The organism is Microbacterium testaceum (assembly GCF_029761935.1).
Lineage (GTDB): Bacteria > Actinomycetota > Actinomycetes > Actinomycetales > Microbacteriaceae > Microbacterium > Microbacterium testaceum_A.
Genome location: NZ_CP121699.1, coordinates 2544523 through 3002685, shown reverse-complemented (window position 1 = coordinate 3002685; position 458163 = coordinate 2544523). Strand labels below are relative to the sequence as shown.

The window sequence follows — 458163 nt, the reverse complement described above, 5'->3', positions numbered from 1 at the left end:
CGACAATCCCGGTCGACTGAGGGGTGCTTCCATGACCATGCGAGAACTCCTTGGGTCGTACCGGGGTGTTCTCACAGTGCGCTGTCGACCCCTGATCCGCTCCTCCCTTGACGGGATGGCGAAACGGCGATACGCCCGGTCAGACGGCGCTGCGCGCGGGTCGTCCGCGGCGCGGACGGTCCTCGGACAGGTCGAAGGACTCCGCTCCGGCGGCGAGCTCCTCGACCTCGTCGAGCCAGCGCAGGTCTGCCTCGAGCCTCTCGCGGCGCGCTGCGCGCACGATCGCCGCGGGCACGGCATCCGGCAGCTCCTCGTCGACCTCGGCGAGCGCCGCGCGGGTCGCGTCGCGTTGCACCGACAGGATGCCGGGGACATCGGCCCCGGGGAGCGTCACCGCCAGCGCGATCTTGAGGGCGACGTCGTCGCGACCCTCGACCAGCGAGGCACCGGACAACCAGGCTCGCGCCTCGCCCCGGCCGTCGTCCGTCAGGTCCCAGAGCACTCGCGCCTCGTCGTCGATGCCGGCCCCCTGGACCAGACCGTCGCGCTCGAGGCGTTCGAGGGTGGTGTACACCTGCCCGACGTTGACCCGGGCCCCCGTGCGCCGTTCGTACTCCGCGCGCAGCTGCGAGCCGTAGCAGGCGCCGCGATCGAGGATCGCGAGCAGGCTCAGACGAACGGACACGACGCCTCCTGGCGGGTCTGAAATGACTTGCCGAGTATATCGTTCGACGCCGAGGGATCCCCCGACGCGCCGCAGACCCCCGGCGTAGCATGTGGTCTGACCACACAATCTGGTTCGATCGGAGGCTCCTGATGGAGTGGCTCGACCCCCTCGCCCTCGCCCGCTGGCAGTTCGGGTTGACGACGCTGTACCACTTCCTCTTCGTGCCCCTGACCCTCGGGATGTCGCTCGCCGTGGCGATCTTCCAGACGGTCTGGTACCGCACGGGGGACGTGCGGTGGCTGCACATCACGCGCTTCTTCGGGAAGGTCTTCCTGATCAACTTCGCGATGGGCGTGGTCACCGGCATCGTCCAGGAGTTCCAGTTCGGCATGAACTGGTCGGCCTACTCCCGCTTCGTCGGCGACGTCTTCGGCGCCCCGCTCGCCTTCGAGGGTCTGCTCGCCTTCTTCCTCGAGGCCACCTTCATCGGCCTCTGGATCTTCGGGTGGGACAAGCTCCCCCGCCTCGCACACCTCGCGAGCATCTGGATGGCGTCGATCGGCGCCACCCTGTCGGCGTACTTCATCATCGCCGCCAACGCCTTCATGCAGAACCCGGTCGGGTACCAGATGTCGGCGGACGGTCACCGCGCCGAGCTCGTCGACTTCTGGGCCATGCTCACCAACCCCGTGGCCCTCGCGGCCTTCCCCCACACGATCTTCGCGGGCTGGATGTTCGCGGCCATGGTCATCGTCGCCGTCTCGGCCTGGCACATGGCACGCGGGCGCAACACCGAGATGATGCGAAAGACGCTCCGCTTCGGACTGTGGTCGACGGTGGTGTCGTTCGTCCTCGTCGCGATCGTCGGCGACCAGCTGAGCCTCGTGATGGTCGCGACCCAGCCGATGAAGATGGCGGCAGCCGAAGCGACCTTCAACACCGTCTGCGGGCAGGATGCCTCGTTCTCGATCTTCACGCTCGGCACGCCCGACGGAACGAGCGAACTGTTCAGCATCCGCGTGCCGTTCCTGCTCAGCATCCTGTCGACGCACTCGCTCGACGGCTGCGTCGAGGGCATCAACGACCTCAACACCCTGTACAGCCAGCAGATGTTCCCCCAGTTCGCCGACCAGGTCGACGGCAACTTCGCCCCCGTGCTGTGGGTCACCTACTGGGCATTCCGCTGGATGATCGCCCTCGGCGGCATCGCGGCGCTCGTCAGCGTCGTGGGCCTGTGGGTCACCCGCAAGAAGGCCACGCGCCCCGTCGCCGGCTGGATGTGGCGCATCGCGATCTGGGCCGCTCCCCTGCCGATGCTCGCGAGCCTCGTCGGGTGGGTGTTCACCGAGATGGGCCGTCAGCCCTGGATCGTGTTCGGCCTGATGCTCACGCAGGACGGCGTCTCGCCGAGCGTGCCCGGCTGGAGCGTGCTGATCTCGCTCGTCGCCTTCACCCTCGTCTACCTCACCCTCGCGATCGTCGAGTTCGGTCTCATCGTGAAGTTCGCGCAGAGGGGCCCCGAGCCGCTGCCCGACCCCGATGCCGAACACGACGACTCGGTCGAGAACACCCCGACCACGGTCTACTAGGAGCCCCTCATGGACCTCGCATACCTCTGGTTCTGGATCGTCGCCTTCCTCTTCGTCGGCTACTTCGTGCTCGACGGTTTCGACTTCGGCGTCGGCATGTCGATCCCGTTCCTCGGCAAGGACGACATCGCCCGCCGGCAGATCATCAACACGATCGGCCCCGTGTGGGACCTCAACGAGACCTGGGTGATCGTCGCCGGCGCCGCCCTGTTCGCCTCGTTCCCCGAGTGGTACGCGACCCTGTTCAGCGGGTTCTACCTGCCGCTGCTCGCGATCCTCATCGCCCTGATCGCCCGCGGCGTCTCGTTCGAGTACCGCCACCAGCGCGACTCGCTGAAGTGGAAGCGCGCGTTCGACCGGATGATCTTCTTCGGCTCGGCCGCCCCGGCGTTCCTGTGGGGCGTCGCCTTCGCCAACATCGTGCAGGGCGTCCCCCTCGACGCCGACCACGAGTACGTCGGCACCGTGCTGACGCTGCTCAACCCCTACGGCATCCTGGGCGGGCTCACGACCCTCACCCTGTTCTTCGTGCACGGGGTGTACTTCGTGGCCCTCAAGACCGACGGCCAGGTGCGCGCCGACGCCCGCTCGCTCGCGAAGAAGGCGGGAGTGCTGACCATCGCGCTGGCCGCCCTGTTCCTCGGCTGGACGATCGTGAACGCCGCGAATGCGGAGGCGCCCCTGCTCCTCGGTGTCGTCGCCCTGGCCGGTGTCGCCGCCCTGACCCTCATCGGGTCGTGGGTCGCGAACCTCCGTGATCGCGAAGGCACCGCCTTCACCCTCGGAGCCGTGACGATCGTCGCCGCCGTCGCAGCCCTGTTCTTCGCCCTGTTCCCGAACGTCATGCCCTCGACGCTCGCCGCGGGCTCGAGCCTCACGATCGACAACGCCTCGAGCACCGACTACACGCTCACGATCATGAGCTGGGCGGCGCTGATCTTCCTGCCGCTGATCCTGGCGTACCAGGGCTGGACGTACTGGGTGTTCCGCAAGCGCGTCACCCGCGCCCGCATCGAGAAGGCCGCGCTCGTCGCCCACTGAGACCGTCATGAAACCCGTCGACCCCCGGCTGCTCCGCTACGCCACCACCTCCCGCGGCTTCTTCGCGGTGACCGCGGCGATCGTCCTCGCCCAGACGGGCACGATCATCGGATTCGCCTGGGCGCTCACCAGCGCCCTGGTCGGCGTGATCACGGGCCGACCGGTCGGCGAGCTGTGGGGGTTCGTGGGGGTCGCGGCATCCCTCGTCCTGCTCCGCGGGCTCCTCGGGGCGGCCTCGGAGCGCGTGTCGGCCCGGGGGGCGGCCGCGGCGTCGCTGCAGCTGCGGGCGGCCGTAATCGGCGCGGTTGGACGCCTCGGCCCCGCCTGGCTCGCTCGCCGTAACGCCGCCTCGCTGGCGGTCACGGCGGGCCACGGTCTCGAGGCGCTCGACGCCTACTTCGGCCGGTATCTGCCGCAGCTGGTCGCCACCGCCATCACGATGCCGATCCTCATCGGGGCGATCGCGCTCGCCGACCCACTGTCGGGCCTGATCGTTGTCCTCACGATCCCCCTGATCCCCCTGTTCATGGTGCTGATCGGCTGGGCGACCCGCGGCGTGCAGCAGAAGCAGTACCGCACCCTCGGCCGCCTGGCGGCGCGCTTCGCCGACACCGTCGAGGGCCTGGGGACCCTCAAGGCCTTCGGCCGGCAGCATCGCGCGGCGGACACGATTGAGACGATCACGCGCGACTACAAGCGCGAGACGATGACAGTGCTGCGCGTGTCGTTCCTCTCGGGGTTCGCGCTGGAGTTCCTGGCATCGATCTCGGTCGCGATCGTGGCGGTCACCATCGGCTTCCGCCTGCTCTCGGGCGATCTGAGCCTGCTCGTCGGTCTGTTCGTGCTGCTGCTCGCCCCCGAGGCGTACCTGCCCCTGCGCCAGGTGGGCGTGCAGTTCCACGCCGCGTCCGAGGGGGTCGCGGCGACCGACGAGATCTTCGACACGCTCGACGCCGCGCGCTCCGCTCGAGAAGGGCGGATTCCGGATGCCACGACCTCGACGCTCGGATCGACGGTGACGCTCGAGCAGGTCCGGGTGCACCGCGAGGGACACGCGCTGCCCCGCGTATCGCTGTCGGTAGGTCCCGGAAGGGTGGTGCTCGTGACCGGCCCGAGCGGCGTCGGGAAGTCGTCGCTGATCGCCGCTCTCCTCGGGTACGCCGAGCACGACGGCGAGGTGCGCGTCGACGGCGTCGCCGTCCCGCACGCCCGCGACGCGGTCGCCTGGGCGGGCCAGCGGCCGGGGCTGGTGTCGGGCACGGTCGCCGAGAACGTGGTGCTCGGGTCCCCCCTCGACTCCGGGCGCATCTCCGTTGCCCTGGCCGACGCCGGCGCATCAGACATCGACCCCGGGATCGTGCTCGGTGCGGGAGGAGCGGGCCTCTCGGGCGGCCAGGCGCAACGCGTCGCGGTCGCGCGGGCCCTGTACCGCGCGCGAGTCGGCGCGGTGCCGGTGCTCGTGCTCGACGAGCCCTCTAGCGCCCTGGATGCCGACACCGAGGCCCACCTGTGGAAGACCCTCCGCCGCGAGGCCGACGCCGGCCGCGGCGTGCTCCTCGTCTCGCACCGCCGCTCCGCCCGCGCGATCGCCGACGAGGTGGTCGAGCTCACGCCCCCGCGCGAGTCGCCAGGATTTGTCGCTTCGGCGGCGCCTGAAGCGACAAATCCTGGCGACTCACGCGGGGTGCAGGAGGTGCGGTCGTGAACGCGCGTATACGCGGCATCCTGCGCTCGGCGATGCCCTCGCGGCGACGCTTCGCGCCCGCGGTGCTGTCGGGTTTCGGCACCGCGGCGAGCTCGATCGCACTCCTCGCGGCGAGTGCGTGGCTCATCGCGCGGGCCGCCGAACAGCCCCTCGTGATGTACCTGTCGATGGCGGTGGTCGGGGTGCGCGCGTTCGCCCTGTCGCGGGGAGTGTTCCGCTACCTCGAGCGCCTCACCGGGCACGACGCCGCCCTGGAACAGCTCGCCGGAGTACGCGCCGATCTCGTGCGCGACCTCGTCCCCCTCGCTCCCGACGGACTCGCGCGCTCGCGGCGCGGGGGGCTGCTCTCGAGCGTCGTCGACGACGTCGACGAACTGCAGAACCTCCCCCTGCGGGTGGTGCTCCCCCTCGCGGTCGCCGTCTTCACCTCGCTCGCCGCCGTGGTGTTCACCGCGATCGTCTCGTGGCCCGCGGCCGTCGTGCTGTTCGTCTGCCTGACGGTCGCGTTCGCCCTGGCGGTCGTCGTGGGCGGGGCCGCCGGTGCCCGCGCCGAGCGCTCCATCGCCCCCCTCCGCGCCGCCGTCGCCGACGCGGTGCACGACCTGCTCGCGAACCTCGACGTGCTGACGGCGTACGGAGCCCTGGATGCCGCGACCGAGCGCGTCCGCCGCGCCGACGCCGCTCTGCGCCGAGCCGTCGTCCGACGCGGCGGGGCGCAGGGGCTCACCTCGGGGGCCGTCTCGGTGCTCGCCGGGGTCGCCTCGCTCGCCGCCCTGCTCGTCGCCGCCCCGTCGCTCGCCGGTGGATCCCTGTCGGGCCCGGGGCTCGCCGTCGTCGTGCTGGTGCCGATGGCCGTGTTCGAGGTGTTCGGGCCGGTGCCCCTCGCCCTGGCCTCCTGGCGCCAGGTGCGCTCCGCGGCGCAACGCATCGCCGACGCCGTGCCCGAAGCCGTCCCCGACGGACTCCCCCGCGACGAGCCCGCCGCAACCGGTGCGGCACCGATCCTCGGCGCGGGCCTCGAGCTGACCGGCGTTCGCGCGCACTGGCCGGCACGCGGTGGAGTCGACGGCGACGCCGGCCGCCTCGACGACATCGCCCTGCGCCTGGGGCCGGGCGAGCGCGTCCTCGTCACGGGCCCGAGCGGAGCGGGCAAGACCACGCTGGCGCACGTGCTCACGCGCTTCCTCGACTACGAGGGCTCGTACCGGGTCGGCGGCATCGAGGCCCGCGACATCTCGGGCGACGATCTGCGCCGCACCGTCGGGATCATCGAGCAGTCGCCGTACCTGTTCGACGAGTCCGTGCGCCAGAACCTCCTCTTCGCGCGCGAGGGCGCCACCGACGACGAATTGTGGACGGTGCTCGAGCGCGTCGGGCTCGACCCCTGGGTCCGCGAGCGCGGCGGCCTCGACGCCCGAGTCGGCGACCGGGGTGGGCTGGTGTCCGGCGGGCAGGCTCAGCGTCTCGCGCTCGCGCGGGCGGTGCTGCGCGACTTCCCGGTGCTCGTGCTCGACGAGCCCACCGCGGGCGTCGATCCCGCGGCATCCGACGCTCTGCTCGTCGACCTGCTCGGTGCGATCGGACGGGACCGGGCCGTCGTGCTGGTCTCACACGTCGAGGTGCCGGAGGGGCTGGTCGACCGCGAGGTGCGGCTCGAGAACGGGCGCGTGGCGGCGGCCTGAGTCAGCGTGACGCGACGAAGCGGACGCGCTCCGGCGGCACGCTCCACAGCACCGTGTCGCCGGGCCGGATGGATGCCGCCTCGATCGGCGCTACCTCGGCGGAGCCCTCGGCGGTGACGACGCGCACGCCCGTGGGCGTGGGCTCCACGGAGACCACGCGGACCGGAGTCCCCTCTCCGAGTCGCGCGTCGATCGCACGGTAGACCGCCGCGAGAGTGGCACCGTCGGTCGCGGCGAGCGCACGGGAGGCCGGATCCGCCGACGCGAGCCGGAGCGCGCCCCGTACGAACGCCCCGCCGCGGGCTTCGCCGACGACCCGCTCCAGACCGGCGATCCGCGCGGCGACGTCGGTGAGCGGGGTCGAAAGAACGTCGCGAACGGGCCCCTCCTGCGTCACCCGCCCGCGCTCCACGATCACGAGGCGGTCGGCCAGGGCGGCCGCATCGATCGCGTCGTGGGTGACGGCGACGGTCGTCACGCCCGCGAGCCGCTCCCGCAGCATCGCGCGGATCTCCGAGGCCGTGACCGCATCGAGCGCGACGAGGGGTTCGTCGAGCAGGACGACCCGCGGCTCGGCCGCCAGAGCCCGGGCGACCGCGACGCGTTGCTGCTCCCCGCCCGACAACTGTGCGGGGCGCCGATCGCCCGTGCCCGGCAATCCGACGCGGGCCAGCCACTCCTCGGCGGCGTCGCGGGCGACGGATGCCGGCACCCCGGCCGCCCGCGGACCGAAGGCGACGTTCTCGCGCACGGGAAGGTGCGGAAAGAGGCGCGCCTCCTGCCCGAGCAGAACGATCCCCCGGTGCATCGGGGCGGTCCGCGTGCGCGGCGGGCGGTCGAGGACCCGCCCGTCGACCGAGATCTCCCCCTCGTCGAGCGGCGTGAGCCCGGCGAGCGCGCCGAGCAGCGTCGACTTCCCCGCGCCGCTCCGGCCCATCACGGCGACGGTCTCGCCCGGGGCGACGTCGAGCGTGGCGTCGACGACGAAGTCACGGCGGCGCACGCGGATGCGGGCGCGGAGCGCAGCGGCATCCGGAATCGTCATCTGCCCACCCCCGGTCGCCATCCGCGCACGAGCAGCAGCACGGCGACGGCGGTGACCAGCAGCAGCAGCGACAGGGCCACCGCGGTGCCCTGGGACACCCCCGCCCCGTTGAAGGCGGTGTAGATCGCCAGCGGCATCGTCTGCGTGACACCGGGACGGTTTCCCGCGAACAGCGCGGTCGCCCCGAACTCCCCGATCGCTCGGGCGAAGCACAGCACCACTCCGGCGATGATGCCGGGAGCGGCCAACGGCAGGGTGACGCGCCGGAGGATCGTCGCGCGCGACGCCCCGAGCGAGGCGGCCGCGCGTTCGAACTCGACCCCGGTGCTGCGCAGCGCCCCCTCGACCGCGAGGACGAGGAACGGAAGGGCGACGAACACCTGGGCCAGCACGACAGCGGTGGTGGTGAACGGCAGGGCGAGAAAGCCGAACCAGCCGTTGCGCCCGAACAGATACAGCAGGGCGACGCCGCCGACCATCGGCGGCAGCACGAGCGGCACGGTGACGACCGCGCGCAGCAGAGCCGCGGTCCGCGCGGGACTGCGGGCGATGAGAAGGGCGAGAGGGATGCCGACCACCGCGCACACCGCGGTGGCCACGGCCCCCGTTCCCAGCGACAACGCCAGAGCCGAGAGGGCGGCCTCCGACGTCACGTCGCTCCAGAGCGTCGCCCACTCCACCCGAGCGATGAGGGCGGTGAGCGGAACCAGCAGGAAGAGCAGGCCGAGCACCGCCGGCACGATCAGCCAGCGGGGGATGTATCCCGCATCTCTCACGGAGCGCGGAAGCCCGCGTCGGCGAGCACGCGTTGCCCGCCCTGCCCGAGCACGAACGCCACGAACGCGGCCGCGGCCTCGGGGTTCGGGGCACCGGTCAGGGCGGCGATCGGGTAGCGGTTGACGACGGCGTCGGCACCGGCCGGCACGATCGCCTCGACGTCGTCGCGACCGTTGACGTCGGTGGCGTAGACGAGACCCGCGTCGGCCTCGGAGGCGGCGACCTTGGTGAGCACGGCGGTGACGTTCTGCTCGGAGCTGGCGGGCGTGACGGCAACGCCGGCGTTCGACAGAAGCGTCTGCGACGCCGCGCCGCACGGGACCTCGGGAGCGCACAGCACCGTCGTCACCCGGGCCAGGTCCGCGAGGATGGTCACGGCACCGGGATTGCCCTTCGGCACGGCGATCACGAGGGTGTTGCCGGCGAAGAGCTGCGGGTCGGGTGCCTGCTCCTTCACCTTCGCCATGTTCTTCTCGTCGGCCGAGGCGAACACGTCGGCCGGCGCGCCCTCACCGATCTGCGTCGCGAGGGTGCTCGATCCGTCGTACACCGCGCTGACCGTGACCCCGGGGTGGGCGGCCTCGAACGCGGTGGCGATCTCGTCGAACGACCGCTGCAGCGAGGCGGCGGCGTACACCTCCACCGTTCCGGAGAGGGAGTCCTCGGATGCCGCGGGCGCGGGCGCGGAGCTCGCGCACCCGGCGAGCAGGGCCGCGGCGGCGACGACGGCGGCAAGACGGAGGGGGCGGCTCATGACGGTCCTTTCGGCGCGCCGGCGGCTCGCTATCGCTCCAGTATTCCGCATCTGCGGATTGCGAAGGTCACATCATCCGCGAACACCGCGAAAAAGTCGTCACGCTGCCCTATTCGCCGCACGACGACACCCACGCGTCAGCGACATGCCGTCTCGCGCGGCTCGCACCGAGAGCACCTCTCAGGGGTGGACCGGCGAGTCCTGGCATCGCGGCCGTCGACGCGATAGGAACGGGAGATGGGAGGAACACCGTGAGCGATCTGCCGAGCCTCGGCGATTTCCTTCAGCGCCGCCGCGAGGCCCTTCAACCCGAGGACGTCGGGCTCGCGCGCGGCGTGAGGCGGCGGACGGCGGGGCTCCGACGCGAAGAGGTGGCCCTGCTCAGCCACATGTCGACGGACTACTACGCACGCCTCGAACGGGGCACCGGCCCGACGCCCTCCGAGCAGATGCTGACCTCGCTTGCGCAGGGCCTGCACCTGAGCCTCGCCGAGCGCGACCACCTCTTCCGTCTCGCGGGGCACCCACCGCCGTCACGACATTCGGGGACCGAGCATGTCAGCCCCGGAATGCTCCGCGTGCTCGACCGTCTGGACGACACCCCCGCCGAGATCGTCACGGAGCTGGGCGAGACGCTACGCCAGAGCCGACTCGGCATCGCCCTGCTCGGCGATGCGTCGCTGCGCTCGGGGCCGGCGCGGAGCGTCGGCTACCGCTGGTTCACCGATGCGGCCGCGCGCGCCGCCTACCCGCCGGCCGAGATCGCGGCCCTCTCCCGGCTCTACGCGGCGGGCCTGCGCGAGCTCGTCGCCGCTCGCGGTCCGCACTCGCGCGCGGCAGAGCTCGCCGACGATCTGCGGGGGCGCAGCCACGAGTTCGCCTCCCTGTGGGACGCCCACGAGGTCGGCGCCCGCCCGCCGGACGTGAAGAGGTTCCACCACCCCGAGGTGGGGTACCTGGATCTCTCGTGCCAGACCCTGCTCGACCCCGACCGCTCGCACCGTCTGCTCGTCTACACCGCTCAACCCGGGAGCGAGAGCGCCGAGAAGCTGCGCCTGCTCGCCGTCATCGGTTCTTCCTCGGTCGCCCCGCGCTGAGGGGTGGATCGCCGATCAGCGGCTGAGCGGGCACTGGTCCGGTCGATGAGGGCGCGGAAGCATCGGACCACCGACGCGAAAGGACCGACCATGTCCCCCACCCTCTCCCCCCTCCGCGGCCGCCTCGCGGTCGTCACCGGCGCCAGCGACGGCATCGGCACCGTGATCGCCACCCGTCTCGCCGCCCTCGGCGCCGAAGTCGTCCTTCCTGTCCGCTCCCCCGAGAAGGGACGCCGTGCCCTCGAGACCCTCCGCCGGGAGGTTCCGGATGCCGTGGCATCCACTCGCGCCCTGGATCTGGCGAGCCTGGACTCCGTTCACGCCCTCGTCGACGGGCTCCGCTCCGAGGGCCGGCCCGTCCACCTCCTGGTCAACAACGCCGGCGTCATGACCCCGCCGCAGCGAAAGGAGACCGCGGACGGCTTCGAGCTGCAGTGGGGGACGAACCACCTCGGCCATGCGGCCCTCACGCTGGGCTTGCTACCGCTCCTGCGGGAAGGCCGAGCGCGCGTCGTGCACCAGACGAGCATCGCCGCCCGTCGCGGCAGACTCGACGAGGGCACCATCGACGCTCCGACCTACAACGCGATGGCGTCGTACGTGCAGTCCAAGGTCGCCATCGGCCTCTTCGCCGAAGAGCTGCAGCGACGCAGTCAGACCGAGGGGTGGAATCTCTCCAGCGCCCTCGCGCACCCCGGCGTCTCGCCCACCAACCTGCTGGCGGCGCAGCCCGGCGCGGGCCGTGACCGCGAACTCTTCGCCCGTCGAGTCATCCGCGTGCTCTCGCGTCTGCACATCACCGGCTCCGTGGCATCCGCCGCCGAGCCGGCCGTTCTCGCAGCCATCGCACCGCCCGCGGACGGCCTCTTCTTCGGTCCGTCGCGGCTCATCGGCGGCCCGGCGCGGCCCGCGGACCTGTGGGCGCCGTTCCGCGACGCGGGAGATGCCCGCCGCCTGTGGGAGCTCACCGTCGGCGCGATCGGCCCGCGCTTCGACGAGTGAGCCGCCCCGAGGCGATCCGGCGTCTCAGCCGCGCGGGGCCTCGACCGTGACGACCGTCGCCTTCACCGACGCGACGGCCAGCGACCCCGGCTCGAGCGCGAGCTCTTCGGCGGCCTCGGCCGACATCAGCGACACCACCCGGTGAGGTCCGCACTGCAGGTCGACCTGGGCCATGACCCCGTCGATCTGCACGCGGGTGACGATCCCCACGAAGCGGTTGCGGGCGCTCGAGGCGATCGCGGTCGGGTCATCGGGCTCGGCCGCGAGCGCCACCGCCCGCTCGGCCAGCGCCGCCCCGGGGATCTCCGTCGGCGACGCCCCGGTCGTCGGCAGCGCACCATGGTCGATCCACCGGCGCACGGTGTCGTCGCTGACTCCGAGCAGGCGCGCGGCCTGCGCGATGCGGAAGGTGTTCGGCATCCCCCGACCGTACCCCTCCCGTGAAACACGGGCTTGTCGCCCTTCCCCTCCCCGCGCTGACCTAGGCTCGACCCATGGATGCCGAGCACGCGAGCCCGACGCGACGGCCGGTGGCCGTGGCCCTCGGCGCGACCGTGACGTCGTCCGGCGCGACGGCCCTCCCGGCGACCGGCGCCCCCTCGCCCTCCACGGCACCCGGCGCCACCGCCCTGGCCTCGACCGGAGCCCCGCAGTCCGGTGGCCTGCTCGACCGCTTCGGCCGCGTCGCGACCGACCTGCGCGTCTCGGTCATCGACAAGTGCAACCTGCGTTGCACGTACTGCATGCCGGCCGACGGGATGCCATGGCTGCCGCAGACGCAGTTGATGTCGACCGACGAGATCCGCCGCATCGTCCGGGTCGCCGTGCAGTCCCTCGGTGCGGAGGAGCTGCGGATCACCGGCGGCGAGCCCCTCGTGCGCAAGGACCTCGAGTTCATCATCGCCGGCATCCGCGAGGACAACCCCGACCTGCCCATCTCGATGACCACGAACGCCGTGGGTCTCGATCGCCGCGCCCAGGCGCTGAAGGACGCGGGTCTCACCCGCCTCAACGTCTCGCTCGACACCCTGCACCCCGAGACCTTCGCCGAGCTCACCCGCCGCCCCCACCTCGACAAGGTGCTCGCGGGCCTCCAGGCCGCGCGCGCCGCGGGCCTCGGACCCATCAAGATCAACGCGGTCCTGCTGCGCGGCATCAACGACTCCGAGATCGTCTCGCTCGTCGATTGGGCCGTGACCAACGGGTTCGAGATGCGCTTCATCGAAGACATGCCCCTCGACGGAGACCGATCGTGGGTGGCCACGAACGTCATCGCCGCGCGCGACATCCGCGCCGAGATCGAGACGGCGTTCTCTCTCACCCCTGATCCGCGCGGACGCGGCGCCGCCCCCGCCGAGCGGTGGGAGGTCCGCCGCCCCGGTGAAACGGCCGTCGCCGGACACATCGGCATCATCTCCTCGGTCACCGAGCCCTTCTGCGCCGCGTGCACGCGCACCCGCGTCACCGCCGACGGCAAGGTGCGCTCATGCTTGTTCTCGCACGAAGAGACCGACCTTCTCTCGACCCTGCGCGCGGGAGCCGACGACGCCGGCATCGCGCAGGTCTGGCGGGAGGCCATGTGGACGAAGCCCCGTGCCCACGGCTCCGACCGCGGAGGGCTCGCGCGCCCCGACTTCGTGCAGCCCGAGCGCACGATGAGCGCGATCGGCGGATGAAGCCGCTCGTCGAACCGGTGGCCTCGCTCGCCCCCGAAGAACTCATCCGCACCGCCCGTCACGCCGTGCTCGCCGCAATCGGCGAGGAGGGCCAGCGCCGCCTGGCCGCAGCGCGCATCGCGGTCGTCGGAGCCGGCGGCCTCGGCTCGCCCGTGCTGCTCGCGCTGGCCGCGGCCGGGGTCGGCGAGCTCGTCGTCATCGACGACGACACCGTCGAGCGCACCAACCTGCAGCGCCAGCTGGCCCACCGCATCGCCGACATCGGCACCGCCAAGACGGCATCCGCCGCTCGCGCCGTGCGCGATCTGTCGCCCCTCACCGTCGTCCATGAACGAACGGTACGACTGACCTCCGACAATGCTGCCGAGCTCTTCGCAGGGGCGCACCTCGTCATCGACGGCAGCGACACCTTCGACACGCGCGAGGCCGTCGCCGCCGCGACCGAGGGTCTCGGCATCCCCCTCGTCTGGGGAGCCGTGCAGGAGTGGGCCGCCCAGGTGACCGTGTTCTGGTCGGCTCCGCCCGAGGGGCACGCGCCCGTCGTGCTCGGCGACCTCTTCCCCACCGGTTCCGCTGGAGAGCCGCCCACGTGCGCGCAGGTCGGCGTGCTCGGATCGCTGTGCGTGCAGGTCGGGGGGATGCTGGCCACCGAAGCGATCAAGCTCGTCACCGGCGCGGGAGAGCCTGTGCTCGGCCGGCTCGTCGTGATCGACGCCCTGCGCGCCCGTCACGACGTGATCCCACTCTCGCCCGCCGCCCGCCCCGCCGTTTCGTCCTGACCCCGGAGGCCCCGATGACCCCGCTGCTCACCGTCGAGGAGCACCGCGCCCGCGTGCTCGACGCCGTCACGCTCCTGCCCGTCGAGACCGTGCGCCTCGCCGAGGCGGCCGGCCGCACGCTCGCCGCCCCCGTGCGCGCCGCTCACGACCTGCCCGGCTTCGACAACTCCTCGATGGACGGATTCGCAGTGCGACTCGCCGACGTCGAGGGGGCGGATGACGAGAACCCGGTGGCCGTGCGCGTCGTCGCCGATCTGCCTGCGGGGTCGTCCGACGACCCGTCGTTCGGCGCCGGCGAGGCGGTGCGCATCATGACGGGCGCGCCCGTGCCCACCGACGCCGACGCGATCGTGCCGTTCGAAGACACCGCGGGAGGCCTCGCCGACTCGCTGGGCACCGTCGAGGTGCGGCGGGCGCCCGCGGCATCCGGAGCTTTCATCCGCCGCCGTGGCGGCGACACCCGCGCGGGCGAGGTCGTCCTATCGGCCGGCGAGCACCTGGGGCCGTTCGCGCTGGCCGCGGCCGCCGCGGCGGGCGTGGCCGAGCTCGAGGTGCGCCGCCGCCCGCGGGTCGCCGTCGTGTCGACCGGCAGCGAGCTCGTCGCCCCCGGTGTGGCGCCGGGGCGAGGTCAGACCCCCGACTCGAACTCGACGCTGCTGGCGTCTTTGGTTTCCGGTACCAACGCCGACGTGACCGTCATCTCGTCGCTACGAGACGACGCGAGCGCGATCCACGCCCTGCTCGATCATGCGGCCGACGTCGACGTCGTCGTCTTCAGCGGGGGCGTGAGCGCCGGAGCCTACGAGCCCGTGCGCCAGGCCCTCGAGGGGCGCATCACCTTCGAGAAGGTCGCGATGCAGCCCGGCAAACCCCAGGCCTTCGGAGCGCTCGACGACGGCCGGCTCGTCTTCGGTCTGCCCGGCAACCCGGTGAGCGTGGCGGTGTCGTTCGAGGTGTTCGTGCGCCCCGCCCTCCTCGCCCTGCAGGGCCGCACCGCGATCGACCGGCGGATCGCCCGGCTCACGGCATCCGAGACCTGGACGACCCCGCCCGGCCGTCGCCAGTACCTTCCGGCGGCGATCGACCTCGTCGCCGGCACCGTGCGCCCCGCCACGGCAGGCGGATCGGGCTCGCACCTGGCCGCCTCCCTCGCGCGCGCCGAGGCCTTCGCGATCGTCCCCGCCGAGGTGTCCACCGTGTCGGTGGGCGACCCGCTCGATGTCATGCTGATTCCATGACCTTCACCCACCTGGATGCCGCGGGCCACGCTCGCATGGTCGATGTCACCCTCAAGCAGCCCACCGTCCGCACCGCGTCGGCGCGGGGTTTCGTGCGCTGCGCCCCCGAGGTGGTCGCCGCCCTCCGCGATGGCACGGCCCCCAAGGGTGATGTGCTCGCGGTGGCCCGGATCGCCGGCATCCAGGCCGCGAAGTCCACTCCCGCCCTTCTCCCGCTCGCGCACGTGATCGGGGTGCACCGCGCCTCGGTCGACCTCGAGATCACCGACGAGGGCGTCGAGATCGAAGCCACCGTCGGCACCGCCGATCGCACGGGCGTCGAGATGGAAGCCCTCACGAGCGTCTCGATCGCGGCCCTCGCGATCGTCGACATGGTGAAGGGCATGGACAAGGGCACCTCGATCGAGAACGTGCGCATCGTGTCGAAGACCGGCGGCAAGTCCGGCGACTGGGTGCGGCCGGGCGAGCCCGTCGTCGAACCGTCGGCGGCCGCTTCCGGCTCCGCGCCGGCCGCCGAGGGGGTATCCGCATGAGCGTCCGCGTGCGCTACTTCGCGGCCGCGGCGGAGGCGGCGGGGACGGATGCCGAAGACCGCGCCGAACAGTCTCTGACGGCGCTGCGCGCGGCCGCCGTCGCCGACCACCCCGCTCTGGGCGAGATCCTGGATCGCTGCGCCGTGCTCGTCGACGGCACGCGCCACGATGACGACGCCTCGCTGGTGGGCGTCGCGCACGTCGACGTGCTCCCGCCCTTCGCCGGGGGCTGAGCCCCGCCTGAGTCGTCGGAGGCTCCTAGCCGCCCAGGCCCTTCCACTCCGTCGTCCCGTCGGCCTCGACCTGACGCTTCCAGACGGGCAGGTCGGTCTTGATCGTCTCGATCACCGTGCGGCACACCTCGAAAGCCTCGGCGCGGTGACCGGATGCCACGGCGATCACGACCGCCGCCTCGCCCACGCCCAGCCGGCCCACGCGGTGACTGACCGCGACGATCGCGTCGGTGCCCTCGGCCGCGCTCTCGGCGATGCGGTGCAGGGTCTGCTCGGCGTCGGGGTGCGCGCTGTACTCGAGCGCCACGACCGCGCCCGAGGCGTCGGGGTCGATGTCACGCACGCGCCCGACGAAGGTGGTGACCGCCCCCGACGACGAGTCCTCCACGGCGTCGAGGTGGGCGTCGAGGTCGAGGGGCGTCTCGGACAGGCGGGCGATGCGGACGGCGCTCATGCGTGATCTCCTCCGGAGAGCTGGTCGAGCACGTGCGGGGCGAGCTCGGCGATGACGGCGATCCCGGATGCCACGGCACGGGTCGACCCGGGAAGGTTGACGATCAGGGTTCCCGGGTCGGCGATGCCCGCGAGGCCGCGCGAGATGACGGCCATCGGGGTGTCGGCGAGCCCGCGGCGCCGCAGTTCCTCGGCGATGCCGGGGATCTCGCGGTCGAGCACGCGCGTCGTGCCCTCGGGCGTGCGGTCGGTGGGGGCAATGCCGGTGCCACCGGTCGTGACGATGAGGCCCGGCCCCTCGGCGAGGAGGGCGCGCAGCGCGGTCTCGACGCTGTCGGCTCCGTCGGCGACGATGACAGGGTCGGCGCAGTCGAATCCCGCCTCGCGCAGCAACGACACTGCGAGCGGTCCTCCGCGGTCTTCGCGGAGGCCCGCCGCCGAGCGATCGGACACGGTCAGGACGCGAGCGTGATGGGGCACGCGGCTCAGCCTACGGGCGCGATCGATGGCGTGGGCCCGGTCTCGGGACGCGAATGTCCTAGGCCGACGGCGCCGCGGTCGTCTCGACCTCGGCGATCTCGGGGGCGATGCGTCCGGCCTTCGCCTTCGGCTCGAGATCCTCGCGCTGCACGTGTTCGGCGGCGGCGGTGATGCGCCGGGCCATGCCGCTGAAAATCAGCCCGTGGAACGGCAGCACCGACAGCCAATAGAGCCGCCCGGCGAGCCCGGTCGGGAAGAAGAGGGCCCGCTGGTCGAACCGTGCACCGTCGCCCTCGGGCGTGGCCCGCAGCTCGAGCCACGCGCCTCCCGGCACCTTCATCTCGGCGCGCAGGCGCAGCAGGTGCCCCGGTTCGATGGCCTCGACGCGCCAGAAGTCCAGGGCGTCGCCCACGGTGACCACCGACCGGCTGCGGCGGCCACGGGCGAGGCCCACCCCGCCGACCAGGCGGTCCATCCAGCCGCGGATCGCCCAGAGCAGCGGCGAGGAGTACCAGCCGTTCTCTCCGCCGATCCCCTCGATCACCGACCACAGTTGGGCGGCGCTCGCTTTCGTCGTCATGGTGCGGATGTCGGTGTAGACGAGTCGACCCGCCCACTCGGGGTCGCTGGGCAGCGGATCGCTCGGGGCGCCCGAGACCTCGGCGTCTTGCCAACTGGTCTCGATCGCGTCGTCGTTCACGCGCCCCAGCGCTCGGCGCACGGCCTCGCGGTACGGCATGAGCCCGCCCTCGGGGCGGGGCACGAGGTCGTCGATGGCGCGGTCTTTGACCACGCAGTCGTTCTGCAGGGACTCCACGAGCGGCCGCGCGATGGACTTGGGAATCGGGGTGACAAGGTTGACCCAGTGCGAGGCGAGGCGGGGCGTGAGCACCGGCAGCGAGGCGATCGCGCGCTGGGGCAATCCGGCCTCCATCGCGTAGCCGTTCATCATCTGGCCGTAGCGCAGCACGTCGGGCCCGCCGATGTCGACCGCCCGGTTGACGTTGGGGGCCACGCGCGCGGCGCCGAGCAGGTAGTGCAGCACGTCGCGCACGGCGATCGGCTGGATGTGGTTGCGCACCCACTTGGGCGCGGGCATGTACGGCAGCACGTCGGTGAGGTGGCGCACCATCTCGAAGGACGCCGAGCCCGACCCGATGACGACGCCCGCCTGCAGCACGAGGGTCGGCACACCGCTTTGCAGGAGTATCTGCCCCACTTCGACGCGCGATCGCAGGTGGGCCGAGAGCGTGGCGTCATCGGGGTGCAGGCCCCCGAGGTAGACGATGCGCGAGACGGATGCCGCGGACGCCGCGTCGGCGACGGTCTGCGCGGCCACGCGGTCGGTGGCCTCGAAGTCGCGGGCGCTGCCCATGGAGTGGATGAGGTAGTAGAGCACGTCGACGCCCTCGACCGCCGCACGGACGGCCTCGGCGTCGGTCGCGTCGCCCGCAGCGGTCTCGACCTCGTCGCCCCAGGGGAAGGCCTCGACCCGTCGCGGATCGCGGGCGAGCACGCGCACGCGGTACCCCGCCGACAGCAGGCGGGGAACGAGTCTGCCGCCCAGGTAGCCGGTGGCGCCGAGCACCAGAGCCCTCGGTGCCGTCCCGTCGGCGCGGGGCTGGGCGACGAGCGCGGGTTCGCGGCCGGTGGGGGCGGAGAGCTCGGTCATGCCCGACACCGTACGCCGGACGTGCGACATCACCGGGGGCTTGACGCCCGTCCACGACGCATTGTTAGCACGATCGCCCCGCGCACGCCCCGGACTGGAAACGAAACGCGGATCGGGTGACGCTAGAAGGATGAACGAGAAATCCCCCTCGGCATCCGAAGCCCCCCGGCTCGAAGTCGACGACGTCATCGTCGTCGACAAGAAGCGCGTGCGCACCGCCATCGGCGGCACCGTCGTCGGCAACTTCATGGAGTGGTTCGACTTCGGCATCTACGGCTACCTCGCCGTCACGCTCACCGCCGTCTTCGCCTCCGACCTGCCCGACCCGTGGGGTCTGCTCGTCACGCTGCTCGGCTTCGCGATCTCCTTCCTCGTCCGCCCCTTCGGCGGTTTCGTCCTCGGCCCCCTCGGCGACCGGATCGGTCGGCAGAAGGTGCTCTTCCTCACGATGGCGATGATGGCCTCGGCCACCGCGCTCATCGGCATCCTGCCCACCTCGGCGCAGATCGGGCTCTGGGCGATCGTCCCCCTTTACCTGCTGAAGATGATCCAGGGCTTCTCCACCGGTGGGGAGTACGCCGGAGCGACCACCTACGTGTCGGAGTTCTCCCCCGACAAGCGGCGCGGCTTCTGGTCGTCGTGGCTCGACGTGGGCTCCTACGTCGGGTTCGCCGCCGGTGCCGGAGCGGTGGCCATCACCACGGCCATCGTCACGAACGTCTCGGGCCCCGACGCGATGACCGAGTACGGATGGCGCATCCCGTTCCTGCTCGCCATCCCCCTCGGCATCGTCGCGATCTGGTTCCGCCTGAAGATCCCCGAGACCCCCTCCTTCGAGCAGACGCACGCGGCCGAGAACGAGATCGACACGGACGACCCGATGTCCCGCCAGGGCCTCGTCGGGATCGTGCGCCACCACTGGAAGCCCCTGCTGATTGCGATCGCCCTCGTCGCGGCGACCAACACCGCGGGATACGCCCTCACCAGCTACATGCCGGTCTACCTCGAGAAAGAAGTCGGCATCTCGAACGTGGGCTCGGCCGTCGCGACCATCCCCGTTCTTCTGCTGATGTCGGCCATGCTGCCCATCTTCGGCCGACTCAGCGACCGGGTGGGCCGCAAACCCATCTACGTCGCGGCCGCCGGGTCCGCTCTGGTCCTGCTGGTTCCGGCCTTCCTGATCATGCAGATCGGCGAGCTGTGGGCCGTCATGATCGCCCTGGTGCTCGCGGCGGTGCCGGTGGCCTTCTACGCGAGCATCGCGGCATCCACTCTGCCCGCGCTCTTCCCCACCGCCTCGCGCTTCGGGGCGATGGCGATCGCGTACAACGTGTCGGTGTCGTTGTTCGGCGGCACGACCCCGTTGTTCAGCCAGGCGCTGATCGATTGGACGGGCAACACGCTCATGCCGGCGTTCTACATCATGTTCTTCGCCGCGATGGGGCTGGTCGCGCTCCTGGCCATGCCCGAGACGGCCAAGCGCCCCCTGCTCGGTTCCGTGCCCACGGTCGAGACCCCGGCCGAGGCGAAGGCGCTCGTCGCCCGTCAGGACGACGATCCGCTGATCGACACGTCCACCATGCCCCTCGAGCTGAACCGGCCGTAACCGCCGACGACGGGAACGGGACGGGATGCCGGGTGATCGGCATCCCGTCCCGTTCCGGTCCTCCGGAATTCAGCGGCGTCGGCCGTTGCCGAACAGTCCGCGGATGACGCCGTTCACGATGCTCTTGGTCGCCCCGCGTCCGAGCAGACCGTCGAGGCCCACGGTGGGGGCGCTCGTCCGGCTGCGCGGGGCGGCGGTCGACCTCAGGATGCGGTCGTACTCGCGTTGCGCCTTCTTCTGCGCCTCGGCGTTCGCCTTATCGATCGCGGCCTTCTGCTTCGCGTACTCTGCGGCGTCGGCGGCCTCCTTCTTCGCGCGTTCAGCGGCAGCCTCGGCTTCGGCCGCCGCCTGCATGCGGGCGCCGAGGATCTCGCGCGCCGACTCACGGTCGATCGGGGTGCCGTAGGTGGAGAAGAGGGGGGATGCCGACACCGCCGCCGCCATGGCCGCGGCGGGGATGGGCGACATCGAGGCGCGCGGGGCGAAGATGCGCGTCCACGCCACGGGCGTGGGGGCTCCCCGTTCGCTCATGACCGTGATGATCGCCTCGCCGGTCCCGAGTTCCTGCAGCACGCGCTCGAGGTCGTATCCCGAGTCCGGGTACGTGCGGACGGACGCGCGCAGCGCCGTGGCGTCGTCGGGGGTGAACGCGCGCAGGGCGTGCTGCACGCGCGAGCCGAGCTGGGCGAGGACGTCTCCGGGCACGTCCTTGGGCGTCTGCGTGACGAAGAACACGCCCACGCCCTTCGACCGGATCAACCGCACGGTCTGCGTGATCGCCTCGAGGAACGCCTTCGACGCGTCGCGGAACAGCAGGTGCGCCTCGTCGAAGAAGAACACGAGCTTGGGCTTGTCGACGTCGCCGACCTCCGGCAGCGCCTCGTAGAGCTCCGCGAGCAGATACATGAGGAAGGTGGAATACAGCTCGGGCCGCGCCGCCACGTTCGGCACCTCGAGCAGGCTCACGATGCCCGCCCCCGCGGCATCCGTCCGCAGGAACACCGAGACGTCGAGCTCGGGCTCGCCGAAGAAGCTGTCGGCGCCCACGGCCGCGAAGGCGACAAGCTCGCGCAGGATCACACCCGCGGTCGCCGCCGACAGCCCGCCGATCCCCTTGAGCTCGGCCTTGCCCTCGTCGCTCGTGAGGTAGGTGAGCACCGCGCGCAGGTCCGAGAGGTCGACGAGCGCCAGCCCCTTCTCGTCGGCGTAATGGAAGACGAGACCCAGGCTGGACTCCTGCGTCGCGTTCAGCCCGAGCACGCGGCTGAGCAGCAGCGGACCGAACCCCGACACGGTCGCCCGCACCGGAATCCCCGAACCGACGTCGTCGCCGAGGGCGAAGAACTCGGTCGGGAACGACCGCGCCGACCAGTCCTGACCGAGCGCGGAGGTACGCGCGAGGAGCTTCTCGCTCGGGGTGCCCTCGGCCGCGAGACCCGACAGGTCGCCCTTGATGTCGGCGGCGAACACCGGGACCCCGTTCTCCGACAGCTGCTCGGCGAGCAGTTGCAGCGTGCGCGTCTTTCCGGTGCCCGTCGCCCCGGCGACGAGCCCGTGCCGATTGGTCATCGCGAGGGGGATGCGGACGGGGACGGATGCCACCGGCCCGCCGTTTACGAGCACGCCTAAGTCGAGGGCGGCTCCGGTGGCGGCGTACCCCGCGGCGATCTTGTCGACCTGGGCGGCGGAGAGCGGGCCCTCGGCAGGGTCTGCGGAGGTCGAGGCTTCGGTGGACGCCGGGGCTTCGGGCGGGGCCGGGGCGGGGGGCTCGGCGGCGCTCACGGGTGCCGCAGCGGGCGAGGCAACGGGCGCGGCAGGAGCCGCCGCCTGCGCTTCGCGCGGCGGAGCCGGGGCCGGGGCATCGCGCTCCTCCGGCGGCACCACCGGCGCCGGACCCCCGGCCGCTCGAGCCCGCGCCGCCGCCGCGGTGGCCTCCGCCGCCGCGAGGTCGGCTCGCGCCCGCGCGAGTCGCAGTTCGGCCTCGGCCGCCTCCGCCTCGGCGCGTAGCCGCGCGACCTCGGCATCGGCCGTCGTGGACTCGTCGGAGGATACGGAGGGCACGTCGCCGGGCTCGCTCATGCGCGACAGCCTACGACGCGGCCGCCGCCCCGGCATCCGCCTTGCGCGCCCGCCGCATCGCGAGCCGGTCTTCATCCCGCGCTCGAAGTCGCGAGAACGCCGCCGCCAGGATCAGCGCCGCACCCGCGCCGATCAGCGCGCCGCCCGCGGTGTCCGAGAGCCAGTGCGCGTGCAGGTAGGTGCGGCTGAAGGCCATGAGCACGACCCAGGCGACACCGACGATCCGCACCCAGAGGTGCGGGAAGAGCACGACCGCGACGACCGCGATCGTCGCCGCGTTCGCCGTATGCCCCGAGGGGAATGATCCGTAATCGCTGACGATGAGGATGTCCTCCGGCCGCGCGCGGCCGAAGGTGTGCTTGACCACCTGCACGAGCAGGGCGCTTCCCACCGAAGCGGTCAGGAAGTACAGCGCCGACCAGCGTCGGCGCGACAGGTACAGCGCCAGCGCACCGAGGACGGGCACGATCAGCACCGCGGTGAGGTGGCCTCCGACGGCGTCCATCGCGATCGCGAAGACCAGCAGGGGCTGAGACGGCGTGGACGCGAAGAGCTGGTTCCACCACACGTCGATCGCGAAGGGACTGGGCCCGCGGAAGAACACCCACGCGCCCAGCGCGCACGCGAGGGCGATGAGCACCACGCCCACCGTCGCGCGGAAGCGCTGCGGGCGCGTGTCGAGCACGTCGTCGATCGCGGAGGCGTCCATCGCCTCATGATGCCGTCTCCGCGACGACGACGGAATGGGTGGACGCCGCGCGCGTCCCCCGGGGATGGCTCTGCTACTGTGTGCGCCTCGCGAGCCCGGCAACGGCCACCGCGTCGGCGCCATTCCGCTCTGCGGCGATCGCGATCCCTCCCGGCTGCTGATGCCGCCCCGGCCGGTCCGCGGACCCGGCCGGGCCGCGGCGGCGATCAGGGCGCGAGACGCTCGACCGTGCGCGGACGCACCAGGATCCACAGCGACAGCACGCCGATGAGGGCGCATCCCAGCATCACCGAGGCCATGGTCGTGGCCGTGATGCCCGAACCGGTGGCGAGCAGACCCACCAGCGGAGAGATGATGCCGGCCACACCGAAGTTCGCCGCGCCGATGATCGACTGCGCGGTCCCCGCGGCCTTGCCGTGGCGATCGAGCGCGAGCACCTGAGCGCACGGGAAGGTGAAACCGCACGCGGTCATGAAGAAGAACAGGGGCACGATGGTTCCCCACAGCCCGAGGCCGAGCTGGTCGGTCAGCACGATCGCGCCGCCGGCGAGCACGAGGACCGCCGTCGACACGGCGAGCACCCACTGCGGCCCGAAGCGGGCGGCGAGGCGCGACGCCACCTGCACACCCACGACGACGCCGATCGAGTTGGCCGCGAACAGTACGCCGTATCCCTGCGCGCTGAACTGATAGGTCACCTGGAAGAGGAACGAGGATGCCGACAGGTACGAGAACAGCCCGCTGAAGGTCATCGCACCGATGATGAGCACGCCGATGAAGACGCGGTCGCGGAAGACGCTCGCGTAGCGCTGCCAAACGGTGGTGGCGCCGGGACCCCCGCGGCGGGCGGGAGGGAGCGTCTCGGGCACGAACAGGATCGCCGAGACGAGCATGACGGCGCCGTACACGGCCAGCACCACGAAGATGCCGCGCCAGTTCATGACGAGCAGAAGGGCCGAGCCGGCGAGCGGTGCGAGCACGGGCGCCACCCCCGACACCATCGCCATGCGCGACAGCATGACCACGAGGCGGCGGCCACCGAACAGGTCGCGGATGATCGCGGCGGCAACGACTCCACCGGCGGCCGCGCCCGCGCCCATCAGCACGCGGGCGATCGAGAGGGTCTCGAGAGTGGGCGCCGAGGCCGCGAAGATGCTCGCGGCCACGTGCAGCGCCGTGACCGAGAGCAACGGCAGGCGGCGGCCGACCTTGTCGCTGAGCGGTCCCACGATGAGCTGCCCCAGCGCGAAGCCGATCATCGTGCCGGTCAGCGTGAGCTGGATCGCGGCCGCCGTCGTCTGGAAGTCGGCCTCGAGCACGGGGAACGCGGGCAGGTACAGGTCGATCGTGAACGGGCCCAGAGCGGTGAGCGCGCCGAGCACCAGGATGTACAGGAAGCGCCGCGATGCCGGGATGGCGTCGCCCGGGTGCAGCACGATCGGCGCCGTGGCGGGGTTCTTGCCGATCGCGCGGATCGCGCCGGTGTTCGTCTGCGGGGGGCGGGACGACGAGGGGATGACGGGGTGGGAGGCAGTATCGAGCACGCGTCTGGTTTCGTTTCGCAACACGGACAGCCCGACGGAATCGGGCTGAGAAAAGAGGGGGATCGTCGAACTTCGAATCGATTCGACATCGTCATACTACCGTGACCACCCGCACCCCACCATCCCGGGCTCGCGGGTTCCTCCCAGGCCATCGGCCCATTCACCCGCATAGGCTGGGGGCGTCGGCGGATGCCGATGTGTCCCGCCCCGAAGAGAGACAGAACACAGCGCATGACCTCCCCCTCCGACAAACGAGCCAGTGGCAACCCGGCCAAGCAGGCCCAGATCGACCTCACGGTCAAGCAGCAGCGTGAGCAGAAGCGCCAGGAGAAGCTGGCCGAGTACCAGAAGCAGGTCGCGAAGCGTAAGCGCGGCAAGCTTGTGTGGTGGGTCGTGGGTTCCACGGCCGCCGTCGCGGTGATCGGCCTCGTCATCGCCTCGTTCGCCTTCGCCCCCGCTCCCCCCACGAGCTACCAGGCCGGCAACAGCACCGGCCGCGAGATCAGCGGCGTCGAGACGTTCCAGAACCGCTCCGACCACGTGCAGGGCGCGGTGACGTACGAGCAGAACCCGCCCGCCGGCGGACCGCACAACCCGATCTGGCTCAACTGCGGCGTCTACACGCAGCCCCAGCAGAACGAGAACGCGGTGCACTCGATGGAGCACGGCGCCGTGTGGATCACCTACGACCCCGCGCGGGTCGACCAGGCCGGCATCGACGCCCTCAAGGCGGTCATGCCCTCGAGCTACGCCCTGCTCTCGCCCTACCCCGACATGGACACCCCCATCGCGGTGAGCGCGTGGAACCACCAGCTCACACTCGACGACCCGAACGACCCGCGCATCGCGGAGTTCTTCACGGAGTACTGGCGCAGCCAGAACGCCCCCGAGCCGAACGCCGCGTGCTCGGGCGCCATCGACGGTCCGGGCAAGGCCTGATGAGCGACGACGCCCCAGTCGCGCGTCCCGCGGTCCGCTGGGTCGTCGTCGCCCTCGTCGCGGTCGCCGTGATCGCCGTCGCCTTCGCGATCGGACGCTTCACGGCGTTCGGCGCGACGGCGGCGCCCGCGCACCCGGGCGAGAACTCGGCCGAAGCCGGCTTCGCCCGCGACATGCAGGTGCACCACACGCAGGCCGTGCTCATGGCGATGGAGATCTACCGCAAGACCGACGACGACGAGCTCCGCACGCTCTCGTACGACATCGCCACCGCCCAATCGGGCCAGCGCGGCGAGATGTACGGATGGCTCGTGCAGTGGGGCCTCCCCCAGTCCTCGAGCCAGCCGCTCATGACGTGGATGGAGAAGTCCGGCGAGCACAGCCACGGAGACACCGCGGCGCTCACGCAGGAGCAGCTGCTCTCCGAGATGGGCATGGCCACCGACGCCCAGCTCGACGAGTTGCGCAGCGATCAGGGGCGCCCCGCGGACTGCCTGTTCCTCGAGCTGATGATCCGCCACCACCAGGGCGCCATCCCCATGGCTCAGGCCGTCATCGAGCTCGGCTCCGACGCGCGTGTGAGAGAGGTCGCCGGCGCGATCGTGACCGGCCAGTCGGCCGAGCTCGACGCCATGCGCGACATCCAGTCGCGCCTGTCCTGCAGCGCCTGACGCGGGCGACGCTGCTCCCCCCGCTCGCGAGCCCCTCGACGCAAGAAACGCCCTTACGCGCGAGACACGCGCTCTCACCGCGTGTCTCGTCACGAATGTCGTCTCCCACCAGGTCACCCACCCCCGCCCCGACCGGGTCCCGGCCCCAGCCCCAGCCCCAGCCCCAGGCGATAAACGCCACATCTTGCGAGACACGCGGCGCCGCGCCGTGTCTCGTCACGGATGCCGTTTCTCGCGGCCCGGCATCGCCGTCACCGCGTGCCCTCGGCATCCGCCCGTCTGCGCACGCTGAAGGGGCGCGGCACCCTTCCGGATGCCGCGCCCCTCGGGTCGTGACGGGCTCAGCCCTTCGTGGCACCCGCCAGCAGGCCGCGCACGAAGAAGCGCTGCAGGAGGAAGAACACGATCAGCGGAACCAGGATCGAGATGAACGTTCCCGCCGACTGGAGGAACCACTGGTCGCCCCAGGTGCCCGACAGCGAGTTGAGCGATTGGGTCAACGGCAACGATGACGATGGCGCGAAGATCGTCGCCACCAGCAGGTCGTTCCACACCCAGATGAACTCGAGCACCGCGAACGAGGCGAGCGCGGGGGCCGCGAGCGGCAGGATCAGGCGGAAGAAGATCTGTCCGTGACCGGCCCCGTCGACACGAGCGGCCTCGATGACCTCGGCCGGGATCTCCGCGATGAAGTTGTGCAGCAGGAAGATGGCCAGCGGCATCGCGAAGATCACGTGCGCGATCCACACGGTCGCGAAGCTGTGCTCCACGCCGCGCAGGTCGAAGCCCGGGAAGATCGTGACCTCGTTGATCGTCAGTCCACGCGAGAACAGGCTCAGCAGGGGCACGAGGGCCATCTGCAGCGGCACGATCTGCAGCGCGAAGATGAAGATGAAGAAGAAGTTGCGGCCCTTGAAATCGATCCACGCGAACGCGTACGCGATGAGCGACGCGACCGCGAGGGCGAACAACACCACCGGGATCGTGATCGCCAACGAGTTCAGGAACGACTGCGCGAGCGTGAGCGCCGTCCCTCCCGAGGTCAGCGCGAGCCGGTAGTTCTCCAGGGTGAACGACGGGTCGGTGAACACCGTCCACCACCCCGACGACTGGGTGTCGGAACCCGGACGGAACGAGGTGACGAAGAGGCCGAAGGTCGGGATCGTCCAGAAGAAGGCGATCACGACGGCCGCGATCGTCGCGCCCTTCGAGGTGAGGCGCTTGCGCGCCATCGCCTCGTGCTTGCGCGTGTCGCGTGCCACCTGGCGGGCGGAGCGGGTGTCGGTGGTGGGTTCGATCACCACGGTCGAGGTGGTCATCGCACTTCCCTCTGCTTCCGGATCTGGCGCACGTTGAAGATGATCAGCGGCAGCACGAAGATGAACAGCACCACGGCCAGCGCTGCGGAGTGCCCGTAGCTCTGGAAACGCTGCTGCTGATTGACCATCTCGAAGGCGAGGACGGTCGAGTCGTTACGCCCACCGGTCATGACGGCGACGATGTCGTAGATCTTCAGGGCGCCGATGGCGATGGTGGTCAGCACGACGATCAGCGAGGAGCGGATGCCGGGGACGGTGACGTTGATGAAACGCTCCCAGGCGCTCGCCCCGTCGAGCTCGGCGGCTTCGTTCTGCTCCGGCGGAACCGCCTTGATGGCGGCCGAGAGGATGACCATCGCCAGGCCCGTCTGGCTCCAGATGAAGACGACGACGAGCAGGAGGGTGTTGATCAGGGGCGACGCTGCCAGCCACGAGACCGGCTGACCGCCGAAGGCCGTGACGATCGCGTTCAAGACACCGATCTGGTCGCCCTGGCGGAAGTCGTAGACGAACTTCCAGATGATGCCGGCCCCGACGAACGAGATCGCGAAGGGCATGAAGATGAGCACCTTCAAGTACTTCTCGCCCGCCGCGCGGTCGATGAAGACCGCGTATGCCAGTCCGATCGCGGTGGCGATGGTGGGAGCCAGCAGCACCCAGATGAGGGTGTTGATGACAGACCAGAAGCCCTCGGGGTTCGTGAAGGTCCAGATGTAGTTCTCGAGACCGACGAAGTTGTCACCGGTCTTGTCGAAGAACGACTGGAAGAAGGTGGTGATCGCCGGGTAGACCAGGCCGAGCAGCAGCAGGATCGAGGCGGGGGCCGCGAACAGGATCAGCTGGAACAGGTAGCCCGCACCCTGGCGCGAGCGGTAGTCGGCGTAGAAGAGGATCGCGCCGAGGAGGATCGCGATGCCGAGGACGTAGATGACGGCGTTCTGGTACGGGCGCAGCAGCATGAAAGCGAGCACCGGGATGCCGAAGCAGGCGATGAGCCGCAGCCAGAAGTAGCCCTTGCCGGAGCGGGGCGCGTACTCGATGAGCAGCAGCAGGAGCCCGACGACCGCGCCGAACGCGACGACGACGAGCGGGATCTGAACGAGGGGGCTGAGGCCACCGAGCCAGATGAAGAAGCTGTTGAGGCTGAAGCCGATGGTGGTCGGCTTGGTGTCGGCGGGGGCCCGCGTCACCATGAAGAGGAAGAGCGCCACCGCGAGGATGAGCCCTACGAGGACCACGAGCATGGTGGTCCGATTGCGTGCGCCGGAGCCGCGCGTCTGCCGCTCGGCTCGTCCGCCCGGCGGAGGTGACGCCGTCGGCGCCTTCTCCGCGTTCTTGATATCGGTCATGACGTCCCTCCCGAACACGCCTTCGTGCTCATCGTTGAGTGCCCGTGTGGTGCGTGCGGGCGGATTAGAAGTATGGACCCGGATGGGCCGCCCGCGTGGCGGGCGGCCCATCGGTGGTGCAGCGGGCGGTTAGTTGTTATAACCGGCCTGAATGTCGCTCAGCACCTGGTCGGTCGGCGTACCGTCGATCCAGCTGACCATGCCCTTCCAGAACGAGCCCGAGCCGACGGTCGCCGGCATGAGGTCCGAGGCGTCGAAACGCAGCGTGGTGTTCGGGTCCTGGACGACCTTCATGGCCTCCTGCAGGAACTCGCTCGAGGCGAGCGAGGGGTCGGCGCCCTTGTTGGCCGAGATCACGCCGCCGAGCTTGACGCGGGCGTTGGCGAAGTCGGGGGTCGACATGAATTCGGCGACCTTCTGGACGTTCGCGTCGTCCGAGAACGTGGTGACGAACTCGCCGCCACCCTCGACCGCCAGCTTGCCCTCGGTCACGCCGGGGAGCAGGAAGGCGTAGACGTCACCATCGGGTGCGACCTTGACGTCGCCGCCCGAGGCGTTCTTGACCGTGAGGAAGTTGGACGACAGGAACGACGCCTGGTGGGTCATCGGGCAGCTGCCGTCGGCGACCTTGGCGGCCACGTCGGCGAAGGCGACCGAGTTGATGCTCTTGACGTCACCGAAGCCGGCGTTGACGTACGACGGGTTCAGGAGGATCTTGCCGGTGGCCTCGAAGGCCTCCTTGATCGGCGCGTCGGTGAACTTGACCTCGTTGGCGACCCACTGGTCGTAGACGTCGGGGCCGGACTGACGCAGGACCATGTCCTCGATCCAGTCGGTGCCGGGCCAGCCCGAGGCGTCCCCCGAGGCGAAGCCCGCGCACCACGGAGCGGCGCCGGTCTTCTGCTGGATGGTCGCCGTGAGGGTCATCAGCTGGTCGAGCGTCTTGGGAACCTCGACGCCCCACTCCTTGAACTTCGCCGGCGAGTACCAGACGTAGCCCTTGAGGTTGGCGAGCATGGGTGCGGCGTAGAACGTTCCGTCTTCGCTGCCGTAGGACTTCCAGTCCTCGCCCCAGTACTGGTCGACGTTCGACGACACGGTGTCGGACGCCTTCTTCACGTCGCCCGTGCCGATGAGGGTCTTGAGCAGACCCGGCTGGGGGACGATCGCGATGTCGGGGGCGTCGCCACCGGTCACCTTGGTGACGATGTTGCCCTCGAAGCTCTTGTCGCCGGTGTAGACGACCTTGATGCCGGTGTCCTTGGTGAACTGGTCGAACGACTGGTTCAGCAGGTCGGCCTCGCTACCGGTGATGCCGCCGGAGATGCGGACGGTCGTCTCGCCTCCGGAACCGCTCGTGCCGCCGCTGTCGCCTTCGGCGCAACCCGCGAGAGCGATCGCACCGACCGCCAACAGCCCGACGGGCGCCAGCAGGCGATACCGCTGTGACATACCCATGTGGTCTCTCCTCTTTGAGTGTCTTGGTGCACCGGATCCCGTCGGGAACCGATTCCAGGCAACCGTAGAGCCAATCCACAAGAGTTGCAACCGGCCGCAGGTCACGAACCGATAACTAGCGGAAAGACGCGGAAAGCGACCGGTATATCGGACCGGGACCGGTTCCACTTTGGGTGATTCTCGGATACTCTTTTCGACGTCGACACGGACGTCGACGCATCACGAGGAAGATCACGGCATGAGCGGAATCGCCGATGTGGCACGCCTGGCCGGCGTGTCCAAGTCGACGGCAAGCCGCGCTCTCACGGGCGGCGGCTACGTCTCCGACCTCACTCGCCAACGCGTCACCGACGCCGCGGCATCCCTCGGCTATGTGCCATCGACGAGCGCGGTGAGCCTCGCGACGGGGCGCACCCGCACGATCGCCCTGATCGTGCCGAAGGTGAACCGCTGGTACTTCGGCTCCATCGTCGAAGGGGTCGAACGCACCCTCATCCCCCTCGGCTACGACGTCACGCTCTACGTGGCCGAGCCGGGGTCCAACGACCGCGAGAGCCTGTACTCCACGTACCTGGCCCGCAAACGGTTCGACGGCATCATCGCCGTCGCCCTCGAGCCGGACGACGCCGACCTCGAACGCCTCGCGAACATCGGCAAGCCGGTGGTGAGCATCGGCAACGCCCTCAGCGGTGTGCCCACCCTCGGTCTCGACAACATCGCGATCACGCGCATCATCACGCAGCACCTCATCGCACTCGGACACACCGACATCGCCTTCGTCGGCAGCACCCCCCGCAGTGACGCCCCCGCGAAAGACGTGGACGAGCGCTCGATCGGGTATCGGAACGCGATGAACGATCACGATCTGGCCGTGCGCATCCGCAGCGTGCCCTCCACCCTGACGATCACCGACGCGTACGCGGCCGCCGCCTCGTTCCTGGCCGACGCGGCCTCGCGTCCCACCGGCGTGGTCGCCGCGTGCGACGAGGTCGCGATCGGCGTGATTATCGCCGCGCGGCGGATGGGCATCTCGGTCCCCACCGAGCTCAGCGTCGTCGGAATCGACGGACACGACTACGCCGAGATGTTCTCCCTCACCACGATCGAGCAGTTCCCGCAGGCGCAGGGTGTCGAGGCGACCCGCCTGCTCCTGTCGATGATCGAGGGGACCGGCGAACCGGCATGGCGGACCGAAGCCGAGACCCGGCTCGTCGTCCGCGCCTCCACCGCTCCCCCGCGCGTGTCCTGAAAAGACGGGACCCCGGATGCCATGGCATCCGGGGTCCCGTCTCTCTCGCTGATCAGTCGGCGCGACGCGTGGCCCGTCGGCGGGACACGAGGCCGAGCCCCAGCAGCGCGAGCGCGGCGAGCACGCCCGCACCCATCCACGTCGTGTCGGCGCCCGTCGTCGGCAGCGAGCCGGACGCCGAGCCCCGACCGGACCCGTTCTGGCCCTGGCCCGCGCCCCCGCCGGCACCGTCACCGGCCGCGGTCACCTGCACGGGCACCACCACGGCGGTCCCGGTGGGCTGCGCGGTCAGGCGCAGCTGCAGGGTCCCGACGGCGTCCGCGGGCACTCCCACGGTCACGGTCGCCGAGCCGTCGACCACCGCGACGCCGGCCGCCGCGGGCGCGGCGAGCGCCGCGACTCGCGCCGACGGGGCGGCGAGGGCCATCGTCCGCGCCGTCGCGCGGGGCGACACCGTCTCGGCGCCGAACGAAGCGTCGAGCGTCGTGTTGGCCGGCGCGCCGAGCGAGGTGAGGTCCAGGTTCGACACCGTCACCGTGAGATCGGTGCCCGGTGCCGCGGCGCGAGCACCCGACACCTGCACGCCACGCGCGGTGAAGTCGGGGGTCAACCCTCGGTTCTCGTCCAGGTACCGGATCCACGCGTCGCGGTCGATGAGACCCGAGTCGCGCGTGTCGGTTCCCTTCGCGAAGACCGAGAAGCTGTCTCCTCCGCCGAGCAGGAAGTTGAACGAGCCCACACGGTACCCCTTCGCCGGGTCGACGGGCACGCCGTCGATCCAGACTCCGGTGATGCGCTGCCCCGCGGGGAGCGCCGCGTCGTAGGTGTAGCGGAGGTTCTCCGAGACACCGAGCGACAGGTTCGCGTTGTCGGCGCGCTTCGAGAAGTCGCCCCACTGCTGCTCGAGGACCTGACGCACCTGGTCGCCGGTGAGGGTCGTGGTCCACAGGTTGTTGAGGAAGGGCAGGACCGCGTTCGCCTCGGCGAGCGTGACCACACCGCCGTCGGTCCCGTAGAGCAACTCGTCGCGCAGGCCGCCCGCGTTGACGAACGAGATCTCGGCACCGCCTCGGTCGGCATCATCCAGCGAGTCGAGCAGCGCGTCGGCCACGAGCCCGCCGAGAGCCGACTGCTTCGTCCGATCGCCGCGCGTGCCACCGGTGTAGACGCCGTCGACGTACGCGCCGCCGCTGAAGGCCGTCGTGATGTCGGCACTGACCGACCCCACCTGCTGCTGTCCGACCACGTCGGCTTCGGCACGGGCCGCCTTCACGATCCCGTCCACCTTCGCGACGCGAGGGTAGGTGCGGACGAGTTCCGCGTCGAGAGCCGCGTTGACGGCCGCGTCCTTGCCCCCGAGGCGCGCGACGTTCCGCGCGGTGTGATTGACCACGTCGCCCTGCGCATCGACGTCGAGCACGATCTGACCGACGTTCTCGCCGTAGTTGCCCGTCTGGACGATCGGGCGCGTGCCCTCACGGCCGGGGATCGGCGCGTCCCACGCGTACAGCTGGTGCGTGTGGCCGGTGAAGATGGCATCCACCTCGGGGGAGGTCTCGTTCACGATCTTCGCGAACGGTCCCCCGGCCGCGACGGCCTGCTCGAGAGTCGTCGTGGCCTGACCGGCACCGGAGCCCTTGTGGTACTGGGCGACGATCACGTCGACCTGGTCGTCGATCTCGGCGACGACGCGATTCACCTCGGCGACGGGCTCGCGGAATTCGATCCCCTGGATGCCGCTGGGCGTGACCAGCGTCGGGGTCGACTCCGTGATGGCTCCGATGACGCCGACGCGCACACCGTCGACCTCGAAGATCGCGTACTCCTGCAGCAGAGGCTTGCCGTCCGCGAAGACGTTCGCGGCCAGGTACGGGAAGTCGGCGAGACCGTCGACGCGATCGGTGAGGTCGTTCGCGCCCTTGTCGAACTCGTGGTTTCCCGCGGCCGAGGCCTTCAGCTCGAGCGCGTTCAGCACGTCGATGGTCGGCTTGTCACCGAAGTACGACGAGGCGAACACCGAGGCGCCGATGTTGTCGCCGTTGGAGATGAACAGCGAGTTCCTCTCGCCGTACTGCGCGCGAACCTGCTCGACGGTCCCGGCGAACCGGACGGTGTTGGCGTCGATCCGACCGTGGAAGTCGTTGATGCCGACCAGGTTCACCTGGGTCGTCGGAGACAGGTCGAGACCCACGATGACCGGGTCGTGATCGCTGGAGCGGTAGGGCGTCGTGTCGTAGAAGTTCAGCGCGTTGTAGTTGTAGCGGCTGTACTCCAGGGCCAGGGCCTCGACGGCGTTGATGTTCCAGATGTCGGCGCCCGTCACCAGCTCGCGCGCGGAGGGCGAGGCCAGCACGTGATCGAGCGAACCCGACTGACCGCTGAACGAGTACGAGTACTTTCCGGTGCCCGCCTCGAGCGGCTCGAAGCCGAAATCGCGCAGCTTCTGGATCGGGTCTTCCTGCGAGTAGGAGTTGAAGTCGCCGAGCAGGAACACGTCGTCGGTGCCGACCGCGGCCGAGCGGGTCTTCGCGAAGTTCCCGAGGGCCTCCGCCTGACGCACCCGATCGCCGTTGAACGCACCCTGGATGCCGTTGGCGTTGTCGCCCGTCGCCTTGGGGTCGCTGTCGCCCTTCGACTTGAAGTGGTTCACGATCGCCAGGATCTTGGCATCCGGGAACGCGACCGGGGCGAACGCCTGCGCGAGCGGTTGGCGTGCGTTGCGGAACGCGGCGTCGTCGAGGATGACGCTGTCGCCGACGGGAGCGGCCACGGCCTTCTTGTAGATGAAGGCCGTGCGGATCACGTCCTCGGTCGCGGGCAGGGCCGCGGGCGAGGGGACGAAGGCCCACTGCTCCGAACCGAGCGCGGCGTTGAGGGCACCGACCAGGGTGGACAGCGCCGCGTCGCGGTTCTTGCCGAACTTCGCGGAGTTCTCGATCTCTTCGAGCGAGACGACGTCGGCACCGAGACCGTTGATGGCGGCGACGATCTTGTCCTGCTGGCGCGTGAGGTTCTCGTCGTTCGCGGCGCCGCGAGGGCCGGGAGCGGGGCACGTGTTCGCCGTGACCGGGTTGCCCGCGCGGTCCTTGTACACCGAGGCGCAGTTGACGCTCGCGGCGGTGGTGGTGAAGTAGTTCAGGACGTTGAAGCTCGAGATCTTCAGATCGCCGCCGACCGGCGCGGGTGCCGTGGTGCGGGTGTTCGCGAAGGTCGCCGGCTGGACCTTCTCCGCGTTGTCGACCGTGAGCTGCTGCGTCGGCTGGAACTTCCAGGTGTTGTTGCGGTAGTCGAGGATGACCGGCTTCGTGAACGTCGTCGGGGCGCCCACGCGCACGGGCTTCGTCAGCGACACGTACGGCAGGGGGATGCCCTTGTTGGCGTCGTTCAGGAAGTTGATCGACGCACCGTCGTCGAGGACGACGCCGCGGGCGGCGTTGTCGGCGACGGCTCCGTCGTAGTCAAGGGTGCCCGGCCGCGCGACGTCGGTGGGAGTGCGCAGCGGCGTGGTGCCGGCAGCGAGGCCGACCTCGGCGTACTGGTTGGTCGAGTACGAGTTCGTGACGGTGAAGTCGCCCTGCGGCGCGAGGAGCATGCCCTCGAAGCGCTCGCGCTCCTCGTCTGTCTTCGGCCACGAGATCTTGGCGGGCTGCACGGCGGCGGCCTGCTCGGTGAGCGCGCTCACCCCCGCGGGCTCGGCGGAGATCTGCGTCTGGCCCGAGAACTCGTCAGCGGTTCCCGTCACCTCGACGTGCTGGCCGATCGCGACCGTGGCGGTCGCGGCCGAGCCGTAGACGAAGATCGCGTCGGATGCCGTGTGCGTCTTCGGATCGATCTCGCCACCGGTACCGGGGGTCTGGATGAAGAAGCCGTTGTAGCCGCCGGTCGGGTACGCGGCGGTCACGATGCCGCGCGTGGTGACGGTCTGGCCGGCGAGCGGCGTGGTTGCGCCGGTGCCCTGGATCTCGCTGATCGGGACGACCGCGCCCGGCGTGACCGGGGGCGCCTGCGTCGCCGAGGCGGACGGCGAGGGCGACGGCGATGCCGAGCCCGACGGGTCGGGGGTGGGCGTGGTCCGGCCCGAGCTCTGCGGCGTGACCGTCGTGGTGTTGGTGAAGTCCTTCGAGTTGTCGTCGGTGTCGACGAAGTCGGTGCGGACGAGAGCGTTGGGCTTGCTGTTGGCCCCGTCGACGATCGCGGGAGCCGTCTCGAAACTCTTGGCCGTGCCGTATCCGAGGAAGTCGACCACACGGGCGTCAGCGACCTTGCCCTCTGCCGGGGCGATCGCCTCACCGACGTTGGCGAGGAAAAGCTGGCCGTTCGTCCCCGAGGGGGTGACGGTCTTGCTGGTCACGTCCGCAGCGGGCAGCTGAGCACCGTTGGCTTCATTCTCGTTGCCCGGAAGAGCGATGAGGTAGTAGCCTCCCGCGGCAATCGAGCCCGTCAGCTTCTGCACGTTACCCGTGCTCACGTTCGCGGTGGCGCGGTACTGGAGCGACCAGCCGCTCAGATCTTGCGCCGTGTCGCCCGCGTTATAGAGCTCGACGAACTTCTTGTTGTAGAAGGCGCCGGCGCTCCCGCCCTTCACGTAGGCCTCGTTGATCACCACCTTCGAGCCGACGGCGGCCGAAGCCGGGAGCGGCACGATCGCTGAGCCGAGCAGGGCGACGCCGAGGGCGGCGCTCAGTGCGGTGGTGAAACGGCGTGCGGACACGCGCGAAGCATCGGAAGGCATGGGTCTCCAAGTACCGGCGCGCGCAAGGCGACGTCGGCGGTGGGGGAATCGACGGGGGGTCTCAACGACCGTAAACGATCCCCATACCCTTTTCCCAGACTTCTTTATTTCGATCAGGTGAACATCGGTTCCTCGTCGCATGAAACCGGGTCTCACACCCGTCCGGGCGCCGGGCCCCCGATCGGCCGACCGCTCCCGACGCTCACGAGAAACGACGAAGGCCCGGATGCCATGGCATCCGGGCCTTCGTTTATCGCGGTGACGCGACCGCTCGAAGCGAGATTACTTCAGGGTCACCGTGGCGCCGGCAGCCTCGAGGGCCTCCTTGGCCTTCTCGGCGGCTTCCTTGTTCGCGCCCTCGAGCACGGCCTTGGGAGCACCATCGACGACGGCCTTGGCCTCGCCGAGGCCGAGCGAGGTGAGCTCGCGGACCGTCTTGATGACCTGGATCTTCTTGTCGCCGGCAGCCTCGAGGATGACGTCGAACGAGTCCTTCTCTTCCTCGGCCTCTGCGGCGCCCGCGCCACCGGCAGCGCCGGCAACGGCGACCGGAGCGGCAGCGGTGACGTCGAACTTCTCCTCGAACGCCTTCACGAACTCGCTGAGCTCGACAAGGGTCAGACCAGCGAACTGGTCGAGCAGCTCGTCAGTGGTGAGCTTCGCCATGATGTTTCTCCTAATAGGTGGGGTTTGTGGGGTGAAGACCGTGCGGGGCTCAGGCAGCCTCGGCGGTCTCCAGCTTCTCGCGGAGGGCGTCGATGGTGGCCGCAGCCTTGCCCATCGTCGCCTTCATCATGCCCGCGGCCTTTGCCAGCAGAACCTCACGGCTCTCCAGGGAGGCGTACTTGTCGACCTCGGCGGCGCTGAGGGCGTTGCCCTCGAAGACGCCACCCTTGATCACGAGAAGCGGGTTCGCCTTGGCGAAGTCACGCAAAGCCTTAGCGGTGGCGACGAAGTCACCGTGCACGAACGCCACGGCCGACGGACCCTTGAGGTCGTCGTCGAGCGCCGTGATCCCCGCGTTGTTCGCGGCGATCTTGGTCAGCGTGTTCTTCACCACGGCGTAGTCCGCGTCCTGACGGATGTTGTTGCGCAGCTGCTTGAGCTGGGCAACCGTCAGACCGCGGTACTCGGTCAGCAGGACGGCGTTCGAGCTCTCGAAGTTCTTCGTGAGCTCGGCGACCGATGCATCCTTCTGCGCCATGGTCACTCCTTGATGGGTACGAGGCGCTCCGCGATGACGGGGCGCCGGCCGAAGACACCGGGGTCTGGACAAAAAGAAGAGCTCCGGCGCAGGCGCACGGAGCTCGGAAGAGATTCGTTTACCTGCGTAGGTCCTCTGCGTTTCAGCAGACGCTTCGATCGACGTGCGAGCACGACGATGACCGACGGTCTTTGGCTTGACCCCCACTGTACCCGATCCCCCACGCCCTCGCCACTCCGCGCCCCTCGCCGCCCGCCCGTGACGGCACCCGAGCGTCGAGACCGCACCCGATCGTCGAGGCCGCACCCGTTTGCCCGCACACGAATGCACCTTCGTCAGACGAGTGCGTCCTGACGGCGGCGTCGCCGACCGCCGGGGAGTCACCGCGGCGGATGCACACCGAAAGCGAACAGGCGCGCAGCAAGCGTCTCCGGTGTCGCGATGTCCGCGAAGCCCAGCGGCACAGCCGCCATTGCGTGACGCCCCGGATCCAGTCTTCGCGGCGCTTCTCCTCGAGCACCACGTCCTCGATCGAGCGCCCCTGCCTCATCGCGACGTCGCGGTACTTCACCTCGCCGTCGAACTCCCAGAAGGTGCGGACCTGACGCAGCCCGATATCGACGAAGTAGTCCGAACCTCGCGGCCCGGCGACGGCCACCTGCAGATCGAGGTCACGGAAGCCGAGCCGATGCAGCTGGAGCCGACTCACGCTCTCTCCGGGCAGCTCCGCACGACCGTCGGCGAACTCGACGACCCAGCTCGCGTCACGCACCCCTCGCTGCCCCCGCGCACGGGCGACACGCTCCCGCAGGCGCTGACGCCAGGCGTCCTGCACATCGGCACGCAGCCGCCGACGTTCCACCGCGGCGCGACGAAGAGCCCCGTCGACGCACGACAAGGCCATCTCCCGCGTCTCGGTCCGAGAGACGTCGAACACCGTCCGCTCGATCGAGGTGCACCGGATGCCGTCGACGTCGACGACATCGTCCTCGTCCAGAGCACTGGTGTGCCGGCGGACGTACGACCCGCTGGGCGGATGCGCAGAGCGGGGGACCACCATCTGCACGCGCTGCTCCCGGAATCGGTACAGCGGAAGACCATGGAGCACCGCAGCGGAAAGGTGGGAGACGACCGCATGCCGACGGCGGCGGCACCCCGGCGACGGCGACGACACCCCCGCGGGGCGCCGCGTCAGGAGACGCGAGGCTCGGGCAGCAGGGCGCGGGTCATGCGCACGATGCGCGAGGGCGTGCGGGCGCCGAGCCACACCGTGCAGAGGGGTGCGTCTCCGCAGGCCCACTCGGCGCACCACGCGTGGATCGCCTGTGCCAGCCGCTCGCCGCGCGGGCGCAGCTCACCGTCGAGCGTCCGGTCCAGCCAGCTCACCCGGCCGGCCCCGGTGTCGAACGGTTCGATCTCCACCGCGCCGCACACCTCGACCAGCACGGTCGCGTGCACGTGGGGCGACAGCGCCCCGGCGATCCGACGCATCTCAGTGACGTTCCGGGCGTCTCCGCCGAGCAGGACGACCCCCTCCAGGTCGCGCCAGAGCCCCCCGTCGGGGCGGCGCAGAGAGGACGATTCCGAATCCATGCAGACAACTTAGGTCACCCTTACCTGCGGCACAAGACCCCGGATGCCGACGCGCCGCGCCTCGCATGCGCTCCACGGGCGAGCGGGGTTAGGGTCGAACGCATGTCCCCCGAGCTCGTCGCATCGCGTAGCGCCGACCTCGACGCCCGCATCGTCGCGGACTCGCGCGATCGCGTCGCCTGGATCCGCGCGCGCAGCCGGGGCATCACCGCGACCGACGTCGCCACGCTGACCAGCCCCAAAGCCATCGCACGGGCGGCGGATGCCAAGCTCATGGGCTCGAACTTCTCGGGCAACGCCTTCACGGCCCACGGTCGGCGTCGCGAGCCCGAGATCGCCGCCTGGGTGGCGGCGACCCACGGCATCCGCCCCTCCTCGGCGCTGTATCACGCGGTCGTCGAGAAGCGTCATCTCGCGACCCCCGACGGTGTCGTCGTCGACGGCGAGGGCCGCATCGTGCTCGCCGAGATCAAGACGACGAACAAGGCGTGGCGCTCGATCCCGAAGACCTACATGCGTCAGATCTGGTGGCAGCAGCACGTGCTGGGCGCCGAGCGCACCCTCGTCGCCTGGGAGCAGCACGACGGCTTCGTCCCCCTGCACGACGAACCGCGGTGCCAGTGGATCGATCGAGACGACCGCGAGATCGCCAAGCTCGTGGGCCTCGCGACCTCGCTCATCGACGAGCTCTACCGCCGCACGATGGAGGCGCGCCAGCCGCGCCCTGAACCGGTCCGTCCGGAGCCCACGGAGAGGTACCGCGCTCTCGCTCTCCTCGATTAATGGTTGACGCAAGTCAATCAATAGGCGTATCGTTGACATCAGTCAACTAATCGCGCCATCGTCGTCGCGGCATCCGTCCCCTTTCGTGGAGCTCCCGCATGACAACCTCTTCTCTCGAGGCGCCCGCCCAGCGGCGCGTCCTCCCGGCCCTCATCGGCCTGCTGCTCGGCACCTTCGTGTCGATGCTCGCCTCCACCGTCGTCTCGACGTCGCTGCCGGTCATCGTGCACGACCTATCGGGCGACCAGAACGCGTACACCTGGGTCATCACCGCGACCCTGCTCACCACCGCGATCTCGACCCCGATCTGGGGCAAGCTCGCCGACCTGTTCAACCGCAAGGTGCTCATCCAGATCGCCATCGCGATCTTCGTACTCGCCACCGCCGCCGCCGGGTTCTCGCAGAACACCGACATGCTGATCGGGTTCCGCGCGGTGCAGGGTCTCGGCGCCGGCGGCCTCGCCGCCCTGAGCCAGGTGATCATGGCCGACATCATCAGCCCACGCGAGCGTGGCCGGTACATGGGCCTCTTCGGCGCGGTGATGGCCGTCGCCACGGTCGGCGGCCCCCTGCTCGGCGGTGTCATCACCGACGCCTTCGGATGGCGCTGGAACTTCTTCGTCGCCCTCCCCTTCGCCGTCGCCGCCCTGCTGATCCAGCAGCGCACGCTGCACCTGCCCGTCCGTGCCGCCCGCAAGGTCAAGATCGACTACCTCGGCATCGTGCTGCTCTCGGCCGCCGTGTCGCTGCTGCTCATCTGGGTCACCAACGCCGGCAGCACCTTCGAGTGGGCCAGCACCGAGACCGTCCTCATGGTCGGCGGGGCCGTCGTGGCCGCGATCCTCTTCGTGGTCGTCGAGCTGCGCTCCTCCGAGCCCCTCGTGCCGCTGACGCTGTTCCGTGACGCCACCTTCACCCTCGCCACGATCGCCTCGATCGCGACGGGCCTGGCGATGTTCGGCACCTCGGTGTTCCTCAGCCAGTACATGCAGATGGCACGTGGTGCCACGCCCACCGAGGCCGGCGTCATGACCATCCCGATGATCGGCGGCCTGCTCGTCTCGTCGATCGTCGTCGGTGCGCTCATCTCGCGCTTCGGTCACTGGAAGCCGTTCCTCATCGCCGGCGGCGTGCTGCTGATCGCGGGAACGTTCCTGCTGTCGACCGTCCACTACGACACCAACTTCGCCCTCGTGTCGCTCTACATGGCCCTGCTGGGCGCCGGCGTCGGCATGACGATGCAGAACCTCGTGCTCATCGTGCAGAACACCGCCAACCCGTCGCAGATGGGTGCCGCGAGCTCGGGCGTGACGTTCTTCCGCAGCCTCGGCGGCACGATCGGCGTCTCGGTCATGGGCGCGGCCCTGGCGAGCATGGCGACCAGCCTGTTCACCGACCGCGCCGCGGACCTGAAGGCCGCCATCGTCGCCCTCGGCGCCGACGGAGCCGCGGTCGCGCAGAACCTGCAGTCGGGAGCCATCCCGCAGGTCTCGGCCCTCCCCGAGGGCGTGCGCGTCATCGTCGAGGACATCTACGCCCAATCGATCGCGCACTCGTTCCTCATCGCGGTGCCCGTCGCGGTGGTGAGCCTCATCGCGATCCTGTTCCTGCCGAACCGCCCCCTGACCCGCATGACGACCACCGAGCGCGTCGCCGCGAGCGAGGCCGACTTCGCCACCGTGTCCGTCCCCGAGGCCATGGCGACGCTCTCCGCCACCGGCACCATCCCGACACAGGATGCCGGCTCCCCGCGCCGTGCACGCCGTGAGGCCGAGATGGGAGAGGATGGCTGACGTGACGAGCGATAAGGACGACGAGCGCCGCGAGGCCGTACAGGCCCTGGAATCGTCGTTCTCGGAGCTCATGACCGTGTTCCGCCGCTTCGTCTCCGAGGCGGCGGAACGCGTGAGCCCGGGAATGCTGCCGGCGACGTTCAAGGCCCTCTCGGTCGTCAGCCGCTTCGGGCCGCTCACCCTCTCGGCCCTGGCCGAGCGTCTGGCCGCCGACAAGGGGTTCCTCAGCCGCTCGATCACCGAGCTCGAAGACCTCGGCCTCGTCACCCGCACGCCGGACCCCACCGACCGCCGCTCGCGGCTCATCGCCGTCACCGAGGTCGGTCACGCGCGCCTCGCGGAAGCTCGCGCCCCTCACGAGAGCCGCTTGTTCGACGCGATCGCCGACTGGACGATCGACGACATCCGCCACCTCTCCACGCTGCTGCACGCTCTCGCCGTCGGCGAAGTTCCCGTCCGCGACTGACCGCGCGCGCGGCTTCACTGTTGCGCACGGGACGACGGGGATGGATGCCGCGGACCCGGGCTTCGCGACACGGTGACCGAGGCGTAACACCGCCGAGACAATCCCGGGGTTGACTGTGGGGACCGCGGCGAGGTCGCCGCGGAGCGACCGCAGCGAGAGAGAGCGCCCGATGAGATTCCGATCGACGCGTCCCGAGACCGCCCTTCAGCCCGTCCCCCCGGTTCCCGAGACGATGCGTGCGGTGGTCCTCGACGCCCCGGGCGCGGCCGACGCCCTCCGCGTGGCGGAGGTCGCCGTGCCCGTTCCGGTGCTCAGCGAGGTGCTGGTCCGGGTGGTCGCCGCCGGGATCAATCCCATCGACGCGAAGACCCGCGCCGGGCGCGGTCTGTCCGGGGCGATCTCGTCGTGGCCCGCCGTCCTGGGTCTCGACGTCAGCGGCGTGGTCGTGCGGGCACCGTTCGACGCGCACCCCTTCCCCGTCGGCACCGAGGTCTACGGCATGGCCACCGTGCCGCGCACGAGCGGGTCGTACGCCGAGTACGTCGTGGTGCCCACCCTCTCGCTCGCGCGCAAACCGGCGTCGCTCTCGCACGTCGAGGCCGCCGGGGTTCCGGTGGCCGCGCTCACCGCGTGGGGCATCGTCGTCGAAACGGCCCTCGCGCACCAGGGCCAGCGCATCCTCGTGCACGCGGGAAGCGGCGGTGTCGGCCACTTCGCGGTGCAGTTCGCCGCCTATTTCGGGGCTCACGTGATCGCGACGGGCTCCCCGCGCAACCTGGACTGGCTCCGAGAGCTCGGGGCCGCCGAGGTGATCGATTACACCTCCGTCCGGTTCGAAGAGGTCGTCGACGATGTCGACGTCGTGATCGACCTGATCGGCAACGTCTCCGACGACACGGGGACGCGGTCCCTCGAGGTGGTGCGCCCGGGCGGACTCCTCATCGAGGTGCCCACCGGAGCCTGGCCCGGCTTCCGCGAGGCGGCCGCGGAGCGCGGCATCCGCTCCACCGATTACAAGACGATCCCCGACGGCGGGGCTCTCGCCACGATCACCCGCCTCCTCGATTCCGGTGCGGTGCGCGTATACGTCGAGCACGTCTTCGAGCTCGACGACGCCGACGCTGCGCACACCGAGCTCGAACGCGGGCACACCCGCGGCAAGATCGTGCTCAGCGTCAGCGACGACTGACCTCAGCCCGCGAGCATCCGGCGCCCCTCGTCGACGACCTCGTCGGCCACCTCGTCGAGCAGGGGCGAGGTGAGGTTCCACTGCTGCCAGTAGAGCGGAACGTCGATCGGATCGTCGCCGAGTCGTACGAGTTCGCCCGCGCGCAGCGCCGCGTCGGATTGGAACCCCGGAAGCAGTCCCCACCCGAGGCCCAGCTGGACGGCCGTCGCGAAATCCTGGGACGCCGGGACCCGGTGCCGGGGCGGAGCCGCCGCGGGGACCCCGCGGCGCGCGAGCCACTGCGTCTGCAGGTCGTCGCGTCGATCGAAGTCGACCACGGGGGCGGCGCTCAAGGCCGCGACGTCGACGCCGGATGCGAACCATCTCGCGGCGAACGAGACGGTGGCCACCGCTTCGTACCTCAGCACCCCGAGCGGGCGCACGCGGCACCCGGCGACGGGGGCCTCGCGCGAGGTGACCGCGGCCATCACCGTCCCCGACTCGAGCAGCCCCGCGGTGAAGTCCTGATCGTCGCGGTGGAGGTCGAAGACGACAGCGCGCCGCTCCCCCACGCGCGCCAGCGGCGGGAGGAACCAGGTCGCGAGCGAGTCGGCGTTGACGGCGAGGGGCACGGATGCCACCGCCCCACCCTCGGCGCCGATCGCGGCGAGGGCATCGTGCTCGAGCAGGGCGAGCTGTCGGGCCAGGCGCACGACCGCGTCGCCGGCCTCGGTGGTGCGCACGGGCTTGCTGCGCACGAGGACCACCCGCCCGAGCTGGTCCTCGAGAGCCCGCACACGTTGACTCACGGCCGAGGGGGTGACGTGCAGGCGTCGGGCTGCGGCATCCAGGGTCCCCTCTTCGACCACGATGGCGAGGGTGCGGGCGAGATCGAGGGGAATCGACATGAAGGAATGCTAATGGTCCTGAATAATCCTGAGCTGGCCTACGTCATAGCGGCGCTCTAACGTCGAGACGTGCTCACCCCTCTGCTCGCCGGCCTCGGCCTCGGCTTCTCGCTCATCATCGCCATCGGCGCGCAGAACCTCTTCGTCCTGCGACAGGGCATCCGCCGCGAGCATCTGCTCGCCGTCGTCGCCGTCTGCGCGCTCTCGGACGTGGTCCTGATCCTGCTGGGGGTCTCGGGCATCGGCTTGGTGCTGAACGCCGTGCCGTGGCTCATCGTCGTCGTGCGATGGGCGGGAGCGGCGTTCCTGCTCGGATACGGCCTCCTCGCCGCCCGGCGCGCCCTGCGCCCCAGCGGCGCGACGCTGCACCTCGACGCCGGCGCCCCGGCCTCCCCTCCGGCTCGGGATGCCGGGAACACGACGGTCCGCACCCGCCCGGCGCGGACGACCCTCGCCACCGCCGTGCTCACCTGCCTCGCCCTGACCTGGCTCAATCCGCACGTCTACCTCGACACGGTGTTCCTGCTCGGATCGGTCGCCTCGACGCACGGTGACGGACGCTGGGCCTTCGCGGCGGGTGCGTGCGCTGCGAGCCTCGTGTGGTTCTCGGCGCTCGGCTACGGGGCCCGGTACCTCGGCCGCTGGCTCGACACTCCCCGCGCGTGGCGCATCCTCGACGGCATCATCGCCGTGGTGATGTGCGCGATCGCCGTCTCGCTCGTGCTCCCCCACTGAGACCGCCGAGACCGCTCGGTCGGCGGATCGGCCGCCGCTCGGGGAGAATGGGCCGATGCGAACGGCGACGATGACGGTGAGCGGCCGCGTCCAGGGTGTCGGCTTCCGGTACACCCTTCGGGCCGAGGCCGAGCGGCTCGGTGTCGGCGGGTGGGTGCGCAATCGCCGCGACGGCTCGGTCGAGGCGTTCCTCGCCGGAGACCCCGACGCCGTCGAGACGGTGATCGCCTGGGCGCACGACGGACCGGCCGGAGCCCGCGTCGACGACGTCGACGTGATCGAGGGCACCGGGGAGTCGGCATCCGGATTCGAGATCCGCCCCACGGCCTGAGTCAGCCGGGCAGGCCCGCCCGCAGTTCGTCGATGACGTCCGCGGCGTCATCCAGGCGGGACAGACCGGCCGACTGCCCCGCCCACAGCGATACGAGATCGCCGTCACCGCGCGCCGTCGCCGCGGCGCGGAACACCCCGGTGAGCCAGTTCTGCGCCGGGAAGGGGGCGATCAGGCCCGAGGCCTCGATCTCGCGCATGGCACGGTTCGGGATGCCACGCGCCAGCCGCCCGCTCATGGCGCACGTGAGCACCGTGTCGGTGTCGGCCGCCGCCGAGATCGCCTCGCGGTGCGCCGCGGTGGCCGCCGACTGACGGGTACGCAGGAACGCGGTCCCGACCTGCACGCCCTCCGCCCCGAGCGCGAAGGCCGCTGCCACCCCGCGACGATCGGCGATCCCGCCCGCCGCGATCACGGGGATGTCCACGGCGTCGACGACCTGCGGCACGAGAGCGAACGTGCCGACGAGCGACGACGACGCCTCCCGCAGGAACGACACCCGGTGTCCTCCCGCCTCCGAACCCGTCGCGACGACGGCGTCGACACCCGCCGCCTCGAGGGCGACGGCTTCGGCGACCGTGGTCGCGGTGCCGATCACGCGGATCCCACGCTCCCTCGCGGCGTCGAGGGTGTCGGCATCCGGGATCCCGAAGACGACGCTCAGCACGTCCGGACGCGCCTCGAGGACCGCGTCGAGCTGCGCGGCGATCGGCGGGAGGAAAGATGCCGGGGGTTCCGGCAGCTCGACCCCGGCCGCGGCGAACAGGGGTGCCGCGGCGTCGAGGAACGGCCGCACGTCCAGGTCGGCGGGACACACCTCGTCACCGCGCGGAAGCCACAGGTTGACCGCGACGGGACGCGGCGTGGACGCTCGCAGCTGCGCCACGGTCTCGTGGATGCGATCGGGCGCATATCCGTAGAGGCCGTACGAGCCGAGCCCTCCCCCATCGCTCACCGCCGCGGTCAGCGCGATCGACGACAGCCCGCCGAAGGGACCGAGGACGAGAGGGAGATCGATGCCGAGCAGGGTCTCGAGGCGGCTCATGCCTCGACGCTACTCCGCCCGACAGGAGGTCACGCGTGATCGGCGTCCGAGGGGTCGGGTCCCTCGAGGGGACGCAGCAGCCGGTTGAGGAAGCGCTGCGTGCGCTCCTTCTTCGGCTGGCGCAAGAGCTCCGACGGAGCACCGCGCTCGACGATGACCCCCTCGTCGAAGAACAGGACCTCGTCGGCGACCTCGCGGGCGAAGCCGAGTTCGTGGGTGACGATGACCATCGTCCACCCCTCGTTCGCGAGTTCGCGCAGGACGGTGAGGACCTCGCCCACGAGCTCGGGGTCGAGGGCGCTCGTCGGCTCGTCGAACAGCAGCAGAGAGGGCTGCAGGGCCAGAGCGCGCACGATGCCCACGCGCTGCTGCTGGCCACCGGACAGCTCGGACGGATACGCGTCGCGCTTGTCCGACAGACCCACGCGCGCCAGCAGCGTCTCGGCGCGGGCGATCGCCTCGGCCTTGGGCACGCCGTGCGCCTGGATCGGGCCCTCGATGACGTTCTGGATGACCGTCAGATGCGGAAAGAGGTTGTGGTGCTGGAAGACCATCGCCGAGCGATCGCGCAGGGCGGTGCGCTCGCTCTTGGACACCTTGCGCGAGAAGTCCACGACCGGTCCCCCGTCGAACGCCACCACACCGGCATCCGGGGTCTCTAGGCCGTTCAGGCAACGCAAGACCGTGGTCTTTCCCGAGCCCGAGGGGCCGATCAGGACGAGCACGTCGCCGCGGCGGACCTCGAGGTCGACGCCGTCCAACACGCGGTTCGTGCCGAAGCTCTTCTGCAGGCCCGAGACGGCGAGCAGCGGGGCGGTGTCAGTGGGCGACATGGCGGTCCAGCCTCTTTTCCAGGGCGTTCTGCCCGAACGACAACACCAGGCAGAACAACCAGTAGATCAGCGCGGCTTCGAGGTACACCGCCATGAACTCGTACGAGAAGGCCGCGATGGCCTGCGCTTGGCGGAAGAGCTCGGTGACGAGGATGAGGGATGCCAGCGAGCTGTCCTTCACGAGCGAGATGAACGTATTCGACAGGGGCGGCACCGACACGCGAGCGGCCTGCGGGAGGATGATGCGCGTCAGCGTCTTGCGCGGCGAGAGCCCCACCGTGTGCGCCGCCTCCCACTGCCCGCGCGGGACCGACAGGATCGCGGCGCGGATCACCTCAGCCGCGTACCCGCCGACGTTCAGCGAGAAGGCGATGACCGCGGCGGGGAAGGGATCGATCGTGAGGCCGAGCGAGGGAAGACCGTAGAAGATCACGAACAGCTGCACCAGCAGGGGCGTGCCGCGGATGATCGAGATGTAGAACCGGGCGACGCCCGACAGCACCACGTTCCGCGACAGCCGCAGCAACGCCATGGCCAACGCGATCACGAGACCGATCGCGAACGAGGCCAGGGACAGCGGGATCGTGCCCGTGATGCCGGCCAGAACCATCGGCCAGAACGAGTCGATGAGCAGGGTCCAGATGTCGTTCATGGGCCTCCTTCCTCACGCGCAAGCGGATCATCCGCCTCCCACGCTACGGCGGGAAGGCGGATGATCCGCGGGGGTTTACTCCGAGGGGTTACTTCGTGACGTCGGCCCCGAAGTATTTGTCGCTGATCGACGCGAGGGTTCCATCGGCGCGCAGTTCGTCGAGTGCACCGTCGACGGCATCCGCCAGCTTGTCCTGACCCTTCTTGAACGCGAAGGCGCTCTCGGAGGAGTCCTCCGTGGTCGCCGCGATCTTCAGGCCCGTGGGGCTGTTCGTCTTCTCGTAGTCGAGGTAGGTCAGCTGGTCGTTGACCGTGGCGTCCACGCGACCCTGCTTGAGCAGGGCGACCGCCTGGGCCCAGCCCTCGACGGCCTCGACCTGGGCGCCGCTCGAGGTGGCGAGTTCGTACCAGTTGCTCGTGAGCGACTGGGCGGTGGTCTTGCCCGACAGATCGGCGAAGCTCGAGATGGCGCTGTCGCTGTCGGTGGTCACGATGACACCCCGCGAGACGGTGTACGGCGAGCTGAAGGTGTACTTCTCCTGGCGCTCGGGGTTGATCGAGACCTGGTTGGCGATGACGTCGAAGCGACCGGCGTCGAGGCCCGCGAAGATCGCGTCCCACTGGGTCTCCTGGAACTTCACCTGCAGGCCGAGCTTGTCGGCGACCGCCTTCGCGATCTCGACGTCGAAGCCCGTCAGCTCCCCCGCGCCCTCGTGGTACGAGAAGGGACGGTAGGTCCCCTCGGTGGCCACGGTCAGCGTGCCGCCCGAGACGAGGCCGAAGTCCGCTCCCGCGTCGGGGTTCGCTGCGGTGGAGCCGCCGCTGCAGGCGGTCAGAGCGAGGGCGCTCAGACCCAGGGTGGCGGCGAGGACGGTCAGACGGCGACGGGGCATGGCTGTTCCAGACGTGTGTGATGTGGGGACCGCGCGGTGCGGGCGCGGGAGTGTCGGCGCGAAGGGCGCCCTCCAGCACAACACGATCGGGCGCACGGACCTTCCCGCATGACGCCGTGTTGCACGATCGTGCAGGCGCGGCGCCCCTCGGACACGCGAAAACCCCGCCGGCACAGGGCACGGCGGGGTTTTCGGTGACGGATGTCAGACGATGACGTTGACGTCCAGCGGGATGCCGGGGCCGAACGTGGTCGACACGGCGCCCTTCTGGATGTAACGACCCTTCGAGCTCGAGGGCTTGAGGCGGACGATCTCCTCGAGAGCGGCGGCGAGGTTCTCGTCGAGCTGCTCAGCGGTGAACGACGCCTTGCCGACGACGAAGTGCACGTTGGCGTGCTTGTCGACGCGGAACTCGATCTTTCCGCCCTTGATCTCCTCGACGGCCTTGGCCGGGTTGGGGGTCACGGTGCCGGTCTTGGGGTTCGGCATGAGGCCGCGGGGTCCGAGGACCTTGCCGAGGCGACCGACCTGGCCCATGAGCTCGGGGGTCGAGACGGCGGCGTCGAACGACGTGTAGCCGGCCGCGACCTTCTCGATGAGCTCGGCTCCACCGACCTCGTCGGCGCCGGCGGCGAGAGCCGCCTCGGCCGCGGGGCCGTTGGCGAAGACGATGACGCGCGCGGTCTTACCCGTGCCGTGGGGGAGGATGACCGTGCCGCGGACCATCTGGTCGGCCTTACGGGGGTCGACCGAAAGCTTCAGCGCGACCTCGACGGTCGAGTCGAACTTCTTCGAGCCGGTCTCCTTCGCGAGGGCGACGGCCTCGGTCGGGGTGTAGAACGTGTCGGCCGCGATCTTCTCAGCAGCGGCGCGGAATGCCTTGGACTTGGTAGCCATTGTTATCTCCCTCAGTCCTCGACCGTGATGCCCATGGAACGGGCGGTGCCGGCGATGATCTTCGAGGCGGCCTCGATGTCGTTCGCGTTCAGGTCGGGCTGCTTCGTGGTGGCGATCTCGCGAACCTGGTCCTTGGTGAGCTTGCCCACCTTGACCGTGTGCGGCGTGGACGAGCCCTTGGCCAGTCCGGCTGCCTTCTTGATGAGCTCCGCCGCCGGCGGGGTCTTCAGGATGAAGGTGAAGCTGCGGTCTTCGTAGACCGTGATCTCAACGGGGATGACGTTGCCGCGCTGGGCTTCGGTCGCCGCGTTGTAGGCCTTGCAGAACTCCATGATGTTGACGCCGTGCTGACCGAGCGCCGGACCGATCGGCGGCGCGGGGTTGGCCGCGCCCGCCTTGATCTGGAGCTTGATCAGGCCGGTCACCTTTTTCTTGGGTGCCATATCCTTTTCCTCTCTCGAGCGGGGGCCTCGCGGCTCCCTCTCTCCCGCACATCCGGCGGTTCCGGACAGCGGTCGTTGCGCACTGACGCACGCAACCTTGCCATTGTACGCGACGCCGGGCGTTTCGGCATCCCTCGCCCTCCCTCCCTCCCCCGCTCCCCCGCTCCCGCGCCCCCGCGCCCCCGCGCTCCCCCACCGCCATCCCACTCCCACCATCGCGATAAACGCTGATTCTCCCCAGACACGCTGAGGCGCGGAGTGCCTCGAGAGGCGCGGCGTTTATCAGGGCGAGCAAGGGGGTTATCCACAGCCGGGCTCGGCGCGGCGCGGCATCCTGGCACCCTCGGGGGTATGACCCCTGCGGCCCCCGCTCTGGCCCCACCGCCCGCCTCGCTCATCGCCGCGGGGAACGCCGTGCTCCTCGGCACGCATCCCTCGGTGGATGCCACCCTTCACCGCGTCCGCCCCGGCGTCCACGCCCCAGCACAGGCCTGGGACGACCTGACCCCGTGGAGCCGTTACCTGCTTCGCGTCCTCGCGCTGCACCTCATCAGGCCCGGGGGTGTTTTCTCGCACGAGTCCGCGGCGGCTCTGATGGGACTGCCGCTCTTCGGCCACCCGCGGCACCTGCACCTCTTCGACGCGCGGAGGGACAGGTCGCTGTCGTACGGCGACGTGCGCGTTCACACCAGCGCCGACCCCCGACGGACACAGACTGTCGCCGGCATCCATCTGACATCGGTCGCCGACACGGTGATCGACCTCGGACGAGTCCTCCCACCGGCGTTCGGATTGGCGGTGGCGGACGCCGCCATGCGCCGGTTCGGCGTCACCGAGGACCGACTGCGGGCCGTGTTCGAACACCGGCGCGATGGGCGTGGCCGAAAGCGCGTGAGCTGGCTCCTCGATCGCGCATCGCCCGTCGCCGAGTCGGTCGGCGAGTCGCTGAGTCGCGCGGTCATCGAGTGGTGTGGCTTCCCCTCCCCGGTGCTTCAGCACGAGCACCGGATCGAGGGGCGGCTCTACCGCTCGGACTTCTGCTGGCCCCACGAGCGGGTCGTCGGCGAATCCGACGGCTGGCAGAAGTACGAGGCGAACGATCCGGCGGGGTCGCGGGACGCCCTGCGCGAAGAGAAACGGCGAGAGGATGCACTCCGGCGAGACGGGTGGAGGGTGGCACGCTGGGACTACGCGGCGACTCTCGGGGTGAGCGGCATCCGCGATGCCCTCCGCCTCGCGGGCCTGTCCGCCGTGCGAACGCCGGATGCCGCGCAGCTGCGCGCCGTGGCGCGAAACCCTCGCTCCGACTGACAGCCGCACAACCTCCTCATCAACCGATAAACGCCGATCGTCGCGAAACACGGCGCCACACACCGTGTCTCGGGAGAAACCGCGTTTATCAGTGAGGGCGCGGGAGCCACGGTGGGGTGGGAGCGCAGGAGCGACGGCGGGGCGGGACCGCGGGAGCGACGAACGCCCCGCAGGCCGGAGCCGTGCGGGGCGTTCGCGAGAGACGCGGGTGGCGTCAGATCATCTTGGTGACCTGGTCGAACGACAGCTCGACCGGAGTCTCGCGCTCGAAGAGCGACACCAGCACCGTGAGCTTGCCGCTCTCGGGCTTGATCTCGCTGATCGTGCCGGGCAGGCCCGCGAACGAGCCTTCCTTGATCGTGATGGTCTCGCCGGTCTCGAAGTCGACCTCGGCGGGGATGACGCGGGCCGTGGTGGCCGAGCCCTTGGCCGCGGCACCCTTGACGGGAGCGGACTCCTTGACCTCGACGAGGCTCTTCAGCATGTTGAAGGCCTCTTCGAAACGCAGCGGCGTCGGGTTGTGGGCGTTGCCCACGAAGCCGGTGACACCGGGGGTGTGACGGACGACCGACCAGGTGTCTTCGTTGAGGTCCATGCGCACCAGCACGTAGCCGGGGATGCGCACGCGGTTGACCATCTTGCGCTGGCCGTTCTTGATCTCGACGACGTCCTCCATGGGGACCTCGACCTGGTAGATGTCGTCCTCGACCTCGAGCGTCGACTTGCGCTGCTCGATGTTGGCCTTCACCTTGCGCTCGAAACCGGCGTAGGAGTGGATGACGAACCACTTGCCCGGGAGCGAGCGCAGCTCGGCGCGGAACGCCTCGTACGGGTCGGCGTCCTCGTCGGTCTCGTCGGCGTCGACATCGGTCGCGGCGTCGGCCGGCGACTCGGCTACCTCGGCCTCGTCGACGACGGATGCCGCGGCGGAGACCTCGTCGACGAAGTCCCCGTCGAGCACGGGAGCGTCGGGCTCGCCGTTGACGTCGGGGCCGTCGTAGGGGGTGACCTCGTCGGCAGCCTCGGCGGCCTCTTCGGCCTGCTCCTCGGCGAGGGCGTCGGTGAGGACCTCGGCGGCGGCCTCGGCCTCGCTGGTCTCGTCGATCTCGAGAGCGTCGTTCACGATCGCGTCCGCCTCCGGGTCGGTGATGTCGATGTCGCCGAGGTCGGCGTCGTCGGTGTCGGTCTCGTCGTCGACGATGTGGACGGCCGTGTGCTCGGCCGAGTCGGAGGCGCGCTCCTGGGACTCGAGCACGTTGCCCTCCTGGGCTTCGTCGTCCTCGCTGGACTGCTCAGCGGCCGTCGCCCAGTCGGCGTCGTCGACATATCTTTCAGACACTGTGATCTCTTCCGTTCAGTGGCGGCCGCTCCTGGCGCCGCGCGTCCGCCCAGACGCCGGTCAGGCGCCGGCGGTACCGGGGACGCCGAAGACGGCGGTGGTGATCCACACGAACAACACGTCGAGGCCGTAGACGATCGCCATCATGACGACGACGAACCCGAGGACGACGGCGGTGAACTTGATCAGCTCCTGCCGCGTCGGCGTGACGACCTTGCGCAGTTCCGCGAAGACCTGACGAATGAAGAGGGCGATCCGCGCGAAGAAGTTGAGCTTCTTCTCGCGGGGCGCGCCGCGCTCAGCGACGATCTCGCCCTTCGCCTCGTCCTGCGTCATCGAACCACCTAGGTCTGTGTCTGTGCCAGCGTGCGCTGTGCGCAGGGCGGACAGGAATCGAACCTGCAACCTGCGGTTTTGGAGACCGCTGCTCTGCCAATTGAGCTACCGCCCTAAGATCCCGAGGGATCCAGGATTCGAAACCGACCCTCTTTCCGCCTGGAATCCCTCGGGGAGGGATGCCACGTGCCCGGGGGCACGGCGAAAGAATGCAGATTTCGACTGCACTCCCCAGTCTATGTCATGTCCTCCGGGCTGGCGAACCGAGGCCGCTCGAGGGACACCGCGCGCAGGAGAGTCGGCGTCTCCCGACACGAAGGACCGTGTCGGGAGACGCCCGGGAATCACGCCGTGCGGATGAGCTTCTTGTTGACGAACTCGTCGGCCGCCAGCAGCCCCATCTCGCGCGAGGTGCCGCTGCGCTTGACCCCGCCGAACGGCAGCTCGGGCGAGTCGGCGAGGACGACGTTGACGTAGACCATGCCGGCCTCGATGCGATCCGCGATGCGCTCAGCCTGCTCGGCATCCGTCGTGAACACGTACGAGCCGAGGCCGTAGCCGGTGTCGTTCGCGAGATCGACGGCCTCGTCCTCGCTCGAGACGCGGTAGACGGTACCGACGGGCCCGAAGAACTCCTCGCCGTACGCGTCCATCTCGCTCGTGACGCCCGTGAGGACGGTCCCGGGGAAGAAGGCGCCGTCGCGAGTTCCGCCGACCTCCACGGTCGCCCCCTGGGCCACCGCGCGCTGCACCTGCTCGTCGAGGCGCTCCGCCGCTGCGAGGGAGGACAGAGGGCCGAGCACGGTGTCGTCGGCGAAGGGGTCGCCGACCTTCGCCTCGCCCAGCGCCGCCGTGAACTTCTCGAGGAAGGCGTCGTAGAGCTCGTCGATCACGATGAAACGCTTGGCGCCGTTGCACGACTGCCCGTTGTTGTCGAGGCGCGCGTCGACGGCCGACTGCACAGCGGCATCCAGATCATCCGTCGACAGCAGGATGAAGGGGTCGGACCCGCCGAGCTCGAGCGCGACCTTCTTGAGGTTGCGGCCCGCGATCTCGGCGACGGCCGCACCCGCGCGCTCGGAACCCGTGACCGAGACGCCCTGGACGCGACGGTCGGCGATGATGGTCGCCGCCTGGTCGTTGGTCGCGCGGATGTTCACGTACGCGCCCTCGGGGAGCCCGGCGTCGCGGTAGATCGCCTGGAGCGCCTCGGCCGACTCGGGGCATTGCGGCGCGTGCTTGAGGAGGATGGTGTTGCCGACAGCGAGGTTCGGGGCGGCGAACCGGGCGACCTGGTAGTACGGGAAGTTCCACGGCATGATGCCGAGCAGCACGCCCAGCGGCGAACGGCGGATGACCGCGGTGCCCTCGCCCAGGATGTCGAGGGGGCTGTCGCCCGTGATCTTGTCGATGTTGTCGGCGTAGTACTCGGTGATGTCGGCGGCGAAGTCGACCTCGCCGAGGGCGGCCTCGAGCGGCTTGCCCATCTCGCGCACGATGATCGCGGCGAGATCGTCACGCCGATCACGGTGCAGCTGAGCGACGTGGCGCAGGGCCTCGGCGCGCTCGGCCGGGGCGGTGCGCGACCAGACGCGGTACCCGTCGTGGGCGGAGGCGATGGCCTCTTCCACCCCGGAATCGCTCAGCGTGTCGTACTCGGCGAGGGTCTCACCGGTGGCGGGATTGACGACGGCGTAGTCGCTCATGGTGCTCCTTTTCGTTTCGTTGTCAGGACGTGATGCGGCGGCGGCGGGCGCTGGCGGGCGCTTCGCGACCCAGGGTCTCACCCCGGAAGAAGCCGGGGCTGGCGATGCGCTGCGCGATCATGAGGACGAGGCCCGCGACGATGATGACGACCGTGATCACGAACACGAGGCCCACACCGCCGATCTCCGAGCCCGAGCCGTAGTCGGGGCTGGCGCTGTCGATGAGGGTGGTCACGAACAGCACCGCGAGGATCACCCCGCCCACGAGGGGCGCGAGCAGCGTCAGGAGGACGTTGCGCACCGAGTCGAACCACTGCTTGCGGAAGTACCAGACGCACGCGAACGCGGTGAGCCCGTAGTAGAAGCAGATCATCGCGCCGAGGGCCGTGATCGTGTCGGTCAGCACGTTCTCGCTCAGCACGCGCATGACCGCGTAGAACACCGAGGCGACGATCGCCGAGACGATGGTGGCGTAGCCGGGGGTGAAGAAGCGCGGGCTGACCGTGGCGAACTTCTGGGGAAGAGCGTCGTAGTGCGCCATGGCCAGGAGCGTGCGCGCCGGGCCCACGAAGGTCGCCTGCAGCGAGGATGCCGAGCTGGTGAGCACCGCGAGCGAGACGAGGAACGCGAGCGGCCCGAGAATCGGCCCCGACAGGTGGAAGAAGACGTTCTCCTGGATGTCCTCGTTGCCGAGGCCCAGCTCCCCCGTGCCGTTGCCGGCGAACATCAGCAGCGCGACGGCGATGAGCAGGTACAGCGCCACGATGAGGAACACCGTCACGGTGGCGGCCCGACCGGGCGTCTTGTCGGGGTCCTTCGTCTCTTCGTTCATGGTAAGGATGACGTCCCATCCCCAGAAGATGAAGATCGACAGCGAGAGCCCGGCGGCGAACGCGCTGAACGAGTCGACCTCGAAGGGGTTGAACCACGACAGCTGCACCGGGCTCGCATCGAACGCGTTGCCGTTCATCATCTCGACGACCGCGGCGCCGGCGAAGACGAGCAGCACCAGGATCTGGAAACCGACGAGACCGTACTGCAGACGCTGCGTGGTCTGCAGGTCGCGGTACGACACGATCGTCGCCAGCAGCATGAACAGCAGGCACACCGCGATGTTGATCGGGACGACCCGCGTGAGCTCGGCGATCTCGGGGTTGCCCGTGACCTGTGCGATCAGCAGGAACAGGAAGTCGACGGCGATGCCGGCCAGGTTCGACAGCACGATGACCGTGGCGGCGATCAGGCCCCACCCGGCCATCCACCCGACCCAGGGGCCGAAGGCGCGAGCCGCCCAGGTGAAGGAGGTGCCGGCATCCGGCATCCGCGAATTCAGTTCTCGATAGCCGAGGGCCACCAGCAGCATCGGGATGAACCCGACGAGGATGATCGCCGGCACCTGGAAGCCGACCGCCGAGACGGTCGGGCCGAGCGCTCCGGTGAGCGTGTAGGCGGGCGCGATGGTCGAGATGCCGATGACGACGGCGCCGATCATGCCGATCGAGCCGACGCGGAGTCCCTTGTTGGAGATGCCGGTGGTGACGGCGCTGTCGGGTGCGGGGCTCGCGTCGTTGCGAGGGGTGGTCATGAGGAAGCCTCCGAGGTGCGGGGCACCACGATCATGGGGACGGGAAGGGCGCGCAGGATGCGCCCGGCGGTGGAACCGAGGAACAGGCGACGCGGTTGCGCGAGACGGCTCGAGCCGACCAGGGCGACTTCGCCCGGCAGCCAGTCGATGCGAGAGACCGCGTCCTCGATGTCGGATCCGGCACCGACCAGGGCCTCGGCCTCGATCTCGGCGGGGAGGGCGGCGCGGACGGACTCCAGCACGCTCTCGGCGTGGGCCTGACCGGTCAGCCGGGTCAGCGACGCGTCGACGCGCCCCGGAAGATCAATGCCCGCGAGCGAGAGCAGTCGCAGCGGTGCCTTCGCCCGGCGGGAGACGGATGCCGCCGTCTCGAGCAGGACGTCCGCCCCGGGGCGCGTGCCGATCGCGGCGGTGACGCGCGGGAGCCCCACCCCCGGGTCGACGTCGCGCGCGCCCTCGGGGGCGAGGGCAACCGGGACGGGCGCTGAATGCACGAGCTCTTCGGCGGTGGTGCCGAGGCGGTGTCGACCGCGCGGCCCTCCCCCGCCGGTACCGACGACGATCACGCCGGCGTCGAACTCCTCGGCGGCGGCGACGAGACCGTCCGACACCGCCTGCGCGAAGCGGACGTGACCGCGGATGCCGGGGTACGGAGCCACGGCCTCGCGCAACCAGCCGCGGGCGGTGTCCTGCACGAGCCGCTCGTAGCCGGCATCGGTCGGGATCGAGACGTTGTTCTCGGCGGAGGGCAGCACGACCACCGCGTGTACGGAGGCGTCGAGGGCCGCGCCCAGACGCGCCCCGAGCGCGAGGGCGTCGGCACCCGCGTCGGTCGCGGTGTACCCGACGACCACGCGGCGCGCGGTCATCCGCGCGTCCGCTCGAGGATCTCCGTGGCGGCGCGGCGGCCCTGACGGATGGCGCCGTCGACGTGCTGGAACCCGGCACCGGCCATGTCGCTGCACGCGAGGTGGATCGCGCCGACGGGCTCGCGGAGGTCGGCACCGTAGCGGTGCAGACCGCCCATGTCGAAGCTCGCGGCGTACGCCCCGCGGGTCCACTCCTCAGTGCCCCAGTCGCTCTCGTAGTAGACGACGGGGTTCTTCGCTTCGGGGCCGTAGTAGTGCGACAGCGACTCGAGGATGCGCTCGCGGCGCTCCTCGGCGCTGAGCCGGAACAGGTCGTCGGCGTTGTGGTCCGAGACGAAGCCCACGAGGGTTCCGCGCTCGTCGCCGTGGTTGGTGTTGTCGTAGGCCTCGTGGGCGAGCTCGTAGGGGCTGAAGGCGGTGCCCGACAGGCCTTTCTCGCGCCAGAACGGCTTCTCGTAGACGGCGTGCACCTTGATGACGAAGCCCATGGAGATGTGCTGGTGCATCTGATGCTGCAGGCGCGGCAGCGGGGGCTCGAACGAGATGCGCGAGTACAGCACCGGTGCGAGGGCGAGGATCGCGAAGCGCGCGCGGACCGTCACGCCGTCGGCGATCACGGTGACGCCGTCGGTCGAGGACTTCGCCGCATCGACGCGCGCGGTCAGGGCGCGCAGGTCGTCGACCCGCTGCCCCGTCGCGCTGTCGGCGGAGCGAGCGGGCGTCGGCGCCTCGGCACCCCAGACGATGCGGCGCACCGGCTGGTTGAGGATGACGTCGTCGCCCAGACGCTCGGCGAGCAGCTCGGGCACCTGCTGGAGACCGCCGACCACGCGCTTGTCGAGGATGAAGTCGGCGTCGACGAGGTTCGAGTACGAGCCCGCGGATGCCGCCATGTGCAGCGATTGCAGCAGCGAGAACGTGTGCGTGGGCTTGGTGAGCATCGCCGAGCCCGTGGCGAACGCGAGGTTGCGGATCGCCTCGTCGTCGTCGGTCTGCTGGCGGAGCCACGCGTCCCACGAGATCGCATCCCACTCCGCGGCTCGGGGGTGCGCCCACGGCCGGTCGGGGTCGATCTCGGCGACCATGGCGTCGAGGCGCGCGGTGACCTCGTCGATGACCTTCTCGGTGTCGGGCGCGACCGGGAACATCTCGCCCGTGAACCGCTTCGCCTCACCGTCGGGACCGACGTACACGCTGTCACCCTCGCGGTAGCGGCTGTACAGGGGCAGGCCGAGGTCGGCGGCGGTGTCGATGAGGGCCTGCTGGTCGGGCGAGACCCACTGGCCGCCGAGCTCGAGCATGGCTCCGTCGATGACGTCGGTCCAGAGGCGACCGCCGACGCGGTCGCGAGCCTCGAGCACGACGACCGAGAGGCCGGCCTTGCGCAGGTCGTTTGCGGCGGTGAGGCCGGCGGCGCCGGCTCCGATGACGACCACGTCGCGGGTGATCTCGTCCATGAAAGCGTCCTTACTTGTCGTGCGTCTGTGCGAACTCGGAGTGGCCCCGACGGCGGCGGGCTCTCGGGTCTTCCGCCGCCGTCGGGACGGCTGTCAGCTGCGGGCCAGGGCCGCGGCGACGACGTCGAGACCCTCGGTCAGCAGGTCGTCGCCGATCGACAGCGGCGGCAGGAACCGGATGACGTTGCCGTAGGTGCCGCAGGTGAGCACGATCACGCCCTCGGCGATGGCGGCCTTGGCCACCGCGGAAGTGAGGGCCGCGTCCGGCGCACCGGTGGCGGGGTCGACGAACTCGGCGGCGATCATCGCGCCGTGGCCGCGGACGTCGCCGATGCGCGGGTCGCTCTGCTGCATCTCGCGCAGGCGGCCGAGCAGCAGCTCGCCAATCTCGCGGGCGCGCTCGACGAACCCTTCGTTCTCGAAGGCGTCGATCGAGGCCAGCGCGGCGGCGCAGGCGATCGGGTTTCCGCCGTAGGTGCCGCCGAGGCCGCCGGTGTGCGTGGCGTCCATGATCTCGGCGCGGCCCGTGACCGCCGCGAGCGGCAGACCGCCGGCGATGCCCTTGGCGGTGGTGACGAGGTCGGGGACGATGCCGAAGTGCTCGCTCGCGAACATCGCGCCGGTGCGGGCGAAGCCCGACTGCACCTCGTCGGCGATGAAGACGACGCCGTTGTCACGGCACCAGTTGACGATCGCGTTGAGGAAGCCGTCGGCGGGGACGATGAAGCCGCCCTCGCCCTGGATGGGCTCGATGATGACCGCCGCGAGGTTCTCGGCGCCGACCTGCTTCTCGATCAGCGAGATGGCCTTGGCCGCGGCATCCGGTCCCGAGAGTCCGTCACGGAACGGGTACGACAGCGGAGCGCGGTAGACCTCGGCGGCGAAGGGTCCGAAGCCGCTCTTGTACGGCATGTTCTTGGCCGTCAGCGCCATCGTGAGGTTGGTGCGGCCGTGGTAGGCGTGGTCGAACGCGACGACGGCCTGACGACCGGTGAACTTGCGGGCGATCTTGACGGCGTTCTCGACCGCCTCGGCGCCGGAGTTGAACAGCGCGCTCTTCTTGGCGTGGTCGCCGGGGGTGAGGCGGTTGAGCGCCTCGGCGACCGAGACGTACGAGTCGTACGGCGAGATCATGAAGCAGGTGTGGGTGAACGCCGCCACCTGATCCTGCACGGCCTTCACGACCGCGGGGTGGGCGTTGCCGACGCTGGTCACGGCGATGCCCGAGCCGAGGTCGATGAGCGAGTTGCCGTCGGCGTCGACGACGACTCCCCCACCGGCGGCGACGGCCTGGATCGGCACGGTGTGGCCGACTCCGGATGCCACGGCGGCGGCCTTGCGCTCGAGGAGCTCCTGCGAGCGCGGGCCGGGGATGGCGGTGACGAGGCGGCGCTCCTGCGGAAGGGTCGGACCGCCGACGAGGGGAAGGGTGTCGAGGCTCATGGCGGCGATGCTACGGACGCCGCGCCGCGCCGCGCACTCTCCCCCCTGTACAGTCGCAGGCACTGCCGTATACGAGTCGTACAGGAGCTGACATGGTCGACACCGCCGTCGCGCCGCCGAGTCTGCGCGCCCTCCTCGCGCGCCGTGACCTGCGACTGCGCCTCGTCGCCGGCGAGGACGAACTCCCGGCCGGGAGCATCGATCGCCCCGTGCGGTGGGTGCACTCCAGCGACCTCGTCGACCCCACCCCGTTCCTCAGCGAGGGGCTCGTCCTGCTGACGACGGGGACGCAGTTCGCCGATACGGACGACTACACCGCGTACGTGTCGCGGCTGCTCGCCCGGGGCGTTCGAGCCCTGGGTTTCGGCACCGAGGTCGTGCGCGACGGCATCCCGGTGGGCCTCGCCGCGGCCTGCCTCGCTGCGGGCATGCCGTTGTTCGAAGTTCCCTACCGCACCCCCTTCATCGCCGTGGCCCGCGCCGGCGCCGAGGCGATCGCCGCCGAGTCCTACGCGCGGCGCAGTTGGTCTCTCGCGGCGCAGCGCGCGGTCTCGCTCGCCGCCCTGCGCCCCGACGGCCTCTCGGCGACGCTCGCCGAACTCTCGCGCCAGCTGGGCTGCTGGGTCGGCCTCTTCGACGCGGCCGGCACCCTGAGCACCGAGCACCCGGCGGGTGGACTCGGCGCGCCCGCCCTCGACGTCGTCGCCGCCGAGGTCACGACGATGCTCCGCCGCGGCACGCGCGCGGCCTCCACCGTGCGCCCGAACGACACCTCGGTGAGCCTGCAGACCCTGGGCCGCGGCGGGCACCTGCGCGGCGTGCTCGCGCTCACGGCCGACGACCTCGACCACGAGGCGCGCAGCGTCGTGACCGCCGTGGTCGCGATGGCCGCCCTCGCCCTCGAGCAGCAGGACGGTCTCGGCCGGGCCATCGGCACCTTCCGCGCCGGTCTCGTGCAGTCGCTCGCGACCGACGATCCCGCGCTGGCCCGACGCGCGGGCCGCGATCTGTTCGGCCCGCTGCCGACCGCCCCCGTCGTGGTGGCGGTGACGCCCGCGGCATCCACTCGTTCCACCGCCCTCACCGAGTGGCTCGAGCTGCGCGCGCAGGAGCGTCGCGGCGAGATGTTCTTCGGTCGCGGCGACGACGGGCTCGTCATCGTCGTGCCCGCCGCAGCCCGCGACGCGCTGGCCGAGGTCGCCGACCGGTTCGAGATCGTCGTCGGGTGCTCGGCGCCCACCGGCTACGACGCCTTCTCGGCCGCCCTGACCCAGGCGCGCACCGCGCGCGACCGGCTCGCCACTCCCGGCGTCGCCGACTTCGCCGACACCGCGCGCGCGGGACTTCTGGCCGCCCTCGGATCCGAGGCGGCGCGCACCGTCGCCGCGGGTGCCCTGGTTCCGCTGCGGACCTACGACGAGGCGCAGGGGTCCGCGTTGCTCGAGACGCTGGACGCCTGGCTCGCCCACGACTGCTCGCACGAGGCGACCGCGCAGGCCCTCGGCATCCATCGCCACACCGTGCGCGCCCGGGTCGCCCAGGCCGAGCGCGTGCTCGATCGCGACCTGTCGTCGTTCTCTGCGCGCGCCGAGCTGTGGGCGGCGCTGCGGCTGGCCGAATAGCGCGGGCTCCGTCGTGCGGAGCTGACGCCCGATGCGCCGGATGCCGGCACCCCCGGGCCCGCGCGTCGCCCGCCCGATCCGCGCGACGGGGCGACCGCACCGCCGTGACGCGGAAGCGGGTGTCAGCCGGCGTCGCCGAGGTTGTCGGAGAGGATCTCGAGCACGCGCTCGCGAGCGAGGTCGGCGTCGCCTGCGCGGGCGCGGGCCACGGCGTCGACGAACGCCTCCGCGAAGACCGCGTGCGCGATGCGCGAGGTGTGCTCCAGCTCGTCGCGGAACGTCCCGCCCGAGGCGAGGACCAGCGACAGGTCGGCGCGCTCGGTGAGCGGCGAGGCGACGAACGAGGTCAGGGCGATCACTCGCGCCCCGGCCGCGCGTGCAGCCGTGGCCGCGCGCAGGCTCGCCTCGTTCGCCCCCGAACCGCTGACCACGACGCAGACGTCATCGGGCGAGAGGTGGCGCGCGGCGATCTGCTGGCCGATCGGATCGCCCAGGGTCTCGGCCGGGCGCCCCACCGCCGTCAGGCGCATCGCGAGATCCGTTGCGACCGGAGCCGACAACCCGCTCGCCACCACCAGCAGGCGACGGGCCCCCACGACCGCGTCGACGGCGGCACCGACCCCGTCGGCATCCAGCAGGCTGGTGGCCGCGCGCAGATCGTCCGCGATGCGGTCGATGGCGGAGCGGATGCCGCCGAGCACGCCGTCCTGGGCGACCGGGGGCACCACGCGGCGTCCGCGCTCCGCCGCGAGCGCCACCCGCAGCTGCGGGTACCCGCGGTAGCCGAAGGTCTGGCAGGCGCGCACGACGGAGGAGCGACCCACCCCCACGCGGTCGGCGATCTGCTGCGCGGTGAGCTCGATCACGGCATCCGGATCATCGACGATGAGGTCGGCGACCCGGCGCTCGCTCGGCTGCAGCGAGTTGCGGACGGCGGCGATGCGGGCGGTCACGGGGATCTCAGCGGACACGCGGGCCCTCCATGATGCGGCGGCGGATGCGGCCCGAGACCGCGTCGATCGCGACGGTGACGACGACCACGACGATCAACAGCATGCCGACCGTCGCCCACTCACGGTACTGGGTGTACGAGGTGAGCATGTCGCCGATCCCGCCGACGCCGATCAGGCCGAGCACGGCCGAGGCGCGCACGTTGATCTCGAAGCGGTACAGCCAGAACGACAGGAACGTCGGCGAGGCCTGGGGCCACACTCCCCAGCGCAGCACCTGGGCGGTCGAGCCGCCCGCCGCCCGCGCGGCCTCGATGGGGCCGGGGGCGACGTTCTCGACCGCCTCGTAGCCCCACTTGCCGAGGGTGCCGATCCCCCCGATCGCGAGAGCGAGCGCCCCGGTCAGCGGGGTCAGACCGGTGACCGAGAGGATGATGATCGCGAAGACCAGCTCGGGCACGGCTCGCACCAGCGAGAAGACGAAGCGCAGCGCGACCCGCACGGGCGCCGGGCCGAAGCCGCGCGCGGAGACGAGCGAGAGCGGGGTCGCGATCAGGATGCCGAGCACGGTGCCGATCCACGCCATCTCGACGCTGCGCCAGGTCTGCCAGAGCGCCTCGGGCAGCTTCTCCCACGCGGGCGAGAGGAACATCAGCCCGAGGTACCGCACGATCTCGGCGGGGAGCTCGCCCAGGCGCGACCACGTGATGTCGGCCGACCAGAAGGCGGCGATCACAACGACCGTGACGACGACCCACGACAGGGTGCGCAGGGGCTTTCGACGGCGCGGCGGCAGCGCGAGGCTCGCGGGCCGCGAGGGGGCGAGGGCGGTCATACGAGTCTCCGGCGGATCGCGTCGCTGACGGTGTCGAGCACGACGACGATCACGAGGATCTCGACGATGACGAGCGACAGCTGGTCGTAGCGGTAGAAGGTGCGCACGGCGTCGATCAGCAGACCGATGCCGCCGGCCCCCACGAGGCCGAGCACGGTCGAGGCGCGGACGTTGAGCTCGAACACGTACAGCGTCTGCGACACGAACGCGGGCCAGGTGTCGGGCAGAGCGATCGCGCGGTTGATCTGCGTCTGGGTCGCCCCGGCGGCGCGGCCGGCCTCGAGGGGGCCGGCGTCGGTGGCGTCGATCGACTCCGACACGAGCTTGACGATGATGCCGACGTTGAACAGCACGAGCGCCAGGATGCCGGGGAGGGCGCCCACCCCGACCATCGCGACGAGGACCGCCGCGTAGACGAGCTCGGGCACGGCGCGGATCACGTTCAGGATGCCGCGCACCAGCGCCCGCGTCGGAGCGAACGGGTTCGTCGGCCGAGCCGCCCAGAAGCTCACCGGCAGAGAGATCGCCGCCCCGACCGCGGTGCCGATGACCGCCATCTGCAGCGTCTCGAGGATCGGGCCGACCGTGCGCGGGAAGAACGACCAGTCCGGGGTGAGAAGTTCGCCCACCCGCAGCGCGCCCTGCTGCCAGTTGCGCGCGATCGCACCGACGTCGAGGCCCACCCCGACCACCGGCAGGCACATGAACACGGTCACCGCGACGACGACACCCGCGGCGGTCCACGGCATCCATCGCCCCTTCGGACGAGGCGGAACGGTGAGCACGGTCATCGCTCGAGCCTGTCGGCCGCGGTCACCGAGCGTCCGTAGATCTGCGCGAAATCGGCATCGGTGGCGGATGCCGCGGGGCCGTCGTACACGACCTCTCCGGCGCGCATGCCGATCATGCGCGTGCCGTACTCGCGGGCGAGATCCAGCAGGTGCAGGTTGACCAGCACGGTGATGCCGAGGTCGACGTTGATGCGGCGCAGGTCGTCCATCACCCCGCGGGCCGTCGGCGGGTCGAGGCTCGCCACCGGCTCGTCGGCCAGGACGATACGCGGCTGCTGCGTGAGCGCGCGGGCGATCGCGACGCGCTGCTGCTGGCCTCCCGAGAGCGCCGATGCGCGGTCCCAGACCTTCGGCAGCAACCCGACCCGGTCGAGCGCCTCGAAGGCGAGCCGGCGATCCGCGTCACGGTACGCACCGAACAGCGTGCGCCAGAGCGGGGTGTGCGCGAGGCGACCGACCAGCACGTTGTTGAGGACCGTGGTGCGACCGGCGAGGTTGAAACTCTGGAACACCATGCCGATGTGCCCGCGGAGTTCGCGCAGGCGACGCCCCGAGGCGTTGTCGACGCGACGGCCGCCGACCTCGACGACACCGGAGGTCGCGGGCACCAGACCGTTGATGGTGCGGATGAGGGTCGACTTACCCGAGCCCGACAGTCCCACCACGGCGACGAGCTCGCCGGGCGCGATGTCGAGGGTGACGTTCTTCAGTCCCACCGTGCCGTTGGGGTAGCGCACCGAGATCCCGTCGAGACGGATGCCCCAGGGCGCCGAGGCGAGAGCCTCGACGCCCGGGGGGAGCGATCCGGTCGTCACTGGAGTCCGAGCTGCTGGGCGGCGCGCGCGACGACGTCGAGCGACGACGGGTCGGCCGGGGCGAGCTTGGTGATCGAGTAGACGGCCTTCAGAGCGGCGGAGCCCTCGTCGGTCGCGGAGTAGTCGGCGAGCGCCGTCGAGATCTTCTTCTGCAGCTCGGGCGACAGATCCTTCGAGACGGCCACACCGTCGTTGGGGATCTCGTTGGTCAGGCCGAACACGACGACCTTCTGGCCCACGTCGGGCTTGTCCTTCTTCACGAGCGTGCGGGCGTCCCAGAAGCTGAAGCCGACCTCGGCGTCGCCGTTGTAGACCGCCAGGACGGACGCGTCGTTGGCCGTGACCGGCACCTTCTGGAAGCCGCTGTCGATGTCGACGCCGGCCTCCTTCAGCGCGAGCATCGGGTAGATGTACCCCGCGGGCGAGCCGGGTCCGAGCACGGCGACCTTGGCACCGGCGATCTTGGTGATCGAGTCGAGTCCGGCCGGGCCCTTCAGCGCGTCGGCGCCGTTGCAGAAGCTCATGCCGTCGCGCTCGACGACGGGCGTCGAGCAGTACTTGTCGGGGTCGTTCGTCATGAACTGCCCCGGGTAGGTGATGTTGCCGTTGCGCTCGGTCTGCAGCACGACCGAGGCGCCGTAGCGGTCGTTCGCCTGCCACAGCTGCAGCGACGGCAGGAATCCGATCTGCGCCTGACCCGCACCCATCGCCTCGACGGCGGCCTGGTAGTCCTTCGAGACGACGCCCGTGACCGGGATGCCGAGCTTCTCGGTGAGCATGTCGGTGAGGGGCTTCGCGGTGTCGACGAGGTTGGCCTGGTCCTGCGAAGGAACCAGCGCGAGCACGAGAGAGCTCGGGTCGGCGGCGGGGGCGGCCGAGTCGGCGCCGGCGGCACCGGAGCAGCCGGCCAGGGCGATCGAGGCGAGAGCGGCGGTGGCGAAGGCCGCGACGAGACGGGAGCGACGAGTGTTCATGATTCCTCTGCGGTTCGGGTGGGATTCAGGTGTGGGACGGGAGGTGTGCGGCGGGGGGAGCGTCGACGTGGGCGGCGTCGACCCACGCGGCGAGCGCGGGCAGCAGCTCGTCGAGGGTGTCGGCGCGGAAGGTGGGGGCGGCGTCGGCGTCGACGTATCCGCCGACGAGCGCGGTGTCGAGACCACGGGCGTGGGCGGGGGCGAGGTCGTTGCGCCAGACGTCGCCGACCGTGAGCACCGGCACGCCCTCGCCGAGGCTGTCGAGCAGGGCGTCGAGTCCGGCGGGCTTGGCGGCGTCGGTGACCACGCGGTCGAACAGGCCGTCGAGCCCCATCGCGGCCAGCGCGTCGTCGAGGCGGGTGGCGGGAGCGTTCGTGACGAGGAGGCGCTCGGCATCCACCTGCGCCAGGAACTCCGCCAGCCCCGCGGCGGTCGACACCGGCGCGTCGGCGCTGCCGAGCTGCGTGCGGCTGAGGGTGTACGCGGCGGCCAGGTCGTCGTCGTCGACCCCGGCGTCGAGGGCGAGGCGGCGGACGGCGTCGTACCCGTCGATGACGTCGGCGGTCGGGGCGGCGAGGTGGGCCGAGACGGCCGAGACGAAGGCGTCGACGGATGCCGTGTGAACGGCGACCGCGCGGGCGTAGGCCAGCAGGGGGCCGTCGCCGATCGCGACGGTACCGTCGAAGTCGAAGATGAGGACGGGGCGGGGCACGGGGGAACTCCTGTCGTGGACGTTGCGTCCATGGTGCACGTTGAATGTGGACGCAATGTCCACGTCGTGTAAACGCTGGATGAACGCTCCCTGTGTGCCGTCGCGACCGGCTTAGCGTGGAGCGGTGCACCCCCTCGATGCCCTCGACGCCGCCGCACACCTCGCGGCCACCGACCCCGCGGCCGCGATCTCGTCGCTCCCCTGGCTGTCGGCATCCCTCGCCGACGACGCCGCCGCCGGACGCTTCGCCCGGTGGGGCCGCTCGAGCGTGATCGACGAGAACGTCGGGGCGGCGGTACTCCCCCGCCCCCTGTTCGACGAGCTGCACGCGCGGGCCGGGCTCGAGGCCGCCTGGCCGGTGGGCAACGCCGGGGTCCTGCACGTCTACGGCTATCTGCTCTCGACCACCCCCACCCCGTACGGCCTGAAGCGCGAGCGGTGGCTCACCGACGACCTCGCCCTCGCCTGCGGTCTCTCCCGCGGGGCGTTCTCACCCTGGGCCGGGTCGGGCACCCTGCTCTCTCGGGTCACCGTGGCCGCGGCATCCCTCCTCTCCCGCCCCGACGCGATCGACGAGTCCGTCGAGGGCCGCTCGACCCGCATCGCCCTCGGCGACGCGCTCCCCGACGGGACCACCGCTCTCGCCTACGCGGTCGACGGGCTCATCGTCACGACGTTCCCGGTGGCCGATGCGGCCGTCCTGCGGTCGGGACTCGGCGCACCGCGGCTGCGGTGGAACGCCGTGTGAGGGGAGGGTCCCGTTCGGCTGTGATGCCTGACCCGACCCACGCGAGCACAACCGCGGGGCGAATACCGACACGCCGGGCATAATCGGCCCACACACGGCGCGCCGCCGAATCCCCCCGCCGTTGCGCCCCGGATGCCGCGCCGCCTTACTCGCGCGGGGCGTGCGCCTCCAGGAACTCGTACATCTCGGTCGTGTCCACGCCCGGGAACGCCCCGGTCGGCAGGGTCGCCAGCAGGGTGCGCGGCGTGCGCACGTTGGGCCACGCCTGACCGCGCCACGCGTTCTCGAGCGAAGCGGGCGCCCGACGGCAGCACGCCTCGACCGCGTGACGCGAGATCGCACGGTTGGGGGTGTCGCGACCGCGGAACCACTTCGTGTCGTCGAAGCGCACGCCCACGCTCACCGAGTGCGCGCCCTCGCTCGACTGCTCCACGCGCGCGGTGCACCAGTAGGTGCCGTTGCCGGTGTCGGTGTACTGGTAGTACGGGTTGAAGAGGTCGTCTTCGTCGAAGACCACGCGGCTCGTCCAGCGCCGACAGCACATCTGCCCCTCGATCGAGCCGAGGCGGTCGGTGGGGAAGTTCACGTCGTCGTTCTCGTAAGCCTTCGTGATGGTGCCCGACTCGTGCACCTTCAAGAAGTGCACCGGGATGCCGAGGTGCACGGTCGCCAGATTCGTGAAGCGGTGCGCGGCGGTCTCGTACGACACCGAGTAGGCGTCGCGCAGGTCTTCGATGCTGATCGTGCGCCGCTCCTTGGCCTCGCGGAGCGCCGGCACGACGTGCGCCTCGGGCATGAGCAGGGCGCCGGTGAGGTAGTTCGTCTCGACCCGCTGCCGAAGGAACTCGTCGTAGCTCGTCGGCTCGCCGTGGCCGAGCATGCGGCTCGACAGCGCCTGCAGCACCGCCGCGCGCGGGTCGCCCTTCGCGACCTTGGTCGACAGGTACAGCCGGCCGTTCTTCACGTCGGCGATGCTCCGCGTCGACGAGGGCAGATCGGGCACGTAGTGCAGCGTGAAGCCGACGTGCGCGGCGATGTCGCTCGCCCCGCGCTGGGTGAGCGGACCGCCGGGGTGCTCGATCGCGGTCAGGATTTCGGATGCCGTGCGCTCGAGGTCGGGGAAGTGGTTGTCCTGCGTGCGCATGAGCCGGCGCAGCGCCACGTTGGCCCGCCGCGCCTCTTCGGGGGTCGCTGAGCGCTCTTCGCGGAGGCGCTCGATCTCGCCCTGCAGCGCGAGCATCGCCGACAGCACCTCGTCGGGCACCGACCGACCCACACGGAACGGCGCGATGCCGAGCGCCTGGAACGTCTGCCCGCGCATCGCGCGCTCGACCGAGATCTCGAGCGCCGCGCGCTCGTCGAGGGGCTCGGCATCCAGGATCTGATCGAGCGTGCACCCGAGGGCCCGCGCGATCGCCTGCAGCAGCGTGAGCTTCGCCTCGCGACGGCCGTTCTCGATCATCGACATCTGACTCGGCGCGCGCCCCACCGCGGCGGCGAGGTCGTCGAGGGTCAGGCCGCGCGCGGTGCGCAGCTGACGGATGCGCCGACCGATGGTGAGGGTGTCCACCTCCTCATGGTCGAGCGGGAGGGATGCCGAGGGCAGGGAGACGCCGGTGTCCATACCGGGAGGATCTCACGAGAACGGAAGATCGGTCGATCTTCACTTGGGAAATCCCGTTCGAGCGGGTGGATCTTCGCGGACAGTGGTCTCCACGGGGCACCGACGCCCCGCCACCCGAAGGAGGACGACATGACGATCCAGGCCACCCCCGCCCAGCAGCCCCTGCGCCCCGGCGACCAGACCGAGACCGCCGATGAGATCCGCGCCTCGTGGGAGAACGACCCCCGCTGGGACGGCATCGAGCGCACGTACTCGGCCGAGGACGTCGTCCGTCTCCGCGGCAGCGTCCGCGAGGAATCCACCCTCGCCCGCCGCGGAGCCGAGAACCTCTGGAACCTCCTCCACACCGAGGACTACGTCCGCGCCCTCGGTGCCTACACCGGCGGCCAGGCCGTGCAGCAGGTGCGCGCCGGACTCAAGGCCGTCTACCTCAGCGGCTGGCAGGTCGCCGCCGACGGCAACCTCGCGGGCCAGACCTACCCCGACCAGAGCCTGTACCCCGCCAACAGCGTTCCCGCCGTGGTGCGTCGCATCAACAACGCGCTGCTCCGGCAGGACCAGATCGAGCGCGCCGAGGGAGAGATCACGCAGGACTGGCTCGCCCCCATCGTCGCCGACGCCGAGGCCGGCTTCGGCGGTCCCCTGAACGCCTACGAGCTCGCGCAGTCGCTGATCGCGGCGGGGGCGGCCGGCATCCACTGGGAGGACCAGCTCGCCAGCGAGAAGAAGTGCGGACACCTCGGCGGCAAGGTGCTCGTGCCGATCCAGCAGCACATCCGCACGCTCAACGCCGCCCGCCTCGCCGCCGACGTCGCGGGGGTGCCGACGGTCATCATCGCCCGCACCGACGCGCTGGCCGCCGACCTGCTCACCAGCGACGTCGACCCGCGGGATGCCGAGTTCCTCACCGGCGAGCGCACGGCCGAGGGCTTCTACCGCGTGCGACCGGGGCTCGACTCGGTCATCGCGCGCGGCCTGGCCTTCGCCCCCTACGCCGACCTGCTGTGGGTGGAGACCGGCGAGCCCGACATCGAACTCGCCCGCGCCTTCGCCGAGGCGATCCACGCCCGCTACCCGGGCAAGAAGCTCGCCTACAACTGCTCGCCGAGCTTCAACTGGAAGCGCCACCTCGACGACGAGCAGATCGCCACGTTCCAGGCCGACCTGGCCGCCCTCGGCTACGCCTTCCAGTTCATCACGCTGGCCGGTTTCCACGCCGTGAACCACTCGATGTTCGACCTCGCCCGCGGCTACGCCGAGCGCGCCATGAGCGCGTACGTCGAGCTGCAGGAGGCCGAGTTCGCCGCCGAAGCCCACGGGTACACCGCCACGCGCCACCAGCGCGAAGCGGGCACCGGCTACTTCGACGTCGTCTCCACCGCGCTCAACCCCGACAGCGCCACCCTCGCCCTGGCCGGCTCCACCGAGACCGCCCAGTTCCACTGAGCCCTCGCCCGCTCCCGCCCTCCCCTCGTCCCACTTTTCGCAGAACATGTCCCACTTTCGGCTGCCTGGGCCATCCCCAGGCCGCCATTTACGGGACATGGTCCGAGAAGCGGACGCGCCACAGAAAGTCACGACCATGACCCTCATCGACACCTCTCCCCCGCCCACGACCGAAGAATCCCGGATGCCGAGCACCCCGGCATCCACCCCGCACCTGCGCCTCGAGCGGCCCCTGCACGGGCGCGACGGCGAGATCCTCACCTCTGCGGCCCTCGCCTTCGTCACCGAGCTGCACGACCGCTTCGCCCGGCGTCGGCACGACCGCCTCGCCGCGCGCCTGCGCCGCCGCTTCGAGATCGGCACGGGCGACGACCCGCACTTCCGCGCCGAAACCGCGCACATCCGCGACGACCCGTCGTGGCGCGTGGCGGGCGCCGGCCCGGGCCTGGAGGACCGCCGCGTCGAGATCACCGGGCCCACCGACCCGAAGATGACGATCAACGCGCTGAACTCCGGCGCGCGGGTGTGGCTCGCCGACCAGGAGGACGCCACGAGCCCCACCTGGAGCAACGTCATCGGCGGGCAGCTGTCGCTGTTCGACGCGATCCGCGGACAGCTGTCGTTCACGAGCCCCGAGGGCAAGCGCTACGAGGTCACCGCCGAGCGCACCCCCACGATCGTGATGCGCCCGCGCGGCTGGCACCTGCCCGAGAAGCACGTGAGCTTCATCGATCGCGCGGGGCGGGAGCTCCCGGCATCCGGTTCTCTCATCGACTACGGGCTGTACGTCTTCCACAACGCGCACGCGCTGATCGCGGCGGGCCGGGGACCGTACTTCTACCTGCCGAAGATCGAGTCGGCCGAAGAAGCACGGCTCTGGGACGACGTGTTCTCGTTCACCGAGGAGCGCCTGGGCCTGGACCACGGCACGATCCGCGCCACCGTGCTGATCGAGACGCTGCCCGCGGCGTTCGAGATGGAGGAGATCCTCTTCGCCCTGCGCGACCACTGCGCCGGGCTCAACGCCGGCCGGTGGGACTACATCTTCTCGATCATCAAGACCTACCGGGGCCGGGGCGCCCGCTTCGTGCTCCCCGACCGCAGCGAGGTCACGATGACCGTGCCGTTCATGCGGGCCTACACCGAGCTGCTCGTGCAGACGTGCCACAAGCGCGGCGCCTACGCGATCGGCGGCATGAGCGCGTTCATTCCGAACCGCCGGCGACCCGAGGTCACCAAGGCCGCGTTCGAGAAGGTGGCCGCCGACAAGCGGCGCGAGGCCGGCGACGGCTTCGACGGCACGTGGGTGGCCCACCCCGACCTCATCCCGGTGGCCCGCGCCGAGTTCGACGCGGTGCTCGGCGACGAGCCGAACCAGCTCGGGCGCACCCGCGGCGAGGTGGCGGTCGACCCCGCCGACCTGCTCGACGTGCGCATCGGCCTGCCGGTGACCACCGCGGGCGTGCGGGGCAACGTCTCGGTGGCGATCCGCTACATCGAGGCCTGGCTGCGGGGCCTGGGCGCCGTCGCGATCGACGACCTGATGGAAGACGCCGCGACCGCGGAGATCTCGCGCTCGCAGATCTGGCAGTGGATCCACCAGGACCACTCCACGGCCGAGGGCGTCGCGATCACCCGCGACTTCGTCGAGGGTCTCGTGACGGACGTGCTCGCCGAGGTGCAGCGCTCCGAGGGCGACCGCTTCGACGACGCCGCCGCGGTGTTCCGCGAGGTGGCGCTGCGCGAGGAGTTCCCCGCGTTCCTCACCCTGCCGGCGTATGCGAAATACCTGAACTGATTCACCGGATGCCGAGGGGCCGGGGCCACGAGCCCCGGCCCCTTCGCGCGGCGGGAGTCAGCGCGCGGCGGACCGGAAGCGTCGGGGCTTGCCCTCACCGAGGTCGGCGAGACGCTCGACGCTCTCGAGCTGAACGGGCTGACCGAGCAAGGCGCGCAGCGCGGTGGTGATCGCCGTGCCGTCGCCGCCGGCGATCCTCACCTCGAGCCCGCCGTCCGCTCGCTGCTCCACCGTCCAGCCGTGCGCGCCGTGGCTCTGCAGCTGCTGCGTGAGGTCGACCGAGGGCACGCGTGTCCCCGCAGAGCTGAGGAAGTCGGTGTGCTCGCGCCCCTCGAGGTCGGCGATGCCGACGCCGCCGCCGGGGAGCTCGACGAGCCGACCGACGTCGCCGGTGCGGTACCGCACGAGCGGCAGCAGGGGGTTCTCGCCCGCGGTCACCGTGATCTCGCCCATCGCGCCGTCGGCGACCGGCTCGCCCGCGGCGTCGAGCACCTCGACGTGCACGCGCCGGTCGAGCACGCGGAAGGGGCCGTCGTCGGTGCGCACCGCGATCGGCCGGGTCTCGTGCAGGCCGTACACGTCGAACACCGGGCACGAGAACGCCGCCTCGAGCTCGGCCCGCAGCGGTGCCGACAGCGCCATCGCTCCCGAGAACAGGGCCAGCGGCCGCACGACGGACCGCAGATCGGGGTCGAGCAGTTCGGACAGGCTCGTGGGGTTGCCCGAGATGACCTGGGGATCCGCGTCCTTCACGAAGGTCGACCGATCGGATGCCGCCCGCCAGGCGCCCTCGTTCAGATTGACCCGCGCCATGGCGCGCTGGGCGAAGCCGCTGACGATCGACACGTACGTGAAGGCCTGGCGCTGCTGCAGCACCCACACGAGGGCGAGCCGCTCGGCATCCGGCTTCCACTCGACACCCGCCTCGCGCACGAGGCGGACGAGCAGGTGGAAGCCGCGCGCCACCTCTTCGACGTCGTCGGGGATCACCAGCGCCGCCCCCGTCGACCCCGAGCTCGTGCCGTGCAGCATGCGGTCGAGGTCGGCGTCGAGGGGAACGAATGCCGAGACGTCGGCGACGAGATCGCGCCGCTCGATCGTGGGGAAATCGTCAAGGGTCCGCAGCCCGGTCATGCCTCGATAGAACGGAAGTCGCCGCGCGGTGTCGAGGTGTTCTTCGAGCCATCCGTCGAGCGGCAGCGGCGTGCGCGCGCGGTCGACGGCGTCGGCCGAAAGGCGGTCCCCTGTGGCGTGCACCCACGCGGGGGCTGCCGGGTGCGTGCGCCAGCGATGCAGCCGCGCGGCGCCCTCGGTGTCGAGGGTCGGCCAGCGCTCGGCATCCGTCAGCACGGCCGCCGACCCGGGCCGGTACTCGCCGAGGGCGAGCGGGTCGTCGTCACTCACTCGAGTACCTCGCGGCGGCTTCCCGGGCGCGCGCCTCGGCAAGGCGGCGGGCGATCTCTTCGCGGTGGCGGTACGCGGCGTAGGCCTCGGCGAGCGCGGCGTTGCGGCGGAGCGAGTCGCGCGCGTCGAGGAGCGCGCGCGCGGTCTCGCGGTCTTCGCCGGCCGGTAGGAAGCCCGCCCAGAGCAGGAAGGTGCGCGCCGCCTCTTCCCGCCGCTCGGCGTCGGCGAGCCAGTCGCGCGGATCCACCACGGGCGCCAGCCGCAGGGCCAGGGCGTCGATCGCGCGCGCCACGTCGCCGCCGGCGAGTGACGGGACGAACGGCTGCACCAGGTCTTCGCTCGCCACCACCCACAGACCGATGGCCGCGCCCGTGCGCACCCGCTCGTCGTCGGCGTGATCGACGGATGCCACGGGTCGGCCCAGCACGTCGCCGGCGAGCGCGCGCAGCGAGACGTCGTCGTCGAGGAACGGCCGCGGCACGCTCGACAGGCGCGCCGCGATCTCGTCGACCCCGGGACCGGGCCGAGCTCTCGCCCACGCCGTGTCTTCGGGCGGCGCGATCGCCGACCATGCGCTCAGCAGATCGTCCGCCTCAGCCACCGAGCACCTCCGCCAGTCGCGCGCACACCGCGGGTGCGTCATCCATCCGTTCGATGTACATCACGTCGTATCCCGCCCGCAGCGCCGGCTCGGCGACACGGTGCTGTCGATCGAGCACGACGAGGGTCGCCGTGCTGAGTGTCTCGCGCACCCGGGGCGCGACATCGGCGCGAGCGGGATCGCCGTCGCCGAAGAGCGAGGTCAGCCCGTCGTCGGAGAGCACGACGAGGTGACGGCGGTGCGCGGCATCCGGAGTCCCCCGTCCGGCGTACCTCTCGTCGAGCAGGTCGAGGGGGAACGTCGTGCCGCCGGCGAAGAAGTGGGCGAGGTCGGCGATCGTGCGTGCGGGGTCGCGGGAGTACTCCTCGTGGCCCGCAACCTGGCCGGGCCCCGAGAAGCTGGTCACGCGGACCCGTCCCCCTCCGCGCAGCACCGACAGGGCGAGGATCGTGCCCGCGAGCACGGCGGGCGAGCCCGTCTGCGGCTGCGGCATCGAGCCCGAGCTGTCGATGTAGAGGTCGAGATCGATGCTCGACGACACCGGTGGCGGATCATCGGGCAGGTACGAGCGCCGCAGCGTCGTCACCCCCGGGACGACGACCCCGCCCGCCTGCAACGTCGCGGGCCAGTCGAGATCGGCGAGGTCGTCACCGGTCTCCCAGCTCTCGAAGGGTCCCGGGAGGTCGGCCGAGACCGCGCGCGGCGACCGCTGAGTGAACGGACGCACCCAGCGCGTCGCCTCGGCCCGGTACCAGGCTGCGATCACGGCAGCCGGGTCCGCGTCGGCGTACAGCTCGAGGGTCTGCGCGATCCCGAGGGCCTGCCCCGTGGCCGAGCCCTTCGCCGCCGGCGCGGCAGCGGCCCCCGCGGAGGAGGGAACCGCGCCGCTCAGCCGCCGATCCGACAGCACCCGGCCGAGCTCCGAGGGGGTCGCGGCGGCGTCATCGGCGGCGCAGGTGCCTCCGGGGAGCGAGGCCGCGCCGTCGGTGCGCGGGTCGATGAGGTAGGGCGCCGCCACGACGCCGAAGCGCAGGGCCCCGGCCACGGCGTCGCCCGCGAAGGTGCGCACGAGGGATGCGAGCACGTCGGCGTCGAGGGCGGGACGCGTGACCGTCGCTTCGGCGAGTTCGTCGGACACGCGCTCGGCGGCCCTGCGCGCCTGCCGCAGTGCCTTCTCGGCGGCGCGGTGCTCCGCGGCGATGCGCGTCCAGGGAAGTTCCTGCTTCTGCTTCGGCGGGCGTCGGGCGGGCTCCGGCGGCTCGGGGTCGCACAGGGTTCCGGCCGGCAGGTTCCACAGCAGCTCGTACGTGCGCAGGTACACCCACCACAGCGGGCTCGGCGACGAGCGCGAGGCGCGGTACAGCTCCCGCGACAACCGCACGATGCCGGGCTCGCCCACCCCGTCGCGCCGTCGCTGCAAGACGGCGACACGGGCGTTGACGAGCAGGTCGGTCCACAGGTTCGACATCAGCGCGAGATCCTCGTCGCGCAGGGTGGGTGCCCCCGCGGCCTGCAGAGCGCGGGCCATCTGATGGCGGATCTTCAGCGCGTCCAGGCGGGTGCTCGGGGCGAGCACGTGGTGGCCGAGCTCGTGCGCGAACACGCTCTCCATCTCGTCTGCTCCCCCGAGCTGCGCGACCATGACCGGGTCGACCGTGACGACCGGCGGAAAGGTGAACCACGCGGGAGCGCCGTGCTCGTCTCCCGCGCCGGGAGCCATGCGCGCCTCCTGCAGCCGCACGCCCCACAGTCGCTGCGCCGCCTCCCACGCCAGCAGGTCGACTCCGATCGGCGACGTCACCGTGCTCACGCCGGCTCCGCGACGTGGATCCACGCCAGGTACGAGTCGGCGAAGGTGATGACGGATGCCGCGCCCGCGGCGCCCGGATCGGGCTCATTGTCGAGCGGGCTCAGGCGCGACCCCCAGGCGTCGACGTCGATGCGCCACCACCGCGCCCCGGTGCGCACGGCGAACGCACCGTCGACGCCGAGCGGTCGGCCACCGGTCGGGGGCGCCGTCCACGCGCCGCCGAACCCGCGGAACCCCCCGACCGCGCAGACGTAGCCGTTGGCCTCGCGGCGTCCGGGCCACCAGTACCGGTCGGTTCTCTGGCGCTCGACGAAAACGCCGAGGTGGGCGGCATCCATCCCCAGGGCAGCCGCCGCGGCTGCGCCTTCGCCGGATGACCACGCCCGCTCGATGCTGCCCAGGGCGTCGTCGCGCAGGCCGAGCGCGCCGGCTCGCCAGCCCGCGATGCCGGCGAGCGCGATCGCGTCGAACCCCTCGCCGGCCGCGCGCCCGGCCGCGAACGACACGGCGAACCGCTCGGCCGAGCCGCCCGCCGCTTCGACATTGCGTCCCGCCAGCGCCAGGTCGAGCCCTTCGACCGGCACCGGAGTGCCCACCGGCGGAGTGCGATCGGCGAGGTGGCCGGGGCGTCGGATCACGAACGCCCCTCTAGCCAGCGCAGGTAGGCCGTGTAGCGCTGGTGCAGGTACTTGAGCGCCATGAGGTCGTCGAAATCGCGGCCGTAGAGCTTGCCGGTGCCCGCGACCGTGCGCAGCCGTGCCTCGATCTCGGTGAGGCGCCGACCGGCCTCGACCGCCCCGACCCCGTCGAGTCCCGCCTCGAGCTGCGCGAGCAGCGCGCCGACCGGGTCGTCGCCCCCGCGGCCGAGGGCGTCGAACTGTCGGCCCGACTCCGCGAACAGGTCGGCGAGCCAGCTCATCACATCGGTGCTGAGCTCGCGCTCGGCCCCCACATCGAAGCGGGGATGCGTGGGATTGGGCAGCAGCTTTCCGCGCAGCACGAACGGCAGCATCGCCCCCACGTCGGCGACCGACACCGCGTCACGACCACGGAACCAGGCGACGGCCTTGGCGTAGACGATGAGGGTCTGCAGCGCCCGCACCGACAGGCCGTTGAGGGTCTGCGCGCCGGGATCGGTCATGAGGTCGGCCCCGGAGTTCGCCTCGATCGCCTCGGCGACCCGGCCGCCCGCCGTGGTCACCGTGTCTTTCGTGCGGTACTCGAATCGGCGCCCGCCGCCCTGCACGAACTCGAAGTGACTCAGGAAGAACTCCAGCCGCCGGCGCACCTCGGCCGGTACCGGCACGGCGCGGATCGCCGCGCGCATCGCCGACTGCTCCTCGGGAGCGAACACGAGCTCGGCGGGCACGTGCTCCTCGGGCTTCTCGCCGGCTTCGACGCGGGCGACGAGCTCGTCGAGGAAGCGGCTGTTGAACCCTGCCGCGGGAACGGTGACGTCCATGCGGTCGCGGAGCGCCTGGATGACGGGGAAGGTCCCGCCGCCCGCGTCGTCGTTCGCGGTGAAGAACCAGCTCTCCACGCCCGAAGCGGGGGCCGTGCGACGCATCTGGTCGTGGCTTTCGACGTAGCCCTCGGCCACCATCGTCAGCAGGGCCGACTGCGTCTTGGTGGGGATGCGGTTGTACTCGTCGACGATCTTGACGGGCCGCGTCAGCCACTCGCGCCACGCGATGCCGATCTCGGCCAGGCTCGACGCGTTCATCAGATCGCGCGGCAGAGGGATGCCGACGAGGTCGCTGATCGACAGCTGCGGCTGCCCCTGCTGCACGCCGCGCCGCACCTCCTCGGGCGTCGACCCGGCGAGCACTCCCATGAGCACCGCGACGGTGGTCTTGCCGCGGCCCGGGCCGCCGATCAGCAGGCACTTGCCACCCACCGCGAAGCTCAGCAGCGGTAGCAGCACGTTCGAGGAGTACGAGGGCTCGTTCGGCAGGGTGAGCTCGGCACCCGCGTCGCCCAGCTCGAACGTGAGCGGGCGCCCCGATGAGAACTCCACGTCGTAGTAGGGCGAGATCACCGCACGGTTGACGATCCAGTAGTAGGTCTGCCGCAGCTTCTCGTCGAGAGGCGGCGCGGCCGGGGCGGGCGCCTCACGGAAGAGGTCGGCCGCGGCGAGCGGGGCGACCCCGTCGGCGGCGTTCGACGTCGTGGGTGACTCGGAGAGCTTGTGCCAGCGGTCGGCCATCGCGCCAGCCTAACGTCCGGCCCGTCGGCGGAGTTCCTCTTGCTCGGCGAGCGACCGCCCCTCCATCGGCGGGGTGAACGACGTCGCGCGCGCCACGGCGTCGCGCACGGCGGGCAGCGCCTGAGCGAGGCGTTGGGCGACCGACCCGCGCACCTCGAGCCAGGGCACGGGCTGCGCGGCGAGCACCTCGCGGAAGCGCTCCTGCATATCGGCGCGGATGTGCTCGCCGTCGCGCATGCCGTCCTGCACGAAGGGGATCTCATCCCCCGTGAGGATGTACAGCGCCGGGCGGTGCTCCGCGGCCCGCGCCAGGATGCGCGGCGCCGGGGTGCCCACGTACCTCTCGTGCCAGAGCGCCGTGGCGAGGACGTCGGTGTCGCAGACGAGGACCGAGCGGGGAGCCCGCCGCACGGCATCCTGTTCCCACCCGATCTGGCGATCGACGACGAGGTCGAATTCGTCGCTGCGCCACGGGGCGTCGAGTCCGCCCTCGCGCGTCTCGCTGAGCTCGCGGCCGTACTCGGGCACCCAGATCGTGCCGAGCTCGGTGGCGAGGGCTTCGGCGAGGGTCGTCGAGCCCGTCGACTCGGCACCGAGGACGACGACGCGCGCGGCCAGATCGGCCCGCACCGCGGGCGACAGCTCGTGCCAGTGACCGTCGAGATCGGCACGGATCGCCGTTCCCGACACGGGGTTGAGCCGGCGACCCGGGTCCACCTGCACCCAGTCGGCACCGAGACGACGCGCGAGCTCGGCCCCGTACTCATCGGAGGTGAAGACCACATCGACCGGCTCGTCGAGCAGGCCCGCGATCGTCGCGGTGTGCGCGTCCCACGCGGTCTCGGAGGCGAAGTCGACCGGAGTGTCGTCGAGGAGGTCGACCACGCGCACCGTCGGGTGGTCCTCGCGCACCCACGCGGCCCGTCGCTCGAGGGGGATCGATTCGACGGATGCCGCGATCACCTCGACCGTGACCCGCTCGCACGCCCGGGCCGCTGAGCGGATGAGGTGCGCGTGACCGACGTGGAGGGGGTAGAACTTCCCCACCACCACGCCGTGCCGATAACGGCGCTCAGGCACGCGAGGGGCTGAGGTCATCGGCATCCGTCGTCTCGTTCCGCAGCCGACTCCACGACCGCAGTCCGCCGACGCATAGGACGATGAAGAGGGCGTAGAGGGCGGCGATGATCCACAGTCCGGTGGCGATCGACAGCGCGACGAACACCACATCGACGCCGATCCACACCCACCAGCTCTCGATCCACTTGCGGTTGAGCATGTACTGGGCGACGAGGCTGGCCGAGGTCGTCGCGGCATCGGCGAGCGCCACCTGCGAGTCGGTGTACGTGTCGAGCAGCCAGGTCAAGACGAGGGTCCCCACCACCGCGACGATGATGAGCCACGGCACCGCCCGTCGAGGCGTGCGGGCCACGTATTCGCGATCGTGTTCGATGCGACGCGTCCACCGGAACCAGCCGTGCACCCCGAGCACCAGGTACACCACCTGCAGTCCCGCGCTGGCGTAGATCCCGGCCGGCACGAACACCGAGAGGAAGACGAGGTTGTTGGCGATGCCGATGGGATAGGTCCACACGTTCCGCCGGGCGGCCAGCAGCACGCACGCCGCCCCCGTGGCGAAACCGAGGATCTGCATCCATTCGGCCAGAATCCAGTCGATCACCCGTCGAGCCTAGGCGGGTTCTACGGTCGGGCCGGGTCCATCGGCGCGAACGGGCGCAGGCTCTCGCGCGAGGTGAGCTTGGAGGCCACGAGCGACCCGGCCACGGCGAGGAAGATCGGCAACAGCAGCGTGAACCCGGTGTTCGTGAACTCGATGATGAGCGCGATCGCCGTGAAGGGGGCGCGCATGTTCGAGGCGAGGAACGCGGATGCCGCGACGATCGCGAGCGCCGTGCCGTCGGCGCCGGGCCACACGAACGCCCAGCCCGCCGCAGCGGCCGCACCGAGCGCGGCACCGATCGCGACCGACGGCTGCAGCGTCCCGCCGATCGCGCCCGAACCGAGCGACACGGTCGTCGCGACGTACTTCAGCACGGCGAGCGCGATGAGCAGCAGGGCCGGCTGCGAGAGGTCGAAGCCGGCGGTGGCGAGCGCCCGACCGTTGCCGAGGATGAGGGGGAATGCGGCGCCGATCGCTCCCACCGCGGTGAAGGTGAGGGGCAGGACCACCAGCAGCTTCCAGCCGTGGGGGCGGAAGCGCGACAGCTTCTTCGTGATGGTCGCGAAGCTCGTGGCGCCCCATCCCATGAGGGGGCCGATGAGCACGGCCGCGACGATCAGCGAGGCGTTCACCTCGAGCGATCCCACCGAATACAGCGACCCGTCCCCGACGAGCGGGCGCGCGACCAGCGTCGCGATGGCACTGACGGTGAGGGCGACCACGGCCGCTCCCACGCTGAACTGCGCGAGCAGGATCTCGACGGCGAACAGCGCCCCGGCCAGGGGCACGTTGTAGACCGCGGCGAGACCCGCACCCGCGGCCGAGGCGATCAGGATGCGGCGCCAGCGCGCGTCGAGGCGGAACCAGCGGACGATCTTGGAGCCCGCCATGGCCGACAGCTCGCGCGGGGCGACCTCTTTGCCGATCGAGGCGCCCATGGCGACCGACGCCACCTGGATGACGGTGTCGGCGAAGGTCTCCCACCACGGCATCCGGGCCCCGTCGACGCCCTGCTCGACCGTGGCGAGCTTCCGCCCGAAACGGCGCAGGAGATACCAGCCGACGGCGGCAACGACACCCGCACCGCCGACCGTCGCGATCGGCAGCCACCACACCGAGGGGTAGGCCAGGCCGTCGAGGAACGGCCCCTCCTCGTGCCCCCACACGAGGTGTTCGAGGCTGTGGACGATGAACACCAGCAGCAGGACCGCGAGACCGGTTGCCACCCCGACGATGAGGGTCGCGAGTCCCAGACGAACGAGCGTGCCCAGTCCTCGACGACGGGAGGGCAGCAGGGTAGGTGTCGCAGCGGTCACCCCGACACGCTAATGGAGCTGTGTTTCGTAAGTCGTCACGACCCTCGGCTGGGGCGGGCTCGAACAGTAGGCTCGGAACCGTGACTTCCCGCGCCCCGCTCTCCCGCAAGCTGTCCGCCATCGCCGAGTCCGCGACCCTCAAGGTCGACGCCAAGGCCAAGGCCCTCCAGGCCGCCGGCCGACCGGTCATCTCGTACGCGGCCGGCGAGCCCGACTTCGCCACGCCCTCGTTCATCGTCGATGCCGCAGCGAAGGCGCTGCAGGACCCGAAGAACTACCGCTACACCCCCGCCGCGGGCCTCCCCGTGCTGCGCGAGGCGATCGCCGCGAAGACCCTCCGCGACTCCGGCCTCGAGGTCGCGCCCTCGCAGGTCATCGTGACCAACGGCGGCAAGCAGTCGGTGTACCAGGCGTTCCAAACGGTGGTGAACCCCGGCGACGAGGTGCTGCTGCCCGCCCCGTACTGGACCACCTACCCCGAGGCGATCGCCCTGGCCGACGGCACGCCCGTCGAGGTGTTCGCCGGCGCCGACCAGGACTACAAGGTCACCGTCGCCCAGCTCGAGGCCGCGCGCACCGACAAGACCACGGTGCTCGTGTTCGTCTCGCCCTCGAACCCCACCGGCTCGGTCTACACGCCCGAAGAGACCGCCGAGATCGGTCGCTGGGCCCTCGAGCACGGCATCTGGGTCATCACCGACGAGATCTACCAGAACCTCACGTACGAGGGCGTCAAGGCCGTCTCGATCGTCGAGGCCGTGCCCGAGCTCGCGGGGCAGACCATCCTCGTCAACGGCGTGGCCAAGACCTACGCCATGACCGGATGGCGCGTGGGCTGGATGGTCGGACCGGCGGATGCCATGAAGCTCGCCGGCAACCTGCAGTCGCACCTGTCGAGCAACGTCAACAACGTCGCGCAGCTCGCCGCCGCCGAGGCGTTGAACGGCCCGCAGGACGAGGCCGAGCAGTTCCGCCTGGCCTTCGACCGCCGCCGGAAGCTGATCGTGTCGGAGCTGTCGAAGATCGACGGCGTCGAGGTGCCCAACCCGCTCGGCGCGTTCTACGTCTACCCCGACGTGCAGGGCCTGCTGAACCGCACGTGGGGCGGCGTCACGCCCACCACCTCGCTCGATCTCGCCGACCTCATCCTCGAGCAGGCCGAGGTCGCCGTCGTCCCCGGCGAGGCCTTCGGCCCGAGCGGATACCTGCGCCTGTCGTACGCCCTGGGCGACGACCAGCTCCTCGAGGGCGTGCAGCGCCTCCAGCGCCTGTTCGCCTGAGGCCTGCCCCTCCTCCCCAGCCCCCGCGTCTTCCGCCCGCCTTCCGCCCGTCTTCCGCCCGTCTTCGCGCGTGAGTCGCCATAATTTGTCGCTTCGGCCACCTCCGAAGCGACAGTTCTTGGCGAGTCACGCGCGCAGAGCGGAGAGCAGGGGCTGGGGAGAGGTGAGCGCGCGCCGGTGAGTAAAGCGCCATCATCACCGGATGCCGACAACCCGCCGCCTCATCGGACCCACTGACGCGTTCACCATCGCCGAGGGCGCACATCACGGCCTGACGCCGAGCACGATGAGGGCGGCGGTCTGGACGATCCCGCACGCCGGAATCCGAGTCGCGGAGTCCTCCACGCAAGGGGATGTGCTCGCGGCCCTTCTGCGCGCGCTTCCCGCGCACGCGTTCTTCTGCGGCCCCACTGCGGCTGTTCTGCACGGACTCCCCCTGCCGTACGCTCTGTCGACAACCGCGTGGGAGAGACCGTTCATCGGAGTTCCCGCGGATCAGAACCGGATACGTCGCCCCGGCACCACCGGTCGGGCTCTGGCGGTCGTGCCCGACGACATCGTCGAGGTCCATGGCATCCGGTGCACTTCTCCCCTCAGGACGTGGGCGGAACTCGCCGAAATGCTGGGAGTCGGGCAGCTGACGGCCATCTCGGATCGGCTCATCTCGCGCCATCATCAGATGGCGACGCGAAAGGATCTCGAGCGGATGCATCGTCGATTCCTGGGCGGCAGGGGATCGAAGCGACGCCGACTTGCCGTGGATCTCGCGGATGAGCGGGCGGAGTCGCCACGGGAGTCGGAGTTGCGCGTTCTTCTCATCCAGTCCGGCCTGCCGGTGCCGCAGAGCAACGTCGAGATCTTCGACGGGAGTCGGTTCGTGGCCCGCGTCGATCTGCTCTACCCGGATGAACGACTCATTATCGAGTACGACGGTGATCATCACCGCGATCCGCACCAATGGAGCAGGGATCAGTCTCGCCGGGCCGAGCTGGAGTCCCTCGGCTACCGGATGACTGTCGTGACGGCACGCGATTTCGACGACCCGGTCGCTCTGCTCGCGCGTATTCGCCGCCTGCTCGCGAGAACCCCCGCGTGACTCGCCAGAAATTGTCGCTTTGACAGCGTTCGAAGCGACAATTCTTGGCGACTCACGCGGAGGAGCCCTGGGGGACCTACAGCTCGACGTTGACCAGGACCGGTTCGGGCTGCAGCACAAGGCCGAACTCCGAGGCCACCCGATTCTGCACGAAGCGGGCGAGCTCGGCGATCTCGGCCGCGGTCGCTTCTCCGCGGTTCGTCAGGGCGAGCGTGTGCTTGGTCGAGAGCCCGGCGCGCGAGCGCGGGAAGCGGAACCCCCGGCGGAGACCGGCGTTCTCGATGAGCCAGGCTGCGCTCACCTTGACCTGCCGCGACACCACGGGGGGCGGGGGCAGGATGCCGTCGAAGGCGGCGAGCGGAATGACCGTCACCGGATCGAGCACCGGCGTGAGGGGCCACTGGGGGCATTCGGCCGGGAGGGTACGGGCGAAGGCCTCCGAGACGATCGCGTTCTGGAAGAACGACCCCGCGCTCCAGGTATCGGGGTCCTCGGCGTCGAGGACCATACCCTTGCGGGCGCGGGTGGTGAGGACGTGGTCGCGGATCCACCGGAGCGAGACGGTCTGGCCCGGTTCAAGACCGAGGGCGCCGCGCAGCTGCTCGCCCGCGATGGGCCGCTCCTCCGCGCCCACGCGTTCGAGCTCGAGCGTCACCGAGAGGATGACCGCGGAGCGCTCGGGCACCGAACCGTAGTGGCGCTTCAGCACCGACGTGCGAAAGCCCAGGCCCAGTTCTTCAGCGGAGACGGTCGAGACCTCACCGGTCGATTCGTCGATCAGCTCGACCTCGACGAGGGTCTGGACGATCTCCTGGCCATAGGCCCCGACGTTCTGCACGGGCGCGGCACCGACCGTGCCGGGGATGCCCGACATCGCCTCGATGCCGGCGAAGCCGCGCGCGACCGTCTCGGCGACGAGGGCGTCCCAGTCGTGTCCGGCCTGCACGCGCAGGCGTACCGTGCCCTCGCGCGAGCCCGGCAGCTCTTCGATCCCCGACGTGCGGAGCCGCACGACCGTGCCCTCGAAGGGCTCGTCGCCGACGAACAGGTTCGAGCCGCCGCCGAGCACGAACCACGGCTCGCCCTCGGCCCACACCTCGCGGAGCGCGGCGACCGCCTCGTCGAGCGTCGAGGCGTCGATGAGACGGGCGGGTTCTCCCCCCGTGCGCAGGGTGGTCAACTGCGAGAGGGGGACGGGGGCGACCTCGGGCATCAGGACAACCGCACCCGCACCTGCGCCTTGCCGAGCACCGTCGTCTCGGCGAACGTGACGGTCAGGTCGATGCGGGCGGTCTCGTCGTCGACGGCTCCGACCTTCGCGCTGACGTGCAGGTCGGCTCCGGCCTCCGGGTCGACGACGACCGGTCGGGTGAAGCGCACGCCGTATTCGGCGATGCGTCCGGTGTCGCCCAGCGCGTCGGTCAGCGTGCCGACGGCGATGCCCATGGTGAGCATGCCGTGCGCGAGGACGCCCGGCAGACCCACGGCGGCGGCGACGTCGTCGCGGTAGTGGATGGGGTTGAAGTCGCCCGACGCGCCGGCGTAGCGGACGAGAGACTCACGCGTGAGGTGAACGGAGCGTTCGGCGATGACCTCGCCGACGGTGAACGCGCTCATGCGCCGGCCTCCCCTGCGAGCAAAACGCTCGTCGTCGTCACGACGTGGGCGCCGTCGGCATCCACGATCTCGGCTTCGCTCGTGATCATCGCGTTACCGCCCATGGTCCGGATGCCGGTGACCGAAAGCGTCGCGACGAGCTCGTCGCCCGCGACGATGGGCCGCGTGTAGCGGAACCGCTGCTCGGCGTGCACGAGGCGCGACAGCTCGATGCCGGAGTCGGGGTCGCCGAGCAGCTGCTGGAGCGTCAGGTCTTGAACGACCATCGCGAAGGTCGGCGGGGCCACCACGTCGGCGTACCCCAGGGCGCGCGCGGCCGCGGGGTCGGTGTGCTGCGGGGCGTCGGCGAAGACGGCGCGGGCGAATTCGCGCACCTTCTCGCGGCCGACCAGGTAGGGAGCGGTCGGCGCGAAGGCACGACCGACGAGTTCGGGGTTCACGGGCACCCGTCCAGTCTATCGAGCGGGTTCGCGCCACCGCCGTGGATCAGCGCTGGTGACGCCCGCGAACGGCCTTGACCGCCATCTGCGAGGCGATGAAGACGAGGAAGATCGCGAACAGCACGTTGCCCACGAACGGATCGACGAACTTCGCGATGAGGGCGCCCACCGGGGTGGTGAGGCACGCGGCGATCCCGATGCACAGGGCGGCACGGATGTCGACGTTCGAGCGGCGCAGGTTTCCGACGGTCCCCGAGATCGCCGTGGGGATCATCATGAGCAGCGAGGTGCCCTTGGCGATGAGGTCGCTCGTGCCGAACAGCAGCAGCAGGGCGGGGACGACGATGATGCCGCCGCCCACGCCGAGCAGACCCGCCAGGGTTCCGGTGATCACCCCCAGCAGCGCAAGCCCCGGTCCGGTGATCCAGGTGAGCTCGAGTTCGGCGTCGCGCGAGGGGATGACGAAGAACAGACTCACCATCACCACGATGAGGAACGCGACGAACGCCCAGCGCAGCGCGGTCTGCGACAGCTTCGGGAGCAGCCACGTGCCGATCTGGGCGCCGACCACCGCGAAGGCGGCCAGGATCAGCGCGGGGAGCCACGCGACGTGCCCGTCGATCGCGTAGGTGATGACGCCGACGGATGCCGTGGGCACGATCGCCGCGAGCGAGGTACCCGCCCCGAGACGCTGGTCGAAGCCGAGCAGCAGCACCAGGAGCGGGACGATGACGGTTCCGCCCCCGACACCGAACAGGCCCGACATGAGACCGGCGAGAAGACCGACACCGATGCAGACGAAGAAGAAGCGGGCGGAGCGCGAGGGGCGGGTCTCGGGGGTCACGGCATCCAGTCTTCCACCGTCCGCGCGACGCCCCGACGAGGTGACTCGCCCGGAAACGAAAGCGGCCCCCGGTGGTCCGAAGCCGCGTCCACCGGGGGCCGTCGCCCTCACAGGTCAAGCAGGACGGTGACCCGAACACCGGACTGCGACCACTCGCGTGAGGGTGCGACAGGAATGACGATAAACGGACGCCGTCCACGAACCCGACCGGTTGACACTGATTACTAGTAGTGCTAAATATTTAGGCTGCTGAAGGTTTGGTACCGCTCCCGGGAATGAGCCACCGGATGCCGCGGTTCTCTCCTCCATGACGACTGTAGGAATCATCGGAGCAGGCAACATCGGTTCGGCCCTGGCGAAGGGCTTCGCGGATCACGGTTACGACGTGGTCATCGCCAACTCGCGAGGCCCCGAGACGCTGAGCGACCTCGTCGCCGAGGTGGGCGACAAGGCGCGCGCGGCGACGGCTCAGGAGGCCGCCGAGGCCGGAGACATCGTCGTGGTGACGGTGCCGCTGAAGGCGATCGACGCTGTGCCGGTGGCCCCCCTCGTGGGCAAGACCGTTCTCGACACGAACAACTACTACTTCGAGCGCGACGGACAGATCGCCGAGCTCGACGAGAAGAAGACGACCACCTCGCAGATGCTTCAGGAGCACCTTCCCGAGTCGGTCGTCGTGAAGGCGTTCAATCACATCCCCGCCGCGGACATCCTCACCGACGGCGCCCCCGCCGGTACCGAGAACCGTCGGGCTCTGGCGACCTCGAGCGACTCCGACGAGGCCGTCGCCCTGGTCACGCGCATCTACGACGAGTTCGGCTTCGACACCGTCAACGTCGGACCCCTCAGCGAGAGCTGGCGCGTCGAGCGCGACCAGCCCGCGTACGTCGTGCGTCAGAACCGCGAAGAGCTCGAGCAGAACCTGGCTCGCGCCGAGCGCTGACCCGCGCCCATCCCGCGTGAGGGGCCAATTTCTGTCGCTTCGGGGCACCCGCAAGCGACGAAAATTGGCCCCTCACAAAGAGAAAGAACCCGGCCCCCGCGATGTGCGGGAGGCCGGGTTCGTCGCGTCCGCGCGGTTCAGAGAGCCGCGAGCGCCTGGTCCACGTCGGCGACCAGGTCGTCGACCGATTCGATGCCGACCGACAGGCGGACGATGGTCTCGGGCACCGCGAGTTCGGTGCCGCGGACGGAGGCGTGGGTCATGGCATCCGGGTAGTTCACGAGCGACTCCACCCCTCCCAGCGACTCGGCGAGGGTGAACAGGCGCGTCGACTCGGCGAAGCGGCGGGCGGCCGCGCCGTCGGCGAGCTCGAGCGACACGATGCCGCCGAACCCGCTCATCTGCCGCGCCGCCAGCTCGTGACCGGGGTGCGAGGGCAGACCCGGGTAGTAGACCTTCGCGACGCGGTCGTGGGCGAGCAGGTGCTCGGCCACCGCCTGCGCGTTCGAGCTGTGCCGCTGCATGCGCACCGCGAGGGTCTTGATGCCGCGCGTGGTGAGGTAGGCGTCGAAGGGACCCGACACCGCGCCCGCCGCGAACTGCAGGAACTGCACCTTCTCGGCGAGGTCGGCGTCGGCGAACGCGAGCGCTCCCCCGACGACGTCGCTGTGCCCGCCGAGGTACTTCGTCGCCGAGTGCACGACGACGTCGGCACCGAGCGGCAGCGGCCGCTGCAGGGCCGGCGAGGCGAAGGTGTTGTCCACCACGACGAGGGCACCCGCGGCGTGGCCAAGGGTGGCGAGGCCGGCGATGTCGGTGATGCGCAGCATCGGGTTGCTGGGGGTCTCGACCCAGACCATGCGCGGGGCGCGCTCTTCGATCGCGGATGCCACGGCATCCAGATCGCTCATGTCGACCACGCGCAGCTTCACACCCCACGGGCCGAGCACCCGCGCGAGCAGGCGATAGGTGCCGCCGTACACGTCGTTGCCGAGCAGCACCTCGTCGCCGGGCTGGAGCGCGGCGCGCAGCAGCGCGTCTTCGCCGGCGAGCCCCGAGGCGAACGACAGCGCGCGAGCGCCCCCCTCGAGGGCGGCGATCTGCGTCTCGAGCGCGGTCCGCGTGGGGTTGCCGCTGCGGCCGTACTCGTAGCCGCCGCGGAGCCCGCCGATGCCGTCCTGCGCGTACGTCGTCGAGACGTGGATCGGCGGGATGACCGCCCCCGTGCTCTCGTCGGGCTCTTGACCGGCGTGGACGGCGAGGCTGTCGAAGCCGCGGGCGGCGTCGTGGGTGCTCATGCGGGGTGCTCCTCGGAAGGGGTCGGAAGAAGGGATGCCACGGGTGCAACGTCGTAGCCGCGCTCGATCATCCAGTCGTCGTCGAAGATCTTGCTGAGGTAGCCGCGACCGTGATCGGGAAGGATGACGACGACCACGGCGTCGGCCGGCAGCTCCCGCGCGACACGCAGGGCACCGACGACCGCCATGCCACTGGAGCCGCCGACGAGCAGCCCCTCTTCGCGAGCGAGCCGGCGGGTCATCTCGAACGACTCGGCGTCGGAGACGCGCTCGTACTCGTCGACGAGGGTCGGATCGAAGGCCGCGGGCCAGAAGTCCTCGCCGACGCCCTCGACGTCGTAGCCGTGGATGTCGTCACCCGAGTAGATCGAGCCCTCGGGGTCGACCCCGACGATGCGCACCGCCGACCCGGCGACCTCGCGGAGGTACCGGCCGGTGCCGGTGATCGTGCCGCCCGTGCCGACGCCGGCGACGAAGTGGGTGAGCCGCCCCTCGGTGTCGCGCCAGATCTCTGGACCGGTGGTCTCGTAGTGGCTGCGCGGACCGTTCGGGTTGGCGTACTGGTTGGGCTTGAAAGCGCCGGGGATCTCGCGCACCAGGCGGTCCGACACGCTGTAGTACGAGTTCGGATCGTCGGGCTCGACGTTCGTGGGGGTCACGACGACCTCCGCACCGTACGCCCGCAGCACCGCCCGCTTGTCTTCGGCGACCTTGTCGGGCACGACGAAGACGCAACGGTATCCGCGCTGCTGCGCGATGAGGGCGAGGCCGACGCCGGTGTTGCCGCTGGTGGGCTCGACGATCACTCCGCCGGGCTGCAGCAGACCGTCACGCTCGGCGGCGTCGACGATGTTCGCGGCGATCCGGTCTTTGGCCGAGCCGCCGGGGTTGAAGTACTCGATCTTCGCGAGCACCGTGGCGGCGATGCCGTCGGTGACGCGGGAGAGACGGACGAGGGGGGTGTTGCCGACGAGGTCGGCGACGCTCTGGGCGTAACGCACGATGGAGTCCTGGAGGTTGGTGCGCCCGAGGCGGGCGCGGCTGACGGGGTCGTCGAAAAAGAACGCGGGGGCGTTCAGCGACAACAGCGACAGGTCAGCACGCCGTCAGCATACCCGAGGAGCCCGCGTCACGACACGGCGCCGAGAAACTCCTCGAAACTCTGGGCCGGGCGGCCGGTAACGCGCTCGACATCGCCCGAGACGGCGGCTTGGTCGCCGCTCGCGATCGAGGTGTACGTGCTCACCCACGCATCGACCTGCCAGCGCGGGGCGCCGTAAGCGGCCCGCGAGGCGTACGCCTCTTCGACCGTCTCGTCGACGAAGCGCACGCGGTGGCCGCGGACCGCCGAGATCTTCTCGGCGACCTCGGTCATGGTCAACGCCTCGGGCCCCGTCAGGTCGTACGTCACGTCGGCGTGCGCGGCCGGATCGAGCAGAACTGCGACCGCCGTGGCGGCGACGTCGGCGCGCGAGACGAGCGAGCAGCGCCCGTCGCCCGCGGGACCGCGGATCACGCCGTCATCGCCGGCGAAGAGCTCCATCATGTCCATGTAGAAGTTGTCGCGCAGGAACGTCCAGCGCATCCCCGATCCGCGGATGATCTCCTCGGTGGCGGCGTGGTCGCGCCCCAGGGTGAAGACGGCGTCCGGGGCGGCGGCGAAGAACGACGTGTAGACGATCGAGCGCACGCCCGCCTCCGCGGCGGCCTCGACGAAGGTGCGGTGGTGCTCGACGCGGTCGGCGGTCTCCGACGCCGACACCATGAACAACGTGTCGACTCCCCGCAGGGCCGTGCGGGCGGCATCCGCGTCGGAATAGCGCGCGACGTGCACCTCGGCTCCCTCGAGCGACGGCGCACGCGACGCGTCGCGCACGACGAGACGCTGCGGGATGCCACGGGCGGCGAGGTCTCGTGCGACCCGACCCCCCACAGCTCCGGTGGATCCGGTGACGGCGATGACGGGCGGCGTGGACATTCGGCCTCCGGGGACGAGTGGGCGGTGCTTCCAGCGTAAGCCGGTTCGCCGTCCCTTGGCCGAGAGATGCCTCAGGAGCGGGGTGCGACCAGTCGCGCCACGCGGACGCGGACCGAGGACGGGACCTCGTCGTCACCCGCGCCCCGCGCCGCCGTCGCGACGGCGGCGGCCACGACGGCCGCATCGTCGTCGGAGGACACGCCGATGCAGACGGTGATGGCGCGCGCGCCGCCGGTCTCTTCGACCTCGGCGAGCGAGCCCTCGACGTCGGCCACGTGCTCGATCGCGCGGGCCACGACGGGGCGGGCCGAGTAGCATTCCCGCACGCCTTCGACGGCGGTCACGGCGAGATCGATGCGCGGGGCGAGCTCCGCTGCGGAGATGGTCGTCATCGGTCTTCCCCCTCGTCGAGGTGCACGTCACCGACGGTGACATCCACTCGTCCGACCCGAAGGTCGCCGTGTCGTTCGATGGCCGAGCGGATGCCGTCGCGCATCTCGTCGACCGCCGTGTTCATCGCGCGTCCGAAACGCACGCTGACGGTGACCCGCACATCGAGGGGAGCATCGGGTTCGGGCTGGTCGAGGCGCACTCGCCCCACCATCAGCCCCTCGATGCCGTCCCCGACCGTGCGGATCAGCTCGTACAGCGCACCCTCGGTGACGACCAGCTCGGTCCCGTCGTCGGTGCGCGCGAGGGGGATGTCGCGGCCGGCTCGGAACTCGCGCATGACCTCGCGCATGATGTTGTCGTACCAGGACTCCGAGATCGGCTCGGCCGCCTGCTCCTCCACGATCTCGCGGGAGAGCCGTCCCATCCGCTCCATCGACGCCAGAATCGCCTGACACTCGGCGTTGCGCTCGATCGCGGGGATACGGGGGATGCGTCCGCGATCGAGGTACGCGGAGAGGTCTTCGAGGGAGTGTCCCGACCCGCCGATGTCGTCGTTGGTCTCGCTCATTGGGGTCACCTCCACTCCTCCATGCGTTCCAGAACCGTTTTCCTCGCTCGCGCGAGGCGCCCGCGCACGGTGGCGGCGGACTCGCCCACTTCGACGGCGATCTCGTCGTAGCTGTGCCCACCGACCTCGCGCAGCACCCACACCACGCGGAGGTCCTCGGGCAACTCGCCCAGGATCTTCTTGAGCGCGTCCATCTGAGAAGATGCCACAACCGCGCGCTCCGGGTCATCGCGACCCGAGACCATCTCCTCGTCGATCTCTTCGGAGATCTTGCGCGAACGCAAGCGGTCGGTGGCCTTGCGCGACACGATGGTCGTCAGCCAGCTTCGCACCTTCTCGGGATCGGTGAGATCCGGAAGACGCCGCCACGCCGTGATGAGGGCCTCTTGCACGCAATCGTCGGCGTCGGCGCGCGAGCCCGTGAGCCTGGTCGCGAACGCGACGAGGAACGGCGCATGCCGACGCACCAGCACCCCGAAGGCGAGCTGGTCGCCGTCGGCCGCGCGCGACGCGAGGAAAGCGTCGGTGGCGGAGGTCAAAGAGGGCATCGAGGTTCCTGTCAGCAATCACTCAGGCTCGACCCGTGACGTTTCACGAACCGGGCTCGTCCATATAGCGAAACACCTCGGGGTCGGAACGCTCCGGGATCTTGACGAAAGGACCTTCCTCATGGCACAGAACTCCTCCCTCCCCACCTCGACCCGTACCGACGCCGGCAAGACCGTCATCGTCGACGCCGTCGTGGCCAAGGTCGCCGGCATCGCCGCGGCCGAGGTTCCCGGTGTCCACGCCCTCGGCGGAGGAGCAGCCCGCGTCATCGGCAACATCCGCCAGGCCGTCGGGGCGAAGGACTACGCGCAGGGCGTGAGCGTCGAGGTCGGCGAGACCGAGGTCGCCGCCGACATCGCGATCCAGGTGGAGTACCCCGAGCGCATCCAGAAGGTCGCGGCGAACGTGCGCTCGGCCGTGGAGAAGGCCATCACCGAGATCGTCGGCATGAAGGCCGTCGAGATCAACGTGACGGTCGTCGACGTCTTCATCCCGGGCGATGACACCGACGACGACGAAGAGGCGCGCGTCCACTGACGTCGCCCCGGCCCGCGGGACATGCTCCCGCGGGCCTTCGTCGTCGTCGCGGGTCGTCAACCCGCTCGATGGATGTCGGAAGCCGCCGCTATTGTCGGCTCATCCCCGATCCAGAAGGACACTCATGCGCATCGCCCTCACCGGTTCGTCCGGAAAGCTCGGCTCGGTCGTCGCCCGCGAGCTGCGTGCCGCCGGCCACGATGTCATCGGCCTCGACGTCCGCGGAGAACGCGGCCCGGGCTTCGTCCAGGTCGACCTCACCGACTACGGCCAGGTCATCGACGCCCTCACCGCCGTGAACGACCAGCACGACGGCTTCGAGGCCATCGTGCATCTCGCGGCGATCCCGGCACCCGGCATCCGCTCCGACATCGCGACCTTCCACAACAACATGGCGAGCACCTTCAACGTCTTCTGGGCGGCGACACGTCTCGGCATCCAGAAGATCGTCTCCGCGTCGAGCGAGACCGTCCTCGGTCTTCCTTTCGACGTGCCGCCCCCGTACATCCCGGTCGACGAGGAGTACGCACCGCGACCCGAGTCGGTCTACTCGCTCGTGAAGACGCTCGAAGAGCGCCTGGCGGTGGAGCTCGTGCGCTGGAACCCCGAGCTGTCGGTCACCGCGCTGCGGTTCTCGAACGTGATGGTCCCCGAGGACTACGCGGAGTTCCCCTTCGACGACGACGCCCGCACCCGCAAGTGGAACCTGTGGGGCTACATCGATGCGCGTGACGGTGCGCAAGCCGTGCAGCGCGCCCTCGAGACAGCGCCCGCGGGCTTCGACACCTTCATCATCGCTGCGGCCGACACGGTCATGACGCGGCCCAACGCCGAGCTGGTCGCCGAGGTGTTCCCCGGCGTCGCCACGCACGGCGATCTGGGTGAGAACACCACGCTGCTGTCGATCGACAAGGCCCGCCGCCTGCTCGGATTCGACCCGCAACACTCCTGGCGCGACGCGCGCTGACGTCGGACCCGGGTGCGACGGCACCCGGGATCCGGAGCATGACAGACTCGCCGGATGGACGCCGACGCACAGACTCCCCCCGCTTCGCCGACGCCCGCGGCGGACGAGCCGGTCATCCCCCTCCCGAACGCCCGCGAGAAAGAGGTCAGTTTCGTCGCGCGCAGCGGTGCGGTGGTCACCCTCCGACTCATCGACACGGGACGATTCGAGCTCAAGCTCGACACGCGGGGCGACTACACCGCGGTCCTCCTCCATGACGGAGAGAGCTTCGAGCTGCACCCCGCCCCCGGCGTCCACGCGCTCGGCGGAACGGGCCTGACGGCGACCCAGATCTACGAGGGGTTCTGAGCGGCGACGCAAGCCCCACGGTCCGACCTTCGCGACGGGATTGACTGAGGTCTTCGATCCCCGGGAGGACCGCCGTGAGCCACGACGCCGACAGCTACGACATCGCCGTGATCGGAGCGGGCCCCGCGGGCACGGCCGCCGCCTTGCGAGCGGCGGAACTCGGCGCCTCCGTGGTCGTCCTCGAAGCCGGCCGCGTGGGCGGGACCTGCGTCAACACGGGCTGCGTTCCCACGCGAGTGCTCGCGAAGGCCGCGCGCCTCATGCGCGAGACGCGCTCCGCGGACGACTACGGCATCGTCGTGGACGAACCCCACGTCGACTGGTCGGCGGTGGTGTCGAGGGTGCACGAGCGAGTGGATGCCGTGCGCTCTATCAAGCGCGAGGCCGAGCGCTTCGCGCACGCCGGGGTGGATCTGGTGCACGAGGGCCGGGCGCGCTTCGCCGACGACCACACGCTCGTGCTCGACAGCGGCCGCCGCATCCGTGCGGAGTCGATCCTGATCTGCGTGGGCGGGCACTCCCGTCGCCTGCCGATCCCCGGAGCCGAGCTCGCCACCGTCCCCGAGGACGTGCTCACCCTGACCGAGCTGCCCCGCCGCGTCGCCGTCATCGGCGCCGGCAACACGGGCGCTCAGCTGGTGACGGTGTTCCGCTCCTTCGGCTCAGAGGTCACCCTGCTCGATGTCGCACCGCGTGTGCTCATGGCATCCGACGCCGCCATCTCCCGGGTGATCGCCGATTCTCTCTCGGAGCACGGCGTCGACGTGCGGACCGGGATCGAGACGGTCGAGCGCATCGACCGTGCCGCCGACGGATCGCTCACCCTCGCCTGGAGCGAGGACGGCTCCTCTCGGACCGTCGACGTCGACGTCGTCATCATGGCGACCGGGTGGCCCGCCGACGTCGAGGACCTCGGCCTCGAGAACGTCGGCGTCGAGGTGGAGCGCTCGGCCATCCCGGTCGACCGCTACTTCCGGACGATCGTTCCGCACATCCTCGCCGTCGGCGACGCGAACGGCCGCGACATGCTCGTCCAGGCGGCGCAGTTCGAGGGCGAAGCGGCGGCTGAGAACGCCGTTCTGGGCGCCAACCGGCGCACCCCGCACCACCTGCTGCCCGCGGGCGGGTTCACCGATCCCGACTACGCGGGCGTCGGCTTGACCGAAGAGCAGGCGCGGGACCGCGACCCCTCGTGCGTCGTGGCGACCGTCCGCTTCGCCGACCTCGACCGCGCGGTGATCGACGACCGCGAGCGCGGTTTCCTCATGCTCATCGCCGACCGTCGCCGCGAGTTGGTGCTGGGGGCGCACGCGGTGGGCGAGAACGCCGTCGAGGTCATCCAGTCGGTGACCACGGCGATGGCGGCCGGCATCGACGTGTCGACGCTCGCGGGAGTGCGCTTCGCGTACCCCACCTACAGCGCGGTGATCGGCAACGCGGCGCGCGCTCTGCTGCACGCGGACTCCCCCGCCCTGCTGGAGTGACACACTGAATCCGTGCCCGCCGATCCCGTGACGACCCCGCAGACCGCCGACCCCTCGGGTGCGAGGGAAGACGCGCCCGCGCGTCGGGGTCGCCCGGGTTACGACCGCGAGGGACTGCTCGCCGTGGCCGTGCAGTTGTTCAACGAGCAGGGGTACGACGCCACCAGCGTCGCCGACCTCGCCAAACGCCTCGGGCTGACCAAGTCGGCGCTCTACCACCACTTCTCTTCGAAGGAGGAACTGCTGGCGGTGGCCCTCGAGGCCGCACTCGGCGGTCTCGAGGCCGTCCTCGATGAGCCCGGCGCGCGCGAGGGTGCGGCGTCCGATCGCCTGCGCTTCGTGCTCACGGGGGCGACCGACGTGCTCGTCGCGCAGCTCCCCGCGGTGACCCTCCTGCTGCGGGTGCGGGGCAACAGCGCCGTCGAGCAGGCCGCGCTCGAGCGTCGCCGCGTCTTCGACCATCGCGTGACGAGCCTCGTCGCCGAAGCCCAGGCCGAGGGGAGCGTGCGCGACGACGTCGATGCCGCGGTCGCCGCCCGCCTGCTGTTCGGCATGATCAACTCCGTCGTCGAGTGGTACCGTCCCGGCGGCGGCGTCGACGGCGATCGTCTCGGCGCCGACATCGTGCGCATCGCCCTCGACGGCCTGCGCACCGCCTGACGGTCGTCGCGCGAAGAGGCGGGCCCGCGCCACGCGCAGGGCCGCCTCTCGGCATCCGGGATCACGCCCTCAGGTCGACGCCCTTCGTCTCTTTGATGAGCGAGACGGCGCCGAGCGAGATGAGCGCGGCGACGGCGATGTACAGACCGATGGTCCACGAGGCGCCGGTCGAGCGCAGCAGCGCTTCGGCGATCATCGGGGCGAAAGCTCCGCCCATGATCGCGCCGAGGGCGTAGCCGATCGAGACGCCCGAGTACCGCACGTTCGCGGGGAACATCTCGGCGTACAGCGCCGCCTGCGGTCCGTACGACAGGCCGAGGCCGAGCGTCATCACGAACAGCGCGACGAAGTACCAGACGATGTTCGCGGTATCGATAAGGAACCACATCGGCACGGCCCACACGGCCAGCAGCAGGTAGCCGAGCTGGAAAGTCCGCACGCGGCCGAGACGGTCCGAGAGTCGGCCGCCCCACAGGGTGAAGCCGAGCCAGCCGAAGGATGCCAGGGTCGTGGCCAGCAGCACGGTCGGGCGATCCATGCCCAGCGCCGAGACGGAGTAGGTCGCGAAGAACGCGATCAGCAGGTAGCCCGCGGCGTTGTTGCCGATGAAGACGAATGCCGTCAGGACGACCTGGCGCCAGTTCTTGCGGAACAGCTGGCCGAGCGGAGCCGACGACTCCTTGCGGCGGCGCACGAGGTCTTCGAACACGGGGCTCTCCTCCACCGCGCGGCGGATGACGTATCCGACCACGATGAGCACGATCGAGAAGAGGAACGGCACGCGCCAGCCCCACGCGAGGAAGGCCTCCGCCGACATCGACGAGGTGAGGATCCACAGGGTCGCGGTGGCGAGGATCATGCCCACCGGCACACCGATCTGCGGGTAGGCGCCGAAGTAGCCGCGGCGGTTCACCGGGGCGTGCTCGACCGAGAGCAGCGCCGCGCCGCCCCACTCGCCACCGGCCGAGAAGCCCTGCAGCACGCGCAGGAGAATGAGCAGGACGGGGGCGGCCACGCCGATCGCGGCGTAGGTGGGCAGCACGCCGATGAGGGCCGTCGAGACGCCCATCATGATGAGGGTGAGCACGAGCATCTTCTTGCGGCCGAGGCGGTCGCCGAGCCAGCCGGCCACGACGGCGCCGAGCGGGCGGAAGAGGAACGAGATGCCGATCGTCGCGAACGACAGCACCTGCGCGATGGCCGGGTCGGTCTGGGCGAGGGGTGCGAGGAAGAGCGGCGCGAGCACGAGCCCGGCCGCTTGGGCGTAGATGAAGAAGTCGTACCACTCGATCGAGGTGCCCACGAGGGTGCCGGCGAGAACGCGCCGTTCCTCTCGTTTCATCCCGGTGGCAGGGGCGGATGCCGAGGTCAGCGAGGCCATGAGAACTCCGTCGTTCTGTGGGGCAGGGTGTGAGGACTCGACCAGAACCTGTTACCGACCGAGCGTTCAGTAATAGTGTCAGAGGGACACGCCCCCGACAAGAGGGAGCCCGAAGGAGAACCCATGACGCCCTGGACCATCGTTCCCGGAGCCCTCGACGACCGGCTGGGCATCACCGTGACGGAACAGTCGGCCGATCGGGTCTGCGCGTGGATGCCCGTCGAGGGCAACACGCAGTCCCTCGGCCGCCTGCACGGTGGCGCGACGGCCGCGCTCTCCGAGGCCGTCGGCTCGTGGGCGGCCATGATCCACGCGTCGATGCTCGGCATGGTGTGCGTCGGCGTCGACCTGAACATCACGCACCATCGTGGCGCGACCGGGGGCTGCATCCACGCCACAGCCACGCCCGCTCATCGCGGTCGCCGGCTGGCCACCTACGACGTCCGTGTGGTCGACGACCAGGACCGCCTCATCGCGACGGCGCGGATCACGAATCTGCTGGTCGCCCCCGACTGAGCACCCCGGCGTCGTCTCGGGGCACTGCCCGTCTCTGCCATTCTGGATCGCATGACGAAGATCCGAGGGGTTGCGCCGCCCCCAAGCGGCGCAACCCCTCGCCCGTCGTCGTCAGACCCGAACATCGGACGACGGGCGTATGGGTGCCTTCTCGAAGCCGGAGTCGGCACCCACCCCCGCATATGTCGTGTCCGCCGCGCACCTTTCCTTACACACGGTCCGAAAATTCTTTTTCCGCCTTCTTCTGTAAGGTCCGCGACCGCCCCGACACAGCCCCGGTACACGCACGAGGAAAGACAGCCGTGACGGACGACGCGGATTTCGTGGCGCTCTTCCGTGAGCACTACAACGCCGTTCGGCGATTCATCGAACGACGCGTGTCGGACCGCGAGGCTGCGGACGACCTCACGATGGAATGCTTCGAGATCGCGTGGCGCAAGCGCGATCCGCGAGAGCCGTTCGGTTTGCCGTGGCTGTACCGCACGGCGCGGAACCTCATCGCGAACGAATACCGACGACGAGACCGAGAGGGGGCACTGTGGACGCACATCGAGGACCAGGTGCGCACCCTCTCGAACGCGTCGGAGGGCGAGATGATCGATCGGCTCGTCGACGCGATCCGCGCACTCTCCGAGAAGGAGCGCGAGATCCTCTGGCTCACCTACTGGGAGGACCTCTCGGCCGCCGAGGTGGGTGTCGTCGTCGGGGCGAGCGCGGGGACCGTGTGGACGCGCCTGAATCGCGTCCGAGCCAAACTCCGCCCGCTCCTGTCCGACGGGCCCCTGTCCGCCGAGGAGGTGCTCGATGAACGACGATGACCTCGCGCGCGCGTTGCGCCGACTCGATCCCGCGCAGACGCCCCTCGACGCACCGATCCCCCTCGCCGCCGAGCGACGGGCTCGCGATTTCGCGAGAACGGCTCCACGAGCGCGCCGCCGACCCGTCTACGCCGTCTGGGGCTCGGCCGCCGCGGTCGTCGTCCTGGTCCTAACGATCGTCACCGGAGTCCTCTGGATGCCGAGTTCCCCGGCATCCGCTCTCACTCCCCAACCGCTCGCGTTCACCTCGATCTCCGAGGACGCGTCGGAGGTGATCGCGCAGGCGCAGCAACGGTTGACGGACGGCTCCGGCCCCTCCTCCCCCGAGCGGCGATCGTTGTCGCTCGGCTGGTACTTCAGCGGCTCGCCCGACGAGGCCGACGCGACGGTGTTCCGCCGCGAGTGGATCGACGTGCAGTGGAACGAGAACCTCTCCGGTTCGGTCGTGACCACCGCCGCCGAGGCCACCAACGCGGCGGGCGACACGGTGCCCGCGGGCGAGCCGACGCCGGGGACCGTGGTCGGCGACCTCCGATTCGTTCAGAACCAGTTCTCGCCGCTCTCCCCCACCGCCCCCGAGCCCACCGTCGAGGCGATGCGGGCACTCGTGCTCACGTCGACCGGCGCCGGAGACCAGCTGACGGCGGGCGACGCGATGCTCGGCGCCCGGGCGCTTCTGGGCGAGTGGACGCTCACCGGTCCGCAGCAGGCGGCCCTGCTCGAGGTGGTCGCGCAGGCTCCGGGTCTGCGGGTCGTCGGGTCGGCGTTCGATCGGCTGGGTCGTCCGGTGGTCGGTCTCGCCGCGGTGCCGTCCGGGCTGACCACCTCCGAGGCGACGCTGCTGCTCTCGGCCGACACCGGGCGCATCGTCGGCTTCGAGTCCGAACTGCTCGCCGACAATCCGAACCTCAAACTCCCGGCCGGTTCGATCACCGACTACACCCTCTGGGACGTCTCCGACAGAAAGGCGGACTCCGAATGACCACGACCGACGATCTGCACCCCGACATCGCCGCGGCTCTCGCCGAGATCCCCGGCGGGGTGGTCATCGACTCGCATCACGCGGAGTGGCCCGAGCTCGGCATGACCATGGACGCCCCATCCGAGCACGAGCGGGCGGTCGGAAGCTGCGCCGACGGCAACGTCTGCGCCTTCAGCGGATCGAGCCTCTCGGGGACGCGGGTCTCGTTCTCGTACTGCGGCACCTACTCGCCCGGCATCACCGTGCGCTCGATCGCCAACGCGCGATCCGCCGGGTACGTGCAGGCCCGGTCCTCGTCGGGATCGGTCCTCGCCACCGCGATCGCCACGTCGTGGGCGAACGTCTCGGGCACGGTCGCCACGCTGAACTGCGTCCCCTGAGCCCGGCTCAGCGCCAGGGACGTTCCGAGCGCCGACGCCAGTAGTCGACGGGGTCCGTGGTGAGGTCCGCCGGGGCGGCGGTCGGGCGCGCGCTCGCGCCGCGTCGCAGGTGCGTGGTCGTCGTGGCGCCGCTGAGCACGACGTCGGCCCACGGCTGCGCCAGCGCGGCGCCGAGCGAGAAGACGTCCACGGGCAGGCCGGATGCCGACGCCTCGAGGCGACTCCCGGGTTCGGCGTGGGCGAGCTCGCCGTTGGCGAAGACCTCTTTGACCACGACCGTCCAGCCGGCGTCGTGGGCGGTCTGCACCGCCGGAGCCACGGAGGGCTCGAGCAGATTCCAGGTGGACTGCACGACCGAGAACGGCGAATCCGAAAGGGCGAGGGCGGCGCGGATGACGGCCGCCTGGTGCGGTCCACTCGTGGACAGTCCGACGCGCACCCCGTCCGAGCGCAGACGGCGGAGTCTGCCCAGCACCTCCTCGTCGCCGAGGGCGGAGCTCTCCGGGGTCACGGAGTGGACCAGGTAGTAATCCGGAGCGGAGCCGAGCGCCGCGAGCGTCTCGGGCCACTGCCTGTCGAACATGGCCGCCGAGTGCTCTTTGCGCTCGTGCACGGCGGCATCCATCCTCCATCCGCCGACGTACTCGTAGCCCCACTTCGACCCGATCGTCAACTCGGCGCGGCGCTCGGGGTGTGCGTCGAGCCACGACCCGAGGAACTCCTCGGCCCGGCCGTAGGAGCGGGCGGCATCGACGTACCGGATGCCGAGTGCCCAGGCCTCGTCGAGCAGCTCGTGCGCGCGCTCGCGCAGGGCTTCGACCGAGCGCTCCGCGGGGTCGCCCAGGTCGCTGTCCCGCGCGGTCGTGATGTAGGCGGGGCGACCGACGGCGGCGAGGCCCAGGCCCAGCCGGGCGGAGGTGGCGTGCATCCCTCGACGCTAGCGTCCCGCGTGCGGGGCGCGTCAGCCGTTCCGGTGCCGACGCACCTCGATCGCACTCAGCAGGATGGCCGAGCCCGAGAAGACCACCGACACCGCGAGTGCGAGAGTGAGAGCGTCGGCGAATGTCGCCGGATCTCCCGCCGGGGAGCCCGCTCCTGCGGAGCCCGCCCCACCGGCGACCGCCAGCACGAAGGCCGTGCCGAGGACGGTCTGACCGATCGAGGACCCCACCCGCTGAGCCGTCTGGACCACTCCGCCGGCGACGCCGCCCCGCCGGGGATCGACGTCGGCCAGGGTCAACGTCTGGTTCGGCGTGACGATCGCGCCGCCCGCGATGCCGAGGACGAAGAGGGGAACGCACAGGCGCAGGATGACCCCCACCGGGTCCGTCGCCTCGGCCCCGACCTGAACCAGCAGTCCGAGGACGATCGTGACGCTCGTGAATACCGCGACGGCACCGACGAGGAGCGGTCGCCCCACCCGTGAGACGAAACGCCCCGCGACCGGAGCCCCGACGACGGAGCCGATCGCGTACGCCGTGACGCCGAGGCCGGACTGCAGCGCGGTGAAGCCGAGACCGTTCTGGTAGTACAGCGCGAGCACCAGCGGGATCCCGGTGTTGCTGCAGAAGAAGACGACCGCGAAGACGACACCCGTGACGAAGGACCGGACGCGGAACAGGCGCAGATCGAGAAGCGGCCCGGCATCCGCCCTCGTCAAACGCGCCTCGTGACGCACGAGCGCGAAGAGGAAGCCCGCGGCGGGAAGGAGCAGGAGAAGCGTGAGCGGGCCGCCGCTCTGCCCCGTCTCGACGATCGGGAACAGCAGACACAGCACGCCCGCACCGAGCAGCATCGCGCCGAGCACGTCGACGCGCCGACCGGATGTCGTGGAGGACGGCTCGTCGGCCGGGACCCAATGCCGAGCGAGCAGAACGGCGGCGATTCCGACCGGCACGTTGATGAAGAACACCAGACGCCACCCGATCTCGGGCCCTCCCGCCGCGATCGCGAGACCCGCGATGACCGGGCCGAGGGCGGTTCCCGCACCGACCGTCAGCCCCAGCCGCCCGAAGGCGCGCCCCCGCTCCCACGCGGGGAACGCGTTCTGGATAAAACCCGAGACCTGCGGCCCCATCATTCCCCCGAAGAGCCCTTGGACGACCCGCGCCGCGATCAGCAGGCCCGCGTTCGGGGCGAGACCCACGGCGGCGCTCGCGATGACGAACCCGAGGACGGCGATCGTGAAGATGCGCCGCCGCCCACGCTGATCGCCCAATCTCCCACCGATGACCGGGACGAGCGCGAAGGCCAACACGTACCCCGTCACGATCCACTGCAGCTCGCTCGCGCCCGCTCCGGTGGAGCGCCCGATCGACGGCAGCGCCACGTTCGTCACACTGACGTCGAGGAGGGCGGCGAACTGCCCCATCAGCATCACCGAGAGAGCGCGCCAGCGGCGCGGGTCGGGAGCGGGGGCGGATGCCGTCATGCGGTGCCCACTGTCGGACCGGGGTCCGCAGCGGCACGGGAGAACGGCATGGGCCGAGCCTATGCCTGCGGTGGAGGGCCGGGGCCGCTCACGCGGGAACACGTCGGCCGGGATACGGGTTGACCCCGGGGACGGATGACGAGCGGGACGGCCATGACCTACAGAGACCCTTACGACAACGGCGCGCAGCCGATCTGCCCCTCGTGCGGTGTCACGATGCACCCGCTGCTCGAACAGGGCGGCGGGGCCGACGAGTGCCGCGAGTGCGGCTTCCAGCTGGAGTGGCCCACCCCGGGGCATGCCCGCGACGAAGACGACGATCGGCCTCGCGACCGCTGGGCCGAGGAGTCCTAGCCGAGCGAAACGGCCCGTCACGAGAACAGGGTGGGCGAAGAGAACAGGTCGACATGGCGCGGATCGTCCTGTTCCCCGCGCATCGCCTGTTCTCGTGACACGGACGCCGCGGCGGCGGGCTCAGCGCTCGAGCACCACCGCGAGGCCCTGCCCCACGCCGATGCAGATCGCCGCGACCGCGACGCCGCCGCCGCGGCGTTTCAGCTCGTGGGCCGCGCGCGCGATGATGCGGCCGCCCGAGGCGCCGAGGGGGTGACCGATCGCGATCGCCCCGCCGTTCTCGTTGAGGCGAGCCGGGTCGAGCTCGGTCCACAGCTTCGCGCACGCGAGCGTCTGCGACGCGAACGCCTCGTTGAGCTCGACGAAGGTCACGTCGGCCCACGTCTTCCGGCGCGCGCGAGGGCGCGGTTGGCCGCCTCGACGGGGGCCACACCGAACACGTCGGGGTCGTTGCCGAACGCGGCCCGGCCGGCGATGCGGGCCAGGGGCTCGGCGTCCATCGCCCCTTCCGCGCCCAACAGCACGGCCGAGGCGCCATCGTTGATGGGCGAGGAGTCGCCCGCGGTGACCGACCCGCCCTGACGGAAGGCGGGGCGCAGACCCGCGAGCCTACCGATCGTGATCCCGACGGTCATGATCCGTCGCGTGGGGACGCGGGCGACGTAGACGATGTCGGCGCCGTCGAGCACGGCCGACGAGACGCTCTCCCGCACCTCGCGCGACAGGCGCTCGAGGTGCGGCTGAGCCAGCGCCGGCAGCGACAGCGCGGAGGTTAGCTGAAACCGAGCTCGAGGACGCGCGGCGTGAGCGAGAAGACCCGACCGTCGGCACGCACGTAGCCGAGAGTCCCGAGCGTCTGAGGGAAGCGGCGGGCGGCGGCACGGGTCAGATCGGCGCGACGGGCGACGTCGCTGAGCGTCAGCGCCGGGTTCTCGGCGTCGAACGCCCGGGTCACTTCGAGACCGCGAGCGAGGGATTGGATGAACTCTCCCGAACCACTCACGCGGCTCACCCTATCGGGGTACGCGGCGGCAGCCACACGGTCCCGCGGCGACAAAACGAAAGCCGCCCCGGAGGACGGCTTCGCGAAGAATCTGTAGCGGGAGCGGGGCTTGAACCCGCGACCTCACGATTATGAGTCGTGCGCTCTCACCAACTGAGCTACCCCGCCGCACGGCATCCAGGATTCCGATGAGGATGCCTTGAGCCCCGAGTCAGGATTGAACTGACGACCCCTTCCTTACCATGGAAGTGCTCTGCCACTGAGCTATCGGGGCGTACCCGGATCGCTCCGGGCAACTAGAAGAGAATATCAGACCTCGACACTCTCTTACGAATCGAGGTCAGCCGCCGGCGTGCTGGCGCAGCCACGCGATCGGGTCGATCGGGGTCGTGCCGTTCTGCAGGATCTCGACGTGCGTGTGCGCGCCGAACGAGCGACCGGTGTTGCCGGTGCGTCCGAGGAACTGTCCGACGTGGACCTTCTCGCCCGGGGTGACCTGGAGCGAGCCGTACTGCATGTGTCCGTAGCGGCTCGAGACGAGCTGACCGTCGATCACGTGGTCGATCAGGACGGTCACGCCGAAGGCGCCGCCCTGCTCGGTTGCGATACGGACGGTGCCGTCGGCGATCGCCTGCACGGGCGCGCCCTCGCCGGGGACGAAGTCCGCACCCTCGTGGAAGCCGCCGTCGCGCATGCCGAAGCCGTACGAGATCGACACGCCGACCGCGAAGGGCCATTGGATGGGCGCCGTCGGGTCGTTGACGTAGAAGTTCGTGGGGTACTTGATGCCCGAGTCGACGGCCATCTTGGAGTACGTGGTGGCGCTGTAGCCGTCGGCGCGGTCGACGACCGCGGCCTGCGACTGAGCGGGCGCGACGTAGGCCTGGATCGCTCCGTCGGCCGAGGCGACGTCTCCGCCGACCGCGAGACGGGTCGTCGCGGTGTCGGACGCGGGGGCGGTGATGCTGTCGGTGCCGCTCGCCGAGGCGATGGCGCTCACGGGCATGGTCATGCCGACCGTGAGGAGTCCGACGACGCCCATGACGCCGACCGAGAAGGACGTCGCCGCGATGCGGCGGACGTTGCGGCGGGTGCGGGGGGCGGCTGCCGCGGGCAGACCCTCCGAGACGGGCTCGGGAGCCGGGGTGACCGGCGCCGCCTGCTGTGTGGGCGTCTCGCCGGTGAACGAGAACAGGCGCGCGGCGGTCGCGAACTCGTCCGCGGCCGTCTCGTCGGCGCTGTCCGCGGCGGCGGCCTGCTGTTCGATCGCGGGCTGCGCGATGACCGGCTTCGGCGTCTGGCGCGCGACGGGCTCGGACACCGACTCAGCGACCGGCTCCGCCACGACGGGGGTCTCGTCGACCGTGGAGTCGAGGATGACCGACGCCTGGGGGCGACGACGCGCGCGGCGGCTGGCGGGAAGGGTGATGGGAGAGGTCGGCAGCGACACCGGGGTGGTCGCGACGGCGCCGTCCGCGCTCTGCAGGATCACGGCGACGTCGTCGGAACGACGCTGCTCGTCGACGACGGTGACCTCGAGGGCGTCGGAGGACGCGGCATCCGGGGTCTGCTCGGCGGGAGTCGCGGCGGTGTCGCTCGACGGCAGGGTGGGCTCGATGGTCGCGGCGATGACGGTCCCGACGACCGCGGCGGCGACGCTCTCGATCAGCTCGGGCTGAGAGGCGGCCTCGGCGTCGACCGGGGCGGGGTCGGCGGCCTGGGGGGAGGACGCGGGGGCGTCGAGCGTGGCGACGGGGGTCTCGCTCGCGGAGCGACGGCGCATCTCGGCTCGGGTCAGCCGGGGGGTCGTCTCGGGAGCGGGCGTGGGGAGGGGGCGACGAGACCGCCGGGTGGCGGCGGGCTCAGTCTCAGAGGCTTCTGACGGCAACGCGGAAGGGCTCTCGTGTCGTGTCGCGAAAAGCGACGGCTTCGGGCTGGGGGGCTTGGCCATCTCCGCAGGTTCGGGTTGCGGAAGATAACGAACTGGTAAACACCCTACCTCGGCTGGTCTGGGAATGCCATGAGCAGACCCTCTGTCAGCGCTCGTAGTCCAGCAGCGGCTCGAGACGGTCGTAGAAGTCCGGTCCCGCGGCGATCACCATGCCGTTTCCGGGCCGGCCTCCGGGTGCGCCTCCGACGGTCCCGCCCGCCTCCGCCACCAGCAGCGCGCCGGCGGCGTGATCCCACGGCTGCGTCCCGCGCTCGTAGTAGGCGTCGACGCGTCCGGCGGCCACCGAGGCCAGGTCGAGGGAGGCCGCGCCGATACGGCGCACGTCCCGGGCGATCGGCATGACGCGCGAGAGCTGCGCCAGGGCCGGGCCGTGCGTTTCGGGGTTGTACCCGAAACCGGTCGCGACGAGGCCTCCGGCGGGCCCCACCTCGCTGACCGCGAGGCGCTGGTCGCCGAGCCAGGCTCCCCCACCGCGTGAGGCCCGGAAGAGTTCGCCGGTCACGGGGTTGAACACGGCCCCGGCGAGCGCGGTCCACGCCGCGGTCTCGGCAGTCCCCTCGACGGCGGCGATGCTCACGGCCCACGCCGGGATCCCGTACGCGTAGTTGACGGTGCCGTCGATGGGGTCGACGACCCACGTGATGCCGCTCGTGCCCTCTTCGGCCCCGGACTCCTCGCCGAAGAAGCCGTCGTCGGGCCGCTCGCGCGCGAGCTCGGCGCGGATGAAGGCCTCGACCTCCCGGTCGGCGGCGGTGACGATGTCGGCGGCGGCCGATTTGGTGGCAGCGACGGTCACCCCCTCCCGGCGCCGACGGTGGGCCAGTTCCCCGGCCTCGCGAGCGATACGCGTGGCGATCTCGAGCAGGTCGGCTGCGGAAGTCATGGCATCCAGGCTACGTGCGCCACCCCCTGCGACGAATTCGTCCCCGTGGTTAGCGTGGGGCCATGACCGCTTCGGATTCTCGCCGGTACGACGTCGTCATCGTGGGGGGCGGGCACAACGCCCTCGTCTCCGCGGCCTATCTCGCCCGGGCAGGGCGACGCGTGGTGGTGATCGAGAGATCGGATGCCGTGGGCGGCGCCGCCGTGTCGGAGCGCCCGTGGGCGGGGGTCGATGCGCGACTGTCGCGCTACTCGTACCTCGTGAGCCTGCTGCCGCAGCAGATCATCGACGATCTGGGGCTCCGCCTCGAGCTGCGTCGTCGACGCTATTCCTCCTACACGCCCGACCCGACCGATCCCACCCGCGGCATCCTGGTGGACACCCACGATGCCGAGGCGACCGCCGCGTCGTTCGCGCGCACGACCGGCGACGCCGCTGAGGCCGAACGCTTCGCGGCGTTCGGCGCCCGGCTCGCCCCGGTGGCGAGGGCCGTCTTCCCCACGATGACCGAACCGCTGCCCACCGCTGACGAGGTGCGCGGGCGCGTGGGCGACGACGAGCTGTGGGATGCCTTGACGACCCGGCCCCTGGGGGATCTGCTGCGGTCCTCGTTCGACAGCGACCTGGTGCGGGGCATCGCCCTCACCGACGGCCTCATCGGCACGTTCGCGTCGTCCGACGACCCCTCGCTCGCGCAGAACCGCTGCTTCCTCTCCCACGTGATCGGCGGCGGAACCGGGGACTGGGACGTCCCGGTGGGCGGCATGGGCGCCGTCACGGCCGAGCTCGAGCGCGCGGCCCGCGAAGCGGGGGCCGAGATCGTCACGGGGGTCGAGGTCGTCTCGATCTCACCCGACGGCGACGTGCACACCATGACCGACCGCTCCGAGGTCTTCCACGGGAACCTCGTGCTCAGCGGTGTCGGCCGCGCCGTGCTCGATCGGCTCCTCACCGCGGGCGGAGCCGCGACGACCGGCGCCGACGAGCCCGAGGGGGCGCAGGTCAAGGTCAACATGCTGCTCTCGCGTCTGCCCCGTCTGCGGGACGAGTCGGTGACCCCCGAGGCCGCGTTCTCGGGCACGTTCCACGTCAACGAGACGATGACCCAGTTGGATGCCGCCCACGTGGCGGCATCCGGAGGGCTCATCCCCGAGCCGCTCCCGGTCGAGATCTCCTGCCACTCGCTCACCGATCCGTCGATCCTCGGCGACGAACTGCGGGCATCGGGCGCGCAGACGCTCACGATGTTCGGCCTGCAGGTTCCGCATCGCCTGATCGACGACACGGATGCCGTGGCCGCCGGCGCCCGCCTGCTCGCGGCCGCGCAGGCCTCGCTCGATTCCGTCCTCGCCGAGCCCCTGCGCGACTGCATCCTGCGGGCACCCGACGGTCGCTTGTGCATCGAGGCTCGGACGACACGCGATCTCGAGGAATCGCTGAACATGATCGGCGGCGACATCTTCCACGGCGCGCTGTCGTGGCCCTGGCTCTCGGCACCGGCCGACTCCCCCGCCGACCGCTGGGGCGTGGCGACCCCGCACGCGCGCGTGCTGCTGTGCGGCTCGAGCGCCCAGCGCGGCGGGGCGGTCAGCGGCATCGGCGGCCAGAACGCGGCGATGGCGGCGCTGGAGATCCTCGGTCGGTAGCGGGCGTCAATCGCGAGGGTCGTCCCGACGCGTCAGCAGGCAGATCATGGTCTGCACGGCATCCGTCAGGACGACCGTCGACGGACCCCCGTAGCCGAAGACGATGCCCGCGGGGAGGTCAGTCGAGGCGCCGGGCACCCCGTACGAGGTGAGAGGGGCCACGCGGACGCCCGCCTCCGCGAGCCGGTCGACCACGTCCTGCTCGGTCGCGGCCCCGGCCGCGGGGAACATGACCACGGCGTGCAGCCCACCGTCGGTCGCGGTGAGCTCCACCCCGTCGATCTCGGCGAAGGCTTCGAGCAGCAGCCGACGCCGGTGGCGATAGTCGCGACGGCGACGGGCCGTGTGCCGCGCGAGCGCGCCCTCGCCGAGGTACAGGGCAAGCGCGCGCTGCTGCACCTGCGACACCGGCGGGTCGAGGTCGGCCCGAGCCGCGACGAGGCGATCGCGCAGCTCGCCGGTGGCGACGATCCACCCGCTCCGCAACGCCGGGCTGAGGACCTTCGACAGGGTGCCGATCATGACGACCCGCGCGGGATCGAGCAGGTGAAGCGGGGGCAGCGGTGCCCGCCCGTGGGGGAACTCGCTGTCGTAGTCGTCTTCGACGATCACCGCGCCGGTGCGCGCGGCCCAGGCGAGCAGTCGCGCGCGGGCAGCGGCATCCAATCGCGTTCCGAGGGGGTAGTGATGGTGAGGGGTGACGACGAGGGCGTCCAGATCGGCGCGGGCCTCGACGGCGTCGAGATCGAGACCGTCGTCGAGGCGCACCGGGAACGGCACCGCCTCGACCCCCAGCCGGTGCAGGACCCGACGAACGCGCGGGTATCCCGGATTCTCGATGCCCACGCGGAGGGGGCGACCGACGTTCCGGGGCGTGAGCGCGAGCAGCGTCAGCAGCACCGCATCGCTCGTCCCCGCGGTCACGATGACCTCGTCGGGAACCACGTCGAGCCCGCGGGTGCGTCCGAGATGCCGGGCGATCTGGTCGCGCAGAAGCGGATCGCCCCGCACGTCGTCGACATCGGATGCCGGATCGACGCCTCCCGCCCGCCGCCACGCCGAGCGCCAGGCGGCGTCGGCGATGCCCGCGGTGTGCGGACGCCCGGGGCGCAGGTCGACGAGGGTGGGAGTCGTCGCCGGCGAGGGCCGGGGGCCCCTCTGGACCGGGCCGGTCGACGAGCCGACGACCTCGGCGACGACGGTCGCGCTCCCGGCGCGCGTCACCAGGTAACCCTCCCCCGCGAGGATCTCGTAGGCGGCCACCGCTGTCCCCCGCGCGATCCCGAGATCGGCGGCGAGCACGCGCGTCGAGGGGACCGGCTCTCCCCCGCCGGTGCGTCCCGACAGGATCGCCGCGCGCAGGTTGTGCGCGAGTTGCTCGTGCAGGGGCACGGACGATTCGCGATCCAGGATGCCGGCGGAGATCATGTCTCGGATTCTGTCACTGGTCCACGAGAATGCGGGAAAAGCGGACTATGACCTGGACCACGAACTCGCGTGGACTGAACCCATGACCGACCTGCCCCTGACCACCCTGACGCGCGTCCGCCGCGGCGCCCACCATCAGCGCACCGACCGCGCGGCCCTGTACGACGTGATCGACACGGCCCTGTACGCCACCCTCGCGATCGTCCGCGACGAACGCCCGGTCGCCCTTCCGGTGGGCATCGGTCGCGACGGCGACGACCTCCTCGTGCACGGCTCGACCGGCAGCGACTTCTTCCGCCGCATCGCCGCCGGAACCCCGGTGAGCCTGACGATCACGCACCTGATGGGCCTGAAGTACGCTCGCTCGCTCTTCGACAGCTCGATGCGCTACCGCTGCGCGGTCGTGCACGCGGTGGCATCCGTCGTCCCTCCCGAAGAGAAGGAAGTGGCTCTCCTCACCCTGTCGGAGCACCTCATGCCGGGGCGCAGCGAAGACGTGCGGCCCATGACCGCGCGCGAGATCGCCGCGACGATGGTGCTGCGCATCCCGCTGGCCGAGGCGAGCGTGAAGGACAACGCCGGCTCTCTCGTCGAGGTCGACGATGACGGGGAGGACCGCTCCGTCTGGGCCGGGATGCTGCCGTTGCGGGTCGTCGCCGGCGACCCCGTCACCTCGCCGCAGACGATGACGGGAACGCCGGTGCCGGAGTCGGTTTGCCGGGCCGCGCGCCGCGTCGACGCCTCGGGCACGGCCTGAAGCCCCGCCACAGCTCCTGCACTTCGCCCCCGCCGCCGGAATGAGCGCCTCACCCGCGCCCGTATGCAGGAGTTGTGCGCACGCTCGAGCGTGCCGACCTTCGCTCCCGCGGGAAGACCTGCCGGATCGCAGGAGAACTCCTGCATTCCGTCCCGCGAGGCGCCGCGACGCGCCCCGATCCGCGTTCCCGAGGGAGGTGTGGTCAGCGCGTGGATCCCGCACATCGGCGGGACGACGGAGGGCGGGGCCGCCACACGACGGCCCCGCCCTCCTCCGTTCTCAGCCGACCAGCGGCGGCACCTCGTACCGGCGCGGGGTGCCGAAGCGGTGCGCCGTGATCGACACGGCCTGCTCGCGCAGGAACGGCAGCAGTTCGACGTGCCCGGCACGGGTGACCTCGCCCGCGTACACGGCCACCGAGGGCGAGCCGTTCGTCGCCTCGGCCACAGCCATGGGCGACCCGCCGAGCAGGCGGACACGGCCCCCGGTGCGGGCGAGGCGCGCAGCGCGGCGACCCCAGTCCGCGGCGTCCTCCACCGCGACCCGAACTCCCACGCCCTCGAGCCACGCGCGCACGGCGGGCGAGAGCTCGCGCGCCGAGCTGACCGTCACCGTCGAGCGGGAGCGGACGCCCGCAGCGACCACGCGCACGAGAGCTGCCTCGGAGGCGTCTTCGAGGCGCACGGTCACGGGCACCGCGGCGTAGCGCAGCACGTTCTGCTCCGACTCCAGGCCGGTCACGTCGCGGGCCAGCGAGAACTCCTCGGCCCACGCGGCGGCGTCGCTCGAGAGGGCGGATGCCACCCACTCGCGGTCGGCGGCGGGCACCGCGGCCAACGCCGGCGCGGCAAGGGCATCGGGCGTGCGGGGCGCCGAGGTCTCGGCATCCGCCCATTCTCCGAACCCGAACAGGTAGTGCGGTCCGCCGGCCTTGGTGCCCGCGCCGACGGCCGACTTCTTCCATCCGCCGAACGGCTGACGCTGCACGATCGCGCCGGTGGTGCCGCGGTTGACGTAGACGTTTCCGGCCTCGATGCGCGAGAGCCACTGCTGGATCTCGGCCTCGTCGAGCGCGTGCAGGCCCGAGGTGAGGCCGTATTCGATCGCGTTGACGATCTCGATCGCCTCGTCGAGGGTCTCGGCGGTCATGATGCCGAGCACGGGTCCGAAGTACTCGGTGCGGTGGAACTCGCTGCCGGGCTGCACGCCCTCGCGGATGCCGGGGCGCCACAGCGACCCGTCGTGGTCGAGCTTCCGCGGCTCGACCACCCAGCGCTGGCCGGGCTCGAGGCTCGTCAGGGCCTTCAGCAGCTTGCCGTTGGCGGGCTCGATGAGGGGCCCGACGCGCGAGACCTCGTCCCACGGCAGGCCGACCTCGAGAGAGGTGACGGCGTCGACGAGCTGGTCGCGGAAGCGACGGGAGCGCGCGACGGATCCGACGAGCACGACGAGGGATGCCGCGGAGCACTTCTGTCCCGCGTGGCCGAAGGCCGACATCGCGACGTCCTTCGCCGCGAGGTCGAGGTCGGCGCTGGGGGTGACGATCACGGCGTTCTTGCCGCTCGTCTCGGCCAGCAGCGGCAGGTCCGGGCGGAACGAGCGGAACAGCTCGGCCGTCTCATACGCGCCGGTGAGCACGACCCGCTCGACCGCGGGGTGGGTGAGCAGCTGGCGACCGAGGTCGTTCTCCGACACCTGCACGAGCTTCAGCACCTCGCGCGGAACGCCGGCCTCCCACAGCGCCTCGACCATGACGGCGCCCGAGCGCTCGGCGAGGCCCGCGGGCTTGATGACCACGGCTGAGCCCGCGGCGAGCGCGGCGAGGGTGGAGCCCGCGGGGATCGCGACGGGGAAGTTCCACGGCGGGGTGACCACGGTCACGCCGACCGGGGTGAAGGTCGCGCCGTCGACGGTCTCGAGCGTGCGCGCCTGCTCGGCGTAGTAGTGGGCGAAGTCGATCGCCTCCGACACCTCGGGGTCGCTCTGCTCGATGACCTTGCCGCACTCGGCGCCCATGACCTCGAGCAGGTCGGCGCGGCGCTTCTCGAGGGCGTCACCCGCGCGGTGCAGGATCTCGGCGCGACCGGCGGCCCCGAGCGCGCGCCACGACGCGGCGGCGTCGGCGGCATCCTGGATCACCGCGTTCAGCGCGGTCTCGTCGGTGACCGTGTGGTCGGCGATGGTCTGCGCGCCGAGGGCCGACTCCTCCATGCGCGCGACGATCGCCCGCGACCAGTTGCGGTTCGCCTCGATCGCCGGGTCGGAGTCGGGGGTGTTGCGGAAGCCGTGCGTCGGCGCGGGGGCGGCGGGAGCCGTGCGGTCCTGCACGCGGTTGGACGCCGGCACTCCCGAGGGCATGTCGGCGAGCGAGGCGAGGAAGCGGTCGCGCTCACGCGAGAACAGCGCCTCGTGGGTGTCGAGGTCGAACACCGCCGACATGAAGTTCTCGCTCGACGCGCCCTCTTCGAGGCGGCGGATCAGGTAGGCGATCGCGACGTCGAACTCCTGCGGGTGCACCACGGGGGTGTACAGCAGGATCGAGCCGACCGTGCGACGCACGACGGCCTGCTGCGCGGTGGCCATGCCGAGGAGCATCTCGACGTCGACGCCGCCGGTGACCCCGCGGCGCTCGGCGAGCAACCATGCGAGCGCGACGTCGAAAAGGTTGTGTCCGGCGACGCCGATGCGCACGTTCGCGGTGTGCTCGGGGCGCAGCGCGAAGTCGAGCACGGCCTTGTACGAGGCGTCGGTCGCCTGCTTCGAGGGCCAGGTGGCGAGCGGCCAGTCGTGCACATCGGCATCCACCCGCTCCATCGGCAGGTTCGCGCCCTTGACGACGCGCACCTTGATGGGCGCCCCACCGGATGCCACCCGCGCGGCGGTCCACTCCTGCAGGCGGATCATCGCGGCCAGCGCGTCGGGCAGGTAGGCCTGCAGCACGATGCCGGCCTCGACGCCGTGGAACTCGGGCTCGCCGAGCAGCGTCTCGAAGACGGCGAGGGTGAGGTCGAGGTCCTTGAACTCCTCCATGTCGAGGTTCAGGAACGTCCCCGTCTCCTTCGCGACCCGGTACAGGGGACGGAGCGCGGCGACCGCGTCGTCCACGGCGGCATCGAACGCCCAGGGCGTGTGCGGGGCGACGGTGGACGAGACCTTGATCGAGACGTAGTCCACGTCGTCGCGCGAGAGGAGCTTGCGGGTGCCGGCCAGACGACGCGCGGCCTCTTTCTTGCCGAGGATCGCCTCGCCGAGCAGGTTCACGTTGAGGCGGATGCCGTCTCCCCGCCCCCGGATCGAGGTGATGGCGTCGCCGAGCTTGCGGTCGGTGGCGTCGACGATGAGGTGCCGCACCATCGAGCGCAGCGCCGTGCGGGCGGCGGGCACGACGACCTGCGGGAGGATCGGCGCGGCGAAGGCGCCGAGGCGGATCGCGGCCTTGAGGTGCAGGGGAAGGAAGCCCGGGATGAGCGGGGTGAGCGCGGCGAGGTTGCGCGCGGCGACGCGCACGTCTTCGGGGCGCACGACGCCGTCGACGAAGCCGACGGTGAAGTCGAGGCCGTGCGGGTCGCGGAGCACTCCGGCGAGGCGCTGGGCGGCGGCGTCGACGGGCTCGTCGCGGCTCTCGGTGAGCCAGCGGCGCACGAGGGCGATCGCCTCGTCGGCGAGCTCGTGCGGAGAGACGAGTGCGGCGGGGGTGGTGCCGGACGTGGTGTCGGGGACATCGGTGAGCGACATGGCGATCCTTCCTCGGATGCTCTCAGCATGGGGCTCGCATCCGTTCGAGAAAAGCGATGATTCCTGACGCATACTGATCGATAGAGACGAAGGGATGCCATGTTCGATCTGCGCCGCCTGCGCCTGCTGCACGAGCTGTCGGTGCGGGGCACCCTCGCCGCCGTCGCCGAGGCGCTCGCGTACAGTCCGTCGACCATCTCGCAGCAGCTCGCGCTGCTCGAGAAGGAGGCGGGAGTCCCGTTGCTCGAACCCGACGGCCGCCGCGTGCGCCTCACCGCGCAGGGCGCTGCGCTCGCCGCCCACGCGGCCCGCATGCTCGCCGCCGACGAGGCCGCGCGCGCGGAGCTCGAGCGCATGCGGCCCTCCCTCGCCCCGGTGCGCCTGGCCGTGATGCAGTCCGCGGCGCACGGCCTGCTCCCCCGCGCCCTCGACGCCCTCGCCGAGAGCGAGCCGCAGCTGCGCGTCGAGGTCGCCGAGCTCGCTCCCGAGGAAGGGCTGTTCGAGGTCGCGGCGCGCGGCTTCGACCTCGCCGTCGCCGAGCAGTACCCCGGCCACACTCGCGAGCACCGCGAGGGCCTCGAGCGCGGTCTCCTGGGGCGCGACGCCATCCGTCTCGCCGTCTCGTGCGACGATCCCGCGCAGCATCTCGAAGACCTCCGCGAGCGCGCGTGGGTGATGGAGCCGGTGGGCACGGCCGCCCGCCAGTGGGCCACCCAACAGTGTCGGGCCGCCGGGTTCGAGCCCGACGTGAGATTCGAGATGGCCGACCTCACCGCGCAGGCCCGGCTCGTGGCATCCGGTCACGCCGTCGGCATGATCCCCGACCTCGTCTTCGCGGGTGAGGCCCCGCCCGTGCGGCTCGTCGGGCTTCCCGGCCAGCCGCGGCGCGAGGTGTTCACGGCGGTGCGCCGCGGAACGGCCGACCGCCCCGGTGTACGCGCCGTGCGCGCGGCACTGCAGGTGGCGTACGACCGGGGCGGTCGGTAGGGGCGGCGCTTACTTCGTCAGCGCGATCTCGTTCGGGGTCTGCTCGAGCGTCACGCTCTTCACGACCTGGCCGGTGGTGAGGTCGACCGCGTGCACCGCGTTCTTCGCCGGCTCGGTCACGTAGGCGAGGTCACCCGAGACCTTGATGGCGGGGTGGGCGTCCTGCCACTCGGCCGGTCCCTCCCACGCGTCGATCACCGGGAACGCGTCGGTGAACTCCCCGGTCGCGGGGTCGAGCACGTGGATCGCGCCGTCGGATGCCAGCACGTAGGCGAGGTCGCCCGGACCCCGGGCCACGTCGCGGAAGGTGTACTCGGCCCCCGCGGGCATGTCGACCACGCGCTGGGTCTTCGCCGCGGTGTCGATCAGTGCGAGACGGTGCAGCAGGTAGCCCTCGGCATCGCGGTCGTCCTTGTAGTCGCCCACGATGAGCGCGCTGTTCTCGCTCACGTACGCGTTGCCCATGCGGCCGTACGGCTGGTCGGGAGCGGTCAGCTTGGTGAAGGTGCCTTCGTCGTAGACCAGAGCGCCGTTCTCGCAGCCGAAGACGACGACCTCGTCCTTCGCCGTGCCTTCGCCGTGCACGCCGGGGCAGTCGTTGCTCTCGGCGAGGGTGGCACCGGAGGCGTCCTTCGCCACCACGCCGTTGCGGCCGTCGGCGTTGCCGACCGTGGTGAGGAAGGTGCCGTCCTCGAGCACGATCGAGACGCCGTGGTGCGCCTCGACACCCGGAACCGTCCGAACCTCAGGGAGGGAGTCGGTGGATGCCAAGAGGGCATCGGTGTCGAAGATCGTCGAGTCGCTCGTGCCGTCGGCGTAGAGCACCGTCGTCCCGCCGTGCGTCACGACGTGGCCGGGCTTGGACGCCGGGAACACGAGGTCGGTGAGCTCGGGGTCGGCGGCCGGGGTCCCGGCATCCAGAACCTGGAATCCCTTGCTCGTGGTCACCATGACGTGGCGACCGTCGCCGGCCGAGTTCAGGCGGGTGAACTCCTCGGACGAGAGATCGCCCAGGGGCTCGAGGCTCTGACCGTCGAGCACCAGGATGCCGCCGGGGTACGACAGGGCGACGCGAGTGGCGGTGTCGGTCGCGGGGCTCGACGCCGGGGCCGCCGACCCGGGGCCGGTTCCGCCGGCGCACGCCGACAGGGTGACGGTCGCGCCGATCGCGAGGGCGACCAGGCTCGCGCGGGGGAGGGAGAAGCTGCGCATTCGTGTCTCTTTCTGGGGTGGGGTGGGTCTCGTCAGGGTGAGAGCCCGGTGGCGATGCGCTGCGTGTTCACGCGCATCATGGTCAGGTAGTCGGGGGCGTCACCGCTCGCGTCGGTCAGCGATTCGGTAAACAGCTCGGTCACCTCGACGTGGCGGTCGGCCTCGTCGGCGAGAGCGCGGACGAGGCGGTCGGGAGACGACGACTCGGCGAAGATCGTCGGCACCTTCGCCTCGTCGATGGCCGAGACGAGGTCGGCGAGGTCGCTCGTGCTCGGGGCGGCGAGGGTGGTGCCGCCGGGGATCACGGCCCCGATGAGGCGGAAGTCGAAGCGAGCGGCGAGGTAGCCGAACACGTGGTGGTTGGTGACCAGCGCCCGGCGCTCGGCGGGAATTGCGGCGAAGGCTGCGGTCATGTCGGCGTCGAGCTGCTCGAGCTGCGCGCGGTAGGCGGCCGATCGCTCGGCGACCGCGTCCCCGCCGAGCTTCTCGAGCTCCGGGGTGAGGCGGTCGACGACGGCGATCATCTGCGCGGGGTCGGTCCAGAAGTGCGGATCGTCCGCCCCGTCGGCGTCGGTCGAGGTGTACGGCAGCACGGTGACGGCGTCACCGGCGACGATCGTGTCCACCCCGTCGGCCTTCGCGGCGTCGAGGTGGTGCTGCAGGCCCTCTTCGAGGCCCAGACCGTTCGCGACCAGCAGGTCGGCCGAGCGCATACGCGCGGCCTCCGCGGCCGAGATCTCGAACGAGTGCGGGTCGGCGCCCGGGCGCATCAGAGTCATCACGTCGACGTCATCGCCGACGAGATTCGACACCACGTCGCCCAGGATGCTCGTGGTCACCACGACCAGAGGGCGGTCGGATGCCGCGCTGCCGGCGCACCCGGTCAGGCACAGCAGGGCTGCCGCGGCGAGGGCGGCGAGGGTACGGCGCATGTCAGCGTCCCGTCTCTGCGAAGAAGAGCGGCGAGCGCTCGGGGGTGAACTCGCGCGCGATCCGCGCGCCGTCGGCGAAGTCGATCTCCCACAACCGGCCCTCGGCGGGCCCGTTGAGGTACGCGCGCTGTTGATCGGCGACGAGCGTCACGGGAAGCCCCCCGGCGAGACTCTCCGAGACGAGGGGGACGGATGCCGCGCGTACCGCGCCGCTGTCGCCGTCCAGGGTGAGCACCCGGCCACCGGCGCTCAGCGCCAGGACGTTCGCGGTCTTGTCGTCGACCGCGGTGACCTGAACGAGCGGCTCGGGCGCGGGAAGAAGGGTCCACGTGCGCGCGCGAGTGTCCAGGATCCAGATTCCGGCGCTTCCTGCGAGAGCTGCGACGCGGGGTCGCCCCTCGCGGTTGTGGAAAGCCGTCGCCCGCGGCGCGGTGGTGCCCGGCGGGTACGGGACGACCTCGACGACCGGCTGATCGCCCTCGACGCTCGCGAGGACGGCGCCGTCGCGGCATCCGATCACCGCTCCGACGCGGGTCGTGATCGTGCCCGCCGGGTCGATGCACGGCGTCGTCGGGCCGAGTGGGGCACCGTCGGCCGCGCGCAGCGACACCTCTCCCCCGGCGGCGACCGCCGCGAAGGAACCGACGGGGGCGACGAGACCCGCACCCGACGCCGTCGTCACGCGGAACTTCTCGACGACCTCGCCCTTCGACAGCGCTTCGGTATCGAGCAGAACCGCCTCGCCGGAGCCCGGGAAGAACACGCCTGTGCCCCCCGTGGTCGAGGAGTTCGACGTCGCGATCGTGGAGACGCCCTCCCCCGCGACCTGACCGAGCACGCGCGCGGGCGCCCGGTAGTAGTGGAAGTGGTCGACGTGGTCCCAGGTCCACACCCCGCTGTCGACGATCGAGACACCGTGGTCGTCGGCCGAGAAGAGGTAGCGACCGTCGGAGTGCACCGCGGCGGGCGCGCGGACGACCCCCAGCTCGGCCGTGGTCTCGTCGAGCAGGTCGAGGTGCGAGACGCGGCCGCCGGCGTCGATGGAGGTCAGGCCGAGCGCGGGCTCCGCCACTTCCGCCGCGCCGTCGATCCGACCGTGCGCGTCGGATTCGGGGGCGGCTGTCGAGGCGGCCGGCGCTGGCGGGGCGGCGCAGCCGGCCAGAGCGAGCAGGAGGAGGGCACCGACGGGCGCGAGGCGGCGGGAGGAATGAGACATGGGGGCTTTCCAGGTGGAGCGGGACAGGGAGTCAGACGGGTGCGGGCGTGGCCGCGAGGACGCGACGGCGCATCTCGTTCGTCGCCCGGCGCAGGAGCCACGAGACGCCGGCGGCCGCGATCGCGGTGGCGGCGATCGTCGCCCCGGCCGCCGTGGCCGCGTGCCACGACACGACGAGACCGACGGCGACGGCGAGAGCGCCGATGGCGGCGGCGAGCACCATGGTCGAGGGGATGCGCTCGGTCCATTGCCGCGCGGCCACGGCGGGGGCGACGAGCAGGCCCACGACGAGCAGCGAACCGACGGCCTGGTACGACGCGACGACCGCGAGGGTCACGAGGCCCACGAGAACCGTCTGCGCCACGCGCGGACGGAGGCCGAGGACGCGCGCGACGCGCTCGTCGATCGCGAGGGCGATGAGGCAGCGGTGCGCCAGGGCTGCGGCGGCGATCCCCAGGGCGACCGCGACGGCGAGCACGATGAGGTCGGCGGCGGTGACCGCCAGGATGTCGCCGAACAGGATGGCCGTGGCATCCGTCGCGAAGCTCCCCGCGTGCGAGATGACGATCACCCCGAGTGCGAGCATGCCGACGAAGAGCAACCCGATGCTCGTGTCGTACGACACCTTCGCGCGGCGCTGCAGAACGCCGATGCCGAGGCTCATCACGACGGCGCTGACCGCCGCGCCCGCCAGCACGGGGAGCCCCAGCACCGTGGCCAGTGCCACGCCGGGGAGCATGCCGTGGGCCAGCGCCTCGCCCAGGAAGGCCATCCCCCGCACGATCACCCACGTGCCGGCCACCGCGCACAGCACGGCGACGAGCACGCCGCCCAGAAGCGCGCGCTGCACGAAGACGAGCGAGAAGGGATCGAGGAGCCAGGACACGATGTCCGACCGTAGCGTTAACTGAGAACGGTTATCAAACTCATATGATGGATGCCATGACGACATGTGCCCTGCGCGCTCGCGGCCTCCGCGTCGAATTCCCCGGGGTCGTCGCGCTCGACGACGTCGACCTCGACCTCCCCGATGCGGCCCTCACCGTGATCGTGGGACCGAACGGCGCAGGGAAGTCGACGTTGCTCGAGGTGCTCGCGGGCGCCCGCCCGTCGGCATCCGGCTCACTCGAGGTCGATGGTCGATCGCGCGCCTTCGTGCCGCAGCGTGCCGCCGTCGCGGAACACCTCCCCCTCACCGTCCGCGACGTCGTCACCGTCGGAGCCTGGGGCCGCCTCGGCGCATTTCGGCGCCTCACGCGCGCGTACCGGGAGTCCGTGGATCACGCGATGCGAAGACTCGACGTGGCACCCCTCGCGCGGCATCCGTTCTCGTCCCTGTCGGGCGGGCAACGGCAGCGTGCGCTTCTCGCGCAGGGACTCGCCCGCGCAGCGGACATCCTTCTGCTCGACGAACCGACCACGGGCCTCGACGCAGCGAGCGCGGAGCTCAATCGCGCCGCGATCAGCAGTGAGACCTCACGCGGGGCAGCCGTCGTGTGCGTCAGTCACGATGAGCGGTTGATCGACGAGGCGGACCACCTGATCCGCATCGAGGCCGGTCGCGTCAGACCCGCGAGCGAACGCGTTCGGTGATCCGTCGCAGCAGCGCCGCGGCGGCCTCCGCCACCTCGCGCGGCTCCAGGCCCACCGCCGCCTCGACCTCGGTCGGGAACCGGCGCAGCGCACTCCAGGGCTCGGCGTCGAGGTCGACCTCGAGGTAGATGTGGTTGACACGACGATCTTCGGCGTCGAGTTCGCGGCGCAGCAGTCCGCGACCGATGAGCCGATCGACGAGGGTCGTGACCCCGGCGGGTGTCACACCGAGGCGCGAGCGCAGGTGCGAAGGTCGGATGCCGGGCTCGTCGCAGATGCAGCACAGAGCGGCCGCTTCGAGCTCGCTGACACCGAGATCGGATCGCGCCTTCGCTGCCATCTCGTCACGCGCTCCGACGTACTCGTCGAGTGCGAGGGTCAACGCAGAGGACTGTGTCATTTCCGCCACCTCCTCTTCGCGGCCCGGCCGGCCACATCTCCACCATAGTGAACATCTCAAATATTTTGTGAAATTAATTAATTCCGTGAAATACGTGCTACCTTAACGATTAGCCCGTCGACCCAAGCGAAGGAGATCGCCATGGCCACGTTGTTCTACGGATCCGACACGGACCCCATCGTTCTGCCCGATCGCCTGATGGGGTACATCAAAGTCATCACCTCGACCAAACTGCGGCGCGGAGAATCCTTCACGCTGACCTGGACGGGAACCGCCGACGAGGCCGGGCGCTCCACCATCTGGCTGCAGCCGTCCATCCCCCTGCGCTTCGTCTTCGACGCGGTCGAGCCCGAACAGCTCGCTGGCGACTACCTGCGCTCGCTCGCCGATCAGGCGAACGCCGCGTCGGGCCTGGTCATCGACACCCGCACGTGGGAGGCCGCCGAAGAGGCGAGCCACACCGCGGCCCGCCCGAGCCGCACCGCCGGTCGTCCCGTCCGCGCCGCCTGATACCACCTTCCGCACGATCGATCCAGCCCCGCTCCGCACCCGTCATACTGTTCGGGCGCGTCACATTCGCGCGAATGGATCGGAGAGGCCCGTGCCGGTACGAACGCTGCTCGACAAGTCACTGCTGGACGCATGGCTGACCGAATTCCGCGAGCTCGGCTACCTCACCGGCAGTGACATCCGCGTCCTCGACCGGGAGGATGACGCCGACCCCGATACCGGGCTCATCGTCGTCGACCTGAGCGAAGCCAAGACCATCACCTACCTTCAGCCCATCACGGGCGGCGACGGCAGCTGGAAGGCGACGATGGAGGCGCGCGACGCCACCATCGAGCTCGGCGCGGTCGCCCTGGTCAACCTCGGCAACGAGGTCAACGTGCTCGGCGCGCTCGTCGCCTTCCTCGAGACGAAGTCGAAGGCGCTCCTGGCGAAGAGCTGAGCCCGGCCCGCGCCGGGAACGAGAAAGGGCACCCGATCCGGGTGCCCTTTCTTCGTGGTGGCGAGTGAGGGACTCCACGCATAAATTGCTTACCGTTTCATAAATTCCTGATCAGTGGCGGTTTGAGTTCTCAAGTCGTAACGCCTGCTCGTATTTGTTACGCAGTACAGCATGCTCCCGCTCAGATGACGAGGGTGTCACCGTCCGGATCTGGGTCCTCAGCTTCAGACTCAGCCTTAGTTAGCGCTGCCTCGTGAGCCGCCGCCTCTCGTCTCTCCCGAGCGGCAAGGATGTACCGTGGCTCCTCATTGGATAGTCGCACCATCAGCGCACACGCAACGTGAATCGCAAGCCAAGCGTCCGCTTTAGTCACGTCACCCTCGTTGTGGTGGTGTGCGTTTCCCCTCGTAGATCGGTCTGCGTTCAACCAGTCGCTGAAGGGTTGCAGAACCGCCCGGTCATACCCGGTGATGATGCTCGCTTTCTGCGCCGCGTTCAGTTGGTCGGAGAGGCTGTTGCCGTTCACCCCGAGCGCTCGGAAGAACTCCTGAACTGCAGTCCCCGCATCAGTGATCGCCGCACCGGGGTGGTTCTCGGACAGACGGTTGATCGCGGTTTGGAATGCCGCTGATGCGCGTTGAAACCGCGCATCAGAGTCAAGGAGGACCGACGCCGGTTTCACCACGTCAGCGTGAAGGACTGAGTTCCCTCGCTGTGTGAACAGGCCGTCTTCGAAAGTCCACTCCACCCGCGCTCCGAGAAGGATGTAATTCACCGTTTCGATGAAGTCCTCGGGGTGATAGACGATGCCCCGTTCGTAGTCGTAGTCGGTCATCATCAGCGTGTGATCATTCTCACTCAGCCATGCGTAGGCGTAGACGACAGCGGCGAGAGCCTCTAAACGATTCGCTTCCTCTCCGTCGCCATTTGTTCCCCCGGAGAGAATCGCTTGGGAGTCGTACTCGGTGTAGCCCTCGCTGCTACCAATCTCCAAATGAGCGTCCGCTCTGTCGTAGACCCGGCCCGGCAACTCGGACAACTGTGTGACGAGAGCGGCGACCTTGCGACCTACATCCGCGGGGCAGTCGTCGCGCCATCGAACATCAAGAGCCGCCTCCGCCTCCGCGAGCAACCGGCGTCGACGCAGCTCGGACGGCAACGGAGCTTAGAGGTGGTCGGTCATGACTCAAAGAATAGGAGTGATCAAAGAATCACCCGCGAGCCGCGGTTCAACCGTCAGTAGTTCTCGGTCGTCCACTCATCCACGTCCATCCGCACGACGTAGCCGTTCCAACAGCGTCGCGTGCTGTTCCAAGTCAGCAGAGTCTTGTTCTGGTCGTTCAGATTGCCCCGGAACACGTCACTCACCATGAGGCGCTTGTCGTTGTGCGTCTTGCTAACGTTCGCTGCGAGCTTCGCGGCTTCGTTGACGACATCCCCCATGTAGACAACGTCGTTCATCCCGCTCCCCTCATACCCCGCTTTTACCATGAGTGCCCGCCCGTAGGACATCCCGATCCCCACGCTGATGTTGGTGAAGCCCTTGTTCGTTAGCTCCTTGTTGAAGACGTTGATCATGGAGCTTGCCAACGCTGCGACCGTGAAGACTTCATCTATGTCGTCGGTGGATGGAGTGTTGTAGACCGCCCAAACGCAGTCGCCAACGAGGTTGACCTCTCGGCACCGGCTGAAGCTCGCAAAGACCGCCACCATCTCGCTGACGAACGCCCGGTACATGCGAGCCAAGACCGGACGGGTGTGCTTGTCGGGCAGCTTGGACGAGTCGCGGATGTCAATGAAGAGCGCCGAACAGTAGGCGTAGAAGCCGTTACTGAACGTGAGCGCGTCCCGTGACGGCAGGGTGTCCCGCTCCTGATAGTCCACGTCCGCTTGGTTGAGGATCTCCCGCATCCTCCGAGCACCGCTGATGTGGTTATAAGTGTTGTGCTTCGCTTCCACCGCTCCCCCTGCTGCTTCGCTTCTCCTGAAGCCATGCCCCAATGCCGCACCCCATATGTCAGGAGTCGTACTCTTCCTTGATCCATTCCTCGACGGCGGTCGCAACGACACTGCCGTGCCAACAGTTGCGATAGCTGTTCCAAGACAGGAGCGCTTGATTCGTGTCGGTCAGGTTGCCCTTAAAGACATCACTAACCATCAGCGTGCTGTCGTACCATTCGTTGTTGCCCTGTGCGGCGAGCTTGGCTGCGGCGTTCACAACGTCACCCATATAGACCACATCGCTCATGCCACTGCCCTCATACCCGGCTTTGATCATCAACGCCCGCCCGTAGGACATCCCGATCCCCACGGTGATGGTCGTGATGCCTCGCTTCGCCAACTCCTTATTCAGGATGTTGACCATCGAGTTCGCGATGAACGCCCGAGCGAAGACCGAGTTGATGTCCGCCTTGTACGGAGTGTTGTAGACAGCCCAAACGCAGTCCCCCACGATGTTCACTTCCCGCACCTTCTCGAACCCGGCGAACACCGCCAACATCTCGCTCACGAACGACCGGTAGAGCCGAGCCAAGACCGGACGCTTGTGCTTGTCGGGGAGCTTGGATGAGCCCCTGATGTCCACGAAGAGCGCTGAGCAGCTGGCGTAAAACCCGTTGCTGAAGGTGAGGTCATCGCGTGGCGGGAGGCTGTCCACCTCTTGGTAGTCGAGGTCAGACTGATTCAGGATCGTCCTGATTCGAGTCGCCCCTTCCACATGATTGTGGACCTTGTACTTACCTTCCATGCCCTACCCCCAAAAGTTCACGATGAGCGCCGTTGCCGTGAGCAACGCGCCTGAGCCGATATAGCACCGCACGGAGTACTTCACGAGGTAGTGCTTCCGCCACGAGATGCGCCCCAAAACGATCAACTGACGGGCAAGCACAGACAGGACGGGCTTCCGGAGCTCGTCCTCCAATGCGTCAGGCTTCCACAGTCGGGTGTGCCCGAAGTAGATGTAGTCGCGCATCTCTCTCTTGGAGGGTTTCTCGCTTGTGACTCGCGGCACGAGCGCCACGACCGCGAGGACGATAGCGGCGAGCAGTAGGGCGAACCCGGTGAAGAACATCGCCCACTCCCACCACCACTCCAACTCCGCAAACGGGCGGTGGTTATCTGTCAGCGCGATGACCGCTCCGAGCGTGACCCCTTGGAGCGCGAGCATGATCGACGCTTTCGCATCAACCCTCGCAATCCACTCCCCGTGAGAGTGATAAATCGTCCATGCGCGAGCTTCAGCTTCGCGGTCAACGTCATCTTCGCTTGGTCTTGACCACCACCCCATTGGGCCTCCCCGTTCAGGGCCTCACCCTACTGTCCGTCGCGGACAGTCGAAGTAAGCGGCGGAGAGAACCGGGCAGCTAACCTACGGTCAGCAACATCACCGCCGATGAAGGAGACCCGTTGAGCACCCCGAACACCCCTCAGCCGACCAAGCTCCTCAGTTCAGTCCCGGCGACCGCCTACAGGACGCAGATTGTTCGCTACCCCCATGAAGACTCCGGACGGCTGTCCTACTCCTTCCAATACGCAGCTGACGCTCTCGCATCCACCTACACGGGCAAGAACGAGGATGATTCCCTGCTGCTCCCCTACCTGACGCTCTACCGGCAGGCGTTCGAGCTCAGACTCAAATACCTCATCGCCTTCCTCGCATCCACCCGCCAAACGTACGTAGAAGGTGTCACTCCGGAACTGACAAACGCTCAAAGCACGGAGCACATCCGCAAAAAGTTCGGACACAACCTCGGCAAGCTCCTCACCGCCGTGGAGACCCACTATGCGGCTCTCAAGATGCCCTCCCCCTTCCCGTCAGCAGTGAAGGCGGTCATCCTCGCCTTCCATGACGATGACGAGGCAGGTGTGGCGTTCAGATACGCAGGGCAACTCCCGGAGGTTCAGGAACACGCGGACTTCCCCACTCTCTCCAACCTGCTCACCGCCACCTACGTGGAACTCAGCCTCATCGAGGACTACGTCGACGGCACCTACTCAGCAGGTCCGACTCTCCACGATCTGAGCAGCGGCTACTGACACCACCACTCAGGAATTAGCGGAGGGGGACAGCGGAACACGTTCCGCCTGCCCACCTGAAGCCTCGCTCTATACATACGGAACAACTCCCCCTCACAACACAGAATCAACCTCATCTGAGCTTCAGCTCCTCACCGTTCTCTCACGCTTTCCCTGATGAGATGACAAGGAGTACCAACAAAGAATCACTTCTCTGAACTCGCTTCTCAAAGTCTGATCTCGCGCATTGGCGCGATAGTCAGACAGCGCAGTTCGCGCTGAAAACGAAAGGTTGACGAGTTTGGACTACAACGAGGCAGTGATGATTTTCACCGCTGATCAAGACGAGGGTGTTCGTGGGGGTGAGCAGCCCTTCCCAGAGGAAGAAGCAGTCGCGCATGTCCGAAACACCATCTTGTTCGCTGATCTCGTGGACTACGGCGACGAGAACACCGAGGCTTACGGCATCGTGCTCTCCGCGAAATGAGAGGCGACTACCCCTGACCCTCAACGGTGCCGTCACCTGACAAGACAGCATGACCGCGCTCATCGAACGTCAGCCCATAGACCTCGCTGTATCGCTGAACCTTCCACATAGCTCCCTGCTCGCGATACTGCCTCAGTAGCCCACCGTTCTCGTCAAGAATGTGAAGGGTAAGGAGTCGCACGATCATCTTGGTGATGTGGCTGATGGTGTGCGAGACGGAGGTCTCAGGGAACCCGCCGCGGTCGAAGTGTTTGATGTCGTTGTAGACGTTGGCGATAGCCCGAGCAAGCGACTGATGGTCAGTGGTGATTGACCCCCACGGCACACCAAGCAGGTTCAGACAGCGGTATACGTTCGTTGCCGTCGTGGGCCGGCCACGGTAATAGGTGGGTTCTTCACCCTCACGAACGCCGATGATCTGACCGGCTGCTTCGATGCTCATGGACGTGGAGATAATCACGTCCTCCATGAACGCTTCCCGACGCCCGAGCACCCCCACAGCGGGGAAGATGAATCGCTTCCACGTCTCGAACTGCTCTGCCCAACGACTCATCCCCGCTTCTCCTACGTCAGGGAGTCGCACGAGCATGTCATCAGCTTCCGTCTTTCGAAGACGTGGTTGCGTGTAGTCCCGCACCGTCTGTGTGGTGATGAGATCCACGCGTGGGTGGCCGAGGATCGTTCCTCCCACTGACCGGCTCACAATCGTCTCGTCCCACACCTGATGACGACGGAACAGAATCGGGTGCCCTGTGATGAGCGTCAGGAGGCTGACGACTTTGCGTTGCTCTGCGAGGTGATCGTTGAACGGACGTGTCGTCGGGAACTGCGACACAAGAACAACGTGCTCCCGTATGTCTAAGCCTCCGTGTGGGTCTTCCTCAGGGTGATTCGTCTTCCACGTCGTGACGAACTTCAGCGTGGCTTCCCCTTGCTGCCACGTCACCTCCCCGCCCGACCGCACCCGCACGACGAGACCTCGCGTCAATCCGTCGTCGTCCGTCTCAGGTTCGGTCTCGATGCCGTAGAAGCGAGTCCATTGCCGCAACCCGTCTACTTGGCTCCGTACCTCCGCGAGCTTCAGCGGTTCGTCAAGCGGAGCCTCACATCGACCCAAGATTGTCTCTGCGGGAGCGAGCTTTCCTAACGAGACTCCCGAACTAACGGAATGACCGCGCCATTTGATACCGAAGAGACCTACCTGACCGTCCGGGGTCTGAAGGATTAGGTTCATCGGTGGCGTCTGTGTGTTGAACCACTCATCCACATGTCGGAACTGCTCGGTCTCGTCACGGTGGACGTAGGGCACGTCAACGACAACCCCGCGCGGATTATCCAAGCGCAGCGTCGCGCCCGTGTACGGGGTGTCTTCGACCCCGTCGACTAAGAGACCGGACAGCGACTGTCCAAATGCGAGGGACTCAATGGCCATGCCTCAGTGTATGAAGGGCGCCGCCGCGCTCACATTCACCCGGCAGACGGCCGATAAGCTTCCGCGCATGACCTCCACACCTGACCTCATCAACGCAATCAAGGGCGAGCGCGTCGTCATCGGCTCGCTCTTTCTCAAGCGTGACGCAGACGAACATCTCGCCCTCGAACTCACAGAGGAGGAGTGGGCAAACCTCTCAGATTGGTTTGACTCGTCCGGTTGGCAGGGTGAGGTTGAGGAACTCTTCGCAAGCTACCTCAACACTGCTATCCACAATCAGCGCAGGTAGCCCTCGCTTGACACCTTCGAACTACTCTCTGTCTTCCACTCCGCCCGAGTCTGCGGTGGCGGCAGTGGGAAGTCGGTCCTTGAACGCTTCCGCGAACGGCTTCCACCGATCCCCGAGTTCCTCATCGAACCCGGGTGGTTCAGGAACTTCGCCGTTCTCGTCGTACTCTGCGACGTAGACCTCAGTCTTCAAAGCGATCTCGCTCTTGCCAGCTACCACCTCTTCCTTAAAGACCTCCCCGAGGTCAGGGAGAATCCCGTCAGACTTGAGTCGCTCGATGAGGGTCAGCGTCACCATCGCAAGAACCATGAGCCGCACTACAACGGGAATCGCAGCTCGGAACCTCTCATCAACTCCGAAGACCTGTCCCTCGTCGCGCCGGGCGCTGTCAGCGTGTACGACATCCCCATATATCCATGAGAACGCCAAGGCGTTGTCGCTGATGCGGGTCTCCGCTTCGCCGGGTTTCTGAACCCGAACCTCGTAAAACCCGAGGCTCTTTCCCTTTGGATTCACCGCTCCCCACTGCCTCTTGAGCTCACGCAACGACTCAAGGCCGTTCTTCGACACCCCTGCCTGCTGCGCAAAGTACAGAAGCGCGTTCATGACCTTGGCGTGATAGGTGTCCTCGCCGTTGAGGATCAACGGTCGGACCCGAGCGGCGGCACTCTCGAGCTGTTCCTCAGGTGGAACCGCCATCGTCACCTTCATCTCGCCTGTCTCCGCCACGTAGTGAACAGTCATCTGAGGGTTCTGAAGCTCAGTGAGCAGTTTGGTGTCCTGCGCGAGGGAGTGCGCTTTAATTCGGCGAGCACGAAGAACGAACGACTTCAGTGCGTTCGTGTGTCGCTCTCCGGTGTCAGCCATGAGCACGAGTTTATGGACCGAGCTTCCCCATCTTTGCCAAAAGACGGTCACGGTTCTCTCGTGCTCGCGACTGCGCCTCCGTGAGGCCAGTCCCCATGACTCGCTTGAGCTTGCCGTCATCCAAGGTGACGAACGTGATTGCTCGGAAGTACCACGCCTGCCGCTCGTTCCATCAAAAGGTGTAGACGCTGGCCTGCCCCCGTCGCTTCTGCGACTGCCCTTCAGCTTCGAACTGCTCCTTGTTCCGCCGCTTCCCAATCGCCTCTGATGGACGAACCGGAGTTGAGCTTCCGACACGAGGGCGGGAGGGCGGCAGGGGTGCCTGATCGGTCAACTGCCACCCCCTCTCGCCTTCACACGGGGAGGCTAACGGACAGGTGCCGTGGTACGCAGTTTGTTACGCAGTTGGCGGCGTGTCACCCATTTCTATGAACTGAGTCCCTTAACCATTCGCAGTACCGGCATGACTCCACGAAACCCTGATTTATCAGGGCTTCGTGGGGAAATGAGCAAAGAAAACGCCTCATCTCTCGATGAGGCGTCTCTTAGTCTATTGAAGCGGTGGCGAGTGAGGGATTCGAACCCCCGAATGCAATGCAGTCTGATTTACAGTCAGATCCCTTTGGCCGCTTGGGTAACTCGCCAGGTGCGCACCCGTCCGGCTTGTTCAGTCGACCGGAGGCGCGATAGACCACTCTACTATCCCCCGGGGGATGCTCGAAACCATCGACGCCGTCACTCGGGCGTACGCAGCAGAGCACCCTCGTGGCGACAGGTCGCGGCAGCGACATCCATGGCGCGCGCGAGCACGGCATCCCACTCCTCCGCGTCCGCGGGGAGTCGGTCTCTGACGAGCGCGGCGGTGGTGGCGAGCACGGCGTCGCCGCCGCCCATCGTGTCGACGATGCGCCCGGGCAGATCGGAGATCCCTCGCGAGACGGTCGTCTCCCCCGCGTCGATCGCGGCCCCGCCGGCGCCGTAGGTCGCGAGCACGGCCCCCACGCCGAGGCCCACGAGCTTCGTGCGGAGCTCGTCGAGCGGCGTCCCGTAGAGCAGCTGCGCGTCGTCCTCACCGACTTTGACGAGCAGGGCGCGGGATGCCGCTTTCTCGAACCCCCGCACGAACTCGGCTCGATCGCGGAGCATGCCGCTGCGCGGGTTCGGGTCGATCGCGAGGGGGGTCGAGGCGGAGGCCGTGGCCTCGATGAGCAGGTCGGTCTGCTGAGCGTCGTCGAAGGGGAAGCAGCTGACCACGACCATGGGGGCGTCGGCGATCGCCGCACGCTCGGCGTCACCGTAGGCGACGCGACGGTTCTGGGCGGCCTCGTTGAAGACGTAGACGGGCTCACCCTGTGGCGAGCGCGTGCTCACGGCGCGCGACGACCCGTGCTCCGCGGGGCTGGCGAGCAGGTCGACATCGTGCTCGTCGAGGAAGGCGCGGATCTGCTCCCCCGCGTCGTCGTCTCCGACCATGGCGATGAGGGATGCCGGCACCCCCAGCCGCGAGAGACCCACGGCCACATTCAGTCCCGCTCCTCCGACGAACTCGCGGACCCCGGCCTCGTCGCGGATCTCGTCGATCAGCGCGTCGCCGATGACGACGACCCGACCGGTCACCGCGACACCTCGGCGGCGTCGAGCACGCGGGAGACGAAGTCTTCAGTGCGGCGTTTGGTGCCGTCGATCTTGCGGTCGACGCTCGCGCGGATCTCGCTCGGAGCGAGCGGGGCGGCCAGGCGCACCGTCTCATGACACGACATGTCGGCGCAGATGTAGGTCCCCACGGTGTCGCCGTGCTCGCCCGCGACGCCCGCTTTGCGGGCGGTGAACAGCGACACCTGATCGCCCGGCTGCATCGTGTGGCAGAGGTTGCACATCGCCGACCGCGCCCGGGACTGCCCCTCGGCCGCGCGCAGCACGATCGCGGTGGGCTCGCCGTCCCGCTCGGTGACGATGTAGCCGCGGCCGCGGGTGCGCGGGTCACGCCACGCCAAGAAGTCGAGGTGGTCCCAGTCGGTCAGCAGAAAATCGTGCGGGAGCTCGACCACTCGCAGCTCCTCGGGCGCGGCGTTCACGAACGCCGCCCGCACCTCTTCTTCGGTGAGTGCTCGCATGGCATCCGAGTCTACGAGCGCGCCGCTCCTACTGGGCCGCCAGCCACTGCTGCCAGGCGGGGATGCTGATGTCGTCGTGGAGCTCGGAGTAGCCGACCAGACCGGCGAACCCCCGCTTGGCGTCGAGCGCCATCTCCCACGGGGAATACCCCTTCTCCGCGGCGAAGACGTAGTACGACCCGGCCGCTTCATAGGCGATCGAGCCGTTCGCGCTCGTGAGCGACTCATCGTCGAAGGCGTCTGCTCCGCGTTCCGCTACCGCCGCGCGCACTTCGGGGTCCGTGTACCACGGCTCACTCAGCCCCGCCTGCCACTCGGTGTATCGCGCGAAGCCTTCCATCACGGCACGCGGGGGCCTGTCAAGACTGCTGGGTGCGCCGGTGTTGTGCAGGGCGTGCGCGAACTCGTGGACGAACGTCTCGGGTCGTTGATCGGCACTGAGCGGACCCATGACCACGATGGTGCCCGATGTGGCGTCACCCGTAGCGATCCGCGCGTCCAACCACGGTTCCGTGGAAGGAGGACGCAGCGTCGGGCGTGCGAAGCCGGCCACGTCAAGATCCCATGGCGAGCTCGAACCGAACTGCCACCGGGTGACGCGATCCGGGTCGTCGGTGATGGCCGAGACGAACCCCTCCTGCGGCACCTCTCCTCCCATCGAGCGGACCGTCTCGATCGCCGTCACGGCCGACCGCTCGGCCTCGTCGGCGGTCGCGTCGACCAGCGCAGCCTCATCGGCCATGCCGAACAGCACGACGTGATCGCGCTTGGCGACGTGGAGGTCGCCCTCGTCCCAGGGGTTGGGGTGGTAGGCCGGCGTGAGAGAGGTGATCTTCCGCGCTGCGACCGGCTCCTGCTCCTTGAGCGTGCCGTCATCGTTGTAGTACTTGTCGATCGACCGCTGCTCCTCGGGGAGCGGGCTCAGCGTCACGATGTACGTCAGTCCCTGCACCAGCTGCAGATCGGAATCCCGGTTGCCGCTCCCGCGTAGCGGCTTGGCGGCGAAGCCGAACTGAGCCCCCAGCACGACGTAGGCCTTGGTGTCGTCTTCGGGGTCGACCCAGCTCGGGGTCATCACCGCGGTGTCCCATCCGATCGCCGTCGTGTTGTCCCACCACCGGGCGAGCTGATCGACCGCCTCCCCACTGGCGAACGAGAGCAGGGCGTCTCGATCCTTGTTCCGCATGGCGTCGTTCACGCCGAGCCACAGCATGTCGTCGGGAGACTGCTCATCGAACGGCATCCACGGCATCCCCCGCGCGGGTAAGTCGGCGACGGGTCCGCTCTCGGGCGAGCGCGGCCACGACACGACGGCGTAGAGCCCCGTCATGACCAGGGCGAAGACGCCGAGGCCGGCGATGATGAACTGCGTGGTCCGCGCCGCAGACCGACGCCGCGATCGAGGGGCTGCCGAATCGACGTCGGCGGTCATGTGCGTCTGCGTCATCGGGTCTCCGCCTTTGAAATGGCAATCAGTCGCGCGTCGCTCGTGGAGGTCCGCTGTCCTCCCGCACCCGTCACGGCGTAGACGAAGACGTACTCGTCCGAGCCGGCGGCGATGCGTAGCTCTGCAAGGGGCGCGGGAACGTCGTAGCTGCCCACGAGCCCCAGGGCCTCGGGCATGGTCGATTGGTAGTTCAACGCGGGCAACTGCGACGCCAACTCCGCGGCATCGATGCCCTCAGCGGCGGCAACCGCGCCCCCGTCGTTGATGCACGGACCGCCCAGCGCCCCGTTCAGTCGGGCTGCTTCCGCCAGCGACACCAGGGCATCCTGCGGCAACTTGCACCGGGTCACGGGCTTCGACGTCGTGTACGTGGTCTCGGCGGCGATAGACCGACCGTCGAGCTGGTCGGGCGTCGCCATGGCGATCGCCGCGACCCGCCACGGACCGACGCGCGAGGGGGTCTTTCCGTCGACAGCCTCCGCCGGCTGGTCGTCGCCGTAGTAAAACGGCCGTGCCAGCCACACGAGCTGCGTCGCCGTGGCGGTCTGCGGCGCCCCGTCGACAACGAACGAGTAGGTGAGGTCGACAGTGGCCCAGGCGATGTCCTCGCCGTCGGGTGAGGCCTCGCGTGCAACAGCACTCGTCCCGTACGACACGGGGCCGGCCTGCGCCGACACCGACAGCTCGATGACCTCCGCAGCGGCGGCATCCCCGAACAAGGGGATGGCGGGCGCGGATGCCGCGAATTGTGGGCTGACGTAATCCGCCCACCCCGCATCACCCGAAGTGGCAGACGACAAGAACCCGTCGAGCACGGCCGGGGCCTCGGCCTCGACCTGCGCCCGGGCCGATGCGGCACCCCACCAGAGCCCTGCTCCGGCGCCACCGACGATGAGGACGGTGACGGCCAGGACCGCCCAGGTCGCACCCGTCATCGTCTTTTCTCGAGGGGGTATCGAGACCGCGGGGGCGGACTCCGACGCGGGCGCGTGAGCAGAGCCGGGCATCGCCGCCACGTGCTCGGTCCAGGAGCGTCCATCCCACCATCGCAGTTGCGTCGACCCCGACGGGTCCGGATGCCAGCCCGGCGGCACCTCCGACGGTGCGTACTCTTCTGCCACGACGTGCCCTCCCCCATGATCCACGACGAGTCGCCAGATTAAACGGGGCGGAGTCGTCGCGACAAGCGGCGGCGGGTCCTTGCTTTCGCCCGTCCGCACCGGTAGCCGGCCGGGCGCCGAAGTCAACACCGGCGCGACGGGCCCTCCACCGGTAGATTTGAGTCATGGCTGATTCTTCGTTCGACATCGTCTCCAAGATCGACCGGCAGGAAGCCGACAACGCGCTCAACCAGGCGCACAAAGAGGTTGAGCAGCGCTACGACTTCAAGGGCACCGACGCGTCCATCGCCTGGAGCGGCGATTCGATCGTCATCAAGGCGAACTCCGAGGAGCGCGCCAACGCCGTGCTCGACGTCTTCCAGACCAAGTTGATCAAGCGCGGTATCTCGCTGAAAAGCCTCGAGACGGGCGAGCCCGTGCAGAGCGGCAAGGAGTACCGCATCACCTCGACGCTAAAAGAGGGCATCTCGCAGGAGAACGCCAAGAAGGTGAACAAGATCATCCGCGACGAAGGCCCCAAGGGCGTCAAGTCGCAGATCCAGGGCGACGAGCTGCGCGTGCAGTCGAAGTCGCGCGACGACCTGCAAGAGGTGCAGCGCCTGCTCAAGGCCGCCGACCTCGACGTCGACCTGCAGTTCACGAACTACCGCTGATCCTCACCGCCGGCAGCACGCCATGGCCGTCCGCGTCGATCTGAACATCTCGCTCGATGGCGTGGCGATGCCCGCCGACCCCACGCCCGAGAACCCGATGGGTGAGGACTGGGGCCGACTCGTCGCCGACTACATGGCGACGAAGACCTTCCGCGAGCGCGTCTTCCGCGACACGTCGGGGGCGGGCACGACCGGCGTGGATGACCGGTACGCGGCCGCGTACTTCGAGGGCGTCGGCGCCGAGGTGATGGGCGCGGCGATGTTCGGCCTGCACTCCTTCCCCGATGACCCCGACTGGCGCGGCTGGTGGGGCGACGAACCGCCGTTCGAGGTGCCGGTGATCGTGCTCACGCACCGCGAGCGCGAACCCCTCTCCTTCGCCAACGGCACCCGGTTCGAGTTCTCGTCGGAGAGCATCGCGGATGCCGTGGCCCGGGCCACCGATCTCGCGAACGGCGCCGACGTGCGGGTCGGCGGTGGCCTGTCGACGGTGCGGTCCGCGCTGGCCGCGGGTCTCGTCGACCGTCTGCACGTGGCCGTCCGCCCCGTGATCCTCGGCCGCGGCGGCCGCCTCTGGGACGACCTGCGGGGCCTCGACGAGGACTACACCGTCACCTCGGAGGTCGCCGAGTCCGGTGTCGTGCACGTGACCTTCGCACGGTGAGCGCGGAGAGCCCGATGGAACAGCCCCTCAGCCCGCTCACGTGCCCGACGTGCGGCGACCCCCTGCGCTTCGAGATCCTCGACGACGAGCGGTTCCTCGTCGCGTGGTCGTGCGTGAACTGCGGGCTCATCCGCACGACCGAGCCGATCTGACCCGACGGCATCGAGAAGATGGGGTCGCTCGTCGCGAGCCGCACCGACCTCTACAGCTCTCAGAACGGTCCGTCGTCGAGCGGTTCAGCCATGCAGACGAGTGTGTCAGCCCTCGATGCCGTTGATCATCTGGGTGATCTCGCGCTCGGTCTCGCGACCGAGGTTGCGCTCCTCCATCCGCGAGGGCATGTCGCTGTCGTCATCGACGGAAGGGTTCTCGAACGGCTGCTTCTGATCCTTTTCCATGCATCGATGCTCACACGCGACGACGGACGCCGCGAGGGGCTTGCGCGTCAGCGATCGCCCCGCAGCGCGGCATCCGTCCACTCGACGCAGTCGACCTCTCCGCGGAACACCGCCTCTTCGCGCTGGCGCAGCTCGACGCGGCGGATCTTGCCCGAGATCGTCTTGGGCAGCTCGAAGAACTCGACGCGGCGCACCCGCTGGAACGGGGCGAGCCGCTCGCGCGCGAAGCGCAGGATGTCGAGGGCGACCCCTTCGCCCGCCTCGTGCCCGCCGGCGAGCACGATGTAGGCCTTCGGCACCGCGAGGCGCAGCTCGTCGGGTGCGGGCACGACCGCGGCCTCCATGACCGCCGGATGCTCGATCAGCACGCTCTCGAGCTCGAACGGGCTGATCTTGTAGTCCGACGCCTTGAAGACGTCGTCGGTGCGGCCGATATAGGTGATGCTGCCCGTCTCATCGCGCCGCGCCACATCGCCGGTGTGGAAGAGCCCGTCGGCGAACGCCTCGGCGTTGCGCTCGGTGTCGCCCACGTACCCCGTCATGAGGTTGACGGGCCGCTCGGTGAGGTCGATGCAGATCTCGCCCTCGTCGGCGCGCTCGCCCGTCACCGGGTCGACGAGCACGACCGGACACCCGGGCAGCGGCCGCCCCATCGAGCCCGGGACGAGGTCGGCGCCCGGGGTGTTGGCGACGACCGCGGTCATCTCGGTCTGCCCGTACCCGTCGCGGATGTCGAGGCCCCACGCGCGCTGCACCGAGGCGATGACCTCGGGATTGAGCGGCTCACCCGCCGACACGACCTCGCGCAGCGACCCGCGGCGCCCGGTCAGATCGGCCTGGATGAGCATGCGCCACACCGTCGGCGGCGCGCAGAAGGTCGTCACGCGGTCGTTCTCGAGCTCGGTGAGCAGGCGCTCCGCCGAGAAGCGCGAATAGTTCAGAGCGAGCACGGTCGCCCCGGCGATCCACGGCGCGAAGAACAGGCTCCACGCGTGCTTGGCCCACCCGGGCGAGCTGATCGCGAGGTGCACGTCGCCGGGCTGCAGCCCGAGCCAGTACATCGTGCTGAGGTGACCCACCGGGTACGACGAGTGCGTGTGCTCGACGAGCTTGGGCTTCGAGGTCGTCCCCGAGGTGAAGTACAGCAGCAGACGCTCGTCGGCGGTGGTCCCCGGATGCCGCGCGGGCTCCGCCTCGACGGCGAAGGCGTCCGAGTAGGTCGCCCACCCCGTGTGCTCGCCACCGACGACGATGCGACCGAGACCCTCGGGCAGGTCGTCGAATTTGGCGGCATCCGCCGCTCCGACGACGACGTGGCGGATCTCGGCGCGCTCGATGCGGTCGGCGAGGTCGACCGAGCCGAGCGCCGTGGTGGTCGGGGCGATGACGCCGCCGAGCTTCATGATGCCGAGCATGGCTTCCCACAGCTCCACCTGGTTGTCGAGCATGAGCAGCACGGTCTCGCCGCGGCGGACACCCCGCGTCTCGAGCCACGCGGCGACCTGGTCGGAGCGCCGCGCGAGCTCGTCGAACGTGCGCTCGTGGTGCGTTCCGTCATCGTCGACGACGATCAGCGCCGTGCCGCCGTTGCCGCGGGCCATCGGGTCGAACCAGTCGATCGCCCAGTTGAACGCCCCCTCGAAGCTCGGCCAGACGAAGTCCGCGGCGGCGGCGGGATCGATGCGGACGGCGAGAAGGTGGTCACGGGCGGCGCGGTAGCGCTCGGTCGCGGCGGTGGGGGTCATGGAGCTCCTTCGAACGCGTTCTACGCTAGACCTCTCGTCCAGGCCGCGAGTGCGTCGAAAGCCCGAGCCCTGGCATCCGGGGCGGATAAGAACACGTCGTGCAGCGCCCCATCGATCCGAGCGATGGTGACGGTGCGCGCGATGCGGGTCGCCGAACGGGCGATGTCGTCGACCACGAGCACCGAGTCGGTCTCGCGCATCGCGTCGTTCCAGGTGAGTGCCGGCGTGGACCTCGCCGACAGCAGCACGAGCGCCGGGCAGCCGACGTCGACTCCGGATGCCACCCGCGCGTGCCCCGCGATGATCGCCGCGAGCCACCCGGGGTGGGTCGGAAAACCCTGCGGCGGTCGCCAGCCCTCGGGGCTGTCGGGCAGAGTGCCCAGATCGCGCTGGGCCCGCGTGTAGAAGCCGAGGTCGACCACCGGATGCGTGCCGAGGGGGTCGAAGCGGGCGCGCGCGTTGACGATCGGCGCCAGGGCCTGACGTCCGAGCGGACCGAGCTGCAGTTCGAGCCACGGGCTGTTCAGCACGAGGGCGTCGGCGACACCCGGATGCCGCGCGGCCCAGAGCGTGAGGGTGAGACCTCCCGTGCTGTGGCCGAGCAGAAGCAGGCGTCGGTTCTCTCGTTTCGTGGCCATGGCGTCCAGGGCCGCCCCGATGTCGGCGTCATAGACGTCGAGTGCCGCGATGTATCCCCGGGCCTGCCCGGGTCGCAGACTCCGACCGTACTTGCGCAGGTCGAGGGCGTAGAAGCGCGCCCCGCGGTCGGTGAAGAAGCGCGCGAGGTCGGTCTGGAAGAAATAGTCCGACCAGCCGTGCACGTAGAGGACGTCGGTGTCGCGCAGGTCGCCGAAGAGGCGCGCGCCGGGGTGCGGTCGGGAGCGGATCAGCGTCGCGACGACCTCGCCCTCGGCGTCGTCGCCGAGAGGCAGCGTCTGCTGCTCGAACCCGTCGCCGAGGACGTCCGGTCGCCACTCCCCCATCGCCCCAGCCTACGACGGGCGTTTTCGAGAAGAGCCGCCCGCGTCGCGATGACGGGGCGGCTCTTCAGCGGGGAGGGCTACTCGCCGCGCGAGATCTTGATCATCTCGTCGCGGGGTACGACCTTGATGCGCGCGCGCTCGTGCGGAGCGCCGAGCGCGACCTCGTGCTCGTCGAGGCGGTGCCAGCCGTCGAGGTCGGTCCAGCGCACGCCGCGCTCCTCGAGCAGGGCCGGGATGGCCTCTTCCTCGGGGTGCTCGGGCCGCCACCACTCCGCCTGGTCATTGATGACGTGGCGCACCGTCTCCATGGCATCCGACTTGGTGTGCCCGATGAGGCCGACGGGACCGCGCTTGATCCAGCCGGTGGCGTAGACGCCGGGCAGTCGGGAGTTCGAGTCCGCCGAGAGCACCTGACCCTCGTGGTTGGGGATGACGCCGTGCTGCTCGTCGAAGGGGACGTCCTTCAGGGGCGAGCCGAAGTAGCCGACCGCGCGGTACAGCGCCTGGATGGGGACCTCGCGGATCTCGCCGGTGCCGACGACTCCGCCCTCGGCGTCGGGCTTCGTGCGCTCGTAGCGGAAGACGGCCACCCGGCCCTCGTCGTCGGTGACGACCTCGACGGGCTTCGCCCAGAAGTGGAGGTGCAGGCGGCGCGACGCCTCGCCCCCGGCGTTGTTCGCGCCCGGGCGGGTGCGCCACTGCTGCAGCACGCGGTCGATGACCTTGACCTGCTTGTTGGTCTCGATCGCGGTCTTCGAGGCCTCGTCGTAGTCGAAGTCCTCGTCGTAGACGACCATGTCGACGTCGCGCAGCTCGCCGAGCTCGCGGAGCTCCAGCGGGGTGAACTTCACCTGGGCGGGACCACGACGACCGAAGACGTGGACGTCGGTGACCGGAGAGGCCTTGAGCCCCTGGTACACGTTGTCGGGCACCTCGGTGGGCAGCAGGTCGTCGGCGTGCTTGGCCAGCATGCGGGTCACGTCGAGGGCGACGTTGCCGTTGCCGATCACGGCGACGGACTCGGCCTCGAGAGGCCACTCGCGCGGCACGTCGGGGTGACCATCAAACCAGCTGACGAAGTCGGCGGCGCCGTAGGACCCCTTCGCGTCGATGCCGGGGATGTCGAGGTCGGCGTCGCGGATCGCACCTGTCGAGAAGATGACGGCGTTGTAGTGCTTCTTCAGGTCGTCGAGGGTGATGTCCTCGCCGAAGCGCACATTGCCGAAGATGCGGATGTCGCCGCGGTCGAGCACTTCGCGCAGCGCCGTGACGACGCCCTTGATGCGCGGGTGGTCGGGGGCGACGCCGTAGCGCACCAGGCCGTAGGGCGCCGGCAGCTGCTCGAACAAGTCGATGGAGACGTCGAACTGACGCTCTGACTTCAGCAGGATGTCGGCGGCGTAGATGCCGGCGGGGCCGGCTCCGACGATGGCGAGGCGCAGCTTCGTCATGGGTTCCTCTCGATCGGGATCGGGGGGGTGGGGAAAGGGTCAGGCCGAGCGGTCGGCCACGGCGCGGGCGAAGCGCGTCAACGCTTCGCGCACGGCGCCGTCGGGCAGCGGCGCGAGGGCGTCGATCGCCTCTTGCGACCACTGGTGGGCGAGGCGCAGGGTCTCGTGCGTGGTGTCGTGCTCGCGCAGTTCGGCGAGCGGTCCGTCGAGCACCGACGGGTCGGCGCCGGCGGCGATGCGCTGCTGACCTTCGTCGATGCGGGCGCGCAGGTCGGCGGATGCCGCGTCGGAGCGGTGCCCGAGCAGCAGGTACGGCATGGTCGGAACACCGGCGCGCAGGTCGGTTCCGGGGACCTTGCCGGTCTCGGAGGGATCCGGCGACAGGTCGATCACGTCGTCGAGCAACTGGAAGGCGACTCCGGCCTTCTCTCCGAACACGACCATGGGCTGCTCGAACTCCTCGGGTGCACCCGAGTAGATGACACCCGACTGCGCAGCCGCGGCGATGAGCGAACCGGTCTTGTCGGCGAGCACCTTGAGGTAGAAGTCGACGGGCTCGTCGCCCTCCTGCGGGCCGACGGTCTCGTGCATCTGTCCGAGCACGAGGCGCTCGAAGGTGTCGGCCTGCAGCTGGATCGCGCGCTCACCGCGGCGGGCCATGAGCTGGCTCGCGCGGGCGAAGAGCAGGTCGCCGGTGAGGATGGCGATGTTGTTGCCCCACACCGTCTGCGCGCTCGGGACGCCGCGGCGCTTGTCGGCGCCGTCCATGACGTCGTCGTGGTACAGCGAGCCGAGATGGGTCAGCTCGAGCGCCGTGGCGACCTCGACGACCTCTTTCGTGGTGCCCTGACCGAGCTGCGCGGTGAGGATGGCGAGCATGGGTCGCACACGCTTGCCGCCGGCCTCGTAGAGGTAGCGGGCGGTGACGTCGGCGAGCTTGTCGGCGCTGCGCACCTCGCCCTCGAGCTCGGTCTCGACGCGGGCGAGGCCCGCCTCGACGGTGGAGAGGAGGGTGCGCGAACGCAGGCCTGCGAAGATGCGGTCACTCAGGCCCAGCTTGCCCGACAGGCGGGTGCCGGCCGCGGGCGGTCTCGGGGTCACGGTTTCAGCCTATCCTGGCGCGCTGAGGGCCCGCCGACGGTATCTCGACGGTTGACAGGGGTTAAGAAGCGGGACGGATGCCGCGGTGCAGCGCGACGATGCCGAAGGTGAGGTTGCGGTACGCCACGTCATCCCATCCGGCATCCCTCATCCATCCGGCGAGAGTGGCCTGGTCGGGCCAATCGCGGATCGACTCGTTGAGGTAGTCGTAGGCCTCGGCGTTCGAGCTGACGGCCTTCGCGACGATCGGGAGCACCCGGTCGTTGTAGAAGCGGTAGAGACCCTTGAACGCGCGGGACGGCGGGTGCGAGAACTCGCACACCACGATGCGCCCGCCGGGGCGGGTCACGCGGCGGAGTTCGCGGAGGGCCCGACGCGGGTCGATGACGTTGCGCAGACCGAACGACATCGTCACGGCGTCGAACTCGCCGTCGGCGAAAGGCAGGTCGGTGGCGTCGGCCTGCACGAACTCGAGGTTCGGCACGTCGCCGTGACGGCGGCGTCCCTCCTCGATCATGCCGCGCGAGAAGTCGGCGGCGACCACGTGGGCCCCGCTCGGCACGAATGCCATCGACGAGGTGCCGGTGCCGGCGGCCAGGTCGAGGATGCGCTCCCCGCGCTGCGGAGCGACCGCGCGCAGCGTCGCGACGCGCCAGAAGCGGTCGTTGCCGAGACTGAGCACGGAGTTCGTGCGGTCGTAGGCCGCGGCGACCTGGTCGAACATTCCGCTGACGCGCTTCGGGTCTTTGCCGAGATCGGCGCGGTTGGGGTCGCTGCTCACCCGTCGAGTCTAGGCGCGTGCCGCGGGGCGGTCGTCGGGGGTTGCCATCGACGCGAGGCGTTCGAGCCAGGGGCCGGTCACCTCGTCCGAGAACGGCGCCTCCCGCGCGAGCACCCGCCGCTCGAGGTCGAGGGCTGTGGCCTCGAGGTGCTCGACGATCTCGGCCGGGTAGCCGTACTGCACGCGGTGCTCGTCCCACTCGTCGCGATCGTCGACCCAGGTGCCGCGCTCGTCGGTGCGCCGCACGACGTCGAGGTCCATGTCGATGCCGCGGGGCACGCCGTCGTCGTGCCAGCGGACATCCCACGCCAGGTCGATGTACACCGCGACCGGGTGCGGATCGGCGTTGTGGGTGAACGCCCAGTCCCCCGTCGCCGGCACGAGCGTCACGTTCGGCTGTCGGCAGACGAACTCGGCGCCCGGTCTCGCGCTGCGCCACCCCACCTGCTGGCCGAACCACTCGCCCCACTCGTCGGATCCGAGGTAGACGCTGTCCTGCACCCAGTGCGGGGAGCCGTCCCATTTGCGCCACTCGAACATCAGCCGGGTGCCGGGGGCGGGTCGAGGATCCATGTTCGGAGTCTAAAACGTGCTCGGCCACCCCCGTCTCGCTCGACGCCGTAGCATCCCGGTCACCCGTCCCGCCGCGCTGCCGCCCGCGGGTCTACGCTGAAAGACGTGCTCGAACCCGCGGAAGACGTCGTGCCGCGCCTGCGCGTGGTCACGCGCGAGCTGCCCCCGATGGACGATGTCCTCGCCTACACGACCCCGTACGATCCCCTGTTCTGGAGCCGCCGCGGAGAGTCGCTTGCGGCCTTCGGCGACCTGCTGACGCTCCGGTACGCCGGAGAGCAGCCGGGCGACGCCACCATCTCGGAGCGGTGGCGCGCGATCGCCGCCGCCGCCGAGATCGACGACCCCGTGCAGCTGCCGGGCACGGGCCTCGTGGCATTCGGGTCGTTCGTGTTCGATCCGCACTCGGAGCGCGAGAACGTCCTGCGCGTGCCCGGCATGATCGTCGGTCGCCACAGCGGCCGTGCGTGGGTCACCCGCCTCGCCTTCGACGACACCCCCGACGGGCCCGAACCCGAGCTCCCACCCCGCTCCCCCTTCGGTCCGCACTGGTCCGCGACGCTCGGCCCCGGTCGGCAGACGGCGGAGAAGTATCAGGATGCCGTCCGCCAGGCCATCGAGGCCATCGGCCGCCGCGAGGTGGGCAAGGTCGTCCTCGCCCGCGACATCACGGGCACCGTCCCCGCCGGGTCCGACCTGCGGCGCCTCGTCCGGTCCCTGCTCGAGGGGTACCCCGACTGCTGGGTCTTCGCGGTCGACGGACTCATCGGCGCGAGCCCCGAGACCCTCGTCACCGTCTCCGGCGGAACGGTGACCGCTCGCGTCCTCGCCGGTACCGTCGCGCGCGGCGGTGACGCCGACGCCGATGTCGCGGCATCCATCGGTCTCACCCGGAGCACGAAAGACCAGGACGAACACCGGTTCGCCGTGCAGAGCGTGCTCAAGGCCCTCGGGCCCCACACCTCGGCGCTCGCCGCCGCGGATGAGCCCTTCACCCTGAAGCTGCCGAACGTCTGGCACCTGGCCACCGACGTCGAGGGCGAGCTGAGCGAGGACGCGTCCTCACTGGACCTGATCTCGGTGCTGCATCCGACGGCCGCGGTCGCAGGGACCCCCACCGCCGCGGCGATGGACGTCATCCGTCGTCTCGAGCCCTTCGACCGCGGGCGGTACGCCGGCGCGGTCGGATGGACGGCCGCCTCGGGCGACGGCGAGTGGGCCATCGCCCTGCGGTGCGCGCAGATCGACCGTGCCGCCCCCTCGTCGCCGACCGCGCCGATCACCGCCTACGCCGGCGCGGGCATCGTCGCCGACAGCGTGCCGGAGTCCGAACTGCTCGAGACGCGCGTGAAGTTCCGTCCGATCGTCGAGGCGCTGGCCTGACTCAGGAATTCGCGAGCCGGTTCTTCTCGACCTCGACGTCGTAGTCGGCCGCGGGCCACCGCGGATCGATGTCTTCGAGGGCGTCGATGAGCAGCTGGTGCACGGCGAGGCGCGCGTACCACTTGCGGTCGGCCGGGACGACGTGCCACGGCGCGACGGGCGTCGACGTGCGCTCGATCGCGACCTGGTACGCGTCCATGTAGGCGTCCCAGAGCTCGCGCTCGTCCACGTCGGAGGGGTTGTACTTCCAATGCTTGTCGGGTCGTTCGAGCCGCTCGCCGAGGCGCTCCCGCTGCTCGTCCTTCGAGATGTGCAGCATGACCTTCACCACGCGGATGCCCATCTCGGCGGCCTGCGCCTCGAACGAGACGATCGCGCCGTAGCGGCGCTCGATCTCATCCTGCGGCGCGAGCTCGCGCACCCGACCGATGAGGACGTCCTCGTAGTGCGAGCGATCGAAGACGCCGAGGCGCCCCGCGTCGGGCAGACGCTTCTCGATGCGCCAGAGGAAGTCGTGCTCGAGCTCCTCGGCGGTGGGCTTCTTGAACGAGGCGAGTTCGACGCCCTGGGGGTCGACGGCACCCACGACGTGCCGGACGATCCCGCCCTTGCCCGCGGTGTCCATCGCCTGCAGCACGAGCAGCACCGAGCCCGTGGCCGTGCCCGCGACGCTCTGCGCGAAGAGGCGTTCCTGCAGCCCCTCCAGCGGCGCACGGCCCGCCTCGAGGTCGGCGCGACCGTCGGTCTTGTCGCCGTCGTAGCCGGGCGTGGATCGCGGATCGATGTCGGCGAGGCGGAATCCGGGCTCCACGCGCAGGGCGTCGGCGGCGGGCGTGGACCATCTGCTGCTCGTGCTCATCCCGACATCGTGCCGTGGCATCCGGAATCTCCGCCACCCGTTGACGACGATGCCGAGCCGCGGGAACGGATGCCGCTCGGTCAGCGCGGAAGGGGCACTTCGATCAGCTGCCGACCGCCGGTGGGAGCGGTGAGCACCTGGTCGAGGGCGACACGCGTGGTGCACCGGTGGTACTCCCACCCGAACGCGAGAGCGAGCTGCTCGAGCCGGGCCGTCTGCGGGGTGTACTGCACGCGCGACATCGCGTCGTCACCGGCGACCGTGGCGACCTCGAGACCGTCGAAGATCGTGCCCCCGCCGTCGTTTCCGACCACGACCTGCAAGCGGGGCACGATCTCGCCGGGGGGAAGGAGCAACGCACCCGTGTCGTGCAGGAACGCGAGATCGCCGAGGAGCAGACGCGTCACGCCGGGCCGTTCGTCGACCTGGCTGGCGAGCGCGACACCCGTGGCCGTGGCGATCGTTCCGTCGATGCCCGCAAGGCCGCGGTTCGAGTGCACGGCGACCTTCTTGCCGCCCAGCAATTCGTCGGCGACGCGCACGATGCGCGAGGACCCGAAGACGAGTCGGTCGTGGGGCCAGCTCGCGCGCCACAGCGCGTCGACGAGGGCGGCGCGATCCAGGGGTGCACGCATGACCTCGACCTCGGCGTTGATCGCGCCGAGTCGTTCGTGTGGCACGGCGGAGGCGAGTCCGTCGGCGTCGGGGGCCGGGGGCGAGAGGTCGACGGCGGCGGCGCGCGAGGCGCGCATCCAGTCTCCGAGCCACGCGCGGTCAGCGGCTCCCGAGCCGACTCGCACCGCGTCGACCGCCAGCGTCGAACCGTTCAGGTTCACGGGCTCGCCCGGCCCGCGCACGGCGAGGACTTCAACGTCGTCGCGCATGAGCAGGCGCGTGACCTCGCGGCTGAGCGTCGGACGGCCGAACACGACGACGCGCTCGACGCGGCCGCCGAGCTCGGGGTCGCTCAGCAGGGCGCGGTAGCCGTGCACGATCTGGCGCCCGAAGCGCGCGCCGCTGACGATCTCCGCCACGAGGGGGAAGCCGCCGTCGTGGGCGAATTGCTCCGCCGCGTCCCCGGCGTCCGCGCCCGCGACGACCACCGTCCGCGGACCGGGGTCGACCACGTGCGCCGCCTCGGCGACAGGTGCCACATCGGCCTCGCCGATGCCCCCGCCGCCCTGGTAGAGCGCCCCGGAGCCGTCGCTGTTCTCTTCGGCGGGAACGGCACCGGATGCCGCCCGCTCCGCGAGCCACGCCGGAGCGGCGCCGGCGAGCGGCTCCCGGAACGGCACGTTCAGGTGCACGGGCCCTGCCGCGCGGGCACCCTCGCCGAGGGCGGCCGCGAGCGCTGCGGCGGCCACCGCGTCAAGCTCCGCGGTCTGCTCGCCGGTGGCGTCGTCATCGGTCGCCTCCGGAACCGCGAGGTCGGCTTCGAGCCGGACGGCGGACCGGAACAGCCCCGGCTGCCGGGTGGTCTGGTTAGCGCCCACCCCGCGCAGCTCCGGGGGGCGATCGGCGGTGAGCAGCAGAAGGGGAACACCCGCGTGATGCGCCTCGAGCGCGGCCGGCACCAGGTTCGCGACGGCGGTGCCCGACGTGCAGACGACGGCCGCCGGCATCCCGGTCTCGCGTCCGATCCCCAGGGCCGTGAAGCCCGCGACGCGCTCGTCGATGCGCACGTGCAGGTGAATGAGCCCCGCCCGTTCGAGCTCGGCGGCGACGAGGGCCAGTGCCTGGGAGCGTGATCCCGGGCTGACGACGATGTGCCGCACGCCGCGGGAGACGAGCCCGGCCAGCAGAGCGGCGGCCGCGTCGGTGGCGGGCGCGGCGATACGCGCGGTGTCGACCACGGGTCAGCCGACGGCGCCGCGCTGGTCGCGGGTGTCGTCGTCGCCCTTGCCGGGGGTGTCGCCCGGATCGGTCGTCTTCCGAGGAGGCTGGGGATCTTCGGCCTCGGAGTCGAGCTGCGCCAGCTCTTCTTCGAGGCGACGGATCCGCTCGTCCTGGTCGGCGCGCGCCGAGGCGGTCATGCGGCCGAGGAACTCGGGGTCGTCGTCGGGAGCCCGTCGAACGACCGTCTGCGTGGCGCGCCCGCGGCCGATGGCGAACCACAGGATGCCGCCGAGCACGGGCAGGAGGATCACGATCGCCATCCACGCGGGCTTGTTGACGCCGCGGTGGCGAGAGGGGCTCTGCACGGCGCAGTCCACGATCGTGTAGACCCAGAAGACGGTCGCCACGAGCGCCAGGATGAGAAGCAACCGTGCCATGACCTGATTCTACGTGCGTCGGCTGGACAGCGGCCCGGAGTGGGCGCACGGTCTTCCGCCGTCGAACGACCCGGATCGGGGCCGTGGGTGCCCGCCGTAGACTGGGGGGTATGCGTGCACGTTCGGCCCTCGTCTACACGGTGCTGCGTCTGCTCGCCTTCCTCGTGCCCCTCGGCATCCTGCTGCTGTTCCCGGTTTTCCAGGAGTTGCCGTGGCTCGCAGCGATCTTCGCCGCCCTCATCGGGCTGAGCCTGTCGACGCTGTTCCTGCGCCGCCCGCTCGACAAGGTCACCGGCGGCCTCGCCGAGCGTCGTGCGCAGCGCGCGACGACCGGTCGCCGGACGGGCGCCGAGACCGACGCCGACGCCGAGGATGCGGTGGTGGATGCCACGCGCACCGACGGTCCGGACGCGACGCCCGAGGCTCCGCGCGCCTGAGCCCGGGCGCCGATCGTGCGCGGGTCAGACCGCGAACGCCGCACAGAGGACCGCGCCGTACGCCACCGAGGTGAAGCTCGTCACCTGGAGCGCGGTGATCAGCTCGCGCGGAGCGCGGTAGGTCCACACGATGAGGATCGCGGCGAGCCCGCCGATCAGCGGGATCCCCTCGAGCCAGGCCACCGGGTAGACCAGGGCGAGGAACGCGGCGATCGCGAAGGGTGCGAGCACGAAGACCGTGAACAGCACCTGGGTCGCGCGACGGCCGATGAGAACCGAGAGGGTGCGCTTTCCCGCGAGACGGTCTTGGTCGATGTCGCGCAGATTGTTCGCCAGCAGCACCGCGCAGGCGAGGAGCCCCGCGGCGACCGCCCCGAACCACGCCTCTTGCGGGAGGGACAGCACCTGCAGCCAGGTCGTGCCGAGGGTGGCGACCAGGCCGAAGAACACGAAGACGAAGATCTCGCCCATCGCGTTGTAGCCGTAGGGACGCTTGCCGCCGGTGTAGAACCAGGCCGCGACGATGCACACGGCGCCGACGAGGAGAAGCCACCACTGCCCCGTGCGGATCACCAGGGCGAGCCCGATCACCGCGGCGAGAGCGAAGAACGACAGCGCGACGATCAGCACGGTCCGCGGCTTCGCCTTCTTGCCGCCGGTGAGGCGACCCGGGCCGACGCGCACGTCATCGGTGCCGCGGATGCCGTCGGAGTAGTCGTTGGCGTAGTTGACGCCGATCTGCAGCGCGAAGGCGACGGCGAGACACGCGAGGGCGATCACCCCGTGCAACTGGTCGTCGACGAGGGTCGCAGCCCCCGTACCGATGAGCACAGGGGTGATGGCGAGCGGCAGCGTGCGCAGGCGCGCGGCGGCGATCCAGTCCCGCGCGGTGGCGGGCGTGACCGCCTGCGGCGCACCGCTCTTCGCCTTCTGCGGGTTGCCGCCCGGATGACGCTTCTTGGCGGTGTTCGGACGCTTGCGAGACTGTGCTGCCACGAGGGGTCAGTCTAATCCCGCGGGTCCGGCGAGCCCTCGCCGACGAGTCGACGCAGCGTTGCCCGATCGGGTTTGCCCGAGCGCAGGGTGGGCACCTCGGCGATCGCGATCACGCGGGCCGGTCGTGCCGGGGCCCCGACCGCCGCACCGACGACCTCGCGCACCGCGGCGAGCACCTCGCGCTCTCGGGACGGATCGATTCCGGGCACCACCACGGCGGACCCCTGGCCCCAGTCCGCGTCCGGGATCGGCACGACGACGGCGGATTCCAAGCCCGGGATGCCGCGCACGGCCGCTTCGACCCGGTCGAGCGAGACGTTCACCCCTCCCGAGACGATGACGTTGTCGAGGCGACCGGTGACGTTCAGCACGCCGTCGACGACCTCTCCCCCGTCGCCCGTGCGGTACCACCGAGTGCCGGCCGCATCGGAGGGGAAGGCGGATGCCGTGCGCTCGGGGTCGCCGAGGTAGCCCCCGGCGAGCGTCGGTCCCGACAGGCGCACCTCGCCGTCGACGATCGCGACGCCCACGCCGTCGAGCGGGACGCCGTCATAGACGCACCCGCCGCTGGTCTCGCTCGAGCCGTAGGTGCGCACGATCCGTGCTCCCGCCGCCTCCGCTCGCTCTCGCACCGACGGGGCCAGAGCTTGCCCTCCGATCAGGATGGCCTCGAACGAACGCAGGGCCTGCGCCACGGTGGCGTCGTGCTCGGCGGCATCCAGAAGTCTCTGCAGCTGCGCGGGGACGAGCGAGGTGTAGCTCGGGACGCGGGCACCGTCGACGTGCGACGCCATGCCGAGGGCCGCCGCGGCGAACGGCTCGGCGCGGAACGGACCCGCGACGACGGCGGGCTCTCGATCGGCCAGGAGTGCCCGCACGATCACCTGCACCCCGGCGACGTAGGTGGCGGGGACCGCGAGCAGCCACGCGCCCTCGCCGATGCGCGCCGCCGTGGCGTACGCACTCGCGATGAGGGCGTTGCGGCTGATCACGACCGACTTGGGCACACCCGTCGACCCCGAGGTCGTGACCACCGCCGCCGTCCCCGGGGGGACCTCACCGGCGAGGTCCGAGCCGCCGAGCGCCACGGCGGGACCGGCGCCGAGGACGGCCGCCCGCAGAGCGCGCAGCACGTCGCGCGGATCGTCGGATGCCGCCGGCTCGAGCCTCACGAGGGGACTCCGGCGGTCAGTAGTGCCACGGGACGTCGGACCAGTCGGGGTCGCGCTTCTCGAGGAACGAGTCGCGCCCCTCGGCCGCTTCGTCGGTGCCGTAGGCGAGGCGCGTCGCCTCGCCGGCGAACAACTGCTGGCCGACGAGACCGTCATCGACGGCGTTGAAGGCGTACTTGAGCATGCGGATCGCGGTCGGCGACTTCGTCAGGATCGTGCGCGCCATCGCGAGGGCCTCGCGCTCGAGCTCGGCGTGCGGCACGACGCGGTTGACCGCGCCCATCTCGTACGCGCGCTCGGCGGAGTACTCCTCGGCGAGGAAGAAGATCTCGCGCGCGAACTTCTGGCCGATCTGGCGCGCGAAGTACGCGGAACCGTACCCGGCGTCGAACGAGCCGACGTCGGCATCCGTCTGCTTGAAACGACCGTGTTCGGCGCTCGCGATGGACAGGTCGCACACGACGTTGAGGGAGTGTCCGCCGCCCGCCGCCCACCCGGGGACGACCGCGATGACGACCTTCGGCATGAACCGGATGAGCCGCTGCACCTCGAGGATGTGCAGGCGACCCGCGCGACCGGGGTCGTGAACGGTCGTCTCGTCTTCGGAGTACTTGTAGCCGTCGCGGCCGCGGATGCGCTGGTCACCACCGGAGCAGAACGCCCAGCCGCCGTCCTTGGGGCTCGGGCCGTTGCCGGTGAGAAGGACGACGCCGATGCGATGATCCTGCCGCGCGATGTCGAGGGCGCGGTACAGCTCATCGACCGTGTGCGGGCGGAACGCGTTCCGCACCTCCGGACGATCGAAGGCGATACGCGCGACCCGACCGTCGTGCGTGACGTGGGCGGTGATGTCGGTGTAGTCCTCGGCGCCGGGCGCCAGGGTCCATTCCGCGGGATCGAAGAACTCGGAGACGGTCACCCGTTCAGCCTACGCGCGGGGGTCGGGCCGAAGACTGCAAGCTCGCAAGACGAGAGAACGCAAGTTCTCGTGACCGAATCGATCAAATAATCTTTCGTCCAGCTCGTCAAATTTCCTTTACGGATATAGTTCCTCACGTTCTGTCGTGCAAGTAATCATGCTAACTACCGCAAGAAGGGATGACAGTGGTCGACAAGTACACGATGCCGAGACTCGACTTCGAGTCTCCTCTTGTGGCGACCCTGTTCGAGATCGAACGTCTGCGAGCAGACATCGGTACGGGCGACACCCCGAGAGACACCTTCCTAGAGCTTCACCAGTTGTTCGACCTCGTCATGAGCGTGGTCTCCGCTCGGATCGAGGGAAACCACACCACTGTGTACGACGCGCTTGACCAGATCGACGCTTCCGTCGGATCGAGCGCAGATCAACTCCGCGAGATAACGAACATCGCCGCCACCGCTCGCTTCATCGACAGCCTCCCACCGGAAGCCCCCCTCACACACAATCTGATCCGCGAGATCCACCGTCGCGTCGTGGACGGCCTGAGCAGGGAGGGCGACCCCACCCCTGGCGCTTACCGGGAACACGAAGTCGCGATAACCAACTCAGCCCACGTGCCGCCGACCTGGGTCACGGTGCACCCCGAGATGACCTCCCTCCTGGACTTCGCCAACGAGTCGAAACCTCTCCACGAGCAGATGCTGCAAATCGCGGTCGCACACCATCGCTTCGTGTGGATCCACCCGTTCCGCAACGGGAACGGACGAGTTTCGCGTCTCTTCACCTACGCCATGCTGCGCAAGACCATCTTCGCAACGCGAGGATTCAGCGCTCTGAACCCCACCGCCGTCTTCGGCAACGACCGGGACGCCTACATCTCCGCCCTTGAGATCGCCGATGACCTCACCGACTCCGGCACCATCGCGTGGGCCGAATTTTTCGTGCGTGGCATCCGTGACGATATCGCTCGCCTGCTCGAACTGCAGCGCCACGCGTTCGTCATCGACGAGCTGGTGGGCCCGGCCCTCCAATCATTACGACGGGACGGACTCATTTCCCGTGAAGAGCATGCGGCTCTGAGCGCGGTCCTGGGAAGCGGAGTGATCAAGGCGGGCGATCTGGAGGAGATCGTTCCGGGCACGGCGTCTCATCGCTCTCGCTTCATCCGCAATCTGCGCGAACGATCTCTCCTCCAGCAAGCGGAGGAGGGCCCGCGGTTCTACCGGATCTCGTTGGCGAGGGGTCCGCTTGCACCCCGTCTCGTCCGTCGACTCGACGCTCTCGGCTATTTGCCGCGCATGCTCTCGGCTGACTAAGACCTCCCAACGGTGGACGACCGTCCCCATGCCCCGTAGCCTGGACGACCCCGACGATCGGAGTCAGCATGACGAAGAAAGTGTCGATCCTGGGCCGCATCCGCGAGTACTTCCTCGGGGCGCCCGCACACGACCAGTCCGAGGACGCGCGGCGGTCGATGAACCACCAGAGCGAGACCGCGTTCTACAACGGCGAGGCCGCGAAGACCTGGACGGGCACGTCCGGCGGCGCGCAGTTCAAGCCGTGACAGCGGGCGGCGCCCCGACATTCTCGGGGCGCCGCCCCGTTCACGCGTTCTTGCTGTCGCGCCACCGCAGCCAGCGCTCGACGAGCGAGTAGTCCCACTCGGGGCCTGAGAATCCGAGCGTGAAAAGGCGGGTTCCGGCGTCGAACAGGGCGTCGGCCACGTCTTCGTCTCGGTCCTTGAGCTCGTTCGAGACGACGAGGCCCGACAGGTCGCGCTGCTCTGCCTCGGCCCACTTCTCGATCACACCGAACTTGTGCGGCAGTTCGTCGGGGGTGACGAAGCTGTGCCAGATGTCAGCGTGACGAGCGACGATGCGCAGCGTCTTCTGCTCGCCCTTGCCGCCGATCATGACGGGGATCTTGCGGGTGGGCGCCGGGTTGAGCTTGCCCCAGCGCGCGACGACCCGGTCGAGATCGGTCGCCAGAGCGTTGAGCCGCGACCCGGCGGTGCCGAAGTCGTAGCCGTACTCGTCGTAATCGCGCTGGAACCATCCCGATCCCGTGCCGAAGATGAAGCGACCCGTGTCGCCACCCTTCTTGCTGATGTGGTCGACGGTGCGGGCCATGTCCGCCTGCAGGTCGGGATTGCGGTAGCTGTTGCAGTTGACGAGGGCGCCGAACTCGACGCGCTCGGTCTGCTCGGCCCAGGCGGAGAGCATGGTCCACGACTCGAAGTGCTCACCCTCGGGGTCACCGTAGAGGGGATAGAAGTGGTCCCAGTTGAACAGGACGTCGACGCCCATCTCTTCGAGACGGAGGACGGCGTCGCGGATGTCGGAGTACTGCACGTGCTGCGGCTGGATCTGCACGCCGAGCCGGACGGGGGTATCGAAGAGCATGGCGTCAGCCTATGCCCGCCCTCCGACACCCGGGCGGGTGGATTCTCCGCTCGGTGCCGCGTAGCGTGGGAAGGCCCCGACGATCGGAGTCAGCATGACGAAGAAGATGTCGAAGCTCGCGCGACTGCGCGATTACCTGTTCGGCCCGCGACGCACCCACGAGCAGTCCGAGGCGGCGAAGGAGTCGCTCGAGTCCACCCCCGACCTCTCCTCCTACACCGTCGAACGTCAGACGTTCTGGCTCGGCGGGTTCGGCGGCGGCGGGCCGCGCTGAGCGGCAGGATGAGGGCATGAGCACCGTCGCCCTCCCCTCGCTCGCCGAGATCCTCGACTCGGCGCGCGTCGTCTCCCTCCCGCTCGCCGCCCGCTTCCGGGGGATCGAGACACGAGAGGCGCTCGTGTTCGAGGGCCCCGAGGGGTGGACGGAGTTCTCGCCGTTCGTCGAGTACGCCGATGCGGAAGCCGCGACCTGGCTCGCCGGGGCCATCGACTTCGGGTGGCGTCCGTCACCGCCGGCCGTGCGCGACCGCGTCGCCGTCAATGCCACGATGCCCGCGGTCGCGGCATCCGAAGTGCCGAGGATCCTCGCCCGGTATGACGGATGCCGCACGGTCAAGGTCAAGGCCGCCGAGGCGGGCCAGACGCTCGCCGCGGACGTGGCGCGCGTCCGAGCGGTCCGCGAGGCGATGGGGCCCGAGGGACGGGTGCGCGTCGACGCGAACGGTGCGTGGAACGTCGACGAGGCCGAGCGAGCGGTCCACGCCCTCGCCGAGTTCGACCTCGAGTACGTCGAGCAGCCCTGCGCCGAGATCGACGAGCTCGCCGAGCTGCGCGAGCGGATCGACTATCTCGACATTCCGATCGCGGCCGACGAGAGCGTCCGCAAGGCCGCCGACCCCCTGCGTGTGGCGCGTGCGGGTGCCGCCGATCTTCTCGTCATCAAGGCTCAGCCCCTCGGCGGCGTCCACGCGGCGCGAGAGATCGTCGCGCAGGCGGGACTGCCCGCCGTGGTGTCCAGCGCCCTCGACACCTCGATCGGCCTGTCGATGGGGGTGGCGCTGGCCGCGGCGCTGCCCGACCTCGACTACGACTGCGGACTCGGTACCGCCTCGCTGTTCACGGTCGATGTCGTGGGATCCCCCCTCGTGGCCCGCGGCGGAATGCTGCCGCTCGAGCGACCCCGCCCCTCGTCGTCCGACCTCGATCGGGTGGCGGCGACGGACGATCGGCGGGAGTGGTGGCTGGACCGGCTGCGGCGGTGCTACGCCGCTCTCGAGATCACTCGAGGATGAGTCGCACGATCTGAGCGAGCCGCTCCCCCAGCTGAGCGCGCGCGTCGGAGGGTGACGTCCCCGTCATGACGGCGGTCTCGGATGCCGAGATCCAGGCGGACAGCAAAAGCTCCGTGGCGGCGTCCGCGGGCAGTCGCAGAGTCAGCCCCCGCGCGTCGGCGATGTCGCGCACGAGTTGCGTGACGCTGTCGCACAGGGCGCCGTTCGATGAGAGGTAGGCCGCCGCGAACTCGGGGTTGCGCAGGGCCTGCACGCGCGTCTCGGCGCCGAGGAGGACGTCGAGGCGATCCTCGCCCGCGACCTCGAGTACTTCTTGGACGAGATGGAGGACTTCGCCCGTGGCATCCAGTCCGCGGTCCTCGATCGAGGTGACCCGGTCGCGGACAGCGGCGATCGTGGTCTCGGCGGAGCGGCCGCAGAGGGCGAGGAAGAGTTCTTCCTTCGAGCCGAAGTTCGAGTAGAACGCGCCGCGCGTGAACCCGGCGCGGTCGCAGATCGCCTCGACCGAGGCCGCGTCGATGCCGACCTCGGCGAACATCTCCGCGGCGGCGTCCATGAGGCGCGTCCGGGTGTTCTCGCGCCGTCGTGAGGGGGCGGGTGCGGTGTCGGTCATCCGCGTCTCCTGTTCTGGGTGGACGTCCAGCTTCGGTCGCACCCTCGAGGTCTACGATACATTGATGTATCCGATACGGTGATGTATCGACTCGTTCACCGATCGTGGGAGCAGCCGTGTCGACATTCCTCTACACCCTGGGTCGCTGGTCGTTCCGCCACCCCTGGCGCGTTCTGACCGGCTGGCTCCTCATCCTCGTGATCGCCGGCGGCGGAGTCGCGGTGTTCGCGAAGGGGACGGACAACACCTTCTCGATCCCGGGCACCGAGTCGCAGGCCGGCCTCGAGATGCTCGGGCGTACCTTCCCCCAGGTGAGTGGAGCGAGCGCCGAGATCATCGTCGTCTCCGCGGACGGGTCGAGCGTTCGGGACCAGAGCTACCAGGACGCCATCCAGAAGACGACCGGCGACATCGGCACGCTCGACTTCGTCGAGGCCGTCACCGACCCCTACGACACCCGCGTGTCCGGCGGCATCTCCGACGACGGGCGCGCGGCGATCGTGCGCATCCAGTTCGCCGGAGAGTCGACGGCGGTGCCCGCCGACACCAAGGACGCCCTCCGCGACGCCACCACGGCGCTCAGCACCGCCCTGCCCTCCGGATCCCAGGCGATCCTGGGCGGACAGCTCTTCGCCACCGAGATCCCCGGCGCCTCGCTCACCGAGGCGCTCGGCGTCCTCATCGCCGCGCTCGTGCTCATGGTGACGTTCCGTTCGTTCCTCGTGGCCGGGATGCCGCTGGCCACCGCGATCCTCGGCGTCGCCCTCTCGATCGGGCTCATCTTCATCGCGACGGGCTTCGCGACCGTGTCGTCGACCACTCCCCTGCTGGCGGTGATGCTGGGGCTGGCGGTCGGCATCGACTACGCCCTCTTCATCGTGTCGCGACATCAAGACCAGACGCGCGCGGGAATGGACCCCGAAGAATCGACCGCCCGCGCTGTCGGTACCGCCGGATCCGCGGTCGTGTTCGCCGGCATCACGGTGCTCATCGCCCTCATCGGCCTGAGCTTCGCCGGCATCCCGTTCCTGACGACCATGGGCATCGCCGCTTCCGTCGCCGTGGCGATCGCGGTCTGCGTGGGGCTCACGCTCACCCCGGCGTTCCTGGGATTCGCGGGGCACCGCGTCGTCGGCTGGGGATACAAGAAGCAGAAGAAGCGCTCCCGCACGGCCACCGCCGAAGACGACGCCGCGGCCGCCGAAGAGGCCGCCGCCGAAAGCGTGCGCCGAGCCTCCACCGCGGCCGTCCGCGCCCAGCGCAACGGGCCCGCCAAGCGCTGGGTCGGCCTGGTCACCCGGCATCCAGTGGTCACCTCCGTCGCCGTGATCGGCCTGCTGGGGGTAACCGCGATTCCGGCCGCGTCCCTCGCGCTCACCCTTCCGAACGCCGGGCAACTCCCCCCGGGCGACGAGGCGCGCGTCGCCTACGAGCTGACCGACGAGTACTTCGGCCCCGGCGCCAACGGTCCCCTCATCATGACGGGCACGATCGTCACCTCGAACGACCCGCTGAACCTCATGACGGGCATCGGCGACGAGATCGCGAAGATCCCGGGGGTCGCGAAGGTCGCCCTCGCGACGCCGAACGCCACCGCCGACACCGGCATCGTGCAGATCGTGCCCGAGACCGCGCCCGACGACCCGCGCACCGCTGACCTCGTGCGCGAGCTCCGCGCGGCCGAGCCGCGCCTCTACGACCAGTTCGGCGTGCACCTGCTCGTCACCGGCTACACCGCCGTCACGATCGACATCTCCGACCAGCTCGGCGCCGCCCTGCTGCCGTTCGGCCTGTTCGTCGTGGGCCTCTCGCTCGTGTTGCTGATGATCGTGTTCCGCTCGATCTGGGTGCCGCTGACCGCCGCCGGCGGGTACCTGCTGTCGGTCGCGGCCTCGTTCGGCGTCGTCGCCGCGGTGTTCGAGTGGGGCTGGTTCGCCGACGCCCTGCACGTGGCCAAGGTCGGCCCCATCATCAGCTTCATGCCCATCGTCGTGATGGGCGTGCTCTTCGGCCTCGCCATGGACTACCAGGTGTTCCTCGTCTCGCGCATGCGCGAAGACTTCGTGCACGCCGAACGCGAGGGCCGCACGCCCCGCGAGGTGGCGCTCGGCGCCGTCCGCAGCGGCTTCTCGGCATCCGCCCGCGTGGTCGTCGCCGCCGCCGTCATCATGTTCGCGGTCTTCGTCGCGTTCGTTCCCGAGGGCGACTCGAGCCTCAAACCCATCGCGCTGGGCCTGGCCGTCGGCGTCGCGGTCGACGCGTTCCTCGTGCGCATGACCCTGGTGCCCGCGATCCTCGCGCTGCTGGGAGCGAAGGCCTGGTGGATGCCGCGCTGGCTCGACCGGATCCTGCCCAAGCTCGACGTCGAGGGCGAGGCCGTCGAACGCGAGGTGCGCCTCGCCGACTGGCCGACCGAGTCCGGGATCGCGATCGCCGCCGACGATCTGCGCACGGTGGGAGCCTCGGATGCCGAGGAGCCCGTGTTCTCTGGGGTGTCACTGCGCCTCGGGTACGGGCGGACGCTGCTCGTGACCGGCGAGACCCGCACGACGCGCACCCTGCTGCTGGCCCTGTCGGGCCGCCTGTCGCAGATCGAGGGGCGCCTGCGCGTGGACGGGCTGCTCGTCCCCGAGCGCGCCGGAGCGGTGCGCGCCCGTGTCGGCGTCGCCCTCCTCGACGATCCTGCCGAGGCCGCGGCCGACGTCGCCCGCGCCGCATCGCGCGGCACCCGGATCGTGTTCGTGTCGGACATCGAACGCCTCGACGACGACACCAGCGACGACGTGGCCCAGGTCCTCCGCCGGGCCGCCACCGAGGCGCGCGAGCACAGCGATGACGACTCGTCGCCGTTCACGCTGATCGTGTCCGCCCGCGACGAACGCCGCGCGCTGGCCCTGCTGGCCGACGCTCAGCGTCCGGACGTGGCATCCCTCTCGCTGCCGACCCCGCGCCGGCATCGCCCCGAACCCGAAACCTTCGCCGATCTTTCCGAGGTGTTCGCATGACTCTCCCCGTCGAGCGCTCCCGCTCGCGCCGCCCCGTCACCTGGCTCACGCTCATCGGCGTCCTCCTGCTCCCGGCGGTGATCGGCGGCATCCTGGTCGGTGCGCTCTACAAGCCCACCGATCGACTCGAGAACATCACCGCCGCGATCGTGAACGACGACAAGGCCGTAGAGCTCAACGGCCAGCTCGTCCCCCTCGGGCGACAGCTCACCGGCGGTCTCGTGAAAGGCGCCGACGACCAGCCGAGCAACATCGACTGGGTCATCTCCAACGACGAGGACGCTGCCGCCGGCCTCGAGGACGGCACCTACACCGCGGTCGTGACGATCCCCGAGAACTTCACCGCAGCCTCGCTCTCGACCCGACCGGGCGAGACTCCCGAGAAGGCGACGATCGGTGTGCAGACGGCACCCAACGCCCGCGTCGTCGACGGCGCGATCACCGGGGCACTGGCATCCACCGCCTCTCAGGTCTACGGCAGCACCCTGTCCTCGCAGTACCTCAAGAACGTCTTCCTCGGTTTCACCACCCTGAGCGACCAGCTCGGCAGCGCCGCGAGCGGGGCTCACCAGCTCGCCGACGGGGCATCGCAGGCGTCCACCGGAGCGGCCGGGCTGCGCGACGGCCTCGGGCAGCTCTCGTCCGGAGCCTCGGCCCTGGCCGACGGCGCGTCGAAGCTCGCCGCCGGTGCCGGCCCGCTCGCCAGCGGTGCCGACCAACTCTCGAGCGGCGCGGGAGCGCTCGCCGGCGGAACCCGCTCGGCGGCGGCCGGCGTCACGGAGCTCGCCGACGGCAACGCCCGATTGGCGAAGCAGATCAACGCGCTCGCCGCGCAGATCCCGCCGAACTTCGCCCAGGACGCGCAACAGCTGTCGGACGCGGCACCGCAGATCAACACCGCACTGACCGACGCTGCAGCCGCCCTGCAGAAAGCGGCTGACGAGTGCACGGGCACGCCCGAGCAGTGCGCCGCTCTGCGCACGGCATCCGACAACGCCAACGCGGCCCTGCCGAAGGCGAAAGAGACCGTGACGCAGATCGGCGGCCTCTCGGCCGAGGCCACCAAGCTGCCGGCGGGGGTCAGCGCCATCGCCGAGGCGAACCAGAAGCTCGCCGACGGGGGGTACGCCGCGGCGAAGGGCATCGCCACCATCGCCGGCGGCATGGACGGCATCGCCGGCGGAGCCACGAAGCTCGCCGACGGCGCGCGGCAGTTCGGCACGGGCGCCTCGGCTCTCGCCTCGGGCGCTGAGCAGGTGGCATCCGGAGCCTCCGACGCCAAGACCGGAGCCGGCAAGCTCGCGGACGGCGTCAGCCAGGTCGCGACCGGCACGACATCTCTCGCGGATGGCCTGGACACCGCGGTGTCGAAGCTCCCCACCTACACCGATGCCCAGGCCACGAACCTCGCCGACGTCGTCGCAGACCCCGTCTCTGCGACGGGCGGCAGCGAGTCGCTGTTCGGCGGCGCCGCGGTCCCGCTGCTGGCCATGGCGGTGCTGTGGTTCGGGGCCCTCGCCTCGTTCGTCGTGTTCCAGGCCGTGTCGGCCCGCTCCCTGACCAGCCGCCGCTCCTCGGGCCTCGTCGCCCTGCGCGGCTTCGCCCCGGCGGCGATCGTCGGCGCGGTGCAGGGACTGCTGGTCGCGAGCGTGGTGCAGGTGGCATCCGACTACGCCTGGGGCGACTGGGCCGTGTTCGCGATGATCTGCCTTCTCGCCGGGGTCGCCTTCGCCGCCGTGAACCAGGCGCTCGTCGCGCTCCTCGGGGGCGCCGGACGATGGGTCTCCGCGATCATCGGGGCCTTCGCGCTGGCGACGAGCATCGTCTCGACGGTGCCGCCGGTCCTCGCGGCCTTCGCATCGCTGCTTCCGACCTCGCCCGCCTATACGGCGATGCTCGGCGCCCTGTCTGCGGCCGGCGGAGTGGGTGCGGGCGCCGCGGGACTCGTGGTCTGGGCGGTGCTGTCGATCCTCGTGACGACCCTGGTCGTGGTGCGTCGCCGGACCGTCTCGGCCCGCGCCGCGGCGATCGCGGCCTGAGTCCCGCGCGCGGGCGCGGGGCCGCGCGGCGGCCTTCGCGCCCGTCCGCTCCCGCCCGCCCGAGCCCGGTCGCGCACGTCCACGTCCTGTGTCGGGGAACAGCAGCACGCCGGTCCGTGACGCCCCGGGCACAACGGCGGGTCGATCGGCCGACACGCTGAGAGAACCGTCCCGCGGGCCGGTGCGTCGAGATACGCCCCGCCGTAGCGCACGTCCCACCCCGCAACCACTCCGCGCGCACGACGTATCCGCCCGCGCCCGACGGCGCCTCCTCGACATCGAGCACCGAAGCCCACGCCCCGCGGCGACCCCCACGACGCCGGTCCCCCGCCGCCCGCGCCCCGGCATTCCCCTCCAACAGGAAAGGGCCCGCCCGGCTCACGCCGAACGGCCCCTCCTCTGCGGCCTCTGTCAGGTGGTCAAGCCGCTGTAGGCGTGCAGACCCTTGAAGAAGACGTTGACGATCGTGAAGTTGAACAGCACCGCGGTGAAGCCGATGATCGACAGCCACGCCGAGCGGGTGCCGCGCCAGCCGCGGGTCGCGCGGGCGTGGATGTACCCGGCGTAGAGCACCCAGATGACGAAGGTCCAGACTTCCTTGGTGTCGAAGCCCCAGAAGCGGCCCCACGCGTCGTTCGCCCAGATGGAACCGGCGATGAGGGTGAAGGTCCAGAAGATGAACCCGACGATCGCGAAGCGGTAGGCGAGCGACTCGAGCGCGTCGGCGTTCGGAACCGTGCGGAGGAAGCTCCGCGTGGTCGCGGCGTCCGCGGGAGCCTCGGCGAGCTTGCGCTCGCGGCGCGTCTGGATGAGTTGAACGACCGACAACCCGAAGGCCAGAGCGAACAAGGCCGTCGCCAGGCTCGCGACGAACACGTGCACGACCAGCCACACCGACTTCAGCGGGTCGGCGAGCGGCACGACCTCGACGTGGAAGGCCAACGTGGCCCCGCCGAGCAGCAGCACGGCCAGACCGGTCATCAGCGAGCCGAGGAAGCGCAGGTCGAAACGCGTCAGCACGACGAGGTAGACCGCGATGATCAGCAGCAGACCGGTCAGCGCGAACTCGTACATGTTCGACCAGGGCACGCGCCCCGCGGCGACACCGCGCAGGACCGTGGCGACCAGGTGGAACACGAAGCCCAGCGCGGTGAGCACCGTTCCGAGGCGGGCCCAGAGGTAACGCGGCTTGGCGGAAGCGGTTCCGGATGCCGACGACCCCGCGGATCCGCCGATCACTCCCCCGCCGCCCGCGGTGACGAGCTCGCGCGCGACGACCTCGTCTTTCGCCTTCAGGGCGAGGTCGGAGCGTCGCGCGAGGTCGATGGCGTAGGCGAAGAACGCCAGCACGTAGATGGCGACCGCCGTCCACACCAGGAGGAGGGAGATCTCGTCGAGGAGAAGCGGGTCGGTTCCGGGCATGGTGTCAGTCTACTTTTCCGGTGTCGGGGTGGCTCTGGGTGGGAAGGGTCGCGCTGTGCTTGACGACGAGCTGGTCGACGGCCGCCGCGAGGGTCGGATCCTCGCCTCGGGCGAGGCCGGCGTACTCGATCTCGACGGCGCCGGTCCGCGGCGTCGCCTTGACCCACATGCGGCGACGGGGGACGAAGAGCGCGGCGAGCAGACCGAACAGGGCGAGCAGGGCGAAGCCCAGCACCCAGGGGCCGGCGAGGTCGCGGTGGATCGACAGCGAGGCGAAACGCTTGACGGATTGCTCGTACCCGACGGCACCGGCCGGAGCCTCGTTCTCGAAGGTGATCGTGCCGAGACCGTTCGGCAGGTTCTCGGTCTGACCGGGCATCAACTGCAGAGCCGGGGTGCCGCTGTCTCCGCCGGCGATCTGGGTCATGCCCGAGGGATCGAGCGTGTACACCGAGCGCGGGGTTCCGTCATCGATGCCGAGGTCGCCCTCGTACACGCGAAGGGTGAGCGTGGGGTACTCGAGAGCGCCGTAGGTGGAGGTGAGGGCGCCCGAGTCGAGCACGTCCATCGTCGGGTAGAAGAAGCCGAGGAGCCCGAGCTGTTGCGGCAGCCCGTCGGCGACCTTGATGACGCCGAGCGAGGTCATGTTGGCATCCTGCGGCAGGAAGGCGACCGAGTCGTGGAACACCTCGTTGCCCTGGGCATCGCGGATCGTCACGGTCGGGGCGTATCCGTTGCCGAGAAGGTAGACGCGGTCGCCCTGGACGTCGAGGGGGTGGTTCACCCGCACCTCGCCGTCCTGCGGGTCGGCGCCCGGGGCCTGGGTGGTCACGTGCGCGACGAAGTTGCCGGCCTGCCCCGAGCCGGGTTGTCCCGGCGGCACGTACGTGACGTCGAAGGTGTCGAGGGTCATCGAGTACGGCGTGAGGGTGTCGCCGCCCACGAAGCGGCCGGGGTTGAACGACGAGTAGTCGAGCAGGCTGTTGCTGAAGGCCTGTCCTTCGACGAGGACCCGCTGGCCGGTGTAGGTGAAGCCGCCACCGACGCCGACGGCGATCAGCACGCCGACGAGCGCCCCGTGGAAGAGCAGGTTGCCGGTCTCGCGGAGGTAGCCGCGCTCCGCCGAGACCGAGAAGGCGCCCCGCGAGTCGTAGCGCGCGACGCGGTAACCGCTCTTACGCAGGTGGGCGGCAGCGCTCTCGACGGCCGCGGCGGCCACGGCATCCGCATCGCCGTCCACCTCGATGGTGCGGGTGCGGTGGTCGTCCAGCCGCGACAGCCGGGCGGGCGTGCGCGGGGGCTGCGAGCGCAGGGCCTTCCAGTGGTGCTTGGTCCGCGGGAGGACGCACCCGATGAGCGAGATGAACAGCAGGAGGTAGATGGCCGAGAACCACGGCGAGCTGTAGACGTCGAACAGGCTGAGCTTGTCGAGGACCGGCGCGAGGTCGGGGTTGTCGGTGAAGTACTGCGTGACGCCGTTGGGGTCGGCGGTGCGCTGGGGCACGAGCGAGCCGGGGACGGCGGCGATCGCGAGGAGCAGCAGGAGCACCAGCGCGGTGCGCATGCTGGTCAGCTGCCGCCAGCCCCATCGCAACCAGCCGACCACCCCGAGGCGCGGCTGCGTGATGTCGTCCGCCGTGGAGTCGGCGTGGTCGGAGGGGCGCAGCGGGTCGGTCACGGTGTTACCTCGGTCGGAACGATCAGAGCGGGAGCTGGACATTGCCGATCACCCCCTGCAGGGTCGACATCCACTGGCCCCAGAATCCGGTCACCATCAGCAGGCCGAGCACGATCAGAAGCGCTCCGCCGATGAGGTTCACGACGCGGATGTGCGTGCGCACGAACGCGACGGACTTGGTCGCCCACCCGAAGCCGAGGGCGAGGAGCAGGAACGGGATGCCGAGACCCAGCGAGTACGCCAGGCCGAGGAGCGCGGCGCGGCCCGGGTCGCCCAGGTTGTAGGACACCGAGATGATCGCGGTCAGTGTGGGGCCGATGCACGGCGTCCACCCGATGCCGAGGGCGATACCCAGCAGCGGGGCCCCGATGAGGCCGAGGTTGCCCCGCGACTGCATCCGCACCGAACGCTGAGCGAGACCGAAGAGACCGATGAAGACCAGTCCCATGATGATGATGACGACGCCCATGACGCGGGTGATGAGGTCGGCGTACTCGATGAAGAAACGGCCGAGCGCTCCTCCGAGGACGTTGATCGCCATGAACACGAGGGTGAACCCGGCGATGAACAACAGGGTCCCGCCGAGCAGGCGGCCCTTGCCGGAGGCGGATGCCGAACCCCCGCGCGGCGCCACGGCACCGCTGATGTAGCCGAGGTACCCCGGCACGAGCGGAAGCACGCACGGCGACAGGAACGAGATGAGGCCGGCGGCCAGGGCGATGGGAACGGCGATCCACAGCGCCCCGTCGAAGACGAGGGCGCCCGGGTTCACGCGTTCTCCGCGACCAGCGTGCGCACGATCGACTCGAGGATCGACGACTCGGGCAGCTCACCGACGATGCGAGCGGCGACGCGCCCCTGCTTGTCGAGCACGAGGGTCGTGGGGGTCGCGTTCAACGGCGTCGCACCGGTGAAGGCGAGCTTGAGCTGGGCGTCCCCGACCGCCATGGCGCTGGAGTACGACACCCCGTGGTCGCGCGCGAACGACAGGGCCGTGGCCGGCTGGTCGTACGTGTTGATGCCCAGGAAGGCCACGTCCTGACCCTGGAAGCTCTGGTAGGCCTGCTCGAGGCGCGGGGCCTCGATGATGCACGGGCCGCACGTGGCGTACCAGAAGTTCACGACGAGGACCTTGCCCGCGAAGTCGGCGCTCGACACCGGGGAGCCGTTGTCGAGGGTGCCCGCGAAGTCGACGGGCTCCTTGCGGTTCTCGGGGGCGATCTCGTCGGTCTGGAACCCGTTGGCGGCGATGTAGCCCTTGTTGTCGCCGGCCCGGTACTGGTCGGCGAGGGGGTCGGCGGTGCAGGCCGACAGCCCGGCGACCAAGGTCGCCGCGGCGAGGATCGAGCCCGCGGCGGTGAGGATTCTGCGCATCAGACGGCTCCTACATCGACGGCTCCGGCGGTGCTCGCCGGCTCGGCGTACGCCACCTCGACCCAGCGCGTCGAGCCGTCGGCGCCGTCTCGCCGTTCGAAGCTCGTCACGCTCGACAGCGCGCAACGGCGCTTGCGGGGGTCGTGGCGGGTGGGTTGCTGGGACAGGGCGAGGTGAGTCACCCAGATGGGGAGTTGGTGCGAGACGACGACCACGTCGCCCGAGGGGACGCGGTCCCAGGCATCGGTCATCGCGGCCGTCATGCGGGCGACGATCCGCTCGTAGGGCTCGCCCCAGCTCGGAACGGCCGGCCGACTCAGGTGGCGCCAGTTGAGCGGGTTCGCCAGGGCATGCTTCATGCGCCGCCCCTCGAAGACGTTGGTCGGCTCGATGACGCGGTCGTCGATGAACGGATCGGCGCCGAACATCTCCACGAACGGCTCCGCCGATTCGCGCGTGCGCTGCAGGGGCGAGACCACGAGGGCCGAGACCGGACGGTCGAGACCCTTCACGTGCTCGGCCGCCTGACGCGCCATGCGGCGACCGTCGACGCTCAGGCCGAATCCGGGGAGCCGACCGTAGAGCACGCGACGGGGGTTGTGGACCTCTCCGTGGCGCACGAGATGAAGGCGGTCGGCGGGCACGACGCCAGTCTACGGGCGGGTTCTGTGGTCTGACTGAGTCCGGATGCCGGTTGCCTCGACGTGGAGATAACCGACCGAGCGACGCTCAGGCGTCGTGCTGAGCGGCGGGAGCGTCGTCGCGATCGCCGGCGCGCTTGGAGGCGAGCAGCGAGCGGACACGCGAGTACAGGAACCATGCGAGCCCGATCGCGACCGCGGCGATGACCACGTACTGCAGGATCGACGCGTACTCCTCGACGATGTGCCAGTTCTCGCCCAGCAGGAAACCCGAGAGCACGAAGATCGTGTTCCAGATGAGGCTTCCCGCTCCGGTGAGCAGACCGAAGCGCCACATCGGCATCTTCGACACCCCCGCGGGGATCGAGATGAGACTGCGGAAGATGGGGATCATCCGCCCGAAGAACACGGCCTTGCCGCCGTGGCGCTCGAACCACGCCACCGTCCGGTCGACGTCTTCGGGGTGCAGCAGCGGCATCTTCGCGGCGAACGAGCGCAGCCGCGCCGCTCCGAGCCAGCGGCCGAGACCGTAGAGCATGAAAGCGCCGACGACCGAGCCGATCGTCGTCCACAGCAGCGCCTCGAACAGCGTGAAGGAGCCGCGACTGGCGGTGAGCCCGGCCATCGGCAGAACGACCTCGCTGGGAAGCGGGGGGAAGAGGTTCTCGAGGGCGATCGCGACACCGGCCCCGATGGGCCCGATGATCTCCATGAGCGAGACGGTCCAGTCCGCGAGCGACGTCAGCCAGGACTGCCCCTCCCCGGAGCCGGAGGTCGACCGCAACGGGGCGAGAGAGAGGGTGGTGTCGGTCATCGGGTGCCTTCGCGCTCGGTGATCGGCCGCCCGGTGCGGACGCCCGCTCTCAGGGTAGGTTGCGAACCCTCGCCCTAGCTGGGGGTTGCCCCCGAGCGGATCAGGATGCCGAGACCCCCGCGCCGACGAGCGCGGCCGCGACGAACCACACGGCGGCGATCGTCACGACGGTCACGAGCGGAACCCAGAAGGCGAGGCGGTGACGAACGAGTCGCATGATGGAGATGACGACACCGATGATCAGCACGACCCAGGGTGAGACGACCGCGGTCCAGAAGCCGATGTTCATCAGTCCCGTGTCGCAGGTGACCGACCCGCACGCGTCCGCGGCGTAGACGAGGAGCACTCCGGCGTAGGACGCGGCGAGCGCCAGCAGGGGGAGCAGGACGAGCAGCACGATCGTGAGGGCGACATCCCATCCGCGGGTCCTGCGCGCCGTCGGTTCCGGCCGCAGTGTCCGGAACGACTCGGGCGGCATCGAGAAGGTCACGCCCCCATCGTAGGTTCGCGCCCGGTTCGGTGCGGACCACGCACGTAGACTGGTCGATCGTGAGCGAACGCGTCCTGGTCAACCAGCTGAAGTCCCTGCCCGCCGGCCCCGTTGAGGTGTCGGGATGGGTCGAAACCGTGCGCGACCAGAAGAAGGTGCAGTTCGTCGTCCTCCGCGACGAGACCGGCGCCGTTCAGCTCGTGAACCCGGCGACCCGCCCCTCCGAAGAGACGGAGCAGGATGCCGCCGCCCTCGCCCTCACCGAGACGATCGGCGCCCTCGCGACGGGCACGTTCCTCACCGTGCGCGGCGAGCTCAAGCACGACGAGCGTGTGAAGCTCGGCGGGGTCGAGATCAAGGTCGGCGAGCTCGAGATCGCGGCCGCGGCCAACCCCGAGACCCCCATCGCCGCCGACAGCAGCCCCGACAAGCGCATGGACTGGCGCTTCATCGACCTTCGCCAGCGTCGTAACAATCTCATCTTCCGCGTGCAGACCACGCTCGAGCACGCCATGCGCACCTACTGGGTCGAGCGCGACTACATCGAGGTGCACTCCCCGAAGCTCATGGCATCCCCCTCGGAGTCCAACGCGGAGCTGTTCGAGGTGCCCTACTTCGAGGACAAGACGGCCTACCTCGCGCAGAGCCCGCAGTTCTTCAAGCAGATGGCCCAGGTCGCCGGCTTCGGCAAGATCTTCGAGATCGCCCCGGCCTTCCGCGCCGACCCCTCCTTCACCAGCCGTCACGCCACCGAGTTCACTTCGATCGACGCCGAGATCAGCTGGATCGATTCGCACGAAGACGTGGCGCGCATGCAGGAGGAGCTGCTGCACACCGCGTTCCAGGCGGTCGCCGACAAGCACGGCGACGAGATCCGCGAGCTCTTCGGCGTCGAGGTCGAGGTGCCCGCGATTCCCTTCCCGCGCATTCCGCTCGCCGAGGCCCGCGAGATCGTCGCCGCCCGCGGGTATGACATCCCCCGTACCGACGGCGACCTCGACCCCGAGGGCGAGCGTCAGATCGCCGCGCACGTGCGCGAGACCTTCGGCCACCCCTTCGTCTTCATCACGGACTACCACCCCGAGATCCGCGCTTTCTACCACATGCGCGACGAAGAGACCGGGCTCACCAAGTCGTACGACCTGCTCTTCAACGGCGTCGAGATCACCACGGGCGCACAGCGCGAGCACCGCGTGGACGTGCTGATCGAACAGGCCAAAGAGAAGGGTCTCGACCCCGAGCACCTCGACTTCTACCTCGACTTCTTCCGCTTCGGCGCTCCGCCGCACGGCGGGTTCGGCATGGGGCTCGCGCGCATCCTGATGCTGATGCTCGGCGAGTCGTCGATCCGCGAGGTCACGTTCCTCTTCCGCGGTCCCACCCGTCTCGCCCCGTAAAAGGTTCGAGTGAGCGACGCCCGGGGTTCACCCCCCGGGCGTTCGTGCGTCATGCGTCCTTCCTACCGTGGGCGAATGGTCGCCGTCATCCCCGTGGATCCCCCACCCGCCGGGGAGCGACCGCGCGCGGGCTGGTCCATCGCCCTCCACGACGTCACGCGCGAGCGCGCCGGGGTGCCGATCCTCCGCGACATCGATCTCGAGGTGGCTCCGGGCACCCTCGTCGCCCTCGTCGGTCCGTCGGGCTGCGGAGCGTCGACCCTGCTGCGCGTGGTGAGCGGTTCGGAACGACCGGATGCCGGCACCGTCCTCGTCGAAGGACGCTCGGGCGCCGCGGCACCCCGCATTCCGGAGGTCCGCGACCGCACCCCTGTGGCGCGGTTCGGACGCGTCCGGGCGGCGATCGTCGCGGCCTCGCGGCACGCCGGCGACGTCGACCCCGACGGCGAGGCCGATCGACTGCTGGACCTCGTGGGACTCGGCACCGCGGACAAGAGCGTGCACCGGCTGTCGCACGGCGACCGGCAACGGTGGGCTCTCGCTCGCGCGCTCGCCTCTCACCCGCGGGCCCTCGTGCTCGACGACGCCCTCGCGGCCCTTCACACGACGGCCCGCGCCGAGACGCGAGACCGACTCGTCCGGAAGCTCCGCGAGCGCGGCGTCACGACGCTCTGGGCGACGCGCGACACCGCCGAGGCCGCGGCGGTCGCCGATCACCTCGTCGTCATGGATCAGGGTCGCATCGTCGCCGCGGGCCGCCCGGACGAGGTGTACTCCCGGATTGCGGACACCGCCGTCGCCGAGGTCCTCGGACCGGTGAGCGCCGTACCCGGAATCGTCGAGGGCCTCACCGTCGAGGTGTGGGGTCAGGAGCTCCCGCTCGCGGAGTCCGCGCACGACGGTCACTGCGAGGTCGTCGTGCGCCCCGAGAACGTCCTCCTCGTCGGACCCGACTCCCCCGGCGTCGACGGAGTGGTCGAGGAGTCGACCTTCCTCGGCAGCGTCCGCCGCTCGACGGTGCTCACGAGCGACGGCAGTCGCGTCGTCGTCGAGCATGCGCCCGGGCAGCGTCTCGGCGACCGTGACCCCGTGCGTCTCGCTCTCGCGATCGTGCCGGCCGCGGTTCGCCCGATTCACTGAGTGGGCAGGGGCTCCGGGACGCACCCGGAGCCCCTCCCTTCACTCGCGCCGTGTGCGACGGCGTCGGGTGAAGACGATCAGGACGGCACCGCCGACCGCCGCGAACAGACCCGCGCCGATCAGCCCGGGGAGCGCCGACACATCCGCGCCGGTTCTCGCCAGAGGACCAGACGTCGATGCTGCGCCCCCGCCGGCGACGCGCACGTCGTCCCTGCCGATCGGACCGGGGGAGAGCTGTTCCGAAGACGAGCCCCCCGACGGCTGCGGCTGCGGGGCGGGCGACGTGCCGCCTCCCGGATCCGGCGACTGCTGCGGAGCGTCGGCCGTGACGACGCCGACCCGCACGAACGCGCCGAGGCCGCGACGGTCATCAACCTCGAGGGCGACGGCGGTCTCCGCCTGCCCGTCGACCGATTGCGTGTTCAGCGTGATCACCGCCGTGCGCCCCGCGACGGCGAAGCGGGTTCCGGCCGCCACCGCCCCCGCCGGAACCGCCTGCCCGGCCACTGTTCCACCCCCGGTGGTCAGCGTCGTCCCGACCGACGTGACCTCGAGGCGCACGCTTCGCAGCGACACCTCCATCGCCGTTCCGGGATAGAGGACGAGGTCGTCCACTCCGACCGAGGCCGCCGCATCGGAGCTGGCGGTCGCGACGCCGCGGACGGAGATCTGCCCGGCGTACCCGTCGGTCACCGTCTGCGCGTCGGCGCCGCCGGATGCGACGTGCGCGATCTTCGTCTCCCCGGGCGCCGCGACGAAAGCCGGGGCGATCGCCGAGGGACCGGTGGCGTCGACCGCGAAGGCGTATCGCGCGGGCAGCGGCGGCGCGGTGGTCTTCGTCGGCTCGGGCGTAGGGGTGGATCCACCCGCCGAGGCAGACCACCGCACGACCCCGAGGCTGACCGCGGGGTATGCCCCGGTGAGGTCTTCGTAGCGCAGCGCGGTGATCACCACGCTGCCGTCGCTCTGCGCGACGCGCTCGTTCAGGTGCACGCGCACGCGCGGTGCGCCCGCGGCATCCACGCCCGTGTAGAGGTCGGTTCCCGTGTTGATCCAGATGCCGTTGACGAAGACCGCGGATCCGGTGTCGGCGAAGGTCACGCGTGATGAGCCGTCGGCGTCCACGGTGAGACGCAGGCCGTAGACACGCAGGGCCGACCACATGTACTCGCCCACCGACGAGGTGTCCGGCACCTGACGGAACGATCCCACCGAGACCGCGCTCGATCCGTCCGCCGAATGCGCGGCGGACACATCCGAGCCCGTCGACGCGGGAGCGGTTCCGCTCACCGTCTGCGCGGAGACCGACCCCTCGGCCTCCAGGTGCGGGGCTCCCGGGATGAGGGCAGCACCGCTCGGCGACGTGACGGTGACTCCCGAGACCAGGGCGGGCGACGCCGGAACCGTCGGAGCACAGGCGACGACGCCGAGACGTACACGCCAGATCTCGGACCAGCCCGCTTCCGCCTCGATCCGCAGGGCCGTCACCTGGGCGCGACCGCGGTCGACGGCGCGCTCCCCCACGATGAGTCGCGTCGAGCCCCACGTGTCTGAGGTGGGTAAAGCGACGGTGTACCCTGCCGAGAGCTTCGCCGCGTTCAGGACGTTCTTGCCGTCGACGGTCAGGGTGTCGAACGTCACCGACGTGCTTCCATCCGTCCCGCAGCTGGCGCGGAGCCCGGTGAAGGCGATCGGGACGCGATCACGCAGCTGAAACAGTCCGCTCTCGATCGTCGCCTGCGCGCCGTCGGAAGCTGCTCGGGCGGTCAGACCCGTTGAACGGGTGGTGTTGAGCTTGAGCACATCGCCGGTCTGAGCGAGAGAGTCCTCGACCGTGGCTCCCCTTGTCCATTCGCTCAGGGGGGCGGGCTGCTGGAGCTCGCCGCCGTCGGCATCGAGCATCTGGATGCCGGAGGCCGAGGTCGAGGGGATCGTCGCTGCCGCGTTCGCGGGGACGGCCCCGGCGACGACGGCGGCCGTCACGACCGCGCCGGCGACGAGGGCGACGAATCGGGTAAGAGGACGCGAGATCACTGGTCTGCTCCGAATCGGTCGAGGAAGTCTGCGCCGTTCGGGATGCCGACGCCGGTCACCGGGTCCCACCCGGTGGCCGATTGGAGGGACTGCGGACGCGTATCCCACAGGTAGAGGGTCTCGAGCCAGAGCTGACCGGTGCCCTTGTCGCGGCGGTACCAGGTACCGGCGGACGCGGGCACGATGTCACGGATCGCGCTCGAGCCGGACAGCCGGTAGAAGAAGGGCGCGGCGAGGCCGACTCTCACCCCCGTGCGCGCCTTCGCGATGGCCACCATGCTCGCGACCATCGGCGTGGCCAGGCTCGTCCCCCCGTGAGCTTCGTACGACACCGCCCCGTCGCGCGGAACGGCCACGGTGAAGCCCGTGTTGGGGTCGGCCAGCGACGCGACGTCGGGGACGAGACGCCCCGATCCGGAGTGGGCGATGCGGTCGCTCTGCCAGCTGGGGCGCGGGTAGAAGGCCGACTCTCCGCCCCCGGCCCCGTAGAGGAAGCCCGGCGGGATGATGCCCCCGTTCTGCGCGAAGCGGGTCTGCACCTCCCATCCGGACTCGACGGCGATGCCGTTGTCGGCGTCGAGGCCGATGCTGGCTCCGCCCACCGCGGTGGCGTACGGGCTTGAGGCCGGGGTCGCCACGTCGGTCTCGTCGTGGTGGTCGCCGGCGAGGGAGTAATCGCCGTCGTTGCCGCTCGAGGCGAATACCGACACGCCCCGGGACGCGGCTTCGACGAGGACGCGATTCAGGAGAGTGCGGTCGGCGTCGGTGTCGAGCTCCTCCGGGCCGCCGAACGACAGTGACACCACACTCGGGGTGGTGGGGGCTTCGACCGCGTCGAGGACGCGCAGATAGAGCGTCGCTGCGAGGCAGTCATCGGCACCCCAGTAGACGATGTCGGCGTCCGGCGCCATCGCGCGCACCGCCTGCACGTCGAGGTGCTGCTCGACGGTCCATGCCGATGGGCCCCCGCACCGGGTGACGTTCGGATTCGCGGGCGCATGGTGGGTGTACTGGCCGTCGCGCAGCGTCGACAGGCCTTCCCGGGCGAAATACGTGTCGGTGTTGGCGGCGACCGTATCGTCGTCGAAGACTCCGACGATCGCCACCGTCGCGCCTGCGCCGCGTGCGTCGGCGGGGAGTCGGTGAACGGCCCGGAGCTGCGTGGGCCCGTACCCGCACAGCGCGTTGGAGCGATGCTCGACCTGAACCGACGAGGGCCATGACGACGAGAGCGTCTGCCCCCAGTACGCGGCGCAGTCGTCGCTTCGCACGGGCGCGGGGTCCACGCTGGGGTTCATGGCATCGGTGTCGACGAGGCCGGCGACGGACTCGATGGCGCTTCCCTCGCGGGGGACGGACAGATCGCGGGTGGGAGCGACGGCCGCGCGCCCGTCCACGGTCGTCTGACCGAACGCGGTGTCGAACGCCGACGCGAACGCCGATGCCGACCCGGTCACCGAGAGCGCGCGGATGCTCTCGCGGTCGCTGACGACATCGATCCCGACGGCCTGGAGCCACGAGCGCGCCGCGCTCGCCTCCGCGGGGGTTGCCGAGTCGGCGAGGAGGACGGTGGCCGACAGTCGTGCATCGAGGGCGACCTCGGGGGCGGCTGATGCCCATCCGGGAGCAGTGGCGGCGAGGGTTCGTCGCCCGTCGGTGGGGCCGGCCGGCGCTGCGGGCGGGGCGCTGCAGGCGGTGGAGAGGGTTGCCGCTGCGATCAACAGGGCGGCCAGGGAAGTCGTCTGTCGACGACGGAGGCGTGCGGGCATGGACAGCTTTCTCGGTCGGGGGCTCAGGTGAACCGATCGAGAGCTTATCGATAATGAGAACCGTTATCACAAACGGGTGACAAAAAGCGGCTCGGGAGCCCATGCGACTCAGAACGGGTAGTCGACCGAAGAGCGCTCCGCCACGACGGAGCGGACGAACGCCGCGACCTCCTGGTGAGCGGGGTGCACCTGGTAACGCTCGAGCGCATCGACGTCGGCGAACTCGCTGACCAGAGCGACGTCCCAGTTCGACTGCGGGTTGACGATGTTGCGCCCCACCTCGATGTGCTGGATGTCGTCGATCACGGGAGCGAGGGCGAGCAGGCGCTCGGCGATCTGCTCGGCATGCAGGGCACGCGTGTCGGCGTCGTCAGCCGACAGCTTCCACAGAACGATGTGACGGATGCTCATGCGGAGGCTCCTTGGGTGTCTGCCGCGAGGAGAGCGGCGCGAAGTCGGTCGGCGGAAACGCGCCAATGGGCGTGCAGTTCGCCGTCGATGAGGACGACCGGGATCTTCTCCCACCACTTCTCGTAGAGGGCGGCGTCGTCGGCGATCGAGGCCTGTTCGATGGTGACCCGGTCAGCGGCGCCCTCGGGGAGCTCGGCGACGACGGTCTCGACGATCTGCTCCGCCACGTCGCAGAGGTGGCAGTCGGGCTTACCGATCAGCGTGAGGGTCGTCACACTCCTCATCCTAGGAGGCGGGGCAACGACGGTCGCGGCGTGCGCCGCGTGTGTCCGCGGACCGATCAGGACTCGACGTCGTATCCCGCGGCGATCCAATCGCCCGTGCCGCCCTCGACGTTCGTGGCGTCGTGGCCGCGCGCCGAGAGCGCCTCGACGACCCGCGCCGAGCGCCCGCCGGCCTGGCAGATGACGTCGAAGGGCTCACCCGGGAGCTCGTCGAGGTGCTCGCCGATCGTCGACATCGGCAGGTTCACCGCGCCGGGAACGTGCCCTGCGGCGAACTCGTGCTCCTCGCGCACGTCGATCAGGGGGCGCTCGCGCCCCGCGTGCAGATCGTGGACCGAGATGGACTGCATGCTTTCCTCCGAGGAAGGCGGACGATACGGTTCGGCGGCGCGAGATCGTCGCGCCGGATACACGAAGCGCCCGTCACGATTCGGACAGGCGCTCGGTGTGGTGGCCGCTTACTTCTTGTTGCGGCGCTGGTGACGAGTCTTGCGAAGCAGCTTGCGGTGCTTCTTCTTCGCCATGCGCTTACGGCGCTTCTTGATGACAGAACCCACGGAAAACCTCACTAAGTCGGGGTCTGGGTGCCGATTTCGGCCCCCGGGAACAGCAGGCGTTGGAAAAAAGCCTCGGATCAGTCTAGCCGACGTCGGACACCGGTCGTTGCACGGCTTCGGCGACCGCCGATTCCGGCACCCGGTAACTGCGTCCGAAGCGCACCGCCGGCAATTCTCCCGCGTGCACGAGACGGTAGACCGTCATTTTCGACACGCGCATGAACTCTGCGACCTCAGCGACCGTCAAGAACCGCACGTCCGGCAGCTCGGCCATCGCTCACCCCTCGTTCCGGGTGAACTCACCCTCCTGATGCTGTGCACACTCTAGGGTCTGGCCGGGACGGCTGTAAACCTATGTGCCCACTGTGACGAATGTGATTCATGGATGCCGGAAATGCGCGGCATCCGTCGTCGTCATCGCCCCGGGAGCTTGCGGAACGCGGTCGAGAAGGAGTGCTTCACCGATGCGGCGGCGCGCCCCACCACCTCGGCGGCGTGCATCGCGGATTCGGGGAGCGCGGGCTCGGTGTCGTCGTCGATCGAGAAGAACGGCACGAGCCAGTCGTCGACCTCGTCGAGGGGCGCGACCGCGAGGCTGTAGTAGCGGTGCTGGCCCTCTTCACGGACCGAGACGAGCTCCGCCTCGCGCAGCACCTTGAGGTGCTTGGAGACGGTGGGTTGACTCACCCCGAGTGCCGCGACGATCTGCGACACGCTCGTTCCGCGTTCGCCACCGGTCGCCCGGTCGAGGAGCAGCTGAAGGATGTCGCGACGCGTTCCGTCAGCGATCACGTCGAAGATGTCCGCCATGGCATCAGATTAGCGGCGCCCCGGCCCGAGTACCATGATTCGGGTTCGGGCACCGAAGGGAGCGGCGCATGGCGGCGACGCCGAACGAGGCTCGACTGGCCGTGCGACTGCGTCGCATCGCCTACGAGGCATGGGATCGTCTGCGCAACCTGACGACCGCCTCACCCGCGCGATTCGCGGTGCTCGTGTTCGTCACGCTCATCGCGCTGTTCACCGCGCTGTTTTCGCTGCCCGCGGCGTCTGCGACGGGCGAACGCATCGCCTTCGCCGACGCTCTGTTCACCGCGGTGTCCACGATCTGCGTGACGGGCCTGTCGACGCTGAACATGTACTCCGACTTCTCGCCCCTGGGGCGCGTCATCACCTACATCGGCGTCAACGTCGGCGCCCTGGGTGTTTTGACCCTCGCCTCGATCCTCGGCCTGGTCATCTCGAAACGCCTCGGGCTGCGCGCGAAGCTGATCGCCGCGGGCGACAGCAACCCCCTGCGGGTCCACGGCGGGCCGGTGAACGAGGGCCAGACCGTCCGGCTCGGCGAGGTCGGCCAGCTGCTGCGGACGGTGGCCCTGTCCACCCTGGTCATCGAGGCGGGCTTGACCGTCCTCATCTACCCCTCGCTCATCATCGGCGGGATCAATCCGCTCGTGGCCCTGTGGGAGGCGCCGTACTACGCGGCGATGGCGTTCACGAATACCGGCTTCGTCCCCAACGCCGACGGCCTCACGCCGTTCGCGCAGGACTACTACCTGCTCACCGTGCTGATGGCCGGGGTCTTCCTCGGCTCGATCGGATTCCCGGTCATCTTCACGCTGTGGCGCCACTATTGGCGGTTCCGCCTGTGGTCGCTGCACGCGAAGCTCACGATCATCACCACGGTCGTGCTGTTCTTCGCCGGTGCCGGCGTCATTCTGCTGTTGGAATACGACAACCCCCTCACATTCGGCAGCATGGATGCGTGGGACACCACGTTCCAGGCCTTCTTCCTCTCGGCGATGACACGGTCGGGCGGATTCAGCGTCATCAACATCGGCGATCTCAACGGCGCCACCCTCATCGTCGGTTCGATGCTCATGTTCGTCGGCGGCGGTTCGGCCTCCACCGCGGGCGGCATCAAGGTCACGACGCTGGCGGTGCTCGCCCTCGCCGTGTTCTCGGAGGCGAAGGGGCGCCCGTCGGTGCAGGCGTTCGGCCGCCGCATCCCGAGCGACGTGCAGCGCGTCGCGCTCTCCGTCGTCGCGTGGGGGGCCACGATCGTCGCGATCTCGACCGTGACCATCAGCCGGATCACCGATGCTCCGATCGAACACGTGCTCTTCGACGTCGTCTCGGCCTTCGCCACGGTGGGCCTGTCGACGGGGCTCACCGCCGAGCTTCCCGAAGCCGCCAAGTACGTCATGGCCGCCACGATGTTCATGGGGCGCATTGGTACAGTGACACTCGCTGCAGCAGTGGCTGCGTCCTCCCGGTCGCAGCTGTACGCGCTCCCCGTGGAAAGGCCCATCGTTGGTTGAACGCATCCGCAGTGACGCCCCCGTCCTGGTGATCGGCCTGGGGCGCTTCGGCGCCGCGTGCGCGGGTGAACTGGACCGCCTCGACCGCGAGGTGCTCGCCGTCGACGGCAACCTCGAGCTCGTCCAGAAGTGGTCGGAGCGCGTCACGCACGCCGTGCAGGCCGACGCCCGTAACATCGACGCCCTCCGCCAGATCGGCGCCCAGGATTTCCAGGTCGCCGTCGTCGCGGTCGGCTCGCTCATCGAGGCGTCGGTTCTCATCACGGCCAACCTCGTCGACCTCAAGGTGCCGCAGATCTGGGCGAAGGCCGTGTCGCAGTCGCACGGCAAGATCCTCGCCCGCGTCGGTGCGAACCACGTGATCTACCCCGAAGCCGAAGCCGGAGAACGCGTCGCCCACCTCGTGAGCGGCCGCATGCTCGACTTCATCCGCTTCGACGACGACTTCGTCCTGGCCAAGATGTACCCGCCCAAGCTCGTTCGCGGGGTGGGCCTGAACGAGTCGGGCGTCCGCTCGAAGTACAACGTCACGGTGGTCGGGGTGAAGAGCCCGGGCCGTCCGTTCCGTTACGCGGAGGCGAACACGGTCGTCACCAACCACGACCTCATCATCGTTTCGGGCACGAACTCCGACATCGAACGCTTCGCGTCGCTCGACCGCTAGCCGACGCGTTCAGACGTCGATGTCCAGGGTCAGCTCGACCTCGTCGTCGACACCGAGGCCCTCGGCATCCTGCAGTGCTTTCTTCACCGGCACCACGTACCCGCCGTCCTTCGGCCAGAGCGAGGTGGTCACGGTGGTGCGGCCGATCGTGACGGATGCGGGGATCATCCCCCACCCGTAGGTGACGACCGTGGCGACCTCGGCGATCATCGCCGCCTCCGCCGCGGGCACCGAGACGAAATGGAACGGCGCGGGGCCGCGCCAGTACCAGATCGTCCCGGTGAACCGCAGGCGCATGGTCAGTTGCCCGCGGCCAGTTCTTTCGCCCGGGCGAGGGCTGCTTCGGCGGCGGTGGTGAAGGTATCGTCGAGACGAGCGCCCTGCAGGACGGCGACGGCGCGCTCGGTGGTGCCCTTCGGGCTGGTCACACGGCGGCGGAGCTCGGCGGGATCCACCTCTGCGGATGCCATGAGCGCGGTCGCCCCGATGAAGGTCTGCTCCGCGAGCAGACGCGCCTGATCGTCGTCGAACCCCATCCGCACGGCGGCCTTGGTGAACTCCTCGACGAGCAGGAAGACGTAGGCGGGACCGGAGCCCGAGATGGTCGAGAGGGCGTCGATCTGCGATTCGGGGACTTCGAGCACCGAACCCACGGTCTCGAAGAGGGCTCGGACCACCGCGACGTCGTCGGCGGACGCCGCGGACCCGGCGGCGAGACCCGTCACGCCCCGGCCGACGAGCGAGGGGGTGTTCGGCATCGAGCGCAGGGTGGAGACGCCCTCGCCGAGGTGAGCAGCGAACGTGTCGAGGGTGACTCCCGCCGCCAGGCTCACCACGATCGCGCCGGGTCGCAGGTGCGGGGCGATCTCGTCGAGCAGGTCGGGCACCATCGCGGGCTTCACGCCCACCAGCACGATGTCGGCGGCGGACGCGGCGTCGGTGTTGCCCGCGGGATTGACCTCGAGCGCGACACTGGTCACCCCGTCGAGCTCGGCGAGCTCGGCCGCTTTGGCGACGGAGCGGTTGGTGGCCGTCACCCCGCCCTCGGTCAGGCCCGCGGCGACGAGGCCGCGGAGGATCGCTCCTCCCATGGAACCGGCTCCGAGGATCGCGATCGGGGGCAGCGAGGTCGTGGCATCTGTCATAGGCCACAGTTTACGAACCCGTCGCCGATGGCGGGGGCAAGCCTGAGTGCGACCGATAGGGGCGCGCGTTAGAGTCGGAAAACGGTGTGCCGGAGCACCGGCGAGCGACACGGAGGACTAGCGATGACTCTCTTCGACGGCATCACCGCGCGCCTGGTCGAGACCGACCGGCTGGGTGTGAACGTGCTCGAGCGCGTCGGTGACGACCCCTCCACCTCCCCCGAGCACACGGTGGTCTTCGTGCACGGCAACGTCGCCTCCTCGCTGTTCTGGCAGGAGATCATGCAGGACCTGCCGAGCGAGCTGCGGGTGATCGCGGTCGACCTGCGCGGCTTCGGTCGTACCGAGCACAGCCCGATCGATGCCACGCGCGGCGTCCGCGATTTCAGCGACGACCTGCACGCGACGCTCGAGGCCCTCGGCATCTCCACCGCCCACCTCGTCGGCTGGTCGATGGGCGGAGCCGTCGTGCTGCAGTACGCGCTCGATCACCCCGTCCTGTCACTGACCCTGCAGTCGCCGATCTCGCCGTACGGGTTCGGCGGCACGCGTCGCGACGGCTCCCGTCTGAGCGACGAAGACGCGGGCGCGGGCGCGGGCGCGGCGAACCCCGACTTCATCCAGCGTCTCATCGACCACGACACCACCGACGGGGCCCCCACCTCTCCCCGCTCCGTGTTCCGCAGCAGCTACGTCGCCGACGGCTATCGGAGCGAGCACGAGGACGTGTGGGTCGAAGCGATGCTGTCGACGTCCACGGCCACCGGCAACTACCCGGGCGACTCGGTCACCACCTCGACCTGGCCGGGCTTCGCCCCCGGGACGACGGGAGTGCTGAACGCCCTCGCGCCGAAGTACCTCGACGTCTCGGGCATCGTGGACCTCGCCGCGAAGCCGCCGATCCTGTGGATCTACGGCACCGCCGATGCGATCGTCTCGGACACCTCGTTCTCGGACGTCAACCACCTCGGCGCGCTCGGCGTGGTCCCCGACTGGCCCGGCGTCGATGTCGCGCCCGCGCAGCCGATGGTCTCGCAGACGCGCGATGTGCTCTCGTCCTATGCGGAGAAGGGCGGCGAGGTCGCCGAGGTGCCCGTCGAGGGCGCCGGACACTCCGTGCACCTCGAACGCCCCGCGGTGTTCCGTCAGGCTCTGCTGACCCACATCGGCTACGTCGGTCGCCCCGCCGACCCGGCACCCCCGACCGAGGCGATCATCCTGCGCTCGGCCGACTGACCCATCCCCGACCCGCCCCCGGAGGTCCCCGTGGAGTACTGCCTGTTCACCGAGCCCCAGCAGGGCTTCTCCTACGACGACCAGCTCGCTTTCGCGCGCTCCGCCGAAGAGCACGGTCTCGACGGGTTCTTCCGGTCCGACCACTACCTGCGCATGGGCGAGGGAGATGCGCGCCCCGGCCCCACCGACGCGTGGACGACGCTCGCCGGCCTCGCCCGCGAGACCTCGCGGATCCGCCTAGGCACCCTCGTGTCGTCCGTGACCTACCGGGTCCCGGCGATCCTCGCGATCCAGGTCGCCCAGGTCGACGCGATGTCGGGCGGCCGCGTCGAGCTGGGGCTCGGAACGGGGTGGTTCGAGCGCGAGCACCGCGCCTACGGCATCCCGTTCCCGCCCCAGCGCTTCGATCTGCTCGAAGAGCAGCTCCAGGTCGTGACGGGTCTCTGGTCGACCCCGGATGCCGACACCTTCACGTTCCACGGCGAGCACTACGACCTCGACGAGGCGCCGGCGCTCCCGAAACCGGTGCAATCCCCGGTTCCGGTGATCGTGGGCGGGGGCGGCCCGAAGCGCACCCCCGCACTGGCCGCGAGGTACGCCACCGAGTTCAACATCGGGTTCGTCTCGGAGGACGTCGTGGCCGAGAAGTTCGCCGTCGTGCGCGCCGCGTGCGAGGCGATCGGCCGCGACCCGGGCACGCTGAAGCTCTCGGTGGCGCTTCCGACCGTCGTCGGGGCGGACGACGCCGAGATCGACCGCCGCCTCGACGCGATCGGGCGCACCCGCGACCAGTTCGACGACGGGGCGAACATCGTCGGCACTCCCGCACAGGTCGCCGAGAAGGTCGAGCGGCTTCGCGCACTCGGAGCCGAACGGGTCTACTTCCAGCTGATGGACCTCCGCGACGTCGATCACGCCGACCAGATCGGCGCGGAGGTGCTTCCGCTCCTCCCCCGCTGAGTCGTCAGCGGCGGCCCTCGAAGAACGCGCGCAGCCGGTTCGAGGCCCCTTCCTCCTCGACCCCGCCGACGACCTCGACGCGATGCGGAAGCCGCCGGTCGCGCAGGACGTCGTACAGGGAGCCGGCGGCTCCGGCCTTGGCATCCCACGATCCGAAGACGACCCGCTCGATGCGCGCCTGGAGGATCGCACCGGCGCACATGACGCACGGCTCGAGGGTGACGACCAGGGTGCACTCGGCCAAGTGCCACGTGCCCAGGCGACGGGCGGCTTCGCGCAGGGCGACGACCTCGGCGTGAGCCGTCGGGTCCCCCGTGACCTCGCGCAAGTTGCGGCCTTCGCCGATGACCTCGCCCGCGGCATCCACGACCACTGCGCCCACCGGGACGTCGCCGTCGGCCGCCGCGGCATCGGCGAGGGCGAGGGCGCGCCGCATCGCGGTGAGGTCGCGGGCGGTGGGCGTCACGGGATCTCCGGTGAAAGACGGGCGGTGGTCTGCGGGTGGAGCGGTTAGCCTTGAGCCTATGCGTGTCCACGTCGCCGACCACCCGCTCATCACCCACAAGCTCACGGTGCTGCGTGACGTGCAGACGTCGTCGCCGGTGTTCCGCCAGCTCACCGAGGAACTCGTGACGCTCCTCGCCTACGAGGCGACCCGCAACGTGCGCGTCGATCCGATCGAGATCCAGACTCCGGTCACCACGACCATGGGCGTCAAGATCAGCGAGCCCCGTCCGATCGTCGTCCCGATCCTGCGCGCCGGGCTCGGCATGCTCGAGGGCATGGTGAAGCTCCTCCCCACCGCCGAGGTCGGCTTCCTCGGCATGGTGCGCGACGAAGAGACCTTCGAGCCGACGACCTACGCCGAGCGCCTTCCCGACGACCTCAGCGACCGCCAGTGCTTCGTGCTCGACCCGATGCTCGCCACCGGCGGCTCGCTCGGCGCGGCCATCAACTTCCTCTTCGCGCGCGGCGCGCAGGACGTCACCGCGATCTGCCTGCTCGGCGCCCCCGAGGGTGTCGCGGCGATCGAGAAGCAGGTCGAGGGACACGACGTGACCCTCGTGCTCGGCGCCGTCGACGAGCGCCTCAACGAGAAGGGCTACATCGTGCCCGGCCTCGGAGACGCGGGCGACCGCCTTTACGGCACGGCCTGAGCGCCCACCAACCGCGCGAAGCCGCTGAGCCGCGCGACCCCCTCGGGGGTCCGCGGAAGGTCGTCGAGCAGAGCGGGTGAGTACACCACGTAGGCGGCCTGCATCGCCCGCGAGATCGCGACGTTGATGCGGTTGCGCAGCAGGAGGAACTCGAGCCCGCGGGGGGCCTCCCGCCCCGACGAGGCGGCGAGCGTCAGGATCGCCACGACCGCCTCCTTCCCCTGGAACCGATCGACCGTCCCGACCGGGACGTCGGCGAAGCCGGCCGCGGCCAGCGCCTCCTCGACGGCGACCTGCTGAGCGTTATACGGGGTGATGACGATGATCTCGTCGGCCCGGAGCGCGCGCGGTTCGTGCACGGTGGCGGCATCGCCCGCCCCTCCCTCGGCTCCCGTCCACTCGCGTCCGACCAGCTCGGCGACCAATCGGGCGACCTCGGCCGCCTCTTCGTTCGAGAACGTCGCATTTCCGCTGTGGCGCACCGGAACCACGTGCACCCCCGGTTCGACGCCGTCGAGGCGGCGCAGAGCGGTGGAGGGGTGCGCGGCGAGGCGACCCTCGTACGACAGCCGCGACACCGGCTCGGCGACGGCGGGGTGCATGCGGCGCGTGCGGGCGAGGAAGTAGCCGAACTCCTCGGGCACCACCTCGGCTCCGTCGATGATCCACCCGAGCGCCGAGGTGTCGACGGGCTCGGGGTGCGTGCCCTGACTGACCTGCGGCAGCTGCTGGGGGTCGCCCAGCAGAAGGAGGCGCCGCGCCGCGAGCGACACCGCGATCGTGGACGCGAGCGAGAACTGACCCGCTTCGTCGATCACCAGCAGGTCGAGACTTCCGCGGGGGATCCGGGTCTCGTGGCTGAAGTCCCACGCGGTCCCGCCGACGACGAAACCGGTCGCGGCGTTCTCGCCGGTGAACGCCGCGATCCCGTTCTTCGGCAGAACGGTGAAGGAGTGCGAGACGCCCGGGTCCTTCGGCGCTTTCCCGACTCGGGATGCCGGCACCCCCGCCGCGATGACCTGATCGAGCATGTGCTCGACGGTCGCGTGCGACTGCGCCACGACCCCGACGCGGTACCCGCGATCGGCGACGAGGCGGGCGATGACGTGGGAGCCGACGTAGGTCTTGCCCGTGCCGGGAGGGCCCTGCACGGCCAGGTAGCTGTGGTCCAGGTCGGCCACGCTCCGAGCGATCGCCGCCACGTCGTCGTCGCCACCGCGGCCGTCGATGCTGGTGACCGGGGCGAGAGCGCCCGAGAGCGTCCGCGGTGGGACCCGGCGGAGGATGTCGGCCGCGGCTCCCTGCGGGATCGCCGGGGCCGCCGCGAGGACGGCGTCGGCCCACGCGTCGATCGCCTTCTGCTGGTTGCCGGCGCGGGGCGGGGCGGGCGGGGTGAGGGCGAGCGGCAGGTCGTCCCAGGTCACTCCGTCGGCGGCGATCTCTTCGACGATCGCCCCGTCGTCGAGGACCTCGCGAACGGTCGTGCGGCGCGCACCGTGAATCCACCGCGGCCGTGTCTCGAGCGGGAACGGGGCGGGCAGATCGTAGACGGCGAAAGGTTCGGCGTCCGCGCTCAGGCGCGTCCCGGGGGCGACCTCACCGCGCAGCTCGACGAGTCGGCGCTGCGAGCCCCGGCCCGACTCGGGGACATGCCAGTCGGCGACCACCCGCGAACGTGCGGCATCGACCACCACGACGTCACGCGTGTCCTCCCACACCGACAGCGGCTCACGCAGGCGCAGGAAGTGCGTGGCCCAATAGGTCTTCTCTTCGCGCGGGTAGTAGTCGATGGCGGCAGCGGCGAGACGAAGCGCCGTCGCATCGGGCTCGGCGGCGTCGGCCGCCCACCTCTGCAGGGCCGTGGCGCGCGGCGAGGGCTCGTACGCCTGCTCGTCGGGCTCGGCCCCTCGCGCCGGGACGGCGCCCGACTCGCGGGCGCGCTCGACCAGCCAATCGCGCAGTCGCCGGGTCGACACGCAGTCGTAGCGGTTGTAGTCGGCGAGATCGTCGAGCACGCGTTGCGCGGCGGTCGTGTCGCCGTCGGCGGCGAGCGCGCGGGCCTCGACGTACCTCACGATGGAGTCGTCTCCGCGCTGAACGTCGCTCGTGCGCACCTCGTCGCCCATGTAGAGGGGCTCGAGCTTCTTGATCGAATACGAGCGCGAGCCGACCCGCAGGGCTCGCCGGACGACCGGGTACAGGTCGACGAAGACGCCGTCGCGCAGGAGCCGATCGACGTCCGCTTCTCGAACGCCGTAGCGCGCCGCCATCGTGAGCAGATGGGTCGGTTCGTAGGGGGCGTAGTGGTAGATGTGCATGCCCGGGTACTGCTGACGGCGCAGCGCCACCATGTCGAGGAAGCGCTCGAGGGCCGCTCGCTCCTCGTCGAAGGTGTGCGCCCACAGGGCCCCGTAGGTTTCGCGAGAGTCGACCCAGCCGAAGAGGTAGTCGATGCCCCAGTGCTCACCGACCCCCTCGGTGTAGAGCGGGTCGCCCTCGAAGTCGAAGAACAGATCGCCGTGGTCGGGCCGGGGAAGCACCCCGAGCGACTTCGGCGCGACGACCTCGAAGGTCGGCACGGCGGAAGCGGGGGCATCGCCGCCCGGGACCCCCGCCGGGCTTTCGAGCTGCAGACGCGCCTGCGTGCGGAGGGACGCGAAGGTGTCGGCGCTCATCGCGGCGGGAGCGGCCGGAGCGGCCGCCAGCTGGTCGATCGTCTCGATGCCGCCGGCACGGAGCCGGTCGCGCTGGACGGGGCGCATGCCGGCGACCAGGAGCAGGTCGCGGTGCGCGACGACCTCGAGCTCGCACGTGGCGCACCGACCGCACGCGATGACCCCGAGATCGCCGCGCGCATCGCCCCAGGCGATCGCCGCCCCGGCGACGCCGAGATCGGCCCTCCGGTCGGCGATCAGCGCACGCAGGCGCTCCCGGCGCAGACCGAAGACCGGGAGGAGGTCGTCGACGCGGTGCGTGCTCGTCGAGCCGTCGCCGAGCAGCAACTGCACCTCGTCTGCGCGCGGGACGCCGAGACGATCGAGCTGATCCACGTAGGCGGCGAGCTGCATGAGCGCGGTCACCCGGGCCCGACGCGCGAGCTTCGTGTCCTGCACGATCCACCGACGCGTTCCCTCGGGCGACGCGTCGGACTCGCGGACGAGGAAGTCGGCGAACCCCACGAACTCATCGGTGGCGAAAGCGGCCTGGTACACCACCTCGACGGACGGGTCGGCCAGAGCCTCGTCGGTGAGGCGCACGGCTTCGGCGAGGGCCTGGGCGTCGGACGATCGGGCCGCCGGGATCTCGCGCACCGCCGCGCCGAAGCGGGCGCGGTCATCGTCGAGCACCCGCAGCTCGTGCGCCGTTCCCAGGCGGGCCGCGCGTTCGAGGGTGGCGTCCTCGGGGTCGTCGACGGGCGCGACGCGACCGATCTTCGCGTCGATGGCGCGCAGCCACGCGAACTCGCACTCCGCCGCCGCCTTGAGGTCGCTGGCGCTCCAGACGATCCGCGCCTCCTGCTCGATGTACCGCATGGTCCTCAACGCTAATCGGGGCCACCGACATCGGGTTCCGCCATCCACAGGCCGGCCTCCTCTCGCAATCCGACCGCCCGGTGTCGGACCGTGCTGACAGACTGAGGGGGTGATCACCGACCTGCCGTTCGAGAACGTGTACCGGCACGGGTTCGCGCGCGTCGCGGCGTGCACGATTCCCGTCGCGGTCGCCGACCCCGCCGCCAATGCCGACGCCGTGCTCGACTCCGCGCGCGCGTGCGACGCCGAGGGCGTCGCCGTCGCCGTCTTCCCCGAGCTGTGCCTCACCGGCTACGCGATCGACGACCTCGTCATGCAGGATCCCCTCCTCGATGCCGTCGAAACCGCTGTCGAGCGCCTGGTGCTGGCATCCGCCGATCTTCTTCCGGTGCTCCTCGTCGGCGCGCCGCTGCGCCACGGCAACCGCCTGTTCAATTGCGCGGTCGTGATCCACCGCGGTCGGGTGCTCGGCGTGGCCCCCAAGGCGTACCTGCCCACCTATCGCGAGTTCTACGAGCACCGCTGGTACGCGCGCGGAGACGACCAGGCCGGTCAGCACATCCGCCTCGCCGGCGAGACGGTGCCGTTCGGACCCGACCTGCTGTTCGAGGCGGCCGACGTACCCGGTCTCACCCTGCACGCCGAGGTGTGCGAGGACGTCTGGGTGCCGATCCCGCCGTCCTCGGGGGCGGCGCTCGCCGGGGCGACGGTGCTCGCCAACCTGTCGGGCAGTCCCATCACGATCGGGCGTGCCGACGATCGGAACCTGCTGTCGCAGTCGCAGTCCATGCGGTGCCTCGCGGCCTACGTCTACGCGGCCGCAGGTCAGGGCGAATCGACCAACGACGTCTCATGGGACGGCCAGACCATGATCTACGAGGGCGGGCACCTGCTCGCCACGACCGAGCGCTTCCCCGACGGACCACGGCGCAGCGTCGCCGACGTCGACCTGGACCGTCTGCGACAGGATCGCCTGCGGCAGGGCACATTCGACGACAACCGCCGCACGACCGGCCCCGCGTTCCGGACGGTGTCGTTCGAGCTCGCCCCGCCCGCGACCGACCTCGGTCTGCGCCGCGCGGTCGATCGCTTCCCCTTCGTCCCCGACGATCCGGCTCGCCTCGCGCAGGACTGCTACGAGGCGTTCAACATCCAGGTGTCGGGCCTCGTGCAGCGGCTCCAGGCCATCGGCGACCCGCGTCCGGTCCTCGGTGTGAGCGGCGGACTCGATTCCACGCACGCGCTGCTCGTGATCGCACGCGCCATGGACCGGATGGGGCGTCCGCGCAGCGACATCCTCACCTACACGCTGCCCGGGTTCGCCACGAGCGAGAAGACCAAGCGCAACGCGATCGCCCTCGCCGAAACCGTCGGCGCCTCGATCGAAGAGATCGACATCCGCCCGGCGGCGACCGAGATGCTCTCGCGCATGGGACACCCCTTCGCGGCAGGGCAGCCCGTCCATGACGTCACGTTCGAGAACGTCCAGGCGGGGCTCCGCACCGACTACCTGTTCCGTCTGGCGAACCAGAACAACGGGATCGTCGTCGGCACCGGAGACCTGTCCGAGATCGCGCTCGGGTGGTCCACCTACGGCGTGGGCGACCAGATGAGCCACTACTCCGTGAACCCCGGCGTTCCCAAGACGCTCATCCAGCACCTCATCCGGTGGGTGATCTCCTCAGGGGAGCTCAGCGATGAGACCGTCGACGTGCTCCAGTCCGTGCTCGACACCGAGATCAGTCCCGAGCTAGTGCCCGCCGGCCAGGACGGCCGCATGCAGTCCACCGAGGACCGTATCGGCCCGTACAACCTGCACGATTTCACGCTCTACCACGTGCTGCGCTTCGGCTTCCGACCGTCGAAGATCGCCTTCCTCGCGGCTCACGCCTGGAGCGATCGGGATGCCGGCGCCTGGCCCCCCGGCTACCCCGAGGCAGGGCGGCCGGCGTACGACCTCGTCACCGTGGCGAAGTGGCTCGAGGTGTTCCTGAAACGGTTCTTCGGCTTCGCGCAGTTCAAGCGCACCGCGATCCCGAACGGCCCCAAGGTGTCGCCCGCGGGCTCGCTGTCGCCGCGCGGCGACTGGCGTGCACCCTCGGACGGCAACGCCCGCGTGTGGCTGGCCGACCTGTACGCGGCCGTGCCGGAGGCGTTCCCGAGCGAGTGAGTCCGCGGTCCGCGTGCGACCCCACACGCTGGCGGGCCCTTACCAGCCCATCGACCCCGGAACGCCCTTGAACGGGCCCGCGAGGTCGCTCGTCACCCACCCACCGTAGAAGCCGCCCGGCTGCGGTTCGACCGTCTCGCCGCCCAGCACGACGCGATCCATCGGGCCCGCGTACACGGCGACCCGGTCTTCGAGGATCTCGTACCCGGGCATGGGGTGCGGATAGTTCCAGGCGGCGCGAGCGGCGACCGCTCCCCCACCCCCGTGGACATCGAAGTACCGGGCTCCCCCCTTGAACTCGCAGAACGACGCGCCCTCGCCGAGGGTCAGCGCATCGCCGAACGCCGCGATGGGCACGTAGTACACCGGCGGATGGCTGGTCTCGAGCACACGGACGACGTCAGCGGTATCGGCGATCCGCACGCCGCCGAAGTCGATCTGCACGCGCTTGCGGACGCGCTCCACGCGCGGTGGGCGGGGGTAGTCCCACACGGATTCCTGGCCGGGACGAACGGGGTCGGGTACGGGACGCGCCATGCGCCCACGGTACGCCGCGATCCGCATACTCGGGCGATTCCCCGCGTACCGGCTCAGGAGGCGCACAGCTTTTCGGTAGCCTGGTGACCGAGGGGGCACCGTGAGCGAACAGAAGACCACGCACGACGGCCGGCGGTATCGCGTCTACCAGATCGTCGGCATCGTGCTGGCCGTGCTCTTTCTCGCTCTGGGTGTCGCCGCCTATCTGGCCGGCGGAGGACCCATCATCGCCGCCATCGCCGTCATCGGAGGACTCGCCGTGCTCATCGTCTCGATCGTCATGATGGTGCGCTCGTGAGCGCCCCCGAGACCCCCGGCGGCTCCGACGGGAAGAAGAAGTACCCGGCGGGCACCGTCGTCATCTGGATCGCCGGTGCGGGCATCGGCCTGTGGCTGCTCATCAGCGGCCTGATCGGCATCCTGTCCGGAGGCAGCTGAACCGGCGCGTCGCGGGAATGCCCTCCGACGGTGATCGTTGACCTCCACGTCACCGATTTCGACAGGAAGGGCATCATGACGCGTATCGGACGCAGCGACCTCGACATCCTCCCCCTCTCGCTGGGCGGCAACGTCTTCGGCTGGACCGCGGACCGCGACACCTCGTTCGCCGTTCTCGACGCGTTCCACTCCGGTGGGGGCGACTTCATCGACACCGCCGACGCCTACAGCGCCTGGGTGCCCGGCAACTCGGGCGGTGAGAGCGAGACCCTCATCGGCGAGTGGCTCGCCTCGCGCAAGCCCGAGAATGTCGTCGTGGCGACGAAGGTCAGCCAGCACCCTCAGTTCCGCGGGCTGAGCGCGAAGAACATCCGTGCCGCCGCGGAGGCGTCGCTGACGCGTCTCGGCGTCGACACGATCGACCTGTACTACGCGCACTTCGACGACACCGACACCCCGCTCGAAGAGACCGTGGCCGGCTTCGCCGATCTCGTGACGGACGGGCTCGTGCGCTACGTCGCGGTGTCGAACTACACCGCGGCCCGCATCCGCGAGTGGATCTCGCTCGCCGAGGCCGCCGGCGCCGATCTGCCGGTCGCGATCCAGCCGCACTACAACCTCGTGCACCGCACCGAGGTCGAGAACGACATCGTGCCCGTGGCTGAGCAGTACGGCATGTCGCTCGTGCCGTACTACGCCCTCGCCAGCGGGTTCCTCACCGGCAAGTACCGCTCGGCGGATGCCACGGGCGATTCGCCTCGCGCGGAGGGTGCGGCGAAACTCGCCACTCCCGCAGGGCTGAAGCTGATCGACGCCCTCGAGGAGGTCGGTGACGCGCACGGTGCCTCCGTCGCGGCGACGGCACTGGCCTGGTTGCGCCTGCAGCCCACCGTGGCCGCCCCCATCGCGAGCGCCTCGAAGGTGGAACAAGTCGCCGACCTGCTCGCCAGCGCGTCGCTCGAGTTGACGAGCGACGAGCTCGCGCACCTGTCGGCCGCATCCGAGCCCGCACAGGGCTGAGCGACGACTCTCCCCTTCGCGTGAACGCCCGCCGCACGCGGAGCGCGCCCACGGTGCGTGTTCCGGCGCGGCGGGCGTCTCGTCGCGGGGGGGGGCACGCGGCGCGAACGCGCGGCGGCGTCGGCGTCGGCGTCGGCGACAATGGTGGGGTGAAGCTCCTCGTCGCCGCCCATGCGTCCGAACTCAACGCCTTCGAGGCGGAGATCCCCGGGTTCGAGCGCCTGCTCACCGGAGTGGGCAAGATCCCGGCCGCCTACGCGTTGACGCGGGCCCTGTGCGCGGGCGATTACGACGAGATCGTGGTCGTCGGAACCGCCGGAGCGATCGACGACGACGTCCAGGGCGGCATCTACGACATCGCCGCGGCGATCCAGCACGACGTGAAGGGCCTCGACGGCGCCTTCGGCGAGCACGTTTCGCTCCCCGCTCGCGTCGAGACCGGTCACGAGGGCATGGTCATCGCCACGGGAGACCATTTCGTCGACGATGCCGAGACCGTGAGACTCATCCGTGGCCTCGGCGGGAGTCTCGTCGACATGGAGTCCTACGCGCTCATCTGGGTGGCGCAGCAGTTCGGTGTGCCCATTCGCATCCTCCGTGCCGTGTCGGACCGCGCACAGGACGGCGCGACCGAACTCTGGGACGATGTTGTGGAACGGTGCAGTCACGAGCTCCGCGCTGAGATCCGCACCCGCTACGGCGTCTGAGCGCGTCCGCGACGCCGCCTGCACTCAGGGCGTCTGCGAGCCCGAACGCGCTCGACCCGCGAGGTCGGTGACCCCCACGACGAGCGCGAGCGCCAGGAAGACGCCGACCGTGATCATGCCCGACGCGTAGGCGTCGTGGTACAGCACGGCCATGTCGTCGACGCTGCCCTGCTCGCGGTAGACCGTCGCGTAGAACAGGGCCAGGGCGATGGCCGTGCCTACGGCCGTGCCGATGCGCTGCCCCAGCTGGCCGACGGATCCGGCGACGCCGCCGCTCTTGACCGGGATGTCGGCGAGGGTGAGCGTCTGGTTCGGCGAGATGACGAGTCCGCCGGCGAAACCCCCGAACGTCATGACCGCCGCCATCGCCCAGGGGGTCCACCCGGGGTCGGTGAAGAGGGCGACCAGGACGAGCCCACCGGCGGTGGCGACCATCCCCAGGATCCCCCAGACGACGAGGGGGCGCCCCAGTCGAGTGACGAGGTTGCCGCCGATCCACGAGCTGCCCGCGGATGCCACGGCGAAGCCGATCGTGACCATTCCCGCGAACACGGGTTCGAGGCCGAGTCCGCCCTGGAGAAACAGGGTGCCGAGAAGGAACATCGCGGGAACGGCGGAGAAGTACGCGGTCGAGATGAGCACGCCGTTGCGGTAGGACGCGAGGGAGAAGATCGAGAACGGCATGAGCGGCATCCGGCCGCGCTCCGCATATCGCCGTTCCCAGAAGACGAAACCCGCGGCGAACACGACCGACGCCACGAGGAACCACCAGCGGTGCGGGTTGTCATCGGGGCTACCCGTCGTGAACAGGAACGGCCACATCAACGACAGGATCGTCAATGCGAACAGCACGACGCCGACCGGGTCGAGATCAAGCTTGCGGTGCGATGTGGTGCGCGTGTCGGGAAGCAGCCACGCCGCCAGGGCGATGACGATCGCGACGAGCGGGACGTTGATCCAGAAGATGAGCCGCCAGCCGTCGGTGTCGCCGCCGATGGCGATGAGCAGACCGCCCAGGGTCGGGCCGAAGGCGGTCGCGATGCCGATCGTGGCACCGAAGAGCCCGAACGCGCGGCCTCGCTCTTTGCCCTGGAACAACTGCTGGACGAGCCCGAGCACCTGGGGCATCTGGATGCCGGCCGCGACGCCCTGCAGAAGGCGAGCGACCAGGAGCACGGTGGTGTTCGGCGCGAGCGCGCAGGCCAGGCTCGTCACGAGGAACAATGACAGGCCGACGAGGAAGAGCATCCGCCGAGAGCGGAGGTCGCCCAGGCGTCCGGCCGGCACGAGGACGAGGCCGAAGGTCAGGATGTAGCCCGAGACCACGAGCTGCAACTCGGTCGGGCCGGCGTTCAGTGCCGCCTCGATCGAGGGGAGTGCGACGTTGACCTTCGTGAGGTCGAGGATCGTCAGCGCTGCGACCGCGACCGCGACCCAGTAGGCACGCCACCGATGCCGCGGCGACAGCACGATGTCACGCGTGGGGGGATGGGCGGAATCCGTGGGCGCAGAGGGAGGAGTCATCGACGCCGACGGTACTCCGGGGGTCGGGCATCGGACCCGGGCTTGCGCGCGGGGGCATCTCGTCCTCTGCGGACGCGGGGGTCAATCGACGTCGCGGCGGGCGAAGACCGCGCGCAACACGAAGAACACGATCACGGCGACGACCGCGACGGCGAGGAGGCGGAAGGCGAAGGCGATGAGCGAGAACAGGATGTTCACGAGCACCCACGCGATGATCACGGCGACGACGACGCCGAGGATGGTCCAGAGGGTGCTTTTGCGCATGCGTCCAGCCTAGAGCCGGTGACCGGGGCTGCCAGCCGTGCTCTCAGCCGAGAGTCGCCCCCACCCCCTGTCGGATCACACTCGGGCCTCGGGTCGTCGCCGTGACGTGCAGCTGAGCGGGCAGCTGGTCCTTCATAGCCGCGACATGGCTGATGACTCCGACAGTTCGGCCTCCCTGCCGCAGTTCGTCGAGCGTTCTCATGGCGAGGTCGAGGGTGTCGTCGTCGAGCGATCCGAATCCCTCGTCGATGAAGAGCGTGTCGAGCCGGATGCCGCCCGCTCGCGCCGTGACCACCTCGGCCAAGCCGAGAGCCAGCGCGAGCGACGTGAGAAACGCCTCGCCGCCCGACAGCGACTGCGGGGGTCGACTCTGCCCGGTGAAGGCGTCGACCACCTCGAGTCCCAACCCGCTCGCGGCACCTCGGGCGGCCAGGGCGTCGCTGTGCTGCAAGCGGTACCGGCCGGACGACATGTGGTCGAGCCGCAGATTGGCCGCGGCCACGATCTCTTCGAGCTCGGCCGCGAGCACGAAGGTCTCGAGCGTCATCCGCCGCGTGTTCGGGGCGCGCCCGGCCACGGTGTCGGCGAGGCGGGCGATCACGGCGTGCTCGTCGGAGAGCGACGCCACCGCCGTGTGCCCCGCGTCGGCGCGCTGCGCGAGGCCCCGCAGACGGTCGGCCAGCGCGCGAGCCGAGGCGTGCGCCGCGGACGAACGCTGGACGGCCTCACGCGCCTCGGCGACGGCGAGCGCGAACGGAGCCAGGTCGACGGGCTCGTCGGGGGCGTCGACGAGGAGCAACTCGAGATCCAGCAAACGCTGGCGGACGGAGGCGACCGCCGCGTCATGCTCCGCGATCGCGGTGTTGAGGCGGTGCCGCTCCGACGCCGGACGGAGAGCCCGGGTCACGGCCTCGACGTCTGCGAACGGGCTGTCGGCCACGAGGCCCGCGACGATCGCTGCGGTCTCGTTCTCATGCGCCATCGCGGTCTCGAGCAGATCCTGCGCGGCGACGAGCTCGCGCACCGCTTCTCGTCGGGAACGAAGGTCGCGCTGCCGCTCGGCCACACTGTCGGAATCTCCGCGCGCCGCGGTGACCTCGACGCGCAGGATCTCGATCCGCTGTTCGGTGAGCGCGAGGGACTGGCGGGTGTTCGCGAGCTTCTCCGACAGGCCGTCGATACGCTCGGCGATCGACGCATCGAGTTCTGCCACCCGCGCCCGTTCCTCCTGCACGCGCTCGTGCTCGTCGACCTCGACCTCAGCCGAGGTGAGGGCCTCTTCCGTCTGGGCCAGACGCTCCTCGAGGACCTCGACGCTCTCTCCGCCCGCGAGAGCTGCGGCCAGCGTGTGCGCGTCACGCGCGACGCGCGCGGCGTCGGAGGCGAGTCGGTCCTGCTCGACGGCGACGTTCTTGCGATCTTCGGCGGCGTTGATCTCGTCGTCGGACACGGGAGCATCGTCACCACGCGCGGGGTGCGGATGCTCGCGCGCTCCGCACACGGCGCACGGTTCGCCGTCGACCAGATCGTGGGCCAGCTCGACGGCGGCACCCGCGAGACGACGGCGGAGAAGGGCGGTCCAGGCATCGACGGCACGCTGCACCTCGTCGGCACGGACGAGAGCCGCCAGATCCGCCCGTTCGCGTTCCTCGAGCAGGGCCGCGGCGCGGCGCGCGGCCTCGAGCCGGCGAATCACGTCGTCTCGCGCGGTCGCCGCGGTCGACTTCCTGGTCTCCGCTCCGGCAAGTCGCATGAGTCGCTCATCGAGGCCACGCAGAAGCTCCGGAACCTCGAGTCGCCCGTCGATCAACGCGTCCCGATCCGCGGTGGTGCGGGCGAGGAGCGCGGTGAACCGGTCGGCTTCGGCGACGAGCTCGTCGAGCTCGACCTCGGCGGCGAGTGCCGACTCGCCGCGGGCGAGCAGGGCCGTGATCTCGTCGTCGCGGGCGACGAGCTCTGCCCGGTCGACGCCGACCTCGAGGGACGACACGGAGCCGACCGGCTCGCCGAGCCGACGGGCCTTCTCGCTCGCGGCGCGGGAGCGGTCCCGGGCGGAAGCGAGCCCCCTGCGCGCCGACTCGGCCGCCTCGATCGCGCCGCGGAGAGTCTCGGCCTCGGCCGCGGCGGAAGATTGGTCGCGCGCGTCGGAGATCCGGGCGTCGTCCGCCTCGAGGGCCGTCAGGCGAGCGCGAAGACGTGCGCGATCGTGTTGCCGCTCGGTGAGGGCGGTCGCTTCGCGCTCGGCGATCAACGCCCGATCGAGACGCGCGTTGCTGCCGTCGCGTTCGCGCGCAGCCGACTCGACGCGGTAGTCGGCACGTTCCACCGCTCGCACGACCCGAGCGACACGATCGCCGACTCCGAGCGCTGCACCCGCGTCCGATCCACCTTCGACCGCGTCGACCGTCGAGGCCTCGGTGTCGAGCTCGAGGGCGAGACGCTCGGCTTCGTCGAGGAGGGTCGCGACCTCGACGCCCTCGGTGGCGAGACGCTCGGACGCGCGCTTGCGGCGTTCGTCGAGATCGGTCGCGTACTGCTCGAAGGACCGGGTACCGAACAACGTTCGAAGCAGGCTCAGTCGTTCGTCGTTCTTGGCGAGGAGGAAGCGCGCGAAGCGGTTCTGCGCCAACAGGATGACCTGGAGGAACTGCTGCTGGGTCAGACCGAGGATCTCGTCGAGACGAGCGGCGACATCGACCGGACGCGCGGCCACGCCCGTCCACCCTTCGGGAGCGAGGATCTCGAGCAGCGCCCGATGAGGCTCTTTCGTCGTCCCGCCCCCGCGTCGCTTCGGCCGCTCGAACTCCGGAGACCGAGTGATGCGCCAGCGCTCGCCCTCGGCGCTGAACTCCAGTGTCACGCGGGTCGGGTCGTCGGGCTCGCAATGGTCGCTGCGCAAGCGGCGCTCCGCACCGTCGTACCGCGGAACGCCCCCGTACAGGGCGTAGCAGACCCCGTCGAGCACGCTCGACTTGCCGGCTCCGGTGCGTCCCGTGATCAGGAAGATGCCGTCAGCGGTGAACACGTCGAAGTCGACGGTCTGCGCCTCGAGGAACGGCCCGAACCCCTCGAGGACGAGGCTGTGGAGCTTCACGCCTTGGCCTCCGCGACGGACCGGGCGTCGAGCACCTCGCGGATGAGGGCGCGCTCCGCCTCAGAGGCCCCTTCTCCCTCGCGGACGTGGGCGAGGAAGGTGTCGATGACCTCGCCGTCGTCGCGCGCCGACCGCACCCGTCGGGCGTACCCCGACCCGTCGTCGGGCAGGGTCTGAGCGGGGAGGTGGACGACCGTGGCGCACCAGGGGAAGCGCGCCTGCAGCCGGCGCATGGGATCGGGCTGCGGAGTGGAGTCGGTGTACTCGGCGCGCACCCAGTGCGCGTGGAAGTCGGCGAAGCGATCGTCGGTCAGGAGTTCGTCGAGGGGGGCACGGAGGGTGACGAGCGGGCGGGGAACGGGCAGGTCGAGCCAGGTCACGTTCGCGAGCCCGTCGGCGTCGAGATCCACCAACCAGGATCCGCGCGGTTTGCCCGCCTCACCGAAGCTGTAGTGCACCGGCGCTCCGGCGTACCGGACGCGGGTGGAGATCTGCTGGCGACCGTGGATGTGTCCGAGGGCGACATAATCGGGCCCGTCGAAGGCGGAGAGCGGAACCACGTCGAGACCCCCCTGGCGGATCTCGCGCTCCACCCCCGGCGTCGCGTCGACGCCTGCGGCGAAGCAATGAGCCGCCACCACCGAACGCCCACCGCGCTCGGCGAGGTCGGCGCGGACGAGGTCGAGGGCGTGCTGCATGGTCTGTGCCTGACTGCGCAGTTCGACGCCCTCCCAGAGGTGGCGCACGATGGCGGGCTCGAGGTACGGGATGCCGTAGAAGTGCACGGGGCCGTGCTCGTCGTCGATGGTCACCGGGGTACCCACGGCGTGAGGGTCGGTGACGACCGTGATCTCGTCGCGCAACAGAGCGGACTGGAAGCCGAGACGGGCAGCCGAGTCGTGGTTGCCGCTCGTGACGATGACACGCGCTCCGGCTGCTGCCAGCGATGCCAGGGTCGACGTCAAGACCGGATAACAGGCCGCCGAGGGGGCCGCGGAATCGAAGACGTCGCCCGCGACGACCAGCACGTCGACGGAGTTCTCGCGCACCTGCGCGACGAGGGCGTCGAGGACGCCGCTCAGCGCATCGAGGGTCGAGTGCCCGTGGAAGGAGCGCCCGATGTGCCAGTCGGAGGTGTGCAGGATCCGCATGCAGACACGGTACGTCGCACCTCCGACATCGGCTCGCAGCAAACGCCCGACCCGACGGGTTCGTCCCACGGAAACGCCCCGCCGCCGGGTCTTTCCGGGGCGGGGCGTTCTCGAGGGATCAGGAGCCCGAGACCTCCGCAGCCAGGGCGCGGATGCGGTCGTCGCCCAGGTCGAGGCCGATGTCGCGGAAACGCTGACGCAGCACGTCGGCGATGCGCTCCTCGCTCTTGTCGCCGACGTCGGCGCGCGTCTGGACGACGACGCCGGCGATGCGGGCCTCGTCGTCGGTCGGGTGGGTGTCCATGGCCGGTTCGGACTGCTCGTCGGGCCGCGAGATCTTGCGATCGCGGTGCACAGCGCCGCCGACCGAGTCCGCGGCGTCTGCTCCCCCGTCGGGGCCGCTGGTGGGCTGGGGCGCCCGAGTGTCATCCGTCATGTCAGTCCTCCGTGCTCAGGTCGGGGTCGATGCCCTGGCTGGCGGCATCCCCCTCGATGGGGTCCGAGGGCTCCGCTTCGTTGAGGCGCGGCGAGCCCTTCGCGTGCTCGTTCTGCTCTGCGGTCTCACCGTCGGCGACGGCGCCGCTCTCCCACCCACCGGGAGGGTCGGCGTTGATGACACCCTCGGGCAGGTCGCGGTCGTCTGTCATGACTTCCCCTTTCGACCCGACCAGCTTCGTCGTGCGGGCGGAGGACCCGGCAGGGGTTGACGGCCGGACGCGGTCTGCGTAGGCGCTCGGTTCAGGAGGCGGGTCGCTGGTGCAGGATGGCCGCCCGCTCGGGGTGGGCTTCGAACCACTCCCCCACGTACCAGCACACGGGCAGGATCTCGCGGTCGCCCGCCGCCTCGATCGCGTCCACCGCGCGCTCGGTGATCACGGCGGCGTACCCGTGTCCGCGGAAGGTGGGGATGGTGAAGGCGCGGGTCAGGGCGACCGTGCGCCCGTCGTCGCGATAATCGAGGACCGAGACGAGGTCGTCTCCATCGTGCAGCGTGTAGCGGGACGCGGTCTTGTCGTCGGCGAAAAGCAGGTCGGCCATGACGGAGAGGCTACGCCGCCCTCGATGGACGGGCTCCGTCGCGGCAGAGTGCACGGTGCGACGGCCCGCGTGGCCGCGAAACTGAGCATGATGCGCACCTCTGACGGCATCCATGCCGATTTGACGAGGTCGGACACGCTGCGTCATAATCCCCCCATGACTCTCAATGCGCGTTCTCTGTCCGCCCGGGAGGCGAACAGGACTGCCGGCATGATGATGCCCGGCCGCGTTGCGATGTGTTGTCGAATGTGCCGCTAACAGCGACCCTCGCTCGGACCACCTCGGTTTCTGAACACCGACGTCGTCCCCCGGCCGCCTGACGTCCGCGTCGATCACGCGTATCCCGGCACCGCACTCCGGCCCTCCGGCCTCTCCCTCCCGTCGAACCCCGCTCTCGTTGACGCCCGGGTTCACACACCCAAGGATTCTCTCCTCATGTCGATCTCCGCCGTTCTCGACCGCCCCTCCACCGCCGCCGCCCGTCCCGCCGCCCGCGACGCCGCTCCCCACGCGACCGCAGCGTCGGCCCCTGCGGCTCGCCCCGTCGCCCCCGCCACCACCGCCCCGCGGGGCTTCGCCCTCTATGTCGGCATCGACGAGGCGAAGGCCGCCGCCGCCGGCGTCAGCCTCGGTACTCTCGTCGAAGCCCTCCGCCGCACGCTCGGCGAGCTGGCCCCCGCCGCCGAGACCTACGCGACGGTCGCCCTCGCCCCGGTCGGGTCCGGTGGCCGCGACGTGGACGTGGTGCGTCTCGCCCTGCACGAGCCGTCGGCGATCGCACGCACCAAGGACGAGCCCGCCGAAGAGGACCGCGCGCCGGGAGGCGTCGTGGTCGACATCTCGCGCAAGCGCGTGCTCATCGACGGCGAGTCCGCTGCGTTCACGTTCAAGGAGTTCGAGCTGCTGCAGTACCTCGTTCTGCGCGAAGGCCGCACGATCGAGCGCACCGAGCTGGTGGCATCCCTCTGGGAGGGCTCGACCGACGATGACGCCCCGGGCGAGCGCACCATCGACGTGCACGTGCGGCGCCTGCGCGCGAAGCTCGGCGTGTACGAGGACATCGTGCGCACCGTGCGCGGCGTCGGGTACCGCTTCGACCGCCACGCCGACGTGTCGATCCGCTACGGACACGGCACGCCCTCGCCCGACCGGTTCTGACGCCTCTTCCCCCTCCGCGGGAGCGGATTCTGCGGGACCGGATGCCGCGATGTCGGCGCTCGGACGTAGGGTGTCGGCATGAGGTCGATCGGGGTTCGCGGGCATCACGCGCCGCGTGAATTGGTCGCCCCCGCGGGCGATCCGATCGAATCGGAGTATCGCCCCGCCCGTCCGGTCGACATCGGCCGTACCGTCGCGGCACAGCGTCACGGTGCGAACGACCCCACGTATTTCGCCTCGCAGCCGCTCTCGGCCGGCGGCGTCGTCTGGCGGGTGAGTCGCACCCCCCTCGGGGTCGCCACCCTCGCCTTGCGCATGCGCGTCGGCGGCGCGGTCAAGGCCGCGGCGTGGGGGCCGGGAGCCGAGTGGGCTCTCGACCAGTTGCCCGCGCTGTGCGGTCGCGACGACGATCCCGACGGTTTCGACGCGTCGCGGCATCCGTCCGTCGCCGAGTGGCATCGCCGGCACCCCGACCTCCGCATCGGCCGCACCGACCTCGTCTTCGATGCGCTGGTCAGCGCCATCATGGAGCAGAAGGTCACGAGCATGCAGGCCTTCTCCGCCTGGCGGAGCATCGTCACCTGGTACGGCGAGCGCGCTCCCGGTCCGACCCCTCGGCCGATGTTCGCTCCTCCCGACGTCGACGGGTGGCGCCTCGTCCCCTCGTGGGCCTGGCATCGCGCGGGTCTCGAGCCGCCGCAGTCGCGCACCATCGTCGAGACGTCGCGCCGGGGTGCCTCCATCGTCCGTGCCGCCGAGGCGGCCGTCGACGGCGAGGCCCGCGATCGCGTCTTCATCAGCCTCCGCGGGGTCGGCATCTGGACGAGCGCCGAGACGCGGATCCGTGCCTTCGGCGATCCGGATGCCGTGAGCGTCGGCGACTACCATCTCTCCCATCAGGTGGGTTTCGCCCTCACGGGGCATCGCACCGACGACGACGGCATGCTCGAGCTGCTCGAGCCGTTCGCCGGGCACCGTCAGCGCGTCATCCGTCTGATCTACGCCGGCTCAGCGCTCGAACCGCGCCGCGGCCCGCGCCTGCACCCCGAGGATCACCGCGATCGGTGAGCCCTAGGCTGAGCCCATGACGCAGACGGGAACGGGCTGGCCTCGCGGACGGACGTACTGGGTTCTCGGGAGCGTGCTCCTGCTCGGCCTGGGGGTGCTGTTCGGCTTGGTGTGGCAGAACATCTGGCTCGGAATCGTCATCGCCGCCGCGGTGTCGGTCGGGTGGCTCCTCGCTTACGAGTCGAGCCGCGGACGCAACGTCGGCGTGAACGACGAGGACAACGGCATCCAGCTCTAGGTCAGCGCTCGCCGGCGAGGAGGGTGCGCCGCATCGGCACGTGGGGAATCCCGTCCTCGGCGAAGGGGGCCCCTGACACGACGAAGCCGAACCGCCCGTACCAGGGCGCGAGGTGCGCCTGAGCGTCGAGCAGGATCGGGATGCCGGGAGCCTCGGCATCCAGGAGATCGATCGCCGCTCGCATGAGGTCGGCGGCGATGCCGCGCCCTCGAGCCGCGGGAGCGGTGGCGACCCGGCCGATGCGCGTGTTCCCCGCCTCCCGGAGAACGCGGAGCGTCGCGAGGATCTCGTCGCCGTCGGCGGCCCAGAACAGCTCGGCGCCGGGCTCGATGTCGCGGCCGTCGATCTCGGGGTAAGCGGCCTCCTGCTCGACCACGAACACGGCCACTCGCATCCAGAGGATGCGGTACAGCGTGAGCGGGGCGATGTCGGCGACAGCGGAACGATGCACGGTGACGACCATCCCTCGACCGTACAACGGCCGGCGAGGCCGATCCACGCTCTCGCCTGGACCCCCGTCGGAGGTGCGCGCTAGCCTGCGGCCATGTCTTTCCAGGCGTATCTCGACAACATCGAGACCAAGACGGGCCTCACCCCGCGGCAGTTCATCGCCCTCGCCGAAGAGCGCGGTTTCGGTCCGGGCACGAAGGCGACCCCGATCCTCGAGTGGGTGAAAGACGACTACGACCTCGGGCGCGGCCACGGCATGGCCCTCGTGCACGTGATCACGAAAGGCCCGCAGATCCGCGATAAGCACGCCGGTCGCAGCGGGCCGCACGGCGACCAGAGCGTCACTCTCTGGCTCGACGGCGCGACGTCGAATCCGAACCCCTAGCCTTCCGCCGAGAAGCGTCTCGACGCCGCGATCTGCTCGCCGACCCGCCGCAGGGCCAGAATGAGCGGCTCGACGAGTGCGGTGCCGAGCACGACGTAGCGCACAGCGTCGTCCATCGACGTCTCGGGTGTCGCGGCGAGCTCCGCCTCGCCGATCGCGGCGAGATACGTGACGTAGCTGTCCATCACCGACGGCGGCACGGTGAACCCGGCGCGATCGAGCGTCGCGAGAGCCTGGGCGACGGCACGGAGCTGGTCGGGAAAACAGTCGACGGGTGATCCGCCCATGCGCTCGAGCAGCGCGGTCGCCGCGGTCAGGTCGAGGTCGCCGTCGACCACCGGGGTCACGGCGGCATTGGCGGCGCCGAGCAGGTCGTAGGGATTCTCCGGCGGCTCTTCGAGCACGCCGATCACCTTGCGCACCCCCGCGATCCCGACGCCCGCGTCGACGAGCGCGCGGATGACGCCGAGGCGCTGCACGTGCGAGGCTCCGTAGCTCGCCTGCGTCGGCGAGGTGCGCTCACCCTCGGGCAACAGCCGCTCGCGCAGGTAGTACTTGATGGTGGCGACGGGTACTCCGCTGGTCGCCGATAGTTCCGAAATCCGCACCGCTCGCCCCTTGACTCGATAGCAAGACTATCTAACACTGGATAGCGACACTATCGAGTGAGGACGAGCCATGGCATCCATCAATCCGGGACGAACGACCCACCGCTACGACGGCGAACTCGTCGTGTTCCACATCGGCATGACGGTCAACAAGTGGTGGCGACCCGACCAGTGGATGCCGCTGATGGCCGACATGCCCAGGATGCTGCGCGAGCTGAGCACCGACCCCGACTCCGGGCTCCTCGGTTTCACGATGCTGCTCGGCTCCCGGGGTCCCTACCTCGTGCAGTACTGGTCGTCGCTCGACAAGCTCTATGCCTACGCCTCGGCGCCGGCCCAGGAGCACCGGCCCGCCTGGACGCGTTTCAATCAGCGGGGGCGGAAGAACCCCGGCGCGGTCGGCATCTGGCACGAGACGCACGTGGTCGAGCGCGCTGAGACCATCTACGTCGCAACCCCGCCGATGGGTCTGCCGCGGGCGACCGAGATCGTGCCCGTCGCCTCGCGACACGACCGGGCCCGGGCACGCGTGGCCGACGGTCGCACGGGTGGTGCCGCCGCACCCGCCGGAGCGACAGACTGAGGGCATGGCCTCGATCCTCACCACCGCCGAAGAACTGCACGACGCCCTGTCCGCGGGCCGCTACGCCGACGGCGGCCCCGTCCGGGTGCTCGACGTGCGCTGGCGACTGGACCGCCCCGACGGGCGGCCCGACTACCGCTCTGGCCACGTTCCGGGGGCGCAGTACGTCGCTCTCGATCGCGACCTTGCCGACCATGACGCTCCCGTCACCGAAGGTCGGCATCCGCTCCCGCCGCTCATTCACCTGCAGGCGACAGCCCGCGGCTGGGGGATCGATGCCGGTGACACCGTCGTGGTCTACGACGACGCCAAGAACATGGCGAGCGCGCGGGCGTGGTGGCTTTTGCGCTACGCGGGGTTCACCGATGTGCGTGTGCTCGACGGCGCTCTGCGTGCGTGGACCGACGCCGGCTATAAGACCGAGAAGGGGGATGCCGCGACTCCCGTCCCCGGCTCGATCTCGCTGGCCTACGGGGCCCTGCCCACCCTCGCACTCGACGAGGTGGCATCCTTCGCCGAGGACGGCCTCCTGCTCGACGCGCGGGCGGGCGAGCGCTATCGCGGCGAGGTGGAACCCATCGACCCGCGCGCGGGACACGTGCCCGGGGCGGTGAGCGCCCCGACCACCGAGAACGTCGGCGGCGACGGCCGCTTCCGCTCCCCCGACGACCTGCGTTCGCGGTTCCGGATGCTGGGGGCCGAAGACGGCATGAGCGTCGGCGTCTACTGCGGGTCGGGCGTGACGGCGGCGCACCAGGCGGTCGCCCTGACGCTCGCGGGCTTCGAGCCGCGGGTCTTCGCCGGGTCATGGAGCCAGTGGTCGAACCACCCCGAGCTGCCCGTGGCGACGGGGCCGGAGCCGCGCTGAGCAGTCACGCCCACAGGTCGCTGACGGGGATCTCGCGAGCGAGAACGTTCTGCGCCGCCCGGTGTCCCGAGAGCAGCGCACCGGGGACGGTGGCGGGGTCGTCACCCCACGTCGCCTCGCCGGCGAGATGCAGCACCCCGTCGACCGGGGCGGCGAGATCGTCGTGGTCGGCGCCGACCGAACCGGGAAGCATGTACGCGTAGGACCCTCGTGAGAACGGGTCGTCCTGCCAACGCGTGACGATCGCGCTCGTCGGATCGGGAACACCGTCGCCATAGAGGCGGCGCAGCTGGACCATCGTCGACGCGATGATCCGCTCGTCGCTCCACTCGCGCGTCGCCACCGCGGCGGGTCCCGCGGCGAACGTGAGCAGGGCGGGCTCGTCGTGAAGCCGCCCGAGGTCGTACCAGGAGTGCCACCACTCCCCCTCGTCGCCGAGCTGACGGATGCCGTAGACCCCGGCATCCCAGAATCGCTCGGCGAAGCGCAGCACCACCTTCTCGAAGGCGTTCATCCGAAGCAGCCCGAGCGCCCGGCGATGCGGCTGCGGGAGAGGGGGCTCGATCACCAGGCCTCCGGCGTGCAAGACGCCGACGGGGACCGTGACCACGGCCTCCCTCGCCACGAACGTCCCGCGGTCCGTGTCGACCACGACGCCGGCGGCCGAACGCTCGACGCGCGACACGACGTGACCGAGACGGACGTCGAGACCCACCGCGAGGTTCGTCGCGAGCTCGTCATAGCCCCGGGGGAAGACGACCTCGTCGCCGTCGACGGTGTCATCGTCGAGACCGTGGGCACCGAGCTCGGCCATGCCGATGCCGTACTGCTCCTGAGCGCGGCGGTCGTTGTACTCCCGCACACGCTCCTTACGCTCGGCATCCCAGTCCTGCAGAGCGAGAGCACGCTCGACGACGTCCGCGTAGGTCGCGTCCGGCTCGGCGTCGCCGATGACGCGCGTGAGCGTCGCGTTGAGCGCGCGGATGTCTGCGGCGTATCCCGCCACCGCGTCGACGTCGAGGCGCCGACCCCGGGGGTCGAAGTACGCCAACGGGCGGGAGTCGGGCTGATACCCGCCGACGGTGAACTCCACCATCGGCATGCCGAAGGCTCGCGCCGCGGCCGCGACGGGGCTGTCGGTGATGCCGTGGATCCACGATGCGCCGCGATCGGTGACGTGGCCGCCGGAGCGATCGGTGAACACGCGCCCACCCACCCGGTCCCGCGCCTCGAGCACGACGACCCGGCGCCCGCCCCGCGCGAGGAGACGAGCGGCGGCGAGTCCCGAGATCCCCGCCCCGACGACCAGAGTGTCGACGGTTTCCATGGGCCCTCCCGCGTGCTCGATGTTCCGGCGACGCTACTGCGGGCGACGAGCTCTCGGCATCCGCCACTCTGGCGTGCGAGCGGCGGCGGGCTGGACGCGGTGTACACACCGCACGGTTCAGGCGACCGGCGCCTCTTCATCGCGGCGCTCGGGAACCGTACCCCTACGGCCGTAGCGCAGCCAGAAAAACAGGTAGCAGAGCCCCACGAACGGGATGCCGAAGTACAGGGCGGCGACCTGGTTCGGGTCGAACGCGATCGCCACGATCGACGCGGTCAACAGCACGAAGGCGAGGATCGGCACGAGCGGGTACATCGGCGTGCGGTAGGCGAGGGTCGAGAGGTCTCCTCCCTCGCGCAAGAACTGGCGCCGGTGAAAGAACTGCGCAGCGACGATCGCCATCCACACCGCCACCGCCGCGAAGCCGGCGATCGACACGAGCACGATGTACACCGTCTCGGCGGCGACGACGCTGGTGATCAGCGAGACGAGGCCGATCGCGAGGCTCACCAGCAACGCCACCATCGGGATACCGCGGCGCGTGAGCTTCGTGAAGGCGCGGGGCGCGTATCCCTCCTCGGCGAGAGAGAAGAGCATGCGCGCGCAGGAGTACAGCCCGCTGTTGCCCACCGAGAGCAGGGCCGTGATGACGACGAAGTTCATGATGTCGGCGGCGTAGGGCACCCCGACGATGTCGAAGACCTCGACGAAGGGGCTCTCGCTGACGCCGGCCTCGTCGTACGGCAGGAGCGCGGCGATCACGACGATCGAGCCGACGAAGAGCACGAGCAGACGCAGCACCGTCGAGCGCAGCGCGCGGGGGATGTTGCGGGCGGGGTCCTTCGTCTCACCGGCGGCGACACCGACGATCTCCGCACCGCTGAAGGCGTAGAACACGGCGAGCGAGGTGATGAGCACTCCGCCGAGACCCGCGGGCAGAAGCCCCTCGGGCGTGACGAAGTTGCTCAGCAGCACCGCCTCGTGCGGCTCGGACGAGAGCGGGGTGAAGCCGAAGATCGCCATGCCGCCCAGCACGATGAGGGCGACGATCGCGAGCACCTTGATGAGGGCGAACCAGAACTCGGTCTCACCGAACACGCGCGCCGAGATGGCGTTGAGGGTGAACAGCACCGCGGCGAAGACCACGCACCACACCCACACGTCGACGTTCGGGAACCACCTCTGCATGAGGATCCCGGATGCCGTGAACTCCGACCCCAGCGCGACGACCCAGCACAGCCAGTACAGCCACGCCGTGGCGAAGCCCGTCGCCGGCCCCATGGTGCGCGCGGCGTAAATATGGATCGAGCCCGAGACGGGGTAGGTCACCGCGAGCTCGCCGAGGCACACCATCACGAGCCACACGACGAAAGCGCCGAGCAGGTACGCGAGCACGGCCCCGAGCGGACCCGCCTGGGCGATCGTGTAACCCGAGCTCAGGAAGAGACCCGACCCGATGACGCCGCCGAGGGCGATCATGACGAGGTGGCGCGCGTCCATCGCGCGGCGGAGCTGCCTCTTCGGCTCGCCCGACTCGGCGCGGTCGACGGCGGGACCCGAGGGTCGGTTCATGAGGGTTCTCGCATTCGTCCTCGAGGGCCGCGCGTTCGGGCGACCGCACGTCAGAGTAGTTGATGACCGCTGGCTACGCTGAATGGAGCGCACCGGGTCCAGCCGGTGCCGGAGGAAGGACGGCGAGATGGCAGAGCGCCCCGACCGCACCGACAGCGACACGCTCGCCGAGGCGAGCCTCGCCGTCCACGGCGGCAAGCAGCTCGACAGCACCCGCGCTCTGCGCACGCCGCTGGTCATGTCGAACTCCTACGAGCTCCCCGACGACCCGAGCGAGATCAGCTGGTCGGCCACCGCGCCCGGGCTCTACACCCGCAACACCGGCGTCAACCAGCTCGCCCTCGAGCAGAAGCTCGCCGCCCTCGAGGGCGGAGAAGAGGCCGTCGCCCTCGCCTCCGGGGTCGCCGCCCTCCACGCGGTGTTCTTCACGCACGTGAGCGCGGGCGACCACGTCGTGGTGAGCGACGTCGTCTACGAGGCCACCTGGCGGCTCTGGAGCGAGCTGCTCCCCCGCCGCTACGGCATCCATGCCACCTTCGTCGACATCTCGGATCCGGATGCCGTCCGCGCGGCGATGCGGCCCGACACCAAGCTCGTGTGCGTCGAGGCGATCGCGAACCCGACCACCAAGGTCACGGACGTCGCCGCGATCGCGGACATCGCGCACGCGGCCGGAGCGCTGCTGATGGTGGATTCCACCTTCACCCCGCCTCCGTTCTACCGACCGCTCGCCGACGGTGCCGATCTGGTCGTGCACTCGCTGACGAAGTACATCAACGGTCACGGCGATGCGATGGGCGGGGCGGTGATCGGGCGGTCGGAGCTGATAGAGCCGATCAAGGCCGACGCGATGGTCGACGTCGGCGGCGTCATCTCGCCCTTCAACGCCTGGATGATCGAACGTGGATCCGTGACGCTCCCCCTGCGCCTGCGCCAGCACCTGTCATCGGCGGAGCGGATCGCCGCGTTCCTCGAGGCCGACCCCCGGGTGGCGTTCGTCGCCTACCCGGGCCTGCCCTCGCACCCGGGCCATGAGACCGCGCGGCGCCAGTTCGGCGGGCGGGGATACGGCGGCATGATGGCGTTCGCCGTCGACGGCGGACCCGACGCGCAGAACCGCATGGTCGGTCAGCTCCGCCTCGTCACCTCGGGGTTCTCTCTCGGTCACGACGACAGCCTCATCGTGCACACCGCCGCGGACGGACCGCGGACGGTGACGTATCCGGAGGAGTTCCGACGCTACGGGCACCTGCGGTTGTCGGTGGGTCTGGAGGATCCCGACGACCTGATCGCCGATCTCGCGGCGGCGCTGGACGCGTCGGGCGTCTGAGCTCGCCCTACGACTCGGGGAACAGTTCGCGGATCGTCGTGATGACGCCGTGATCGAGATTCGAGGGAGCGCGGTAGCGCGCGCGAGCGACGACCTCGGGGTGGGCCTCGCGCATCGCGTACGACCAGTCGGCGGCATCCAGCATCTCGAGGTCGTTGAGGTAGTCGCCGAAGGCGGCCGTCTGCGCGGGCGCGACGTCGAGCGCCTCTTGCAGCCGCGCGAGGGCCGCGCCCTTGTCGACGTGGAGGTTCATGATGTCGACCCAGTGACGCCCCGACACCACGACGCGGTGGGTGTCGGCGATCTCGTCGAGCGCGCGACCGACGCTGTGCTCGGCGACGGCGAAGTCGTAGATCGCGATCTTCAGGACGTCGTCGTCGACCTCGAGGATGTCGTCGACCGCCTCGAGCGCCGCGTAGTACGTATCGGCTTCGGCGCGGAAGGCGTCGTCGGTGCGCTCGATGTAGGCCGAACGCTTTCCGCACAGCACGACCCCCAGGTCGTATCCCCGCTCACCGAGATCGCGGAGGTGACGGACGACCCGCTCGACGACCTCGCGATCGATCGCGTCGGACGAGACCTCGACGCCCGCGCTGACGACGTACGCGCCGTTCTCGGCGATGAAGGTCATCTCGCCCGCGGCCTCGCCGAACGATCGCTGCAACGTGGCGAGCTGCCGACCCGAGGCGGGGACGAAGGCCACCCCGCGCTCCGCCAGCCGGGGCAGAAGGCTCCAGAGCGGGTCGGGGATGTTGCCCTCGCCGTCGAGAAGGGTGCCGTCCATGTCGACGGCGATGAGGCGGATGTCGTGAGGCACCGCCCCATTCTCCCAGGCGGGCGGCGGCTCGCGAATCGGTGGGCCAGCGGGTGACCCACACCATCCGGCGTGAGACGTTCGCGTGGACGCGCGCGCTGGCCCGCGACGACGCGGACGAGCGCGCAGGCCCCGTCTGACCCGGCCGCGGGTGGAGGCCCGGGATCGCGAGGCCCTCAGAACGGGGCCGCCTCGTCGTCGGGCGGCGACGGATCATCGGGCAGGAAGCGCACGGCGGGAGCGTAGGGCAGCGGCTCGTCCGCGTAGACACGACCGGACGGAGACGTCCATTCCAGGATGCCGCCGGCTCTCTGCCTCACCTTCCACCGGGTGAACTGTTTCTGCGAGTGGTGCCGCTGGCACAGGTGGGCGAGATTGTCGACGCGAGTCGCGCCACCCAAGGCCCAGTCGACCGTGTGATCGACCTCGCACCGGACGGCGGGGACAGCACACCCGGGCCACCGACAACGCCGGTCGCGGGCGCGGAGATGCCGGTCGATGGCGGAGGACCGCTGATACGTGTCGGTGAACAGCACGGCCCCCGTCACGGGGTGGGTGACCACGCGATCCCAGGGGACGGTCGTGGATTCCGCGATGCCACGAGCGGTCTCGGCGTCGATGGGACCGTGCCCGACGAGTTCCGCAGGGTCGAGGTTCTCGTCGCCGGGCCGCAGCATGGCCAGGGCGGGCACGACGACCTGCACGCGAGCACGGATCGCCCCGAGCACGCCGGGACCGTCATCGGAGCGGGTCGGATCGGCGACGGGAGCCGCCGCCAGAAGAAGGTCCGCCAGGATGTCGGCGCGCAACTGGTCGGTCGTGCGTTCGTCGGCGGCGGATGCCGTCGCTCCCTGGCCCTGAACAGGTTCGGCGGTCGTGCGGTCTACCTGCGGGTCCGGCCCGCCGACGGTCCGCGCATCGATCACCGCGCGGCTCTGCAGCGTCAGCCGGTCGTAGATGCCCACCGCGAGCACCGTGGGAAGAGTCGCGATGAGGTCGGACATGCCGTCCACGCCCGGCACGACCCGGACGCACCGCGTCTCGCGGCCCCGCTGGCGCCTCTCGGTCAGCGTCGTCGGGTGCAGCTTCTCGGCGAGCGCGGCCAACCGCGAACGCAGCCGCCCCGGGCTGAGCTGGGCGGCCCACCCGGCCGCGAGGGGGCCGAACTCCGGACGCCGATCCTCGGGCAGGGCGGCCCCGGCATCCAGCACGATCCGCACGTGGGCTCGAGTGAGAGCGCCCGCCTCCCAGGCGTCGACGACAGCGGGGTAGTCGTCGACGAGTTGCAGCGCCCGACCGATGTGCGTCTGCACGGTGCGGTCGGAGAGGTGCGCCACCGCGGCCACCTCGGACGCGATCTCTCGCATCGCCATGTCGGACGCGCGCACGGACGCCCTGTGCTCCGGGGCGCGCGTCAGGCCGTACTGGCCGAGAGCGGCGTAGGCCCGCGTGCGCCGGGCCTCGGCCGCGGCGAGCGCGGCATCGGCGGCGAGGGCCTCGGCCACCAGCGCCTCGCGCACGCTCGATCCCGCGGAGTCAGCGGGAGAGGGCGTCGACGAGAACATGTGTGCATGCTAGCGACGACCTCCGACATTCACGGGTCGTCGGGCGGGCCGCGGGGGAGAGATCGCGAAACACAGGGCATGGGGAGAAGCCCCCTCCGCCACCCGGAACCTATGAAAGAGAAAAGAACGTCCCAACCCCTCTTCCACTCCGTTATCTCACCGTTATAGAGTGCACGCACGGTAGTTGTTTTGCTGTGGCAGCTACCGACATGTGATTGCAGGACACTCTGGTGCAGGAAAGGGCCGGTCGGGATTTCCCGACCGGCCCTTCGTCCGTTTCGGAATGCGCGACCACGGCGACGCGGGAGGATGAGACGGTGAAAGACGAAGAGTTGACCGAGCCCGACGGGCGCATCGTGCTCGTGAGGCACGGCGAGACCGAATGGAGTCGGACCGGCAAGCACACCGGGCTCACCGACATCCCCCTGACCGAGACCGGTGCGTACAAGGCCGAGCTCGCCGGGACTCTTCTCGCCACGCGTCGATACGACCTCGTGCTCACCAGCCCCCTCCAGCGGGCGGTCGAAACCGCCGAGCGCGCGGGCTACGGCGACGCGCGGCACGAGCCGCGCCTGGTCGAGTGGGACTACGGCGCCTACGAGGGCCTGACGACCCCCGAGATCATCGAGCAACTCGGCCGCCCGTGGACGATCTGGCAGGCCGGGGCCCCCGCGGGGGCCACCCCGGGAGAGACCGTGGAGCAGGTCACCGAGCGCGCACAGTCCCTGCTCACCGATCTCCGGCCCCGCGTGCGTGCCGGTCAGCAGGTTCTGCTCTTCTCGCACTCCCACTTCCTTCGCGCTCTCGCGGGCACCTGGCTCGGCCTCACGGCGGCGGGCGGGCGGTACTTCGTCCTCGGCACTTCGGCCGTCAGCGAGCTCGGCTTCGAGCACGGCTCGGAGGTCATCACGCAGTGGAATCACGTGCGCGGACGCTGAGCCGCCCCACCCCTCGCGCATCGCGCGACGACGTGATGCGGAATCAGTGCGGAAGCGGCACGAACTCCTGCGCGGCGGCTCGCTGCACCTCGTCCTCGGCGTCGACGAATCCGAACGAGCGCAGCAGGGGCACCCAGAGCGATGTGAGGCGCGACGCCAGCGCGGCATCGTCGACGTCCCCGGTCTCGTAGACGCCGAACGTCGCCCCCAGAAGGAGCTCGGGAGCGAACGAGGGGACCTCGGCGACCCCGTGCGCGCGGGCGGCGGCGTCGAATTCGGCGGCGATGATGCCGTACCAATCGAATCCGTCGGGCACCTCGACCCCCTGTTTGCGCAGTTCATGGAGGAGCCGCGTGGCGCCGGCCGCGACCGGGCACGAACAAGCGTCCAACGACGCCGCCAACAGGAGCGCGGCGAGACGCTCGAGCCCGTGGGGCTGCGACAATCCCCCCTCGATCTCGCGCCACCGCGCCTGCTGCGACTCGATCACCGCGGCGGCCAGCGCCGTCTTGGAGGCGAACTGGTGGTACCCGATGGCGGACTTGGGGCGGCCCATCGCCTCGGCCACGCGCGCGAACGACGCGCCCTCGTAGCCGCGGATCGCGAACTGCTCGCCGGCCGCCTCGATGATCGCGCGCCGCGCCTCGGCCATGCCCTGCTGACGTCGGTTCACCTGCCCCACCCCTCATTCGCACCGGCGAGGCGGCGAGGTCGCCATCCGCGGTGTGTCCACCAGACGATCGTAGGGCGATGCCGCGCCTCCGAGTGCGGGGAACGGCCCTCCGGAGGGGGGATCCGCGCAGTCCCCAGATCTCGCTGCGGTGACGCGGAGACCCCTCGGAAAATCGATCACGAAAATATAACGGCGAGCTCTTCCCCTCCGTTACCTCACCGTTATAGAGTGCTGGCACGGTAGTTGTTTTGCTGTGGCAGCTACCGACATGTGATTGCAGGACACTCTTGGTGCAGGGACAAGGGCCGGTCGGAAGCCTCTCCGACCGGCCCTTACTCTCGCCCTCGATCAGGCCCCTTCTCTGTCGAGCGGATGCCGACACCCGATGCCCGCGCGCATCCGCCGCCGCCATCGACGACGGCGCCCACCCCGAGGGGCAGGCGCCGTCGTGGTGATCAGCTCCGGCGCGGTCGTCGTCGGATAGCGAGCAGGGTCGCGCCGACCGCGAGCAGCAGCGCCGCTCCCACCACCCACGGCACCAGCACGGCGGCATCCGCCCCCGTCACCGCGAGAGGCGCGCGCCCCGGTCGATTCCCTCCCGCTGCCCCGTCGGCGGTCGAACCGTCACCGGTTCCCGCACCCGGACGGTCCGGCGAACCCGCACCCGGCTGTCCGGGCGAACCCGACCCCGGGGCACCCGGCGCATTCGGATCCCCCGGCCCGACGGAGACCGCGCGCACGGTGAAGAGCGCGACGCGCGAGGAGTCCACGGCGCCGAACGGATCCGTCGATCGCACGTACCATCCCCGCTCCCCCTCCTCGGTCAGCGTCCAGGTCGCCGACAGCACGCTTCCGCTGTCGACGTCCGAGAACGAGGCGATCTCGTTCGTGCCGAGCACCTCGGCCGAGAACGCGTCCGTGCCGAGCGTGCGCTCACGCGGCTCGATGCCGAGCTGGTCGTATGTCAGCTCGAAGTCCTGCTGCGCGTACGGGTCGTCGGCCGGACCGAGCAGGCTCGGCTCGTCGGAGTTGTACTGGTCGAGCGACGGCGAATAGGTGCGCACCATCATGCGCTCGCCCTCGTTGTCGAAGTGCATCAGGCGCAAGAACCCGAGCCCTCCCTCGGGCAGGCCCTGGTAGTCGAACAGCATCGAATACACGGTGCGGTCGTCGACGCCGTCTCCATCGTCGTCGAAGGCATCCGTCCGGAGGAAGGCGTCGTGATAGTGCCCCGACATCACCATCCGCACGTTCGGATTGGGAGCCACCACCTCGTCGAGCACCCGCTGCGGGATGGCCCCGAGCCCTCCCGTGGTGAGGATGAACTCGTGCTGCGCCACGATCGCGACGCGATCGGGGTAGCGCTTCAAGACGTCGTTCATCCACGCGATCGACGCATCGTCCGGTAGCCACCCGGTGTACAGCATGAGGAAGTCGATGCCGCCCGCCGACACGAGGTCGTAGTGGCCGCGATTGTTCTCGTAGCTGCCGCCGTACCAGGGGTTGGCGGCGAAACGGTCCTCTCCGAAGTAGCGGCCGTAGTTCGTGTAGTCGCCCACGTCATGGCCGACGTCGTGATTGCCAGCGAGCACCCCGTACGGCAGACCCGCCGCGTCGAGGCGGTCGTACTGCACCGCCGCCCGGTCCCACTGCGGGATGACGTCGTAGTCGTCCACGATGTCGCCGGTGTGGAACACGTACTGCAGGTTCAGTTCTTCTCGACGGTCGAGGAAGTAGGAGTGGATGGCCTCCTGGTGCTTGTAGGGGTTCCCCGCCATCTCGTTCTCGTTGTAGTACTGCGTGTCCGACTCCCACCCGAGGGTGAAGTCGTAGTCCGAACGCGGCACGTCGGCGGCATTGTGCGGGGTGACCGCGGTGTCGCGCGTGCTCTGATCGGGTGCCGCGAAACCCTCGGAGTGCTGGACGAGCATGCGCACGACACCGTCGACCGCGTACTCGTCGACCGGAACGACTCCGTCGAGCTCGAAGGCCTCGTCGGCGTTCCGGGTGACGTGTCGGTCGACTTCATCCCAGCCCGACCCGTCGCGACGCTGCACCGACAGCACGACCGTCGCCCCGGCGTTCGCTCGTCCCGACCACGTCGATCGCACGTCGGCGCCCGCGTCCGCGGCATCCACTCCCACCTCGAAGAGCTGGTACGGGAACGCCTCGGTGCTCGAGACGTCGTCGCTCAGACCGTCGACGGCGGCGAAGGTCTCGACCTGAGCGCGCGACAGCGTCTGCGGCTCCGAGCGGTCCACCGAGGCGGCGTCGGCCACCGTGCCCGATCGCACCGCCACATCGCCGTCGGCCAGATCGAGTCGGCGACCTTCGAGGAAGGCGACATCGAGCGCGTCCCCCTGCGGGTCCTCGACCTTCGCCTGCAGGGTGACCTCGCCGGCCGAGACCTCGGCGCCGTCGGCGGGAGTGAGCAGCCCCGCGGCCGGCTGCTCCGCGTAGGTTTCGAAGACGGCCGACCAGGTGGTGGTGTTGCCGACTCCGTCGGTCGCGACGATCTCGAGCCGGTGGTCGCCGGCCTCGAGGTCGAGCGACGACGTCTTCAGGGGAAGGGTGATCTCGCGGCCGTCGAGTCGAGCGACGGTCGAGGCGACCCCCGACCCGGCGTCGACGATCTGCGCGTCGATGTCGATCGGGCCGCGGTAGGCGGTGCCGTCGACGATGCGCGAGGTCACCACGGGCGCGGTGTTGTCGACGCGCACGGTGCGCGTGACCGTCTCGTCGCCGTCGGTGGCCGAGACGACCACGTCGCCGTCAGCGCGGGAGGTGGTGTCCCAGGTGTGCGACACCGCCGAGTACGCGTCGTCGGGGATCGCGAAGCGTGCGTCGAAGAAGTCGAGCTTCCCGGCGCTGTCGCCCATCCTCAGCACCGCGGCCGGGTCGTCGTAACCCGCCGGGGTCAGGGTTCGACCGTCGGGGAGCACGAGACGCAGCCCCCGGATCTCGAAGTCGTCGTTGTTCTCGTCGGGGTCGATCTCGGGGGCCTTCTTCGTTCCGGCCCACACGCTCACGGTGAGGTCGTCGGCCTCCGACAGGTAGCTCAGCGGCACGGGGGTCGAGATGGTCTCCCACCCTTCGGTGCCCTTGTCGAAGATCGTCAGCACGTCGTCCGCGATGCGCACGCCGTTCTTGAAGTAGTAGTTGACGTTCGTCGCCTCGAAGACGAAAGTGGGTCGCCCCTCGAGGCTGGGTGTCGTCGCGACCGTCGCCCCGTCGATGCTCAGACTCAGCGGACTCGGATACGCGTTCCCGGATGCCACGATCTCGGTCGTTCCGCTGGCGAAGCGACCGTCGTCCACATTGAGGCGCACGGGGTCGTCGGAGGTGCCGGCGACGTCGACGCGGCGCTCCGTCGAGGTCTGGGCGTTCGTGCCGTCGGTCGCCGTGACCGTATAGGCGTACCAGTGCTTTCCGGTGAGGTCGACGGCCTTCACCGTGTGCCGGAAGACGCCGTCGCCCGCGTCGGTGAGGTTCACCCGCAGTGCGGTGGTGTCGACGTCGTTGCGCAGTTCGAGCGTCGCCGTGCGGACCTCGTGGTCGTCGCTGATAGCGAGGTCGATGACGAAGTCGTCGCCGGGGGCGATCTGCGCCGCCGTTCGATCGGTGATCGTGGGCGCCGTCGTGTCGACGGGGGTGGCGACGGGGGCCGAACCCACCTGATCGGGCTGGACGGTACCGGGGGTGGCCGGGGCCAGATCGACGAGGCGCTGCCGGGTCGCGTCTTCGGTCGCCGCGTAGCGGATCCCCTTGTCGGCCTGGGTGTCGTCGCGCCCGTCGAGGTTGTAGAAGGCGGCGCTGACCGGGTGGCCGGTGTTGGTGGACACCTGGATGCCGCGAGGACTGCTGTTCGCCATTCCCGCAGACGAGATCTCGACCAGGGACCGCCCGGCGACCAGGTCGGTGCCGAACTGGCGGTTGAAGTCGGCCGCGGTCAAGGCGTCGTTCGCGCCGTTCTTGATCCAGAACACGAGGGACCCGCGCCCCGGGATGACGACGTCGGAGGGAACGGCCGGCCACCGGCTGACCGTGCCCTCGACCGGGTAGAGGTAGTCGATCGCGTAGTCGGAGAAGTCGATGGGGGCGTCGGTGGCGTTGAAGACCTCGACGAACTCGTAGCCATCGGACCCGCCTACGTTCGCGGAGTCGGGGAGCAACTCGGTCACCTGCAGGGGCGCCCCCGCGGGAAGCGTCTCGCCGGGCGAGGTCGGCTCGGGGCTCGGCTCGGGCGACGGATCACCCCCGGGGCGCGTGACGGCCTCGGGCAGCACTGTCCCGGGCGAGGGAGCCGCGTTCACGGCGAGCACGTCCATCCGCTGCGCGGCGGGGTCCGACGGCAGCCGGAAGTGCGCGGCGAGGTCGACGCCGAACGCCCCCGTCGGGGCGTGCGACCATGACGAGAGCTCGCCGTGGTCGAGGACGCGGATCCCGCGGTTGCCCCCGTTCGCGAGCCCGGCTTGACCGGTGAGACGGGCCACCTGCACGCCCTCGTCGACGCCGTGACGCGCGCGGAACTCCTCGACCGTCCGAGCGGAGGTGTCGACAGCACCCGAGGCGTAGCTCACCCACAGCAGCGCCGTCTCGCCCTTCGCGAGCGTGAGCGGCTCGGCGGTGAGGGAGATGTCGCGCGAGCGGTCGGCCGAATCGGCGTACGAGTACGCGAAGGAGATCCCGGATGCCGCCAGGTCGACGGGCGCGTTCGAGACGTTGTGAATCTCGACGTATTCGAAGTCATCGGCACCGGTGTTGTCGGCGAGGATCTCGGTGACCACGATCTCGGCCGGTCCGGGCGCGGCGTGCGCGGCCGGGACGGCGAGGATCGGGACCGTGCCGGCGACGAGCATCGTCGACAGCGTTACGGAAAGGAAACGGGTATGCGGAGAACGCATGGCGGAGCCACCTTCGTCTGGGGGGACGCTCCGACCATAGGAAGCTCACCGTCCGCTCACATGAACGGCGAAGGGAACGAAGATGACCGGCAGGTGACTCGTCCGTCCACCCGCGTGTGCTACCCGCGCGCGGGGCGCGAGGGACGCTGTCGGCCCTACGCTGAACCTATGACCGATCGCCGTCTCGCCGTGCAGGCCTGGGAGAGCCTCTTCCGGGCCCAGCACGAGGTCTTCGAAGACATCCGGTCGGATTTCGACAGCACCGAGCTGACCCAGGCGGAGTACGACGTGCTGCTCACCGTCACGCGCGGCCCGCGCATGACGGCCCGCCTGCGCGACGTCACGGGCAACATGCTCATCAGCCAGCCGAGCGTGTCGCGCCTGGTCGAGCGCATGGTGTCACGGGGGCTGCTGACCAAATGCGCCGACCCCGAAGACGGCCGCGGCTCCCTCGTCACGGCCACCGAGAACGGCGCCGTGACGTTCCGCCGTATCGCCGCGGCGCACGGCCGGTCGATCGCCGAGCGCATGGCCCGGCTCGACGACGACGAACTCGCTCAGCTGCACTCCCTCACCGCGAAGCTGCGCGCGCAGGACTGATCGTCGGGTGCCCCTCAGCACTCGATGACGTTCACCGCGAGACCGCCCTCGCTGGTCTCCTTGTACTTCGTCGACATGTCGATCCCCGTCTGACGCATCGTCTCGACGACGGCGTCCAGCGAGACGTAGTGGGACCCGTCGCCGCGGAGAGCGAGCCGGGCCGCCGTCACCGCGGTCGATGCCGCGATCGCGTTCCGCTCGATGCAGGGGATCTGAACGAGCCCACCGACGGGGTCGCACGTGAGACCGAGGTGGTGTTCCATGGCGATTTCGGCGGCGTTCTCGATCTGCCGATTGGTCCCGCCCATGACCGCGGTCAGGCCGCCCGCCGCCATCGCGCACGCGGACCCGACCTCTGCCTGGCAACCGCCCTCGGCGCCGGAGATCGATGCATTCGCCTTGAAGAGCGAGCCGAGAGCCGTCGCGGTGAGGAGGAATCGGCGGATGCCGCGTCGGCGGTTCGCCTCGGCCACGTCGCCGTCGTCCCACTCCGCGACCTCGCCGCGCGTCACCGCGTGACCGTCGTAGCCGAGCAGGGCGCTTCCGACGAGCTCGCCGTAGGGCGTGACGGCGTTGCCGGCTCCGAGACCCGAGTCGGCCAGGAAGCGCCACCAGTACATGGCGACGGCGGGGAGGATCCCCGCTGCACCGTTGGTGGGAGCGGTGACGACACGACCGCCGGCGGCGTTCTCCTCGTTGACGGCGAGCGCGAACGCCCCGAGCCACTCACCCGGGAGCTCGCGGTGCCCCTCGGCCTCGATGGCATCCAGCTGCCCGCGGATGACCGCGGCCCGTCGCTTCACCTTCAGGATGCCGGGCAGCACGCCGTCGTTCTCGAGTCCGGCGTTCACGCACGCGGCCATGGCATCCCAGATGCGATCCAAGCCCGCCGCGATCTCTTCGTCGGAGCGCAGGGCCGCCTCGTTCACGCGTGCCGCCTCGGCGATCGTGATGCCGCGCTCGTCGCACAGCTCGATCAAGGTCGCGGCGTCATCGAAGTCGAGAGGAACCGGCGCCGCCGCCACGCGCGCGGGCTCGCCCTCTCGGCGGATGAATCCCCCGCCGATCGAGTAGAACGTGTCCTCCGCGATCACGGACCCCTCGTCGTCGCGCGCGACGAGCGTCATCGCGTTCGGGTGTCCGGGCAGGCGCGTGCGCGGCTCGAGCGCGATGTCGGCCTTCGCGAACGGGATCTCGTGTCGCCCCGCGAGAGCGAGGCTCCGCCCCTCGGGCCAGTCGGACCACGCCCGCCGCACGGCATCCGGATCCACGGTCTCGGGGTCGAGGCCCTGCAGGCCCGCCACGACCGCGTCGGGGGTGCCGTGGCCGATGCCGGTCGCTCCGAGGGAGCCGTACAGGGCGCACGAAACGGATGCCACCCGCTCGAGGACACCGTCGTCCTCGAGTCGCGCGACGAACTGAAGGGCGGCCTTCATGGGGCCGACGGTGTGGGAGCTCGAGGGTCCGATCCCGATGGAGAACAGCTCGAACGCGGAGGTGTATGCGCTCATCCCGCCAGCGTACGTCCCCACCCCGACGCGACACCCTCCCGTCACCGACGCGCCACGCCCGGGATGCACGCCGTTCCGAGCCGATTAGACGTCTCCCATCGTCCCGGCTATGCTGGACCACGGCCTGCGCGCCGTTTCGCGCGGAGGCCCTGCGCCCGTAGCTCAATGGATAGAGCATCTGACTACGGATCAGAAGGTTAGGGGTTCGAGTCCCTTCGGGCGCACACTGTGTTGAGACAGTAAGAAAAGCCCCGGCGTGAGGAAACTCCGCCGGGGCTTTTCTCTGCCCGAGTGCCGGTGATCGCAGCCGCAACCGGCTCGGAAGACGATGCACGCGATAGTCGAGGCTCAGCGCGCGGCGGACTTCTTCTTTTTTCCGCTCTTGCCCGCATCCGGTGCGTCGCTCGGCTCCTCCGCTTCGTCGGCGGCGGCCCGTTCCTTCGCCCGACGCTTCGCCTGCGAGGCGAGGCGGGCCAGATCGACCATGCGCAGGGCGTCCATCCGCGCCTTGCGCATCTGGGCGTACTCGGGATCGGCATCCGCCGTCATGCCCTCGACGTCGAGTCGTTGGCTGAGGTTCGCCTCGACATCGCCCCACGCCGCGATCCGCGCATCGCCGACCAGCACCTTGACCCGCTCGGGGTCGTCGGCGAGCGCGCGCAATTCCTTCGCGACGCCGCGGGACTGCTTCGCGCGACGGCGGAGGTTGCGCGTGTCGCGGTCGCGGTAGTCGTGGGTGCCGGACGAATCCGAGAACCGCCCCCACGCGCGTTTGCGCTGGTGCGTCACGCGCTCGGCCGCCTGGTCCTGCTCGTCGGCGAGGGAGCGCAGCGTCTCGCGCGCCAGCTCGGCGAAGACCTCGCCATCGAACTGGCCGCCGCGGGCGATCGTGTCGACGAGGATGCGGTTGCGCACGGCGAGCCGCGCCGCGGCTGTCGCGATCGACAGTCCCTCGGCGATGGCCTCTTTCGTGCGCCCCACGTGACCTCCCCGTCCAGGCTATCTCCCGGGGAGCGTCAATCGCTCAGGACAGCTTCGCGACGATCGCGTCGATACGGCGTGATCGAGTGTCGGTCGCCTTCGCCGCGTCGACGTTGGTCACGTGCGCCTTGCGCGCGCTCGGCGAGAGGGCGTCGAAGGCATCGCGCGCACCGGCCGCGGCGAGGGCTGCGGCAAGGTCCTCGGGCACCTCGACCGGGCGGGGCGCGGTGTCGAGGGTGAGGTCAACGGAGATGGCATCCCCTCCGGACAAACCGGTGCTCGCCCGTTTGTCGGACGAGAAGGGGATCAGCGACTTACCGCCCATCGAGCCGATCGTGCTGCGGTATGTGAAGCCGTTCACCTCGACGACCACCGCGGCGCGCTTTCCGCCCCCGAGGGCGTCGAGCACCTCGGCAGGGACCTCGATCCCGGTGTTGTTGCCCATCTGCGACAGGGTCGTATCGAAACGCATGGCGAGAGTGTGGCAGATGCGGGGATAGGTGAACAGCGCGGGAAATGCAATCCCCTCACACCCTCTGCCCGCGATCCGTATGGTCGGATCCGTTGCGGAGGGCCTCGGAGAGTACTCGGGGGCCTTCTGTCGTTTCCGGATGCATACCGGAAAAACACCGGCGAGCGCAAAGCCCAATCCGAATCGAGCATTGTCTCCGAAGATGTGGTGAAGCGACCGGACGGTCGCTGCCAACAATCTGGGAGGTTCATCATGAGCTCGTCACCCAACCGTCTCGTGGCCACCGTCTTCGGCGCTGTCTACCTTCTGGTCGGTCTGCTCGGCTTCGCCGTCACCGGCGGCGTCGGTTTCATCGCCACGCAGGGCGGTCTGCTCCTCGGCATCTTCGAGGTCAACCCGCTCCACAACATCGCGCACCTCCTGATCGGCGCCGCGCTGCTCGTCTCGGGTCTCGCCAACGCGCGTGCCGCCAAGGGCGTCAACACGACAGTCGGAGCCGTCTACCTGCTCCTCGGCATCGTGGGCTTCTTCCTCGTCGGCACGGGGGCCAACATCCTCGCGCTGAACACGCCCGACCACTTCCTGCACCTCGCCAGCGCCGTCGTGCTGCTGGGTGTCGGTCTCGGCACCGAGCGCAACGTCCCCCGCACCGCGGCGGTCTGACGATGACCGCCGCGACCTTCGTGCGGTCGTGGCCCTCCGTATCCGCCTGGGGGGCCGGCCTCACCACCGCCGCCCTCGGCGCGGGTGCGATCATCCGTCCCGATTCCGGGGCCGTCGCGAGCGGCCTCGGGATCGGGATGGTGATCCTCGGTCTCGCCTCACTCGCGTGGGGCGCGGCCACCCTGTCTACGGGACGACTCGTCGTTCCGCGGACGGCCCTCGCGGGAGCGCTCGGCGCCCTCGCCCTTACGGCAGCCCTGATGTTCGCCGCGCCCGCTCACACGAGCGTCGTCGGCGTCGCCGCGGCATCCCTCCTGCTCGTCGTCGTGGGCGCCTCGGCGGCCCTGCACCTGCGCCGCACCGCCCGGGATGCGAGTGCGCCGCGCACCGCTCAACCGATGAGCGTCGTCGGCCTGCTGGTGGCGGCCGCCGTCATCGCCGTCGTGGTCACCCCCGCTCTGGGAGCGACGCAGAACGCCGTCCTCCTCCGCGACGACGGAACGGTCCCCGTCATCTCGCACGAGGGACACTGATCCCGCCAGCGGAGCCCGCCCGCTCGGACGGTGGCACGCTGGAAGGGTGACGATCGACGCTTCGAGACCCGTGCCCGGCTGGATCCAGTCGCTGCGCGGGAAGATCCTCGTCGCCCTGGCGGGAGACCCCACCGGCATGGCGCCCTACGTGCGCGCCATCGCCGACGGCGACGACACCGGATACTTCGTCGAGAACGGCCCCGCGTGGACCGTGCACGCCGGAATGGGGACCCTGGTAGCCGGCATCCGGGCCCTGCTTCTGCAGGCACTGCACCCCGGCGCCCTAGCGGGCGTGCACGACTGGTCGCGGTATCGCGAGGATCCGATCGGGCGCCTCACCGGAACCGTCCGGTGGGTCATCACCCTGACGTACGGGTCGAAGGCGCAGGCGGATGCCGAAACGGCGCGCGTCGGCCGATTCCACCGACGCGTGAAGGGCGAGTACCGGGCCGGCGACGGTTCGGAACGCGCCTACACCGCTGAGGCGGCGGATCTCGTGCGATGGGTGCACCTCGCCTTCACCGACGCGTTCTTGGCGGGGCACGAGGTGTCGCGCCTGCCCATCCCCGGCGGGCCCGACGCGTACGTCGCCGACTGGGCGACGGCCGGCCGCCTCATGCGGGTCGTGGATCCGCCCCTGACCCGTGCCGCCCTGCGCGCCGAGATCGACGGCTTCGCCGACCGTGGCGAGTTGCGCGGCGACGAGCGCGTCGCCGACGTCGTGCGCTTCCTGCGCAAGCCGCCGTTCCCCGGCCTCATGGGCCTGTCGTACCGCGTGCTGTTCGCCGCGGCGGTGGCGACCATCCCCCGCCGGTATCGGAAGATGCTCGGCGTGCGGCGCTGGCCCCTCCCCGTCCTGACCCTGACGCGCGTGATCCTGCGGGTGACGGAACGGGCCCTCGGCTCCGGCCCGCGGGCCCAGGACATGGCGCGGCAGCGACTGGCGCGGTTGGAGCGTGAGGGGCGGGAGGCGGCGTGAGCGACGACGCCCGCCAGGCCGCCGAGCGCTACCGCCTGGACCGACAGCTCCGCGACGCCGGCCTCGAGCCGGAACCCGCCGAGCACAAGGCTCCCGCGCGGGGCTCGACCGCCGCGGAGCGTGCCGCTTTCGTCGAGACCTCGATCCAGCAGGCCATCCGACGTGGCGAGTTCGACAACCTTCCGGGCGCGGGCAAGCCTCTCCCCGATCTGGGCGGTTCGCACGACCCGGACTGGTGGATCCGTCGCAAGATCGAGACCGAGCAGCTGACCGGCCTGGGACCACCCGCTCTGACCCTGCGGGTCGAGCACGCCGAGATGGCCGAGCGGCTGGATGCCATCGCACACGAACCCGAGGTGCGCGAGGCGGTCGAAGACTTCAACCGCCGCGTGATCGAAGCGCGGCGGCAGCTCCAGGGCGGCCCGCCCGTCGTGACCCCGACGGTCGGCGTGGATGCCCAGGTGGCGGCGTGGATCGAGCGGCGGAGGGCACGTCTGGAAGCGGCCGCGGTGGCCGCGCCGGCGCGGCGTCGGCGGTGGTTCCGTCGGGGCTGACCGCGGGAGTGTCCCGCATGTCCGTCAGAGAGCCGCGAGCGCCTCGGCGCGCTGGATGAGCGCCCGCGCCCGGGCCAACGTGGGGGCGTACGACCCGTCGACCGGCCCCTCGGGCGTCGTGGAGAGCAGCACCCGGGCGGCTTCGACATCGGCGGGAGCGGGGGTGAAACCCGCGTGAGCGCCGGGGACGGCGGCATCCCGAAGAGCGAGCGTGCCGGTGAACCCCATCGCGACCGCGTGCACCGCGGCATCCTTCGCCTGCTCGATCGGCCCGCACGGGCCGTCGATCGGCCCGGCGATCCCCGCCGCGGCCGACGCCACCACGAGTTGCGCCCGCGGCCACGACAACGCGATGCGGTCGGCCGCCATGCCCGTGTCGCGCCGGAAGTCGCCGGTTCCGAAGGCCAGGCGACGAGTCGCGGGGTGGGCGGCGATGGCGGGCGCGGCCAGGAGCGCCGCGGCCGACTCGACCATCGCGACGATCGAGGTGCCGGAGGGGAGGGATGCCGCGACATGGGCCACGTCGTCGGGACCGTCGCACATGGCCAGCACGACACCGGCGAGGCGATCGTCGAGCTCTCGGCCGAGGGCGAGGTCGGCCTCTCCGTCGTGGGTTCCCGCCGCGCTGATACGCATCCAGACCGGCGCCTCGGCTGCCGCGCGGCGCACCCGCTCGCGGCCCTCGTCCTTCCGGCCGGCGGGGAGCCCGTCCTCGAGGTCGAGCACGAGCACGTCGGCCGCGGTCTCGAGCCCGCCCGCCAGCGGCGAGCGCAGCATCCAGGTGCGCGCGAGGTCGACACGCGCCGGGGCGGGGGCGGCCGAAGCCGCCCCCGCCGAGGTGTGGTGCGTCAGAGTCACGAGCGACCCCGCGCCGCGGCCTCCGCCTCGGCCTGAGCGCGGAAGGCGTCGAGCGACTGCGTGTCGACGGTGGCCGCGGGGCCCGCGCCGACCTCGGCGGACGCCTGCTCCTTGGCATCCGCCGCGGGAGTCGCCGAGTGGTCGTGACCGGTGAGGATCGTCTCGTCGAACGGGATGTTGCCGGCGAGCACCTCGCGGACGCGCTGACCGTCGTACTCCTTGGTCCAGACGCCGATGAGCATCGTGGCCACCGCGTTGCCCGTGAAGTTGGTGACGGCGCGGGCCTCGGACATGAAGCGGTCGATGCCGACGATCACACCGACACCGTCGACCAGGTCGGGGCGGTAGGCCGACAGACCACCGGCGAGGGTGGCGAGGCCGGCACCGGTGACACCGGCGGCGCCCTTCGACGCGATGATCATGAAGATCATGAGGCCGATCTGCTCACCGATCGACATGGGCGAGCCCATCGCGGTGGCGATGAAGAGCGAGGCCATCGTCAGGTAGATCGCGGTGCCGTCGAGGTTGAACGAGTAGCCCGTCGGGACCGTGATGCCGACGACCGGCTTCGAGACACCCAGGTGCTCCATCTTGGCGATGAGGCGGGGAAGAGCGGCCTCGGACGACGAGGTGCCCACGATCAGCAGGTACTCGCGGCCCAGGTACTTCATCAGCGTGAAGATGTTGACGCGCGTCACGACGTACAGGAGCGTGCCGAGCACCACCGCGATGAAGAGGAAGCAGGTGATGTAGAAGGCGCCCATCAGGATGCCGAGGCTGATCACGGCCTGGAAACCGGTCTTGCCGACGACCGCGGCGATGGCGCCGAAAGCACCGATCGGCGCGAGCCAGAGGATCATGCCGAGGATGCGGAAGACGAGCACCTGGAAGTTGCGGATGCCCTCGACCATGCGCGCCCCGCGCTCGCCCATGCCCTGCAGCGCGAAGCCGACGAGAAGGGCGATGAACAGCACCTGGAGGATGCTGCCGCCGGTGAACGCCGAGAAGAACGTGGTGGGGATGATGCCCAGGATGAACTCCTGGGTCGAGGTCGCCTCGGCGGCGGGTGCGTCGTACTGAGCGCCGGCGATGTTCAGGCCCTCGCCCGGGTGGATGATGTTGCCGACCACGAGGCCGATGATCAGGGCGAACGACGACATGACCAGGAAGTAGACCATCGCCAGGCCACCGATCTTGCCGACCGTGGAGGCCTTCGCGATCGAGCCGATGCCCACGACGATCGTGCAGAAGATGACCGGGGCGATCATCATCTTGATGAGGCTGACGAAGCCCTTCCCGATCGGCTCGAGGGCCGTGGCGAACTGCGGGGCGACGAGGCCCACGATGACACCGGCGACGACCGCGACGATGACGGAGATGTAGAGCCAGTGATTGCGGTCGATCTTCTTGCGAGGCCGGCCGTCGCGTGTGGTGCGGAGTGAGAGTGCCATGAGCGACTTCCCCTTTTCTAACGCCTTCGTTGAGTCCGGCGGGGGCGCCGGTTGATGTCATGACTTTGATCGACGCGGGACGTGCGGGCGATTTGTGGTCGTATTGTTCACGGCAAGCGCGACGAAGGGCGGGGTGATGAGACTGAGCGTGGGTGGACGCCTGGCGTTGGTGTCCCTCGGTGTCGTGATCCTGGTCGCCGGCGTCCTGGCGGCCTTGTTGTCGGTGCAGCTGAGCGACTCCGGCCAGCGCGAGGCCGAGAAGGTCACGCGTTCGGTGGCCGAGACGTTGGCGCACGAGCCCGACGTGGCCGCTCTCGTGGTGCAGCGCGACTCCGGTGCGCTGCAGCCGATGGTCGAGCAGATCCTCCCCGACGCCGACCTGTCGTTCGTCACGATCATGACCCCCGACGGCATCCGCCTCACCCACCGCAACCGGTCCGAGATCGGCGAGCAGTACATCGGTTCGCGGGCCGAGGCCCTCGCCGGCCAGACCTTCACCGAGGTCTACGAGGGCACTCTCGGTCCCTCGGTGCGCACCATCGTCCCCATCCTCGACGGCGGCGACGAGAACGGCGACATCGTGGGCCTCGTCGCCGTCGGCGTCACGCTCGGCGCCGTGCAGCAGGACCTCGCCGCTCGCGCACCGCTGATCGTGCTGGCATCCGCCGCCATCGTCGGGATGGGGGTGCTCGGCGCCCTCTACGTCCGCCGCAGTGCCCGACGCGTCACCGGGTCGTACACGCCCGCCGAACTGTCGCGCCTCGTCGAGAGCTACGAGACGGTGCTGCACTCCCTCCGCGAGGGTCTCGTGGTCACCGATCGCTCCGGACGCATCGTGCTGTACAACGACGAAGCCGCTGACCTTCTGGGCCTTCCACCCGCGTCCAGCGGGCAGGTCTCACTCGATCCGCGCGAGGTCGACATGGATGCCGGCCTCGCCGAGGCCATCGCGAGCGGTCGGCGCATGGTCGAGGAGACCGTCGTGAATGGAGAGCGGGTGCTGCTGGTCAACCAGGAGGAAGCGCGTGATCTCGCGGGGCGTCGAGCGCCCGAGCGCGGCCGGGTCATGACGCTGCGCGACCGCTCGGAGTTGCAGGCCCTGCTCGGCGAACTCGAGGGCGTCCGGACCCTCAGCGACACCCTCCGTTCCCAGACCCACGAGCACGGCAACCGGCTGCACGCCCTGCTGGCGCTGCTCGAACTCGGACGCATCGAAGAGGCCCGCCGTCTGATCGTGGCCTCGACCGGCGAACGGCAGGAGCTCGCCGATCGCCTCGTCTCGGACGATGACGACGCCGTGGTCGTCGCCCTCCTGCTCGGCAAGCTCGACGAGGCGTCCGAACGCGGAGTGCGCCTCGACCTCGACGTCGCCGAGCCCACGCCCGCACTCCCCCTCGCCGCGGCCGAGGCGGTCACCGTGGTGGGAAACCTCGTCGACAACGCTCTGGATGCCGCAGCGGCCGGCGCCGAACCCCGATGGGTGCGCGCGACCCTCCGCGAAGGCGGTGGCGACGTGGTGCTCGACGTCTCGGACAGCGGGGCCGGTTTCGACCCGTCGCTGCCCGACCCGTTCGCCTTCGGGGCGTCGACCAAGCCGGCGCACGCCCCCGGTGGCCGGGGCGTGGGCCTCGCCCTCGTGCGCGATATCGTCGCCGCCCACGGCGGAACCCTGCAGGTCGTGGCGGACCCCACGACCGTCCGCGTCTTCCTTCCCGCCGTCGCCCAGGCGGTGGTCTCGTGATCCGCGTGCTGGTCGTCGACGACGACGCCCTCGCCCTCGAGCTCCACAGCGCGTATGTCGAGCGGGTGCCGGGCTTCGAGGTCGCGGGGCAGGCCGCGGGGGCGCGCGCCGCGGTCACCGCGCTGGCCGATCCCGACCGGCGGATCGATCTCGTCCTGCTCGACATGACGATGCCGGACGGCTCGGGTCTCGACGTGGCACGCCGGCTGCGCGCCACCGGGTCGCGCGTCGACATCATCGCCGTGACGGCCGTGCGCGACGCCGCGACCGTGCGGGCGGCCGTGTCGATCGGGGTCGTGCAGTACCTGATCAAGCCGTTCGCGTTCGCGGCGTTCCGGGAGCGGCTGGAAGCGTACCGTTCCTACGTCGAGGGTCTGGACCGCGCGGCGGGTGACGCGACCCAGTCGGAGGTCGACGCCCTGCTCGGGTCGCTGCGCACCGTGACCGCTCCGGGGCTGCCGAAGGGCCTCAGCGACGAGACGCTGCAGGCCGTCGCCGAGCGGGTGCGCACCGCCGCGGGCGCGGTGTCGTCGACCGAGGTCGGTGAGAGCGAGGGCATGTCGCGCGTGACCGCCCGCCGCTATCTCGAGCACCTCGCCGACGTGGGTCGGGTCCGCCGTGTGCCGCGCTACGGCGGACAGGGCCGCCCCGAGATCACCTACGCCTGGGTGCGCGGCTGACGGTCCGGCGTCCGCACGCCCACCGACTCAGAGGTCGAACGCGGCGCGGACGCCCTCGTTCACGACCACGCCGGCGCGCACGTTCAGGCCCTTGGCGAGGGCGGGATCGGCGGATGCCGCGGCCTCCCAGCCCTGATCCGCGATGCGGGTGATGTAGGGCAGGGTGGCGTTCGACAGCGCGCGGGTCGAGGTGTGCGGCACCGCGCCGGGCATGTTCGCGACGCAGTAGTACAGCGCCTCGTGCACGCGGAACGTGGGCGCGTCGTGGGTGGTCGGGCGGGAGCCCTCGAAGCAGCCGCCCTGGTCGATCGCGATGTCGACGAGCACCGAGCCCGGCTTCATCGCGGCCACCATGTCGTCGGTGACGAGCTTGGGAGCCGCGGCGCCGGGGATGAGCACCGAGCCGATCACGAGGTCGGCGTCGGCGAGCTGCTCGGCGATCTCGAGACGGGTGGACGCGCGGGTCTCGATCGCGCCGCCGAAGCGCTCCTCGAGCTGGCGGAGCTTGGGCAGCGAGATGTCGACCACCGTGACGCGGGCACCGAGTCCGAGGGCGTTGGCCGCGGCGTGCTCGCCCGCGACGCCGCCGCCGATCACGACGACCTTCGCCCGTGGGGTGCCGGGGACGCCGCCGGGGAGCAGCCCGCGCCCGCCCGAGGCGCGCAGCAGGTGATGGGCGCCCTCGATGATCGACAGCCGACCGGCGACCTCGCTCATCGGCGCCAGGAGCGGCAGCGCGCGGTCGGCGGTCTGCACCGTCTCGTAGGCCACAGCCGTGGTGCCGGCGGCCATGAGGGCGTCGGTCAGCGGCCGGTCGGCCGCGAGGTGCAGGTATGTGAAGAGCGTGAGGTCGCGGCGCAGGAATCCGTACTCGGATGCAATGGGCTCCTTCACCTTCACCAGCAGTTCGGCGCGTGCCCAGGTCTCTTCGGGGGTGTCGACGATCTCGGCCCCGGCCGCGCGGTACTGCTCGTCGGAGAAGCCGCTACCCTCACCCGCGCCCGCCTGCACGAAGACCTCGTGACCACGATGGACGAGCGAATCGACCCCCGCGGGCGTCATGGCGACGCGGTTCTCGTTGTTCTTGATCTCGGTCGGCACGGACACGCGCATGGGTTCCTCCTCGAGCGGATGAGCGTTGCCGAGAGGATCGCAGAAAAGAGTGTTTCCGTGGTGTTTCCGCGCAGATTCTTCGATTCTTGCGGCTTACCTGGCGATATCATCGGCTGAACGACCCCCACCGGGCTCGACGACGCGAAGGATCTACGGTGGCCGACGACGACCTGCACCCCCTCGACGCGCGCATCATCGAGCTGCTGTCGGCCGACGCGCGGATGACGAACACCGCCCTCGCCGACGAGCTCGGGGTCGCGGCATCCACCGCCCATGCCCGCCTGCGAGGCCTCGTCGACCGCGGGCTCATCACCGGGTTCCACGCCGCCGTCGACCAGAGTCGCCTCGGCCGCGGACTGCAGGCGATCGTCGGGGTGACCCTGCGCCCGGGGCAGCGGCAGGAGAGCATCCGCGCGTTCGCGCACGAGATCCGCCGCCACCCCGACGTGATCCAGCTGTTCTTCCTCGGGGGCGCCGACGACTTCCTCGTGCACATCGCCGTCGACGATTCGTCTGCCGTGCGCCGCTTCGTCGTCGACCACCTCTCCGCTCGGCACAGCGTCGCCTCGACGCGCACGAGCATCATCTTCGAGTACCACCGCAACGCCCTCGCGGCGGACTTCGACTGAGCGCACCCTCGCGTGGGGGGTCAGGAATCGTCGCTTCGAGGCACTTCAGGCGACAACGTCTGACCCCTCACTCGGACGGCGAGCCTACGAACGACTCCACGACGCTCCTCGCCGTGACGGGCTCACGCCCGAGGAGGTCCGGGAGCGTCGGGGCGGTTCCGGCGAAGAAGCCACCGGACGCCGCGCGGAAGAACTCCAGAGTGAAGTGGACCGCACCCTCGGGTTGGCCGGCTGCGATCGCCCTGCGCGCCCACTCGTCCTCGTCGACCACCTCGAAGCCCACGTCGCGGTGGGCCGCCTCTCCCGCCCAGCGCGCGAGGTCGGCGAAACGGGGTGCGTCGGCCGCCGTGAGCGTCACGGGCCCCTGAGGCAGTTCGTCGCTCAGGAGGAGAACCGCAGCAGCCTCGGCTGCGTCTTCGCGGGAGGTCCATGACACCGGCCCGTCGGCGGGGACCGCCACGACGCCCGACTCGCGCCACGGTCCGAGCATCCACTCGAGCGCGTGGGCGTAGAACCCGTTGCGCAGCGCCGTCCACCGCAGGCCCGAGTCGGCGAGCAGCGCCTCGGTCGCCGCGTGGTCGCGCGCGGGACCGAAGGGGGAGGCCGAGTGGGCACCCTGGTGACTCGTGTACAGCACGTGACCGACCTCGGCGATCCGCGCGGCGTCGACGGCCGCGGCATGCAGGGCGACGGCGTCGGCGCCCCGATCGTTCGACGAGACGAGGAGCAACCGATCGGCACCCTCGAACGACGACGGGAGACTCGTCGGGTCCGCGTAGTCGCCGCGACGAACCGCGACTCCGCGCTCGGCGAATCGCCCGGCGCGAGAGGGATCGCGGACGACGAGAGTGAGGTTCGCGGGGCCGACGGTCTGCAGCAGGTGGTCGACCGTCCGGCCGTTCAGGGCGCCCGTTGCGCCGGTCATGGTGATCATCGTCATGCTCCTTCTGTTATCGATGGAAACAGTGAGAAGCTAACAGCGATTACCGCTGATAACAACTCTTTGTTATCGTCGAACCATGACTCCTGCGGCGCCCCGAGACGACGTGCGTGAGCGGATCGTGGGAGCCGCGGCGGAGATCCTCCGCACCGAAGGGTCGGCGGGCGTCACGACGCGGGCGGTAGCCGAACGCGCGGGCGTTCAGGCTCCGACGATCTACCGCCTGTTCGGCGACAAGGACGGCCTGCTCGACGCGGTCGCCGAGCACGCGATGGCCCTCTTCAGCGCGTCGAAGACCTCCGCCCTGACGTCTGCCCCCGCCTCGAAGGATCCGGTGGGCGAACTCCGCGAAGCGTGGGGCGAGACGGTGCGGTTCGGCCTGGACAACGGGGACCTCTACGTCATCCTCAGCGACCCGCGCCGCGGCCGGGATTCCCCCGCCCTCGCGAACGGCGTCCGCGCGCTCGCGGAGCGAGTGCGCCGCGTGGCCGCGGCGGGGCGCCTGCGCGTCGCCGAGGCTCGCGCCGTCGCACTGATCCACGCCGCCGGTACGGGCGCCATTCTGTCGCTCCTCGAACAGCCGATCGGCGAGCGCGACCCCGAGCTCGCGACCGCTCTGCTCGACGCCGTCCTCGATCGCATTCTCATCGAAGAGGAAGAGTCCACGGCAGACGAGATGCCCGCCGCGCATCGCGCCGCCGCCATCACCCTGCGCGCGGTCACCGACGACCTGACCGCCCTCTCAGCTCCCGAGCGCGCCCTGCTCGCCGAATGGCTCGACCGAGTCATCGACAGTCACTGACGCGACGTCGGGAACGGGCGGCGCGAGCGGATCTCAGCGCACCGCGGCCGCGATCGCGGCGATGTCGGCGGGCGTCGACCGGCAGCAACCGCCGACCAGACGCGCGCCGGCGGCGACCCACGCGGGCGCCTCGTCGGCGAGCGGGGCGGCGCCGCCATGCCAGGTGCGGGTCGCGGCATCCCAGGTCTCGCCCGTATTCGGGTAGACCACCAGCGGCAGGCCCGGGGCGTCTTCGAGCGCGGGCAACACCGAGCCGGGGGCGCAGCAGTTGACGCCCACGGCGACGACACCGGAAGCGGATGCCGCTTCGCGCAGTGCCGCGGCGAGCGCCCCGCGCCCCGCGAAACCGGTGCTGTCGGCCGAGAGGCTGACGAAAGCGGGCATGTCGAGCGCGGCGAGCTCGAGCGCGAGGGCCTCCACCTCGAGCGGCGAGGGGATCGTCTCGATCGCGAGGACGTCGGCTCCGGCATCCGCGAGCACGTGCAGGCGTCGGCGGTGAGCCTCGCGCAGCTCGGCGAGCGAGAGCCCGTACGCGCCGGTGTACTCGCTGCCGTCGGCGCGGAGCGCTCCGACCGGACCGACGGATGCCGCGACCACCGCCGCGCCGGCCTCGCGCGCCACGGCCACCGAACGGCGCAGCAGCGCCTCGACCTCGGCATCCGGAATCCGTCCGGCGAAACCGATCTGGTATGACGCGGTGATCACGACCTCGGCGCCCGCGGCGACGAACTCGGCGTGGGCGGCGCGCACCTCGTCGGGGTCGTCACGCAGCACTCGCGCCGACCAGAGGTCGCTCGTGACGTCGTTGCCGCGCGCCTCGAGCAGCGTACCCAGGCCGCCGTCGAGGATGACGGGGCGCTCGGTCAGAGCGGTGGCGAGGTCGATCACGCCTCGTGCGTCTCGCCGGCGGCGAGGACGCGCAGGGCACTCGCGAGCAGGGCCTGGTCCTGTCGGCTGACATCGCGCAGGGCTTCGGCCTCGAGGCGGACGAGCTCGGTCATCGCGGCATCCACCCGCTCGATACCCTCGGCGGTGATCGCGACGAGGATCGCACGGCCGTCGGAGGGGTTGGGGCGTCGGTTCACGAGGCCGCGCTCGGCGAGCTTGTCGAGACGGTTGGTCATGGCGGCGCTGCCGATCATGGTCGCCGTGATCAGGCGCGTGGCGCTGAGCTCGGTGCCCGCGCGCCGGAGCACCGCGAGCACGTCGAACTCCCACACGGCGATGTCGGCACTCGCGAAGGCTTTCGCGCGGAGCTTCGACAGGTGGAAGGCCGCGCGACGCAGGCGCGACATCACGTCGAGGGGTGTCAGGTCGACCTCGGGCAGCAGTTGCGACCAGGCGTCGATGAGGAGGTCGACCTCGTCGTCTTTACTGCTCGCGGTAGGCATTCTTCGACGGTACCGGAGCCGCGGGGTGTCGCGGCGCGCGACGGGCGGTGCGGACGCGGCGAACGAGCGTCGAGTGGTCGGTGGGTCCGAACGGTTCGAGGCATGTCCGTGCGCGCCGGGTGGGGCGCCGGATGCCGGCATCCCCCGCCCCGCCCGCTTCAGCGCACGCGCGGGGGCGCCGTCGTCCCGCGCGCGACGAGGCGGGTCGGCAGTTCTATGTGCGTCTCGGGCAGAGTGTCACCGGCGAGGAGCGTCAGCACCATCCGCACGGCCTCGGCGCCGAGACGCTTCATCGGTTGGCGGACAGTGGTCAGGGCCGGTTGGGCGCGAGCGGCCTCGGGGACGTCGTCGAAACCGACCACCGACAGGTCGTCGGGGACGGTCAGTCCGCGCGCGCCGGCGACCTCGATGATGGACAACGCGGACAGGTCGTTCGCCGCGAACACCGCCGTAGGCGGATCGTCGAGCGAGAGCATGGCCTCGGCGGCCTCGCGGGCGACGTCCTGGGCGTAGCGGCCGACGCCGACGAGAGCGGGGTCGAAGGCGATGCCGGCGGCCGAGAGCCCGGCCCGATACCCCGACGCGCGGGCCACCGCCGACCGCAGATCCGGGCGTCCCGCGATGAAACCGATGCGGCGGTGTCCGAGCTGGGCGAGGTAGTGCACGGCCTGCTGCGCACCGGTGTAGCTGTCGGACTCGACGGTCGGCACATCACCTCGGCCCGTGTGCGGGTCGATCGCGACGATCGGCACCTCGCCCGAGACGTTGACGACCGTGGGGGTGACGATGATCGCCGCATCGATGAGCGTTCCGCTCAGGCGGCTGAGCGAGCGACGCTCCCACCCTTCGCCGTCGCGACGGGCACCGGTGTACGCGAGCAGGTCGTATCCGGTGTCGGACAGGGCTCCCCCGACGCCCTTGAGGATCTCCGCCGAGAACGGCTCGATGTCGGCCACGAGTACGCCGATCACGCCGGTGCGACGCGAGCGCATGCTGCTCGCGACGAGGCTGGATTCGTAGCCGAGGGTCTTCACCGCGTCGAGCACGCGGCTCACCGTCTCGGGCGAGACGCCGTAGCGGCCGTTCACCGCTTTCGACACCGTGGCCACCGAGACCCCGGCCGCCGCGGCGACGTCGTGAATGGTCGGGCGCCTCGTCATGGCATTCGACCCTAGCGTGGAAATCATTTTCGAAAACGTTTGACGACCCCTCCGCCCGCGGGCGACACTGCTGACACCTCGGGGGCAGCAGACCCCGAGAAGCGCATGAACGGCGGAGCAGCCGAACACCGACGCGTCCCACGGCGCACCTCGACGAAGAGAAACGGGAATCACATGAACACGCGCAAGATCCTCGCCGGAGCGGCCCTCGCCGTGGCCGGCACCCTCGCTCTCGGCGGGTGCGCCGCAGGCGGCGGCAGCGGCCAGAACGCCGACGGCAGCGTCACCCTGACGCTCTGGCACAACTCCACCACCGGCGACGGCAAGAAGTACTGGGAAGACACCGCCGCCGCCTTCGAAGCGGCGAACCCGGGCGTCACCATCGAGATCCAGGCCGTGCAGAACGAAGAGATGGACGGCAAGCTCCAGACCGCCCTCAACTCGGGCGACGCCCCCGACCTGTTCATGGCCCGCGGCGGCGGCAAGCTCGCCGACATCGTCACCGCCGGCCAGGCCATGGACCTGACCGACAAGATCTCGGCCGACGCCAAGACCGCGCTGGGCTCCTCGCTGTCGGCGTTCGAGATCGACGGCAAGAACTACGGCATGCCCGTCGCCGTGCTCCCCTCCGGCATCTTCACCTCTCAAGACCTGCTCACCGCCGCCGGCGTCACCGCGGCGCCGAAGACCATCGACGAGCTCGAGGCGGCCAACGCCAAGATCAGGGCGACCGGTGTCGCCCCGATCGCCGTCGGCGCGAAGGACGCCTGGCCCGCCGCCCACTGGTACTACAACTTCGCGCTGCGCGCCTGCTCGAAGGACGTGCTCGACTCGGCCGCCGCGAGCCGCAGCTTCGACGACCCGTGCTGGCTGAAGGCCGGCGAAGACCTGCAGTCGTTCCTCGCCACCCAGCCCTTCAACGACGGCTTCCTCACCACCGCCGCCCAGCAGGGCGCCGGTTCGTCGGCGGGTCTGCTGGCCAACCACCAGGCCGCCATGGAGCTCATGGGCGCGTGGGACCCGGGCGTGATCGCCTCACTGACCCCCGACGAGCAGCCCCTGGCCGACCTTGGCTGGTTCCCCTTCCCCGAGGTCTCGGGCGGCGACGGCGAGCCGGGCGCCATGATGGGCGGCGTCGACGGCTACTCGTGCTGGGTCAACGCTCCCGCGCAGTGCACCGACTTCTTGAACTTCCTCGTGAACAAGGAGAACCAGGAGGCCTACGCGAAGGCGTTCCAGACCCTCCCCGCCTCGAGCGAGGCCGAGGGAGCGGTGACGACGCCCGCGCTGAAGTCGGTGCTCGAGGCCTACTCGAAGGCGCCCTACGTCTCGGTGTGGCTCGACACCCTCTACGGCCAGAACGTCGGCAACGCGCTGAACGTCGCCGTCGTCGACATGTTCGCCGGCAAGGGTTCGCCGCAGGGCATCGTCGACGCCGTCAACGCCGCCGCCTCCCGCTGAGGACACCGCTCATGACGACGCAGCTCGCCGCCTCGGCGACCGACGCCGGGTCTCGCCGCCCGGCCGGGGAGGGTGCGCAGCGCACCCCCTCGGCCGGGCGGCCGCCCGCGCGGCGACGGCTCGAGAACTGGCGCATCCGTGGCGAACTCGCGATCCTCCTGGGGCCCGCCCTGGTGGTCTTCGTGTCGTTCGTCATCCTCCCCGTCGCCCTGGCCGCGTACTACGGCTTCTACAAGTGGTCGGGCTTCGGCACTCCGGTCGACTTCGTCGGCATCCGCAACTACGTCACGATCCTCACCGACCCCGCGTTCCACGAGGCCCTCGGCCACAACGCGTTCATCGTGGTCGGCTCTCTCGTCCTGCAGGGGCCCCTCGCCCTCGGACTCGCGCTGCTGCTGAACCGCAAGATGCGGGCGCAGTCGCTCATCCGCGTGCTGATCTTCGTGCCCTACGTCATCTCCGAGGTCGTCGTCGGTCTCGGCTGGGGCCTCATGCTGCAGTCGGGCGGGGCGCTGAACGGGGCTCTTGAGAAGATCGGGCTCGGCGCCCTGCGCGCCGACTGGATCTCCGACCCGGCGCTCGCCATCTGGACGCTGCTGATCATCATCACGTGGAAGTACATCGGCTTCGCGGTGATCCTCTTCCTCGCCGGCCTCCAGGGCATTCCCGAAGAGCTCAGCGAGGCCGCGGCCATCGACGGTGCCTCGTACTGGCAGATCCAGCGCCACATCGTCCTGCCGCTGATGGGTCCGACCATCCGCATCTGGGCGTTCCTGTCGATCATCGGCTCGCTGCAACTGTTCGACCTCGTCTGGATCATCTGGGGCCAGTACGTCGCCTCGACCGCCGGCACCTCGACCATGGCCACCTACATGGTCGCCAACGGCCGCAACGCGGGCAGCTTCGGCTACGGCAGCGCCGTGGCCGTGGTCATGTTCCTCATCTCGCTCGCCGTCGCCCTCATCTACCAGCGCTTCGTGCTGCGGCGCGACACCGCCGGCGCCCTCACCGGAGGCATCAAATGACCGCCACCGCCACCCTCGTGGCCCCCAAGGCCCCGCGCTCGTCGCTGCGCTCCCCCGCCGGGGCGAAGCGCTCCACCTCGGTGCTCGTCGGCTTCGTCGCCCTGCTGCTGATCGGCATGATGCTGGCCCCCGTGGTCTACATCATCCTCGGCGGCTTCCGCTCGAACGCCGAGATCACCGTCGACCCGGCGGGCTTCCCGACCACCTGGAACTGGCAGAACTACGCCGACGTGCTCGGCAGCCCCATCTTCTGGGGCCAGGTCGGCAACTCCGCCATCGCGGCGATCGCCACGACGGTCTTCGTCGTCGCGCTGGGTCTGATGGCGGCCTACGCCCTGGCGCGCTACCGTTTCCGCGGTCGCGGCGCGGTGTTCGCGCTGTTCACCGCGGGCCTGATGTTCCCGATGACCGTGGCCATCACGCCGCTGTACATCCTCGTTCGCAACCTCGGCCTGATGAACTCGCTCGCGGGCGTCATCGTTCCGCAGATCGCGTTCGCCCTGCCGCTGACGATCATCATCCTGTCGCCGTTCCTCGCGGCGATCCCGAGCGAGCTGCAGGAGGCCGCCTCGATCGACGGGCTCGGCCGGCTCGGCTTCTTCTGGCGCATGGTGCTGCCCCTCGCCGTTCCCGCGGTCGTGACCGTCGGCATCCTGGCCTTCGTCAACAGCTGGAACTCGTACATGCTGCCGCTGTTCATCCTCAACAACGAGGCCGCCTTCACGCTGCCTCTCGGCACACAGGCCTTCGCCTCGCAGTACTCCGTCGACACCGCGCGGGTACTGGCATTCACTTCGCTGTCGATGATCCCCGCTCTGCTGTTCTTCAGTGTCTTCGAGCGTCGGATCGTCGGCGGCCTCACCGGCGCCGTGAAGGGCTGACCCCACCATGACCATCCAGAACACCGACGTCGGTGCTGCCCGGGTATCCGGAACGTCCCCCCGCGTGCGAGCGCTCGTGGCCGAGATGACCCTCGACGAGAAGCTCGCGCAGCTCGTCGGGTACTGGGTCGACCAGGGCGACGAGGTCGTCGCTCCGCTCTCGGGCGAGAAGGTCACCACCACGGCCTACGCCGATGCCACCGTGCACGGGCTCGGCCACCTGACCCGTGTGTACGGCACGCGACCGGTCGACCCGGTCGCGCGCGCCCAGTGGCTGTGGGGCGAACAGCGTCGCCTGCAGACCGAGACGCGCCTCGGCATCCCCGCGCTCGTGCACGAAGAATGCCTCACCGGATTCGCGGCGTGGAAGGCCGCGACCTTCCCCACGCCCCTGGCCTGGGGCGCATCCTTCGATCCGGATGCCGTCGGGCTCATGGCATCCGCGATCGGTCGCTCGATGCGCGAGGTCGGTGTGCATCAGGGGCTCGCTCCGGTGCTCGACGTCGTGCGCGATGCCCGGTGGGGGCGCGTCGACGAGTGCATCGCCGAGGATCCGTACGTCGTGGGCACGATCGGCACGGCGTACGTCCGCGGGCTCCAGGAGGCGGGCGTGCACGCGACACTGAAGCACTTCGTCGGTTACTCGGCCTCGCGCGCCGGGCGCAATCACGCCCCCGTGTCGGCCGGGCAGCGCGAACTGCAGGACGTCTTCCTCCCCCCGTTCGAGATGGCCGTGCGCGACGGCGGCGTGCGCAGCGTCATGAACTCCTACACCGAGATCGACGGGGTGCCCGTCGCATCGAGCCCCGAGCTGCTGACCGACCTCCTCCGCCGCCGGTGGGGTTTCGACGGCACGGTCGTCTCCGATTACTTCGCCGTGGAGTTCCTGCGCTCGATGCACGGGATCGCCGCCGACCGCGGCGAGGCCGCACAGCTCGCCCTCGAGGCCGGGATCGACGTCGAGCTTCCGGGGCCCGACGCCTACCCGTATCTGGCCGAGCGGGTGGCATCCGGCGCCCTTCCCGAGTCCGTGGTCGACCGGGCGGTCGCGCGCGTGCTCGCCGAGAAGGAAGATCTCGGGCTGCTGGATGCCGACTTCTCCGAGGCCCCGGCCACGGTGGACCTCGACGACGCCGAGCATCGCGCACTGGCCCGCCGCCTGGCCGAGGAGTCGGTCGTCCTCCTGCGCAACGAGGGCGTCCTGCCCCTCACCGCCCCGGGCCGGATCGCCCTGATCGGCCCGAACGCCGACAGCGCCGAGGCGCTCATGGGCTGCTACTCGTTCGCGAACCACGTGCTCGCGCACCACCCGAGCTTCCCGCTCGGCTTCGCGCTGCCCACCATCAGGGAGGCGCTCGCCGAGCGCTTCGGCGACGTCGCCTATGCCGAGGGATGCGCGGTTGAGGGCACCGACCTCTCGGGCCTGGATGCCGCGGCCGCCCTCGCCCGCGACGCCGAGGTCGCGATCGTCGTCGTCGGCGACCGCGCCGGGCTGTTCGGCCGCGGCACCGTGGGCGAAGGCAACGACGCCGACTCCCTCGACCTGCCCGGCGTGCAGCGTCAGCTCGTCGAGGCGATCGTCGCGACCGGGACCCCCGTCGTGCTGGTGCTGTTGACCGGCCGCCCGTACGCACTCGACTGGGCGCTCGACACCGCGGGCGGCCCCGCGGCGGTGCTGCAGGCGTTCTTCCCCGGCGAAGAGGGGGCGCCCGCGCTCGCCGCTCTGCTGGCGGGGGATGCCACCCCCTCGGGGCGCCTGCCCGTCTCGCTCCCCCGGTCCGCCGGGGCACAGCCGTACTCGTACCTGCACCCCCTGCTCGGTGGTCCCTCGGGGGTCACGAGCACCGACCCGACGCCCGTGCGGCCGTTCGGGTTCGGGTTGTCGTATACCTCGTTCGAGCGGGGGGAGCTGCGGGTGGACGGGGTCGCGGCGGCCCCCTCTCGCGGCGACGCCGGTGTGTCGGCATCCGGAGACGCTGCCGAGGTTCGGGCCGGTGATGCATTCACCGTCTCGGCTCGCGTGACGAACACCGGAGCCCGGCGCGGGGCGGACGTCGTTCAGGTGTACGCGCACCGCGCGGTGGCCAGCGTCACGCGACCGCTCGCGCAGCTCGTGGCGTACGCGCGGGTCGAGCTCGATCCCGGCGAGAGCGCCGAAGCGCGCTTCACCGTGCCCGCGTCGCGTTTGGCGTACAGCGATCGTGCGCTGCGACGCGTCGTCGAGGCGGGCGAGGTGGAGCTGCGGCTGGGACCGTCGTGCGCGGCGGTCGACGAGGCGATTGCTCTGCGGATCACCGGGCCGACGTACGAGCTGGGCGTCGACGACGCGCGGATCGTCGAGGTGGAGGTGCGGAGGGAGTGAGGCACCGGCGCGGCGCGAAACGGAGCACAACGTTTCGCGCCACCCTCGGAGCGTGACTGCTGGCGACGGTTGCGCAGCCCGCCGCGTCAGCTGGTGCGGTCGAGGATGAGACGTGTCGCTTCGCGGGGAGCGTCCCATTGCGGGAAGTGGCCGCATCGTTCGAACCAGTGGAGCGAGGCGTCCGGGAAGAGTCGCGCGGCGCGATCAGCTTGTTTCGGCACGGTCACCAGATCGCGCCGGCCCCATCCGATGGTGACCCGGCCGGGTACCGTGCCCGCGGGGGCACCCTCTTGCAGGGGGCCTTTGGTGAGGGCGTCCAGGGCAACTCCGACCGAGGGGGAATCGGCCAGTCCGCGCACGTCCGGCAGTACGGTCTCGCGCGCGAGGGCCCAGGGGCGCGCCGACAACTGCGCCAGAAGCAGCGTCCGCCCGACGGGGTTGCCGAGCAAGGCCGGCATCGCGGCCCGCAACGCGCGGACCAGCACGATCGACGGGCGCAGCGTGGCGGCGAAGACAGCGCGCTCGCGTCGACTCCAGAAGCCGCCGGGGTCCAACGCCACGGTGTCTCCGCCGACTCCCCTCCGCGCGAGCTCGAGCACGATTCGGCCACCCATCGACTGGCCGACGGTGGACACGTCGTCCAGTCCCTGCTCGCGGATGAAATCCGCGACGGAGTCGGTCAGCGTGGCGATGGAGACGTCGCCGGACAGCGGCGGCGTCTCACCGAACCCCGGCAGGTCGACGGCGATGACCTCTCGGTGCCGGGCCAAGTCGTCGAGGATCGGAGCCCAGGACTGCCAGCCCGCGCCCAAGCCGTGTACGAGCAGCAGGGGGCTGCCCTCCCCGCGTCGGATGTGGTTCAGCGTCACACGCGCCACGCTAACCCGGGCACCCTTCGAACGCGCGGCGGGCTCCGACGATTGCTTCGGCCGGAACAGAGGCGTATAACCGGGCGCGCGACCTCGATGCGCCGCACCGGGCGACGAGGTCTCCCACTCCGCTATCTTTTCCGCGACGGATCCGGCGACCGACCTGAGCCCGCTGCGCCTCGCCCGTCCTGGCGGCCATCGCGACCTATCGCTCCCGACGGCGCAGGCCCGCGTCTCCGCGTCGTCGCCGCGCCTGCCCGCGCCCCACCCGGGCCGTCGGCGGGGAACAACGACGCCCGGACGGAAACCGCACGTTAGCGTGGTCACACGTCGCCGACGCCCCGAGAGGACCGCCTTGCTCCCCGATCAGATCACTCCCCCGGCAGCCACCGCGCGCCGGGAGCACGGAAACGCAGAGCACGATGCCGTCATCGGCAACGCGGCATCCCGGATCCACCCTGACCGCGACGACGTGCACGCCGACCCCTGGTCGATCGACCTCGAGCGCATCCAGTTCTCGCCGTACTTCTCGCGCCTGTCGGCGGTCACGCAGGTGGTCTCCCCCTCGATCGGCGGCGCGCCGGTGCACAACCGCCTGACGCACACCCTCAAGGTCAGCGCGATCGCGCGTGTGGTCGCCCTGCAGCTGAACACCCGCTCGCGCCAGGCCGGCGACGGCGACGTCTGCAACGCCACCGTCGTCGAGGCGGCCGCCTATGCGCACGATCTCGGCCACCCGCCCTTCGGACACCTCGGCGAGTCCACCCTCGACCGCCTCGCCCGCGACGAGCTGGGCCTGGCCGACGGCTTCGAGGGCAACGCCCAGACGTATCGCATCCTCACCGCGCTCGACGTGATCGAGAACGCCCCGCGCGGGCTCAATCTCACCGCCGCCGTGCGCGCGGCCTCGGCGAAGTACCCGTGGGCACCGTCGGTCGACGCCGCCGACGTCGAACGGATCGGCCCGCCCCGCGGCATCCGTCGCTCCCCCGACGGCGCGTACCGCGTGCACAAGTACTCGGCCTACGACCTCGACCTCGCCGATCTCGTCGAAGCGCGGCAGGGAGTGGATGCCGAGCCCCTCCGCCAGAGCGTCGAAGGCGCGGTGATGGACCTCGCCGACGACATCGCCTACTCGGTGCACGACGTGGACGACTTCTACCGAGCGGGGATCCTCGACCACGCTCCCATCGCCGCCGAGTTCCGCGGGTGGCTGGATGACGTCCTCGAGTGGCGCGATCGCGATGACGCCGAGGTCCGCGCCGAGCTCATGCCCGGCGCCGGCCTCGAGCGACTGCGCCGCAAGATGCGCCGCGACGACCCCTGGATCGCCGACGACGAGGCCTTCCTCGCCGCCGTCAGCGACGTGGATGCCGAGATGGTGACCGACCTGCTGGCGCGCCCGTTCGACGGGTCGCTGACGGCGGAGCGTCGTCTCGCCGCCTTCACCGATCGCTGGATCCGCCGGTTCCAGGAGTCGGCGGACCTCCGTCCCCTCGACACCCCGCGCGCGGGGCCCGTCGTGCTGTCACCCTGGGCGTGGCACCACGTCGAAGTGCTGAAGTTCGTGCACAAGAGGTTCGTGCTCAGCCGCCCCGACCTCGCCATCCAGCAGCGCGGAATGAGCCGCATCCTGGCCCGGTCGGTGCGCGCGCTCGGCGAGTGGCTCGACGACGACCTCGACCGCGCCCGCACCCCTCGGCGGCTGCGCGAGCTCATCGCGCTGGCCCGCGAGCAGTACGCGTCCCTTCCCGCCGAGCGTCGCCCCTCGGACGCCGAGGCCGAGAAGCTCGCGCGATCCCGCGGAATCGTGGACTACGTGGCCTCCCTCACCGATTCGCAGGCGTTCGCCCTGTCGGAGGCGATCTCGGGTCGCGCCGACCGGCTCTGGGCACTGGGGCAGCGGCTCTAGTCCGGTTCGGGGCGCGTTCGTCCGTTCGAGGTGGACGATTCGCGCCAGCAGCGGAAGACTCTGCTCTCGCAGGTCATGGGCCCGTCGTGGCGCGACGAGTTCGGCGACGCCGTGTTCGCGGACCCCTCGTACCGCGAGTGGCAGGAACGCTCGTTCGAAGCCGGCCGATCGGCCGCCCCGAGACCGCTCGACGAGCAGCCGGAGCGCCGCGACCTCGAAGCCCTCGTCCCTGCTTGGCGACGCGGGCTCGAGCGCATCGTCGTCCTCGCCTGCCGCGGTCCGTACGTGCGGACTCTCAGGTCGAGCGCCCTCTTGGTCACGACCGAGGTCCGCGATGAATCGGGGGCGTACCGGGCGGCACTGGCGTCGTTCGCACCGCAGTAAGAGACCGCGGTTCCGGATGCCGTGGCATCCGGAACCGCAGGGCGCGACCCCGCGTCGCCGCCGACGGATGGGTCGCCCCGTCGCTCCTCCTCAGGGGATGAGCCGCGCCGCGCGGTACCGCTGGAAGAGCTTCGTGAACGAGTCGCGCGTGCGGTGATGCTCGGTGAAGCCCGCGAGGCGGCTCTTCGACATGTCGGTCATGACCTCGATGTCGCGCCCGAGATCGGCATCGGTGTGCCACCACGAGGCGACGCGCGTGATGTCGGGTTCGACGAGTCCGTGCTGCTCGACGATCTCGGCCCACACCGGCGCCGCATCGGCCATCTGCTGCTCGAACGGGCGCGGAGCGGTGTCGAATCCCTCCGCCTCGACACCGAGGTCGGCCGCGATGCGCGGCCACATCCAGCGCCACCGGAAGACGTCGCCGTTCGCGGTGTTGAAGGCCTCGTCAGCGCCCTCGGGGTGCGTGGCCGCCCAGACCATCTGGCTCGCGAGCAGGTCGGCGTCGGTCACATCGGTGAGGCCGTTCCACTGGGTCTCGCTACCCGGGAAGACGAGCGGTCGACCCGCGTGCCGGCTGATCGCGGCGGCGGCGGCGATCGTGAGCCCCATGTTCATCGCGTTGCCGACGGCATGGCCGAGAACCGTGTGCGAACGGTGGACCGACCACGTGAAGCCCTGACGGCGGGCGGCGGCGAACAGCTCGTCCTCCTGCGCGTAGTAGAAGTTGTCGACGTCGAGTCGCGGCTCGTCCTCGTGGAACGGGGTGTCGGGCATCTCGCCCTGGCCGTACGCCTCGAAGGGCCCGAGGTAGTGCTTGAGCCCGGTCATCAGGGCGACATGACGCACCGGAGCGTCTGAGAGCGCCGCGAGCATGTCGCGGACCATGCCGCCGTTGACGGCGATGTTCTCGGCCTCGGTGTCCTGCCGCGACCACGCGGTGAAGAAGACGTGGGTGACGGACAGGTCGCCCAGCGCCGCGCGCAGCGACTCGAGCGAGCGCAGGTCGGCGGAACGCCATCCGACACCCGGACGCTCCGCACCCGGCCGACGGGAAAGGCCGGTCACCGCCCATCCCTCGTCGGAGAGTCGGTCGATCAGGGCGCCGCCGGCGATACCGGTGGCGCCGACCACGAGGGCGTGCGCGGATTGAGTCAAAACGGGGGTTCCCATCGGTCGAGGTGAACGAACGGAAACCGTGCGGGGTCGAGGGGTATTCCTCGGCCGGGTTCCGGCCCGGCGTCGACAACAGATTCCTCCGCGCCCCGGATGCCACGGCATCCATGTCCCAAAAAGCGCTGGCTGGACACCGCGCACGCCGCACAATCTGGGACACACCCCCACCGAAATAGGGACATGCCCCCTCCGCACCGGATGCGCGGCATCCATGTCCCAACAAAATGCGGGCAGCGCGGTGCACACGAGAAAGTGCCCCGGATCCGTGGCGGCCCACCGCCACCACGGATCCGGGGCACGGTCCGCTCGCCGAGGCGGTAAGGGGCACCTCGGCGAGCGGGGCGCGTCCCGAGCGAACGGGAGGCGCACGCGCCGCGTCACCCCGGGGCAGTGCGGCACCCGGGGTGACGGGTCTTACAGGCCCTGGGCCAGGCGGTAGTACGCCTGGTTCCAGCGCAGCTCGCTCTGGAAACCGCGGACCGTGGTGTCGTCGTCGATCACGACGAGCTCGGTCTTGGCGATCTCGGCGAAGTCGCGGAACACCTCGATGCCCACGGCCGTCGTCATGACGGTGTGGTGGGCGGCGCCGGCGGCGAGCCAGCAGCCGGCCGAGGTCGCGAAGTCGGGGGCGGGCTTCCACACCGCGCGGCCCACGGGGAGCTTCGGCAGGTCGGGCGCGTCGACGTTCTCGACGACGTTCGCCACCAGACGGAAGCGGTCGCGCATGTCGCTCATCGCGACGACCAGCGCGGGGCCCGCGTCGGCGGTGAAGACCAGGCGCACCGGGTCGTCCTTGCCGCCGATGCCCAGCTCGTGGATCTCGAGGCGGGGCTTCTTCGTGGTCAGCGAGGGCGAGACCTCGAGCATGTGCGCTCCGAGGATGCGCTCGGAGCCGGGGACGAGGTCGTAGGTGTAGTCCTCCATGAGCGAGGCGCCACCGGGCAGGCCCGCGCCCATGACGTTGGCGACGCGCACGAGGATCGCGGTCTTCCAGTCGCCCTCGGCGCCGAAGCCGTAGCCCTCGGCCATGAGGCGCTGCACCGCGAGACCGGGCAGCTGCTTCAGCGCGCCGAGGTCTTCGAACGAGGTGGTGAAGGCGCCGAAGCCGCCCTCCTCGAGGAACGAGCGCAGGCCCAGCTCGATCGCCGCGCCGTCGCGCAGCGACTGGTGACGCGCGCCACCGGGGAGCAGTTCGTCGACGACGTCGTAGCTGTCGACGTACTCCTGCACGAGCGCGTCGATGTCGGCATCCGATGCCGCTTCGACGGCCTCGACGAGCTCGTTGACGCCCCACGTGTTGACCTGCACGCCGAAGCGCAGCTCGGCCTCGGTCTTGTCGCCCTCGGTGACGGCGACGAAGCGCATGTTGTCGCCGAAGCGCGCGAGCTTGAGGGTGCGGGCGGCGGTCCAGCCGGCTGCGGCGCGCTCCCAGTCCTCGATCTGCTGGCGCACGGCGGGGTTCGACACGTGGCCGACGACCGTCTTGCGCGAGACGCCGAGGCGCGTCTGGATGTACCCGAACTCGCGGTCGCCGTGGGCGGCCTGGTTGAGGTTCATGAAGTCGAAGTCGATGTCGTTCCACGGCAGCTCGACGTTGGCCTGCGTGTGCAGGTGCAGCAGCGGCTTCTGCAGCGCGTCCAGGCCCGAGATCCACATCTTGGCGGGGCTGAACGTGTGCATCCACGCGATGACGCCGATGACGTCGTCGCGGCCGTTGATCTCGAGCGCCATGCGGCGGATGCTGTCGGAATCCTTCAGCACGGGCTTCCAGACGACCTTCACCGGCAGACCGTTCAAGCCCTCGACGACGGCCTGCGACTGCTCGGCGACCTGCTTCAGCGTCTCTTCGCCGTAGAGGTTCTGGCTGCCGGTGACGAACCAGACCTCGTAGCCGTCGAGGTCGTTCTTGAGGGGGGTGCGAGTCATGACTGTTCCTTTTCGGGTGATCAGAGGGATGCCACGGCGGCGGCCTCGACGGCGAGGCCGGCGCGGTAACGGTCGAGGTAGGACGAGAACCCGGCCACGTCGGCGGGCTCGGGGTCGGCGGTGACGATCGGGGCGGTGGCGAACACCGTCTCGCGCAGCCACCGGTCGAGGTCGCGGCCGGAGTCATCGGCGACGTACGCCGCGAGCACGGCCATACCCCACGCCCCACCCTCGGACGCGGTCTCGGCGACCGCGACGGGTGCGTCGAGGGCGGCGGCGAGGAAGCGCTGGGCGACGCCCGCCGTGCGGAACATGCCGCCGTGCGCGTACATCTTGTCGAGCTGCACGCCCTCGCCGTGGAGAACATCCATGCCGAGCGCGAGCGTGCCGAACACGCCGTACAGCTGCGCGCGCATGAAGTTCGGCAGCGTCAGACGGCTGTCGGGGGTGCGCACGACCAGCGGTCGGCCCTCGTCGAGACCCGCGATGGGCTCGCCGGCGAGGTGGTTGTAGGCGAGCAGTCCGCCGGCGTCGGCCTCGCCGTTCAGCGCCGCCTCGAAGAGCGCCGCGTAGGTGGCATCCGGGGTCACCGGGGTGCCGGCGGCGGCGGCGAACGCGGTGAACATGTTCGCCCACGCGGCCAGCTCGCTCGCGCCGTTGTTGCAGTGCACCATCGCGACCGCGTCTCCCGAGGGGGTCGTGACGAGGTCGAGCTCGTGGTGCACCTCGCTGAGCGGGCGCTCGAGCACGACCATCGCGAAGATGCTCGTGCCGGCGCTGACGTTTCCGGTGCGGGGAGCCACGGCGCAGGTCGCGACCATGCCGGTGCCCGCGTCGCCCTCGGGAGGAGCGAACGGGATGCCGGGGCGCAGGGTCCCGCTCGGGTCGAGCAGCGTCGCCCCGGCATCGGTGAGCGCGCCGGCGGCGGTGCCCGCCACGAGCACGCGCGGCAGCAGGTCGTTCAGCGCGGGCACCCGGCCCGCGGCGAGCGCGTCGTAGCGCGCGACGAGCTCGGCGTCGTAGTCGCGGGTGGCGGAGTCGATCGGGAACATGCCCGAGGCATCCCCGACGCCGAGCACCTTCTCGCCGGTGAGCTTCCAGTGCACGTATCCCGCGAGGGTGGTGAGGAAGCGGATCTCGGGCACGTGCGGCTCGGCATCCACGACCGCCTGGTGCAGGTGCGCGATCGACCACCGGAGCGGGATGTTCACGCCCAGCAGCTCGGTCAGCTCGGCCGCCGCGACACCGGTGTTGGTGTTGCGCCACGTGCGGAAGGGCGCGAGCAGCTCACCGTCGGCGTCGAACGCGAGGTAGCCGTGCATCATCGCCGACACACCCATCGCGGCGTAGCGCTCGGGGGTGACGCCGAAGCGCTGCTGCACGTCGGCGACCAGTGCGGCGTAGGCGGCCTGCAGGCCCGACCACACGGCATCCAGCGAATACGTCCAGAGCTTGTCGGCGTAAACGTTCTCCCACTCGTGGGAGCCGGTGGCGAGCACTTCGGCGTCGGGGCCGATGAGGCACGCCTTGATGCGGGTGGAGCCGAGCTCGATGCCGAGGCTGGCGCGGCCCTCTTCGAGCAGTGCGGTGGTGTGGGCGGTCATCGGCGGTCGTCCGTGCTCTGTCCGTAGACGTTCTGGTAGCGGTTGTAGAGGGCGTCGATCTTGTCCTGCGGGATCGGGATGAGCGGGCCCGCCTCACGCGCGATGTGCACGGTGCGGGCGACGTCTTCGAGCATGACGGCGGCCTTGACGGCATCCTTCGCGTTCGTGCCGATCGTGAAGGGACCGTGGTTCTGCATGATCACGCCGCGCGAGCGGTGTCCGCGCAGGGTCTCGACGATGCCGCGGCCGATCGAGTCGTCGCCGATGATCGCGAACGGGCCGACCGGGATGGGTCCGCCGAACTCGTCGGCCATCGCGGTGATGACGCAGGGGATATCTTCGCCGCGGGCTGCCCAGGCGACGCCGTAGGTGGAGTGCGTGTGCACGACCCCGCCGACCTCGGGCATGTTCCGGTACACGTAGGCGTGCGCCGCGGTGTCGCTCGAGGGGCTGCGCTCGGAGCCGGGCGTGCCGGGGATCGCGTTGCCGTCGAGGTCGCAGAGGATCATGTTCTCGGGAGCCAGGTCGTCGTACGAGACGCCGGAGGGCTTGATGACGAACAGGTCGGCGCCGGGCACGCGACCCGAGACGTTGCCGCCGGTCCAGACGATGAGGTTGTAGCGCACGAGCTCGGCGTGCAGTTTCGCGACGTCGGCGCGGACGGCGTCGATCGCCTCCTGCACCTCGGGCGCGAACGTGGCGGCATCGGACACGCGTGTCTCCTTCGACGGGGTCGGGTGGGGCCGGTTCGATGTTACCGGTAACATCGCCGCTTCGCGAGGGGCGGATGCAGGCGGCCGGGCTGACCCGCGCCGAGATCACGCGCAATCGCCGAGATGACCCACGATGGGCGCGAAAGGCCGGTCATCTCGACGACAGACGGTCACCTCGACGGGGAGACCCTCAGCGCGGCGGGGCCGTCGAGTCGCGCATCACCAGCACCGGTTCCGAAGGAGACGCCGAGGCGTCGCCGAGCACGGCGGCGACCGCATGCGCGGCTTCGCCCTCGACGTCGAGGCGGACGGTCGTGAGCGCGGGGGTGTAGAACGCGGCATCCGGATTGTCGTCGAATCCCGCGATCGACACATCGGCCGGCACCGCGAGCCCTCGGGCGGTGAGCCCCGCGATGAGCCCGAGGGCCATCTGATCGTTCGCGACGGCGACGGCCGTGGCCCCGTCTCGTACGAGGTCGGCGACAGCCCCGGCGAGGGCGAAGCCGGACGCCGCGCTCCAATCCCCCTCCGCGCGACCGACGAGGGCGAGGTCGAGGCGGGCCACGGCGTCCGCCACCCCCGCCGTTCGGGCGAGGGCTTCGCGCCAGTCGGAGGGGCCTGCGACCTCGACGACCCGGCGGTGCCCGAGCTCGGCGAGGTGGGTCACGACGAGGGCGGCGGCGTCGCGCTGGCGGGCCCCGGACTCGCCGTACAGCGGCACGATGGGAACGTCGTATCCCTCGAGCGGAGTGGCCCCGTGCGCCGCGACCAGCACGATCCCGTCGACGCCCTGATCGAGCAGGTGCCGCACCGCGGCGTCGATGTCGGCGGGGTCGTCGGAGTCGGTGTACGCCGTCGAGATCCACCGCCCGCGCGTCCGCGCCGCCCGCTCCAGAGCGGCGATGCCGGCCGAGGGCCCGTGGAGCACGGCATCGGATGCCACGACCCCGACCGTGCGCGTCAAGCTCGTGCCCAGCGCTCGCGCGGCGTTGTTGACGCGGTAGTCCAGCTCGGCGACCGCGGCGAGCACGCGCTCGCGCGTGCTCTCGCGGATGCCCGCGTAGCCGTTGAGCACGCGCGAGACGGTCTGCGTCGAGACCCCCGCGGCGGCGGCGACCTCGCGCACGCCGATGCGCTTGCCCCCGACCTCGCCGCTCATGGTCCCTCACAGTAGCGGCGCGCAACCCCCTCGGCCGACCGCACGGCGCGGGAGCGCTCCCGCAGACGAGAGTCCGCCGACGCCCCCCTTACAAGACGTCGACGGACCCGGTCCTACTCTGGCCCGCTCGCGGGCGAGAAATCTACTGTTCCGAGGCGCGGAGTGCGGCGATCACGTCGTAGCGCTCGCGGATCTCGGGTCGGTGGTCGGGTTCGACCGTGCGGGTCATCGCGACGGCCCAGTCGACGGGCCCGCCCGCGAGCACCCCCGCCGCCTGGCGGGCCGCGCCGAGCGCGACGTACTCCCCCGCAGCGGGGACGACGATCTCGGCGTCGAACACCTGCGCGGCGATGCGCGCCACTCCCTCGTTCGCCGCTGCTCCGCCGATGAGCAGCACGCGGTGCACCTCGACACCCTGCGCCTGGATCGCCTCGAGCCCGACGGCCAAGCCGCTCAGCATGCCCTCGATCGCGGCGCGCGCGAAATTCGGGCGGTTCGTGGATGCCAGGGTCAGGCCGGTCAGCGAGGCCTGCGCGTGCGGCAGGTTGGGCGTGCGCTCTCCCTCGAACCACGGCACGAGCACCACGCCGCCGGCAGCGGGCTCGGCCTCGAGGGCCAGGGCCCCGAGCTCGTCGTGGGAGACGCCGAGGAGTCCCGCGAAGGCGTCGAGGACCCGGGCGGCGTTGAGGGTGGCCACGAGCGGCAGGAAGCGCCCCGTGGCGTCGGCGAAGCCGGCCACCGCGCCCGTCGCGTCACGGGCCGGGGTGTCGGTGACGGCGAACACGGTGCCCGAGGTGCCGAGCGAGACGACCACGTCGCCCACGCCCGCGCCGAGGCCGAGGGCCGCGCCGGCATTGTCTCCCGCGCCGGGGCCGACGAGCGCGCCCCCGGGCAGAGCCCCCGCGCTCTCCCATGGGCCGAGCACGCGCGGCAGCACGGCGTCGCGTCCCAGGGCACGGCGGAACAGGTCGAGGTCGTAGCCGTCGGCACCCCAATAGGCGGTGCCCGAGGCGTCGGACCGGTCGGTGACGAGCTCCTCGAGAACGGCGTTGCCCGGGCCGAACCCGCGCAGACGCCAGGTCAGCCAGTCGTGCGGCAGGGCCACGGCGGCGACGCGCGCGGCGTTGTCGGGCTCGGCATCGCGCAACCAGCGGAGCTTGGTGCCGGTGAACGAGGCGACCGGCACGGCTCCCGTGCGCTCGGCGAACGCCTGGGAGCCCACCTCCTCGATGAGGTCGCGCGCGGCCTGCGCCGACCGGGTGTCGTTCCACAGCAGAGCGTCGCGGATGACGGCACCCTCGGCGTCGAGCACGACCATGCCGTGCTGCTGGCCCGCGATCGACACCGCGGAGACGTCGTCGAGACCGCCGGCCTGGGCGATGGCATCCTGCAGCGCCTTCCACCAGGCCTCGGGGTCGACCGACGTGCCGGCGGGGTGCGACGCGCGCCCCTCGCGCACGACCTTCCCGGTCTCGGCGTCGACGACGACGACCTTGCACGACTGCGTCGACGAGTCGACTCCCATGACGAGCGCCATGCTCACTCCTCTTGTCCTCGCCGCAACAGTGCGGCATCCCGTTCAGTGTCCACGACATGCCGTCTCGCACGAGCGCGATGCGGCATGTCGTGGACACTCGACGGACAGAGGGCCCGGATGCCGTGGCATCCGGACCCCATCCGACTCAGCGCGCGCCGAGCAGGTGCTCGGTGGCGAGCTGCTGCAGGCGGACGAAGCCGAAGCCCTTGCCGCCGAGGTAGGCGTCGGTGTCGAAGTCCTCGTAGGCCGAGCGGTCGGCGAGGAAGTCGTCGTAGGTCTCGCCCTCGTTCAGCGTGGGCTGGGCGAGCTCGGCGACCTTCGCGGCCTCGAGCGCCTCCTGCACCTCGGGGTCGGCGCGGAAGGCCGCGGCGCGCTCCTTGAGCAGCAGGTAGGTGTTCATGTTGGCCGACACGGAGTCCCAGACACCGGTCTCGTCCTCGGTGCGCGAGGGCTTGTAGTCGAAGTGACGGGGGCCGTCGTAGGCGGGCACGCCGCCGGGGCCGCCGTTCTCGAGCAGGTCCACGAGCGCGAACGCGTTGTGCAGGTCGCCGTGACCGAACACGAGGTCCTGGTCGTACTTGATGCCGCGCTGACCGTTGAGGTCGATGTGGAAGAGCTTGCCGTGGTACAGCGCCTGAGCGATGCCGGCGGCGAAGTTCAGGCCCGCCATCTGCTCGTGGCCGACCTCGGGGTTCAGGCCCACCAGCTCGGGACGCTCGAGCGAGTCGATGAAGGCGATCGCGTGGCCGAGCGTGGGCAGCAGGATGTCGCCGCGGGGCTCGTTGGGCTTGGGCTCGATGGCGAAGCGGATGTCGTAACCCTTGTCGGTGACGTAGTCGCCGAGCAGGTTCACAGCCTCGCGGTAGCGCTCGAGCGCCTGGCGGATGTCCTTCGCGGAGTCGTACTCGGCGCCCTCGCGGCCGCCCCACATGACGAAAGTCTTCGCGCCGAGCTCGGCGGCGAGGTCGAGGTTGCGCAGCACCTTGCGCAGCGCGAAACGACGCACCTGGCGGTCGTTCGAGGTGAATCCGCCGTCCTTGAAGACGGGGGCCGAGAAGAGGTTGGTGGTCACCATCGGCGTGACGATGCCGGTGTCGCTCATCGCGCCCTTGAGGCGGTCGATCTGCTTCTGACGCTCGGCGTCGGTGGAGCCGAACGCGAAGAGGTCGTCGTCGTGGAAGGTCAGGCCGTAGGCGCCGAGCTCGGCGAGCTTCTCGACGACGTGCACGACGTCGAGGGGCTCACGCGTGGGGCCGCCGAAGGGGTCGGTGCCGTTGTAGCCGACGGTCCAGAGACCGAACGAGAACTTGTCGTCGCGGGTGGGGGTGGGCATTCCTGCTCCTTCGCATGGACGCACGAGCGCGCGGTGGCGCGCCACGGGTTTGTTGGTGCTCACAACATATATCCCGGATGCCACGACGTCCAGCCCCCACGGATGGCAATCCGGCGCATATAATCGCCTATATAACGAAGGGAGACACTCATGGCCTTGACGAGCGTCGACCTCGATCCGCGTCTCATCGAACGCGCGCGCATTCTCACCGGAGAGCCGTCCAACCGTGCGGTTCTCGACCTCGCCCTTCGCCGCCTGATCGCGTCGAAGCAGAAGGACGCGATGATCGCCGGGATCGCGTCGCTCACCGATCTCGAAGAGCACCTCGATTCGCCCGTGGTCGCCCCGACGTCGTGACCGACTACCTGGTCGACAACTCCGTCTGGGCACGGTTGGCCTCCGGGGATTCCGTCATCCGGACGCGGCTCGAACGGATCGCCCGGTCTCCCTCCGACTTGTTCGTCACGTGCCCGCCCCAGGTGCTGGAGTTCTGCCACAGGGCCCGTTCCGCTGAGGAGCACGCGCTCTACCTGGAGCAGATCTCCTTGGGTTTCCCCCTCGAGCGGGCGCCCGACGAGTCCCTCGCCGTCGGCATCCAGTCCGCCCTGTGGGGAGCCGGGCTCGTGCGAGCGGCGGGCGCGATCGACATTCTGATCGCGGCTTACGCGATCGCGAACGACGCGACGATCCTCAGCGCGGACCACGACTTCGATCACATCGCCGCCGTGACCGACCTCGCTCACGAGTACGTCGCGCCGACACTCTGACCCGGCCTCGTCAGCGCCCGAGTGCGTCGTCCACCACCGCGAAAACCATGGGGTCCCAGGTCAGCGCGCGCTCCCACGCCAGCCCGCACGCCTCGGCGAAGAAGATGCTGTGCACGTGATCGGGGAACGAGTGGCGCGTCACCTCCGGCAACACCGCCGCAGGGACCTCGTCGGCCCGGCCGCTCGTGAGCGACACCAGGCCGTCGTGCGGCCAGAGCTGCGCCGGCTCGGTCGCGGCGGCGAAGTACCCCGCGCCGATCGCGGTCACCGCGATGCGGTCGAGCACCCCCGCCTGAGCGTCGTTCCACCCGCGGAGGAACCGGCGCGACACCTCGGCCGCTGCCCCTTGCGAGTTCGCGTCGGCATAAGGGCGCGCCTCGGCGAAGATCTGCAGCGTGGCGGGGTCGCCGTGCGCGTCGACCTCGCCGATCTCGCCGTCGAGCAGATCGCCGAGCACTGAGCCGTCCCACGGGGTGCCGAGGGTCACGAGACGCTCCACGCGCGGGCCACTGTCGCCGAGCTCGCGGATCGCGGCGCGGGAGAACAGCCCGCCCATCGAGTGGCCGACCAGGTCGACATCGGCGATCCCCTCCTCGGCGGCGAGCCAGCGGAGGAATCCGGCGAGCGCGGCGCCCGCATCGTCGACACGGCCGACCGCGTTGATCGTCACCTCGGCCGAAAGCACGACCGGCACGTCGTCGAAGCCCTGCCACCCGGCATCCGCCCGCACCTGACCCGGCCCGATGCGGGCGGGAGCGGTGAAGACCCGGACGCCGCGATCGAGGAAGGACGAACGGAGCGCGGTCATCGTGTTGCCCGCCGCGAGGCCCGATGCGGCGGCGTGCTCCGGGGCGGTGTACGGGGTCACGGCGGCTCCCCCGGAGACGAGGACGACGGCGTCAGCCATGGCGACTCCTTCGCAGGTCGGGTCCCGGTCAGGATAGGGCAGGTCGCGCACCTCGGCGGACCCCGGGGAGTGTCCGACACGCCGCCGAACCCGCTCGCGCGACGGAGCGGGTCCCGGCCGGCGCGCGGCCTCAGGCGCCGGGTCGCGGCGCCCCGCGTCAGTTCGGCAACGCGTCCTCGATCGCGGCGACGACCTCGGGGGCGTCGGGCAGCGTCCGGGGGCTGAAGCGGGTCACCCGACCGTCGGGGGCGACGACGAACTTCTCGAAGTTCCACGAGATGCGGCCGGTCTTGCCCTCGGCATCCGGAGTCGTCGTGAGCTCCTTGTACAGGGGGTGCGCGCTGCGCCCGTTGATCTTGACCTTCTCCGACATCGGGAAGGTCACGCCCCACGTCGCGGAGCAGTACTCGGCGATCTTGTCCTCGTCGCCGAGCTCCTGCAGGAACTGGTTGCTGGGGAAGCCGATCACCGTGAAGCCGCGGTCGGCGTACTTCTTGTGCAGCGCCTCGAGCGCCTCGTACTGCGGCGCGAGCCCGCACCGCGACGCGACGTTCACCACGAGGGCCGCCTTGCCGTCGGTCAGCTCGCCGAAGGTCGTCTGCTCGCCGCGGATGGTCGTGATGGGGATGCCGGAAAGGTCCATGTTCCGATCCTGGCACCGCGTTGTTGTGGTCGGGGTGGGAATCGACCCCGCCCGTGGCACAGTGGTCGGATGGTCACCGCGGGAAGCCGGGGCGACGGCATACGCCGCGCCAATCTGGCCCTCGTGCTGCGCACCGTGCACCGTGAAGGACCGCGCTCGCGCGCCGCTCTGACCGAGGCGACGGGCCTGAACCGCTCGACCATCGCCGACCTCGTGGGAGAACTGCAGCGCGCGGGACTCGTGGTCGAGCGGGCGTCGGACGCACAGGGGCGCGTCGGCCGCCCCTCCCCCATCGTCGAGCCCGACCCGCGGGTCGTCGCCATCGCCGTGAATCCCGAGGTCGACGCCCTCGACATCGCAGCGATCGCCCTCGACGGGTCGATCGTCGTGCGCGAACGCCTCGAGCAGTCGGCACTGATCACGCCCGAGCGCACCGCCGAGCTCGTCGGCATCCGCCTCGACGCCTGGCGCGGCGGGCCCCTCGCCGACTCCCGCCTCACCGGCGTGGGCGTCGCCGTCCCCGGTCCGGTGCGCGCCTCCGACGGGCTCGTGCGCGAAGCCCCGCACCTCGGCTGGACCGACGCCGCCCTCGCCGGCCTGATGACGGATGCCACGGGCCTGACCGCCCACGTCGCCAACGACGCCGCCCTGGGTGCGGTGGCCGAGCACCTGTTCGGAGCCGCGCGCGGCGTACACGACGTCGTGTACCTCAACGGCGGCGCGAGCGGCATCGGTGGGGCGGTCATCGTCGGCGGGATGCCGCTGGGCGGGGCGGGCGGCTACGCCGGGGAGTTCGGTCAGAACAGACCCGGCATCGCCGACCCCGACGATCGGCGCGCACCCGAGGGCGTACTCGAAGACGAGGTCAGCCGATCGCTTCTGCTGCGCGCGCTCGGCATCGACGCCGCCGACGACGCGGCCCTCGCGGCGGCGCTCACCCGCAGCACCGACCCGACGGTGCGGGCGGAGACCGATCGGCAACGCCGCATTCTCGCCACGGCCCTCGCCAACGCCGCGAACGTGATGAATCCCGCGGTGATCGTGCTCGGCGGGTTCCTCGCGATCCTCGGCGAGCTCGATCTGGCCGGTCTCGACGCCGCGGTGCGCGCGCAGACGATCCCCGCGTGCGCGGAGGGGCTGCGCCTGGCCGCCGCCGAGCTCGGCGAGAACCGCCTGCTGGTCGGCGCGGCCGAGGCCGTGTTCGAGGCCGCGCTCTTCCCCGCGCGCTGAGCGCGAAACTCTCCTCGAAACCTCGCGCCCGGCCCCGAGGTCGGCGGTCCGGGGCAGGATGGGTGAGCGACGACGCGAGGAGAACCATGATCGAGACACGTTCCGCCGGAGCCACCTGGTCGGGCAACCACCAGTACCGCGCCACCGAGGTGCTGCTGCCCACCGGGCCCGACGAACTGGCCGAGGTCGTGGCATCCGCGGATCATCTGCGCGTGCAAGCGACCCGCCACACCTTCAACGACGTCGCCGACAGCGAGGGCGCACTCGTCTCGCTCGAGAGGATGCCCACGCGCATCGACATCGCAGGCAGCCGGGTGCGCGTCGAAGGGCTCGTGACCTTCGCCCAGCTGGCGCCCGTGCTCGAGGCCGAGGGCCGGGCGCTGCACAACCTCGGCTCGCTCCCCCACATCTCGGTGGCGGGTGCGACGGCGACCGGCACGCACGGCTCGGGCGTGCGCAACGGCAATCTCTCGAGTGCCGTGACGGGCGTCGAGCTGATGGATGCCGACGGCCGCACGCACCGCATCGACGAGGACCACCCATGGTTCGGCGCGGCAGCCCTCAGCATCGGCGCCCTGGGCGTGGTCACCGCGGTCGAGCTGCGCACCGAACCGACCTACTCCGTCACGCAGCAGGCGTACACCGGAGTCGCGTGGGCCGACATCGTGGCGGATCCGATCGCGGTGCTCGGTGGCTCGCGCAGCGTCAGCATCTTCACGACCTGGGGAGACCCCGCGCACGACCTGGTCTGGGCCAAGAGCGACACGGGCTCGCCGTCGTGGGTCGAAGAACTCGGCGGGATCGCCGTCGGCGACGACATCCATCTCGGCCGCATCCGCACCGTCGACAACACGACGCCGCGGGGCACCTCGGGGCCGTGGCACACGCGCCTTCCGCACTTCCGCGCCGACGCGCTGCCCAGCGACGGCGACGAGATCCAGTCGGAGTACTTCGTGCCGCTGGCCTCGGCGGCCGAGGCTCTCGCCGCGGTGCGCGAGATCGCCCCGGCCTTCGCGGAGCACTTGCTGGTGACCGAGCTGCGCACGGTCGCCGCCGATCGGCTGTGGCTGAGCCCCGCGTACGAGCGCGACGTGCTCGCCATCCACTTCACCTGGCGCAACGACACCGAGGGAGTGCTCTCAGCGCTGCCGCACATCGAGGCCGCTCTCGCGCCGTTCGATGCGCGACCGCACTGGGGCAAGGCGTTTACCATGCCCGGTGAGCGGATCCTGGCGACCCTGCCGCGTGCCCACGACTTCGATGCGGTCGCGCGCGAGGCGGACCCGCGCGGTGTCTTCCGCAACGCGTTCCTGCACCGCGTTTTCGGGGGCTGATCAGCCCGACCCAGGCCCCTGAGCCTGTCGAAGGACCGGTACCAACGCACGCGTCACCACGAGACGGCGCCGCCCACCGCGACGCCGCCTCACGGCATCCGGGATCAGCGGCTGGAGTAGCCGCCGTCGATGGGAAGCGAGACGCCCGAGATCATGCCGGCGCCGTCGCCGAGGAGGAACACGATCGGCGCCGCGATGTCGTCTTCGGTGGCCCACTTGTGCAGCGGCATGGCCTCGAGGAAGGGACCCTCGATGTCGGGACGACCCCAGTACCAAGCCGACATCGGGGTCATGACGACCGTGGGGTTCACGCTGTTGACGCGGATGCCGTAGCCACCGAGCTCGAGGGCCGAGACCCGGGTGATGTTGTCGAGGGCGGCCTTCGACGATCCGTAAGAGATGTGACCGGTGAGGGCGACGAGGCTCGCCTGGCTGGAGACGTTCACGATCGCGCCGCCCTTGCCGACGCGGATCATCTCGCGCGAGGCGTACTTGGTGACCAGCAGCGAGCCGCGCGCGTTGATGCGCATGACCTTGTCGAACACGTCGATGTCGGTGTCCATCGGGGTCGCGATCTCGCCGCCCCAGCCGCCGCAGTTGACGACGCCGTAGATGTCGCGGCCCTCGATGGCCGCGCGGATCTCGTCTTCGGATTCGAGGTCGAACACGACGGGCTCGGCACCGGTTTCGGCGCTGATCGCGGCGACGCTGTCGGCGTCGCGACCCGCGGCGAGGACCGTCGCGCCGGCGGCCACGAGGTGGCGCACGGTCGCGCCTCCGATGCCGCCACCGGCTCCGGTGACGAGAATGGTGCGGTCGGTGAATTCGGTCATGGGTGGGCTCTTTCGCGGGTCCGGGAGTCGAGGACGACGGCAGTGTCGTCGCGGCCCATGATAACCACAGAATCACGCGGATGACTTCGGTGTCATGACGAATTGGTCACGGGTGTTGACACCGGTGTCACGGTGGGCTTACCGTAACCGGAGTTCGACCGGTGGACACCCCCGCCGGACCCGCTTCATCGACGCAGCACTCCGCCGTGGTGCGTCGCCCGGAAGGACCACACCGCTGTGACCCACACCTCGGAGAACGACGCGACGACCGCCGCCGCGACCGTGCACCTCGACGACCTCGTCGCCCGTGCCCGGCAGCTCGCGACGTCGGGCGAGCGGCGCATCCTGGGCGTGGCCGGCACCCCCGGCGCGGGCAAGTCGACCGTCAGCGACGCCCTGCTCGCCGCCCTCGGCGACGACGCGGTGCTCGTCGGCATGGACGGCTTCCACCTCGCCAACGAGGAGCTCGTACGCCTCGGCCGGCGCGACCGCAAGGGCGCCCCCGACACCTTCGACGTCGAGGGCTACGTCGCCCTGCTCGATCGCATCCGCGCCGGGCACGAGGTCTATGCCCCGCGCTTCAACCGCGCCCTCGAGGAGTCGATCGGCTCGGCGGTGCTCGTGCCCGCCCGCGTTCCTCTCGTCATCACCGAGGGCAACTACCTGCTGCACGACGAGTTCGGGTGGGATGCCGTCGCCTCGCGCCTCGACGAGGTGTGGTTCCTCGACATCGACTCCCCCGCGCGCCGCGAGCGCCTTGTCGCGCGGCGCCTCTCCCACGACCACCCCTACGACGAAGCCGTCGCCTGGGTCCGCGAGGTCGACGAGCGCAATGCCCTCGTCGTCGAACGCGGGCGCGACCGCGCCGACCTCGTCGTCACCGTCTCCGATGCCCCCGTCGGTCCCCACGAAGGAGCTTCCTCATGAGCACCACCACGGCCACGCCCGTGCTGCAGGCGCGAGGCCTGTCGCGTCAGTTCGGATCCGTCCGCGCCCTCAACAACGTGGACTTCGAGGTCTACCCGGGTGAGGTCACTGCCCTGATCGGCGACAACGGCGCCGGCAAGTCGACACTCGTGAAGGCCCTCTCGGGCAACCTCGCGGTCGACGAGGGCGAGATCCTCTTCGACGGCAAGCCCATCGACATGTCGAACCCGCAGATCGCCTCCGGCCTCGGCATCGAGACCGTCTACCAGGACCTCGCTCTCGCCCCCCACCTCGACCCGGTGCAGAACATGTACCTGGGCCGCGAGATCCGCCGCCCCGGCCTCGCGGGAGCGCTCGGCTTCATGAAGACCAAGGACATGGCGAAGGCCTCCCGCGACGCATTCGACGAACTCGGCGCCACCGTCCGCTCGCTCACCTCGCCCGTCGGCGAGATGTCGGGCGGTCAGCGTCAGGCCATCGCGATCGCCCGCGCCGTGCACTGGGCCTCGCGAGTCGTGTTCCTGGACGAGCCGACCGCCGCCCTCGGTGTGCGTCAGACCAAGAACGTGCTCGAGACCATCCGGCGCGTGCGTGACAAGGGCATCGCCGTGGTCTTCATCTCGCACTCGATGCCGCACGTCATCGACGTTAGCGACCGCATCCAGGTCCTGCGCCTCGGGACCCGCGTCGCCAACATCAACGCCAAGGACACCTCCATGGAAGAGCTCGTCGGACTCATGACCGGCGCCGTCACGAAGGACGACCAGAAGTGAGCCTCAAGACTCCCCCGACCGAGACCGTCGCGATCGGCACGTTCGACGACAACAAGAAGACCAACCCGGTCGCCGCGGTCCTGCGCACGCAGGCGTTCCAGATCCTCCTGGTTCTGCTGGCGATCATCATCGTCTTCAGCATCATCGCGCCCGACTCGTTCGCCCAGTGGTCGAACTTCCGCCTCATCATCCAGAACGCCTCGATCCTCGCGGTGCTCGCCGTCGGCATGACCTACGTCATCATCACCGCCGGCATCGACCTGTCGGTCGGGTCCGTCCTCGTCTTCTCGGGGGTCGTGTCGGCCCTCGTTATGCGAGCGATGGGCGGCGAGGGGTGGGGCGTCGCCACGGTCGGCATCATCGTCGCGGTCCTGAGCGGCGTGTGCTGGGGGCTGTTCAACGGCTTCCTCATCGCGAAGGCGAAGATCCCGCCGCTCATCGTCACCCTCGGCTCGCTGGGAATGGCGCTCGGTCTCGCGCAGATCCTCACCGGCGGCGTCGACATCCGCGACGTGCCCACCGTGCTGACCGTCTCGATCGGCTACGGCAACGTATTCGGATCCGTCCCGATCATCAGCGTCATCGCGCTCGTCGTGGTGCTGATCGGCGCTGTCGTCCTGCACTTCACGCGCTTCGGCCTCTACACGTTGGCCGTGGGCTCGAGCGAGATCGCCGCCCGCCGCGTCGGTGTGAAGGTCGACGCACAGCTGATCAAGATCTACACGATCTCCGGCGCCCTGGCCGGGCTCGGCGGCATCCTGTCTCTCTCCCAGTTCTCCACGACCGCCATCGCCGGCCAGTCCCAGACCAACCTGAACGTCATCGCGGCCGTCGTCATCGGCGGCACCTCGCTCTTCGGCGGGGTCGGCACGATCATGGGCACCGTCGTGGGCCTGTTCATCCCCGCGGTGCTGCAGAACGGCTTCGTCATCACCGGCGTGCAGCCCTTCTGGCAGCAGGTCGCCGTCGGCGCGGTGCTGATCGCGGCGGTCTACGTCGACCAGGTGCGCCGCACCGCCGCGACCCGCGGTACCTCGCAGGGCCTCTGGCGCAAGTTCCTCAGCGGAGGTCGACGCGGCTGATCCGCGGCGGCATCCCCTCCCTCCCCACCCCTTACCAACCCGACAGCAGTACTCCAGAAAAGAACGGTGATCACAATGAAGTGGAACAAGAAGGCGACCGCCCTGACGGTCTTCGGCATGGCGGCGACGCTGACCCTCGCGGGGTGCTCGGGCGGTGCGTCCTCGGGCGGCGCGTCCGGCGGCGCCGACGGCGGGTACAAGATCGCGTTCGTGCAGGGCGTCGCGGGAGATGAGTTCTACATCTCGATGCAGTGCGGCATCCAGGCCGAGGCCGAGAAGGAGGGTGCGACCGTCACCACCCAGGGTCCCGAGAAGTTCGACCCGACGCTTCAGAAGCCGATCGTCGACGCGGTCGTGGCCTCCAAGCCCGACGCGCTGCTGATCGCCCCCACCGACGTCTCGGCCATGCAGGCGCCCATCGCGGCCGCCGAGGCAGCCGGCATCAAGGTCGTGCTCGTCGACACGACGCTCGAAGACCCCTCCGGCGCGGTCTCGCAGATCTCCTCCGACAACAACGGCGGCGGAGCCGCGGCGTTCGAGGCGATCCAGAAGGCCAACCCGGGCGGCGGCAAGGTCCTCGTCGTCTCCACCGACCCGGGTGTGTCCACCACCGACGCCCGCGCCCAGGGCTTCGAAGACGCCGTCAAGAAGGACTCCAAGTTCGAGTCGGTGGGCGTGCAGTACTCCCACAACGAACCCTCCACGGCTGCGGAGATCGTGACGGCGGCGCTGCAGAAGGACCCCGACATCGTCGGCATCTTCGCCGCCAACCTGTTCGCCGCCGAAGGCTCCGCCACCGGCGTCCAGCAGGCCGGCAAGCAGGGCCAGGTCACCATCGTCGGCTTCGACGCCGGCCCCGCGCAGGTCAAAGCCCTCGAGGCCGGCACCGTCCAGGCCCTCGTCGCGCAGGAACCCGCCACCATCGGCGAAGACGGCGTCAAGCAGGCCATCGCCGCGCTGAAGGGCGAGAGCACCGAAGCCAAGATCCAGACCGGCTTCACCATCCTGACGAAGGACAACATCACCACCGACGGCAAGGACGCGGTCTACAAGTCCTCCTGCTGATCGATTCCGGATGCCGGGATCTCGCGCTCACGCGGCGTCCCGGCATCCCCCCCTCCCCCCTCCCCCCCTCCCCGCGCGTGAGTCGCCATGGTCTGTCGCTTCCGACACCCCTGAAGCGACAGAATCTGGCGACTCACGCACATCGACCACGGAGCCCCGCATGACCGACCTCACCGCCGCCTCCCTCCCCTCCCTCGCGGCGAACGTCTCCGTTCCGACGTACGACAGGTCGGCCGTGCGCGCGCGCATCGTGCACTTCGGCGTGGGCGGCTTCCACCGGGCGCACGAGGCCATGTACCTCGACCGCCTGCTCGAAGCCGGCCACACCGAGTGGGGCCTGTGCGGAGTCGGGGTCCTGTCGTTCGACGCGTCCATGCGCGACGCCCTCGCCGCTCAAGACGACCTCTACACGCTCGTCACGACCGCGCCCGACGGGACCTCCACCGCCCGCGTCGTCGGCTCCATCGTCGAGTACCTCTTCGTGCCCGATGACCCCGAGGCCGTGGTCGCGAAGCTCGCCGCCCCCGACACCGCGATCGCCTCTCTCACCATCACCGAGGGCGGGTACGGCATCGACGACGCCACCGGCGCCTACGCCCCGCGCGACGAGGCAACGCTCGCCGACCTCGACGGTGCGACCCCGCCGCGCAGCGTCATGGGTCTGCTCACCGAAGCTCTTCGCCGACGCCGGGATGCCGGCATCCCGGCCTTCACCGTCATGTCGTGCGACAACATCCAGGGCAACGGACACGTCGCCCGTGCGGCCCTGCTCGGTTTCGCCGAGCGGCGCGACGCCGAGCTGTCGAGCTGGATCGCCGAGAACGTGTCGTTCCCGAACTCGATGGTCGACCGCATCACGCCCGTGACCACCGACGAGACGCGCGACGCGATCGCCTCGGAGTTCGGCATCCGCGACCGCTGGCCGGTGCGCAGCGAGTCGTTCGAGCAGTGGGTGCTCGAAGACGCCTTCCCCGCCGGCCGCCCACCGTTCGACGAGGTCGGCGTGCAGCTGGTCGACGACGTCGAGCCCTACGAGCTGATGAAACTGCGCCTGCTCAACGCCTCGCACCAGGCCATGAGCTACCTCGGCATCCTCTCGGGCGCGCACTACGTGCACGAGGTGTGCACCGACCCGCTGTTCGTCGACTTCCTGCAGGGATACATGCACGACGAGGCGATCCCGACGCTCCGCGCGGTCCCGGGGATCGACCTCGACGCCTACTGCGACCAGCTCATCGCCCGTTTCGGCAGTGAGGCAATCCGCGACACCCTTGCGCGCCAGGTCGTCGACGGCTCGGACCGCCTGCCGAAGTTCCTGCTGCCGGTCGTGCGTGAGCAGCTCGCCTCGGGCGGCCGCATCGACCGCGCCGCGCTCGTGCTCGCGGGGTGGAGCGTCTTCCTCGAGGGGCGCACCGAGTCGGGCGAAGAGACGCCCGCGGTCGACAGCCGTCTCGACGAACTGCGGGCGATCGTCGCCGACGACCCTGCGTCGCTCCTCGACTACGCACCCGTCTTCGGCGACCTCGGGCAGAACCCCCGCCTGCGCGAGGCCTACCTCGCGGCGCGGGCGTCGCTGGCCGAGCGCGGGGCGCGCGGAGCGATCGCCGCCCTCGCCGACTGACGGCCCGGGCGGGTCAGGTGCGCGGTCGGCTCCGCAGGAACCCCGCGATGGCGTCGTGGAACCGCGTCGGGTCCTGGTTCGCCTCGTTGCAGTGACCGGTCGCGTCGAACGCGACGAGCTCGGCCTCGGGATGCCGTTTCACGTACGCGAGCGACCCGCTCACCGGCACCACGGGGTCGCGCAGGCTGTGCACGATCAGGGTGGGGACGCGAGGCGCGGGCCGGGGACCGTCGACCCAGTTGAGCGCCGGGGCGTTCACGCCCTCGATGAGTCCGAGTGCCCGCGCGCCGAGGGCGCTGCCCAGGATGCGCATCGATGCTCCCGCCACCGAGCGCGGAAGGTGGGCGCCCGCGACGGCGTTCTCGACCACGCGCGTCCAGTCGAGGGCCGGCGCGACGAGCACGAGGGCGGTGACGCGGTCGCGGTGTGCCGATTGCTCGAGCGCGAGCATCGCGATCGTTCCCCCCATCGACCAGGCGACGAGCACGATCTCGCGCGCCCCCTGGTCGACGGCGTACGAGATCGCGTCGTCGACGTCTCTCCACTCGCGCGTCCCGAGCGTCGAGGGGAGGGAATCGGCGGGGGCGCACTCCTCATCGCCCGCGTACGAGACGACGAGCGACATCCACCCCGCGGCGGCGGCGGCCGGGGTGGAGCGCAAAGCACCGTTGCGGCTGGAGCGCAGGCCGTGGACGTGGATCGTCCACCGTCCGTCCGCGGTGTCGCGGTCGCCGATCTCCCAGGCCTCCGCGACTCCGCCGCGTCGAAGCGGCACCGAGACGTGTCGAGTGGGCCCGACCTCCTCGGGGGCACCGATGCTCTGCGAGGTCCAGGTGGCCACGGCATCCCCGTCTTCGAGGCCCTCCGGTCGCGCCGCCAGCGCGCGCACGACCCGGTCCTTCCCGATGCGCAGCGGCTCGCCGACGACCAGGTGCCGACCGTCGTCGAGCCACAGGCCGTACGTGCCCGGCTCGCGGCTCTCCAGCGTGGCCGGCACCGAGACGGTGTCGCCCGCGACCGTGATCGGGGCGTACACCTTCGGAGCGCGCGGCGCGATGAGACGGCGGGCGACGTATCCGGCGACGGCCGTGTGAGCCAGGGCGAGAGTCGCGGCGGCGACTCCGGTGCCGACGGCGAGGGATCGGATCATGGGTGGACTCCCGTGGTTCGTCGAGTCAGGTGGGCGTCGATGTCATCGAGCAGAGCGCGCTGAGGAGGGCTGAGCGGCGTCGAGGTGGCGATCGCGTCGTCTTCGACGGCGACCCGCAGGGCGTGGAGGCGCGTGTCGGCGACGGCATCGGCCGGGAGCCCGGGGAACGAGTCCACTCCACGCTCCCGGGCGACCGGCTCGAGCCGCGCCAGCAGCTCATCGCCGCGGCGGCGGATGCGCGTCGTCGTGCGGGATGCCACGAAGATCCCGATCACGAACGAGACGACCCCGAGGTAGAAGAGCGGATCGAACAGCGCACTGACCAGCGCGTTGGGCTCGAAGAACCGCGACAGCGTCAGGTCGAGGATCTCACTGAGGCACCCGAGAACGATCCCCACCGCCCCGACGCGGAAGAAGACGCGTGTTTTCGGCAGCGATCCGCGGGCCGAGCGGAACAGCAGCAGGCCGACGAGCGCGATACCCGCCATGTGCAGCACGCCGTACGCCCACGCGCCGGTCGAGGTCATCGCCGCATCCTCGAGGAACCGGAACGACGACGTCCCCCGCTCGGGGAGGGCGGCGAAGAAGACCACCGCGAACAGCGCGCCGAGCAGGCCGGGGAACCACCACCGCAGGGTGCGGATCCGCGCGGTCACCGGAGCGGTACCCGCCTGGATGCCGAGCCACAGCGCCACCATGGTGAGCACGTTCTGCACGAGCTTGAGGACGTTCGTTCCGCCGAGAAACCCGTCGAGGATCTCGAGGCGGATGACGGTGCCCTGCGTGAGCAGGGCGATGCAGCCGATGAGAGCGGCGAGCCACGCGATGCGCGCCCGCGGCTGGCGCCAGGCGACGCGGGCCCGGAGCACGACGACGAGAAGCAGCCCCGCCAGCGCCGCGTCGATCAGAAGGACGGTCACCACGACGACTCGGCCACCCTCGGTGAGGTGTACAGCAGGCGCGCGATCCGGTGCGCGATGTGCTCGGCGACGAGTTCCGCCTCGTACTCCGGCGTGGTCAATAGGGGATTGTCATGGGGTGAGACCGAGGAACGCTCGTGCAGAGCGCCGGAGCAGTGGGCGTCGTCGAGGAGGTGCCCCAGTTCGTGGGAGGCGGCGAACTGGCTGTAGATCGCGGCATCCGAGGCGCGGACGTGGATGCTGCCCTCGCGTCGATCGGCGAAGTAGGTGAGGAAACCGGTCAACGTGCCCCACCCCGCCGTGTCGGTCTCGGGGACGATGCGCAAGCGGATCTCGAGCGCCTGCTCGACCGCGTGGACGACCTGGTCGAAGGTCATGCCGGCGGCGAGACCGGCGTGCTGGATCGCGCGGTCGGCGCGCGCCTGCACGCGGGCGAGCATCTCGTCCGCTTCCGTCACCACCGTCCCCCCTCACGGCTGATCATGTCGCGGGCGGCCTGCTTCGCAGGGAGTGCGCGATGGCGCGGAGGGCGTCGGGCGACATCTCGCCGAGGGCGCGGAATTGGATGCTGCTCGCTCCCGCCTCGCGCATCGCGTCGCGCAGTTCGAGCTCGGCGTCGGTCCGGTCGGTCACCGCGTCGTCGGTGTAGTCGGTGAGGTACTCGGTCGGCACGTCGGCCCAGTGCGTGATCAGGCGCAGGACCTCTTCGTCGAGCACGACGGTGTTGGTCGCGGCGGCGAGGAGGGCACGCGCGCTCTCGGCGGCGGCGGGGTCGATCTCATCGAGGTGATCGACGAGGTCGTTCTCCGTCGCCCCCTGGCTGTGGACGAGTCGACGGACGCGGGCGGCGAGGGGGGCCGCGGGGACGCGCATCTCGACCCGGGGCGCGGAGTCGGGGTTCGCGGCTTCTTCGGGGGCCACTCCGAGGGCGGCGGCGAGCGCCTCGATGTCGTTCGTGTTGTACGGCAGAGAGAAGCCCGCGCGCGACTGGTAGTAGCTCTTCGTCATTCCGGCGCGGCTGAGCAGCTCGCCCACGGTCAGACCTTTCGCCCGACGCAGGCGGTCCACATTCGCCACCACTCGGCGGGAGTACCGCGAGGGCGGTCCGACAGCGCCGCGACCCACATTCCGATCGTAGACGCCCACGACGACGCAAGGATGATCGTATTTACAATCCCAGCGCGGGTGCTATTTACGAGACGCTGTGCTTGTATGGATGACGACCGCGCGCGGGCGTCCGTGGGGGAAACCCCGCGCGCGAGCGACCGGGAGAGGCTTCCCGGTCCGTCGGCGACGGGCACGGCACCATTGGGGGGTGCCGTGCCCGTCGCTTCGGCGGATCGATCACGCGGGCCTCCCGGACCCCGAAGCGCCGATCAGAGGCCGCAGGACTCCCGCTCGACGAGCGACACGTCGATGACCGTCAGCTCGTCGAGGCCGAGACCGGCGTCGGGCTGCAGGCGCGCGAAGACGCGTTCAGCCGCGAGCGCTCCGATGCGGCGCGGATCCTGGTCGACGACCGTGACCGAGGGGGTCAGGGTGTCGGCCATCGGGAAGTCGCCGAATCCGACGAACGGTAGCGACTGCCCGCGCAGCACGTGGGCGAGAGCCATCGACGAGCGTGCGTTGGCCGAGAAGACGGCGGTGGGCGGGTCGGCGAGCGCGCGCAGGCGTTCGAGGGCGGATGCCGCGGACTCGCGATCCGACACCTGCGAGGCGATCAGCTGTTCGTCGACGTCGACCCCGGCTTCGCGGAGCGCTCGTCGCCAGCCCTCGACGCGCTTCGTCTCGGTCGACAGGTGCACCATGTCGCCCACGTAGGCGATGCGACGGTGGCCGTGCGAGAGCAGATGGGCGGTCGCGAGATGGGCGCCCGCTTCGTCGTTCTCGGTGAACGTGTCGGTGAGCAGACCCACCGGGGCGCGGTCGACGAAGACGATCGGGGTGTGGCCGCGCCAGCGCTCGAGCCACGAGTGGTCGGTCCCGACGGGGGCGATCACCAGGCCGGTGAGTTGACGCCCCAGGAGAGACTCCAGAGCGGGACGTTCGTCGGCAGGATCCTCGCCGAGGCTGGTGACGAGGGTGGAGAGCCCGCGCCGTCGGGCGGCGTCTTCGACCGACCGCGCGATCGCGGCGAAGAACGGGTCGACGACGTCGGGAACAGCGACCCCGATGACCGAGGCGCGACCGGCGCGGAAGGTCGTCGCCAGGGCGTTGGGGACGTAGTTGAGTTCGCGCATCGCGGCCTCGACGAGGGCGCGGGTGTCGGGCAGCACGTGCGGGTCGTCGTTGAAGACGCGCGACACGGTCTTGGTGCTCACCCCGGCTCGCAGGGCGACATCGCGCATGGTGGTCACGAGACACCTCCGAGGCAGCGGATCGGGCGGGGGGCTGCTCCGACAGCCCACCCTATCTGGCGACGGGTCGGACCCGCCCGCCCGGGGCCGCAGCGACGCTCCCCCGCGTGCACCCGCGGTGAGCGCGCCCCGACCCGGGCGGGCGTGGTCATCTCAGTGACCGTCGACGGCGTCGGCGAGCTCGCGCAGGCGCGGCAGGGCGCGGCCCGAGAGCAGCTCCTCGCGGCGGTCGGCGTCGATCGAGAGGCTGTCCTTCCACAGCGACCGGCCGGCCATGGCGCCCGAGGCACCGTTGGCGACGGCCGTGCGCACCTGCTCGATGAACGTCTCGTGGTCGACGCCGGCCGAGAGCACCGCCCACGGCACGCCCTGGGCGGCCTCGGTCACGCGGGCGCTCGCCTCGGCGGAGCCGGGGTACTGCAGCTTCAGGATCTTGGCACCGCAGGCGACGGCGAGGGCGGCTCCGTCGACGACGAGGTCGGCGAAGGTCGCCGTGTACTCTTCGTCGCTCTCGTCTTCGAGCTGGTAGGTCAGCAGCTCGACGATGAGGAGCAGGCCCTCGTCCTCGCACGCCTGCACAAGGTCGCGGATCTCGTGCGCGACGCGGGAGTCGGCGTCCTGTTTGTCGGGGCGGGTGTACCAGAGCATCTTGGCGACGTCCGCGCCCTGCTCGCGGATGGAGTGCGGCGTGGCTCCGGGGACGAAGCGCGTGTACTTCAGGCCGTCGACGGTCTCGGCGCCCGAGGCGTCGAGACCGACGACGAGGGCGGTGTCACGAGCGAGCACACCGTCGTCGACGATCTGCGGCAGCGCGACCTCGGGGTCGAGCAGGATCGCCGGCGCGTGGTTGGCGAGGTGGCGCACGAGGTCGGCCTTCACCTCGGCGAGCTCGTCGCGCGAGATCGCATCGGAGCCGTTGGGCGCGTCCTTGATAGCGGCCTTCATGCCGTTGCGCTGGTCGGCGGCGACGATGAGCATGTGGCCGTCAGGGGTGCTGATCGACTGAAGCGCGCGGCGCTCGATCGTGGTGAGTGCGTTCATGATCTCTCTTCTCTGGGGTCTGTTCGCGCCGGTCGGCGCGGGTGGTCTGTTCGCGCGCGGGTCGGCGCGAGGATCTTCAGGAGGGGACGGATGCCGAGACGAGGCGCCGCGCCATGTCGGCGGCTCCCCACGCGACGTCCTGCTCGCGGGTGGACAGGGACGGATCGGGGAGCACTTCGGCGCGGGCGCGGCGGACGCTCGCCATGCCCGCCCAACCGCCGGTGAGGGTGGAGCGGGTGGCCGGGGCGACCTCGCGGTCCATCGCCGCGATGAGGGCGGCGACCTCGTCGTTGCTGTGCCGCAGCACGGCGCCGAAGATCTCGGCGGGCGACGCCTCGGTGTGCAGGGTGAGGCGCAGCACGCCGTCGTCGTTGCGCGCGCCGGTGACCTCGATGGCCCCTGCGGGCAGCTCGCCCTCGACGGGGAGGGCCATGACCGCTTCGTCGAGGGCGTCCCGCCCGGCGCGGTCGCTGATGCCGGCGGCGTGAAGAGCGCGACGCAGCAGCAGCCCGGTCTTCACCCCGGCGACCAGCACGTGCTTGCCGGGCACGACGTGGCGCACCTCGTTGATGAGCGCGTCAGCCAACCGCTGTCGAGCCGCGAAGCCGAGCGGCTCATCGAGCACGCGCAGCAGCACCTCGGCGGTGCCGAGCGACACGTGGTATCCGTCCGCGTCCAGGGTCCCGTTCGCTTGAGCGGCGACGAGGTGGTCGTGACCGGCGACGGTGAGTGCCGCGCCCGCCACGCGCGAGCCGAAGGCTCCGGATGCCTCCCCCCAGGGCAGTCCCCCTCCGCGCAGCGGCGGGAGCAGGTCGGCGTCGACGCCGAGAGCGTCGAGCATCGCGGGCCAGGCGGCACCGGAGTCCTGGTCGATGAGGCCGGTGCGCGACGCGAGCGAGAGCTCGAGGGCGATGTCGCCACCGAGCGAGGCGACCACGAACTCGGGCAGGTCGAGCCAGCGCAGGCCCGCGAGCGAGGTGCCCTGGTCGCGCAACCACGCGAGCTTCGCGACGCTCACCTGCGCGCCGAGCGGGAGACCCGTGCGGCCGGCGAACTCCTCGCGCACCACGCTCGGGAAGGCGGCGATCTGCTCGAGCCCGCGCGGGTCGAACCACGCGAAGCCGGGCGCGGCAGCGGCCCCCTCAGCATCGACGAGGATTCCGGTCTCTCCCATGCCGGCCACGGCGAGCGAGGTCAGCGAACCGGCGGTGATCGGCATCAGTTGCTCGTCGATGAGTTCGATGAGCGAGCGGATGGCGCGCAGCAGATCGTCGGCGTCGATGTCGGTCGTTCCGCCCTCGCCGACGCGCCAGGGCGTCGACACCTGCGCACCGGCGATCTCGGCGCCGTCGTCGTCGATGACGAGCATCTTGATCGCGGTGCTGCCGAGGTCGAGCCCGCCGTGCAGTCGCGCGGGCCCCGAAACCATGTCACCGGTGTCTCGCATGGGCGGCCGTCCTTTCCGGAACTTCGTCGAGTCCCGGAATTACAAGCATGACACCGGTGACTTGCTACGTCTATGGTGGGGGTATGCCGTCGTCGTGTCAAATACCCGATCCGCTCGCCGTCGTCGTCGCCGGGACGGCCGGGAGCGGCAAGAGCACGCTCGGCCGCGCGATCGCCGAGACCCTTCGAGCACCCCTCGTCGACCTCGACAGCGTCACCACTCCCCTGCTCGACGCCCTGCCCGCGGACGCTTTCGGCGGCGGCCACTGGCTCACCTCCCCCCACGCCCCGGCGATCCGTGCCGGGCGTTACGCGGCCCTGCTCGCGACCGCCGCAGATGCCCTTGCGACAGCGGGCCGGGTGGTGATCGTCGCCCCCTTCACCTCCGAGCTCTCCGGCGGCGAGGAGTGGCAGGCGCTGGTCGCCGCGCTCGCCCCCGCCGAGCCGCACGTCGTGCACGTCGACGGAGACCCCGCCGTCCTGGCGTCCCGCCGCGCGGCGAGGGGAGCATCCCGCGACGCGCACCGCCCCGACGTCGCTCCCGTGGCGCCGGCGATCCCGGTGATCGCCGTCGACGCCGAACTCTCGACCGCACAACAACTCGCCCGAGTGCTCCCCGCGCTGGGGATTCGCCGGGCGGTCGACGCAGACGCCGAGATCTTCCGACGCGAGTTCGACGCGGTGCTCTTCGACCTCGACGGGACACTCGTGGACTCCACGGCATCCGTCGTCCGGTCGTGGCGGCGCTTCGCGGAGCACTTCGACGTGTCGATGGAGGCCCTGCACGCCAACCATGGGCAACCCGCGCGCACCCTCGTCAGCCTGCTCCTGCCCGCCGAGCGCGGGGCCGAGGCCATCGCGCACGTCACCGCTCTCGAGGTGGCGGATGCCGTGGGCCTGTCCCCCATCCGCGGAGCCGCGGACTTCTTCGCATCCGTCCCGGCGGAGCATCGGGCCATCGTCACGTCGGGGTCCGTTCCGATCGCGACCGCGCGTCTGGCGGCCGCCGGCTACGAGCGACCCGCGGTGTTCGTCACCGTGGACGACGTGGTCAACGGAAAGCCGGACCCCGAGCCGTTCCTGCTGGCGGCCGAACGTCTCGGCGTCGATCCGTCACGCTGCCTCGTCGTCGAAGACGCCCCCGCCGGCATCGCCGCCGCCCGCGCCGCCGGCTGCGCCGTGATCGCCCTCACCGGCACGACCGCCGAAGAGGAGTTGACCGCCGACCTCGTCGTCGACGGGCTGGATGCCGTGCGGCTCGAGGTCACGGCATCCGGGACGCTCCGGCTGTTCCCGGCCTGATCACGCGACCGCCACGACGAGGCCCGATCCGGTTGTGAAGGGACGTCAGCCGCACAGTTTAGGACCATCGACGCATCGGCTGGGCGTTCGCTCTCGCCCGTAGCGCGCCAACCGGTCGCTGCCTACCCTGGGCTCAATCGCGCATCTTCAGGCTCTTGATCGGACAGAGTGAGCGGCCGCCGCCTCGTGTCGCACCCGAACTCGACGAAGGTGCTCCCCCCTCGAGAACGAAAAGAGCACCCATGAGCTCGGATGACAAGACCGATACCTGCAGCTACCACATGGCCGGTGATCTCCCGGCCGGCGGCGACCACCTCGGCGGCACCTTCGGCCAGGCGCCGAGCCTCGACGGGTGGTACCCGCAGCGGTTGAAGGTCGAGCTGCTGCATCGCAACGGCGTCGCCGCCGACCCGCTCGGTGCCGACTTCGACTACGCGGCGGCGTTCGCCACGATCGATCTCGACGCGCTCAAGGCCGACATCAAGCAACTGCTCACCACCTCGGTCGACTGGTGGCCGGCGGACTACGGCAACTACGGCCCGCAGATGATCCGCATGGCGTGGCACGCCGCCGGCACGTACCGCATCGCCGACGGACGCGGCGGAGCGGGAACCGCGATGCAGCGATTCGCGCCGATCGGCAGCTGGTGGGACAACGGCAACACCGACAAGTCCCGACGCCTGCTGCAGCCGATCAAGCACAAGTACGGCAACGCGCTGTCGTGGGCCGACCTGATGGTGCTGACCGGCAACTGCTCGCTGGAGCTGATGGGACTGCCGACCTACGGCTTCGCCGGGGGACGACTCGACGCGTGGGAGCCCGACGACGGCACCTGGTGGGGCCCCGAGGTCTGGAACCCGCACAACGTCCAGAGCCCCGACGAGATGGTCAGTCGTGACGAACGCTGGCACGGCGAGAACGGCGACGCGGACTACGACCTGCAGAGCCCCCTGGCCGCATCGCACCAGGCCCTGATCTACGTCAACCCCGAGGGACCGTACGCCAACGGCGACCCGATGGGCTCGGCGCGCGACATCCGCATCACCTTCACCCGCATGGCGATGAACGATGAGGAGACCGTCGCGCTGATCGCCGGCGGCCACGCCTTCGGCAAGAGCCACGGCCAGGTACCCGCGTCGAAGATCGGCCCCTCGCCCGAGTTGGCACCGATCGAGTCGATGGGGCTCGGATGGCACAACCCCGTCGGCAGCGGCAACGCCGAGAACACCTCGACCAACGGCATCGAGGGCAGCTGGACCCCGAACCCGATCCAGTGGGACAACACCTATCTCGAGAACCTGTTCGCGTTCGACTGGGAGCAGACGAAGAGCCCGGCCGGCGCCCTGCAGTGGACTCCCACCGACCCGGACGCGCCGAAAACCCCCGACGCGCACGTGCCCGGGCAGATGAACCCGCTGATGATGATGACCTCGGACATCGCCCTGAAGGTCGACCCGGAGTACCGGGCCGTGTGCGAGCGCTTCCTGGCCGACTTCGACCTCTTCACGCTGGCGTTCTCGAAGGCCTGGTACAAGCTCACGCATCGTGACATGGGTCCGAAGCACCGCTACCTCGGGCCCGAGGTCACCATCGCCGACGACCTGCTCTGGCAGGACCCCCTGCCCGATGCGGAGGGAACCGCCCTCGACGAGGCGGAGGTGGCGACCCTCAAAGAGGCCGTCATCGCGACGGGCTTGTCTGTGTCCGACCTCGTCTACACGGCCTACTCCGCGGCGTCCACCTACCGTGACAGCGACAAACGCGGCGGCGCGAACGGTGGCCGCCTGGCCCTGTCGCCCCAGAAGGACTGGGCGATCAACCGCCGCACCATCCCGGTGATCGACGCGTTGCGGTCGGTGCAAGCGGAGTTCGCCGCGTCGTCGGGCGGGCGGCAGGTGTCGCTTGCCGACCTGATCGTGCTCGCCGGCACGGCCGCCGTGGAGCGCGCGGCGCGGGCGGCGGGCTCCGACGTCGACGTCCCGTTCACCCCGGGTCGCGTCGACACGACGCAGGAGCTCACCGACATCGAGATGTTCGAGTGGCTCCGGCCCGTAGCGGATGGATTCCGCAACTTCGTGTCGGAGCGATTCGACCAGTTCGCGCCCGGAGTCGCCCCCGAGGCGGCGTTCCTCGACAAGGCGAACCTCTTCACGCTCACCGCGCCCGAGTGGACCGTCCTCACCGCGGGCCTGCGCGTCCTCGGCGCGAACTGGGACGGATCCGATACAGGTGTCTTCACGGAACGCGTCGGCGTCCTGACGACGGACTTCTTCGTCAACCTGACCGACACCGATCTGGTCTGGACGAAAGACGACGACACCGCGTCGACCTTCACCGGCCGCGTCCAGGCGACCGGCGAGGCGCGCTGGCGGGCATCGAGGAACGACCTCGTGTTCGGCTCGAACGCGCAGCTCCGCTCGATCGCCGATGCCTACGCCGGCACCGACGGACAGGAGAGGTTCGTCCGCGACTTCGCCCAGGTGTGGTCGAAGGTCATGATGCTGGACCGCTACGACGTGAAGGGCCACAAGCGCTACGGCGTGATGGCCGCCTGACCGGCGCAACACCCCTTCAGGTGGTCACCCCCTCTCACACGGAGAGGGGGTGACCATTTTTCGGACCCGCTGCACTGCTACCGCGTCGCGCGCTCCAGCAGCTCCAGCACGTGCACGTACGTCTCGCCCGTCGCCTTCGTCATGCCCAACTCACAGGTACGGTTGCACGACGCGAAGGCATCGGCGCCGAGCCCGGCGACCTCGGCCGCTTCGGGAGCGGTCGCGGCCTCGGTGAGTTCGGGGTGCAGCATGCCCCGGTCCCCCGCGTAGGCGCAGCACCCCCAGGCGTCGGGCACGCGCACCTCCGCGGCGACGGCCTCGCCCACGGCCCGCAGCGCCGGGTCGATGCCCAACTGCGTCGACGAGCACGTGGGGTGCAGGGCTAGCAGCTCGGCCACCGGCGTGGGCTCGAGGAGCGGAAGCAGAGCGGATGCCGCGAAGGCCACGGCATCCACCACCTTCACTCCCTCGTCGCGCAGGGTCGCCGCGAAGCCCTCGGTGCAGCTGGACGCATCGCAGACGACGGGGAGCTCTCCCCCGCGCGACGCCGCGGACACCGCCGCGCGAACGCGAGCCGACATCGTCGCGTGCCCCTTCGCGTATCCCTTCGATGACCAGGGCGTGCCGCAGCAGAGAGCATCGATGCCCTCGGGGACGATCGCCGAGACCCCCGCTCGCTCGAGCAGCCGCGTGAACGCTTCGGTCGCGCCGATGCCGTCGGAAGAAGCCGGTCCGAACATGCTGCCCACGCACGCGGGCAGGAACACCGCGCTCGGCTCGACGCCGGCGGCCCCGACGACCCGGCCCAGGGTCTTGCGCGAGGCTCCGCCGCCCGGCAGCTCGGCCGCGTAGCGGGGCACCGTGTCAGTCCCGAGCACCGCGCGCGCGGCATCCGTCATCGCCCGCACCGCCGGTGTGGGCAGTACGGATGCGACCGACAGGGCCGCGGATCCGGCGCGCGTCACCGCGCCCCATCCCGTCGCCGCGGCCGCCCAGCCGGCGGCGAGCGCGGGGTTCGCGTCCTCACGGCGGAAGCGCTTCATGAGCGAGCCCGTGTTGATGAGCACAGGGCACGCCGTCTGGCACATGCCGTCGACCGCGCAGGTCTGCACCGCGTCGTAGTCGTAGTCCTTCTCGAGCTCCGCGACGAGCGCCCCGTCGCCGCGCTCGCGGGCGGCGGTCGAGGCGCGCCGCACGACGATGCGCTGGCGCGGGGTGAGCGTGAGCGAGCGACTCGGGCACACCGGCTCGCAGTATCCGCATTCCACGCACCGGTCGGCCTCGGGCTCGATCGACACGGGCGTCTTGAGGTTCCGCATGTGCGCGGTCGGGTCGTCGTCGATGATGACACCCGGATTCAGGATGCCGCTGGGGTCGAGCAGGCGCTTGAGCCGCACCATCACGTCGTACAGCTCGTCGCCGTACTGGCGGCGCACGTACGGCGCCATCGCGCGACCCGTGCCGTGCTCGGCCTTGAGGTTGCCGCCCGCGTCGAGCACGAGGTCGACCATCGCGTCGGTGAAGCCCTCGAAACGGCCGAGGGCCTTCGCGCCCTCGAACCGGTCGGTGAGCATGAAGTGGATGTTGCCGTCCTTGGCGTGACCGAAGATCACGCTGTCGGCGTAGCCGTAGCGCGCGAACAGCTCCTGGAGCCCCCCGCAGGTGTCGGCGAGGCGGTCGACGGGCACGACGACGTCCTCGAGCAGGGCCGTGGTGCCGCTCGGTCGGGCGCCGGCCACCGAGGCGTAGAGGCCCTTGCGGAATTTCCACGCGGCCGCGCGGTCGGCGGCGTCGCTCGAGAACAGCGCGGGGTCGCGCAGGTCCTGCTCCCCCAGCACGCGCGAGCCGGCCTCGGCGAGCGCGCGCAGGGCCTCGGGGTCGTCCGCGTGATACTCCACGAGAAGAGCCGCCTGGGTCGTCGCCTCGAAGCCATGGATCGCGGTGGGAGTCCCCTGCAGGCGCTGTCCGACGCGGAGCGAGGTGGCATCCATCAGCTCGAGCGTCGCCGCGCCGGTCGCCACCAGCGCTGGAAGCGACCGCGTGGCGGCGTCGAGCGTCGGGAACACCGCGAGGGTCGTCGCGATCGCGGGCCGGATCGGCACGGTGCGGAAGGTCGCCTCGGCGACGAAGGCGAGCGTCCCCTCCGAGCCGACGACCAGGTGGGCCAGCAGGGCCGCGGGGGTGTCGAAGTCGACGAAGGCGTTGAGGGCGTACCCCATGGTGTTCTTCATCGCGAATTGCCGCTCGATGAGAGCGACGCTCGCGGGGTCGCCGATCACGCGGGAGCGCAGCCGCATCAGCTCGTCGACGAGGGCGGGTTCGCGCTGGGCGAGTAACCGATCGGCATCGGGGTCCGCGGTGTCGACGACGGTTCCGGATGCCAGCACCACCACGAGCGATTCGAGGGTGCGGTACGAGTTCTCGGCCGTTCCGCAGGCCATGCCGCTGGAGTTGTTCGCGACGACCCCACCGATGGTGCACGCGGCCTCGCTCGCGGGATCGGGGCCGAGGCGATGACCGTGCCGCGCGAGTCGCGCGTTGACCTGACGCACGGTGGCTCCGGGCTGCGAGCGCACGCGTCGGCCACCGTCGAGCACGTCGATGCGGCCGAAACCTTGCCGCACGTCGACCAGCAGGCCCGACCCGGCTGACTGGCCCGACAGGCTCGTGCCACCCGAGCGGAAGGTCACGGGCGTGCGCGACGCGGTGGCCGCGCGGAGGATCGCGCCGACCTCGACCGCATCCGAGGCGACCACCACCGCCTCGGGCGTCAGCAGGTAGTGCGAGGCGTCGTTGGCGTAGGCGACCCGGTCGATCGCGCGGGTGCGGATGCGCGAGACGTCGGCGACGGCCGCGACGATCTCCGGGGCGATCTCGGTGCGGGCCACGGTCATGCACTGTCCTTCGATCGGGCCGGACGGGAGGTCACGCTTCGCCCTCCGGCGTGAGCACGCGCTCGAGATCCGGCGCGATGTCGACGAGGGCCCGGATGCCGTGCGGAGGTCCCGCGACGAGAGTGGAGGCGTGCGCGACGGCGTGCGCTCCCCACTCGGCCGCCGACGCTGCGGCGACGGCGAGGGGGTCGGCGCCGGCAGCGCTGGCCGCGGCTTCGCGGGTGAGGCCGAGGAGGAAGCCCGCGAGGGCGGCGTCTCCCGCGCCGGCGGTGTTGGCGACGTAGGGGGCGGCCGCGCGGGCGAAGACCGCTCGATCGGCGGTGACGGCGACGAGGCCGTCGGCGCCGAGGCTCGCGAGCACCGTCCCCACTCCCCGCGCGACGATCTCCCGGGCGGCGTCGACGACCTCGCCGAGCGTGGCGAGCGGGCGCCCCACCGCTGCCGACAGTTCTTCGACGTTCGGGGTGAGCAGATCGATTCCGGTCGGTTCGGCGAGCAGCGCGTCGAGCGCCGCCCCGCTCGTGTCGACGGCCACTCGCGCGCCGTGCTCCCGCGCAACCGCGCGGACGGCGGCGAGATCGATCAGAGACCCGGTGCCCGCGAGGTCGGGCAGGCTCCCCGAGATCACGAGCCAGGGGGCCGTTCGGGCCGAGAGCTCGTCGCGCACGGCCGAGACCGTGGCATCCCACGCGTCGGACGACAGCGGCGGGGTCGGAGCGTTGACCTTCGTCGTGGCGCCGTCGGCGTCGATGATCGAGGTGTTCACGCGCGTCGACCCGGGCACCTCGACGATCCGCAGGAGCGGAGCGGTGAGCCCGCATCGCGCGAAGCGCACGTCGTCGGCCCCGAGCACCACGACCGCGACCGTCCTCGCCCCGCCCGCGGCGAGGGCGGCAGAGACGTTGACGCCCTTACCGCTCACCTCGCGCGTGTAGCTCTCGGCGCGGGCGAACGCCCCGCGGCGCAGAGCACCGACGCGGTAGGTGGCGTCGATCGCCCCGGCGGCGGTCAGGGTGACGAACCCGCTCATACGCCGCGCCCCGCGATGACACCGAGGAGGCGCTCGACTTCGGCGGCGACCGCCGCGCGGCCCGGGGTGAGCCAGCCGCGAGGGTCGATGGCATCCGGGTCCCGCTCCAGCTCCACGCGGACGGCGCCCGTCAGCACGGCGTTGAGGTGTGTGCCGATGTTGATCTTGCGCATGCCCGCGCGCACGGCGCCGTCGATGCCCCCATCCGCGACCCCGCTGGAGCCGTGCAGCACGAGGGGCACGAGCACCGCCGCGGCGAGCTCGGCGATGAGCGCCTCATCGAGTCGGGCGCTGCGCTCGCGCATCGCGTGCTCACTGCCGACGGCCACGGCGAGGGCGTCGACGCCGGTCTCGCGCACGAAGCGCACGGCCTCGGCGACGTCGGTGCGCACCCCGGGTGCGTGGGCGCCCTTGCCGCCGATCTCGCCGAGCTCGGCCTCGATCCACGCTCCGGCGGCGTGCACCCGATCGGCGACGGCGGCGGTGCGCGAAAGGTTCTCGGCGTCGGTCAGGTGAGCGGCGTCGAACATGACCGAACGGATGCCGACCGCCACGGCCTCGTCGACGAGGGGCTCGTCGGTCGCGTGGTCGAGGTGCACGACGACGTCGACCCGCGCCTGCTCGGCCAGGCGGAGGGCGGCGGAGGCTGCTGGGGCGAGTCCGCCGTGGAAGGCGATCGCGTTCTGCGAGAGCTGCAGGATCACGCCGGTGCCGGCGGCCTCGGCCCCGGTCACGATCGCCTCGGCGACCTCGAGGGTGATGAAGTTGAAGGCCCCGACCGCGCGGTGCGCGGCGAGCAGGGCGGGCATGTCGGCCAGCGGCACGGCGGTTTCTCTCTTGTCGGGTCGCCCCTCCGCGTGAGTCGCCAGATTTCGTCGCTTCAGGGGTGTCGGAAGCGACAGATTCTGGCGACTCATGCGCGGGGAGGGGGAGGAGGGGGGTGGATGCCGGGGCCCGGGCGGTCGCTTCGAGTCCCGGCATCCGGGGTTCATCTCGCGTCAGGGGTCACTCGGTGTCGCTTCGGAGCGGCCCAGGCGACCGTTTGTGACCCCTCACGCGAGGGGGGTGTCAGCAGGAGGACTTGTAGACCGCGTCCTTGCCGTCGGTGGTGATGTTGTCCTTCGTCAGGATGGTGAAGCCGGTCTGGATCTTGGCCTCGGTGCTCTCGCCCTTCAGCGCGGCGATGGCCTGCTTGACGCCGTCTTCGCCGATGGTGGCGGGCTCCTGCGCGACGAGGGCCTGAACGGTGCCGGCCTCGAGGGCCTTGACCTGCGCGGGACCGGCGTCGAAGCCGACGATGGTGACCTGGCCCTGCTTGCCGGCCTGCTGGACGCCGGTGGCGGAGCCTTCGGCGGCGAACAGGTTGGCGGCGAAGATGCCGACGATGTCGGGGTCCTTCTGCAGCGCCGCCGTCACGATCTCCGCAGCCGTGGAGGGTTCGTTGTGGGAGTACTGCACGCCCACCGACTCGAACTTGGAGTCCTTCTTGACGGCGTCTTCGAAGCCCTGCGCGCGGGCGTCGGTGGTGGACACACCCGGGTCGGTGGAGACGACGAGGACCTTGCCGCCGCCCGGGTTGGCCTTCTGGATCGCCTCGAACGCCGCGGCTCCGCCGCCGTTGTTGTCGGAGGAGATCTGCGAGACCGCGCCGGAGGGGTCTTCGAGCGTCGTGTCGACCAGCACGACCTTGATGCCGGCTGCCTCGGCGGCCGCGATGGGCGCCTGCATGGCCGAGACGTCGGTGGGGGCGATCAGCAGCGCGTCGGGCTTGGAGGCCACGACCGCGTCGACGATCGGCTTCTGAAGCGTCGGGTCGAACTTCTCGGGACCCTGGGTGGTGACGGTCGCACCCTCCTTCTCGGCCTCTGCCTGGATGCCGCACTGCATCGAGATGTAGAACTCATCTCCCGCGACGCCCTGCACGAACGCGATCTTGTACCCGCCGTCCGACCCGCCCGACGCGCCGCCGGACGAGGAGCCGCCGGAGCACCCGGCGAGGACGAGGGTGGCTGCGGCGCCGAGGGTGGCGAACGCGAGAACCTTCTTGTTCCACTGCATTGTGATTGCCTGTTCTCTCTTGGTGGGTGTCGGATGCCGGGCCTCAGCCGCGGCGTCCTCCGCTGACGAACTTCCGCCAGAGGCTCTGGGTGTTGCCGCGGGTCGCGGCGGTGCGGCGCACCTGGTCGACGTAGACGGCGGTGATCAGCACCGCGCCCACCGCGACCTGCTGCCAGAAGGGCTGCACGCCGGTGATGACGAAGCCGTTCTGCAGCACGGCCGGGATGAAGAGGCCGACCACGGTTCCGAAGATCGTGCCGACCCCGCCGAAGAGCGAGGTACCGCCGATGACGACGGCCGCGATCACGTTCAGGTTCGTCTGCGACTGTCCCGCGATCGCGGTGGTCGAGAACTGCGAGAGGGCCAGGATGCCGGCGAGACCCGCGAGCGCTCCCGACAGCGTGTAGACCGAGATGAGGTGACGGTCGACCTTGACGCCGACGCGGCGGGCGGCGAGCTCGCTCGAGCCGACGGCGTAGGTGTACAGGCCGAACTTGGTGAAGTGCAGCACGATCGCGCCGATGACGACCACGACGAGCGCGATGACGCTGATGATCGGCAGCGAACCGAACACGTTGCCGTACCCGATCGAGACGGTCAGCACGGTGGGCACGTCGCGGATGTCGACGCCGCCGGTGAGGATCTGCGCGAGACCGAGCGCCATTCCCAGCGAGCCGAGGGTGACGATGAGCGGCGGGATCTTCGCCTTCGCGATGAGGAAGCCGTTGAGAAGGCCCCAGCACACGCCGCTGAGGATCGAGACCAGGATGCCGATGGTCGCCACGCCCCAGCCTTCACCGCCGAGCGCCCTCATCGTGAGCGCGGAGACGACGCCCGAGAACACCAGCACCGATCCGATGGAGAGGTCGATGCCCGAGGTGATGATGATGTACGTCATGCCGACGCCGAGGACGGCGAGGATCGAGGCGTTCTGGATGATGAGGCGGAAGTTCGACCACTGCGCGAACGAGTCGGGGGCCAGCGCACTGAAGATCAGCACGATGACGATGAGGATGATGAGGATCTGGAAGGCCTGCGCCTTGAGCAGTCCTTTGAAGAAATTCGGCCGCGAGTCATCGAAGGTCCCGATGGCGACGGTCTCGGTGGGAGGGGTCTTGGTGCTCATTTGGAGTCGTCCTTCGTGACGGCGCCGGTCATGAGTCCGACGAGTTCTTCCATGGAGGTGTTCTTCGCGTCGACGTTGGCGACGCGCGTGCCCAGGCGCAGCACCTGGATGCGGTCGCAGACCTCCATCACGTGCGGCATGGAGTGCGAGATCAGCACGACGGCGATGCCCTTGTCGCGCACGCGGCGGATCGTCTCGAGCACGTTCTTCGTCTGGCGCACGCCCAGGGCGGCGGTGGGCTCGTCGAGGAAGACGAGGCGACCGGCCCAGTGCACGGCCCGGGCGATCGCGATGGCCTGGCGCTGACCGCCCGACATCTCGCCCACCGGCGACGACAGCGATCGCACCGTCGCACCGAGTTCGTCGAACGCGGCCCGCGAGGCGACGGCCATGTCTTTGGTCTTCATGAAACCCAGCGCGCCGGCGAGACCGGGGCGGCGGATCTCGCGGCCGAGGTACATGTTCTGCACGGGGTCGAGGTGCGGCGCCAGTGCGAGGTCCTGGTAGACCGTCTCGATCCCGAGCGACGACGCCACCTGCGGGTTCGACATCTCGATGGGCTTGCCGTCGAAGAGGATCTCGCCCTCGTCGACCGCGAGGTTGCCCGAGAGGGCTTTGACGAGCGTCGACTTGCCGGCGCCGTTGTCGCCGATGAGGGCCGTCACTTCTCCGGGGTAGACCTCGAAGTCGACGTTGTTGAGGGCGCGGACGGATCCGAACTGACGTGACAGGCCGCGGGCCTGCAGCACCGGGACGGTCGTGGTGACTGACGACATCGTCAGCTCCTTTCAGGGGTGGGGGTGAGAGGGGCGAGCACGGCGGAACGGTGCTCCGCCGGGTCGAGCGATGACGAGAGGAAGGTGTCCGCGACGTCCGCGAAGGTTCCGGATGCCGTGGCCCCGGCCGACCGCGCGGCGAAGGCGGCGAAGAGCGCCGCGCCGTAGGCCGTGCCCTCGTCGTGGGTCGAGACGGTGACCTCGGGCAGCAGCGCGGAGCGCGAACGCACGACGGACACCATGGTCGACCAGCCCCCGGTGAGCACCGTCGAGGTGGGAGGAGTCACTTCGCGGTCCATCGCCGCCATGCACTCGGCGAGCATGTCGTTGCCATGGCGCAACGACGCCGCGAACAGTTCCGCGGGGCTGAGCCCGTCGCTCTGCGCGACGATCTTCAGCACGCCGTCGTCGTTGCGCGCGCCCGAGACCTCCAGGCCTCCGTCGGCGAGGGTCCCGTCGACGGGAAGAGCGAGAGCCTCGTCGTCGATGCGGGCCCGCCCCACGGCATCCGCGATGCCGAGCAGCTGCAGCACGCGCCGCATGAGCAGGCCCGACTTCGTGCCCGCCAGCAGGACGTACTTGCCGGGGATGACGTGGCGCACGCAGTTGATGCCGGCGTGGGCGAGACGCTCGCGCGCATCGAAGGGAAGGGTGTCGTCGAGCACCCGCACGAGTGCCTCTGCGGTGCCCATCGAGTCGTAGAGCTGACCGGTGTGCGTGGCGCCGGCGGCGACCGCCGACACGAGGTGGTCGTGACCGGCGACGGTGAGGGCGGCGCCGCGGAAGCCCGCGGGCATGTCGGGGTCGGTGAGGGTTCCGACCGGCTCCCCCGCGCTGACGAGGGCGCCGAGGATCGACTCGTCGACGCCGAGCACGTCGAGGGCGGTCTGCCAGGGGGTGCTGTCGTCCTGATCGATGAGGCCGGTGCGCGAGACGAGCGAGTACTCCGCGACACGAGGGCCGCCGAGCGCGTGCACGACGAACTCGGGGACGTTCAGGAACGTGGTTCCCGCGAGCGCGATGCCCTCGTCGCGCAGGTGCAGCAGCTTGGCGATGGATGCCAGGGGTCCGACCGGCAGTCCGGTGCGGCCGGGGAACTCGGCGCGGAAGGAATCGGGCGTCGCCATGATCTGCGCCGCCCCGCGCGGGTCGAACCACGCCATGATCGGCGCGAGGGCCGCGCCTCGCTCGTCGAGCAGGACGCCCGCTTCGGCCATGCCCGAGACCCCGAGCGCGACGATGCGATAGCCCTCGTCGAGGCGCGCGTCGGCCTCGGCGGCGAGGTCGTGCACGACGGCGACGGCCTCCGCAGCGGTCATCTCGGCCTGACCGTGGTCGAGGTTGGTCCACGGCGACCGGCGGCTCACCACGAGCACCTGGCGTCCGTCGGGGGTGGCGACGAGCAGCTTCGTGCTCGTCGAGCCCATGTCGACGCCGACGACGTAGTCGCTCATCGCACGTCACCGCCGCGGAGGGTTCCGGGCCAGCCGGCGCCGGGGGCGGCGACGAGGATCTCGGCTCCGCCCGTGAGGCGCCAGGCGCCGAAGGCGTGCGGCACGGCGTAGACCTGTCCGCGCTCGACGTCGACCCGGCCGGCATCCGACACGAGGGCGCCCGCGCCCTCGCGCACCAGGACGACCGAGAAGCCGGCCGCGTGCGCCACCGTGTCTCCCGAGGCGTCGAAGAGGCGGAAGTAGGGGTCCGCGGCATCCGGCAATAGGGAACGGAAAGCGGGTCCGGCCGGGGTCGTGCCGGAGGTGCTGACCAGGGCGTCGAGGGCTGCAGCGTCGAGCTTCTCGGTCGACACCGCGGGCATGACGGCATCGAAGCCCAGGTCGAGGTGCGACTCTTCGCGCGTCGAGGTCGTGACCGACCACTCCAGCAGGATCGAGAAGTCGGTGGGTTCCTGCACCTCGGCGACGAAGATGCCGCCGTCGATCGCGTGCACGGTGCCGGCGGGCACGAGCACCCCCATGCCCGGGCGGACGACGACGCGGTTCATGTGGGCGAGCATCCACTCGCTGTCCTGCGCGTCGCGGCGGCGGTCGAGTTCGTCGCGGTCGACGCTCTCGTTCCAGCCGACGTGGACGGCGCAGTCGTCCTCGGTCTCGAGCACGTACCAGGCCTCGGTCTTGCCGTACGGGCAGTCGAGGTGGGCGCTCGCGAACCCGCGGTCGGGGTGCACGTGGACGGGGAGGCGCTGCCGGGCGTCGAGGAGCTTGACCAGGATGCCGAGGTCGGCGGCATCCCGTCCGGTGCGCGCTCCCACCCACGCGGCGCGGTCGGCGGTGACGAGGTCGCGCAGGACGTCGCCGCCGTCGGTGACGGCGAGACCGATCTCGTCGGAGCCGAAGCGCGAGACGGTCGAGCCGAGCCACTCCTCGGGCTGACGGTCGGTCTCGGGCACGATGCCGCGGAGGGCGGCGATGCGGTCGCCTCCGCGGTAGAAGTGCTGCACGGGATTGGGGGGCAGCAGGACGGGCTTCATCGCGTCGCTCCGATCGGGTCGAGGGGAAGGGCGGGGGCGATCTCGCCCGAGCCGCGGGGCACGAGACGCGTCGGCACGACCGTGCGGCTCGGAGCGTCGTCCGGGTACTGGGCCAGGTGCCGGAGGCGGTGGAAGGCCGCCGCGCCGAGCAGACGGGGATCGTGATCGACGTAGGAGATCCCGGGTTCGAGCACCTCGGCGAGGGTGAAGTCCCCGAACGAGATGAGCGCGGGCATCCCGAGCCCCCGCGCGCGGATCGCGCGCACGGTCGCGATGGCCGCGAGGCTCGTCGCGCACAGCAGAGCGGTGGGGGCGTCCACGCGTTCGAGCAGGCGCGAGGCTTCGGCCGCCTCCCCCGCGCGGAAGCGCTCGTGCGAGATCACGAGTGAGGGGTCGAAGGCCACGCCGGCCGCTTCGAGCGCGGCGCGGTATCCGGCCAGGCGATCGCTGACGGTGGGGTAGGGGACGTCCTCGCCCATGAAGGCGATCCGGCGGTGGCCGTGCGACAGGAGGGCGGTCGTCGCTTCGACCGCCGCCCCGAAATCGTCGATGACGACCGCGTCGATCCCCGAGCGCACGCGGTCGACCGTCACCACGGGGCACCTGTTGCGGAGCCCCGCGAGGACCGCGGCGGGTACGGCGACGGGCGCGACCACGAGACCGGCGAGGCGGCGTCCGGTCAGGCGGTCGAGCTGGGCCGTCTCTCGCGCGGCGTCGTAACCGGTGCTGGCGAAGATCACACTCAGCCCCTCGGCGATCGCGAGCTCCTCGACCACGCTGACGAAGGCGGCGAAGAAGGGGTCGCTGATCGCGTCGATCAGGATGCCGATCGTGTCGGCCTCGCGACGCTTGAGCTCCCGGGCGCTGCGGTCGGGCACGAAGCCGAGGTCGCGCACGGTCTGCATGACCTTGTCGCGGGTGACGGGGAGCACCCCGGTCTCGTCGTTGATGACACGGGACACGGTCTTGGGGCTCACACCCGCAGCCATCGCGACGTCGATGAGGCGAGCGCGCGGGCGGGCCGGCGCGGCCTCGGCGACCGCGGCGGCGGCCACCCGTTCATCGTGCGTCATCGCATCCTCGACATCGTTGTCATTTCGGATCGGATCCCTCGGTCGGGCTCCGATGGAGTCATCCTGCGGTCAGCCGGACAACGTTGTCAAGTCTCAGATCGATTACGGATGACATCGATGTCGAGACCAAGCTCCCACGACGCACCGGGGGCGAGCGCGCGCAACAGCCCCGCCTCCCGCGCGGCGGCACGGCCGTGGATCGTCGCCGCCGTCGCCGGCTCGACGCCCAGCACGAGACCGTCGTCCTGTGCCACGCGCCACTGGAACATCGCCGGCAGCACCGTGGTGTCGAACGAGATCCGGATGCCGAGCCCCGACGCCGCGATCACCTCTGCACTCACCCGGCGATCGCTCGGCAGCTCGTGGCGGAACACCTGTTCGGGGTAGTCCGCGACCGATTCGGGAAACTCCGCCCACCCGTCGAGCCCCGCCTCTGCCGCCGCGTCGCGGGGTTCGACGTGGTCCGCGGGCGAGCGCAGCACGGTGCCCGCGTCGACCAGCGGCCAGCCGAGGTTGACGTGGTAGAGCACCATCGGCTCCACCGCCCGCGACCCGCGATTGACGATCTCGTCGCGCAGCTCGATCCGCCCCGCGCCCAGCGGCACGCGCAGGCGCCGTCGCAGCTCCAGGTGGGCGCCGAGCACCGTCGCCTCGACGACGGTGGCCTCGATCACCACGGCATCCGCCTGCACCTCCGCCCGGGTGACGGATGCCGACAGCCCGCTGTACCGCCCGTGCTGTGGATGCTCTCCCTCGGCGTCGACCGACGGCGGGCCGAACGACAGCAGACCGCAGGTGGTCACGAGTCCCCCGCCGAACGACGCCCCGAACCCCGCGGCGCCGGGGCGCGGCCATCCCGTCGGCGACACCCAGGCCAGGGGCACGCCGCGGTGCCGCACCTGCCCGAGGTCGAGTCCGCGGTCGGGCAGCAGCTCGATGTCGAGGTCGCCCGCGATCACGCGCAGGCGCCGGGTTCCGGCATCCGGCCCATCGCCGCGCACCGATGCCTCGACTGCGGCGACCTGCGCCGCGGAGCCCGAGCGCCGCAGCGCCTCGTCGATCGATCGTCCGTACAGCTCACCCATGAGCCCCGCCTTCCTCGCCGTTGCGACGCTCACGCTATCAATGTTTGACAACGTTGTCTTGCGAACCGCATACTGACCGTCGAGCGCAGAGCCGCGCCCCGACACGACGCTTCGGAGACCCACACCCCATGTCGAAACCCCGCCTCAATCGCCTCTTCAACGCCCGATCCGGTCGCGCGTTCGACGTCGCCGTCGACCACGGCGCGTTCCACGAGTACAACTTCCTCACCGGCATCGAAGACATGGCGAAGACCGTCGCAACTCTCGTCGACGCCGGCCCCGACGCCGTGCAGCTGACCCTCGGCCAGGCCCCGCTGCTGCAGGCGTTCCCCGGCAAGCAGAAGCCCGGACTCGTGCTGCGCACCGACATCGCCAACGTCTACGGCGACCCCCTCGAGACGCCGCTGCACAGCATCCACGTTCCGGATGCCATCGAGGTCGCCGTGCGTCTCGACGCCGTGGCCGTGTGCGTCAACCTCCTCGACCTCCCCGGCGAGCCGCAGGTGCGCGAGCAGTGCATCCGCTCGATCCTGGCCCTCCGCACCGACGCCGAGAAGTACGGGATGCCGCTCATGATCGAGCCCCTCGTCATGCAGACCAAGCCCGGCTCGGGCGGATACGGGGTCGACGGCGACACCGCCAAGGTGATCACGCTCGTCCGCCAGGCGCGCGAGCTCGGCGCCGACCTCATCAAGGCCGATCCCACCGACGACATCACCGAGTACCACCGGGTCATCCAGGCCGCCGGCGACACCCCGCTGCTGGTCCGCGGCGGCGGGCGCGTCGACGACCGCACGCTGCTCGAGCGTACGCAGGCCGTCCTCGAGCAGGGCGCGCGCGGCATCGTCTACGGACGCAACGTCATCCAGCACCACGACCCCGCCGGCATCACGGCCGCGCTCATGGCCGTCGTGCACGACGACGCCTCGGTCGACGAGGCCCTCGCCCTCATCGGCGCCCCCGCAGAAGGAGACCGCGCATGACCGGCAAGAAGATCGGCGTCGGCATCATCGGCGGCGGCCTCATGGGCCGCGAGATCGCGGCGGCGCTGCGACGCTGGCCCGCCCTGATCGACCACCCGGCCGAGCCCGAGCTCGTCGCCGTCTGCGACATCAACCCCGCGGCGCTGGAGTTCTTCGAGCGCATCGACACGGTGCAGCTGACCACGACCGACCACCACGAGCTCCTCGCCGACCCGCGCGTCGACGTCGTCTACATCGCCGTGCGCCACGACCTGCACGAGCGCCTGTACATCGACACCGTCCGCGCCGGGAAGGCGCTGCTGGCCGAGAAGCCGTTCGGCATCGACCGCGCCGCCGCCGATGCTGTCGTGGCCGCGATCGAGGAGAACCCTCAGTCGTTCGTGCGCGTCTCGAGCGAGATGCCGTTCTTCCCCGGTGCTCAGTGGGCCGTCGACTACGTACGCGCGGGCGGTCTCGGCCGCATCGTCGAGGCGAAATGCACCTTCCTGCACTCCAGCGACATCGACGTGAACAAGCCCCTCAACTGGAAGCGGCAGAAGCAGTTCTGCGGCGACGCCGGCGTGCTCAACGACCTCGGCATGCACACGTGGCACGTGCCGCTGCGCCTGGGATGGGCGCCCGAGAAGGTCGTCGGCATCCTGCAGGACATCGTCACCGAGCGCCCCGGCCCCGACGGGTCGCCGCAGCCCTGCGACACGTGGGACAACGCCGTGATCCACTCGTGGTCGCGCCACGAGGGCGCCCCCTTCCCCCTCACCACCGAGACCAAGCGCATCGCTCCGGGGCAGAAGAACACGTGGGAGTTCGAGGCCATCGGCATGTCGGGCGGCGTGCGCTTCAGCACCAAGAACCCCAAGCAGGTCGAGGTGTTCGCCTTCGTCGACGTGCCCGGTGTCGGCCGCGAGCAGAGCTGGCAGAGCGTGGATGCCGGGAGCCAGTCCGTCTGGCCGACGGTGACCGGCCCCAACTTCGAGTCGGGCTTCTCCGACGCCATCCTGCAGATGTGGGCGGCCTTCCTCGCCGAATACTTGGGCGAGCTGGGCGACGGATTCGGCTGCGTGCGCCCCGACGAGGCGGCGCTCACCCACCGCCTGTTCGCGGCCGCGATCGCCTCCCACGAGACGGGCGCGCTGGTCGCCCCCGAGGCCTGATCACGCGACGCGGGGCCCGGACGCGCCACCGGGCCCCGCGTCGCCGGTTCCGAGGCGGGCGCACTCCCTATGCTCGGAGGATGCCGTCGCTTCACGGCAGCACGAGGAGACGCATGCGCAAGACCGGTCGGCCCACGATGATCGACGTCGCCGCCGACGCCGGAGTCAGCCTGAAGACCGTCTCCCGGGTCGTGAACGGAGAGTCGGGCGTCGACCCGGCCATGATCGAGCGAGTGCGCGCCGCGGTCGCGCGGCTCGGGTACCACCGCAACTCCCTCGCCGCGAGCCTGCGCTCGGGCAACCGCGACACGATCGGCTTCGTCGCCGCCGACCTCTCGAACACCTTCTACATGGCCGTCGCCGCCGCCGTCTCGACGATCGCCACGCGAGAGCGCATGCACCTGGTCATGGCATCCAGCGAAGAGGATGCCGACCTGGAACGCACCCTCGCCCTCGATCTCTGCCAGCGCCAGATCGGCGGCCTCATCGTCGTCCCCACCGCCACCGACCACTCCTACCTGTCCCGCGAGGTCGAGCTCGGAACGCCCGTCGTCTTCCTCGACCGCCCCGGCAGCGGGGTACCGGCCGACGCCATCCTTCTCGACAACCGGGGAGGCGCTCGCGACGCCGTCGCTGAGCTCCTCGCGGCCGGACACCGTCGTATCGCCGTCCTGCTCGACTCCCCCGAGATCTTCACCATGGTCGAGCGCCTCGCCGGAGCACGTGAGGCCTTCGCCGCGGCCGGAACGTCCCTCGATCCCGCGCTGGTCGTGGACGGACTCCACACCCCCGCCGTCGCGCGCGACGCCGTGCATCGGCTGCTCGACTCCGCCGACCCGCCGACGGCGGTCTTCTGCGCCAACAACCGCGTCACGATCGGTGCCCTCGAGGCGATCCTGCCCCGCGGAGCGGAGATCGCGATCGCGGGCTTCGACGACTTCGAGCTCTCGCGGCTCCTGCCTCGTCGCATCCGCATCGTCGACTACGACGTCACCGAGCTCGGCACGCGCGCGGCCGAGACGCTGCTGGCGAGGGGCGCCGACCCCGCGACGGGCTCCCACACGCACCTCGTTCCGACGCGCCTCGTCGACCGGGGCGGAGTGTCCTGACCATCGGACGCTCCCGTCTCCGCGCCGGCTCGCGCGGTCCGAGCGTGGCTGCCCCGCTCCCGTCAAGGCCACGCGCCGCGCAGCGGCCCCTGCCTACCGTCGACGTATGACCTCCGATCGCGATCAGTTCACCTTCGACAATCCCGTCACCCGTTATGCCCGCGTCGAGCCGCCCCTGCAGCACCAGCCCGAGCCCGGCGTTCAAGCCGATATGACTCCGGTGCCCGATCTGGGTGAGAAGACCTACCGCGGGCTCGGCCGCCTGGTCGGCCGCAAGGCGCTCATCACCGGGGGCGACTCCGGGATCGGCGGGGCCGTGGCGATCGCCTTCGCGCGCGAGGGTGCCGACGTCGCCATCGTGCACCTGCCCGACGAGCAGCGCGATGCCGACCACATCCTCGAGCAGATCCGGGATGCCGGCCGTACCGGCGTCTCGATCGCGACCGACATCACCGATCCCGGCGCGTGCCGCGAGCTCGTCGCCCGCGCCGCCGAGGCGCTCGACGGCCTCGACATCGTCGTGAACAACGCCGGCAAGCAGGTGATGGTCGAGAAGGTCGACGACCTCTCGGACGAACAGTTCGAGCAGACTTTCCGCACCAACGTGTTCGCGCCGTTCTGGATCACCAAGGCGGCCCTCGCCCATCTGCCGGAAGGTGGCACGATCATCAACACCGCGTCCCTCGAGGCGTACGTGCCGGCGCCCGACCGCCTCGATTACGCCGCGACCAAGGCCGCGATCAACAACCTCTCGAAGGGCCTGGCGCAGCAGCTCGCGTCACGCGGCATCCGGGTCAACGTCGTCGCACCGGGACCCACCTGGTCGGCGCTGCAGGTGAGTCAGGGCGTCTCCGACGACCAGATGGAGCACTTCGACGACGAGAGCACCTATCAGCGAGCGGGCCAGCCGGCCGAGATCGCGCCGGCCTTCGTCTTCCTCGCCTCCGCGGAGTCGAGCTACGTCTCGGGAGAGACCCTCAACGTCAATGGCGGCATGGTCACTCCGTAAGCTGACCACACGCATCGCCCCGGTCCGTCGCGCACGGCCGGGGCGATCGTCGTCCCGGGGACGGGCCACAGCGCACGCTTGCGCAAAACCTCCCGTTCCGCAACCGACCCTTTCCGGGGCCTCCCGTGCGCGAGCGTGAGTGCATGCCCACCGACAACGCCTCCGCCGCCAGCGGGGCGCCCCTCACCCTGTACCTCCTCCACGCGCTGGGAGCGAGCTCCGGCTCCTTCGACCGCCTCGCTGAGAAGCTCGATGACGACGTGCGGGTGCAGGGCATCGACCTCCCCGGGTTCGGCTCCGCCGCGAGCGCCCCCGACGCCACGCTCGACGAGACCGTCGAGCACGTCCTCCGCCACCTCGCCGGCCACGCGAACGGTCCGTGGATGCTCGGCGGCCACAGCATGGGCGGCAAGATCGCCGCGCTCGTCGCCACACGCGTCCTGCGCGGAGACGCTCCGCTGTTCGGGCTCCGCGGCATGGTGCTCATGGCTCCCTCGCCGCCACGTCCCGAGCCCATGGACGAGGAGCGCCGTGAGCGGATGCTCTCGTGGGTCGACGGCGGGGCGATCTCGGAGCAGGATGCCGAGACCTTCATCGATCAGAACACCGCGGAGCCCCTCGACGCCGGGGCGCATTCCCTCGCCCTCGCGGACCTTCGTCGCACGTCCCCCACCGCGTGGCGCGCCTGGCTCGAGACGGGGAGTCGCGTCGACGCCACCGCCGAGGTGCAGACCCTCGATATCCCCGTGCTCGTGCTCGCCGGCACCGACGACGCGGACCTCGGGGCCGCCGCCCAGCCGGAGCTGCTCGCCTCGGTCTACCCCCGCGCGCGTTTCACGACCTTCCCCGACACCGGGCACATGATCCCCCTCGAACGTCCCGCCGAGGCCGCTGCGGCGATCTCCCGCTTCATCGCCGACGAGGTGCGGGTCGGTCCGGTGGTGCCGGACGACTGGGCCCGGCTGATCGCCGGCGATCGTGTCGATGCCCGGGTGCGCGGCATCCTGGCTCGACGGTCCCTGCCCGACGACCGCGGCTACGCCCCCGCGGTGCTGGATCTGGCGCAGTTGACGCTGCTCCGCGAGATCGCCGATCTCGTCGTTCCCCAGGAAGGTCCGGCGATCGACATCGCCGGGCGCGTCGATGCTCAGCTCGCACGCGGCGAGGGGGACGGCTGGCGTCACGCCGACCTGCCCATCGACGCCGAGGCGTATCGCACCGGTCTCGACCAGATGGCCGCCGCGTGGCCCACCGACCCGGCGGAGCGTGCCGAGACCTTCCGCGCCGCCGTCGAGGGAGAGGCGGATGCCGAGGGCCCCTTCGACGCCACCCAGCTGAAAGCGTGGCTCGAGGACGTGCGCAACGACCTCGTGCGCCAGTGGCTCGCCCACCCCGCGAGCATGGCGCGCGTCGGCTACGACGGGTTCGCCACCGGCGGCCGCCCCATCCGCGGATTCGTCGAGTTGCGCTTGGGGCGCCGCGAAGACTGGGAGCCGGCGAACGTCGGCGGCACGATCGCGACGGGAGACGCGGCATGAACCTCGAAGCGATGCGCACCTTCAGCGACGACGAGATCGTCGACGTGGTGGTGATCGGAACCGGTGCCGGCGGCGCACCCCTGACCGCCGAACTCGCGCGGAAGGGACTCACCGTCGTCGCGCTCGAGGCCGGGCGGCACTTCTCGCTCGACGACCTCACCCCCGACGAGACCGAGGCCGTCGAGATCAACTGGATGTCGGAGCGCCTCAGCGGTGGAGACGACCCGACCGCGTTCGGCCCGAACAACAGCGGGCGCGGCGTCGGCGGCTCGATGCTGCACTGGGGCGCCTTCACCCCGCGCCCTGATCGCCGCGACCTCGCGTTGCGGACCGAGTCGGGCGTCGGCCGCGACTGGCCGATCGACCCCGACGAGCTGCTGTCCTACGTCGAGCGCGTCGAGGGCGACATCGGCGTCTCGGGTCCGTCCCCCTACCCGTGGGACCCCAGCCGCACCTACGCCTACGCGCCGGCGCAGCGCAACGCGCCCGCGAATCTCGTGGCCATGGGCTGCGACGCCCTCGGCGTCCGCTGGGCCGACGCCCCGGCCGCCGTGCTCACCCGCGCCCGCCTGCAGGACCACCACGGCGAGCGCGGAGCGTGCGTCAACTGCGGCGAGTGCCACCAGGGCTGCCGGGTGGATGCCAAGGCATCCACCGCCAACACGTACCTGCCCGCGGCCGTGGCATCCGGTGCCGAGATCCGCAGCGAGGCGATGGTGCACGGCATCGAGCTCGACGCCCGCGGTCACGTCGAGGCCGTCGTCTACCGCAAGGACGGCGTCGACCGTCGTCAGCGCTGCCGCGCCCTCGTGCTCGCCGGCGGCGGTGTCGAGACGCCCCGCCTGCTGCTGCACACCGGGCTCGCCAACGACAACGGCCAGGTGGGCCGCAACTTCCTCGCGCACGGCGCGACCCAGGTGTGGGGCCGGTTCGACGAGCCGGTGCGCGGACACCGCGGGTACCCCTCGTCGCTCATCAGCGAAGACATGATGCGCCCGGCCGACGCCGACTTCGCCGGCGGCTACCTTGTGCAGAGCCTCGGGGTCATGCCGCTGACGTTCGCGACCACTCTCGTGCGCGGCGGCGGCCTGTGGGGCCCTGAGCTCCTGCAGCGACTCGATCAGGCGCGGTTCATGGCCGGCATCGGCATCAACGCCGACTGCCTGCCGTCCGACGACAACCGCCTCGAGCTGGTCGACGAGCTCGACGAGTTCGGCATCCCGCGCGCTCGGGTGACGTTCACCGCCGGCGACAACGAGAAGGCGATCGACAAGCACGCGACGGCCTTCATGCTGCGCGTGATGGAGGCCGCCGGGGCGCGCGAGACGATGGTCCTCGCCCGCACCGCGCACACGATCGGCACGTGCCGCATGTCGACCGAACCGTCCGACGGCGTGGTCGATGCCGATGGCCGTTCGCACGAGATCCCGAACCTGTGGATCTGCGACAACTCGGTCTTCCCCTCGGCGATCGCCGCCAACCCCGCGCTGACGATCATGGCGCTATCGCTGCGCACCGCGGACCGCTTCCTCGCCTCCACCGCCGCCTGAGTGGCGTCGTCCGTCCCGCCGCGCGCAGGTGCGGCGGGACGGTGGCGCGCGTCCAGGTCCCCCGGTCCGAGCTCCAAACGGCTCAGGAGCGGCCCCCGTGTTCGCATGCCGAGCGGCCCGGTCCGCTCCGCGCGTCGAACACGGGAGAATGGATGCCATGAAGCTCGAGCACCTCGTCCGGTTCGCCGCCCTCGCTGAGGAGCTGCACTTCCCGCGCGCGGCCGAGAAGCTGCGGATCCCCCTCGCCTCGCTGTATACGACCGTCGACAAGCTCGAGGAGCAGGTGGGGCAGCCGCTCATCTCCCGCACCCCGCCGACGCAGCTCACCCCGGCCGGCCGCCTGCTGCTCGAAGAAGCCCACCTCCGCATCGCGGATGCGCCTCCCGCCGCGCCGCGGCAGAAGGCCCCCGGCGGCGGCAAGGCGAAGGCCAACAAGGGCAAGGGCCGCGCCCCGATCGTGAAGGGCGAGCCGAAGCCCTACAAGAAGCGCCAGGGCCGCTGACCCCGCCGTTCCCCGCCGCACCCACACGCGATAAACGCTGATAGTGGCGAGACTCGCTGCGACACAGCGTGTCCCGACAGAATCCGCGTTTATCGAGCGACGGGTGCGCCCCGCGCCGCTCGCCTAGAGCTCGGTCACGACCCCGGCTTGCACGCGCCAGCGGCGGTCGGTCTGCACCGCGGCCAGCATCCGCCGGTCGTGCGTGACGAGCAGCAGCGTGCCGGTGTACGACTCGAGCGCCTGCTCGAGCTGCTCGATCGCCGGCAGGTCGAGGTGGTTCGTCGGCTCGTCGAGCACGAGCACGTTGACGCCCCGCGCCTGCAGCAGGGCGAGTCCCGCGCGCGTGCGCTCGCCCGGCGAGAGCTCATCGACCGGGCGGGTGACGTGATCGGCCTTGAGCCCGAACTTCGCCAGCAGCGTCCGCACCTCACCGGCGTTCATCTCCGGCACGAAGTCCTCGAAGGTCTCGGCCAGCGCACGCCCGCCGACCAGCAGCGACCGTGCCTGGTCGATCTCGCCGATCGCAACGCTCGAGCCCAGCGAGGCCGATCCCTCGTCAGGGCTCTGACGGCCGAGGATGCCGCGCAGCAGGGTCGACTTGCCGGCGCCGTTCGGCCCGGTGATGCCGATCCGCTCGCCCGCGTTGACCTGCAGTGACACCGGCCCGAGGGTGAAGTCGCCCTGGCGGAACACCGCCCCCGACAGCGTCGACACGACCGAGCTCGAGCGCGGCGCCGATCCGATCGTGAACTCGAGCTGCCACTCCTTGCGCGGCTCTTCGACCTCGTCGAGGCGGGCGATCCGGCTCTCCATCTGGCGCACCTTCTGCGCCTGCTTCTCGCTCGATTCCGTCGCGGCCTTGCGGCGGATCTTGTCGTTGTCGGGCGACTTCTTCATGGCGTTGCGCACGCCCTGGCTCGACCACTCGCGCTGCGTCCGAGCACGCGAGACCAGGTCGGCCTTCGTGTCGGCGTATTCCTCGTACTTCTCACGCGCCTGGCGGCGCAGGGTCGCGCGCTCCTCGAGGTAGGCGTCGTACCCACCGCCGTAGACGCGGTGGGAGTTCTGCGCGAGGTCGAGCTCGAGCACGCGGGTCACCGAGCGGGCGAGGAACTCGCGGTCGTGACTGACCAGCACCACCCCGCCGCGGAGCCCCTTCACGAAGGTCTCGAGCCGCTCGAGCCCGTCGAGGTCGAGGTCGTTGGTCGGCTCGTCGAGAAGCGCGATGTCGAAGCGCGACAGCAGCAGAGCCGCCAGCCCCACGCGCGCCGCCTGGCCGCCGGAGAGGCCCGTCATCTCGGCATCCGGTCCCACGTCCAGACCCAGGTCGGCGAGCACGATCGGCATCCGCTCGTCGAGGTCGGCCGCGCCACTGGCGAGCCAGCGCTCGAGGGCCGTGGCGTAGGCGTCGTCCGCCCCCACGACCGAGGCGTCGCCGAGCGCCGCCGCCGTGGCATCCATCTCCCGCGTCGCCTCCGCGCACCCGGTGCGGCGGGCGATGTACTGCGCGACGGTCTCTCCCGCGACGCGCTCGTGCTCCTGCGGGAGCCAGCCGACGAAGGCGTCGCTGGGCGCGAGGCTGATCGATCCACCCTGCGGCTCGTCGACGCCGGCGAGCAGACGCAGCAGCGTGGACTTGCCCGCTCCGTTCGCCCCCACCACGCCGATCACGTCTCCCGGCGCGACGGTCAGGTCGACGCCGTCGAAGAGCGTGCGGTGTCCGTGGCCCCCGGCGAGGCCCTGCGCGACGAGGGTGGCGGTCATCCCTCTAGTGTCTCAGGGCCGCCGCGCTGTTCGCGCCTCCGCCTTCGACGCGTCGAAGACCCCGGATGCCACTCCCCCAGGCGCCCGCCCATGCAGGTCCCTCAGCCCGTCGACGGGACAAGACACCGGTCCGCGCCGCCCGGGTCCCTGAGCCCGCTGAAGGCACCGGATGCCGTCCCGTCACCGCGCCCGCGGGTGCGAGGTCGCGTACACGTCGCGCAGCGCGTCGACCGAGACGTGAGTGTAGATCTGCGTCGTCGACACCGACGCGTGTCCGAGCAGTTCCTGCACGACGCGCACGTCCGCTCCGCCCTGCAGCAGGTGGGTCGCGAACGAGTGCCGCAGCGTGTGCGGCGAGACGTGGGCGGTGAGCCCCGCCTTCTCTGCGGCGGCCTGGATGATCAACCATGCGCTCTGGCGCGACAGCGGCGCCCCGCGCACGCCGAGGAAGAGCCGCGGTGTCGCCCGTCCCTTTGCGGCGAGCGCGGGTCGCACGCGCGTGAGGTAGGCCTCGACGGCCGCGCGGGCGTACGAGCCGACGGGCACGATCCGCTCCTTGTCGCCCTTGCCGCGCACGCGCAGCAGGTCGCCGTGGGCGGTGTCGTCGACGTCGAGCTGCACGATCTCCGACACGCGGGCACCCGTGGCGTACAGCAGCTCGAGCAGAGCGCGGTCGCGCACGGCCGCCGGCTCCGCGGCGGAGGCGTCGGCCGAACCGGGCGCGGGACCCGCGGCATCCAGCAGCTGATCGACCTGAGCGATCGTGAGGGCCTTCGGCAGGCGGCGCGGAGCCTTGGGCGGGCGCAGTCGGCCGCTGGGGTCGGCATCCACGCGTCCCTCCCGCACGAGGAAGCGGTGCAGCCCCCGCACCGACGACTGCAGCCGCGCCAGCGACGACGAGGCGGGCGGTGGCTCGGCCGAGGCCCGCTCGGCCGCGAAGTCCGCGATCAGAGCGGACGTCACGACCTCGACCTCGACGACGCCGCGCTCACCTAACCACGCCGTGTAGACCGACAGGTCGCGGCGATACGCGGCGACGGTGTGGTCCGAGAGCCCGCGCTCGAGCGCAACGTGCCGAAGGTAGGTCTCGACCGCGCGCTCGAGCTCCACGTCAGCGGGCGGAGGCCTCGCGGCGCAACACCTCGGCCGCCGCCAGGGCGCCGGTGGCCAGGATGCCGTTGCGCAGGCGTCCCGCGAGCACGCCGTCGATCACCTCGGCCAGCGGCACGCGCTCAAGGCGCATGTCGGACTCCTCGTGCTCGCGCTCGAAGTCGGTCTCGACCGCGCGCAGACCACGCGCGAGGAAGAGGTGCACGACCTCGTCGTTGCCGCCGGGGGTCGTGTGCATCGACACCAGGTGCTGCCAGCGGTCGGCGGCGAGATCGGCCTCTTCGGTCAGCTCGCGCTTGGCGGTCTCGATCGGCGGCTCGCCCGCGACGTCGAGCAGCCCGGCGGGGATCTCCCAGTCGCGCTCCTTGATGGGGTGGCGGTACTGCTGGATGAGCACGACGCGCTCGTCGTCGTCGATCGCGACGACCGCCGCGGCTCCCGGGTGCTCGACGTACTGGCGGGTCATCTCGCCATCGCCGTAGCGCACGGTGTCGGAGCGCACGTCCCAGACCGCGCCCTGGTAGACCAGGTCGGTCGAGACGACCTCGAGGTCGACCTTCTCGTCGCGCAGCTCCTCCACGTCAGTCCTCCTCGACGTCGAAGAGCTCGCTCGAGCGGTGACGCTCGAGGGCCGCGCCGACGAGACCGCGGAACAGCGGGTGCGGCTCGGTCGGGCGCGAGCGCAGCTCGGGGTGGGCCTGCGTGGCGATGTAGTACGGGTGCACGTCGCGCGGCAGCTCGACGAACTCGACGAGGTCGAGGTCGGGGTTCAGCCCCGAGAACACCAGGCCCGCGTCGCTCAGCTGCTGACGGTAGGCGTTGTTGACCTCGTAGCGGTGACGGTGACGCTCCGAGATGTTGTTCGAGCCGTACAGGTCGGCCGCGAGCGAGCCCTCCGCGAGCGCGGCGGGGTACAAGCCCAGGCGCATCGTGCCGCCGAGGTCGCCGCTCTCGAGGATGTCGACCTGCTCGGCCATGGTCGCCACCACTGGGTGCGCGGTATCCGGGTCGAACTCGCTCGACGACGCGCCCTCGAGCCCGGCGACCGTGCGCGCGTACTCGATGACCATGCACTGCAGGCCGAGGCAGATGCCGAGCGTGGGAATGCCCTGCTCGCGCGCGAACCGCAGCGCACCGAGCTTGCCCTCGATACCGCGGATGCCGAAACCACCGGGGACGATGATGCCGTCGACCGCGCCGAGGGCCTTCGCCGCGCCCTCGGGCGTCTCGCACAGGTCGGAGGGGATCCACGTGATCTTCACGTGGGTCTCTTGACCGAAGCCGCCGGCCTTGATGGCCTCGGTGACCGAGAGGTACGCGTCGGGCAGGTCGATGTACTTGCCGACGAGTCCGATCGTGACCTCGTGCTTGGGGTTGTGCACGGCCTGCAGCACGCGCTGCCACCGCGACCAGTCGACGTCGCTCGCCTTGTCGAGGTCGAGGGCGTCGACGATGTAGCCGTCGAGACCCTGGTCGTTCAGCATCGAGGGGATGTCGTAGATGCTCGGCACGTCGATCGCGTTGACGACCGCGTCTTCGTCGACGTCGCACATGAGCGCGATCTTGCGCTTGTTCGACTCGGTGACGGGGCGGTCGCTGCGCAGCACGAGGGCGTCGGGCTGGATGCCGATCGAGCGAAGCGTGGCGACGGAGTGCTGCGTCGGCTTGGTCTTCTGCTCACCCGAAGCGCCCATGAAGGGCACGAGCGAGACGTGCACGAAGAAGACGTTCTTGCGGCCGAGCTCGTGGCGGATCTGACGCGCCGACTCGATGAAGGGCTGCGACTCGATGTCGCCGACGGTTCCGCCGATCTCGGTGATGATGACGTCGGGCTGCGGCTGCTCGCTGGCCTGCAGGCGCATGCGGCGCTTGATCTCATCGGTGATGTGAGGAATGACCTGCACCGTGTCGCCGAGGTACTCGCCGCGGCGCTCGCGCGCGATGACCTGCGAGTAGATCTGGCCCGTGGTGACGTTGGCCGCCTGGCTGAGCTCGATGTCGAGGAATCGCTCGTAGTGGCCGATGTCGAGATCGGTCTCGGCTCCGTCGTCGGTCACGAAGACCTCGCCGTGCTGGAACGGGTTCATCGTCCCGGGGTCGACGTTCAGGTACGGGTCGAGCTTCTGCATGACGACGCGAAGTCCGCGAGCCGTGAGGAGGTTGCCGAGGCTAGCCGCCGTCAGGCCCTTCCCCAGGGAGGAGACCACGCCTCCGGTGACGAAGATGTGCTTCGTCGTGAAAGTCGTGCCGTCTGAATGTCCCGCGTCCGAAGTCTGCATCACGGGCTTCGATCCTATCAGTCGCGTGTGGGGGTTCGCCTCCGAGTCTGGCACCCCCCTCCGACATCCGCGTCACGTTCGCGTGACGATGGCGAGTCTTCGGGTGCGGACGAAGGCGACCACCGCGACGACCACCGAGAGCACCACGGGGATCAGCACGACGGGAAGGATCGCGTCCTCGGTCGCCGCGTCGCCGGCCGCCCAGCCGACGAGCACGACCTGGGCGATGACCAGGCTCGGCGGCAGCCAGCGCGCGAGATCGCGCCGCACACCGACCCGGTCGCGCGCGCTCATGCCCACCAGGCCCAGGACGACGGCCCCCGCTCCGAGGATCGGCCCGATGACCCAGGGAAGCGCCGTCCACAGGGTGTGCCCGATGCTCGGTGGCGTCGCGGACGAGAACGTCCCCGAGGCGAATCGCAGGTCGAGACCCGCGTACTTCGACGAGGACGGCCACCGGCTGTTCGGCGAATACTCGTCGCTCGCCCTCGCGTCGAACGCGATGACGGTCTCGGACCCGCTCTGCACGGCGTCGTCGCCCAGCGGCTCGGGTGCCGCGTCCGGGCGGGAGGGAGTGGCATCCACCCATCCGGACCCCTCTTCGAGGTCCTCTCCCAGTCCGTCCGCGAGGGTCAACGCGATCCGCACGTGCTCCGTCTCCGCGTCGACGGTCCGCCACGACCACGACCACCCCGGCATGAGTGCGGTCCAGGTCATCCGCTCCCCCGATGCGCCCTGGGCGATCGGGCGCGTCACCTCGTACCGGATCTCGACGACGTGGGCCCCGGTCCAGTCGTCGGTCAGGCGCGTCTGGACGACAGCGTGATCGAGACGCCGGGTCTGCACGAAGGGAACCGTCCCGCCGTCGACGGTGATCGACTCGACGGTCAGCCCCTGATCGTGCCCGTCGACGACGTCCCGCCACACGCGCGTGACCTGGGGGATCACCCGGCGATCCGCCTCGACCTCCGCCTTCAAGGTTTCGACGACTTCCACCCGGCCTGCTCCGTCGCCGTCGCGACGGAGGGTGGCGGCGATGTCGGCGTCCGTCACGGCGAGACCGCTGCTGCCCTCGATCCCGTCGAGAACCGCGGTCTGATCGGGAGCGGCGGTGGTGGACGCCGTCGTGAGGAACGCGAGCGCGATGGCGCCGGCGACGAGACCCAGCGCGCACGCACGGACGGCGAGTCGTCCGCCCCCGAGGAACGTCGGATCGGCACCCACCCGTCGATCGATCCCTTCGCGCTCGATCAGGCCTCGGAGCAGACGACCGGCCGCGCGCGGGTGCGAGAAGATCACGACGTAGGGCAGATCCGCCGATCGCAGCGGCGTGCGCTCGGCGGCGCTCGTCAACTCGAGGTACTGCCGCTGACCGAGAAGGTGTTCACGCGCGAGGGCTCCCTCGCGCGTCAGTGGGCGTACGCTCAGCGCCACCGCGAGGATCACGCCGGCGAGGGCGACGGAGGCCGCAGCGGCAGCCACGGGCCACCATTCGATCGTCAGCGCGCGTTGATGCGAGAGCTGTCGCGTCAGTCCGAGCTGGAGGACGGCGAGCGCGAACGCTCCGCCGACGAAGGCGTCCCGGACGAACCCACGCGGCACCGTGCGGAGACCCCGTTCGAACTGCGCCCTCCACGCGGGCGAGAAGCGGAACGACCGCAGAGCCGGGAGCAGGTCCCCCCACCGCCCCGTTCGATGCGCAACGCGCGCGAGACGACGGGTCAGCCGGGGGTCCTTCGGATCTCGACGCCACGCGTCGAGGGCCTCGGCGAGCACCGCCGTGCGGCCCGCTCCCCACAGGCGTGCGTCCAGCGCCACCGAGCTGCCGCGGCGCGGTTGCGACTCCGCCACGAACCACGCGCGCCCCCGCGCGTCGGCCCAGGCCACCGCCCGCGCGGCGAAGGCGAAGAGCACGCCGGCCGCCAAGAGCAGCAGCGGCACGAAGGGCCCGTACGCCTGGACGAAGAACAGCGGAGACGGCCCCGGCATCGCGAACGTACCCGGATCGAACCGGAACGTGAACCAGAAGGATCCGTGGGGAGGGATGTTCTGGTCGTTCGTGATCTCGTACACGAGAGGATCGGATGCCGCGTCCTCGGGCTCCATCGTGGTGGAACCGCCCACGAGAAGCCACGACAGTCCCGCCGAGGGCGGGCGCGCGAAAGCCCCCTCGAGGTCGCGGGGCACGACGACGCGCAACGAACTCGACGAGACCCCGTGCGGCCACTCGGGTCCGAAGACGTCCCACTGCAGCACTTGGGACACCTGGTCCGACGAGGTGTCGCGATCGTCGTATGCGAGGTCGCGCAGGTCGTAGCGCACCTCGACGAGATGCGACCCGGTGAATCTGCCCACTCCCCCGATGACGTAGGTCGTGCGGGTCGGCGTCGTCTCCACCCATGCGTCGACGGGGCGATCGTCGAGCCGCGCCTCGCGCAGCGCGGGAGCGAGGTCGTGTCCCTCGTACTGCGACGCGAGCACGCGTTCGATCGAGTTCTCGTCGACGTCGTCCGGAAAGACCGCGGTGAACCTCTCCGTCACCGCGACGACGAGTCGCCCGTCGTCGTGACGCTGCAGGTCGTACTCCGCCGAGAAGTCCTTCGCGATCCAGGTGCTCGTGGCGTCCTTCGCCGACGAGGTGATGTCGTCGAAGGTGAGGGGCACGTTGATCACCGGACCGACGAGGAGCACCACGCCGACGGCGGCGACCGCCGCCCAGAACACGCGGATACCGGCACGCAGACGTGTCCCCCCGTGCGACCGCAGCCACGCCTCGAGCCGCAGCAGCAGCCGGGAGAGGAACGCCCACAGCGGCGTGTGCCGCGGGGGGTCGATCAGCGTCGCTTCCGGCGGCGCTGATCGCTCGTCGTCGGAGTCGTCGATCATCGGGATCGGCCGGTCTCCAGCAGTTCACGGGCGTGCGTCAACGCCGCTTCCGAGTCGGTGAGTCCCGACAGCAAGCGGGCCATCTCGGCTTCGCGCTCGGCCCCGTCGAGACGGCGGACACTGGATGCCGTGACCGCACCGTCGTGGCCCTTGACGACCGTCAGGTGGTTTCCCGCGAAGGCCGCCACCTGCGCGAGGTGCGTGACGGCGATCACCTGCGACGATTCCGCGAGACGAGCGAGCCGACGACCGACCTCGATCGCCGCGGCTCCCCCGATTCCAGCGTCGACCTCGTCGAACACGAAGGTGGGCACCGGGTCGACGCCGGCGATGACGACCTCGATGGCGAGCATGACGCGACTCAGCTCGCCCCCGGACGCCCCGCGCGACACGGGGCGGGGATCGGCGCCCGGGTGCGGGGCGAGCAGGATCGAGACCTCATCGCGTCCGTGACCGGCGGGCGAGGCGGGGGCCACGTCGACGCTCAACCGGGCGTCGGGAAGGGCGAGCGCATGGAGCTCCTCGGTGACCGCGGCGCCCAGTCTCTCGGCGGCCTCGCGTCGCGCAGCGGTGAGCGCTTCCGCGGCCGCATCCAGCTCGGAGGCCGCGGCGTCGCGCTGCGCCTCGAGCCGCTCGAGGCGGTCGCCGTCGTCATCCAATTCGACCAGACGAGCCGAGCCCGTCTCGAGCAACGAGATCGCCGCCTCGACCGTTCCGTGCGTGCGGGCGAGTCCGGCGAGCACTCCGCGGCGTTCATCGACCGCGGCCAGCTCGTGCGGGCCGGATTCGTCGAGGTCTGCGAGGTAGCCCGACAGCGCGACGGAGGCGTCGGTCGCGCGATACCCGAGGTCGGCGATCACCTCGCCGATGGCGGCGAGTGCCTCGTCGCTGCCCGAGATCCGCTCGAGGGCCCGGCGGGCTTCGGCCAGCAGCGTCACGACATCGGGTGAGCCGTCTTCGTTCGACAGGGCGGCGTGGGCCGTCACGGCGGCGACTCGCAGATCCTCGGCGTTGGCGAGACGCTCGGCGCGGCGCGCCAGCTCCTCTTCCTCGCCGACGATGGGCGCTGCGGCCTCGATCTCGGCAATCGCGGCGCGCAGCTGCTCGGCCTCGCGGGCGCGGTCGTCACGATCGGCGGTCAGGGTGGTCAGTTCGGCATCCAGAGCACGCCAGGCGTCCCACGCCGCGCGATAGGTTGTGCGGGCAGCGATGACCGGCTCCCCGCCGAAGCGATCGAGGGCATCGCGCTGCGCTCCCGACGACTTGAGGCGGAGTTGGTCGGACTGTCCGTGCACGACGACGAGGTCGTCGGCGAGATCAGCCAGGACACCCGCCGGAGCGGTGCGTCCGCCCACGGTGGCGCGCCCGCGTCCTTCGCTCGAGACGGTGCGTCCGAGATAGAGCTCGGCCGAACCGTCCCCGACGGGCTCGACATCGCCTCCGGCCTCCCGCACTCGCGCGGAGACGACCCCCTCTTCGGGGACGAGCCACACGCCCTCGACGGCAGCTTGGGTCGCGCCCTTGCGCACCGCGCCGGAGTCGGCGCGCTGACCGAGCAGCAGCCCGAGTCCGGTCACGACCATCGTCTTGCCCGCCCCGGTCTCGCCGGTGATGGCCGTGAAACCGCGGCCTATCGGCAGGGTCGCATCCGCGATCACCCCGAGGTCGCGCAGCCGCATCTCTTCGATCACGCCGCACCTCCCGGCATCCCGCGCCATCCCGTGACCGGGAGACGGAACTTCCGCACGAGCCGGTCGGTGAACGCGGCAGGGTGCAGGCGGGCGAGGCGGACGGGCCGCGACGAACGACGCACCATCACGCGAGCGCCCGGGGGCAGCTCGTGCGAGCGTCGGCCGTCGCACCACAGGATGCCGCTGCCGCTCGTGCGCTCGAGCACCTCGACGGCGACCATCGCCTCGGGACTCACCACCAGCGGACGTGCGAAAAGCGCGTGCGCCGAGAGGGGGACGACGGCGATGGCCTCGACCGTCGGCCAGATCACCGGCCCTCCGGCGGAGAAGTTGTAGGCCGTCGAACCGGTCGGAGACGCCACGACGATCCCGTCGCAGCCGAACGACGACAGCGGACGGCCGTCGACCTCCATCACCACTTCGAGCATCCGCTCGCGGCTCGCCTTCTCGACGGTGGCCTCGTTCAGTGCCCAGGTCTCGAAGATGACCTCATCGTCGGCGTTCAACACGCGCACCGCGAGGGCGAGTCGCTCCTCGACGACGTAGTCGCGGTCGATGACCCGACGCACGGCGTCGTCCATGTCGTCGCGTTCGATCTCGGCGAGGAATCCGACGTGGCCCATGTTGATCCCGAGGATCGGGACGGTTCCACCCCGCACGACTTCGGCCGCGCGCAGGATGGTGCCGTCGCCGCCGAGCACGATGGCGAGCTCGATGTCGTCGATGCCGACGTCGACCCCGAGGGTCTGGACGCCCTCGAGCGACAGACGCTCCGCGAGCTCGGGCCGGTCCTCCGCGGACACCACCGGGGTGGCACCGGCCGACCGCACGGCGGTCAGGATGCGCTCGGCGGCGTGGACGGTGTCATCTCGGCGCGCGTGCACGACGAGGAGGATTCGGCGATCGCTGGGGGTCATCGGCTTCCGGTCAGTCGGGTCACGGTGCTCTCCCATTCTGAGGGGTCGCTGCCCCGAGTGGCCGAGAACCACGCGACGTACTCCTGGTTCCCGTGCGTTCCGACGATGGGCGACGCGATGAGCCCGGAGGTCCTGAGACCCGCGTCCCACGCTGCCCAGAGCACGCCGTGCACGGCGTCGGATCGCAGGGCGGGGTCGGTGACCAGCCCGCCCTTCACCGCTGTGCGGCCGACCTCGAACTGCGGCTTGATGAGGAGGATGACATCCGCCTCGGGGGCCGCCGTGGCGACGACGGCCGGCAACACGTGCTCCAGCGAGATGAACGACAGATCTCCGGTCACCACGGTGGGACGCTCGGCGATACCCGTGGCGCCCGCGAGGGAGTCGGCGGTCATGAACCGCACGTTATACCCCTCGACCGACACCACGTCGGGGTCCGCCCCCACGACGGTGGATAACTGACCGTGCCCCACGTCGACGGCCATGACCGGACACGCGCCGCGCTCGCGAAGGACCTGTGTGAAGCCGCCGGTGGACGCTCCGAGATCGAGGGCGACCCGACCGCTCACGTCGACCCCGAAGGCGTCGAGCGCGGCCAGCAGCTTGTGCGCGCCGCGGCTGACGTAGTGGTCGGCCCCCGCGACGTCGAGCACGCTGTCCGTCTCCACGGGCGTCGATGCTTTGACGACGGGGCGGCCGTCGACCGTCACGAGCCCGCCGGAGATCAGTTGAGCCGCGTGCGAGCGGGAACGCGCCAGCCCGCGGGCGGCGAGCTCGGCATCGAGGCGCGGGCTCACGACGCTGCGGTCGGATCGATCGGCGCCGACTCGAGTCGCCGAGCCAACTCCTCGTGCACGGCGGCGTAAGCGTCCGCGCGGGTGTCGAGGGGCTGCTCCTCGATGAGACGCAGCCGATCGATGAGCCCGGCGTCCGGGGCGGAGCTGTCGGACATGGATGCCATGCTACCGACGTCAGCGCACGCGGAACGGGTCCGCGTAGAGCTGCTCCGGAACCCGGAAGCCGAAGATGGCACGACCACTGTTCCAGATGGCCGCCGCGCCGGCACGCAGCAGGTCGATCTGCCGCCCTCCGTCGTTGACGATCCGGAGATCGACGCCGTCGATCTCGACGATCGCATCACCCACACGGGTGCGGTCGCCCTTGACGACCGTCGTGGGGTACGGCTCGAAGAGCTGACGGAGGTCTTCGACGATGTAGTCGGGGCGCTGCGAGGGCGGCGCCGCGAGCACTTGCTTCGGTCGGTCGATGCCGGTGAGCACCAGCAGGGAGCGCATCTCGGCCGTGCGCGCACCCTGGATGTCGGTGTCGAGGCGATCACCGATGAACAGCGGCGACTGCGCGCCGGTGCGGGCGACGGCGACATCGAAGATGGGCCGTTCGGGCTTGCCGGCGATGGTGGCCAACCGCCCCACGGCCGTGTGCACGGCCGACACGAGCGTGCCGTTGCCCGGAGCGATGCCGCGGGCCTGCGGGATCGTCCAGTCGGAGTTGGTGGCGACCCAGGGGATCCCCCCCTCCTCCACAGGCGTCGCGAGTGCGTACGCGGCCTCGGCGAGATGGACCCACCCGACCTCGGGAGCGAAGCCCTGGACGACGGCAGCCGGGTTGTCATCGGCGCTGCGCGTGACGACGAAGCCGGCCTTCTCGACCTCGACGACGAGACCCTCGCCGCCGATGACCAGCAGGGTGGAACCGGCGGGCACCAGGTCGCGCATCAGACGCATCGCCGCTTGCGGGCTGGTGGTGACGTCGTCCGCCGCCACACGCAGTCCGAGGGAGGTGAGGTGCTCGGCGACCGACGCGTCGGTGCGCGACGCGTTGTTCGTGATGTACCCGAGACGACGCCCCTCCTGCTGGGCGCGGTTCAGGCTGTCGACCGCGTGCGGCAGAGCACCGGGGCCGGCATAGACCACCCCGTCGAGGTCCGCCAGGACGACGTCGACGCCGTCGAGCGGTGTCGGTGGCGGAGTGCTCCGGCCGAAGATCATCGCCCGTCTTCCTCGACGTCCGCTTCGACAACCGTCTCGGCGGGCTCGATGCCGTCGGCACGATCGTCCCCGTCACCCTCGGTCACGTCTTCGTCGTGCGGTTCGCTCGCAGCGTTGTCGGCCGATTCGACCGCCACGTCGTTTCCTTCGAGGGGGATGACTCCGGATGCCACGTCCACACCACCGTCGTCGTCGATGAGTTCGATCTCTTCGACGACGATGACCTCGCGATCGGCGACGCCTGCGGCGGCGTCCAGGGCGTCGGCCGCGATCTCGGCTCGACGCTCCCACTCGGCGGCTTCATCGGACCGTCCGAGTTCTTCGAGTACCGCTGCGCGCGCGGAGAAGAGGGCCGGGCTCCATTCGAACGCGCGGTCCGGGTCGGCCTCGGGGATCTCGAGCTCCTGCAGAGCACGGTCCGTCTGCCCGAGGTCGAGGCGCGCTCCCGACATGGCGATCGCCAGCTGTACACGTACCGGAACGGACAGGCTCAAGCGGTCGACCGCGCGCCCCTCCTCGAGGGCGCGATCGGGACGTCCGACCCCGCGCTCACTGTCGACGATGAGCGGAAGCTGCTCGTCGGACCCGGTGATCCGGCGGTGCGTCCGGAGTTCGCGGAGTGCCAGGGCGAAGTCGCCGACGGCATATGCCGTGATGGCGACGGTCTCGCGGACGACCCCGACACGGCCGGCGCTCCGGGATGCGGCCAGCGCATGTTCGTGCGCCAGCTGGGGGTCCTCGTCGATCATGCGAGCAGCCATCGCAAGGTGACGGGCGACGTTGTCGGCGTTGTCCTTGCTGAGCGTCTTCAACTCGTTGCGGGCTGCGCCAGGCAGGTCGAAGGCAGTGACGTCCTCGGGGATCTCCGGGCCACGCTCGCGACGATCCTGCGGCGGGCGCGTGGCACGGGAATCCTCGCGATCGAATCGACGCGGCGCTCCCGCGCCCGGCCGGCGGTCGCCACTCGGACGTCGGTCACCGCCCCCGAAGCCGCGAGAGTCACCGTCTCGGCGCACGGGGCGATCCCCGTCCCGACGGAACGGACGGTCACCGTCACGGCGAGCCGGACGATCGCCGTCGCGACGAACGGGCCGGTCCCCGTCACGACGAACGGGCCGGTCCCCGTCACGACGGAACGGACGGTCCCCGTCACGACGGAACGGACGATCCCCCTCGCGCTGAACGGGACGATCACCGTCACGGCGGAACGGACGATCCCCCTCGCGACGAACAGGACGATCCCCGTCGCGACGGAACGGACGATCACCATCACGCTGAACAGGACGATCAGCACCCCGGCGGAAGGGACGGTCACCGTCACGACGAACAGGACGGTCACCATCACGACGAACAGGACGATCCCCATCGCGCTGGGCGGGGCGTTCGCCGTCACGACGGAAGGGACGGTCGCCATCACGACGAACAGGACGGTCGCCATCACGACGAACGGGACGATCACCATCACGACGAACGGGACGATCACCATCACGACGAACGGGACGATCACCATCACGACGAACGGGACGATCACCGTCCTGACGGAAGGGACGGTCACCATCACGACGAACGGGACGATCACCATCACGACGGAACGGACGGTCGCCGTCGCGGCGCTGCCCGGCGGCCTGGCCGTCGCGGCGATAAGGACGATCGCTACGAGGCGACGAATCATTGCTTCGAGAAGACTGTCCGCGCCCGGATGCGCGGTCGCCCGAGCGCCCTTCGTTGCTCTGGCGATCGTTCGCGTCATCCGACGACATGACTGTCCTTCCGGGGAAGTGTGCCCGTAAATGCGAAATGGCCACCCAACTTTGGGTGGCCATTTCGACGAAAAGAAGTCCGGCGGTGTCCTACTCTCCCACAGGGTCCCCCCTGCAGTACCATCGGCGCTGAGAGGCTTAGCTTCCGGGTTCGGAATGTAACCGGGCGTTTCCCTCTCGCTATGGCCGCCGAAACACTATTGATGTTTCAAAAACCAACAACGACATGATCATTGTTGAGTTCCCGACCGTACATCGAGAACCACTCAGTGGACGCAAGCACCAAAAACAGGTGTGTTATCAAGTCATCGGCTTATTAGTACCGGTCAGCTTCACGTATTACTACGCTTCCACATCCGGCCTATCAACCCAGTAGTCTGGCTGGGAGCCTCTCACCATAAATGGTATGGAAGTCTCATCTTGAGGCCGGCTTCCCGCTTAGATGCTTTCAGCGGTTATCCATCCCGAACGTAGCTAATCAGCGGTGCTCCTGGCGGAACAACTGACACACCAGAGGTTCGTCCAACCCGGTCCTCTCGTACTAGGGTCAGATCCTCTCAAACTTCCTACGCGCGCAGCGGATAGGGACCGAACTGTCTCACGACGTTCTAAACCCAGCTCGCGTACCGCTTTAATGGGCGAACAGCCCAACCCTTGGGACCTACTCCAGCCCCAGGATGCGACGAGCCGACATCGAGGTGCCAAACCATGCCGTCGATATGGACTCTTGGGCAAGATCAGCCTGTTATCCCCGAGGTACCTTTTATCCGTTGAGCGACAGCGCTTCCACAAGCCACTGCCGGATCACTAGTCCCGACTTTCGTCCCTGCTCGACCTGTCAGTCTCACAGTCAAGCTCCCTTGTGCACTTACACTCGCCACCTGATTGCCAACCAGGTTGAGGGAACCTTTGGGCGCCTCCGTTACATTTTGGGAGGCAACCGCCCCAGTTAAACTACCCACCAGGCACTGTCCCTGAACCGGATCACGGTCCTAAGTTAGATATCCAGAGTGACCAGAGTGGTATTTCAACAATGACTCCACACTCACTGGCGTGAATGCTTCACCGTCTCCCACCTATCCTACACAAGCCACACCGAACACCAATACCAAGCTGTAGTAAAGGTCACGGGGTCTTTCCGTCCTGCTGCGCGTAACGAGCATCTTTACTCGTAATGCAATTTCGCCGAGTTCGCGGTTGAGACAGTTGGGAAGTCGTTACGCCATTCGTGCAGGTCGGAACTTACCCGACAAGGAATTTCGCTACCTTAGGATGGTTATAGTTACCACCGCCGTTTACTGGGGCTTAAATTCTCAGCCTCGCCTTGCGGCTAACCGGTCCTCTTAACCTTCCAGCACCGGGCAGGCGTCAGTCCGTATACATCGTCTTGCGACTTGGCACGGACCTGTGTTTTTAGTAAACAGTCGCTACCCACTAGTCTCTGCGGCCACCACACCCTTTCGGAGCAAGTCCTAATAAGTGGATGGCCCCCTTCTCCCGAAGTTACGGGGGCATTTTGCCGAGTTCCTTAACCACGATTCTCTCGATCTCCTTGGTATTCTCTACCTGACCACCTGAGTCGGTTTGGGGTACGGGCAGCTAGAACCTCGCGTCGATGCTTTTCTCGGCAGCATAGGATCACCCACTTTTTATCCGCATCGTGTCTCAGCCGTAATGAGTGACGGATTTGCCTATCACTCGGCCTACGCACTTGCACCAGGACTACCATCGCCTGGCTTGGGCTACCTTCCTGCGTCACACCTGTTAATACGCTAGCCGCACCAGCATGGGGTCGAGCGTTCACACGGACGCGTCTCACCCCGAAGGGATCAACAACATTCCGAGCTAGGACTCTTAGCACCACTGGATTAGCTTGGGCGGTTCTTCGCCGGTACGGGAATATCAACCCGTTGTCCATCGACTACGCCTGTCGGCCTCGCCTTAGGTCCCGACTTACCCAGGGAAGATTAGCTTGACCCTGGAACCCTTGGTCTTTCGGAGGACGTGTTTCTCACACGTCTTTCGCTACTCATGCCTGCATTCTCACTCGTGTAGCGTCCACGGCTGGGTCACCCCGCCGCTTCACTCGCCACACGACGCTCTCCTACCCATCAACACGGCTGGACCACGAAGGCCTACCAAAAATGTCAATGCCACAACTTCGGTGGCGTGCTTGAGCCCCGTTACATTGTCGGCGCGGAATCACTTGACCAGTGAGCTATTACGCACTCTTTCAAGGGTGGCTGCTTCTAAGCCAACCTCCTGGTTGTCAAAGCAACTCCACATCCTTTCCCACTTAGCACGCGCTTAGGGACCTTAGTTGGTGGTCTGGGTTGTTTCCCTCTCGACTATGAAGCTTATCCCCCACAGTCTCACTGCTGCGCTCTCACTTACCGGCATTCGGAGTTTGGCTGACGTCAGTAACCTTGTAGGGCCCATCGGCCATCCAGTAGCTCTACCTCCGGCAAGAAACACGCAACGCTGCACCTAAATGCATTTCGGAGAGAACCAGCTATCACGAAGTTTGATTGGCCTTTCACCCCTATCCACAGCTCATCCCCTCAGTTTTCAACCTAAGTGGGTTCGGTCCTCCACGACGTCTTACCGTCGCTTCAACCTGGCCATGGATAGATCACTTCGCTTCGGGTCTAGGACACGCGACTGAATCGCCCTATTCAGACTCGCTTTCGCTACGGCTACCCCACTCGGGTTAACCTCGCCACGTATCGCTAACTCGCAGGCTCATTCTTCAAAAGGCACGCTGTCACCCCTACTAAGGAGGCTCCAACGGTTTGTAAGCAAACGGTTTCAGGTACTATTTCACTCCCCTCCCGGGGTACTTTTCACCTTTCCCTCACGGTACTTGTCCGCTATCGGTCATCTGGGAGTATTTAGGCTTATCAGGTGGTCCTGACAGATTCACACGGGATTTCTCGGGCCCCGTGCTACTTGGGATACTCTTCACGCCAAGAACAGGCATTTCGACTACGGGGTTCGCACCCTCTATGACCGGCCATTCAAAACCGTTCGTCTATACCCTCTTGTCACGTCGATCATTCGGCAGAACAATCAGAAAAGTCCCACAACCCCCAACATGCAACGCCTGCCGGCTATCACACACGCTAGGTTTAGCCTCTTCCGGTTTCGCTCGCCACTACTTACGGAATCGCTTTTGCTTTCTCTTCCTGTGGGTACTGAGATGTTTCACTTCCCCACGTTCCCTCTACCCGCCCTATATATTCAGGCGGGAGTCACCAGGTACGCACGCGCCCTGGCGGGGTTTCCCCATTCGGACACCCTCGGATCAAAACTCGCTTATCAGTTCCCCGAGGCTTATCGCAGATTGCTACGTCCTTCTTCGGCTCCAGATGCCAAGGCATCCACCGTTTGCTCTTAAAGACTTGAAATCACATGAGTTGAATCGTCAAAAAATTGACTAATGATCTTTAAGATCATCTTCACGACACAAACCAAAAGGCTCATGTCGAAGATGCTCGCGTCCACTGTGTAGTTCTCAAAGTACGGGCGGTACCCCTCCCACACCCACCAACCGGCAAGCGCAAGAAAGGCCCTCGAGGAACAGCCACCAACAAAGAATCCAAAGACCCCCGTCAGCGCCCGGCCCCTCAGGACCCAACAGCGTGCATGCCCCACCAGCGAAACCCCCCACCTTTCCTGTCACCACAGCGACGTACTCAGCAGAAAGCCCCACAAAACGAGACCCCATCAAATGTTCCACCCATGAGCTAACCGGCAGACACATTCGGTCTGATCCGGCGCCTGAACAACCCCATGACAGGGCGTCAGATGCTCCTTAGAAAGGAGGTGATCCAGCCGCACCTTCCGGTACGGCTACCTTGTTACGACTTAGTCCTAATTACCGATCCCACCTTCGACGGCTCCCTCCACAAGGGTTGGGCCACCGGCTTCAGGTGTTACCGACTTTCATGACTTGACGGGCGGTGTGTACAAGACCCGGGAACGTATTCACCGCAGCGTTGCTGATCTGCGATTACTAGCGACTCCGACTTCATGAGGTCGAGTTGCAGACCTCAATCCGAACTGGGACCGGCTTTTTGGGATTCGCTCCACCTCACGGTATTGCAGCCCTTTGTACCGGCCATTGTAGCATGCGTGAAGCCCAAGACATAAGGGGCATGATGATTTGACGTCATCCCCACCTTCCTCCGAGTTGACCCCGGCAGTATCCCATGAGTTCCCACCATTACGTGCTGGCAACATAGAACGAGGGTTGCGCTCGTTGCGGGACTTAACCCAACATCTCACGACACGAGCTGACGACAACCATGCACCACCTGTTTACGAGTGTCCAAAGAGTTGACCATTTCTGGCCCGTTCTCGTATATGTCAAGCCTTGGTAAGGTTCTTCGCGTTGCATCGAATTAATCCGCATGCTCCGCCGCTTGTGCGGGTCCCCGTCAATTCCTTTGAGTTTTAGCCTTGCGGCCGTACTCCCCAGGCGGGGAACTTAATGCGTTAGCTGCGTCACGGAAACCGTGGAATGGTCCCCACAACTAGTTCCCAACGTTTACGGGGTGGACTACCAGGGTATCTAAGCCTGTTTGCTCCCCACCCTTTCGCTCCTCAGCGTCAGTTACGGCCCAGAGATCTGCCTTCGCCATCGGTGTTCCTCCTGATATCTGCGCATTCCACCGCTACACCAGGAATTCCAATCTCCCCTACCGCACTCTAGTCTGCCCGTACCCACTGCAGGCCCGAGGTTGAGCCTCGGGATTTCACAGCAGACGCGACAAACCGCCTACGAGCTCTTTACGCCCAATAATTCCGGATAACGCTTGCGCCCTACGTATTACCGCGGCTGCTGGCACGTAGTTAGCCGGCGCTTTTTCTGCAGGTACCGTCACTTTCGCTTCTTCCCTGCTAAAAGAGGTTTACAACCCGAAGGCCGTCATCCCTCACGCGGCGTTGCTGCATCAGGCTTCCGCCCATTGTGCAATATTCCCCACTGCTGCCTCCCGTAGGAGTCTGGGCCGTGTCTCAGTCCCAGTGTGGCCGGTCACCCTCTCAGGCCGGCTACCCGTCGACGCCTTGGTGAGCCATTACCTCACCAACAAGCTGATAGGCCGCGAGCCCATCCCAGACCGAAAAATCTTTCCAAACACGACCATGCGATCACGTCTCATATCCAGTATTAGACGCCGTTTCCAGCGCTTATCCCAGAGTCCAGGGCAGGTTGCTCACGTGTTACTCACCCGTTCGCCACTGATCCACCAAGCAAGCTTGGCTTCACCGTTCGACTTGCATGTGTTAAGCACGCCGCCAGCGTTCATCCTGAGCCAGGATCAAACTCTCCGTAAAAAAGAAATGCATACAACCACCGGGAAAACGGGGCCGCAGCGAGTTTGAAACTGACCAAAGAAAAACATCATTACTGACGAATTTCACGCCAACCCCCGAAAGGGTCGGACTTTGATCCAAAGGAATTTCTCGCAATCCAACAAAAGTCAGACCGACGAGGAATAAATTGGCATTTGACAAGTGCACGCTGTTGAGTTCTCAAGGAACGGACGCACCCACAGAAACGATCTCTCGACCTACCCGTGAGGCAGTTCACTTCAATATGTCCACCATGACGACACGCCGATCACGTCTCGCAAAGACCAAGAAAGGACTTCGCTGCAGTGAGGAGGTGTGCCGATTGGCAGGATCCCAACTGTAGACCAAAGAGTCGAAACTCTCAAGTGCTGGTGTTGGGGGCGGTTCGCTACTTGAGAGGACGCGGGGCCTTCCGGCCGCTCCGCTCTCCCCTGTGGGGCGAACAAGTAATAAGTTACGCGGGAACGACCGACCCGTCGAATCCAGGCACGTCCCGGGCGTGTCGCGCTCGTTCGCGAGGGCTCGACGCGGGTCAGAGATACCTGTCTGGCCCTCCCCACGCGCCGACCCAGGCTTCGAGGTGCGGGCGCGCGCCGACGATGTGCGCGCCCTCCACGCGAACCCTCACGGTGTCGAGCGCGTCATCTGTACCCCAGCGCTTCGCGCGACGACGCGCCCGTCGATTCGCCGCGCGGCCCACGGTCTCACCCTCGCCGGTGACGAACACGACTCCTCCGACCTCGGCACTCGACAGCAGGGCGAGAGCCCTCGCGAAGGGGGCGGCATCCAGGACCACGATCGGCTGCTCGAGTTCGACCGTCACCCGGGGATCGACACCCCCCGCGGGGGTCACCCGCGGGTCGGCCGCGAGCAGGGGTTGGTCGGCGGCATCCGTCACGACGCGCAGATGAGGAAGGGCCGCGAGCAGGGAGTCCACGGAGAGGAAGGCGGCATCGGCGGGGATCCCCGTGGGGAGATGTACTTCCACGTCGATGGCTCGTGACAGCAATCCACGGGGCCGCGACCCTTCGATCGGGATCTTCTCGGCCAGGCTGAGGGTCTGCCTGTTGCCCTGCGCGGCGTGCTCCTCGGGGCGGCCGGCCCAATCGGGACCGTCGTGCCACGCCACGGCATCCGGAACGTGAGCGAGCACTCCCCCCGCCTGCCACGCGCGGTGCGCCCACTCCCAGTCTTCTCCGCCGTAGGTGGAGAACGTCTCGTCGAACCCGCCCACCTCCTCGAAGAAGGCCCGGGAACACGCGAGTACCGCACTGATGACGTGGCGGTACGACCGGTCGTCGGCGTCCAGCAGATTTCGACTCGCGGCATAGGCGTCGCGGAGCCAGGCCGGCTCAGTCAACTCGCGGTCCGGGCCGAGCGCGGCGATCGGCGCGTCGACGCTCGCTCCCGCCAGGTCGGCGTGACGCCGTCGCCCCACGGTCACCGCCTCGAGGAGCAACGCGGGCAGGCGCGTGAGCCGGCGAACGTAATCCGGCTCCGGCGTCGTGTCGGCATCGAGGAAACACAGCACGTCACCGGATGCCGCCGCTGCTCCGAGGTTCCGCGCCGCGGCGGCACGGAAGCCGCGGTCTTCCTGGCGGACCAGACGCACCCCCGCGGGCACGACCGGCGTCTCGGCCGAACCGTCGTCGGCCACGATGACCTCGAGACGGTCAGCCGGGTGGTCCTGGCGAGCGAGCGCGATGAGGGTGCGCTGCAGCTCGGTCGGCTGGGCGTAGTGCGTGACGATCACACTCACGCGCGGAGGCTCGGGCTCGCGGTGGGCGAGCAGGTCCCAGCGGTTGCCGGGGACCCACGGCATCCGGTCGTTCCAGGTGTCGCTCATGCGGTGAGGGCTCCCCACCAGTCCAGGTAGGCGCGAGCGGCGTCGCTTCGCCCGAAGGGCACGGGATGGATGCCGTGCCACGTGCTGTCACCGGTGGCGCGCGCGAACGCGATGGCGTCGGCGAGGCCCGCCTCGTCGACCGTGCTCACCGTGCCGGGGCGGAGAGCGGCCATCTCGTCCACGTACCGGTTGCGCACGGCGAGAGGGCGACGCCCCCAGCCGATCCACGAGGCGAGAGAGCCGGAAGCGGAGACATGGCGGTGCGCGATCACGGGGACGGCGACGCGGCGGACACGGGAGGCCATGTCGGCCTCGTCGAGCCAACCGGTGACCTCGACGGCGAGCCCGGCTGCCGCGGCCCGCCCGACGAAGGCGGAGAGGTCGTCGGCATGTCCGTCCGAGGCGCGACCGAGCACGGTCAGCCTCTTCACACCCGCTTCTGCAGCGGCAGCGAGCGCCTCGTCGTGACCCTTGCCGGGGTAGAAGTAGCCGAGCACGCCGACGGACTCGTCGGGAACGGGGCGCTCTCCGACCGGCGAGGACTCCACCGGCAGGGGAACGACCTCGACGGGGCCGGTCCAGACTCCTTCTTCGCGGAGAAGCCTGCGCTCGTGGGCGCTGTTCACGGCGACGCCCACGGCCGCCTCCGTCACCGCGCGGTAGAACGCCCGGCGACGCGGGAGGTTGCGCGGTCCGTCGGAGGACTGGGGCACGTCGTGGAGGGTGACGGTGAGCGGGTGGCGCCGTGCCAGCTCTCGGACGCGCTCGGTCGCCTCCTCGGGAGAGCCGCCCCAGAGACGGTCCGTGACGTGAGCGTGCACGGGGGTTCCGGGGACGAGCTCGACGATCGCGTCGGTGGTCACGACGCGGGTCCCCGGGCTCTCGCGCTGCACCTCGACCGCGATCTCGCGGGCGTAGACGGCGACCCCGTGCGGCCCGGGCTGGGCGAGGAGCACGGGGGTGGCATCCATCCCCGGTGTCGAGGCGGTCACGCCGCGGCCGCCCAGGTGCGCAGAAGCGGCGTCATGCGCTCGACGACGGCGCTGAGCAGGGCGGGCCGTTCGCGGTAGTAGGCGAGGTGCGCCTCGCGCACGACAGCCGCGGCGAGCGTTTCGCCGGCGACGATCCAGTCCTCTCGAGGGGCCTCATCGAGCGCCCACGCGTCGACGACCCAGGATTCGAGCGGCGCACGCACCGAAGCGAGGATGGGGCGGCCGGGATCGACACCCCCGCCAGGGTTTCCCAGAGCCGCGGCGATGCGCTCGCCGAGCGGCAGGAAGACGGCGTTGCCCGGATGATTGACGGTTCGCATCAGGTCGGCGACGACGGGGACGAAGAGGTCGGATGCCACGATGTCGAGGCCCATCCCCTCGCGGCGCCGCAGTTCGGCAGCGGAGGCGTCGGCGATCGAGCGGACGGCGGCCGGGGGAAGCATCGCGGGAACGGAGAGCCCCGCCGCCTCGGCGACGGTGCGCACGTCGTGATAGGCGACCAGCGGCGGGTCCTCGGGGAACGCGGGAAGGCGCAGGACGGCTTGGAAGGGATGCAGTCCCGCGTACCGGATGGCGGGGACGGTCACCGCCCGCGCGCCGACGGGAAGCGACCCGCGCAACTGCGCGGTACCCAGGGGCAGACCACGGTAGTCGTCGCGGATGGGCTGGGCGACCAGGAACGCCGCCTTCGAGAGCAGCGCGTGCAGTCGAGCGGTGTCGGCGGCGTCGAGCTCGTGCACGGCAGGCACCCGGATGGCGGGCAGCGCGTCGGACGAGATGACGAGGCGCAGCGACTCGGCCTGGCAGTTGCCGACGACGATGCCGTAGCCCGCGGGCGGCGCCTCATCGCCGAAGAAGGCGGCGTAGTGCGCTCGGCGCGCTATCACCGCGTCCCCGTGGTCCGCAAGGCTTTCCAGCCCGGTCGTCTCGCCACCCATGATGAGGAACGTATCCGTCGGTGCCATCGTCGTCACAACCGCCCCGTTGCATTGCGATGTGCCTGGTGATGCGGTACGCGCATCCCTACGCACGCAACGCTTCGAGGAGGACAAGATCGTCGCCACCACCGTCCCCCCGGTCCGGGTCGCGGCCGTTCCCTCGGCCCATCCGTACGTCACCGCCGTCGCGGACCCTGCCCGCGTGCGGCTTCTCGCCGACCCGCCCCCGCCCGGCGCACCCGCCGGTCAGTGGTGGCCGCCCCAGGTCCTGCTCCCCGAATGGCTCGAAGCGCACGCCGCGGAGTTCGACCTCGTGCACGTCCACTTCGGAATCGAGTCCTACACCGCGGACGAGCTCGCGCTCACCGTCGCCGCACTCGAGCGTCTGGGCAAGCCGCTGGTCTACACGGTGCACGACCTCGAGAATCCGCAGCTGTCGTCGCAGGACGCCCACCGGGCCGGTCTCGCGGTGCTGGCGCACGCCGCCGACGAGCTGATCACCTTGACGGCTTCCGCTGCCGACGAGGTGGCCGCGATCACCGGGCGCACAGCCACCGTGGTCGCCCACCCCACACTGCTTCGGGAGGCGGAGCGACCGGTGGGCACCGCCCACGACACCGTGCGCGTCGGAGTCCATCTGCGAGACCTCCGGCCCAACATCGACGGCGTCGCGACCACGGCGACACTCGTGCGCGCGATCGCGGACCTGCGGGCGCAGGGCGCGCGGATCGAAGGCGTCGTGCGCATGAACGAGCGCGTCCGCGACGAGGAGGCCGCGGCATCCATCGTCCTCCTCGCCGAGGGATGCGACGGCGTCCGTATCGAGAGAGGGCCGCGGCAGGACGACGACGAGCTCGCCGCCTGGCTCGCGGATCTCGACGCGTGCCTGCTCCCCTATCGCCACGGCACCCAGTCGGGCTGGGCCGAGCTCTGCTACGACCTGGCCGTGCCGGTCGTCGGGACGCGCGTGGGACACATGGCGGCTCAGCATCCGACCGACTTCCACACTTTCGACCTCGGCGAACCGCTCTCGCTCGAGCGCGCCGTCATCGACGCCACGAGTCCCGCCTGGTCGGTGCCCGGCTCGCGCCGACGCGCGGCCGAAGTCGAACGCCGACGAACCGAACGCCTCCGCGAGCTCGAACACGTGCGCCACGCGCACGTCGAGGTGTACCGCAGAGTCCTCGCACGGGAGCTCGCGGCATGATCCGCGATCAACGCCCCCTGCGGGTACTCGTCGTGGCCCCGTCGCGCTACGCGCTTCGCCAGCCGCACGCCGGCGGCCTCGAAGCGGCCGTCTGGGACCGCGTGCGCTGGCTGCGGGCCCGCGGTCACGATGTGACCCTGTGCGCCGCCGACGGCTCGGACTTCCTCGGCGACACGGACGAGTTCCGCCTGCCGACGCCCGAGTGGACCCGCCCCGAGGATGCCTCGGACACCGACTACCCCTCCGGGTACTCCGCTGCCGTCGATGCCGCCTTCGACGCCGCGCGCGACCGCTTGATCGCCGACCGCCACCTCTTCGACGTCGTCGACAACCACAGCCTCCACCCCGCCCCCATCCGGTGGAGCGTCGAGGCCGACATCCCCGTCGTCACGACCCTCCACACCCCTCCGCTCGAGCCGCTGCTCGAAGCGGCCGCGGAGGTGCGCGACAGCTCCCACCGCTTCGTCGCGGTGAGCCAGGCCACCGCCCGCGCCTGGTCGGTCGAGGGCGTCGACGCGTTCGTCTTCCCCAACGGCGTCGACACCGAACAGTGGACCGGCGGCGACGGCGGACGATCGTGGGTGTGGTCGGGGCGCGTCGTGCCCGAGAAGGCCCCGCACCTCGCCATCGAGGCCGCCCGTGAGGCGGGCGCGCACATCGTCCTGGCGGGCCGTATCGGCGACGTGGACTATTTCGAGCAGGAGATCGTGCCGCGCCTCGGCGCGCACGCGCGGTACGTCGGCCCTCTGCGACAGCCCGACCTGTGCCGCCTCGTGGGATCGTCGGCGGTTGCTCTCGTCACCCCGATGTGGGAGGAGCCGTTCGGCCTCGTCATCGTCGAGGCCCTCGCCACCGGAACGCCCGTCGCCGCGTTCGACATCGGCGGGGTATCCGAGGTGGTGGCCGGGATCCCGGGAACCACCACGGTCATGCCCGGAGACGTCGTCGCTCTCGCCAAGGCCGCCACGCAGCTGGCCGAGACCGGTGCGCGCGAACCCCTCACCCGCGTGTGGACGCGGCGCGCGACCATCCGCCAGCATTCGCTCGTTCAGCGATATCGCGAGGTCGAACGCGTGCTCGCGCACAGCGCGCAGCCGGTTCCCGCCCGCCGGATGCCGGCGGTGTCGTGGTGATCGGCTGGTACATCCACCACCACGGCTTCGGCCACCTCTCGCGCTTCCTCGCCGTGGCGCCGCATCTACGGGAGCCGGTCCTGGCGTTCTCGTCGATGCCGCGGCCCGCGGGGCTGCCCGCCGACATCGACTGGATCGATCTGCCCCCGGACGCCGATCCCTTCGAATCCGCGGACGGCACCACCGTCGACCCGCGTGACGCCGAGCCGACCGCGCGGGGCGCCCTGCACTGGGCCCCGCACGACCACCCCGGGCACCGCGCCCGCCTGGCGGCCATCGCCACCGTTGCCGCCGCGCGGGACCTGCGGGCGTTCGTCGTCGACGTGAGCGCCGAGGTGGTCGCGTTCGCGCGCCTCCTGGGGCTGCGCACGATCGCCGTGACCCAGCCGGGCGCGCGCACCGATGCCCCGCACGCCCTCGCCTACTCCCTCGCCGATCGCATCGTCGCTCCGTGGGCGCACGGGGCCGTGGCGACCCCGGCACTGTCGGAGCACTCCGACCGCGTCATGTGGACGGGCGGGATCTCGCGCTTCGACGGGCGCGACGTCGACGGCCCGCGCGACGAGCGGAGCGTGCTGCTGCTCGGCCGGATGCTCGACGACGACGCCCGTCACGAGGTCGTCTCGCTCCTGCGCGATCGCGGATGGGAGGTCACCGCCGTCGGTCACGACGCTGCGTCGCGCATCGACGATCCGTGGCCGCTCCTGACCCGCAGCACGGTCGTGGTCAGCGCCGCGGGGCAGAACAGCGTCGCCGATCTCGCGGCATCCGGCGCCCGTACCGTCGTGATCTCGCAGGAGCGCCCCTTCGACGAGCAGCACCACACGGCCGAGGCCCTCGAACGCTGGGGGCTCGCTCGGCGGGCGGCGGCGGGAATCGCCCCCGCCGACCTCGTCGACCTCGTCGAACGAGCCGCCCGCGACGCGCCGGACTGGTCGCGGTGGCAGGTCGCAGGCGGCGCGCGCCGCATGGCTGCGGCGGTCGAGGCGGTCCTCCCGTGAGGACCGCCGTCATCACGGTCGCCTCGGCCGCACGCCGAGAGCACCTCGAGCGGCAGCGACGCATCCTCGCGGAGGTCGCCGGCGAGATCGTGCGGGTCGAGGCGTGGCTCGACGAGACGCCCCCGGAGGACGCCCCGGATGCCGGGACCCTCACGCTCCACGTGCCGCCGGGGCCGCACGGTCTGCGCGTGGGCGAGGGGCGGAACCGCGCCGCTGCCGCCGCCCTCGGAGCGGGAGCGGAACTGCTGGTGTTCCTCGACGTCGACTGCCTTCCCGGCGCGGGGCTACTCCCCGCCTACCGGGCAGCCGCGCTGGCGCACCCCGACGCCGTGCTCTGCGGAGCGGTGACGTACCTCTCGAGCGTGCAGCGCCCGGATACGGCATCCGATCTGCCCTTCCTCGTCCGACCGCACCGCGCCCGCCCCGCCCTTCCCGCGGGTGGGACCCGCGCCGCGTCGCGCGACGAATACGACCTGTTCTGGTCGCTGTCGTTCGCTGTCACCGCCCCGACCTGGAACCGCATCGGCGGCTTCCACCCCGGCTACGAGGGATACGGCGCCGAAGACACCGACCTCGCCTGGACCGCGCGCGAAGCCGACGTCGAGATGCGCTGGGTGGGGGGTGCGGACGCCTTCCACCAGTGGCATCCGGTGTCTTCTCCGCCCTGGCAGCACCTCGACGACATCCTGCGCAACGGGGCGACCTTCCACGAACGGTGGGGTTCGTGGCCGATGGGCGGGTGGCTCGACGCGTTCGCGGCGGCCGGGGCGATCGAGCGGCGCGGCGACGGCTGGGTGCGGGTGCGCTGAGCGGTCGGCTCAGCCCACCACGCTCCGCAACGCATCCACGATCCGCGTCGCGCGCGGGTCATCGGCCTCCATCCAGTTGGTGACGAACGCGAATCCGACCCGGGAATCGAGGTCGGCGAAGGCAACCTGGCCTCCGGCGCCGTCGTGGCCGAAGCTCGAGGGGCCGAGGTAGCGGCGGGCCTCGGAATCGAGCTGGAACCCGGCGGCCCAGCGCGGCCACGGCGCGGGCGCCGCGAAGACCGGTGCACCCGCCGTGCGTTCGCGCGTGACGACCTCGAGGGTGTCGTCCTGGAGCAGACGGACGCCGTCGGTCTCGGCCACCGTGGCTGACCACATCGCCGCCAGCGCGCGCGCGGTCGCGACCGCCCCCGCACCGGGGATGACGGCTTGGCGCACGTCGTCGGCGTTGAAGCCGTCATCGGCGGTGACGAGCGTCGCCGGCAACGCTCCGCCGAGGGTCATCGCGCGGTCCAGCCAGTCCATCGTCGCCGGATCGCGTTCGGCCGCCTGCCGGGCCACGAGGGCGTCGAGCGTCGGACCGACGCGCACATGAGCGGCGGATGCCGCGACCTCGGCCGGCATCCCGAGCCACGCCCCGCCGCCCACGGCCTCGGCCATCGCCGCGAACGCGTCGCCGGGCGCGACACCGCCCGCGCGCCGCACGATCTCGCCCGACAGCCACCCGTGGGTGAGCGCGTGATAGGCCCACCCGTCACCCGGCCACCAGAGGGGCTCCTGGTCGGCGACGATCTGCGCCATCGCCGCGAAATCGAGCAGCTGCTCGCGCGTGACGTCGACGCGCGGAGCGGAGACCCCGGCCCGGTGCGCCAAGACGTCGCCGACGCTCACCCGGTCTTTGCCGTGCGCGGCGAACGCGGGCCAGATGTCGGCGAGCGGGCGGTCCAGATCGAGCAGGCCGGCCTCGACGAGCCGCGCCGCCAGGATCGACATGAGCCCCTTCGTGCACGAGAAGACCACCGTCGGGGTATCGCGCTCCCAGGGCCGGCCGTCGCGACTGTCGGCGGTTCCACCCCAGAGGTCGACCACCGCGCGTCCGTCGATCCGCACCGCGAGAGCCCCGCCCATCTCGGGCAGCCCCTCGAACGCCGCGGCGAAGGCCTCACCGACCACTTCGAAACCGGTCGAGACGGTCCCCTGCACCGCGGTCATCGTCCCGCCTCCGCCACGACGAGGCGATCGTCGTCCCACCGCAGCGGCAGCGGATCGGAGAGGGTTCCGACGAAGACCCCGTCGGTCGTGACGTTCTCGAACGCGAGCATCACGGCTCGGCCCTCGGCGTCAGCGGCGACACGGCCGCTGTACAGGCGCTCGTCGGCGACGAGACGTGCGCGCTCGACCGGATACGGCCCGCGCGGATCATCGAGCGCAACGGCCCAGATCCCGCCGGGCTGCCCCTCGCGCTCCCCCGCCAGGTGCGCGGCGTCGCACGAGAACACCAGCGCCCACCGGCCCGCGATCTGCACGACCTGTGGCACCTCGAGATGCGCGAAACCCGCACCGGGGACGCTCCGCGGGGGGCGGACCTCCCAGTGGTGCAGGTCAGCGGACCACGCGTGGCCGATGACCCCCCGATCACGCTCGCGGCCCTCGCGGGAGCGGGCGGTCACGAGCATGTGCCACCCGTCGCCGTCGGGATCGGCGAACACCCACGGGTCGCGCCACGCCTCTTCGTGCCAGGTTCCCGCGTCGAGGGTCTCGTACCAGCGAGGATCGGCAGCCACCACGACCTCGGGATCCTTGACCCACGTAGCGAGGTCGGTCGAGGCCGCGGCGAGCACCGTCTCGACGTTGGTGATCTCGCCGTCGCGGAGGAATCGCGAGCCCGTGTAGAACATGCGCCAGTCGGCATTCGCCCCCACGATGCTCCCGGTCCAGGTGGCCGTGGCATCCGGAGCATCGCCGCCCGAGGGCTCGAGCACCGTTCCGTGCACGGTCCACGAACGCAGGTCGTCGCTCGTGGCGTAGCCGACGCTGGCGTTTCGGTGACGCAGGTCGGGGTCACCGAGGCTCATCGGTGCCTGCAGGAACATCATGTGGTGGGTGTCGCCGTCGCGGGCGAGCCAGAAATCCCAGACCCAGTGGTCGGGCAGCGTGAACGTCATGAGATCCGTTTCGAGAGGAGGAGGGGCGATCAGCCCTTGACGGCGCCCTGCACGAGCGCGCGGATGAACTGCCGCTGGAAGACGAGGAACAGCAGCACCGCGGGCGTGATGATGATGAGCGCGCCGGCGTTGAGCAGAGGGATGCTCAGGGAGTACTGCCCCTGGAAGAACGTCAGCGCGCCCGCCACGGTGCGCTGCAGGGGGTCGGCGATGAGCACGACCGGCAACAGGAACTGGTTCCACGTCCAGATGAACAGCAGGATGGCCAGCGCCGAGAGGGCTGGAGCGGCGAGCGGCAGCTGGATGCTGCGGAACTCGCGCCAGATCGAGGCGCCGTCGACCCGCGCGGCCTCGGAGAGCTCGCGCGGCACGTTGATGAAGTGCGCACGCATCCAGAAGACGCCGAACGGCATGTAGAGCCCGATCAGCGGGAAGATCACCGCCCAGGGGGTGTTCACGGTGCCCATCGACTGCGCCTGGTAGTAGAGCGGGATGATGAGCGCCTCGAACGGGATGGTCAGGCCCAGGACGAAGAAGACCAGGATGCCGCGGCCGAAGCGCACCTGCAGCGACCCCAGCGCGAAGCCGGCGAGGGTGGCCGCGATGAGGCTCGCCGGCACGACACCCAGCACGATGACCAGGCTCGAGCCCATGAGCTGCCAGACGTGCCCCGTCTCGAACGCGGTGGCGAAGTTGCCCCACTGCGGATCGGTGGGCCAGGTCAGACCGGTGGGATTGCGGTCGGCCGGCTGCAGGGCGGCGGAGAACATGCTGATCAGGGGCAGCAGCGTCACGATCGCGGCGACGCTGAGAAGGACGATGCCGAGCAGGCGCTCGGTGCGGCTGGCGATCACGAGTCGCTCGCTCTCGAGAGGCGTTGGATGGGGAGCACGACCACCAGCACCAGCACCATCAGCACGATGCCGAAGGCCGAGGCCAGGCCCACGTCGCTCTGGGTGAATCCGATGCGGAAGATCGACAGACCCGGCACGAGCGTCGCGCGGCCGGGACCGCCCTGGGTGGAGGTGTAGATGATGTCGAAGCTCGACAGGGCGGCGATCACCGTGACGGTGACCAGCACCGCGATCTCCTGACGCAGCCCGGGCAGGGTGATGGTGAAGAACTCGCGCCACCAGCCCGCGCCGTCGAGGCGGATCGCCTCGTACAGCGACACGTCGATCTTGCCGAGACCGGTCAGCAACAGCACGGTGCACAGGCCCGTGAGCACCCACGAACCGATGAGTCCCACCGCCGGCAGGGCCGTGCCATAGTCGGCGAGCCACGGGCGGGTGATCCACCCGAGGCCGAGCCACCCGAGGATCTGATTGACCGCGCCGGTCTGGGCGTACATCCACGACCAGGCGATGCCGGCGGCGGCGAGGGGGATGATCTGCGGCAGGAAGAGAACCGTCTGGGCGGTGGCCGCGAAGGCTTTGTTCCGGATGCCGCGGATCAGGGTCGACAGCACGAGACCCAGCCCCACCGGGATGAAGGTGAAGAAGGCGATCAGGATGAAGGCGTTGCGGATGGCCCCGAGCAGGTCGGGGTCGGTGAAGACGGTGAGGTAGTTGTCGACGCCGACCCAGCGGGCGACGCCGATACCGTTCCAGTCGTAGAACGAGTACTGCACGCCTTGGATGAGGGGCCACACCACGAACGCGACATAGAAGCCCAGGGCAGGAACCAGCAGAAGCCACCCGACGAGGGCCGCCCGCCGGGCCACCGCGCGTGCGGCGGCCCGGCGAGGGGGTGCGGTCGTCGTCGCCGCATCGGCGTCGGCGGTTCGGGGGGCCGCCGCGACGGCGACCGCACGATCGGTCATTACTTGCCGACCTCGCTCTCGTAGAACTTCTGCACCCGGTCGACGAAGTCCTGGCCGGTGATCTGGCTGGTCACGAGCAGCTGCGACTCGGGGATGATCGAGCCGGCGTAGATGCCCGCCGTGGTGTTGGCCATGAAGTCGACCTGTCCGTTCTCGGCACCGATCTGCGCCGACATCTTCAGCGCGTTCTCGATGAGCGAGCCGGACTCGACCTTCGGCAGCTCCTGGGCCGGGTCGCCGCCGGGAGAGGCGCCCGTGACGTCGACGATGATCTGACGCGCAGTGGGGTCGGTGTGCACCCAGTTGAGGAAGTACACGATCTCGTTGATGTGCGGGGACTTCGCCGCGACCGAGAACGAGTTCGCCGCACCCATCGCGACGTGGTCGGCGCCCTTTTCCGCCGGCGGGACGAGGAAGAACTCGACGTTGGACCCGAGGGCTTTCTGGTAGTTCGCCGCCTCCCAGTTGCCGTTGAACGTGAACAGCCCCTCGCCCGCCGAGAAGCGGCTGGTGAAGGTGAAATAGTCGATCGCGTTGATGTCGGAGGGGAAGTAACCGGCATCCGCCCACTTGCGCACGAGCTCGGCACCCTGCACGTTGCCGGATTCGTCGTAACGCGCGCCGGGCTCATTGAACATCCACGACAAGAACTGGTCCTTGTCGACGTACTGATTCATCGCGGCCTGCACCACGAAGTTGACGACGCCGTCCTTGTCGCCGGCCATGATCGGCAGGACTCCCCCGGCCTTCGCCTTCGCCATGTCGTCTTCGAGCTCAGCGAGGGTCTGCGGCGGGGAGTCGATGCCCAACTGGTCCGCGAGGGTCGTGTTCATGTAGATGCCGGTGATGCTGTAACCGAGGCCGAGCTGGTACAGCGAGCCGGATCCGCGTACGCCGTCCGCGCTCATGCGCAGCGGCGCGAGCTGGGACGCCGGCCAGGTGCTCCAGCCGTACGCGTCGAAGTACGGGTCGAGGTTGGCCACGAGGCCGTCACGCACCGTGTCGCCCAGGGTGGGGAGGCGGATGAGGTCGGGCGGGGTGGAGCTGGCGAGCAGCTTCGGCGCGTTCGCGGTGAGGTTCTGGAACGTGTCGCGGTTGATCGTGAACGTCACATTGGGGTGCTGCTTGGTGAATTCCTCGGTCAGCTTGTCGGTGACCGGGAATCCCGTCTCATCGGCGATCGTGAGCTGAACGGGGTCGCTGGTGAGCTCTGTACTCACCTGGGCATCGGTCTGTGCGGCGGGAGCGGAGCTGCCGGGTGCGCATCCGGTCAGCGCGGCGCCGGTCAGACCCGCGATGGTCAGCAGCGCCAGGGATGCCCCTCTGCGACGGCGCGGGGAACGGGGGTTCATGTCGACTCCTTCGTCAATGCTGCGTAGCCGGCGCTCGGGTGGTTCCGGCGTCGGACTTTCTGGTGCGCTACCCTTTGCTGAAAGGATTTAGCAGCATCATTTACGCAGACGTCCGTGACGCTGTCAAGATCACTGCGAAGATCGTTACCGCGGCACCGGCGCCGCAGAACGGGGAGCATCGATGGGCAAGAGGGTTACGCTGGCTGACGTCGCCCGCCTCGCCGGGCTCTCCCCGGCCGCGGCCTCGATGATCCTGAACGGTCGGCCCGACACCCGCCTGTCGAAGGACGCGCACGAGCGCGTCCACGCCGCTGCGGCGGAGCTGGGATACCGACCCAACATGGCGGCACGGGCCCTTCGGACCGACACGTCGCACACCGTGGGATTCGTCTCCGACCTCGTCGCCACGACGCGCTTCGCGAGCGGCCTGATCAAGGGCGCGCTGGGTGCCGCCGAGGCAGCCGGGCAGGTGGTGCTCGTGGCGGAGACCGGCGGAGAGCCCGAGCGAGAGGCCGAAGCGGTCTCGGCCCTGTTGGATCGTCAAGTCGACGGGATCATCTTCGCCTCGATGCGTGCTCGAGAGACGTTCGTCCCGCCCCTGCCGACGGGGCTGCGCACGGTCATGCTCAACGCGACCAATGAACTGCACGGATGCAGCGTCCTGCCGGACGAGGAGACCGGTGGACGCCGCGCGATCGAACTCCTGGTGGAGGCGGGCATCCGCGACGGCATCCTCCTTCTCGGGTACGACGCGGACGCAGAACGCGACCTCTTCCGCTCCGACACCGTCGCTGCGCGCGTTCGGGGAATCTCAGCGGCGATGTTCGACGCCGGAGCGAGCTTTCTGCACGAAGAGTCGATCTGGCTGTGGGAGCCCGCCCCTGGTTACGAGTTCACCGCGCGGCTGCTCAACGACGGAATGCGCCCTCGGGCGATCGTGTGCCTGAACGACCGGCTCGCTTTCGGCGCACTCCAGGCTCTCGGCGATGCGGGGCTCCGCGTCCCCGAGGACGTCTCGCTCGTGTCGTTCGACAATGACGAGCTCGCCGCCTACCTCCGCCCGGGCCTCACGACCATCGGCTTGCCGCACGAGGAGATGGGGCGCCGTGCGGTCGAGCTGCTGCTCACGCCGGGCGGTCCCCCCGTCGGTCGTCACCTCGTGGACATGCCGGTGGTGGTTCGGGAGTCAATCCAACCGAGGTGATCCGCGCGGCGAGCCCGGGTCACGTGGTGCCATGCGACGGTCGCGTCGCGAACCGGGCGTCCGCAACACCCGGAATGATTCGGTCCCGGTGTCGTGGATGCCGCACGACGCATACGGGCGCGAGGAAGCCCCGGCGCTGCTGAACGCCGGGGCTTCCCGAGACCTCAGCCCCGACGCAACCAGGCCGTCGTCTCGCCGGGGAGGGCGCCGTCGACGAGCGGGCGGCTCGACAGGAGCAGCCCGCCCGCCGGCAGGGCCACCGGTTCTTCGCCGAAGTTGGTCACGATCGTCCAGCCGTTCGGGCGCTCGAACGCCACGACATCGCCGGCCTCCGTCTCGACCCACGACAGCTCCTCGTCGGTCTGCAGCTCGTGGCGGAGGTCGAGGGCGCGGCGGTAGAGCGTCAGGGTGGACGCGGGGTCGCCGTCCTGCAGATCGACGGCGTAGGTGGCGAACCAGTCCGGTTGCGGAAGATGCGCACCGCCCTCTCCGAAGCCGAAAGCCGGCCCCGACTCGGACCAGGGCAAGGGCACGCGGCATCCGTCTCGGCCCAGGTCGACGCCCGGGCTGCGGAAGAACGTGGGGTCCTGGCGCTGATCGTCGGGGATCTCGGCGACCTCGTGCAGGCCCAGCTCTTCGCCCTGGTACAGATAGGCCGACCCGGGCAGGCCCAGCACGAACAACGCGGCCGCGCGGGCACGGCGCTCGCCCCGCTCGGCGTCGAGGGTCGGCGACTGCCCGCCCGACAGCAGCCACTCGTTGCCGTGCTTGAGCGTCGGCCGACCGTCGTCGCCGCGCTCGGCGTCGGGAAGGCCGTACCGCGTGGCGTGACGGACGACGTCGTGGTTCGACAGCACCCACGTGGTCGACGAGCCCGAAGTCGCGGCGAGGGCGAGGTTGTCGGCCACGATCGTGCGGAACTGCCGCGCGTCGAAGTCGGCCTCGAGCAGGTCGAAGTTGAAGGACTGGCCGAGGCTGTCGGCACTGGCGTACAGCGGCACGCGCGAGGGATGCACCCACGCCTCGGCCACGGCCGTGCGCGGCGGGTCGTACGAGTTGAACACCGCCCGCCACTCGGCGTAGACCTCGTGAACGTCGTCGCGGTCGAGGAGCGGGTGGGTGCCGTCGATCGGCATCGCGTCGAGCTCGGCCCGCGAGGGCAGGGGCTCGCTGAGGTCCTTGGTGAGCATGTGCGCTACGTCGATGCGGAACCCGTCGACGCCCCTGTCGCTCCAGAAGCGCAGGGTCGTGACGAAGTCGGCGCGCACCTCGGGGTTCGACCAGTTCAGGTCGGGCTGCGAGACGTCGAAATTGTGGAAGTACCACTGGCCGTCGGCGACGCGCTCCCACCCCGACCCGCCGAAGACCGACACCCAGTCGGTGGGCGGCTCGGACCCGTCGGGACCGGTGCCCTCGCGGAAGATGTACCGCTCGCGCGCGGCCGACCCGCGGCCGGCGGCCAGGGCCTCCTGGAACCAGGCGTGGTCGTTGGAGGTGTGGTTCGGCACGATGTCGACGACGACGCGGATGCCATGGGCGTGCAGCTGCGCGATGAGCTCGTCCATGTCGGCCAGGGTCCCGAGCCGCGGGTCGACGTCGCGGTAGTCGGCCACGTCGTAGCCGCCGTCGGCGAGGGCCGAGGGGTAGAAGGGGCTGAGCCAGACGGCATCCACCCCCAACTCGGCCAGGTAGGGAACGCGCGAGGTGATGCCGGGGATGTCGCCGAGACCGTCGCCGTTCGTGTCGGCGAAGCTGCGGGGATAGACCTGATACACGACGGCCTGGCGCCACCAGTCGGGGGCATCGGAGAGTTCGCGGGCGTGCACGGACGGTGCTGCGGTGGTCACGGTGGTCCTTTCGAGGGGATGGTCGGTCAGCCCTTGACGGCGCCCTGCGTGACGCCCGCCATCACCCATCGCTGGGTGAAGAGGTAGGCGACGATCGCGGGGGCCATGGCCATCAGATACGAGGCGAAGGCGACGTTGTAGTTGTTGGAGAACTGCGTCTGGAACAGGTTCTGACGCACAGGCAGGGTCTGCAGAGCCGGATCGCTGATGATGAGCGAGGGCATCATGAAGTCGTTCCAGGCGTAGAGGAAGGCGAAGATGCCGACCGTGGCGCTCATCGGGGCCAGCAGCGGGAAGATCAGCTGCCAGAACGTCTGCCAGGTGGTCGCGCCGTCGATGCGCGCGCTCTCCTCCAGCTCGAGGGGGATCGAGCGCAGGAACGCGGTGAACAGCAGCACGCTGAAGCTCAGTTGGAACATCGTGGCGAGGATGATCACGCCCAGCGGGTTGTCGAGACCGACCCGGCCCGTGAGCTGGATCTGCGGCAGCGCGACGACGGGAAACGGGATGAACATGGCCGCGAGCAGGTAGAAGAACGAGTAGCGGAAGAGCTTGCGGTCCCAGTTGCGGGCGATCGCGTACGAGGCGAAGGCCGCGAGGATGATCGTGGCGACGACGGTGCCGGCGGTGACCAGCAGCGAGATCGCGAGACCCACCGGGAACTTGGTCAGCGTCCACGCCTGGACGAACCCGTCGAAGCTGATCGGCGAGGGGAACGAGAACGCATTGCCGTCGACGACCTGGGTGCCGCTCTTCAACGCCATCGAGACGGTGACGTACAGCGGCAGCAGCACGGTGAGGGCGCAGAGCACGAGGATGGTCGTCGTCGACCAGTCGACGCGCTCCATGCCGACGCGGCGGGAGCGGCGGCGCGACGGCCCGGCCCCGGCGGGACCCTGGCGCTCGGGGAGGGTCAGCTCGGCCTGCTCCACGGCGAGGGCGGGCTGGTTGAGGGCGGTCATGACAGGGTGTTCCTTCCCCGGGTCAGCGAGAGCTGCAGGAGCGAGATGACGACGGCGACCACGAAGAAGAGCGCGGCGTTGGCCATCTGGTAGGCGTAGTCGCCTCCGTTGAATCCCAAGATGATCGACATCGCGACACTGCGCGTCGCGGTGCCGGGGCCACCGCCGGTGAGACCGACGATGATGTCGTACGCGTTCAAGAAGCCCTTGAAGCCGAGGATGACGTTGATCACGACGTACCCGGCCACCAGCGGCAACGTGATGCGCAGCAGCTGCTGGGTCTTGCTCGCCCCGTCGAGGCCGGCGGCCTCGTACACGTCGCCGGGCACCGCCAGCAGACCCGCGATGTAGATCAGGAGCGTGCCGGGGATGGCCTGCCACGCGGTGACGATCACGATCGCGACCCACGCGAGGTCGGGGTTGGCGAGCAGGCTCGTCTCGAGCCACGGGATGCCGAGGGCGGCCCCCGCCTCGGGCACCGAGTTGCTGAAGAGGAAGTTGAAGACGTAGGCGATGATGATGCCCGAGATCACCATCGGGATGACGAACACCGTGCGCAGGGCCTTCTTGAAGCGGATCTGCGCGGTGAGCCCCACCGCCAGCAGGAAGGCGGCGACGTTGACCACGATGACCGTCGCCACCGAGAACCCGAAGGTGAACAGGTAGGCCTGCAGGATCGCGGGGTCGCTGAAGATCGCGATGTAGTTGGTGAGCCCGGTGAAGTTCCACTCCCCCAGCCCGATCGAGTCGGTGAAGCTGAAGAAGATGCCGATGAGACCGGGAACCGTGATCGCGAGCGTGAACAGCACGAGCGTCGGCAGCAAGAACAGGTAGTAGATCGGCTCGATCCGGCGGGAGCTGCGACGCGCTGTCGCCTTGCCTCCCGTGACGATCGTGGTGGTGGTGGTCATTGCGCGGCCTCCTCGCCAGCGGCATCGTTCGTCGAGGCCGGGGGCTGGCGGAACGCCAGGCGCGACCAGTCCTCGTCCATCGTGCGCAGGGTGGACTCGGGCGACGTGCCGAAGATCATCGCCTGCGCGTAGTTGAAGGTCGGAATGGTCTTGGGCACGAGCACCGACGCGCCCTGGTAGACGGCGCCCTCGTCGTAGTAGGGGATCATCCCCGCCACACGCGGATCGCTCGGCGAGGGGGCGTCCTTCGTGGGGGCGAAGCCGAGCTGCGACTCGTTGTAGGCCTCGATGATCTCGGGCTGGTAAAGGTATTCGAGGAAGTCCCGGGCGGCGTCCTGGTGGCGCGACGCCTCGGGGATGATCGCGGCGAGGTCCATGTTGACGCGCACTTTGAGGTCGGCCGGGTCGTCGGTCATGGGCAGCGGGAACGTGCCGACGGGCAGGTCGGGCGCCGTCTTGGCGATCTCGCCGAGCGCCCACGGTCCCTGCAGGTACATGCCCGCCTCGCCCTGAGCGAAGGCGAGGTTGCCGTCGCCGTAGGCCCGGCTCTCGGCATCCGGATTCGTGTAGTCCCGCGCCAGCTCGAGCATGCGGTTCATGGGCTCGGTGAAATCCTTCGCGAACGACACCGACGAGTCGGGACCGACCTGGTCGCCCTCGGCGGCGAGGCCGTCGAAGAAGTCGATGACGTTCAGCGAGCCGCCGACGGAGTAGTCGTACCAGCCCTGCGCGACGGTCCAGTCGTCTTTGAAGGTGCCGTAGAACGGGGTCACGCCGTTCTGCTTCAGGGTCTCGGCGACCTGGATCAGCTCGTCGTAGGTGGTGGGCACCTGAAGCCCGAGCTGGTCGAAGATCTGCTTGTTGTAGATGACGGATGCGGCCATCACCGAGTACGGCAGGGCGCTGGTGCGACCTTCACACGAGCCGTACTGGTCCATGAGCGGCTGCAGGTCTTCACGGACGCTCGCGGCCGCCGCGGTGCCGCTGAGGTCGGTGAGCGCGCAGCGCTGCACGAAGCGGGCGACCTCGTAGTTGTAGTTGGCGAGCATGATGTCGGGCGGGTTACCGCGAACGAAGCTCGCCGAGACGACGTCGACGCCGGAGCTGTCCATCTCGACGCGCACCTTGTCTTGCGAGGCGTTGTACTGCGCGACGACGTCGTTCATGAACGACAGCGCCTCGCGCTTGCTGAAGGTGAAGCGGATGGTCTCGCGCCCGTCGGCGGAGCAGCCCGCGAGCAGACTCGCCCCGAGCACCCCCACCGTGGTCGCCGCGAGCCACCGTCGCCCGGCTCTGGTCTTCGTCGACACCTGTTCTCCTCCTCCGCCGCACTGCGAATATGTTGTGTCGGTGACTAAATCTAGTCGCCAAATCAATGTCGTGGAGGCAGTATTGCATCGGGGCGCACACCGGTCAAGAGGTCCGTGGCGCGGGACGACGAAGGGGCGGATGCCGATGGATGCGACGACCGCCACGCCCTCGCTGCGCCGACACAGCCTCGACGCGGTGCTGCGGCACGCGTGGGAGGCCGACGCCTTCACCGCGAGCGACGTGATCGCCGCCGTCGGGGTGACCCGCTCGACGGCGATCGACGTGCTTGACGAGCTCACCGCCCGGCGACTGCTGGCCGAGATGCCGAACGCCCGCGCCGTCGGGGAGTACTCCAAGGGCCGGCCCGCGCGGCGCTTCGCCTTCCAGCCCGGCTCCGGCGTCGTCGTCGGCGTCGATGCCGGGCGCGGTCACGTGACCGCCACCGTCGCCGACCTGCGCGGAGAGACCCTCGCCACCTCGCGCGTGACCGTCGACCCCGAACGCGACTCCCCCGACCGGCGCCGACGCGCGGCCGAGACGATCGTGGACGCGACCCTCACGCGCGCGCGACGAGGCCGCTCGGACATCGTTGCGATGTGCGTCGGGGTGCCCGCCCCCGTCGACCGCCACGGACGCTCGCCCGTGCACCACGACCGATTCTGGGAACGCATGAACCCCGGCTTCGTCGACACCTTCCAGGCGTGGTCGCCGATCGTCCGCGTCGAGAACGACGCCTCTCTCGCGGCCGTCGCCGAACGCGCGCGGGGGGCCGCCGTCGGCTGCGACGACTTCGTCGCCCTGCTCGCCGGAGAACGATTCGGCGCCGGCATCCACCTCGACGGTCACCTGCTGCGCGGAAAACACGGCGGCGCGGGCGAGACCGTGGCCTTCGACCGCGTCGAGGGCGTCGGCAGCGCCGAGGGTCTCGCGCCCCGCTGCGTCGACGCGGCGCGAGCGGCGCTCGCCGATGAGAGCCTTCCGGCCGACAGTGCGTTGCGCGGGCTCGACCCCGAGTCGTTCGACGCCAAGACCGTGCTCGACCTCGCCGCGACGGGCGATGCCGGGGCCCTCGCCATCGCGCGACAGGTGGGCGGGGCGTTGGCCGGGGTGGTCGGCATCTTCGGCAGCCTGTTCGACGTCGACCGCGTGATCGTCTCGGGCGCCATCGCCGCGGGCGCGGGCCCCATCATCGACGCCGCGATCGCCGCCCTGCCGCGCGCCCTCGACCTGCCCGCCCCCGAGGTCGTCGCCTCGGGCCTCGGCGCCGACATCGTCTCGATCGGCGCGGTCGCCGCCGCCGTCGAGGCGGCGCGCGAGAACGCCCTCGACCTGCCCGTCTTCGCGCTGCCCGAGGATCGTGCGCGGGCGTGAGCCACGGCATCCGGAGCGACAGGACAACCCCCGCGGCGCGAATCGCGCGGACGGATAGCGTCGAGGGGTCCGGTCCGATCCCCGGACAGGGGGAGGCCCCATGGCTGGGTGGCCCGAACACGTCATGTGGTGGCACGTCTACCCGCTCGGCTTCGTCGGCGCACCGATCCGCGACGGCGAGGGGCCGGATGCCGAGATCGAACACCGCCTCGACCGCCTCGAGCCCTGGCTCGACCACGTCATCGAGCTCGGCCTGAACGGGCTGCTGCTCGGGCCGGTGTTCGCGTCGGAGACCCACGGCTACGACACCGTCGACCACCTGCGCATCGACCCGCGCCTCGGCGACGACGGAGGTTTCGACCGCCTGCTCGCGGGGGCGCGGGAGCGCGGCATCCGGGTGCTGCTCGACGGGGTGTTCAACCACGTCGGACGGGCGCACCCCGCCTTCCGCGACGCGTCGGAGGACGGACCGCAGTTGTTCCGCGGGCGCTGGGTCGACGGAACCTTCGAGGCCGAGGTGTTCGAGGGGCACGGCGCGCTCGTCGCCCTCGACCACTCGTCGCCAGCGGTCGCCGACCTCGTGGTCGACGTCATGTGCCACTGGCTCGAGCGCGGGATCGACGGGTGGAGGCTGGATGCCGCGTACGCGGTGCCGACCGAGTTCTGGGCCGAGGTGCTGCCGCGCGTGCGCGAGAGGTTCCCGGAGGCGTGGTTCGTCGGCGAGGTCATCCACGGGGACGGACCCGCGATCGTGCGCGCCTCGACGATGGACTCGCTGACGCAGTACGAGCTGTGGCAGGGCATCTGGCACGGCATCGCCGACGGCAACCTCTTCGAGCTGAGCCACGCGATCGAGCGGCACGACGAACTGCTCGCGACCTTCGCCCCGCAGACCTTCGTCGGCAACCACGACGTCACCCGCATCGCCTCGGCCATCGGGGCCGATCTTGTGCCGCACGCCCTCGCCGTGCTCTTCACCGTCGCGGGGACCCCGTCGGTCTACGCCGGCGACGAGTTCGGGTGGACCGGGGTGAAGGAAGAGCGCGAGGGCGGCGACGACGCGGTGCGGCCGGAGTTCCCGGCATCCGCCGCGGAGGCCGGCGAGGTGGACGAGCGGATCCTCGAAGCGCACCGGGCGCTCATCGCGCTGCGCCGCCGCAAGCCGTGGCTGTGGCGGGCGCACACCGACGTGGTCGAGGTGGCCAACGCCGCGATCGTGCTGCGTACCGCCGTGGGAGGCGACGCGGTGGTGGTCGCGCTGAACATCGGCGACGAGCCGGCGTCGATGCCGGCCGCCGACGCGCGCACGATCGCCACCGGTGACGGCACCCTCGCCGACGGGCGGGTCGAGCTCGGCCCGCGCGGGTGGGCGGTGCTGGAGGGCTGAGCGTCAGGCGCCGGCGCGGAAGCGGTGCTCGGGGCGACCGGTCGACCCGTACCGCAGGCTCACCTGCACGAGCCCGCGTTCGGCGAGCGCCGTGAGGTGGCGCTGCGCCGTGGCACGCGACACCCCGATGCGCTCGGCCACCTCGGTCGCCGACGCCTCGTCGGCGCCGAGGGCGGCGAGGACGGTCTGCTCGGTCGCCGAGCGCGCGAGCGAGGGTCCGTCGCGCTCGCCCCGCATCGCCGCGGCCGCTCGGTCGATGTCGTCCTGCGAGAGCGGGCGCGAACTCGACAGCAGATTGCGGTATCGGGCGAAGCGGTCGAGGCGCTCGGCGAGCACCCGCGTATCGAACGGCTTGACGAGATAGGCCAGCCCGCCGGCCGAGAACGCGCGGCGCACGGTCGCGGCATCCGTCGCCGCCGACAGCACGAACGCGTCGACGTCGAGCGAGCGCACGAGCTCGATGCCGTCACCGTCGGGCAGGTACACGTCGGCCAGCACGAGGTCGGGCGCGTGCGCGGCGACCGCGGCGCGCGCCTCACCCACCGTGCGCGCGGGCTCGAGCGCGACGAAGCCCGGCCGCGCCGCCACCGCGTCGCGGTGCAGTCCCGCCACGCGGAAGTCGTCGTCGACGACCAGCACCCGGATGCCGTTCACTCGCTCGTTCCCTCTCGCTCGCTCGTCCCGCCTCGCACGCCTGGCAGTCGCGCCGCCACCACCGCGCCGTGGTCACCGCCGCCCGCGTCGACCACCCACACCTCGCCGCCCCGGCGCCGGGCGAACTCGCGCGAGAGCGGGAGTCCGATGCCGAGTCCGTGCACGGCATCCGGATCATCTCCGCGCTCGCGCGGCGCGAAGATCGCCTCGACGTCGGCGATGCCGGGACCCGTGTCGGCCACCGTCAACACGACCGCGTCGGCGTCGTCGAGCACGCTCACCTCGACCCCGCGGGGTTCGGGAGCGGACGCCGCGGCCGTCACGGCATTGTCGATGAGGTTGCCGAGCACGGCGACCACGTCTTCGACGTCGTCGATCGAGGCGGCCGAGAACGTGTCGTCGGCCACGCGCAGGGCGACGCCGCGCTCACGCGCCGACAGCGCCTTGGCACCGAGGAACGACTGCAGCATGGGGTCGCCGACGAGTTCGATGCCGGGCACGGCCCAGTCCACCGACCCGCGGTCGACGAGGTCGGCGAGAAACGCTCGCGCTTCGTCGGTGCGTCCGGCGTCGAGAAGACCCACCGCGGCGTGCAGGCGGTTGGCGTTCTCGTGGCGCTGCACGCGCAGGGCATCGCCCATGGCGCGCACGCTGTCGAGGCGCCCCGAGAGGGCGATGACGTCGGTGCGGTCCCGCAGCGTCGCCACCCGGCCGAGCGTGCGCGTTCCGCGGCGCACCGGACGCACGTCGAGGAAGACCACGCGATCACCCAGCGGGAGGCCGCTCGACGAACCCGATTCCGACAGAGCGTCGACGACGGCCGCCGGGAGGCCCAGCTCGTCGAGGCGGTGGCCCACGGCATCCGTGATCCCGAGGAGCCGCTCGGCGGAGGGCGTGCACACCCGCACGACACCCGCGTCGTCGAGGGCGAGCACTCCCTCGTCGGCGCTCTCGAGAACGGCGGTCTGCGTCTGCACGAGCGACACCAGCTCTTCGGGCTGGACGCCGAGGGTCAGTCGCTCGAGTCGGCGGCGCATCAGCAGGGCGACCACGGCCCCGATCGCCACGGCGAGCGCCACGGCGACCGCGATCCCACCGATGAGGGCCGGGAGGTCGTCGAACACGCTCGCGCGCTCGAAACCGACGCTCACCTCGCCCACGGGCGCTCCCCCACCGGGCGGATACACCGGCACTTTGGCGCGGGCCGATTCGCCGAGCGTCCCTGTCTCCCACGTCACGACCTCGCGCCCGGCGAGCGCGTCGACGAAGCTCGTGCTGACGACCTCGCCCAAGCGGTCCGGATCGGGGTGCGCGAGACGGATGCCGTGGTCGTCGGTGATCACGACGAACAAGCCCTGCGTGCGGGCGGTCACGTCGGCCGCGTACTGCTGCAGCTCGCCGCCGCGGAGGCCCGCGGCATCCGGAGTGCCGGGATCGGCCGAGTACTGTGCCACGCGCTCGCGCACCTCGGGCGCTTCGGCCACGGAGCGGGCGATGTTGAGGGCCGAGGAATCCGCCTCGGCCTTGAGCTGCTGCACGCCGAGCCACGCGAAGACGGCGGTGCAGACGGCCACGACCACCAGCTGGGTGGCGATCTGCACGAGGAGCATTCGCGTGGCGAACCTCATGCGCACCTCCTCGCTCCGCGACACCATCGTGCGCGAAATGCGCAGAACACACGGTACGCGCATAACGCCCCGCAATGCGAGCAAGCGCGCGGCTGAGCACCCCGCATCCGTAGTGTCACCGAATCGACGGCGCGCCCCGTGCCGGCATCCACGACGAAGGAGTCGCGATGACCCCCCTGATCCTTGCGGCCGAAGCCGAAGAGTACGCGGTGGCCTACACGCCCGCCGACGGTGTGCTCGTCGCCCTCGGCTTCCTCATGGTCCTGTCGTTCATGGCGCTGATCATGACGCGACGAATGACCCCGATGGTCGCCCTCATCATCGTGCCCACCGTGTTCGGCCTCATCGCGGGCGCCGGCTTCGGCCTCGGCGACATGGTGATCGACGCGATCGGCAAGATGGCCCCCACGGCGGCGCTGCTGCTGTTCGCCATCATGTACTTCGGCATCATGATCGACGTCGGGCTGTTCGACCCGCTGATCCGTGTGATCACGCGCTTCCTCGGGAACGACCCGGCCAAGATCGTGCTCGGTACGGCGATCCTCGCGGGCGCGGTCTCGCTCGATGGCGACGGCTCGACCACCTTCATCATCACCACCTCGGCGATGCTGCCGCTCTACCTGCGCCTGGGTATGAGCCCCGTCGTGCTCACCTGCGTCGCGGGCCTCATGAACGGCACGCTGAACATCGTGCCGTGGGGTGGCCCGACCGTTCGCGCCGCCACCGCCCTGGGGCTTCAGCCCACCGACGTCTTCGTGCCGATGATCCCCTCGCTGCTCGCGGGCCTGGTCGTCTCGCTCGCCTTCGCCTGGTTCCTCGGCCTGTCGGAGCGCAAGCGCCTGGCCGGCTCGATCGACACCGCCAAGATCGACGGCACAGGAGGCTTCGGTCGCCTCGGCGCCCCGAAGATCTTCCGCGGAGCCGAGCACAAGCCCGGCGCCCTCGCGTCGTTGCGCACCGGCAACATCGTCACCGTCCGCGGTGGACAGGGAGCCGTCGCCGCCCCGCAGCTCATGGAGGCCGCCGACACCGCGATGGCCGACACGATGCTCGACCCCAACCGGGCGACCCTGCGCCCCAAGCTCATCTGGTTCAACCTCGCGTTGACCGTCGCGGTGATGGTGCTGCTCGTGCTCGACCTGTTCCCCCTGGCCTTCGTGTTCATGGTCGGCGCCGCGATCGCGCTCGTGGTCAACTTCCCGAAGCTGCGCTCGCAGGCCGACGAGATCGTCGCCCACGCGCCCAGCATCGTCGGGGTCGTGTCGATGGTGCTCGCGGCCGGTGTGCTGGTCGGCGTGCTCAACGGCACGGGCATGGTCACCGCCATGGCCGACTGGATCACCCAGGTCATCCCCTCGTCGATGGGGCCGTTCCTCGCCGTCATCACCGGTGTGCTGTCGATCCCGTTCACGTTCTTCATGTCGAACGACGCGTTCTACTTCGGCATCCTCCCGGTGCTCGCCGAGAGCGCCGCGAACTACGGCATCGCCCCGGTCGAGATGGCCCGCGCCTCGATCACCGGCCAGCCGGTGCACCTGCAGAGCCCGCTGGTCCCCGCGATCCTGCTGCTCGTCTCGCTGGCCGGGGTCAACCTCGGCGACCACCACAAGAAGGTGCTGTGGCGCGCGACGGTCGTCTCGCTCGTCATGCTGGCGGTGGGCGTGCTCGTGGGCGCGGTGCCGCTGCTGGGCTGACACCGAACGGAGAAGGACCCCGGATGCCATGGCATCCGGGGTCCTTCTCGTTTCAGGGTCCGAGACTTACGCCCGGGCGCCTCGCGGTCGACGCATCATCCAGACCGCCGCTCCCGCGACCAGCAGGAACGTCGCCAGCAGCACTCCCCCGAGCGGGCCCTGCGCACCGGTGGCGGCGAGCTGACCCTTCGGCACGACCGTGATCGGCAGACGCTGGATGATCGAGCCATCCGCCGCGAAGACGACGATCGTGTGCGCGCCCGCTTCGAGGTCCGCGGGGATGCGGACGTCGAAGACGACCCGACCTGCCGCGTCGGCGACGGGGATGCCGGCGATGCGGATCGGCGTGCTGCGCAGTTCGGCGGTGACCTGCTCACCGGCCTTCAGGCCCGCCACGGTCACCCGCACCGTGCCGCCGCGCTCGACGGTCGACGTCGACGTCGAGGCCGAGGGCCCAGCCGGAGACGCCGTCGGCTGCGCCGTGGGCTGCCCCGTCGGGGCGACGGTCGGCGACGGTGTCCCGGTGGGCGCATCGCTCGGCGCGGGCGACGGGCTCCCGGTCGAGGAACCGCTGGGCGACGGCGACGGGCTCGGCTCCGGGTTCGTCTCCGTGGGGACCTCGCGCGGGGCGACGCTGGTGAGCGTCGGTTTCACGGTCTGGAAGAGCCCATCGGAGCCGATCTGGATCCGGTCGATCGTCGTCTCGCGGTTGGTCCCGCCACCGCCGGGGATCGCGAAGCGGTGGTATGCGATATACCACTCATCGGTGCCGGGCACGTTGATGATCGAGCTGTGCGCCGGTCCGAGGATGCCCTGCGAAGGATCCTTCTGCAGCAGGATGCCGCGGTAGGTCCACGGTCCGTCGATGCTCGTCGACGTGGCGTAGCCGACGCGGTAGTCGGGGGATCCGGTGTCGTCGATCGAGTACGTCAGGTGGTACGTCCCGTCTCGGAAGTTCATGAAGAGCCCCTCTCGGAAGTCCGGCAGACCGGTGATCGGCTTGATCGTGCCCGCCTTGATGCTCTTCATGTCGTCGGACAGCTCGCCGTAGACGGGCTTGCCGTTGCCCCAGAACAGGTAGTACTTGCCGGTCTGAGGATCACGGAACGCGGCCGGATCGATTGCCTGCCCGCTGTTGACGCTCTCGCCGTTGGTGATCATCGGCTGCGCCTCGGCGATGAACGGGCCCTCGGGGCTGTTTGCGACGGCCACACCGATCATCTTGCGGTTGGCGTTCGGCTCGTGGCCGCTGAAGTAGAAGTAGTACTTCCCGCCCTTCTCAATGATCGTCGGGGCCCACGCGTTGCCGGTGGCCCAGGGGACGTTGCCCTTGGCGCCGTCGAGCGTGAGGAACGGCTTGTCCGACCGCGTCCAGTCCACGAGGTTCTTGGACTTCCAGACGTAGAAGGTGTTACCGCCCCAGCCCGGGGTGCCGTCGGTCGTCGCGTAGATGTAGTACGTGTCGCCGAACACCGCGATGTTCGGATCGGCGTACAGCCCCGGCAGGACCGGGCTCTTCATCTCGACTGCCGTCAGCGTCCAGACCGTGTCATCCTGCCCCGCCGTCTTGAGCGTGACCGTCACCGGGGAGCTCAGGTTGCGCAGCGTCCCCGAGGCCGGGGTCGCCGTCGTCCCCGACGCGGTCGTGAAGGTCGGACGGAGCTTCGTCAGGTCGGTTCCGGGCTTGACGGGGAAGGTCACCGTGTGGGTGGCGGCGTCGATCATCGGTGCGACCTTGAGAACGCTGGGGTCCTGCAGGCTCACCGCCCCGAGGATCGATCCGTTACCCGACTGCGCGACGATCTCGTCGGCCGACAGCGCCCGGTTGTAGAGCGCGAATTCGCGAACCTGTCCACGGAGCAGGTTGTCGGCGTTGTAGACCGACTTGCCGATGTAGTTGGCGAGGGTGCGACCGCCGCCGATATCGCCGGGGCGCACCGTGACGTTGGTGTTCTCCGCCACCTGCTGCCCGTCGAGGTACAGGCGCGCCGTCGACCCGCTGAGCGTGTAGGTGACGTTCACCCACCGGTCGCGCGGAAGGGCGGCCGAGGACTGCGCGTTCTGCTCGCCCGACCAGTTGCCCGTGGTGAGCGCCCCGCGCAACTGGTTGTTCCCCGTCGCGAAGAGGTAGCCGTTGCCGGTGCCATCCTGCGCGGTGTTTCCGAACGCGTACAGGAAGTACGGGTTCTTCTGCGCGGCGTCCACGCGCATCTCGGCCTGGACCGTGATGTCGGTCGTGCCCGCGAGCACGTTGTCGGGCAGGTCGACGTAGTCGTCGGTGCCGTCGAAGGTGAGGGTGTCGGCGTTCCACACGGCGTTGCCCTTGATCTGCGCATCGCGCCCCGCACCGGAGCGGTCGTGCAGGGTCGACCCTGACCCGTCGGTGAAGTCGTACCGCAGGAGCTCGCCCTTCTCGTTGGCCGCGAGCGGCTGCGGAAGGTTCGCACGCAGGGCCGTGAGTTCGGCCTGGGTGACGGGCATGACGGTTCCGTGCCGCGGGCTGCCGGGCAGGCGGTACGAGGCCGGGACCTTCCAGTCCGGGTTGGCGATGTCGGTGGTCGCGAGGGGGATGTACCCGCGTCCGCCGTACTCGTCGACGAAGAGGTAGTACTTGTCTCCGTTGACGTCGCCGGGGTTCGACTTGAAGATGCTCGGTCCCTCGACGGCCTGCGTGCCGGCCTTCTTGCCGATGCACGAGGTGACGAGCTTCCACTGGTCGAGCGGTGCCGTCAGCACGGCCGAGCTCTCCTGGATGATGTCGCTGCACCCGGTGGTGCCGGCGCCCTCGTCCTTGGTGAAGCGCTGGTAGACGCCGTTCGCCTTGATGACGGTGGAGTCGATGCGCGACATGCCGCCCTGCCAGACCTTGGTGTCGCTGAAGGTCACGAAGTCGCGCGTGGTGGCGTACAGCATGCTGTTGGCGACGTTCGAGGTGTGGTTGGGGTCGTTCTCGGGGTAGAGCTTCGAGGCCCAGAAGACGACGTACTGGCCGAGGGACTCGTCCCAGTAGGCCTCGGGGGCCCAGGTGTTGCCCGCCGTGTCCGGCGACACCTTGACGTGGCGCTGAGCGCTCCAGGTGACGAGGTCGTGCGACTCCCACACCTCGAGGTACTTCGATCCCGTGCGCTGCGCGCGGTCCCAGTTGCCGTCGCGACCGATCGAGAGATCCGTGGCGATGAGGTAGAACGTGTCGCCCTCGGGGGAGCGGATGAGGAACGGGTCGCGGAGACCCTTCTCGCCGAAGGTCGAGGTGAGCGTCGGCTGCCCGCTGTTGAGCTCTGTCCACGACAGCGCGTTGTTGCCGTTGCTCGCCGCGAAGTAGATGTTCTCTCCCGCGACGGAATTACCCGTGAAGTAGGCGAACGTGTACCCCTCGAAGGGCCCGATCTGCGCGGCCTTTCGGACGGTCGCGGCGAACGCTCGCGTCGAGGTGACGGCATTCTTCGTGATGGATGCCGTGAGGGTCACCGTCGCATCCGCGCTCGGTCGCGTGACGACGCCGTCGGCGGTGACCACCGAGGCGTTCGAGGTCGTCCATGTGACGGGGAGCCCCTGCGAGGTGCCCGGCAGCGTGAGGTTGCCGCGGACGTCGTCGATGTTCGTGACCGCCAGCGCGCTGAGCGCGGACTGCACCGCGGCACTGTCCTCGGGGGTCTTGACCAGGCCCTTCACCTCGGTTGCGGTGAGCGCGCGGTCGTAGATGCGGAAGTCGCGGAGGCTTCCGGCCAGGCGCTTGTCGGGGGTGTAGTTGGACCGGCCGAGGTAGTTCGCCGTCGTGGTTCCGCCGCCGATCATGCTCGGCAGGGAGGTCGTGTTGGTGTTCTCGGCGATCTGGACGCCGTCGATGTACATACGCGATGTCTTCGACGCCGCATCGAGCGTGTAGGTCAACTTCTTCCAGACCCCGCGCTCGAGGGCGGTGGTGCTCTCGCCCTTCTGTTCGGTGGTCCAGTTGCCGAGGGCGATGCCGGTGCGCGCCGGGTTGCCCGTCGAGAAGAGGTAGCCGTTTCCGTCCGGCGCCTTGGTGTTGCCGAGACCCCAGATGAAGTAGTTGCCGCTCTGCTCGGGGCGCACGATGACGTCGGTGCTGACGGTGATGGAGTCGAGACCCTTGAGGATGTCGTTAGGCAGCTTGACGTCGTCGTCGTTTCCGTCGAGGCGGACGCCGTCAGCGCCCGTCAGGGTCGGGCCGCCTTCGAATGTGGCGTTGCGGCCGTTGCCGGAGGTGTCGCGCGCGACCGTTCCGGAGGTCTCGTCGAGGGGGTAGGAGGCGACGAGGCCCGCGTCGGCGGCGACGGCGCCGGCGATCACGGGGGCGGTGAGGGGTGCCGCGACGAGGGCGGCGATGACGGGGACGGCGAGCGTCCAGCGAGAACGACGTCGTGGCGGCGCCGAGCGATCGTAAGGGGTCACGGGGGTGGGGTCCTCTCGTGGGTGCGTCATTGCAGGAACCGTCGTCTTCGACGGTCCTCGCATGTTAGCGCTCACACGCCCAGACCACCAGCATGGTTACGTCAACAGCAGTAGGCCCGGCGCCCCGATGGCATGTCATCACATCGCGTTTCCCGGCCACCGCGGCATCCCGCTCCGCTGACGTTCTCGGCGCGCGGGCGGTGGGGTCTCGGGCCGCCCCGATCACCCCGCTGCACCGGCGGCGAGCTCGAGGTCAGCGGGAGCGGCGTGACCCCACGGGCCGTTCGACCGGCGCCGAGTCGCGCACGATGAGGCGCGTGGGCAGCGGCGTGCTCTCGCTCACCGTGTCGGGTTCTTCGACGGCCAACAGCACCTTCTGCATGAGGATCTCGCCCAGGGCCGCGAAGTCCTGCCGCACGGTCGTCAGCGACGGGTACAGGAACGCCGCCTCGGGGACGTCGTCGACCCCGACGACACCGACGTCCTCGGGCACCCGCAGTCCGCGTTCGCGCAGGGCCGAGAGCACACCGATCGCCATGTGGTCGTTGGCGACGAAGATCCCCTCGCCGGGGGCGATGTCGGCCTCGCTCGCGATGCGGTAGCCGCTCTCGGCCGACCAGTCGCCGTGGACGAGGGCGGTCGATTCGCTGCGCGAGGACGCGAGCTCCTCGCGCCATCCGCGGATGCGCTCCACCGCGTCGGGGTTGCGCGCGGGACCGGCGATATGACGGATCGGACCGTACCCCGCCTCGCGCAGGTGCCGCACGGCGCTGCGGCCCGCGCGATACTGATCGATCGCGACGAGCCGAGGGTGCGGACGACTGGTCGTGGCCGAGGCGACGATGGGGATGTCCAGGTCGAGGGCCTGGACGGATGCCAGCACCTCGGTGTCGACGACGATGAGCACGATGGCATCCACGCGCTGTTTGAGAAGACCGTCGATCGCGGCGCGCACAGCGACCGCGTCGCTCTGCGGGGAGCTGATGGCATCCACGTTGTACCGCGCCGCGCGCGCGGCGAAGTTGAAGTTCATGGCGATAGACGAGGGACCGTAGTCGACGTTGCCCGGGGTGACCAGACCGATCGTGCGGGTGCGCCGCGTCACGAGGGCGCGCGCCGCCGGCGAGGGGCTGTACCGCAGCTGGGCGATGGCCTGCTCGACGCGTGCTCGGGTGGCGGGACGCACGTTCGGCATGTTGTTGAGCACGCGCGAGACCGTCTGGTGCGAGACGCCCGCCAACCGGGCGACATCGAAGATGTTCGCCGTGCGCGCCGCTTTGTCGTCAGCCATTCGCCGCCTCACCGGGACTCTCGGGCTTGGCCACGAGAGCCAGGAGGGCATCGGGGGTGAGGTCGGCGGCGGGGACGATCTGCGCCAGGACGCCGTCGCGCATGACGGCCACCAGGTGGGCGACGCGCAGCACCTCGTCGAGCTCTGCCGAAATGTAGATGATCGAGAGACCGTTGTCGGACAGCTCCCCCACGAGGCGCTGGATCTCGGCCTTGGCACCGACGTCGATGCCGCGCGTGGGCTCGTCGAGCACGATCACGCGGGGAGAGAGCGCCAGAAGCCGTGCGAGGAGCACCTTCTGCTGATTGCCCCCGGACAGCGTCGAGACGGGGCGATCGATGTCCGCGGGGCGGATGTGCAGAGCCTCGACCCAGCTGGTCGCCAACTCACGGCGTCGCGCGGTGCTCATCCGGCGCAGCACGCCGCGTTGCGCCTGGAGGGCGAGACTGATGTTGTCGAGCACGCTGAGGTCGCCGATGACCCCCTCGGTGCGCCGGTTCTCGGACGAGTAGGCGATGCGACGGCTCATCGCCTCGCGCGGCGAGCCGAAGCGCACGGGAGCACCGTCGACGAACACCTCGCCCGATCCCGGGCGGTCGACCCCGGTCAGCGCCCGTGCGAGTTCGCTGCGACCCGATCCGAGCAGGCCCGCGACGCCGATGACCTCACCCTCGGCGAGGTCGAGGTCGGCCTCACGTAGCCGCGGTCCGGCGGTGAGTCCGCGCGCGCTGACCACGGCCGGCCCCTCGCTGTCGTCGACGGTACGCTGCCCGAGCGGGGCGAGGACCCCCGCGGCGGCGCCCAGCATCTTCTCGACGAGATCGATCCGCAGAAGCTCGCGCGTGGCGTACTCGCCGACCAGATGGCCGCCGCGCAGCACGGTGACGCGATCGCAGATCTCGTAGACCTGATCGAGGAAGTGCGAGACGAACACCACCGCGATACCGGTGTCCTTGAGCTCGCGGATGACGCGGAAGAGCTCGGCGACCTCGTCGGCGTCGAGACTCGAGGTCGGCTCGTCGAGGACGAGCACCTTTACCTCGACCGACACCGCGCGGGCGATCGCGACGAGCTGCTGCACCGCGAGCGGGTGGGACGACAGGACCGACGCCGGGTCGACGTCGACGCCGAGAGCCGCCAGGGCCGAAGAGGCGCGCCGGCGCATCTCGGCGTGGTCGATCATCCCCCACCGGCGGGGCTCACGTCCGAGGGAGATGTTCTCGGCCACCGTGAGGTTGGGCAGCAGATCGATCTCTTGGTAGACCGTCGAGATGCCGGCGGCCTGGGCTTCGGCCGGAGACGCCAGCCGCACCGATCGTCCCTCGATGAGGATCTCGCCGTCGTCGAGACGCAACGCCCCGGTGATCGCCTTGATCAGCGTCGACTTGCCGGCCCCGTTCTCGCCCATCAGCGAGTGGACCTCGCCGGCTCGCAGACGGAAGTCCACTCCGGACAGGGCCGCCTCGACCCCGAAACGCACCGACGCCCCGCGCACCTCGAGGAGGGGCGGGGCGACGGCGGCGGGCATGGGGTCCATCATGCCCGCGACGGAGCGAGAGCGCTAACACCGCCGCGGAGCATGTTTCGCGCCGCCGCGGGTGAAGGCCTCACCTGCTGAGGGCGGAGCGCGAGACGATCACCCGCTGCACGACGACGAACAGCAGCAGCAGGGCGCCGACGGTGATGCGCGTCCACGACTGCTCCGCACCCGAGAACGAGATGATCGTGCGGATGAGGCCGTACACGAAGACGCCGATCATCGACCCGATGACGAACCCGCTGCCGCCGGTCAGGAGGGTGCCGCCGATGACCACCGCGGCAATCGTGTCGAGCTCGGTGCCCACACCGTTCAGCGGGTAGCCGGCGCCGGAGTACGCGGTCAGGACGATCCCGGCCAGACCCGCGCACACCCCGCTGATGACGTAGACCGACAGCTTCGCTCGGACGACGGGGAGTCCCATGAGGCGAGCCGACTGCTCGTTGCCGCCGACGGCGTAGACCGTTCGGCCGAAGCGCGTGTAGCGCAGCACGAACGCGGCGAGAGCGACGGTCAGCAACGCGATGATCCCGGTGGGGGTGATGTACCACCCCGCGAACGAGAAGCGCGTCGACTGGAGCCACAGCAGACCCTCGTTGTCGACCTTGATCGATTCGAGGCTGACGACGAAGGCGAGACCGCGAGCGAGGAACATGCCGATCAGCGAGGCGATGAACGGCTGCACGTCGAAGAACTGCACCAGGATGCCGATGAGCAGGCCGATCGCGGCGCCGATGAGCACCATCGCGGGGATCGCCACCGCGACCGGCACGCCGTCGCCGAGCATCTTCGCGCAGAGGATGCCGGTGAAGGCCATGACCGCACCGACCGAGAGGTCGATGCCGCCGGTGAGGATGACGAACGTCATCCCCACCGCGAGGACGAGCAGGTACGCGTTGTCGAGCAGGATCGACGACATGATGCGGTTCAGCTGAAAGTTCGGGAAGTACCACATCGCTCCCGCGATCATCACGACCAGGATGATCACCGCGGCGAAGACCGGTACCCACGAGATGTGACGGCTGAGGAAGCGGCGGTACGAGACCGCGGACGACGACGTCGAGCGTCGTTCTTCGGTGAGAGTGGCCATCAGGACAGCACCTTTGCGTCAGGACGTCGGGTGATCGGACGGAGAGCACTGCGCCCCGCCGTGTGGAAATAGGCGCGGAAGCGACGCGACTGCAGCAGCACGACGATGAGCACGGCCGCGGCCATGAACACGGGGCTGACCGCCGGGGGGACGCCGAGGAACGTGATGGTGCTCTTCAGCGTCTGGATCGTGAAGACGCCCACGACCGTGCCGGCGAGACTGAACTTGCCGCCCGCGAGGGAGGTTCCGCCCAGAACGACCGCGAGGATGGCATCCAATTCGATGTACAGACCCGCCGCGTTGGCGTCGGCAGCCATGATGTTCGAGCTGTAGAGGATGCCCGCGATACCGGCGAGAGCGCCGCTCGCGATGTAAGCGCCCCAGATGATGCCGCGCGAACGGACTCCCGCGAGCCGGCTGGCCTCGGGATTGATGCCCACCGCCTCGGTCAGCATGCCGAGGGCCGTTCGACGCTCGAGCACGCCGACCACGATCACCGCGAAGATCGCGACGAAGAACGCGAAGGGGAGCCCCAGGACGTATCCGCCGGCGATGAACTTGTAGGGGTCGCTGTTGATGGTGGTGATGAAGCCGCCCGTGATGAGCAGGGCCACGCCGCGACCGGCGAGCATCAGCACGAGCGTGGCGATGATTGGTTGGATGCCGAGCACCGACACGAGGAAGCCGTTCCAGACTCCGAGGAGCAGGGCCACGCCGACGGCCGCGGCGATCGCCGTGAACACGACGCCGAGGTTGCCGGGGTCGGGCGAGGCCTCGATGACCGTGAGGGCGACGGCACCCGAGACGGCCATGATCGCGCCGACCGAGAGGTCGATGCCCCGGGTGGCGATGACCAGGGTCATGCCGAGGGCGACGAGCATGAGCGGCGCGCTGTTGCGCAGGATGTCGATCAGCGACCCGTAGAACTGACCGTTCTGCATGGTGATGCTGAGGAAGGACGGCCGCGAGATCGTGTTGATGGCGATGAGCGCGAGCAGAGCCGCGATCGGCCACACGAGGCGGTGGGTGAGGAATTTCTTCATGCGATCTTCTCCCGATCGGACGACAGTGTCTCGGGTGCGGTGTGTGACGCGGCTGCGGCCGACTCGGGCTGCCCCTCGGCGATGTAGGCCACGAGCGCGTCGAGGTCGACGTCGCGGGTGGCCAGTTCGCCGATCTTACGACGGTCGCGCAGAACGGCCACGCGCTGCGCGAGGCGAAGCACTTCTTCGAGCTCGGACGAGATGAAGATGACCGCGAGGCCCTTCTCGGCGAGCTCAGCGACCTTGCGCTGGATGTCGGCCTTGGCACCGACGTCGATGCCGCGGGTGGGCTCGTCGAGGATGAGCAGCTCGGGAGCGGTCGCCAGCCAGCGCGCCAGGAGCACCTTCTGCTGATTGCCGCCCGAGAGGTTGCGGATGAGGGCGTTCGGGTCGGCGGGGCGCACGCCGAGGGCCGTGATGTACTCCTCGACGACGGCCTGCTTCTCTGCGGCGCTGATCTTGCGCAGAGCGCCGCGGCGCGCCTGGATGCCGAGCACGATGTTCTCGGCGACGGTCAGGTCTCCCACGATGCCCTCGGCGCGACGGTCCTCCGACGAGAACGCGATGCCGCGGTCGAGAGCGTGCCGCGGCGACCCGGTGCGCGACCCGGAGCCCGACACCTGGACGGTGCCGTCGTCGGGACGATCCGCACCGGCGATGAGGCGGGCGAGCTCGGTGCGGCCGGAACCCAGGAGCCCGGCCAATCCCACGACCTCGCCCGGGTACACGTCGAGGTCCACGGGCTCGAGGGCGTTCTTCCGCCCGAGCGAGAGGGTGCGCAGCACCGGCGTTCCGGCGCGGTCGATCGGGCGTTCGGCGCTGGCCGAGATGGCATCCAGCTCTCCGAGCTCGCGGCCGATCATCTTCGCCACGAGTTGTTCGCGGCCCAGTTCCGCGACGGGGTACTCCCCCACCAGGGTGCCGTTGCGCAGCACCGTGAGGCGGTCGGAGATCTCGTAGATCTGGTCGAGGAAGTGCGAGACGAAGAGGATGGCCACGCCGCGGTCGCGCAGATCGCGGACCACGCCGAACAGCTGCTCGACCTCGCCGCGGTCGAGGCTCGAGGTGGGTTCGTCGAGCACGAGCACCTTCGTGTCGACCACCATGGCACGGCTGATCGCGACCAGCTGCTGCACGGCGATCGAGTGGCTGGCGAGGATCGATCGGGTGTCGATGTGCACGCCCAGCTCGGCGAGGTAGGTGGCGGCCGCGGCGTGCGTGGCCTTCCAGTCGACCATGCCGGCGCGTCGGATCTCGTTGCCGAGCATGACGTTCTCACCGACGGTGAGGTTCTGGCAGAGGTTGACCTCTTGATAGACGGTGGCGATTCCCGCGGCCTGGGCATCGGCGGTGGCCCGGAACTGTCGCTCGGTCCCTTCGACGCGGATGACGCCGTCATCTATCCCGTAGACGCCGGTCAGGGCCTTGATGAGAGTGGACTTTCCGGCGCCGTTCTCTCCCATGAGGGAGTGGACTTCGCCGGCGTAGAGGGTGAAGTCGACGCCGTCGAGCGCCTTTACGCCGGGGAACTGGATGCTGATGCCGCGCATCTCCACCACGGCTGCCCGTTCGGAGGTCGTCGCGGCGGCCCGTTCGGATGTCATTGTCGATCGCTTTCTCGGATCGGGAGCGTGCGGGGCCGGTGGATACCGACCCCGCACGCCGGGGAGGATGTTCCGTCGATGCCGGGGCGATCGGACGGGGTGTCGCCGAGGGGAGTCGGCGACGGATCCCTGCGGATCAGTAGGGGCGGCTGTCCAGAACCTTCTTGGCCTGCTCCTGGTCGAACGCCTGGTCCTCGACGATGTAGCTCTTGTCGACGGACTCGCCGGCGACGACCTTCTTGACGACCTCGGCGGTCTTCTCACCGAGGAGCGGGTTGCACTCGACGATGTAGTTGAACTCGCCGTTCGAGAGGGCGGTCATGCCGTCCTTCACCGCGTCGATCGTGACGATCTTGATGTCGGTGCCGGGCTTGAGGCCGGCGGCCTTGATCGCCTCGAGGGCGCCCAGGCCCATGTCGTCGTTGTGGGCGAAGAGCAGGTTGATCTGCGAGCCGTACTTCTGGAGGAAGCCCTCCATGACCGTCTTGCCGTCGGCGCGGGTGAAGTTACCGGTCTGCGAGTCGAGGACCTTGATGTCGGTGCCCTTGATCGCGTCGTTGAAGCCGGTGGCGCGGTCGGTGGCGGCGGACGAACCGGTGGTGCCCTCGAGGACGACCATGTTGGTGGGCGTCGTGCCGAAGTTGTCGGCGACCCACTTGCCGGCGGTCTCGCCCTCCTGCTTGAAGTCGAGGCCGATCCAGCTGGCGTAGAGGTCCTCGGATGCCGAGACCGTGCGGTCCTCGAGGATGACGGGGATGTTGGCGTCCTTGGCCTCCTTGAGGACGTCGTCCCAGCCGTCGCTCACGATGGGTGCGAGGACGATCGCGTCGACGCCCTGGTTGATGAAGCTGCGGACGGCGGCGATCTGCGCCTCGGGCTTGTTGTCGGCCGCGTTGAAGACGAGGTTGAAGCCGTTGGCCTCGCTGAACGCCTCCTTCATCGACTCGGTGTTGGCGCTGCGCCATCCGCTCTCGGAACCGGTCTGGGCGAAGCCGACCGTGATCTTGTCGCCGCTGCCACCGCCGGCGTTTCCGCCGCCGCCCGCTCCGGCGCAGCCGGTGGCCGTGAACGCGATCGCGCCGACGAGCGCGATGCCCGCGATGATCTTGTTCGCCTTCATGATGAAACCTCCTCGTTTCGCCGGCTCCGATGCCGGTCATGTGATGCAGCCCCTCGGGTGAGCCGTGTGTGAATGTTAGCGCTCACAGAACGCGCCGTGTCAAGCAATTCCGGGCCGCGAATGATCACGGATTGATAAATGTGAAGCCTCACACGGCAGAGATCAGTGCTGTCGTGATCGCTCAGAGCGTTTCGCCGTGTTGCGCCCACGGGGCCTTCGCACCGCACGAGCGCCTACCGTCGTATTCATGACTTCGCTTCCGCACGGCGCCCCCGAGAGCACCCCCGCCATCGGCACCTCCGTCTCGGCGGACGACTTCAAGAGGGCCTTCCGCGGCCACCCCGGCGGCATAGCCGTCATCACCGCGTTCGGCGAGAACGGCCCCGTCGCGCTCACCGCCTCGTCGGTGTCGTCGGTGAGCGCCGACCCGCCGCTGCTGATCTTCTCGGTGTCGGCGCTGTCGTCGGCGACGCCCACGATCATCGCAGCGGACACGATCGTGGTGCACCTGCTCGACGCCGAGGACATCTCGCTCGCCCGCGCAGGAGCCACCAGCGGTCTCGACCGCTTCGCCGACACCTCGACGTGGTCGCGCCTGCCCTCCGGCGAGCCGGTCTACCACGGCGTGCGCGCGTGGCTCCGGTGCAAGGTCGTCAGCAGAATGGATGCCGGCGGCTCCACGGTCATCGCCGCTCAAGCCCTGCAGGTCGACGTCGAACGCGACCTCGAGCCCGGCGAATCCGGTGCCGCGCTGGTCTACCACAACCGCGCCTGGCACCGCCTGGGCGAGCACTCGCGCCTCGACGACTGACGCACCATCTGGGCGCCCAGCGGCCTCCGCGGGCGTCGGCAACGCCGATCACGCCCATACCGCGAGCGCCTCTCAATCGCCCGCACCCGGGCCTTAGTGCGCGGCTGCGCCGCGGCGCGTCAGTCGCGAGATGCCCGTCACGACGCCCACGATGATCAGCCCCAGGATCAGCCCGAACACCGCCGACATCGCCGTCTCGACGATCCACTCGACGACCGGTCCCGCGGCCTCGATCGCGTGGGTCACGACGTGCACGAGGTCGAACGGGCCCGACCAGAGAGTGTCGGCGAGGTTCTGCAGCACCAGGTGCCCCCCGACCCACAGCATGGCGACCGTGCCGATGACGCTGATCACGCGGAAGACAGCGGGCATGGATGCCACGACCCGGGCACCGAAGCGGCGGACGCCCCGCGACTCGCTCTTCATGAAGCGCAGGCCGATGTCGTCGATTTTGACCAGGAGCGCGACCGCGCCGTAGACGACCACCGTCATGGCCAGCCCGATGATGAGCAGCGCCCCGAGCGTCATCCAGATGCCGAAGTCGGGGTCGAGGCTCGAGAGGGCGATGAGCATGATCTCGGTGCTGAGGATGAGGTCGGTGCGCACGGCCCCCCGCACGAGCTTCTTCTCGTCGCGCGGCTCGTCGGACTCGGCGTCTTCGTGGTGCACGCCGAACCACTCGAGCACCTTCTCGGCCCCCTCGAAGCACAGGAACCCGCCGCCGATGATGAGCAGGTAGGGAAGCACCCACGGGGCGAACGACGTGAGCAGCAACGCGATCGGGATGATGATCACGTACTTGTTGATGATGCTGCCCAGCGCGATCTTCCAGACCACGGGCAGCTCGCGCGCGGGCGTCAGCCCCTGCACGTACTGCGGAGTGACGGCGGCGTCATCGATGACGACACCGGCCGTCTTGGCACTCGCGCGCATCGCGGCGCTGAGGATGTCATCGACGACGGCGAGGAGTCCGACGGACATGCGCTTCTCCCGGGGTGCGAGGGCGCGCGAGGTGCGCACCGCAGGCACGACCCTATCGGGGAGCGAGGACGTCGCCGACGGGCTGGCGCCGGGCCGGATGGCCATGGGAGGTGTTCCGGCGACGAGAGGTCGCATCGCGCACGCGTCGTCCAGCGTCGGCAGACCCCGGCACTCGGCGCCCTGTCGCCGCCACGCGACCGTGGCTAGGGTGAAGCCACCGCCACCGCAGAGGAGACCCATGTCGTTCATCACACGCGGATTCTCGGGACGACGACGCGAGCGCGACCCCCGACTCCCGCCCGGTCAGACGCTCGTCGGGGACTGGCCCGTTCTGTCGGCCGGCCCGACACCCCGCGTCGACGACGACGGCTGGGAGTTCGCGATCGGCACCGAGAACGGCGTGCACCGCTGGACGCGGGCAGAGCTTGAGGCCCTCGGGGTCGAGGACATCTCCGTCGACATCCACTGCGTCACGCACTGGACGAAGCTCGACATGCCCTGGCGCGGCGTCTCTCTCGATCGTCTCTTCGCCGAGGTCGACACCTCCCACCGCTTCGCGATGGTGCACTCGTTCGGCGGGTACACGACCAACATCGCCCTCGACGATCTGCTCGGTGGCAAGAGCTGGATCGCCTTCGAGGCCGACGGGGCGCCTCTCACGCCCGAGCACGGGGGACCTGCCCGCCTGCTGGTGCCGCACCTGTACTTCTGGAAGAGCGCGAAGTGGGTGCAGGGGCTCATCACGATGCCCGCCGACAAGCCCGGATTCTGGGAGCAGAACGGCTACCACCTGCACGGCGACCCCTGGCGCGAGGAACGGTACGGGTGACCGCGCGCACCGCGGCCTGGCACACCGCGATCGTCGTCGCCTCGCGCCCCGAGACCGCGACCGCCCGACGCATCGAGCTCGACGTGCCCACGTGGCCGGGCAACGAGGCGGGTTCGCACCTCGACGTGCGCCTCACCGCACCCGACGGCTACCAGGCGAGCCGGTCGTACTCGATCGCATCGGCGGGGCCGGGCACGCGCATCGTGCTCGCCGTCGACGAGGTGCCCGACGGGGAGGTCTCACCGTTCCTCGTCCACGATCTGCGCGAGGGCGATCGGATCGAGGTGCACGGGCCGCTCGGAGCGTTCTTCGTGTGGACGCCGTCCGACGACCCCGCTCGGGTGCAGCTGATCGCGGGTGGCTCCGGGGTCGTCCCGCTCTTCGCCATGGCCTCCGCGCACGCGGCGAGCGCCGACGAGACCCTCTTTCGACTCCTGTACTCCGTCCGTTCCCCCGACGACGTGTTCTTCGCCGATGAGCTCGCCGCACTGGTCGACGATCGCTTCGCCCTCGACCTCGTCTACACGCGCCGGGCGCCGGCCGACGCGAAACGGGCACCCGCGCGACTGACCGCCGACGACCTGCGCGCCGCGGTCATCCCCGCCGATCAACAGCCGCGCGTCTTCGTCTGCGGACCGACTCCGTTCGTCGAGGCGGTCGCGGGCTGGCTCATCGAGGCGGGTCACTCATCCACCCGCATCCGCACCGAGCGATTCGGAGGCTCCTGATGACGCTTCTCGACGGCAACGCCCTCGCTGGACGCCTCGACGATCTGCTCGGCTGGGACGCCACGGCATCCGGAGTTCGATGCACGCACTGCGGGCTGACGGGACTGCTCGCGACGGCGGCCGTCTACACCTCGGCGATGGGGGCCGTCGCGCGGTGCCGCGGGTGCGAGGCCGTGCTCCTCACCGTGGTCGACGGTCCCGACGGCCGCTCCTGGTTGGGGCTCTCGGGCGTGAGTGCGGTGGAGATGCACCGCGCCTGACCCCGCGCGTTGCAGCGGAGCAGCAGGCTCCGAGATACTCGAGCCCAGCGGCACCCGGCCGTGGGGTCCGGAGCGACGAACAGGGGGCGGTCGATGAGCGACGCGCAGGCAGGGTGGTACGACGACGGTTCCGGGCGCATGCGCTGGTGGGACGGACAGCGGTGGACTGAGCAGTTCCAGGAGCCGGCCGCCCCGCAACCGGGCGTCGCGGGCTTCATCGAACGGGCGCAGGCCGACGCCTTCTCGGGCGCGCAGCCGCGTCCCGCCCAGGACGGGTTCAGCTACGTCGTGCTCCAGGTGGTGCTGAGGGAGAAGTTCTTCGGCACCGGTTCGGGCAACCTGACCGAACTCGAGAACGTCATCAACCGCCAAGCCGCGCTCGGTTACCGCCTGCACACGATCACGACCGCCTCGTCGGGGAGCACCGGCTTCGGCGGCGGCGACCGGATCCAGGCCACGATGGTGTTCGAGCGGCAGGGCTGATCACCCGGCCGGTGACGACGATCCCGCGGCGCCGTGACCGATGATCCGGTCACCACTCGCGTGCCTTTCAGGTGCATCGAGGCTGAACACTTCTCACTCGTGCTGGACACGGGGCGACGTGGAGGGTTTCATGCTGTTGTGTGAGCGCTCCCAGAGGCGCTCGCTCCACTTACCGCCGAGTAGCAGAACATGAAAGGTTCACTCATGGGGTACGTCACGACGGACGACGGCGCGGAGATCTTCTTCAAGGACTGGGGCGATCACGACGCTCAGCCCATCGTGTTCCATCACGGGTGGCCCCTGTCATCCGATGACTGGGACGCGCAACTGCTCTACTTCCTCAACGAGGGCTATCGCGTGATCGCGACCGACCGACGCGGCCACGGTCGCTCGTCGCAGATCGGCACCGGTCACGACATGGATTATTACGCGAGCGACGTGAACGCTGTCGTCGAGCACCTCGACCTGCGCAACGCCGTCCACGTCGGCCACTCCACCGGTGGCGGACAGGTCGCCCGCTACGTCGCGAAGTACGGCGAGCCCCAGGGCCGTGTCGCCAAAGCCGTGCTCGTCGCGGCCGTTCCGCCTCTGATGCTGCAGACCGACGACAACCCCGAGGGTCTCCCGATGTCGGTGTTCGACGGGTTCCGCGACGCCCTCGCCGCCAACCGCGCGCAATTCTTCGAGGATGTGGCATCCGGACCCTTCTACGGGTTCAACCGCGAGGGCGTCGAGGTGCAACAGCGAGTGATCGACAACTGGTGGCGCCAGGGCATGACCGGCAGCGCCCTCGCCCACTACGCCGGCATCAAGGCGTTTTCCGAGACCGACCAGACCGAGGATCTGAAAGCGATCTCGGTGCCCGTGCTCGTACTGCAGGGGGACGACGACCAGGTCGTGCCCTACCAGGCCGCCGCCCTCAAGCAGGCCGAGCTGCTGTCGAACGCGACGTTGAAGATCTACGAGGGCTACCCCCACGGCATGCTCACCACGCACGCCGACGTGATCAACCCCGACATTCTGGCCTTCATCCGCTCCTGACCGCCACCCGACGGCGCTCGCGGCACCCCGCGGGCGCCGTCGGCAGGAACCAGAAAAGCCCCGGCGAACCGGGGCTTTTTCTGCGGAGACGGAGGGATTTGAACCCTCGGTCCCCTTACGGGGACTCCACCTTAGCAGGGTGGTGCACTAGGCCTGACTATGCGACGTCTCCAGGTGATCGGCGCCCTGCGGCGCGAACACACCGGTCCATACTAACCGGATGCCGCCCGGCATTCGAACCACGTCCGAGATGCCGGGCGGCGAGGGTCAACCGCGGACGTTTCCGTTCGAGCAGGTCGCCTGCGCGGCGGTCTGCCCGGCGATGCCGCTCGGTAGCTGGATCGCGTCCGATGTCGGGGCCGGGGAGGCCTGGGCCGTCTGGGTGGGCGCCGGGCTGGCGGTGTCGACCGGCGCGGGAGCCTGCGTGGGCGCCGGGGTGGCGTTCTGGTCGACGACCACGCCGTTGCCGTCGCTGAGGTTGCCCGAGAGCTCCAGCGGCTGGTTCGCGGCGAGGGCCGCCCACAGCGTGTCGGCGTCGGTACGGTCGGGCACGACGCGGTTGGGGTTCGAGGGATCGGTGTACGTCGGGTACTGGATGAACACGATCTCGTTGAACGGCACGTCCTTGACCGCGGAGGCGATCTGCACCAGCGTCAGCGGGTTCGTCAGCGAGGTCGACGGGTCGACGTTGCGCAGAGCGGTGGAGGCGAGCTTGTAGAGCGTCGCGGGGTTCGACAGCACGTCCTGGCTCTTCAGCTTGTTGGCCAGACGCGACATGTACTGCTGCTGGTTCGAGATGCGCCCCAGGTCGCCGCCGTCGCCGACGCCGTGACGGGTGCGGAGGAACTGCAGAGCGTCGAGACCCTGCACCGTGCGCATGCCGGCGGGCCAGTCGATGCCGGTGTAGCGGTCCTTGATCCCGTTCGCGATGCAGACATCGACACCGCCGATCGCGTCGGTGATGTTGATCACCCCGCCGAAGCTGACCTTGGCGGCGAAGGGGATCTCGAGGCCGCTGAGCTCCGAGACCGTCTGCACGACGCACGAGAGGCCACCGTACGAGAACGCGGAGTTGATCTGCTGCTTGCTCATCGCCGAGGTCTCGTTCCCGTCCTTGTCGGTGCACGAGGGGATCGGCACCATCAGGTCGCGCGGGAACGAGATGACCGTGACCCGGCGGGGCGCGTCGGAGATGTGGACCAGCATGTTGACGTCGTTGAGGCTGCCCTCGGAATCGGCACCGGTGCAGCGATCGCCGAAGAGCTGGGCGAAGCTGGGCTCGCACTCGTCGGTGCCAACGAGGAGCATGTTGACGCCGCCCTTGAGCTCGCCGAGGTCCGGCGGGACCGCCGGCTGACCCTTGAGCTCGACCGCGTCCGCGGTGAAGCTCTGAGTGAGGTCGACCGCGGCGTACGCGAGGACCGCACCACCCGACACGAGGAGGACGGCGAGCGCGATCGCCACGCCGCGGAACAGCTGCGCGAGGGGCCCCGGCGAGGTGAGTCGCCCGTGGCGCGCGACGGTCCGCTGACCGCGCGGGGTGGAGGTCTTGCTCACTCGGGTCCTTTCGAGACGGATGCCACCGGCCCGGCAGCACGTCGACCCACGGCACGGCCGGAGGTCGCAGTAATACTAGGGATCAGGATCTGTGAATCCCGTGAAGATCGGGCGTTTCGCCGGGGGCGGGGTGCGGGAGGCGTCCCGACTGTGCGTGATCGAGACGACCCGGGTCGACGAGTCGCGCGGCGTGGGCCCAACGACGTTCTCATCCCGCTCAGCCGGCCATAACGACGAAGCGGACCCCTGCGGGGCCCGCTTCGTCGTTGCGGAGGGTGTGGGATTCGAACCCACGGGACATTGCTGCCCACTGGTTTTCAAGACCAGGTCCATCGGCCGCTCGGACAACCCTCCCGAACGACCCGAGTCTACCGAGCCGCGAACTCGAGGTCGCACGACAGGACCCGCGCGAGGCGGCCCCCGGGCGAACTCGCGCCCGGGGGCCGCCGCCGGAGCTCAGCCGAGCGGTCCGTACGCCGCGGGCGTCGTGCGGGCGTGCGTCGCCTGCTCGAAGCCGTAGACGAGGCCCAGGAGGGGACCCTCGGCGAAGTCGCGGCCGAGGAACTCGAGGTTCACTCCCCCGGTCGACGCCTCGGTCGAGAGCCCCTGGCCCATCGGCACCGTGACGGCGGGCAGACCCGTGTTCGGGCTCAGACGCATGTTCGTGCCGATGGTGCCGTAAGGGTTGCCGGTCGGGTAGACGACGGCATCCAGCTTCTGGTCGTCCATGAACGCGGTCATGATCTGCTTGCCCTTCGCGAGCTGCAGCGTGTGCGAGCCCTGCGGACCGGCCCATGCCTGATAGGTCGACTCGGTGACGGCGGCGCGCTGACCGTACGGGTTGCTCGCGCGCCCCGGCACGATGTTCGGCGACTGCGAGATGGCGAGCAGACTGCGCGCGCTCACCGTCGGGTCGAGGTAGGCGGTGATGTAGTTCTGCAGGTCGTGGTTGAACTCGGGACCGCTGCCGCTCCCCTCTCCCACGATCGCCGAGAACCCGTCGGGTGCGGTGACGGCGACCACGGTCGCACCCCGTGCCTCCATGGACGCCTTCGCCTGGGCGAAGAGCCGCTGGGTGGTGGGGTTCGTTCCGAGCATCGACGCGATGTAGCCGATCTTCTTGCCCGTCAACGACTCCCCGTCGAGGTACGACGTGTACGTCTCGGGCACCTTGCCGGCCTGGCGCGCCGTGATGGGGTCACCCGTGTCCTCACCGACGACCGCGTCGAGCGCGATCGCGGCATCCTGAACGGAACGCGCGATGGGACCACCGGTGTCCTGCGAGAGCGCGAGGGGCACGATGCCGTCGCGACTGGCGAGACCGACCGTCGGGCGCACGCCCACGAGCTGGTTGTACGTCGAGGGGATGCGGATCGACCCACCGGTGTCGGTGCCGAAGCCGATGCCGGCGAGGTTCGCCGCGATCGCGGCTCCCGTGCCGCCGCTCGATCCGCCCGAGGTCTGGGTCGTGTCGTACGGGCTCGACACGGTCAGCGCGGTGCCGTCGGGCTGGAACGCCGACCACTGCGACGACAGGTTGATCGCGAACTCGTCCATCGAGGCCTTCGCCACGATCACGGCTCCGTCGGCACGGAGCCCCTTGACCATCGTCGCGTCGGTCGAGGTCTGGTTGCCGCTCCAGCAGCCGCAGCCGGCGGTGGTGGGCATGTCGGCGGTGTTGTAGTTGTCTTTCAGCGCGACGGGGATGCCGAGCAGCATCCCGGTCATGCCCTTCTCGGCGCGGATCTCGTCGGCCGCGGCGGCGGCCTTCAGCGCGACGGTGCTCGTCGTGATGATCGAGTTCAAGGGGCGCACGCCGGTCGGACGGACGGTCTTGTCGTAGGCCGCGATGCGGTCGAGGTACTGCTGGGTCAACGACACCGAGGTGATCACCCCGGCGTTCATCGCCGCCTGCATCGCCACCGCATCGGCCTCGACGATCTGGAACGGACCGTCGTCGTAGATGATGCGCTCCGACAGTAGGGCGAGATCGGATGCCGTCACGGCGCCGTCGTCGTCGAGGTCGAAGCGCGCGGCATCCGCCCATCCGGCCTCGCTCGAAGTCGTCCCCAGGTGCGGGGCGAGGGCCTCGAGGTCGGCCGTGGTCACCTGGGCATCGCCGGTGACGTCGAGCTCCGTGTAGTACGGAGCGAGGAACGGCGCCGCGGCCGGGGCGGGGGCGGCGAGAGCTGCGGTCGGAGCGACGACGGCCCCGGCGACGACGACACCGATCGAAGCGGACACGGCCAGAACACGGCGGGCCAGGGGGGTCATGACGGATCCTTCGCGGGAGAAGACGGACGAGTGAGACGCGGTCATTCCTGCACCGCCTGACGGCGGCGGAGCACGAACAGAGCGCCTCCGGCGACGAGGGCGACACCGACAGCACCCGCGATCCACCACGGCGTCGCATCGACACCGGTCGTGGCCAGGTCGCCCGGGCCCTTCGCCGCGGGGGCGGGAGTCGCCGACGCGGACGCGGACGCCTCGGGCGAGGGCGCGGGTGACGACGTGGACGGCTGCGGAACGGGGACGGGTGCCGCCGCGATGACGACGGTTCCGGAGGCCACCGCTGCGGCCGTCACGACGTCACCGGTCGACGACACGAGACGCACCGACGACAGCTCGACGACGGCCGACCCGGCCGCGAGCGACCGGAGGGGGATGGATGCCAGGATCACACCGCTCGCGCCGCTCAGACCGGGAGACGTACCGAGGCGGGTGTGCGAGACGGTGAGGGAGCCGGGGCCCGTGACGGTCGAGGTGAACCCCCCGGCGGGACCGGTCGGGGCATCGGCCGCGGGAGCGAGCAGCGTCGGGTCGAACGTGATCTCGAGGTCGTACGAGTAGAGGTCGCTCACACCGGATCCGGTGATGGTGGCGACGAGCGCGTCACCGGCGGTGACGCTCGTGGGGCTCACCGACAGCGACAGGATCGCCGCGGGAGGGGCGGCGTGCGCCGCGGGCGCGGCGAGCACGGGCCCGAACAGGGCCAGGGCCGCCACGAGGGCGGCGCCGAGGCGGCGTGCCACTCTCGGGCGTGATGCGGGGCTGTGTGCAGACATGCGTGGGTCAGGCTCCTCGGGTGGTGGAACGAGCACGACCGGGATCCGCGTGGGCCTCTCGGCATCCGACGATCGTTGGGTGACCCGACCTTGTCAGCACGGCATGTCCGACAAGTTGCCCCACATTTCCATTGCATATCCGTAGGCGGATGAGGGCGCGTTTTCAGGCGAGTCCCTCATCCGTCCAGCCCCCGGGTTCGCGGGGGCGTGCCGGATAACGTCGCGTCCATGGCGACGATGACGCGAAGCCCGCTGGCATCCTTCTTCCTCCGGCTCGGACGGCAGGTGTGGGTGCGCGCTGCGCTCTTCACCGCGATCTCGATCGTGGTGGCGCTCGCCGCGCGGTTCGTGGGGCCTCTGCTGCCCTTCTCGTTCAGCGTCGATCTCGCGGCCGGCTCCGTCGACGAGCTGCTGCAGATCATCGCCACGGCGATGCTCACCGTGAGCACTTTCTCGGTCACGGCGATGGTCACGGCCTTCTCGTCGGCGACCACGACCGCCACCCCACGGTCGACGCAGCTCTTGATCGCCGACCCGACCTCGCAGAATGCCGTATCGACGTTCGTCGGCGCCTTCGCGTTCTCGCTCGTCGGAATCGTCGCCCTCTCCACCGGGTATTACGAAAGCCAGGGGCGCACGATCCTCTTCGTGGCGACCCTCGTCATCATCGCCATCGTCGTCGTCACGCTCCTGCGATGGATCGCCCACCTGTCGACCTTCGGACGGATGGCAGACGTCATCGATCGGGTCGAGAAGGCGGCCACGACCTCACTCGAGTGGCATGCAGCGCGGCCGACGCTGGGCGCGCGATCCGCCATGACACCACCAGCGGGGGCGGTGCCCGTACACGCGGACGGCGTCGGATACGTCACCCATGTCGACGTCGCGGGGCTCGACCGACTCGCACGCCAGCACCAGATCGATGTGCACGTCCGCGCCGTCCCCGGCAGGATCGCCGATGCACGGGTCCCCCTCGCCCTCGTCGACGGTCCCGTCGACGCCGACGTCGCCGCGGGGGTGCGGCGAGCCTTCCGGATCGAGAACCACCGCACGTACGAGCAGGATCCGCGATTCGGAGTGATCGCCCTCACCGAGATCGGCAGCCGCGCCCTTTCGTCCGCGACGAACGACCCCGGTACGGCGATCGAGGTGATCGCGGCGCTCCACCGCGTCTTCTCGCGGGCCTTCGCCGTCCCCATCGATTCCACCGTGGATTTCGAGCGGGTGTTCGTCCCGGCGCCACGCCTCATCGATCTCGTCAACGACGCCTTCCGACCACTGGCGCGCGACGGCGCCGCCGTGATCGAGGTGCAGGTGCGCCTGCAGAAGTGCCTTGCGTCGCTCGCCGCATCCTCACCCGACCGCGCCCCTCTCTTCCGGGAGGCCGCGCGCGCCGCGTTCGACCGCAGCCGTCGGGAGCTCGATCGCTCCGACACGCGCACCCTGCGTGCGGCCGTGCGGCAGGCCTGGGCGCGCGAAAGGGTCTGAGCGTCGGCTACGCCCCAGCTATGGACTTCCTGCGCTCCCCGGCGGAGGGATTGCCGCGCGCTCGCGCCCGGCGTAGACCGAGAACATCACACCCACGACCCGTCGGGCCGTCCGAGTTGAGGAGGTCACCATGCTCGTCACCACGCTGTCAGCGCAGATCTTTCTCGCCGTCTTCGCGCTCGTCTACGCGGCATCCGTCTTCGCCGCGATCGTCGCCGTCCGCGATCCGCAGGCGTCCCCCGGCCTCAGGGCGACGTGGGTCGCCGCGCTGCTCCTGTTGCCGCCGGTCGGACTCCTCGCGTGGGAAGCGGCCCGTCTGGCCGATAGTCGCGCCGCCCGTCGCCCGATGACCGTCGTGGATCGCACCGCGTACCTCGCCGACCGCGCCGCGCACGTGGCGGGCGGGTCCGCGCGGGTCTGACACCCTCGGGCCGCCGGTCCTGCAGCGGGTCAGAGCGCGCGCAGGATCGCGGCCACGCCGCCCTCGGTCACCGAGAGACCGACCTCGCCCGCGGCGGCGTGCACCTCGGGAGGACCTTGGTGCATCGCGATCGCCCGCCCGCCGTTGCGGACGGCCCACTGCATCATCTCGATGTCGTTGCGGCCATCGCCCATGACCAGGACGCGCTCGGGGGCGATGCCCAGCCACCCGCGCACGAGCTCGAGCGCGGTCGACTTGTCGACGCCCTGCGGCGCGATGTCGAGCCACGCCGTCCACCCGATGGCGTACGACACCTGCGTCAGCCCGATCCGCTCGACGAGTTCGAGGAAGTCCTGATCGGTCTGCTCGGGCGCGACGACCACCACACGGCACACCGGCTCGGCGGACAGCTCGGCGAAGGTCACCTTGTGCGCTTTCTCGAGGTTCCAGTCGTCGAGGTAGTCGGTGAACTTGCGCGTGCCGTCGGGCAGCTCCACCAGGAAGTGCGCGCCGGACAGGTGCTCGCCCAACAGCGTCAGCACCTCACGGGGGTCGAACGTCTCGACGTGCGCGCGCTCGTACTCCGTGGCATCCGGTCCCCCCACCCGGCGCATCACGATGGCACCGTTCGAGCAGACGGCGTACTCGGGACGGATGCCGAGGCGGTCCATGATCGTGTGGGTGCTGTCCCAGCTGCGGCCCGTGGCGAGCATGACCTCGTGACCCGCGCGGTGCGCGTGCGCGATCGCCTCGACGACCCCGGGGCTCAGGGTGTCGTCCTCGAGGAGCACCGTCCCGTCGATGTCGAGGGCGATGAGCAGACGCCCGAGGTGAGGAGCGTCGGCGAGATCGGCGACCAGATCGGCCGCCTCCTGCTTCGGCGCGCTCTCAACGGCACCGGTGTCGGGGAGGGCGGCCTCGTCGCTCACGCGATGGGCTCCATGACCTCGAGCCCGCCGAGGTACGGCCGCAAGACCTCAGGGACCGTGACCGATCCGTCGGCGCGCTGGTGCGTTTCGAGAAGCGCCACGATCCACCGCGTGGTGGCGAGCGTGCCGTTGAGGGTCGCGACCGGCTGGGTCTTGCCGCCGTCGGCGGGACGGAAGCGGGTCTCGAGTCGGCGCGCCTGATACGTCGTGCAGTTCGAGGTGCTGGTCAGCTCGCGGTAGGCATCCTGCGTGGGCACCCAGGCCTCGATGTCGAACTTGCGTGCGGCGCTGGACCCCAGGTCGCCGGCGGCCACGTCGATCACGCGGTAGGCGAGGCCGAGGTCCTGCAGCATCTGCTCCTGCATCGCGACGAGACGGTCGTGCTCGGCCTCGGCGTCGGCCGGGTCGGTGTAGACGAACATCTCGAGCTTGTTGAACTGGTGCACGCGGATGATGCCGCGGGTGTCCTTGCCGTACGAGCCGGCCTCGCTGCGGTAGCAGGTGGACCAGCCGGCGTAGCGCTTGGCGCCGCGCTCGAAGTCGAGGATCTCGTCCATGTGGTAGCCGGCGAGGGGCACCTCGCTGGTGCCGACGAGGTAGAGGTCTTCTTTCGGCAGGTGGTAGACCTCGTCGGCGTGCTGGCCGAGGAAGCCGGTGCCGCGCATGACCTCGGGGCGCACGAGCGTCGGCGGGATCATCGGGGTGAAGCCCGCCTGCAGCGCGCGGTCGAGGGCGAGGGTCATGAGCGCGAGCTCGAGGCGCGCGCCGATACCGGTGAGGAAGTAGAAGCGGCTGCCCGAGACCTTCGTGCCGCGCTCCATGTCGATCGCCCCGAGCAGCTCGCCGATCTCGAGGTGGTCGCGCGGGGTGAAGTCGTAGGTCGGGACGTCGCCGTGGGTGCGCAGCGTGACGAAGTTCTCTTCGCCCCCCGACGGGACACCGTCGATGACGATGTTCTCGATCTTCGCCAGGGCCGCCTCGGCTGCCGCCTCGGCCTCGGTCGCGGCGTGCTGCGCGGCCTTGACCTGCTCGCTGAGCTGCTTCGCTTCGGCGACGAGAGCGGCCTTCTCTTCTTTCGGCGCCTGCGCGACGCGCTTGCCGTGCGCGTTCTGCGCGGCACGGAGCTCTTCGAAGGCGGTGATGGCCGCGCGGCGGTCGCGGTCGGCGGCGAGGGCGTCGTCCACCGAATCCGGCGACTCCCCGCGGGCGATCTGGGAGCGCTTCACGAGCTCGGGATCTTCACGCAGCAGAGTCAGGTCGATCACGCGTCCATCCTACGGTCGAGGCGGCACGTGTCCTGCGCTGTCGCGAGCACGCGCGGCGTGCGCCGGAATGCGGAAAGACGGGCTCCTCTCACGGCGAGTGCGGCTTCGGCATCCCTCCGTCAAGCCCGTCTCGATGACGGGTGACGGATCGACCGCGGTCCTATGGTGGATGCCATGGCCGCCCCTGACGAGCCGCGTGACGACGCGGACGCTCCCGAAACCGTCCCCGCCGATGCTCCCGCCGAGGTGAAGGCGGATGCCGCCGCGGCCGACGGCTCCGGCGACCACTTCCACGCCGCACGTCTCGGCGACGATGTCGCCGATCACCCTCGCAAGGACGTCCCTCACCCGAAGGACGCCGCGGAGCCCGACGGCACCATCCACCAGCCCGAAGACGTCGACCCCGACACGTCGGCGGAGCTGCCCGGCAAGACGCAGCGCGTTGACGCCGAGGGCGAAGAGGCGCCCATCGACGCCGAGACCACTCAGAAGAAGAGGGCCGCCCTCGTCTACAACCCCGTCAAGGTCGACCCCGACACGCTGCGTGCCCGCGTGGCCGAGCTCGCGGCCGCGGCCGACTGGGCCGAGCCGCTGTTCTACGAGACGACCGTGGACGACCTGGGCGACGACGCCACCCGCGCAGCCCTCGACGAGAAGGTCGACGCCGTGCTCGTGGCGGGCGGCGACGGCACGGTGCGCGCGGTGGCCGAGGCGCTGACCTCGACGGGCGTCCCCCTGACGATCATTCCCAGCGGCACGGGCAACCTGCTCGCCCGCAACCTGAACCTGCCCCTCGCCGACACCGACGCGATGATCCGCGCAACCTTCGAGGGCGACATCCTCTCGATCGACACCGGGATCGCGCGCATCCGCCGCGCCAGCGGCGAGATCGAAGAACACGGATTCTCGGTCATGGCGGGCATCGGTTTGGATGCCGCGATGATCCAGAACACCCGCGACGATCTGAAGAAGCAGGTCGGCTGGGTCGCCTACGTCGACGGAGCGGCGAGGTCGCTCGTCTCGGCCAAACCCTTCCGCGTCATGTATCAGCTGGACGGGCACCGCCTGCACTCGGCGAAGGTGCACAGCGTGCTGTTCGCGAACTGCGGCGCCCTGCAGGGCGGCGTCGCGCTGATCCCCGACGCCTCGATCGCCGACGGCAGCCTCGACGTGGCCGTGCTGCAGCCCAGCGGCGTGCTCGGCTGGTTGGGCGTCTGGCGCAAGATCGTGTGGGACAACTCGGTGCTGCGGAAGTTCCGCGCCGGTCGACGCGTGCTCGAGCGTCGTAAGGACTCGTCGGTGCGCTACCTGCGGGGCACGGGCATCGAGTTGGCGACCGCGCCCGCGCAGCCGATCGAGCTGGACGGCGACGAGTTCGGCGAAGCGACGCGCGTGTACACCCGCATCGTCCCCGGTGGGCTCTCGGTCGCGCTGCCGAAGGGGCACGACACCTCGTCGCTCTGACGTTCACCAGGCGGCGCCGGCCGCACGGGTGTCAAGCCCGAGGCACCGGATGCCGCGGTGGATAGCGTCGGAGAATGGCATCACCCTCGATCGTCTGGTTCCGCGACGACCTGCGCCTGACCGACAACCCGGCGCTGCGCGCAGCCCTCGACCGCGACGAGCCGATCGTCGCGCTGTACCTGCTGGACGAGGAGTCGGACGGCGTCCGCGAGATCGGCGGGGCGGCGCGGTGGTGGCTGCACGGGTCGCTGACCTCGCTCGGCGAGCGCCTGAGCGAGCGCGGAGGGTCGCTCGTGCTTCGGCGCGGCAAAGCGGCCGAGGTCGTGCCCGCGCTGGTCGACGAGATCGGCGCGGGAGCGGTGTTCTGGAACCGGCGCTACGGCGGTGCTGAGCGCGAGATCGACGCCGGCATCAAAGAGAAGCTGCGCGACGACGGCGTGACCGTCGCGTCTTTCGCCGCCAACCTGCTCTACGAACCGTGGACGGTGCGCACCCAGTCGGACAAGCCGTACGGGGTGTACAGCCCCTTCGCGCGGGCGGTGCAGAAGCTCCCCGCCCCGCGCCCGCCGATGCCGGAAGCACGGAAGATCCCCGGCTTCGACGGCAGTGTCGACGGTGACGACCTCGGCTCGTGGGGCCTGCTGCCCACGGAGCCCGACTGGGCCGGAGGCCTGCGCGAGACGTGGGAGCCCGGAGAGCCCGCCGCGAAGGCACGTTTGAAGGAGTTCCTCGACGACGACCTGGGCGACTACTCGAAGTACCGCGACGAGTTCGCCGGCGGCGCCACCTCGAACCTGTCGCCCCGCCTGCGCTGGGGCGAGCTCAGCCCCTACCAGGTGTGGCACGACACCCTCGAGCACCGCGGATCGGGCCAGCACGCGCAGAGCGCGAGCGGCTTCCTGTCGGAGGTCGTCTGGCGAGAGTTCGCCTGGCACGTGACCTACCACTCCCCCGACATCGCGACGGTGAACTGGCGCCGTAACTTCGACGCCTTCCCCTGGCCGAAGCTGAACCGGTCGCACCTCAAGACCTGGCAGCAGGGCAAGACGGGCGTGGCCGTGGTCGACGCCGGCATGCGCCAGCTCTGGCACACCGGCGTCATGCACAACCGCGTGCGCATGGTCACGGCGTCGTTCCTCATCAAGAACCTGCTCATCGACTGGCGTCACGGCGAGCAGTGGTTCTGGGATTGCCTCGTCGACGCGGATGCCGCGAGCAACCCCTTCAACTGGCAGTGGGTCGCGGGATCGGGCGCGGATGCCGCCCCGTACTTCCGCGTGTTCAACCCGGAGACGCAGCGCAAGAAGTTCGACGCGCACGACGAGTACGTGCGCGAGTGGGCGCCGGAATTCCTGGGCGAGAACCCGCCGGAGCCGATGGTCGACCTCGGCGAGACCCGCAAGCGCGCGCTCGACGCCTACGCCCACGTGCGCCACGGGGGCTGAGCCCGCCCTCGGGGCCCGAGGTCGCCGCGCCGGTCGGAGCCGAGGCGTCGCCCGGGGTTCCCCCTCCGCGGAGCCCGAAGGCGATCGCCGTGCCGACAGCGAGTACGGCAATGGCGGCTCTGTCCGTCGACCCCCGACGACACAGCGTGCACTTTCGTCGCTACGATAGCGTCCGACTACGGGCTGAGCTTGGTGCAGTGTGTTCTAGGCCGTCTTCGCACTGCTCGACGCGACCGCGTAGGAGCCCCGTCTCTTTGGGAGCCCCGCCATGAAGGCATCACCCGTTTCTTGGATCATCATCGGCGCGGTCGTCGCGGGAACGGTCGGCGCCGGCGCCGGGTGGGCCGCGTCATCCGTGGCACAGAGCCAGCCATCGTCGCTGACCGCCTACGGGTGCTTCGATACGCAGTCGGGAGCGCTCACTCTGAACGCCGACTCGTCGACGTGCGACGGCGGCATGGTTCCGGTCACCTGGTCGAGCTCCCCCGCCGCAACTGGAGAGCCCGGCGCGACCGGAGAACCCGGGCCGCAGGGCGAGGCCGGCGCACCGGGAGCCACCGGCGCCACAGGCGCAAGCGGCGCGACGGGCGACAGGGGCACGAGCGGCGCTCGAGGAGCGACCGGCGAGACGGGCGCCCAGGGCGCCGGGGGATCCGACGGAGCGACTGGAGCCCAAGGCGCTACCGGCGAGAAGGGCGACACGGGAGCACAAGGCGCCACCGGAGCCCAAGGCGCGACCGGCGAGAAGGGCGACACGGGAGCACAAGGCGCCACCGGAGCCCAAGGCGCCACCGGCGAGAAGGGCGACACCGGAGCGCAAGGAGCCACCGGTGAGAAGGGCGACCCCGGTGTGGCCGCCTGGAGCACAGTATCCGCCTGGTCCGCGACGTCGACCTACACGGCGGGGCCTCCCGCCGCACTCGTCACCTATAACGGCAGCGCCTACGTCGCCGCGCAGTCTTCGGTCGGAAGGACGCCGGGGACGGACTCGAGCTGGATCGTCGTCGCCTCGAAGGGCGCGAAAGGCGACAAGGGGGATGCCGGCGCCCAAGGCGCCACCGGAGCCACGGGACAAACCGGCGCCACCGGCCCGCAGGGAACGCAGGGCATTCAAGGTCAGACCCCGTGGACCTTCCGAGGCGAGTGGTCGAGCACCAGCACCTACCAGTCGGGGACGCCGGCTGACGTCGTGACCTACCAAGGCGGCACCTACATCGCCACGCGAGCGAACACGAACGTTCCCCCCACGGCGACCTCCGACTGGCGGGTGCTCGCTGCACCGGGCGCGCAGGGTGCCGCCGGACCGCAGGGACTCACCGGTCCGCAGGGGCCGACCGGTCCGCAGGGGCCGGCTGGATCGAGCACCTTCGTGGACAACCGTTTCGGACAGAACACGGGGCGGGCTGGAGAGGGCCGCAGCGGCGCCGAGTGCACACTGGGCGACGTCTACCTCTCCGCTTCTCGTATCGCCAGCGGGCTGATCGCAAACGGCCAGACGCTGAGCGTCTCGTCGAACCAGGCGCTGTTCGCCCTGTACGGCACGACATACGGCGGGAACGGCGCGACGACCTTCCAGCTCCCCAACCTCACCTCTCTCACCCCGAACGGCATGACCTACTACGTGTGTAGTCAGGGCATCTTCCCCACCGGCAACTGAGGCCTCAGACCGCACCGGCGGTCCGTAGCCGGACGCTTGAGAGGGGTGTCACCTCGCGGTGACACCCCTCTCAAGACGGTTGTCAGTTGACGCGCTGCTCGTCGGCGTCGTCCTCGTCGTCGCCCGGGATGAACACGTCGACGACGGTCACGTTGATCTCGGCGACCTTCATGCCGACGAGCTCGGTGATGGCCTGGTGCACGGCCGCGCGGACGTTCGACGCCACCCGCTGCAGCTGCTCGGGGTAGTCGACCTGGATGGCGATGTCGGCGGCCACCTCGGTCTCGCCGACCTCGACGCTCACGCCCTGCGCGTGGTCCTTGGCTCCCACGGCCTGGCGGATGTTGCCGATGACGCGGGCTGCTCCTCCGCCGAGGGCGTGGACACCGGGAACCTCGGCCGCGGCGATGCCGGCGACCTTGGCGACGACGGCGTCGACGATGACGGTCGAGCCGCCGTCCTTCGTGGCGGGGGTGGTCGTGGCGGTGGTGGTGTTCTCGGCCATGTTCGCTTCCTTCCGTCGTTCCGGGACCGTGTGTCCCGCGATGTCACAGGTGAGACGCGGTGGGCGGCGCTTTCGTCACGCCGTTTTCCTGAGAGAACGCTGAAGATGGATGCCGCTTCGCCCTGCACCCCTCACGGCCCGCCGCGACGCCCGGAGAGGAATAGCGGGGATCGATCGGGCGTTGTTGTCGGGGTGAACGACGCCATGCCCTCCCTCTCTGTTCTCGATCTCGTCCCCGTCCGCAGCGGACAGAACAGCGCACAGGCGGTGAGCGCCGCCCTCGACCTGGTCGAGCGCGCCGACCGCCTCGGGTATCGCCGGTACTGGTTCGCCGAGCACCACAACATGCCCTCGGTCGCGTCGACCACACCCCCCGTGCTGATCGCCGCCGCGGCCGCCCGCACCTCGCGCATCCGCGTCGGATCGGGCGGCGTGATGCTGCCCAACCACTCCCCCCTCATCGTCGCCGAGCAGTTCGCCGCCCTCGAGGCCCTGGCCCCCGGCCGCATCGACCTCGGCATCGGCCGTGCCCCCGGCAGCGACCCGGTCATCACCCAGCTGCTGAACCGCTCGGGCACCACGAGCGATGTCTCCCGCTTCCCCGATCACGTGACCGACATCATGGCGCTCACCTCGCCCGATGGGGCGACGGTGCGCTTCACCTCGGGCACCGAGTACCAGGTGAAGGCGACGCCCGCGGCATCCGGGATGCCCCAGGTCTGGCTTCTCGGCTCGAGCGACTACTCGGCGCAGCTCGCGGCCAGCTTCGGCCTGCCCTACGTCTTCGCGAACCACTTCTCGGGCGAGGGGCTTACCCACGCACTCGGGGTGTACCGCGACCAGTTCGTTCCCAACGAGTCGGGTGAGGGCCCGCGCACCTTCGTCACCGCCAACGTCGTCGCCGCGCCGACCGCCGAAGAGGCCGAGGACCGCGCGCTGCCGCAGCTGCGCATGATGGCGCGGCTGCGGACGAACCGCCCCATGGTTCCGCTCGAGACGGTCGAGCAGGCGAAGGCGGAGCCGTTCGACGCGATGGCCGAATCGATCATGGCCTCGACCCGGCAGAAGTGGTTCGTGGGCACCGGCGATGACGTGCGCGCGCAGTTGAGTGCGTTCGCCGCGCAGCACGGCGTCGACGAGATCATGGTGTCGCCGGTGGCGGGAGCCTACGACGGCGAGACGTCCGAGGGCCGCGTGCAGACCCTCGAGCTCATCGCGGCTCCGGCGACCGTCGCGGCCTGACGCTCGGCGGCGTCGCCGCCGCGGGTGAGACGGCTGAGCCTCTCGCGGCCGCCGATACCGACGCGGGCTCCAGGCCCGTCGACGAGCTCGGGGACCGGGGCGCGCGGGGCGGCTAGGCCTTTCGAGGCCACCGGTCACCGACGCGGGCTCTAGGCCCGTCGACGAGCACAGGGGCCTGGCGGCGGGTCAGGCCTCGGGCTCACCACTCAGCAGGCCGCGCAGCCAGTCGCGCGCCTCGACGAACACGTCGTCGCTGTAGCGCTGCGGGTAGCGCACGATCGCGCGATCGGCGCGGGCGTACGACCCCAAGAAGATGACCTTCGGGCTGAACCGGCGGAGCCCCAGCAGGGCGTCGGCCATGCGCTCGTCGAGCACGTGACCGTCGGCGTCGATCACGAAGCGGTACCGGCCGAGGGCGTCGCCGATGGGGCGGGATGCCAACAGGCTCAGGTTGATCCCGCGCGTGGCGAACTGCTCGAGTAGTTCGAGCAGGGCACCCGGGTGGTCCTCGGGCAGCTCGACGATGAGCGAGGTCTTGTCGGCACCGGTGGGCGGAGCCGGAGCGACCGTGCGGCTGACGAGAACGAAACGCGTCACCGCGTTGGGGTTGTCGCCGATGTTCTCGGCCAGCACCGAGACGTCGTGGTGGGCGACGATGCCGGGGGCCGCCACCGCGGCATCCGCCGCACTCGTCCCATCGAGCACGCCCAGCGCGCTCGCGACATTGCTCTCGGCGGGGAGGTGCGCGTGGGCGGGGAGGTTCTTGCTGAGCCATCCGAGGCACTGCCCGTAGGCGACCGGGTGCGCGGCGACGAGCGAGACGTCGGCGAGGGTGGCTCCGGGGCGACCGACGAGCACGAAGTTCACCGGCACGAGGTATTCGCCCACGATGCGCAGGCCCGGCACGGTCGCCAGGGCATCCTGCGCGGTCGAGACTCCGCCGTCGACGGAGTTCTCGATGGCGATCATCGCGGCATCCGACCGCCCCTCAACGACGTCGGCGAGCGCTTCGCCGACGTTGCGCACGGGACGCCAGATCTGATCGCGCGCCTCGGGCACCTGCGCCAAGGCCGCCTCGGTGAACGTGCCGGCCGGGCCCAGGTAGCTGTAGGTACGGCGGGCGGGCACGGTCTCTGTGTCGGGCAGCACGGCGTCCAGCCTAGACCTGGGGGAAGATTCCGGATGCCGCGACAGCGGGCCCACGCCACCGTTGCGGACCGCATCGACCGGCGACCGCCCGCGACGCGACCACGGATTCTCTCAGAATGCGTCACAGCGTGTGCGCATGTCGGAGGGAGCGGGCAGACTGGGCGCATGAGCAGTCGCGCAGGGCAGCCCGCAGAGGCATCCGATCTCATCGACATCGACGAACTGATCGCGGCGTATTACGACCGCAAGCCGGATGCCGCGGTGCCCGAGCAGCGCGTCGCCTTCGGCACCAGCGGTCACCGCGGTTCGTCGCTGAGCACCAGCTTCAACGAAGACCACATCCTCGCCACGACCCAGGCGATCGTCGACTACCGCGCAGCGCAGGGGATCACCGGTCCGCTGTTCCTCGGTCGCGACACCCACGGGCTTTCGCTTCCCGCCGAACGCAGCGCCATCGAGGTGCTGGTCGCCAACGGTGTCGACGTGCGCGTCGACTCCCGCGACGCGTGGGTGCCGACCCCCGCGCTTAGCCACGCGATCCTCACGTACAACCGCGACCTCGCGGCCTCCGACCCCGGCCGCGCCGACGGCATCGTCGTCACGCCCTCGCACAACCCGCCGCGCGACGGCGGCTTCAAGTACAACCCCCCGCACGGCGGCCCCGCCGACACCGACGCGACGGGCTGGATCGCCGACCGCGCGAACGAGCTCATCGCCGCAGGGCTCGAGGGCGTGCATCGCACGCGGCACGCCGACATCGACCTCGACGGCCTGGGCCAGTACGACTTCCGCGACGCGTACGTCAGGGATCTGGCATCCATCATCGACGTCGACGCCATCAAGAGCGCCGGCGTCCGCATCGGCGCCGACCCGTTGGGCGGGGCATCGGTGGAGTACTGGGCGCTCATCGCCGAGGTCTACGGCCTCGATCTCACCGTCGTGAACCCCGAGGTCGACCCGACGTGGAAGTTCATGACGCTCGACTGGGACGAGAAGATCCGCATGGATCCCTCCTCGCCCTCGGCCATGGCCTCGCTGGTCGCCGCGCGCGACGAGTACGACATCCTCACCGGCAACGACGCCGATGCCGACCGCCACGGCATCGTCACCCCCGACGCGGGCCTGATGAACCCGAACCACTACCTCGCGGTCGCCATCGACTACCTGTTCTCGCACCGCCCGAACTGGCCGGCCGACGCCGCCGTGGGCAAGACGCTCGTGTCGTCGATGATCATCGACCGCGTGGCCGACGCCCTCGGCAAGACGCTGCTCGAAGTGCCCGTCGGGTTCAAGTGGTTCGTCCCCGGCCTGCTCGACGGCTCCGTCGCGTTCGGCGGCGAGGAGTCGGCGGGTGCGTCGTTCCTGCGCAAGGACGGCACGGTGTGGACGACCGACAAGGACGGCATCCTGCTCTGCCTGCTGGCCGCCGAGATCCTCGCCGTCACCGGCAAGACCCCCTCGCAGCGCTACGCCGAGCTCGAGCAGCAGTTCGGATCGTCCGCGTACCAGCGGGTCGATGCGCCCGCGTCGCCCGCGCAGAAGTCGGCTCTGTCGAAGCTGTCTCCGGATGCCGTGTCGGCCACCGAGCTCGCCGGTGAGCCCATCACCGCGAAGCTCTCGCACGCTCCCGGCAACGGCGCCGCGATCGGCGGGCTGAAGGTGCAGACGGAGTCGGCGTGGTTCGCCGCGCGCCCCTCGGGCACGGAGGACGTCTACAAGCTGTACGCCGAGTCGCTCCGCGGCGAGGACCACCTGCGCGAGGTGCAGGAAGAGGCGCGGGCCGTGGTCTCGGCCGCGCTCGGCCAGGCCTGATCCGCACGGTTCGTCAGCGGCGTCGCCCCTCGGGGCGGCGCCGCTTTCGCGTGCGCCGGCCTTGCGAGCGGCGCGGTCGGTTGCTCGGGCGGGCGGTCGGTTGCTCGGGCGAGCGGTCGGCACTGATAAACGCCATTCCTGACGAAACACGCGGCGAGGCTGCGTTTCTGAGAACGAACAGCGTTTATCGGTGACAGGGGCCAGGGGATACCGCCGCCCCGGCACTCAGAGGGAGTGACGGAGCGGGGATGCGGCGGCGGGACCCGCGGCATCCGCCCACCCGTTCCACCCGCCCACCACGCCGATAAACGCCGATCCGTGCGAGACACGCTGCGAGGCCGCGTTTCTGAGCAGCGACAGCGTTTATCGGCGACGGGGGCAGCGGGAACGCCGCGGCCCCGGCGCTCCGGGGAGCGTCGGGGCCGTGGCATCCGGTGCCGGATCAGGCGGGGGCGAAGGTCTTCGCGTCGATCACGAAGCGGTAGCGCACGTCGCTCTTCAGCACGCGCTCGTAGGCCTCGTTGATCTGATCGGCCGAGATCAGCTCGGTCTCGGGCGCGATGCCCTTCTCGGCGCAGAAGTCGAGCATCTCCTGGGTCTCGCGGATGCCGCCGATCGACGAACCCGCGAAGGAACGACGGTTGGTGAACAGCGTGAAGACCTGGATGGGCAGGGGCTCCGGCGGGGCGCCGACGTTGACCATCGTGCCGTTCAGGGCGAGAAGGCCCAGGTACTGCTTGAGGTCGAGCGGGGCGCTGACGGTGTTGATGATGAGGTCGAAGTGCTTCTTGAGCTTCTCGAAGGTCTCGTCGTCCTTCGTCGCGTAGTAGTGGTCGGCGCCCATCTTCAGGCCGTCGTCCTCCTTGCTCAGCGTCTGCGAGAGCACGGTGACCTCGGCGCCCATGGCGTGGGCGATCTTGACGGCCATGTGACCGAGCCCGCCGAGGCCGACGACGGCGACCTTCTTGCCGGGGCCGGCGTTCCAGTGGTTCAGCGGCGAGTAGGTCGTGATGCCCGCGCACAGCAGCGGAGCGGCCTTCTCGTAGGGGATCGACTCGGGAACGCGCAGCACGAAGTGCTCGTCGACGACGATCTTCTCGCTGTAGCCGCCCTGGGTGATCGTGCCGTCGACGTCCTTCGCGCCGTACGTGCCGATGTTGCCCTTCTCGCAGTACTGCTCCTCGCCCGCGAGGCAGTTCTCGCACTCGCGGCACGAGTTGACCATGCAGCCGACGCCGACGCGGTCGCCGACCTTGTGGCTGGTGACCTCGGAGCCGACCTCGGCGACCGTACCGACGATCTCGTGGCCGACGGTCAGGGGGTAGGGGACGTCGCCCCACTCGCCGCGGATGGTGTGGATGTCGGAGTGGCAGATGCCGGCGTAGGCGATGTCGATCAGGACGTCCTTCGGGCCGACCTCGCGGCGCTCGATGGTCGTGGGTTCGAGGGGTGAGGTCGCGGACGACGCCGCGTAGGCGTTGACGTGCATGGGTCTCCTCAGTGGGGATCGTTGCGGACGGTCAATCTTCTCCCGCCCGCGGGTGAAGAAGGTCGGGGTTGCACGGATGTGCGACGAGGGGGTGGGATGCCGCCACCCCCGCCACCCGGGAACGCCGAAGGCCGTGACGGTCGCGGGGAGGCGGCCGTCACGGCCTTCGGGTTCAGAGGGTCACGCGCGAGAGCGGCGCCGCAGCACCACCGCAGCGGCTCCCAGCAGGAGCAGCAGGAGGGCACCGACGGTCAACCCGGCCACCCCCTCGGTGTTCTGACCGGTGGTCGCCAGGTCGCGACCGTTCGCCGGCGAGGACCCTGCGGCGTTGTTCGCGGAGCCCGCCGGTGACCCGGCGCCGCCTCCGGCATCCGATCCTCCCGATCCGGAGCCCGCTCCCGCGCCCGGAGTGCCCGAGCCACCGCCGGCGCCGGGGTCCGTGACGGCCGCCGTGGGAACGACCGCCGTGGACACGGCACGGCCCTCGGTGAAGCCGGCCGCCGTCGCCGTCACCTGGACGGTGATCTGTCGCCCCTCGTCGGCCGCGGTCAGCGCGTACCCGTCGGCGGTGGCGCCGCCGATGGCGACCCCGTCGCGCATCCACACGAACGTTGTTCCGGCATCGGCCGGGTCGGTCACGGCGGCCGCACGCAGGGTGGAGCCCACGCGGGCCTCCCCCGTCAAAGCGACAGAGGTCACGCCGACGACGCGATCCACGGTCACCGAGTAGGTGCGCGAGGTGCCGTCGGGGGCCGTGACCTGCACGGTACCGACGTTGTCCGCCGCGGCGACGGCTGCCGCACGGGCGGTGGCGGCGCCCGCGGAGGCGCCGGGCTGGGTCACGACGACGCTCGCGTCCTCGTCGACCGCCAGGGCGTGCAGTGTCGGCCACGCCGCGCCGGTCGAGCTGACGGTGTAGTCGAGCGTGTCGGCGGCGAACCCTGCGACCGGCTCGTCGCCCACCGTCAAGCGGGCGAGGTCGGCGATGCCAGCCGGAGCCGGGGCTGCGGCGAAGATCTCGACCTCGGACACGATCATGTGGGTCTGCGACCGGGCGTTCATGACCACGCGGACCTCGTCGGCGGCACCAACGACCGGGACGTCGACCCGGGGCGCACCGCTCGAGGGCGTGGGGACCGGAACCGGGTCGCCCTCGATCCACGAGCCGCCGCTGACCCGACGGTCCACGCGCATCGTCGTGGGCCAGCTCAGCGTGTTGCCGTCACGGTAGAACTGCACCGCGACGTGCGTCAGCGTCTCGCGCTGCTTCAGGACGTAGCTCAGGGTGTCCTGGTCGTTCTTCGTTCCCGACCGCCAGTTCGACCAGCCCTTGTCGGTGGAGCTGCCGTTGATCGTGTTGGCGACGCCGTACTGCGCACTCTCGGTGAAGGTCGCCGACGGCTGGCTCTGCGGGGCCACATTGCGCTCCGACGCCGCGGTGACGATGACCGTCAGTCGCGCGTCGAGCTTCTCTCCGCTCGGTCCCGTCGCGATGCCCGTGACGGTGACGGTTCCCGTCGCGGCGAACGCCGCATCAGTCAGTCCATCCCAGGCCCACTGCACGGGCACCCAGAATCCGGAGCCCGAGGGGCTGAGCTCGGCCTGGACGCTGCCGTCGGCTTGGCTCTTCACCACGTCGAGCGCGCTCCCGGCGGGAACGGTGACGGATGCCGGGCGCGTGGCCGTGTACGGCCCCACCTCGACTGTCGCGGTCGCCTCGAAGGGCGCCCCGAACAGGTCGGTACCGGTCCCGCGCACCTGGACGGTGCCCAGGCGCGAGAAATCCGCGCCGTCCGTCTGCCAGGTCACCGCGGCGCTGCGGAGCGTCCGTCCGGCGTAGCGCAGCGTGACGGTGCCGGGCAGGGTGGGGCTCACGCCCACGGCGGTCGCCGCCGAGACCGGCTCGGCGCCGATGACCGCGGTGCCGGCGATGCGCCACTGCTGGTTCCCCCCGCCGTTGGAGGTCCACAGGCCCACGGACGCACCGGGGGTGGTGCTCGCCCCGTTGACGTCGAGCACGCGTTCGCTCGCTACGTTCAACGGGGAGTAGAAGGTGCCGTCGGTCGTCGACGCCATCCATTGCAACGCCGGATTCGTCGCGGCCGCGGCCGGGTCGGCATCCACCAGGGCGGTGTTGGTGCCGTTCGAGGCGAGGAACTTCCCCGACCCGTTCTGAAGCGTGAAGCGGTGGCGGTTCGTTCCTGCCCCGTCGATCGTGCGCACGGTCCACGACTGGGCGCGAGCCGCGTCGGTGGTCGTCGCGGCGGTGCGCACCGCGAGCGTCGAGGCGCCGTCGAGCGCGAGTCCGCTCTGCAGACCGGAGAGCTGCACGGTCTGTCCGTCGCGGAAGGCCGCCGCGTCGGAGGACACTCCCGACACGCCGTCGATCTCGAACGTCACGACGGATTTGGCGGGGATGGTGAGCGTCGCGGTTCGGGATGCCGCGTCCACCGCGACCGGCTGCCCCTTCACGAGCGCGTTGAGCGTCGGCGCGTCGGCCGTCGACTGGGTCGTGACGATCGGGGTCACGGTCGCCCCGGGCGCGACGGTGCCGAAGTCGCGCAGGTCGATCTGCACGGTGCGGGCCGAGGCCTCGGAGTTGACGTGCACGATCGTCGCGCCCTGGCCGTCTTCGTCGATCGCCGCGGTCGACTGGGCGTTGTCGGTCGCCATGAGGTGGTCGCCGGGCGCGATGTAGTGGGTGAAGTTGCGCACCGTGTTGAACTTCTCGTTCGTCAGCACCTGGCACGAGGGGTCGGCGTCGCCGTCCTTCAGGCGCCGCTCGGACATCCCCTGGGCGTTGCAGTCGAAGTCGATGAAGACGCTGCCCCAGTTGAGCTTCTCGACCTTCTCCATGTTGTACAGGTCTTCGACCGGCTGCCAGAACACCCACGCGTCGGGCTCGAGCTCGCGCAGGTCGCCCACGATGTGCTGGGCCATGCCGAGGCCGTTCTCGATGTCGTCGGTGACGAAGCCCTTGTTCTGGGCGGTCCAGTTGCCCTCGACCTCGCTCATCCACAGCGGCTTGTCCGCGGCCTTGGAGATGTCGCGCACGACCTGCCGGCCGTCGGTGCCGTAGGTGTGGACGTTCAGCTGGTCGACCAGGCTCTTGGACTGAGCCGACCACGCGTTCCAGTTGGTGGCGAAGATGCCGGGGTTGGTCTCGTCCATCGCCGAGATGACGGCGTCGGTGGTGGTGCTCGGCTGCGCGAGGCGGGCCGCGAGCGCCTTGACCATGGCATCCTGCGCCTGGGGCCCGATGTGCGCGCCCTCCTGGCGACCGCCCGTGGGCCAGGTCGCGCCGTTGGGGATCTGGGTCTGCCAGTAGTTCGTGTTCGGCTCGTTGAACGGGTCGATCGTGTCGAAGGTGATGCCGTGCTTCTTCTCGAGCTCGTCGACGACGTTCACGAGGTAGCCGGCGAACTTGTCCATGTCGGCGGGCGCGAGCTGCTCGCTCGTGGCATTGTTGATGCCTCCGGAGGCGTACCCGCTCTGGGTGAGGAAGTACGGCGGGGAGTTGCTGAAGGCCTCCCAGTGGGTGACCTTGCCCTTGAGGGCGTCGAGCCACCAGCGCTGGGCGGAGTCTTTCGAGAAGTCGTACGCGTTCGGGTCGTCGGGATTCCAGGCCGCCTTGTAGCGCGCACGGTCGGCGTAGTTCGAGGTGATCGCGCCGTTGGCGTCCGTCGCCGGGAGATCGGGGTTCCAGAAGCCGGGGACCGCTCCGCCGGGGCGCAGGTACGACGGCACGTCGGATGCGTTGCCGCCGCCGATGTTGTACCGCGCGATATTGAGGTTGAGCCCGTCTTCGCCGAACACGGCGTCGAAGAGCTTCTGTCGGACGTCGGCGGGGTAGTTGCCCGTCGCGTTGGCGAACCAGACGAGGCTCGTCCCCCACCCCTCGAACGGCTTCTCGGAGGCGGTGGCGGGGTTGGGGGTGATGCGCACGGGGGCGGCGGTCGCCGCCTCGGCGGGCGCGGGGGCCACGGCGGCCGTGGCGGTGATCGCCCCGGCGGCGAGGGCCACGGCGCAGGTCATCGACAACAGTCGAGCTGACTTCATCGTCATTCCGATCCGGCCGCAGCGGTGCGACCTCAGGTGGGGATGTTGACGTCAACATGTTGACGTCAACACCGAGCCTAAGGGAGCACTATGGATTGCCGCAACGTTTCCCCAGAATGTGTCGTCTCCGCGCGGCGCACGAGCGGAGCGGCTCGTCAAAGGCACGGCGCAAGCCGGCGCGCACGATCGGTGCGCGCATCCACGACGGTGCGAGCCCGCCCGCGCGGCGCGCGACCCGTGCGCGACTCAGAGGCGCGGCTCAGAGGCGCGGCGCGGAGCTGGCGCGAACCACCAGCGAGGTCGGAACGAGGGTGCGGGCGTGCTCGCCGCCCTCGCCCTCGATGTCGGCGATCAGGGCGCTCATCGCCTCTTCACCGACGCGCTCGAAGCGCTGGCGCACGGTGGTGAGCGGCGGCCAGAAGTTCGCCGCCTCGGGCATGTCGTCGAAGCCCACGACACTGACGTCGCGGGGCACGACGCGACCCGCCTCGTGCAGCGCGCGGATCACCCCGAGGGCCATCTGGTCGTTCGCGGCGAAGACCGCGGTCACGGCCGGATCCTGGGCGAGCGCCTGACCGATCCGGTGGCCGGAGTCGGCGGTCCAGTCACCGATCTGCACCTCGGGCACACGGCATCCGCGGTCCTCGAGCGCCGAGCGCCACGCATCGCGCCGCCGCTCCGCGGCGAACGACTCGGGCGGACCCGACAGGTGCCACACGGTCTCGTGGCCGAGGTCGAGGAGGTGCTCCGTGGCCAGACGCGCCCCCTGGGCCTGGTCGTTGTCGACGACGGCGTAGGGGTAGTCGGCACTCGAGTCCACGACGACGACCGGGAGCCCCGTCGGCAGAGAGAGCTCGTTCTCGCCGAGTCGATGCGTCTCGATGAGGATGACGATCCCGTCGACCGCGTGCTCGTGAAGGCGCAGGAACGCGCCCGACACGTCGGACTGAGAGGCCGACTGCACGGTGATGAGGGTGATGGAGTATCCGGATGCCGCGGCCACCGACGCGAGCGCGTCGAGGGTGCGCGTGTTGCCGTAGGAGCTCAGCGAGAACATGATGACGCCGATGCTGCGGAAGCGCCCCGACCGCAGAGCCCGAGCGGCACTGTTCGGGCGATACCCCAGGGTGGACATCGCGTCGAGCACCCGCTGTCGAGTGTCGGGGTCGACGTTCGTGCGACCATTGGCGACGCGCGAGACGGTCTGTCCCGACACCCCCGCGGCCGCAGCCACGTCGGCCATCGACACCTCGCGTCGACGCTCGCGCGTCGGAATCGCGGTCGACGTCGTCGTCGTCTCGCTCATGCATGCCCCCTTGGGATGTTGACGTTGACACACTAGCGGGGTCGAGTTATGTTTACGTCAACATCTCGGCCAACCCGACCGAAATGCGCACCAACGAAGAGGCACCGGACGATGACGACCACTGCGGCACCCCCGCCCGCCCTGCGCACCCCCCAGCGCAAGCGGCGCTCCCGAATCGAAGACCGCGGCTGGCTGTTCGTCGCCCCGTTCGCCCTCGTCTTTGCCCTCGTGTTCCTGGCGCCGCTGGCGTACTCGGTCTACCTGAGCCTGTTCCGCGACCAGCTCATCGGCGGCAACGCCTTCGTCGGTCTCGACAACTACATCGCGGCCTTCGGCGACGCGAAGTTCTGGGACGGCTTCGGGCGCGTCCTGATCTTCCTCGTCGTGCAGGTGCCGATCATGCTGCTGCTGGCCCTCGGCGCCGCCCTCGCGATCGACAGCGCACGGCTTCACGCGGCCGGTTTCTACCGCATGGTGATCTTCCTCCCCTACGCGGTGCCCGCCGTCGTGGCCGTGCTGATGTGGGGCTACATCTACGGCGACCAGTTCGGCCTGACGCGCAACCTCAACGACCTGTTGGGCGGACAGTTCGTGCAGCCCTTCCTGCCCGAATGGATGCTGCTGTCGATCGGCAACATCGTCACGTGGCAGTTCGTCGGCTACAACATGCTGATCTTCTACTCCTCGTTGAAGACCATCCCCAACGAGCTGTACGAAGCGGCATCCATCGACGGAGCGGGCGCCTGGCGCACGATCTTCTCGATCAAGATCCCGGCCGTGCGCGGCGCGGTCGTCATCGCGACCATCTTCTCGATCATCGGCAGCTTCCAGCTCTTCAACGAGCCGAACATCCTCAAGCCGCTCGCACCCAACGTGATCTCGACGTTCTTCACGCCGAACATGTACGCGTACAACCTCTCGTTCGCCGGCCAGCAGTACAACTACGCGGCCACGATCGCCATCATCATGGGCGTCATCACCGCCGTCATCGCTTACGTCGTGCAGCTGCGCGGCTCCCGTCAGGAGGCGCGATGACCACCGCGACCGCACCCCGTACCGACACCGTCGCCGTGACCACCGAGCGACAGGGCGCCCGCCGCCGCTTCGCGCGCACCTCGCCCACGCACAGCAAGAAATCGGTCGTCCTCACCATCGTGATGGCGCTGTACCTGCTGTACACGCTCGTGCCCCTCGCGTGGCTGGTCATCAACGCCACCAAGACCCAGCCCGACCTGTTCAGCACCTTCGGCCTCGGGCCGGGCAACAGCTTCGCGCTGTTCGACAACATCGCGCAGACCCTGACCTACCGCGACGGGATCTTCCTGCGCTGGCTCGGCAACACGCTGCTCTACGTCGTCGTCGGCGCCGGCGGGGCGACGCTCCTCGCAACGCTCGCGGGCTACGGCCTGGCGAAGTACAACTTCCGCGGCCGCAAGGCGGTGTTCGCCGTGGTGCTCGGTGCGATCGCCGTCCCCGGTACCGCCCTCGCCGTGCCGACCTTCCTGCTGTTCAGCCAGCTCGGGATCACGAACACCCCCTGGGCGATCATCATCCCGTCGCTCATCAGCCCGTTCGGCCTCTACCTGATCTGGGTCTACGCGACCGACGCCATCCCCACCGAGCTGCTCGAGGCCGCCCGCATGGACGGGGCCGGAGAATTCCGCACCTTCTTCACCATCTCGATCCGCCTGCTCACGCCCGGCATCGTCACGGTGCTGCTGTTCGCGGTGGTGGCGACCTGGAACAACTACTTCCTCCCGCTGATCATGCTGAGCGACCCCGCGTGGTACCCGCTCACCGTCGGCCTCAACCAGTGGAACGCGCAGGCGACCGGTGTCGCCGCGCAGCCCATCTACAACCTCGTGATCACCGGATCGCTGCTCTCGATCATCCCGATCGTCGCCGCGTTCCTGCTGCTCCAGCGCTTCTGGCAGTCGGGTCTGACCGCCGGCAGCGTCAAGGAGTGATCCACCCGAGCTCCCCCTGACCGGGGCATCGCCCCGGAAACCCGCAACACCGCACCACCGGAGCGTCCTGCCCCGGAAACCACAACACCCCGGGGCTCCCGCCCCGACTCCACAACAACGAAGTGAAGGAACCGATGACATTCATGCGCAAGAGCACCGCCGCTCGGCGGGCCGTCTTCGCCGTCGCCGCCACCGCCCTGACGGTGGGCGCCCTGACCGCGTGCTCGGGCGGTAACGCCGGCGGCGCCGCCGGCGGATCGGCCGACGACATCGAGAAGGCCCTCGAGGCCGGTGGCGAGATCACGTACTGGTCCTGGACCCCCTCGGCCGAGGCCCAGGTCAAGGCCTTCGAGGCGAAGTACCCCAAGGTCAAGGTCAACTACGTCAACGCCGGCACCAACACCGAGGAGTACACCAAGCTCCAGAACGCCATCAAGGCGGGCTCGGGTGCCCCCGACGTCGTCCAGATCGAGTACTACGCCTTCCCGCAGTTCGCCCTCTCGGACTCGCTGCTCGACCTGTCGTCGTACGGGTTCGCCGATCTCAAGGGCGACTACGCGACCGGCCCCTGGGGCTCCGTCAACTTCGACGGCAAGCTCTACGGCCTGCCGCAGGACTCGGGCCCCATGGCCCTGTTCTACAACAAGTCGGTCTTCGACCAGTTCGGCATCGCCGTCCCGACCACGTGGGACGAGTACGTCGCCGCGGCCGAGAAGCTGCACGCCGCCGACCCGACCAAGTACATCACCGCCGACACCGGCGACTCCGGCTTCACCACCAGCATGATCTGGCAGGCCGGCGGCACCCCGTTCAAGACCTCGGGCACCGACGTCACCATCGACCTGCAGGACAGCGGGTCGAAGAAGTTCGCCGACAACTGGAACCGTCTTATCGAGGGCGGCCTGCTCTCGGACACCCCCAGCTGGAGCGACGAGTGGTTCAAGGGCCTCGGTGACGGCTCGATCGCCTCGCTCGTCATCGGCGCCTGGATGCCCGGCGTGCTGGAGTCCTCGGTGAAGGACGGCTCGGGCAAGTGGGCCGTGGCCCCCATCCCCACCTACGACGGCAAGGCCGTGACGGCCGAGAACGGCGGCGGTGGCCAGGCCGTGACCAAGCAGAGCAAGAACCCCGCCCTCGCGGCAGGCTTCCTCAAGTGGCTCAACAACGATGACGAGAGCCTGAAGATCTTCGCCGAGTCGGGTGGATTCCCCTCCACCACCGCTCAGCTGAGCGACCCCGCCTTCGTCGACAAGAAGTCGGACTACTTCGGCGGCCAGCAGATCAACCAGGTCCTCACGCAGGCCTCGAGCGAGGTCCGCGAGGGCTGGAGCTACCTGCCGTTCCAGGTGTACGCCAACAGCATCTACGGCGACACCGTGGGCCAGGCCTACTCGAAGAAGAGCGACCTCAACGCGGGCCTGACCGCGTGGCAGGACCAGCTCGTCCAGTACGGCAACGACCAGGGCTTCTCGGTCAACAAGTAAGAAGTTCCCGGGGCGGGTCGCGTGCACGCATGCGGCCCGCCCCTTCCATTCCCTCGCCAGGAGAGACCCGAATGACCTCCCCCACCCGCATCGTCGTCGACCGCACCGCGGTCGGAGCCGCCGTCCCCCGCCGCTTGTTCGGCTCGTTCGTCGAGCACATGGGCCGTTGCGTGTACGACGGCATCCACTCCCCCGGCCACGACACCGCGAACCCCGAGGGTTTCCGCGCCGACGTGCTCGAGCTCGTCCGCGAGCTGGGCGCCACCGTCGTGCGCTATCCCGGCGGCAACTTCGTGTCGGGCTACCGCTGGGAGGACGGCGTGGGCGCTCGCTCGCAGCGTCCGGTCCGGCTGGATGCCGCCTGGCACAGCACCGAGACCAATCAGGTGGGTCTGCACGAGTTCGCCGAATGGGCGGATGCCGCGGGCCTCGAGGTCATGGAGGCCGTGAACCTCGGCACGCGCGGCGTCGCCGAGGCGGCCGACCTGCTCGAGTACGCGAACCACCCCTCGGGCACCGCCCTGAGCGATCGCCGGCGCGAGAACGGCCGGGAAGACCCCTTCGGCATCCGCCTGTGGTGCCTGGGCAACGAGATGGACGGTCCCTGGCAGATCGGCCACAAGACCGCCGACGAGTACGGTCGCCTCTCGGCCGAAACGGCGCGCATGATGCGCTTCATCGACCCGACGGTCGAGCTCGTGGCCGCGGGCAGCTCGAACCACGAGATGCCGACCTTCGGCGCGTGGGAGCGCACGGTGCTCCGTCACACCGCAGGCCTCATCGACCACATCTCCGTGCACGCGTACTACGAGGAGGACCCCGCCGACCCCGCGAGCTTCCTCGCCAGCGGCGCGGCCCTCGATCGCTACATCGGCGAGGTCGCCGACATCATCGACGAGGTCGGGGCGACAACCCCTGACGGGCGTCCGGTCGGCATCAGCGTCGACGAGTGGAACGTCTGGAACCAGACGCGGTGGAACGAGGTCGACAAGCCGCGCGTCTTCACGGGCGACTGGCCCATCGCACCGCGCCTGATCGAGGACGACTACACCGTCACCGACGCGGTCGTCGTCGGATCTCTCCTCATCACTCTCATCCGCCGCTCCGACCGCGTGTCGATGGCCAACCTCGCCCAGCTGGTGAACGTCATCGCCCCCATCCGCACCGAGCCCGGTGGCGGGGTCGCCTGGCGCCAGACCACCTTCCATCCCTTCGCCCTCACCGCGAAGGCGGCATCCGGTCGCGTCGTCGTCCCCCACGTCGAGGGTGCCACGATCGACACCGCTCGCCACGGGCGCGTCGACGCCGTCGACACGGTCGCGACCGTGGACGGCGACACCGTCTCGGTGTTCCTCGCCCACCGCGACCTCGAGTCGGCGACCCCGGTCGAGCTGGATCTCGGCCGCGTCTCCGACGTCGAGGCCGTGATCGTCACCGTCCCCGAGGGCGGAGACCGACACACCACCAACTCCGCCGACGGCGAGCCCGTCGCACCGGCTGCCCTCGCGGTCGAGGCCGGCTCCGACGGCATCCTGCGCTTCACCCTCCCCGCCCTCGCCTGGGTGCGCCTGACCGCGCGCCTCAACGACTGATACCGAAAGACACCGTGACGACTTTCTCCATCGGCGAGACCGACTTCCTGCTCGACGGGAAGCCCCACCAGGTCATCTCCGGCACCCTGCACTACTTCCGCATCCACCCTGAGCACTGGGCCGACCGCATCCGGACGGCGAAGGCGATGGGCCTCAACACCATCGAGACCTACGTCGCATGGAACGCGCACGAGCCGGTGCGCGGTGAGTGGGATGCCACGGGCTGGAACGACCTGGGCCGCTTCCTCGACCTCATCGCCGCCGAGGGCCTGCACGCGATCGTGCGACCCGGCCCCTACATCTGTGCGGAGTGGCACAACGGCGGACTGCCCGTGTGGCTGACCTCGACGCCGGGCATCGGCATCCGTCGCTCAGAACCCCAGTTCGTCGAGGCGGTGTCGGGGTACCTCCGCCGCGTGTACGAGATCGTGGCCCCGCGCCAGATCGACCGCGGCGGCAACGTCGTGCTCGTGCAGATCGAGAACGAGTACGGCGCCTACGGCTCCGACAAGACCTACCTGCGCGAGCTCGTCCGCGTGACCGAGGCGGCCGGCATCACGGTGCCGCTGACCACCGTCGACCAGCCGATGCCGTGGATGCTCGAGGCCGGCAGCCTTCCCGGGCTGCACCTCACCGGCTCGTTCGGTTCGCGCTCCGAGGAACGGCTCGCCACCCTCCGCGAGCACCAGCCCACCGGACCGCTGATGTGCAGCGAGTTCTGGGACGGCTGGTTCGACTGGTGGGGCAGCATCCACCACACGACCGACCCCGCGGCATCCGCCCACGACCTCGACGTGCTGCTCGCCGCCGGGGCCTCGGTGAACATCTACATGGTGCACGGCGGCACGAACTTCGGCACGACGAACGGGGCGAACGACAAGGGCCGCTACGACCCCATCGTCACCTCGTACGACTACGACGCCCCGATCGACGAGTCGGGACACCCCACAGCGAAGTTCCACGCGTTCCGCGAGGTCATCGCCAAGTACGCGCCCGTCCCCGAGCAGGTCCCCGGCCCCCGGCCCGACGCCCCCGCCCTTGAGGTCGCCCTCTCGGGCGAGGGCGATTGGATGCCGCCCCTCAACGCGGCCGCCATCGCCGACGACCCGCCGAGCTTCGAGCAGATCGCCCACCTCGGTCCCCTCGTCCGCTATGACGTCGACCTCCCCGCGTTCGCCGGGCCCGCGGCCCTCGTCTTCGACGAGATCCGCGACCTCGCGTGGGTGCACGTGGACGGGACCCCGGTGGGTCGACTGTCGCGGGCTCTGCACGAGCGCGCACTCACGATCCCCGCGGGCGCACGGCTCACCGTCCTCGTCGAGGACCAGGGCCGGGTGAACTACGCCGACCGCCTCGGCGAGGCGAAGGGGCTCGTCGGCTCCGTGACGCTCAACGGCGAGGCGCTCACCGGGTGGACCGCGACCCCGGTCGCCCTCGAGACCGCCGCGGGAAGCGGCACGGGCACTGTTGGACGCGCTCTGCTGCGCGGGTCGTTCGAGCTCCACGCCCCCGTCGACCTGTTCCTCGACACCACCTCGTGGGGCAAGGGATACGCCTTCGTCAACGGCTTCTTCCTCGGCCGCTACTGGAACAACGTCCCTCAGAACACGCTGTACGTGCCCGGCCCCGCGATGCGCGCGGGGGCGAACGAGATCGTCGTCCTCGAGCTGGAGCACGCCGTCGAGCCGGTCGCGCGCTTCGTCGCGGAGCCGTCGCTCGGTCAGCTCGAGGAGTAACGCGTCACGAGAACAGGCGCGTGCGCCGAGAACAGGCCGGTCCCGCGCGGATCGGCCTGTTCTTGTGGCATCCCCTGTTCTGGTGACGCCGCGCGCCCGCCCGCCCGCCCGCGCGCCGCACCCCGCTCTCCCCGCGCGTGAGGCGCCAAGATGTGTCGCTTGGCGGCACCCGTGGGCGACACTTCTTGGCGCCTCACGCGAAAGAAGAGGGAGCAGGATGGGGGGCATGACGATGGCCACGTGGCTCCGCTCGCTCCCCTCCCTCACCGGCGCCCCACCGACCCCGGATGCCGAGCCCCTTCCCGACCAGCCGGAGGAGCTCTTCGAGCGGTGGATCCGGCAGGCCGTCGACGCCGGCGTGGCCGAGGCGCACGGTGCCACGCTCTCGACGGTCGATGCCCACGGCGTCCCGGACGCCCGCACGCTGATCCTCAAAGACCTCGGGCCCGACGGGTGGGCTTTCGCCGGGCCACGGGCCTCCGCGAAAGCGGCGCAGCTGGCCGCACATCCCGCCGCGGCGCTGACCTTCTGGTGGCCGGCGGTGCTGCGCAGCGTTCGCGTGCGCGGGCGCGTGGTGGAGGCCTCGGCCGAGGAGTCGGTGGCGGATCTCGCCGCGCGCTCGGCCGCCGCCCGCGACGGCACCGGCCCGGGCGAGTGGGTGCTGTGGCGCCTGGTCGCCGACCGCGTGGAGTTCTGGCAGGGCTCCCCCGACCGCAGGCACCTGCGCACGATCTACCGCCGCACCGACGACGGCTGGCAGCTGACCGACCCCGAGAGCGAGACCCGATGAGCGACTACGAGATCACCGAGATCGGCGGGCTCGACGCCTGGCGCGACCACTTCGGCGGCTTCGTCCCCGCCCGCTCGCGCGACGGGCGCCGCGTGGTCGACCACGAGCTGACGATGCAGTTCATCGGCATGACCGCGAACGCCCTCGCCCCCGGCGAGGAGGCCGGATACTGGCACACGCACACCCGCGTCGAGGAGCTGTACGTGTTCCTCGAGGGGCGCGGTCAGATGGGCCTCGACGATGACGTGGTCGACGTCGGCCCCGGCAGCGTCGTGCGGGTCGGGCAGAACGTGTGGCGCACGTGGCGCGCGGTCCCGGACAGCGACCGCGAACTGCGCTGGCTCTGCATCCGCGCGGGCGGCGAGGCCCTCCCCCACATCCCCGACGACAGCTCGCGCGACCCCGAGCGTCCGATGCCCTGGGGCGACGGCGCCTGAAACGAGACCCGCTTCAGGTACGCGATCGCGCGTGGTGTCGCTTCACGCGGTTGCGATTGCCGCACCCCGCGGCGGTGCACCAGATGCGGTTGTGACGCGGAGAAGTGTCGAGATACACCCAGCCGCACGCCTCATCGCCGCAGCGGCGCGCGCTCCGAAGGTCGCTGGTCAGGAGGTCATGGGCAAGGAAAGCGATCGCCGTGCGCGGACCGGTCGGATCGGCGGGCGGATGCCAGCGCCACCGGCCGTCGTCGCGCTCGAGGCTCGAGCGACTCAGGGCTTCGATGTGCTCGCGGGCGATGAGGGCCGCGGCATCCGGAGAGTCTTCGAAAACGGCCTCGTAGACGGCTTCTCGCAGCGCGATGATCGCGGCGTGCTCCGCCGCAGCCACGTCGGGTGCGGTGGAAGCGACGGCGCCGCGGTCGATGAGGTCGATCTCGGCGCACCAGTCGAGGACGGCGTCGAAGTCGGCCAGCGTGTCGATGGCGCGGGTGTCGTCGAGTCGCCAGTGCACCGTGTCGACGAGGTCGAAGGCGGGATGGCCGCCGACACGGGGATACGTCGTCGTGCCCATACCGCACATTTTAATGGCTGAGAAAGCATTGACGCGTTACAGTCTGGACGTCAGTCTGTAACGCGTGAATCACGTTACGCCCATTAGAAAGGAACTTGGCCGCGATTTCCGCCGGTTCTGGTTGGCGCAGACGACCTCGGCCGTGGGCAGCCAGGTCGGAGACCTCGCCGTCCCGCTCCTCGCCGTCGTCGTCCTGCATGCGACGGCGGTGGAGGCCGGGCTCGTGGGCGTCGCGCGCTGGCTCCCGTTCCTGCTGCTCGCTCTTCCTCTCGGCGTCTTCGTCGACCGGCAGCGGCGGCGCCCCGTCCTCGTCATCGCCGATCTCGCGCGCGCCGCCCTCCTCATCGCTCTCGTCGTCGTCGCTGTAACGGGCGCCCTCACCCTCCCCGCGCTCCTGGGGCTCATCTTCGTGATCGGATCCTTCACCGTCGCCTTCGAGGTGGCCTACCAGTCCTTCCTCCCCGCCGTCGTGGCACGGGACGAGCTCGAGAGGGCGAACGGGCGGCTCCAGGCCACGGCCTCGGCGGCTCAGGTCGGGGGACCCGGGCTCGGCGGGTGGCTCGTGCAGACCCTCACCGCACCCTGGGCGCTCCTGGCCCAAGCCGTCACCTATGTCGTCTCAGCCGCCGCGCTGCTCGGCATCCGCTCATCGGAGCACGGCCCGATCCGTGAGCGGCGCGGCGCTCTCGCACAGCTGCGAGAGGGACTTCGTTACGTCCGTGGAGACCGCTACCTCGTCTCGCTCGTGGGTTTTTCAGCGATCTACAACCTCTTCGCGCAGTGGATCACCGTGTTGCTGCTCGTGTACGCCGTGCGCGAGCTCGGCCTCACGGCGGGCCACCTCGGCCTCATCTTCAGCCTCGGCGCGGTGGGAGCAGTGATCGGCGCCACCGCCGCCCCGGCGAGTGCGCGGCGCTTCGGCGTCGGACCCGTGCTCGTCGCCTGCGCGGGCGCGGAGAGCCTCGTGCTCGCGGCCATCCCCTTCGTGGATGCCATGTGGTCGACACCCGTGATCGTCGCCGCGCTCGTCGCGGTCTTCGTCATCAACGGCGCCGGCACCTCCCTCTCGAGCGTCGTCGCCCTCACACTTCGGCAGTTGCGTACACCCGATGAGCTGCTCGGGCGGGTGAACGCGACCGTTCGATGGATCTCGTACGGCGTCGTCGCGATCGGTGCAGGCCTCGGCGGTCTCGCTGGCGAGGCGCTGGGGGCCCGGGCCGGTATCGCCGTGGGGTGTGTCGGAGTGGCACTCACCGTCGTTTGGGTGGCGGCCTCGCCGTTGCGCACGGTGCGCGACGCCGCGAGTCTCGCTCTGCGCTGACCCACGGCGTCGCGTCACTCCGACGCGAGTACGGGCTCCGAGGCATCCGGAACCTTCGCTTTGAGCGAGGGACTGGTGAAGCGCGTCCGGCCGATGACGACGGCGGCGGCGACCATGAGCACGGCTCCCAGCACGTACGGCGCGGCGTGGGCGACATGGGCGTAGAGCAGGCCCGCCACCAGCGGGGCGACCGTTCCGACCGCGGCGTTGAGGGATTGCGCGGCCCCGGCGATCCAGCCCTGCTCGTCGTCTCCGACGGCATTGGAGAGCAGACCGTCCATGGTCGCCTGAGCCGCACCCTGGCCCGCCGCGAGCGTCAGGGCGCCGACGATGAACAGCCACGGCTGGGCGAGCAGCGACGCCACCCCGGCGAGGGCGACCAGCCCGACCGCCTGGGTGACGATGCCGCTGACCACGACGCCCCGCTCGCCGATGCGCGGCAGCAGGAAGCCGAGCAGCACGCCCTGGATCGCGATGTCGATGATGCCGACGCACGCGGTGAGCAGGCCGATCGCGGTGGGGGTCCACGAGATCGCGTCGAGCGCGAGCACGCTGAAGTTGTTGACGAAGAAGCCGAACGGCAGCCCCACGAGGATCAGGCCGATCATGAGCCCGCGCAGCTCGGGCCGGCGGAACACCCCGCGGAACACCGCGAACGGGTGCACCGCCCGCAGGTCGAGCGAGGTGATGCGCTTGCTGGGCGCGAGGCTCTCGGGCAGCAGGAAGATGCTGAGGATCGCGACCGTCAGCGCGAGGCCGGCGGTGACGAAGACGGGCAGATCGACGTCGATCGCGGCGAGGGTGCCGCCGAGGGCGGGGCCGACCATCGTGCCGATACCCGCGGTCGCGCCGAGCACGCCGAAGCGACGCGCGCGCTTGTCGGGCGGGGTGATGTCGGCGAGGTAGGCGAAGAGGGCGGGGAGGTCGCCGGCGGTGACGCCCTGCACGATGCGGCCGAGCAGCAGCACCCAGATCGCCCCGCCGACGCCGAAGAGCAGGAACCCGAGGGCGGCGCCGAACCCGGCGACGATGATCACCGGTCGGCGACCGAAGCGGTCGGAGATGCGGCCGAGGAAGGGGGCGACGAGGAACGCGCAGAGCGCATTGACCGTCTCGAGGATGCCGACCCAGACGGCCAGATCGGCCGGGTTCGACACGTAGCGGAGCACGACGAAGGGCAGGACGGGGAGCACGACGGTCATGCCGGCGGTGGTCAGCGTCGTGATGACGACGAGCATGACCCAGGCGCGGCGGCCCGACTGAGGAGAGAGCGAAAGTGAAGTCACGCCGTAACTGTACTCGTACCAGTTTTGTTGTCAACACGATTTCAGAGTCGTCCCGGTATTGTGGGGCTATGAGCGAGACGATCGGCCGCCGCGAGCGCAAGAAAGCGGCAACCCGCAAGGCCATCTCGGACGCGGCGACGATCCTGTTCGTGGAGCGCGGCTTCGACGAGGTCAGCATCCGCGAGGTCGCCGAGGCCGCCGACGTGTCACCGACGACGGTGTTCGCGCACTTCCCGCAGAAGGAAGCTCTCGTCTTCGACGAGGACGACGCCCAGCGCGACCTGCTCGTCGGCGCGGTGCGCGACCGCACCCCGGGAACCTCGGTGTCGCAGGCACTGAGAGACCTCTATCGCCGCGAGCTCTTCGGCCTGGCCTTCGACCCGACCGGCGACAACCGCCGGCGGTTCATGGCACTCATCTCCGACACCCCCGCGCTTCGCGAGTACGCCGCGCGCATGTGGGTCCGTCACGAAGACGCCCTCGCCCAGGCGATCGCCGAGACCACGGGGCGTGAGACACCGGATGCCCCGGTGCGCGTGTACGCGCGGATGGTCCTGCAACTGCAGATCCTCGCCTTCGAGAACGACGACTCCGAGGCCACGATCGAGGCGGGCTTCCGCATCCTCGACGAGGGCTGGCACGAGGAGCGCTGACGCCCGGCACGCGGCCGGTTTGGGGCGCGTACTTCCGTTTGGGGCAGAACATTCACGCCCCAAGCTGCAGATCTCGCCCCAGACGCAAGACATCGACCGGCACGTGAGGTCGCGGCGTTTGGGGCGAATTCCGGCGTTCGGGGCGGGAATGTCACGCCCCGAACGGACGATCGCGCCCCGAACCGGAGAACCGCGACCGACGGCGGCGGCGAGCGCCTCTAGACCGAGGCGCGCCAGACGATCGGGGCGTCGAGCAGGATGCCGCCGGCATCGGCCACCCCGCCCGAGAGCTGCAGCAGCACGGCCTCGGCGGCCGCGGCACCCAGTCCCTCTGCGGGCTGGTCGATCGTGGTGAGCGGCGGATCGGTGCGCACCGCCCACGCACTGTCGTCGAAGCCGACCACGCCGACGTCGTCGGGCACGCGGCGACCGGCCGCGCGAAGGGCCTGCACGGCGCCGGCGGCCAAGGCATCCGAAGCTCCGAACACCGCGTCGATGTCGGGAGCGCGCTCGAGCAGGCGTCGCATCCCCGCCTCGCCGTCGGCGAAGGCGTAGAGCGGCACCGGCTCGACCAGCGACTCGTCGAAGTCCTCGCCGAGCGCCTCACGGAAGCCCGCGAGCCGGTCGCTGCCGGAGTCGCGGTCGAGGGCCGCGGCGATCATGCCGATGCGACGGCGTCCCGATGCGCGCACGCGTTCGGTGATGGCCCGGGCGGCGCCGAGGTTGTCGATGCCGACCCAGGGGCGACGGATGCCGGGAGGGTGGCCCACGTAGGCGACAGGGAGCCCGAGTCGTTCGACGACGTCGGTGATCGGGTCGTGGTGTCTCGCCGAGACGATGACCGCCCCGTCGACGAAGCCACCACTGAGGTAGCGCGCGACCCTTTCGGTGTCGCGGTCCGTATCGACCACGACGCACACCATCTGGTAGTCGGCGTTCGACAGGGCGGTGTTGGCCCCGAGCATGATTCCACCGATGTTGGGGTCTTCGAGGAACAGCGAGTGCGGTTCGTGGACGATGAATCCGACCGCCTGCGTGCGCTGGCGCACGAGATTCCGGGCGGCGTTGTTGGGCACGTAGCCCACCTCGCGAATGGCCGCCTGGATGGCCTCGCGGGCGTGGTCCGAGACGTAGCCGCCGTTGAGAACGCGGCTCACGGTGCCCCGCGAGACCCCCGCGACCTTGGCGACGTCGTGCACGGTGCTGCGCCGGCGCCCGGGCGGAGGAGGCGTCATGCTCCTCACCCTATCGGGCCGCGGAAGTTGACGACCGCGCGACACCGTGTCAGTATGTGCACGTTCACACATTCTGTCGGGAAGAACCGGCGGGCAAATGTGTGCACGTTCACAGAACCCCGCAAAGGAGCGCCTCCCGGATGCTTGCCGTCGAACATCTGGCCCCGCTCGATCGCGAAAGCGATCGTTCGGCCGATCTGACCCGCACGGGCGACGCTCTGTCGGCCCTGACCCGCGAAGGTCTCGTCTTCGGCTGCGACTACAACCCCGAGCAGTGGGACCGCGCCGTCTGGGACGACGACATGCGGCTCATGGTCGAAGCGGGCGTCGGACTCGTCGCCGTCAACATCTTCGGGTGGTCGTGGATCAACCCCGCCCCCGGCGTCTGGACCTTCGACGAGCTCGACGAGGTCATGGACCTCGCCCACGCGCACGGCATCCGGGTCAACCTCGGAACCGCGACCGCCTCCCCCGCGCCCTGGGTGACCACGCGGCATCCCGAGATCCTTCCCGTGGCCGAGGACGGCACACGCCGCTTCCCGGGCGGTCGACAGGCCTACTGCCCCAGCTCCCCCGTCTTTCGCGGGTACGCCGCGGAGCTCAGCCGCCGCGTCGTCGAGCGCTACGCCGATCACCCCGCCCTGGCCATGTGGCACGTCTCGAACGAACTCGGATGCCACAACGCCCTCTGCTTCTGCGACGCCAGCGCCGTCGCGTTCCGCGAGTGGCTCGAGGCCCGCTACGGCACGGTGGCCGCCCTCAACACGGCCTGGGGCACCTCGTTCTGGAGCCAGCGCTACAGCGCGTGGGACCAGATCCTCCCGCCGATGGCCGCACTGTCGCTGCGCAACCCCGCACAGCTGCTCGACTTCCAGCGTTTCTCGTCCGACCAGCAGCTCGAGCTGTACCGCGCCGAGGCGCGCGTGATCCGCGAGCGCAGCACCGCCCCCGTCACCACCAACTTCATGGTGACGGCGCACATCCGCGCTCTCGACTACTTCTCGTGGGCCGGCGAGATGGACGTCATCGCCAACGACCACTACCTCGACCGGCGCCTCCCCGACCCGCTCGCCGAGCTGTCGTTCGCGGCCGACCTCACCCGCGGCCTGGCGAGCGGCACACCCTGGCTGCTCATGGAGACCTCGACGGGCGCGGTCAACTGGCAGCCGCACAACCTCGCCAAGGGCGAGGGCGAGCTGCTGCGCAACGTCGTCTCGCACGTGGCGCGCGGAGCCGACGGCATCTGCTTCTTCCAGTGGCGCGCGTCTGCACAGGGCGCCGAGAAGTTCCACTCGGCGCTGCTCCCCCACGCGGGCACCGACACCGCCCAGTGGCGGAGCGTGCTCGAGGTCGGCCGGACGCTGCGTTCGTTGCAGCCGATCGCCGGAACGCGCGTGGCGTCGGACGCCGCCGTCCTGTTCGACTGGGAGAGCTGGTGGTCGCTCGAGAACGAGGGGCGCCCCAGCGAAGACCTGCGCTATCTCGACCAGGTGCACGCCGCGCACGCCGCCCTGGTCACGGCCGGCATCTCCACCGACGTCGTCTCGGCCTCCGCCGACCTCTCGGACTACCGCCTCGTCATCGTGCCCGCGCTGCACCTCGTGCGCGACGCCGACGCCGCCGCGATCGCGCGCTTCGTCGAGGACGGCGGCACCGCCGTGATCACCTTCGCCAGCGGCATCGTCGACCAGGACGACCGCGTCCGTCTGGGCGGGTACCCCGGCGCGTTCCGCGACCTGCTCGGCATCGTGTCGGAGGAGTTCTCGCCCCTCGGCCCGGCGCAGTCGGTCACCCTCGACGACGGCTCGACCGGCACCGTGTGGTCGGAGCGCCTGCGCGCCGTCGACGCCGAGGTCGACGCCCGTTTCAGCGACGGCCCGGCCGCGGGACTCCCCGCCCGCACCCGCCGCGCGGTGGGCGACGGCCACGCCTGGTACCTCGCGACCCTCCCCGACCCGTCGGCCTACCGCGCACTGCTCTCCCGCGCGGCCGAGGCCGCCGGCATCCGCACCGTCGACACCCGCCCCGGGGTCGAGGTGGTCCGCCGCGCCGACGCCGAGCGCGCGTTCCTGTTCGTCATCAACCACACCACCGACACCGTCGAGATCGCAGCGCACGGCCGCGACGCGATCAGCGGCGAAGCCATCGACGGCTCGGTCGCCGTCGCCGGCGGTGCCGTCCGCATCATCGAGGAGGCCTCGTGACCACCACCGCCCCCGCCCCGACGGGCACGAAGCGCGCGAGCGCGACCGGGGCCCCGCGCCCCCGCCGCCGCCCGCGCGTGCTGCACAAGGGCTCCATCGCGATCCTGCTCGCCCCCTTCGGCATCCTGTTCGCGCTCTTCTACGTGCTGCCGATCATCTTCGCCATCGGGCAGTCGCTGCTCGTGGTGCGGCGCGAAGGCACGTTCGGCAAAGCCGAGCTCGTCTTCGGCGGGCTCTCGCAGTACGCGCTCGTGTTCCAGAACGAGGCGTTCTGGACCTCGATGCTGCGCATGCTCGCCTTCGGCGTCGTGCAGGTGCCGATCATGCTCGGACTCGCTCTGCTGTTCGCCCTGCTGCTGGACTCGCCGCTGCTGAAGGGCAAGCGCTTCTTCCGGCTCGCCTTCTTCGTTCCGTACGCCGTTCCGGGTGTCATCGCCGCGATCATGTGGGGCTCGCTGTTCTCGCCCAACCTGTCGCCCTTCACCGCCCTCACCGAGAAGGTCGACTTCCTCGGCGCCGACCTCGTGCTGTGGTCGATCGCGAACGTCGTGACGTGGGTCTACGTCGGCTACAACATGCTGATCATCTACTCGTCGCTGCTGTCGATCCCCAGCGAGATCTACGAGGCGGCCCGCCTCGACGGCGCCGGGCAGTTCCGCATCGCGTGGTCCATCAAGATCCCCCTCGTGCGGCCCGCGATCGTGATGACCGCGATCTTCTCGATCATCGGCACCCTGCAGCTGCTCGCCGAGCCCCAGGTGTTCCGCTCGTTCAGCTCGGCCGTCACCAGCACCTTCACCCCGAACATGACCGTCTACGCCACGGCATCCATCCCCAACTCCAACCTCGCCGCGGCCTTCTCCGTGGTGCTCGCCGTCACCACCTTCGTGCTGTCGTTCGGGTTCATGAAGTGGATGCAGAAGAAGGGCAACGCATGAGCGCCGTCACCACCTCCCGCCCCCGCGTCGGCCGTTCCGGCGCTCCGCGCTCGGACTCCCCGCGCTCGCGCGCCATCCGCGAGCCGCTGGTCTCGCGCACCTCGGCGATGCTCATCATGGCCGTGTTCACGGTCTACTTCCTGCTGCCGCTGTGGTGGCTGCTGGTCGCCTCGAGCAAGAGCACCGGCGACATCCTCACCACGAACCCGCTGTGGTTCGCCGACATGCGGCTGTTCTCGAACATCGGCGACCTGTTCGCCTACCGTGACGGGATCTTCCTGCGCTGGCTGGGCAACTCGCTGCTCTACGCCGGTCTCGGCGGCGCGGTCGCGACGCTGCTGGCGGCGATGGCCGGATACGCGCTGGCGAAGTACCGCTTCCCGGGCCGCGAGGTCATCTTCGACGTCGTCCTCGGCGGCGTGCTCGTCCCCGCGACCGCCCTGGCCCTGCCGCTGTTCCTCATCTTCAGCCAGGTGCAGCTCACGAACACCTTCTGGGCCGTGTTCCTGCCGTCGTTGGTCAGCCCGTTCGGGGTGTACCTGGCGCGCATCTTCGCCGCCTCGTCGGTGCCCGACGAGTTGCTGGAGGCCAGTCGTCTCGACGGCGCGGGCGAGATCCGGACCTTCTTCACCGTGAGCCTGCGCCTCATGAGCCCCGCCCTGGTGACGATGTTCCTCTTCCAGTTCGTCGCGATCTGGAACAACTTCTTCCTGCCGCTGATCATGCTGCGCAGCGAAGAGCTCTTCCCGGTGGTGTTCGGTCTCTACGGCTGGAACAACCAGCTGAACCAGATCCCGGAGCTCCGCGGTCTCGTGCTGATCGGCGCCCTGCTGTCGGTCATCCCCCTCATCGTCATCTTCCTGCTCCTCCAGCGCTTCTGGCGCAACGGTCTCGGGACCGGCGCCCTGAAGTAAACCCTCGGCGGCTCAGGCCGCCCCTCACCCCGGGCGGAATGGCCCACCCGGGCACCCAGAGAAAGGCATTCCATGAAGAACAGAATCCTCACGGCGACCGCGGGCGTCGCCCTGTCGGCTCTCCTGCTGGCCGGTTGCGCCGGCGGCGGAAGCGGCGACAGCGCCGGCTCGGGCGCCGCGGCCGCGGCCGACTGCGCCCCCTCGGACGGACCCGTCACGCTCGAGTTCACCTCGTGGATCCCGGGCATCGAGAAGGTCGTCGACATGTGGAACTCGGCGAACCCCGACATCCAGGTGAAGGTGCAGACCGGCCCCAACGGCAACAACGGCACCTACCAGAACTTCTTCAACCAGATCGCGGCCGGCAACGCGCCCGACCTCGGCCAGATCGAGTACGACGCCCTCCCCAACTTCCTCGTGCAGGACGGCGTCGAGAACATCGCGGGCTGCGCCGACGTGATGGCCGCGAAAAACCAGTTCGTCGGGTGGGCGTGGAACCAGGCCACTCTCGGCCAGGACAACGCCGTCTACGGCATCCCGCAGGACATCGGCCCGATGGCGCTGTTCTACCGCAAGGACCTGTTCGCGGCGAACGGGATCGCGATCCCCACCACGTGGGACGAGTACACCGAGGCGGCCAAGAAGGTCCGCGCACTCGGCGGGTACATCACGAACTTCTCGCAGTCCGACATCAACCAGTTCGCCGGCTTCGTCTGGCAGGCCGGTGGACAGTGGTTCGGCAACGACTCCGACGGCTGGACGGTCTCGCTGACCGACCCCGCTTCGAAGAAGGTCGCCGACTACTGGCAGTCGCTCATCGACCAGGACCTCGTCTCGACGTACCCGGCGTGGACCGACGAGTGGAACAACGCCTACAACTCCAGCAAGGTGTGGACGTGGAACTCCGCCGTGTGGGGTGCCAACTCGATCTCGAGCGGCGCTCCCGACACCGCCGGCGGCTGGGCCGTCGCCGACCTCCCGCAGTGGAAGGCCGGGGACGCGGTCTCGGGCAACTGGGGCGGCTCGTCGATCGCCGTCCTCAAGGGCAGCACGCACGCCTACGAGGCCACGAAGTTCGCGCTGTGGCTGAACACGTCGCAGGAGGCGCTCACCGCCCTGAACGAAGAGGCCAACATCTACCCGGCCACGACCGAGGGTCTCAAGCTCCCCTCGCTCGCGAAGGGCGTCGACTTCTACGGCGGCCAGAAGATCTACGACGTCTTCGCGAAGGCGGCCACCGAGGTCACCCCTGACTTCACCTGGGGTCCGACCATGACCAAGACCTACGCCGACGTCTCGGACGGCTTCAAGGCCGCGGTCAGCGGGAGCGGCACCCTCGCCGACGCCCTCCAGAAGGGTCAGGACGCCACGATCGGCGCACTCGAGTCGCAGTCGATCCCCGTGAAGAAGTAGAAGGCTCTCCCCACGAGAGGCGCCCGCGGATGCTTCGGCATCCGCGGGCGTTCTTCGTTTCCGGATGCCGCCGGGCTCGGGTGGTTCGGAGGCGGGGTGAGGGCGCGGTTTGGGGCGCACTATGTCGTTCGGGGCGTGTATTTTCCGCCCCGAATGCCGGAATTCGCCCCAAACCACGTGGTGTCGACGCCAGGCGCGACGGCGCGAGGACCTCATGGACGGTGCGCCGAACCGCGCCGGAGCCGCGGGCAGCGGGGGCGGAGGAGGCCGACGGAGTGTCAGTCGACGGCGGGCACGGCGAGCCCGAGCGAGGACTTCGGTGTACCACCGCTGCCGGATCAGCGCGCGGCGCTGCTCGCGCGCACCACGAGCGCCGCGGGGACCGACTCGACGATCGGCTCCCCACCCTTGATCGCCGCGACGAGGGCGGCCACGGCGCGACGACCGAGCGCGTCGAAGTCCTGGCGCACGGTGGTCAACGGCGGGCGGAACTCCGCGGCATCCACGATGTCGTCGAAGCCGACGACGGCGACGTCTTCGGGCACCCGCCGACCCGCGTCGGCGAGGGCGCGCAGGGCGCCGAGCGCCATCTGGTCGTTCGCCACGAAGATCGCGCGGGCGCCGCCGAGACCGCTGACGGCCGAGTGACCGGATGCCGAGGTCCAATCCCCCCGGGCCGGCTCGGGCACCACGGCTCCGGCGTGGGCGAGGGCCTCGCGCCAGCCGCGCTCGCGCTCGGTCGCCGCGAAGGAGCGCGCGGGCCCGGCGATGTGATGCACCGTCGAGTGCCCGAGGGAGAGGAGATACTCCGTCGCGGCGCGCGCTCCCCCGGCATGGTCGGACTGCACGATCGAGAAGCGCTCGTCCGGCGGAGAGTCCACCACGACGAGGTGCAGATCGGCGGGAGGCGCCGCGTCGCGCGCGAGCTCGGTCGCCTCGTTCAGCACGACGGCGCCGTCGACGCCCTGCGAGCGGAGCCGGGCGAAGGCGTCGCGGATGCCGCGTTCCCCGACGGTCACCACGGCGAGCGCGTAGTCGCGGGCGGCGGCGGCCTCGGAGATCGCTTGCAGCATGCGGGAGTTGCCGACCGAGGCGAGGGTCGACACGACCAGGCCGATCGTGGATGTCTGCCCCGTGCGCAGGGCCCGAGCGGCCCGGTGCATGCGGTACCCGAGGTCGGCCATGGCCTTCTCGACGCGCGCCCGGGTGGCGGGGTCGACGCGGGGGCTTCCGTTGGCGACGCGCGACACCGTCTGCGTCGAAACGCCGGCCTTCTCGGCCACATCGGCCATGGATACGCGCATCACGCCCCCTCCGTGTTGACGATATCACGCCCCAGATGTAGCGTGTTATCGTGAACACGGACAGCTCCTCCGTCGTGCCCCTTGGCGCCGGCGTCGTCAAGCGGACGACGCACCTGGCCGACGGCCGCGAACTGATGTACTTCGACGATCCCGGCACCACGCTCGGCGCCGAGCGCGCGATCGACGCCCGCAGGCTCGACCCGCGTCCCGCCACCGCCACCATGCGTCAGGACGTGCTGACCGGCGACTGGATCACCGTGGCATCCAATCGTCAGAACCGCGCGTTCCTGCCGCCGGCGCACCTCGACCCGCTCTCGCCGCAGACGCCGACGAACCCGTCCGAGATCCCCTCGCTCTACGACGTGGCGGTCTTCGAGAACAAGTCACCCTCGTTCGGACCCGCCCTCGACGCGGCGATCGGCGACGCCCCGGCCGCCGTCGACCCACCCCGCAGCGACGACGACCTCGAGCATCTCGGCCTCGGCCGCACCCGCACCTCGGTGGGCCGCTGCGAGGTCGTGTGCTTCAGCCCCCAGCACGAGGGGTCGTTCGGCTCGCTCTCGCGCACGCGCGCCCGCACCGTCATCGAAGCCTGGGCCGATCGCACCGCGGCACTGTCGGCTCTTCCCGGCATCCGCCAGGTGTTCCCCTTCGAGAACCGGGGGCAGGAGATCGGTGTCACCCTCCCCCACCCGCACGGGCAGATCTACGCCTACCCGTACGTGACCCCGCGCACGCACCGCCTGCTCGACACGATCGCGCGCAGCTCGAACGACCTGTTCCAGCGCATCCTCGGGTTCGAACAGGCCGGCGAGCGCGTCGTCCTGCGGGGCGAGCACTGGACGGCGTTCGTCCCGTTCGCTGCCCGCTGGCCCGTCGAGGTGCACGTGCTGCCGCACCGTCACGTCGCCGACCTCGCCGAGACGACCGCCGCCGAGCGCGACGAGCTCGCTCCGTTCTACCTGCGCCTGCTGCGGGGGATCGACGCCCTGTACGACACCCCCACGCCCTACATCGCCGCCTGGCACCAGGCGCCGGTCGGGCGAGGCCGCGATGCCGTGCGCCTCAACCTGCAGATCACCTCTCCGCGTCGCGCCGCCGACAAGCTGAAATACCTCGCCGGATCCGAGGCCGCCATGGGCGCCTGGATCGGCGACGTGACCCCCGAGTCGCAGGCCGAACGCCTGCGCGCCGCCCTCGACACCGTTCCGGAGGTGACGGCATGACCGCCGTCGACGACGCCCGCGCCCTTCTCGCCACCCTCACCGACACCCCCGAGGTCGGAGTCTGGTCGGCCCCTGGCCGCGCCAACCTCATCGGCGAGCACACCGACTACAACGAGGGCTTCGTCTTCCCCTTCGCGATCGCCCAGCGCACCGCGGCCGCCGTGGCCGTCCGCTCCGACGACGTGATCCGCGTGCGCTCGACGTTCGCCGACGCCGCGGTCGAGGTCCCGCTCTCGGAGCTCGACGCGCGGATCGCCGCCGGCGGCCTCGACTGGGCGGGCTATCCCCTGGGTGTGGCGTGGGCACTGCGTCGGGCGGCTCCGGATGCCGTGACCCGCGGCGTCGACATCGCCCTGGCCTCCGACGTGCCGGTGGGTGCCGGCCTGTCGTCGTCCGCCGCGATCGAGGGGGCCGTGGCCTCCGCCTTGAACGACGTGTGGGCCGCCGGCCTCGACAAGGTCGCTCTCGCGCGGGTCGGCCGCGTCGCCGAGAACGACGCCGTGGGCGCTCCCACCGGGATCATGGACCAGATGGCGTCGATGCTGGGTGTGGCGGATGCCGCGACCTTCCTCGACTGCCGCACCCTCGAGACGCGCGCCGTCGCCCTCGGCTTCGCCGACGCGGGGCTCTCGATCCTCGTGACCGACACCCTCGTCGAGCACACCCACTCGACCGGTGGCTATCGCGAGCGTCGCGAGGCCTGCGAGCGGGGAGCGGCGGCGTTCGGCGTCGGATCGCTGCGCGATCTCACGGTCGACGACCTGCCGCGCGCCGAGGAGATCCTCGACGACGTGACCTTCCGCCGCGTCCGCCACGTCATCACCGAGAACCAGCGCGTGCTCGACACCGTGGCCGCCCTCGACGCCGACGGCCCCTCCGCGATCGGCGACCTGCTGGTCGCCTCGCACGCGTCGATGCGCGACGACTTCGAGATCTCGGTGCCCGAGCTCGATCTCGCCGTCGAGACGACGCTCGCGAACGGCGCCCTCGGTGCTCGCATGACGGGCGGCGGTTTCGGCGGAGCGGCCATCGCACTGGTCCCCACCGGACTCGTCCCGGCGGCGACGGCGGCCGTGCGCGCCGCGTTCGCGGCATCCGATTTCCGCGCCCCGAACATCTTCACGGTGACCCCCTCGGAGGGCGCGCGCCGCGACGCGTGACCCACCCTCCGCTGCCCGTGCTGCGCCGTGAGGACGGAGCACGCGTGCGCGTGTGAGGGTCGAGATCTGTCGCTTCCGGGCACGCCGAGGCGACACTTTTCGACCCCTCGTGCGGGTGGCGCGGCAGGATGAGGGGATGGATGCCACTCCCCTCGCCGTGACCTCGAAGGGGGCCGTCCGCGGATTCCGGCGGGGTGCCGCCGCCGTGTTCCTCGGCATCCCGTTCGCTCAGGCTCCGGTCGGGGCACTGCGCTTCGCCGCTCCCGTGCCGGTGGAGGCGTGGGAGGGCGAGCGCGATGCCACCGCGTACGGCGCCACGGCGCAGCGGGGCGACGCGGGGATCACCCTCATCCCCGAGCCGAGCGTGCCGGGAGACGCCACGCTGAACGTCAACGTGTTCGCCACGGTGGACATCGGTCCGGATGCCGCTCTGCCGGTGCTCGTGTGGATCCACGGGGGTGGTTTCACCTCGGGCTCGCCCGCGAGCCGCTGGTACGACGGCGATGCGTTCGCGCGGGACGGGGTGATCACCGTGGTGATCTCGTACCGGATCGGCTTCGACGGCTTCGGTCTCATCGACGGCACTCCCGCCAACCGGGGTCTGCGCGACCAGATCGCGGCGCTGGAGTGGGTGCGCGACGAGATCCGCGCGTTCGGCGGCGACCCGACCCGAGTGACGGTGGCCGGGCAGTCGGCGGGCGGAGGGTCGGTGCTCGCGCTGTTGTCGAGCCCCGCGGCCTCCGGCCTCTTCCACGCCGCGATGGCGATCTCGCCCGCGATCGGCGCGGTCCCGCTCGAGGCGGCCAGGCGTTTCGCCGACCGGGTCGCCGCCCGCATCGGGATCCACGCCGACCGCGACGGCTTCGCGTCGGTGCCCGAGGAGCGGATTCTCGCGGCGCAGAAGAGCGCCCTCACGCCGCACCTGGTCCGGGCGCTGTCGTCGCTCGCGACGCTGCTCGACGACGGCTTGCCGCTGGGGCCGGTGATCGACACGGACGTGCTGCCCCGGCATCCGCTCGAGGCTCTCGCCGACGGTGTCGGGGCCGGCATCCCCCTCGTCATCGGGTCGACGGACGACGAGTTCACGGGCCTGACCGGCCGGTTCGCGGGCGCCCTCCGAGTGGTGCCGGTCCCTCTCGCCCTGGCCGTGCTCGGTCTGCGGCGATCGCGGCGACGCGCGTATCTCGAGCGCACCCGACGGCGCGGGGCCGCGGCCCTGCTCGGCGGATACGTCACCGATCGGGTCATCCGCGCGACGGTGCACAGGACCGCCCGGGCGCGCGGCGACGCCGCGACCTGGCTCTACCGTTTCGCGTGGGCATCGCCCGTGCCTTCGATCGGCGTCGCCTGCCACTGCCTCGACGTGCCGTTCTGGTTCGACCACCTCGACGCCGAGGGCGTCGACCGCATCGCGGGCGAGACTCCCCCACCCGCTCTGGCCGCCGAGATGCACGCCGCGGCGGTCGCGTTCGCGCGCGACGGTGATCCGGGGTGGCCGACGTGGGATGCCACGACCCGGCGTGCGCGGGTGTTCGGCACCGCGGCATCCGCCCCCGCCGTCGAGACCGACGCGTACGCCGACGTCGCGCCTCTGGTCTGAACCTGGCGCCCGCCCGCGCACGCGCGCGAGTCGCCAAGAATTGTCGCTTCACGGGCGGGAGAAGCGACACATTCTGGCGACTCACGCGCGAGGCGCGCGGGGCCGCCGCGCCGCCGATCAGAGGTGCGGGATGACCTCGCGCTCGAAGAGGGAGATTCCCGAGGTGTCGTAGGCGGCCTCGGGGAAGTAGTGGATCGCGTAGCCGAGGCCGTGGTCGGCGCGCTCTCGCAGGCGCTCGACGATCTGCTCGGGGGTGCCGAAGGCGTCGGACGAGCGGTAGTCGGCCTCGATGGCATCCGCCCGCTCATCTCCGACGTGCGGACGCAGGCGCGCGACCACCGCGGCCAAGCGGTCGGAGGCCTCGGCCTCGGTCTCGGCGACGATCGTGTTGAAGTTCGTCGAGCGGGTGATCTCGGACGCGTCGCGGCCGAGGGACTCGCAGTGCCCGCGCAGCACCTCGGACTTGTGGTCGAACTCCTCGAGCGAGCCGCCGAAGTTCGTGTACGAGGCGTACTTCGCCGCGATCTTGAGCGTGACCTTCTCGCCGCCGCCGGCGATCCAGAGCGGGATGCCGCCCGGCTGCAGGGGCTTCGGCTGCACGATCGCGCCATCGACCTCGTAGTACTTCCCCGACAGGGTCGCCTCGCCCGTGGTCCAGGCCTGGTGCATGATCTCGACGCCCTCGCGCAGGCGCCCGAGGCGCTCGGCGATGGGCGGGAAGCCGTAGCCGTAGGCCTTCCACTCGTGCTCGTACCAGCCGCCGCCGATGCCCATCTCGGCGCGACCGCCCGAGATCGCGTCGACCGTGGCCGCGACCTTCGCGAGGTAGGCGGGGTTGCGGTAGCCCATGCACGTGCACATCTGGCCGAGGCGCACGCGGTCGGTCGCGGCGGCGAAGGCGGCCATGAGCGTCCACGCCTCGTGCGTGGCCTCGGTGCTCGGGACGGGGGTGGTGTGGAAGTGGTCGTACACCCACAGCGACGTCCACGGGCCGTCGTCGGCGCTCTGGGCGAGGGAGTTCATCACCCGCCAGTGCTCCGCGGGGTCGATCCCCACGAGGTCGAAGCGCCAGCCCTGCGGAACGAAGATGCCGAAGTCCATGGCTTCACCCTAGGTGCGACCGCCGACATCTGGGCGGGCTTCTCACGGAGCCGGATGCGGGCCGGGGGTTCGGGGCGGGATTTTGCGCTCGGGGCGGGAGAACACCGCCCCACACCCCCGATCGCGCCAGCCGCGTCGCGCTCAGTCCGCGTACGGCTCGAGGCGCTTGTGCATCACGGCCACCGCGTCGGCGTTGTCGTCGATGAGCACCGAGTTCCGTCCCAGAGGGGCGGCGACGGCGCCGAGCGTGCCACTGCCGGCGAACATGTCGAGAACCCGATCGCCGGGGCGCGAAGACGCCTGCACCATGCGACGCAGCACCCCCTCGGGCTTCTGCGTCGGATAACCGGTCTTCTCGCGGCCCGTGGTCGGCACGATCGTGTGCCACCAGACGTCGGTGGGCATCTTGCCGCGCGCGGCCTTCTCGGCCGTGACGAGCCCCGGGGCCATGTAGGGCTCGCGGTCCACGGCATCGGAGTCGAAGAAGTACGCCGACGGGTTCTTGACGTACACGAGGATCGTCTCGTGCTTGGTGGGCCAGCGGCGCTTGGTCTTGGCGCCGTAGTCGTAGGCCCAGATCAGCTCGTTCAAGAAGTGGTCGCGACCGAAGAGCGCGTCGCACATGACCTTGGCGTAGTGCACCTCGCGGTAGTCGAGGTGCAGATAGAGCGTGCCGTCGTCGGCGAGCAGGCGCCAGGCCTCGACGAGCCGCGGCTCGAGGAAGCCCCAGTAGTCGTCGAACCGGTCGTCGTAGGTGCGCAGGTCGCCGCGCAGGCGCGCGTACTCCCGGCCGTGGAAGCCGCGCTGCACCACGGGAGGCGGGGGCGGCTCCTCTTCGGGGAAGTCGAGCATGTTCGGATCGTCGACGGATGCCACGGCATCGGGCGCGGCGGCATCCGGAGTCTCGTCCACCGGCGCCTTGCGCGTCGCGGACTCCACGGCCTTCGAGCGGGTGCGCCCCGTGTTGAAGGGCGGGTCGAGGTAGACGAGAGCGAAGGAGCCGTCGGGGTAGCGCGGCGTGACGGTGAGATTGTCGGCGTGGTGGATCTCGACGCCACCCGGTGCGGGAGCGTCGGCGAGGTTCTCGGCGCTCACGGGACGCGCTGCAGCCACGCGTCGGTGGCGAACTTCGAGTCGACCAGAGCCTGGGCCTCGGCGTACTCCTCGTCGCTGATGTGCCCGGGCGTCGCCCCGTAGAGCGTGGTGAAGGTCTGGATGAACCGTTCGATGACCTCGGCGCGAGGCAGACCGGTCTGGCTACGCAGGGGGTCGACGCGCTTGGCGGCCGACACGGTCCCCTTGTCGCTGAGCTTCTCGCGGCCGATGCGGAGCACCTCGGTGAGCACCTGACCGTCCATGTCGTAGCTGAGGGTGGCGTGGTGCAGCACGCCGCCGTTGGCGAGGCGCTTCTGGGCGGCCCCGCCGATCTTGCCGTGGGGACCCGCGATGTCGTTGAGCGGCTGGTACACCGCGTCGATGCCGAGCGAGCGCAGCGCCTGCAGCACCCAGTCGTCGAGGAACGCGTACGAGTCGGCGAACGTCATACCGGCGACGAGGGATGCCGGCACGTACAGCGAGTACGTGACGATCGAGTTCGCTGCCATCATCATGGCGCCCCCGCCCGAGATGCGGCGCACGACGTCGAATCCGTGCTTCGCCGCCCCCGCGGGGTCGACCTCGTTGCGCAGCGACTGGAACGAGCCGATGACGACGGCACTCTCGTCCCACTCCCACAGGCGCAGGGTGGGTGTGCGCAGCCCCGCGCCCACGCGCGTGGTGAGAACCTCGTCGAGCGCGAGGTTCATGCGCGGCGAGACGGGGCCGTCGTGGACGACCTCCCACTCGAAGTCGGCCCATCCCGGCGCGGTGACCAGGGCGCGGCGGATCGCGGTCGCCACCGATTCGGGCGTGAAGCCGAGCAGCTGGGCCCCCTCGGGGAGGGCCGCGCGGATGGCCGCGGCGATCGTGGGGACGTCGGACTCCACCGCGAGGCCGTTGACGGCCGCGTCGATGTCGTCGAGGGCGTCGTCGGGCTCGAGGAAGAAGTCGCCCGCGAGGTGGAAGCCGTGGATACGGCCCTCGCGCTCTTCGAGGTCGACGACGACCAGCTTCCCGCCGGGGACCTTGTACTCGCCGTGCATCTCTCCAGCCTACGACCGCACGGGCACGCGGCGATCGACGGTGGGCGTCGACGCGGCGGGCACCGGGATCGGGCGACGCGCGTTCGGCCACCAGTTCGCGCGACCGAGGAGCGTCATGAGCGCGGGGAGGAGGAGCCCGCGGACGACGGTGACATCGAGGACCACCGCGATCACCATGCCCACCCCGATCTCTTTCATCGCGACCAGCTCGCCGAACGCGAAGCCGACGAAGACGACGCAGATCGCCGCCGCGGCCAGCGTCACGACGGGGCCGGTGCGGGTGATGCCGTGGCGCACGGCCTCGGCGTTCGCCGTACGCGGGTCGGCGGAGCGCCCTCGCGCGCGCCAGCCCTCGGTGATGCGCGACAACAGGAACACCTCGTAGTCCATCGTGAGCCCGAAGGCGAGGAGCCCGATCAGCAAGGGAGTGGTCACATCGAGCGTGCCGCGGGGCTCGAACCCGAGCAGAGGGGCGCCCCAGCCCCACCCGAAGACGGCGGTGAGCACGCCCAGGGTCGAGGCCACCGTGAGGCCGGCGAGCAGGATCGCCTTCAGGGGGACCACGAGCGAGCGGGTGAGCGCGAAGAGCAGGGCGAAGCTCGCCGCGGCGACGATCACCAGGGCCCACGGCAGGCGCGCGGCCAGGTGATCGCGCGTGTCGATGAGCGAGGCGGCGGGCCCCGTGACCTCGAGGGGGACCGGCGTCGCGAGACCGCGCACCGCGGTCACGAGTCGCCGCGCCGCGTCTCCCGTGGCGCTGTCGCCGACGGGGGTGAAGGCGACCGCGGTGATCTCGGGCGGCAGCCCCTGCACCACGTCGGCGTCGGCGACGTCGGGCAGGGCCGCGATCCCGTCGAGGACCCCGGTGACGGCGGCATCCTGGATCGATCCGTCGAGCACGACCGTGACGGGCTCGATCCCGATCCCGGTGAAGCCGGTCGTCGTCGCCTCGTACGCGCGTCGTTCTTCGGCCGCGGCGGGAAGGGAGCGGATGTCGGAGTCGTCGAGCGCGAGGGATGCCACGGGAGCGGCGAGCAGCAGCATCACCGCCGCGGTCGAGACGGCGACGATCCCCGGTCGGCGCTGGGCCAGACGGGTCGAGCGGGCCAGCAGTCCCTCGCGCGACGCCCGGCCCGCCCAGGGGCGCGCCCACGTGCGCGCCCCGGCGGACGGGAGCGCGCGATGCAGGAGCGACAGCGCGGCCGGCACGAGCGTCAGGCCCGCGAGGGTGGCGACCGCGACGACGACCGCACCGCCGAGCGCCATCCCCGAGAGCAGGGGGTCGCCGAGGATCAGGATGCCGAGCAGGGCCACGGCCACGGCGAGACCCGACACGAGGACCGCGCGGCCGGCCCCCGAGACGGCACGGGCGACGAGCTCGTCGAGGGGCGCGGTGGGATCGGCGGTGCGTTCCTCGCGGAGGCGCAGCACCACGAGAAGGCTGTAGTCGACGGCGAGGCCGAGGCCCAGGATCGTGACGACGTTCACCGCGAACTCGTTGACGTCGACGACGCGGGCGAGCAGACCCAGGATCGCGAGCGTCGGGGCGATCGCGGCGAGAGCGGCGACGACGGGGACGAGGGCGATGCGCAGCGAGCCGAGCGCGAGGGTGAGCAGCACGACGAGGACGAGGATCGCGACGCCCTCGCCGATCGCCGCGTCGGTGGTCGCCCGATCGACGAAGGCCTCTTCGGCCAGGAGGGGTCCGCCGACGAGGACCTCGGGCGCGTCGATCCCGTGGAGAAGGTCGGAGACGACGGATGCCGTGGCGACGGCCTCGTCGCCGGTGAGACCGAGCGCGAGTTCGACGACGACCAGAGACGAGCGGCCGTCGTCACCGATGGCTCCACCCGCGGTGTAGGCGTCGGTCACCTCGGCGACCCCGGGGACGGCGCGGACCGAGGCCATGACGGCGGTCGCGCTGTCGCGCAGCGTCGGGGAGAAGAAGTCCTCGCCGCGGACGACGGCGGTGATGATCTCCCCCTCGGGGTCGAGGGCGTCGAGGCGTTCGGTGGCGCGTAAGGACTCACTGCCGGCCGGGGCGTCGGCGACCGAGACGGTGCGGTCGAAGGCGTCACCGGCGAGGGCCCCGCCGACGACGACGAGCACGGACCAGGCGAGGAGGACGAGAAGGCGGTGCCGGCTCATGCGGCGGCCGAGGGAGGAGAGCATGGGGACCTCTGGGACATGAGGGAGCGCCTCCGGCGACGGACGCGAGTCCGCCGCCGGAGGCGCTGGGGGGATCAGCCGCAGCTCTTGGCTGCGTACGAGGCCGTGGCCCCGCCGGTGCGACCGTCGCCGGTCGCGGTCACCGTCGCCTCGCCCGCGGGGACGGACGCGGCGCGGGTGGTGAAGGTGTGGAACACCGTCGCCCCGGGCTGGACGGCGGGGATGACCCGCTCGCCCCACGCCGTCGTGAGCGTCACGTCGACCGGTACCGTGTCGGTGTTGGTCGCGCGGGCCGTCACCGACGCCTTCTTGGCCAGGCACTTGACCTCGGCCGAGGCGGTCACCGCGAGGGGGGCCGGCTCGTCGATGTCCTTGACGCGGACATTGCGGTACGACACCGCCTCCCCACCACCGTGGTTCTGCAGGCCGATGAAGCCCTGCGAGAGGTCGCGAGCGGGATCGGTGCTGGTGAAGTCGTTCACCAGCGTGCCGTTGAGGAAGATCTTGATGGTCTGCCCCTTCACGACGATCTCGTACGCGTTCCACTGGCCGACGGGCTTGAGCGAGGCCTTCACCGCGTCGGCATCCGCACCCTGGAAGGTGTAGATCGCACCGGTGGTGCGATCGGCGGCGTCGGACGCGTCGATCTGGATCTCGTAGCCCTGGTTGACCGCGATCCACGGGTCGTTCTTCGGGTCGGGGAACCCGACGAAGACGCCGCCGTTGTGATCGGCGATGAGCTTCCAGTCCAGCTTGAGGCTGTACTCGTTCAGCTCCTGCGCCTTGTGCCAGAGCAGGCCCATGCCGCCTTCGCCGCGGATGCTGCAGTCGTTCTGTCGACCGAAGCCGCCGGGGCCGGCCATGCGCCACCCGGCGTTCAGGCTCTCGAGCGTGCCGTCGAAGAGCGGGCGGTAGCCGTCCTCGACCTGCGCGGGAGCACAGATGTCGGCCGCACCGAGCGAGAGGACGTCAACGTTGATGTTGCCCTTGTTACCCGACTCGTACTTCAGGGCGATCGTGTTCGCCCCGGCCACCAGCGGCATGTCCCGCGTCATCGTCGCCCAGGTCTTCCAGTCCCCCGTCGAGGGGAAATCCCACTTCCCGAGGTTCTGACCGTTGACGTAGAGGTTCACGTCCTTGGTGCCGGGGGCCGGATTGGGGCCGTTGGAGTAGCGCACGTTGACCGGGACGGTGCCCGCGGTCTCGGCGTTCACCGTGAACTCGAACGCCGACCCCGCCTGCCACATGCCACCGGCGAAGCCGGCTCCGGAGTAACCGCTGTGCTCGGCGTCGAACTTGGCGCCACCGATCAGGCGGGCCTCCTCGGCCTCGTACCAGCCCTGATCGGCCGGCGAGACGTAGCCCGGCAGCGAGTTGAGCGTGTACCAGGCCTCGGTGCTCCACAGCGTGTCGCCGCTGGCGGCGGCGAACGGCTGCGGCGAGCGCAGGTGCACGACGCGACCCTGCTTCAGACCGTCGAACGACACCGTGACCGTCTTGCGGTCGGCGGATGCCGTCGCGCCGGTGAGCGAGAGGATCTCCTCGTCGACCTTGGGTCCGCCGTAGGTGGAGGTGGGCAGGTAGCGCCACTGCTCGGCCCGGTACGCCGAGGCGAGGTTCGCCAGCGTCTCGTCGGAGAGGGGCTCGGTGTACTCGATCTCGAATCCGCCCTCGACGACCTTCATGGATTTCATGTCGAAGGCGTTCTGCGTGGTGTTCGGGACGAGCTTCTGCAGGCCGTAGGTGAGCTTGCCCGCCTCGCCCCAGTTGCCGCCTTCGCCGGTGCCGCCGATGTACAGCGACGTGTCGGGGCCCTCGATGACGCGGTTGACGCCGACCTCGAAGCCCGCGGAGTGGCGGAAGACCGCGCCCTGGAACTCGCCGTCCACCTTCTCGAGGAAGGCGCGCTGCAGGCCGCCGTAGGTGACGTCGCCGAAGATCATCTGTCCCGCGAAGGGACCGTCCTTCAGCATGATGGGCGTGCTCGGGGAGTTGCCGATCTCGTTCTGCGGGATCCACACGACGGGAGGCGTGACGGGATTCTGATCGAACGGGCCCGCAGGGTTCGTGTAGTGGTTGAAGAAGCGATCCTGCTTGACGTTGACGAGCTTGTTCGCGGGCAGCCAGGCACCCTGGTTATCCATCGCGAAGAGTTCGTTCTCGGGACCGAAGGCCACGCCGTTGGGGGTCCGCAGACCGCCGGCGACGTAGCTGATCGCCCCGGTGGCGCGGTCGATCTTGACCGAGGTGCCGCGGTTCTTCGCCGGCTGCGGGTTGGTGGTCGCCCCGCCGTTGTCGATCGCGACCGAGAGGTTGACGTAGAAGTTCTTCTCGTCGTGGATCAGGCCGAAGGCGAACTCGTGGAAGTTGTTGCCCGAGGGGTACTCGGCGACCTTGCGCTTCGTCTCGTACGAGCCGTCGCCGTTCGTGTCGCTGAGCTCGGTGAGCTGGTAGCGCTCCGAGACGTAGATCTTGTCGTCGATGACGTCGATGCCCATCGGGTTCAGCAGACCGCCGGCCGCCTCGACGACGGTGACGTCCTCGGGTCCGTCGGCCGCCTGGGCGCCCTTCAGCACGAAGACCTTGCCGGGGGTCGAGGTGTCCCATCCCCCGGAGTTGACCGAGCCGGTGGTCAGCACCGCGAGATCGCCGTTGCCGAGGAAGGCCAGGCCCGACACCTTGGGGTTGAAGCCCTCGGGGCGCAGGTTCACGAGCGTGTAGTTGGGGTTCACGGCATCCAGGCGCAGACCGTCGCCGGCGGAGTCGGTGCTGCCCTCGCAGTACTTCGTCCCGGGGGCGGTGACGCGCACGACACCCGCCTCGGTGCTGAGCACGCTGTTGGGGATGACGGTGAAGCTCGAGGAGCCCGGGACCTTCCATTCGACGGTGAGCTGCTGGCCGTTGGTGGCCTCGAACATCTCGACGAACAGGTCGTGGACTCCCACGTCGAGCGTGACGGTGCCCTCGACGGATTCCGCTCCGTGCAGTCCGTCGTTGTCGATCAGCTGCGTGCCGTCGAGGGTGAGGCGCGAGCCGTCGTCGCTCGTCAGGCGGAAGGCGTACTGACCGGGCGTGCTGACGGTGAGGTTGGCCAGGGCGTGCGTGATGAAGTTGTCGCCCGCGCCGAACTGCTCGTCGGTGCGCCAGTCGATCGTCGACATGAGCTTGTCGACGTTCGGGGTCTGGCCCGACTTCAGCGTGCAGAGCTCGGTGAGGGGCGGGGTGGAGTAGGTGCGAAGCGTCACACCCGGTTCTTGCTTGGGCAGGTCCGCCGGGGTGTTGACGGCGGGGGCGACGGCGGCACCGGCGGGCAGGATCGCTCCTGTGGCCACGAGTGCTCCGCCCAGGAGACCGGCCGCGAGGGTCCTCGCGACACGGGTGCTGCGCCGGCGGGGGCCGGACAAGACAGCGGGTACGGGCATCATTGCTCCTTCGGATCAGCGGCGGGGGCGGCGTCGACCGCTCGGATCGCACAGGTCGCCCTCGACCGTGGTCACTGTAGGAGTCTTTTGTCGATACGTCTACAAAACTTGACTAATTTGCGTTAATAACTGCTCGCAGGAACGAGTCAGAGACGCCTTCGAGAACCTTTGCCTGGGCCACTGCGGCCGAATATCCCGGTAAAGCGCGGAAAATTCGCCGACTCTCGCCATTCCGACGATCAGTCATCTTTTGCTTGACGACTCACCGAAGCCGCACTACTGTCGCAACGAACCCGCAGAACCGACCCGTGACAGCGCCGCCACGAGGCTCCCCCGAGTCCGCCGCGCCCGCCCGAAACGACGGCATCCCTCGTTCGCCGATCGGCGCCTCGCCGCTCGTCCCGACCACCCGCCGGCGCCCGCCGACGACTCCACCGACCCCCGGTGGAAGAACGGAGCACTCATGTCCTTCACCTCCCGTCGCGGCCTCTCGGCCCGCATCGGAGTCGCCGCCCTCGGGGTCGGCATCCTCGCCGCCGCGGGCGGTGGCAGCGCCTTCGCCGCCGACGAGGACAGCATCGACGTGCAGGTCGAGATCGCCCCCGCGGCGGAGCCCGGCGTCCTCGCCCTCACCGTCGCGGACGATGCGACCACGCTGACCGAAGGCGAGGCGTCCGGCACCGACCGCACCTTCGCGGGCACCCTGCCCACGGTCACCGTCACCGACACCCGTCTCGCCGAGAACATCGACCCGGAATCGTTCTGGTACGTCATGGGAGCGATCAGCGACTTCACCGGCAGCGCCGGCCAGCCCGCGATCTCGTCGGCGGACAGCTTCGGCTGGTACCCCGACATCGTCTCGGGCAACCCCGCGGGCGGGTCGCAGGTGGTCGCCCCCGGAGACGCCGTCGACCCCGGCACGGGTGGCTTCGTCGACGCCGAGCTCCTCGCCAACGTCGACAGCGCAGTGGATGCCGCGGGCGGATCGTACTCCGCCACCGCCGGCCTGCTGCTGAAGACGCCGGCCACCGTGGCACCCGGGGCGTACTCGGCCACCATCACCCTGACCCTGCTCGAGGGGTGAGCCCCGAGATGAGGGTGGCGCTCGCGCGCGGAGCATCCGCCGGCATGGCGGGTGTCTTCGTGGCCGCGATCGCCCTCGCGGCGGCCCCGCCCGCCCTGGCCGACGACGCCGCCGACTCCGCGGTCACCTGGTCGGTCACCCCGGCCTCGGCCGCGGGGCCGGACGGCCGCCGCGTGATGCAGGTCGAACTCGACCCGGGTCAACGCGTCACCGAGCACCTCGCCGTGAAGAACTTCAGCGAGCGAGAGGCGACCTTCGCCCTGAGCGCCGCGGACGGCTACTACACCGAGACGGGGCGCTTCACGATGCTCCCCGCCGACCGCACCTCGACCGACGCCGGCACGTGGATCACGGTCGAACCGACGGTCACGCTCGCGCCCAACGAGACGCGGGTCGTGTCGTTCGAGATCGCCGTGCCGCAGAACGTCACCCCCGGAGACCACGCGGCCGGGGTCTCGGCATCCGTCCGATCCACCTCCGCGGGAGCAGACGGGACGAGGGTCGGTGTCGACAGTCGCGTCGGCTTCCGCGTGTCGACCCGCGTGACCGGGCAGCTGGCCCCGTCGGTGGGCGTCGGCGAGGTCCGCGCGGAATACACCCCGTCGTGGAACCTCTTCGCACCGGGGTCGATCACCTACGCCTACACGGCGGAGAACACCGGGAACACCGCCCTCGCCGTGAGCGACGCGGCCGAGGCGACGACGACGGAGCGCGGAGTGCTGCTGCCCGGCGAGTCTCGGGACGTGCGCTCCGATCCCCAGCCCGCGTGGCCGCTGTTCGTGCTGACGAAGGACGTGACGGTGGATGCCGCGGTGCCCGACTCGACGCTCGCCGCAGCTCCCGTGACGCGCAGCGTGACGGTGTGGGCGGTTCCGTGGGTGCACCTCGCCGCCGCGGTCGGCGTCGCCCTCATCGTCGCGGCCGTCGCGTCGGGTCGTCGTCGATCCCGCCAGCGCCTCGACGATCTCGTGGCCCGCGCTCGCGAAGAGGGTCGGCGCGAGGCGGTGGAGGTCTCATGAGCGAGCTGCTCTTCGTCCCCATGGCCGTCGCCGACGACGGCGTGGGCGTCACCGTCGAGATCACTCCCCTCCCGACCGCCACCTGCACCGTCGACTGCTCGCCGCCGCCCGGCACCGGCCCCGGATCCCCCGGGGGAGGGCTGCCGGTCACCGGAGGCGAGATCGCCTCGGTCCTCCTCGCCGTCGCGTTGGTGGCGGCGGGGCTCACGGCGACGGTCTGGGGTCGGTGGCGGCGACCGACCGCGGACCGGAGCTGACCGCTTCGCCGTCGGCGCCGCCGCTCGCCTCCGCGCGCGAGCGGCGGTGCCGACGCTCGATCGCCTGTCCCGCGTACGACGCGGCGATGATGAGCGCGGCGCCGGCGAGTCCGGGAAGACCGACGACTTCACCCCCGATCGCCACGCCCACGGCGAGGGCCCAGACCGGCTCCGTGCCCATCAGGATGCTCGCGCGGGTCGCCGAGGTGCGCCGCACCGCCCATAGCTGAACCACGAAGGCGAACACCGAGCACAGCAGGCCGAGGAAGATCACGTCGACCCAGCCGGCCGCCGAGAGCCCCGCCATCGCGGGCGCAAGATCGGCGCCGGCCACGGCCGTCGAGGCGAGAGCGCACACGACGAGCTGCACGAACACGACTGTGAGGGTGCTGTCCTCTCGCCCGCGGGTGAGGTGCCCGCTCGCGGTGACGTGCACGGCGCGGACGACCGCCGCCGCGATGACGAGCGCATCCCCCGGGTTGGGGGCCCGCAGGCCCCCTCCCGAGACGAGCAGGGCGACCCCGGCGACCGCGGCCCCGGCCGCGACGAAGTACGACCGCGGGAGCCACGAGCGCGCCGCGATGCTCTCCAGCACCGGGGTGAAGACGAGGGCCAGACTGATGAGCAGGCCCGCGTTGGTCGCCGAGGTCAGGTGCACACCCGCGGTCTCGAGCCCGATCACCGCCGCCTGCGAGCAGCCGAGGAGCGCGGCGATCACGAGACCGCGACCGCGCGGCATCCGCTCCCGACGAAGAAGACACAGGATGCCGAGAGCACTCGCCGCGACGACGAAGCGCAGGGCGATGCCCGAGGCGACCCCCGTCTCGGCGACCAGTTCTTTCGCGGCGAGGAAGCTCGCCCCCCATATCGCGGCGACGGCGATGAGGAGGACGTCGACGAGGATCTCGGGAGCGCGGCGGGTCACTCCCTCACGATCCCTCGCGATCACGCGGAAGAACAAGCGGCATGTTCTTCACGGTGGCGTAAGTTCTGACTTATGGATGTGGCTCACCTGCGCGTGTTGCGCGAACTCCGTGACCGGGGGAGCGTCGCCGCCGTCGCGGCGGCGCAGCACGTGTCGGCCTCCGCGGTCTCGCAGCAGCTGGCCGCCCTGCAGGCCCACGTTCCCGTTCCCCTCACGCGGCGCCTCGGGCGGGCCCTCGCCCTCACACCGGCCGGCGAAGCCCTCGCCGCGGCGGGAACGCGGGTCGACGAGGCCCTCGTGGGCGCGCGAGAGGCCGTCGGCGCCTTTCTCGACGCGAGCGATCGCCCGGTGCGCGTCTCGGCCTTCCACAGCGCCGCCCTCACGCTCTTCGGGCCCCTCCTGCGCGAACTCGACGGCTCTCCGCCCCTGCACTTCGCCGACGCCGACGTCGCGCACCGCGACTTTCCCGGGCTGACCGCCGACCACGACCTCGTCATCGCCCACCGCCTCGCCCACGACGAGCCGTGGCCCGCGGACCGCGTGGTGACGGTGCCGCTGCTCGAGGAGCCCCTCGACATCGCGCTCGCCGCGGACCACCCGCTCGCTCGACGCTCCGAGCTGCGTGCGTCCGACCTCGTCGACGAGAGATGGGTTTCGGTGCACGCCGGCTTCCCCCTCGCCGGGGTCCTCGATCACCTGTCGGCGCACGTCGGACGCCCTCTCGAGGTCGCCCACCGCATCAACGAGTTCTCGGTGACGGCCGAGATCGTCCGCGCGGGCGCGGCGGTGGCCGTCCTGCCCCGGACCACGACGACCCCGCTCGCTGTCGACGGACTCGTGCTGCGCCCCCTCGCCGATCTCACCCTCGTGCGTCACGTGGACGCCCTGGCCCGCCCCGACGCTCTCGCCTACGCGGCTGTGCGGCGCGTGCTGTCGGTGTTGCGGTCGGTGTCGGCGCGGGCGGCGGGCGCGTCCCCGGGTCCCGACTCCGCCTGACGAGCGGCGGCGGGGGTCGGGCCGTCGGCGTCCGTCGAAGCGGCGCGCGGCGCGACGGTCGGCTCCGGATCGGCGAGCAGAGCCTCCCGGATGATGCGGCGCGGGTCGTACTGGCGGGGGTCGAGTCGTTGCCAGTCGACGTCGGCCCCCTCGGAGCCGAGCTCGTCACGCACCCGCTCCTGGGCGGTCTTCGCGAAGCCGCGCGCACGGATGAGGGCGCGCCGCAGAGACTCCGCCGCGGCGGGAAGCCGCTCGGGACCGATGATGAGCGCCGCGATGACGCCGATGAGGATCATCTTCTCGATGGTGAGGCCGAAGAACACGGGCTACTCCCCCGCTCGGGGGCGGCGGGGGCCGACCATCGGAACGCGGGGGGTCAGCGGGTCGGGGGCGGGTCGGCGACGACCGCCGAGGCACGGGCTTCGGGAGCCGCGGGCGTGGCCGATTCGGCGAGGGGCGTCGCGTCGTCGTCCTTCATCGCTTTCAGCTCGCCCTTGAACAGGCGGGCCGATTTACCCACGCTCTGAGCCAGAGCCGGCAGCTTCGCGGCCCCGAAGAGGAGGACGATCACCGCCAGGACGATCAGCAGGTGCCATCCGGTCAGTCCATGGAGCATGAGGCCTCCTCGGCCGTGTCGGCGCCTTCACCGACGGGTGGGGGATCGGCGCGAGACGCACCGTGCGGCGATGCTAGCCCGCGACGAATGGAAACCACAAGGCTCGCGTCGAGCGCACTTTTGTTGTGTGAGCATTACGCAACTTTTGATTGACCTATGGAAAAACATCCGTCAGGATGACGACGAGCGACGTCCCCCACAATCGGACACCTCATCCCCCCGAGGCTCGCCCCACGAACCGCCCTGAGAGGCGGTGATCGGCGACCCCTCCCACTCGACGAAGAGTAAGGAGCAGACACCGCGCGTGGCCGACCGCCACCGCACGAAGAGCCCGGGCCGCCACGATCAGTCGTTGAGACCGACTGTGTGGCGACCCGGTGAAAACAACTCGAACGCATTCACAGGAGCTGTTTCACGATGAACTCTACTTCTCGGCATCCGGTCGTCCGGTCCCGGTTGACGGCGGTCCTCGCGGCCACCGCACTGGGCCTGGGCGCCATCGCCGCCGCCCCCGTCCCGGCCTTCGCGCACGACGGGCACGACCACGGCACGACAGACCCCGGGGGCGACCACGGCGACCCCACCGACCCCGGTACCCCCGACCCCGGCGACACCGGCGAAGACGGCGGCGCCCTCGACTGGAGCAACTACGAGCGCGTCCTGCTCACCAAGGACGTGGGCGAGCCCATCGACCTCGCCGTCCTCCCCGACAAGCGCGTCCTGCACACCGCCCGCAACGGCGACGTGCGCCTGACCGATCCCGCGACCGGCGTCACGCGCGTCATCAACACCCTCGACGTCTACGCCAACTCCGAGGACGGCCTGCAGACGGTCGCCCTCGACCCGGATTTCGCCGAGAACAACTGGGTGTACCTCGTCTACTCCCCGCGCGACGCCGACGGTGACGGCGTCGCCGACACCCCGGCGGGCAACTCCCCCAACACCCTCCCAGCGGGGGCCGATGAGTCCTACTGGGACCAGTGGGTCGGCGTGAACCGCCTCGCCCGCTTCCAGTGGAACGGGGACTCCCTCGACCTCGCGAGCGAGCAGGTCGTCCTCGATGTCGAGGTCCAGCGCGGGCAGTGCTGCCACGTCGGCGCCGACATCGGATTCGACGCCGACGGCAATCTCTACCTGAGCACGGGCGACAACACCCCGGCATCCACTCCGGGAGCGAACGGCTTCGCGCCGAACAACGACGCCCCCGGCTACAACCCCGGATTCGACTCGCGCCGCGGCGCCGGCAACACCAACGACCTGCGCGGCAAGATCCTGCGCATCCACGTCGAGGACGACGGCTCCTACACGATCCCCGAGGGCAACCTCTTCGCCCCCGGAACCGAACTCACCCGCCCCGAGATCTTCGTGATGGGCGTGCGCAACCCGTTCCGCATCGAGGTCGACATCGAGACCAACTCGCTGTCGTGGGGCGACTACGGCCCCGACGCCACGAAGGCCGTCGCCGAGACCGCGGGCCGCGGGCCCATGGGTCTGGTGGAGTGGAACGCCATCAGCCTCGACGAGCCCCAGAACGCCGGGTGGCCCTACGTCCACGCCGACAACCAGGCCTACAACGACTGGGACTTCGCCACGGCGACGCCGGGTGCGTTCTTCGACCCGCAGAACCTCAAGAACGAGTCGCGGTGGAACACCGGTCTCACCGACCTTCCGCCCGCGCAGCCCGCGACCCTCTGGTACGGCGACAACCCCGGCGACCAGCCGTGGGACGAGCTGGTGAACTTCGGCGCCGGTACCGGCCAGGGCCCCATGGGCGGACCCGTCTACCACTACGACGAGACCAACCCCTCGCCCACGAAGCTCCCGCAGCACTGGGACCGCAAGGCGTTCATGGGCGAGTTCTCGCAGGACTACATCGCCGCGTTCACGCTCGACTGGGACACCTTCGAGGTCAGCGACATCGAGGACTTCCTTCCGAACGCGGCGCTCAGCACCCTGGGCCAGCCGCCGCACGACAACCCCATGGACATGGAGATCGGCCCCGACGGCTCGATGTACGTGCTCGACTACGGTGACGGCTTCTTCCGCGCGAACCCCGATGCCGGTCTGTACCGCATCGACTACGTCGCCGGCAACAAGTCGCCCCAGGCGCGTTTCACCGCAACCCCCACCTCGTCGTCGCAGGCTCCCCTGACGGTGGCGTTCGACGCGTCGACCTCGACCGACCCCGACGGAGACGCCCTCACCTACGAGTGGGACTTCGACGGTGACGGCACCTACGATGCGACCGGTGCGACCACGTCGTTCACCTACACGGAGCTGGGCAACTACAGCGCCCGACTGCGCGTGTCCGACCCGGGCGGACGCTTCGGTCTGACCTCGCAGACCATCTCGGTCGGCAACCAGGCGCCCGAGGTGACCGTGGCCTTCCCCGGCAACGGCGCGTTCTTCGACTGGGGTCAGGCGATCCCGTTCCAGGTCACGACGACGGATGCCGAGGACGGCGACGCCACGGAATGCTCGCGCGTGACGTGGACCTACGGTCTCGGCCACGACGAGCACGCCCACCCCGAGGTCTCGGGCACGGGCTGCACGGGCGTCTTCCGCACCGATCCGAACTCGCCCGAGCACGGCCCCGGTGCCCTGCTCTACGGCGCGGTCGTGGTCACGTACACCGACGCCGGCGCCAACGGACTGCCGGCGGCCACGGGTGAGGCGACCGTTCGCCTGAACCCGAAGCTGCAGCAGGCCGAGCACGCGATCCGTCGCGAGGGCGTCACCACCTACGCCGACACCGACGCCTCGGGCGGCAACGCCATCCGCGGTCTGGGATCGGGCGACTACCTCGCCTTCGACCCGGTGAACTTCGCCGGGATCGACGGGGCCGTGGTCCGTGCCAGCGGCGCCGGCGAGGTCCAGCTGCGCTGGGGAGCGGCCGACGCCGAGCCCTTCGCGACCGCCACCATCCCGGCGGGTAACGGCTGGCAGGACGTCGAAATCGCCTTCGAGGCCCCCGAGGGCACCGGAGCGCTCTACGTCACCTCGGCCGACGAGCTGGCCGTCGACGCGCTGACCATGGTCGGCGACGGCGTCGGAGACGTCACGCCCCCCACCGTCGCGCACACGCTGGCCCCCGCCACCCCGACGGGTGTCGGCGGCGTGTTCAACGAGCCGGTCCGCTTCTCGGTGCAGGCCGCCGACAACGGCACGCTCGCGAGCGTCCAGTACTCGCGCGACAACGGCGCGACCTGGGTGAACCTCGCGGCGAACCAGCAGTACGGGGTGACGTTCGATCAGGACGGCGCCTACGACATCCGCTACCGCGCCACCGACACCGGTGGCAACGTGTCGGAGCTCGGTTCGGTGTCGTTCACGATCGACCTCGACGCTCCCAACGAGCCGACGGTCGACACCCGCACGCTCGTCTCGCTCGGCTCCCCGCGAGTCACCTACGGCGCCCCGGGCGACCTGACGGTGTCGGTGCGCGGAGAGGGCGGCGCCCCCACGGGCGAGGTCGTGCTCACGGTCGGCGACACCGAGCTCGGTCGCGCGACCCTGGACGCCGACGGCAACGCCGTCGTCGCCCTCCCGGCGGACCTCCCGGTCGGCACGCACACCCTGCGGGCCACCTACGGAGCCGACGAGACGTTCAAGGGGTCGGCCGGCATCGGTCGTCTCACGGTCTCGCAGGCGAAGTCGACGACCTCTGTCGCCGTCTCGCCAACGCCGGTCAAGCCCGCCGTGGCGGCCACCGCCACGGTCCAGGTGGCCTCGTCGACGGGCATCGTCCCGACCGGTGATGCCACGGTGACCATCCGTCGCAACAACGCGGTCGTCGCCACCCTCACCGGCACGCTCGGCGCAGACGGCACCGTCCAGGTGACCCTGCCCAAGCTCAGCGCGGAGGGCGCCTACCAGGTGCAGGCGTCGTACACCGGTTCGACCGGAATCGCGAAGAGCAGCGGCAGCGCGAACCTGACCGTCAAGAAGTAACACCCCGGTGGGGGTCGCGTACCGCGGCCCCCACCACCCTCACGGTCGTCCCCGACCCCGGGGCGGACCCACCTCGAAGGAGAGTCATGAGTCACCACCACGACCACGCGCACCCCACGGTGCCGGATCGGCCCATGAGCCGGCGCACGCTGCTCAAGGCCCTGGCGGCGTCATCCGTCGCCGTCGGCATCGGCGCCGCCGCCATGCCCGCCGCAGCCTCCGCCTCCACGGCCTTCGGCGCCCGCGCCGCGGCGGCCGCTCCCCCGGTCAGCGCCGGGAAGCGTCTCGTCCCCGTCAACCGCATCGGCATCCAGCTCTTCACCGTCCGCGACAAGGTCAGCTCGCTGGGCTTCCGCGCGGTGTTCGAGGAGCTGGCCCGTATCGGTTACTCCGAGATCGAGTTCGCGGGCTACACCCAGGGCAACGTCGGCGCGATCACGCCGCAGGAGATCCGCCAGTTGCTCGATGACAACGGCCTGCGCGCGACCGGCGCGCACGTCAACCTCACCCCGGCCAACATCGACCAGCAGCTCGACATCGCCCACGTGCTGGGCATGCCGCACCTGGGCCAGGGCGGCCCCATCGCCGGAGGCTACGGCGGTCCCCTCGCCAAGGATCCGTGGATGCAGGCCATCGGCACGTGGAACCAGATGGGCGAGAAGGGTCGCGCCGCGGGCATCAAGCTCTACCTGCACAACCACGCGCAGGAGTGGGGCTTCACCACCGACACCAACGAGCGCGTGTACGACCTGTACTGGGAGAACCTCAACCCCGAGACGGTGTTCTTCGAGATGGACGTCTACTGGGCGCACGTCGGAAAGCACCTGTACCCCGGTTTCGAGCCGATCGACTACATCAAGCGCGACCCCCGGCGGTTCCCGATCCTCCATCTGAAGGACGGCGCGCTCAATCCGAACAGTGCAAACGGCTACGACATCGTCGAGTTCGGCGCCGGGAACATCGACTACACGGCGTTCCTGTCGCAGCTGCGCGACCGCGGCCAGCGCTTCGGCATGTTCGAGCAGGACAACGCCTCCACGGTGCCGGTCAACCCCGGGAACTCGCTCGCGAACGCCGACCGCAGCTACGACAACATCGCAGCCCTGCGCGGCTGAGCGACGAGGAAGAACTGATGAACAGAATCACGAAACTGACCATCGTCGGCCTCCTCGTCATCGGGGGCAGCGTGGTCGCGGTCCCCGCGTACGCGGCCGACCTCACCTGCACCGACGACCTGGGCAGCCAGACCGTCTCGGGCAACCTCATCGTCCCGGGAGGGGCGGACTGCGTCCTCGGCGGCGCGACCGTCGAGGGCGACATCGTCGTCGAGGCGGGCGGTTGGCTGGATGCCACCTCGGTCACGGTCACCGGAGACGTCGTCGCCACCGACGCCTACGGCGTCTCGCTCGACGGCACGAGCGTCGCCGGCGACGTCAGCGCCTACTCCGCCGACACCACCGTGGGCTTCCTCTACGTCAACGACCTCAAGGTCGGGGGCTCGGTGGAAGCCGGCGGCATCGACGTCGAGGTCGTCGACAGCGCGATCTCGGGCTCGCTGCTCACGCAGCAGGCCACCTACGTCGACGTCGTGCGCACGTCGGTCGGTGCGGACGTGTCGATTGACGGCTCGGGCTGGGGCGTGTCGATGACCGGCGCCGTCGTCAAGGGCGACGTCACCGTGAGCGGCAGCTCGCGCGACGTGCTGATCGGCGCGACGGCCGACGGCGGCTCCGACGCCTTCGCCAACTCGATCGGAGGGGGCCTCTCGCTCACCGGGAACACCGCGAACCTGCGCGTGGCGAACACCACCGTGTACGGCGCTCTCGCCCTCGACGGGAACACCCCGGCGGCGGCGTTCGGCGCGGGCGTGCGCGCCGGCTCGACCACCGGCGACTACACGGGTGAGGCTCCGACCGCCCCTCCCGCGGGCGACCAGTCGATCGCGGTGACCGTCCCCGGCCAGGGTTCGGGCGAACTCACCTGGTCGATCGAGGGCACCTCGCGCCTCGTCGACCTCGGAGTGGCGACCGAGAACCTCGACCACTACGCAGCAGCGGGCGAGATCGTCCCGATCCGCGTCCAGGACACCCGGGCCGGCAACCCCGGCTGGTCCCTGACCGCGCAGGTGTCGAACTTCGCCGCCGACGGCCAGGAGGTGTCGAGCACGTACCTCGGCTGGACGCCCGAGGTGCTCGAGACGCAGGGCGGCGCCGTCGCCGGGGCCCCCGTGCCCTCGGGCTTCGACAGCGGCCAGGGCCTCTCGGTCGCCCGCACCCTCGCGCAGGCGAACGACGGCCACGAGCGGGGTAGCTCGCTCGTGGGCGCCGACCTGGATCTCAAGCTCCCGCTCGAGACCCCCCGCGGCACCTACACCGCGACCGTGACGCTGACCGCCCTCAGCTGACCCCCTCCCCGTCGGGGTCGCGCCCCTCGAGAGCGCGGCCCCGACGGGATCCCTTCCACACGAAAGCCACGCCCATGTCCCAGGCGAAGACCACTCCCCGTCCCCTCCGACTCCTCCTCGCCTTCCTCGCCGGCCTCGCGCTGCTGCTGGGAACGCCCCTCGCCGCCTCCGCGGAAGCCGCCCCCTCCCCCGACACCACGGTCACGTGGAGCGTGAAACCCGCCGACACCGCGCAAGGGCGCGACCGGCCCAACTACGCCTACGACCTGATGCCCGGCGGCACGGTCGGCGACGCCCTGTACGTCGCGAACCGCAGCCCCCAGCCGATCACCCTGCGCGTGTACGCCGCCGACGGCTTCCTCACCGACGACGGAGCCCTCGACATCCTCGCCGGGGGCGCGGAATCCACCGACCTCGGCAGCTGGGTCTCGATCGCATCCCCCGAACTCACCCTCGACAGCGGCGCGAGCGCCGAGGTCCCCTTCACCGTCACCGTGCCCGCCGACGCCGCCCCGGGCGACTACGCGGCCGGCATCGTGGCATCCATGCTCGTCACGGCCGACAACGGCACCGTCACCGAACGTCGCCTGGGCTCGCGTGTACACCTCCGCGTGCAGGGCGACCTCGCCCCCTCCCTCGCGATCGGCGACGTCGTCGTCGACTACCACGGCACCACGAACCCCGCCGAGACGGGATCCGCGACCGTGGGCTACACCCTGACCAACACCGGCAACACGCGTCTCGACCCGAACGTCGAGGTCGCCCTCGGCGGGCCGTTCGGCTGGGCGCGCGTGACCGCGGCCGACGACGCCCCCGAGCTGCTCCCCGGCAGCTCGCTGAAACGCACCGTCGAGGTCGCCGGCGTCGTCCCCCTCGTGCTGCTGTCAGCCGACGTCACCGCCACCTCGCAGGTCGTCTCGCGCACACTGGCCGGCGCGGAGCCGTCGGCCCTCGACCCCCTCGTGTCGCAGGGCGCGGCCGCCACGGCCGCCGTGCCGTGGACGGCGCTCGCGATCCTCGCCGTGGTCGCCCTGCTCGTGGCCTGGCGCGTCATCGCCGCCCGACGCCGTCGAGCGGCCCACGCCCGGGAGATCGCCGCCGCCGTGGCTGCCGCGCGGGCAGATGCCGACGGATCCGGATCAGCTGCCGAGGGGACGGATGCCGACGGGACGGATGCCGCTGGGCCCGGCGCCGCGACGGGTGCGGCCGCCGAGCGCGAGCCGGTGCCCGCCGGCGGCGTGGCCGACACGGGGGGAGTCCCCGAGGCTCTCTCCCCCGCCCCGACCCGCGCCTCGCGCCGGTCGCCCTGAGACCCGCTCGCGGCGTGGAGAGGGACACTCCGCGCCGCGAGCGATCGACGACGTCCGCCGTGCTCGTGCACTGCGGGCGTTCCTCGTGCGCTGGTCCGGCCCGCCTCCCGGGCCCGCGCACGCCCGGCCTGCCCCGGCCTGGCCCGCCCCGGCCTGGCCTGCCCCGGCCACAACGCAGGAACATCGACCCGTTCGGGGCCTCTTCGCCCGGCCCGGTGGCCCGCCGCCGCCAGATGTCCTGCGTCCTGCCACGGGAGGGACCGGCGACGCACCGGGCACGGCCGCGGGGGATTCACGACGCGCCAGGGTCCCGGCATCCGGAATCGGCCTGTCGGGGAAACGATCCGCCGCCGTACGCGCCGGACCGGTTCACCACCCACCCGCCGGACCGACAACCCCGACTCGGGTGCACAACTCCTGCGCATCGCGCGACTGCGGCCCACCGAGGGCGCAGAACACGCCCATCTGCAGGAGTTGTGCACGCGCCACCGCCCCGGCATGGCGCAGCGGCCCCGCCGGCCGGCCCCATCGGGAACCCCGGCACGGGGGCACAACTCCTTCATATCGCGCGCCCGCGGCTCACCGACGGCGCGGAACCGTCCGATCTGCAGGAGTTGTGCGGCGGCAGCGACCCGTCGCGGGTCAGGCGCGGAGGAACGCGGCGTTCAGCGATTCGGGGGCGAGGGCGTGCTCGACCGCGAGCATGCTCGCGCCGATCACGGCGGCCTTCTCGGCGGCGACCGACTGGACGATCGAGAGGTACTCGGTGGCCAGCGGCGTGGAGCGCGTGTACACGACCTCGCGAACGCCCGCGATGAGATGCTCGCCCACGCGCGCCATGGACCCGCCGATCGCGATCACCGAGGGGTTCATCAGGCTCACGCACGTCGTGAGCACCTCGCCGATGTCACGACCCGCCTGGCGCACGGCCTGGATCGCGTCGATGTTGCCGCGCTTGACGAGGTCGACCACGTCGGAGCCGGTGTGCGCGTCGATGCCCTGCGCGCGCAGCGCGCGCGCGATCGCGGGACCGGATGCCAAGGCCTCGAGGCATCCGCGATTGCCGCACTGGCACGGGATGTCGGCGCCGCGCGCGACCTGGACGTGACCGATGTCGCCGGCGATGCCCTGGGCTCCGCGCTGCAGGTGACCGTCGGAGATGATGCCGGTGCCGATGCCGGTGGCGACCTTCACGAACATGAAGTGGTCGACGGCGGGCCAGGCGATGCTGCGCTCGCCCAGCGCCATGATGTTGACGTCGTTGTCGACGAGGACGGGAACCGGCATGTGCTGGTAGATCCAGCCGGGGATGTCGAAGCGATCCCAGCCGGGCATGATCGGGGGGTTCACCGGCTGTCCGGTGGAGTGCTCGACGGGGCCGGGGACGCCGATGCCCATCGCGGCCACGTCGGAGGTGGAGCGGCCCGACTCGGAGAGCAGCGCCGTCGCGGTCTCGACGAGCCAGGTGAGCACGGGCTCGGGACCCGTGGCGATGTCGATGTCGCCGGTGCGCTCGCTGAGCACCTTGCCGGTGAGGTCGGCGATCGCGACCGTCGCGTGCGAGGCACCGAGGTCGACGGCGACGACGACCTTGGCCGCGGGGTTGATCGCGAACTGCGACGGCGGCCGTCCGCCGGTGGACACCGCGTCGGCGACGGGGGTGATGAGGCCCATGCGCATGAGTTCGTCGACGCGCACGGCGACCGTCGATCGGGCGAGGCCGGTCGACTTGGCCAGCTCCGCTCGCGTACGCGGTACGCCGTCTCGCAGCAGCTGGAACAACTGGCTCACGCCGTTGACCGACTGCACGGAATCTGTCGTCATCCTCTTCACGCCCTCAGTACACCATTAGTAGCAATGCATTCCATCCACATACCGACGGCGACTACGCGAATCACGCAGCCGCCGTCGGCATAAGGGGTCGTCAGCCCCGTCCCGGAGGACGGGAGAAGCGCTGCTGCAGGAGCACCGCGACCACGATGATGACACCTTTCGCCACCGCCTGTACGGAAGACGAGAGATTGTTCTGGATGAACACGTTCGACAACGTCGCGAAGATGAGGACGCCGAACACCGTACCGGTGATCGTCCCTCGGCCGCCGACGAGGAGCGTGCCGCCCACCACGACCGCGGCGATGGCGTCCAACTCGTACAGCTGACCGTGGGTCGAGGTGCCCGCCGTCGTGCGGCCGAGGATCATGACGGCCGCGATACCGGCGCACAGACCCGTGATCGCGTACAGCCACATCGTGTGCCGACGCACGTCGATGCCCGCCAGGCGCGCGGCCTCGCGGTTGCCGCCGACGGCCACGGTGCGACGCCCGAAGGTGGTGCGGTTCAACAGCACCCAGCCGAGGGCCGCCACGATGGCGAAGATCCAGATCAGGATGTCGACGCCGAGGATGTCGGCGTTCATGAAGGTGATGAAGCCGCGGTCCTGCACGACGAGCGTGCGACGCTCGGCCAGGATCTCGGCCAGGCCGCGCGCGCCGACGAGCATGGCGAGGGTCGCCATGAAGGCCACGACGTTGCCGTACGCGATGACGATGCCGTTGATGAGGCCGGCGCCCACGCCCACCGCGAGGGCGATGACGACCATGACGCTCCAGTGCAGGTTGTCGGCGAGATCCTGCACGGCGGCGAGGGTCGCAACCACGGAGGCGAGGCCCATGACAGAGCCGACCGACAGGTCGATGCCGCCCGCGATGATCACGAGGGTCATGCCGATGCTGATGACACCGATGATCGAGGCCTGGCGGAGGATGACGAGCAGGTTGTCGACGCTCGTGAACGACCCGGGCGCGGTGATGGCGCCGACGATGACGATGACCAGCAGCGCGACGACGAGGCCGATGTTGCGGCCGGCCGATCCGGAGAGGAAGCGGCGCCAGGCGGGCTCGGGAGCGGTAGCCGCGACGGCCCCGGTCTCGGTGGGGACCGTGCGTGCACGGGTCGGGGTGGTCGGCTCGCTCACGCGGCGGATCCTTTCATGACGAGATCGAGCACGCCGTGCTCGTCGATCTGGTGGGAGGGGAGGGTGCTCAGGATGCGACCGTCGGCGACGACGAGGACGACATCGGCGAGGCCGAGGACCTCTTCGATCTCGCTCGAGACGACGACGACCGCGTTGCCTGCGGCGGCGAGATCGCGGATGAGGGCGTAGATCTCGGCGCGGGCGCCGACGTCGACGCCGCGGGTGGGTTCGTCGAGCAGCAGCACCTCGGTGCCGTGCACGAGCCAGCGGGCGAGCAGGATCTTCTGCTGGTTGCCGCCGGACAGGGTGCGCGCGGGACGATCGGGATCGGCCGGGCGCAGCTCGAAGGCGTCGATCTGTTCGCGGGCGACCTTGCGTGCGGCGCGGTCGTCGAGGAACCCGCCCTTGGCGAAGCGCTTCATCGAGGCCAGCGCGATGTTGACGAAGATCGGCTCGTCGAGCACGAGCCCCTGGCTCTTGCGCTCCTCGGGCGACAGACCGATGCCCGCGCCGACGGCGGCGCGGACCGACCCGCGGGGAAGCACCCTGTCACGGACGCGCACGGAGCCGGCGTTCGAGCGTCGCGCTCCGTAGACCGTCTCGAGGATCTCGGATCGACCCGAGCCGACGAGTCCGGCGAGCCCCACCACCTCACCGGCGCGCACCGAGAACGACACGTCGGAGAAGACCCCGTCGAGCCCGAGTCCCTGCACGTCGAGCACGACAGGGGCATCGGATGCCACGGGCACACGCTCGGGGAAGACGTTGGCCACCTCGCGCCCGGTCATGAGCCGGATGAGTTCGGCCTTCGGGGTGTCGGCGGCGGAGAGACCGACCGCGGTGGTCCGCCCGTCCTTCAGGACGGTGATGCGGTCGCCGATCTCGCGGATCTCTTCGAGGCGGTGCGTGATGTAGACGACGGCGATGCCCGCGGCGGTGAGCTCGCGCACGACGGCGAAGAGGTTCTTGACCTCTTCGGTGTCGAGGACGGCCGAGGGCTCGTCCATGATGATCAGCTTGATGTCGTGCGACAGCGCGCGCGCCATGCTGACGATCTGCTTGTTGGCGGCGCTGAGCGAGCCGACCTCGGTGTTCGGAGAGAGGTTGGCGTGTCCGAGACGGCGCAGCAGCTCGCGGGTCTGCCGGGCGGCTTCGGCGCGCTGCGTGAAGCCACCGCGCGCGAGCTCGTGCCCGAGGAAGATGTTCTCGGCGATCGTGAGGCCGTCGACGACGTCGAGCTCCTGGTACATCGTCGCGATGCCGAGGTCGATGGCCGCATCGGGGTCGGCGATCTCGACGTTCTCGCCGAGCCACACGATCTCTCCCTCGTCGGGGCGGTGCACTCCGGCGAGGGTCTTGATGAGAGTCGACTTGCCCGCGCCGTTCTGGCCCAACACGCAGTGCACCTCACCGGCGACGATGTCGAGATCGACACCGCGCAGGGCGCGGACGCCGGCGAAGGACTTGGTCACGCCTCGGACGGTGAGTAATGACGACTGATGGTCAACTTTGATCACGCGGCGAACATAACACGCCGCCTCACCGTCGCGCGACCCGAATTCGGCGCCGCGCCGGGAAGCCGCCTCCCGCATGCGCGCGAGCGCTCTGCTGTCGGAATCAGCGCGAGCACCGACTTATGCGGCTTAAAAAACAAAAGATGCTCAATCAACCGACACTTCTGCTAGCGTGAGCCACGTCAGAGTGGACCCTTCCTTCCGGAATGACCCGGGGCCGCGATGACCCCAGCTGCATCACATTTCAAGGAGGAAACATGCGCTCACAGTGGAAGTCGCGTTCGCGACTCGTCCTGACCGGTATCGCCGTCGTCGCCTCGGTCGGCCTTCTCGCCGGCTGCACCGGCTCGGGCGGCGACAGCCAGAACGTGGTCGACCAGGGCACCACGACCGAAGAGAACGCCGCCGCCGGTGACACCGTCACCATCGGGTTCTCGGGCCCCGCCGCCGACCACGGGTGGCTCGGCGCCATCAACTCGGGTGCGCTCGCCGCCGCCGAGAGCTTCCCCGACGTCGACCTCAAGGTCGCCGAGGGAACGAACGACGTCAACGCGCAGATCGCGGCCGTCGAGACCTTCATCAACGACGGCGTCGACGCCATCGTGCTCCTGCCGAGCGACGGCGCCGCCCTCACCGAGGTCGCGATCAAGGCGATGAACGCGGGCATCCCCGTGATCAACGTCGACCGCGAGTTCTCGAGCCCCTTCGCCGCCCGCTCGACCATCCTGGGCGACAACTACGGCATGGGCGTCAGCGCCGGCACGTACATCTGCTCGCAGCTCGAGGGCAACAGCAGTGCCGTCGTCGGCGAGATCGCGGGCATCGACTCCCTGCCGCTCACGCAGGACCGCTCGGCGGGCTTCGCCGACGCCCTGTCGGACTGCGGCCTGAAGGTCGGACCCCGCGTCGCCGCGGACTTCACCGTCCAGGGCGGCGAGGCCTCGACCTCGCAGCTGCTGTCGGCGAACCCGAAGATCGACGCCATCTGGAACCACGACGACGACCAGGGCATCGGCGTGCTCGCCGCCATCACGGCAGCCGGCCGCGACGAGTTCATCATGGTCGGCGGCGCGGGCAGCCGGAACGCGATGGAGTCCATCCAGGCCGACGACAGCGTCCTGAAGGCCACGGTCATCTACCCGTCGACGCAGGCCGCCGACGGCATCGCCCTGGCGCGCCTGATCGCGCAGGGCAAGACCGCCGGTGACCTCATCACGCCCAGCGTCCCCAACCGCATCGTGTTGGACGCCCCCGTGGTGACGAAGGACAACGTCGCGTCCTTCATCGACCTCTCGTTCCAGTCCTGACCCGGTCCGGGGCGTCCGCGTTCGTCGCGGGCGCCCCGTCCCCCGTCCCCCACAGAAAGACCTCAATCGTGACCCAGCCCCTTCGCATCGCCATGATCGGTGCGGGATTCATGGGCGCCGCGCATTCCCAGGGATGGCGCGTCGCCCCTCGTTTCTTCGACCTCCCCCTCGCCCCCGAGATGAGCCTGCTCGTCGGGCGCGACGCGGCCCGCACGCAGGCCGCCGCCGAGACCTGGGGCTGGCAGGAGAGCGCGACGGATTGGCGCGAGGTCATCCACCGCTCCGACATCGACGTCGTCGACATCGTCACCCCCGGCGATTCGCACGCCGAGATCGCGATCGCCGCCCTCGCCGCCGGCAAGCACGTCCTGTGCGAGAAGCCCCTCGCCAACACCGTCGACGAGGCCCGGCGCATGGCCGAGGCCGCCTCGTCCGCCGCGGACAGCGGCATCCGCTCGATGGTCGGCTTCACGTACCGGCGTCTTCCCGCCACGACCTTCGCCCGCGACCTCGTCGCCGCGGGCCGCCTCGGCGACATCCGCCAGGTGCGCGCCGAATACCTCCAGGACTGGCTGAGCGACGCCGAGGCCCCGCTCACGTGGCGCCTGCAGAAGGACCGCGCCGGATCCGGCGCCCTCGGCGACATCGGCGCCCACGCCGTCGACCTCACCGAGTTCATCACCGGGCAGCGCGTGAGCCGCGTCGCCGGCATCCTCGAGACGATCGTCGACGAGCGTCCCGTCCTCGCCTCCTCGTCCGGGCTCTCCGGTTCCGCGGGCACCGAACGCGGGGCCGTCACCGTCGACGACCTCGCCCTCTTCACCGGTCGCCTCGAGAGCGGCGCCCTCGCCTCGTTCGAGGCCTCGCGCTTCCGCCTCGGCCGCAAGAACGCCCTGCGGATCGAGATCGCCGGATCTCTCGGCTCGCTGTCGTTCGACCTCGAGAGCCCGAACGAACTGCAGTTCTACGACGCCACGCTCCCCGCCGCCGAGCAGGGCTTCCGTCGGATCCTCGTCACCGAACCCGAGCACCCGTACGTCGCCGCGTGGTGGCCCACCGGTCACATGCTCGGCTACGAGCACGGCTTCTCGCACCAGGCGAAGGACTTCGTCGAGGCCGTCGCCGCCGGAGCCGCCCCGACCCCCTCGTTCGCCGACGGCCTGCACGTGCAGGAGGTGCTCGACGCCGTCGCGCGCAGCTCCGAGGCCGACGGCGTCTGGACCGGCGTCGATGCCGACCTGGCCACCGCTTCTTCCGGGGGCCGCGCGTTCGCGGCATCCTGAATCCGATCCCGGAACCGCACCGACGAAAGGACGCCGCGATGACGCGACCGATCACCCTCTTCACCGGCCAGTGGGCCGACCTCCCCTTCGAGGAGGTGGCCCGTCTCGCCGGCGAGTGGGGCTACGACGGCCTCGAGATCGCCTGCTGGGGGGACCACCTCGACCCTTGGCGCTGGGACGACGAGGCCTACGTGCAGGGCAAGCTCGACGTGCTCGAGCGCAACGGCCTGAAGGTGTGGACCATCTCGAACCACCTCAAGGGACAGGTCGTCTGCGACGACCCCATCGACCAGCGTCACCGCGACATCGTGTCGGACCGGGTGTGGGGCGACGGCGACCCCGAGGGCGTGCGTCAGCGCGCCGCCGAAGAGCTGAAGAACACCGCGCGCCTCGCCGCGAAGCTGGGCGTCAAGACGGTCACGGGCTTCACCGGCTCGAGCATCTGGAAGTACGTCGCGATGTTCCCGCCCGCCACCGAGCAGATGGTGGATGCCGGATACCAGGACTTCGCGGACCGCTGGAACCCGATCCTCGACGTGTTCGACGAGGTCGGCGTGCGTTTCGCCCACGAGGTGCACCCCTCCGAGATCGCCTACGACTACTGGACGACGAAGCGCGCTCTCGAGGCCATCGGGCACCGCGAGGCGTTCGGGTTGAACTGGGATCCCTCGCACATGGTGTGGCAGGACATCGATCCGGTCGCGTTCCTGTGGGACTTCCAGGACAAGATCTTCCACGTGCACTGCAAGGACACGAAGAAGCGTCTCGGCAACGGCCGCAACGGACGCCTGTCGTCGCACCTGCCGTGGGCCGACCCGCGACGCGGGTGGGACTTCATCTCGACCGGGCACGGCGATGTGCCGTGGGAGGACGCCTTCCGCATGCTCAACGGCATCGGCTACGACGGGCCGCTGTCGGTCGAGTGGGAGGACGCGGGCATGGACCGCCTGGTCGGAGCGCCCGAGGCGCTCGGATTCGTGCGGAAGCTGTCGTCGTACGAGCCCTCCGGGGCGGCGTTCGACGCGGCGTTCAGCCAGCGCTGATCCGGGGGGATCGGTCGGAAGCGAACGGAAGGGCCGGATGCCGAGGCATCCGGCCCTTCCGTCTGCCCGGGCGGGGCCTGAGGGGGCGCCGAAGCGCCCTCGCTCCCCGCGACACGACGCAGGAGATCCGGTCGCGCGATACCGTTCTGGCCGCACGGCGGGCGGATGGGGACGGAAACTCCTGCGTTGTGCCCGCAGCCGCGATGCGGGGTCGCCGTCGACGGGCTCCGAGCTATACGGTCGGCCCGAACGTCCTCCCACCGCGGGCGAGCGGCCACGACGCAGGAGATCCGCCCCGGCGATACCGCCTCTGGCGGGCGCGGGACCGGGGCTCGCGTCCGCCACTCCTGCGTTGTGTCCCGCCGGGTCAGACGCCCAGGCCGCGCAGCACCAGGTCGCGGACGCCCGCGGCGGGCAGCGACTCGGCGTCGGGCAGCAGGCCGGCGTCGCTCGTGACGAGCATCGGTCCGTCGCGCCGCGACGACGACAGGCGGCCGTGCGTCCCGCGGACGCACGAGGGGTCGAGCGGCACCGTGCTCATCGCATAGCGCAGGCCCAGCTTCTTCTTCACGAGGTTCGCGCCCGCCTTGGCCTTGGCGAGACGGTCGGCGGGGTCGAAGAACAGCTCGGCGGGGTCGTATCCGGGCTTGCGGTGGATGTCGACGCCCCGCGCGTACTCCGGGGCGCGCTCGTCGTCGAGCCAGAAGTAGTAGGTGAACCAGGCGCCGGGCTCGGCCACCACCACCAGTTCGCCGGAGCGCTCGTGGTCCAGGCCGTACCGCGCCTGCGCGTCGCGGTCGAGAACCTCGTCGACACCCTCGAGTCCGCGCAGCAGCGCCGTCACGCGGGGGAGGTCGGCGGCATCCGGAACGTACACGTGAGCGATCTGATGGTCGGCCACGGCGAACGCGCGCGAGGTCCACGGGTCGAGTTGTTCGCGGCCGTCCTGCACGTACACCTCGAGCAGTCCCTCGCGGCGCAGGGCGCGGTTGACGTCGACGGGACGCGAGGCCTGCTCGATGCCGTACTCCGACACCGCCACGACGCTGTACCCGCGCTCGAGCGCGTCGGTCAGCAGGGGGGCGATCGCGTCGTCGAGCTCGCGCGCCGCGTGCGCGGCCTCGGGGCCGTTCGGACCGAAGCGTTGAAGGTCGTAGTCGAGGTGCGGCAGGTAGGCCATCGCCAGGTCGGGCGCCGGACCCCACCGCTCGGTGATCACGCCGCGCGTCGCTTCGGCGAGCCACGCGCTGCTCTGGATCGTCGCGGTCGGGCCCCAGTACTGGAACAGGGGGAACTCGCCGAGCGCTCCGACCAGCTGGTCGTGCAGGGCCGCGGGGCGGACGTACGCGTCGGGGCTCTTGCGCCCGTCGGCGTGGTAGATCGGACGCGGGGTCACGGTGATGTCGGTCGTCGCCCCCATCGCGAACCACCAGCCGAGGTTGGCCGTGGTCAGCTCGGGGCGGGAGCGCCGCGCGGTCTCCCAGACCTTCTCGCCGGCGACGAGTTTGTTGTGCTGGCGCCACAGCAGGGGGTCGCCGAGGCCGCGAAAGTGCCAACCGTTGCCGACGATCCCGTGCTCGCGCGGGGCGAGACCGGTCAGCATCGTCGACTGCACGCTGCACGTGACGGCAGGGAGGATCGTGTCGAGCCCCAGGTGCCCGCCGGCGCGGCCGAGCGCGGTGAGTCGGGGCATCGCGGCGAGTGCGCGCGGGGTGAGCCCCACGATGTCCAGCAGCAGGACCTTGCTCATACCAGGCTCCTTTCGTCGATTCCGGATGCCGGCACCCCGGCGACAGCGCGCGGCAGGTGCGCGTGCGCCCAGCGCAGTTCGGCCGCGATCCCGCCGACGAGCGTTTCGGGCTGCAGCTCTTCGGGCAGCACCGACCAGGTGTAGGTCTCGATATCGAGGTGGGCGTCACCGCCGTCGGGCGTCTCGAGGACCGCGTCAACCGCGGCGAGCAGCACCTCGGTCGTGGCGCGGAGGGGGGCTGCGGGACGCGCGTGCAGGGGGATGTGGACGTGCACGCGCCAGGCGCGGTCGGTCGGCCACGGCGCGGCGGCGTCGAGCACCTCGGGGAGGTCGTCGGCGGAGCGTCGACCACCGGCCTCGCGCACCTGGTGGACGTAGCGTTCCTCGGCGAAGGGCCGGAGCGCGTCCGCCGTGCGGGGGTCGGCGGGGTCGGGCACCTCGAGCGCGACCGAGGCCTGCACCTTGACGATGCGGATGCCGGCGGCGGCGGCCGCGGCGACCGCTCCGGCGGGGTCGGCGAACGACACCGCGAGGTGGCAGGTGTCCAGGCACAGCCCGAGGCGGCCCTCGGCGGTCAGGTGCGGGCGGGCGCCGAGCCAGGCCACCACGTCGGCGACGTCGTCGAGGATGCAGCCGGGCTCGGGTTCGATCGCCACGCGGACGATGCGTCCCGTCTCGCGCTCCAGCGCGGCGAGGCCCTCGACGAGTCCGGCGAGGTGTTCCTCCGCGGCGCGGTCGGCCGCGGCATCCCACCCCTTCCTCCATCCCAGCGGGAGCGTCGAGATGCTGCCCTCGGCCCCGGCGGGAAGAAGCGCCGCGAGGGCGCGCGCGCAGTCGAGCGTGTACTCCCGGCGCTCGCGCGTGGTCCAGTCGGGGCGGTACACCGCGAGCTTGACGACGTCGTCGTGGAACCCGCGGTACGGGAAGGCGTTGACCGTGCGCAGCTCCAGCCCGTTTCGCGCGAGGGCGTCGGCGAGGACACCCCGGGCCCGCGGGTCGTCGGAGAGGAGGGATGCCACGCCCACCGGCATCCACAGTCCGACGCCGAGTCGCTCGAGGCCCGCCGCCCGCCGGACGGGACCGGCGTGCTCGTCGAGCTGGCGGACGATGCCGGGCAGGTCTTCGGCGGGGTGGACGTTGGTGCAGTACGACAGCTCCACCCTCACGCCCCCTGGCGCGATGCCATACCGCGCAGCACGGAGTTGCCGGCGAACAGCTCGGGCCCCTGGCTCGCGGGAGCGAAACCGTCGATCGGGTCGGTGTTCACGCGGCCGCTCTGCGCGTAGAAGTCGCGCGGGTTGCGCCAGAGGATCCGGTCGACGTCGTCGTCGCTGAACCCCGCGTCGAGCATGGCCAGACCGGTCTTCGCCGTCTTCAGCGGGTCGGAGCGGCCCCAGTCGGCCGCGGAGTTCACGATGACGCGGTCGAGCCCGATGCGCTGCATGATGGCGACGACGCGCTGCTCGTCCATCTTGGTGTCGGGATAGATCGAGAAGCCCATCCAGGCGCCGCTGTCGGCGACCGCGTCGACGCAGGTCTCGTTGAGGTGGTCGACGAGCACGCGCTTCATCGGGATGCCGGACTCGGCCACCACGTCGAGCGTGCGCCGCGTGCCCACGGTCTTGTCGCGATGCGGGGTGTGGACGAGCACGGGGAGGTCGAACTCGATGCCGAGCGCGAGGTGTTGGCGCAGGATCTCGTCTTCTTCGGGGGTCATCGAGTCGTAGCCGGTCTCACCGACCGCGACGACCCCGTCCTTGGCGAGGTACGTCGGCAGCTCGGCCATGACCTCGCGGCAGCGCGCGTCGTTCGCCTCTTTCGGGTTCAGCGCGATCGTGCAGTGGTGGCGGATGCCGAACTGCGCCGCACGGAACCTCTCCCACCCGATCAGCGCGTCGAAGTAGTCGAGGAACGACCCCACGCTCGTGCGCGGCTGGCCGAGCCAGAACGCCGGCTCCACCAGGGCGCGCACGCCCGCGTCGTACATCGCCTCGTAGTCGTCGGTCGTGCGGGCGGACATGTGGATGTGGGGGTCGAAGATGCGCATGTCAGGCCCTTTCGCGAGCACGGAGGAAGGAGAGGTCGTCCGGCACGGAACGGCCGGCGGCACGACGCTCGGCGGCGAAGCGCTCCGCCATCGCGGCGAGCTCGTCGTCGGCGCGGGCGTCGAGGGCGTCGACGACCGAGAGGGGGATGCCGAGGAACACGCACTTCAGCACGCCGTGACGCCACGCGTGGTCGTCGAGGTGATCGGCGGCGAAGGCCCCAAGGGCCGCGGCGACGAGCCGGGTGTCGTTGGCGCGGAGGGCGTCCGCGACGAGCTCCAGACCGGCGTCGCGCCAGGCGGCGGTGGGCGCGATGATCGCGTCGAGGCCGCGCAGCACCCCGCGGCGCTCGGCGTCGTCGCCGCGGCGGTACAGCGCGACCGCCACGGCCGGGTCGGCCCCGCTGTCGGCCAGGGCCGCGATGAGAGCGGCGCGGGCGACGTCGTCGGCGGTCGGGGCGAACGGCGCGGCCGAGAGGGGTCCCGCCCCACCTCGCGACCCGCCGCGGCGAACAGGCGCGCGGCGCGGGCGGCATCCGCGCGCACCTGCTCGACGGCGAGGGCGGTCCAGGGGTGGAGGGGCCGACCGTCCCCGCAGGACGGGGTTTCGACCGCGCTCCGCGTCGGGGCGATGACCGAGCGCTCCCCCGCCGCGACCAGCGCCGCCATGCTCGACGCCGCGAGCTCGGGGGCCGCGTGCGCGTGCCGCGGCAACTCCACCGCGATCACGCCGCGGTAGTCGATCTCGCGCAGCGTCGAGAGGGCGGCATCCAGGTCGAGCTCGCCCTCCCCGAACGGAAGGTGCTCGTGCGCGGTGGGGAGCATGTCGTCGGCCTGCACATTGCGCAGCAGGGGGCCCGCCGCTCGCAGAGCACCCACCACCCCGTCGGGCTCGACCACCACGCAGTGACCGAGGTCAACCGTGAGGCCGAGGTTCGCGGGGTGGCCGAGCCGGGCGCGGAGCGCGAGGGCGTCGGCCACGGTCTCGACCAGCATCCCCGGCTCGGGCTCGAGGGCGAGGGTGACGCCCGCGTCCGCGGCGAACGCGGCGAGCTCGACGAGGCGTTCCTCGAGCAGCACGCGCGCCTGATCGGTCGAGACGTCGTCGGGCACGACCCCGCTCCACAGCGAGACGCACTCGGCGTCCAGGATCGCGGCGATCTCGACCGCCCGCCGCAGGAAGGCCATGCGCGACGCGGCGTCGCGATCGACGAGGGTCGGCCGATGCTTGCGCAGGGGGTCGAGCAGGTAGCGGGCGCCCGTCTCGACGACCACCCGCAGCCCCCGGCGGCGGAGGTCCGCGGCGAGCGCCTCGCTCTGTTCGCGCCAGTCGGAGGCGAAGGGGTCGAGGTGGGGGTGGCCGAGGGTAAGGGCGACGGCGCCGTACCCGTGATGCTGCAGCACGTCGAGGGCGGAGGGCAGCGGGTGGTCGGTGAAACCGTTGGTGCCGTATCCCCAGGTCCAGTTCATGTGATGTCTCCCGTCGAACGGCGGCGGCCGAGCACGCGGCCGAGAATCTCGATGCCCACGAGGGCCACGGTCGCCAGCGGCGAGCCCGCCCGGGCGGCGAGGGCGGACTGCAGGGGGACGACGGCGCCGATGCCCGCGCGGGTGGCGTCACGTGCCTGAGCCGCCCCGGGATCACGAGCGACCGCGAGCTGGCCGGGCAGGACCGCGGCGAGGTAGCGCGCTCCCCCGAGCACGGCGGCGGAGCGGTTCGAGCGTCCGAGTAGACCGGATGCCGCCACGGCGACGCTCGTGCCCACGGCGACGCGACCGGTGGTCGCCGTCGACCCGTCGACCTCGCCCCGTGAGATCGCGGTGACGGCGACCGTGTGGGCGGCGACCGCACCCGCGGGGACCAGGGCCGAGCGCCACCCCGGCCCGGCGGCACCCATCATCACGTCGAGCCCGCGGCAGACGGCCATGACGACCGGACCGGCCGCCGTCGGCTTGAACACGGTGTCGTAGGCGCACAGGGCTCCGGCGAGCGCGACCGACACCAGACCCGAGCGGCGACCGGCCGCGAACGCCGCGCCCACCCCGAGGGCGGTGAGACCCACGCCCACCGCGAGCGCGCGGTCGCGGCTGATCCGCCCCGAGGGGATGGGGCGCTCGGGGCGCTCGAGCGCATCGAGGTCGGCATCCGCCCAGTCGTTCAGCGCCATCCCGGCGCTGTACAGGCAGACGGACGCGGCCGCGAGCGCGCCCCCGCGCAGGGGACCGTCGCCGCCCGCCCCGCGCGCGCTCAACGCCCCGACGAGAGCATCGCCGAGGACGGTGAGCGAGGCGGGGGCGCGGACGAGGTCGAGGTAGTCCGCGACCCGGGTCACGGTGCGGCGACCCGGGCTGCCGAGACGGCGGCTGCAGTCTCGTGCACCCACGAGACGAACTGGGCGGTCTGCTCGCCGAAGCCGTGGACGTCGCTCCCCCACGGATCCTTGAAGAAGCAGCCGAGGGCGGTGACGACCCCCGCGTGGCCCGCGCGGGTCGCGAGAGACAGCGCTCGGACGAGGTCGATGACGAGGGGCGCCGCGAGGGCGGAGTCGTAGGCGCTCCAGGTGGTCTGCAGCGTGACGCGACTGCCGAGGAACCCTGCCGCGCTGACGTGGTCCCACGCGGTCTTGACGTCGCCGAGGTCGGGCACGTTGTCGATGTGCAGCGGGGTGACGACGTCGTCGCCGACGAGAGCGTGCAGACCGCGGTTCTTCGAGACCAGCTTGGAGCGGACGGCCTCGGGGTCGGCCAGGGTCGCGCCGTCGCCGCCGCCGAGGAGGTTGGTGCCGGCCCAGGACTGCACCCGGAACCCGCGGGCGGTGAACATCGGCGCCAGCACCGTCCGCAGCAGCGTCTCGCCGGTCTTGCCATCCTGCCCCGCGTACGCGATGCCCGCGCGTTCGGCGCGCTCGCGCAGGACGGGGAGGTTGAGGGATGCCGAGGGGGTGAAGGCGGCGTAGGCGGCTCCGGCCGCGATGGCGGCGAGGGCGGCGCGCGAGCTGGGCGGAAGGACCCGCGCACCCGGGGTCGTGAGGGCCGCCTGCAGGAGGGCGTCGTCTTCGAATCCGGGGTGGTACGGCGGAAGGGGCTCGGTGGACGAGACGTCGATGACGACGACCTCGCGCAGGTCGTGACGGTCGCGGAAGTCGGCGATGTCGGCCGCGAGCAGGTCGATCTCGTCCTGCTGGGTCGCCGTCATCGTGGGGACGGGGCGGAGGTTCTGCTCGGTCTCGCGCAGGCGCTCGGCCACCGCGTCGACGAGGGCCACGGGGAACATCCCGCCGGCGGCGAGCTGACGCGCGCGCTCCTCGAGCGGGGTCGACGAGATGTCGTGTCCGCCCACGACGATGTCGGCGATCGCGGGGAACTCGTCGACGCGCACCGCGTCGGTCTCGGTCGTGAGGCCGACGGGCGTCGCGACGCCCAGGGCGAGGGCGTGGATGCCAAGGGTGGCCGTGGTCGCGAGCGAGCCGCGAGCGCCGATGAACCAGGCGCCGACGTCGGCGGTGCGGCGGGTGTCCGAAGTGTTCACGCGGGGGTCCGTTCTTCGTTGAGGGACGTCGAATACCGGGTACGCACGACGGCACGACTCCGTGGGGGCGGAGGCGTTCGAGAGGGGCGCTCCGAGGGGGATGGAGGGCGACCCGGGGGTGGTGGGGGACTCGTCGTCGAGGTGACCTGGTCCTTCCGACAGTAGTGCGGCTTTTGCGGTAAGGCAACCAAAAGATGTCGGATTAAAGAGCAATATTCGTCGTCGACTCGGCGGGACGCACGGTGGGTCCGCTCAGCCGCGCGCGGCGAGAGCCCGCAGCACCTCGAGCTGGTGCACCGGGCCTCCTCCTTCGTGTCCGTTCCACGGGTAGACGCGAATGCTCTTCTCGCCCACGTAATGGTTGTACGCCGCATAGACGGTCGACGGTGGGCACACGGCATCGCGCAGTCCCACCGAGAAGAGGGCGGGAACCCTCGCTCGCGCGGCGAAGTTGACGCCGTCGAGGTACGAGAGAGAGCGGAACACCGCCTCTTCCTCGCCGCGCCGAGTCTGCAGGTACGCGATGATCTCGCTGTAGGGGGCGGCGTCGGTAATGGCGACCGCCCGACGCATCGCACTGAGGAACGGGAAGTCGATCGCGGCGAACCAGAGCCCCTCGCTCAACGCCGCTGCGGCGAGCGCGATGCCCCCGCCCTGGCTCCCGCCCCACACGCTGACGCGCGTCGCATCGATCGCCGGGTGCGACCGGACCGCATCGATCGCGAGCACCGCATCGCAGAAGACACGGCGGTAATAGGAGTGGGACGGGTCGTCGAGGCCCTCGGTCACGCGACCGGCGACATGCGGCGCTCCGCCCACGGGGTCGGAGGTCGCCCCGGGCAGCGCGCCGCTGCTCTGCCCCCGCGTGTCCATGACCATCACCGCGAACCCCGCGGAGGGCAGCAGCGTGTGCTGGTGGGCGAGGCCGCGACCGGAGTTGTAGCCGATGTACTGCACGACGCACGGCAGAGGCCCCGAAGCCCCGCGCGGGCGCAGGAGCCACGCGCGCACCGCGTGTCCCGCGAACCCCGCGAAGACGACATCGTCGACCTCGACACCGGTCACACCGGTGTCGTCGGTGTCGAGCGGGGTGAAGCCCGCGGGCCACGACGCCGCCCTTGCCTCGCCGAGCGTCTCGGCCCAGAAGGCGTCGAAGTCGGCGGGCTCCTCTCGCGGCGGGCGGAAGGCCTCGAGGTCGGCGAGCGGCAGGTCGAACTGGGTCACGGGTTCTCCTTCTCCGCGGACGCTCGCGAGAGCACCCGGTCGATGTGCGCGTGGGTCGCGGCGAATGCCCGCGAGCGGACGGCGTCGAGTCCGCGGTACTCGCGATGGCCGTAGGGCTGCACGTCGAGCTCCAGTTCGGCACCCGGCGCCTCGTCGATCGCGTTGGCGACGGCGAACTGCCCGGGCGGGGGAACATGACGGTCGCGTAAGGCGCATTCCACGCGCACCGGCACGCGGACGAAGGTCGCCGCCGTGGACGCATCGAAGAAGCGCAGGACCTCGCGCGACGCAGGGTGGGCCCCGACGTGAGCCCGCACACGCTCGCCGCTGCCTTCGCACGGCAGGCGCAGGCGCAGGTCGTACTGGCCGAAACTCGGCACGATCAGCGTCGCCCCCACGAAACGGTCATCCCACGGAAGAGCGAGCGCCCCGATCCCGCCGCCGAAGCTCTCGCCCACGTAGTACAGCGGGATCGGTCCGGCCAGAGCTCTCAGCGCCGACCCGGCATGCCAGAGATCGACGGCGCATCGGCCGAGAACGTACTCGTCGATCGAGTGGATGCCGTGGAGCACGTGCCCGTCGGCGGGCGTCGGTGCGCCGAGTCCGGCGTTGAGCGACCCTTGTCCTCTCGCGACGGGGAAGAAGACCGCCGCATCGTCCGGGACGCGATCGAAGTCGGGAGCCTCGCGCCCGCCGTAGCCGTGACCGTGGACGATCCCCACCCGCGGCGGCATCCCGCCCACCGCCGTCGCGAACCACCCGCGCACGCGCAGACCGTCGGCGACGGTGTGATCGACGAGGAAGAGCGACCGCCCGCCCGCGGGCCCGAGGGGTGTCATCCTCGGAGCGGGGTCGACCCCGGCTGCCGCCGCCGCCCAGGCTTCCCAGCGCTCGGCGAAACCGACGGGCGGAGCGACCGGGGGCACCGCGCGAAGGGCCGGCAGCTCGAAGCCGTAATCGCCCTCCCCCGCGGGATCGGCGATGACGCCGTTCACGAGCGGGCCGCCGTGGAAGACTGGAGGCCCGAACGAGAGGAGCGATCGTGCTCGCCGCCGAACGCCGATCCCGCCTCCTGGCCGAGGTTCGCCGACGGGGAGCCGCCGCGGTCCCCGATCTGGCCGAGACCCTCGGCGTCAGCGAGATGACCATCCGGCGCGATCTCGACGTGCTGGCGGCCGACGGCCGCGTCGACAAGGTCCGCGGGGGCGCTCGCACGCCGCAGCCCGGAGTCGCAGCATCCCGTGACTTCGCCACGCAGTCCCGCCGCAACGGAGACGGCAAGAGGGCCATCGCCCGCCGCGCGGCCGAGCTCGTCGAGCCGGGCATGGCGGTGGGACTGAGCGGAGGCTCCACGACGTGGGCTCTCGCGCGCGAGCTCCGCGGCATCGACGACCTGACGATCGTGACGAACTCCCTGCCCGTCGCCGACGTGTTCGCCCGCCCCGATAGGGCGGACGAGCCCTACACGCAGACGGTGGTGCTCACCGGCGGCGTCCGCACTCCCGCCGACGCACTGGTCGGCCCGGTCGCTGTCGCGTCCCTCGAGCATCTGCACTGCGACATCGTCTTCCTCGGTGTGCGCGGCATGGACCTCACAGCGGGGCTGACGACCTCGAACCTGCTCGAAGCCGAGACCAATCGCGCCCTCGTCGCGGCGGGGGGCCGAGCGGTCGTCCTCGCCGACCACACGAAATGGGGAGCCGTGGGGCTCACCACCATCGTGGATCTGCACGAGGTCGACCTGGTGGTCACCGACGAGGGACTCGCACCCGACGCCGAAGAGACGCTGCGCGCGCACGTCACCGAGCTGTGGGTGGCCGCCCACGGCGACGACTGAGACCCGCCCGCCCCCGCGCGGGGAACGGACGGCGAGAGTCGGGCTCACCGCGCCGTACTCGCCCGTGCGATCACCGTGGCATCCACCACGATGTGTCGCACCGGAACGTCCGCGCCGGGTCGAGCCGCCATCTGACGCTCGAGCTCGGTGAACGCCGCTTCGACGATCCCGTGATCGTCGGGAGCCACCGACGAGAGCGCAGGGACCGAGAACTGCGCGGCGTGCACGTTGTCGATGCCGATCACCGCGACGTCGCTCGGCACCGCCCGCCCGCGCTCGTGCAGAGCCGCGAGCACGCCGAAAGCGACGGAGTCGTTGGAGCACACCACGCCGTCGTACGCGACGCCCGAGGCGTGCAATCGGCCCAACGCTGCCGCACCCTCCTCGGAGGTGAACGCGTCGACCGAGACGATGAGCTCCGGGTCGTCGGCCAGACCCAGGCGCGACACGGCGTCGCGGTACCCGGCGAAACGCTGGTCGGCGGCATCCGAGGGACGTGACACGCGAGGTCCGAGGAACGCGACCCGGCGGCACCCGGCGTCGGCGAGATGCGCGGTCGCCAGGTCAGCCGTGCGGCGGTTGTCGATCGAGACGTGCGTGAAGGGGCTGACCGCGATGTGCTCACCGAGGAGCACGAGCGGTCCCGGATCCGTACGTCGGGTGAGGTCCCCGACCGTCAGAGACCGCGGGATGTGGATGAGGCCGTCGGTCTCGGGGAGCCCCACCCCGTTCGCGACGTCGATCTCGCGCTGATGGTCGCCCTCGGTCTGCTGGATGAGGATCGACAACCCGCGCGCCTCGGCCCCGCGCGCCAGCAGGGTCGTGAGTTCGGCGAAGTAGGGCTCCTCGAGATTGGGCACGGCGAGCGCGATGATCCCGGTGCGCTGTCGGCGCGAGAGCGGCGAGATCCGCCGCGTGGCCGAAGGCGTGTCGGTCATGGCGGGACTCCTCGTCGAGGACCGGGCGGCGCTCGCGCGCACCGCCGAGCGGTCTGTTCTGGGGGCTACGGTATCGCGTGGCATGTCACTCCTGGACGCGGAAGGCCACGATGCGAGCCTCCGGAGCGCCGTGGGTCTCCGTCACGACCACGCGGGCGGCGTCGATCGCGCCCATTCCGGGGGGAAGCGGGTGGCTGCGCCGGCGGCGACGGTTGTCCGCCACGGTCGCGACCTCGGTCCACTCCTCGGACCCGGCCACCTGGACCTCGACCCGGTACGTGCCGACGAGCGAGGGCATCACGAGGTGCGGATCGCGGTGATGGTGAAGGGTGTTCAGCTCGATGTCGGGATCGTCGTCGAAGACCAGCACGATCTCGCGCGCGACGACGGGCCGGTCCCAATCGAGCCGCAGCCACGCGTCTTCCGTGGTCAACGGTGCCGAGGCCCACAGGTTCGGTCCGCCGAAGGGGCGCTGGTATCCACCGACCGCGCGCTCCGGCGCCAGCGCCTCCGATGCGGTGGGAACGCGGAACTGGACCGACCGCCCCCGCAACGGCTTCGTCGGCCACTGCACCAGCAGCTCGTCGAGGCTCACCTGCACGTTCTGATCGTCGGCGTCCGACGTGTGCACCAGAGTCAGAACGCCGGGAGGCAGCTCGTCCGTCACGAAGAGGGTGACCCCGGGCTGGGCGCGGACGACGATGACGGCGTTCGCCGGAGTCTCGGGTTCCCAGCGCACCGGAGCGTGCACCCACCTCGCTTCTCCCGCGGCCACGGTCACCGTGACGGCATGCTCGAGATGTTCGGGCACGACGTTCTGCGCGAGCCCCGTCGACCACACCTCGACCTCGAGGTCCACGTCCTGCTCGGCGGCGAGACGCACCTCGAACCCGTCGAGACGCGGGTGAACGGGAACGACGATGCCGACATCGTCGGTGAGCGGATGCGGACGGGCGACCGCGATGTCACTCGGGCCGAGTCCCGCTCGCACGCCCGAGGCCGTGATGCGGGCGGAGAGGGCGAGGTTCGTCGGATCGGCATCGACGACGCCGATCAGCGGGGCGTCCTGACGCAGCAGGAGCTGACGGAGCTCCTCGCGGTGGTTCTCGTAGAGCCCCCGCGGGGTCGTGCGACGGGCGAGGATGAGGGATGCCGCGGTCCCGGCCGCCTCGCCCATCGCCGCGCAGGTGGCCATCACGCGCGCGGCCCCGAAGGCGATGTGCGTGGCGGAGATGTCGCGCCCGGCCATCAGGAGGTTCTCGACGTCTGCGGAGTAGAGCGCACGGAACGGAATCTCGAAGACCCCGTTCGAGAAACGTTGAACGGCGCCCGCACCGGTCGCGTACATGCCCTCCTTCGGGTGGAGGTCGATCGACCAGCCGCCGAAGGCCACGCCGTCGTCGAATCGCGTCTGTTCGATCACGTCGCGCTGGTGCAGCGTGTAGTCGCCGACGAGGCGGCGGTACTCGCGCTTGCCGGGCACGTTGCCGATCCACTCGAGATCGAGGTTCTCGGCGTCGAACTCGCCCGAGTTCTTGATGTGGTCCCAGATGCCCAGAATCACCGAGCGCAGCTCGTCGCGGATGCGCTCGTTGTCGTGGACGATGTCGAGCTCACCGCCCCACTCGATCCACCAGTAGTGCGCACCGCTGTCGCCGCTGCGGATGATGCGCGATGACGGGATCGGGGTCTCGAGGATCGACTTCGCCGAGGCGGGGGCGACGAAGCGCACCGGGTGCCCCACGTCCTTCGTGTAGAACAGCAGCGTCGAGCCGAGAAAAGTGCGCTCGGCCTCTTCCGGCGCCCAGTCCTCGTCGAACTCTCCGCGCGATTCCTTGCCGAGCCGCGCCCGCGCCCCGGCGAGGTGACCGACGAGTCCATCACCGGTGCAGTCGAGGAAGACCGGGGCGACGAAGCGCGTCTCGGTCTCGGCTCCCATGGTCCACCCCGTCACCGACTCGATGCGACGCGCCCCCTCGGGGCCGGTGGCGACCACGTCGCGGACATCGGTGTTGAGGTACAGCGAGATGTTCGGCTCGGCGCGCACGGCATCCAGCACGACGTCGTCCCAGTGGATGGGGTTCCCGTCGGGATTGCGGTACTGGTTCTCGAGGTACAGCTCACCGATGATCCCGTTCTCGCGGGCCCAGCGTTGATTGCCGTGCGCGGTCGCCCCGCACACCCAGACGCGGACCTCCGACGAGGAGTTCCCGCCCAGCACCGGTCGGTTGTTGATGAGGGCGACGCGTCGGTCGAGCCGGGCTGCGGCGATGGCGGCGGCGACTCCGGAGAGCCCACCGCCGACGACGACCACGTCGTAGTCGGCCGTGTGTGAACGCATACTGCGGGTGTCCTTCCTGGGAACGCGGGGCGTCCGAGTGTCGTGCGAGGGGAGGTCGATGGGCTCAGTCCACGGCGATCGCCTCGATCTCGAAGACCCGCGCGACGTCGGTGGTGGATGCCGAGGGGTCGCTGATCAGCAGGCGCACCCCGTCCGCGACCACTCCCGTGACCGCGATGCTCACCAGCCGTTGCGTGTTCCCGGCGACGGAACCGATGCTCGTCCAGCCCGCCGCGGTGTGCACCTGCACTTCGAACGAACGGAGGACGGCCGCCGAACCCGTGTCCGCGCTGTAGCCGCTCCGCACGCGCACCTCGTCGAGCGCCGCCGCAGCGAAGTCCACCGAGATCCACGGAGTGGAATCACCCGCCGCCGAGATCCACCGGCTGGCGTCGCTGCAGACGCCGTCGACGGCGAGGGATGGGCCCGTGTCGGACCGCAGGCTCGACGAGGCTGTCGCCGTGGCACCGAGAGCCACGTTGACCCCTCCCGGGTCATCGCGGAGGTCGGCGACGAGGGCCGAGAGGGAGGTGGCGGGCCCCACTGCGGCGTCGCGCGGGACGACCGCCCGCGCGAGCCGGGCGGGAGCCGCGGCCGGCGCCGAGAGGTACACGATGTCGGCGTCGTCGGTCGGCCGCGTCTGGACGCGCAGACGCTGCTGCCCGAGGCGCGATTCGCCGATGCCGGCGAAGGTCCACGACGACGCGGCATCATCGCGTTCGGCGACGACGGCACGGCTGCGCATCTCGCCGCAGATCTGAGCGGTGACGACGCTGTAGAGCCGAGTCCTCGTCCCCGCCCGGGTCACGTCGACCGCTGCCGAGGTGGCGACGCCGTCGCCGAGGACCGAGGTGTCGAGGACCTTCTCATCGATCCATCCCGAGCCGTCCCACCGTACGAAATGCGCGTCGTAGGCCGAGCGATCCGCCTCGACGAAGCGGTAGGCGACGCCCGCGAGAGCAGAACCGTCGAGGGCGAGCTTGGCCGACTGCACCGCGGGGGTGTAGCTGCGGATGCTTTCGCCGGGCACGAAGGGGCGCCAGACGACCGATCCCGCCGCGGCGGGGGTGATCGGAGCGACCAGCGTGGTGCCCGCGGCGTCCGTGAGCGACCCCGTCGCGGGGTCGTAGACGGCGTACGAGCCGAGATGCCGCGCCGGGTCGGCGGGGAACGGACCCCACTCCCACAGCACGTGGACCCGACCGTCGGGCGACACCTCGAGGTCGTCGGGGTAGAAGGAATACCCCTTCGCCGCGGCGATCGTCGTCTCTCGCGTCCACGCATCGGCAGCGCGGTCGTAGCGATACAGCACGCCCTCCCGTGCCCCGTCGGCGTCCGTGCCGGTCCGCACCAGCACCCAGGCGTCACCGTCGGCTCCGCGCGCCGTGACCGGGTAGGTGATGTCGACGTCGAGGTCGGGCATGGTCGAGGTCCGGTCGACCATCGTGCGGACGTCGCCCGCGGTGTCGGAGCGGAAGTAGTTCCACTGCTCGTTGTGCATCGAGACGAAGGCGTGGATGATCCCGTCGCCGTCGACGACGATGGACGGTTGGTTGTGACCGTTGTCGTCCACGAAGGTGACGCACGCCGTCTGCGCCGAAGCCCGGAGGCACCCTTCGGTCCACGCACCGTCCGCGGAGCGAGAGGCGAGGTGCACCTCGTGTCGAGCAGCCTGGGCGGCCGGGGCGTTGAAGGCGAAGAACGTCGTCTCGCCGACCACGTCGAGGGGGTTCCACCACGCTGCCTGGTTCGATGAGTCGACGGCGAAGGGGAGCTCCTCGACGGTTGTCGCAGAGCTCACCGTCGCCGATGCCGAGGGCGCGACGACGAGCCCGAGGGCGAGCGCCGCGACGGCGACCGCGCTCCCCCCGCGGAGGATCCTCATCTCAACCGACCAGCTTCTGCGCGGCCTCGCCGGCCTGCTTCATGGCGTCCTTCGGCGAGGCGGACCCGATCAGGACGGCCTGCACGCGATCGGCGATCGCCGACTCGATCTGCGAGTAGGCGGTGAACTTCCACAGCGGGTTCGAGCTCGCGGTCGCGGTGATGCGCTCGCTGAACTGGGCGCCGAAAGCGTCGGAGGCGACCTCCGACGACGACAGCGCCTCGGTCGTCGCGGGCGGCAGACCGCGCATCGCGTAGTCGGCGAGGATGGCGTCGAGGTCGCTCGTGGCGTACTGGGCGAAGTCGCCCGCGGTCGCAGCACCGGTGCCGTTGACGACCGCGATCGCGCCGCCCCAGACGAGGGCGCGCGGGGTGTCGCCCTTCTTCAGCACGGGACGCGACACCGGCGCGAGTTTGGTGGCGAGGTTCGCATCCGGCGACTCCTTGGTGACCGCTCCGCGGCCCACCGGGGCGTCGTCGTACATCGCGGCTCGTCCCTGGGCAAACAGGCTGCGGGCGTCGAAGCGGTCGACGTCGGCGGCGATGAGGCCCTGATCGTAGAGGCCCTTGTACCAGGCGACGGCCTCGACGCTGGCGTCATCGCCGATCGTGATGGTGTCGCCGTCGACGAGCGGGCTGCCGAAGGTCTGCATCCAGATGAGGATGTCCTTCAGCTGCGCTGCCTTGGTCGAGGCGGCGTAGGGGATGAGTCCTCCGCCGAGCCCCTTCAGCGAGACGAGGGCCTTTTCGAACTCATCGACCGTCGTCGGGAACGCGTCGGCCGACAGGCCCGCCTTCCCGAGGGTCTCGGAGTTGGCGATCAGGCCGATCGCGCCGATGGTCCAGGGCAGGGCGTACTGCACGCCGTCGAACGTGGCCGCCTGCAGAGCCGAGGAGGTGTATCCGCGGCCGGATGCCAACGCCGAGACGTCCTGCAGCTTTCCGGTGGCCGCGAGACTGCCGAGCCATGCGACGTCGACGTGCGCGGCGCCGGTGAACTGCCCGCCGGTCACCTGCAGCATGAGCTGATTGATGTACTCGTTGTACGGGAAGGCGGTGCGCTTGACCGCGACGCCCTTGGCCTTCTCGTATGACGACAACGTGCCCTCGAGGGCGGGCTTGGCCGACTCCTCGGTGAGCGACCACGAGGCGAACGAGAAGTCGGTCGGATCGGCGCCGTTCAAGCCGGCTGCCCCGGCGGCGGGTCCGCCGCTGGCCGTCGGGGCGCATCCGGCGAGGGCGGCGGCCGCGGCACCGATGCCGAGAAACTGCAGGGCGCGTCGGCGCGTGATGAGCGGGTTGGGCAGAGACGTAGACATAGGTGTCCTCCTTGACAGGGCGAGCAGAGAGAGAAGTCGGGGTCAGCCCTTGACGGCGCCGGCCGTCATACCGCTGACGAGGTACCGCTGCAGCAGCATGAACGCCACGGCCACGGGGAGCGACACCACGAGCGATGCCGCCATGAGTTCGGGCCAGGCGGTGGCCGCCTCGCCGACGTAGGTGTTGACGAGTCCGGGCGGGAGCGTCTGCTTGTCGGGACCGGCGAGCGTCAGGGCGAAGATGAAGTCGTTCCAGCCGCGGACGAAAGCGAACAGTCCGGCCGCGACGAGCCCGGGGGCCGCCAGCGGCAGCACGATCGAGTGGATGGTGCGCAGCCGCGAGGCACCGTCGACACGGGCGGCCTCGATGAGCTCGTCGGGGATGGTGTCGAAGAAGCCCTTCAGCATCCAGACGCACAGCGGCAGCGTGAAGGTCGTGAACGACAGCACGAGCGCGGTGTAGGTGTTGAGCAGGCCGTAGGCGCTGAACACGCTGTAAAGCGTGACCAACAGCAGGGCCTGGGGGAACATCTGCGAGGCCAGCACGAAGTACATCAGCTGCCGGCGACCGCGGTAGCGGAACTTCGAGAACGAGTACCCCATGTACGCCGACACGATCACCGAGAGCAGGGCGGTGATGACCGAGACGATGACGCTGTTCTGCAGGTAGGTGAACAGCTGCGGGTTGGAGGTCAGCGAGATGTACGCGTCGAAGGTGATCTCGGTGGGGAACAGCTTCGGCGGGTACGAGAACACCTGGTCTCGAGGCGTGAGCGAGGTCGCGAGCAGCCAGTAGACCGGCAGCAGGGCGAACCCGCCGCACACGATCAGCGCGGCCCACGACGCGAGGCGTACGCCCGGACGATCGGAGCGCAGGCCCGAGCTCGGGCGCCGGCGGCGACGCGCGGGAGCCTCGACGACCACGGGCGGGGCCTCGGGTGCGGGGGCGACGGTGGGGAGGGCGGTGCTGGTCATCGCTTCTCACTCCTCTCGGAGAATCGGACGTAGACGACGACGAGCGCCATCAGCAGGACGAGCCACAGCAGACCGAGCGCTCCGGCGCGGCCGAGGTCGAAGCCGTGGAAGGCGGTCTCGTACACCGAGGTGGCAAAGGTCTCGGTGGAGCCGGCGGGGCCGCCGCCGGTGAGCACGTAGATGATGTCGAAGTGCTGGAAGTTCCAGATGAACTCCAGCAGCAGCACCAGGCCGATGATCCCGCCGATCTGCGGGACGGTGATAGAGAAGAAGCGGCGGACCGTGCCCGCGCCATCCATCTCGGCGGCTTCGTGCAGCTCGCGCGGCACGGTCTGCAGGCCCGCGAGGAGCATGACCATCATCCACGGGAAGGACTGCCAGGTCTTCGCGACGATCACGGCGAACATCGCGGTGCCCGGCTGCGCGAGCCATGCCTGGGGCGAGACCCCGAGCGGTTCGAGAATCGCGTTCATGACGCCGTAGTTGGCGTTGAAGATCCACATCCACAGGAACGACACCACGACGCCGGGCACGAGCCAGGGGATGAGCATCAGGCCGCGGAAGACCTTCGATCCGCGGATCTGCGTGTTCAGGGCGAGGGCGAGGGCGAAGCCGATCACGAAGGGGGCGATGGTCGTGCCCAGGGTGAAGACGAGCGTCTGCCCGAGCAGTCGCAGGAAGTCGTCCTGCAGCACGTCGACGATGTTCTGGAAGCCGACGAACTCGCGCCCGGGCAGCACGAGGCTCTGCTTGAAGAACGCGGTGACCAGCGCCGAGACGAGGGGATACGCGACGACGACCGCCATGAGCGCCATGCCCGGCACCACCAGCAGCACGGCGAACATCCCGTTGCCGAGCCTCTCGGGTCGAGCGTGTCGCCGTGGGCTTTTGTTTGCTTTTGTTATCTTTTGTGTATCTAGAGTCGTCACGTCGGTGTGCGCTTTCCTCGGCAATGAGGGACCAGGTGGCCCGTTCGAGGCGGTATATCCCGCTTTCGGCGACATCAGCTTCGCCGGTCAGCGCGACGAGGTCAATTCGCGAGCGTAACGCTTAGATCACGACGTGTTAGTTCATGGGTGTTTTTGTTATTTAACGTGTTCGAACGAGTGCGAACGACGGCGAACAGCCCGCGCGGTCAGACGCGAGACGCGATCCGCTTGTCGAGCCAGGCCAGCAGATCGGCGCGCACCGCGGCCTGCTCGCGCTCGGCGAAGATCTCGTGCCGCGCCCCGGGATACACCAGGGTCGTCACATCCGTCAGGCCCGACCGCCGCCGGTAGGCGTCGGCGAGGCGGTGCACACTGCGGGGGCCGCCCACCGTGTCGTCGCGCCCCACCATCAGCAGCATCGGGACGTCGCGTCCGAGGTCGCGTCGCGGACGTCCCAGCAGCTTCAGCGTCTCGAGGGGGCCGAACAGGCGCGCGAGGGGCGTCGACGTCGTCAGGGGATCGGCGACGAAGTCGCGTCCCACCTGCTCGTCGCTCGAGAGCCACTGCATTCCGGAACCGCCGAGGTGCTTCCACGGAGCGTTCAGGTCACCCGCGTTCAAAGAGCCCGGCCACCGCAGGGCCGAGCCACTCAGAACGACGGCGTCATAGGCATCCGGATGCCGATCGAGCAGCATCTGCGCGAGGAACGAGCCCCACGAGTGCCCGAGCAGCACGAGCGGCAGGTCGGGGTGCTCCTCGCGGATGCGCTGCGAGAGGGTCCACACCGCGTCGCGGGCGGCGCCGAGACCGCCGGGCCCGAGACGCCCGAGCTTGCCGTGGTCGCCTCCCCACTGGCCCATCCCCGTGCGGCCGTGGCCGCGATGGTCGTCGGCGTAGACGGTGTAGCCCGCGCCGACGAGGGCCTCGATGAGGGCACCGTAGCGGCCCGCGTGCTCGCCCACCCCGTGCAGCAGCTGCACGACGGCGCGGGGCTCGATCGCCTCGTACACGTCGTAGACGATGCGGATGCCGTAGGCGTCGTCGAACTCGGGCATGGGGGGAGTCTAGGGCTGTGGCCCGCTCGGCGACCGCGCCCGACCATTCCCTTAGCAAGGCTAATGAGCTACCCTGGTCCATAGGAACATGAATGATCGCGTCGACGAATCCCCCCTCACCGACCTGAGTTCTGACCACAGTGCGGCGGCGTCCGAGCTGCGGATGGCGACATTCCGGCTCGCGCGCCGCCTCCGGGCGCAGCGCGCCGTCGACACCATGAGCGACGGGCAGTTCGCCGTCCTCGCCGCTCTTACCGTTCACGGCGCGCACACGCTCGGTCAGTTGGCCGACCGTGAGCGTGTCACAGCACCCTCGATGAACCGCACGGTGTCCCTGCTCGAGGACGCGGGCTACCTGACCCGCATCCCCGACGAGGTCGATCGACGTCGCGTGACCATCGATCTCACCGACCTGGGGCGCCGGATCGTCGACGAGACGGTCCGCCGACGAGACGCCTTCGTCGAAGAGGCCCTCGCCGAGCTCTCCGCCGAAGAAAGACAGGTTCTCGCTCGCGCGACGACGATCATGAGGAAGGTGGCCGACAGATGAGCACGTCGATGTTCCGGTCGCTGTCGATCTTCAACTACCGCGTCTGGTTCATCGGAGCCCTCGTCTCCAACGTCGGCGCCTGGATGCAGTCCACGGCCCAGAACTGGGTCGTCCTCACCCAACTGACCGACAACGACGCCGCGGCCATGGGCGTCACGATGGCCCTCCAGTTCGCTCCCCCGCTCCTGCTGGTGAGCGTCACCGGTTGGGTCGCCGACCGCTTCGACCGCCGCAAGCTCATCATGTGCACGCAGAGCGCTCTGCTACTGCTGGCCGTGACGCTCGGCGTCCTGCTGCTCAGCGGAGCGATGACGCTGCCGCTGATGTTCGGGTTCGCACTGGCCCTCGGCGTGGTCACGGCCTTCGACAACCCGGCGCGCCAGGCCTTCGTGTCCGACCTCGTGTCCCAAGAGAACGCGTCCAATGCCGTCGCGCTCAACGCCGCGTCCTTCAACATGGCCCGCCTGATCGGCCCCGCCGCCGCCGGCGTGATGATCGTGATCGTGGGCACCGGATGGGTGTTCCTCGTCAACGCGATCACCTTCGTCGCCATGCTGGCGGCGCTCTTCGTGATGAGGCCGCACGAACTGGTGGCGCGCCACCGCCGCGGCGGCCCGGCGCGACTGGCCGACGGCTTCCGCTACGTCGCCCGTCGACCCGACCTCGTCGTCATCTTCGTGATGGTGTTCCTGCTCGGGGCCTTCGGCATGAACTTCCCCATCTTCGCGTCGACGATGGCGCTCGAGTTCGGCCGCGGTGCAGATGGCTTCGGGCTCCTGAGCTCGTTCGTCGCCATCGGCTCGCTCGCGGGTGCGCTTCTCGCCGCGCGGCGGGAACGCGCCCGGATGCGGGTCGTGATCGTCGGCTCCGGCGGCTTCGCCGTGGCATCCACTCTCTCCGTCTTCGCCCCCAGTTACGGGGCGTACGCGGCCACCCTGGTCTTGACGGGGTTCTGCGTGGTCACGACGCTCACGACGGCGAACGGGTACGTCCAGACGACGACCGATCCCGTCCTGCGCGGTCGGGTCCTGGCGTTGTACATGGCGATCCTTCTCGGAGGGACGCCCGTGGGAGCGCCGATCGTGGGCGCGGTGGCGGCGGAGTTCGGCCCGCGCGTGGCGATCGCCCTCGCCGCCGTCGTGGCGGTCATCGCGTGCGGCATCGGCGCGACCTGGACGGCACTGTCGGGCCGCCTGCACCGGCACGAGACGAAGCGGTTCCGCCTCACGCTCGATGAGACGCGTCCGATCACCACGATCGCGCCCGAACCCGAGGACTTCAGCGACGAGATCGCCGGAACCACGCCGATCCCGTTGCCCCCGGGCGAACGCTCACCGCGAGCGACACCTCGCCCGCGTCACGGCGGCTGAGGGCGACCGCCCGATTCGAGATCCCGCGCCCCGCGTTCGCCGGAGGCGGTCATCGTCGCGCGCGCAACCCCTCCCGTCGATGCATTTAGCTAGATAAGCTAGCGACATGAACGGAACACAGGCAGGGCGCCGCTGGGCGGGGCTCGTCTTCATCAGCATCGCCGTGTCGCTGATCATCGTCGACTCGACGATCGTCAATGTCGCCGTGCCCTCGATCGTCGAAGAACTCAAGATCTCGTCGACCGAGGTGCAGTGGGTCCAAGAGGCCTACACCCTCGTCTTCGCGTCCTTCCTCCTCGTCTTCGGCAGCCTCGCCGACCGGTTCGGGCGACGCCGCCTCATGCTGCTCGGCGTGATCATCTTCGCGGGCGCCTCGATCGCCGCGGCCACGGTCCCCACCGGAGGGGTGCTGATCCTGTCGCGCCTGGTCCAGGGAGTCGGGGGTGCGATGATCCTGCCGACGACCCTGTCGATCATCAACGCCACCTTCCGCGGCCGCGAGCGCGGCATCGCCTTCGCCGTCTGGGGCTCGACGATCGGCGGCATGGCGGCCGTCGGCCCCCTGCTCGGCGGCTGGCTGACCACGGCCTTCTCGTGGCGATGGGCCTTCGGGATCAACATCCCGCTCGGCGTCGTCATCGTGATCGGCGTCGCCCTCACGGTCGCCGAATCGCGCAGCGATCGGGCCGAGCGCATCGACGGAGTCGGAGCCCTGCTCTCGGTGCTCACCATGGCCCCGCTCGTGTTCGGACTCATCGAGGGGCGCACCTACGGATGGTGGACGGTCGCGACCGCCCCCTCGATCGGCGACTGGAGCTGGCCGCTTCCGATCTCGCCCGTGCCGATCGCCTTCGCGGTGGCCGTGGTCGCCCTGGTCGCGTTCATCGCGTGGGGCCTTCGTCGCCAGCGTCACGGTCGCTCGACGCTTCTGGCCTTCGATCTGTTCCGGATCACCTCGTTCCGCAACGGCAACATCGCCGCGGCCGTCGTGTCTCTGGGTGAGTTCGGCATCATCCTCGCCCTCCCCCTCTGGCTGCAGTTCGTCGTGGGCTTCGACGCTCTGCAGACAGGTCTGCTGCTGCTCGCGCTGGCGATCGGGTCGTTCGTGGCCAGCGGGGTCGCTGGCGCCCTCAGCGGCAAGGTCGCTCCGGTCTGGATCGTGCGCGGCGGGCTTCTCGCCGAAATCATCGGCGTCGCCGGCGTCGCCTTCACCATCGGGCCGGATGCCGTCTGGGGCCCGCTCATCCCCTTCCTCTTCGTGTACGGGCTCGGCGTGGGCCTGGCGACGGCGCAGCTCACGGGCGTGGTCCTGGCCGACGTCCCGCCGTCCGCGAGCGGCCAGGCCTCCGGCACCCAATCGACGTCGCGACAGCTCGGAGCGGCGCTCGGCGTCGCCATCCTCGGCACCGTGCTGTTCTCGACCACGGCGGGGGTGTTGGCATCCACTCTCGACGATCGCGGCATCGCCGCGGCCGAGCGCGACCAGGTGGTCTCACAGGTGGTCGACAGCGCCGGAGCGGCGATCGCGGGCCTCGATGCGTCGCCCGAGACCCGGGATCTCGCGGTCAACGCCCGCGCGGCGTTCAGCGACGGCACGAAAGCAGCGGCCTTCACCGCCGCCGCATTCCTCACCCTGGGGCTCGCCTCGACGCTGACGCTCGGGGCGGCCGCGCGTCGGCGCGAGAACAGCGAGGCGCGAACCGACTAGTCCATTCACTCGAATGGATGCCATATCCCCGGGGGGCCTGTCAAGCCGAAAGCCGCTGCGCGAGAGGACCCAGCCGCTCCCCTATCGTGCGGGTGTCTGATTCGCTTACTGATCTCGTGGGGAGATTCATCATGTCGAAATTCACACGCCGTTCCTCTCGAATCGCCACCGCGATCGCCGTACCCGCCGCCTTCATCGCGGCCGGCGTCCTGGTGTCGACGAGTTCGTACGCCGCCTTCTCCGACACCGCGTCGAACCAGCAGAACAGTTGGCGGGCGGGCACGGTCCAACTCGACGACGACGACGCCGGCCGCGCCTTGTTCACCGCGGGCAACGCCAAGCCCGGTGACGGCGAGACGAACTGCATCGCCGTCACCTCGACCGGAAGCCTGGCCTCGCAGGTGCGCCTGTACGCCGACGACGTGGCGGGCACCGCGGGCCTGGCCGATCACCTGATCCTCCGCGTCGAGCAGGGGACCGGCGCAGGCTTCGGCACCTGCGATGGATTCATCCCGCAGAGCACGGTGTTCGACGGGCGTCTCTCGGGCTTCACCGGCGCGCACTCCTCGTACGGTTCGGGCGCGGCCACCTGGAGTCCGGCCGGAGGCGCGAGCGAGACGCGGACGTTCCGCATCACGTGGACGCTCGCCGACGACGCGCCGAACGCGGTCCAGGGCGGAACCGCCTCGACCTCGTTCGTCTGGGAAGCACAGAACAGCTGAGTCCATGCGTTCCCGTCGCATCGTCCTCGTCGCGGGGGTGGCGACGGCGCGGGCGGTCGTGACGCTGGTTCTGACGTTGGCGTTCTGGGCAGCGGCCCCGGCCGCCCTGGGGTGGATGCCCACCACCGTGATGACGGCGTCGA

410 protein-coding genes, 7 tRNA genes, 3 rRNA genes and 3 pseudogenes (2 of these 423 cut by a window edge) are annotated in these 458163 nt (G+C 70.3%); 167 read left to right on the top strand and 256 right to left on the bottom strand.

The window, feature by feature from the left end:
- Positions 1-39, bottom strand: partial view of a hypothetical protein gene (locus tag QBE02_RS14390; RefSeq protein ID WP_279366328.1) — the 5' end (the start) only. Its footprint begins 255 nt before the window's first position; 39 of the gene's 294 nt are visible here — the first part of the coding sequence; the start codon lies at positions 37-39; its stop codon lies beyond the left edge, outside the window.
- A gap of 100 nt (positions 40-139) precedes the next feature.
- Positions 140-685: a PadR family transcriptional regulator gene (locus QBE02_RS14385; protein ID WP_279366327.1), complete on the bottom strand. Its 546-nt coding sequence runs from the start codon at positions 683-685 to the stop codon at positions 140-142.
- A gap of 131 nt (positions 686-816) precedes the next feature.
- Here QBE02_RS14385 and QBE02_RS14380 point away from each other — a divergent pair, with 131 nt between their 5' ends.
- Genes QBE02_RS14380 through cydC form a run of 4 tightly spaced genes read left to right on the top strand, consistent with a single transcriptional unit; the run spans position 817 to position 6684 of the window.
- Positions 817-2256: a cytochrome ubiquinol oxidase subunit I gene (locus tag QBE02_RS14380; protein ID WP_279366326.1), complete on the top strand. Its 1440-nt coding sequence runs from the start codon at positions 817-819 to the stop codon at positions 2254-2256.
- A 9-nt stretch (positions 2257-2265) separates the two neighbouring features.
- Complete coding sequence (gene cydB / locus QBE02_RS14375) at positions 2266-3297, top strand: cytochrome d ubiquinol oxidase subunit II (RefSeq protein ID WP_279366325.1); 1032 nt, start codon at positions 2266-2268, stop codon at positions 3295-3297.
- Positions 3298-3304: 7 nt separating this feature from the next.
- Positions 3305-5002: a thiol reductant ABC exporter subunit CydD gene (gene cydD / locus QBE02_RS14370; protein WP_279366324.1), complete on the top strand. Its 1698-nt coding sequence runs from the start codon at positions 3305-3307 to the stop codon at positions 5000-5002.
- Complete coding sequence (gene cydC, locus QBE02_RS14365; RefSeq protein WP_279366323.1) at positions 4999-6684, top strand: thiol reductant ABC exporter subunit CydC; 1686 nt, start codon at positions 4999-5001, stop codon at positions 6682-6684. Before cydD ends, cydC begins: the two co-directional genes overlap by 4 nt.
- A 1-nt stretch (position 6685) precedes the next feature.
- Here the strand turns inward: cydC and QBE02_RS14360 are convergent, their stop codons facing one another.
- From QBE02_RS14360 to modA, 3 genes are read right to left on the bottom strand one after another with little or no spacing between them, the layout of a single operon-like run.
- On the bottom strand, positions 6686-7729 hold the full coding sequence (locus QBE02_RS14360) for a sulfate/molybdate ABC transporter ATP-binding protein (protein ID WP_279366322.1): 1044 nt from the start codon (positions 7727-7729) through the stop codon (positions 6686-6688).
- Positions 7726-8505: a molybdate ABC transporter permease subunit gene (gene modB, locus QBE02_RS14355; protein WP_279366321.1), complete on the bottom strand. Its 780-nt coding sequence runs from the start codon at positions 8503-8505 to the stop codon at positions 7726-7728. Before modB ends, QBE02_RS14360 begins: the two co-directional genes overlap by 4 nt.
- The gene (gene modA, locus QBE02_RS14350; RefSeq protein WP_279366320.1) at positions 8502-9260 is read right to left on the bottom strand and encodes a molybdate ABC transporter substrate-binding protein; all 759 of its coding nucleotides are present in this window, start codon (positions 9258-9260) and stop codon (positions 8502-8504) included. Before modA ends, modB begins: the two co-directional genes overlap by 4 nt.
- 251 nt (positions 9261-9511) lie before the next feature.
- Between modA and QBE02_RS14345 the strand changes: the two genes are divergently transcribed.
- Positions 9512-10357 (top strand): helix-turn-helix transcriptional regulator, encoded by an 846-nt coding sequence (locus QBE02_RS14345; RefSeq protein WP_279366319.1) that lies wholly within the window; start codon positions 9512-9514, stop codon positions 10355-10357.
- Positions 10358-10447: 90 nt separating this feature from the next.
- Positions 10448-11359 carry an SDR family oxidoreductase gene (locus QBE02_RS14340; RefSeq protein WP_279366318.1) on the top strand — a complete coding sequence of 304 codons (912 nt, stop codon included), beginning with the start codon at positions 10448-10450 and terminating at the stop codon, positions 11357-11359.
- A 24-nt stretch (positions 11360-11383) separates the two neighbouring features.
- On the opposite strand, the gene QBE02_RS14335 is transcribed toward QBE02_RS14340, so the two are convergent.
- Positions 11384-11779, bottom strand: a complete 396-nt coding sequence (locus tag QBE02_RS14335; RefSeq protein WP_279366317.1) for a TOBE domain-containing protein — start codon at positions 11777-11779, stop codon at positions 11384-11386.
- Positions 11780-11853: 74 nt separating this feature from the next.
- On the opposite strand from QBE02_RS14335, the gene moaA reads away from it, so the two are divergent.
- From moaA to QBE02_RS14310, 5 genes are read left to right on the top strand one after another with little or no spacing between them, the layout of a single operon-like run.
- Positions 11854-13035 (top strand): GTP 3',8-cyclase MoaA, encoded by a 1182-nt coding sequence (moaA, locus tag QBE02_RS14330; protein ID WP_279366316.1) that lies wholly within the window; start codon positions 11854-11856, stop codon positions 13033-13035.
- Positions 13032-13814 carry a HesA/MoeB/ThiF family protein gene (locus QBE02_RS14325; RefSeq protein WP_279366315.1) on the top strand — a complete coding sequence of 261 codons (783 nt, stop codon included), beginning with the start codon at positions 13032-13034 and terminating at the stop codon, positions 13812-13814. Before moaA ends, QBE02_RS14325 begins: the two co-directional genes overlap by 4 nt.
- A 14-nt stretch (positions 13815-13828) precedes the next feature.
- On the top strand, positions 13829-15052 hold the full coding sequence (locus QBE02_RS14320; RefSeq protein ID WP_279366314.1) for a molybdopterin molybdotransferase MoeA: 1224 nt from the start codon (positions 13829-13831) through the stop codon (positions 15050-15052).
- Positions 15049-15585 carry a cyclic pyranopterin monophosphate synthase MoaC gene (gene moaC, locus QBE02_RS14315; RefSeq protein ID WP_279366313.1) on the top strand — a complete coding sequence of 179 codons (537 nt, stop codon included), beginning with the start codon at positions 15049-15051 and terminating at the stop codon, positions 15583-15585. The genes QBE02_RS14320 and moaC overlap by 4 nt, the downstream gene beginning before the upstream one ends.
- Entirely contained in the window at positions 15582-15818 is a 237-nt protein-coding gene (locus tag QBE02_RS14310; RefSeq protein WP_279366312.1) for a MoaD/ThiS family protein, read from the top strand. Before moaC ends, QBE02_RS14310 begins: the two co-directional genes overlap by 4 nt.
- A 25-nt stretch (positions 15819-15843) precedes the next feature.
- Here QBE02_RS14310 and QBE02_RS14305 read toward each other — a convergent pair whose 3' ends face one another.
- Genes QBE02_RS14305 through QBE02_RS14295 form a run of 3 tightly spaced genes read right to left on the bottom strand, consistent with a single transcriptional unit; the run spans position 15844 to position 18423 of the window.
- Complete coding sequence (locus tag QBE02_RS14305; protein WP_279366311.1) at positions 15844-16272, bottom strand: molybdenum cofactor biosynthesis protein MoaE; 429 nt, start codon at positions 16270-16272, stop codon at positions 15844-15846.
- Entirely contained in the window at positions 16269-16751 is a 483-nt protein-coding gene (locus QBE02_RS14300; RefSeq protein WP_279366310.1) for a MogA/MoaB family molybdenum cofactor biosynthesis protein, read from the bottom strand. The genes QBE02_RS14305 and QBE02_RS14300 overlap by 4 nt, the downstream gene beginning before the upstream one ends.
- A 58-nt stretch (positions 16752-16809) precedes the next feature.
- Complete coding sequence (locus QBE02_RS14295) at positions 16810-18423, bottom strand: SDR family oxidoreductase (RefSeq protein ID WP_279366309.1); 1614 nt, start codon at positions 18421-18423, stop codon at positions 16810-16812.
- 130 nt (positions 18424-18553) lie between these two features.
- On the opposite strand from QBE02_RS14295, the gene QBE02_RS14290 reads away from it, so the two are divergent.
- Positions 18554-20029: an MFS transporter gene (locus tag QBE02_RS14290; protein ID WP_279366308.1), complete on the top strand. Its 1476-nt coding sequence runs from the start codon at positions 18554-18556 to the stop codon at positions 20027-20029.
- Between the two features lie 69 nt (positions 20030-20098).
- Here the strand turns inward: QBE02_RS14290 and QBE02_RS14285 are convergent, their stop codons facing one another.
- The 3 genes from QBE02_RS14285 to QBE02_RS14275 form a co-directional block, all read right to left on the bottom strand.
- On the bottom strand, positions 20099-22108 hold the full coding sequence (locus tag QBE02_RS14285) for a helicase HerA-like domain-containing protein (protein WP_279366307.1): 2010 nt from the start codon (positions 22106-22108) through the stop codon (positions 20099-20101).
- Positions 22109-22118: 10 nt separating this feature from the next.
- A complete protein-coding gene (locus QBE02_RS14280) occupies positions 22119-22817 on the bottom strand; it encodes a phosphatase PAP2 family protein (protein WP_279366306.1) in 699 nt (232 codons plus the stop codon).
- Positions 22818-23023: 206 nt separating this feature from the next.
- Complete coding sequence (locus tag QBE02_RS14275; protein ID WP_176786351.1) at positions 23024-24361, bottom strand: multidrug effflux MFS transporter; 1338 nt, start codon at positions 24359-24361, stop codon at positions 23024-23026.
- A 231-nt stretch (positions 24362-24592) separates the two neighbouring features.
- Between QBE02_RS14275 and QBE02_RS14270 the strand changes: the two genes are divergently transcribed.
- A complete protein-coding gene (locus QBE02_RS14270; protein WP_279366305.1) occupies positions 24593-25300 on the top strand; it encodes a DUF3105 domain-containing protein in 708 nt (235 codons plus the stop codon).
- Positions 25300-25971: a DUF305 domain-containing protein gene (locus QBE02_RS14265; protein WP_279366304.1), complete on the top strand. Its 672-nt coding sequence runs from the start codon at positions 25300-25302 to the stop codon at positions 25969-25971. Before QBE02_RS14270 ends, QBE02_RS14265 begins: the two co-directional genes overlap by 1 nt.
- Before the next feature lie 341 nt (positions 25972-26312).
- Here the strand turns inward: QBE02_RS14265 and QBE02_RS14260 are convergent, their stop codons facing one another.
- From QBE02_RS14260 to QBE02_RS14250, 3 genes are all read right to left on the bottom strand, one after another.
- Complete coding sequence (locus QBE02_RS14260) at positions 26313-27290, bottom strand: carbohydrate ABC transporter permease (protein ID WP_056230304.1); 978 nt, start codon at positions 27288-27290, stop codon at positions 26313-26315.
- A complete protein-coding gene (locus tag QBE02_RS14255) occupies positions 27287-28639 on the bottom strand; it encodes a carbohydrate ABC transporter permease (protein ID WP_371129334.1) in 1353 nt (450 codons plus the stop codon). Before QBE02_RS14255 ends, QBE02_RS14260 begins: the two co-directional genes overlap by 4 nt.
- A 129-nt stretch (positions 28640-28768) precedes the next feature.
- Positions 28769-30097: an ABC transporter substrate-binding protein gene (locus QBE02_RS14250; protein ID WP_144785841.1), complete on the bottom strand. Its 1329-nt coding sequence runs from the start codon at positions 30095-30097 to the stop codon at positions 28769-28771.
- A gap of 238 nt (positions 30098-30335) precedes the next feature.
- On the opposite strand from QBE02_RS14250, the gene QBE02_RS14245 reads away from it, so the two are divergent.
- Positions 30336-31346, top strand: coding sequence for a LacI family DNA-binding transcriptional regulator (locus tag QBE02_RS14245; RefSeq protein WP_056230310.1), 1011 nt, complete (start codon positions 30336-30338; stop codon positions 31344-31346).
- A 52-nt stretch (positions 31347-31398) separates the two neighbouring features.
- Here QBE02_RS14245 and QBE02_RS14240 read toward each other — a convergent pair whose 3' ends face one another.
- The 5 genes from QBE02_RS14240 to QBE02_RS14220 all read right to left on the bottom strand — a co-directional run bounded on the left by QBE02_RS14240 (position 31399) and on the right by QBE02_RS14220 (position 38875).
- Positions 31399-36057: an ExeM/NucH family extracellular endonuclease gene (locus tag QBE02_RS14240; RefSeq protein WP_279366303.1), complete on the bottom strand. Its 4659-nt coding sequence runs from the start codon at positions 36055-36057 to the stop codon at positions 31399-31401.
- A gap of 303 nt (positions 36058-36360) precedes the next feature.
- The gene (gene rplL, locus QBE02_RS14235) at positions 36361-36744 is read right to left on the bottom strand and encodes a 50S ribosomal protein L7/L12 (protein WP_056230314.1); all 384 of its coding nucleotides are present in this window, start codon (positions 36742-36744) and stop codon (positions 36361-36363) included.
- Between the two features lie 49 nt (positions 36745-36793).
- On the bottom strand, positions 36794-37282 hold the full coding sequence (gene rplJ, locus QBE02_RS14230; RefSeq protein WP_144785843.1) for a 50S ribosomal protein L10: 489 nt from the start codon (positions 37280-37282) through the stop codon (positions 36794-36796).
- Between the two features lie 142 nt (positions 37283-37424).
- The gene (locus QBE02_RS14225; RefSeq protein ID WP_279366302.1) at positions 37425-38348 is read right to left on the bottom strand and encodes a hypothetical protein; all 924 of its coding nucleotides are present in this window, start codon (positions 38346-38348) and stop codon (positions 37425-37427) included.
- A gap of 125 nt (positions 38349-38473) precedes the next feature.
- Positions 38474-38875, bottom strand: a complete 402-nt coding sequence (locus tag QBE02_RS14220; protein WP_279366301.1) for a hypothetical protein — start codon at positions 38873-38875, stop codon at positions 38474-38476.
- 102 nt (positions 38876-38977) lie between these two features.
- On the opposite strand from QBE02_RS14220, the gene QBE02_RS14215 reads away from it, so the two are divergent.
- The 4 genes from QBE02_RS14215 (at position 38978) to QBE02_RS14200 (ending at position 43106) form a co-directional block, all read left to right on the top strand.
- Positions 38978-39658, top strand: a complete 681-nt coding sequence (locus QBE02_RS14215) for a YqaJ viral recombinase family protein (RefSeq protein ID WP_279366300.1) — start codon at positions 38978-38980, stop codon at positions 39656-39658.
- 98 nt (positions 39659-39756) lie between these two features.
- The gene (locus QBE02_RS14210; RefSeq protein ID WP_279366299.1) at positions 39757-41451 is read left to right on the top strand and encodes an MDR family MFS transporter; all 1695 of its coding nucleotides are present in this window, start codon (positions 39757-39759) and stop codon (positions 41449-41451) included.
- The gene (locus QBE02_RS14205) at positions 41444-41917 is read left to right on the top strand and encodes a MarR family winged helix-turn-helix transcriptional regulator (RefSeq protein ID WP_056230333.1); all 474 of its coding nucleotides are present in this window, start codon (positions 41444-41446) and stop codon (positions 41915-41917) included. The genes QBE02_RS14210 and QBE02_RS14205 overlap by 8 nt, the downstream gene beginning before the upstream one ends.
- A gap of 169 nt (positions 41918-42086) precedes the next feature.
- Complete coding sequence (locus tag QBE02_RS14200) at positions 42087-43106, top strand: NADP-dependent oxidoreductase (protein WP_279366298.1); 1020 nt, start codon at positions 42087-42089, stop codon at positions 43104-43106.
- A 2-nt stretch (positions 43107-43108) separates the two neighbouring features.
- Here QBE02_RS14200 and QBE02_RS14195 read toward each other — a convergent pair whose 3' ends face one another.
- A complete protein-coding gene (locus tag QBE02_RS14195; RefSeq protein WP_279366297.1) occupies positions 43109-43993 on the bottom strand; it encodes a LysR family transcriptional regulator ArgP in 885 nt (294 codons plus the stop codon).
- Between the two features lie 69 nt (positions 43994-44062).
- On the opposite strand from QBE02_RS14195, the gene lysE reads away from it, so the two are divergent.
- Together lysE and QBE02_RS14185 are read left to right on the top strand one after the other, a co-directional pair.
- A complete protein-coding gene (gene lysE, locus QBE02_RS14190; RefSeq protein WP_279366296.1) occupies positions 44063-44728 on the top strand; it encodes an L-lysine exporter in 666 nt (221 codons plus the stop codon).
- 55 nt (positions 44729-44783) lie between these two features.
- A complete protein-coding gene (locus QBE02_RS14185) occupies positions 44784-45059 on the top strand; it encodes an acylphosphatase (RefSeq protein WP_279366295.1) in 276 nt (91 codons plus the stop codon).
- A 1-nt stretch (position 45060) separates the two neighbouring features.
- Here the strand turns inward: QBE02_RS14185 and QBE02_RS14180 are convergent, their stop codons facing one another.
- The 6 genes from QBE02_RS14180 to rplK form a co-directional block, all read right to left on the bottom strand.
- Complete coding sequence (locus QBE02_RS14180) at positions 45061-46104, bottom strand: NAD(P)H-dependent flavin oxidoreductase (RefSeq protein WP_279366294.1); 1044 nt, start codon at positions 46102-46104, stop codon at positions 45061-45063.
- A 29-nt stretch (positions 46105-46133) separates the two neighbouring features.
- Positions 46134-46937 carry an amino acid ABC transporter ATP-binding protein gene (locus QBE02_RS14175; protein ID WP_279366293.1) on the bottom strand — a complete coding sequence of 268 codons (804 nt, stop codon included), beginning with the start codon at positions 46935-46937 and terminating at the stop codon, positions 46134-46136.
- Positions 46924-47589 (bottom strand): amino acid ABC transporter permease, encoded by a 666-nt coding sequence (locus QBE02_RS14170; RefSeq protein WP_279366292.1) that lies wholly within the window; start codon positions 47587-47589, stop codon positions 46924-46926. Before QBE02_RS14170 ends, QBE02_RS14175 begins: the two co-directional genes overlap by 14 nt.
- 88 nt (positions 47590-47677) lie before the next feature.
- A complete protein-coding gene (locus tag QBE02_RS14165; protein WP_279366291.1) occupies positions 47678-48481 on the bottom strand; it encodes an amino acid ABC transporter substrate-binding protein in 804 nt (267 codons plus the stop codon).
- Between the two features lie 204 nt (positions 48482-48685).
- Entirely contained in the window at positions 48686-49378 is a 693-nt protein-coding gene (gene rplA, locus QBE02_RS14160; protein WP_056230364.1) for a 50S ribosomal protein L1, read from the bottom strand.
- Between the two features lie 11 nt (positions 49379-49389).
- On the bottom strand, positions 49390-49821 hold the full coding sequence (gene rplK, locus QBE02_RS14155; protein ID WP_013585556.1) for a 50S ribosomal protein L11: 432 nt from the start codon (positions 49819-49821) through the stop codon (positions 49390-49392).
- Between the two features lie 351 nt (positions 49822-50172).
- Between rplK and QBE02_RS14150 the strand changes: the two genes are divergently transcribed.
- Positions 50173-51132 carry a hypothetical protein gene (locus tag QBE02_RS14150; RefSeq protein ID WP_279366290.1) on the top strand — a complete coding sequence of 320 codons (960 nt, stop codon included), beginning with the start codon at positions 50173-50175 and terminating at the stop codon, positions 51130-51132.
- A gap of 214 nt (positions 51133-51346) precedes the next feature.
- Here QBE02_RS14150 and nusG read toward each other — a convergent pair whose 3' ends face one another.
- The 8 genes from nusG to gabT form a co-directional block, all read right to left on the bottom strand.
- Positions 51347-52471 carry a transcription termination/antitermination protein NusG gene (gene nusG, locus QBE02_RS14145; RefSeq protein WP_279366289.1) on the bottom strand — a complete coding sequence of 375 codons (1125 nt, stop codon included), beginning with the start codon at positions 52469-52471 and terminating at the stop codon, positions 51347-51349.
- A gap of 60 nt (positions 52472-52531) precedes the next feature.
- On the bottom strand, positions 52532-52807 hold the full coding sequence (secE, locus tag QBE02_RS14140; protein ID WP_056230372.1) for a preprotein translocase subunit SecE: 276 nt from the start codon (positions 52805-52807) through the stop codon (positions 52532-52534).
- A 42-nt stretch (positions 52808-52849) separates the two neighbouring features.
- A tRNA-Trp gene (locus QBE02_RS14135) sits at positions 52850-52922 on the bottom strand.
- 229 nt (positions 52923-53151) lie between these two features.
- Positions 53152-54513 carry an NAD-dependent succinate-semialdehyde dehydrogenase gene (locus QBE02_RS14130; RefSeq protein WP_279366288.1) on the bottom strand — a complete coding sequence of 454 codons (1362 nt, stop codon included), beginning with the start codon at positions 54511-54513 and terminating at the stop codon, positions 53152-53154.
- A gap of 22 nt (positions 54514-54535) precedes the next feature.
- Positions 54536-56098: an APC family permease gene (locus QBE02_RS14125; RefSeq protein WP_279366287.1), complete on the bottom strand. Its 1563-nt coding sequence runs from the start codon at positions 56096-56098 to the stop codon at positions 54536-54538.
- Positions 56095-56967: a universal stress protein gene (locus tag QBE02_RS14120; RefSeq protein ID WP_279366286.1), complete on the bottom strand. Its 873-nt coding sequence runs from the start codon at positions 56965-56967 to the stop codon at positions 56095-56097. Before QBE02_RS14120 ends, QBE02_RS14125 begins: the two co-directional genes overlap by 4 nt.
- Positions 56964-58424 carry a flavin monoamine oxidase family protein gene (locus tag QBE02_RS14115; RefSeq protein ID WP_279366285.1) on the bottom strand — a complete coding sequence of 487 codons (1461 nt, stop codon included), beginning with the start codon at positions 58422-58424 and terminating at the stop codon, positions 56964-56966. The genes QBE02_RS14120 and QBE02_RS14115 overlap by 4 nt, the downstream gene beginning before the upstream one ends.
- Before the next feature lie 93 nt (positions 58425-58517).
- Positions 58518-59867 (bottom strand): 4-aminobutyrate--2-oxoglutarate transaminase, encoded by a 1350-nt coding sequence (gene gabT / locus QBE02_RS14110; RefSeq protein ID WP_279366284.1) that lies wholly within the window; start codon positions 59865-59867, stop codon positions 58518-58520.
- A 92-nt stretch (positions 59868-59959) separates the two neighbouring features.
- On the opposite strand from gabT, the gene QBE02_RS14105 reads away from it, so the two are divergent.
- The gene (locus tag QBE02_RS14105) at positions 59960-61489 is read left to right on the top strand and encodes a PucR family transcriptional regulator (protein WP_279366283.1); all 1530 of its coding nucleotides are present in this window, start codon (positions 59960-59962) and stop codon (positions 61487-61489) included.
- Positions 61490-61611: 122 nt separating this feature from the next.
- Here the strand turns inward: QBE02_RS14105 and QBE02_RS14100 are convergent, their stop codons facing one another.
- Genes QBE02_RS14100 through QBE02_RS14075 form a run of 6 tightly spaced genes read right to left on the bottom strand, consistent with a single transcriptional unit; the run spans position 61612 to position 66566 of the window.
- A complete protein-coding gene (locus tag QBE02_RS14100; protein WP_279366282.1) occupies positions 61612-62460 on the bottom strand; it encodes a MurR/RpiR family transcriptional regulator in 849 nt (282 codons plus the stop codon).
- Positions 62450-63274 (bottom strand): phosphonate ABC transporter, permease protein PhnE, encoded by an 825-nt coding sequence (gene phnE, locus QBE02_RS14095; protein ID WP_279366281.1) that lies wholly within the window; start codon positions 63272-63274, stop codon positions 62450-62452. The genes QBE02_RS14100 and phnE (QBE02_RS14095) overlap by 11 nt, the downstream gene beginning before the upstream one ends.
- Positions 63271-64065, bottom strand: coding sequence for a phosphonate ABC transporter, permease protein PhnE (phnE, locus tag QBE02_RS14090; protein WP_279366280.1), 795 nt, complete (start codon positions 64063-64065; stop codon positions 63271-63273). Before phnE (QBE02_RS14090) ends, phnE (QBE02_RS14095) begins: the two co-directional genes overlap by 4 nt.
- Complete coding sequence (gene phnC, locus QBE02_RS14085) at positions 64062-64880, bottom strand: phosphonate ABC transporter ATP-binding protein (protein WP_279366279.1); 819 nt, start codon at positions 64878-64880, stop codon at positions 64062-64064. The genes phnE (QBE02_RS14090) and phnC overlap by 4 nt, the downstream gene beginning before the upstream one ends.
- Positions 64877-65854, bottom strand: a complete 978-nt coding sequence (locus QBE02_RS14080) for a phosphate/phosphite/phosphonate ABC transporter substrate-binding protein (RefSeq protein ID WP_279366278.1) — start codon at positions 65852-65854, stop codon at positions 64877-64879. Before QBE02_RS14080 ends, phnC begins: the two co-directional genes overlap by 4 nt.
- 25 nt (positions 65855-65879) lie before the next feature.
- Positions 65880-66566, bottom strand: a complete 687-nt coding sequence (locus QBE02_RS14075; RefSeq protein WP_279366277.1) for an HAD family hydrolase — start codon at positions 66564-66566, stop codon at positions 65880-65882.
- Positions 66567-66690: 124 nt separating this feature from the next.
- On the opposite strand from QBE02_RS14075, the gene QBE02_RS14070 reads away from it, so the two are divergent.
- Positions 66691-67314: an amino acid deaminase gene (locus QBE02_RS14070; protein ID WP_279366276.1), complete on the top strand. Its 624-nt coding sequence runs from the start codon at positions 66691-66693 to the stop codon at positions 67312-67314.
- Positions 67315-67459: 145 nt separating this feature from the next.
- On the opposite strand, the gene QBE02_RS14065 is transcribed toward QBE02_RS14070, so the two are convergent.
- Positions 67460-68938 carry an XRE family transcriptional regulator gene (locus tag QBE02_RS14065; RefSeq protein WP_279366275.1) on the bottom strand — a complete coding sequence of 493 codons (1479 nt, stop codon included), beginning with the start codon at positions 68936-68938 and terminating at the stop codon, positions 67460-67462.
- 129 nt (positions 68939-69067) lie between these two features.
- Between QBE02_RS14065 and aceA the strand changes: the two genes are divergently transcribed.
- Positions 69068-70384 (top strand): isocitrate lyase, encoded by a 1317-nt coding sequence (aceA, locus tag QBE02_RS14060; protein ID WP_279366274.1) that lies wholly within the window; start codon positions 69068-69070, stop codon positions 70382-70384.
- Between the two features lie 136 nt (positions 70385-70520).
- Positions 70521-72182, top strand: a complete 1662-nt coding sequence (gene aceB / locus QBE02_RS14055; RefSeq protein ID WP_279366273.1) for a malate synthase A — start codon at positions 70521-70523, stop codon at positions 72180-72182.
- Positions 72183-72239: 57 nt separating this feature from the next.
- On the opposite strand, the gene QBE02_RS14050 is transcribed toward aceB, so the two are convergent.
- From QBE02_RS14050 to QBE02_RS14015, 8 genes are read right to left on the bottom strand one after another with little or no spacing between them, the layout of a single operon-like run.
- Entirely contained in the window at positions 72240-73586 is a 1347-nt protein-coding gene (locus tag QBE02_RS14050; protein ID WP_279366272.1) for an AMP-binding protein, read from the bottom strand.
- Positions 73579-74187, bottom strand: a complete 609-nt coding sequence (locus QBE02_RS14045; RefSeq protein WP_279366271.1) for a phosphohydrolase — start codon at positions 74185-74187, stop codon at positions 73579-73581. Before QBE02_RS14045 ends, QBE02_RS14050 begins: the two co-directional genes overlap by 8 nt.
- Complete coding sequence (locus QBE02_RS14040) at positions 74180-75997, bottom strand: VWA domain-containing protein (RefSeq protein WP_279366270.1); 1818 nt, start codon at positions 75995-75997, stop codon at positions 74180-74182. Before QBE02_RS14040 ends, QBE02_RS14045 begins: the two co-directional genes overlap by 8 nt.
- A complete protein-coding gene (locus tag QBE02_RS14035) occupies positions 75994-76635 on the bottom strand; it encodes a potassium transporter Kef (protein ID WP_279366269.1) in 642 nt (213 codons plus the stop codon). Before QBE02_RS14035 ends, QBE02_RS14040 begins: the two co-directional genes overlap by 4 nt.
- Complete coding sequence (locus tag QBE02_RS14030; protein WP_279366268.1) at positions 76632-78203, bottom strand: AAA family ATPase; 1572 nt, start codon at positions 78201-78203, stop codon at positions 76632-76634. The genes QBE02_RS14035 and QBE02_RS14030 overlap by 4 nt, the downstream gene beginning before the upstream one ends.
- Positions 78204-78212: 9 nt before the next feature.
- On the bottom strand, positions 78213-79301 hold the full coding sequence (locus QBE02_RS14025) for an AAA family ATPase (RefSeq protein ID WP_279366267.1): 1089 nt from the start codon (positions 79299-79301) through the stop codon (positions 78213-78215).
- A complete protein-coding gene (pnuC, locus tag QBE02_RS14020; RefSeq protein WP_279366266.1) occupies positions 79276-79884 on the bottom strand; it encodes a nicotinamide riboside transporter PnuC in 609 nt (202 codons plus the stop codon). The genes QBE02_RS14025 and pnuC overlap by 26 nt, the downstream gene beginning before the upstream one ends.
- Positions 79885-79904: 20 nt before the next feature.
- Complete coding sequence (locus tag QBE02_RS14015) at positions 79905-81200, bottom strand: chloride channel protein (protein ID WP_279366265.1); 1296 nt, start codon at positions 81198-81200, stop codon at positions 79905-79907.
- Positions 81201-81280: 80 nt separating this feature from the next.
- Between QBE02_RS14015 and QBE02_RS14010 the strand changes: the two genes are divergently transcribed.
- Positions 81281-82480 carry a pyridoxal phosphate-dependent aminotransferase gene (locus QBE02_RS14010; protein WP_279366264.1) on the top strand — a complete coding sequence of 400 codons (1200 nt, stop codon included), beginning with the start codon at positions 81281-81283 and terminating at the stop codon, positions 82478-82480.
- A gap of 544 nt (positions 82481-83024) precedes the next feature.
- Positions 83025-83576: an endonuclease domain-containing protein gene (locus QBE02_RS14005; protein WP_279366263.1), complete on the top strand. Its 552-nt coding sequence runs from the start codon at positions 83025-83027 to the stop codon at positions 83574-83576.
- A 76-nt stretch (positions 83577-83652) separates the two neighbouring features.
- Here the strand turns inward: QBE02_RS14005 and QBE02_RS14000 are convergent, their stop codons facing one another.
- From QBE02_RS14000 to QBE02_RS13985, 4 genes are read right to left on the bottom strand one after another with little or no spacing between them, the layout of a single operon-like run.
- Positions 83653-84789: a UDP-N-acetylmuramate dehydrogenase gene (locus QBE02_RS14000; protein WP_056223850.1), complete on the bottom strand. Its 1137-nt coding sequence runs from the start codon at positions 84787-84789 to the stop codon at positions 83653-83655.
- Entirely contained in the window at positions 84789-85193 is a 405-nt protein-coding gene (locus tag QBE02_RS13995) for a MaoC/PaaZ C-terminal domain-containing protein (RefSeq protein WP_279366262.1), read from the bottom strand. Before QBE02_RS13995 ends, QBE02_RS14000 begins: the two co-directional genes overlap by 1 nt.
- On the bottom strand, positions 85190-85639 hold the full coding sequence (locus QBE02_RS13990; RefSeq protein ID WP_279366261.1) for an FAS1-like dehydratase domain-containing protein: 450 nt from the start codon (positions 85637-85639) through the stop codon (positions 85190-85192). Before QBE02_RS13990 ends, QBE02_RS13995 begins: the two co-directional genes overlap by 4 nt.
- Before the next feature lie 40 nt (positions 85640-85679).
- On the bottom strand, positions 85680-86477 hold the full coding sequence (locus tag QBE02_RS13985; protein WP_279366260.1) for a sulfite exporter TauE/SafE family protein: 798 nt from the start codon (positions 86475-86477) through the stop codon (positions 85680-85682).
- Positions 86478-86784: 307 nt separating this feature from the next.
- Between QBE02_RS13985 and QBE02_RS13980 the strand changes: the two genes are divergently transcribed.
- On the top strand, positions 86785-87420 hold the full coding sequence (locus QBE02_RS13980; RefSeq protein WP_074695477.1) for an NADPH-dependent F420 reductase: 636 nt from the start codon (positions 86785-86787) through the stop codon (positions 87418-87420).
- 137 nt (positions 87421-87557) lie between these two features.
- Here QBE02_RS13980 and QBE02_RS13975 read toward each other — a convergent pair whose 3' ends face one another.
- From QBE02_RS13975 to QBE02_RS13950, 6 genes are all read right to left on the bottom strand, one after another.
- Positions 87558-88718: a cystathionine gamma-synthase gene (locus QBE02_RS13975; protein WP_279366259.1), complete on the bottom strand. Its 1161-nt coding sequence runs from the start codon at positions 88716-88718 to the stop codon at positions 87558-87560.
- A complete protein-coding gene (locus QBE02_RS13970) occupies positions 88715-89803 on the bottom strand; it encodes a pyridoxal-phosphate dependent enzyme (RefSeq protein ID WP_279366258.1) in 1089 nt (362 codons plus the stop codon). Before QBE02_RS13970 ends, QBE02_RS13975 begins: the two co-directional genes overlap by 4 nt.
- Before the next feature lie 44 nt (positions 89804-89847).
- Complete coding sequence (locus QBE02_RS13965) at positions 89848-90696, bottom strand: SDR family oxidoreductase (RefSeq protein WP_056223861.1); 849 nt, start codon at positions 90694-90696, stop codon at positions 89848-89850.
- Between the two features lie 71 nt (positions 90697-90767).
- On the bottom strand, positions 90768-91088 hold the full coding sequence (locus QBE02_RS13960) for a hypothetical protein (protein WP_279366257.1): 321 nt from the start codon (positions 91086-91088) through the stop codon (positions 90768-90770).
- On the bottom strand, positions 91085-91657 hold the full coding sequence (locus QBE02_RS13955; protein WP_279366256.1) for a hypothetical protein: 573 nt from the start codon (positions 91655-91657) through the stop codon (positions 91085-91087). Before QBE02_RS13955 ends, QBE02_RS13960 begins: the two co-directional genes overlap by 4 nt.
- Positions 91658-91662: 5 nt before the next feature.
- Positions 91663-92205 carry an RNA polymerase sigma factor gene (locus QBE02_RS13950; RefSeq protein WP_056223866.1) on the bottom strand — a complete coding sequence of 181 codons (543 nt, stop codon included), beginning with the start codon at positions 92203-92205 and terminating at the stop codon, positions 91663-91665.
- 121 nt (positions 92206-92326) lie between these two features.
- Here QBE02_RS13950 and QBE02_RS13945 point away from each other — a divergent pair, with 121 nt between their 5' ends.
- The 5 genes from QBE02_RS13945 (at position 92327) to QBE02_RS13925 (ending at position 96202) form a co-directional block, all read left to right on the top strand.
- Complete coding sequence (locus tag QBE02_RS13945; RefSeq protein ID WP_279366255.1) at positions 92327-92743, top strand: Asp23/Gls24 family envelope stress response protein; 417 nt, start codon at positions 92327-92329, stop codon at positions 92741-92743.
- Between the two features lie 124 nt (positions 92744-92867).
- Positions 92868-93710, top strand: coding sequence for an NAD-dependent epimerase/dehydratase family protein (locus QBE02_RS13940; RefSeq protein WP_279366254.1), 843 nt, complete (start codon positions 92868-92870; stop codon positions 93708-93710).
- A 54-nt stretch (positions 93711-93764) separates the two neighbouring features.
- Positions 93765-94058, top strand: coding sequence for a hypothetical protein (locus QBE02_RS13935; RefSeq protein WP_056223872.1), 294 nt, complete (start codon positions 93765-93767; stop codon positions 94056-94058).
- Positions 94059-94132: 74 nt separating this feature from the next.
- Positions 94133-95542: a dihydrolipoyl dehydrogenase family protein gene (locus QBE02_RS13930; RefSeq protein WP_279366253.1), complete on the top strand. Its 1410-nt coding sequence runs from the start codon at positions 94133-94135 to the stop codon at positions 95540-95542.
- A 12-nt stretch (positions 95543-95554) separates the two neighbouring features.
- Complete coding sequence (locus tag QBE02_RS13925; protein ID WP_279366252.1) at positions 95555-96202, top strand: TetR/AcrR family transcriptional regulator; 648 nt, start codon at positions 95555-95557, stop codon at positions 96200-96202.
- 61 nt (positions 96203-96263) lie between these two features.
- On the opposite strand, the gene QBE02_RS13920 is transcribed toward QBE02_RS13925, so the two are convergent.
- Positions 96264-97583, bottom strand: coding sequence for an MFS transporter (locus tag QBE02_RS13920; protein ID WP_279366251.1), 1320 nt, complete (start codon positions 97581-97583; stop codon positions 96264-96266).
- Positions 97584-97706: 123 nt separating this feature from the next.
- Between QBE02_RS13920 and QBE02_RS13915 the strand changes: the two genes are divergently transcribed.
- From QBE02_RS13915 to QBE02_RS13900, 4 genes are all read left to right on the top strand, one after another.
- The gene (locus QBE02_RS13915; RefSeq protein ID WP_279366250.1) at positions 97707-98099 is read left to right on the top strand and encodes a PaaI family thioesterase; all 393 of its coding nucleotides are present in this window, start codon (positions 97707-97709) and stop codon (positions 98097-98099) included.
- 302 nt (positions 98100-98401) lie between these two features.
- On the top strand, positions 98402-98917 hold the full coding sequence (locus tag QBE02_RS13910) for an RNA polymerase sigma factor (protein WP_074695471.1): 516 nt from the start codon (positions 98402-98404) through the stop codon (positions 98915-98917).
- Positions 98904-99899, top strand: coding sequence for a hypothetical protein (locus tag QBE02_RS13905; protein ID WP_279366249.1), 996 nt, complete (start codon positions 98904-98906; stop codon positions 99897-99899). The genes QBE02_RS13910 and QBE02_RS13905 overlap by 14 nt, the downstream gene beginning before the upstream one ends.
- Positions 99896-100279: a hypothetical protein gene (locus tag QBE02_RS13900; RefSeq protein WP_279366248.1), complete on the top strand. Its 384-nt coding sequence runs from the start codon at positions 99896-99898 to the stop codon at positions 100277-100279. The genes QBE02_RS13905 and QBE02_RS13900 overlap by 4 nt, the downstream gene beginning before the upstream one ends.
- A gap of 7 nt (positions 100280-100286) precedes the next feature.
- On the opposite strand, the gene QBE02_RS13895 is transcribed toward QBE02_RS13900, so the two are convergent.
- Complete coding sequence (locus QBE02_RS13895; protein WP_279366247.1) at positions 100287-101207, bottom strand: aldo/keto reductase; 921 nt, start codon at positions 101205-101207, stop codon at positions 100287-100289.
- A 33-nt stretch (positions 101208-101240) separates the two neighbouring features.
- Entirely contained in the window at positions 101241-102710 is a 1470-nt protein-coding gene (locus QBE02_RS13890; protein ID WP_279366246.1) for an MFS transporter, read from the bottom strand.
- Positions 102711-102863: 153 nt separating this feature from the next.
- Here QBE02_RS13890 and QBE02_RS13885 point away from each other — a divergent pair, with 153 nt between their 5' ends.
- A complete protein-coding gene (locus tag QBE02_RS13885; protein WP_279366245.1) occupies positions 102864-103064 on the top strand; it encodes a zf-TFIIB domain-containing protein in 201 nt (66 codons plus the stop codon).
- Positions 103065-103184: 120 nt separating this feature from the next.
- Here QBE02_RS13885 and QBE02_RS16260 read toward each other — a convergent pair whose 3' ends face one another.
- The 6 genes and pseudogenes from QBE02_RS16260 to QBE02_RS13855 form a co-directional block, all read right to left on the bottom strand.
- Positions 103185-103436 (bottom strand): hypothetical protein, encoded by a 252-nt coding sequence (locus tag QBE02_RS16260; RefSeq protein WP_431844569.1) that lies wholly within the window; start codon positions 103434-103436, stop codon positions 103185-103187.
- A 110-nt stretch (positions 103437-103546) separates the two neighbouring features.
- Positions 103547-104103, bottom strand: a pseudogene (locus QBE02_RS13875) (helix-turn-helix domain-containing protein); the annotation flags it as partial.
- A gap of 58 nt (positions 104104-104161) precedes the next feature.
- Positions 104162-104235: transfer RNA gene (locus QBE02_RS13870), tRNA-Met, on the bottom strand.
- 34 nt (positions 104236-104269) lie between these two features.
- Positions 104270-104341, bottom strand: a tRNA-Thr gene (locus tag QBE02_RS13865).
- Between the two features lie 66 nt (positions 104342-104407).
- Positions 104408-105850, bottom strand: coding sequence for a M23 family metallopeptidase (locus QBE02_RS13860; RefSeq protein WP_279366244.1), 1443 nt, complete (start codon positions 105848-105850; stop codon positions 104408-104410).
- A 253-nt stretch (positions 105851-106103) separates the two neighbouring features.
- On the bottom strand, positions 106104-106901 hold the full coding sequence (locus tag QBE02_RS13855) for an inositol monophosphatase family protein (RefSeq protein WP_279366243.1): 798 nt from the start codon (positions 106899-106901) through the stop codon (positions 106104-106106).
- A 62-nt stretch (positions 106902-106963) separates the two neighbouring features.
- Here QBE02_RS13855 and QBE02_RS13850 point away from each other — a divergent pair, with 62 nt between their 5' ends.
- Positions 106964-108547: a phytoene desaturase family protein gene (locus tag QBE02_RS13850; protein ID WP_279366242.1), complete on the top strand. Its 1584-nt coding sequence runs from the start codon at positions 106964-106966 to the stop codon at positions 108545-108547.
- Between the two features lie 6 nt (positions 108548-108553).
- Here QBE02_RS13850 and QBE02_RS13845 read toward each other — a convergent pair whose 3' ends face one another.
- Entirely contained in the window at positions 108554-109975 is a 1422-nt protein-coding gene (locus QBE02_RS13845; protein WP_279366241.1) for a PLP-dependent aminotransferase family protein, read from the bottom strand.
- Between the two features lie 82 nt (positions 109976-110057).
- Between QBE02_RS13845 and QBE02_RS13840 the strand changes: the two genes are divergently transcribed.
- Positions 110058-110732, top strand: a complete 675-nt coding sequence (locus tag QBE02_RS13840; RefSeq protein WP_279366240.1) for a pyridoxamine 5'-phosphate oxidase family protein — start codon at positions 110058-110060, stop codon at positions 110730-110732.
- Positions 110733-111011: 279 nt separating this feature from the next.
- Here QBE02_RS13840 and QBE02_RS13835 read toward each other — a convergent pair whose 3' ends face one another.
- Entirely contained in the window at positions 111012-114467 is a 3456-nt protein-coding gene (locus tag QBE02_RS13835; protein ID WP_279366239.1) for a bifunctional proline dehydrogenase/L-glutamate gamma-semialdehyde dehydrogenase, read from the bottom strand.
- A 99-nt stretch (positions 114468-114566) separates the two neighbouring features.
- Between QBE02_RS13835 and QBE02_RS13830 the strand changes: the two genes are divergently transcribed.
- Positions 114567-115454 (top strand): LysR family transcriptional regulator, encoded by an 888-nt coding sequence (locus tag QBE02_RS13830; RefSeq protein ID WP_279366238.1) that lies wholly within the window; start codon positions 114567-114569, stop codon positions 115452-115454.
- A 9-nt stretch (positions 115455-115463) separates the two neighbouring features.
- Here the strand turns inward: QBE02_RS13830 and aztD are convergent, their stop codons facing one another.
- From aztD to aztB, 4 genes are read right to left on the bottom strand one after another with little or no spacing between them, the layout of a single operon-like run.
- Positions 115464-116666 carry a zinc metallochaperone AztD gene (gene aztD, locus QBE02_RS13825; protein WP_279366237.1) on the bottom strand — a complete coding sequence of 401 codons (1203 nt, stop codon included), beginning with the start codon at positions 116664-116666 and terminating at the stop codon, positions 115464-115466.
- A gap of 32 nt (positions 116667-116698) precedes the next feature.
- The gene (gene aztC / locus QBE02_RS13820) at positions 116699-117598 is read right to left on the bottom strand and encodes a zinc ABC transporter substrate-binding protein AztC (RefSeq protein ID WP_279366236.1); all 900 of its coding nucleotides are present in this window, start codon (positions 117596-117598) and stop codon (positions 116699-116701) included.
- A 1-nt stretch (position 117599) separates the two neighbouring features.
- Positions 117600-118814, bottom strand: coding sequence for an ABC transporter (locus tag QBE02_RS13815; protein ID WP_279366235.1), 1215 nt, complete (start codon positions 118812-118814; stop codon positions 117600-117602).
- A gap of 31 nt (positions 118815-118845) precedes the next feature.
- Positions 118846-119700: a zinc ABC transporter permease AztB gene (gene aztB / locus QBE02_RS13810; protein WP_279366234.1), complete on the bottom strand. Its 855-nt coding sequence runs from the start codon at positions 119698-119700 to the stop codon at positions 118846-118848.
- A 56-nt stretch (positions 119701-119756) separates the two neighbouring features.
- Between aztB and aztA the strand changes: the two genes are divergently transcribed.
- Entirely contained in the window at positions 119757-120407 is a 651-nt protein-coding gene (aztA, locus tag QBE02_RS13805; protein ID WP_279366233.1) for a zinc ABC transporter ATP-binding protein AztA, read from the top strand.
- Here aztA and QBE02_RS13800 read toward each other — a convergent pair.
- The gene (locus tag QBE02_RS13800; protein WP_279366232.1) at positions 120379-120807 is read right to left on the bottom strand and encodes a MarR family winged helix-turn-helix transcriptional regulator; all 429 of its coding nucleotides are present in this window, start codon (positions 120805-120807) and stop codon (positions 120379-120381) included. The two genes, aztA and QBE02_RS13800, sit on opposite strands and share 29 nt — an antisense overlap.
- A 141-nt stretch (positions 120808-120948) precedes the next feature.
- Here QBE02_RS13800 and QBE02_RS13795 point away from each other — a divergent pair, with 141 nt between their 5' ends.
- Positions 120949-121317, top strand: a complete 369-nt coding sequence (locus QBE02_RS13795) for a hypothetical protein (protein ID WP_279366231.1) — start codon at positions 120949-120951, stop codon at positions 121315-121317.
- 91 nt (positions 121318-121408) lie between these two features.
- Positions 121409-121756, top strand: coding sequence for a hypothetical protein (locus tag QBE02_RS13790; RefSeq protein WP_279366230.1), 348 nt, complete (start codon positions 121409-121411; stop codon positions 121754-121756).
- Between the two features lie 181 nt (positions 121757-121937).
- On the opposite strand, the gene QBE02_RS13785 is transcribed toward QBE02_RS13790, so the two are convergent.
- The 4 genes from QBE02_RS13785 to QBE02_RS13770 all read right to left on the bottom strand — a co-directional run bounded on the left by QBE02_RS13785 (position 121938) and on the right by QBE02_RS13770 (position 124922).
- Positions 121938-122915, bottom strand: a complete 978-nt coding sequence (locus QBE02_RS13785) for a hypothetical protein (protein ID WP_279366229.1) — start codon at positions 122913-122915, stop codon at positions 121938-121940.
- A gap of 77 nt (positions 122916-122992) precedes the next feature.
- Entirely contained in the window at positions 122993-123667 is a 675-nt protein-coding gene (locus QBE02_RS13780; protein WP_279366228.1) for an adenylate/guanylate cyclase domain-containing protein, read from the bottom strand.
- A gap of 106 nt (positions 123668-123773) precedes the next feature.
- Positions 123774-124502 (bottom strand): adenylate/guanylate cyclase domain-containing protein, encoded by a 729-nt coding sequence (locus QBE02_RS13775; RefSeq protein ID WP_279366227.1) that lies wholly within the window; start codon positions 124500-124502, stop codon positions 123774-123776.
- A gap of 3 nt (positions 124503-124505) precedes the next feature.
- Positions 124506-124922 carry a Pycsar system effector family protein gene (locus QBE02_RS13770; RefSeq protein ID WP_279366226.1) on the bottom strand — a complete coding sequence of 139 codons (417 nt, stop codon included), beginning with the start codon at positions 124920-124922 and terminating at the stop codon, positions 124506-124508.
- A gap of 239 nt (positions 124923-125161) precedes the next feature.
- Between QBE02_RS13770 and QBE02_RS13765 the strand changes: the two genes are divergently transcribed.
- Positions 125162-125791: a hypothetical protein gene (locus tag QBE02_RS13765; protein WP_279366225.1), complete on the top strand. Its 630-nt coding sequence runs from the start codon at positions 125162-125164 to the stop codon at positions 125789-125791.
- A 280-nt stretch (positions 125792-126071) separates the two neighbouring features.
- Positions 126072-126257, top strand: coding sequence for a hypothetical protein (locus QBE02_RS13760; RefSeq protein WP_279366224.1), 186 nt, complete (start codon positions 126072-126074; stop codon positions 126255-126257).
- Between the two features lie 7 nt (positions 126258-126264).
- On the opposite strand, the gene QBE02_RS13755 is transcribed toward QBE02_RS13760, so the two are convergent.
- On the bottom strand, positions 126265-127689 hold the full coding sequence (locus tag QBE02_RS13755) for a hypothetical protein (protein ID WP_279366223.1): 1425 nt from the start codon (positions 127687-127689) through the stop codon (positions 126265-126267).
- 67 nt (positions 127690-127756) lie between these two features.
- Here QBE02_RS13755 and QBE02_RS13750 point away from each other — a divergent pair, with 67 nt between their 5' ends.
- Complete coding sequence (locus tag QBE02_RS13750) at positions 127757-127978, top strand: hypothetical protein (protein ID WP_279366222.1); 222 nt, start codon at positions 127757-127759, stop codon at positions 127976-127978.
- 21 nt (positions 127979-127999) lie between these two features.
- On the opposite strand, the gene QBE02_RS13745 is transcribed toward QBE02_RS13750, so the two are convergent.
- The 7 genes and pseudogenes from QBE02_RS13745 to QBE02_RS16255 all read right to left on the bottom strand — a co-directional run.
- Positions 128000-128845 carry a hypothetical protein gene (locus QBE02_RS13745; RefSeq protein ID WP_279366221.1) on the bottom strand — a complete coding sequence of 282 codons (846 nt, stop codon included), beginning with the start codon at positions 128843-128845 and terminating at the stop codon, positions 128000-128002.
- Between the two features lie 562 nt (positions 128846-129407).
- A tRNA-Tyr gene (locus QBE02_RS13740) sits at positions 129408-129489 on the bottom strand.
- Positions 129490-129580: 91 nt separating this feature from the next.
- Complete coding sequence (locus tag QBE02_RS13735; RefSeq protein ID WP_279366220.1) at positions 129581-130462, bottom strand: PfkB family carbohydrate kinase; 882 nt, start codon at positions 130460-130462, stop codon at positions 129581-129583.
- Complete coding sequence (locus QBE02_RS13730; RefSeq protein ID WP_279366219.1) at positions 130459-130959, bottom strand: FBP domain-containing protein; 501 nt, start codon at positions 130957-130959, stop codon at positions 130459-130461. Before QBE02_RS13730 ends, QBE02_RS13735 begins: the two co-directional genes overlap by 4 nt.
- A 28-nt stretch (positions 130960-130987) precedes the next feature.
- Complete coding sequence (locus QBE02_RS13725; RefSeq protein ID WP_279366218.1) at positions 130988-132406, bottom strand: hypothetical protein; 1419 nt, start codon at positions 132404-132406, stop codon at positions 130988-130990.
- Positions 132403-133341, bottom strand: a complete 939-nt coding sequence (locus QBE02_RS13720; protein ID WP_279366217.1) for a hypothetical protein — start codon at positions 133339-133341, stop codon at positions 132403-132405. Before QBE02_RS13720 ends, QBE02_RS13725 begins: the two co-directional genes overlap by 4 nt.
- Positions 133342-133410: 69 nt before the next feature.
- Positions 133411-133500 (bottom strand): annotated as a pseudogene (locus tag QBE02_RS16255) (DUF2510 domain-containing protein); the annotation flags it as partial.
- A 191-nt stretch (positions 133501-133691) separates the two neighbouring features.
- On the opposite strand from QBE02_RS16255, the gene QBE02_RS13715 reads away from it, so the two are divergent.
- From QBE02_RS13715 to QBE02_RS13705, 3 genes are read left to right on the top strand one after another with little or no spacing between them, the layout of a single operon-like run.
- Positions 133692-134180, top strand: a complete 489-nt coding sequence (locus QBE02_RS13715) for a YajQ family cyclic di-GMP-binding protein (RefSeq protein WP_056223933.1) — start codon at positions 133692-133694, stop codon at positions 134178-134180.
- A 22-nt stretch (positions 134181-134202) separates the two neighbouring features.
- The gene (locus QBE02_RS13710; protein ID WP_279366216.1) at positions 134203-134844 is read left to right on the top strand and encodes a dihydrofolate reductase family protein; all 642 of its coding nucleotides are present in this window, start codon (positions 134203-134205) and stop codon (positions 134842-134844) included.
- Between the two features lie 14 nt (positions 134845-134858).
- Positions 134859-134996 (top strand): hypothetical protein, encoded by a 138-nt coding sequence (locus QBE02_RS13705; RefSeq protein WP_279366215.1) that lies wholly within the window; start codon positions 134859-134861, stop codon positions 134994-134996.
- Positions 134997-135101: 105 nt separating this feature from the next.
- Here QBE02_RS13705 and QBE02_RS13700 read toward each other — a convergent pair whose 3' ends face one another.
- The 7 genes from QBE02_RS13700 to QBE02_RS13670 form a co-directional block, all read right to left on the bottom strand.
- Positions 135102-135242 carry a hypothetical protein gene (locus QBE02_RS13700; protein ID WP_279366214.1) on the bottom strand — a complete coding sequence of 47 codons (141 nt, stop codon included), beginning with the start codon at positions 135240-135242 and terminating at the stop codon, positions 135102-135104.
- 47 nt (positions 135243-135289) lie between these two features.
- Positions 135290-136987 (bottom strand): AMP-binding protein, encoded by a 1698-nt coding sequence (locus QBE02_RS13695; RefSeq protein ID WP_279366213.1) that lies wholly within the window; start codon positions 136985-136987, stop codon positions 135290-135292.
- 20 nt (positions 136988-137007) lie between these two features.
- Positions 137008-137970 carry an alpha/beta hydrolase gene (locus QBE02_RS13690; protein WP_279366212.1) on the bottom strand — a complete coding sequence of 321 codons (963 nt, stop codon included), beginning with the start codon at positions 137968-137970 and terminating at the stop codon, positions 137008-137010.
- A 77-nt stretch (positions 137971-138047) separates the two neighbouring features.
- The gene (locus tag QBE02_RS13685; RefSeq protein WP_279366211.1) at positions 138048-139421 is read right to left on the bottom strand and encodes an FAD-dependent oxidoreductase; all 1374 of its coding nucleotides are present in this window, start codon (positions 139419-139421) and stop codon (positions 138048-138050) included.
- A gap of 39 nt (positions 139422-139460) precedes the next feature.
- A complete protein-coding gene (locus QBE02_RS13680) occupies positions 139461-140522 on the bottom strand; it encodes a polyprenyl synthetase family protein (protein WP_103205878.1) in 1062 nt (353 codons plus the stop codon).
- Between the two features lie 61 nt (positions 140523-140583).
- Positions 140584-141303, bottom strand: a complete 720-nt coding sequence (locus QBE02_RS13675; RefSeq protein WP_279366210.1) for a demethylmenaquinone methyltransferase — start codon at positions 141301-141303, stop codon at positions 140584-140586.
- Positions 141304-141312: 9 nt separating this feature from the next.
- Entirely contained in the window at positions 141313-141876 is a 564-nt protein-coding gene (locus QBE02_RS13670) for a DUF402 domain-containing protein (RefSeq protein WP_279366209.1), read from the bottom strand.
- Between the two features lie 168 nt (positions 141877-142044).
- Between QBE02_RS13670 and QBE02_RS13665 the strand changes: the two genes are divergently transcribed.
- Entirely contained in the window at positions 142045-143259 is a 1215-nt protein-coding gene (locus QBE02_RS13665; protein ID WP_056224213.1) for an isochorismate synthase, read from the top strand.
- 1 nt (position 143260) lies between these two features.
- Here the strand turns inward: QBE02_RS13665 and QBE02_RS13660 are convergent, their stop codons facing one another.
- The 3 genes from QBE02_RS13660 to QBE02_RS13650 all read right to left on the bottom strand — a co-directional run bounded on the left by QBE02_RS13660 (position 143261) and on the right by QBE02_RS13650 (position 146391).
- Positions 143261-144118: a polyphosphate kinase 2 family protein gene (locus QBE02_RS13660; protein WP_279366208.1), complete on the bottom strand. Its 858-nt coding sequence runs from the start codon at positions 144116-144118 to the stop codon at positions 143261-143263.
- An 80-nt stretch (positions 144119-144198) separates the two neighbouring features.
- Positions 144199-145971 (bottom strand): 2-succinyl-5-enolpyruvyl-6-hydroxy-3-cyclohexene-1-carboxylic-acid synthase, encoded by a 1773-nt coding sequence (menD, locus tag QBE02_RS13655; protein WP_279366207.1) that lies wholly within the window; start codon positions 145969-145971, stop codon positions 144199-144201.
- Positions 145972-145974: 3 nt separating this feature from the next.
- Complete coding sequence (locus tag QBE02_RS13650; protein ID WP_279366206.1) at positions 145975-146391, bottom strand: PLDc N-terminal domain-containing protein; 417 nt, start codon at positions 146389-146391, stop codon at positions 145975-145977.
- Positions 146392-146501: 110 nt separating this feature from the next.
- Between QBE02_RS13650 and QBE02_RS13645 the strand changes: the two genes are divergently transcribed.
- The gene (locus tag QBE02_RS13645; protein ID WP_279366205.1) at positions 146502-146828 is read left to right on the top strand and encodes a DUF4229 domain-containing protein; all 327 of its coding nucleotides are present in this window, start codon (positions 146502-146504) and stop codon (positions 146826-146828) included.
- Between the two features lie 24 nt (positions 146829-146852).
- On the opposite strand, the gene QBE02_RS13640 is transcribed toward QBE02_RS13645, so the two are convergent.
- The 3 genes from QBE02_RS13640 to QBE02_RS13630 are packed head-to-tail and all read right to left on the bottom strand — an operon-like array spanning position 146853 to position 149915.
- Positions 146853-147824 carry a 1,4-dihydroxy-2-naphthoate polyprenyltransferase gene (locus QBE02_RS13640; protein WP_279366204.1) on the bottom strand — a complete coding sequence of 324 codons (972 nt, stop codon included), beginning with the start codon at positions 147822-147824 and terminating at the stop codon, positions 146853-146855.
- Positions 147825-147835: 11 nt separating this feature from the next.
- Positions 147836-148996: an AMP-binding protein gene (locus QBE02_RS13635; RefSeq protein WP_279366203.1), complete on the bottom strand. Its 1161-nt coding sequence runs from the start codon at positions 148994-148996 to the stop codon at positions 147836-147838.
- A gap of 16 nt (positions 148997-149012) precedes the next feature.
- Positions 149013-149915, bottom strand: coding sequence for a 1,4-dihydroxy-2-naphthoyl-CoA synthase (locus QBE02_RS13630; protein ID WP_279366202.1), 903 nt, complete (start codon positions 149913-149915; stop codon positions 149013-149015).
- A gap of 185 nt (positions 149916-150100) precedes the next feature.
- On the opposite strand from QBE02_RS13630, the gene QBE02_RS13625 reads away from it, so the two are divergent.
- Positions 150101-151234, top strand: a complete 1134-nt coding sequence (locus QBE02_RS13625; protein ID WP_279366201.1) for a Fic family protein — start codon at positions 150101-150103, stop codon at positions 151232-151234.
- 68 nt (positions 151235-151302) lie between these two features.
- Positions 151303-151482, top strand: a complete 180-nt coding sequence (locus tag QBE02_RS13620; protein WP_056223965.1) for a hypothetical protein — start codon at positions 151303-151305, stop codon at positions 151480-151482.
- 40 nt (positions 151483-151522) lie between these two features.
- On the opposite strand, the gene QBE02_RS13615 is transcribed toward QBE02_RS13620, so the two are convergent.
- On the bottom strand, positions 151523-152320 hold the full coding sequence (locus QBE02_RS13615; RefSeq protein WP_056223968.1) for an LLM class F420-dependent oxidoreductase: 798 nt from the start codon (positions 152318-152320) through the stop codon (positions 151523-151525).
- A 94-nt stretch (positions 152321-152414) separates the two neighbouring features.
- On the opposite strand from QBE02_RS13615, the gene QBE02_RS13610 reads away from it, so the two are divergent.
- The gene (locus tag QBE02_RS13610) at positions 152415-152594 is read left to right on the top strand and encodes a hypothetical protein (protein WP_056223970.1); all 180 of its coding nucleotides are present in this window, start codon (positions 152415-152417) and stop codon (positions 152592-152594) included.
- A 16-nt stretch (positions 152595-152610) separates the two neighbouring features.
- Positions 152611-153612, top strand: coding sequence for an o-succinylbenzoate synthase (locus QBE02_RS13605; RefSeq protein ID WP_279366200.1), 1002 nt, complete (start codon positions 152611-152613; stop codon positions 153610-153612).
- Here QBE02_RS13605 and QBE02_RS13600 read toward each other — a convergent pair.
- On the bottom strand, positions 153599-154225 hold the full coding sequence (locus QBE02_RS13600) for a TetR/AcrR family transcriptional regulator (RefSeq protein ID WP_279366199.1): 627 nt from the start codon (positions 154223-154225) through the stop codon (positions 153599-153601). The genes QBE02_RS13605 and QBE02_RS13600 overlap by 14 nt on opposite strands.
- Before the next feature lie 116 nt (positions 154226-154341).
- Between QBE02_RS13600 and QBE02_RS13595 the strand changes: the two genes are divergently transcribed.
- Entirely contained in the window at positions 154342-157230 is a 2889-nt protein-coding gene (locus QBE02_RS13595; RefSeq protein ID WP_279366198.1) for an MMPL family transporter, read from the top strand.
- Positions 157227-159269 (top strand): YhgE/Pip domain-containing protein, encoded by a 2043-nt coding sequence (locus QBE02_RS13590; protein WP_279366197.1) that lies wholly within the window; start codon positions 157227-157229, stop codon positions 159267-159269. Before QBE02_RS13595 ends, QBE02_RS13590 begins: the two co-directional genes overlap by 4 nt.
- Positions 159270-159680: 411 nt before the next feature.
- On the opposite strand, the gene ccsB is transcribed toward QBE02_RS13590, so the two are convergent.
- The 7 genes from ccsB to QBE02_RS13555 form a co-directional block, all read right to left on the bottom strand.
- Positions 159681-160691 (bottom strand): c-type cytochrome biogenesis protein CcsB, encoded by a 1011-nt coding sequence (gene ccsB / locus QBE02_RS13585; protein ID WP_144785988.1) that lies wholly within the window; start codon positions 160689-160691, stop codon positions 159681-159683.
- 4 nt (positions 160692-160695) lie between these two features.
- Positions 160696-162411 carry a cytochrome c biogenesis protein ResB gene (gene resB, locus QBE02_RS13580; protein WP_279366196.1) on the bottom strand — a complete coding sequence of 572 codons (1716 nt, stop codon included), beginning with the start codon at positions 162409-162411 and terminating at the stop codon, positions 160696-160698.
- Positions 162392-163141, bottom strand: coding sequence for a cytochrome c biogenesis CcdA family protein (locus QBE02_RS13575; protein ID WP_279366195.1), 750 nt, complete (start codon positions 163139-163141; stop codon positions 162392-162394). Before QBE02_RS13575 ends, resB begins: the two co-directional genes overlap by 20 nt.
- A complete protein-coding gene (locus QBE02_RS13570) occupies positions 163138-163743 on the bottom strand; it encodes a TlpA family protein disulfide reductase (protein ID WP_279366194.1) in 606 nt (201 codons plus the stop codon). Before QBE02_RS13570 ends, QBE02_RS13575 begins: the two co-directional genes overlap by 4 nt.
- Positions 163743-164387: a histidine phosphatase family protein gene (locus tag QBE02_RS13565; RefSeq protein WP_279366193.1), complete on the bottom strand. Its 645-nt coding sequence runs from the start codon at positions 164385-164387 to the stop codon at positions 163743-163745. Before QBE02_RS13565 ends, QBE02_RS13570 begins: the two co-directional genes overlap by 1 nt.
- Positions 164388-164472: 85 nt before the next feature.
- Positions 164473-165198, bottom strand: a complete 726-nt coding sequence (locus tag QBE02_RS13560) for a DedA family protein (protein ID WP_186316696.1) — start codon at positions 165196-165198, stop codon at positions 164473-164475.
- A 100-nt stretch (positions 165199-165298) separates the two neighbouring features.
- Entirely contained in the window at positions 165299-165688 is a 390-nt protein-coding gene (locus QBE02_RS13555) for a DUF6264 family protein (RefSeq protein WP_268104712.1), read from the bottom strand.
- A gap of 59 nt (positions 165689-165747) precedes the next feature.
- Between QBE02_RS13555 and aspS the strand changes: the two genes are divergently transcribed.
- Both aspS and QBE02_RS13545 read left to right on the top strand, forming a co-directional pair.
- The gene (gene aspS / locus QBE02_RS13550) at positions 165748-167085 is read left to right on the top strand and encodes an aspartate--tRNA(Asn) ligase (RefSeq protein WP_056224215.1); all 1338 of its coding nucleotides are present in this window, start codon (positions 165748-165750) and stop codon (positions 167083-167085) included.
- Between the two features lie 75 nt (positions 167086-167160).
- Positions 167161-168225 carry an ABC transporter ATP-binding protein gene (locus tag QBE02_RS13545; protein WP_279366192.1) on the top strand — a complete coding sequence of 355 codons (1065 nt, stop codon included), beginning with the start codon at positions 167161-167163 and terminating at the stop codon, positions 168223-168225.
- Positions 168226-168264: 39 nt separating this feature from the next.
- Here QBE02_RS13545 and QBE02_RS13540 read toward each other — a convergent pair whose 3' ends face one another.
- The 8 genes from QBE02_RS13540 to QBE02_RS13505 form a co-directional block, all read right to left on the bottom strand.
- Positions 168265-170259 carry a hypothetical protein gene (locus tag QBE02_RS13540; RefSeq protein ID WP_279366191.1) on the bottom strand — a complete coding sequence of 665 codons (1995 nt, stop codon included), beginning with the start codon at positions 170257-170259 and terminating at the stop codon, positions 168265-168267.
- Positions 170256-172028, bottom strand: coding sequence for a S53 family peptidase (locus QBE02_RS13535; protein ID WP_279366190.1), 1773 nt, complete (start codon positions 172026-172028; stop codon positions 170256-170258). The genes QBE02_RS13540 and QBE02_RS13535 overlap by 4 nt, the downstream gene beginning before the upstream one ends.
- Before the next feature lie 108 nt (positions 172029-172136).
- Positions 172137-172439 carry a Dabb family protein gene (locus tag QBE02_RS13530; RefSeq protein WP_279366189.1) on the bottom strand — a complete coding sequence of 101 codons (303 nt, stop codon included), beginning with the start codon at positions 172437-172439 and terminating at the stop codon, positions 172137-172139.
- A complete protein-coding gene (locus tag QBE02_RS13525) occupies positions 172436-172714 on the bottom strand; it encodes a glutaredoxin family protein (RefSeq protein WP_081349772.1) in 279 nt (92 codons plus the stop codon). The genes QBE02_RS13530 and QBE02_RS13525 overlap by 4 nt, the downstream gene beginning before the upstream one ends.
- A 65-nt stretch (positions 172715-172779) precedes the next feature.
- A complete protein-coding gene (locus tag QBE02_RS13520) occupies positions 172780-173073 on the bottom strand; it encodes a rhodanese-like domain-containing protein (RefSeq protein ID WP_268104719.1) in 294 nt (97 codons plus the stop codon).
- Between the two features lie 108 nt (positions 173074-173181).
- Entirely contained in the window at positions 173182-173280 is a 99-nt protein-coding gene (locus QBE02_RS13515) for a 30S ribosomal protein bS22 (protein ID WP_003792170.1), read from the bottom strand.
- Between the two features lie 82 nt (positions 173281-173362).
- Positions 173363-173554, bottom strand: a complete 192-nt coding sequence (locus QBE02_RS13510) for a helix-turn-helix domain-containing protein (RefSeq protein ID WP_279366188.1) — start codon at positions 173552-173554, stop codon at positions 173363-173365.
- 140 nt (positions 173555-173694) lie between these two features.
- Complete coding sequence (locus QBE02_RS13505; RefSeq protein WP_268104721.1) at positions 173695-174090, bottom strand: ArsR/SmtB family transcription factor; 396 nt, start codon at positions 174088-174090, stop codon at positions 173695-173697.
- A gap of 68 nt (positions 174091-174158) precedes the next feature.
- Between QBE02_RS13505 and QBE02_RS13500 the strand changes: the two genes are divergently transcribed.
- Both QBE02_RS13500 and QBE02_RS13495 read left to right on the top strand, forming a co-directional pair.
- Complete coding sequence (locus QBE02_RS13500; protein ID WP_056224007.1) at positions 174159-175601, top strand: TrkH family potassium uptake protein; 1443 nt, start codon at positions 174159-174161, stop codon at positions 175599-175601.
- Complete coding sequence (locus QBE02_RS13495) at positions 175594-176265, top strand: potassium channel family protein (protein ID WP_056224009.1); 672 nt, start codon at positions 175594-175596, stop codon at positions 176263-176265. The genes QBE02_RS13500 and QBE02_RS13495 overlap by 8 nt, the downstream gene beginning before the upstream one ends.
- 9 nt (positions 176266-176274) lie before the next feature.
- Here the strand turns inward: QBE02_RS13495 and QBE02_RS13490 are convergent, their stop codons facing one another.
- On the bottom strand, positions 176275-176562 hold the full coding sequence (locus QBE02_RS13490; protein WP_279366187.1) for a DUF1905 domain-containing protein: 288 nt from the start codon (positions 176560-176562) through the stop codon (positions 176275-176277).
- A gap of 2 nt (positions 176563-176564) precedes the next feature.
- Positions 176565-177410, bottom strand: a complete 846-nt coding sequence (gene proC / locus QBE02_RS13485; RefSeq protein WP_279366186.1) for a pyrroline-5-carboxylate reductase — start codon at positions 177408-177410, stop codon at positions 176565-176567.
- Between the two features lie 123 nt (positions 177411-177533).
- Here proC and QBE02_RS13480 point away from each other — a divergent pair, with 123 nt between their 5' ends.
- Positions 177534-178646 (top strand): alpha/beta fold hydrolase, encoded by a 1113-nt coding sequence (locus QBE02_RS13480; protein WP_279366185.1) that lies wholly within the window; start codon positions 177534-177536, stop codon positions 178644-178646.
- Between the two features lie 30 nt (positions 178647-178676).
- Entirely contained in the window at positions 178677-179606 is a 930-nt protein-coding gene (locus QBE02_RS13475) for an LLM class F420-dependent oxidoreductase (protein ID WP_279366184.1), read from the top strand.
- Positions 179607-179610: 4 nt separating this feature from the next.
- On the opposite strand, the gene tadA is transcribed toward QBE02_RS13475, so the two are convergent.
- Complete coding sequence (gene tadA, locus QBE02_RS13470) at positions 179611-180042, bottom strand: tRNA adenosine(34) deaminase TadA (RefSeq protein WP_279367897.1); 432 nt, start codon at positions 180040-180042, stop codon at positions 179611-179613.
- 88 nt (positions 180043-180130) lie between these two features.
- Here tadA and upp point away from each other — a divergent pair, with 88 nt between their 5' ends.
- Complete coding sequence (upp, locus tag QBE02_RS13465; protein ID WP_056224019.1) at positions 180131-180763, top strand: uracil phosphoribosyltransferase; 633 nt, start codon at positions 180131-180133, stop codon at positions 180761-180763.
- Here upp and QBE02_RS13460 read toward each other — a convergent pair.
- Entirely contained in the window at positions 180748-184296 is a 3549-nt protein-coding gene (locus QBE02_RS13460; RefSeq protein ID WP_279366183.1) for a TM0106 family RecB-like putative nuclease, read from the bottom strand. The two genes, upp and QBE02_RS13460, sit on opposite strands and share 16 nt — an antisense overlap.
- A gap of 109 nt (positions 184297-184405) precedes the next feature.
- Here QBE02_RS13460 and QBE02_RS13455 point away from each other — a divergent pair, with 109 nt between their 5' ends.
- The gene (locus tag QBE02_RS13455; RefSeq protein WP_279366182.1) at positions 184406-186466 is read left to right on the top strand and encodes an NAD(+) synthase; all 2061 of its coding nucleotides are present in this window, start codon (positions 184406-184408) and stop codon (positions 186464-186466) included.
- Positions 186467-186505: 39 nt separating this feature from the next.
- Here QBE02_RS13455 and QBE02_RS13450 read toward each other — a convergent pair whose 3' ends face one another.
- Positions 186506-187003 carry a DUF427 domain-containing protein gene (locus QBE02_RS13450; protein WP_279366181.1) on the bottom strand — a complete coding sequence of 166 codons (498 nt, stop codon included), beginning with the start codon at positions 187001-187003 and terminating at the stop codon, positions 186506-186508.
- A 100-nt stretch (positions 187004-187103) separates the two neighbouring features.
- On the opposite strand from QBE02_RS13450, the gene QBE02_RS13445 reads away from it, so the two are divergent.
- From QBE02_RS13445 to QBE02_RS13430, 4 genes are all read left to right on the top strand, one after another.
- Positions 187104-187301 (top strand): hypothetical protein, encoded by a 198-nt coding sequence (locus tag QBE02_RS13445; RefSeq protein ID WP_056224026.1) that lies wholly within the window; start codon positions 187104-187106, stop codon positions 187299-187301.
- Positions 187298-187441, top strand: coding sequence for a hypothetical protein (locus QBE02_RS13440; protein ID WP_156371548.1), 144 nt, complete (start codon positions 187298-187300; stop codon positions 187439-187441). The genes QBE02_RS13445 and QBE02_RS13440 overlap by 4 nt, the downstream gene beginning before the upstream one ends.
- A 75-nt stretch (positions 187442-187516) precedes the next feature.
- Positions 187517-188461, top strand: coding sequence for an aldo/keto reductase (locus QBE02_RS13435; protein WP_279367896.1), 945 nt, complete (start codon positions 187517-187519; stop codon positions 188459-188461).
- Positions 188462-188610: 149 nt separating this feature from the next.
- On the top strand, positions 188611-189168 hold the full coding sequence (locus QBE02_RS13430; protein WP_279366180.1) for a nucleoside phosphorylase: 558 nt from the start codon (positions 188611-188613) through the stop codon (positions 189166-189168).
- A 24-nt stretch (positions 189169-189192) separates the two neighbouring features.
- Here the strand turns inward: QBE02_RS13430 and QBE02_RS13425 are convergent, their stop codons facing one another.
- From QBE02_RS13425 to QBE02_RS13395, 7 genes are all read right to left on the bottom strand, one after another.
- The gene (locus QBE02_RS13425; RefSeq protein WP_279366179.1) at positions 189193-190692 is read right to left on the bottom strand and encodes an MFS transporter; all 1500 of its coding nucleotides are present in this window, start codon (positions 190690-190692) and stop codon (positions 189193-189195) included.
- Between the two features lie 81 nt (positions 190693-190773).
- Positions 190774-190956 carry a hypothetical protein gene (locus QBE02_RS13420; RefSeq protein WP_056224029.1) on the bottom strand — a complete coding sequence of 61 codons (183 nt, stop codon included), beginning with the start codon at positions 190954-190956 and terminating at the stop codon, positions 190774-190776.
- Between the two features lie 43 nt (positions 190957-190999).
- The gene (locus QBE02_RS13415; RefSeq protein WP_279366178.1) at positions 191000-194050 is read right to left on the bottom strand and encodes an SMC family ATPase; all 3051 of its coding nucleotides are present in this window, start codon (positions 194048-194050) and stop codon (positions 191000-191002) included.
- Entirely contained in the window at positions 194047-195201 is a 1155-nt protein-coding gene (locus tag QBE02_RS13410) for an exonuclease SbcCD subunit D (RefSeq protein ID WP_279366177.1), read from the bottom strand. Before QBE02_RS13410 ends, QBE02_RS13415 begins: the two co-directional genes overlap by 4 nt.
- Positions 195202-195319: 118 nt before the next feature.
- Positions 195320-195637 (bottom strand): hypothetical protein, encoded by a 318-nt coding sequence (locus QBE02_RS13405; RefSeq protein WP_056224034.1) that lies wholly within the window; start codon positions 195635-195637, stop codon positions 195320-195322.
- 1 nt (position 195638) lies between these two features.
- Positions 195639-195848, bottom strand: coding sequence for a hypothetical protein (locus QBE02_RS13400; protein ID WP_279366176.1), 210 nt, complete (start codon positions 195846-195848; stop codon positions 195639-195641).
- A gap of 91 nt (positions 195849-195939) precedes the next feature.
- Positions 195940-196239 (bottom strand): GNAT family N-acetyltransferase, encoded by a 300-nt coding sequence (locus tag QBE02_RS13395; RefSeq protein WP_056224039.1) that lies wholly within the window; start codon positions 196237-196239, stop codon positions 195940-195942.
- Positions 196240-196674: 435 nt separating this feature from the next.
- Between QBE02_RS13395 and QBE02_RS13390 the strand changes: the two genes are divergently transcribed.
- The 3 genes from QBE02_RS13390 (at position 196675) to QBE02_RS13380 (ending at position 198703) form a co-directional block, all read left to right on the top strand.
- Positions 196675-197397, top strand: coding sequence for a winged helix-turn-helix domain-containing protein (locus QBE02_RS13390; protein ID WP_279366175.1), 723 nt, complete (start codon positions 196675-196677; stop codon positions 197395-197397).
- A gap of 78 nt (positions 197398-197475) precedes the next feature.
- Positions 197476-198465, top strand: a complete 990-nt coding sequence (locus QBE02_RS13385; protein ID WP_279366174.1) for a DNA-3-methyladenine glycosylase family protein — start codon at positions 197476-197478, stop codon at positions 198463-198465.
- Positions 198466-198481: 16 nt separating this feature from the next.
- The gene (locus QBE02_RS13380) at positions 198482-198703 is read left to right on the top strand and encodes a hypothetical protein (protein ID WP_279366173.1); all 222 of its coding nucleotides are present in this window, start codon (positions 198482-198484) and stop codon (positions 198701-198703) included.
- Position 198704: 1 nt separating this feature from the next.
- Here the strand turns inward: QBE02_RS13380 and QBE02_RS13375 are convergent, their stop codons facing one another.
- Positions 198705-199166 (bottom strand): GNAT family N-acetyltransferase, encoded by a 462-nt coding sequence (locus QBE02_RS13375; protein WP_279366172.1) that lies wholly within the window; start codon positions 199164-199166, stop codon positions 198705-198707.
- 81 nt (positions 199167-199247) lie between these two features.
- On the opposite strand from QBE02_RS13375, the gene QBE02_RS13370 reads away from it, so the two are divergent.
- Positions 199248-199538, top strand: coding sequence for a DUF4287 domain-containing protein (locus QBE02_RS13370; protein WP_279366171.1), 291 nt, complete (start codon positions 199248-199250; stop codon positions 199536-199538).
- Here QBE02_RS13370 and QBE02_RS13365 read toward each other — a convergent pair.
- Entirely contained in the window at positions 199535-200146 is a 612-nt protein-coding gene (locus QBE02_RS13365) for a MerR family transcriptional regulator (protein WP_279366170.1), read from the bottom strand. The two genes, QBE02_RS13370 and QBE02_RS13365, sit on opposite strands and share 4 nt — an antisense overlap.
- A gap of 70 nt (positions 200147-200216) precedes the next feature.
- Between QBE02_RS13365 and QBE02_RS13360 the strand changes: the two genes are divergently transcribed.
- Positions 200217-200729, top strand: a complete 513-nt coding sequence (locus QBE02_RS13360; protein WP_279366169.1) for a DUF4188 domain-containing protein — start codon at positions 200217-200219, stop codon at positions 200727-200729.
- A gap of 4 nt (positions 200730-200733) precedes the next feature.
- The gene (locus QBE02_RS13355; protein WP_279366168.1) at positions 200734-201597 is read left to right on the top strand and encodes a sulfurtransferase; all 864 of its coding nucleotides are present in this window, start codon (positions 200734-200736) and stop codon (positions 201595-201597) included.
- A 4-nt stretch (positions 201598-201601) separates the two neighbouring features.
- On the opposite strand, the gene QBE02_RS13350 is transcribed toward QBE02_RS13355, so the two are convergent.
- Entirely contained in the window at positions 201602-202924 is a 1323-nt protein-coding gene (locus QBE02_RS13350) for a flavin monoamine oxidase family protein (RefSeq protein WP_279366167.1), read from the bottom strand.
- Positions 202925-203041: 117 nt separating this feature from the next.
- The gene (locus QBE02_RS13345) at positions 203042-204496 is read right to left on the bottom strand and encodes an amino acid permease (RefSeq protein WP_279366166.1); all 1455 of its coding nucleotides are present in this window, start codon (positions 204494-204496) and stop codon (positions 203042-203044) included.
- Positions 204497-204623: 127 nt separating this feature from the next.
- On the opposite strand from QBE02_RS13345, the gene QBE02_RS13340 reads away from it, so the two are divergent.
- A complete protein-coding gene (locus QBE02_RS13340) occupies positions 204624-205826 on the top strand; it encodes a trans-sulfuration enzyme family protein (protein WP_279366165.1) in 1203 nt (400 codons plus the stop codon).
- A gap of 7 nt (positions 205827-205833) precedes the next feature.
- Here QBE02_RS13340 and QBE02_RS13335 read toward each other — a convergent pair whose 3' ends face one another.
- Positions 205834-206643, bottom strand: a complete 810-nt coding sequence (locus tag QBE02_RS13335; RefSeq protein ID WP_279366164.1) for a Cof-type HAD-IIB family hydrolase — start codon at positions 206641-206643, stop codon at positions 205834-205836.
- A 173-nt stretch (positions 206644-206816) separates the two neighbouring features.
- Positions 206817-208205: an HNH endonuclease signature motif containing protein gene (locus QBE02_RS13330; protein WP_279366163.1), complete on the bottom strand. Its 1389-nt coding sequence runs from the start codon at positions 208203-208205 to the stop codon at positions 206817-206819.
- A gap of 317 nt (positions 208206-208522) precedes the next feature.
- On the opposite strand from QBE02_RS13330, the gene QBE02_RS13325 reads away from it, so the two are divergent.
- Positions 208523-209143, top strand: a complete 621-nt coding sequence (locus tag QBE02_RS13325; RefSeq protein WP_279366162.1) for a histidine phosphatase family protein — start codon at positions 208523-208525, stop codon at positions 209141-209143.
- A 43-nt stretch (positions 209144-209186) separates the two neighbouring features.
- On the opposite strand, the gene QBE02_RS13320 is transcribed toward QBE02_RS13325, so the two are convergent.
- Both QBE02_RS13320 and QBE02_RS13315 read right to left on the bottom strand, forming a co-directional pair.
- On the bottom strand, positions 209187-209816 hold the full coding sequence (locus QBE02_RS13320; protein WP_279366161.1) for a helix-turn-helix domain containing protein: 630 nt from the start codon (positions 209814-209816) through the stop codon (positions 209187-209189).
- Positions 209817-210271: 455 nt separating this feature from the next.
- Entirely contained in the window at positions 210272-214675 is a 4404-nt protein-coding gene (locus tag QBE02_RS13315) for a metallophosphoesterase (RefSeq protein WP_279366160.1), read from the bottom strand.
- Positions 214676-214888: 213 nt separating this feature from the next.
- Here QBE02_RS13315 and QBE02_RS13310 point away from each other — a divergent pair, with 213 nt between their 5' ends.
- Positions 214889-215320, top strand: coding sequence for a MarR family winged helix-turn-helix transcriptional regulator (locus tag QBE02_RS13310; RefSeq protein ID WP_268104753.1), 432 nt, complete (start codon positions 214889-214891; stop codon positions 215318-215320).
- A gap of 14 nt (positions 215321-215334) precedes the next feature.
- Here the strand turns inward: QBE02_RS13310 and QBE02_RS13305 are convergent, their stop codons facing one another.
- Positions 215335-216831, bottom strand: coding sequence for an L-serine ammonia-lyase, iron-sulfur-dependent, subunit alpha (locus tag QBE02_RS13305; protein WP_279366159.1), 1497 nt, complete (start codon positions 216829-216831; stop codon positions 215335-215337).
- A gap of 151 nt (positions 216832-216982) precedes the next feature.
- Between QBE02_RS13305 and QBE02_RS13300 the strand changes: the two genes are divergently transcribed.
- Positions 216983-217055 (top strand) — tRNA-Arg (locus QBE02_RS13300).
- 124 nt (positions 217056-217179) lie between these two features.
- On the opposite strand, the gene QBE02_RS13295 is transcribed toward QBE02_RS13300, so the two are convergent.
- On the bottom strand, positions 217180-217812 hold the full coding sequence (locus QBE02_RS13295; RefSeq protein WP_268104754.1) for an asparagine synthase: 633 nt from the start codon (positions 217810-217812) through the stop codon (positions 217180-217182).
- Positions 217813-217855: 43 nt separating this feature from the next.
- Positions 217856-218284: a YdeI/OmpD-associated family protein gene (locus QBE02_RS13290; RefSeq protein WP_279366158.1), complete on the bottom strand. Its 429-nt coding sequence runs from the start codon at positions 218282-218284 to the stop codon at positions 217856-217858.
- Positions 218285-218536: 252 nt separating this feature from the next.
- Between QBE02_RS13290 and QBE02_RS13285 the strand changes: the two genes are divergently transcribed.
- From QBE02_RS13285 to QBE02_RS13270, 4 genes are all read left to right on the top strand, one after another.
- The gene (locus QBE02_RS13285) at positions 218537-218947 is read left to right on the top strand and encodes a DUF4383 domain-containing protein (RefSeq protein ID WP_056224073.1); all 411 of its coding nucleotides are present in this window, start codon (positions 218537-218539) and stop codon (positions 218945-218947) included.
- 2 nt (positions 218948-218949) lie between these two features.
- On the top strand, positions 218950-219480 hold the full coding sequence (locus QBE02_RS13280; RefSeq protein ID WP_279366157.1) for a hypothetical protein: 531 nt from the start codon (positions 218950-218952) through the stop codon (positions 219478-219480).
- Between the two features lie 136 nt (positions 219481-219616).
- Positions 219617-220459 (top strand): oxygenase MpaB family protein, encoded by an 843-nt coding sequence (locus QBE02_RS13275; RefSeq protein WP_431844598.1) that lies wholly within the window; start codon positions 219617-219619, stop codon positions 220457-220459.
- Positions 220456-221013, top strand: coding sequence for a DUF1992 domain-containing protein (locus tag QBE02_RS13270; RefSeq protein ID WP_279366155.1), 558 nt, complete (start codon positions 220456-220458; stop codon positions 221011-221013). The genes QBE02_RS13275 and QBE02_RS13270 overlap by 4 nt, the downstream gene beginning before the upstream one ends.
- Positions 221014-221037: 24 nt before the next feature.
- Here the strand turns inward: QBE02_RS13270 and QBE02_RS13265 are convergent, their stop codons facing one another.
- Positions 221038-221871, bottom strand: coding sequence for an HpcH/HpaI aldolase/citrate lyase family protein (locus QBE02_RS13265; protein WP_279366154.1), 834 nt, complete (start codon positions 221869-221871; stop codon positions 221038-221040).
- Positions 221868-223322: a cation:dicarboxylate symporter family transporter gene (locus QBE02_RS13260; RefSeq protein WP_279366153.1), complete on the bottom strand. Its 1455-nt coding sequence runs from the start codon at positions 223320-223322 to the stop codon at positions 221868-221870. Before QBE02_RS13260 ends, QBE02_RS13265 begins: the two co-directional genes overlap by 4 nt.
- Before the next feature lie 136 nt (positions 223323-223458).
- On the opposite strand from QBE02_RS13260, the gene QBE02_RS13255 reads away from it, so the two are divergent.
- On the top strand, positions 223459-225063 hold the full coding sequence (locus tag QBE02_RS13255; protein ID WP_279366152.1) for an ATP-binding protein: 1605 nt from the start codon (positions 223459-223461) through the stop codon (positions 225061-225063).
- Positions 225060-225743, top strand: coding sequence for a response regulator (locus QBE02_RS13250; RefSeq protein ID WP_279366151.1), 684 nt, complete (start codon positions 225060-225062; stop codon positions 225741-225743). The genes QBE02_RS13255 and QBE02_RS13250 overlap by 4 nt, the downstream gene beginning before the upstream one ends.
- A gap of 27 nt (positions 225744-225770) precedes the next feature.
- Here the strand turns inward: QBE02_RS13250 and ald are convergent, their stop codons facing one another.
- A complete protein-coding gene (ald, locus tag QBE02_RS13245; protein WP_279366150.1) occupies positions 225771-226856 on the bottom strand; it encodes an alanine dehydrogenase in 1086 nt (361 codons plus the stop codon).
- Between the two features lie 155 nt (positions 226857-227011).
- Between ald and QBE02_RS13240 the strand changes: the two genes are divergently transcribed.
- Positions 227012-227485, top strand: a complete 474-nt coding sequence (locus tag QBE02_RS13240) for an Lrp/AsnC family transcriptional regulator (protein ID WP_279366149.1) — start codon at positions 227012-227014, stop codon at positions 227483-227485.
- 67 nt (positions 227486-227552) lie between these two features.
- On the opposite strand, the gene QBE02_RS13235 is transcribed toward QBE02_RS13240, so the two are convergent.
- On the bottom strand, positions 227553-228419 hold the full coding sequence (locus QBE02_RS13235; RefSeq protein WP_279366148.1) for an NAD(P)H-binding protein: 867 nt from the start codon (positions 228417-228419) through the stop codon (positions 227553-227555).
- 85 nt (positions 228420-228504) lie between these two features.
- On the opposite strand from QBE02_RS13235, the gene QBE02_RS13230 reads away from it, so the two are divergent.
- Positions 228505-229227 (top strand): TetR/AcrR family transcriptional regulator, encoded by a 723-nt coding sequence (locus QBE02_RS13230; protein WP_279366147.1) that lies wholly within the window; start codon positions 228505-228507, stop codon positions 229225-229227.
- 33 nt (positions 229228-229260) lie between these two features.
- Here QBE02_RS13230 and mmuM read toward each other — a convergent pair whose 3' ends face one another.
- The 3 genes from mmuM to QBE02_RS13215 form a co-directional block, all read right to left on the bottom strand.
- Positions 229261-230115 (bottom strand): homocysteine S-methyltransferase, encoded by an 855-nt coding sequence (gene mmuM, locus QBE02_RS13225; protein WP_279366146.1) that lies wholly within the window; start codon positions 230113-230115, stop codon positions 229261-229263.
- Positions 230112-230618, bottom strand: a complete 507-nt coding sequence (locus QBE02_RS13220; protein WP_268104769.1) for a MarR family winged helix-turn-helix transcriptional regulator — start codon at positions 230616-230618, stop codon at positions 230112-230114. The genes mmuM and QBE02_RS13220 overlap by 4 nt, the downstream gene beginning before the upstream one ends.
- Before the next feature lie 158 nt (positions 230619-230776).
- Positions 230777-231778: a LacI family DNA-binding transcriptional regulator gene (locus tag QBE02_RS13215; RefSeq protein WP_279366145.1), complete on the bottom strand. Its 1002-nt coding sequence runs from the start codon at positions 231776-231778 to the stop codon at positions 230777-230779.
- 174 nt (positions 231779-231952) lie between these two features.
- Here QBE02_RS13215 and QBE02_RS13210 point away from each other — a divergent pair, with 174 nt between their 5' ends.
- The 4 genes from QBE02_RS13210 to QBE02_RS13195 are packed head-to-tail and all read left to right on the top strand — an operon-like array spanning position 231953 to position 237507.
- Positions 231953-233239 (top strand): extracellular solute-binding protein, encoded by a 1287-nt coding sequence (locus QBE02_RS13210; protein WP_056224099.1) that lies wholly within the window; start codon positions 231953-231955, stop codon positions 233237-233239.
- 11 nt (positions 233240-233250) lie between these two features.
- Positions 233251-234264 (top strand): carbohydrate ABC transporter permease, encoded by a 1014-nt coding sequence (locus QBE02_RS13205; protein ID WP_279366144.1) that lies wholly within the window; start codon positions 233251-233253, stop codon positions 234262-234264.
- Positions 234261-235145: a carbohydrate ABC transporter permease gene (locus QBE02_RS13200; RefSeq protein ID WP_056224103.1), complete on the top strand. Its 885-nt coding sequence runs from the start codon at positions 234261-234263 to the stop codon at positions 235143-235145. The genes QBE02_RS13205 and QBE02_RS13200 overlap by 4 nt, the downstream gene beginning before the upstream one ends.
- Before the next feature lie 7 nt (positions 235146-235152).
- Entirely contained in the window at positions 235153-237507 is a 2355-nt protein-coding gene (locus QBE02_RS13195) for a glycoside hydrolase family 3 N-terminal domain-containing protein (RefSeq protein ID WP_279366143.1), read from the top strand.
- Between the two features lie 86 nt (positions 237508-237593).
- Here QBE02_RS13195 and QBE02_RS13190 read toward each other — a convergent pair whose 3' ends face one another.
- On the bottom strand, positions 237594-238376 hold the full coding sequence (locus QBE02_RS13190; RefSeq protein ID WP_279366142.1) for an alpha/beta fold hydrolase: 783 nt from the start codon (positions 238374-238376) through the stop codon (positions 237594-237596).
- A 355-nt stretch (positions 238377-238731) separates the two neighbouring features.
- Between QBE02_RS13190 and QBE02_RS13185 the strand changes: the two genes are divergently transcribed.
- Positions 238732-240288: a deoxyguanosinetriphosphate triphosphohydrolase family protein gene (locus tag QBE02_RS13185; protein ID WP_279366141.1), complete on the top strand. Its 1557-nt coding sequence runs from the start codon at positions 238732-238734 to the stop codon at positions 240286-240288.
- 30 nt (positions 240289-240318) lie between these two features.
- Entirely contained in the window at positions 240319-240672 is a 354-nt protein-coding gene (locus tag QBE02_RS13180) for a hypothetical protein (RefSeq protein WP_279366140.1), read from the top strand.
- Positions 240673-240762: 90 nt separating this feature from the next.
- Here QBE02_RS13180 and QBE02_RS13175 read toward each other — a convergent pair whose 3' ends face one another.
- The 7 genes from QBE02_RS13175 to xylA form a co-directional block, all read right to left on the bottom strand.
- Positions 240763-241845 carry an SDR family oxidoreductase gene (locus QBE02_RS13175; RefSeq protein ID WP_279366139.1) on the bottom strand — a complete coding sequence of 361 codons (1083 nt, stop codon included), beginning with the start codon at positions 241843-241845 and terminating at the stop codon, positions 240763-240765.
- Positions 241846-242262: 417 nt separating this feature from the next.
- Complete coding sequence (araA, locus tag QBE02_RS13170; RefSeq protein ID WP_268104781.1) at positions 242263-243774, bottom strand: L-arabinose isomerase; 1512 nt, start codon at positions 243772-243774, stop codon at positions 242263-242265.
- A 20-nt stretch (positions 243775-243794) separates the two neighbouring features.
- Positions 243795-245378 (bottom strand): xylulokinase, encoded by a 1584-nt coding sequence (locus tag QBE02_RS13165; RefSeq protein ID WP_279366138.1) that lies wholly within the window; start codon positions 245376-245378, stop codon positions 243795-243797.
- A complete protein-coding gene (locus QBE02_RS13160) occupies positions 245375-246091 on the bottom strand; it encodes an L-ribulose-5-phosphate 4-epimerase (RefSeq protein WP_279366137.1) in 717 nt (238 codons plus the stop codon). Before QBE02_RS13160 ends, QBE02_RS13165 begins: the two co-directional genes overlap by 4 nt.
- A gap of 190 nt (positions 246092-246281) precedes the next feature.
- Positions 246282-247250 carry a LacI family DNA-binding transcriptional regulator gene (locus QBE02_RS13155; RefSeq protein ID WP_279366136.1) on the bottom strand — a complete coding sequence of 323 codons (969 nt, stop codon included), beginning with the start codon at positions 247248-247250 and terminating at the stop codon, positions 246282-246284.
- Positions 247251-247392: 142 nt separating this feature from the next.
- Positions 247393-248787 (bottom strand): xylulokinase, encoded by a 1395-nt coding sequence (xylB, locus tag QBE02_RS13150; RefSeq protein WP_279366135.1) that lies wholly within the window; start codon positions 248785-248787, stop codon positions 247393-247395.
- A 145-nt stretch (positions 248788-248932) separates the two neighbouring features.
- Positions 248933-250120, bottom strand: coding sequence for a xylose isomerase (xylA, locus tag QBE02_RS13145; protein WP_279366134.1), 1188 nt, complete (start codon positions 250118-250120; stop codon positions 248933-248935).
- Positions 250121-250270: 150 nt separating this feature from the next.
- Between xylA and QBE02_RS13140 the strand changes: the two genes are divergently transcribed.
- Positions 250271-250477, top strand: a complete 207-nt coding sequence (locus QBE02_RS13140; RefSeq protein ID WP_279366133.1) for a type II toxin-antitoxin system VapB family antitoxin — start codon at positions 250271-250273, stop codon at positions 250475-250477.
- Positions 250474-250887 (top strand): PIN domain-containing protein, encoded by a 414-nt coding sequence (locus tag QBE02_RS13135; protein WP_279366132.1) that lies wholly within the window; start codon positions 250474-250476, stop codon positions 250885-250887. Before QBE02_RS13140 ends, QBE02_RS13135 begins: the two co-directional genes overlap by 4 nt.
- Positions 250888-250897: 10 nt before the next feature.
- Here the strand turns inward: QBE02_RS13135 and QBE02_RS13130 are convergent, their stop codons facing one another.
- Both QBE02_RS13130 and QBE02_RS13125 read right to left on the bottom strand, forming a co-directional pair.
- A complete protein-coding gene (locus QBE02_RS13130) occupies positions 250898-251794 on the bottom strand; it encodes an esterase/lipase family protein (RefSeq protein WP_279366131.1) in 897 nt (298 codons plus the stop codon).
- A 157-nt stretch (positions 251795-251951) separates the two neighbouring features.
- On the bottom strand, positions 251952-252437 hold the full coding sequence (locus QBE02_RS13125; protein WP_279366130.1) for a glutathione peroxidase: 486 nt from the start codon (positions 252435-252437) through the stop codon (positions 251952-251954).
- Positions 252438-252506: 69 nt separating this feature from the next.
- Here QBE02_RS13125 and QBE02_RS13120 point away from each other — a divergent pair, with 69 nt between their 5' ends.
- A complete protein-coding gene (locus QBE02_RS13120; protein WP_279366129.1) occupies positions 252507-253667 on the top strand; it encodes an ROK family transcriptional regulator in 1161 nt (386 codons plus the stop codon).
- An 86-nt stretch (positions 253668-253753) separates the two neighbouring features.
- Positions 253754-255001, top strand: a complete 1248-nt coding sequence (locus QBE02_RS13115) for a D-arabinono-1,4-lactone oxidase (RefSeq protein ID WP_279366128.1) — start codon at positions 253754-253756, stop codon at positions 254999-255001.
- Positions 255002-255105: 104 nt separating this feature from the next.
- Here QBE02_RS13115 and QBE02_RS13110 read toward each other — a convergent pair whose 3' ends face one another.
- Positions 255106-255834: an SDR family oxidoreductase gene (locus QBE02_RS13110; RefSeq protein WP_056224137.1), complete on the bottom strand. Its 729-nt coding sequence runs from the start codon at positions 255832-255834 to the stop codon at positions 255106-255108.
- A gap of 237 nt (positions 255835-256071) precedes the next feature.
- Between QBE02_RS13110 and QBE02_RS13105 the strand changes: the two genes are divergently transcribed.
- From QBE02_RS13105 to QBE02_RS13085, 5 genes are all read left to right on the top strand, one after another.
- A complete protein-coding gene (locus tag QBE02_RS13105) occupies positions 256072-256761 on the top strand; it encodes a nucleoside/nucleotide kinase family protein (RefSeq protein WP_279366127.1) in 690 nt (229 codons plus the stop codon).
- Positions 256758-257534: an ATP-binding cassette domain-containing protein gene (locus QBE02_RS13100; RefSeq protein WP_268104798.1), complete on the top strand. Its 777-nt coding sequence runs from the start codon at positions 256758-256760 to the stop codon at positions 257532-257534. The genes QBE02_RS13105 and QBE02_RS13100 overlap by 4 nt, the downstream gene beginning before the upstream one ends.
- A complete protein-coding gene (locus QBE02_RS13095) occupies positions 257531-258616 on the top strand; it encodes an ABC transporter permease (protein WP_074695251.1) in 1086 nt (361 codons plus the stop codon). The genes QBE02_RS13100 and QBE02_RS13095 overlap by 4 nt, the downstream gene beginning before the upstream one ends.
- A 75-nt stretch (positions 258617-258691) precedes the next feature.
- Positions 258692-259681: an ABC transporter substrate-binding protein gene (locus tag QBE02_RS13090; protein WP_279367895.1), complete on the top strand. Its 990-nt coding sequence runs from the start codon at positions 258692-258694 to the stop codon at positions 259679-259681.
- Between the two features lie 160 nt (positions 259682-259841).
- Positions 259842-261302, top strand: a complete 1461-nt coding sequence (locus QBE02_RS13085; protein WP_279366126.1) for a mannitol dehydrogenase family protein — start codon at positions 259842-259844, stop codon at positions 261300-261302.
- Between the two features lie 13 nt (positions 261303-261315).
- Here QBE02_RS13085 and QBE02_RS13080 read toward each other — a convergent pair whose 3' ends face one another.
- From QBE02_RS13080 to QBE02_RS13050, 7 genes are all read right to left on the bottom strand, one after another.
- Positions 261316-262452: an alpha/beta hydrolase family protein gene (locus tag QBE02_RS13080; protein ID WP_279366124.1), complete on the bottom strand. Its 1137-nt coding sequence runs from the start codon at positions 262450-262452 to the stop codon at positions 261316-261318.
- Positions 262449-263372: a hypothetical protein gene (locus tag QBE02_RS13075; RefSeq protein ID WP_279366123.1), complete on the bottom strand. Its 924-nt coding sequence runs from the start codon at positions 263370-263372 to the stop codon at positions 262449-262451. The genes QBE02_RS13080 and QBE02_RS13075 overlap by 4 nt, the downstream gene beginning before the upstream one ends.
- A complete protein-coding gene (locus QBE02_RS13070) occupies positions 263369-263833 on the bottom strand; it encodes a hypothetical protein (protein WP_279366122.1) in 465 nt (154 codons plus the stop codon). The genes QBE02_RS13075 and QBE02_RS13070 overlap by 4 nt, the downstream gene beginning before the upstream one ends.
- A 19-nt stretch (positions 263834-263852) precedes the next feature.
- Entirely contained in the window at positions 263853-264497 is a 645-nt protein-coding gene (locus QBE02_RS13065; protein WP_279366120.1) for a helix-turn-helix domain-containing protein, read from the bottom strand.
- A gap of 251 nt (positions 264498-264748) precedes the next feature.
- Positions 264749-265720 (bottom strand): LacI family DNA-binding transcriptional regulator, encoded by a 972-nt coding sequence (locus tag QBE02_RS13060; protein ID WP_279367894.1) that lies wholly within the window; start codon positions 265718-265720, stop codon positions 264749-264751.
- Positions 265721-265882: 162 nt separating this feature from the next.
- The gene (locus tag QBE02_RS13055) at positions 265883-266770 is read right to left on the bottom strand and encodes a hypothetical protein (protein WP_279366119.1); all 888 of its coding nucleotides are present in this window, start codon (positions 266768-266770) and stop codon (positions 265883-265885) included.
- 76 nt (positions 266771-266846) lie between these two features.
- The gene (locus QBE02_RS13050; RefSeq protein WP_279366118.1) at positions 266847-268217 is read right to left on the bottom strand and encodes an FGGY family carbohydrate kinase; all 1371 of its coding nucleotides are present in this window, start codon (positions 268215-268217) and stop codon (positions 266847-266849) included.
- A gap of 47 nt (positions 268218-268264) precedes the next feature.
- On the opposite strand from QBE02_RS13050, the gene QBE02_RS13045 reads away from it, so the two are divergent.
- Entirely contained in the window at positions 268265-269518 is a 1254-nt protein-coding gene (locus tag QBE02_RS13045) for an HAD-IA family hydrolase (protein ID WP_279366117.1), read from the top strand.
- 242 nt (positions 269519-269760) lie between these two features.
- Entirely contained in the window at positions 269761-272073 is a 2313-nt protein-coding gene (katG, locus tag QBE02_RS13040; RefSeq protein ID WP_279366116.1) for a catalase/peroxidase HPI, read from the top strand.
- Positions 272074-272150: 77 nt separating this feature from the next.
- On the opposite strand, the gene QBE02_RS13035 is transcribed toward katG, so the two are convergent.
- The 10 genes from QBE02_RS13035 to QBE02_RS12990 all read right to left on the bottom strand — a co-directional run bounded on the left by QBE02_RS13035 (position 272151) and on the right by QBE02_RS12990 (position 284636).
- Entirely contained in the window at positions 272151-274967 is a 2817-nt protein-coding gene (locus tag QBE02_RS13035; RefSeq protein ID WP_279366115.1) for an FAD-binding and (Fe-S)-binding domain-containing protein, read from the bottom strand.
- Positions 274968-274998: 31 nt separating this feature from the next.
- On the bottom strand, positions 274999-275997 hold the full coding sequence (locus QBE02_RS13030) for a 1-phosphofructokinase family hexose kinase (RefSeq protein WP_279366114.1): 999 nt from the start codon (positions 275995-275997) through the stop codon (positions 274999-275001).
- Positions 275994-276821, bottom strand: coding sequence for a class II fructose-bisphosphate aldolase (locus tag QBE02_RS13025; protein ID WP_347710265.1), 828 nt, complete (start codon positions 276819-276821; stop codon positions 275994-275996). Before QBE02_RS13025 ends, QBE02_RS13030 begins: the two co-directional genes overlap by 4 nt.
- Positions 276822-277065: 244 nt before the next feature.
- Positions 277066-278055 (bottom strand): ABC transporter substrate-binding protein, encoded by a 990-nt coding sequence (locus QBE02_RS13020; protein ID WP_279366113.1) that lies wholly within the window; start codon positions 278053-278055, stop codon positions 277066-277068.
- Between the two features lie 43 nt (positions 278056-278098).
- Positions 278099-279181 (bottom strand): ABC transporter permease, encoded by a 1083-nt coding sequence (locus QBE02_RS13015; RefSeq protein ID WP_279366112.1) that lies wholly within the window; start codon positions 279179-279181, stop codon positions 278099-278101.
- The gene (locus tag QBE02_RS13010) at positions 279178-279957 is read right to left on the bottom strand and encodes an ATP-binding cassette domain-containing protein (protein WP_279366111.1); all 780 of its coding nucleotides are present in this window, start codon (positions 279955-279957) and stop codon (positions 279178-279180) included. The genes QBE02_RS13015 and QBE02_RS13010 overlap by 4 nt, the downstream gene beginning before the upstream one ends.
- Positions 279958-279959: 2 nt before the next feature.
- Positions 279960-281411 carry an FGGY-family carbohydrate kinase gene (locus QBE02_RS13005; protein WP_279366110.1) on the bottom strand — a complete coding sequence of 484 codons (1452 nt, stop codon included), beginning with the start codon at positions 281409-281411 and terminating at the stop codon, positions 279960-279962.
- Positions 281408-282445 carry a class I mannose-6-phosphate isomerase gene (locus QBE02_RS13000; RefSeq protein ID WP_279366109.1) on the bottom strand — a complete coding sequence of 346 codons (1038 nt, stop codon included), beginning with the start codon at positions 282443-282445 and terminating at the stop codon, positions 281408-281410. The genes QBE02_RS13005 and QBE02_RS13000 overlap by 4 nt, the downstream gene beginning before the upstream one ends.
- Positions 282442-283518 (bottom strand): LacI family DNA-binding transcriptional regulator, encoded by a 1077-nt coding sequence (locus tag QBE02_RS12995; RefSeq protein WP_279366108.1) that lies wholly within the window; start codon positions 283516-283518, stop codon positions 282442-282444. The genes QBE02_RS13000 and QBE02_RS12995 overlap by 4 nt, the downstream gene beginning before the upstream one ends.
- 86 nt (positions 283519-283604) lie before the next feature.
- Positions 283605-284636, bottom strand: a complete 1032-nt coding sequence (locus tag QBE02_RS12990; protein WP_279366107.1) for an aldose 1-epimerase family protein — start codon at positions 284634-284636, stop codon at positions 283605-283607.
- 95 nt (positions 284637-284731) lie between these two features.
- Here QBE02_RS12990 and QBE02_RS12985 point away from each other — a divergent pair, with 95 nt between their 5' ends.
- From QBE02_RS12985 to QBE02_RS12955, 7 genes are all read left to right on the top strand, one after another.
- Entirely contained in the window at positions 284732-285586 is an 855-nt protein-coding gene (locus tag QBE02_RS12985) for a class I fructose-bisphosphate aldolase (RefSeq protein ID WP_279366106.1), read from the top strand.
- Complete coding sequence (locus QBE02_RS12980; RefSeq protein WP_279366105.1) at positions 285583-286737, top strand: Gfo/Idh/MocA family protein; 1155 nt, start codon at positions 285583-285585, stop codon at positions 286735-286737. The genes QBE02_RS12985 and QBE02_RS12980 overlap by 4 nt, the downstream gene beginning before the upstream one ends.
- A gap of 113 nt (positions 286738-286850) precedes the next feature.
- The gene (locus QBE02_RS12975) at positions 286851-287846 is read left to right on the top strand and encodes a LacI family DNA-binding transcriptional regulator (protein WP_279366104.1); all 996 of its coding nucleotides are present in this window, start codon (positions 286851-286853) and stop codon (positions 287844-287846) included.
- 106 nt (positions 287847-287952) lie between these two features.
- Entirely contained in the window at positions 287953-288855 is a 903-nt protein-coding gene (locus QBE02_RS12970; protein WP_074695216.1) for an SDR family oxidoreductase, read from the top strand.
- A gap of 143 nt (positions 288856-288998) precedes the next feature.
- Positions 288999-290393: an alpha/beta fold hydrolase gene (locus QBE02_RS12965; protein ID WP_279366103.1), complete on the top strand. Its 1395-nt coding sequence runs from the start codon at positions 288999-289001 to the stop codon at positions 290391-290393.
- Positions 290390-291943 carry a GMC family oxidoreductase gene (locus QBE02_RS12960; RefSeq protein ID WP_279366102.1) on the top strand — a complete coding sequence of 518 codons (1554 nt, stop codon included), beginning with the start codon at positions 290390-290392 and terminating at the stop codon, positions 291941-291943. The genes QBE02_RS12965 and QBE02_RS12960 overlap by 4 nt, the downstream gene beginning before the upstream one ends.
- Positions 291944-292100: 157 nt before the next feature.
- Entirely contained in the window at positions 292101-292445 is a 345-nt protein-coding gene (locus tag QBE02_RS12955) for a LysR family transcriptional regulator (RefSeq protein ID WP_144785893.1), read from the top strand.
- 123 nt (positions 292446-292568) lie between these two features.
- On the opposite strand, the gene abc-f is transcribed toward QBE02_RS12955, so the two are convergent.
- The 18 genes from abc-f to QBE02_RS12865 form a co-directional block, all read right to left on the bottom strand.
- Positions 292569-294209, bottom strand: a complete 1641-nt coding sequence (abc-f, locus tag QBE02_RS12950) for a ribosomal protection-like ABC-F family protein (protein WP_279366101.1) — start codon at positions 294207-294209, stop codon at positions 292569-292571.
- A gap of 180 nt (positions 294210-294389) precedes the next feature.
- Positions 294390-295319, bottom strand: coding sequence for a site-specific tyrosine recombinase XerD (gene xerD, locus QBE02_RS12945; protein WP_268104823.1), 930 nt, complete (start codon positions 295317-295319; stop codon positions 294390-294392).
- Between the two features lies 1 nt (position 295320).
- Positions 295321-295899, bottom strand: a complete 579-nt coding sequence (locus QBE02_RS12940) for an NUDIX hydrolase (RefSeq protein ID WP_279366099.1) — start codon at positions 295897-295899, stop codon at positions 295321-295323.
- A 1-nt stretch (position 295900) separates the two neighbouring features.
- Complete coding sequence (locus QBE02_RS12935; RefSeq protein ID WP_279367892.1) at positions 295901-297598, bottom strand: CTP synthase; 1698 nt, start codon at positions 297596-297598, stop codon at positions 295901-295903.
- A gap of 72 nt (positions 297599-297670) precedes the next feature.
- A complete protein-coding gene (locus QBE02_RS12930) occupies positions 297671-300484 on the bottom strand; it encodes a hypothetical protein (protein WP_279366097.1) in 2814 nt (937 codons plus the stop codon).
- A complete protein-coding gene (gene recN, locus QBE02_RS12925; protein ID WP_279366095.1) occupies positions 300481-302175 on the bottom strand; it encodes a DNA repair protein RecN in 1695 nt (564 codons plus the stop codon). Before recN ends, QBE02_RS12930 begins: the two co-directional genes overlap by 4 nt.
- A complete protein-coding gene (locus QBE02_RS12920; protein WP_056224195.1) occupies positions 302172-303092 on the bottom strand; it encodes an NAD kinase in 921 nt (306 codons plus the stop codon). The genes recN and QBE02_RS12920 overlap by 4 nt, the downstream gene beginning before the upstream one ends.
- Complete coding sequence (locus QBE02_RS12915) at positions 303089-303889, bottom strand: TlyA family RNA methyltransferase (RefSeq protein ID WP_279366092.1); 801 nt, start codon at positions 303887-303889, stop codon at positions 303089-303091. Before QBE02_RS12915 ends, QBE02_RS12920 begins: the two co-directional genes overlap by 4 nt.
- Positions 303886-304044 (bottom strand): hypothetical protein, encoded by a 159-nt coding sequence (locus tag QBE02_RS12910; RefSeq protein ID WP_164481584.1) that lies wholly within the window; start codon positions 304042-304044, stop codon positions 303886-303888. Before QBE02_RS12910 ends, QBE02_RS12915 begins: the two co-directional genes overlap by 4 nt.
- Before the next feature lie 19 nt (positions 304045-304063).
- Positions 304064-305101: an HAD-IIA family hydrolase gene (locus tag QBE02_RS12905; protein ID WP_144785886.1), complete on the bottom strand. Its 1038-nt coding sequence runs from the start codon at positions 305099-305101 to the stop codon at positions 304064-304066.
- Positions 305098-305850, bottom strand: a complete 753-nt coding sequence (locus tag QBE02_RS12900) for a hypothetical protein (RefSeq protein ID WP_279366087.1) — start codon at positions 305848-305850, stop codon at positions 305098-305100. The genes QBE02_RS12905 and QBE02_RS12900 overlap by 4 nt, the downstream gene beginning before the upstream one ends.
- 59 nt (positions 305851-305909) lie before the next feature.
- A complete protein-coding gene (locus QBE02_RS12895) occupies positions 305910-306773 on the bottom strand; it encodes a hypothetical protein (RefSeq protein ID WP_279366085.1) in 864 nt (287 codons plus the stop codon).
- Between the two features lie 165 nt (positions 306774-306938).
- Positions 306939-307055 (bottom strand): 5S ribosomal RNA (gene rrf, locus QBE02_RS12890).
- 102 nt (positions 307056-307157) lie between these two features.
- Positions 307158-310268, bottom strand: a 23S ribosomal RNA gene (locus QBE02_RS12885).
- A 411-nt stretch (positions 310269-310679) separates the two neighbouring features.
- Positions 310680-312201, bottom strand: a 16S ribosomal RNA gene (locus tag QBE02_RS12880).
- Together the 16S, 23S and 5S rRNA genes form the textbook arrangement of a ribosomal RNA operon.
- Before the next feature lie 550 nt (positions 312202-312751).
- The gene (locus tag QBE02_RS12875) at positions 312752-314065 is read right to left on the bottom strand and encodes a glycosyltransferase family 2 protein (RefSeq protein WP_279366083.1); all 1314 of its coding nucleotides are present in this window, start codon (positions 314063-314065) and stop codon (positions 312752-312754) included.
- Complete coding sequence (locus tag QBE02_RS12870) at positions 314062-315036, bottom strand: hypothetical protein (RefSeq protein WP_279366081.1); 975 nt, start codon at positions 315034-315036, stop codon at positions 314062-314064. Before QBE02_RS12870 ends, QBE02_RS12875 begins: the two co-directional genes overlap by 4 nt.
- A gap of 17 nt (positions 315037-315053) precedes the next feature.
- Entirely contained in the window at positions 315054-316022 is a 969-nt protein-coding gene (locus QBE02_RS12865; protein ID WP_279366079.1) for a WcbI family polysaccharide biosynthesis putative acetyltransferase, read from the bottom strand.
- Between the two features lie 31 nt (positions 316023-316053).
- Here QBE02_RS12865 and QBE02_RS12860 point away from each other — a divergent pair, with 31 nt between their 5' ends.
- From QBE02_RS12860 to QBE02_RS12845, 4 genes are read left to right on the top strand one after another with little or no spacing between them, the layout of a single operon-like run.
- Positions 316054-317202, top strand: coding sequence for a glycosyltransferase (locus QBE02_RS12860; RefSeq protein WP_279366077.1), 1149 nt, complete (start codon positions 316054-316056; stop codon positions 317200-317202).
- Entirely contained in the window at positions 317199-318335 is a 1137-nt protein-coding gene (locus tag QBE02_RS12855) for a glycosyltransferase (RefSeq protein WP_279366076.1), read from the top strand. The genes QBE02_RS12860 and QBE02_RS12855 overlap by 4 nt, the downstream gene beginning before the upstream one ends.
- Complete coding sequence (locus tag QBE02_RS12850; protein ID WP_279366075.1) at positions 318329-319336, top strand: hypothetical protein; 1008 nt, start codon at positions 318329-318331, stop codon at positions 319334-319336. The genes QBE02_RS12855 and QBE02_RS12850 overlap by 7 nt, the downstream gene beginning before the upstream one ends.
- Entirely contained in the window at positions 319333-320145 is an 813-nt protein-coding gene (locus QBE02_RS12845; RefSeq protein ID WP_279366073.1) for a glycosyltransferase family 2 protein, read from the top strand. The genes QBE02_RS12850 and QBE02_RS12845 overlap by 4 nt, the downstream gene beginning before the upstream one ends.
- Before the next feature lie 9 nt (positions 320146-320154).
- Here the strand turns inward: QBE02_RS12845 and QBE02_RS12840 are convergent, their stop codons facing one another.
- From QBE02_RS12840 to QBE02_RS12820, 5 genes are read right to left on the bottom strand one after another with little or no spacing between them, the layout of a single operon-like run.
- Positions 320155-321315 (bottom strand): serine hydrolase domain-containing protein, encoded by a 1161-nt coding sequence (locus QBE02_RS12840; RefSeq protein WP_279366072.1) that lies wholly within the window; start codon positions 321313-321315, stop codon positions 320155-320157.
- Positions 321312-322268: a glycoside hydrolase family 68 protein gene (locus QBE02_RS12835; protein WP_279366070.1), complete on the bottom strand. Its 957-nt coding sequence runs from the start codon at positions 322266-322268 to the stop codon at positions 321312-321314. The genes QBE02_RS12840 and QBE02_RS12835 overlap by 4 nt, the downstream gene beginning before the upstream one ends.
- A gap of 29 nt (positions 322269-322297) precedes the next feature.
- On the bottom strand, positions 322298-323122 hold the full coding sequence (locus QBE02_RS12830) for a carbohydrate ABC transporter permease (RefSeq protein WP_056224270.1): 825 nt from the start codon (positions 323120-323122) through the stop codon (positions 322298-322300).
- Positions 323119-324090, bottom strand: coding sequence for a carbohydrate ABC transporter permease (locus QBE02_RS12825; RefSeq protein WP_235556897.1), 972 nt, complete (start codon positions 324088-324090; stop codon positions 323119-323121). Before QBE02_RS12825 ends, QBE02_RS12830 begins: the two co-directional genes overlap by 4 nt.
- Positions 324090-325442, bottom strand: coding sequence for an ABC transporter substrate-binding protein (locus tag QBE02_RS12820; protein WP_268102398.1), 1353 nt, complete (start codon positions 325440-325442; stop codon positions 324090-324092). Before QBE02_RS12820 ends, QBE02_RS12825 begins: the two co-directional genes overlap by 1 nt.
- Before the next feature lie 181 nt (positions 325443-325623).
- Between QBE02_RS12820 and QBE02_RS12815 the strand changes: the two genes are divergently transcribed.
- Positions 325624-326646 (top strand): LacI family DNA-binding transcriptional regulator, encoded by a 1023-nt coding sequence (locus QBE02_RS12815; protein WP_279366066.1) that lies wholly within the window; start codon positions 325624-325626, stop codon positions 326644-326646.
- A 164-nt stretch (positions 326647-326810) separates the two neighbouring features.
- Here QBE02_RS12815 and QBE02_RS12810 read toward each other — a convergent pair whose 3' ends face one another.
- From QBE02_RS12810 to QBE02_RS12795, 4 genes are read right to left on the bottom strand one after another with little or no spacing between them, the layout of a single operon-like run.
- Positions 326811-328562, bottom strand: coding sequence for a glycoside hydrolase family 13 protein (locus QBE02_RS12810; RefSeq protein WP_431844565.1), 1752 nt, complete (start codon positions 328560-328562; stop codon positions 326811-326813).
- A complete protein-coding gene (locus QBE02_RS12805) occupies positions 328520-329455 on the bottom strand; it encodes a carbohydrate ABC transporter permease (protein WP_431844564.1) in 936 nt (311 codons plus the stop codon). Before QBE02_RS12805 ends, QBE02_RS12810 begins: the two co-directional genes overlap by 43 nt.
- The gene (locus tag QBE02_RS12800) at positions 329452-330366 is read right to left on the bottom strand and encodes a carbohydrate ABC transporter permease (protein ID WP_279366062.1); all 915 of its coding nucleotides are present in this window, start codon (positions 330364-330366) and stop codon (positions 329452-329454) included. The genes QBE02_RS12805 and QBE02_RS12800 overlap by 4 nt, the downstream gene beginning before the upstream one ends.
- Positions 330363-331676, bottom strand: coding sequence for an extracellular solute-binding protein (locus tag QBE02_RS12795; RefSeq protein ID WP_279366060.1), 1314 nt, complete (start codon positions 331674-331676; stop codon positions 330363-330365). The genes QBE02_RS12800 and QBE02_RS12795 overlap by 4 nt, the downstream gene beginning before the upstream one ends.
- Before the next feature lie 145 nt (positions 331677-331821).
- Between QBE02_RS12795 and QBE02_RS12790 the strand changes: the two genes are divergently transcribed.
- Positions 331822-333048, top strand: coding sequence for an ROK family protein (locus QBE02_RS12790; RefSeq protein ID WP_279366058.1), 1227 nt, complete (start codon positions 331822-331824; stop codon positions 333046-333048).
- A 100-nt stretch (positions 333049-333148) separates the two neighbouring features.
- Positions 333149-334435, top strand: a complete 1287-nt coding sequence (locus tag QBE02_RS12785; RefSeq protein ID WP_279366056.1) for an alpha-amylase family glycosyl hydrolase — start codon at positions 333149-333151, stop codon at positions 334433-334435.
- 3 nt (positions 334436-334438) lie between these two features.
- Here QBE02_RS12785 and QBE02_RS12780 read toward each other — a convergent pair whose 3' ends face one another.
- Together QBE02_RS12780 and QBE02_RS12775 are read right to left on the bottom strand one after the other, a co-directional pair.
- Positions 334439-335089, bottom strand: a complete 651-nt coding sequence (locus QBE02_RS12780; RefSeq protein WP_279366055.1) for a response regulator — start codon at positions 335087-335089, stop codon at positions 334439-334441.
- Positions 335086-336717, bottom strand: a complete 1632-nt coding sequence (locus tag QBE02_RS12775) for a sensor histidine kinase (RefSeq protein ID WP_279366053.1) — start codon at positions 336715-336717, stop codon at positions 335086-335088. The genes QBE02_RS12780 and QBE02_RS12775 overlap by 4 nt, the downstream gene beginning before the upstream one ends.
- A 167-nt stretch (positions 336718-336884) precedes the next feature.
- Here QBE02_RS12775 and QBE02_RS12770 point away from each other — a divergent pair, with 167 nt between their 5' ends.
- Positions 336885-338411 carry a CitMHS family transporter gene (locus QBE02_RS12770; RefSeq protein WP_279366051.1) on the top strand — a complete coding sequence of 509 codons (1527 nt, stop codon included), beginning with the start codon at positions 336885-336887 and terminating at the stop codon, positions 338409-338411.
- Between the two features lie 66 nt (positions 338412-338477).
- On the opposite strand, the gene QBE02_RS12765 is transcribed toward QBE02_RS12770, so the two are convergent.
- The 7 genes from QBE02_RS12765 to QBE02_RS12735 form a co-directional block, all read right to left on the bottom strand.
- Positions 338478-342824 (bottom strand): family 43 glycosylhydrolase, encoded by a 4347-nt coding sequence (locus tag QBE02_RS12765; protein ID WP_279366049.1) that lies wholly within the window; start codon positions 342822-342824, stop codon positions 338478-338480.
- Positions 342825-343077: 253 nt separating this feature from the next.
- On the bottom strand, positions 343078-344115 hold the full coding sequence (locus tag QBE02_RS12760; RefSeq protein WP_268102408.1) for a LacI family DNA-binding transcriptional regulator: 1038 nt from the start codon (positions 344113-344115) through the stop codon (positions 343078-343080).
- Positions 344108-345652 carry a sugar ABC transporter ATP-binding protein gene (locus tag QBE02_RS12755; RefSeq protein ID WP_279367890.1) on the bottom strand — a complete coding sequence of 515 codons (1545 nt, stop codon included), beginning with the start codon at positions 345650-345652 and terminating at the stop codon, positions 344108-344110. Before QBE02_RS12755 ends, QBE02_RS12760 begins: the two co-directional genes overlap by 8 nt.
- Positions 345653-345722: 70 nt before the next feature.
- Entirely contained in the window at positions 345723-346742 is a 1020-nt protein-coding gene (locus QBE02_RS12750; RefSeq protein ID WP_056224301.1) for an ABC transporter permease subunit, read from the bottom strand.
- Positions 346742-347785 (bottom strand): ABC transporter permease, encoded by a 1044-nt coding sequence (locus QBE02_RS12745; RefSeq protein WP_056224302.1) that lies wholly within the window; start codon positions 347783-347785, stop codon positions 346742-346744. Before QBE02_RS12745 ends, QBE02_RS12750 begins: the two co-directional genes overlap by 1 nt.
- The gene (locus tag QBE02_RS12740; protein ID WP_279366047.1) at positions 347782-349389 is read right to left on the bottom strand and encodes a sugar ABC transporter ATP-binding protein; all 1608 of its coding nucleotides are present in this window, start codon (positions 349387-349389) and stop codon (positions 347782-347784) included. The genes QBE02_RS12745 and QBE02_RS12740 overlap by 4 nt, the downstream gene beginning before the upstream one ends.
- A 136-nt stretch (positions 349390-349525) precedes the next feature.
- Entirely contained in the window at positions 349526-350509 is a 984-nt protein-coding gene (locus tag QBE02_RS12735; RefSeq protein ID WP_279366045.1) for an ABC transporter substrate-binding protein, read from the bottom strand.
- Between the two features lie 247 nt (positions 350510-350756).
- Here QBE02_RS12735 and QBE02_RS12730 point away from each other — a divergent pair, with 247 nt between their 5' ends.
- Complete coding sequence (locus QBE02_RS12730; RefSeq protein ID WP_279366043.1) at positions 350757-351320, top strand: flavin reductase family protein; 564 nt, start codon at positions 350757-350759, stop codon at positions 351318-351320.
- 93 nt (positions 351321-351413) lie between these two features.
- Here QBE02_RS12730 and QBE02_RS12725 read toward each other — a convergent pair whose 3' ends face one another.
- Positions 351414-352301 carry a DUF808 domain-containing protein gene (locus QBE02_RS12725; RefSeq protein ID WP_279366041.1) on the bottom strand — a complete coding sequence of 296 codons (888 nt, stop codon included), beginning with the start codon at positions 352299-352301 and terminating at the stop codon, positions 351414-351416.
- A 238-nt stretch (positions 352302-352539) separates the two neighbouring features.
- On the opposite strand from QBE02_RS12725, the gene QBE02_RS12720 reads away from it, so the two are divergent.
- The 5 genes from QBE02_RS12720 to QBE02_RS12700 all read left to right on the top strand — a co-directional run bounded on the left by QBE02_RS12720 (position 352540) and on the right by QBE02_RS12700 (position 355642).
- On the top strand, positions 352540-353130 hold the full coding sequence (locus QBE02_RS12720) for a molybdopterin-dependent oxidoreductase (RefSeq protein WP_279366040.1): 591 nt from the start codon (positions 352540-352542) through the stop codon (positions 353128-353130).
- The gene (locus QBE02_RS12715) at positions 353127-353858 is read left to right on the top strand and encodes an FAD-binding oxidoreductase (protein WP_279366037.1); all 732 of its coding nucleotides are present in this window, start codon (positions 353127-353129) and stop codon (positions 353856-353858) included. The genes QBE02_RS12720 and QBE02_RS12715 overlap by 4 nt, the downstream gene beginning before the upstream one ends.
- Positions 353858-354118 (top strand): DUF6510 family protein, encoded by a 261-nt coding sequence (locus tag QBE02_RS12710; protein WP_279366035.1) that lies wholly within the window; start codon positions 353858-353860, stop codon positions 354116-354118. Before QBE02_RS12715 ends, QBE02_RS12710 begins: the two co-directional genes overlap by 1 nt.
- A gap of 93 nt (positions 354119-354211) precedes the next feature.
- Complete coding sequence (locus tag QBE02_RS12705; RefSeq protein ID WP_279366034.1) at positions 354212-354601, top strand: DUF2510 domain-containing protein; 390 nt, start codon at positions 354212-354214, stop codon at positions 354599-354601.
- Between the two features lie 204 nt (positions 354602-354805).
- Positions 354806-355642, top strand: coding sequence for an alpha/beta fold hydrolase (locus QBE02_RS12700; protein ID WP_279367889.1), 837 nt, complete (start codon positions 354806-354808; stop codon positions 355640-355642).
- Positions 355643-355725: 83 nt separating this feature from the next.
- Here QBE02_RS12700 and QBE02_RS12695 read toward each other — a convergent pair.
- From QBE02_RS12695 to QBE02_RS12675, 5 genes are all read right to left on the bottom strand, one after another.
- Positions 355726-355814: transfer RNA gene (locus QBE02_RS12695), tRNA-Ser, on the bottom strand.
- 95 nt (positions 355815-355909) lie between these two features.
- Positions 355910-357199 (bottom strand): LCP family protein, encoded by a 1290-nt coding sequence (locus tag QBE02_RS12690; RefSeq protein ID WP_268102426.1) that lies wholly within the window; start codon positions 357197-357199, stop codon positions 355910-355912.
- 269 nt (positions 357200-357468) lie between these two features.
- A tRNA-Ser gene (locus tag QBE02_RS12685) sits at positions 357469-357553 on the bottom strand.
- 102 nt (positions 357554-357655) lie between these two features.
- The gene (locus QBE02_RS12680; protein WP_279366032.1) at positions 357656-359473 is read right to left on the bottom strand and encodes an amidase family protein; all 1818 of its coding nucleotides are present in this window, start codon (positions 359471-359473) and stop codon (positions 357656-357658) included.
- Positions 359474-359514: 41 nt separating this feature from the next.
- Entirely contained in the window at positions 359515-360231 is a 717-nt protein-coding gene (locus tag QBE02_RS12675) for a cohesin domain-containing protein (RefSeq protein WP_279366031.1), read from the bottom strand.
- Positions 360232-360492: 261 nt separating this feature from the next.
- On the opposite strand from QBE02_RS12675, the gene QBE02_RS12670 reads away from it, so the two are divergent.
- Entirely contained in the window at positions 360493-361752 is a 1260-nt protein-coding gene (locus tag QBE02_RS12670; RefSeq protein WP_279366029.1) for a DUF2254 domain-containing protein, read from the top strand.
- 130 nt (positions 361753-361882) lie between these two features.
- Complete coding sequence (locus QBE02_RS12665) at positions 361883-362173, top strand: PLDc N-terminal domain-containing protein (protein WP_279366028.1); 291 nt, start codon at positions 361883-361885, stop codon at positions 362171-362173.
- 29 nt (positions 362174-362202) lie between these two features.
- On the opposite strand, the gene QBE02_RS12660 is transcribed toward QBE02_RS12665, so the two are convergent.
- On the bottom strand, positions 362203-363102 hold the full coding sequence (locus QBE02_RS12660) for an HAD family hydrolase (RefSeq protein ID WP_279366027.1): 900 nt from the start codon (positions 363100-363102) through the stop codon (positions 362203-362205).
- Positions 363099-364367 (bottom strand): serine--tRNA ligase, encoded by a 1269-nt coding sequence (gene serS, locus QBE02_RS12655; protein WP_144784403.1) that lies wholly within the window; start codon positions 364365-364367, stop codon positions 363099-363101. Before serS ends, QBE02_RS12660 begins: the two co-directional genes overlap by 4 nt.
- Before the next feature lie 174 nt (positions 364368-364541).
- Here serS and QBE02_RS12650 point away from each other — a divergent pair, with 174 nt between their 5' ends.
- The 3 genes from QBE02_RS12650 (at position 364542) to QBE02_RS12640 (ending at position 368933) form a co-directional block, all read left to right on the top strand.
- Positions 364542-365831, top strand: a complete 1290-nt coding sequence (locus QBE02_RS12650) for a diacylglycerol/lipid kinase family protein (protein WP_279366026.1) — start codon at positions 364542-364544, stop codon at positions 365829-365831.
- 74 nt (positions 365832-365905) lie between these two features.
- Positions 365906-367276, top strand: a complete 1371-nt coding sequence (locus tag QBE02_RS12645) for a cryptochrome/photolyase family protein (protein ID WP_279366025.1) — start codon at positions 365906-365908, stop codon at positions 367274-367276.
- A gap of 268 nt (positions 367277-367544) precedes the next feature.
- A complete protein-coding gene (locus QBE02_RS12640; RefSeq protein WP_279366023.1) occupies positions 367545-368933 on the top strand; it encodes a tail fiber protein in 1389 nt (462 codons plus the stop codon).
- Between the two features lie 82 nt (positions 368934-369015).
- Here QBE02_RS12640 and QBE02_RS12635 read toward each other — a convergent pair whose 3' ends face one another.
- Complete coding sequence (locus QBE02_RS12635) at positions 369016-369438, bottom strand: Asp23/Gls24 family envelope stress response protein (RefSeq protein WP_279366021.1); 423 nt, start codon at positions 369436-369438, stop codon at positions 369016-369018.
- A gap of 204 nt (positions 369439-369642) precedes the next feature.
- On the opposite strand from QBE02_RS12635, the gene QBE02_RS12630 reads away from it, so the two are divergent.
- A complete protein-coding gene (locus QBE02_RS12630) occupies positions 369643-370680 on the top strand; it encodes an LLM class flavin-dependent oxidoreductase (RefSeq protein WP_176786316.1) in 1038 nt (345 codons plus the stop codon).
- 186 nt (positions 370681-370866) lie between these two features.
- Here QBE02_RS12630 and pheA read toward each other — a convergent pair whose 3' ends face one another.
- Positions 370867-371829, bottom strand: a complete 963-nt coding sequence (gene pheA / locus QBE02_RS12625) for a prephenate dehydratase (RefSeq protein WP_056224342.1) — start codon at positions 371827-371829, stop codon at positions 370867-370869.
- 165 nt (positions 371830-371994) lie between these two features.
- On the opposite strand from pheA, the gene pgm reads away from it, so the two are divergent.
- Complete coding sequence (gene pgm, locus QBE02_RS12620; RefSeq protein ID WP_279366020.1) at positions 371995-373641, top strand: phosphoglucomutase (alpha-D-glucose-1,6-bisphosphate-dependent); 1647 nt, start codon at positions 371995-371997, stop codon at positions 373639-373641.
- Positions 373642-374083: 442 nt separating this feature from the next.
- Here pgm and QBE02_RS12615 read toward each other — a convergent pair whose 3' ends face one another.
- The 3 genes from QBE02_RS12615 to QBE02_RS12605 form a co-directional block, all read right to left on the bottom strand.
- Entirely contained in the window at positions 374084-375130 is a 1047-nt protein-coding gene (locus QBE02_RS12615) for an NAD(P)-dependent alcohol dehydrogenase (protein ID WP_279366019.1), read from the bottom strand.
- A 180-nt stretch (positions 375131-375310) separates the two neighbouring features.
- The gene (locus QBE02_RS12610) at positions 375311-379189 is read right to left on the bottom strand and encodes a glycoside hydrolase (RefSeq protein WP_279366018.1); all 3879 of its coding nucleotides are present in this window, start codon (positions 379187-379189) and stop codon (positions 375311-375313) included.
- Positions 379190-379448: 259 nt separating this feature from the next.
- Positions 379449-380495 carry a LacI family DNA-binding transcriptional regulator gene (locus QBE02_RS12605; RefSeq protein WP_056224350.1) on the bottom strand — a complete coding sequence of 349 codons (1047 nt, stop codon included), beginning with the start codon at positions 380493-380495 and terminating at the stop codon, positions 379449-379451.
- A 111-nt stretch (positions 380496-380606) separates the two neighbouring features.
- On the opposite strand from QBE02_RS12605, the gene QBE02_RS12600 reads away from it, so the two are divergent.
- The 7 genes from QBE02_RS12600 (at position 380607) to QBE02_RS12570 (ending at position 388501) form a co-directional block, all read left to right on the top strand.
- Positions 380607-381530 carry a carbohydrate ABC transporter permease gene (locus QBE02_RS12600; RefSeq protein WP_056224355.1) on the top strand — a complete coding sequence of 308 codons (924 nt, stop codon included), beginning with the start codon at positions 380607-380609 and terminating at the stop codon, positions 381528-381530.
- The gene (locus QBE02_RS12595) at positions 381527-382462 is read left to right on the top strand and encodes a carbohydrate ABC transporter permease (protein WP_371129311.1); all 936 of its coding nucleotides are present in this window, start codon (positions 381527-381529) and stop codon (positions 382460-382462) included. The genes QBE02_RS12600 and QBE02_RS12595 overlap by 4 nt, the downstream gene beginning before the upstream one ends.
- A 143-nt stretch (positions 382463-382605) precedes the next feature.
- Positions 382606-383946 carry an ABC transporter substrate-binding protein gene (locus QBE02_RS12590; protein ID WP_056228009.1) on the top strand — a complete coding sequence of 447 codons (1341 nt, stop codon included), beginning with the start codon at positions 382606-382608 and terminating at the stop codon, positions 383944-383946.
- 71 nt (positions 383947-384017) lie between these two features.
- Positions 384018-385538 (top strand): alpha-N-arabinofuranosidase, encoded by a 1521-nt coding sequence (locus tag QBE02_RS12585; protein ID WP_279366015.1) that lies wholly within the window; start codon positions 384018-384020, stop codon positions 385536-385538.
- 14 nt (positions 385539-385552) lie between these two features.
- A complete protein-coding gene (locus tag QBE02_RS12580; protein ID WP_279366012.1) occupies positions 385553-387274 on the top strand; it encodes a glycoside hydrolase family 35 protein in 1722 nt (573 codons plus the stop codon).
- A gap of 226 nt (positions 387275-387500) precedes the next feature.
- Entirely contained in the window at positions 387501-388064 is a 564-nt protein-coding gene (locus tag QBE02_RS12575; protein ID WP_347710263.1) for a pyridoxamine 5'-phosphate oxidase family protein, read from the top strand.
- Positions 388061-388501, top strand: coding sequence for a cupin domain-containing protein (locus QBE02_RS12570; protein WP_279366010.1), 441 nt, complete (start codon positions 388061-388063; stop codon positions 388499-388501). The genes QBE02_RS12575 and QBE02_RS12570 overlap by 4 nt, the downstream gene beginning before the upstream one ends.
- A gap of 13 nt (positions 388502-388514) precedes the next feature.
- Here QBE02_RS12570 and QBE02_RS12565 read toward each other — a convergent pair whose 3' ends face one another.
- Positions 388515-389075, bottom strand: coding sequence for a CGNR zinc finger domain-containing protein (locus QBE02_RS12565; protein WP_279366009.1), 561 nt, complete (start codon positions 389073-389075; stop codon positions 388515-388517).
- 64 nt (positions 389076-389139) lie between these two features.
- Between QBE02_RS12565 and QBE02_RS12560 the strand changes: the two genes are divergently transcribed.
- Positions 389140-390396 (top strand): MFS transporter, encoded by a 1257-nt coding sequence (locus tag QBE02_RS12560; protein WP_279366008.1) that lies wholly within the window; start codon positions 389140-389142, stop codon positions 390394-390396.
- 14 nt (positions 390397-390410) lie between these two features.
- On the opposite strand, the gene QBE02_RS12555 is transcribed toward QBE02_RS12560, so the two are convergent.
- Positions 390411-391682: an MFS transporter gene (locus tag QBE02_RS12555; RefSeq protein WP_279366007.1), complete on the bottom strand. Its 1272-nt coding sequence runs from the start codon at positions 391680-391682 to the stop codon at positions 390411-390413.
- A 68-nt stretch (positions 391683-391750) separates the two neighbouring features.
- Here QBE02_RS12555 and QBE02_RS12550 point away from each other — a divergent pair, with 68 nt between their 5' ends.
- On the top strand, positions 391751-392335 hold the full coding sequence (locus tag QBE02_RS12550; protein WP_279366006.1) for a TetR/AcrR family transcriptional regulator: 585 nt from the start codon (positions 391751-391753) through the stop codon (positions 392333-392335).
- A 218-nt stretch (positions 392336-392553) separates the two neighbouring features.
- Here the strand turns inward: QBE02_RS12550 and QBE02_RS12545 are convergent, their stop codons facing one another.
- Entirely contained in the window at positions 392554-393570 is a 1017-nt protein-coding gene (locus QBE02_RS12545) for a LacI family DNA-binding transcriptional regulator (protein WP_279366004.1), read from the bottom strand.
- Positions 393571-393710: 140 nt separating this feature from the next.
- Here QBE02_RS12545 and QBE02_RS12540 point away from each other — a divergent pair, with 140 nt between their 5' ends.
- The 4 genes from QBE02_RS12540 (at position 393711) to QBE02_RS12525 (ending at position 399039) form a co-directional block, all read left to right on the top strand.
- Positions 393711-395774, top strand: a complete 2064-nt coding sequence (locus tag QBE02_RS12540; RefSeq protein WP_279366003.1) for a beta-galactosidase — start codon at positions 393711-393713, stop codon at positions 395772-395774.
- Positions 395771-396712: a carbohydrate ABC transporter permease gene (locus QBE02_RS12535; protein ID WP_279366002.1), complete on the top strand. Its 942-nt coding sequence runs from the start codon at positions 395771-395773 to the stop codon at positions 396710-396712. The genes QBE02_RS12540 and QBE02_RS12535 overlap by 4 nt, the downstream gene beginning before the upstream one ends.
- A complete protein-coding gene (locus QBE02_RS12530) occupies positions 396709-397626 on the top strand; it encodes a carbohydrate ABC transporter permease (protein ID WP_279366000.1) in 918 nt (305 codons plus the stop codon). The genes QBE02_RS12535 and QBE02_RS12530 overlap by 4 nt, the downstream gene beginning before the upstream one ends.
- 72 nt (positions 397627-397698) lie before the next feature.
- Complete coding sequence (locus tag QBE02_RS12525) at positions 397699-399039, top strand: ABC transporter substrate-binding protein (protein WP_279365999.1); 1341 nt, start codon at positions 397699-397701, stop codon at positions 399037-399039.
- A gap of 338 nt (positions 399040-399377) precedes the next feature.
- Here QBE02_RS12525 and QBE02_RS12520 read toward each other — a convergent pair whose 3' ends face one another.
- Positions 399378-400343 carry a LacI family DNA-binding transcriptional regulator gene (locus tag QBE02_RS12520; RefSeq protein WP_279365998.1) on the bottom strand — a complete coding sequence of 322 codons (966 nt, stop codon included), beginning with the start codon at positions 400341-400343 and terminating at the stop codon, positions 399378-399380.
- A 134-nt stretch (positions 400344-400477) separates the two neighbouring features.
- Here QBE02_RS12520 and galT point away from each other — a divergent pair, with 134 nt between their 5' ends.
- The 3 genes from galT to QBE02_RS12505 all read left to right on the top strand — a co-directional run bounded on the left by galT (position 400478) and on the right by QBE02_RS12505 (position 404329).
- Positions 400478-401569: a galactose-1-phosphate uridylyltransferase gene (galT, locus tag QBE02_RS12515; protein WP_279367888.1), complete on the top strand. Its 1092-nt coding sequence runs from the start codon at positions 400478-400480 to the stop codon at positions 401567-401569.
- Positions 401566-402729 (top strand): galactokinase, encoded by a 1164-nt coding sequence (gene galK, locus QBE02_RS12510; RefSeq protein ID WP_279365997.1) that lies wholly within the window; start codon positions 401566-401568, stop codon positions 402727-402729. Before galT ends, galK begins: the two co-directional genes overlap by 4 nt.
- Positions 402730-402865: 136 nt before the next feature.
- Positions 402866-404329 carry a carboxylesterase/lipase family protein gene (locus QBE02_RS12505; protein ID WP_279365996.1) on the top strand — a complete coding sequence of 488 codons (1464 nt, stop codon included), beginning with the start codon at positions 402866-402868 and terminating at the stop codon, positions 404327-404329.
- Between the two features lie 117 nt (positions 404330-404446).
- Here the strand turns inward: QBE02_RS12505 and QBE02_RS12500 are convergent, their stop codons facing one another.
- The 5 genes from QBE02_RS12500 to QBE02_RS12480 form a co-directional block, all read right to left on the bottom strand.
- Complete coding sequence (locus QBE02_RS12500) at positions 404447-405430, bottom strand: LLM class F420-dependent oxidoreductase (RefSeq protein ID WP_056224383.1); 984 nt, start codon at positions 405428-405430, stop codon at positions 404447-404449.
- A 141-nt stretch (positions 405431-405571) separates the two neighbouring features.
- Positions 405572-406543 (bottom strand): DNA-methyltransferase, encoded by a 972-nt coding sequence (locus QBE02_RS12495; RefSeq protein ID WP_279365995.1) that lies wholly within the window; start codon positions 406541-406543, stop codon positions 405572-405574.
- Entirely contained in the window at positions 406522-407571 is a 1050-nt protein-coding gene (locus QBE02_RS12490; protein WP_279365994.1) for a lipoate--protein ligase family protein, read from the bottom strand. The genes QBE02_RS12495 and QBE02_RS12490 overlap by 22 nt, the downstream gene beginning before the upstream one ends.
- Before the next feature lie 9 nt (positions 407572-407580).
- Complete coding sequence (locus QBE02_RS12485; protein WP_279365992.1) at positions 407581-409743, bottom strand: MMPL family transporter; 2163 nt, start codon at positions 409741-409743, stop codon at positions 407581-407583.
- A 71-nt stretch (positions 409744-409814) separates the two neighbouring features.
- Positions 409815-413072: a family 16 glycoside hydrolase gene (locus tag QBE02_RS12480; RefSeq protein WP_279365991.1), complete on the bottom strand. Its 3258-nt coding sequence runs from the start codon at positions 413070-413072 to the stop codon at positions 409815-409817.
- Between the two features lie 553 nt (positions 413073-413625).
- Between QBE02_RS12480 and QBE02_RS12475 the strand changes: the two genes are divergently transcribed.
- Genes QBE02_RS12475 through QBE02_RS12465 form a run of 3 tightly spaced genes read left to right on the top strand, consistent with a single transcriptional unit; the run spans position 413626 to position 415522 of the window.
- Positions 413626-414246 carry a hypothetical protein gene (locus QBE02_RS12475; RefSeq protein WP_279365990.1) on the top strand — a complete coding sequence of 207 codons (621 nt, stop codon included), beginning with the start codon at positions 413626-413628 and terminating at the stop codon, positions 414244-414246.
- An 8-nt stretch (positions 414247-414254) separates the two neighbouring features.
- Positions 414255-415265: a WxL protein peptidoglycan domain-containing protein gene (locus QBE02_RS12470; protein WP_279365989.1), complete on the top strand. Its 1011-nt coding sequence runs from the start codon at positions 414255-414257 to the stop codon at positions 415263-415265.
- Entirely contained in the window at positions 415262-415522 is a 261-nt protein-coding gene (locus QBE02_RS12465; protein ID WP_279365988.1) for a hypothetical protein, read from the top strand. Before QBE02_RS12470 ends, QBE02_RS12465 begins: the two co-directional genes overlap by 4 nt.
- Here the strand turns inward: QBE02_RS12465 and QBE02_RS12460 are convergent.
- On the bottom strand, positions 415470-416447 hold the full coding sequence (locus QBE02_RS12460; RefSeq protein WP_279365986.1) for a DMT family transporter: 978 nt from the start codon (positions 416445-416447) through the stop codon (positions 415470-415472). The two genes, QBE02_RS12465 and QBE02_RS12460, sit on opposite strands and share 53 nt — an antisense overlap.
- A gap of 72 nt (positions 416448-416519) precedes the next feature.
- Between QBE02_RS12460 and QBE02_RS12455 the strand changes: the two genes are divergently transcribed.
- Positions 416520-417443 (top strand): LysR family transcriptional regulator, encoded by a 924-nt coding sequence (locus QBE02_RS12455; protein ID WP_279365984.1) that lies wholly within the window; start codon positions 416520-416522, stop codon positions 417441-417443.
- Here QBE02_RS12455 and QBE02_RS12450 read toward each other — a convergent pair.
- Both QBE02_RS12450 and tatA read right to left on the bottom strand, forming a co-directional pair.
- Positions 417356-417766 carry a twin-arginine translocase TatA/TatE family subunit gene (locus QBE02_RS12450; protein ID WP_279365983.1) on the bottom strand — a complete coding sequence of 137 codons (411 nt, stop codon included), beginning with the start codon at positions 417764-417766 and terminating at the stop codon, positions 417356-417358. The two genes, QBE02_RS12455 and QBE02_RS12450, sit on opposite strands and share 88 nt — an antisense overlap.
- Before the next feature lie 53 nt (positions 417767-417819).
- Entirely contained in the window at positions 417820-418059 is a 240-nt protein-coding gene (tatA, locus tag QBE02_RS12445) for a twin-arginine translocase TatA/TatE family subunit (RefSeq protein WP_279365982.1), read from the bottom strand.
- Positions 418060-418476: 417 nt separating this feature from the next.
- On the opposite strand from tatA, the gene QBE02_RS12440 reads away from it, so the two are divergent.
- The 4 genes from QBE02_RS12440 (at position 418477) to QBE02_RS12425 (ending at position 425724) form a co-directional block, all read left to right on the top strand.
- Positions 418477-422010 (top strand): PQQ-dependent sugar dehydrogenase, encoded by a 3534-nt coding sequence (locus QBE02_RS12440; RefSeq protein ID WP_279365981.1) that lies wholly within the window; start codon positions 418477-418479, stop codon positions 422008-422010.
- Between the two features lie 86 nt (positions 422011-422096).
- Complete coding sequence (locus QBE02_RS12435) at positions 422097-423125, top strand: sugar phosphate isomerase/epimerase family protein (RefSeq protein WP_279365980.1); 1029 nt, start codon at positions 422097-422099, stop codon at positions 423123-423125.
- A 17-nt stretch (positions 423126-423142) separates the two neighbouring features.
- Positions 423143-424414: a hypothetical protein gene (locus QBE02_RS12430; protein ID WP_279365979.1), complete on the top strand. Its 1272-nt coding sequence runs from the start codon at positions 423143-423145 to the stop codon at positions 424412-424414.
- Positions 424415-424488: 74 nt separating this feature from the next.
- Positions 424489-425724, top strand: coding sequence for a DUF916 domain-containing protein (locus tag QBE02_RS12425; protein WP_279365978.1), 1236 nt, complete (start codon positions 424489-424491; stop codon positions 425722-425724).
- A 642-nt stretch (positions 425725-426366) separates the two neighbouring features.
- On the opposite strand, the gene QBE02_RS12420 is transcribed toward QBE02_RS12425, so the two are convergent.
- From QBE02_RS12420 to QBE02_RS12410, 3 genes are all read right to left on the bottom strand, one after another.
- A complete protein-coding gene (locus tag QBE02_RS12420) occupies positions 426367-427548 on the bottom strand; it encodes an ROK family transcriptional regulator (RefSeq protein ID WP_056224407.1) in 1182 nt (393 codons plus the stop codon).
- Between the two features lie 100 nt (positions 427549-427648).
- Positions 427649-428698 carry an ABC transporter permease gene (locus QBE02_RS12415; protein ID WP_279365976.1) on the bottom strand — a complete coding sequence of 350 codons (1050 nt, stop codon included), beginning with the start codon at positions 428696-428698 and terminating at the stop codon, positions 427649-427651.
- A complete protein-coding gene (locus tag QBE02_RS12410) occupies positions 428695-430170 on the bottom strand; it encodes a sugar ABC transporter ATP-binding protein (protein ID WP_279365974.1) in 1476 nt (491 codons plus the stop codon). The genes QBE02_RS12415 and QBE02_RS12410 overlap by 4 nt, the downstream gene beginning before the upstream one ends.
- Positions 430171-430469: 299 nt before the next feature.
- Here QBE02_RS12410 and QBE02_RS12405 point away from each other — a divergent pair, with 299 nt between their 5' ends.
- The 3 genes from QBE02_RS12405 to QBE02_RS12395 all read left to right on the top strand — a co-directional run bounded on the left by QBE02_RS12405 (position 430470) and on the right by QBE02_RS12395 (position 433845).
- Positions 430470-431519, top strand: coding sequence for a substrate-binding domain-containing protein (locus QBE02_RS12405; protein WP_056224412.1), 1050 nt, complete (start codon positions 430470-430472; stop codon positions 431517-431519).
- Positions 431520-431611: 92 nt separating this feature from the next.
- On the top strand, positions 431612-432802 hold the full coding sequence (locus QBE02_RS12400) for a Gfo/Idh/MocA family protein (protein ID WP_279367887.1): 1191 nt from the start codon (positions 431612-431614) through the stop codon (positions 432800-432802).
- A gap of 38 nt (positions 432803-432840) precedes the next feature.
- Positions 432841-433845: a sugar phosphate isomerase/epimerase family protein gene (locus QBE02_RS12395; RefSeq protein ID WP_279365973.1), complete on the top strand. Its 1005-nt coding sequence runs from the start codon at positions 432841-432843 to the stop codon at positions 433843-433845.
- 367 nt (positions 433846-434212) lie between these two features.
- Here QBE02_RS12395 and QBE02_RS12390 read toward each other — a convergent pair whose 3' ends face one another.
- The 9 genes and pseudogenes from QBE02_RS12390 to QBE02_RS12350 all read right to left on the bottom strand — a co-directional run bounded on the left by QBE02_RS12390 (position 434213) and on the right by QBE02_RS12350 (position 443387).
- Entirely contained in the window at positions 434213-435595 is a 1383-nt protein-coding gene (locus tag QBE02_RS12390) for a nucleotide pyrophosphatase/phosphodiesterase family protein (RefSeq protein ID WP_279365972.1), read from the bottom strand.
- A complete protein-coding gene (eboE, locus tag QBE02_RS12385) occupies positions 435592-436761 on the bottom strand; it encodes a metabolite traffic protein EboE (protein ID WP_279365971.1) in 1170 nt (389 codons plus the stop codon). The genes QBE02_RS12390 and eboE overlap by 4 nt, the downstream gene beginning before the upstream one ends.
- The gene (locus tag QBE02_RS12380; RefSeq protein ID WP_279365970.1) at positions 436758-437642 is read right to left on the bottom strand and encodes a TatD family hydrolase; all 885 of its coding nucleotides are present in this window, start codon (positions 437640-437642) and stop codon (positions 436758-436760) included. The genes eboE and QBE02_RS12380 overlap by 4 nt, the downstream gene beginning before the upstream one ends.
- A 1-nt stretch (position 437643) precedes the next feature.
- Entirely contained in the window at positions 437644-438027 is a 384-nt protein-coding gene (locus tag QBE02_RS12375; protein WP_279365969.1) for an EboA domain-containing protein, read from the bottom strand.
- Positions 438028-438311: 284 nt separating this feature from the next.
- Positions 438312-439109: pseudogene (locus QBE02_RS12370) on the bottom strand (sugar phosphate isomerase/epimerase family protein); the annotation flags it as partial.
- Positions 439106-439972 carry an SCO3242 family prenyltransferase gene (locus QBE02_RS12365; protein ID WP_279365968.1) on the bottom strand — a complete coding sequence of 289 codons (867 nt, stop codon included), beginning with the start codon at positions 439970-439972 and terminating at the stop codon, positions 439106-439108. The pseudogene QBE02_RS12370 and the gene QBE02_RS12365, both read right to left, overlap by 4 nt.
- A complete protein-coding gene (locus tag QBE02_RS12360; protein WP_279365967.1) occupies positions 439969-441168 on the bottom strand; it encodes an inositol-3-phosphate synthase in 1200 nt (399 codons plus the stop codon). The genes QBE02_RS12365 and QBE02_RS12360 overlap by 4 nt, the downstream gene beginning before the upstream one ends.
- A 252-nt stretch (positions 441169-441420) precedes the next feature.
- Positions 441421-442392: an acetylxylan esterase gene (locus tag QBE02_RS12355; RefSeq protein WP_279365966.1), complete on the bottom strand. Its 972-nt coding sequence runs from the start codon at positions 442390-442392 to the stop codon at positions 441421-441423.
- On the bottom strand, positions 442389-443387 hold the full coding sequence (locus QBE02_RS12350; RefSeq protein ID WP_279365965.1) for an acetylxylan esterase: 999 nt from the start codon (positions 443385-443387) through the stop codon (positions 442389-442391). Before QBE02_RS12350 ends, QBE02_RS12355 begins: the two co-directional genes overlap by 4 nt.
- A 47-nt stretch (positions 443388-443434) precedes the next feature.
- Between QBE02_RS12350 and QBE02_RS12345 the strand changes: the two genes are divergently transcribed.
- Positions 443435-444229 (top strand): DeoR/GlpR family DNA-binding transcription regulator, encoded by a 795-nt coding sequence (locus QBE02_RS12345; RefSeq protein ID WP_279365964.1) that lies wholly within the window; start codon positions 443435-443437, stop codon positions 444227-444229.
- Between the two features lie 44 nt (positions 444230-444273).
- Here QBE02_RS12345 and QBE02_RS12340 read toward each other — a convergent pair whose 3' ends face one another.
- The 7 genes from QBE02_RS12340 to QBE02_RS12310 all read right to left on the bottom strand — a co-directional run bounded on the left by QBE02_RS12340 (position 444274) and on the right by QBE02_RS12310 (position 453670).
- Complete coding sequence (locus tag QBE02_RS12340) at positions 444274-445167, bottom strand: LacI family DNA-binding transcriptional regulator (RefSeq protein ID WP_268102483.1); 894 nt, start codon at positions 445165-445167, stop codon at positions 444274-444276.
- Positions 445168-445252: 85 nt separating this feature from the next.
- Entirely contained in the window at positions 445253-447508 is a 2256-nt protein-coding gene (locus QBE02_RS12335) for an FAD-dependent oxidoreductase (protein ID WP_279365962.1), read from the bottom strand.
- A 64-nt stretch (positions 447509-447572) separates the two neighbouring features.
- On the bottom strand, positions 447573-449393 hold the full coding sequence (locus QBE02_RS12330) for a BNR-4 repeat-containing protein (protein ID WP_279365961.1): 1821 nt from the start codon (positions 449391-449393) through the stop codon (positions 447573-447575).
- A 1-nt stretch (position 449394) separates the two neighbouring features.
- Entirely contained in the window at positions 449395-450711 is a 1317-nt protein-coding gene (locus QBE02_RS12325; RefSeq protein WP_279365959.1) for an extracellular solute-binding protein, read from the bottom strand.
- Between the two features lie 42 nt (positions 450712-450753).
- Positions 450754-451686 carry a carbohydrate ABC transporter permease gene (locus QBE02_RS12320; protein ID WP_268102487.1) on the bottom strand — a complete coding sequence of 311 codons (933 nt, stop codon included), beginning with the start codon at positions 451684-451686 and terminating at the stop codon, positions 450754-450756.
- Positions 451683-452531 (bottom strand): carbohydrate ABC transporter permease, encoded by an 849-nt coding sequence (locus tag QBE02_RS12315; RefSeq protein WP_268102488.1) that lies wholly within the window; start codon positions 452529-452531, stop codon positions 451683-451685. Before QBE02_RS12315 ends, QBE02_RS12320 begins: the two co-directional genes overlap by 4 nt.
- Positions 452532-452821: 290 nt before the next feature.
- Positions 452822-453670, bottom strand: coding sequence for an alpha/beta fold hydrolase (locus QBE02_RS12310; protein ID WP_279365955.1), 849 nt, complete (start codon positions 453668-453670; stop codon positions 452822-452824).
- Positions 453671-453758: 88 nt separating this feature from the next.
- Here QBE02_RS12310 and QBE02_RS12305 point away from each other — a divergent pair, with 88 nt between their 5' ends.
- The 5 genes from QBE02_RS12305 to QBE02_RS12285 form a co-directional block, all read left to right on the top strand.
- Positions 453759-454220 carry a MarR family winged helix-turn-helix transcriptional regulator gene (locus tag QBE02_RS12305; protein WP_279365954.1) on the top strand — a complete coding sequence of 154 codons (462 nt, stop codon included), beginning with the start codon at positions 453759-453761 and terminating at the stop codon, positions 454218-454220.
- Positions 454217-455590: an MFS transporter gene (locus QBE02_RS12300; protein ID WP_279365953.1), complete on the top strand. Its 1374-nt coding sequence runs from the start codon at positions 454217-454219 to the stop codon at positions 455588-455590. Before QBE02_RS12305 ends, QBE02_RS12300 begins: the two co-directional genes overlap by 4 nt.
- A gap of 106 nt (positions 455591-455696) precedes the next feature.
- The gene (locus QBE02_RS12295) at positions 455697-457298 is read left to right on the top strand and encodes an MFS transporter (RefSeq protein ID WP_279365952.1); all 1602 of its coding nucleotides are present in this window, start codon (positions 455697-455699) and stop codon (positions 457296-457298) included.
- A gap of 131 nt (positions 457299-457429) precedes the next feature.
- A complete protein-coding gene (locus tag QBE02_RS12290) occupies positions 457430-458020 on the top strand; it encodes a hypothetical protein (RefSeq protein WP_279365951.1) in 591 nt (196 codons plus the stop codon).
- 4 nt (positions 458021-458024) lie between these two features.
- Positions 458025-458163 carry the start of a hypothetical protein gene (locus QBE02_RS12285; RefSeq protein WP_279365950.1) on the top strand. Its footprint extends 857 nt past the window's final position, so the window shows 139 of its 996 coding nt (coding positions 1-139); its start codon is at positions 458025-458027; its stop codon lies beyond the right edge, outside the window.

Excerpts from the sequence above, each read along its gene's own strand:
- QBE02_RS12490 (WP_279365994.1), bottom strand. The coding sequence starts at position 407,571 with ATGCACGGCGAGTACAAGGTCCCCGGCGGGAAGCTGGTCGTCGTCGAC.
- QBE02_RS14265 (WP_279366304.1), top strand. The coding sequence starts at position 25,300 with ATGAGCGACGACGCCCCAGTCGCGCGTCCCGCGGTCCGCTGGGTCGTC.
- aceB (WP_279366273.1), top strand. The coding sequence starts at position 70,521 with ATGACCCTCATCGACACCTCTCCCCCGCCCACGACCGAAGAATCCCGG.
- QBE02_RS13900 (WP_279366248.1), top strand. The coding sequence starts at position 99,896 with ATGACCACGACCGACGATCTGCACCCCGACATCGCCGCGGCTCTCGCC.
- QBE02_RS14030 (WP_279366268.1), bottom strand. The coding sequence starts at position 78,203 with ATGGCCGACCGCTGGCACAAGCTCTCCGAGTCACCCACGACGTCGAAC.
- QBE02_RS13060 (WP_279367894.1), bottom strand. The coding sequence starts at position 265,720 with ATGCGCGATGTCGCCCTGCGAGCCGGGGTGAGCACCAAGACCGTGTCG.
- QBE02_RS14175 (WP_279366293.1), bottom strand. The coding sequence starts at position 46,937 with ATGTCGCCCACTGACACCGCCCCGCTGCTCGCCGTCTCGGGCCTGCAG.
- QBE02_RS12315 (WP_268102488.1), bottom strand. The coding sequence starts at position 452,531 with ATGTTCGCCGTGCTGCTGGTGGTGCCGGGCATGGCGCTCATGGCGGTC.
- QBE02_RS13840 (WP_279366240.1), top strand. The coding sequence starts at position 110,058 with ATGACCGACCTGCCCCTGACCACCCTGACGCGCGTCCGCCGCGGCGCC.
- QBE02_RS13965 (WP_056223861.1), bottom strand. The coding sequence starts at position 90,696 with ATGTCCACGCCGCCCGTCATCGCCGTCACCGGATCCACCGGAGCTGTG.
- QBE02_RS13845 (WP_279366241.1), bottom strand. The coding sequence starts at position 109,975 with ATGATCTCCGCCGGCATCCTGGATCGCGAATCGTCCGTGCCCCTGCAC.
- rplA (WP_056230364.1), bottom strand. The coding sequence starts at position 49,378 with ATGGCTACCAAGTCCAAGGCATTCCGCGCCGCTGCTGAGAAGATCGCG.
- QBE02_RS12720 (WP_279366040.1), top strand. The coding sequence starts at position 352,540 with ATGTCGTTCATCACACGCGGATTCTCGGGACGACGACGCGAGCGCGAC.
- QBE02_RS12745 (WP_056224302.1), bottom strand. The coding sequence starts at position 347,785 with ATGAAGAAATTCCTCACCCACCGCCTCGTGTGGCCGATCGCGGCTCTG.
- QBE02_RS13395 (WP_056224039.1), bottom strand. The coding sequence starts at position 196,239 with ATGGCCGACCTGCTTTTCGCCGACGACAAGACCGCGTCCCGCTACACG.
- QBE02_RS13955 (WP_279366256.1), bottom strand. The coding sequence starts at position 91,657 with ATGAGCGAGACCAACGACGACATCGGCGGGTCGGGACACTCCCTCGAA.
- QBE02_RS13510 (WP_279366188.1), bottom strand. The coding sequence starts at position 173,554 with ATGGCCGAGCTGCCGGACGTGCGGTTCTTGACGGTCGCTGAGGTCGCA.
- QBE02_RS12390 (WP_279365972.1), bottom strand. The coding sequence starts at position 435,595 with ATGAGCAAGGTCCTGCTGCTGGACATCGTGGGGCTCACCCCGCGCGCA.
- QBE02_RS13650 (WP_279366206.1), bottom strand. The coding sequence starts at position 146,391 with ATGGCACGGTTGCTTCTCATCCTGGCGCTCGTGGCGACCGTCTTCTGG.
- QBE02_RS12615 (WP_279366019.1), bottom strand. The coding sequence starts at position 375,130 with ATGCACGTCAACGCCTACGCGGCGTCGTCCGCGACCTCACCCCTCGAA.
- QBE02_RS12680 (WP_279366032.1), bottom strand. The coding sequence starts at position 359,473 with ATGACCCCCCTGGCCCGCCGTGTTCTGGCCGTGTCCGCTTCGATCGGT.
- QBE02_RS13780 (WP_279366228.1), bottom strand. The coding sequence starts at position 123,667 with ATGCGGGAGATCCTCAACCAAGCGGACGTGGACTATCAGGAGCGGGAC.
- QBE02_RS13220 (WP_268104769.1), bottom strand. The coding sequence starts at position 230,618 with ATGCCTACCGCGAGCAGTAAAGACGACGAGGTCGACCTCCTCATCGAC.
- QBE02_RS13745 (WP_279366221.1), bottom strand. The coding sequence starts at position 128,845 with ATGGCTGACACCGGAGAGCGACACACGAACGCACTGAAGTCGTTCGTT.
- QBE02_RS13015 (WP_279366112.1), bottom strand. The coding sequence starts at position 279,181 with ATGAGCACCAAGACCCCTCCCACCGAGACCGTCGCCATCGGGACCTTC.
- QBE02_RS12470 (WP_279365989.1), top strand. The coding sequence starts at position 414,255 with ATGAGGGTGGCGCTCGCGCGCGGAGCATCCGCCGGCATGGCGGGTGTC.
- QBE02_RS12305 (WP_279365954.1), top strand. The coding sequence starts at position 453,759 with ATGAATGATCGCGTCGACGAATCCCCCCTCACCGACCTGAGTTCTGAC.
- QBE02_RS12335 (WP_279365962.1), bottom strand. The coding sequence starts at position 447,508 with ATGCGTTCACACACGGCCGACTACGACGTGGTCGTCGTCGGCGGTGGG.
- QBE02_RS14260 (WP_056230304.1), bottom strand. The coding sequence starts at position 27,290 with ATGACCACCTCGACCGTGGTGATCGAACCCACCACCGACACCCGCTCC.
- QBE02_RS13660 (WP_279366208.1), bottom strand. The coding sequence starts at position 144,118 with ATGAGCACGAGCAGCAGATGGTCCACGCCCGCCGCCGACGCCCTGCGC.
- QBE02_RS13530 (WP_279366189.1), bottom strand. The coding sequence starts at position 172,439 with ATGAGCATCCGTCACATCGTTCTGTGGAAGCTGTCGGCTGACGACGCC.
- QBE02_RS12730 (WP_279366043.1), top strand. The coding sequence starts at position 350,757 with ATGACTTCGCTTCCGCACGGCGCCCCCGAGAGCACCCCCGCCATCGGC.
- QBE02_RS13290 (WP_279366158.1), bottom strand. The coding sequence starts at position 218,284 with ATGCGTTTCGATACGACCCTGTCGCAGATGGGCAACAACACCGGGATC.
- QBE02_RS13610 (WP_056223970.1), top strand. The coding sequence starts at position 152,415 with ATGACGAAGAAGATGTCGAAGCTCGCGCGACTGCGCGATTACCTGTTC.
- QBE02_RS13210 (WP_056224099.1), top strand. The coding sequence starts at position 231,953 with ATGAACACGCGCAAGATCCTCGCCGGAGCGGCCCTCGCCGTGGCCGGC.
- QBE02_RS13315 (WP_279366160.1), bottom strand. The coding sequence starts at position 214,675 with ATGCTCGTCGCCGGCACGGTCCCGATCCTCGCCGTCCCGGCCGCGCAC.
- QBE02_RS13000 (WP_279366109.1), bottom strand. The coding sequence starts at position 282,445 with ATGAAGCCCGTCCTGCTGCCCCCCAATCCCGTGCAGCACTTCTACCGC.
- QBE02_RS14195 (WP_279366297.1), bottom strand. The coding sequence starts at position 43,993 with ATGTCGATTCCCCTCGATCTCGCCCGCACCCTCGCCATCGTGGTCGAA.
- QBE02_RS13175 (WP_279366139.1), bottom strand. The coding sequence starts at position 241,845 with ATGGGAACCCCCGTTTTGACTCAATCCGCGCACGCCCTCGTGGTCGGC.
- QBE02_RS14340 (WP_279366318.1), top strand. The coding sequence starts at position 10,448 with ATGTCCCCCACCCTCTCCCCCCTCCGCGGCCGCCTCGCGGTCGTCACC.
- QBE02_RS12970 (WP_074695216.1), top strand. The coding sequence starts at position 287,953 with ATGACCTCCGATCGCGATCAGTTCACCTTCGACAATCCCGTCACCCGT.
- QBE02_RS12665 (WP_279366028.1), top strand. The coding sequence starts at position 361,883 with ATGCTCGTCACCACGCTGTCAGCGCAGATCTTTCTCGCCGTCTTCGCG.
- QBE02_RS13600 (WP_279366199.1), bottom strand. The coding sequence starts at position 154,225 with ATGACCGACACCGCACCCGCCCCCTCACGACGGCGCGAGAACACCCGG.
- secE (WP_056230372.1), bottom strand. The coding sequence starts at position 52,807 with ATGACGCAGGACGAGGCGAAGGGCGAGATCGTCGCTGAGCGCGGCGCG.
- QBE02_RS13995 (WP_279366262.1), bottom strand. The coding sequence starts at position 85,193 with ATGAGCGCGTTCACCGTCGGCGAGGTCATCGCCGAACGCTCCGTTCAC.
- QBE02_RS12670 (WP_279366029.1), top strand. The coding sequence starts at position 360,493 with ATGGCGACGATGACGCGAAGCCCGCTGGCATCCTTCTTCCTCCGGCTC.
- QBE02_RS14065 (WP_279366275.1), bottom strand. The coding sequence starts at position 68,938 with ATGGACACCGGCGTCTCCCTGCCCTCGGCATCCCTCCCGCTCGACCAT.
- gabT (WP_279366284.1), bottom strand. The coding sequence starts at position 59,867 with ATGAGCCTCGACACCCTTCCCCTCGTCGGCGGTCCGACCCTTCCGCAG.
- modA (WP_279366320.1), bottom strand. The coding sequence starts at position 9,260 with ATGAGCCGCCCCCTCCGTCTTGCCGCCGTCGTCGCCGCCGCGGCCCTG.
- QBE02_RS13905 (WP_279366249.1), top strand. The coding sequence starts at position 98,904 with ATGAACGACGATGACCTCGCGCGCGCGTTGCGCCGACTCGATCCCGCG.
- QBE02_RS12380 (WP_279365970.1), bottom strand. The coding sequence starts at position 437,642 with ATGCGCATCTTCGACCCCCACATCCACATGTCCGCCCGCACGACCGAC.
- QBE02_RS13360 (WP_279366169.1), top strand. The coding sequence starts at position 200,217 with ATGGCATCCATCAATCCGGGACGAACGACCCACCGCTACGACGGCGAA.
- QBE02_RS12790 (WP_279366058.1), top strand. The coding sequence starts at position 331,822 with ATGGATGCGACGACCGCCACGCCCTCGCTGCGCCGACACAGCCTCGAC.
- QBE02_RS14250 (WP_144785841.1), bottom strand. The coding sequence starts at position 30,097 with ATGGGTATGTCACAGCGGTATCGCCTGCTGGCGCCCGTCGGGCTGTTG.
- QBE02_RS14245 (WP_056230310.1), top strand. The coding sequence starts at position 30,336 with ATGAGCGGAATCGCCGATGTGGCACGCCTGGCCGGCGTGTCCAAGTCG.
- QBE02_RS13715 (WP_056223933.1), top strand. The coding sequence starts at position 133,692 with ATGGCTGATTCTTCGTTCGACATCGTCTCCAAGATCGACCGGCAGGAA.
- QBE02_RS13775 (WP_279366227.1), bottom strand. The coding sequence starts at position 124,502 with ATGGAAGGTAAGTACAAGGTCCACAATCATGTGGAAGGGGCGACTCGA.
- QBE02_RS12505 (WP_279365996.1), top strand. The coding sequence starts at position 402,866 with ATGGATGCCACTCCCCTCGCCGTGACCTCGAAGGGGGCCGTCCGCGGA.
- phnE (WP_279366280.1), bottom strand. The coding sequence starts at position 64,065 with ATGACCGTGCTCACCGTTCCGCCTCGTCCGAAGGGGCGATGGATGCCG.
- QBE02_RS13330 (WP_279366163.1), bottom strand. The coding sequence starts at position 208,205 with ATGTTCTCGTCGACGCCCTCTCCCGCTGACTCCGCGGGATCGAGCGTG.
- QBE02_RS13285 (WP_056224073.1), top strand. The coding sequence starts at position 218,537 with ATGAGCTCGTCACCCAACCGTCTCGTGGCCACCGTCTTCGGCGCTGTC.
- QBE02_RS13505 (WP_268104721.1), bottom strand. The coding sequence starts at position 174,090 with ATGGCGGACATCTTCGACGTGATCGCTGACGGAACGCGTCGCGACATC.
- QBE02_RS14200 (WP_279366298.1), top strand. The coding sequence starts at position 42,087 with ATGAGATTCCGATCGACGCGTCCCGAGACCGCCCTTCAGCCCGTCCCC.
- QBE02_RS14120 (WP_279366286.1), bottom strand. The coding sequence starts at position 56,967 with ATGACCGCGCGCCGCGTGGTCGTCGGGTACACCGCGACCGACGCGGGT.
- QBE02_RS12610 (WP_279366018.1), bottom strand. The coding sequence starts at position 379,189 with ATGAAGTCAGCTCGACTGTTGTCGATGACCTGCGCCGTGGCCCTCGCC.
- QBE02_RS12500 (WP_056224383.1), bottom strand. The coding sequence starts at position 405,430 with ATGGACTTCGGCATCTTCGTTCCGCAGGGCTGGCGCTTCGACCTCGTG.
- QBE02_RS14320 (WP_279366314.1), top strand. The coding sequence starts at position 13,829 with ATGACCCCGCTGCTCACCGTCGAGGAGCACCGCGCCCGCGTGCTCGAC.
- QBE02_RS12735 (WP_279366045.1), bottom strand. The coding sequence starts at position 350,509 with ATGAAGGCGAACAAGATCATCGCGGGCATCGCGCTCGTCGGCGCGATC.
- QBE02_RS14295 (WP_279366309.1), bottom strand. The coding sequence starts at position 18,423 with ATGACCGAGCTCTCCGCCCCCACCGGCCGCGAACCCGCGCTCGTCGCC.
- QBE02_RS12300 (WP_279365953.1), top strand. The coding sequence starts at position 454,217 with ATGAGCACGTCGATGTTCCGGTCGCTGTCGATCTTCAACTACCGCGTC.
- QBE02_RS13100 (WP_268104798.1), top strand. The coding sequence starts at position 256,758 with ATGAGCACCACCACGGCCACGCCCGTGCTGCAGGCGCGAGGCCTGTCG.
- QBE02_RS13705 (WP_279366215.1), top strand. The coding sequence starts at position 134,859 with ATGGAACAGCCCCTCAGCCCGCTCACGTGCCCGACGTGCGGCGACCCC.
- QBE02_RS13010 (WP_279366111.1), bottom strand. The coding sequence starts at position 279,957 with ATGTCGTCAGTCACCACGACCGTCCCGGTGCTGCAGGCCCGCGGCCTG.
- QBE02_RS13850 (WP_279366242.1), top strand. The coding sequence starts at position 106,964 with ATGACCGCTTCGGATTCTCGCCGGTACGACGTCGTCATCGTGGGGGGC.
- QBE02_RS12895 (WP_279366085.1), bottom strand. The coding sequence starts at position 306,773 with ATGATTCGTCGCCTCGTAGCGATCGTCCTTATCGCCGCGACGGCCAGG.
- QBE02_RS14105 (WP_279366283.1), top strand. The coding sequence starts at position 59,960 with ATGGTCGACACCGCCGTCGCGCCGCCGAGTCTGCGCGCCCTCCTCGCG.
- QBE02_RS12865 (WP_279366079.1), bottom strand. The coding sequence starts at position 316,022 with ATGGCACCGACGGATACGTTCCTCATCATGGGTGGCGAGACGACCGGG.
- QBE02_RS13980 (WP_074695477.1), top strand. The coding sequence starts at position 86,785 with ATGACGACTGTAGGAATCATCGGAGCAGGCAACATCGGTTCGGCCCTG.
- QBE02_RS13520 (WP_268104719.1), bottom strand. The coding sequence starts at position 173,073 with ATGCAGTCCATCTCGGTCCACGATCTGCACGCGGGGCGCGAGCGCCCC.
- QBE02_RS13390 (WP_279366175.1), top strand. The coding sequence starts at position 196,675 with ATGTCGATCTCCGCCGTTCTCGACCGCCCCTCCACCGCCGCCGCCCGT.
- QBE02_RS13155 (WP_279366136.1), bottom strand. The coding sequence starts at position 247,250 with ATGAGCGGCGAGGTCGGGGGCAAGCGCATCGGCGTGCGCGAGGTCGCC.
- QBE02_RS13855 (WP_279366243.1), bottom strand. The coding sequence starts at position 106,901 with ATGACTTCCGCAGCCGACCTGCTCGAGATCGCCACGCGTATCGCTCGC.
- QBE02_RS13685 (WP_279366211.1), bottom strand. The coding sequence starts at position 139,421 with ATGACGAAGCTGCGCCTCGCCATCGTCGGAGCCGGCCCCGCCGGCATC.
- QBE02_RS12485 (WP_279365992.1), bottom strand. The coding sequence starts at position 409,743 with ATGCTCTCCTCCCTCGGCCGCCGCATGAGCCGGCACCGCCTTCTCGTC.
- QBE02_RS13815 (WP_279366235.1), bottom strand. The coding sequence starts at position 118,814 with ATGTCTCATTCCTCCCGCCGCCTCGCGCCCGTCGGTGCCCTCCTCCTG.
- QBE02_RS13255 (WP_279366152.1), top strand. The coding sequence starts at position 223,459 with ATGAGACTGAGCGTGGGTGGACGCCTGGCGTTGGTGTCCCTCGGTGTC.
- QBE02_RS13035 (WP_279366115.1), bottom strand. The coding sequence starts at position 274,967 with ATGACCGTGGCCCGCACCGAGATCGCCCCGGAGATCGTCGCGGCCGTC.
- QBE02_RS13425 (WP_279366179.1), bottom strand. The coding sequence starts at position 190,692 with ATGACTCCTCCCTCTGCGCCCACGGATTCCGCCCATCCCCCCACGCGT.
- QBE02_RS13935 (WP_056223872.1), top strand. The coding sequence starts at position 93,765 with ATGGACGCCGACGCACAGACTCCCCCCGCTTCGCCGACGCCCGCGGCG.
- QBE02_RS12440 (WP_279365981.1), top strand. The coding sequence starts at position 418,477 with ATGAACTCTACTTCTCGGCATCCGGTCGTCCGGTCCCGGTTGACGGCG.
- moaC (WP_279366313.1), top strand. The coding sequence starts at position 15,049 with ATGACCTTCACCCACCTGGATGCCGCGGGCCACGCTCGCATGGTCGAT.
- QBE02_RS12435 (WP_279365980.1), top strand. The coding sequence starts at position 422,097 with ATGAGTCACCACCACGACCACGCGCACCCCACGGTGCCGGATCGGCCC.
- QBE02_RS12340 (WP_268102483.1), bottom strand. The coding sequence starts at position 445,167 with ATGACCGACACGCCTTCGGCCACGCGGCGGATCTCGCCGCTCTCGCGC.
- QBE02_RS13375 (WP_279366172.1), bottom strand. The coding sequence starts at position 199,166 with ATGGTCGTCACCGTGCATCGTTCCGCTGTCGCCGACATCGCCCCGCTC.
- upp (WP_056224019.1), top strand. The coding sequence starts at position 180,131 with ATGCGTGTCCACGTCGCCGACCACCCGCTCATCACCCACAAGCTCACG.
- QBE02_RS14305 (WP_279366311.1), bottom strand. The coding sequence starts at position 16,272 with ATGAGCGCCGTCCGCATCGCCCGCCTGTCCGAGACGCCCCTCGACCTC.
- QBE02_RS13030 (WP_279366114.1), bottom strand. The coding sequence starts at position 275,997 with ATGAGCGGGTTCGTCACCCTGACCGCCGCCGGGGCGATCGACGCCACC.
- QBE02_RS13960 (WP_279366257.1), bottom strand. The coding sequence starts at position 91,088 with ATGACGACCATCTCCGCAGCGGAGCTCGCCCCGCGCATCGATCTCGCC.
- QBE02_RS13235 (WP_279366148.1), bottom strand. The coding sequence starts at position 228,419 with ATGATCACCATGACCGGCGCAACGGGCGCCCTGAACGGCCGGACGGTC.
- proC (WP_279366186.1), bottom strand. The coding sequence starts at position 177,410 with ATGACAGATGCCACGACCTCGCTGCCCCCGATCGCGATCCTCGGAGCC.
- araA (WP_268104781.1), bottom strand. The coding sequence starts at position 243,774 with ATGACTCGCACCCCCCTCAAGAACGACCTCGACGGCTACGAGGTCTGG.
- QBE02_RS14025 (WP_279366267.1), bottom strand. The coding sequence starts at position 79,301 with ATGACCTCAGCCCCTCGCGTGCCTGAGCGCCGTTATCGGCACGGCGTG.
- QBE02_RS12425 (WP_279365978.1), top strand. The coding sequence starts at position 424,489 with ATGTCCCAGGCGAAGACCACTCCCCGTCCCCTCCGACTCCTCCTCGCC.
- QBE02_RS12805 (WP_431844564.1), bottom strand. The coding sequence starts at position 329,455 with ATGACCGCCCTCAACCAGCCCGCCCTCGCCGTGGAGCAGGCCGAGCTG.
- QBE02_RS14290 (WP_279366308.1), top strand. The coding sequence starts at position 18,554 with ATGAACGAGAAATCCCCCTCGGCATCCGAAGCCCCCCGGCTCGAAGTC.
- QBE02_RS12575 (WP_347710263.1), top strand. The coding sequence starts at position 387,501 with ATGACGATGGCCACGTGGCTCCGCTCGCTCCCCTCCCTCACCGGCGCC.
- QBE02_RS12810 (WP_431844565.1), bottom strand. The coding sequence starts at position 328,562 with ATGGGTGATGGCGGGCGTCACGCAGGGCGCCGTCAAGGGCTGACCGAC.
- QBE02_RS14325 (WP_279366315.1), top strand. The coding sequence starts at position 13,032 with ATGAAGCCGCTCGTCGAACCGGTGGCCTCGCTCGCCCCCGAAGAACTC.
- abc-f (WP_279366101.1), bottom strand. The coding sequence starts at position 294,209 with ATGACCGCCACCCTCGTCGCGCAGGGCCTCGCCGGGGGCCACGGACAC.
- QBE02_RS14000 (WP_056223850.1), bottom strand. The coding sequence starts at position 84,789 with ATGCCCGAGGTCGCCCCCGTCCCCCTCTCGCAGTTGACCACCCTGCGC.
- QBE02_RS12455 (WP_279365984.1), top strand. The coding sequence starts at position 416,520 with ATGGATGTGGCTCACCTGCGCGTGTTGCGCGAACTCCGTGACCGGGGG.
- QBE02_RS12565 (WP_279366009.1), bottom strand. The coding sequence starts at position 389,075 with ATGGGCACGACGACGTATCCCCGTGTCGGCGGCCATCCCGCCTTCGAC.
- QBE02_RS12840 (WP_279366072.1), bottom strand. The coding sequence starts at position 321,315 with ATGACCGCGGTGCAGGGGACCGTCTCGACCGGTTTCGAAGTGGTCGGT.
- QBE02_RS13895 (WP_279366247.1), bottom strand. The coding sequence starts at position 101,207 with ATGCACGCCACCTCCGCCCGGCTGGGCCTGGGCCTCGCCGCCGTCGGT.
- QBE02_RS13410 (WP_279366177.1), bottom strand. The coding sequence starts at position 195,201 with ATGCGGATCCTGCACACCTCCGACTGGCACATCGGGCGCTCCTTCCAC.
- QBE02_RS14125 (WP_279366287.1), bottom strand. The coding sequence starts at position 56,098 with ATGACCACCCCTCGCAACGACGCGAGCCCCGCACCCGACAGCGCCGTC.
- QBE02_RS14165 (WP_279366291.1), bottom strand. The coding sequence starts at position 48,481 with ATGCCCCGTCGCCGTCTGACCGTCCTCGCCGCCACCCTGGGTCTGAGC.
- tatA (WP_279365982.1), bottom strand. The coding sequence starts at position 418,059 with ATGCTCCATGGACTGACCGGATGGCACCTGCTGATCGTCCTGGCGGTG.
- QBE02_RS13340 (WP_279366165.1), top strand. The coding sequence starts at position 204,624 with ATGGCAGAGCGCCCCGACCGCACCGACAGCGACACGCTCGCCGAGGCG.
- QBE02_RS12430 (WP_279365979.1), top strand. The coding sequence starts at position 423,143 with ATGAACAGAATCACGAAACTGACCATCGTCGGCCTCCTCGTCATCGGG.
- QBE02_RS13945 (WP_279366255.1), top strand. The coding sequence starts at position 92,327 with ATGGCACAGAACTCCTCCCTCCCCACCTCGACCCGTACCGACGCCGGC.
- QBE02_RS13355 (WP_279366168.1), top strand. The coding sequence starts at position 200,734 with ATGGCCTCGATCCTCACCACCGCCGAAGAACTGCACGACGCCCTGTCC.
- QBE02_RS12975 (WP_279366104.1), top strand. The coding sequence starts at position 286,851 with ATGCGCAAGACCGGTCGGCCCACGATGATCGACGTCGCCGCCGACGCC.
- QBE02_RS12295 (WP_279365952.1), top strand. The coding sequence starts at position 455,697 with ATGAACGGAACACAGGCAGGGCGCCGCTGGGCGGGGCTCGTCTTCATC.
- QBE02_RS13140 (WP_279366133.1), top strand. The coding sequence starts at position 250,271 with ATGGCCTTGACGAGCGTCGACCTCGATCCGCGTCTCATCGAACGCGCG.
- moaA (WP_279366316.1), top strand. The coding sequence starts at position 11,854 with ATGGATGCCGAGCACGCGAGCCCGACGCGACGGCCGGTGGCCGTGGCC.
- QBE02_RS13800 (WP_279366232.1), bottom strand. The coding sequence starts at position 120,807 with ATGACACAGTCCTCTGCGTTGACCCTCGCACTCGACGAGTACGTCGGA.
- QBE02_RS13670 (WP_279366209.1), bottom strand. The coding sequence starts at position 141,876 with ATGGATCCTCGACCCGCCCCCGGCACCCGGCTGATGTTCGAGTGGCGC.
- QBE02_RS13120 (WP_279366129.1), top strand. The coding sequence starts at position 252,507 with ATGGTCACCGCGGGAAGCCGGGGCGACGGCATACGCCGCGCCAATCTG.
- aztC (WP_279366236.1), bottom strand. The coding sequence starts at position 117,598 with ATGCGCCGTACCCTCGCCGCCCTCGCCGCGGCAGCCCTGCTGTGCCTG.
- QBE02_RS12775 (WP_279366053.1), bottom strand. The coding sequence starts at position 336,717 with ATGAGGTTCGCCACGCGAATGCTCCTCGTGCAGATCGCCACCCAGCTG.
- QBE02_RS14285 (WP_279366307.1), bottom strand. The coding sequence starts at position 22,108 with ATGAGCGAGCCCGGCGACGTGCCCTCCGTATCCTCCGACGAGTCCACG.
- QBE02_RS14380 (WP_279366326.1), top strand. The coding sequence starts at position 817 with ATGGAGTGGCTCGACCCCCTCGCCCTCGCCCGCTGGCAGTTCGGGTTG.
- QBE02_RS12725 (WP_279366041.1), bottom strand. The coding sequence starts at position 352,301 with ATGTCCGTCGGACTCCTCGCCGTCGTCGATGACATCCTCAGCGCCGCG.
- QBE02_RS12645 (WP_279366025.1), top strand. The coding sequence starts at position 365,906 with ATGGCATCACCCTCGATCGTCTGGTTCCGCGACGACCTGCGCCTGACC.
- QBE02_RS13730 (WP_279366219.1), bottom strand. The coding sequence starts at position 130,959 with ATGCGAGCACTCACCGAAGAAGAGGTGCGGGCGGCGTTCGTGAACGCC.
- QBE02_RS12740 (WP_279366047.1), bottom strand. The coding sequence starts at position 349,389 with ATGACATCCGAACGGGCCGCCGCGACGACCTCCGAACGGGCAGCCGTG.
- QBE02_RS13305 (WP_279366159.1), bottom strand. The coding sequence starts at position 216,831 with ATGAGCGCATACACCTCCGCGTTCGAGCTGTTCTCCATCGGGATCGGA.
- cydD (WP_279366324.1), top strand. The coding sequence starts at position 3,305 with ATGAAACCCGTCGACCCCCGGCTGCTCCGCTACGCCACCACCTCCCGC.
- QBE02_RS12465 (WP_279365988.1), top strand. The coding sequence starts at position 415,262 with ATGAGCGAGCTGCTCTTCGTCCCCATGGCCGTCGCCGACGACGGCGTG.
- QBE02_RS13750 (WP_279366222.1), top strand. The coding sequence starts at position 127,757 with ATGACCTCCACACCTGACCTCATCAACGCAATCAAGGGCGAGCGCGTC.
- QBE02_RS12640 (WP_279366023.1), top strand. The coding sequence starts at position 367,545 with ATGAAGGCATCACCCGTTTCTTGGATCATCATCGGCGCGGTCGTCGCG.
- QBE02_RS12395 (WP_279365973.1), top strand. The coding sequence starts at position 432,841 with ATGACGCGACCGATCACCCTCTTCACCGGCCAGTGGGCCGACCTCCCC.
- QBE02_RS13400 (WP_279366176.1), bottom strand. The coding sequence starts at position 195,848 with ATGACAGACGACCGCGACCTGCCCGAGGGTGTCATCAACGCCGACCCT.
- QBE02_RS12900 (WP_279366087.1), bottom strand. The coding sequence starts at position 305,850 with ATGATCGACGAGGACCCCCAGCTGGCGCACGAACATGCGCTGGCCGCA.
- QBE02_RS13605 (WP_279366200.1), top strand. The coding sequence starts at position 152,611 with ATGAGCACCGTCGCCCTCCCCTCGCTCGCCGAGATCCTCGACTCGGCG.
- QBE02_RS13690 (WP_279366212.1), bottom strand. The coding sequence starts at position 137,970 with ATGGGGGAGTGGCGACCGGACGTCCTCGGCGACGGGTTCGAGCAGCAG.
- QBE02_RS12825 (WP_235556897.1), bottom strand. The coding sequence starts at position 324,090 with ATGACCGATCGTGCGGTCGCCGTCGCGGCGGCCCCCCGAACCGCCGAC.
- QBE02_RS12405 (WP_056224412.1), top strand. The coding sequence starts at position 430,470 with ATGCGCTCACAGTGGAAGTCGCGTTCGCGACTCGTCCTGACCGGTATC.
- phnE (WP_279366281.1), bottom strand. The coding sequence starts at position 63,274 with ATGACCGCCCTCGCCCCCTCGCGGCCCGCGAGCCTCGCGCTGCCGCCG.
- QBE02_RS13570 (WP_279366194.1), bottom strand. The coding sequence starts at position 163,743 with ATGCGCAGAATCCTCACCGCCGCGGGCTCGATCCTCGCCGCGGCGACC.
- QBE02_RS12320 (WP_268102487.1), bottom strand. The coding sequence starts at position 451,686 with ATGACCAGCACCGCCCTCCCCACCGTCGCCCCCGCACCCGAGGCCCCG.
- QBE02_RS13830 (WP_279366238.1), top strand. The coding sequence starts at position 114,567 with ATGTTCGATCTGCGCCGCCTGCGCCTGCTGCACGAGCTGTCGGTGCGG.
- QBE02_RS13080 (WP_279366124.1), bottom strand. The coding sequence starts at position 262,452 with ATGATCCGATCCCTCGCCGTCGGCACCGGAGTCGCCGCCGCGACTCTC.
- QBE02_RS13500 (WP_056224007.1), top strand. The coding sequence starts at position 174,159 with ATGGCGGCGACGCCGAACGAGGCTCGACTGGCCGTGCGACTGCGTCGC.
- katG (WP_279366116.1), top strand. The coding sequence starts at position 269,761 with ATGAGCTCGGATGACAAGACCGATACCTGCAGCTACCACATGGCCGGT.
- QBE02_RS13480 (WP_279366185.1), top strand. The coding sequence starts at position 177,534 with ATGACTCTCTTCGACGGCATCACCGCGCGCCTGGTCGAGACCGACCGG.
- QBE02_RS14170 (WP_279366292.1), bottom strand. The coding sequence starts at position 47,589 with ATGAACGACATCTGGACCCTGCTCATCGACTCGTTCTGGCCGATGGTT.
- QBE02_RS12800 (WP_279366062.1), bottom strand. The coding sequence starts at position 330,366 with ATGACCACCACCACCACGATCGTCACGGGAGGCAAGGCGACAGCGCGT.
- QBE02_RS12520 (WP_279365998.1), bottom strand. The coding sequence starts at position 400,343 with ATGCGCGTATCCATGGCCGATGTGGCCGAGAAGGCCGGCGTTTCGACG.
- QBE02_RS13280 (WP_279366157.1), top strand. The coding sequence starts at position 218,950 with ATGACCGCCGCGACCTTCGTGCGGTCGTGGCCCTCCGTATCCGCCTGG.
- QBE02_RS14360 (WP_279366322.1), bottom strand. The coding sequence starts at position 7,729 with ATGACGATTCCGGATGCCGCTGCGCTCCGCGCCCGCATCCGCGTGCGC.
- QBE02_RS12770 (WP_279366051.1), top strand. The coding sequence starts at position 336,885 with ATGACCCCCCTGATCCTTGCGGCCGAAGCCGAAGAGTACGCGGTGGCC.
- QBE02_RS12935 (WP_279367892.1), bottom strand. The coding sequence starts at position 297,598 with ATGCAGACTTCGGACGCGGGACATTCAGACGGCACGACTTTCACGACG.
- QBE02_RS12530 (WP_279366000.1), top strand. The coding sequence starts at position 396,709 with ATGAGCGCCGTCACCACCTCCCGCCCCCGCGTCGGCCGTTCCGGCGCT.
- QBE02_RS13370 (WP_279366171.1), top strand. The coding sequence starts at position 199,248 with ATGTCTTTCCAGGCGTATCTCGACAACATCGAGACCAAGACGGGCCTC.
- QBE02_RS14115 (WP_279366285.1), bottom strand. The coding sequence starts at position 58,424 with ATGGACGAGATCACCCGCGACGTGGTCGTCATCGGAGCCGGCGCCGCC.
- QBE02_RS12930 (WP_279366097.1), bottom strand. The coding sequence starts at position 300,484 with ATGATCGACGACTCCGACGACGAGCGATCAGCGCCGCCGGAAGCGACG.
- QBE02_RS13200 (WP_056224103.1), top strand. The coding sequence starts at position 234,261 with ATGACCGCCACCGCCACCCTCGTGGCCCCCAAGGCCCCGCGCTCGTCG.
- QBE02_RS13950 (WP_056223866.1), bottom strand. The coding sequence starts at position 92,205 with ATGCCCTCTTTGACCTCCGCCACCGACGCTTTCCTCGCGTCGCGCGCG.
- QBE02_RS13130 (WP_279366131.1), bottom strand. The coding sequence starts at position 251,794 with ATGGCTGACGCCGTCGTCCTCGTCTCCGGGGGAGCCGCCGTGACCCCG.
- QBE02_RS12985 (WP_279366106.1), top strand. The coding sequence starts at position 284,732 with ATGTCGAAACCCCGCCTCAATCGCCTCTTCAACGCCCGATCCGGTCGC.
- QBE02_RS13165 (WP_279366138.1), bottom strand. The coding sequence starts at position 245,378 with ATGACCGCCCACACCACCGCACTGCTCGAAGAGGGCCGCGCCAGCCTC.
- QBE02_RS14310 (WP_279366312.1), top strand. The coding sequence starts at position 15,582 with ATGAGCGTCCGCGTGCGCTACTTCGCGGCCGCGGCGGAGGCGGCGGGG.
- QBE02_RS12960 (WP_279366102.1), top strand. The coding sequence starts at position 290,390 with ATGAACCTCGAAGCGATGCGCACCTTCAGCGACGACGAGATCGTCGAC.
- QBE02_RS13275 (WP_431844598.1), top strand. The coding sequence starts at position 219,617 with ATGGCGCCCTACGTGCGCGCCATCGCCGACGGCGACGACACCGGATAC.
- QBE02_RS12955 (WP_144785893.1), top strand. The coding sequence starts at position 292,101 with ATGAAGCTCGAGCACCTCGTCCGGTTCGCCGCCCTCGCTGAGGAGCTG.
- QBE02_RS13490 (WP_279366187.1), bottom strand. The coding sequence starts at position 176,562 with ATGCGCCTGCGGTTCACCGGGACGATCTGGTACTGGCGCGGCCCCGCG.
- QBE02_RS13110 (WP_056224137.1), bottom strand. The coding sequence starts at position 255,834 with ATGACCGAATTCACCGACCGCACCATTCTCGTCACCGGAGCCGGTGGC.
- QBE02_RS13545 (WP_279366192.1), top strand. The coding sequence starts at position 167,161 with ATGGTCGCCGTCATCCCCGTGGATCCCCCACCCGCCGGGGAGCGACCG.
- QBE02_RS13620 (WP_056223965.1), top strand. The coding sequence starts at position 151,303 with ATGACGAAGAAAGTGTCGATCCTGGGCCGCATCCGCGAGTACTTCCTC.
- QBE02_RS12760 (WP_268102408.1), bottom strand. The coding sequence starts at position 344,115 with ATGGCTGACGACAAAGCGGCGCGCACGGCGAACATCTTCGATGTCGCC.
- QBE02_RS12920 (WP_056224195.1), bottom strand. The coding sequence starts at position 303,092 with ATGACCCCCAGCGATCGCCGAATCCTCCTCGTCGTGCACGCGCGCCGA.
- QBE02_RS13795 (WP_279366231.1), top strand. The coding sequence starts at position 120,949 with ATGGCCACGTTGTTCTACGGATCCGACACGGACCCCATCGTTCTGCCC.
- QBE02_RS13590 (WP_279366197.1), top strand. The coding sequence starts at position 157,227 with ATGACTCTCCCCGTCGAGCGCTCCCGCTCGCGCCGCCCCGTCACCTGG.
- QBE02_RS14205 (WP_056230333.1), top strand. The coding sequence starts at position 41,444 with ATGGCTGACGTGACGAGCGATAAGGACGACGAGCGCCGCGAGGCCGTA.
- xylA (WP_279366134.1), bottom strand. The coding sequence starts at position 250,120 with ATGCCCACCCCCACCCGCGACGACAAGTTCTCGTTCGGTCTCTGGACC.
- QBE02_RS13050 (WP_279366118.1), bottom strand. The coding sequence starts at position 268,217 with ATGCGAGACACCGGTGACATGGTTTCGGGGCCCGCGCGACTGCACGGC.
- QBE02_RS12875 (WP_279366083.1), bottom strand. The coding sequence starts at position 314,065 with ATGAGCGACACCTGGAACGACCGGATGCCGTGGGTCCCCGGCAACCGC.
- QBE02_RS13385 (WP_279366174.1), top strand. The coding sequence starts at position 197,476 with ATGAGGTCGATCGGGGTTCGCGGGCATCACGCGCCGCGTGAATTGGTC.
- QBE02_RS13615 (WP_056223968.1), bottom strand. The coding sequence starts at position 152,320 with ATGCTCTTCGATACCCCCGTCCGGCTCGGCGTGCAGATCCAGCCGCAG.
- QBE02_RS12550 (WP_279366006.1), top strand. The coding sequence starts at position 391,751 with ATGAGCGAGACGATCGGCCGCCGCGAGCGCAAGAAAGCGGCAACCCGC.
- rplK (WP_013585556.1), bottom strand. The coding sequence starts at position 49,821 with ATGGCACCCAAGAAAAAGGTGACCGGCCTGATCAAGCTCCAGATCAAG.
- QBE02_RS12705 (WP_279366034.1), top strand. The coding sequence starts at position 354,212 with ATGAGCGACGCGCAGGCAGGGTGGTACGACGACGGTTCCGGGCGCATG.
- QBE02_RS14270 (WP_279366305.1), top strand. The coding sequence starts at position 24,593 with ATGACCTCCCCCTCCGACAAACGAGCCAGTGGCAACCCGGCCAAGCAG.
- QBE02_RS12820 (WP_268102398.1), bottom strand. The coding sequence starts at position 325,442 with ATGAACCCCCGTTCCCCGCGCCGTCGCAGAGGGGCATCCCTGGCGCTG.
- QBE02_RS13460 (WP_279366183.1), bottom strand. The coding sequence starts at position 184,296 with ATGCGGTACATCGAGCAGGAGGCGCGGATCGTCTGGAGCGCCAGCGAC.
- QBE02_RS12650 (WP_279366026.1), top strand. The coding sequence starts at position 364,542 with ATGGCCGCCCCTGACGAGCCGCGTGACGACGCGGACGCTCCCGAAACC.
- QBE02_RS13770 (WP_279366226.1), bottom strand. The coding sequence starts at position 124,922 with ATGCTCGCGCTCCAAGGGGTCACGCTCGGAGCGGTCATCGCGCTGACA.
- QBE02_RS13005 (WP_279366110.1), bottom strand. The coding sequence starts at position 281,411 with ATGAGCGACTACGTCGTCGGCGTCGACATGGGCTCGACGAGCACGAAG.
- QBE02_RS12815 (WP_279366066.1), top strand. The coding sequence starts at position 325,624 with ATGGGCAAGAGGGTTACGCTGGCTGACGTCGCCCGCCTCGCCGGGCTC.
- QBE02_RS13115 (WP_279366128.1), top strand. The coding sequence starts at position 253,754 with ATGATCGAGACACGTTCCGCCGGAGCCACCTGGTCGGGCAACCACCAG.
- QBE02_RS13700 (WP_279366214.1), bottom strand. The coding sequence starts at position 135,242 with ATGGAAAAGGATCAGAAGCAGCCGTTCGAGAACCCTTCCGTCGATGAC.
- galK (WP_279365997.1), top strand. The coding sequence starts at position 401,566 with ATGACCGCCGTCGACGACGCCCGCGCCCTTCTCGCCACCCTCACCGAC.
- QBE02_RS12330 (WP_279365961.1), bottom strand. The coding sequence starts at position 449,393 with ATGAGGATCCTCCGCGGGGGGAGCGCGGTCGCCGTCGCGGCGCTCGCC.
- QBE02_RS13645 (WP_279366205.1), top strand. The coding sequence starts at position 146,502 with ATGCGTGCACGTTCGGCCCTCGTCTACACGGTGCTGCGTCTGCTCGCC.
- QBE02_RS12910 (WP_164481584.1), bottom strand. The coding sequence starts at position 304,044 with ATGTCCGACAGCTCCGCCCCGGACGCCGGGCTCATCGATCGGCTGCGT.
- QBE02_RS13195 (WP_279366143.1), top strand. The coding sequence starts at position 235,153 with ATGACCATCCAGAACACCGACGTCGGTGCTGCCCGGGTATCCGGAACG.
- aceA (WP_279366274.1), top strand. The coding sequence starts at position 69,068 with ATGACGATCCAGGCCACCCCCGCCCAGCAGCCCCTGCGCCCCGGCGAC.
- QBE02_RS13345 (WP_279366166.1), bottom strand. The coding sequence starts at position 204,496 with ATGAACCGACCCTCGGGTCCCGCCGTCGACCGCGCCGAGTCGGGCGAG.
- QBE02_RS12605 (WP_056224350.1), bottom strand. The coding sequence starts at position 380,495 with ATGAGCGAGACGACGACGACGTCGACCGCGATTCCGACGCGCGAGCGT.
- QBE02_RS12630 (WP_176786316.1), top strand. The coding sequence starts at position 369,643 with ATGCCCTCCCTCTCTGTTCTCGATCTCGTCCCCGTCCGCAGCGGACAG.
- QBE02_RS12710 (WP_279366035.1), top strand. The coding sequence starts at position 353,858 with ATGACGCTTCTCGACGGCAACGCCCTCGCTGGACGCCTCGACGATCTG.
- QBE02_RS12570 (WP_279366010.1), top strand. The coding sequence starts at position 388,061 with ATGAGCGACTACGAGATCACCGAGATCGGCGGGCTCGACGCCTGGCGC.
- QBE02_RS13975 (WP_279366259.1), bottom strand. The coding sequence starts at position 88,718 with ATGAGCACCCACGACGCCGCCCGCGGCTTCGACAGCCTCGCCGTCCAC.
- rplJ (WP_144785843.1), bottom strand. The coding sequence starts at position 37,282 with ATGGCGCAGAAGGATGCATCGGTCGCCGAGCTCACGAAGAACTTCGAG.
- QBE02_RS13560 (WP_186316696.1), bottom strand. The coding sequence starts at position 165,198 with ATGACCGACACCACCCTCTCTCTCGCCCCGTTGCGGTCGACCTCCGGC.
- xylB (WP_279366135.1), bottom strand. The coding sequence starts at position 248,787 with ATGGCGCTCGTCATGGGAGTCGACTCGTCGACGCAGTCGTGCAAGGTC.
- QBE02_RS14150 (WP_279366290.1), top strand. The coding sequence starts at position 50,173 with ATGACCCCTGCGGCCCCCGCTCTGGCCCCACCGCCCGCCTCGCTCATC.
- QBE02_RS13260 (WP_279366153.1), bottom strand. The coding sequence starts at position 223,322 with ATGGCACTCTCACTCCGCACCACACGCGACGGCCGGCCTCGCAAGAAG.
- QBE02_RS13215 (WP_279366145.1), bottom strand. The coding sequence starts at position 231,778 with ATGACGAGGCGCCCGACCATTCACGACGTCGCCGCGGCGGCCGGGGTC.
- QBE02_RS12870 (WP_279366081.1), bottom strand. The coding sequence starts at position 315,036 with ATGGATGCCACCCCCGTGCTCCTCGCCCAGCCCGGGCCGCACGGGGTC.
- QBE02_RS12585 (WP_279366015.1), top strand. The coding sequence starts at position 384,018 with ATGACCTCCCCCACCCGCATCGTCGTCGACCGCACCGCGGTCGGAGCC.
- QBE02_RS12700 (WP_279367889.1), top strand. The coding sequence starts at position 354,806 with ATGGGGTACGTCACGACGGACGACGGCGCGGAGATCTTCTTCAAGGAC.
- QBE02_RS12525 (WP_279365999.1), top strand. The coding sequence starts at position 397,699 with ATGAAGAACAGAATCCTCACGGCGACCGCGGGCGTCGCCCTGTCGGCT.
- QBE02_RS12310 (WP_279365955.1), bottom strand. The coding sequence starts at position 453,670 with ATGCCCGAGTTCGACGACGCCTACGGCATCCGCATCGTCTACGACGTG.
- tadA (WP_279367897.1), bottom strand. The coding sequence starts at position 180,042 with ATGCGGCGCGCCCTCGCCCTCGCCGATGCCGCGGCGGCCGACGGCGAC.
- QBE02_RS13915 (WP_279366250.1), top strand. The coding sequence starts at position 97,707 with ATGACGCCCTGGACCATCGTTCCCGGAGCCCTCGACGACCGGCTGGGC.
- QBE02_RS12540 (WP_279366003.1), top strand. The coding sequence starts at position 393,711 with ATGCTTGCCGTCGAACATCTGGCCCCGCTCGATCGCGAAAGCGATCGT.
- QBE02_RS12835 (WP_279366070.1), bottom strand. The coding sequence starts at position 322,268 with ATGACGTTCACGCTGCCCGACCACTGGGTCTGGGATTTCTGGCTCGCC.
- QBE02_RS13090 (WP_279367895.1), top strand. The coding sequence starts at position 258,692 with ATGAAGTGGAACAAGAAGGCGACCGCCCTGACGGTCTTCGGCATGGCG.
- QBE02_RS13450 (WP_279366181.1), bottom strand. The coding sequence starts at position 187,003 with ATGGCGCGTCCCGTACCCGACCCCGTTCGTCCCGGCCAGGAATCCGTG.
- cydB (WP_279366325.1), top strand. The coding sequence starts at position 2,266 with ATGGACCTCGCATACCTCTGGTTCTGGATCGTCGCCTTCCTCTTCGTC.
- QBE02_RS12755 (WP_279367890.1), bottom strand. The coding sequence starts at position 345,652 with ATGGACCCCATGCCCGCCGCCGTCGCCCCGCCCCTCCTCGAGGTGCGC.
- QBE02_RS12420 (WP_056224407.1), bottom strand. The coding sequence starts at position 427,548 with ATGACGACAGATTCCGTGCAGTCGGTCAACGGCGTGAGCCAGTTGTTC.
- QBE02_RS12400 (WP_279367887.1), top strand. The coding sequence starts at position 431,612 with ATGATCGGTGCGGGATTCATGGGCGCCGCGCATTCCCAGGGATGGCGC.
- ald (WP_279366150.1), bottom strand. The coding sequence starts at position 226,856 with ATGCGCGTGTCCGTGCCGACCGAGATCAAGAACAACGAGAACCGCGTC.
- ccsB (WP_144785988.1), bottom strand. The coding sequence starts at position 160,691 with ATGCCCGGAACCGACCCGCTTCTCCTCGACGAGATCTCCCTCCTCCTG.
- QBE02_RS14180 (WP_279366294.1), bottom strand. The coding sequence starts at position 46,104 with ATGAGCCGCCTCGAGACCCTGCTCGGCATCGATCTCCCTCTCGTCCTC.
- QBE02_RS14255 (WP_371129334.1), bottom strand. The coding sequence starts at position 28,639 with ATGACCGATATCAAGAACGCGGAGAAGGCGCCGACGGCGTCACCTCCG.
- QBE02_RS12635 (WP_279366021.1), bottom strand. The coding sequence starts at position 369,438 with ATGGCCGAGAACACCACCACCGCCACGACCACCCCCGCCACGAAGGAC.
- QBE02_RS13205 (WP_279366144.1), top strand. The coding sequence starts at position 233,251 with ATGACGACGCAGCTCGCCGCCTCGGCGACCGACGCCGGGTCTCGCCGC.
- QBE02_RS13350 (WP_279366167.1), bottom strand. The coding sequence starts at position 202,924 with ATGGAAACCGTCGACACTCTGGTCGTCGGGGCGGGGATCTCGGGACTC.
- QBE02_RS12785 (WP_279366056.1), top strand. The coding sequence starts at position 333,149 with ATGGCTGGGTGGCCCGAACACGTCATGTGGTGGCACGTCTACCCGCTC.
- QBE02_RS13710 (WP_279366216.1), top strand. The coding sequence starts at position 134,203 with ATGGCCGTCCGCGTCGATCTGAACATCTCGCTCGATGGCGTGGCGATG.
- QBE02_RS13890 (WP_279366246.1), bottom strand. The coding sequence starts at position 102,710 with ATGACGGCATCCGCCCCCGCTCCCGACCCGCGCCGCTGGCGCGCTCTC.
- QBE02_RS12600 (WP_056224355.1), top strand. The coding sequence starts at position 380,607 with ATGACGACCACTGCGGCACCCCCGCCCGCCCTGCGCACCCCCCAGCGC.
- QBE02_RS13405 (WP_056224034.1), bottom strand. The coding sequence starts at position 195,637 with ATGACGGATGACACTCGGGCGCCCCAGCCCACCAGCGGCCCCGACGGG.
- QBE02_RS13020 (WP_279366113.1), bottom strand. The coding sequence starts at position 278,055 with ATGCAGTGGAACAAGAAGGTTCTCGCGTTCGCCACCCTCGGCGCCGCA.
- QBE02_RS12590 (WP_056228009.1), top strand. The coding sequence starts at position 382,606 with ATGCGCAAGAGCACCGCCGCTCGGCGGGCCGTCTTCGCCGTCGCCGCC.
- QBE02_RS12545 (WP_279366004.1), bottom strand. The coding sequence starts at position 393,570 with ATGACGCCTCCTCCGCCCGGGCGCCGGCGCAGCACCGTGCACGACGTC.
- QBE02_RS12325 (WP_279365959.1), bottom strand. The coding sequence starts at position 450,711 with ATGTCTACGTCTCTGCCCAACCCGCTCATCACGCGCCGACGCGCCCTG.
- QBE02_RS13940 (WP_279366254.1), top strand. The coding sequence starts at position 92,868 with ATGCGCATCGCCCTCACCGGTTCGTCCGGAAAGCTCGGCTCGGTCGTC.
- QBE02_RS13755 (WP_279366223.1), bottom strand. The coding sequence starts at position 127,689 with ATGGCCATTGAGTCCCTCGCATTTGGACAGTCGCTGTCCGGTCTCTTA.
- QBE02_RS12855 (WP_279366076.1), top strand. The coding sequence starts at position 317,199 with ATGATCCGCGATCAACGCCCCCTGCGGGTACTCGTCGTGGCCCCGTCG.
- QBE02_RS12980 (WP_279366105.1), top strand. The coding sequence starts at position 285,583 with ATGACCGGCAAGAAGATCGGCGTCGGCATCATCGGCGGCGGCCTCATG.
- QBE02_RS14215 (WP_279366300.1), top strand. The coding sequence starts at position 38,978 with ATGTCCCCCGAGCTCGTCGCATCGCGTAGCGCCGACCTCGACGCCCGC.
- QBE02_RS14185 (WP_279366295.1), top strand. The coding sequence starts at position 44,784 with ATGCGAACGGCGACGATGACGGTGAGCGGCCGCGTCCAGGGTGTCGGC.
- QBE02_RS12965 (WP_279366103.1), top strand. The coding sequence starts at position 288,999 with ATGCCCACCGACAACGCCTCCGCCGCCAGCGGGGCGCCCCTCACCCTG.
- QBE02_RS12595 (WP_371129311.1), top strand. The coding sequence starts at position 381,527 with ATGACCACCGCGACCGCACCCCGTACCGACACCGTCGCCGTGACCACC.
- QBE02_RS12475 (WP_279365990.1), top strand. The coding sequence starts at position 413,626 with ATGTCCTTCACCTCCCGTCGCGGCCTCTCGGCCCGCATCGGAGTCGCC.
- QBE02_RS13885 (WP_279366245.1), top strand. The coding sequence starts at position 102,864 with ATGACCTACAGAGACCCTTACGACAACGGCGCGCAGCCGATCTGCCCC.
- QBE02_RS13665 (WP_056224213.1), top strand. The coding sequence starts at position 142,045 with ATGGACGATGTCCTCGCCTACACGACCCCGTACGATCCCCTGTTCTGG.
- galT (WP_279367888.1), top strand. The coding sequence starts at position 400,478 with ATGTACTTCGACGATCCCGGCACCACGCTCGGCGCCGAGCGCGCGATC.
- QBE02_RS13420 (WP_056224029.1), bottom strand. The coding sequence starts at position 190,956 with ATGCGCAAAAGCACCCTCTGGACCATCCTCGGCGTCGTCGTCGCCGTG.
- pgm (WP_279366020.1), top strand. The coding sequence starts at position 371,995 with ATGAGCAGTCGCGCAGGGCAGCCCGCAGAGGCATCCGATCTCATCGAC.
- QBE02_RS13535 (WP_279366190.1), bottom strand. The coding sequence starts at position 172,028 with ATGCCCGCACGCCTCCGTCGTCGACAGACGACTTCCCTGGCCGCCCTG.
- QBE02_RS14080 (WP_279366278.1), bottom strand. The coding sequence starts at position 65,854 with ATGAACACTCGTCGCTCCCGTCTCGTCGCGGCCTTCGCCACCGCCGCT.
- QBE02_RS13725 (WP_279366218.1), bottom strand. The coding sequence starts at position 132,406 with ATGACGCAGACGCACATGACCGCCGACGTCGATTCGGCAGCCCCTCGA.
- aztA (WP_279366233.1), top strand. The coding sequence starts at position 119,757 with ATGACGACATGTGCCCTGCGCGCTCGCGGCCTCCGCGTCGAATTCCCC.
- aztD (WP_279366237.1), bottom strand. The coding sequence starts at position 116,666 with ATGCGCAGCTTCTCCCTCCCCCGCGCGAGCCTGGTCGCCCTCGCGATC.
- QBE02_RS12995 (WP_279366108.1), bottom strand. The coding sequence starts at position 283,518 with ATGACGCACGATGAACGGGTGGCCGCCGCCGCGGTCGCCGAGGCCGCG.
- QBE02_RS13055 (WP_279366119.1), bottom strand. The coding sequence starts at position 266,770 with ATGAACGCACTCACCACGATCGAGCGCCGCGCGCTTCAGTCGATCAGC.
- QBE02_RS13920 (WP_279366251.1), bottom strand. The coding sequence starts at position 97,583 with ATGGCCTCGCTGACCTCGGCATCCGCCCCTGCCACCGGGATGAAACGA.
- resB (WP_279366196.1), bottom strand. The coding sequence starts at position 162,411 with ATGTCCAGCTCCCGCTCTGATCGTTCCGACCGAGGTAACACCGTGACC.
- QBE02_RS13125 (WP_279366130.1), bottom strand. The coding sequence starts at position 252,437 with ATGGACCTTTCCGGCATCCCCATCACGACCATCCGCGGCGAGCAGACG.
- QBE02_RS13835 (WP_279366239.1), bottom strand. The coding sequence starts at position 114,467 with ATGTCGCTCACCGATGTCCCCGACACCACGTCCGGCACCACCCCCGCC.
- QBE02_RS13695 (WP_279366213.1), bottom strand. The coding sequence starts at position 136,987 with ATGACCCCCACCGCCGCGACCGAGCGCTACCGCGCCGCCCGTGACCAC.
- QBE02_RS13310 (WP_268104753.1), top strand. The coding sequence starts at position 214,889 with ATGACCGATCGCCGTCTCGCCGTGCAGGCCTGGGAGAGCCTCTTCCGG.
- QBE02_RS13720 (WP_279366217.1), bottom strand. The coding sequence starts at position 133,341 with ATGACGGGTGCGACCTGGGCGGTCCTGGCCGTCACCGTCCTCATCGTC.
- QBE02_RS13085 (WP_279366126.1), top strand. The coding sequence starts at position 259,842 with ATGACCGACCTCACCGCCGCCTCCCTCCCCTCCCTCGCGGCGAACGTC.
- QBE02_RS12905 (WP_144785886.1), bottom strand. The coding sequence starts at position 305,101 with ATGATCTTCGGCCGGAGCACTCCGCCACCGACACCGCTCGACGGCGTC.
- QBE02_RS13045 (WP_279366117.1), top strand. The coding sequence starts at position 268,265 with ATGACACCGGTGACTTGCTACGTCTATGGTGGGGGTATGCCGTCGTCG.
- QBE02_RS14335 (WP_279366317.1), bottom strand. The coding sequence starts at position 11,779 with ATGCCGAACACCTTCCGCATCGCGCAGGCCGCGCGCCTGCTCGGAGTC.
- QBE02_RS14220 (WP_279366301.1), bottom strand. The coding sequence starts at position 38,875 with ATGGATTCGGAATCGTCCTCTCTGCGCCGCCCCGACGGGGGGCTCTGG.
- QBE02_RS13435 (WP_279367896.1), top strand. The coding sequence starts at position 187,517 with ATGACGCGTATCGGACGCAGCGACCTCGACATCCTCCCCCTCTCGCTG.
- QBE02_RS13230 (WP_279366147.1), top strand. The coding sequence starts at position 228,505 with ATGACTCCTGCGGCGCCCCGAGACGACGTGCGTGAGCGGATCGTGGGA.
- QBE02_RS12750 (WP_056224301.1), bottom strand. The coding sequence starts at position 346,742 with ATGGCCACTCTCACCGAAGAACGACGCTCGACGTCGTCGTCCGCGGTC.
- QBE02_RS13380 (WP_279366173.1), top strand. The coding sequence starts at position 198,482 with ATGACGCAGACGGGAACGGGCTGGCCTCGCGGACGGACGTACTGGGTT.
- rplL (WP_056230314.1), bottom strand. The coding sequence starts at position 36,744 with ATGGCGAAGCTCACCACTGACGAGCTGCTCGACCAGTTCGCTGGTCTG.
- QBE02_RS12290 (WP_279365951.1), top strand. The coding sequence starts at position 457,430 with ATGTCGAAATTCACACGCCGTTCCTCTCGAATCGCCACCGCGATCGCC.
- QBE02_RS14130 (WP_279366288.1), bottom strand. The coding sequence starts at position 54,513 with ATGAGCGACTACGCCGTCGTCAATCCCGCCACCGGTGAGACCCTCGCC.
- QBE02_RS14210 (WP_279366299.1), top strand. The coding sequence starts at position 39,757 with ATGACAACCTCTTCTCTCGAGGCGCCCGCCCAGCGGCGCGTCCTCCCG.
- QBE02_RS13860 (WP_279366244.1), bottom strand. The coding sequence starts at position 105,850 with ATGCGCCGTCGCTCCGCGAGCGAGACCCCCGTCGCCACGCTCGACGCC.
- QBE02_RS14280 (WP_279366306.1), bottom strand. The coding sequence starts at position 22,817 with ATGGACGCCTCCGCGATCGACGACGTGCTCGACACGCGCCCGCAGCGC.